Source organism: Christiangramia aestuarii, from assembly GCF_009735585.1.
Classification (GTDB): Bacteria; Bacteroidota; Bacteroidia; order Flavobacteriales; family Flavobacteriaceae; genus Christiangramia; species Christiangramia aestuarii.
The window spans coordinates 55982-517354 of sequence record NZ_VJVW01000003.1; the positions used below are offsets into that span (position 1 = coordinate 55982).

Genomic DNA, 461373 nt, shown 5'->3' on the forward strand with positions numbered 1-461373 from the left:
GGCGGTTTCTTTCTGGGTGAATCCCTTAAAGAATAAAAGGTCGATCAATTTCTTACAAACTGGCTTTAGAACATCTATATATTTTTTTATTCCAATAGCGTCTGCTTTTGCTGAAAAGTTTGACCTTGTCTCCAGAATATCTACGAAATTATCTGCTGCAAGGTTTTTCTTATCATTCTTATGGCTTTTAGATCGTAAATGGTCTATAGAGGCATTCCTGGCGATATTCAGTATCCAGGTGAAGAATCGTCCTTTATCTGAATTGTAGGAGGAGGCATTGTTCCAGATCTTTAGAAAAACATCCTGAAGGATCTCTTCAGCTATCTTTTCATCATGTAGAATACTGTAAATGATACCATATATACTTTCTGAATACAATTCATAAATACGTTCAAAAGCACGCTGATTGCCATTCTGTAGTTCAAGGATTAAACCGTCCTGCTGCATAAATTTTATTTGAGGAATTAAATATAGGTTTAATATGTATATAAAAAAAGCGGCCCGAAGACCGCATTGTATAAACTATACTTAAATTTTATTATTTCTGGATCACTCCACAACCTACACGGGTACCGGCAGCTCCAGATGGTTGAGAAGTATAATCGTCTACACCATCATGTACGATAACGGCTTTCCCTAAAATATCTTTTTTAGGATCACCACATCCTATACACCACTCGTCTGTGCTCATGTTAACGGTTCCGTTGCCATTAGCATCTACTTCAAAGTTACCTATATCTCCTTTGTGATAACCATCATTGCTTCCCCATTTTCCGTGCTTGGCATCGGTTGGGTTCCAGTGACCACCGGCTGACGAACCATCGGCAGCTGAACAATCTCCTTTTTCATGAAGGTGAATAGCGTGCTTACCTTCAGCAAGACCAGAAATGATAGCGGTCATGGAAACTTCTCCATCCTCTTCAGTGAATACCACGTTCCCGCTGAGTTTGGAATCGCTAACAGACTTAAGGCTTACCTTAACCTTCTTAACCTCTTTTTCTTCCTTTTTCATTTCTTTTTCAGAAGTCATTTCGGTCTCGGACTGCTCATCCATTTCTTTTTCTTTTTTCTCATTCTTACATCCGGTAAAAATCAGTCCGGCACAAAGAACAATAGACAAACTAATACGTTTCATAGTGTTTCGATTGGTTTAAATTGTTATTTATAGCTCTAAATTAATTTTAATAAGAAGTACAGCCAAAGATTTAAGGATAGCTTAACAGAGCAGCAGAATTGGTGTTTTCAGCTAGGAGTCCTTTAACCGCGTTTTGATCTGACCTTTTGTAGAAAGGGTTTTATGTACCGGGCACTTATCTGCGATTTGCATAAGACGTTCTATTTGTTTTTCATCCAGATCTCCTTGTATGGATATCTGCCTTTCAAAAGTATCTATCTTGGCCTTTTCATCTTCGCAGTTCTCGCAATCTTCTGCGTGTTTTTTGGAATAGTTCACATGTGTTTCCACATTATCTAGAGGCCATTCTTTTCTCCGGGCATACATATGTATGGTCATGGAGGTACAGGCCGCAAGTCCGCTGGATAGCAGTTGGTAAGGAGTAGGCCCCAGGTCGCTTCCACCTGCCTTTTCGGGTTCATCGGCGACCAGATGATGTTTCCCCGCGGTTATTTGTGTGGTATAGCCATCAGCTCCCAGGTTGGCCATCACTTCATGGTCTGTCTCCAGTTCGGGTACTTCCGGTCTGCTAATATACCTGGAAGCCCAGGCGGCGATCACCGTACCGGCATATTCTGAATCGACCTTATTGCTGAGCATGTGGTCTGCACCGTCCAGGGAAATGAAACTTTTTGGATGCCATGCCGACTTGTAAAGCTCTTCGGCATGATTAATAGAGACAATTTCGTCCTGTGGGGAATGTAGAATGAGCAGGGCTTTTCTTATCTCTTCAAAAGCGGCCCCATCTTGGTTGTCCCGAAGGTTGTCCAGGAACTGCTTTTTGATATTGAAACTTCTTCCACCGATATTTACCCTGGCCTGCCCATCTTCTTCGATCTGTTCCAGGCTGGATTCAAAATGTTTTTCTAGATGGGACAGGTTAGAAGGGGAGTTGATGGTGACCATGGCCTTAACCGATTCTATCTCTTTTGAGGCAAAGAGCGTAGCCGCACCTCCTAGGGAGTGACCTATCATCAGGGTGGGAGGGGTATATTCTTCCTTCAGAAAATTGGCCGCAGCGATAAGATCTTCAACATTGCTGGAAAAATTTGTGTCTTCAAATTCACCCTCGCTGTCCCCAAGGCCGGTGAAATCGAATCTTAAAACTCCATAGCCTTTAGAGGCCAAACTTTTACTGATATTGGTAGGAGCATGAAAATTCTTATTGCAGGTAAAACAATGTGCGAAAAGCACAAAATTTTCAGGAGTTGCATTGCTGGGAAGTTCCAGCACTCCTTTTAATTCTTTCGATTCTGAATTTGTAAAACTTACTTCTAATTTTTTCATACCCTTAAGTTTAATATTGAATCCTTGAATATCAAGAATAAAAAAAGCCGCCTAAACGGCAGCTTTAATTTAGATAAAATCTTCCTAAAGTTCCTTGATCTTTATATTTCTGAACCATACTTTATCGTCATGATCCTGGAAGGCGATCTTTCCTTTACGGGTAGAACCAAAATCTTCCCAGTCCTTGAATTTGGAGTTTTCAACCATCTCTTCCCATTTCTCGCCCTGTAAAGGGAATTCGGTGATCCTGGTGCCATTAAGCTCGACCCAGCCAATATTTTCATCATAATTTATATGTATCACTTCCTTGTTCCACTGGCCGGCAGGTTTAGTAACATCCTTGCTAGGCGGTACCATATCGTATAAAGCTCCGGCAGTACGAGTTGGTCCGTTTTTCGCATCGGGATGATTCTGGTTATCCAGTACCTGAATTTCCGGGCTTATAAAATAAGGTTCATCATATTTGTCGGTTTCCTTTACTCCCCACATAATACCGCTGTTGCCACCTTCAGAGATCTTCCATTCCAGGGATAATTCAAAGTTTTCGAACTCATCCTCGGTAATAAGGTATTCCTTGATCCTTTGGTCACCCTCGGCTGGGGCAAAGGCTATGGCTCCGTTCTCTACTGTCCACTGGCCTGAGATGGAATCCCGGTTATAAGCCTTCCAGCCCTCAAGATCCTCCCCGTTAAAGAGGGGTTGCCATTCATCCTTCGCATTTTCTTTGGTAGATTCCATTTCTTCAGTATTGGAGAGCTCGGTTTCTTCAGCCTTTTCGCTTTCATTCTTACAGGCCGAGAATATGAGTAAAGAGCAGCCAATTAGCATTAATTTTTTCATTCGTTTTCTGGTTTAAGTCCTAAAATTCTTTTGAGTTTATTTTTATCTATTTCAGATCCTGAGAAATCGTCGAAGCGTTTTTGGGTGGCTTCAATAATATGTTTTTCGATAAATGGCGCACCTTCCCGTGCTCCCTGTTCCGGGGATTTTATGCAGCATTCCCATTCCAGTACTGCCCAAACATCGCAACCGTACTCGGTCAATTTTGAAAAGGCAGTCTTAAAGTCCACCTGTCCATCTCCCGGGTGCCGGTACCTGCCGGCACGATCTTTCCAATCTCCAAACCCACCGAACATTCCTTTTTTGCCCGTTGGATTGAATTCGGCATCCTTTACATGGAACATTTTTATATAATCATGGTAGTGATCTATATATTCTATATAATCCAGTTGTTGTAAAACGAAATGACTGGGATCATAAAGGATGTTTACCCTTTTATGATTATGGGTTGCATCCAGGAAACGTTCAAAAGTAACCCCATCATGCAGGTCTTCCCCAGGATGGATCTCGTAACATACATCTACACCCTGTTCGTCGAATTCGTTCAGGATGGGAAGCCAGCGTTTTGCCAGTTCAGCAAATCCCATCTCGACCAAACCATCTGGTCTTTGTGGCCAGGGGTGGGCAGTATGCCACAGGAAGGACCCGCTGAAGGTGCCGTGAACATCAAGTCCCAGGTTCCGGCTTGCCTTGGCTGCAAATTTCAGTTGCTCTATCGCCCATTCTGTCCTCTCTTTGGGATTGTTCTTATAAGCTTCAGGAGCAAAATTATCGAACATGATGTCGTAGGCCGGATGAACGGCTACTAGTTGTCCCTGTAAATGCGAGCTTAATTCGGTTATTTCGAGTCCGTAGGAATTTACCTTTCCTTTTAGTTCATCACAATAGGCCTTGCTTTCAGCTGCTTTTTTCAGATCGATAAGCCTTGTTTCCCAGGTAGGGATCTGTATCCCCTTATATCCCAGCTCGGCAGCCCATTTGCACAGGCCATCCAGGGAATTGAAGGGTTCGTTATCGTCCATGAATTGAGCCAAAAATACAGCCGGTCCCTTTATAGTCTTCATTTTCTAATAATTTATATTAGTCTTGCATTTTGATCCATACATTGCCCTTTTTGTGAGAAGCAACGCTCTTCTCAATAAAACTCATTCCGCGCAGGCCATCATTAAGTTTAGGGTAAGCGCCTTCAAATTTAGATTGGTCTTTAATGGCCATGGCAACCCCGTAATAAATGTTTCCCATGGAGTCGAAGATACCTTCGGGATGTCCTGGAGGCAGTTTTGTTCCTTCCAGTGAAAATTCACTAAGGAATCCGTGCCCAGGTTTAATAACCTGTAGGGGCTGATCTTCTTTCATAAGATACAGGTAATTTGGATTTTCCTGTTCCCACTTAAGCCCTCCTTTATCTCCATAAATTTGCACGGTGAAATTGTTTTCCTCACCGGTAGCGATCTGGCTCGCGCGAAGCACTCCTTTTGTATTTTTTCCAAACCTGAGCAGGACGGTTCCATCAATATCCATCGGGTTATCCTCGTATAGGTAATTAAGGTCTGCGAGTATATTCTCAACCTTCATTCCGGTAACATACTCAGCCATGTTAAAGGCGTGTGTGCCAATATCGCCAATACAGCAGCTGATGCCCGATTTTTCAGGATCCAACCTCCAGGTAGCTGATCTTCTCTCCTTGTCGTGGATCAAAGGATTTATCCATCCCTGGTAATATTGAACATCTACTTTCTGGATCTTGCCTATATCGCCATTTTCGATCATGGCTTTCATCTGCCTGATCATAGGATATCCGGTATAGGTATAGGTTACCGCGAAGATCGCATTAGTTCTTTGCTGAATCTCGTTCAGTGTTTTTGCTTCCTCATAAGTTGTGGTAAGTGGTTTTTCACAGATCACATTAAAGCCATTTTCCAGCAGTTGCTTGGCCATGGGGAAATGAAGGAAGTTCGGGGTTAGAACCGAAACAGCCTGCATTCGTTCTGCCTCAGGAAGCTGTTTTTCTTTTTTGATAAGATCATCCAAGTCCTTATAAACCCTGGATTTATCCAACTGAAGTTTTTCGCCGAATTTTAGGCTTTTTGCATGCTGAACATCGAATACACCTCCTACGATTTCGAACTGGTCGAACATATTTGCCGCCACGCGATGCAGAATTCCGATGAGCGAATCTGCTCCTCCTCCCAGGATACCAAGTTTGATCTTAGCCATAATGTTGTCTTTTATATTTCTATATCTTTTTTATCGATCTTTTCGTTCTTAAAAAATAAGGCAAAAAGTAGCATTACTCCAAATGCAAATGCTGCAGGATATAGCCAGATGGTTTCCCAGGCATGCATTTTTTCTCCGGTGAGATAAGCATTGGTAATAAGTCCGGCCACATAGAAGCCGATGAGCATTCCCACACCGTATGTAGCCAGGGTGATCAAGCCCTGGGCTGAACTTTTATATTTTGAACCCGCTTTAAAATCTGTATAGATCTGTCCCGAAACGAAAAAGAAATCATAACAGATCCCGTGCAGGGCGATGCCGATAAGCAGCATAAAGATAAGTTCGCCAGAATTACCATAGGCAAACAGCAAATATCTTAAGGTCCATGCAAGCATTCCGGCAATAATGGTCATTTTAAAACCAAATTTCTTAAAGAAAAACGGGAGCAGAAGCATGAATAATACTTCGGAAACCTGGCCAATGGTCATAAGTCCAGTGGGGTTATTTACCCCGATCTCAGAAAGAAATGGATTGGTATTCTGATAATAAAAAGCAAGTGGAATACATATTAATACCGAAGCCACGAAGAACATAAGGAAATTCCTGTCTTTCAATAGGCTTAAGGCATCAAGACCCAGGGTCTCCACGATACTTACTTTTTTAGACCTGTCGGCCGTAGGTGGGGTTTTGGGTAAAGTAAAACTGAATAAGCCCAGGAAAGCGGAGGCGATACTCACCATTAGGAAAGTGTACTTAAGCATTCCTTCCTGTCTCGCTTCAGGAGCATCCCAGTAGAAAAGATAACTAATTACCAGTCCTGCCACGATCCATCCAATGGTTCCGAAGACCCTGATAAAGGAGAATTCCTTGGCAGGATCTTTCATCTGGTTAAAACTAACCGAATTCACCAGGGCAAGGGTAGGCATGTAAGCGATCATATATCCCAGTACCAGGGGGTAAAATTCAGTAAAATCTGTGCTTATATACATGAGGTATAACAATACGGCCCCGATGAGATGAAGAAAACCGAGAATCCTTTCCGCATTGAAGAACCTGTCGGCAATTAGGCCTATAATAAAAGGAGCGATGATAGCTCCCCAGGATTGAGTTGAAAAGGCTGTGGAAATCTGAACATCGGTAGCATTAAGATTATAACCCAGGAAGGTACCCAGCGTAACAAACCAACCTCCCCATATGAAGAATTCCAAAAACATCATCAGGGAAAGTTGAAATCGTATAAGTTTACTCATAATTCAGAAATTGGTTTTATAGTTTTCTACCGGCTTTGATTAGCAGATCCTTTGTTTTTTGGATACCCTCCTTTGCAGAGTCCTCTTCACCTTCAAATTCAACCCCTATATATCCGCTGTACCCACCTTCTTTTACGATCTTAAGCATTTTTTTATAATCTATTAGTTCCTCTTCTCCGGTAGAATTGAAGGTGTAAGATTTTGCACTAACCGCTTTGGCGTATGGCATCATTTTCTCCACACCTTCATAGCGCGGGTATTCCTCCACACAATCTGCATCCCACCTGGCATCTCCTTCACGTTTAAGACAGAAATTTCCGAAATCTGGTAGAGTCCCACAGTTTTCCATGTTCACCTGTCTCATCACTTCTACCAGAAGGTCGGCATTAGAGGAAAGCAGTCCGTGATTTTCAACCAGTACGTTTATATTCTTTTCTGCCCCATAGGCTGAAAGTTTTTTCAAAGCATCTATAGAGTTAGCCTGCCATTCTTCAGGGATGTCACTTCCAAAAAGGTTTACCCTTATTGAATGGCAGCCAAGGAAACTGGCCGCATCTATCCATTTTTTATGATTTTCTACCGCCTTATCCCTCTCGGTCACATCATTTGCGGCAAGGTCACCTTCGCCGTCTACCATGATAAGCACGTTCCTCATGTTATATTTTTCGCTGCGAGCCTTCAGGGTGTCTAGTATTTCCTGCATTTTCCGCTCTGGATCTTTGGCATCTTTGAGCTTTTCTGAATAGAAGCCGCTCACGTACTCAATACCTTCAAAACCCATTTCGCTGGCGGTCCTGGCAAAATCCAGAGGATCTATAGTTCCATCATGGATCAAAGGATGCAGGGACCACTGGGCGAGTGATAATTTAAAAAATAACGCATCGGCAGGTTTTTCAGACTTTGTAATAGCGGATGCTTTATCCTCATTTTCAGATTTTTGTTTACAAGCAGTAAAGCTCAGGAATAAGGAGAAAAACCCTAAAATAAGAAAGGTCTTCGACGACATTATGTTCATTTTGGAAGATTTATGGTGAAAAGCTACAATTCTTTAAAAAACTCAAATTTAAAAGTAGTCTTTTTTTTAAAGATGTAAAATAACAGGGATAAATTTATATATTTGATAGACTTCGAACTTAAATTTTATCAATAAACCATAGAATTGTGAGTAACTATTATGAAAATGACAATTACGATGCGATAGTTGTTGGCACTGGGATCAGTGGTGGCTGGGCTGCGAAGGAGCTTTGTGAAAAAGGATTCAAAACTTTGGTTTTGGAGAGAGGAAGAATGGTAGAGCATGTTAAGGACTATCCTACCATGAACGATGACCCTTGGGATTATAAGTACAATGGAAGGGTGACCCGTGAAGAGGAGAAGAGGCAATTCAAGCAGGCCAGGACCGGGTATACCGTTTCAGAAGCTAGTAAGCACTGGTTTGTTGATGATATCAAACACCCTTACAATGAAGTAAAAAGGTTCGACTGGATGCGTGGTTACCATGTGGGTGGCCGCTCTATTATGTGGGGCCGCCATAGTTACAGGCTAGGCGATATAGATTTTGAAGCGAATAAGCGAGATGGGATCGCCATAGACTGGCCCATACGTTATAAGGACATCGCACCCTGGTACGATTACGTGGAATCTTATATAGGTGTCTGTGGAGAAAAACTGGGTTTAAGCCAGTTGCCAGATGGACAGTTCCTGCCACCCATGGAACTTAACTGTGTAGAAGATCATTTCAGAAAAAGTATCGCGGAGAATTTTGGGGGCCGTGTAATGACCTCGGGCCGGGTGGCTCATATAACGGGTGACAAGAAATTTGAAGGTAGGTCTAAGTGTCAATTCAGGAACAGGTGTATACGCGGATGTCCTTACGGGGGATATTTTAGCAGTAATTCCTCTACATTGCCTGCAGCAGAAAGGACAGGGAACATGACCTTGCGACCAAATTCGGTTGTTAGCCAGGTGATCTATGATGCAGATGGCAAAAAGGCGACCGGGGTGAAGGTAATCGATGCCAACACCAAGGAGGTTATGGAATTCAAGGCCAATGTCATTTTTCTATGCGCTTCGGCCGTGGCCTCTACCAGTATTTTAATGCAATCCAAATCTGACAGGTTTCCAGACGGAATGGGTAATGATTCAGGCGAACTGGGACATAATGTGATGGACCATCATTTTAAGGCCGGAGCTTCCGGTAATTATGATGGTTTTGAAGATCAGTATTATAAAGGAAGAAAACCTAATGGAATTTACCTGCCCAGGTTCAGGAACCTGAACGGCAATGATAAGGACCTGAACTTTATTCGTGGCTATGGCTACCAGGGAGGTGCCAGCCGCACTAACTGGTCAGATAGCATTGCAGAAGCTGCGTACGGAAAAGAATTAAAGGATGCGATCGTACAACCTGGTGGCTGGAACATGGGAATTATGGGATTTGGGGAAACCCTGCCTTACCACGAGAATAAAATGAGCCTTGATTATGATAAACTTGATGAATGGGACCTTCCTACCGTGACCTTTGATGCTGAATTCAAGGAGAACGAATTGAAAATGCGCGAAGATATGGTTTCCCAGGCCGTAGAAATGCTTGAAAAAGCTGGTTTTAAAGACGTAGAAGGCTATGATGATATTGGTGCGCCTGGATTGGGTATCCATGAAATGGGTATGGCCAGGATGGGGCGTGATCCCAAGACCTCAGTTCTAAATGGCAATAACCAGGTACATGGAGTGCCTAATGTATATGTGACCGATGGTGCTTTTATGACCTCTGCGGGTTGTCAGAACCCGTCTCTTACCTATATGGCCATGACGGCCAGGGCGGCAGATCATGCCTCCAAAAACTTCAAAAAGTCTAATGCTTAAAATTTAGGATTATGAAAAGAAGACAGGCATTAAAAAATATGGGGCTGGGAGCAGGAATCTTTGTTCTTGGGCCTTCAGCTCTTAGTTTATTGCAAAGCTGCAAAAATGAACCGGAATATGACTGGCAACCGGTGTTTCTTACTGCCTCTCATGGTTTTGCTCTAAAGAAGATCCTGAATGTTATTCTGCCTAAGACAGACACCCCGGGAGCTTTAGACCTTAATATCGCCCAGTTCATAGATTCTTACATGGAAGAAGTCGTAGACCTGGATGAAAGAAAAAGGTTCCTTAAATCTGCCGATGCATTTTCTGAGGCGTTCAGAAAAGAATACGATAAAGAACAGGAAGAAGGCAGTGATGAAGATTTCGAAAAGATCATCCAGAAATATTTAAAGGCCAGTCCGGCAGAAAAGCAGAAGTACGCAAAAAGGAATACAGAGACCCAGGATGCCATGCGTCAGGATGTCGAGATCGAATTAGATCCAGATGCCGGCGCCTATGATTATCTTACAAATGTGAGGGGAGTAGCAATCTGGGCATGGAAGAATACAGAGGAAATTGGTGAAAATGTAATGTGGTATGACCCGATTCCCGGGCAATATATTCCTTGTGGACCGGTAAAAGATTTAGGAAATGGTAAGGCCATGTCTTTATAGTTAAGCGTTAGAATTTACTGGCTAAAATACTGATTATCAAATATTTAACACATGTTGTTAAATCGCTGATTTTGAAATATTTAGAAGAAAATTATGGATATCATAATCATAGACCTTAGGAAAGCTTCATATTCCCAAAACAATAATTTTTAGGGTGAATGTTTGGTTATTCCTCAGTTTAAACAAAATATAATTTTAATTTTTTTGATGAATTAGTTAACTTATTAACAGATATTTATATAAATTTAGTACCATTCAGAAAAATTCTGAATTACTCCAACTAAAACTTTTTCTTATGAAACAAATTATCTTCAGGGGCTTTTTGTTTGCAGCTATCTTCCTCTTTTGTGGAATGGTAAATGCACAACAAACGGTCACCGGAACAGTTACAGATGAAACTGGTCCACTTCCCGGCGCAACCGTCGCGATTAAGGGGACTTCTACAGGTACGACTACCGATTTTGATGGTAATTATACTTTAAATGATGTGCCAGAAGATGCCACTCTTGTATTTAGCTTCGTAGGTTACCAAACCCAGGAAGTTGCCGTAGATGGTCAAACAACAATCGATGTAAGTCTTTCTACAGATGCTTCAGAACTGGAAGAAGTGGTTTTGATCGGATATGGTCAAACTACTGTAAGGGATGCAACCGGTGCCGTTTCATCAGTGAAGGCTGAGGAATTCAATAAAGGTATAAACACCTCTCCAGACCAGCTATTACAAGGTAGGGTAGCCGGGGTTCAGATAACCCAGGCCAGTGGAGAGCCAGGGGCTGGAGCCAACATAAGGGTTCGAGGTACTTCTTCTATTCGTGCAGGAAACGATCCACTGATCGTTGTGGACGGTGTCCCATTAAGCGGTGGCGGAGTTAGCCCGGGATCTGATGTAGGTCTGGGAAGAAGGGGTAGTACAAACCCGCTTAATTTCATAAACTCCAGTGATATCGCGAGTATAGATATATTAAAGGATGCTTCGGCAACCGCTATCTATGGTTCTCGTGGTGCTAATGGTGTTGTGATTATTACCACCAAGGGAGGTAGAAGCGGAAAACCACAGATTAGCTTTAATTCTTCCTTCCAATCTGGAACTATTTCCAATGAATATGATCTAATATCCGCAGACGATTATCCTGGAATTGCTGGAGACCTGGGAAATCCTAATCCAGATCTAGGTGCCCGATTAGATCCTTTAGGTTCTATTCTAAGAACTTCTTTCACTCAGCAGCATGACTTTTCGTATGGTTCTGGTGGTGAGACCGGAAATTATAGAATTTCATTGGGTATGCTAGATCAAGAAGGGATTGTAAAAGGTACTGGTCAGGAAAGGTATAGTGGTAATATTAATATTACCCAGCGTGCCTTTAAAGATAGGGTGACTTTCAAATCGAATATCATTTATTCCCATATTAAAGATGATGGAGAAGCTATATTTGAAGATGCTTCTGCAGAAGGGGATTTAATGTCCTCTACCTTGAGATGGAATCCAACCCGACCTTTTTTCAATGCTGATGGCACCTATAACCAGCCAAGTGATAACCAGAGAAACCCTCAGGCTTTCCTTGATTATTTTGAAGATAAAACCGAAACCTCAAGGATCCTGGCAAATTTATCTGCTACGGTAAATATTATTGAAGGCCTTGATTATAAATTCAGCGTAGGTTTAGACAGAAGTGAATCTACTCGTAGGACAGCTATTTCTTCCGACTTTGAGGCTAATAATATTATAGGCCGTGGGGTAGCTTCTATTGAGGATAATTATAACTTCAATAAGCTTTTTGAACATACTTTAAACTATAATTCAGATATCGCCGCAGACCTGAAGCTTGATGCAGTAATAGGTTACTCTTATCAGAGCTTTGAATCTAAAGGGAATAGTTTGATAGGTCGTGATTTCAGTATTGCAGATCAGGACAAATATATTAAGGAAATAGGTTATGCAGCTACCTTCCAGCCTAACGATATTCTGGCTTATTACAACCCATCCTCAGAGTTACAATCATTCTTTGGAAGGGCCAACCTTAACTGGAAAAGCAAGTATCTATTAACAGCTACATTAAGGGCTGATGGTTCCAGTAAATTTGGATCTAACAATCAGTATGGTTATTTCCCATCTGTAGGTGCGGCCTGGAAAATCGATGAAGAGGGCTTTTTGCCAGAAGCAATATCAACCTTTAAACTGAGAGGAAGCTGGGGTATCACTGGTAACCAGGAGTTCCCGGCAGGTTCAGCACAAACCCAATTTGGTCCTACCGATGATGGAACTGCAGTACAGCAGGTAAATGTGGCGAACCCAGAATTACAATGGGAAACTACCGAACAGTTTGGTGTTGGAATCGATTTTGGATTCATAAACGACCGTATTACCGGTTCATTAGATTACTTTAACCGAACAACAAACGACCTTCTTTTTAGATTACCTGCAATCCAGCCGGCTCCAGATGTGGACTACTGGACTAACTTTAACGATATCGGGATCGATAACGAAGGTTTTGAGATCTCTTTTAATGCCAGTTTGATAGAAAATGATGATTGGACCTTTGATGTTTCCTATAACATGGCGTTCCTTGATAATTCTATTACAAACGTAAGCAATCAATTCCCAATTGGTATTCCAACTGGTCAGGTTGATGGTAGAAGTTTAACCGGTCAACGATCACAGTTACTATATGATAATCAGCCGTTATATGCCTTTTACCTTCCTATTTTTGATGGATATGACGAAAACGGAGCTCCAACATATGTAGATGTAAATGGTGACGGAGTCATAAACCCTAATTTTGATGGACCTGGTCTAACTTCAGATAGGACTTTCGTTGGAGATCCTAACCCTGATATAACCCTAGGTTTTGCGTTAAATGCAACTTTTAGAAACTTTGATTTTAATGCAAACTTTAACGGTGCTTATGGTCACGAGATCTATGACAATACTAAAGCAGCATTATTCTACAAGGCAGCAGTTGCCAATGGAGATAATGCTACCTATGCAGCCGTAAATTCTGGTGCCGATCCTGATAATGGAGGACCGTTCCTTTCTACAAATGACCTTCAAAGCGGGGACTTTTTAAGGTTGAATAGTGCCGCAATAGGTTATACCTTTATGGGAGAGGATGATTTTAATGTGAACTGGATGAATTCCCTGCGTGTTTACGTAGCAGGACAGAATTTATTCGTGATTACTCCTTATGATGGTTTCGATCCTGAAGTGAACGTAAACAAAGCGATAGACGATGTTCCATCATTTGGTATCGATTATACTTCTTATCCAAGAAGCAGAAGCTTTACGGTAGGAATAAATGCAAATTTTTAATAAAATATTCTTATGAAAAAAATACTATTAATATTACTTGTTAGCATTCTGGCATTCGGGTGTACTACCCTGGATGAAGAATTAAACGACACGGTAGATAGTGACGTTGCCGCTACAACTACCAGTACCGAGTCCTTACTCGAGTCGGCCTATCAGGCTATGAGAATGTTCGATACCCAGGATAATATTTTTGCCCTGCAGGAACATACTTCAGACGAACTAGCGGGACCAACTCGTGGACCAGACTGGGATGACGGAGGTGTATGGAGAAATTTACATACGCATAGCTGGGCCAGTTCCAATAACTTTATCAATAGTGCTTATACAGGTTTGTTAAGCGGGATTTTCCGTTCAACCCAGGTGCTGGAATTTGATCCGAGCCCTGAACAAGCGGCACAGGCCAGATTCTTAAGAGCTTTCTTCGCTTTTCACCTGGTAGATAATTTTGGACTTGTTCTGGGAAGAGAACCTGGCGAAGATCTTACTACGCCACCTTCAATTACTCTAAACAGGCCTGAAGGTATTAATTTTGTAATTTCAGAACTGGAAGAGATCATAGATGACCTTCCGGATAATGGTGATCCTACAGTTGCCAATCAAAATGCAGCTCATTTTCTGCTGGCAAAAGCCTATTTGAATAAAGCAGTCTATATGGATACCAACGAAAACAATGGTGCAAATCCAGGTCCATTTAGCTTTGATGCTGCAGATATGAACACGGTGATAGAGCATGTGGATGCCATCATAAGTTCCGGAGATTATGACCTGGAAACCATGTATTTTGATAACTTTTCTCCTACTAATACAGATGACAGTTCAGAAAATATCTTTGTTAGTGAAAATGTGAGAGGTAATAATCCAGCGAATACGCAATCCAGGTGGCATATGACCCTGCATTATAACAACCAGCCAGATGGATGGAATGGATTTGTGACCTTGGCTGAAATTTATGATCTGTATGAAGATGGAGACATGAGAAGGAATTTTACTCCAGATTACTTCGAAGGAAATACCGGGATGAATGCCGGTTTCTTACTGGGTCAGCAATTTGCAGCCGATGGTTCTCCTCTAGAGGATAGGAATGGAGATCCTTTAGCATTTACAAAGGATTTCTCTTTGACAGCCTCTAGTGAGGTGGCAGGTATCAGGGTGATCAAGTATCCTGTAGATTTTCAGAGCATAGGGTCTCCAGGAAACGATTATGTGCATTTTAGGTATGCAGATGCCCTTCTCATGAAAGCTGAAGCTATCTTGAGAGGTGGTTCCGCAACTATGGGAGATACGCCGGAATCTTTAGTGAATAGTATAAGAGAGCTAAGACAAACTTCAAACCTGGCAAGTGTAAGCCTGGATGATATTCTGGACGAAAGAGCACGGGAATTATACTGGGAAGGATGGAGAAGGAACGACCAGATTCGTTTCTCTACTTACCTGGATGCTCATTTTGAGAAACCGGAAACTACAACAACTTATTTGTTATTCCCAATTCCACCAGATGCTCTTGCAACGAATCCAAATTTAACACAAAATCCAGGTTATTAATTATCAGTTGATTAGCCTAAAATCAAAGCCTTTCCTTAATTTGGAAAGGCTTTTATATTAAACCTACTTGCATGAAAACCATTCAATTAAGAAAGCTGTTTATTCTGGTATTCGGCTTCTTTTTAGTTCTATCCTGTTCTCGCGATGAGGGAATTACTTCAGGATTAAGGTTTCGTGTGCTTGAACCCGAGCTTACGGGTATAGACTTCTCCAACAGGATTAGCTCTTCAAAAGAGCTGAATATTCTTAACTATCTCTATTTTTATAATGGGGCGGGAGTAGCTGCTGCCGATTTTAATAATGATGGATATACAGATCTTTATTTTTGCTCCAACCAGGAAACCGATCATTTATACTTAAATGAAGGTGGCTTTAAGTTCCAGGATGTTAGCCGCAGGGCTGGAATTGCCGAAAGCAAGGGCTGGTCTACAGGCGTTACCACAGTAGATATAAACAACGACGGCTTACTGGATATCTACGTTTGTGAGGTTGGCAATTACAAAAGCCTGCAGGGGCACAACCGGCTTTATGTTAACCAGGGGATTTCCGAAAATGGAATTCCGGTATTCAAAGAGGAATCTGCTAAATACAACCTGAATTTTAAAGGGCTGTCTACCCAGGCAAGTTTTTTCGATTACGATCTGGATGGCGACCTGGATATGTTCCTGATGAACCATTCGGTTCATCCTAACTCAAACTACGGCTCGGGCGTGCTAAGGAAAAAACCAGATACCCTGTCTGGCGATCGCCTGTTTAAAAACGATAATGGCCGTTTTATGGATGTTTCAGAAGAAAGCGGTATCTACAGTAGTAAAATAGGTTATGGACTGGGATTAGCGACCGGAGACCTTAATAACGATGGATATCCCGATATTTACATAGGAAATGACTTTTTTGAAAACGACTATCTGTACATAAACCAGGCTGAAGGAAGTTTTAGGGAGCTTATCTCTAGAGAAAATAGCGGCATAGCTCATACTTCGCATTATAGTATGGGGGTAGATATCGCCGATTTTAACAATGATGGGTTACAGGATATTCTCAGCCTGGATATGCTACCTGAAGACCTTACTACTTATAAAGCTTCAGGGACAGACTTTTCATATCATATCTACCACAATTATCTTCAGAAAGGCTACGCCAATCAATATATGCAGAATGCTCTTCAACTTAACCAGGGGGATTTGAATTTCAGTGAGATCGCTTATTTATCTGGAGTAGCCGCGACTGAATGGAGCTGGGCGCCATTATTTGCAGACCTGGACAATGATGGGTATAAGGACATTTTTATTAGTAACGGTATTCTTGGTGCCACCAACGATATGGACTATATAAGTTTTATCGCTAACGAGAATATCCAGAAAAGGCTGAATAAGGGTATTACAGACCAGGATATGAAGATCATCGAGGAGATACCTGAAAAGAAAACTGAAAACTATTTCTTCAAAAATTCAGGAGGACTCAAATTTCAGAAAATGAACGATGAATGGTTAGATTCTAATCCATCTTTTAGTAATGGAGCTGTTTATGCCGACCTGGATAACGATGGCGATCTGGACCTAGTCACCAATAACGTGAACGAGGAGGCTTTTGTTTATGAAAATACGAGCTGGCAACTGGATTCACTTAATTACCTGAAAATTGGTTTCGAAGGACCTCCTAATAACAGATTTGGGATTGGCAGTAAAGTGGAAGTTTACAATAAAGCCGGGAGACAGGTTTTGGAAAATTTCACTACCCGGGGATTTCTTTCTTCTGTTGTTCCTGAATTGCATTTTGGATTAGGAAAGGTCCGGGAAATAGATTCAGTAAAGATAATTTGGCCCGGGGGAAAATTTCAGACCATTAGAAAACTGAAATCCAACCAGAGGATCCTAGTCGATTTCGAGAATAGTACAAGGGCGGTAACGAAAATTCAGGATAATGCCCTAAAACAGAATTACACTCCAGACCTGGCCGAAAACCATCGTGAATATTCTTTCAGGGATTTTATTTACGAACCTTTAATTCCATATTCCCAGTCCAATCTCGGTCCGGCGATTTCGGTATTAGACTTTAACGCTGATGGCAATGAGGATATTTACTTTTCTGGGGATAAGTTCAATATGGGTAAACTGTTGCAGCAAGCAGGTAATGGAGAATTCAAGGTCCTGGAACAATCAGAGATTAGTACAGAAGGAAGAGAGCCTACAGATCAGGTCTTTTTTGATGCAGATAAAGATGGGGATATGGATCTTCTGGTGGTCTACGGCGGCAGCGATCTAAATGAAAAAAATAAGAACTATCCATCCTTATACGTTAATAAAGGTGGCAGGTTTTACAGAAACGATTCTTTCCCAAAGATCAGTATAAATGCATCTTTAGTTAGAAATGCAGATTTTAATGGTGACGGGTATGAGGATATTTTCATTGCCAGTAATTCAGATTTTGGAACCTATGGTGAAACCAATCAGTCTGTAATTTTTTTAAATGACCGTAATGGAAATTTTAAACCTGATGTTTCCTATAATTCTGCCCTGGAGGACCTGGGTATGATTTACGATGCCGAGATCGTAGATATAAATAAGGATGGAAAACCAGACATTGTCCTTGCCGGCCATTACATGCCAATTAGCTTTTTACTGAATGATGGACAGGGTAACTTAGATAGAAAGTCCATTGCAAATTCTGAGGGTTGGTGGAATGAATTGGAATTGGCAGATATGGATAAAGATGGAGATCTTGATATTGTTGCTGGAAACTGGGGGCTAAATAGCCGGTTGCAGGCTTCGGTTGAATCTCCAATGCAATTGTATCTTCAGGATTTTGACGATAATGGGAAGGTAGACCCTATTCTTACATATTACTACCAGTCCAGGGAAACCCCTTTGGCTACAAAGGAAGAACTCACCAAACAAATACCTAAACTAAATAAGGACTATTTATCTTATACCGAATTCGCAAAAGCAGATTTTAATGATTATTTTTCAGAGGATAAAATCTCCAGTGCCAGAAAAAAGAAGGTAGTTAAGCTGGAAACATCTTATTTTGAAAATAAGGGGAATCTTGACTTTAAGGTAAGCAGTTTACCTATAGAAGTGCAATTTTCGCCTGTACATGCGATCCTACTGTCAGATTTTGATGGAGACGATTTGCCGGATATATTATTGGGGGGGAATAATTATCACGTGAATACCCAATTGGGAAGACAGGATGCAGGTTTAGTGCAGGTTCTTCGAAACCTGGGCAACGGTAATTTCAAGATCATGCCTCGTGACTTTTATGTAAGGGGAGCGATAAAATCTATAAAAGAGGTCAAAATTAAGGACAGCAACTTTTTGATCTTCGGAATAAATAATGACAGTATCCGAATTGTAAAATACCCAAATTCCAATGATTAGAAAAACCATACTATTACTATGCCTGGTAGCGCTTTTTTCCTGTGCTAAGGATGAAGAAAATAAGAAAGCTATATCCGCGGAGGACAGGGAAACCTTATTTACTGAAATGAGCCCGGATTCCACGGGGATCAGTTTTATTAACAAGGTGGAAAATGAAAAGGACTTCAATATTTTCAATTACAGGAATTTTTATAATGGTGGCGGGATAGGTATTGGAGATCTTAATAATGATGGACTGCCAGATGTTTATTTCACCGCAAACCGAGGGGACAATAAGCTTTACCTGAATAAGGGGAATTTCAAGTTCGAGGATATTACCAATAAGGCCGGTGTTAAAGGAACAAAATCCTGGTCTACCGGTGTTACCATGGTAGATATCAATGCCGACGGCTACCTGGATATTTATGTTTGTAATGCGGGTAATGTGGAAGGAGACGATAAAAAGAACGAACTATTTATAAATAATGGAGATCTAAGCTTTACCGAAAAAGCTGAGGAATACAATCTTGCCGATAGTGGATTTGGGACCCATGCAGCCTTTTTTGATTACGATGGCGATGGAGATCTGGATGCTTATATATTGAACAACAGCTTTATCCCTGTAAGCAGCCTTGGTTATGTAAATAAAAGGGAGTTACGTAGCGAGGACTGGGACATTCCCGATGCCCTGAAGGGTGGAGGTGACAAGCTTTTGCGAAATGATAACGGGAATTTTACCGATGTTAGCGAGGAAGCAGGTATATACGGAAGCCTGATTGGATTTGGCCTGGGAGTGACCATTGGTGATGTGAATGGTGATTACTGGCCAGATATCTATGTTTCTAATGATTTCTATGAGAGGGATTATCTATATATCAATCAGGGGGACGGAACCTTTAGAGAGGAGATCAAGAATTATATGCAACATCTCAGCCTTTCTTCTATGGGAGCAGATATGGCCGACCTTAATAACGATGGCCTTCCGGAAATCTTTGTGACCGATATGCTTCCGGAAGATGATAAGAGATTAAAAGAGACCGGCGATTACGAAAGGTATGATCTTTATCAGCTGAAGAAAAGTCGTGATTTTTACAACCAGTACATGCAGAATACACTTCAGTTGAACAATGGGGATGGCACCTTTTCAGAAATAGCGCATTACAGCGGGGTTGCCAAGACCGACTGGAGCTGGGGCGCACTTTTGTTTGATATGGATAATGATGGATACCGGGATATTTTCGTGAGTAATGGGATTTACCATGATCTTACCAACAACGATTTCATGGATTTCTTCGCCAATGATATCATCCAGAAAATGAGCATTACAGGGAAGAAGGAGGAGATCGAAAAAGTGATTAATAAGATGCCTTCTACGCCTATTCCTAATTATGCGCTTAGGAATAACAAGGACCTTAGATTTGAAAATGTAACCAAGGATTGGGGACTTGCCGAACCGGGGTTTTCGAACGGTTCAGCCTATGCCGATCTTGACAATGACGGGGATCTCGACCTTCTGGTAAATAATTTCAACATGCTTTCTTTTGTTTACCGCAACAATGCTGAAAAGTTCAACAGCAATTATATTACTATCAGAGTAGAAGGAGCCGATAAAAATACTATGGCTATTGGCAGTATTATAGATATACATACAGGTGATGAAATTATTCGCCAGGAACTTATTCCTACCAGGGGGTTCCAGTCATCGGTAGATTACGAAATGAACGTAGGATTAGGGAATCGGGAAAAAGTAGATTCTGTGACCATAGTCTTTCCGAATAAAAAGAAGTTAAGCGTACTGGATCCTCCCTTAAATGAAACACTGGTTCTCCAGCAAGCCAGGGGAGTAGAGAACCTGGATACCGGAACCGGGGACAGATCTACCTGGTTCAGGGAAGTGAACACTTCTTTTGAAGCTTACAAGGAAGACCAGCATGTAGATTTTGATTACGAGGGGCTTATCCCAAAAATGCAATCCCGGGAAGGACCTGCCCTGGTCGTAGCCGATCTGGATAATGATGGAAATGAAGATATATACATTGGCGGTCCCAAAGGAAAGGCCGGAAAGATATTTCTTCAAAAACAACCTGGGAAACTGGAGCAGGCTGCATTTAATTTCGGTGAGAAATTTGAGGATACCGACGCTGAATTTGCCGATATAGATAACGATGGCGATTTGGATCTGCTGGTAACTTCGGGGGGTAATTTCAGGAATGCCCGTACCGGGTTAAGGCTTTACCTGAACCGTGGCGATCTTAATTTCGAGGATTATAAGGTAATTGCATATTCTCCTAATAATATGTCTACGATAAAGACGGCCGATATTGACAATGACGGTGACCTGGACCTATTCCTGGGAGGCTACACCGTTCCCGGTATCTATGGCTTAAAAGTTTCAAGTATGATCCTTGAAAATGATGGCAAGGGTAATTTTTCTGATATTACTGAAAAATCAGCCCCCGATCTTAAAAATATTGGAATGGTTACCGGGGCCCAGTTTTCAGATCAAAATGGGGATGGAACTCCAGATCTGGTGGTGGTTGGCGAATGGATGAGTCCTTTAATTTTTATCAATAAAGGGGGTAAATTCGGTAAAAGTGAAAATAGCCTTTCTGGTTATTCGGGAATGTATAATACAGTGTATGCAGGGGACCTTAATAATGATGGAAAGGAAGATCTCGTCTTTGGGAACAGGGGTGAAAACAGCAGCTATACTGCATCTCCAGAGGCCCCGACGAAAATGTTCGTGACAGATTTTGACCTTAATGGAACTACTGAACAGATCTTTACCAGGACCATCAAGGGTCGTGATATTCCACTTCATACCAAAAGAGAGTTGGCCGGACAGATCGTTTCCATAAAAAAGCAAAACCTGAAATTCAGTGAATATGCAGAAAAATCTATTCAGGACCTTTTTTCAGCAGATGTGCTTGAGAAGGCAGAAGTGAGCAAGATCACCAATTATAAAAGTATAATAGCCTATAATCAGGGTTCTGGCAATTATAGGATCGAAGCCTTACCCTCAAGGGCGCAATTTTCCTGTATCTGCAGTATTGCCGCTTCAGATTTCAATAAAGATGGAAAGACCGATCTATTGATCGCCGGAAATAATTTTTCTCTTAAACCGCAGTTTGGTAGGATGGATGCAAGTTATGGTAACATTCTGCTTCAGGAGGATAAAGGCTTTGAAGTGGCAGGTTCAGAGATAACCGGACTTCTACTGGAAGGAGAGGTGAAACAGCTTAAGTGGTTAAAGGCAAAAAATGGGGAGCAATATATTATTGCCGGAATTACCGATTCTAAACCTAAATTGTTCAAACGAAATGAATAGAATTTCGTTCCTATATTTTATTACAGCTTTTCAGGTTCTGGTTTCATGTTCCAGCGATTCTAAGAAAGATGATGAGCGTGTAGAAAATTATCTTTTCGAACGCCTGGAAACAGAAAGCACCGGCATAGATTTCGAAAATAATCTTACCGAAACCGATTCCATGAATATCCTCAATTACCTTTATTATTATAATGGCGGGGGTGTCGCAATTGGAGATATTAATAATGATGAGCTGCCCGATATATTTTTTACCTCCAACCAGGAATCAAACCGCCTGTATTTGAACCAGGGTGATTTCAGGTTTGAGGATATTACAGAAAAAGCGGGAGTCGCCGGAAAATCAGACTGGAATACCGGGGTGGTGATGGCCGATGTTAATGCAGATGGTTACCTGGATATTTATGTACTGGCAGTAAGCGGTATCAGGGGGCTGCATGGCCGCAATGAACTGTATATCAATAATACCGACGGAACCTTTAGAGAGGCTGCTTCAGAATATGGGATTGCCCTCGAAAATTATGGTACCTCGGCCGCCTTTTTTGATTTCGACAATGATGGAGATCTGGACCTTTACGTGCTGAATCATGCCGTACATACAGATGATTCATTTGGTCCTGTTGAGATACGAGATCGCAGGACCGAAGCCAGTGGAGATAAGCTTTTTGAGTTCAGGGACGGTAAATTTCATAATATAAGTGAGAAAGCCGGTATCTATGGTGGACCTAATGCCTATGGCCTTGGGCTTGCCACAGCCGATTTTAATAACGATGGTTTCACAGATATATACGTAAGTAACGATTTTCACGAAGATGATTATCTGTACATAAATAATGGAAACGGAACATTTAATGAGACCTTAAAAGATAAAATGAGCCAGGTAAGCCGTTTCTCCATGGGAAATGATGTGGCCGATATAAACCACGACGGCTATCCGGATCTGCTAAGCCTTGATATGCTGCCCGAAGATGAAACAGCCTTAAAAAGTTCGGTAGGAGATGAAGAGGCCAAGATCCTGAACCTCCGGATGAAGTACGGATACCATCGCCAGTTTAGCAGAAATATGCTTCAGCTCAACAATTTTGGTGAAAATTTCCAGGAGATCGCTCTTTTAAGCGGTATTGGGGCAACAGATTGGAGCTGGTCTGCTCTTTTTGCAGATTATGATATGGATGGTGAAAAGGACATTTTTATATCTAACGGGATAGAAAAAAGACCGAATGATCTGGATTATATCAAGTATGTATCAAATAATCAGATTCTTAAGAATAAGCAGAATTCTGAATTCATAGACTATGAGGCCTTGAAGATCATGCCAGATGGGCGGGTTCCAAACTATTTCTTTAAGGGCACTAAGGATCTTGCTTTTAAGGATGTTTCCGGAGAATGGATAGCACCGCTGAATACTTCCTCTAACGGAAGCGCCTATGCAGATCTTGATAATGATGGCGATCTGGACCTGGTAACCAATGACCTGAACGCTAAAGCAGGAATATATGAGAACCTGGGCAGGTCTGGAAACACATATTTAAAGCTGGAATTGAATTATTCTAAAGAAAATAAATACGGAATTGGTACCAAGGTCTACTCTTACCACCAGGATACCTTACAATACGATCAGCTATTTACAAGCAAAGGGTTTCAGTCTTCCAGCGAACCCATTATACACTTTGGTTACGGGCAGAACGAGCAGATAGATTCTCTTATAGTGGTTTGGCCAGACCGGAGTGTTGACAAGTATTTTGACCTTAAGACCAACCAGAGCCTGAGCTTTTCTCCAACAAAGAATACCCGGCCAGATGAATTGATCGGAGCAACTAAAATCAATCGAAATATTCTGGAGAAGAAAGATAGCATACCGGGTTTTAATTATACCCATAAAGAGAATTCTTATGATGATTTCGACCGGCAGAAACTAATTCCATATAGGGTTTCAGATAAAACGCCTTCTGCAGCCATAGGTGATATTGATAATGACGGGAAAGACGATATATTTATTGGTAATTCACGGGGTTCAACCGCGAGGATATTCATTCAGGCTAATAATGAACTTAACGAAGCTCAATTTCCATTTTTAAAAGATACCAGAACCCTTGAAATCACAGATGTTGAAATTGCTGACTTTAACGGTGACGGAAAAAATGATATATTTTACGTGACAGGTGGTAGCGAATTCGATGGGCAGGTGGAAGTTTTGAAGGATGCCTGCTGGATCTCTGATGGTGATGGCTGGAAAAAAATGAAATTACCTGAATTTTTCAGCAACGCAAGTGTCATTCGATCTGCCGATATTGATAATGACGGGGACCTTGATATTTTTATTGGAGGTTATAGCGTGGCTGGCGATTTTGGTAAAATACCTGAATCCTTTCTGTTAGAGAATAAGGGACAGGAATTTGAATTAGTTCAGAATACCCAGCTAAGAAATCCGGGAATGATCACAGACGCCCTATGGCTGGATCTGGACCATGATGAATATCCCGAACTGTTACTGGTAGGGGAGTGGATGTCTCCCAGAATCTTCAAAAATACAAAAGGAGTTTTGGATGAAGATGATACCCAGGAATTCAAAGATCTGGAAGGATTATGGCAAAGTATGGCCCCGTTTGATATAGATCATGATGGGGACTTTGACATATTGCTGGGAAACTGGGGACTTAACTCTAAATTCAAAGCCTCAGCTAGTTCTCCATTGAAGATGTTCTATGGCGATATAGATGGGAATGGTTCTACGGAAACCATCCTTACGCATGAGAAGGAAGGAAAATATTATACCTATGCAGGTCTGGATGAGTTAGCTTCCCAGATGAACTACTTAAAGAAAAAGTTTCCAGATTACTCCAAATTTGCCGGGAAAGATGTGCAGGAGATTTTTGGCGATGGTTTGGATCAAATGTCCGTATTAGAGGTGAACACCCTTGCATCAGGTTACCTAAAAAATGAAGATGGTAAATTTCGATTCATTCCTTTTAACAAAAATTTACAATTTGCGCCTATAAATGCTATATTAGTAACTGATAAAGTTGATGGAGAAGAAGTAGCCCTACTATCTGGAAACTATTTTGGAGTAAGTCCGTTTCATGGGGCTTATGCCGCGTTTAGCGGGGCGATGATCTTTTCTGAGAATGATATCAGGCTAGGACCTGAAATCGGTTTGGACCTAAGCGGAAAAGCTATCAGGGAAATGGAGCTTATTGAACTTGGAAACCAAAGCTTTTTGATAGGACTGGCTAATAATGATAAAGCAGAACTGTATAAAGTTTTAAAGTAATGAAAAGCTTAAATAAATTTTCACTCCTCTTTTTTTTAGGAGTGCTTCTATTATCCTGTGAAAAGGATAAACCTATTGAGGTTACCTCTGAAGATTACCATATGGCTGTGGATAAGTTAACCGAGATCCAGGTCCATGATATCTTTTCACCACCGGTGTCCAGTAGGATATATGCCTATTCCAATATTGCGGCTTATGAAGCTATGAGAATAGGTGATAAAGATTATAAAAGTCTGGCGGGACAGCTCACAGATTTTGAACCTGTTCCGACACCTGAAGATACCACAGGCTTAAATCCAAAAATAGCTTCTATAGTTGCATTTTATGAAATAGGCAAGAAACTTATTTTTTCTGAGGACAGGTTGGTTCAATTCCGTGATAGCATCTTCAATAACTGGGAAAAACAGAATCCGGATAGTTTCCAGAAATCCAGGGATTATGGGCTTAAGGTAGCTGAGCATATCACTAATTGGATGAGCAAGGATAATTATGCCGAAACCAGGACCATGCCTAAGTTTTCCCTCTATACAGATGATGAAAGCAGGTGGCAACCAACGCCGCCTTCCTATATGGATGGTATAGAACCACACTGGAGTAAAATAAGACCTTTTGTGATAAATTCTGCAAACCAGTTCAAGCCAGCACCACCTCCAGAATTTTCCATGGAACCAGGATCTGAATTTTACAAGGAACTCATGGAGGTTTATGAGGTAAAGCAGGAAATGAACCAGTTAGGGGATAGCGATAAAAATGAAAAGCTTGAAATCGCGAAGTTCTGGGATTGCAATCCCTATGTTTCTACACAGAAGGGGCATTTAATGTTCGCTACAAAAAAGATCACTCCCGGAGGACACTGGATAGGAATTACCAAGATCGCCTGCCGAATGGACAACGCCGATTTTGATAAAACTGTCTACGCTTACACCAAGACCTCACTTGCCATTGCCGATGCCTTTATTAGTTGCTGGGATGAAAAATACAGGAGTAACCTGGTAAGGCCAGAAACGCTTATTAACAAATATGTAGATGAATCCTGGTCGCCGGTATTACAGACACCTCCATTCCCCGAGTATACCAGTGGGCATTCGGTGGTTTCTGGAGCGGCTTCGGTGGTGCTTACAGATATTTTCGGAGAGAACTTCAAATTTGAAGATGATACCGAGTTAACTTATGGGCTTCCCATCAGGAATTTCAATTCTTTCTACGAGGCTTCCAGGGAAGCTGCAAACAGTAGATTATACGGCGGTATCCATTACAGGTCGGCAATAGACGTAGGCCTGAAACAAGGGCTGGATCTGGGGAAATTCGTGGTTGGCAACCTGGAGTTGAAAGAAGATAAATCTGATCTTGCATCCAACTGATTTATGAAAAAAGTTTTCCTGCTCCTTTTACTGATCGCTGTGGGCGCATTAGTTTGGTATCTTTTTATCAAGAAATATGATTACCAATTCGAAACAACCGCGAAATATGGTCCGGGAGCCGTATTTTATGAACTTACTGAATGGCGGAAATTCGGGCTTTCAGAATCTGCGGAGAATATCAATACCGTAAGTAAAAATCCTTTCAGTTCCCTTAGACAACAAGTAAAGGTAGATAGCTCTTTAGTTTTGGAGATGGAATGGGAAATTGAAAAGATTAACGATTCTACGACAAGCCTTAACTTAAATGTGTTATCCGAAAAAAATCAACTGGCCAATCGTTGGGATATTGTAAATCCATTCAGAAAAAGTCTGTATATAGATACCCTAAAGCAAAAAGTACTGGCCTTTAAAAAGGATCTGAAAGAGCATCAGCAAACCTATAGGATAAGTGATACCGCGGGACTTGCGAATACACCGGGAATGAAATGTATTTGCAGCACCTCCAGGAACATTCCGGTAAATTCGAAGGCAAATGAAATGATGCAAACTATTTCCCTGCTGGAAAACTATATTATTAAGAACAGTCTGGAATTGAAAGGATATCCGATCCTAAAAGTGACCAAATGGGATAGGGAAAAGGATATTATAGATTTTGACTTCTGTTTTCCATTTGAAGAACAGACCGGTTTAAGTACTCCAGATAATTTAAGTTTAAAAAAATATCCCGCCCAGGAAGCCTTGAAATTGATCTTTAATGGCAACTACCGGATTTCTCATATAGCATGGTACGATATTCTTTATAAGGCCCAGGAGAAAAATTTACAAACCACGGGATTGCCCATGGAAATGTATTATAATAACCCTAAGATCAATACCGACGAATTGAACTGGAAAGCAGAAATTTTCCTTCCAGTGGCAAAATAGTGGAATTAAGGTACAGCGAGCTTTAGTTTTTCGGGTAGTATTTTTATTTCGATTTCGGTTTCTTTTCCTATATATTCCCCGTCTATCTGGAAAGATACGGGTTTTTTGCAGTTGATCCTTGCCTCTTTTGCCTGGATTATCTCTACGAAATCCGGATCGAGGTCGGTTTCGTTTTTTAGTGTTTTCAGGATCTCTCCAAGACTAAGTTTTTTAAAAATAAGAATCTCGAAGATGCCATCATCTGGCTTCCCCTTGGGGTTTACATTGGCTCCCGTACCATATTTATTTAAGTTGGCAAAGCCTAACAGCACTCCGGAAGCGTCCCTGGTCTCATTTTCGGTTTCTATGATAAAATGAAAAGGATATTCACTCTGGATCAAAGTAGGAATGGACTGAATCAAGTAACCGAACTTTCCCCGGATGGACGAATTCTCATAATTCCTTATAAGCTCAGCGTTAATCCCCAGGTCGCTCATATGCAGGCAAATGATATCATTTAGGCATAGCAGGTCAAGATCTATAAAATTGTCGCCCATGGCTACTTTGAGCTGCTCGTCCAGTACTTCTGGGATATCAAAATTAACCGCCAGTCCATTAGCCGATCCTGCAGGCAGTATGCCCATACTCATGTCGAATTCCTTGATCGCTTCCGCAACAAGGTTTATAGTACCGTCCCCTCCGGCCACCAAAACCCTATCTATCTTATTATCTTTGATTTCGCTCTGAATCTTAGGGACATCCTCCTCTCCGGTAGTAGTATAAAGGTGAAAATTGAAGTTTTCGTTTTCGAGGTAAGTCTTTACCCGGGAAATGATTTTTTTCTTGTCTGTATTGCCCGCTATGGGATTTACAATCAATAAAACTTCCTTAAAATTCATGTACATATCTTTATGGAACGCTTAAAAATAATTATTTTGGAATGAAGGAATTTTAAAAAAAGGCCAATATTTTGAAACTGGATCTTAAGTTGTACCGGGGATATGTTAACGATGAGGAATTGGTAGTCTTCGGTCATTTGTTCAAGTCTTGGGCACCAGATAAATACAGTATAGATAAGAAAGGGATCAAACATGCTTATGCGATCCTGCATAAATTCAGGATCAAGCCTCTGGAGAATTTCGAGGTAAAACTGAAGTTCCGGGACCTGGAAGTAAGCACTAAAACCCAAGAGGACGGCTATTTTAGATTCACCATTCCTTATGAAGAAGATCTCGAGCCTGGCTGGCATGAATATGAGGTTACCTGTAAAATGTACGATTTCGGAATGGTGGAGAAAGGGGAGCTGCTTAAGCCCTTTCCCAGCAAACTGGGGATTATATCAGACATTGATGACACCTTTCTAATTTCACACAGCAATAGTTTCTTCAAGAAGTTATATGTCATGCTTTCCAAGAACATCAATAAAAGGAAGGTTTTTGACGACGTGGTAAAGCACTACCGACAATTAAGCAAAGCGGGGCAGGACGAAGCCCATTCTTCTAATTCTTTCTTTTTTGTTTCCAGCAGTGAATGGAACCTTTATGATTTTATTTCTGAGTTCGCCGACCTGCACGACCTTCCCAAAGCGGTAATTAAGCTGAAAAAGATCAAGACCGGTCTGCGCGACTTCGTAAAGTCGGGTAGGGGTAATCACGATCACAAATTCATTAAGATCAAGGATATCATTTCCTTTTACCCGCATATAAAGTATGTCCTGCTGGGAGATGATTCGCAACATGATGCATATCTCTACGAGCGTATTTGCAAAACCTTTCCCATGAACATAAAAGCGGTCTATATAAGGCAAACCAAAAGTAAACAGAACGGAAAAGTTCAGAAGGTATTGGCCAACCTGGAAACAATGAATATAAGTACCTGCTATTTTAGAGATAGCGAGAAGGCTATTCACCATTCAGAGCGAGAGCATCTTATATAAAAAAAGCCCCCTGTAAATTACAGAGGGCTATTAATTAATTTAGTAAGCAATATTTAATTCCCCAGTTCAAAGGTTTCAGTTTCCTTGAATATTGGTAGTTCCAGGCTTTCCATTTTATCACGATAGGCTGGCCAGTCTGTTTCAAAGAATTTATTAGTAGCTTCCAGAGCTGCTTTTACTTCTTTACGAGCATGGTCTATCAGGATCTCTTCGGTTCTGGTAAGGCCATTCTGTCTGGAACTTACATATCCCTCAGCTGTATTGATCCTTTTTTCTACCGTGTTTTCCCGGTTTCTTACAATTCCCTGTTTTTTACTTTCTTCACCTATATATAAGGCAATCAACTCATCGATCTTTTTGATGATCTCCTTGCTATCCTTGATCTCATCCTTAAATTTTGTTTTTCCTTCAGGTTGTTTTTTAAGGTCGGCCTGGAAATTATTGGCTGTACTTTTGCTTTCTACGAGCTGTTTTAGAGCACTGGCAGCCGTTTGCTGCATCGCTTCCAGTTCTTTAAGCGCTGAATATATTTCATTGATGTTTTCTTCGGAAACTTCCAGTCTCGGGTCGGTTTTCACCTCTATCATCTGTTCAGAAGTTAGATCACCATAGTGTAGTACCAGCCTGTATTTTCCAGGTTTAACATCAACACCTGAAGTCTCAGTCTTCTCCTCTTTCAGTTCACGGGAAAAGGAATCTGCGCCTTTTTCATTCAATTTCCACATCATGGTGTGCAGCCCGGTAGTATCTGGAGCCTTTTCCCTTAGGGTACGTATCAGTCTTTCTCCATCGTATATCTTCAGTCTTATGGAATCCCATTTTACTTCTGAAGTTTCATTTTGTTCAACCTCCTCGTTATTCTCAGCCTCCGCAATGCTGTCCTTTTTCGGAAGTATTTCAGCAAAATAGGTGATCCTGGCGCCCATTTTCCTGTTTTCACCCTGGTATAGGGCATCTGCACCAAAACGGCTGCCTGTAGGCTGCTGGGTAGCAGTATGGTAAGCGACCGGAGGTTCGAATAACTCCAGTTTTTGTTGGAGTACCTCAGGTTTCCCTGCAATTTCCCTAAATGGCCTTAGGTCATCCAGCACCCAGGCTGCTCTTCCAAAGGTGCCTATCACCAAGTCGTGCTCTCTTGGATGAATTACCAGGTCCTTAACCGGAACGGTAGGGAATCCGTTGGTGTATTTTTGCCAGTCTTTCCCGGCGTTGAAGGAAACATAAAGACCATCATCGGTTCCCAGGAACATCAGGTTCTTTTCAACCGGATCTTCTACAATGCTCAGGGCGTAACTTTCGGCATCATTCTCATCTACGATCCTGGACCAGGTTTTCCCATAGTTGGTAGTTCTATATACGTAGGGCGTATAATTAAATCTTCTATAATCATTTGCAACCAAAAGGGCTTCTCCCTTATTTTGGTTAGAGGCCTTGATCTGAACAATCCATGAGCCTTTAGGCAGGCCTGGAAAATTGCCTGAAACCTCGTTCCAGGATTTTCCGCCATCTGTGGTATAATGAACCCTGCCGTCATCTGTTCCAACCCACATCATGTCTTCTTCTACCTGGGACGGTTCAATGACCAGAATGGTAGTATAATTTTCGGCCCCGGTAGCATCTATGGTCAGGCCACCGCTTTCTTCCTGTTTTTGTTTTTCAGGATCGTTGGTGGTGAGGTCTGGGGAGATTACCTCCCAGGTAAGGCCTTTATCGGTGCTTTTATGCACGAACTGGCTTCCGAAATAGATAGTATTGCTATCAAAAGGATCAATGTTTATGGCAGAATTCCAGTTGAAACGCAATTCAACTTCCGGATCTGGATGGGTGGGCTTTACCGTGTAGTTATTGCCGGTAAGATAATCGTACCTGCTCACATAGCCCTGCTGGCTCATGCTCCAGCCGTAACGACTGTCATCCTTGTCTGGAACCACATCGAAACCATCACCGAAAGAGATCTCCTGCCAGTACGAATTTCTTATACCCTGGTCTTTCCAAACGTAAGCCGGGCCACGCCAGCTACCGTTATCTTGCATTCCTCCATATACATTGTATGGAAATTCATTATCCACCGCGATATGATAGAACTGGGCCACAGGTAGGTTTGCCACAAACCTCCAGGTCTTTCCGGAGTCGTGGGTAATGTTCAATCCACCATCGTTACCATCCATCATAAAACTGCCATCCTCGGGATGTATCCACCAGGCATGGTGATCTGGATGAACGCCGTTATTTACGCCATAAGCCGGCATCAGGCTTTCGAAACTCTTACCTCCATCTTCTGAAACGTTTACATAGGTAAAAACCGTGTACAGCCTGTTCGCGTTTTGGGGATCCACAAAGAGATCGCTGTAATAGAACGGCCTGTTCCCGATCTCTTCTTTATCGTTGATCATTTTCCAGCTAAAGCCTCCATCTTCAGATTTGTAAAGGGCGTTCTTTTTAGATTCAACCAAGGCATATACAATATTTGAATTGCTTGGTGCAATGGCCAGGCCTATACGTCCCAGTTCTCCTTTTGGCAATCCATCTTCAGCAGTTTTTTCAGTCCAGGTTTTTCCGCCATCATGGGTGATGAAAAGGCCGGAACCCTTACCGCCGGAATTAAAGAACCACGGATCCCTTTTATGCTCCCACATAGCTGCGATAAGTTTATTGGGGTTGTTAGGATCCATCACCAGGTCTGCCGCACCGGTAAGTTTATTAGAATACAGTATCTTTTCCCAGGTTTGTCCACCATCTGTGGTTTTGTATACACCTCTTTCTTCATTGGCGCCCCAGGGAGAACCTATTGCGGCTACATAAACAATATCTGGATCTTTGGGGTGAATGATCACCCTGTGAATATGCCTGGTCTTTTCAAGTCCCATCCTGGTCCAACTACGGCCGGCATCCAGGGATTTAAAGATCCCGTAACCACCATTCAGGCTATTTCTGGGGTTACCTTCACCGGTACCTGCCCAGACCACTGCCGGGTTTGATTGCTGGATCGCAACCGCCCCAATCGAAGCGGTCACCTGCTCATCGAAAACCGGGTCCCATTTTACTCCACCGCTGGTAGATTTCCATAATCCACCGGAGGCGGTCCCCACATACATGATATCGGGATTGCTGCTAACAACATCTATGGAAGTGACCCGGCCACTCATTCCTGCCGGACCAATATTCCTGGGTTTTTTATTCTTTAATAATGAAAGGTCTACATCCTGTCCTAAAACTGAAAAAGCGATCAGAAATAGGGAAAGGCATAAGCTAATTTTTTTCATGGGGTTTTATTGGAATTTAAATAAGCCTCCAAGATACAATTTTAGCTTAATTTCTTTTGTTTTGTAATTGCATGAAAAAAGGGAAACCAGCAGGCTTCCCTTAATTTTCGGTAATATATAGAATGGTTAATTAAAAACGCTTGCGGTGACGAAACTCTTCGCGATCGTAAAAGTCGTCCTGGTGAGTTTTTCTTCTCAGTTTTTCCTCGATGCTCACTTCATCTTCGAAGCCAGACCTGTCATGATGCCAATTCTCCTCTTCATCCAGGGTTCTTTCAGGAATAAACCTGTCGGTAGATCTATTATGCGGTTCCTGGTGGGTTAGCGGACTTTTCCTTTCGTCAGATTTATACTTAAGTTTTTCCTTTTCCCTGCGTATCCTGGCTTCGAGCTCGGTTTCTGAAGCATGAGTAGTGGAATCTACGTCATTACGATAGGCATCGCCAACGGTCTCCCTCCCGGAGAAATTCTTCCTTCTGTCATATGAATCCAGTACATGGTGTTCATATTCCCGGCTAGGTCCTGAACCTGAACGATATCTCTTGGTTTCAGCAAAAGTTTGATAATCTATGGATTCTGTATATACATATTTATCTTCCAGGTTAATATCTATCAGGCCTATGGGAATTATAATATGATTTTCCCCGTCTTTATTGATGAACTCCTTGATCTGTGAATCTGCAGAGGCTGAATAAGGATCGTGTTTCGTATCTATAACGGCCTGGTCTACTTCCACATCGATGTAAACTACTTTTCCCAGATCCATATTGACCAATAGGTCATCAACCTTTCCAATAACTCTTTTATCCAGGTCTTTTACCTGCCATCCCCTAATATCGGAATCTTTAGAATTTACCTTATAGTCTTTCAATTCGCTCAGGTAATATAAATGTTTCTCTTTGGTACTCATTTTATTGATCTTTTAAACGCTTGCATCTTCATCTTCAAAATAAATCGATCGAGGTGTAAGGTTGGTAATCTCTTCGATCTCTGTTTCTTCCATATCGTCGTTAGCTTCCGTACTTCCGTAGAAATAAAGGAATACCAGGACGACCAAAACCACAATAAGAAATATCCATGGCCAGATGGGCTTCTTTTTTTCAATTCTGATATCAGCCATAATTCGACGATTTATTGGTTAACCTGAAACTAAATTAGGAATAGGTATTCCTAAATTTATCCAATCTTAGTGTAAAGTATTGTTAATTAGTTTTTTGTTCGGCTTAGAGCAGGAACAAAAAAAGCCGGGGGAACTATTCCCCGGCTTCATAAATATCTCCTCTAAAGGAATTATTTCAGTAAGTTGAGCAGCCTTTTCCAGCCTTCATCATGGGCATTTTTATTGGCTTTCTGAGCATCGGCCGCATGTCCGCTTCTCATAAAGGCATGCCCTGCGTCTTTGTAAATTTTGTATTCGTAGGTTTTACCGGCCTCCTGCATCAATTTTTCGGTTTTTTCTATAGTCGAATTTACCCGGTTATCATTCCCTCCATAATATCCATAAACCGGAGCTGAGATTTTTAATATCGCCTCAGCATCCTCTGGTGCAGTCCCGTAAAATACATGGGCCGAAGTGATCTCAGGGTTGTTTGTAGCATAACGGAAAGCCTGAGAACCACCCCAGCAAAACCCAACTACGGCCACCTGCCCATTAGAGGCAGGATCCTGACTAATATATTTAAAGGCCGCATCCAGATCTTTGGTGACCTGTTCCTTTTTAAGGTCATAAATTGCCTCCCGGGCCGCATCTGAATTTTCAAAATCGGTCGTACGTCTTTTTCCTTCTACCGTATTAGAGATAAGGTCTGGAGCAATGACCAGATATCCTTTGGCTGCCAGCTTATCGGCGAATAGGCGTGCCCAGTCATTTAAACCTCTGTTTTCATGTATGACAATCACCGGCTTTGCTTTTTCTTTTGTTTCAGGGTAAACCACGAAAGCATCAAATTCACGATCGACGTAAGTAAGGCTGACCCATTCATGATGCCTGGGAGATTCTGAAAGCTCCCCGGTTTCAGAGCTTGAAACGCTGGTGCTTTCAGATTTGTTAGACTTATCCTCCTTATTCTGTTTACAAGAACAAAAGATCGAGATCGCCAGGAGCAAAATAAAATTGATGCTTAATTTTCTCATGATTTCCAATTTTGATTATCTAAAAGTACCGGAAGGAAAAACAACCAGGCTTTCGTGGCCATTCTTTCCAACCGCGGCAACTCCAAAGAAATAGTTGTCTATAACTATTCCATCGAGAGTAAATTCGGTAACATCTCCCACAAACCTTGAATATTGCCACTGTGGTGCCGTGGTATCACGCCAGTAGATCTTATAGCCCGCGATATCTCCTTTTACAGGCTCCCATCTTAATTTCGTACTTGGTTCTACGATCCCGCCGATTTCGACTTTTTCGGGTGCCGGAGGAGCCCAGGCCAGGCTTGCCAGGTTGATTGCATTTACCGCGGTAAGTTTTTTGGCGTAATTGAAATTAACGCCTTCAACCACATCACCATATTCAATTCCATCCTCGGTACGAATATCCTGGTGCTGACGATTGTAATTCTCATGGGCTTCCATAATTCTAACCCCCGCGAAGCCCAGGTCGTTAAAAGGCCTGTGATGGCCACCACGACCAAACCTGTCCAGGCGGTAGATCATCATTGGATTCATTTCTGGCATATAGGTCTCTACATTTTTATGAATATAACGGGCCAGCTGCCTGGAAATACCATCTACCTCGCCGCCGTAAAACCTGCGCATTTGTCTTTCACGCTCTGTTTCGGTAGGAGGGACGGGTTCAGAAAATATCCTAAAGCTGCGATTGTCTATAACTCCATCTACGCCCTCGATGTTACCTATCATATCATTGTTCAGGATACCAATGATATCCCAGTCATTCTTTTTGGCATATTCTGCCAGGCCTTTTCCTCCAAAAAGTCCCTGTTCTTCTCCAGATAGCCCTACATAAATGATGCTGCTGTCGAATTGATATTTTGAAAGTACACGGGCAGCTTCCATGGTGCCGGCCATTCCACTGGCATTATCGTTAGCCCCGGGAGCATCTGTAGTAAAGTCCATGGTATTGCTCGCACGGGAATCTATATCACCGCTCATGATCACGTAACGATTTGGATATTTTTTGCCCTTCTGAATAGCGACTACATTTACCACCCAGGCTTCTTTAGGGATACGTTTCCCATCCTCTGGTGTCACATAATCTTTCTGGTAAAAAATTTCCAGGCAATCTCCACAATTGGAAGAAATATTATCGAATTCAGATTTGATCCATCTCCTGGCAGCACCAATACCTCGGGTATCAGAAACGGTATCGCTAAAAGTATTCCTTGTGCCAAACCCGGCAAGTTTCCTTATATCATGTTCAATACTGTCTGCAGAAACGTTTTCGATGATCTCGTATAACCTCATGTCGGTATCCTGGGCATCTGCCTGAAACCCCAGGCCAATGATTGAAAGTAATACGCATAATTTCTTTAGGAATAAATTCATAGTAGATTTTTTATTAGCTCTCTAAAATACAGAAGTTAGTATTCATATAAAAAAACAAAGCCCCGGGAAATTCCCGAGGCTTTGTAAGTAATCAATTATTCTATAAACTAGCTAGCTACTTCATGCATTTCAGCTTTAGCCTGGTTCATTTTTTCTTTTGATTTAGAACTTGTTACGCCAGCTTTAGTTCTAGCTTTAAGAGCTTCTACTTTGTGGTTTACAGAGTCTGTAAAATCATGGATACTTCTGTTGGCACCTTTAATATATTCATCTCCTTTATCGGTGATAGCTTTACGCGTATCTTTTCCTTTTTTTGGTGCATATAAAAGTCCTAAAATTGCTCCTGCAGCAGCTCCTGATACTAGTCCTAATAATAAATTTCCTGATTTCATAGAATTTGGTTTTAAATTGGTTCGATTTAAATTCATAGGTAAAATTACATAGAAAAGCTGCTCATGCCATAGGCTTCGAGTTAATGTATATTTAAAGTTTCCAGAGTATTCACAAATTCTTTAACAATGGGGGCTCACTATAGGTTTTCCCTGAATTTTTCAAGCAGGGTTCGTACCTTTTGAGTGCCCTCCACGTAATATCTGGCACTTGTCTTTTTAATACCAACTTTTACCGTATAGGAGGTTTCAGGCAATTCCTGGAACATATACTCATCTGTCCAATCGTCCCCTATAGCGAAAATAAAATCGTAGTTCTTACCGATAAGTTTTTTAGAAGAGGCTTTTCCCTTGTTAACATCACTGCTTTTAATCTCCAGTACCTTATTTCCTTCCAGTACGCTCAGTCCGCGATTAGAAATAAGTTCCTTTAGTACGGTACTTAATTCATTTGCGCGAATCTCTCCAAGTTCAGGGTCGGCTTTTCGGTAATGCCAGGCCAGGGAATAATTCTTTTCTTCCAGGAATGTCCCCGGGGTACGATCTACAAAATTTTCTATGACCGGGCGAACGGCGTCCATCCATTCACTTTTTACATTTTCAGAAAGCTCCCATTCACCATCTATTTGGCGCATCCAAACCCCGTGTTCCGAAATAAGTTCCACCGGCACATCTTTCCACCAGCTGCCCAGGGTATTCTTATCCCGACCACTTATAAGGATCACATCGGTATTTTCAGTTGCATTAAGTGCCCTGATCAATTCCTTCAATTCCTCGTCTGGTCGCGCGTTTTCTGGCTTGTCTACAAAGTTTACCAGCGTACCGTCGTAATCTATGAACAGCACCCTTCTTTTAGCTTCCCTGAACTGTTTCATGATCTCTTCAGAAATGTCTGGAGTGATCCTTATGGATTTAAAGGAGTCACGGTTCTCTTTAGTGGCCCTTAGAGATTTCATGAAATCCTGTGCCCATTTTTCCACGCTGTACCTTCTAAGTCTTTTCTGAAGCATTTTATTTCTTTCGATCTGCTCTTCTTTTGGCATTTCAAAAGCCGTTCTTAAAGCCTGGGATACCTGCTCGAAATTGTTCGGGTTAATGATTAGGGCTTCATTCATTTCATGCGCAGCACCAGCCATCTCACTCAGAATAAGGACTCCGGTGTGGTTAGTCCTGGTAGCTATATATTCCTTTGCGACAAGGTTCATCCCATCCCTGATAGGGGTGAGAAGAGCGATCTCACAGGTGGTATAAAGGTCGATAAGATTATGGAAAGGCATGGAACGATAGAAATACCAGATTGGCGTCCAGCTTACGGTTGAAAACTTCCCATTAATTCTACCTACCAGCTCGTCGATCTCCCGCTTCAGCCTCCTGTATTGCGGAACATTGGATCTTGAAGGTACGGCCAGCATTACCAGGCGTACCTTCTCGATATATTCGGGGTTATTATCCAGGAAATATTCATAGGCCCTTATCCGGTGGGCTATACCCTTGGTATAATCCAGGCGATCTATGCTCAGGATCATTTTTGCATCTGGAGTAGCCTCTAAATGATGGTCCAGCCTTTTCTGAAGTTCAGACTGGTCTGCCGAGGTACCTTCAAAATGGTCTAGGGCGGCCTGTTCAAATTTCTTATAATCGATCCCCATTGGGAATGAATCTACTTTTACGATCCTGTCTGGAAGGGTGATCTCGTTAAAATCTACCTGGTGTCTCAGGATACGACTTACCGAACTTAAGAAATGACGTTCATAATCATAGGTATGAAAGCCTATAAGGTCGGCGCCTAGCACTCCTTTTAATACCTCGTCCCTCCAGGGCAATGTTCTGAAAACTTCATAGGAAGGGAAGGGGATATGGTTAAAAAAGCCTATGACGGCTTCCGGAGCTTTTTCACGGATCATATTTGGGACCAGTAGTAGCTGGTAATCATGAACCCAGATCACGTCTCCATCTTCATAATGTTTAAGGATCTCATCGGCATATTTCTGGTTCACTTTCTGGTAGGTCTTCCAGTATTCGTTATCAGACTCGGTATATTCCATAAAATAATGGAATAATGGCCATATGGTACGGTTACTGAATCCATAATAAAAACCATCGATCTCATCTGAAGTAAGGTTAACGGCCACACAATTCTCTTCCCGGGCTTTTTTCTGAACTTCTTCCTTCAGCTTTTTAGGGATTTCTTCTTCGGTAAGCCCTGGCCAGCCTATCCAAACACTATCTCCGTCCTTATGAAATGATTTTAAGCCGGTTGCGAGACCTCCCACACTGGGGGTCACCTCCAACTCACCATTTTCAATTGATATTTGCAGTGGTAATCGGTTGGAAATAATGATCGTTTTACTCATAATTAAATGTAAATGCTGTTGTGACGAATTTGAATTTTACTAAATTTCCGAAAATCATTTCAGACAGCAATTGATTTATAAGATTTTTAAGATATATGGATAACCTCGACTACGGTATAATAAGCAATTGTAAAAGCGCAGCTTTAATCTCCAAATATGGCTCTATCGACTGGTGCTGTATGCCTAATTTTGACTCTTCGGCCATGTTCGCCAAGATCCTGGATGAAGAGATAGGAGGGAGCTTTGAGATCCTTATTGGAGACGATTATAAGATCACCCAGGAATACCTTTGGGAGACCAATATTTTAAGTACGGTTTTCGATAACGGAACCGATTCTTTTCAGCTTATAGATTTTATGCCGAGGTATCCAAGGAACGATGGTTCTTTCTATGCTCCGCCAGATATTATCCGGTTTTTCAGATTAACCGGTGGAGAGCCCAAGTTCAGAATAAAATATGATCCTAAGCTGGATTTCGCTAAGGAGAAAACCCATAGTGAGCATAAGGGCGAGTATATTAAAAGTTTCACCAAGCAGGGGAAGTATGACTCAGCTTACCTTTATTCCAGTTTTGATCTTCAGGACATCCTTGATAGCAAGGAAATAACTCTTAAGGGTAATGAATACTGCCTGGTTGGTTACCATGAGAAACTTGTGGAACAGAGCCTTGACCGTTCATACCTAAAATTCCAGCGTACCAAGGTGTACTGGATGAACTGGAGTGACAATACTACCAGGTATACCCATTATGGGAATGAGATCATGCGAAGCGCGCTGGTACTAAAGGCACTTAGTTATAAGAAATCGGGGGCTGTACTGGCTGCCGCAACTACCTCTTTGCCAGAAACCATAGGAGAGGAGCGTAACTGGGATTACAGGTTCTGCTGGATTCGTGATGCCTCCATGGTGATCAAGGTGATGGCCGGTCTAGGGCATATTAAATCTGCCAAGGATTTTCTGCAGTTCATTCTGGACATTATTCCGCACAAGGATGAAAAGATTCAGATCATGTACGGCATCAATGGGGAAAAGGAGCTTACCGAGCATATACTTAGCCACTTAAAAGGTTATAAGGGTTCTGCGCCGGTACGTACCGGAAATGCAGCCTATATTCAAAAGCAAAATGATATCTACGGCATCCTGATGGAGGTGATCTATCAGCAATTCCTCATGTTCGAAACATCCCTGGAAAATTCAGAAGCCTTGTGGACGGTTGTTCGAGGCATTGTAATGATCGTAGAAGAAAACTGGAAGAAACCGGATAAAGGGATCTGGGAACTTAGAACCGAGGACCGTCATTTTGTATTCTCCAAGCTGCTTTGCTGGGTTGCCATAGACAGGGCGATCAAGATAGGGGAAGTACTTAGGATGGGGATCAATGATACGCACTGGAAGACCCTTAGAGAGGAGATCTACCAGGATATATATCATAATGGCTGGAACGAGGAAAAGCAGGCTTATACGCAGTTCTATGGATCTTCAGACCTGGATGCTTCTACCTTATTAATGCAGTCTTACGGATTCATTGAAGCAGATGACCCAAGATTCGTAAGCACGGTTCAGGCTACCGAAAGGGAGCTTTGTGAAGACGGACTGATGTTTAGATATAAGAACAATGATGATTTCGGGAAACCTACCTCTTCTTTCACCATATGTACTTTCTGGCTTATAGACAGCCTTTATAAAATTGGAGAAAAGAAAAAGGCGAAAAAAATGTTCGACCAGTTACTGTCTTACAGTAACCACCTGGGACTTTTCAGTGAAGATATAGATTTTAAGACCAAAAGGTTGCTTGGTAATTTCCCTCAGGCATATTCACATCTTGCCCTGATTGAAACGGCCGCTAATTTCAGTAAAGGGATCGCTACTGAAGGGATGATCTTTCAGGATTGATCCTTAGCAGGATGATCTATAGAGATCCTTGCCTTGGGCAAGGCTTCAGGATAATTCTTCTGAATGAATTCCAGCAATTTTTCCCTTAAATAAACCCGCAGATCCCAGGCGGTAGGGGAGTCCTTGGCACTTACAAGCACACGTATTTCCACCGACTTTTCTGTGGCGTTGGTCACCTGCATCACGTTTACGTTTCCATCCCATAGATCGGTGGAGTTAAGCAACCTGGTCTGCTCCTGCCTTATTGCATCGAAAGGAAGACCGTAGTCTACATAGATGTATACCGTTCCCAGGATGTCTGCAGAGGTCCTGGTCCAGTTCTGAAAGGTCTTTTCAATAAAATAGGTGGTAGGTACAACCAGCCTGCGTTTGTCCCAGACCCTTACCACCACATAGGTGAGATTGATCTCTTCGATCCAGCCCCATTCACCCTCAACTATCACCACATCATCCAGTCTTATAGGCTGGGTTAGAGCGATCTGAATACCTGCAAGTAAGGTTCCTATGGCTTTCTGGGCGGCGAGACCTATAATGATCCCCGCGATCCCGGCTGAAGTTAAAACGCTAACCCCAACAGACCTGATACTATCAAAGCTCATAAGAGCGATTCCAATCGCCAGCACCACGATCACAAAAATGACAATATTCTCAAGGATCGTGAATTGAGTATAAACTTTCCTGGCCTTCAGGTTATCTGAAGTTGATACATCATATTTTTTCAGCATTCTTTTTTTGAAAACCTTGAACAATAAAATAAGGAACCAGGCAATGCTCAGAATTATCCCAATAATGCTCAGGTGACCTGCGATCGTTTTGGTTGCTTCGAAAATGAAAATATCCCCAATCACTGCTACCTGGGCGATAAGGCTCGCCAGAAAGATGAGTAACGGGATCTTGATCTTATGGGCGAAATTTACGGGTAATATGTTCCTGGGGTTTTTTCCCAGCCGCTTGAAAAGATAGAAGGCTATGCTGAAACTAAGGATCAGTACAGCAATGGCAATGATTATATATTTTAGTCCATTCTTTTCAATATCAAACATATAGAAGGCTTTAATTAAGCTTAAAGCTAATCAAAACGAATTCTTTTAAAGGAGGATCAAAATGTTTTTAATAAAATTTAACCGAAAAGGATTTCGGTATTAGCTATCCTTTCTGCGATCTTCAAGTTCCACTCGTTCCTTGCTCCAATAGAAACCATCTTCTATCTTAGAAATATAAGCAACTATCTTTTCACGCATCTCACAATGCAGATTCCAGGTGGTTAGAAAATCCTTACCGCTGCAAAGACAGCGCAACTTTATAGATTTATTATCCAACTCGGTAACCTGTACCGCCGGGCTTTTCTCCTCATCGCCGTCCCAATTATCTGAAGCCTTGACCAGTTCAGCCCATTTACTTCGAACCTGGTCCACATCTATTCGATGATCAGCATACACCTCTACGATGCCAATAGTTTGAGAATTGGTCATGGAGAGGTTTTCAAAACTTTCGGAGATGACCGTCTTCAGCGGAATCACTTTTCGGCGCAGATCCCAGGTCCTTACTACCATATAGGTGAAGGTGATGTCTTCTACGTAGCCATATACATCGGCGATGATCACGGCATCCCCTATTTTGGCGGGTTTTGTGATCGCGATCTGTATGCCTGCGATGATATTTCCCAGGGTGCTTTGAGCAGCAATACCGAAGATCACCGTCACTATACCTGCAGAAGCCATAAGCGAAATACCAAGTCTTTCCAGGGATGGGAATTGTGAAAAAATTACCGCGGCCCCAAGCAGGACAATCAGGAAGATAAAGATTCTCCTACCTACCGACACATAGGTCATCATTTTTTTTGCCTCTGCATTCTGTTCATCTCCTGGATCTCCAATCTTATGCTGGGCGAAGAAATCCATAATATAATCTATAACCCGCATAACCAGCCAGGTAATGATCCCAATGATCATTATTAATAAGATGGTGTAAAGGCCGCGAGCCAGGGGACCGGTAAATGAAATAAGATTATTTAACAGGAGGTAAAATACCAGTATGCCGATCGCTGCACCTGCGGGAGCATCCAATCTGTAGGCTATATTCTTGATCCAATAGGTTTTGGTATCTGAAAACAATCTCCTTATATAATATGATACCAGCCTGGAAATAAAATATCCCAAGAGCAGGAAAACAATGGTTCCAAGGTATTTCCAGAAGGGGATACCGAAAACTTCAAAGCTAATCCAGGTGGGGACCATCCGGTCCAGTTTCCTGGGCCCGAAACTGCGATAAAGAGGTTCTATATTTTCTACCGTTTGGGCAGAAATAAGCCAGATAGGACTTTTATCCCCGTATTTCAAACGCTGTAACCTGAATTCAATGGCCCTGTCTTTTAATTCTGTTTGTCCAAAACTTAGGCTTCTCCTGGGTTGTCCCGCCACGGCCTGGTTTGTTGTGGTAGTGATATCGATCTGGCCATCTGGGCGGTCAGGCAGCTGATCCCAGGGAATAGAAATTCGCTGCTGCAGGGTGAAATTCAGCTTTTCTGCCAGGACCGCGGCCTCTTCCAGGCTCAGGTTATCGGGCATCAGATTTAAATTAAGCGCATATGCGGCCTGCTGGTAATTTTTGTTTCGGGCATTAATAATAAAATGCTCCAGTGTCGCCTGGGGCGTTTGCAGGTTGATGTCTTCCGGAGGATAACCTACACCTTTGTTCCATCTCTGGATATTGTAATAGGCCTTGGTATATTCACCAAGGGAATTTCCCGCGTTCGCGGTGCTATCTTCAACGATATCATCTTTAGGAGGTAGCTGCTGATCGTTAGATTGCTGGGTGGTATCTTTTTCCTGAACGGAATCTGATTGAGCATAGCCAGAGCATGAAAAAATGATCAGCATTATTTGCAGAATGATCTTCAGCATATTATCAGCTAGTTAGGTCGGTTTGATACTCAATTTATGAAATTAATAATAAGCAGACGATCTGAAGTATATCTGGCTGGATTTAAGTTTTATTTATAAGCCTGAAAATTTTAACTAAAAAAAATCATGATGTAAAGCACTGATGGTCAATTCATTGAAATTTATGACTTATATTTAAGACTTTATTAACCACTAATTATAAAACTATGAGAACTATCAAACTGAGTGTGCTTATTCTGTCCCTGATCTTGGTGTCCTGTAGCCAGGAATCCGAAATCGATTCTACAGATCTCAACCAACAGGAGGTTATTGTTGAACCTATTTTTCGGGAGGTAGGTGATGAATTTAAAAAAATCCCGCTGACCAATATTTCTGATTTCGAAAAAAGATCTGAAGGTAATTTCTTTGTAAGTCTTTATTCAGCAGAGTATTTGACTTTGGCCGAAAACGGTGAAATGGGCAACACCGTTTATTTCATGGATAGAGGAAATAAACAATTGGGATCAGATTTTTCACCTTTGCTCAGTATTGACGGAACGACCGATATTTCCTATTATATAGATGAAACACGAGCTTCAGAAGATCTTAATATTGAGGAGACTACAGGTTCTATCATGTCTGCTATGAATACCTGGGAAGATGTAAAATGTTCTGAGCTGGGACTTTTCAGAGTACCTTCAAATAATGAGTTTTCTACAGGTCTCATAGCACAGATTTTAGGATATGGAGGTGAAGTTCCATTTGTAGCTGAAATTAATCACGCTGGATGGTTACCAGGAGAGTTTTTTGAGATGGCTCTTGGAGAAGACGCAGCCACTAGAGTTCTTGGAGTCACTTATACCCTTATTTTTATTGATGAGAATGGTAATCCCCTTGATACAAATGAAGATGGGCTTGTTGATACTGCCCTGCGTGAAATTTATTATAACGATAATTTTCAGTGGAACATAGATGGAAACTCTATAGATGTTGAGACCGTTGCCTTGCATGAGGCAGGACATGGATTAAGCCAGGCTCACTTTGGTAAACTATTTGAAATAAAAAAAACCGAAAAATTCCAGTTTGCTCCTCGAGCGGTAATGAACGCAGGGTATACTGGAGTTCAAAACGAAATAGGAAAAACCGACAATGCCGGGCATTGCAGTATATGGGATTATTGGCCTGAAGAATAAATTCAGATTTTTAGAAACAAAAAAGCCACCTTCTAAGGTGGCTTTTATTATTTGTGTTTCCTATAAATAAGGAGAGGATTAGTTTACAAATCCTGTTCTGGGGCCGCCATCCATAAAGATGGTTCTCATACGAGCTTTCTGTCCTTCAGAGAACATATACATACACTGGTCATATACATAATCCATATAGTTCATGGTCATGTCATTAGATCTACAGTTCACAGTTGGGTAAGATGGACAACCATAGTTTGGTCCGTCAGATTCTGGTGTATCGGCAACAAAATCATCCTGACGACATCTACCATCACCCCAGATGTGACGAAGGTTTAGATAGTGACCAACTTCGTGGGTCGCAGTTCTTCCTTTATCATAAGGCGCTGAAACGTAGCCGGTATCTCCAAAATACTGAGGTGCGATCACTACTCCGTCTGTAGAAGCTGGACCACCAGGGAATTGAGCATAGCCTAGAATTCCACCACCAATGTTAGCTACCCAGATATTAAGGGTGTTAGATGGTGAAACCGGTGGATAAGCATATTTTACATCATCCCTGGTTCCCCATTCAGCTCTTGAATTGCTGTGACGGAAAACATTGGAAAGAGTGAATGAAATTTCAGAATCTGCCACCAAACCGGCGAACTCAGATGGAGCGTTGCTTGCATCTGAATTTGCAGCTCTAAAATCTGCATTCAGGATATCGATCTGTGAATTGATCTGCTGGTCTGTAATATTCTGCTGGGAATTACTGTAAACTACATGTACCACAACCGGGATATTTACGATCCCAAGGTTATCTGTTGCAGGTGGTTCAGTTCCGCCACCGCCGCTTCCGGGCTTACCACCCTTGGCGTTTTCAGATTTAGCAAGAATAGAACGGGTATTCTTTTCAATATTATACATTTTTTCATGCAGGCCCTTGTTCTCGTTTAGGAGACGGTTGAGGTTCTTCATACTGTAACACTTTTCAGGTGCATTTTCAGACCTTTTTTGATCTGAAGAATCAGTGTAAAGATAGAAGTCGCTCATGTCTACCTGAGCCTCTTGCTGCTCGTTAATGCTCTCTTTTGAGTCCTGCTCACAAGAAGCAAAAAGGAAGGCTAAAGCTGCCATTCCCAGAAAAACTTTTTTCATAATAAGTTTGGTTTTGTTTGATTTCGCAGCAATATATCTAAATATTTAGGCTTTTTTAACTTGGAAAGTATTTTTTTGTAACACTTTTCTGTATAAAATGTTAAAATTAAAAAAGCCACTCAATCATTTGAGTGGCTTTTTCCAGTTTAAAAGAATGTTTGACTAGAAACAATATTTATTTTCAGTAGTCAGTTTTTCTGCGATCGTGTTTCTCAATTCAACCACGTTCGGCATGTTCTGATACTTGGTATATCTCTTAAGTCCCATTAGCATCATACGTTGCTCGTCACCTTCAGCAAAGGAACCAATTCCTTCCTTCGCCTTCGTGATAACGGTTTCAACGGCATGGTAAAGATATAGTTTAGCCATAGCGATCTCGGTCTTGGTAGCTTCTTCTCCGTTTCTCTTGGCGTTCTTTTCAGCTCTAAGGATACCAGATTCTGCCATGTAGATCTCGATAAGGATATCTGAAGCAGCAAGAAGTAATTGCTGGTGCTCTTCCAGCTGAGGTCCAAATTTCTGAACAGCGCTTCCTGCTACCATTAAAAATACTTTCTTAAGCTTAGCAACCATTTCTTTCTCTTCAGCAAAAAGCTCAGAATAATCTGGCTTATCCATAGAAGGAATTCCGGTTAGCTCATCAGCAACACTTTTAGCAGGTCCAAGCAGGTCTACATGACCTTTCATAGCCTTTTTCACAAGCATTCCTACAGATAACATCCTGTTGATCTCGTTAGTACCTTCGTAGATACGTGCGATACGTGCATCTCTCCATGCAGATTCCATTGGAGTGTCTGCAGAGAATCCCATACCTCCGTAAACCTGGATACCTTCGTCGCTACAGTTCTGAACATCTTCTGAACAGGCAACCTTAAGAATAGAACACTCAATAGCGTATTCTTCCACACCTTTCAATTCTGCTTCAGAATGTGAGGCTCCGTCTTCCAAACGAATGTTGATCCTGTCTTCGATATTCTTAGCTGCACGGTAAGACGCTGCTTCACCTACATAAGCTGAAGTCGCCATCTCGGCCAGTTTAGACTTGATCGCACCAAATTTGGCGATAGGAGTCTTGAACTGAACTCTGTCATTGGCGTATTTCACAGCAAGATCGGTCACTCTTCTTTGAGCATCAAGAGAAGCTGCCGCTAATTTGATACGTCCAACGTTAAGTGCGTTCATCGCGATCTTGAATCCGTTTCCACGCTCAGAAAGCATGTTCTCTACCGGTACCTTGGTTTCGTTGAAGAATACCTGGCGGGTAGAGGAGGAGTGGATACCTAGTTTCTTTTCTTCTTCTCCGAAGCTGATCCCGTTTTCTTTATCGTTTTCTACGATAAACCCGGTGATGTTCTTGTCGTCTTCGATTCTTGCAAATACGATGAATACATCTGCAAAACCAGCGTTAGAGATCCACATCTTCTGTCCGCTGATGCTGTAATACTTTCCATCATCTGAAAGTACAGCTTTGGTCTTACCTGAATTCGCATCTGATCCTGCATCAGGCTCAGTCAAACAGTAAGCTCCGAACCACTCTCCAGTAGCTAGTTTTGGAACATATTTTTTCTTTTGCTCTTCGGTTCCATAAAGGGTAATTGGCATGGTACCAATTCCAGTATGTGCACCAAAAGCAGTAGCCACAGATCCTGTAGCTCCAGAAATATAGTCACAAACCAACATGGTAGATACGAAGCCCATTCCAAGACCATCGTATTCTTCCGGTACGGCTACACCAAGAAATCCAAGTTCCCCGGCTTTGCGCATCACCTCTTCGGTTAGTTCATAATTCTTCTTTTCAAATTCTTCCTTGTGAGGCCAAATCTCTCTTTCTACGAATTCCTTTACAGAATCACGCATCATTTTTTGTTCCTCGTTAAAATCTTCCGGGGTGAAAACGTCTTCACATTTAGTTTCCTTTACCAGGAACTGCCCACCTCGAAGGATATCCTTTTTAGCTGTATCTGTGCTCATTTTTATTTAGATGTTAGTATTGAGAGGTGAGACCTTAGACTCAGCCTCTCAATGCATTTATAATATTTATAGTTTAATTCTCATTTCTTAGATCTAATATCTCAGATCTAAAGTCTAGTTGAGGAATTCAAAGACTCCTGCTGCACCCTGACCGGTTCCCACACACATCGTTACCATACAGTGCTTGTTCTTCAATTCACGCTTGCGCATTTCATCAAAGATCTGAACCGATAATTTCGCACCAGTACAACCTAGTGGGTGACCCATGGAGATAGCTCCACCATTAGGATTTACCTTGTCTTTATCTAAACCTAATTCTCTTATAACGGCTAGAGACTGAGATGCGAAGGCTTCGTTAAGTTCGATAAGTTCCATATCGTCCTGCTTAAGTCCGGCTTGTTTAAGAGCCTTTGGAATTGCATGAACTGGTCCAATTCCCATGATCCTTGGTTCTACACCAACAGCAGCATAACTTACCATTCTGGCGATTGGCTCCAGGTTTAGTTCCTTAACCATTTCTTCGCTCATCACCATCACGAAAGCTGCACCGTCACTCATTTGAGAAGAGTTACCAGCGGTTACACTTCCGCCTTCGGCGAAAACAGGTCTTAGTTTATTAAGTACTTCGATAGAAGTATCTTTTCTTGGACCTTCATCCTTATTCACTGTATAAGATTTGGTCTTCTTCTTACCATCCTTATCTACATAGGTCTCATCGATCGTAATTGGAGCGATCTGGTCCTGGAATCGATCTTCGGCCTGGGCCTTGATCGCTTTTTGGTGAGAATTATAGGCGAATTCATCCTGATCTTCACGGGAAACCTTGTATTTGTTGGCAACTGCCTCGGCAGTTAATCCCATTCCCCAGTAATAATCTTCGTTACCTTCTTTAGCCACCTTATAATCAGGTACTGGCTTATAACCTCCCATTGGGATGTAACTCATGCTTTCTGCACCTCCAGCGATCACGCAGTCGGCCATTCCACTCTGGATCTTCGCCGTGGCAATGGAGATAGTCTCCAACCCAGAAGCACAATACCTGTTAACGGTCATTCCTGGTACGTCTTCGATCTTTAATCCCATTAGAGAGATCAGTCTACCAACGTTAAGTCCCTGTTCCGCTTCCGGCATCGCGTTACCAACCATTACGTCATCGATACGCGTTTTGTCGAAATCAGGTAATTTATCCATCATGTACTGGATGGTTTCCGCAGCCAGTTCATCAGGTCTCTTAAAGCGGAATACTCCACGAGGAGCCTTTCCTACTGCGGTTCTGTATGCTTTTACTATATATGCTGTTCTTTTCATTGTATATTGAATTTTGTAAGATGTATAATGCTTTATTGTTTAAGTGTTGATTGTAGTTTAATAATCATATTCTGAATATGCTGAATTTCGCTTTCTATAGGAGAGAATTCCTGTTTTGATAGAAAGTTAAGTTTCATTGCCAGTAGTAACTGTGTTTCTAATTCAAAAGCCGATCCTAGAGCTATTCCAAGGAAATTGTGAAAATCCTTTTCAGATTTTCGGCCGCATCCTTCAGCAATATTTGAAGGAATTGAAATAGCAGATCTCCTAATTTGTGATGTCAATCCATAGATCTCATCCTTCGGAAATCCCTGGCTTTGCAAATAAATAGCTGAAACCATATCGATAGCTTTTTGCCAAACCTTTAATTCCTTGAAATAATTCATTATACAATCGACGAATTACACTATACAATTAGTTTCTTAATGGTTTCCCCTTCTTCAACATATGTTGAAGTCGCTCCAGGGTTTTTCTTTCACCAGTAAGCGAAAGGAAGGCTTCTCGTTCAAGATCTAATAAGTATTGCTCACTTACCAGCTGGTTTTCTGAAAGATCACCTCCGGCCATTACATAAGCCAGTTTATTTGCGATCTTCTTATCGTGCTCGCTGATATATTTCCCGGCAGCCATCTGGTCTGTTCCAACAAGGAATGCTCCCAAGGCTTGTTTACCCAGTACTTTTATATCTGTACGTTTGATCGGCTTGGTATATCCATTTTCCGCCATTAGCATCGCATGTTTCTTAGCGATAGCTAACTGCCTGTCTGGGTTTACCACGACGATATCCTTTCCTTTCTGAAGAAGGTTCAGGTCATAAGCTTCGTGTGCCGAAGTTGATACCTTCGCCATTCCAATAGTAAGGAAGTGCTCTCTTAGTCGGTTTAACTCTACATCATCTTTCTGAAAAGTATCGGCAGCTCTAACGGTCATTTCCTTGGTTCCACCACCGCCAGGAATCACCCCAACGCCGAATTCTACCAGTCCAATATAAGTTTCAGCTGAAGCAACCACTTTATCTGCGTGCAGGGAAAGCTCACAACCACCACCCAGCGTCATCGCGTGCGGAGCAGCAACGGTTGGAATAGAGGAGTAGCGCATTCTCATCATAGTGTCCTGGAATTGCTTAATAGCCATATTCAGCTCTTCATATTCCTGTTCCACGGCCATCATAAAGATCATCCCGATATTGGCACCTACGGAGAAATTCTTACCATTATTGGCAACAACCAATCCCTGGTAATCTTTTTCAGCCAAATCGATAGCTTTGTTAATTCCATCAAGAACGTCACCTCCAATGGAATTCATCTTACTTCTGAATTCCACGTTAAGAATCCCGTCTCCAAGATCTTCCACGACCACGCCGCTGTTCTTGAATACTTCTTTAGATTCCCTGATGTTGTCCAGGATAATGAATGCATCCTGTCCGGGTACTTTTGTCTGTTCTTTCTTCTGAATATCGTAATAATAGGTGTTGCCTTCTTTAATGGTATAGAAACTGTCGCTTCCGTTCTCCAGCATTTCTTTCACCCAGGCAGCAGGTTCGTAACCTTCTTCCTTCATCATATCGATACCCTTCTGAACACCTATGGCATCCCAGATCTGGAATGGACCGTGCTCCCAGCCAAAACCGGCCTTCATGGCATCATCTATCTTATAAAGTTCGTCTGAAATTTCAGGGATCCTGTTCGAAACATAAGCGAACAGGGCAGAAAATGTCTTTCTGTAAAATTCACCTGCCTTATCTTTTCCTTTAACAAGCACCTCGAAACGATCTACTACGTTATCGATGGTCTTGGTCATTTCAAGAGTAGCGAAAGAGGCGCTCTTTCTATCGCGGTATTCCATAGTATCAAGATCAAGTGATTTGATCTTGCTGGAACCATCATCTTTCTTTACTTTCTTATAAAAGCCCTGACCGGTCTTGCTTCCCAGCCATTTGTTCTCCATCATGGTACTGATGAAATCCGGCAATTTGAACAAGTCGTGCTGCTCATCGTCTGGAACGTTTTCGTAAAGACCATTAGCAACGTGTACCAGTGTATCTAAACCAACCACGTCTACCGTTCTAAATGTAGCCGACTTCTGGCGACCGATTACCGGACCTGTAAGTTTATCTACTTCTTCAATGGTCATTCCCATATCCTTAACCATATGGAAAAGGCTCATAATGCTGAAAATACCAATTCGGTTTCCAATGAAAGCCGGAGTATCTTTTGCAAGAACTGTTTTCTTACCAAGGTATTTACTACCGTACGTCTCAAGGAAATCAAGAACGTCTTTAGAAGTCTCTTTTCCTGGAATGATCTCGAATAATCTTAAATATCTAGGTGGGTTAAAGAAGTGAGTTCCGCAGAAGTGTTTCTTGAAGTCATCACTACGACCATCGGTCATGAAATTGATCGGGATACCAGAGGTGTTAGAAGTAATTAGGGTTCCCGGTTTTCTATGTTTTTCAAGGTTTTCAAAAACCTGTTTCTTGATATCAAGGCGTTCCACTACAACCTCGATGATCCAGTCTGCTTCAGATACCTTATGAATATCGTCCTCCAGGTTACCGGTCTTGATCCTGTTCACAAAATCCTTATGGTAAATAGGGGAGGGCTTAGATTTTACTGAATCTTGCAGGGAGTCGTTCACGATCCTGTTACGAACCACTTTGTCATCCAGGCTAAGACCTTTTTTCTTTTCTTTTTCATTCAGTTCCCGGGGAACGATGTCCAGAAGTAACACTTCCACGCCAATATTGGCAAAATGGCAAGCGATACCACTACCCATAATTCCGGATCCGATCACTGCAACTTTATTAATCCTTCTTTTCATTTTTTGGTTTTTAGTGTTTTACCTGATTTTTATTTCTTCTCTATATATCTTCTTTTCACCAATTAGCTCCAGGATGGTATTGGCAACCTGTATAAAGGTCTTCAGATCTTTATCTGAAACGTTTTCCTTTACAGCTTCATCGAACCTGAGGACCACTCGTTTGGAGTAATCTCTCATTTCCTTCCCAAATTCGGTTAGGTGAATAAGAACGCTGCGACCATCATTAGGATTTTTTTTCCTAACGATAAGTCCTTTTTCTTCCATAGTCTTTAAAATCCTTGAAAGACTGGTAGCCTCCATACCCATTTTTGGGCCAAGTGAAGTAGATGGGGTGCCTTCTTCGGGGTCTATGCTTAGCAGGGCAAAGCCCGTAGCCATGGTGCTTCCTGCTTTTCCTGCTTCCTCATTGTACATTTTGGAAACAGCCATCCAGGTGGCACGCAGTACATAATCTATTGTTTTTTCTTTCATCTGGATTTTGAATGAATCCAAAGTTAGGAAAAAATATTATGCATGCATAATAAAATTCGTTTAAAAATATTAATATGCTGAATTTATGAAGTAAATATTCTTAAAACAAAAAAACTCCCCGGGTTAGGAGGAGTTTTTTTTGTCATTTTCTCAGTGGCAGATTAAAATCGACCGTATAATCTTTCGTAAAGATCCTGATATCGATCTCTAATAATTCTTCTTTTCAGCTTCATTGTAGGAGTTAGATGACCTTCTTCTATAGACCAGGTTTCTGGTGTAAGTTCAAAGGTTTTTACCCTTTCCCATTTTCCAAACTTCTGGTTATAGAAATCTATCTCTTCCTGTATCCTATCTTTTACCATAGAGTTATTGGCGATATCTCTTTCTGTTCCTTCTCCAAGATCTATTTTCTTTCTCTTGGCCCAGTCTGATATAAATTCAAAATTAGGTTGTATCAATGCTGCCGGCATTTTTTCGCCATCCCCAACTACCATGATCTGCTCGATAAAGCGCGATTGCTTCATGGTGTTTTCAATTAATTGTGGAGCAACATATTTACCACCAGAGGTTTTGAACATCTCTTTTTTCCTGTCGGTGATCTTAAGGAAGCCTTCTGAGTCGATCTCACCTATATCACCGGTATGGAAATATCCATCCTTTATGACCTCGTTGGTCTTTTCTTGGTCCTTATAATAGCCTTTCATGATATTAGGTCCTTTGGCCAGGATCTCTCCATCATCAGCGATCTTCACTTGAACGTTATCCAGAACTTTACCTACGGTGCCGATTTTGAAACCATGGTTACGCTGGTCGTTAACCGAAATCACAGGGGAAGTTTCTGTAAGTCCGTATCCTTCCATAACCGGGATCTCGGCAGCAGCGAATACCCTGGCCAGTCTTGGCTGTAGTGCTGCACTACCTGAAACAATAAGTTCAATATTTCCACCCAGGCCTTCTTTCCATTTTGAAAAAATCAGCTTTCTGGCAAGTTTTAACCTGGTCTCGTACCACCAGCCATTAGCTCCGTATGGTTCATATTCCAGTCCTAGTTCAACAGCCCAGAAGAAAAGTTTTTTCTTGATCCCGTCGAGATCGGCTCCTTTGGCGATGATCTTATCGTAAACCTTTTCCAGCAATCTCGGGACTGCCGTTATCACGTGAGGTTTAACCTCTTTAAGGTTATCACTTATCTTATCTATAGACTCGGCAAAATAAATTGAAACAGAATAATACTGATATAGGTACAATATCATACGTTCAAAAATATGACATACCGGTAAGAAGCTCAGGGCCACATAGGTGCCTCGCTCAAAAGGTACCCGCGGAGCACTGCCGAGTACATCACTAACAATATTGTCGTGGGTTAACATTACGCCTTTTGGTCTTCCTGTGGTTCCCGAGGTATATATTAAAGTAGCAAGATCGTCTGGCTTCACAGCTTTCTTAAGTTTTTCAACTTCATCCTGGTTGCCTTTGTCTTCGCCACTTTCCAGAACTTCTTTCCAGCTTTTACAGCCTGGAATATCGTCGAAACTGAATATACCTTTCAACTGCGTGGTACCTTTAATACGGTTAACCTTACCCAGTACCTCTTCATCTGAAACAAAACAGTAGATAGCCCCACTGTGGTTGAGAACATATTCGTAGTCTTCTTCAGATATCGTTGGATAAATAGGTACATTTTGAGCACCTAGCTGAAGGATCCCAATGTCCATTACGTTCCATTCAGATCTGTTCGTACTGGAAATGATCGCAATTTTGTCGTTCGGCTTTATGCCTAATCTTAAAAGCCCTCGGCTTATGGCGTTCGCCTGATCTATATATTGCTGCGTTGAAAGTGTTTTCCATTCGTTGCCGTATTTAGTGGCAAGCGCTTCTTTTAATGGAAAGTTTTCAAGTTGATAATAAGGGAAATCAAAGAGTCGTTTTATTTCATTCATCAATTTGAATAATTTGTATGTGCTTCGCAAAATAGCAAAAAAGGGGGCTACTTCAAATCGATAATTCAAAAAATAAGGGATGTTTTTAACATCCCTTTATTTTTATTGCCAAAAAATTCGTCTTACTGCTTATTTTCCAGCCATTTTCTGGCATTTACAAAACCTTCTAACCAGGGTGAAACCTCGTCTTTTCTTCCTTTTGGGTAGTGAGCCCAGTTCCATTGGAAGGTAGAACGCTCTAAATGAGGCATCATAACCAGGTGTCTACCTGTCTGGTCTGTTAAAACTGCAGTGTTATAATGTGAACCATTAGGGTTGGCCGGGTAACCTTCATAACCATATTTCCCAACAATATTATATTTTTCCTCCTCATATGGAAAGCTGAACTTGCCTTCTCCGTGTGCGGCCCAGATACCAAGTTTGCTGCCGGCAAGTGTTGATAACATTACCGAATTATTTTCCTGAATCTCTACAGAAGTGAAATTACATTCGAATTTATGCGATTCGTTGTGAAGCATTTTAGGCTTCTGCTCGTGTTCAGGATTGATAAGCCCCAGTTCTATGAATAACTGGCATCCATTACAAACTCCAAGAGAAAGAGTATCTTTTCTAGCAAAGAACTTATCCAGGGCTTCTTTAGCCTTTTCGTTATATAGAAAAGCTCCGGCCCATCCCTTGGCACTTCCAAGAACATCAGAATTAGAGAATCCACCTACTGCGGCTATGAACTTTATATCTTCCAGGGTTTCCCTTCCGCTAATAAGGTCGGTCATATGTACATCTTTTACATCGAACCCGGCGAGGTACATGGCACGGGCCATTTCTCTTTCCGAATTCGATCCTTTTTCCCTGATGATGGCTGCCTTGATCTTCGGCTTGCTGGAATCAAGTTCAGGCAGTTTTCCGGTAAAGTGTTCCGGAAATTTGAATTTTAAAGGTTGTTCCTTATAATTATGGTAGCGTTCAGTAGCCTTATCTATTCCGCTCTGTTTTTCATCTAAAAGGAAAGAGGTCTTAAACCAGGTATCTCTTAACTGTGGAATACTGAAGCTTAAGTTAGCCCCGGTATTCCTTATTTTAAGTTCTTCACCTTCAATGACCTTCCCGATATTAAAAAATTCAATAGCCTTTTCCTTTAGTATCTCCTCTACAGAAGAATCTTTGGCCTGAAATACTATTCCGCAATTCTCATTAAAAAGGAGTTTGATAATATCACTTTCATTTAAAGCTGAAAGGTTTAGATCTGCTCCAAGCTTGATATCTGCAAAGCACATTTCTAATAAGGTGGTGATCAATCCTCCTGAAGCCACATCATGTCCGGCCAGGATCAGGTCATTTTTAATCAGTTCTTGGATAGCATTGAATGAGGCTGCAAATTTTTTGTCGTCCTTAATAGTAGGTACTTCAGCACCCACTTTATTCAGAATCTGAGCGAAGGAAGAACCTCCCAGTTTGAATTTATCCTGGGACAGATTGATATAATAAATGTTACCGCCGTTCTTCTGAAGCACAGGCTCTACAACTTTAGTGACGTCGTTACAATGGCCGGCAGCTGAAATGATCACTGTTCCCGGCGATATCACCTGACCGTCCTTATATTTTTGCTTCATAGAAAGCGAATCTTTCCCGGTAGGAACATTGATCCCCAGGGAAATGGCGAAATTCGAAATTCCTTCTACCGCTTCGTATAGCCTTGCGTCCTCACCTTCATTATTACAAGGCCACATCCAGTTAGCCGATAATGAAATGGAAGTTAATCCTTTATCCAGAGGAGCCCAAACGATATTGGAAAGGGCCTCGGCAATTGAGTTTTTGGATCCAGCTACCGGGTCTACCAGGGCTGAAACAGGGGAGTGGCCAATAGAGGTTGCCACGCCTTCCTTGCCTTTATAATCCAGTGCCATTACGCCGCAGTTATTCAGGGGTAACTGCAGTGGGCCGGCGGTTTGCTGTTTTGCTACCCTTCCGGAAACGCAACGGTCTACTTTATTGGTCAGCCAGTCTTTACTTGCAACTGCCTCCAATTGTAGAACCTGGTCCAGGTACTCATGTAATTTTGAAGAAGTATACTGCACATCATCATAAGACCTTTTTACAGTGTTATCCTTCATAATGGTTCTGGGTGAACTTCCGAACATATCTGAAAGTTCAAGGTCCATTGGTTTCTGCCCAGATTTTTCCCCTTCAAAGGTAAATCTGTGATCTCCGGTTACATTACCAACTTCATACATTGGCGATCTTTCGCGATCTGCCACTCTTTTTAACCTGGCGATCTCGGCTTCCCCGATCACAAGTCCCATTCGTTCTTGTGATTCGTTGCCAATGATCTCTTTGGCTGAAAGTGTTGGGTCTCCCACCGGAAGTGCATCCAGGTCTATTTTACCACCTTTTTCTTCTACAAGTTCACTTAAACAGTTAAGGTGCCCACCGGCTCCGTGGTCATGAATGGATACGATTGGGTTTTCATCGCTTTCTACCATTCCGCGTACGGCATTGGCAGCTCTTTTTTGCATCTCAGGGTTGGAACGCTGAATGGCATTCAGCTCTATACCGCTGCTAAATTCACCGGTATCTGCTGAAGAAACGGCAGCTCCGCCCATCCCGATACGGTAGTTCTCACCACCAAGTACCACGATCTTGTCGCCTTTATTGGGCACATCCTTAAGGGCCTGGTCTTTTTTACCATACCCAATTCCTCCGGCCAGCATGATCACCTTGTCATAACCCAGGGCTCGGTCGTGCTCTGAGTGTTCAAATGTCAGTACAGAGCCCGAAATGAGGGGCTGGCCAAACTTATTTCCAAAATCTGAAGCTCCGTTGGAAGCCTTGATCAAAATATCCATGGGAGTCTGGTATAACCAGTCCCTTTCTTTCATTCCGTTTTCCCATTTCCTGTCCTTTTCCAGGCGGGAGAAGGAGGTCATATAAACCGCGGTTCCTGCAAGTGGCAGGGAACCTTTTCCTCCGGCTAGCCTGTCTCTTATCTCACCACCACTACCGGTAGCTGCACCATTAAAAGGCTCCACCGTGGTGGGGAAGTTGTGAGTTTCGGCTTTTAGAGAGATCACCGAATCAAAATCCTTGACCTGGTAATATTCAGGCACGTCTGCAGCCTTCGGGGCGAACTGTTCAACACGTGGACCTTTTACGAAGGCCACATTATCCTTGTATGCTGAAACTATATCGTTCGGATTTTCTTCCGAAGTTTTCCTGATTAATTTGAATAGGGAAACCGGTTTTTCCTCACCGTCTATCACGAAGGTTCCGTTGAAGATCTTATGACGGCAATGCTCCGAATTTACCTGTGAAAATCCAAATACTTCTGAATCTGTTAATTTCCTGCCCAATTTCTTGGCCAGGTTTTCCAGGTAGGTCACCTCTTCCGGGTTAAGAGCCAGGCCTTCCTGCTGGTTGAAAGCTTCTATATCGTCAACCTCGATGATAGGGGCTGGGTTTATATGAATATCAAAAATATCCTGATCCAGTCCGTCGTATTTTTGAGAGAGCATAGGGTCAAAATCATGAAAATGCTCGTCTACCCGAAGAAATTCCTCTATCCTTATAAGACCATGAATCCCCATGTTCTGGGTGATCTCCACGGCATTGGTACTCCATGGAGTGACCATGGCGGCACGGGGACCAACAAAAAAATCTGCCAGGGCAGATTTATGTATTTGAAGGGTATTTCCGAAAAGCCAGTTTAGTTTTGAGATTTCCTGAGCTGAAAGTTCTGAGTGTGTTTCCACAGCAAAAACCTTGGTAGTTTGGTTTCCGAAGAAGAGGATCATTTATGTTGTGTTTGTGTTGTTTTGTAAAGGCACAAATTTACTTTTTTAAACCTAATCCCTAAAATTTAAGTTCAGAATAATTCTTCAGTAATAAAGATTCAATCAAGGCCGGGCTAAATTCTCGTTCGTCTATTAATAGCTCAAAATTAGCAGAAGGAATATTTTAATAATAAACATGAAGAGCGATTGGGGGAGTTGCTTCTCTCATATTTAATCCTATTAAAATAAAAATTACCTCAAAAAATTGAAATTCAGTTTTTTAAGGATTTAATGCCAGACTCATCCTGAAATTATGCGTACCTTAAAGTAATCAATCATTTACATCATGAATATTAAAATCCACATCATCGCATGGATGGGGTTAATGGCTTCTTTATTGAGCCTGTCCTGTTCCATAAACGGAGGTAGACCAGACGATATAGAGATCGTTGACCTCAGGATCAATCATTTTCAGCAAACCGGTTTTGGACTTAGACCCCAACTGGTTTATCAGATACAGGAATCGGGGGAGATAGGAGGGGACGCCTGGAAGTTTCATTACGACGAGATCGAGGGCTTTAATTACGAGCCTGGTTATGTCTACGACCTCAGGGCAAGTAAATTGATCGATGCCAATCCTCCGCAAGATGCAAGCGCTATCAAATATATATTGCTTAAAGTTAGGTCTAAACAAAAGGTAGCTGAAGGCGAAAATTTTGATATAAAACTGAAATTCGGAGGTGAGAATTTCGTGACCCGTGACGGGGTGAAAAACTTTTTGCTGGATCGATATGAGATCGATTGTGATATTTTATGCACAGATCTTGATGATTACCTGGAAAACAATCCGGAGGTGACCGGGACTTTCGTTCACCAGCCGGATAGGGTTTTAAAACTTATGTCTTTAAGGTAAATATTTATTCTTTTTCCAGAAGGGCCATATAGAAGCCATCATATCCACTTTCGCTGGAGAGTATCACCTTTTCCTTCATTAACCTGAAGGGTTTTCCCGCTTCGGTCTTTAGGAATTTCTGTACCTGCTTTTGATTCTCTGAAGGTAAAATAGAACAGGTGGCATAAACCAGTTTCCCACCTTCTTTAACGATTCTGGAATATTGCTCTAGGATCTCAAGCTGAGTCTTTCTTATTCTGTCTAAAAATTCAGGGTCCAGTTTCCATTTGGCATCCGGGTTTCGGCTAAGGACTCCAAGACCACTACAGGGAGCATCGATTAATACCCGGTCTGCCGAGTTATATAGTTTCTTGATGACCTTAGTGGAATCTATGCTCCTGGTCTCAACATTATGTGCTCCGGCACGTTTAGCCCTTCGTTTTAATTCTTTTAGTTTGTTGCCGTATATGTCCAGCGCGATGATCTGGCCTTTATTTTCCATTAAAGCTGCCAGGTGAAGTGTTTTTCCACCGGCTCCGGCACAGGTATCAACTACACGCATGCCAGGTTTGACATCCAGAAATTCAGCAACTCTTTGGGAGCTCGCATCCTGAACTTCAAAAAGTCCATTTTGGAATGCCTTGGTTTTAAAAATATTGGCACGTTCCTTAAGCACGAGTGCCTCAGGATAATTTCTAAGATTTGAAGTTTCTATGCCTTCCTCGCTTAAAACCTGGGCCAGTTCCTTGGGATTGGTCTTTAACTTGTTCGCTCTAATCACCACCGGAGCCTGTTCGTTTAAGGCATGTAATTCTTTGGTCCAGACCTTTTCTCCCAGTTCTTCTTCACCAAGTTTATCCATCCAGTCTGGGACCGACTCACGGAATTTTCTGATCCTGCTTAACTCGTCGAATCTTCCTTTGATACGTCTTTCAGGTGTTTTTTCGAATTGTGGCCAGTCTGGAATGGTGATCCCCCTTAGTACACACCAAACGGCGAACATCCTGAAAAGATCTTCCCTTTTATAGGGCTCCTTAACTTCAGCGATCTCGGCATAAAGCCTTTTCCATCTTACGATATCATAAGTGGTTTCAGCAATAAAACTACGATCCCGGGATCCCCAGCGCTTATCACGCTTCAAGGTCTTTTCGATCACCTTGTCGGCATAATTTCCTTCGTTAAAGATTTCGGCTAAAGCATCAATGGTAGCAAAAACAAGATTCCTGTGTAGGCGCATAAAATTTCTTTAAAGCTGCAAAGTTACGTTTTTTTGAAACGGATTAATTTATATTTGACTCAAATTCTGAACATGAAAAAATTAAGTTTTTTATTGATTTTACTGGCTTTTGCCTGCAAGAATGACCCAAAGAAAGAAGAAGTAAACACGGCAGAACCAAAGGTTTTTGAATCGGTTGAAGTAGAGGTTTTGTTGCAGGATGATTCCCTGAGTGTACGTGCCATTGAAATCATAGGAAAGAACCTGGCTTTTGCCGGAAATAACGGAAATTACGGTTTATACAATGCTGCAAATGACAGCTGGAAAACAAATGTTCAGAAATTCGATAGCATCAGCCCGGAGTTTCGGGCGGTAGGAAGTACTTCCAATGACTTTTTCATGTTAAGTGTTGCTAATCCTGCACTTTTATATAAAACAGGCGATGATGGAAATATGGAGTTGGTTTATAAGGAGGAAGATGAAAAGGTATTTTATGATGCCATGGCTTTCTGGAACGACCTAGAAGGAATTGCGATGGGAGATCCTACAGATTCCTGTATCTCTATTATTCTTACCAGGGATGGTGGCAAAACTTGGAAAAAAATAGACTGTGAGAACTTGCCTGAAGCTGCTGAAGGAGAGGCTGCTTTCGCTGCCAGTAATTCGAATATCGCCATTGAAGGTGAACATACCTGGATACTTACCGGTGGCACTAAATCACGAATATTGTATTCACCAGATAAAGGAAAGAGCTGGAAGGTGTATGATACACCCTTATTACAGGGCGAACCTACGACCGGAGGATATAGTATGGATTTTTATGATGAGGAGAGAGGAGTGATCATAGGTGGAGATTATACCAATCCTGAAGGCAATTCAGGGAATAAAGCGGTAACCCTCGATGGCGGTAAAACCTGGCAGCTTATTGCCGATGGAAAGGATCCCGGTTATAAAAGTTCAGTAAGGTTCGTACCCGGTTCTAAGGGCAACGGATTGGTAGCGGTAGGATTTACCGGAATAGAATACAGCCCTGATTTTGGAGACTCCTGGAAAAAACTTTCTGATGAAGGCTTCTATTCCATCAGATTTCTCAATGATTCCACTGCCTTTGCAGCAGGGAAGGGCAGGATCGCCAGATTGAGATTTCGCTAAAAAATAAAACTCCGACAGTTTAAGCTGCCGGAGTTTTAACTACTAACTAACCAAAAAACTAAACATGAATAGTTGACTATTCACTACTATCAACGCCTTTCTGCTCTCTTTTGGAGCGGTATTCTTTTATAAGTTTTTTATGGAACTCATCTTCAAGTTCGTGCAGTTTGATAATGTCCTTGGCGGAAATTATCTGCTTAAGGTCTTTAAATAGCTGCTTTTTAATTTTATACTCCGCGCTTTCTACCGAAAGAAACTCGTCCAGTAAATTCTCGGCCTCGTTCTCGCTCATACATTCCACATTCTTGAGCTCTACGTGTTCACGTTTATGCAGCTCACGTCTTTGCTCTTCATATTTATTATAAATAGGCCAGAACTTTGCAGCCGTTTGTTCATCCAGTTTTAGTTCCTGGGTGAAGTAAGCGACTTTTAAAGCTTTAATGCGTTCACGCTTTTCATCACGTTCTTCCTGGGCCTGGGTCTGGAAAACCGTGAAAAGAACAAGTAGAGTAAATGCTATCTTTTTCATGCTATTCAAATATATAGGTCGGGTCTTCAATATTTTCGTCAAGGTAATCGAATACCGCTTCAGAATCTACATTATTAAAATCCTCCTCATAGATTAGCCTGGCATCATCGAACATCAGGTCTGAATATTCAGTGGTGTTCCATTCCATATAGCTCATATTGTAATCTTCATCGAAGTAATCTTCAATTTCGGTAATCTCAACATCATCCCAGCCTAAATTTTGCGGCTGTTCAGCCTGGAAGAAATTACCGAGCATTAAAACGAAAATTGCAGCAATGGCAGCTGCGTAATACAGGTATTCTTTTTTAAATAAGCTAACAACTTTCGAAGGCCGGTTAGTCTTTGAAAGGATCTGCTCCTCTAAAGTATCAAAATATCCTTCAGGTACAGTAAAACCACTGCCCATGTCGGGAAGATCTGCCTTGTTTTCGGCATCTATTCTCCGCATGAGTTTGTCTTCAAGGCTGCTGAAATAATCATCAGGAACCTTAAAGCCGGGTTTTGATTGATATTTTGGACTATTGGGTTTCATTGTTTATTTGACTTTCTAAATTCAGAAAGGTTTAATTTGACTTTAAATATTCTTCAATTTTCTTCGAGGCTATATGGTAGGAAGCCTTTAAGGCTCCTTCACTGGTTTCCAGGATTTCTGCCATTTCCCGGTACTTTAACTCCTCAAAATATTTCATATTAAAGACCTGCTGCTGCTTGTCTGGCAGGCTTGCGATCGCCTTTTGTAGTTTTAGCTGTATTTCGTCTCCTTCAAAATATACATCGCTTTGCAGGTTATCTATGATCAGATCCTGTAATTCTTCAGAAGTTATCTGCAATCTTCTGGCCTTTTTATTCAGGAAGGTAATAGATTCGTTGGTGGCAATGCGGTACATCCAGCTATATAACTTGCTGTCGCCCTTGAACTGGTCTATATTGCGATAGACTTTCAAAAAAGTGTTCTGTAGAACATCGTCTGCGTCGTCGTGGCTTTTTACCATGTTCCTGATGTGCCAGTAGAGTCTTTCCTTGTAATCGGATATAAGTTCCCTGAAAGCTTCCTGCGAAGTGGAGCTATCCTGTAGTCTTTTTACAAACTGAAATTCCTTGTTTGCCAAAATGGTCACTTATTTTCTGAAACGGGGATAAAGGTATAGAAAAGCTTTCAACAGTATAAATCAAATTTACGAACTTCATAGTGTAGGAAATAGCCAGAGCTATCATAAAATATATCCGATGAAAAGCATTTTAAATCAGATAAAAGGCTCAAAATTCTTGGTAAATGATTAAAATTTTATAAATTTACCACCAGAATGATTTAATCTTTTTTTGCCCCAAACAAAAATGAAATTGAATCGCATTATTTTCATTTGCCCCAAAGTGGAAATAATTTCAATAAAAAATGGATGGTAATTTACCATCCATTTTTTTATTTAATAAAGTTTGAAATCTAATCGAATGACTGCATTTCTACCAGCTTCTTATAAGTTCCGTTCGAGGATATAAGTTCCTGATGTTTTCCCTGTTCCACGATCTCTCCTCTTTGCATTACCACGATATTATCGGCATTTTGAATGGTAGAAAGCCTGTGCGCGATCACCACCGAGGTCCTGTTTTTCATCATGTTCTCCAGGGCTTTCTGCACCAGTTTTTCACTTTCGGTATCCAGGGCAGAAGTAGCCTCATCCAGGATCATCACCGGCGGATTCTTTAATACGGCCCTGGCGATAGATAAACGCTGTTTCTGGCCACCGCTCAGTTTATTACCACTATCACCAATATTGGTATCCAGGCCTTCAGGAAGGTCCTTTACAAATTCCCAGGCGTTGGCGATCTTTAGCGCGTCAATAATCTCTTCATCTGTAGCATCATCTTTACCTAAAGAAACATTATTCCTAATAGTGTCGTTGAACAAAATTGAATCCTGGGTGACCAGTCCCATCAGGTCTCTTAAAGATGCCTTGGTCATATGGCGTATATCGGTACCGTCGATCTTAATTGCCCCATCGTTCACGTCGTAAAACCTGGTAAGTAAATTGGCAATCGTTGATTTCCCGGAGCCTGACTGGCCTACCAGGGCAACAGTTTGCCCCTTAGGAACCCTAATGCTGAAATTTTTCAGGACCTTTTCCTCTTCGTAACTGAAGTTTATATTTTCCACGCTTATTTCAGAATCGAAGCTTTTCTTTTCTATTGCGCCGGGTGCATCGGTGATGCTGGAGGGAGTTTCCAGGACAGAAAGTATCCTTTCAGCAGCTGCGTCTCCTTTCTTTACACTATAAGTAGCTTTAGAGATCTGTTTCGCCGGGGTTAGGATATTATAAGCCAGCCCAAGGAAAGCTATAAAGGTAGCCGCATCCAGGGTTTGATCTACCAAAACCATGTTCCCTCCAAACCAGAGAATGACCACGATCACGAAGATCCCAAGGAATTCACTGGTAGGGGAGGCCAGGTTCTGCCGGTTAATCAACTTGTTGAGGATATGATTAAGGCGGTTCGTAGATTCCTGGAACCTCGCATAGAATTTAGATTCAGCATTAAATCCCTTCACGATCTTTAAACTGGAAAGCGTTTCTTCTACGATACTCAGGAAATGGCCGTTTTCTTCCTGCGCCAGGTTGGATTGTTTTTTCAGCTGTTTGCCTATCAAAGAAATTATAAATCCAGAAATAGGTAAAAATATAAAAACAAAAAGGGTGAGCTTGGCGCTCATTAATAACATCGCGATAATGGTGAACAGGATGGTAAGCGGTTCCCGAACTATAAGCTCGAGGATGGAAAGGAAGGAGGTTTGAACCTCGTTCACATCTGCCGTGATCCTTGATATCGTGTCACCTTTCTTTTTTTCAGAAAAATAAGATACCGGTAAGCTAAGTATCTTCTTATACATTGCATCGCGAAGATCTCTCAAAACCCCGTTACGCAAAAATGTAAGAAAGAAGGAACTCAGGTAACCAAAAAAGTTCTTCAGGAAGAACAGTAACACCACGATGCCGCAAATAAAGACAAGAGCGGCGACTTCGTCCTGGTTCACCCTCTGGGTAACCTCGTAATTAAAATAATCTGTCACATAATCCTTCATACCGCCCAGGCCGTCCCAGACCGGTTTTTTGGAAACTCTTTTGGTTTCGTCAAAAAGCACCTGTATCACCGGGATTAGCGCGATGAACGAAAGGGTACTAAAGATCGCGTAAAGGATGTTGCAAATAATGTTCAGGATCGCAAAACGTTTATACGGAATTGCGAATTGAAGTATTTTCCGAAAATAGGTCATTTAGTTATAGCTTAGCCCAGTTGTAATTCCTCTCTAATCCGGGCAATTTTATCACTCAATTCCTGGTCTTTTTGTTCAAAGTTTTCCACGGAATCCAGTTCGGTATTTACGCTGATGTAGAACTTTATCTTCGGTTCGGTACCGCTTGGCCTTGCCGCAATCTTGGTTCCGTTCTCGGTATAATAAATGAGGACATTAGATTTTGGGATATCCAGAACGTGCTCGGTATGATCCTGTACATTCCTGGCTACAGAAGATTTATAATCTTCTACCAGGACCACTTTTTCGCCATCGATCTCTTCCCATGGATCTTCACGAAGATCTATAAGCATTTGCTTGATCTCTTTTTCACCTTCGATACCTTTTTTCACTAATGAAATAAGTTCTTCTTTGTATAGGCCGTATTCTGTGTATAACTGAAGTAACTGTTTGTAAAGGGAACTTCCTTTGTCCTTCAAACTGGCAGCGATCTCGCAGGCCAGTAGAGTAGCGGTCACCGCATCCTTATCCCTTACAAAATCACCTACCATATAACCGAAACTTTCTTCACCACCTCCAATAAAGTCAAGTTCTGGGTGGTCCTTGATTAGTTTTGCGATCCATTTGAATCCTGTAAGCACTTCCATATACCTAACGCCATAAGCTTCGGTAAGATTTTTAAGCATAGGCGTGGAGACGATGGTAGACGCCACAAATTCCTTGCCTTTGATCTTTCCCTGCCTTTTCCATTCTTCCAGCAGGAACCAGGTCATTACCAGCATGGTTTGGTTTCCGTTCAAAAGAATCATTTCTCCGTTCAGGTCTCTTACGGCTACCCCTAGACGGTCACAGTCGGGATCTGTTCCAATCACGATATCCGCATTTTCTTTATCGGCGATTTGCAGGGCCATTTTTAATGCTTCTGGTTCCTCCGGGTTGGGGGATTCTACAGTTGGGAAGTTTCCGTTTGGTTTTCTTTGTTCCTCTACGATATGCACATTAATGAATCCCGCTTTCTCAAGAACTTCTGGAACCATGGTAATAGAGGTTCCGTGGAGAGAAGTAAATACGATCTTCAGGTTTTTCCTGGTACTTGCCGAAGTGTCAAAACTTCCGTTCTCTACAGATCTTTCAGCGAAGACCTTATCAACTTCAGTATCTATTTGTTCAATTAATTCTTCATTTGCATCAAAATTAATTGCTGAATATTCAAGGTTGTTGATGGTTTCTATTAATTCTGCGTCCTGTGGTGGTACCAGCTGGCCTCCATCTTCCCAGTAAACCTTATAACCGTTATATTCCGGAGGGTTATGGCTGGCCGTTAGCACAATCCCACATTGGCAGTCCAGGTGCTTTACAGCAAAAGATAGTTCTGGCGTGGGTCTTAATTCTGAAAATAAAAAGACCTTGATCCCATTGGCTGAAAATACATCGGCTACTACTTTTGCCAGTTGCTGGCTGTTATTCCTGCAATCGTAAGCGATGGCTACTTTAAGGTTTTTTCCAGGAAATGATCTTTTAAGGTAATCTGAAAGTCCCTGTGTATTTTTTCCAAGGGTATATTTATTGATGCGGTTGGTACCCACACCCATTACCCCGCGCATTCCGCCAGTTCCGAATTCAGCATTTTTATAAAAGCTTTCTTCGAGCTCTTTTGGGTTTTCGTCGATCAGTTTTTTGATCTCAGATTTTGTTTTTTCATCAAATATATCGGTAAGCCATGACTCGGCTTTCTGAAGAATTTCAGGTTTGATAGTAGCCATAATTAGATTGTTTTGCTAAGCAAAAATAATGATTAAAACCAGAAAGGGCCTAAATATTAGGCGTGGTTTTCTTTATTAGGTAGCGTTCCTTATCTCTTTTGGATCTCAGAATTAGTTCGCCTAAAAAGCCGGCAAGAAAAAACTGGGTTCCAATTACCATTACGATAAGTGCGATATAGAACCAGGGGTTATCTACAACGAGAATATTGGGAATGCCATGATAGAGTTTATAAAGTTTTGAAAGGCCTATCCAGCCGGCGGTCACGAATCCTATAATGAACATTAGTACCCCCAGTGCTCCGAACAAATGCATAGGTCTTCTGCCGAATTTAGAAAGGAACCAAATGCTTATAAGGTCCAGAAATCCGTAAATGAACCTGTTTACACCGAATTTGGTGGTACCATATTTTCTAGCCTGGTGCTGGACTTCTTTTTCGGTGATCCTGTAAAATCCGGCATTTTTGGCCAGTACGGGAATATACCTGTGCATTTCTCCATACACGTCTATATTCTTGATCACGTCCTTTCTATAGGCTTTTAACCCGCAATTGAAATCATGGAGTTTTACCCCAGAAGTTTTCCTTGCTGCTGCATTAAATAGTTTTGAAGGCAGGTTTTTAGTAAGAACATTGTCATATCGTTTCTTTTTCCATCCAGAAACCAGGTCGTTTCCCTCTTTAATGATCATATCGTAAAGCTCCGGTATTTCTTCCGGATTATCCTGTAGATCGGCATCCATGGTGATCACCACATCGCCTTCGGCTTTTAAGAATCCTGCATGCAGGGCCTGTGATTTTCCGTAGTTACGGTTAAACCTGATGCCTTTTACCTGTTCGTCATTTTCAGAAAGAGCCTCTATGGTCCTCCAGGAACCATCTGTACTACCATCATCTATAAAAATGATCTCATAGGAAAAGGAATTGGATCGTAAAACCTTTACGATCCAATTATATAGTTCTACTAAAGATTGTTCTTCGTTAAGTAGTGGTATGACAACCGATACCTGCATGAATTTATGCGTTTGTTGTGTCTTTTTCCCTAAAAATTAATGCAATTATAAGCCCAATAATCGAGAAAATCACCAATTGTACGGCCAGACTGATCAAAATATTCTTCAGGGAAAAGAAGTTCTCTTCCTCCATTTTTCCCATGGCCTCATTAATTTGAGCCTCGGTCATCCCAAACTTTTCGAACATTTCAGCCTGTTTTTCCATGGTCAATTCTTTAACAGTGTTTGCTGCCTCTGGATCTATAAGGTTGAAAAGTAAAACACTAAAAACCACAGAAATTACAAGGCCTATTACAACGGTTAAAAAATAGGAGGAAAAAGCTTCCTTGAAACTAAAAAGACCGGTATTGAATTTTTTGGCCTTACTAACCGCCATGATGCTAAGCACCAGAATGATAATGTAAATAGAAATGTTATAATACCATTCAGTCATTAAGGAAATGTCGAAGGCATATACCAGTACGGTGATTAAGATTAAAGCAAGACCTAGGTAAAGTCCATAGCTGGAGGCAAGTTTTTTGGTTGATTGTTCCATTTTAAATTGAAGTTTGATTAGTTTAGCGGTTAGTAATCAAATATAGGAAAACGTTACAATCTAAATTCAGGAAAAAGTTTTTTGAATTTTGTTTGTAGTTGAGAAGTTATTAATTAAATTTGCACCTCGAAAATTAAAAGAATCAAAGCGATGAAGCAGGGAATCCATCCGGAAAATTATAGACTGGTAGCTTTTAAAGATATGTCTAACGATGACGTATTCATTACCAAGTCCACAGCAAAGACAAAAGAAACTATCGAAGTTGACGGAACTGAGTACCCGTTGATAAAACTGGAAATTTCCAGAACTTCTCACCCATACTACACAGGGCAGACTAAGCTTGTGGATAGTGCAGGTAGAATTGACAAGTTCAAGAACAAATACGCAAAATTCAAGAAAAAGTAATTTTTCCTGTTTTTACAAAATATATAAAGCCGCGTAATAGCGGCTTTTTTTGTTCAGCTTTTTTGGCTGGATACTTTAATCTTTTTTGGGAACTATTAAATTTGACAAAATTTAAAGAACGATGAATTATATTCTTTTTGATGGTGAAGTGAGAAAGGAGCTTTTGCCATTCACCTTTACAAGGCCGGTGGCAGATATCAGGATCGGTATCCTGAGCATTCGTGAAAAATGGGAAAAGTTACTCTCTGCAGAGACTTCGACTAAAACAGAAGATTACCTTAGCGGGAAGTGGCCTCAACAGCTTGAAAAAGAGAATATATTTATCAATTCAACTTTTATTCCTACAGGAGAACTGGCAGAGAAGGTGAAGAACCTGAAACCCGGGGAAAAGCTAGTTTCTGGAGATGAGCTTATAGCTTATTTTGCAGGGGATGGAGGAGAGCCAGACCTGGAATCTTTAAAGGAAGTTAGGTTTGACCAGGAAATTCTAAAACTATCTCATACCTGGGAGATATTTTCTAAAAACGATAAGGCCATTGCGCTGGATTTTGAGATACTTACCAAAGAAAGAGAATCTCAGAAAATAGATGCTTCCAATTTCGTAAAGGCAGAAGAGAATATTTTTATCGAGGAAGGTGCGGTTGTAGAAAACTGTTCCTTGAATGCTTCAGCCGGCCCCATCTATATTGGCAAAAATGCAACTATTATGGAAGGTTCCCTCATTCGCGGGCCTTTTGCGATTTGTGAGGGCGCCACGGTGAAAATGGGCGCTAAGATCTACGGTGCCACTACCATCGGGCCTTTTTGCAAGGTAGGAGGGGAAGTGAACAATTCGGTCTTGTTCCAGAATTCTAATAAAGGGCACGAAGGCTTTCTTGGTAATTCGGTGCTCGGTGAATGGTGTAATATTGGGGCAGACACCAATAATTCTAACCTTAAGAATAATTATGCCGAAGTTAGGCTTTGGAACTACAATACCGAAAACTTTGCAAGGACAGGTCTGCAATTCTGTGGGTTAATTATGGGAGACCACAGTAAATGCGGGATTAATACCATGTTTAATACCGGAACAGTAATAGGGGTTAGTGCCAATATCTTTGGAAGCGGCTTCCCTCGAAATTTTGTCCCAGGATTTAGCTGGGGAGGAAGCGCCGGTACCAGTACCTATAAACTAGAAAAGGCCCTGGAAACTGCAGAAATAGTCATGAAACGACGAAATACAGAGCTTTCACAGGAAGATAGGGATATCCTGCAGCATGTTTTCGATTTTTCCGCTAAATGGAGAAGAGACTAAAGGCTTAACACCAGGATCACCACCGCCAGGCTTATAAAAAGCAGCGCCGAGATCATCAGGACCTTGCGATGCTTTTTTTTATGCTCTTTGTTGATGTTCAAGAGGAATTCCTCGAGGTCTTCTTCGGTTAGACGGCTTCTTTCCAGGATTCGGGAAGTGTTATCCCGACCGGGGTTAAAATCGTTGGAAAGCTTAGAGTTGCTATGATGCGCGTTCGACTCTAGTTGAAATGCAGCATCGTTAGTGCTCCCAAAATTCATGATATTTCAATTATAAAAGTGGGATAAGGTACGAAAAAAAGCAGTCGCTGGTTCTAACTTTCACATTATCTAAACATTACAATTGGATAAGGATTTTACAGAAAGCTTTTTAGTTGGTATCTTTGCAGCCCGAATCCGGGAAGTGGATCTTAAATGAAGGAATATGAAGGCTAAAAAAGTCGCATTTTACACGCTTGGTTGTAAGCTTAATTTTTCTGAAACATCAACCATAGCTAGGTCTTTCGAGAATGAAGGCTTTGAGAGGGTAGAGTTTTCTGAAAAAGCAGATATCTATGTGATCAACACCTGTTCGGTTACAGAAAATGCCGATAAGCGTTTTAAAACGATCGTAAGGCAGGCACAAAAGGTTAATGAAAATGCCTTTATGATCGCCGTGGGATGTTATGCGCAGTTGAAACCGGAAGAACTGGCTGCAGTAGATGGTGTAGACCTGGTGTTGGGAGCAACCGAAAAATTTAAGATCACAGATTATCTGAATGACCTTACCAAGAACGATTTTGGGGAGGTTCATTCCTGCGAGATCAATGAAGCCGATTTCTATGTTGGTTCGTACTCTATTGGTGACCGCACCCGTGCGTTTTTAAAGGTGCAGGATGGATGTGATTATAAATGTACCTATTGTACGATCCCTCTGGCCCGTGGAATTTCCAGAAGTGATAAACTGGAGAATGTACTGAAAAACGCCGCGGAGATCTCTGAGCAAGGCATCAAGGAGATCGTACTTACCGGGGTGAATATCGGGGATTATGGGAAGGGTGAGTTCGGAAATAAAAAACATGAGCATACCTTCCTGGACCTGGTGAAAGCCCTCGATGAAGTAGAAGGAATAGAAAGACTGAGGATCTCATCTATTGAGCCTAATCTATTGAAAAATGACACCATAGATTTTGTTTCCCAGAGCAGGACCTTTGTTCCTCATTTCCATATTCCGTTGCAGAGTGGAAGTGACGAGATCCTGAAGCTAATGAGAAGAAGGTATATGAGCGATCTCTATGTAGACAGGGTAAAAAGGATACGGGAAGTGATGCCTAATGCCTGTATAGGGGTGGATGTGATCGTTGGATTCCCCGGCGAAACCGAGGAACATTTCCTTGAAACCTATAATTTCCTGAATCAACTGAATATTTCTTACCTGCACGTTTTCACCTATTCTGAAAGGGATAATACTCCGGCAGCAGAAATGGAAGGGGTGGTTCCTTTGAAAGTAAGGAAAAAGAGAAGCAAAATGCTTCGAGGTCTTTCAGCTAAGAAAAGAAGGGCTTTTTATGAAAGTCAGCTGGGAAATACGGCTACTGTTCTTTTCGAAGGAGAAAACAAGGAAGGCTATATTCACGGGTTTACTGAAAACTACGTAAAAGTGAAGGCGCCCTGGAATCCTAATAAAGTAAATACACTTCAAAAGATCAGGCTAAGCGAGATTGATGAAGACGGTCTGGTAAGATTCGAGGAACTACCGGAGCCCGTAAGTGTTTAAATATTGATCCCTACCGGAAGGAGGTCCTTATATTTCCTCCGGTTTTTTCTTATGAATCCTGCGATCTCAGGACTGGTAGGTACCACGCTTATATTTCTTTCTTTGATCTCTGCGAGCACCGCTTTGATAAAATCTTCACGGCGATCTTCGGTATCATCTGGCATTCTAAGTTTGGTTAGGAATATCTTTCTCTCCTGCTGGGAATATTCAATTACTGCCAGTTCATCGTTAATGCGGGTTTCGAATTGTCTTAGAAACTCATTGTCGGTAATATTTAAATCTTCATTGCTCATTTCTTCCTTTTTTTTAATTCATGGGAACTTCAATAAGAAGAACTTTAGAATTGGTTTTGAATTCCAAGGATACGGTAGAGGTATCCCAGATTCCTGCGGCATCGCGCCTTTTTAGGAGGTTTCCATCCACTTCGGCTTCACCCTCAATCAAGAAGATATATACGCCGTGGGCTTCATTCTTCAATTTATAATCAATTTTCCTGCCAGCCTCAAAATCACCTAAATGCAAATAGGCCTGCTGATTGATGTATAAAGCATTTTCAGATCGGTCAGATTTCGGGGAAACTATATTAATAAGCTTGTTGTTTTCCAGAAGCTCTGAAAAATCCTTCTGGTCATATCTCGGTTCCAACCCGTTTTGTTCGGGGAAGATCCAGATCTGTAGCATATTGAGCTCTTCCTTGGAAGAATTGAACTCGCTGTGCTCAACCCCGGTTCCTGCGCTCATTACCTGAACTTCTCCAGCCGTGATCACTTTGGTATGATCCATAGAGTCCTTATGTCTTATCTCTCCTTTGAGGGGAATGGAGATAATTTCCATATTTTGGTGCGGATGGGTTCCAAAGCCCATACCAGCCTGTACATAATCATCATTAAGTACTCTTAAAAGTCCGAATTGTACCTTTTTCGGGTCGAAAAAATTTGCAAAACTGAAAGAATAATTTGCTTTAAGCCATCCGTAATTTGCAGTACCCCGCGAGTTTGCAGGATGTAATATTTTTTCCATTTTTTATGGGTTGGTAAATTTGAAAGTCAAGTATTATGCAGTAATTTTGATTGTTAAATTTACGATTAAAACCTAGTATTCTTTGTTATACGCATGTTAAAATGAAAGAGAAGGAGGAGCTTATACATATCTACTTTATGCCGGGAATGGCAGCTGGTCCTTCTATTTTTGAATACATTTCTCTGCCTGAAGCCAAGTTCAAGGTTCATTTGCTGGAATGGGAAATTCCCAATAAAGATGAAAGCCTTGAAGATTATGCGAAAAGGATGGTTAATTATGTGAAACATGAGAATCCGGTTTTGATTGGCGTTTCTTTTGGCGGGGTAATTGTACAGGAAATGGCAAAGTTCCTGGATCTTAAAAGGCTTATCATAATTTCCAGTGTTAAATGTACCGATGAATTACCGCCGAGAATGAAGTTCGCTTCAAAAACCGGTCTTTTTAAACTGATCCCTACCGGCCTGGCCGATTATGTGGATTATTTTGAAAAAATTGCAGTGGGAGAGTTCTTGCAGAAAAGAGCCAAGCTTTACAAGCAATACATTTCTATCACAGATAAGCAATACCTGAACTGGGCCATAAAGAATATGGTGAACTGGAAATGCGAAAAGCCCGATGAAAAGATTATCCATATTCATGGAGATAAGGATGAAGTCTTTCCAATAAAAAATATTAAGAATGCGATAATCGTAAATGGAGGAACCCATATCATGATCATTAACAGGTTCCGCTGGTTCAATGAGAATTTACCGGAATTGATCATTTCTGGTAAAATGAAGAAGAAAAAAAAGATAAAACAGATTAATTGAAAGCTATGAAGATTTTAAAAAGCGCGGTGTTATTAGTGGGATTATTTACTATTTGCGCAGTTAGTATAAATGCGGTGCAGCAGGAAGATGGAGGTTCTGCCGGAAAAACCAAGATGGAGAAGGATGATACCAATAAAAGCGTAGCAGACTCTTATAAGATACAGGCATTGCCAATGCCCGAAAACCTGGAATTTGCCGGGGAAGAAGTACCTTTAGAAGATCCAGATATTTATGAAAGAATGGATCGGGAACTACTGGTAAATACCTACTGGCAGTCTAATGCCCTTTTGCTGATGAAAAGGGCAAACAAGTATTTTCCGGTGATCGAGCCAATTCTTGAAAAAGAAGGTGTGCCCGATGATTTTAAATACCTGGCGGTGATCGAAAGTGGTCTAACCCAGGCCGTTTCCCCGGCAAGAGCCGTGGGATTCTGGCAGATCATGGAAGGTACAGGAAAGGATTATGGTCTTGAGATCAATGATAATGTAGATGAAAGGTATCATATTGAAAAATCTACCCGTGTAGCCGCCGATTATCTGAAAAAGGCTAAAGAACGTTTTGGTTCCTGGACCCTGGCTGCGGCTTCTTATAACGCGGGACAGTATGGTGTAGACAAACAGTTGGACAGGCAAAAAGTTGGGGATTATTACGATCTTTTGCTGGGTGAAGAGACAGGGCGTTATGTTTTCAGGATCCTGGCGCTAAAGGAAATCATGAATCATCCCCAGAAATACGGCTTCAATTTCGATAAAGAAGACCTTTATAAGCATATTCCGGTAGAAAAGGTGAAGGTAGATACGGTGGTAAAGGATTTTCCTGATTTTGCCGCTAAGTTTGGTATTAACTACAAAACTTTAAAGATTCATAACCCATGGTTAAGGGATGATCATTTAAAGAATGCTTCTAGAAAAGTATACTATATAGATATTCCGAAAGAAGGTTATTATCCGGAAGTGAATTAATAACTATTCAGTTATCACATTGTCTGCATATACCTCGTTGAAGGAATTTACCAGGTTTTTAGAGATACTGGTTTCCAGGGCGATGTAATTTTCACGATAAGCGGTTTCCTCTTCTGTATGTAGGGGAGGGAATACGCTTCTTCTTATATCCATGATCTTTTTAGTCCCTGAAAGCAGGAAGCAGGTGGGGAGGCCCAGGGAATGCTTTAGTTGTTTCACAACATAAGCTCCATTATTCTGACTTTCATCAACGTATACGATAGAGATATCTGAGGAGAATTTTTCCGCGAGCTTTTTTACCTTGTCCCGTTTATCCCAGAAAAGTACCACAAAATCTACCTGATCCCTATATTCCGAAGCTAGTTCGTTAAGGGCCGGGACCTCTCCTTTACTGGGTATGCACCAGGAGGCATAGGTAATTAGAAATACAGGTTTTTTGAAATCGTAAAGCTGAACCTCTTTCTTTTTAAGGTTCCTGAATTTGAAGTTATCCATATAGGAGCCTTCAAGATGTGTGCTGGTGAAATCCTCAAAAAGTTCCCTGCCTTTTTCATAATCGTTAAAACGATAGGCCAGGTCTGCTTTCCTATTATAGTCTGATAGGTGGAAGAATAATTCCTCTGAGAAATAAGTTTTTTCCTTTAGCTCTTGCTGAGAAAATACTGTAGGGCCGATAAGGAGAAAAACTAATAATAGTTTTTTCATGTAATTTTTGGGGCTGGTTTTGTCAAAAGTATATCAGCCTTTTCTTACAAGAAAAATATTTCGTTAAAGTGCCTATATTCTAGTTAAAGCGACTTTTGTTCTTAAATTGTTAATAACGCAGATCTTAGATCTTTTTCATCTGCTCCTTCATCATGCGTATCTGGTCGTTCATCATACCATGCTTATCCAGCTTTTTAGCCTCATTCAAAAGGGTAGTGGCTTCTCTTTTTCTACGCTTGGTCATTGCGATCCCGGCAAGGTTAAGTTTGGCCATGGCCAGGTCGTGATCCATGGAAAGGCCAAGTTTTAAAGCCCTCTTAAAGAATTTTTCAGCCTGGGTGATATTGGTCTGGGAAACCATGAGTCCGTGAAGATACCAGTAGTAACCCTGTTGTTTTTGTACCAGGGCTTTTTCAGGATCCTTGATCTTGTCCAGCCATTTCTTGGCTCCGGTAAAATCCTGTTTCCTAAGGCGTAAAAAGGCCAGCAGGATCATTTCGTTTTTAAAATATAGGAATATAAATATACCCGAGAGTAATAACAGGAAAATCCCGTTTCCAATTTCACCTTCGATGAATTGCCAGATCGCAGTTGCTATTAATAATCCGGCCAGTACTAATTTGATATTCTTATTGAACATTTCTATCTTGATTTTCCAGGCGGCAAAGGTAATAAAAACAATTAAAAATTATTTTAATTTAGTATTTGCAGTACTTAAAAAGCTTTGTATATTTGCACGCAGTTTTATAGACAGACAAAACGAATTACAGAAGATAAAAGATATTCACAATGAAAAGAACGTTTCAACCATCTAAAAGGAAAAGAAAAAATAAGCACGGATTCAGGGAGCGTATGGCTAGTGCTAACGGAAGAAAAGTCCTTGCTCGAAGAAGAGCTAAAGGAAGAAAGAAACTATCTGTATCTTCTGAAAACAGACATAAACACTAATGAATCACGGTGTTCGAAATAATTAAGGTGTTACTTTTTGAGTAACGCCTTTTTTTATACCCAGACGCTTCTTATTTTTAGCTCAACACAACAACACGCAAACACAACATTTTATCATGCCAAAGAACAAAGACATCAAGTGCGTTTTAATTATAGGATCTGGACCAATCATTATAGGACAGGCCTGTGAATTCGATTATTCCGGAACCCAGTCGCTAAGATCGCTGAAGGAAGAAGGAATAAAGACTATCCTTATTAATTCTAACCCTGCAACCATCATGACCGACCCTGCAATGGCCGATCATGTGTATTTAAAACCACTAACTACAAAATCTATCGTAGAGATCCTTAAGGAGCATCCAGAGATCGATGCAGTTCTTCCTACCATGGGAGGACAAACTGCACTTAACCTTGCGATCGAAGCAGACGAAAAGGGTATCTGGAATGATTTCAATGTTAAGTTGATCGGGGTAGATATCGATGCCATCAATATTTGCGAAGATAGGGAGCAGTTCAAGCAACTTATGGGTAGAATCGGCATTCCTGTCGCTCCGGCTAAAACAGTGACTTCTTACCTGCAGGGGAAAGAAGTTGCCCAGGAATTTGGATATCCGCTTGTGATCAGGGCTTCTTTCACCCTGGGTGGTGGAGGTGCAGGTTTTGTTCACCGCGCCGAAGATTTTGATGAAATGCTTACCTATGGCCTGGAAACTTCACCTATCCACGAGGTACTTATAGATAAGGCCCTTCTGGGTTGGAAAGAATATGAAGTAGAGCTTCTGCGTGACAAGAATGATAATGTTGTGATCATCTGTACCGTTGAAAATATGGACCCGATGGGGATTCATACCGGGGATTCTATCACGGTTGCTCCGGCAATGACCCTGAGTGATAGCGCTTTCCAGAGAATGAGGGATATGGCCATTAAAATGATGCGCAGTATCGGGGATTTCGCTGGAGGCTGTAACGTTCAGTTCGCGGTAAGCCCAGATGAGAAAGAAGATATTTACGCGATCGAGATCAACCCTCGTGTTTCAAGGTCTTCAGCACTTGCATCTAAAGCGACGGGTTATCCAATTGCAAAAATTGCCACCAAACTGGCTTTGGGTTACCATCTTGACGAATTAGAAAACCAGATTACCAAATCTACTTCAGCTTTATTCGAACCTTCACTGGATTACGTGATCGTAAAGATCCCACGCTGGAACTTCGACAAGTTTGAAGGTGCAGATCGTACTTTGGGTCTTCAGATGAAATCTGTAGGAGAGGTAATGGGAATTGGAAGATCTTTCCAGGAAGCCTTGCATAAAGCTACCCAGTCACTTGAGATCAAACGAAATGGTCTTGGGGCAGATGGTAAAGGATATAAAGATTACGACCAGATCATCGACAAACTTACCAATCCTAGCTGGGACAGGGTTTTCGTGATCTATGACGCTATACAAATGGGTATCCCATTAAGCAGGATACATGAGATCACCAAAATTGATATGTGGTTCCTTAAGCAATACGAAGAACTGCATGCTCTGGAAAAGGAGATCTCCACTTACGATATACATTCGCTACCTAAAGACCTATTACTTGAAGCGAAACAAAAAGGTTTTGCCGACAGGCAGATCGCGCATATGCTGGATTGCTGGGAAAGCGAAGTCTATAAGAAAAGAGAAGAGCTGGGTGTGAACAGGGTTTATAAACTTGTAGATACCTGTGCTGCCGAATTCAAGGCAGAAACACCATATTATTATTCCACTTTCGAAGATGAGATCAGAACCAGTGATGGGGAGATCACTATCGCGAACGAAAGTAAGGTAACAGATAAGAAGAAGATCGTGGTTCTTGGATCTGGCCCGAACAGAATAGGTCAGGGGATCGAATTCGATTATAGTTGTGTACACGGAGTTCTGGCTGCTGCTGAATGTGGTTATGAAACCGTAATGATCAACTGTAACCCGGAAACTGTTTCAACAGATTTCGACACGGCAGACAAGCTTTATTTCGAGCCGGTATTCTGGGAACATATCTACGATATCATCAGGCATGAGAACCCAGAAGGGGTGATCGTTCAGCTTGGAGGGCAAACCGCCTTAAAACTCGCTGAAAAGCTTCATAGGTATGGCATCAAGATCATGGGAACAAGTTTTGAAGCCCTCGATCTTGCTGAAGACCGGGGAAGCTTCTCCAGACTTCTTCAGAACAATGATATTCCTTACCCTGATTTCGGAACGGCTGAAAACGCTGAGGAAGCACTAAAGTTAGCAGATGAGCTCGATTTCCCTATCCTCGTAAGACCTTCTTACGTACTTGGAGGCCAGGGTATGAAGATCGTGATCAATAAAGACGAATTAGAGGAGCATGTAGTAGACCTTCTTAGAAAAATACCTAATAATAAACTTCTTCTGGACCACTACCTTGACGGAGCCATTGAAGCCGAGGCAGATGCCATCTGTGATGGAGAGGATGTTTATATCATCGGAATCATGGAGCATATTGAACCATGCGGTATTCATTCGGGAGACTCGAATGCCTTGCTTCCTCCCTTCAACCTAGGAGACCTGGTAATGCAGCAGATCAAGGATCACACCAGGAAGATCGCTCTTGCCTTGAATACGGTAGGTCTAATCAATATTCAGTTCGCTATCAAGGATGATAAGGTTTATATCATCGAGGCTAACCCAAGAGCATCCAGAACGGTACCATTCATCGCCAAGGCTTACAAGGAGCCGTACGTGAATTATGCTACCAAGGTAATGCTGGGAGAAAAGAAAATAAAGGACTTCAAGTTTAATCCTAAACTGGAAGGTTATGCGATCAAGCAACCGGTGTTCTCTTTCAACAAGTTCCAGAAAGTTAACAAGCAGCTTGGGCCTGAAATGAAGAGTACGGGAGAAAGTATCCTGTTTATAGATAGCCTTAAAGATGATGAGTTCTATGATCTTTACTCAAGAAGAAAAATGTATCTGAGCAAATAGAAATATTAATTAAAATATAAAGTCATCCCGACAGAAAGTGGAAATCTTTAAATTCAAAGAATTCTCTTTTCCATTGGGATGACTTTTTTTATTTGATGATTTTATGAAGGAAACTGTATTGATATTTGGAGGGGTATTTGGAACCCTGGCAGTTATACTGGGAGCTTTTGGTGCGCACGCTTTAAGAAGGTCTTTTAATGATGATCAGCTTAGAAGTTATGAAGTTGGTGTAAGGTACCAGGTGTACCATGCGATAATGCTCATTATTTCCGGGATCGTTTTTCCATTTACCCAAACTGGCCAGGTATTAACTGCCTGGTGTTTTATCCTTGGAACGGTGCTATTTTCTTTTAGTATCTACGGTCTTACCTATAGCGATTCACGGGGGAAGAAATTGAAAGTTCTCGGGCCGGTCACTCCTGTTGGTGGACTGTTCCTTATAATTGGCTGGATATTATTCACTTATAATATTGCTGAAATAGCACTTTACCTGAATCCTTAGGTAATATTTTCTCGGTTCTTATATTTTTCAGCATACCATGCCACTAGGATTAGCTGGGCAGAATGGTACAGCATAATTGGTAATAATAACAGTCCTGAGCTGGCTGAATTTCCAAAAATGACCCTTACCATTACCGATCCATGAACCAGGGATTTCTTGGTCCCGCAAAATTGCGCCGCGATCTTGTCTTCAGTGTTAAACCCGAAGAGATTTGAGAAGAAGGCGAGCCCGAAGAAAACAACAAAAAATAGTACCAGTACGATTCCTGCCATTTTCAGCAGGTCATAGAGTTCAATATTTTCGACAAGGCTGGAGGTGAATGAATTGCTGAAACTGGAGTAGATGATGAGGATAATGGTCGTTTTATCAAAAAGGCTGAGTTGTTTTCCATATTTCCGGGCCGTTTCACCAAAATATCGCTGAAGAAAAAGGCCTATCGCCAGCGGAAAGATGATCTGAAGGCATAATTTCTGTAAAACTACCAGGAAGTCAAAATCGGTCGTTTTTTCCAGGATAAAACCTAGCCATAGCGGGGTGGCCACGATACCAATAAGTCCCGATAAACTAGCGTTGAAAATGGCCGTGGGCAGGTTTCCCTTGGCCAGGGCGACCATTACTACCGAAGATGAAACGGTTGATGGTAATGTACCCAGGAAAAACAAGGCTATCCAGAGTTCAGATTTTAAACCGTTATCAAATAGTGGCAGACAGGCCAAGCAAAGTAAAGGGAAAACTATAAAAGTGGTCACATGAACCATGATATGAACCTTGTAATTAACCAGCCCAGCCTTGAATTCTGCAGGCGAGAGCTTTAACCCGTAAAAGAAGAAAATAAGACCTATTCCAATATCGGTAATGGTCTTTAATGGCAACAGTTCGATCCCTTGCGGAAAGAAATATGCGATTCCTATAGCCAAAAATATGGCTGCTATGAAGCCGGGGAACTTCAAGAATTTCGTTCTATTTTTACCTTATGATCCTCCAGGATGTGCAGATACTGTTCTGATGAAAAGTCGGTTTCATGAAATTCCTGAACCCTTTTTTTCTTCATTTTTTTTCTTTTAATGCTTTTGGCAAACCTCCTTATCTGGTTGTCGGTCTTTAAAATAAGTCCCGGAACCTCTACAGACCTCCCGGTATTATCCTTTGCTACCATGGTGAAATAAGAGGAGTTGCAGTGTTTTATATCACCGGTCTGTATGTTTTCGGCCTCCACGCGAATCCCAATCACCATTGAGCTTCGACCCACATAGTTAACGGAGGCCTTCATAGTTACCAGCTCACCAATTTCAATGGGTTTCAGAAAATCTACCGTATCTACGCTGGCGGTCACACAGTATGCGCCTGAATGCTTGGAAGCGCAGGCAAAGGCGATCTGGTCCAGCAGAGAGAGAATATAGCCTCCATGTATCTTTCCATTAAAATTAGAATGGGAGGGGAGCATCAGCTCTGATATTACTACCTGACTGTCTTTTACGTTCTTAAAGTGTTCCATAACTATTTTCTAAAATGCGGACTTTGGGATTTTTCTACTTCGGTAATAAAATACTTGGTATCACCCCAAAAGAAAAAGGTGGTGTAGCGCTCGATATAAGTGAGTTTCACGTATTCGCCCTCGAATTCCTGGAGATCATTGATCACTTCCTCATTCCTGTCCAGGACCGAAAACTGGAATATCTGGGCTCCACTAATTCCCTGACTTATCTCCCCTTCCCAGGTTTTAGCGACCACTCCTTTTCGGCTGAATTTAATCAGCTCACCGCTCCTGGTCCCTTCGCTATAGGGTACAAAATATACAAAAGCGTAGTAAAGCAGCCAGAGAACAATGATGCCGCCAAGTATGTAGAATAAGGTCTTTTTCATATTTTCTTTGAATTGCGAACTAAGTTAAGAAAGTCTGTCAATTTTGGGCATGCCAAAGAGGCTTAATGTAATTGTGGTTGCTTTTGGTATACCCGCCAGGACAGCTTAATTTTGGGAGCTTTTAAGATCGATATTAGATTCTTCTGTTTCCTCAGTATCTTCGTCTAAAGCCCTGTTCACCAGTTTAGGGTCTATCTGTTTACTGGCCTTGGCTCCAAGTTTTTTTAGTTTTTCAACACGTCTAACCAGGTTTCCTTTTCCGGTAAGCTTTTTCATGGCTCCTTCGTAGGAATTCTGCACTGTTCCTAATTGCCTGCCCACCTTCAGGAGCTCTTCGGTTAGATTGGTGAAAGAATCATACAGGGCCCCGGCCTGGGTTGCGATCTGTATGGCATTCTGCTTTTGTTTTTCGTTCTGCCACATGCTGTCTATGGTCTTAAGTACCGCCAACAAGGTGGTAGGGGTGACGATGATAATATTCTTTTCAAAAGCATCGCTATAAAGGCCCGGGTATTCGTTCGAAGCTATGGCAAAGGCTGCCTCTATTGGGATAAAAAGCAGAACAAAATCTGGGCTTTCCATCTGGTAGAGGGAATGGTAGTTCTTATTACCTAGTTCGGTTACCCGGTTCTTCACTGAAATTAGATGATTCTTAAGATGTGTTTTTTTCTCGTCTTCATCATTTTCATTGATATACCTTTCATAGGCGTTCAAAGAGACCTTCGAATCCACGATCATTTTCTTATCGCCGGGAAGGTGGATGATCACATCGGGCATTACCCTCTTACCATCTTCGGTATGAAAACTTTGCTGGATAAAATATTCGCTGTTCTTTCGTAACCCGCTTCTTTCCAGTACCCTTTCCAGGACCATCTCTCCCCAGTTTCCCTGCATTTTGGTATCACCTTTTAATGCCTTGGTGAGGTTGGTAGCCTCTTCGCTTAATTTGGTGTTCTGTTCATTAAGGAACTTTAATTTTTCCCCTAGCTCTGCATGCCTTTTAATAGATTCTGAATTGTTCTGGCTCACCTTTTCCTCGAAATCTCTGATTTTTTTGTTCAGAGGATCCAGGATGTTTTCAATATTCTGTTTATTAAGGCTGGTGAATTTTTCAGATTTTTGTTCCAGGATCCTGTTGGCTAGGTTTTCGAATTCTTTAGAAAATTTTTCCTGAAGCTTTTCAACTTCGGCCTTATGTTCTTCGTTTCTCTCTTGGAGGTTATTGAATTCGGAAATTTTTCGGGTTAACTGAAGGCTCAAATATTCCTTTTCCTGCCGAATCTCTTCAAGGTCTTTCCTAACCTTTTCAAGCTCTGAATTTGCTTCAGCTTTTAACTGCTGAAAATCAGATTTATAATTATTTAAATTGCTGTTTAAAAGACTCTTAATATCTTCTATCTGAAGTTTTAGTTGATCATTTTTTTCTTCCAGTCTTCCTGATTCAGATTTGTATTTTAATCCTGAAATCAGTTTACCGAGATAGATTCCAAGGCCTAGGGCGATTAAAAAAATTAAGGCAGTGAGGAGGTATTCGTTCATTCAAATGAGGCTTTGTTCAAATATACTTATTTAAGTATTTTATTGAATGCCTTGGCCAGAAAAATGGAATAATGAATTATTTGATCTTGAAGCTGGAAGATTCCTTGTCAAAATGAATAAGGTGGCCCGGGAAAAGATCCTTAAAAGCATCGGTTTCTATAAGCTCGGCAGGTTTTCCAAAAAGAGCTTTCCTGTCTTTGAGGATCAAAAGTTTATCGCAAAGCTGAAGAGCCAGGTTGATCTCATGGGAGGCAAATAAAATTGCCTTTCCGGTTTCTTTGGTTAGTTGCTGGAGTAATTTAAGTACATAGGCCTTGTGGTAAAGGTCGAGGTGGGTGGTCGGTTCATCCAGGATTATTAGCGGGGTGTCCTGTGCGAGTGCTCGCGCGATCAATACCTTTTGGAACTGGCCATCACTTAATTCGTGACATTTTTTATCTCTAATATCTTCAATGTTTACTAGCTGAAGAGCATGCATAATCTTTTTCAGGTCTTTTTTGGTGAGTCTTCCAATCCAGTTTGTGTAAGGTTGGCGCCCCAGGGCTACCAGTTCCATTACGCTCAGGTTTTTGGAAAGCATTTGCTCGGTTAAGACCAGGCTTATGTGTTTTGACAGTTTGTCAGGTTCGGTTTTTGATAATTTATTTCCAGATATAAAAACCTGGCCATCAACACTTTGAATAATTCCACTTAAAGTTTTTAGTAAGGTGGATTTACCGGCGCCGTTCACTCCGATCACCGCAACAAGTTCTCCAGATTTTATATCAATATTCACCCCGGAAGCGAGGATAAGATCACCGCTTTTTTTTCTGTAACCAACTTTCAGGCCTTCAGTTCTAAGGACAATATTTGAGTTTTCCGCTTTCACCTAAAAATTGAATTTTCTTTTTCTTACCAATAGCCAGATCACTACCGGCGCTCCAATAAGTGAAGTTATCGCATTGATGGGTAAACTGAATTCACTTCCCGGTAATTGTGCAATGATATCGCATAAAAGCATTAGAATGGCGCCGCCAAATACTACTGCAGGTACCAGAGTGATATGGTTTGCAGACGGGATGATCTGTCTGATTAAATGAGGAACAGCCAGCCCCACAAAAGCAATGGGTCCTGCAAAGGCAGTTATACTTCCCGCTAGTAAACTGGTGGCGATGATGATGGTGAACCTGTTCTTTTTGATATTCGTACCAAGACTTCGGGCATATTGTTCGCCCAATAAAAGGGAATTAAGGTTTTTAATGCTGCCAATCGTTAGCAAAATTCCAACTATCCAGAACAAGCTGAGGATGAGTACCTCTTCCCAGCTAAGGTCTCCCAAGCTTCCGTAAGACCAGAAAACATATTGCTGTAACTGTGAGGCAGGGCTAAAATAGGCCAGCACGCTCACTATGGCCGCGGTAAGGCTGGCAAACATCAATCCAATTATAAGTATGGCCATGGTGTCCCGCAGGCGGATAGAAGCGAGAATAACCGCGAACAGAACTATCAAACTGCCCAGGCTCGAAGCGATCACGAGGCTCCATTTTGAAAGCAAGATCGCTGCAAAGGAAGCTCCAAAAACCGATGCCCCCATGAAAACCAGGGCAACCCCCAGGCTTGCGCCGCTGCTTAATCCCAGTACATAAGGCCCGGCAAGTGGATTTCTGAACAGCGTTTGCATTAAAAGTCCGCTAACTGCAAGGCCAGAACCGGTGATAATAGCGGTAATGGCTTTTGGGAGTCGATAATTCAGGATGATATACTTCCAGGTGTCTTTTTCAACCTCTAAACCCAGCAGGGAAGAGGTGACTTCTGAAATTGGGATCTGTACCGAACCAAGACTTATATTGAATATTGCGGTAAGAATCACCGCCAGAAAAAGCAATACAATAGAAGCAGTATATTTTCTCTGGTTCAGCATTAATTGAGTGGTTTATAAAATACCAGGTCGTATTCGTCTAACAAGCCAGGATGGAAGATCTTGATAAGATCCTTTAAAATAAGATCTGGCCTCTGTGGACCCAGTTCATAAAAGAGGATGCCACCGGTTTCCCCTCGGGAAAGACTAACGCTGTAAACATTCCTTTCCCGAACGGCTCTGAACCTTCTATAGTGTTCAGACTCGTTGAACAGTTGCTCATAAGATTTGAACTGACCGGAACTCACCCAATACTCTGCGCTTTCAGCTTTTTCGAGTACACTTTCAAATGCCAGGGATAAGCTGCCTTCACCTTCGGAATCTGCATAAAGATAATTTGAATTGGCATCTGCAAGAAACTGTGCTTGCCAGGAATTCCCGTTAGGCATATACCACTGGTCATTATACATTGAACCCGAGATCACCTTTGGGCTCGTCTGAGCTGAAGCTGCCAGTTCTTTTGCTTGCAGGTATTCAGATTTGATCTTTTTGAAAATCCTTTCCGCTTCTTTTTCCTTGGCAAAAAGGGCTCCGAAGAATTTGATCCATTCAGCCTTTCCCAGAGGGGTAAGCTCGGTCCAGTCACCATTATAGATCACCGGGATACCTGTCTTCTGGATGGTTTCAAAACTTTTGTTGGAGGCGTCTATGGCAAAACCTATCACCACATCGGGCGCAAGGTCTATAAGTACTTCTGTATTGATATTCTCGTTCTGGCCTAATTCCGTGATCTGGTCTGAGTCGATCAGTTTCCTGGTTCTTTTGGATGAAATATAATTCAAACCTGGGAAGCCAATAAGCCTTTCTTCCTCGTTTAGAGCCTCCAGGGCAGGAATATGTGTAGTGGAGGTAACCACGATCCTTTTTACAGGGACTTCCACGACCTGGTCGAATTCAAGATCTTCAGGAATATCTGCATCTTTTTCTTTTAGAAGATATATGAAATCCTCCTCGGCATTGGGCCAGGGAGTTTTCACTGTAATCAGGCTGTAAGCTTCAAATTTTGAAATGGAGAACCCACTGGCATTTTCGATCTCTGTTTCATTAGAATCCATATCAATTGCCTGCCGCCCTGTTTTTTCCTTACAGGATATAGAAACCAGAATTAGAAATATGAAAATGATCTGTCTCAAGATGGTCTGTTTGAGCTCAAAAGTAATATTATTTAAATTTTTGAGCCGCTCTACAAACTTAATTGTTTAATTTCGCAGTGAAATTTTGGTTCAACGCCGATTTATTTCTGCGTGGATTAAAAGGGAATCAGGGGAAGTAGGGATCTGAGTTTGAAGAATAAAATTTTCTAAAGCCGATCCCGAAATAAGGTCTCAGATAAAATCGATCTTATATTTTACTTCATAAACCTGAGCTGTTCCCGCAACTGTATGCTTAGTCCCGATAATTATTGGGATGGCTGCAATAATTCTTCAAACCACTGTCAAAAAATTGATGGGAAGGTGAATTGCAGTACGTGAGCCAGGAGACCTGCCTGAATTTCAACTAATATCGAGTGACTTTCGGGATAAAGGTCGGCAGATTATGAACTGGAAACTATACTATTTATTCACCTTAATTGCATGTTGTTGCCTTAGTGCGACGGCTCAAAATGATTCCATAAACTGGCTGGATGAAGTTAGGCTAAGTGATGTTAAGCTTAAGACCAATTCTGAAGGACAGTTTGTAAAAAAACTGGATGATTCCTTAATTCAGCGATCTGAGCCTTTACTGACCTCATTGCTGAAATTCAATTCACCTTTTTATTTCAGGGAGAATGGCTACGGAATGGTTTCCTCGGCTTCAGTAAGAGGAACAGGTGCAGCTCAGACCGCCGTGATCTGGAACGGGATCAATATCAATTCACAATTTACCGGTCAAACAGATTTTAATACCGTTAATACCAGGGTTTTTGATAATATCAGCTTGCGACCTGGTGGAGGAAGCGTTGTTTATGGAAGCGGAGCTATAGCCGGGACCATTCATTTGAATAATGAATTTGAATTCAATGGCGAATCCAACAACCTGGCGGCTATCTCTTACGGAAGTTTTGAAACCATTGAGGGGACATATACCGGAAGCTTCTCCAGTGAGAAGACCAGCGTGAATATAGGCCTGGCTGGTATCAGTTCAGAAAATGATTATCCATATCCGGGCTTTGAAGCGCGCAATGAGAACGGTGATTTCTCTAATATCTCCCTAAATGCTTCCATAGCTCACTGGTTAGGGAAAGCGCACATACTTAAGTTATATTCAAATTATTATAAAGGAGATAGAGGTTTTTCAGGTACCCTTTCCCAGCCCTCCAATAGTAAATATGAAGACAGAAATGCCCGGAATTTACTAGAATGGAAATCATTCTTAGGAAAATTTACAAGCAGCCTGAAGCTTGCATGGCTGGATGAAAATTTTAAATATTATGAGAATAGAGATTCTTATTCCTTCAGCTATGGAAAGGCACAAACCGCCATATTTAAATATGATCTGAAATATGAGCTATCAGACGCTATTGAGGTAGACCTGATCGCTGATTATACAAATATCGATGGGGAAGGAACAGGAATAGCAGATGCACATAGGAAGATTGGAGGGGTAGCGGTGCTGTGGAGTCACGAGCTGCATGAATTCAGTTATGATCTGAGCCTGAGACAGGAATTCTCAGATATTTATGAATCCCCATTATTATTTTCTGCTGGAGCTGGTTACCGGTTTAGCGAAAACTACCTTTTAAGATTCAATACTTCCCGAAATTTCAGGATGCCCACTTTTAATGATCTTTTCTGGAGGGAGGGAGGCAATCAAGACCTTCAGCCTGAAACCTCACTACAGGCGGAAATCGGCAATAACTTTAGTTTTGGCGAATTAGACCTAAATTTAACTGCATATTATATAGATATCAATAACCTGATTAGGTGGGTGCCCGATGAATCGGGAGTGTGGCGACCTTTAAATACAGCAGAAGTCTATAACTATGGTGCTGAAATTTTTTCTAGCTGGAGGATTCAGGTAGGAGGAAATCCTTTAATCCTTAGCGCCAACTATGCCTTTACTAGGTCCATAGATCGTAAGAATGGGAAACAGCTTATTTATACTCCAAAGCATAAGGCAGGTTTTTCCACGGGGTACAGCTTCAATGGTTTTACCCTGCTTTTAGAGTCTCTTTATAACGGAAGCATCTATACATCTTCAGATAATCGCTACGAGCTGAATTCCTATAAATTTGTGAACCTTGGACTAAATTATTCATTTTCGAATACAACTGGGGTTTTAGTAGGATTTCAGATCAACAATATTTTCAATGAAGAATATCAAAGCCTACCTTCCAGGATCATGCCTGGCAGGTCAATTAAATCTACTCTAACAATTAAATTTTAAAGATGAATTTCAAACACTTAGTCTTATTTGCCTGTATCCTGTTTTTCTTCAACTCCTGTGATGATGAAACAGATTGCTGCCCAATGCCAGAGCCTGAAAACGAAGCCGAATTCGAATCAGGGATTTTCGTTTTGAACGAAGGTAATTTTGGTTCGGCCAATGCGAGCGTGAGTTTTATCAATATGAACGAAGGGCAGAATAAGGCCCAGGTTTTCAATAGTATCAACGGATACTCTTTGGGTGATACCGCCCAGAGTATAGAGATGCATGAAAGCATGGCATTGATCGTGGTAAATGTTTCTAACAAGATCGAGGTTGTGAACAGGTATACTTTTCAAAGTCTGGGGTCTATCCAGTCTAATCTCGATAATCCAAGGTTTGCCGAGGTGGTTGGGGAAAGGATCTTCGTGACCAACTGGGGTGATGGTATGGATGCTGAAGATGATTTTGTTTCGGTTTTCAACCTAAGTGATCTTTCATTTATTGATTCTATTCCGGTTAGTGAAGGCCCGGAAAAGATAATTGCCTCAGGAGAAAAACTGTTCGTGGCGCATAAGGGAGGCTTCTCCTTTAATAATATCGTATCTCAGATAAATGCTGAAAGCCTTATCGTCGAGACCGAAATCGAAGTAGGGGATGTACCTGTTTCTATTGTTTTAGATGGAAACGATCTTTGGGTGCTATCTTCTGGAAAACCCTCTTATGCCGATAACGAAACCGCGGGGCAGCTATCGAAAATCGATGTTATAACCAATGAAGTAACCGAATCTTATGAATATCCTCAGTCAGACATGCACCCGGCTAATCTAAAACTGAGCGGAAATAAAGCATATTTTACTATAGATAAAGCGGTTTTTGAACTAACACCTGGCGAGGAACTGCCAGCCACCTCAAAATTTGAGATGGAGGAGGTAGAAGTACTTTACGGTTTTGAGATTTATCAAAACATGATTTATGTTGCCTCTCCTCACCTTGACTTTACCGGTGATGGAAGCTTATACATTTATGATCTTAGTGAGGGTAGATTAATTGAGAAATTTACTACCGGAATTAATCCCAATGGGATATATTTTAATTAGCCAAAATTCATATGAATAAAAAAGCCCTCGCTGAGATGCGAGGGCTTTTTTTGGTATTTCTATGGAATTAATTTATTTCTTGAACTCCGGAGTTTTGATTTTTGCAGGATCGATCTTCGGTAGATCATCTATATACATATTGCGATAAGCATCTTCATCCTGATTGCTTTCAGCAACAAATACCGGGGTAAATGAACCTGCTTTTATAGCTTCCTCAAGCTGTCTGTTCCCAGAGATCTGGTTTAGTGCAGTTGCAAGTAAAGGCTCGGTAGGCTCACCAAGAACTCCGAAATTATCCCAGGTCTCACTCTTCGAGATATCCGGAACCAGGCCTTCAGGATATGCTTGGCCATTTGCATTCACAGAAGTTGAAATTAGTGGCTGAATAGCATATTTATGATCAGGGTTCAAATTCTTCTTTTCATAATATGGAACATCAGCATCATATAAGGTTACAGAAGCCTGAACCTTACCTACGGTTTTTTCGCCAATATGCACTACATCAATATATGGAGCAAGCCCATTGATTATAAGTTCACTGGCAGAAGCAGATGATCCTGTGGCGATTACATATACTTTATCCAGGTTAAGACTGTTAATAGGCATTGGCGTGTGATTTTCGTGACCTGGATCTGATTCATCGCTGTCAAAGATCATATCATCAAACCTGGTCATCTTTGCATTTTCGCTGAGCAGACCTTCAATATTATCATTATACCTGGTCCTGATAAGAACTTCACCTTTAAATTGACCTGTGATCATACTAGCAAGATCTGCGGCGGTAGAAACTCTACCTCCACCATTATATCTAAGATCAAGAACCAATTCTGTTACATTGTTATTCTTGAATTCCTGGAATACCTGGTTAAGTTCACCATCAAAATTGTGAACAAAACTGTTATACATAAGATATCCCACCTTAATTCCGTTAAGGTCTATAGTTTTGGCTACAAGAATTGGGTTTTCTGTCAATTGTTGCTTTACTACCGTGATATTTTCCCCGGTAGTTTCAATTCCTGAACCTGTGAATTGCGCCAAACCTAAGGTATAGGTGTCTGGGGCCAGGAGGGTTGAGTAATTACCTAGGGTTAATTGGGTGCCGTCAATTTCTGTAAAAATCATTCCGCGTTCAAGGCCAGCTTCGTCTGCCGGAGAGCCTGGAATCACATACCTGATAATACCGGCCAGGTCATCAGACTCACTCCTATTGATAAAAGAAAGGCTAATATTAGCTCCAGAAGTTTTCCTAATTCCGGCAAAACTGGCTTCCAGTTTCTCGTAATCGTCAACGATCCAGCTAAAATCATCTTCTGAATAAACTAATCCATTTTCGAAGAATGATTCCGGCGAATTCCATTCGTCTAAATAAGTAATATATTGTTTTTCAGTTGAAAATGCATCATCCTGTAATTTAGGAACGTATGCTTTGTAAAGGTACCAGAAGTTCATGGCTTCCCAGATGAAATCCTTGATCTCGAGATCAAGATTTCCTTCAATGGTTAAGGTTTCTTCGGGTTCCTTGGGTTCTGTAACAACAATATCGTCATCGGAACATGAACTGATAAGCCCTGTAGCAAGGACTGCAAAAAGTAAAAATTTATAAAATTTCATAAGAAAGTTAAGGGTTAATATATTTCTAACAATTTTTTTCTAAAAATAGGCACATATTCAGAAATAAAAAATTTCTTGTAACAAAACTATTTCACATTCGTCGTAAAGGTGAGAAGGCAGTATAAAACTAACCACAACCTAATGAAAGAACGCACCTTCCTGAATATAATAGATCCTGTCAAGGACAAAATGTACCGATTAGCTTTAAGGCTCCTCACCTCAAAGGAAGCAGCCGAAGATGCTACTCAGGAAGTAATTCTGAAATTATGGAGCCGCAAGGAAAAGATCAAGCATTATGCCAATATTGAGGCCTTTGCGATGACGGTTACTAAAAATTACTGCCTGGACCAGTTAAAACTGAAGTATAATAATAATATGAGAATCGTTCATCAGAACTATGAAAGTAACCATCCTTCATTACAGTCTGAAATTGAAGTGAACGATGAAATGGAATGGTTAGGCAAGATCGTTGCTACATTACCTGAACAGCAGAAAATGATCTTTCAGCTAAGGGATATCGAACAATACGATTACGACGAAATCGCTGAAATCATGGAAATGAATCAAACCGCGATAAGAGTATCTCTCTCCAGGGCAAGAAAAGCCATTAGAGAGAAATTAATAAAAAAACACAACTATGGAATTAGGTAAAATAGAAAAGCTTCTTGAACGCTATGATGAAGGGGAGACTTCACTAGCCGAAGAAAAGATTTTGAGAGAATACTTCCTGAGGGAGGAGGTTCCAGAACATTTAAAGAGTTACCAGATGATGTTCATGTTCTCTACCCGCCAGGCAGATGAGAAGTTGGAAGAGGAGCCCAATATCTCTAAATCCAGGAAAGACTGGTACTCGTGGACCGCGATAGCTGCGATCCTTGTAGTAGCACTGGGAATATTCTTTTTTAATCAGCCGGAAAGGATGAATCATAATGATCTTGGAACCATAAGTGATGAACAGCAGGCCTATGAAAAGACCAAAGAAACCCTCAACATGATCTCCCAAATAATGAACGAAGGGAAATCTGACCTGGTGTACCTTAAAGAATTCAACAATACAAAAGATAAAATAATACAAATAGACTAAAACCAGAAACCATGAATAGATTCGTAATTACCCTCCTGTTAGCCATAGCGCCCATGTTTTTACAGGCTCAAAATTTTGAGAAGTATGAAGACATGAAAGAAGTAGACGCAATGGTAATGACCAGCAAAATGTTTAAGATGCTGGCGAAAGTAGACCTAAGTGAAAATGATCCCGAAGCTAGGGAATATATGAAGCTCATAGAGAACCTGGATCGTATCCAGATTTATAAATCATCGAATTCACAGGTGATGTCCCAGATGTCTGCCGACGTGAAGTCTTATTTGCAAAAAGCTTCCCTGGAAGAGCTGATGAGGGTTAACAATGAAGGGCAGAATATAAAGTTCTATTCTGCACCGGGTAAGAATGACAATTATGTAAAGGAGCTTTTTATGTACCTGGAAGGTTCAGAAAACGATAAGCCAATGTCGGTTATCCTTAGTATAACAGGGGAAATAGATCTAAGCCAGTTATCTAAACTAACTTCAGACCTTAAAGTTCCAGGTGCGGAAGAATTAAAGAAAGCCAACAAAAAATCCTAAACAAATGAAAACATTAAATATACTAGTTGCCGCTTTTGTAATGGCTGTTCTTAGCTCTTGCAATAACGAGAAATCACTTCAGAAGTATTATGTGGATAATCAGGAAGATACTGATTTTCTAGCCCTGGATATCCCTGTAAGTATGTTTGCCAATGTAGAGTCCCTGGAGGCTGAACAGAAGGAAACCATGGAGAGTATCAAGAAGATCAATGTATTGATGCTGGAGAAGAAGGAAGATCCTGCAAAATTTGAACAGGAAAAGCAAAAGCTGAATGAGATCTTTAAAAATGATAAATACCAGTTATTGATGAAATATGGCGGGGGGAATAGAAAGGCAGCACTTTATTTCACCGGTGATGACGATGCGATCGATGAATTGATCGTTTTTGGTTATGATGATGAAAAAGGGTTAGGAGTAGGAAGAGTACTTGGAGAAGATATGAACCCAGAAAATATCATGAAACTGATGAAATCTTTAGAGAAGGACGATATCAATGTAGAGGGAATAAAAGGGATTAGTGAGATCTTTGGTAATTCCGGGACAAAAAATGATTCAGTGAAAGTAGATATGGAGACTGAAACTGAAAGTGCAGCAGAGGTAGATTCTGGCGATGAATAATAATTTGATTAGTTGAGGGAAAAGCCCCGAATTGAATTTTCAATCGGGGCTTTTTTTATTCTAAATACCAGTATAGTTCTGCGGACTTATCTGGTGTAGTTCTTTTTTGATCTCTTCTGAAACTTCTAGCTGGTCAATAAATTCAGACATACTTTTCTCAGTGATCTTTTCATTGGTCCTGGTAAGACCTTTCAGGGCTTCATAAGGATTTTTAAAACCTTCACGTCTCAATATGGTCTGAATGGCTTCAGCAACCACAGCCCAATTATTTTCGAGATCCTCGTTGAGCTTTTCCTCATTCAGCAACAACTTGTTAAGTCCTTTAAGCGTAGATTTAAAAGCGATAATGGTATGCCCTACAGGTACTCCAATATTCCTTAGAACGGTACTGTCTGTAAGGTCTCGCTGTAGACGACTTACTGGAAGTTTAGCTGCCAGGTGCTCAAATAAAGCATTGGCGATACCAATATTCCCTTCGCTATTTTCAAAATCTATCGGGTTTACTTTATGTGGCATAGCCGAGGAACCTATTTCCCCTTTTTTGATCTTCTGTTTGAAGTAGTCCATGGAAACATAGGTCCAGATATCACGATCCAGGTCGAGCAGGATGTTATTGATCCTTTTCAGGGCATCGAATAAAGCCGCGATATGATCGTAATGTTCTATCTGGGTAGTTGGGAAGGAGTGGTATAATCCTAGGTTGTTCTCCACGAAATTCTTTCCGAAGGCTTTCCAGTCTGTTTCTGGGTACGCGACCTTGTGAGCATTGTAGTTCCCGGTGGCACCTCCAAATTTCGCTGCGTGGGGAATTTCTTTTAAAAACCTTAATTGCTCTTCAATTCTCACTACGAAAACCTCGATCTCTTTTCCGAGTCTGGTAGGAGAAGCAGGCTGCCCGTGAGTTCTTGCCAGTAAGGGAATATCTTTCCACTCGTTGGATAGTTCCTTCAATTTAGCCAGGATCTCATTTAGTTCTGGGATATATACTTCTTCAATCGCATCCTTAAGGCTAAGGGGGACCGCGGTATTATTGATGTCCTGAGAAGTTAATCCAAAATGTATGAATTCTTTTGAATCTTCCATCCCAAGCTTTCCGAATTCTTTTTTCAGGAAATACTCTACTGCCTTCACATCGTGGTTGGTGACCTTTTCGATCTTTTTCACAGCCTGGGCGTCGATAGAGGTGAAGTTCTCGTAAAGCTCTCTTAATTTTTTAAAGTTACGGGTATCCACGTCCTGAAGCTGAGGTACTCCCTGCTCATAAAGAGCGATGAAATATTCAACTTCAACCTGAATCCTGTATTTAATAAGCGCTTCTTCACTAAAATAAGCCGAAAGTTTTTTGGTTTTAGACCTGTATCGTCCATCTATTGGAGAAACTGCAGAAAGGGATGTCATCTTTTACTTTTAAAAATTAAAGGCGTAAAGATACCGCTTCAAAATTTACTAGAAAACCGAAGCTATAATTTCCTCAAAATCTTTGAAGCCCTGGACCTGTATCCTGCGGTAGACTTCTGAATATCCTTCTCCAGGATGCCTTTTAGTTCTTCTTTTACCCAAGAGTCTTCATTCCTTAGTTCATATATATTTTGCATGGAAAAAACTTTTACCGCTACCTTCTCTTCAGAGACCAGCCAGGTAAATGAAAGCTCCAGAATTTCTTTTTTCAGCTCGGGACTTAGGTTTAAAGTAGAACTGGAAAAATTGTTTTCAAGGGCGAGGCCATAGATCTTGGCAAGGCATCTCCTGCAGGCCGAATCTGAATGGTATTTTCCTGATCTTATCAAATCTGGGATAAAGGGAATAAGTATTTCAAAATTCTGCCTGCTTAATACCTCAAGAATGAACAACGCCTTAACGGATAATGGCCTGGCTTTCTGAATGATCATTACGCAAAACTTCAGAAATTGTGGGTGTTTTAGAAAAAGGACCGCAGCCTGTTGCCTGCTTTTAAGAGTGGTATCTGTTTTTTCAAGGATTTCTTCGAAGTTCATCAGGCCTCATTTAAAAGTCTGGTTACTAATTCCGGGACTCCCTCTACAGCTTTTTTGCTAATGATCTCCAGATTACCACCGGCGCTGATATTGGGATTTGGATCTATAAAATAAATTGGGCTTTCCTTTGGAGTGAAATCTATAAGGCTGGCCGCAGGATATACCTGCATGGAGGTGCCCACAACTATCACGATACCGGCATTTTCTGCGATCTCTGCGGCTTTCTGGAACATAGGTACGGCTTCGCCAAACCATACCACATGTGGCCTAAGCTGATGGTTATACTCACAAAAGTCTCCTATGTTAATATCCTTTTTCCAGTCCATTACCAGGCTTTCGTCAAAAGTGCTGCGGGCCTTAAGCAGTTCACCATGCAAATGGGTTACGTTGTCGCTACCCGCCCTCTCATGCAGATCATCGATATTCTGGGTGATGATCTTCACGTTGTATCTTTCCTGTAATTTTACCAGGGCATAATGAGCTTCATTTGGCTCAACTTCCAATAATTGGCGTCTTCGCTGGTTATAAAAGTCCAGCACCAGTTCCATATTATTTTCCCATCCAACCGGGGAGGCCACCTCCATAACATCATAGCCTTCCCACAGTCCGTCGGCATCTCTAAAAGTTTTGATTCCGCTTTCCGCGCTAATTCCGGCCCCAGTGAGGACCACTACATTTTTCATATTAACATTTTTTAACACTTATTCTGATATTCTTAACGTCTGCCTCTTCACTTAAGCACGTATCTAAGAGTAGATAAATAAAGTATGAAAAGAAAAATACGGCTTTTCAACCAAAACAAATTATTAATAATTCATAACTTAATCTGATGAAAAATTTATTTCGCGCTATTTACATAGCATTACCAATTTTATTTCTGAGTTGTTCAGATGATGACTCCATGCAGCCTGTGGGGCCAGACAATATGGGGGAGACCGAATCTTTTGACCTGACTTCTGTGAGCGACCCGTCAATTTCAGGGACCGCCACCTTTATGCAGAATGAGGACAATAGTACAACCGTAGAGATCTCTCTTGAGGGAACTACTTCAGGGATGCACCCGGCACATATCCATTTCAACACTGCTGCTGAAGGTGGTGATATTGCCCTTAGCTTTAACCCTATAGACGGAGCTACCGGAATGAGCACTACTACATTTTCAGCCTTGGATGATGGAACGCCTATTACTTACGAAGAGGCGGTGAATTTCGACGGGTATATAAATGTACATTTAAGTGCTGATGATCTTGGCACTTTAGTCGCCCAGGGAGACATTGGTGAAAATGACCTTACCGGAGATATGAAATCTTACGAATTAGCAACAAAAGATGTAGAAGGCATCATGGGAACAGTGCTGTTCCAGGAAAGAGAGAATGGAGAAGCCCTCGCGACCATTATGTTGGAAAATACTCCAGATGATGGTATGCACCCGGCACATATACATATGAATACCGCTGCCGAAGGTGGCGATATTGCCTTTACCTTCACGCCTGTAAATGGGAATACCGGAATGAGCATGACCAATGTTGCCAGTCTGGACGACGGAACTATGTTTGGATATGCAGAAGTTCTTGATTACGACGGGTACGTAAATGTTCACTTAAGTGCTGAAGCATTGGGAACACTTGTTGCTCAGGGTGATATTGGCCAGAACGAACTTACCGGGGAATCTAAAACCTATGATCTGGAGTCAAAAGATGTAGAAGGGATCATGGGAACTGCAGTTTTTGAAGAAAGAGTAAATGGAGAGGCCCTGGCAACTTTAATGCTGGAAGGAACTCCTGATGGAGGCATGCACCCGGCGCATATACATATGAATACTGCCGCAGAAGGTGGTGATATTGCCTTTACCTTCAATCCTGTGAATGGTACTACCGGTATGAGTATGACCAATGTGGCCATGTTAGATGATGATACTATGTTCGGATATGCCGATGTGCTGGATTATGACGGTTATATTAATGTACATCTAAGTGCAGAGGATCTTGGAACCTTAGTGGCCCAGGGTGATATAGGGCAGAACGAACTTACCGGTGAGGCTGTAACTTACGACCTGAACACTGTGGATGTACCCGGAATCATGGGAACTGCCATGTTCAAACAAAGAGTAAATGGAGAAACCCTTGTGGTTCTATCCCTTGAAAATACCGTGCCCGGAGCAATGCATCCTGCCCATATTCACATGGGGTCTGTAGTAAATGCTCCTGGGGATATCGCGATTAGTTTAAACAGTGTAAATGGAAGTACCGGGATGAGTATGACCAATGTGACCGCCTTTGATGCTGCTGAAGGAGAAGACGGCGAAATGGTAGATTACGGAACCCTGATAGAATATGACGGATATATTAATGTGCATTTAAGTGCTGAAGAACTGGGAGTACTTGTAGCCCAGGGGGATATTGGGATGAATGCTTCATAGGCATAAATTTCTTTAAAAAAGAGAACCCGACTTAGGTCGGGTTTTTTATTTTTACTGCTGAAATGGACGACAAAAAAATCTTAGAATATCTTCAGGAATACCTTACTCCAAGGAGAAGATCTTTATTTGAAAAAGTACTTTCAGAACGCACAAATCATCTTACGGTGGTGGCCCAGGATGTCTACCAGTTGCATAATACCAGCGCTGTGGTGAGAAGTTGTGATGTGTTCGGGGTTCAGAATATTCACGTTATAGAGGAGAAGATCCCTAGAAGGATTGATAAAGAAATTGCGATGGGAGCCCAGAAGTGGGTAAATATCAATCGTTATTCCTCAACACGGGATTGTGTAAAAAAGTTACGTGAGGATGGTTATAGAATCGTAGCAACCAGTCCTCATGATGACTCGGTTTTACTGGAAGATTTTGATATTAGTACACCGGCAGCCCTATTCTTTGGAACCGAAAAGGATGGATTGTCTGAAGAGATACTGAAAGAAGCAGATACCACCATCAAAATTCCCATGGTAGGTTTCACCGAAAGTCTGAATATTTCGGTCTCTGCCGCCATTATCCTGCAAAGCCTTCGGGCTAAACTAACCGCTTCCAATATTGACTGGAGACTTAGTGAAGTTGAAAAGGAAAAGCTACGCCTGGGCTGGACCAAAAAAACCATTAAAAATTCAGAACAAATTATTGAACGCTTTTTGAATCAGTAATTATTTGTAACTTTTCTACGCCTTAAACCTAACCAATGACCCTCTTTTTCTATTTAATTATAGCATTAATCACCTTTTTTGCTTTCTTACACGCGTGGGCAAAGAAAGAATATGATGTTAGCAGGACCATGGTGATCAATAAACCTCGCGAAGAAGTTTTCAATTTTATACGACAGTTAAAAAAACAGCCTTTATGGAATCCTTGGTTCAAAAGGGATCCACAGGCGATTTTAAAATATAAAGGTGAAGATGGGAAGCTTGATGCAAGTTTCTACTGGAATGGGAACAAGAAAGTAGGTGAGGGGGTACAGCGAATCGTCAAGGTAAAACAGGGTCGGGTTTTCGAAACAAAGATACTTTTTATTAAACCGGTTAAGGTAAATGCCCTTACTTACATTGGGGTAAAAGAAATAGATGCTGAAAAGACCAAAATGGTTTGGGGTGTTCGTGGCAACCTTGCATTTCCGCTTACTATTATCAGTATTTTCTACTCTCCGGAAAAAGCCTTGGGAGAAAAATTCGAGGAAGGGCTAAAGGAATTGAAACAGATTCTCGAAAAAAATTAATTCTTCTGAAGAACTTTATACTCTTCGTAACAGCTGTTGATCGCGTCCAGGATCTGCAGGTCATTCGCTGTTTTCATAAAATCCTGGGAGTAATTACAGTTGTTCAGGATCTCGTCTATCTCGGCGCGGTTCACCTGAAGCAGCGCCATTAAAGTTTCCCTGTCGAATTTATTTCTAAGCAGGTTCCTGATATTGTCATCCTGCTTCATCTGCCGCAGTTTCTTCATTTGTCTTGGCCTGGTACCAAAGATATTATAGACCAGGTCGGCAGGGTTGGAAAGCGATCTCAGCGCCTTGGTAACAGCATTTGGAGAGGAGTCTCCACCTTCGTACCCAGAATTTAATCCGGAAATACTATACCTGTAATTATCGTATATAGGAATATTCTTCGCGTCGATCTCAAGATAACCGGTCAATTTAACAGAGTTCACCGTGACCTCTTCCAGGGCAAATCCCAGTTCGGTCATTTTCACCTTTACATTTCCATACTTTAACCAGTCATTGGTCACCCTAACCCTTATAGATCTGAAACCCAGGTAGGAAAAATACAGGGTGTCATTTACCGTAGCCTGCAGTTTAAATTCTCCCTGCTCATTGGTTACGGCACCTTTAACCTGATTCAAATTAACAATATGAACGTTCTCGATAGGTTTGTCGTTCGCGGCATTCATAACAGTCCCCGATACCATATCCTGCGCAGATACATATCCCGTTAAGAATAAGAGAAATATAAAAAGGGTGTTTTTCATAACAATCGGGGCTAAAAATATAAAATCCTTATAAAAAACAATGCCAAACTTAAGGAATTAAGTTTGGCATTTTATTTAACTATGCTTTAGAGCGCCTTCTTTTCAGGGAGTTTTCGATGTTTTTGTTCCGACTTCCCTTTCGGCTGCTTTTTTTATCATTTCGGTCTGACCTTCTTCTTCCTTTAAAGTTTTCTCCTTTATTGTCGTTGAAGTTTTTGCCGTTTCTTTTTCCGCCTCCGCGTTCCTTTCTACGGCCTCCGCCTTTTTCAGGTTTCTGGTCGTTGGTGATCTCTACATTTACATATCTGCCGTTTTGCTGATAATCTGTAAAGGTCTTAAGAATTAGATCGGTATGTTTTTCATCCGTATTAAAGAATGAAAAGCTCGCCTTACAGTCTACCTTGAAAATATCATCACGGTCCAGGTTAAGTTCTCCGGTAAGGAAATCCTTCAGGCTTTTCCAGTCGAAACCATCCTTAGAACCAACATTGATAAAATACCTTGTATTTCCTTCAGAAACTGTCGGTCTTCCGCCAGCAGATTCAGAACTAAGGTCTGGCGCCTTCTCATAATAGTTAAAGAAGCGGGTGAACTCTACAGAAAAGAATTTCTTGATAAGCTCTTCCTTGCTAAATTCTTCCAGAGCCTCGTTTATGGTTGGAAGGTAAGGGTCTATATCGTGATTGATCTCTGTCTTCTTAATATCGTTCGCCAGGTGGAAAAGCTGGGTCTTGCAGATCTCCTTTCCATCAGGAATGGATTTCTCTTCGAATTTCTGCTGAATGATCTTCTCTACCGTTCTAATCTTACGAACTTCACTTTTGGAAATAATAACCATGGAAACCCCTTGTTTTCCTGCACGACCGGTTCTACCACTACGGTGGGTATAAGTTTCGATCTCGTCTGGTAACTGGTAGTTTATTACGTGGGTAATATCATCTACATCTATCCCGCGAGCAGCAACATCTGTCGCAACTAGCATCTGGATCTGGCGGGTCCTAAAACTCTTCATTACCAGGTCACGCTGGTTCTGGCTTAGATCTCCATGCAATGCCGCGGCATTATATCCGTCTTCAATAAGTTTTTCAGCGACTTTTTGAGTGTCTCTTTTTGTTCTACAGAAGATCACAGAGAAAATATCGGGATTGGCGTCTGCCAGCCTTTTTAAAGCATCATAACGATTACGATGATTCACCAGGTAATATTCGTGGGAAACGTTCACACTTCCCTTATTCTTTGACCCTACGGTGATCTCCTTTGGATCTGTCATGAATTTCTTGGCGATCTTGGCCACCTCCTTAGGCATGGTTGCAGAGAACAACCAGGTCTTTTTCTCTTTTGGAGTATGAGATAAGATACTTTTAATATCCTCATAGAATCCCATGTTCAGCATTTCATCTGCCTCATCCAGTACACAGTAGTTGATAGAAGAGATATCTGCAAGATTTCTCCTTATCATATCCTGCATTCTTCCAGGGGTAGCAACGATGATCTGTGCACCTCTGGAGATAGATCTTGCCTGGTCGGTAATGCTTGCACCACCATAAACAGCCACTACGTTCAAAGATCTTTTATACTTTGAATAGTTCTTTAGTTCATTGGTGATCTGCAGGCATAGTTCACGGGTAGGTGAAAGTATCAATGCCTGGGTCTTTTTAGAATTTGAATCTATTTTCTGGATTAGTGGGAAACCAAAAGCGGCTGTTTTACCGGTTCCTGTTTGAGCCAGGGACACTAGGTCGGTTTCCTGTTCTAATAAGATTGGGATAGATTTTTCCTGTACTTCACTAGGGGTTTCAAAGCCCATGTCTTCGATGGCCTTGAGCAAGTCTGCGTCAAGTCCAAGTTTTTGGAATGCGTTCATTCGTTTTATGTAAGTATTCGATTATGATATGTAAGTGTTACATAAGAAGCGAATCGACATACTTAAACCTAAACTTCCGGTAACACATCCTCACCCTGAGGAATTTTTTCAAGCGGCAAATGTACACTTTTATTTTTGATAAACAGCTTTTATTGCAAATAACTGGTGTAGTAATCAGATTTACAGGCTCTTAATCCTTGTGGGTGATCGAATATACCGGGTTTCCCCAATTAAAAATTTTGCTCTTCGATAGTATATTTAAGCTAAAATCTGTTCCCGGGATGCCTTATTGAATTGCCAGTTATGTTATGAATAAATTATCAACCAAAAAATTTGGCATTATGAGACATTTTAAATTGATGGGCCTGTTGATCGCTTTGACGATCATAGGTTGTAGTAAACAGGAAAACGAGGATCTGCCCTTAACTAAAAGTGCTACGGTGGTTCAGGCCGAATTTCTTGCAGTTATTCAAAAACAGGAATTCAAGAATCTGGTGATTTCTAAATTCAATGACCTGAATAAGGGAAAAGATGATAATAATGGAGTTGTTATAGTTAGCCGTAGATTTAGCCAATTTTTTGGATTTTCTTCAGCTGAAGGATTTATTTGGATCTATGACCTGGATGAACAGTTTTTGATTAAACTTTTTTCAGAAGATCGGGCTCAATTCTTTTTCAGGTCTAATGATCCAACTGTTGAAGTTTATGATTATGAAGACAATTTGATGTATTCCAATCTGTGCCAGGAGAATAAGACTGGTCATTTGCAGGTGAGTCTAATTTCTGATTATGACTTTTTTGATTTTGGTCCTTTCCAGATTTATTTTATTGCACCGCCTTTCGATTCTGCAAATATTCTCAAGGCAAATTCTAAAGTATTTGATGGCGCGCAAATAAATTTCGAAACAGGGGAGATTAGCTGCGGTGAGATAAATACAGAGAAAAAATTAAATATAACTTCACTTTTCCGTGATAACAGTGGAAATCATCCAGTTATAAATATTTCTTTAAAATAGATTTACAAAAAGGTCCTGTTAAAATATGAGACCTTTTATTTTGATAAATATTCAATAAGTTCTCTAAAGGCCTTTGCGCGATGACTGATCTTAGATTTTTCTGATAGATCCATTTCTGCAAAGGTCTTGTCATATCCTGTGGGCTGAAAGATCGGGTCATAGCCAAAGCCGTTATTTCCTCGTCTAACATCCACGATAATGCCTTCACAAATTCCCGTGAAAAGGTTTTCATTCCTTTTAAGATTGAGCGCGATCACGGTCTTAAACCTTGCGCTGCGGTCCACCCTTTCTTCCAGCTGTCTTAATAGTTTATCTACATTGGCATTATCGTCTTTCTGTTCCCCGGCATACCTTGCGGAATAGACTCCGGGTGCGCCGGCCAGGGAATCTACTTCCAGGCCTGTGTCGTCTGCAAAACAGTCATAGCCATAATGATTTCTAACATATTCAGCCTTGATGATAGCATTCTCGTCTATGGTGTCGCCGGTTTCTTCAATATCTTCTTCGCAACCTATATCATCCAGTGATAGCAATTCAATATGATGCGGAAGGAGACTCTTTATCTCCTTGAATTTATTCTTATTATGTGTGGCAAATACTAGTTTCATAAGCTGGTTTTAGCGATGGTGATAAGGTTCGTTCTTTAAAATAGTAAAGGCGCGGTATAACTGCTCGGTAAAGAAAAGTCTCACCATTTGATGGGAGAAGGTCATCTTTGACAACGATATCTTAGAATCTGCCCGGGAGTAAACCGTCTCAGAAAAGCCATAGGGTCCTCCAATCACGAAGATCAGTCGTTTAAGACCGGTATTCATTCTTTTCTGTATGTATTCTGAAAAGTTCTCAGAACTATATTGTTTTCCGTTCTCATCTAATAACACCACAAAATCGGAATTCTGTACCCCTGCAAGGATTAGCTCACCTTCTTTTGTTTTCTGCTGATTCTCATCCAGGTTCTTGGTTTTCTTAAGATCGGGGATGATCTCAAATTCAAATTTGATATAATGCTGAAGCCTATCTGCATAGACCTTTATAAGCGTTTCCAGTTCCTTTTTATCTGTCTTTCCTATACAGACTAATTTTATGGTCATCCCGTGATTTTAGTACAGACTTTACTACATTTACAAAAATAAGCAGAGAAAATGATCTCACCGGAACAATTTGAAAAAGAAATTGAACTAATTATTAAGAATGCTATCAGGGAAGATATTGGCAATGGCGATCACAGTTCCCTGGCATGCATCCCCAAATCTGCAACCGGTAGGGCTAAGCTCCTGGTAAAGGACCAGGGTGTGCTTGCAGGGGTAGAATTTGCCAGGCGGGTTTTCGAATATGTAGATCCTAAAATGAAACTTGATATCAGGATGAAAGACGGTGACCCGGTTAAACGTGGTGATATTGCTTTTTTTGTAGAGGGTTCATCCCAGTCTATCCTGATGGCAGAAAGGCTGGTTCTTAATGCCATGCAGCGTATGAGTGCCATCGCTACCAAAACTTCTGAATTTGTTCGTAAACTGGAAGGTACTAAAACAAAGATCCTGGATACAAGGAAGACCACACCGGGCATTCGGGCCATAGAGAAATGGGCGGTAAAGATAGGCGGGGGAGAGAACCATCGCTTCGCCCTTTATGATATGATCATGCTTAAGGACAACCATATAGATTTTGCCGGAGGAATTACCAAAGCGATCGACAAGACCAAGGCTTATCTAAAGGAAAATGATCTGGATCTTAAGATTATCGTAGAGGCCAGGGACATGGGTGAGATCAGGGAGATCTTGAAGTCGGACGGTATTTACCGCATCCTGATAGATAATTTCAATTACGAGGATACCCGGAAAGCAGTGGAGCTAATTGGTGGCAAATGCCTAACCGAATCCAGTGGTGGCATCACCCTGGAAACTGCCAGGAGCTATGCCGAATGTGGTGTGGATTTCATTTCCAGCGGAGCCTTAACCCATTCTGTGCATAACCTGGACCTGAGCTTAAAAGCCGTTTAATATGGCCCCACAAAAAGCGATCAAATCTAAACTTGAAAAATTTTCTGATTGGTGGAAACGTAAAACCAAGAAGATCATTTTGCCGGGTTTAGAAGGGTTGTCGCTTTATAATCTCTGGATCATTTACTGGGGAGGAATTGTTAGGGGCACCTTTTCTACCAGGGCCAGTTCTATCGCCTTTAGCTTTTTTATGGCGATTTTTCCTTTTCTGCTGTTTATCCTGAACCTTATCCCGTATATTACCTTTATCGACGATTTTCAGATACAGTTCCTTCTGTTTATGGACAATCTGCTGCCTCCGGAAACTTCAGACTTTTTCGGAACTATTTTCGAGGATATTGCCAATACCCCGCGCGGGGGGCTGTTATCTGTAGCCTTCTTCCTGTCCATTTTTCTAATGACCAATGGTATAAATGCGATTTTCACCGGCTTCGAATTCAGTTATCATACAAAGAATAATCGGTCGATTCCGCGGCAATATGCTGTGGCCGTGGGAGTTTCGCTCATACTGGCATTGTTGTTGCTTATATCTGTGATAGGAGCTGTATATATTACATATGCTTTGGAGGATCTTAGCGACATTGGCCTGGTAAATTCAGATGGTTTTGGAGCAAACCTGATAAAATATATCGGATTTATTATCCTAATATATACAGCAGTGGCAATTTTATATTATTTTGGAACCCGGGAAGCAAGGCAGGCACGTTTTTTTTCTGTTGGAGCCTTGTTCACCACCATATTGATCATGATAACCACTTTTTTGTTTAGTTTGTATATCACGAACTTTTCAAATTACAACGAACTTTATGGCTCCATTGGTGCTTTATTGATCCTGATGTTCTATATCTGGCTTAACTCGAACATGTTATTGCTAGGCTTTGAACTGAATGCATCATTGATAAAACTGAAAAAAAATTATAAATAACTTTAATCAACAATAACCCTAATTACTAAACAATGAAAAAAATAGTATTTGTATTTGTAGCCCTTATGTTTACTGGAATCGCTTCTGCTCAAACCGAGGTTGGCGGAGTAAATCTTCCTAACACCGAAAGTTTCCAGGGGCAAACCCTGACCCTTAACGGAGCCGGAGTTAGAGAAAAATTATGGATAGATTTATATGCCGGAGGGTTATACCTGGCAGAAAAATCTTCTGACGCTTCTGCGATCATGGCTGCAGATAAGCCTATGAGCATTAAACTGCATATCGTTTCCAAGCTAATTACCAGTGATAAAATGGTCGAGGCCGTGAACGAAGGTTTCGAGAACTCCACAAATGGTAATACCAAGCCACTTGCTGCTGAGATCAAGAAATTCAAAGGTTTCTTTATGGAAGAGATCAAGAAGAACGATGTTTTTGATATCGTTTATATGCCAAACAAAGGTGTGGTAGCCTATAAGAATGATAAAGAGCTTGGAACGATCGAAGGAATGAATTTCAAAAAGGCCTTATTCGGGATCTGGCTTTCTAATAAGCCGGCAGACGATGACCTAAAAGAAGCCATGCTTGGTAAGTAATATGAAAAAACTGCCCCTTTTTTTTCTACTAAGCATTTTTCTGAATCTACCTGTACAGGCGCAATCTGTTCTTGGGCGCTGGGAGAACAGGAATGAGGAAGGAAAAGTGAATTCTATAGTAAAGGTTTATGAGAAGGACGATAAGATCTTTGGTAAAGTAGATCATATTGTGAATGCAGAAGATCGCGATAGGATATGCACCCTATGCGAAGGAGAACTTAAAGATCAACCTATACAGGGCCTGGAAGTGATGAAAGGCCTGGAAAAAGAGGGAGATGAATATGTTGGTGGAACCATTGTAGACCCTAAGACCGGTAAAAAATACCGATGTAAGATCTGGCTTGATGAAAATAATCCAGATATCCTTAAGGTTCGCGGATATATCTCATTCTTTTATAAAACAAAGACCTGGCGCAGAGTTAAATAAGCTGCGCTGATTTAAAAGCTGTTCTTAAACTTTCAGTCTTGTTTTCAAATAACTAAAGATTCTTAATATTTTTGAATTCTATAGTTAGAAAATGAGCTGGAAATTAGGAACAGCTTTTTTCTATTAACCAATCCAACAAAATGCCCTATTTCGCTGATCTTATTCTGCCTTTACCACTGGACAATAGATTTACTTATAGTCTTACGGAAGAAGAAGCGCATTTTATCCAGCCGGGAATGCGCCTGGCGGTGCAGTTCGGGAAAAATAGGATTTACACCGGTATAGTTGCTGAAATACATCAGAAGCCTCCGGAAGTTTACGAAGCGAAACCTATTCACCAGATCCTCGATGAGAAGCCCCTGCTCACCGGTCAGCAGCTGAATTTCTGGAATTGGCTGGCGACCTATTATCTGTGCACCGAAGGGGAGGTGATGAGAGCCGCCCTTCCGGGAGCCTTTTTGCTGGAAAGCGAAAGTATCGTAAAGCTGAGCAAGGATGCCGAAATAGAATCTGCTGAGCTTAATGATGATGAATACCTGGTAACCGAGGCTTTGCAAAGGCAGTCTTCCATGAAGATACAGGAGATCGAGCAGCTCCTCGACCGCAAAAAGGTCTTGCCTGTGATCAATAAACTGGTTGCTAAGAACCTGGTTGATCTTAACCAGGAAATCTACGAGCAGTTCAAACCAAAAGAAATAAGGTTTGTAAGGCTCAACCCGGCCTTTGAGGCTGAAAGCGAAATGCATACTCTGCTGGATGAGCTTTCTCGTGCCCCTAAGCAAAGGGAGATCCTGATGTCCTATTTTTCGATCACCGCTAAATCTAAAAAACCTCTGAAGGTAAAAGAGCTTTTGAAAGAATCTAAGGCCAGTTCAGCTGTTTTAAAAAGCCTGATCGATAAAGATATTTTTCGGGAATTTTATGAGGAGACAGATCGGGTGGTTTTTACAGGCGAGATAAGTTCCCACGAAATAAATTTGAATGATGTTCAGCAGCAGGCCTATGACCAAATCACGGAGAGCTTCGAAAATAACAGTGTTTGCCTGTTGCATGGGGTAACATCTTCAGGCAAGACCGAGATCTACATAAAGCTTATCGAGGAGGCCATTAATAAAGGAAAGCAGGCTCTATATCTGCTTCCAGAAATTGCACTTACCACGCAGCTTATAAAGCGACTTCAGAATTATTTTGGTGACAAAGTACTGGTTTATCATAGTAAATACTCAATCAACGAACGTGTAGAGATCTACAAAAAGGTACTGGATAATTCAGAGAAAGGTAAGATAGTGATCGGAGCCCGCTCATGTATTTTTCTTCCCTTTCAGGACCTTGGAATGATCGTGGTAGATGAGGAGCACGAATCCACTTTTAAACAATATGATCCTGCACCAAGGTATCATGCCCGGGATGCGGCAGTAGTATTGGCAAACATGTTCGGGGCAAATATTGTCCTGGGCTCGGCAACACCTTCCATAGAATCCTATTTTAACGCAGAACATAACAAATACAGCCTGGTAGAGCTTAACAGGAGATATGGAAATGTTCTTATGCCCGAGGTGGAAGTGGTAGATATTAAGACCGCGCATAAAAAGAGGAAAATGAAAGGTCATTTTTCTGAAAGGCTTATCGAGGAGATACGCGAAAGTTTAAAAGAAGAGGAGCAGGTCATCCTATTTCAGAATAGGAGGGGGTTTTCTCCAATAATGGAATGTAATACCTGCGGGCATTCGCCGCAATGTCCCAATTGTGACGTGAGTCTTACCTATCATAGTCATAACAATCAGTTGCGTTGTCACTATTGCGGGTATCATATTGCTATGCAGCATCAATGCATGGCCTGCGGAAGTAATGATATTACTACCAAAGGTTTTGGGACAGAACAGGTAGAAACAGAATTGAAGGCGTTATTCCCAGATCACAAGATAGGACGAATGGACCAGGATACCACTCGTGGAAAACACGCCTATGAAAAGATCATCGCTGCTTTCGAAAATCATGAGACAGATATACTCATAGGAACTCAGATGCTTACCAAGGGGCTGGATTTCAGGAAGGTTAGCCTTGTAGGGATCATGAATGCAGATAATCTGCTTAATTTCCCGGATTTTAGGGCGCACGAGAGAAGTTTTCAATTAATGCTTCAGGTTGCCGGAAGATCTGGAAGAACCAAGAAAAGGGGCAAGGTGCTCATACAGGCCTATAATCCCCATCACCAGATCATTCAGCAGGTTTCTACCGGCGATTACCAGGGCATGTATCATGAGCAGCTGGAAGACCGTTACCAGTATAAATATCCGCCATATTTCAGGTTGATCCGGCTAACTCTTAAATGCCGGGATTATTCTAAGACCAATGAGGCTGCCGAATGGCTGGCCAGGGCACTGGAAAATGTTTTTGATCGCTATGTACTGGGGCCGGAATTTCCACCCGTAGCGCGAATCAGAAATGAGTATTATAAGAACATACTTATCAAGATCCCCAAAAAACAATCCCTGGGTAAAACCAAGAAAATGGTTCATAGAATACTTACCACTTTCAGGGCCATTGGAGCTTACCGGTCGGTTAGAGTAGTGGTTAATGTAGATCCGCAATAAAAAAGCCACTTAAAAGCGGCTTTGAATAGTATAAGGTGTTCTATTTTTTATTGTATCGCGCTAAGTGCCTCTACCAGGTTTGCCTTCTTATGGCGGCTTAAAGGCAGCTTTTCCTTATCGATCTCTATGTTCTTACTGTTATATCTTTCGATCTTATCCAGGTTCACTATATAAGATTTGTGGGTTCTAAGGAAACGTTCACTCGGAAGCTGCTTCTCAAAAGATTTCATGGTGGCAAGCACCACGAAATTATCTTTTTCGGTCACAAATTTCACATAATCGCCAAGGGCCTGAATGTATTTAAGTTTAGAAAGGAAGACCTTCCTGTTCTTCAGGTTGCTTTTTACGAAAATGAAATCGTCATCTTCTGGTACAGCGGTTTGATGTTTTAATTTGTAAAGGTTTACAGCCTTGTTCACTGCGTTATTGAACCTGTCCTTGGTTACCGGCTTATGAATGTAATCTACGGCATCATAATCGAAAGCTTTAAAAGCATATTTCGTTTTACCGGTTACGAATATAATTTGCGGTTTGTTAGGAAGATTATCCAGGAGTTCAAAACCGGAAAGTATCGGCATCTCAATGTCGAGAAAAATGAGGTCAGTTTCCGTATCTAATAAGCCATTCTTGGTCTCGATAGCATTGTTGTACTCTGCGACAAGCTTAAGATTTGGATGATCCTTGATCAATTTCACAATTGATAGCCTTTGCAGGCTGGAATCATCAACGACGGCACATTTGAGTAGTACTTCTTCCACGGTTTATAGGTTAGTCATAAACAATATTACTCATTAAAAATAAGAAATACAAGGTAAAATTATTTTACGTCGGTAAAATTTGTGTTTTATCCTTCTTAATATGCTTTGAAATAAGGAATATTAATTCTATTTTTGCACCCGATTTAATTTAAAGAATAATTTTATGAACAATTATGAAACTGTTTTCATCTTGAATCCCGTTTTATCTGATGAGCAGATAAAGGAGACAGTTAAGAAATACGAAGATTTTCTTGTTTCGAAAGGGGCTGAGATGGTAGCTAAAGAAGATTGGGGCCTAAGAAAACTGGCTTATGCAATCCAACACAAAAAAAGTGGTTTTTATCACTTATTTGAATTCAAAGCTCCTGGTGAGGTTATTGAGCCGCTAGAATTGGAATTCAGAAGAGACGAGCGTATGATGCGTTACCTAACTGTAAAGTTAGATAAGCATGCGGTAGCTTGGGCTGAGAAAAGAAGAAAACGTAACAAGGAAAAAGCGTAATCATGGCAACATCTATTGAACAACAAGCAAAAGGGAAAAAAGACGGAGAGATCAGGTATCTTACTCCGCTTAATATAGAAACTACCAAAGCTAAAAAATACTGTAGATTCAAAAGATCTGGTATTAAGTACGTAGATTACAAAGACCCTGATTTCTTAATGGGATTTGTAAACGAACAGGGGAAACTTTTACCTCGTCGTTTAACAGGTACTTCTTTGAAGTTTCAGAGAAAAGTGGCTACAGCCGTTAAACGTGCTCGTCACTTAGCATTAATGCCTTACGTAGGTGATTTATTAAAATAAAAAGAGGCAGTTATGGAAGTGATACTTAAAAAAGACGTAGATAATTTAGGATTTACAGATGATGTTGTAACTGTAAAAAACGGTTACGGAAGAAATTATCTTATTCCACAAGGATATGCTGAACTGGCAACTCCTTCTGCAAGAAAGGTTCTATCTGAAACTTTGAAGCAGCGCGCCTATAAAGAACAAAAGCATATTGAAGAAGCTAAGAAACAGGCTGAAAAACTTAATAACCTAGAGATCAAACTTACTGCTAAGGCAGGTGCAGGTGATAAGTTATTTGGTTCTATCACCAATGGTGATCTAGCAGACGCTCTTGCTAAAGAAGGTGTAGAGATCGAAAAGAAATATATTAGCATCGCTGGTGGAAACATCAAGCGTTTAGGACAGTACGAAGCTACTTTGCGTTTTCACCGTGAAGTGATTTCTAACTTTACCTTTGACGTTGTAGCGGAAGCTTAATTTATTTTATTTATAGTATAAAGCCCGCTCATTCATTGAGTGGGCTTTTCTTATTTACAGAACTTGATTTGATAGTTCTACTTTTTCCATTTAATTAATCCCGCCAGGTAGCGGAAGCATTAAAGAATAGCATGAAATACGCAAGATTAACAAAAGAGCAGTTTGAAGAGATGCACCAGGAATTCATTAATTTTCTGGCCACTCAGTCTATTACTGCAGAAGAATGGGAGCAGATCAAAAAGGACAAACCTGAAGCCGCAGAAGAAGAACTGGATATCTTCAGCGATCTCATTTGGGAAGGCGTACTAAACAAAGTTGAGTACCTGGAGCATTTTTCTCCTCAGCAGATCTTTCTTTTCAGGATCACCACTGCCACCATCGAGTTAATCGCTATTAAGGTAGAAAATGAGGCTATAGATATTACGACCAGGGAAGGTTACCAGTGGTTGCAAACCAACCTTATGGACGATGCCGTTAATATTTACACTTCGACCAAAGCCATTAGCGAGGACAGGAACAAGGATATCTTTGCTCTTATCAAGCAGGGAGCTAACATTACTCAAGGTGAATTATACCAGTATTTCCAAAAGGTTGTTCAGGATTAAGTAGTTTGAAAATTATCCAATTTGAAAATTAGCAGAAAGACTTTTGCATTTTCAAATTGATCGATTTTCAAATTAACCTATTCATACCTAAGCGATTCTATCGGGTCCTGTTTGGCGGCTTTTGCTGCCGGGTAACTGCCGGCCAGGATCGCGACAAGGATAGTGATTCCGGTTGCCCAAAGCATGGCTTTCCAGGGGGTGGTAAAGGCAAAATCCAAAGAGGAGGCTACGGCAAATCCAATGAGTATCCCTAGGATGATCCCTAGTAATCCACCTATTTGTCCTATAACAAGGGTTTCCAGGAAGAACTGGGTCGCGATGGTGTTCTTTTTCGCACCAAGCGCTTTTCTAACTCCGATCTCACGGGTTCTTTCGGTTACGGTCACTAGCATGATGTTCATCAGGGCGATGGAGGATCCAAAAATAGTAATGATTGATATGATCCAGGCCGCGATATTCAGGGCTCCGGTAATTGAAAGTATTCGATTTATCAAATCGTCGCTGCGTTCAAGCCCGAAATTATTTTCTTCCTTCGGATTCAGTCCGCGTATATTTCTAAAGGTAATTATAGCCTCATCCATAGCAGCATCCAGTAACTCCTTATCTTCAACCTTAACGCTCAGGCTGTAATTGATGTTTGGCTGGGAGAAGATGGAACGTGCGTGTTGTATGGGAATAAAAACCCGCAGGTCCTGATTATTTCCGAAGGTACTTCCCTTGGATTCCAGTACCCCGATCACTTTGAATTTAGCCCCGCGTATACTGATTGTCCGGTTTACCGGATCGAAGCCTTTAAAGATCCCATCCTTAAAATCTGAGCCTATGACTGCAACATTATTGTTGTTCTCTATATCAAAAACATTGAATTCCCGCCCGTCTTCCACTTCAAGACCGGAATTTTCTAGGTAATATTCATTTACTCCCAACACAGATATCTCTGGATCTGTCTTTTCGTTCTCGTATTTAACTTCTGCAGAAGAGGTTCCGGTAAAGGAAATCGCAGTTTCTGTATATGGGTATTCGAATTTCTCTTCAAATTCTTTCACCTCCCGGTAACTGATAACCGGGTTTACTTTCCTGTCTTCATTTCGGGAACTCTGGGTACGGAACTCATAACGCTGCAGGTTAAAAGTGTTCGCGCCCATAGAGGCAAAATCCTTGCTTATCGTGTTTTCAAGAGCCGCCACGGCACTTAGAATACCTACTAGTGCGGTAATCCCAATAGCGATGATAAGTACCGTTAGAATGGTTCTTAGAGATTGGTTTCTTATGGAATTAAGGGCGATCCTTATATTTTCCCGAAAAAGTGAAAACATGGGCTGAATTTTCTGGCTTACCGGTTAGACTCTAATTTAGCAACTTTGTTACTTAAAAAATCAAATTTGTTTGGGTTCGCTTAAAAATTAAGATATTTGCAATCCTTAATAGCAAATTCAGCTTAAAACAGATCATGGCACAAAAACCGTCAATACCAAAAGGTACGAGAGATTTTTCACCGGAAGAAGTAGCAAAGAGAAATTATATTTTTGAAAATATTCAATCAGAATTTAAAAGGTTCGGATTTCAACCAATCGAAACACCTAGCTTTGAAAATTCTTCAACCCTGATGGGGAAATACGGAGATGAAGGTGACCGACTGATCTTTAAGATCCTTAATTCCGGAGATTTTCTAAAGAAGGCCGATAAAACTGCCCTTGAAGCAAAAGATAGTGCCGGCCTTACTGCATCTATAAGTGAAAAAGCTTTACGCTATGATCTAACTGTGCCCTTTGCCCGTTACGTGGTACAACATCAAAATGAGATCGAATTTCCTTTTAAAAGGTACCAGATACAACCTGTATGGAGGGCAGATCGCCCGCAAAAAGGAAGGTTTAGGGAATTCTACCAATGTGATGCAGATGTGGTGGGAAGTAACAGCCTGTGGCAGGAAGTTGAGTTCGTGCAGTTATATGATTCGGTCTTTAATAAACTGGGACTGGAGGGAGTTACTATCAAGATCAATAATAGAAAGGTTCTTTCAGGTTTTGCCGAAGTGATCGGGGAGCAGGATAAACTTATAGATTTTACGGTAGCCCTGGACAAGCTGGATAAAATTGGGGAAGAAGGTGTAAAAAAGGAAATGCGTGAAAAAGGAATTTCTGAAGAAGCGCTGACCAAAATACAGCCTATCTTTAATCTTTCCGGAAGTTTTTCTGAAAAAATTGAAGGCCTGAGGTCTATTCTTGAAGGTTCGGAAACCGGGCAGAAGGGAATTGAGGAATTACAGTTCATCCAGAATGCGATCGAGGAAATGCCGCTTAAAACTGCAAAATTAGATCTTGATGTAACCCTTGCCCGTGGCCTGAACTATTATACTGGAGCCATCTTCGAAGTTGCCGCACCAGAAAAGGTCAAGATGGGATCTATTGGTGGTGGTGGCCGTTATGATGATCTAACCGGAATTTTTGGATCAAAGAATATGAGCGGGATTGGGATATCTTTTGGTCTGGACAGGATCTACCTGGTTCTTGAGGAACTTGGACTGTTTCCCGAGACGGTTACTCAGAATACCAAGGTGCTCTTTATTAATTTTGGTGACAGGGAAGCCTTGTATGCCATGAAAGCGGTTAGGGAACTAAGGAAGGAGAATGTGACTGCAGAACTCTACCCAGATTCTGCAAAAATGGGTAAACAAATGAAGTATGCAGATAAAAGGAATATACCATATACCGTCCTAGCCGGAGAAGAAGAAATGAAACAGGGCAGGTTTACCTTAAAACATATGAAGTCTGGCGAACAGTCCAGTCTTGATCTTGCCGGATTAAAAGAAAAACTTCAGAACTAGAATTCATCCAAATTAATATCAAGCCCTTATCAAGTTAATTGGTAAGGGCTTTTTTATTTTAAGAGACATCATTTTCAACTCTTCTGAAAATCAATTATTTGCGCTATATTAATACTGTGATTTTATAGCCAGAAAATGTCAGCATTCAAAAAACCGGTTCGAACCTTAATCGTAGGAGGCTTGCTTTTCCTTTTCCCGTTGGTCATCCTGGTCGCCATTATCTTAAAAGCCCTTCATTTGGTGGGACCAATAGTTCGAAAAATGGCTGCTTTTTTTGGGATTGAAAGCATATTCGGAACCGCAACCATAGGCCTGCTGGGAATTATTTTCGTGCTTTTAATTTGTTTTCTTAGTGGTTACCTGATCCATTTGGGTTTACTAAAAAAATGGAATTCAAGCCTGGAAGAAACTGCGTATACTCTCTTCCCGGCCTTGAGGAGGTTCAAGTTCAGGTTTTTTAATGAAGATGAAGATTCCGATGATAGCTGGGAGTCTATTTTATTAAAAAGGGAAGAAGCTTTCCAGATCGCCTTTATAACTTTTAAAAGTGACAATGGTTATTTAAGCATTTTCATACCCGATGCCCCGGAAATAAGCAATGGCGAGGTCATCCTGCTTAGGGAAGCTGAATGTATTTATAAACATATTCCACGCCAGGAAGCCATGAAACTCCTGGTGAAATTCGGTAAAGGCCTTAGTGCTGAAGAATACGCGGAACTGGATAAATTATAAAGTTTTAATTACTAGTTGATTATATTTATAAGTCAAAGTTTTTATTGCCTCATTCTCTAAGCCTCAGAACCTGAATTTATAGCCTACATTATTCAAGAATTAGTAATTCCTGGATATGATTTACTGAAGCTGAATTCGAATACCAGTTAGTTTAAAATATGAATTATGAAAAAGTCTTTTTTATTGTTATTCCTTTTTTGCAGTATTTATCTGAATGCCCAGGAAACTGCAAGTCTGGACACCACAGCCGTTAGAATACTCGATAGAATGGCAGACTTGATAGGCGGCTTAAGATCTGTGAGTTTTACCGCCAATATTTCCCAGGACGTAGCGAAAAGCAAGCTTGGCCTGGTTAGGGAATATTCTGAAAACGAAGTCTATATGGTTGGGCCAGATAAGATGCATGTACAGGTTAATGGTTCGGCTGGCCATAAAGGCTACTGGTATAATGGAGCAACGCTTGTCTATTATTCCTTTGATGAGAATAACTATTCGGTAATCGATGCGCCATCAGATATCATTACCATGATGGATAGTATTTACAGGAACTTTGATATTGAATTTCCGGCAGCAGATATTTTCTTTCCAGGATTCGTGGATATTCTTTTGGAAGATTTTCCGCACATAGAATACCTGGGAGAAAAGGAAGTTGACGGAATTAATTGTTTCCATATCATGGCGGTGAATGAAAATACCAACCTGCAATTATGGGTAGCCAATAATGCTTTTTTTCTTCCTGAGAGATTTCTCATCATTCATAAAGATGATTTGAATAAGCAATATGAAGTGAATTTCAAGAATTGGGAGATCAATCCAGACCTGCCAGAGGAAATGTTTTCTTTTGAACCGCCACCAAAAGCGAAGAACATAGCCATCATGGCTACTAAAAGCTTTTAAAATGATTTCCCGAATTAAATTTCTATTAGAATGAAAACTTCAGCATACATCCGGTTTCCATATGTCTTCCTGGTATTTTCACTATTCTTATTCGTAGCTCCTTTTCAGAATATGGAGGCGCAGAGAATAAATCGGGGAGGCAGGCCACAAATGTCCAGACCCGCAGCTAGACCAGCACCATCAAGACCCAACAGGAATGTAAACACCAGGAATATGTCCCGGCCAACGAACCGTTCAATTAATGGCGGTGCGGTAAAAACCAGGAATACCAAAATGCCTTCCAGGGATGTTTCAAGAGATCGAAAACTGGACAGGTCTGAGATCAAAAGACCACCTGCAACCAGACCATCTACAGGCCGTGAAACGGTTAACAGAGATCGACCTGTTGATCGAAATCCGGGAGACAGAAATCCCGGTAACAGGAACCCGGGAGACAGAAATAATATCAATATAGATAAGGGAAAGAATAATGTTAATATAAATATTGATAATAGCCGGGAAATAAATATCAGGAATACCAGGGTGCGCAGTAGCGGCAGGATCTATGTAAGACCACCTTATATCTTTGGTGGTTTTAGGTTTTATGCTTTCAGGCCTTACTATTATCATCCTTTCCGTCCATTTTACTGGGGGCCTTACTGGCATCCCTGGGGATATTTTGTGACCAGTCTGGCAACCACGGCCATAATCATAAGTATTGAGAACCAACGATATCATTATGACCAGGGAGTGTATTATATAGAAGAAGCTGAAGGTTACAGAGTTGTTCAGGCTCCGGTAGGAGCTGAGATCAAAACCTTACCTGAAGGCTCCCAAACCGTGGAAGTGAATGAAACTACCAATAACTACTATTACGGAGGTACTTATTATGAAAAAGATGGGGAGACCTACAAAGTGGTGCCACCAACTGCCGGGACCATAGTTCCTAACCTGCCTGAAGGTGCTGAGGAAGTGAGAGTAGGAGAACAGACCTTTGTAAAATATGGAGAAACCTACTATCAACCTGTGCAGGTAGATGGCAAAAACATGTATGAGGTTGTTGAAGTCAAAGAAGAATCCTAAGAAAAGCCTCCCTCAGGAGGCTGTCTTTTAATTGCTCGCCTGGTTAAGGTTTTCCATTTCCTCTTTGCTTAGTTCATTTTCCATGGCTTCACGGAAAGATTGTAAATGCCCGGATTTGGTAACACTGGCGATTGGCGCAGTAGTTCCGGGTCTTTCCATGATCCATCTCAAAGCGATCCCGGCCTGGGATATATTACGGTGATCTGAAATATCTTTCAGAGCCTTCAGGATCTTTTTTCCTCTTTCATCAAAATAATCTTTAAGGAACATTTCCCTGCTGCTGCCTTCTACGTCATCTTTAGAATTGTATTTCCCGGTAAGGAATCCGCTGGCAAGTGAAAAATAGCTGGCTACTCCCAGGTTATTTTCCATACAAATTTTCCTGATACCGTTTTCAAACTTATCCCTTTTCACCAGACTGTATTCGGGTTGAAAAACTTCGTATTTGGGCAAACCTTCATTTTTGGAAGCGTCGAGGGAGTCTTGCAGTCTGTCTTCAGATAAATTTGAAGCTCCAATATATCTTACCTTTCCTTCCTTGATAAGCTGCTGATAGGCTCCCAGTGTTTCTTCTACCGGGGTTTTGTTATCATCCCAGTGAGTATAGTAAAGGTCTATATAATCTGTCTGAAGCCTTTTCAGGCTGTCTTCAACTGCTTTCATGATATGCTTTTTCGAGATATCCTTATCACCGCCCTGTTGCATGCTTGAGCCCACTTTAGTTGCAATTATATGTTTATCGCGACCGCCCCTATCCTGAAAATACTTGCCTATAATGGTTTCAGATTCGCCACCAGAATTTCCCTCGGCCCACCGCGAATAAACATCGGCCGTGTCTATATGATTTATGCCCATATCCAGGATCTTATCCAGAAGATCGAAGGATTGTTTTTCGTTGACGGTCCAGCCAAAAACATTACCTCCAAATATTATTGGTGAAGTATATAAGTCTGTATTTCCTAATTGTTTTTTTTCCATAATTCGGTTTTTCAAGATAATATAAGATATAAGGCTCTAAATCCCATTTACTCTGCTTAATCTTAAAATTAGTTTAACAGCCGGCAGGGAATTTCCGTTCACAGGCTCCGCTGAGAGAGTAATTTTAGGGAAATTCTGATGACCGTCATAGTTGGTTGAGAAATTCTGGTTTTACTTTATCGTATAAAATTCAGATAGCCAGGGAGTTGTTTATTTAATAGAACGAATTTCATAAGAGTAATTATCTTAATTAACTGTAACACAATGCTTTGAACTGGACCGCTTTCTGTCTATCTTTAATATTCTAATCTTATTTAAAGTGGCAGGAAGCGGCATTTGGAATAATTTTTTAGCCTTTTTCGAAGAGGCTGGTGACCTTTTTTTATTTACGGGTCGCTTCTTCCGTGAGGTTTTTAAGCCTCCATTCGAATTTCGCGAGCTTTTGAGACAATGCTACCAAATGGGGAATAAATCCCTTCTGCTGGTAGGAGTGACCGGCTTTATCCTGGGGCTTGTTTTTACCTTGCAATCCAGGCCTACCCTGATGCAGTTTGGGGCGGAAAGCTGGATGCCGTCTATGGTAAGTATATCTATCGTAAGAGAAATAGGGCCCGTGATCATTGCGCTTATCTGTGCCGGAAAGATAGGATCTGGTATAGGGGCAGAGCTAGGTTCTATGAGGGTTACGGAGCAGATCGATGCTATGGAAGTTTCGGGTACCAATCCGTTCAAATATCTTGTGGTGACCAGGATCGTTGCTACTACCTTGATGTTACCACTGCTGGTTATCATCGGGGACGCGATTGCCCTGTTTGGTTCAGCGATCATTGAAAACCTTAAAGGAGAAGTATCCTTCCTTCTTTATTTTAACCAGGTTTTTGATGCGCTTACCTTCGCCGACCTGATCCCTGCTACCATTAAAACCTTCTTCTTTGGTTTTGCGATCGGGCTGGTTGGCTGCTACAAAGGTTACAATTGTTCCAAAGGAACTGTTGGAGTAGGAGAAGCCTCTAATGAAGCCGTGGTATATACCTCCATGCTCCTGTTCGTAATAGATTTTATCGCTGTTTTTGTTGCTGATATATTGTATGGATGATGAATGCCTCACAAGAAATACAGCCTATTCTTGAGATCAAGGACCTAAAAAAATCCTTCGGTGATAAACATGTATTAAACGGATTCAACCTGAAACTATTTGAAGGGGAGAACCTGGTGGTGATGGGTAAATCTGGTTCGGGGAAATCTGTGATGGTAAAATGCCTGGTAGGTCTTATGCAGGCCGATAGCGGAATTATCAGGATCAAGGAGCAGGATATCGAGATTCTGGGACGTTCAGAACTAGACCTTTTAAGGACTCATATAGGCTTTCTATTCCAGGGGAGTGCCCTATATGATTCTATGACGGTTCGGGAAAATCTCGAATTTCCGCTGAGAAGGCATAAAAAGAAACTTCAGATGAAAGAGAATACAGAAACCCTGGTAAGGGAAGCCCTGAAAAATGTTGGGCTGGAACATACCCTGGATTTAATGCCTTCCGAACTTTCCGGAGGGATGCAGCGAAGAGTAGCCCTCGCGCGGGCCCTGATCCTGAAGCCCGAGATCATTCTGTATGATGAACCAACCACGGGGCTGGACCCAATAACCTCCAAGGAGATCATACAGCTTATGAGAAGTATCCAGGACACTTATAATACTTCTTCGCTCATCATTACCCATGATGTAGATTGTGCCAGGGTGATATCCAACAGGATGATTCTGCTGGTAGACGGAATAAATTATGCTGAAGGCACTTTTCAGGAATTATCAAGCTCTGATGACCCGCAGGTGAAGGCCTTTTTTAAAAATTAAAGATCATGGAAAAATCGACATCAGAAAAAATAAAATTAGGGGTCTTTGTGGTCATAGGAATGCTTATTCTCATCACAGCCCTCTATTTCATTGGTAACCGGCAACATTTGTTCACCAGGAACATGAAGGTCTATGCTGAATTTGAAAATGTGAATGGTCTCCAGATAGGCAATAATGTTAGATACTCCGGGATCAATGTTGGTAATGTGAGCAGGATAGAAATGATAGGAGATGCCAGGATCGTGGTCCAGATGATGGTGGAGGAGTCTACTGGAAGTTTTATTAAAAAAGACGCGATCGCTTCTATTGGATCAGATGGACTGGTGGGGAGCATGGTCGTGAACATCCTTCCTGGACAGGAAGACCTGGCCGCGATAAAACCTGGCGATACCATTGAGACCTATAGCAGGATTGGCGCAGATGATATGCTCTCTACCCTAAACGTGACCAATGAAAACGCGGCCCTGCTTACGTCAGACCTTCTGAAGATCACAGATAAGATCCTTGAAGCCAAAGGGACCCTGGGGGTGCTTGTTAGTGACACTACCCTGGCTAGCGATATCAAACTGACCCTAACCAATCTAAAGGAAACCAGTGAGCAAACTTCTAGAGCCATGAAGAAAATAAACCGGGAATTATCCAAGATCAATATGCAGGAAAGCGTGGCGGGAACTTTATTAAATGATACCGTTTCAAGGAACCGGGTGGAAAACCTCATTAGGAACCTAGACTCTACCAGCAATCAGATTAAAGAAATTACCAAAAGTGTAGATGCTATGGTCAGCGAAATTAGAGATGGTCAGGGAGCCTTGAATTATCTCACACAAGATCAGGAACTGGTCAAAAACATAGATACGACCATGATCAATATCAAGGAGTCTTCCCTTAAACTGAATGAAAATATGGAAGCACTAAGGCATAACTGGCTTTTTCGAGGATATTTCAGAAGACTGGAGCGCAGGGAAAGAAGAGAAACCGGTAATTAAAGATAGTTTAACAGCTCTTGCCTAAATCTTAACTTTATGAGGCAAGACAATTCCTTAACTTGGAAATAACCAAAAAATGAGAATTATGAGAATTGCCTTGATTTGTTTTTTATTTCCAGCCTTACTGACTGCCCAGAAAGTTGCTGATAAATTTACTCTTTCCCCTGCTGGATTCGAAGATTCCGTGATCAGAGAGTACCCTGGGAAATCAGATTCAGACCTTTTCCTGGCTACCAGAAGGTGGGCAGATAATATTATTTCTAACCCGAACGAGGCTATCAGCCGGGAGGTAGAGAACCAATATCTTGAGTATAAGGTTTTTGTACCACAGGCTTTTTCCATAGAGAACGAAGGAAAGGTCTATACGTGGGATGCCATGTTCGACCTGGGTTTGAGATATAAGGATGAAGCTATTCGTTATGATGTGGAGATCGTGGAACTTTCAAGTCCAGATGCTCCAGCTTTTCAGATCGTTGGTGGAAAGAACGACTGGGCTTTTTATGCCGAGAATAACCAGCCTTACCCGCTTACTACAGATGCCCGTAAAGTCATGGAAGAAATCGTGAACGATTTTATTAGAGGAATTTCAGCCTATGTGAACAGGGATGCAGAAATACCCGAAAAGGAATGATGAAATATATGTATATTAAAATAAAAAAGGCCGCTATTTTTAGTGGTCTTTTTTGTTTTACTTTCGGTTTAATATGACCTAAATCATATTTTATCAGGTAATTACTGCTTATTTTTAAGTTCATTTAAGAAAAAGATCATGAAACGTATTCTCCTACCAACCGATTTTTCAGATATCGCCGAATATGCGCTTAAGTATGCTGCCAACCTTGCAGAAAAATATAGTGCCGAGATCGTCGCTTTGTATATGATTAACCGCGAAGATGCATTCCTTAGCAGGAAAGAGGCTATGGAATTATATGAAAACATAGATTACCATAAGCGCATTAATGATTCCTTCAAAAAATTCCTGGATAAGGATTTCTTGGAAGGTATTAAAGTTTCAACAGAGATCAAAAGGCAGGTAGAATTTGAAAAAATAACCGATCTAACAGACAACCTGAATGTCGATCTGATCGTGATGGGGTCTCATGGAGCTCATGGGGTTGGCGGAATGTTCATAGGTTCTAATGCAGAGAAGGTGATCAGGACCTCAGAAGTTCCAGTACTGGTGGTAAAGAAAACCCAACCATTCTTCAAACTAAAAAAAGTGATCATGGCCTGTGATCTTAATCTCGATATGGTAGAAGCTTTTAAAAAGGCTAAAAAGTTCCTCAGGGATAATTCTCTCGATTACGAGATGGTCTATGTGAATACTCCTGAAGATTTTCTTAGTACCGGACTTATGCAAACAGAGGTGAATAAATTCTTCGCTGAGCAGGGAATAAGGGAGGCAGATATTGACGATAAGGTCATTTTTTATAATGACTTTAATATTGAAGCCGGAATATTCAATTATGCCGATGAAGTGAAAGCAGATCTTATCGTCCTACTAACTCACGGTAGAAAGGGACTGGCCCGGTTGATCTATAACAGCTATGGAGAAAAAATGGCCAATCATTCAGATATTCCTGTTCTTACAGTAAAAGCCTGATCTTTCTAAATTAGAAATTCAAATTATTTTCCAAGAGGACAAGGTCTTAAAACTGCTTATTTTCAATAAATTAACCTTATGAAATAAATCTAGTTTTATCCCAATGCTCAGTAATCCTCATTCGTTAGCGGTCGAAGAAGTTATAGCTCAACTTGGCTCGAACCAGCTATCAGGATTAAATGAACAGGAGTCTGCTAAAAGATTAAAAAGCTTTGGGCCAAACGTGCTTAGCCGGAATAAACCAAAAAATGCCTGGCAGATACTTCTTGAACAGCTCTTAAGTCCAATAGTCTATATCCTCATAGGGGCTATGTTTCTAGCCTTCTTTTTCAGTGAAACTATCGAAGCTTTGGCCATTTTACTGGTGATCATCATCAATACCCTTATTGGCTTCGTGATGGAGTACCAGGCTATTAAGTCTTTTACAGCCTTAGAAAAAATGGTGCAGACCAATACGAGGGTTTTAAGGAATGCCAAGGAAATAGATCTCGCCTCCAGGTTTCTTGTTCCGGGTGATATAATTCTTTTAAATGCAGGAGATGTGGTGCCTGCCGATGCCCGAATCATTCAGCAGGAAAGCCTCTTGCTTAAGGAATCCATGTTAACCGGAGAAAGTGCTGAGGTTTCCAAAAATAAGGAAGTCCTTGCGGAGGAAACAAGGATCACCGAGCAAAAAAACATGCTTTTTAATGGTACCCTGGTTTCTCGAGGTAACGCCAAAGCTATAGTTACATCTACCGGGGATCAAACAGCCATTGGGGAAATCAGTAGTCTTACCCAGCAGAAAAATGAAAAACGGGCTCCTCTTCAAAAGAAATTAAGCAGTCTTACCAACTGGTTGATTGTCCTTACTCTTGGCCTGGCGGGGATCATTGTACTTACCGGCTTTCTGGGGTCTAATGATGCCGAGCTTATGCTGAAAACAGGAATAGCTCTGGCGGTGGCAGCCATTCCGGAAGGGCTTCCTGTGGTTGCGACCATTACGCTAGCCAGGGGCATGCTGAAGTTATCAAAACAAAAAGTGGTTATTAAAAAACTGGAATCGGTACAAACCCTTGGAGAAACCAATATTATCTGTACAGATAAAACCGGAACCCTCACAGAAAATAAAATGCATGTGAGCAAAATCGAGGTCGAAAATGCTAGAATTGGATCTTCAGATTTTCCGGCGTTAAGCCAGGAGCAACTTGAAATTTATGAGCTGGTAAAGGTTGCGGTTCTGTGCAATAACTCTAATCCGGAAAAATCGAATAATCATGGAGATGCTATCGATGAGGCTTTGATCGACTTTGTTCAAAGCACTAGTTTCAAAATGCCCGACATACTAAAATACTATCCTGAGGTAAGGGAACTGGCTTTCGACGTGGAAAAAAAATTAATGGCGACCGTTAATCAATATGATAATGGATTCATAGTTCATGTAAAAGGGGCTCCGGAAAATATCCTGGAACGTTGCAATTTTATTTACCGGACCGGCAAAATTGAAGAATTTGAGAATAAAGAAGAATGGCTGGAAAAGGTAGAGGTTATGGCTTCGGAAGGTTTGAAGGTACTTGCTTTCGCTAATAAAAGCATCTATGCTGTGGAAGAGGAAAAGCCTATGCTAAGCGACCTGGTATTTATAGGAATCTCCGGCTTTTTAGACCCTCCCCGGGAGGATATAGCCCAAACTATAAAGATCTATAATGAAGCAGGGATTTCAGTAAAGATGATCACGGGAGACCATCCCGGCACAGCCAGTAACATAGCCCGGGCCATAGGTATTATAAAAGAAGAAAATAATGAAAAGCCGATCCTGGGAACCTGGTATCCCGATTTTTCAACTTTAGATGCTGAAAATAAGAACCTGGTACTAAAGGCCAGTGTTTTTGCCAGGATGTTGCCCGCCCAGAAACTTGATCTGGTAAGATTCTTTCAGAAAAACGAAGGAGTTGTCGGAATGCTGGGAGATGGGGTTAACGATGCCCCTGCACTTAAGGAAGCCGATATTGGAATAGCCATGGGAGTACGAGGAACTGAAGCGGCAAAAGAAGTCGCCGATGTGATTCTTCTTGATGATAAATTTACCGCGATCAGGCTTGCTATCCAGCAAGGTCGTGCCATATTTGAAAATATCAGATATTTCGTGATCTTTCTGATCTCTTGTAACCTGGCTGAGGTAATCTCGGTTTCCATCGCTTCATTTACCGATCTGCCACTTCCCTTACTTCCCATGCAAATACTTTACCTTAACCTGGTCACCGATATTTTCCCCGCCTTGGCCCTAGGGATGGGCAAGGGGAGTAAAGGTATTATGAAAAATCGACCAAGACCAGCAGGAGAAGAATTACTAACAAGGAAGCACTGGATGGCTACAATTACCTACGGATTATCAATTACCCTGAGCGTGATTGGAATTGTGATCTTCGCTCACGAGTTTCTTGGATCTACTTTGAAGGAAACCAATAATATGGCATTTAATACCCTTGTACTGGCGCAGCTTATCAATATTTTTAATTTGCCCAAAAAAGGCACCTCCTTCTTCAAGAATGAGATCACTGCTAATAAATGGGTCTGGATCGCCCTGCTAGTATCTATTTTTATTACCTACCTGGGATATAGGATCGAATTCCTGGCAGAGATACTTTCCCTGGGCAGCCTGAGTTTTCGCGAAGTAATCATCTCTGTGATTTTTGCCTTAGGCTCCCTACTAATTTCACAACTAATCAAAAGCAGCGGAATTTTTAAGGGCAACTAGCTATTCTGTATTGGTTAAGGGTGATGCTTCCCCGTGTTTAAGGGATAGCAGGATGGCCCCTGTAAGAACGAGGCTGATGAAAACAAGGGATATCCAAATGGGGATTTCAAAATGTTCGCTTAAAAGGAATTTTATACCAACAAAAGCAAGGATGATCCCAAGGCCTTCATTAAGATATATAAACCTGTCTTTCATATCGGCCAGCAGGAAACAAAGTGCTCTCAGGCCCAGGATAGCAAATGCATTGGAGCTTATTACAATAAACTTATCTGTAGTAACTGCAAGTATCGCTGGGATAGAATCCAGGGCGAATATAACGTCTGTTAATTCAACAATGATTAGAACTACGAATAGGGGTGTAGCCAGTCTTTTCCCATTTTCTTTTACAAAGAATTTATCTTCCTTGTAATGATCTGTTTGTGGGATCACTTTTTTAGCCCATCTAAAAATTCTGTTTTCTTCCGGGTTGGTATCGGCCATATCACTCTTAAAGATCTTATAGGCGGTAAAAAGCAGAAAGGCACCAAAGATATATACTATCCAGTCTACATTTTCGATAAGGGCAATACCTCCAATAATGAAAATGACCCTAAGAACAAGCGCCCCGAAGATCCCCCAGAACAGTACTTCGTGCTGATATTTTTGAGGAACCTTAAAATAAGTGAATATAACCGCCCAGAGAAATACATTATCCATAGACAGGGACTTTTCAATAAGGTAGCCGGTAATATATTCCCCTGCGGCATCAGTTCCCTGCCACCAGGCTACGACCCCGGTAAAGGCAAGCCCCAGGCTTATCCAACCGGCGCTGTACCAGGCAGCTTCCCTGGTATTTATCTTGTGCGGGTTACGCATTACTAGCTTTAAATCAACCAGTAAGAGCAAAGCAATGAATGCAGCGAAACTTACCCATATCCAAGGAGATATCTGAGTAGTTGCCTGGCCGGCAGCCATTGAAAATAAAGGAAAAGCAGTTAGGTTCATAAGATTATATATGAACCCAAATTAAAGTGAATTCCCAGACAATCTATCTGATTTTAAAAGAATTATAACATGAATTAATTTATAGGTTTTTAGGCCTGTAGGCATTGATTAGATCTCATTTTTTCCAGAACTAATTCAAGATCATCTTCCAGGATATTTCCTGAACTGGTATGGCAGAATGGACATAAGTTTATACCTCCATTCGAATCTATATATAGGCCACGGTTATTAGTGCTAAGACAGGTATTTCTACGTTGGTAATATTCGTGGTAGCAAATGATAGGATATTCGAGGTATTCATCATTGAAATTATAGGTTTCAAAAACAGATTCCAGCAAATTGATTTGGGGGGCACTCAGGTTGATCTCGGAATTTTGATAATGTCCAACCTTTTTAGGTTCTATAAATTGAATAAACGAGACACCGAGGCTTTTACCTAATTCCATATAACTGGTCAAATTCTTTTTGGTAACGAATTCTTTAGTGGTACAAATAGATAAGGTTACCAGCAGGTCTTGATTTACAGCATTTTTCGCAGCTTCAATACTCCAGGAATAGGCATTTTTATTATTTCTGAAATGATTATGTTCAGTTTCTTCATGATGGTCCAGGCTAATGAATATTCCGGTAAGCCCGGCAGCCTTCAGTTTAGCGGCTTTTTCTTCAGTAAGCTGAAAGCCAGATGTGTTTAACCAGAGGTCAGTTTTGCTTCCTGCGAAATTTAGAAGCTCCAGGACTAGATCGAATTTTATTAGAGGTTCCCCACCGGTAAGATAGATTTGCGATACCCCTAAGTTTTGAAGTTTCTTGATGCTCTGTTTTAAATTTTCCTCCCGTAAAACCTCTTTCCTGTTTAGCCTGTTCCATTCGTAACAGTGCTCACATTTTAAAGGGCATTTATTGGTAATGGCCAGGAAAACATGGTTTAATTTGTTGGCAGGATATTTCAGCTTTTTATACCTGTTGAGTTCAGAAAGGATAAACTCCCTGAAATTAGCTGCATTTATGGCGGGCGCATAAAGGCTGGTAAAATACTTATTACCCACAGAGGCCATCTTTTTTATTTTGTAGTTACCCAGAAATGTTGCCCTTAGCTCGTAAAGATGGTTTAGAGCACCAAACCAATGTCTGGGATTAATGTAACTTTGAATGATCCAGGAGATTATCCTCAATTTCAATCTGAATAACTCCAGGTTTTTCCTTGATCCGGTAATAAGACATGGAGATTTTATTTCCTTCGTATCCCTCGAGTTTTCACCAGGAAAGACCTTGTTAGCCGCTACCGGAATTTTTGAATGATGATAGGCGCTATAATGCATAATCAACAGATTTTTCCGGTTCCCAGGACTTAAGCATATTTTCAAATTCTGTTTTTGAGAATTCGGTAAAATAACCAGGTCTCTTGAATTTTAATAATTCTGTAAAGTTTGGAATTCCTTCGTAGTCTCTAATATAATTATAATAGCCTTTGTTTTTGATGAAAAGGCTTCTCTGGTAAGCTTCCGGGATGGGAGGTGCTTCAAAGAAAATTTCAACATATTCTCCTGGAAATTTTTGAGTTAGGTATTCTCCGTCGTTTTTATCGATCAGCCGGCTTACTTCAACGCCGTTCTGGGTTACAGCTCTTGCCGGTTTTAAGACCTTGACTTCAGAAGTATTAGAAGATGAAAAACTTATTGCCGCCTGGTCAATTTCCCAGAACCTTAAACCAGTTTCAAGTTTTATTTCGATCTCGTTAGAGGGAACACCTTGTAGGTCAATATTTAAGCCGATATCCCGAAAAGCCATAGGACCCGTGGAGGAGATCTTTTCCTCCAGTACCCACTTGCCATTTCTTTTAACATATACATTTAAAGGGATATGCTGAGACTCCTGCCAATCCCTGGATTCAGACAGGCTAAAATCCTGCTGCTGTTTTTGGAAACTGTGGTAATAATCCCCAAATTTTTCATTGAACTTTCCAAAAATATAATCCAGCCACATAGCATTTTTTAGTCTGAGATGTAAGCTGATATTTTCGTTTTGTTCTTTTCTGGGGAAATGCAAGCTAAGCTCTCCCAAAAGTTCATTTGCGATCGATGGCTGATCAAATCCGAAATACTTTTCGTCATCTAGTGATACCAGGTCTGTAACCGGAATTCCGTTACTTAACGCCAATGCCGGGAAGATCATTTCTTCAAGTATTACCGGTCTGCCTTCCGGATCTATTAGAACCTGATGCTCTAATGGATGGTCTATATAAAGCATTTCTACCAGGTCTGTATGCTGGACCTCAAGAAGTTCGTTGCTGATCTTTATTTTATATTCACCATCCTTTAAACACATATTATCAAGTATCAGGTAATCCATATTCTGGGCATTCCTTATGATGTTCCCTGGGTAAAGCTCTCCGTTAAATACATAATTCTCGCCATCGTGTGCATAGATATAAGGGCAGGAACTTTTAGTAAGGGCAAAGATTATAAGGGCAAGAGCAAGAATTCCAATCGTGCTACCTACCACGTTGATGATGGTCCTGCCAACATTCTTGTCTACCACGGCAATGCGGTCTATCGCAGAAATAGGAATTGAGGTTTCTCCTAACTCAAGCTGCTGATCACTTTTTAAATAAATATGGATCTCGTTTAAAGGATCTGTCTTTCTGGTATTGTACCGGTAGGTCTTTTTGATCTTAATATCTGGACTTTTTTTATGAAGATGTCTTTCGCTAACCTCCAGCAATTCCCCGCTGAACATTTCATTTTCTGTATCCAGCTGGACGTTATCCAGATGATATTGTTCATTAGCCGTGTGCACCACCAAATACTTTTGTTCCTGGTTAAATCTTCTTATCTGCTCCTGTTTCTGAGCAGCATTTTCAGACTTTACTTCCTTTACCTTGAAATAGGAGCAGGAGAATATCAGGTTGAGCAGTGAAAAAGCAAAGACCAGGCAGGTTGCTCTCAACAGCGTCCTTCTTTTTCTAATAAGGCTAATGGGGCTTCCGATTATTCCTGATTCTTTCATTTTTCCCAATATTAAAATTCATTTTTAGCTCAGGAGAATTTTAATTCAAAAGGAAGACCTGGGTTTAATCAATAAGAAGGTAGGAAGTAAATGAAGGGCACAGCTTGTTCATATTCTCTATCAGAAAAAAATAGAGCCGATGTATTTAATAAGCTAATAAGTATTCCGGGTAAATTAGGGGAAAGATAATAGTCTATCTAAGATACTGAAAAACTCTAAAATTATCGCTCAGCCAGATTAGGAAATTATTTAAAAGCCCGTGAACCTGTTTGAAAGATTTTACTGATAATTAGGTAGTTGTAATTCCGTAATTTAAAACTGAAATCACTATTTGGTGCATAAAAAAATCCCCACATTTCTGTAGGGATTTTTTTGTAGCGAGACCGAGATTTGAACTCGGGACCTCCGGGTTATGAATCCGACGCTCTAACCAACTGAGCTACCTCGCCATAGGATTTTTGCAATCAGGAAATTCCGCTTGATGCCTTGCCATAAAAGGCCTGACGGCTTTTCTTTAATGCGGGTGCAAATATAAAAACAATTTGTTTTGACGCAAACTTTATTTTCTAAAATATTTATTTTGATTTCTTTTAATGTTACCAATTAATATCTATATTGCCCGAAACTAATTAATCAAGAATGGAAGAAAAGATCAAATACGAAATGGAGTTTCCTATTCAAGCTTCTCCTTCATTACTCTACCAATATATTTCAACACCCTCAGGTTTAAGCGAGTGGTATGCCGATAATGTGAATTCCCGAGGGGAATTTTTTACTTTTATATGGGAAGGGAGTGAGGAAAAGGCCAAGCTCGTAAGTAAGAAGAGCGATGAGCGCATCAAATTTAGATGGATCGACGATGAGGACACCTCCTATTTTTTTGAATTGCGTATTCAGGTAGACGATATTACCAAGGATGTTTCTTTAATGATCACAGATTTTGCTGAAGAAGATGAAATAGATGAAGGAAAAATGCTGTGGGAGAATATGATATCAGATCTTAAACAGATTTTAGGTTCTGCCTAAAAATCTCTTTATAAATAGTAACTTTGCCCCGTTTTTAAACGGGGTTTTTTTATGATCAATTTAGACGGAAATATAGTACAGGAAGAAAATGCCAGCCTATCGGTATTTAACAGGGGCTTCGCCTATGGAGATTCAGTATTTGAAACCATCAGGGTTATTAGCGGAAAGATCATGTTCTGGGAAGATCATTATTTCAGGTTAATGGCTTCCATGAGGATCATGAGAATGGAGATCCCTTCCAGCTTTTCACCAGAATTCCTGGAAGAAGAGATCAAAGAGATCATCGAAGCAAACGACCTGGCCACTTCTCCCGCGAGAATTCGTTTCGCGGTTTACCGGCTGCAGGGAGGATATTATACTCCCGCAACACGCGATATAGGTTATGTGATCAGTGCCGAAGCCATGGAAAACTCCTTCTATATCTTTAATGACGAGCCCTATGAAATCGAGCTTTTCAAAGATCATTATGTGAATAGCGGCTTGTTATCTACTATAAAATCTAATAACAGGGCGGTAAATGTACTCGGAAGCATCTATGCCCGGGAAAATGCCTATGACAATTGTCTTATTCTGAACGAAAAGAAGAGTGTAGTGGAGGCCCTTAACGGAAATATCTTCCTGGTTAAGGGAAAAACTATTAAAACACCACCAATTTCAGACGGGGTACTAAACGGCATTATAAGAAAACAACTCATCAATATCCTGAAAAAGACCGAAGATTACGAACTGGAAGAGGCATCCATTTCCCCATTCGAATTGCAGAAGTCAGATGAGTTATTCATTACGAATGTAGCTCAAGGTATCCAGCCTGTAAGCAAATACAGGAAAAAGGAATTTGAAAATAAAGTGGCGAAAGATCTCCTTAGTAAATTAAACGTAAAAGCCAGGCTTGGTTAATTATAGGTAGGATTCTCAGGCGAATTAGACCAGAGCATATATTCTCCGCCTAATTCCAGCATTTTGTCTTTCCAGAAAGAATTGTAAGGTTTTTCTAACAGGTCCCGGTTGTTCTCGTTTACGGTGACCACCCAGGAATGTGAATTGAGTTCCTCATCTAATTGATTCGCATCCCAGCCGGAATAACCAAGGAAGAACTTGATCTGGGTATCATCTATAAGCTCCTTTGAGATTAGCTCCATGACCACCTCGAAGTTTCCACCCCAGTAGATGCCATGCGCGATCTCGATGCTGTCCGGAATCAGGTCTGGAATCTTATGGATAAAATAAAGGTTATCCTGTTCTACCGGTCCACCATTATATACCTTGAAATCACCCTCGATTTCAGGGATCAGGTCTTTAAGGCTAAAGTCCAGGATTTTATTCAAGATAAATCCAACCGAGCCATTATCTGAATGGTCAGCCAGGAGAACCACGGAACGATTAAAAGAGACATCTCCAATTATGGATGGTTCTGCGACTAAAAGATGCCCTTTGGTTGGTTTTAACGCGATCATTGTAGCAGTCTTTTTATCTAAACTAATAATTCCTTAGAAATAATGCAATACAATGAACATAATTTTAAATAAAAAAGCCTTCCCGAAGGAAGGCTTTTAAAATTTACTAATGCAAATTATTAGTTCACAGCTTTTTGTAAATCAGCTCCGGCTTTAAATTTCACTACGTTCTTAGCAGCAATCTTAATGGTTTTTCCGGTTTGTGGGTTTCTTCCTTCACGAGCAGCTCTTTTAGATACAGACCAAGATCCGAATCCTACTAATGATACTCTATCACCTTTTTTAAGAGATTTTTCTACGTTCTCAAGGAAAGACTCTAATGCTTTTTTTGCTGCTGCTTTAGAAATTCCAGCGTTTTCAGCCATTGCGTCGATTAAATCTGTTTTGTTCATAATTTGAATTTTAAATTAATTGTTGGTTAAACATTCTGTTAAACTGGTATACAAATTTATACGGATTTCTTGTCCACGCAAGTAATGACAAGGGAAAAGCCCGTATTTGTTAATAACTTGGTGGTTTTGTTAATAAAGATAATTGTTTTTTTATAAAATGCAACCGATTCAGTGTTAATAAGGCTTTAGCGCATTTTTGCATCCGGAGCGAAATTAAATCCGTTTAAAAGAGCGTTGGACAGCATTTTTCTTTTTCCTGGAAGTTGTATTTCATTGATGAGGATATAACCATCTGGTGCCGCAACTTTGATCTGTTTTTCGGTGACCGTGACTGTACCATTGGGCCAGTGATGTTCCTGTTTTAATTTCCCTACATCATAGATCTTTACCGTCGATTCTTCTGAAGAGTTCTCCAGGTAGCACCATGCCGCCGGGTAGGGGTTTAGTCCTCTAATGTGATTGTATATCTGGTCTACCGGTAGGTTCCAGTCTATCTTGGTGTTCTCCCGGTTCAATTTTGGAGCTTCTTTAAGTTCAGAAGATTCCGGTTGGGCTTCGGTAATCACCTCCCCCTTGCCGATCTCATCCAGGGTTCTCACCACCAGTTTGGAGCCAAGGCTCATTAAGCGATCATGTAAAGACTCTACGTTTTCTGAAGGATCTATTTCGATCGGCTCCTGAAGGATCATAGCCCCGGTGTCGATCTTTTCATCCAGAAAGAAGGTAGAAACCCCGGTTTTATTTTCTCCGTTCATGATCGCCCAGTTTATGGGAGCGGCGCCGCGATATTGAGGCAGGAGGGAGGCATGCAGGTTAAAAGTTCCATATTCGGGATAATTCCAAACCGATTTTGGAAGCATTCTAAAAGCTACCACCACCTGTACATTGGGATCCAGCTCTGCCAGTTCCTTTTGGAATTCTTCAGATTTTAGATTGGTAGGTTGCAGCACTTTTAAACCTTTGGATTTAGCATAGCTTTTTACGGCGCTTTCCCTTAATTTTCTACCACGTCCCGCAGGTCTATCCGGGGCAGTGATAACTCCTACAACATTATATCCTGCTTCCAGGATCTCTTCCAGGCTTGCCACGGCAAAATCGGGAGTGCCCATAAAGACTATTCTAAGGTCTCTCATTTATTCAGTATTTTATATTTGTTATTTGGGGTGCGGTCAAGGATGTCCTTTTCGCAAAGCAAACTTAAAACTTTCAGGATCGCGGTTTCCGGGTAATCCAGGTGGGAAATGATCTCACGCGAATCTTTCGGTCCTTTTTTAAGTATTCGAACTATGCCCAGGTAGATCTCGTTCATATCGTCCCGGCTAAGTTCTTTGTTTTCTTTTTTGCAAACGGAACATTTTCCGCAGGCAGGAGGATTCTTTTCTCCAAAATATTTTAGCAGTTGCACCTGTTTGCATTCAGAATCGTTCTGGACGAAGTTAAGCACAGCTTCGATCTTTTCTCTTTTCGTTTTATTGTATTCCCTAATGAAGCCCGCCACGGCATTAATCGTAGAGTCGTCTTCCCTGGGTACTAAGAAGGTAATGCTGGCGTCATGTTTGGAAAGATGGAATTCGATGATCTCCTTCTCATGCAATTGCTCGAAGATCCTGATACATTCATGTTCTGGAAGCCTGCTTTTTTCAGCGACTGAAGTAATATTAAAACTGATAAGATTTTCAAAAACACCACCATAGTTCCTCAGGATGGTTCTTAAAAGATTGGCATACCTCGGGTTTTCGTCAAGGTAATTATCCAGGTGGCCTCCAGAAAGCAACACCTGTATCTCTGTCTTTTTCTGGTAATTCTGGGATAACCTAAGGATGCTGCACCTGTCCAGTAATCGTAAGGCATTATAGGCTTTGTGAGAATTAAAATGATAGTGATGGCAGAATTCGGAAAAATTAAAGTCATGTTCTGTATTCTCGCCTTCCCCATAAGCGATCCTGAAATATGCATTCAATTTTCGATACAGTAGTTTTATATCTTCTACGGAAGCAAGATTGTTGAGAAACTGATTCTTAAGCACCGGGACATCTGCCGCGTTGGTAAGAATTATGGCCCTGGACGGCCTTCCATCTCTGCCCGCCCTGCCGGCTTCCTGGAAATAGCTTTCCATGCTTTCTGGCAGGTCGATATGGATCACGGTCCTCACATCGGGCTTATCTATGCCCATTCCAAAAGCGGTGGTAGCCACCATTACACTGGTCTTATTGGTGAGCCAGTCCTCGAACCTTTTAGATTTATCCTCTTTTTTCATACCACCGTGGTAAGCAGCCGCAGTGATACCATTCTTATTAAGGAATTGTGAGATCTCCTGGGTAGCGTTCCTGCTCCTCACATATATTATGGCTGAATCGTCCTTGAGGAGTTGGGTCAACCTGAAATATTTATCCTCGGTCTTTACCACCTCGTATTGCAGATTCGTCCTTTCAAAGGATTTCTGGTGTATAGCCGGGTCCTCCATTTTCAGCTGTTCACAGATATCCTTAACCACCTCTTTGGTCGCAGTAGCGGTAAATGCTGCGATTGGTGTATCGGGCAGGATATCTCTTAAGCCGGAGATATTCCTGTAGGCGGGCCTGAAGTCGTGTCCCCATTGGGATATACAGTGGGCTTCGTCTATTGCGATAAGGTTAACGTTCATCTGTTTCAAACGTTCGCGAACGATTTCCTGCTGAAGCCTCTCCGGGGAGAGGTAAAGGAATTTATAGTTTCCAAAAATGCAGTTATCCAGATTCCGGTCCAGTTCAGCATAAGCGATTCCACCGGTAATGGCCATGGCCTTGATATTCTTTTGCTGCAGGCTGTTCACCTGGTCTTCCATCAAAGAGATAAGCGGGGAGACGACCACGCATATCCCCTCTTTGATCATGGCGGGAACCTGGAAACAAATAGACTTGCCTCCGCCGGTAGGAAATAGGGTCAAACTGTCCTTGCCTTCGAGTATAGAAGCTACGACCTCGAGTTGCTGTGGCCTGAATTCCCGGAAGCCCCAGTATTTTTCTAATATTTTTAAAGCCTCCTCCTGCAAATTACTTCTGGATCTTATTCAATATAAAATTGGTTCGGTCTTCCACGCTCAGTTTAGGAACTTCGATAGGATCGTAACCATACCTTCTATATGTAGAATAAAGATAAGACGAAATTTTTAAGGCTTCTTCAAATGTTTCGTATCGTTCGTTGTCGCTGGTGTAGATCTCCTTCCAGGGTGGGAGGATAAAGATAAGATCATAGCGATTCTCTTCACAGGTGCGATGGAATATTGGCGGATAAGCAGTATTGAAATAATCCATATAAGCGACCACATCTGGCAGCCCGCGGTCTATGAAAATATGGTCTGACTCATACTGGCTGGCTTCTTCAAATTGGTTTAGCCTTCCTTCCAGTAGTTTTTCACTGAAAAGCAGTGGCTTTTCCAGGAAAAGCTGGTCTATACCATCTTTTTTCGCTTCCAGGGTGACCTGCCGGGATATTTCGTGCAGGCATTTTTCGCCTTTGGCTTCCAGTTGATGGACTATGGATGATTTCCCGGTGCCCGGCCCACCGGTTATTACGATTTTTCTATTTTTCACCCCGCAAATTTCGGTAATTGAATTTGATTATAAAAATGCTATCATTCCTTGTATCTTTGCAGCTAAACGAAGGAGAAAAATTATGAGTGCAAATAAAAACCCCGAAGAATTTTACGCCAAACTTAAAAAGCAACTTCAGGATACCGCAATGTGGCCTTCTGAATATCTCTATAAATTCATTGTACCTACAAAGGGTGATAAAACCGACGAGGTGGAATCCATTTTTAACGATATGGGAGCTGTTATTGAGACCAAGCAATCCAAAAAAGGAACTTACACCAGTGTTTCCATTAACGTACGAATGAAAAATCCGGACGCGGTGATCGAAAAATACAAGGAAGTTGCAGAGAAAGTAGAAGGGGTGATATCTCTTTAATAGCCTTATAAAAGAATCTTTTTATTGTGGTTCTTTGGTAATATTTAGTATTTTGCAGGCAGGAGTGAACTTCAATAAATTACCTAATTAATTTTCAATTTTGACAAACGCATTAGAATATAACTCTGAAAGGAGTAAACTGATAATTCCCGAATACGGCAGACATCTTCAGAAAATGGTGGAACACGCCGTAGAAATTGAGGACGATGAAGAAAGAAATAAAGTGGCCAGGTCTATTATCGCGGTAATGGGCAATATGAATCCACATCTTCGTGACGTGCCCGATTTTCAGCATAAACTATGGGATCAGTTATTTATCATCAGCGATTTTAAACTCGACGTGGAATCTCCATTTCCTAAACCAACTCGAGAGATGTTAGCCGAAAGACCAGAGATGCTTCGCTACCCGGAAAATAATCCTAAATACAGGTTTTACGGGAATAACATCAAAAGGATGATAGATGCGGCGAAAGATTACGAAGAAGGTGATTTTAAAGAAGCTCTTGTGCTTACCATCGCCAACCATATGAAGAAATCTTACCTTAACTGGAACAGGGATTCTGTAGATGACGAGGTGATCTTCGAACATTTAAGGGACTTGAGTAACGGAAAGATCAATCTTAAGAATAGCGATGAAGATCTAAGCCAGGCCTCAGACCTTGTTAGAAGCGGTGGAGCTACCAAGAAGAAATACTCCAAGAACACAAAGAAATCTGGTCGTAAAGGCGGACGCAAACGCCACTAAAATTTAAGTCTTTTAATGGGAACATTTCAAATTGAAGGCGGTCATCGTTTGAGCGGGGAAATTCAGCCCCAGGGAGCAAAAAACGAGGCGCTGCAAATACTATGTGCGGTATTGTTAACCGATGAGACGGTGACAATCAATAACATACCTGATATTGTAGATGTAAATAAACTGATCAATCTTTTACGCAATCTCGGCGTAAAAATCCAAAAAACAGGGAAGGGGAGCTATACCTTCAAAAGCGATGAGCTTAATATGGCTTACCTGAACAGCGAACAGTTCAAGATAGACGGTGGAGGTCTTAGGGGTTCCATTATGATCGTTGGGCCGATGCTGGGAAGATTTGGAAAAGGATATATTCCTAAACCAGGAGGAGATAAAATTGGAAGGCGCAGGCTGGATACCCATTTTGAAGGTTTCATGAAGCTTGGTGCCGACTTTAGATATAATAAGGAAGAGCGATTCTATGGAGTGGAGGCTCCTAATGGTCTTAAAGGTGACTTTATGCTTCTGGAAGAGGCTTCGGTTACCGGTACCGCCAATATCGTGATGGCAGCAGTGCTGGCTAAAGGCACCACTACTATCTATAATGCCGCCTGTGAACCTTACCTTCAGCAGTTATGCAAAATGCTGAATTCGATGGGAGCTAAGATCAGCGGGGTAGGTTCTAACCTGCTTACCATAGAGGGAGTGGAGAAATTAGGAGGCTGCGAACACACGGTGCTTCCAGATATGATCGAAATCGGCTCATGGATTGGCCTTGCCGCCATGACCAAAAGCGATATAACCATTAAGAACGTAAACTGGGGAATGCTGGGAATTATCCCAACTACCTTCAGGAAACTTGGTATTACCGTAGAGAAGCAGGGAGATGATATTCATATCCCGGCACATACAGACGGATACGAAGTGCAAAATTTTATTGATGGTTCCATCATGAATATTAGCGATGCTCCATGGCCAGGTTTCACACCAGACCTTTTGAGTATCATTCTTGTTACCGCCACCCAGGCCAGGGGAAGCGTGCTGATTCATCAGAAAATGTTCGAGAGCCGTCTTTTCTTTACCGATAAACTTATAGATATGGGGGCAAAGATCATTCTTTGCGATCCACACCGGGCCACGGTAATAGGTCATGACTTCCAGTCTCAGCTAAAGGCAACCACGATGACCTCTCCAGATATCAGGGCAGGAATTTCCCTGCTTATCGCGGCACTTTCAGCCAAAGGAACTTCTACTATTCATAATATCGAACAAATAGATCGAGGTTATGAAAATATCGTGGAAAGACTTCAGGGAATTGGAGCTAAGATCACCAGGCTGGATTAAATTCGAATAAAATTTAGATCAAAGCATAAAAAAAGCTGTTCGAGAGAACAGCTTTTTTATTTTATGTTTTCAGGATTAAACCTCTTCTGTTTTCGCCTGTTTCTTGCTTTCCTTATAATGGAAAAGATTCTTATCCTTGATCATCTTGGTGGTCTTTTCAGGCAGCATTTCTTCCCAGCCTTCTTTCCCCTCATTGATCATCTTAAGTACCTCTCGGGAGTAGATATCCATGATGTCTGGATTGTAATTGGTGATATCCTCAACTCTTCCGTTGTACTTGAAGAACTTATAAAGTTCTTTCATACGCGGATGAACCTTAAGGTTTTCACTGGTAGTGATCTCTCCGGTTTCAGGATCCTTAAGTGGGTAAAGATATACTTTAAGGTCCTTAAAGAACAGTTTACCAAAAGCCTCCAGGATGCCTCCGCTAAGGTGACGATAATATTTTTCATCGAATACATCAACCAGGTTCTGTACCCCCATGGTAAGACCCATACGTTGTTTAGAGTATCGACTGAAATATTCTACCACGCGATAGTACTCCTGGAAGTTCGAGATCATTACCGTTTGGCCTAATGAACACAGCAGTTCCGCTCTGTCCATAAAGTCCCTTTCATCGATCTCACCTTCAGCCCTAAGGTTAGAAAGGGTGATCTCAAAAATGATCTCGGTATTTTCCCTGTTTACCTTGCTTTCGCTGAAGAAAAGTTCTTTCGATCTTTCGTACATATCCATATTCACCTTGGTAACTGGTCTAAAGCTACCTCTAAGGGCTAGAATGTTTTTCTTGTAAAGGATCTTGGCTGGCAGTACGTTATTACCATCAGGCCCGAACATTACAGCCTCGGTCATTCCGTTCTTCACCAGTTGAAGACTCATCAGTCGGTTATCCACTTTTTCGAACCTTGGCCCGGAGAAGTTGATAGTATCGATCTCTATCTGGTCTTTGTCTATGTGATCGTATAGATATCTGAGTAATTTTTTCGGGTTGTCATACTTATAATATGCGCCATAGATCAGGTTAACTCCCAGTATCCCCAGCGTGTTCTGCTGGTGACGTGCGTCGTTCTCGTGAAAACGAACATGCAACAGGATCTCGTTGTAGTCCTCCCCAGGTTCAACCTGGTAACGTATTCCTACCCATCCGTGGCCCTTATATTTCTTGGCGAAATCTATGGTCGCTACGGTATTGGCGTAAGTAAAGAATAATTTATTAGGATGTTTTTCCCTGGAAATTCTTTCTTCGATGAGCTTGGTCTCGTGACCCAGCATTTTTTTAAGGCGCGCTTCAGTAACATATCTCCGGTCATTTTCAACTCCATAGATCGCGTCACTAAAGTCTTTATCGTAGGCACTCATCGCCTTGGCAATAGTACCTGAAGCGCCTCCGGCCCGGAAAAAATTCCTTACGGTTTCCTGGCCAGCACCAATCTCTGAAAATGTCCCGTAGATATTTTCATTCAAATTGATGCGAAGGGCTTTACTATTAATCGAAGGAACGTTTTCAAATTCCTTGTCGCCCATTATAGTAATTGGCATAATTTCTCTTTTAAGTAAACAACTTCTTTGTGTACTTCAAAAGTACTAAAAGCGGTAGGCATACAAAAAAATATATTTACTTTTGTGTCAAAAATAACAGCTTTTGGAGGTTACATTTTTAGGAACAGGAACATCACAGGGAATACCGATTATAGGAAGTGAGCATCCGGTGTGTCTTAGCAAGGACCCAAAGGATAAACGTTTACGTGTCTCTGTACTTGTTTCCTGGAACAATTACAATATTTTGATAGACTGCGGCCCCGATTTCAGGCAGCAGATGCTGGCGAATAATGTGAAGAAACTGGATGCCATCTTTTACACCCATGAGCATAACGACCACACTGCCGGGCTTGACGATATAAGACCTTTCTTTTTCAGGCAGGGCGATATTCCCGTTTTTGCACACCAAAGGGTTCTAAAAGCCTTGCAAAAGCGTTTCGATTATATTTTCACTACAGAGAACAAATATCCCGGTGCACCAGGGGTCAAGGAAAATGTGATCGAGAACAAACCCTTCAGTTTTCACGGGCTTACCGTAACCCCGGTAGAATTCTGGCATAACAGGTTGCAGGTCTTCGGCTTCAGGATGGAAGATTTTGCTTATCTAACAGATATCAAGACGATAGAAGAAGAAGAAGTTGAAAAATTGAGCGACCTAAAGGTGCTTGTTGTCAGCGCCCTGAGGATACAGCCTCATCATTCTCATTTTAACCTGGAAGAGGCGCTGGATTTCATTCAGAAGTTAAAACCTGAAACTGCCTATCTAACCCATATAAGCCATATGCTGGGATTTCATGAAGAAATAGAGCAGGAGTTGCCGCCAAATGTGCATTTGGCGTATGATAACCTTAAAATTACCGTATAGTATGGGAAATAAGATCCTGATGTACCTGTTCATTTTTACGCTCTTGTTCGCAATCTTTATTTATGTGAACGATAAGAGGATACTGGACTCTAAACAGGAAAAGATCGAAAGCCTGGAAACCCAATTGTTGGATGCCGAAGGAGAGGTTTCTAAAGCCAACCAGGAGGTTCCTGCCGAAGATTATTTTAACCTGGAGAACAATGAAGATGCGATCACTTATTTTGAAAATAAAGGCATAGATACCAAAGACCTTGTTCTAAAGATAGAAGATGCCATCATTAGCCGTAACAAGGCCGGAGAAGATAATCCCCTGGTACCATTAGACGGGATGGAAGGCGATATGCGCATCAACAAAATAAAGGTACTTAACCATAAATGGATCATTGCCGATTTTACCGACGGTACTTACTGGGGTGAGGTATTTCTGAGCTACGAGGTCGCAGAAAATGGAGAGATCACTTTCTATCCTGAAAAATCTTTTCTTTACCCGGCTTCCTAGATCCTTTTCTTCAGCCAGTCTTTTAGTTCAAAGAAGTTCTGTGGTGCCACGCCATGGCCAACAGGGAATTCAGAATAGCTGTTCTTAACTCCTAATTCGTCCAGGAACGGTTTGGTTTGCCTGGCCCATGATACCGGGATCACCTGGTCCACGCTTCCGTGAGAACAATAGAAATCAAGTCTCGAAAAATCGTTGTTTTCATAGCCTTCCTTTATAATTCCCTTATTTACATATCCGCTTAAAGCAACCACATTTTTGATCATCTTAGGGTAGGAAAGAGCCACGGCATAACTTAATATGCTACCCTGGCTAAAGCCGAGTAGGCTAATATTTTCCGGATCTACGGGATATTTTTTTATTACCTCTTCTATGAATTCCTTAATGGTCTCACGAGAAGAGATGGCCTGCAGGTCATCGCTGAATTTTCCGTCGTTATTGTCCCAGTGAATCGCATACCAGGCATTTCCGTAAGGTTGCATGGAATAGGGTGCTTTTACCGAAATTATAAAAAGCTCATCGGGAAGTTCACCTGCAAAGGAGAAAAGGTCATTCTCGTCACTACCATAACCGTGAAGCATGATAAGAACCGGTGATTTTGCAGATTTAACTTTGGGTTCTCTTATTATATGTTGAAGTGAAAAATCTTGTGTCATTATGAAATTGTACTAAACCATTTTTGAAATAGAGGTCCTAAGATCGGAACTTCTCTTTCTTCTCCTTTTATCGCCATTAGGAGTCCGTAGCCCCACAATACGATGAAAAATAAATAAAATGCCGCGATTATAAATCCCTGGTCAAAAAGTCCCATCAAGGCACCAATTAGATAGAAAGTTATATGAATGCCAAAAGCCTGCCGTATGTGGAAACTGGCAAAACGATCTTTTGGCTCAAGATTCATGAAATACGCGATGATAGTCCCTATGATAGTAATATAGGCGACGATGGCGGTGATTTTGCCCTGTCCTGAATTTTCCATGTTTTTATCGTTTTATTGGCTAATATGCCCTTTCTGAGTGATCACTCCAAAGGCTTTGCCCTGTAATTGCTTTCCTAAGAATATGCTGTTTTTGGAAGATGAAAGTATATCTTTTTCAGAAAAAGTGAACTTCTCTCCAGGGATAAAAAGACTTAGATCTGCCGGCGAACCTTCCTTTATTTCGTATTCTTCAATCTTGAAACGATCTTTTCCGCGGGTAAGAATTTCAACTACTTCTTCGGTTTCAAAAACAGTGCTTAAGGCGGCAAACGCGCTTTCAAGGCCAATGCTGCCATAAAGAGCGTTATCGAATTCTACTTTCTTGTGTTCAACATCAATTGGGTTATGGTCGCTGGTCACCATATCTATGGTACCTTCTTTTAATCCTTTTATTAGTGCCTTGCTGTCCTTCTTTGTTCTAAGCGGGGGTAAAACCTTGGTGTTGGCATCGAAAGATGCTAGCTCCTCGTCTGTCAACAAAAGGTTATGTATGGCAACACTACAACTCACATCCAGGCCTTTCTTTTTGGCTTCTTTAATGAGTTTAACCGATTTTTCGGTAGAGATAGTAGGAATATGTAGTTTCCCGCCGGTATATTCAAGCAGGTAGAGATCCCTGGTAACCTGCAATTCTTCCGCAAGGTTAGGAATGCCTTTTAAACCCAGTAAAGTACTGTTCTCGTGTTCGTTCACCATTCCGTTACCGGCTATCCTGTTCTCCTGCGGAAAACTTTGAATAAGCGCGTCAAAATTCTGGGCGTATTGAAGGGCGATCTTCAGCAGGTTCGGATTTTTCTGAGGAAGCTTGTAATCTCCGAAACTAACTGCTCCGGCCTGCTGCATGTCCAGCAGTTCAGCAAGGTCCACACCTTCGCTTTTCATGGTAAGTGATCCTATAGGAAACAGGCTTACGGGATGAGTGTTGGCCCTGGCCTTAACCGCGGCGATACTTCCACTGTGGTCCAGCACAGGATTGGTGTATGGGTTGAGGGCCACCGATGTGAAGCCCGATTTACCGGCCGTATCCAGCCCGTTGGCGATGGTCTCCCTGTCTTCGAAACCCGGTTCCCCAAAACTAACGCTACTGTCGAACCAGCCCCTGGAAACATGAAGGTTAGGCGCTTCTATCTCCTTATCGGCCTTTTCTTTCAGATCCTTTCCAATCTTCCTGATGGCCCCGTTTTCAATAAAAATGTCCTGTTTTTTCTGGTGATAGGCAGATGATTCATCAAGGATAGTTACCGATTTTAAAAGTAGCTTCATTTAAAGAATTTTATAAGTAGCATTTCGATTGCCAGGAATACTAAGGCAAAAATAACAAACCATTTCCAAAGTGTAGTTATTTGACTGGATGCATTTGATTCTGAAAAATATTCCTCAACAGAGTTATATATTCTTGCATTTTGAACCTCCTCTAATTCGCTGAAATTGAGGTCACTTTCCTTACGACCATAATTAAAACTGATATTAGCTATCTGCTCGTTATCGTTCTTGACCTGGTAATTCCCTGCCTCCAGGGCCAGGTTCCCGGTGTTTATTTCTACCCGGTTGCTAAAATTCTGTTGCTGTGGGATTAGGTCCAGCTCATCTTTAACCATATGCAGCACCTGGTCTTTCCCCAGTTTTACGGGAATATCTATATCGCTTTCCTGGCTGGTCTCGTAATACAGCTTATTCTTTTTTAAGGATCTTAATCCTATCTGGTAAAGAACGGGAACGATAAGGGGAGAATTCTTGAAGTTGGAATTGTCCTGGTTAAGGGCAGCCGTAAATAGGTAAACCGAATTGTTTTCTGCCAGAAAAGGCCGGTTATCCTGGAATCGTAAAATTGAATTAGGAGAACTTAGATTGTACGAACTCAAAACTTTGGGATATTCAAAATTATCGATCCGGTCTTCAAAAACATTTTCCAGCAGGGGATGGTCAAAAGAAATACTGGTAATAAGCCGTTCATTTTCTGTCTTTTCTGAAAATGCCGTGAAACCAAAACTGTTTATCAGCCTGTTATAATCTGAAGCTTCAACAGGTGGAATAATGACCAGCGAAGCTCCATTCTTGTTGGCATTTAGTAGATTGTTGGCGAGCGAGGCAGGAAGTTGTGTCACCTCATTCAATATAACCAGGTTAGCCGAGTTCAGCTGATTGAAATCTATCTGGTTTGCCTGGAAAGTATAGGTGTTGAATTCTGGCTCGGTATAGATCCTGTTTAAGAAATCTGCCTCTGTTTTTGAAATGATGACCACGTTTATCGCCGGGCTTTCCTCGATATTGAAATAAAGCAGGTTATCATATTTTAATCCGGAGTCCTCGATCTCTATTCGTCCATTCTGTATACTTTCGTTCTGTAGCCTGAATTCTACCTCTGCCGATCTTTCCTCAGAAAATTGAACCGAATTTCTTCCCAAGAGATTTTCCCCATCAAATATGGAGATGCTTACTGGTCTTTCTCTTAGCTCAGTTGTACTGGTCAACACTTTAAGATTTACCGATTCTGGATTCGAATTGTCTATGAAAACAGTATCCAGGCTTACATTATTTATACTTTCAGGAGTTCGTTTAACCAGGTGGTAGGTAATCCCTGAGGAGTCGATCTTAGCAGGAAAATCCATAGTAGTCTGGAAATCTGAAACGATCACCAGGTCTTTACTAGCCGCCGGAAATCTTTTGAAATAGCTCTCGGCCTTTAGCTTTATCTCCCGGAAGTTCGCCTGCTTTTCAGAAAACTGAATATTTTGCAGCTCATTTCTTAGCTCTGTACTGGACCTATCATAATATTCAGAATTATTGGTGATAAGACCGAATTGATTATCATTATTAAGGTTCTCCAGTAATGGGTTCAGGGACTTTTGAAAAGCAGAGGTCTGGCCATCCCTGGCCTGCATGCTAAATGAATTATCCAGGTAAATAAGACTTTTAGATTCACCAAGCGCAGTTTCACTAGCCGGGATAAACGGCTGGGCAAAGGCAAGTATAAGGCAGCTTAGCAGGAGCAACCTTGTTAACAGGATAAGAAACTTTTTTAAGCGCGAGCTTTTCCTGGTTTCCTGGATTACCTTTTTCAGGAATTTGACGTTGGTAAAATCTTCTTTCTGGAATTTTCTAAGACGGAATAAATGGACTATCAACGGAATAATGAGCAGGAACAGGGCGTAAAGTAACTCCGGGTGTTGAAAGTGCATATTCAGCAGTAAGGTTTTTCAAATATAGACAATGAAACTTATTTTGCGCCTACGAGCGCTTTATCGAAAATTTAAAATTACTTCCCTGGCCAACTTCAGATTCCAGGGAAATGTTGCCGCCCATAGACTCGATAAGTTTTTTCACCGTGGCCAGCCCAATCCCGCTGCCCAAACTTCCTTCACGGTCTGTAGTATCCAGCGTGGTAAAAAGATCGAAAATATCCTGAAATTTGTCTTTAGGGATACCTTTTCCGTTATCCCTTATTTCAAAGAAATAATATTCAGAGTTCTTATCAAAGCCAATGTCCACTTTCCTAAGCTCCTTGTCGTTATATTTAAGGGCGTTGCTAATCAGGTTCATAAAAACCTGGGTGAGGGCTGCCTTGTTCACATTATGGAGCATGATATCATCTGGATAGGTGATCCTGATATCATCTGAAACCTGGTAAAGGTCTACGATCCCCTTTAAAAGCTTTCGAAGATCCACATCTGTGTAATCCTTCTCCATCACGTGGTCGCTTTTATAAAAGCTAAGAATACCGTCTATATAATTTCTCAGGGAATAGGAGGATTCTACAAGGAATTCCAGATACTGCTCGGTATCGGCATCAAACTTACCCTTGTTCTCATCCTTAAGTAATTCGCTTAAGGAAATGATATTTGCCAGTGGAGACTTAAGATCATGAGATACGAGACTGGCGAATTTTTCAAGTTCCCTGTATTTTTCTTTTAATTTTTTCTGAACCTCGATAAGTTTCAGGCGTTGCTTTCTATATTCAAAAAGGTTCATGGTCTGCCGGGATAAGGCTTTAAGTGCCTGCTCTTCCATTTTGCTAAGTTCCTTTTCTTCCAGGTCGAAAATGCAAAGCACAGCTATGGCATGGCCCTGAGGATTGTAGAGCGGCACCCCGGCATAAAAGGAATACTCTCTATCGTAAAGTCCCTCAGCTGCCTTAAAAGCTTCTGCATCCTTACTTTTTTTCAATACGTAGATAGAGGATTCGTTGTGTATGGCACGATCGCAAAAAGAGTGTTCCCGGTCTATCTCGTAGATATCGGCTCCATAAACAGATTTGTTCCAGATCCTGTCATTATCAACGATGCTGATCTTCGCTACCGGAACCTTGCAGATATAGGCAGCCAGGAACGTAAGATCATCATAATCTTCGTCTGGTCCAGAGTTTATAATTTTATATTCTTTCAACGCGGTTTGCCTAAGCTTTTCGTTGAATGGAACTAACTTTTCCTGCATTATTCCGATAAAAGTTTGATTTAAAGTTATTTAAAAATAATCAACTTTTAACTAAAATAATATTATTCCACAGGTTTGTAACGCTTAATACTAAATTCGAACAGGGTTCCCTGGTTCTCTGAAGAGGTTAATTTGATATTTCCGCCCAGACTTTCCACGATCTTCTTTACCGTAGAAAGACCTATTCCGTGGCCTTTATGTCCTCGCCTGTCTTTGGTCGCTACGGTGGTGAAAAGATCGAAAATACCATCCTGTTTTTCTGTAGGTATACCAATCCCGTTATCGCTAATACTAAAGTTGAAGTAATCGCGATTCTCGGTACAGTCTATCTCTATAACGATCTTCTCGTTATCATTATATTTAAGACTGTTGCTAATAAGGTTCATGAAGATCTGGCCCAGTGCGGCACTGTTCCCGTTTATTTTAAGGTTATTGTCTGGCAGGTTGATCTCGCAGTTCTCAGCGATCTGGAGCAGGTCTATGATATCCTCTAACAGGTCGTTCAGGAAGAATTCTTCATTTTCCTTCGCCTGGGCTCCGTTACTGGAATAATAATCCAGCAGCCCGTTGATATAATCGCTCAGGGTAAGACCCGAATGTTTCAGGTATTCTAAATAATCGATTCCCTCTTTCCCCAGTTTCCTGGAAAACTTGGCTTTCAGGATGTCTGCCGTGATTATCATATTCGCAAGCGGCATTTTTAGGTCATGGGAAACGGTGCTCGCAAACTCCTTAAGAACGCGATTGTTTTCGTCCAGCTGCAACTTCATATTTTCCAGCAGGTTATTCTTCCTGCGGGATTCAAAGAGGATCTCTACCTGCTTGGCCAGGGCCTGCAATGCTATTTTCTGATCCTGGTCGAGCTTATGTTCTTCAGAATCAAAAACACAGAGAGTACCCATAGGAAGTCCGTTATGGTCCAATAAGGGGACCCCAGCATAGAACTTAATGCCATTTTCAGCAACCACCAAAGGATTATCCATGAATCTTTCATCTTTCGCCGTATCCTGGATCTCGAGCAGGGTCTCAGGTTCGAGAATGGTGTGACCGCAGAAAGAATCTTTCCTGGACGAACCATTGATCTCGGTTCCTAATTTAGATTTAAACCAGTTATTTTCAGCATCAATGATGTTGATAGCCGCGATAGGGGTCTTGCAAATATAACTGGCGAGCTTGGTAATCGAATCATAAGCCTCTTCAGGATGTGAGTCGATTATATCCAACTGTTTCAGGGATTCCAGTCGCTCGAATTCGTTTAGGGGCACTGCCGGACTAATCATCTTGGAAGGGGAAATTTTTGCTGAATAAAGAACGCAAAAAATTTAATGACTCGCAATAGCTAGAACCGGTCTTTTTCGAAGACTCCGAGACCAAAAAGAGCGAAGTCATATTTCACCGGGTCTGCCGCATCCATTTTTCTCAAATTCTTATCTAATTCTGCCAAAGCAGGAGCGTCGTTCATTTTTCTTTTAAGAAGGCCAAGTTTCCTGGCAACATTGCCTGAATGCACGTCCAGCGGGCAGGAAAGTTGTGCAGGAGAAAGCCTGTTCCAGATTCCAAAATCAACTCCAGACCGGTCATTTCTCACCATCCATCTTAGGAACATATTGATGCGTTTTGCCGCTGATTTTTTAAGTGGATCGCTTACATGTTTTTCCGTACGTTTTTGATGGGGAAGCTGAAAGAATATGGACTTAAATTCGTGGATTGCTGGTTGCAGGCTATTATTGGTGGCATGCCTGGTAAAAATCTCTTCCATACCTTGATGATTGGTATAGATATTTTTAAGGGCCTTGATGAAATAGCTAAAGTCTTCGGCATTAAAGGTTCTGTGTACAAAGCCTTGAAGCCTTTCCAGGTCGCTTTCCTCATGCTGCATCACGAACTCATAAGGGCTCATATCCATGAGCTCCATCATTTTTTTCGAATTATTTAGGATACTTTTGCGGTTACCCCAAGCTATGGTCGCGGTAAGAAAACCCGAGATCTCTATATCTTCCCTTTTATCGAACAAATGCGGTATTTGTACAGGATCGGATTCTATAAACCGGGGAGTATTATATTGTATCACCTTCTCGTCTAAAAATTCTTTTAGCTCGTTGGATTTCATAAATGAATTTCTGCTTTTGGTAGTGCAAAGATAAAATTTCCTATCGGCGAGTCAGGTCGATTTTAGATCAACTATTTCTATACAACGATCATTAATAAAGCCTGTGCTGTTAAGATGATTAGTATTACTCAGCCTCAAGAACCGACTTCTCATTCTTCACGATCTCCCCATCAACCATGGTGAGTTTCCTATCGGCCATATTGGCGAGTTCTTCATTATGAGTTACGATAACAAAGGTCTGGTCGAACTCATCCCTTAATTTAAAAAAGAGCTTATGTAGGTTTTCAGCAGATTCGCTGTCAAGGTTTCCGGAAGGTTCATCGGCAAATATCACGGCCGGGTTATTAATCAGGCTTCTCGCCACAGCGATCCTTTGCTGCTCTCCACCGCTGAGTTCTCCCGGTTTGTGGGAGGCACGGTTCTCCAGGCCAAGGAATTTCAGCAATTCCATTGCTCTTTTTTCGGCCTCCTTTCTGGGGGTCTTATGAATAAAAGCAGGGATGCAAATATTTTCCAGCGCGGTAAATTCCGGCAGCAACTGGTGAAACTGGAAGATAAAGCCTATGTGCTTGTTCCGGAACTTCGATAATTCCCTCGATTTTAGGCCATAAATATTTGTGCCGTTGATCTCCAGGGTAGATTGTTTCTTTTTCGCAGGTCTGTCTAATGTTCCCAGGATCTGCAATAAGGTAGTCTTCCCGGCTCCCGAAGCACCCACAATAGACACGATCTCACTTTTTTGGATATGAAGGTCTACCGACTTAAGCACGTGCAGGTCACCGTAGTATTTATGAATGTTCTTAGCAATTATCATCTGGCAAAAATAAGAGTTTCGAAAATAGCCAAATTAGACAGATTCCCCAACTTTAGCTGCTGAATAAGTTTTTAACGTTATTATAATCAACAAAATATACTATTCTCAGGCTAAGGTTATGTCTGGCCGGCCTGGCAAACAGATTATTCAGGCTTTCTGAAAACCCGAGGTAACTAAGATCGTCTTCATTAAAAATGGAATTTCGATAGAGCAGTACAGCTTCGCTTCCTGGCGCAAATTGCCACCTGTAGCTAAGGTCGAGGTTCCAGATATTGAAATTGGCATCGGGATTATTATCCTCGGTAACTTCGTAATCCGTAGGAATTAAATCGCCTTCATCTCCCAGGATAGAGAATTGATCCCTGGCAAACCTGGCCGTGGACCAGAAATTCCTGAAACTTATATTTATCCCCTGCCTGTTATTGAAATTATAGGTTCCATTTAAGGAATTTTCCAGGCTTTTCTGATCCCTGTTCCCGATCAAAACCTGTCTATCCTTCTGGCTGACATAGCTAGGCCGGTTAGTTTGGTTAGCATACCTGAATTCATAGATCATATTAAAACGATCACTGAACCTGAATCTTGGTTTTACGGTAAGATTGAGGTCGTTCATGCTGGAGTTAAAATATTCTTCAAATCTAAACCTAACATCGTAAGCAAACTGCTTGCGGTAGTCTGAAGAAACAAAGAAGCTCATATCTGTAAAATCACTGTAGGTGATATAGGTATTTTCAGCTCGTGGTTCGAAAAAATCCAGAAACTCTGAGTTATATCCCAGGTTTCCGCCAAAAGCGAACCTTTTCCTGGTCATGGCGAAGAAATCTGCTCCAATACCATTATTTACAGTGATATCCGGCTTATATCTCCTTAAATGCTGACCGTACAGGTTGAATTGATATGTATTGTAATTCCCCTTGGGTTCAAAGATCTGATAAGACAATCCTCCGGAAAAATTGTTGTAATTATTTGTGAAATTTACCCCAAGGTCATTAATGTCGTAAGTAGAATTAGCAAAATTATGGGTAAGTCTATACCTGAAATTCCCCTTCGTTCTTTCTACGGAAAAGCTTGAAGCAAAGCCGGTCTTATTCTGGCCGGGAAGGTTTACATTGCTCATTTTAGCCTCTCCCGCGAAATTAAAGGAATTCGATCTGTTATAAACATCAAAAAGAAAACCTGAAACATTCCCGTCCCTGAAATGGCCATCCCGGGTAACATTCGTATTAATTAAGGTTATAGAAGAATTCTTATTAAACCTCTGGTCCAGTACCAGGATGTTGTAATTGGCCAAAGGCTCGGTAATGCTGCGGCGCGTATTACCGCTTATGGTATCACGGTAGACCACTTCTTCCTTATCTGTGATCGCGTTAAAGAAACCAATTCCTAGTCCGCGATCTGTTCGGCCGGAGATCTTTAAGGCGTTCAGGAGATCGGTCCTATCCGGGTTTTCCAGGATCTCTTCATTTTCCAAAGCCTGGTCCTGAGCGGAATTGAAGCCTATTGGGCTACTGCCGACCCTTCGGGAATAAAAAAGGTTCCCTTTATTGAAAAGTTCGGTTCCTTCAGTAAAAAATGCCCGGTTCTCCCCGAACACCTGTTCAAAAGGCCCAAGGTTAAGCTCCACCTCGTCGTAAGCCGTCTGACCAAAATCTGGAACCAGGGTCATGTCAAGAGTAAAAGATTCATTGATCCCGTATTTCAGGTCCAGCCCGGCATTAAAATTAAAGTCTGTTTGTCCATCAAAACGATCTACCGCCGCCGAGGTATAGGGATAAAGACTTAACCTCACCGGAGGATCTATATTTTCCACACCTTCTAACAAGCCCGTATACTGCCCGGGTTCTCCAATAGATTTATCAATATAGTTCCAAACATAAGTAGAGTTTAGATGAGTGATCTCTCTGGCAAATTGTATACCCCAGGACTGGACAGGTTTATCAGGAAACCTGAGAGCAGAGTAGGGGATTTTCATTTCCACATACCAGCCATTTTCATCATGCTGAACTCCAGATTCCCAAACGACATTATAGCCATAATCTTCATTGTTGCCGGTCATTCTTGCATCGGCCTGGGTACCGGCAGAAGTCACGATAAACCTCGTCTGGTTTTCGCCGTCATCATAAGTGTTTATGTCTAGCAGGAAGAATTCAGATTGATTGATGTTATCCCTCTGGGTGAGCTGTTTCATGATCCTTTCAGGGGATTCTTCAAGCATCCTGGCGGCCACGTAGATCGCCTCATCATCGTATAACAATTTTACGCTGGTCTCATGCGAGGCAGAAATAGGGTCACCATCTCCAGGTTCTACCATAACAAAACCTTTCGCTGTTTCTGCAGCATCCCAGGCAGCATCGGTAAGCCAGCCATCGATCTTAGGCTGTTCTTCTATTCTTTTGGTGTGGTAAATCTTCCGGTCCTGTTGAGCCTGAAGCGTAGTGGAAAGTATGTTTAAAATGAAAAATATTGAAAGGAGTAGGTAATTTCGGGGCATTGATTTACAGAAAAATAATTTTTAAGGCCTTCAAATGTATTATTGTTATTGGTTTTAGGCAATTTATTTCCATAAAATCAAGTTAAACAGACTAGGTTTTGTTTATTAAAAAATTAAATTAGCTAAACAAAACTAGTAAATCATTACATGGAAGAAAGAAAATTGAAAAAGGCCACTTTAGCAGGTGGATGTTTCTGGTGCACTGAGGCTGTTTTTCAAAGGCTGAATGGAGTAGAAAAAGTAGTATCCGGGTTTACGGGGGGGAACATAAAAAATCCTGCCTACCGGGAGATCATCACCGGTCGTACCGGTCATGCCGAAGCCATAGAAATCGAGTACGATCCTGAAGTTATTAAATTCGAAGAATTATTACTCGTATTTTTCGCAACCCACGACCCAACCACCCTTAACCGGCAACAGAACGATGTTGGGACTCAGTATAGAAGTGGAATATTTTATCACGATGAGGAGCAGAAGAAAGTCGCGAACCAAGTGATCGCTCTCTTGGAAAAGGAGAACGCATTTGAGGATCCGATAGTTACAGAGGTTACAGAAGCTTCGGCTTTTTATGTAGCCGAAGAGGAACACCAGGATTTTTATAATCAGCACCGGCAGCAACCTTATTGCCAGTATATAATCGACCCTAAGATCAATAAACTTAAAAAGCTGTTCGCTGAAAAACTGAAACAAAAACATTAAGATGTCTTATAATTTTTTTGAAGAATATAATGAAGAGATCACCGGTGATCTTAAAAAGAACTACCGTGATATCATCAAAGGAGTTGGAGAGGATCCGCAGCGCGAAGGGGTGCTGAATACTCCAGAAAGGGCTGCGAAAGCTATGCAGTTCTTAACCCAGGGTTATACTATGGATGCCGAGGAGATCCTAAGAAAAGCGGTATTCCAGGAAACCTATGATGAAATGGTGGTGGTAAAAGATATAGAACTCTATTCCCTCTGTGAGCATCATATGCTTCCCTTTTTCGGAAAGGCCCATATTGCCTATATACCTAACGGAAAGATCGTTGGATTAAGCAAGTTGCCCAGGGTGGTAGACGTGTTCGCTCGCAGATTGCAGGTACAGGAACGTTTAACCAATGATATTCTGGAATGCCTGAACAATACTTTAAAACCCCAGGGGGTGGCGGTAGTGATCGAGGCAGTGCATTTATGTATGATGATGCGAGGGGTGCAAAAGCAAAATAGTGCGACCACAACCTCGGGTTTTAGAGGGCAATTCAAACAGATCGAGACGCGAAACGAGTTCCTGAAACTCATCAGCTCAGACCTTAAATAGGGAATTGGCACCTTTTTTGATTTCTCTTGGTTAAAAATCAAGAAAATGAAAATATTCACAAATAAAACCTTTATTAAAGGCCTTGCCTACGACCTTGCAGGTATGGCCACAGTAGCGATCCCGGTAATTGGACCTTTTCTGGACCTTATCTGGGCACCATACGCAGCTAAAAAAATGAGTGAAATGTATCCCGGAAGAAAAGGCAAACTGGCCTCCGTTCTGGTCTTCCTCGAAGAAATACTGCCGGGAACCGATATTATACCAACTTTTACCCTGATGTACCTGTACACATATGTATGGAAGAAAGAGCCTCTAAGGCCTCAGGTAATAGAAGTTGAAAGTTATTAGTGTTTGCTAATTTAGTTGAAGGATAGGCTGTCAGGGAAATTCCCTGACAGCCTTTTTTAATTACAGCTTTATCGCTGCTGAAGCCATGAAATTACGGCCTATATTCTGTATTCCATCCGGCTTAAGCCTGGAAAGATGTGAGATATAAGACTTGTTCAGAAGGTTATTAGCGTTCAGGTTTATGCTTAGAACAGATTTTCCTAAAGCAATGCTGGTACCTAAACCTGCTCCCAACAAACCGTAACCTGGTGTTGCTGTTTCAAACTGTCCCGGATTATCCTGATCAAAAACGTTTTTTAAACGTATAAAGGCAAATTTCTTCTGGAAAAGCTGTCCCGAATCAAATTCCACCCTAAGGGTATTCGTCCAGGAATTAGCGGGAATAAGCGGCAGATATTCAGTATCGTTTAATTTGCCGGTCACGGTTTCAAAACTGCTTTCCAGGTGCAGCCAGTCAAGGGGGTGGGGATGTATATGAAAACCAATTTCACCTCCGTATAATCTTGCGTCGTCCTGTTCATATTCAAAAACTGCGGCCTCATCGATAATTTCTCCGGTAGGATTAATATAGATGTAATCACTAATCGAATTATGGAAGGCATTTACAAAGGCTTCAAAATGCTGGTTCCTGTATTCAAAGGCCAGGTCTACCTGGAAATTCTGCTCATTATCCAGTTCAGGATTACCTATTTCATAACGGTTCGCTCCGTGGTGAACTCCATTAGAAGTAAGTTCTGATAGGTTAGGTGCACGGAAACCGCTTGCCAGATTAAGCCTTGCTATGAACTTTTGGTCTATATGGAATTTAGCTCCAAGCGCTCCGTTAAAGCTGTTGAATTTCCTGTCTACAGCCTCAATCATATCTCCATCTTCGGTAGTATAGGCTTTGGTTTCCAGCTTTCTATGGTCATACCTTAATCCGCCCTGGAAATCCCAGTTCTCAAGATGATAATGTGTGGTAGCAAATATTCCAAAATCTCTGGTGTCTGCATCTGGGATCAATAGTTCTTCGCCAAAGTTCTCATTGGTCTGGAACATTCCCTGTACCCCGGCAATGGTCTCAAAATTGCCTAATTTGGGCAGGTTGTATTTTAAGTTATAGTTCAGGGTTTCCAGGTGCATTTCCAGAGCAGGTTCCGTGTCTCCATGTTCTTCATGCTCTTCCTCGTGCTCCTCTTCATGTTCTTCTTCGTGTTCACCTTCGTGCTCTTCTTCATGCTCATGGTGTTCCTCGAATTCTTTCCTGTTATTGAACTGGTATCCAACTTTGAAATCTATACTTGAATTTCTGAAATAAAAACGGTTATCCAGGCTCAGTACGTGATTATCTATAAGCTGGTAGGGAAGTAGCGGTTCTTTATCTGTAGATTGAAGTCCAACCTCTTCTGGAATTCCAATTTCACTTTGGTTATAGTTATACCTAAGGTCTGCCTTGTACTTATTATCCTGAAAACCAATTCCGGCCTTCAGGTCCTTTTCGTTAAATCTGGTATTGGTCACCCTGCTGTCGCTTCCGGTCTCATAATCACTATGTGCAGCGTAACTTCCACGGGCAAGAAATTTCAACTTATCTCCTGAAGTTTGGGCCATAAGGCTTCCCTGGTAACCCAGGGTGTTACTGTAGTAATCTGCCTCAAATTCAGCATTGGTGGTATGAGGTCCGGCGTAGGTTTCCGGATTTAAATAGAGGACACCGCCAATAGCATCGCTTCCATAGAGAAGAGAGGCCGGGCCTTTAATTACCTCGACACTTCCAATTCCCTTAGAACTAATACCAAGGCCATGTTCATCACCGTATTGCTGATTTTCCAGTCGCACTCCCTGGGTATAGACCAGAACCCTGTTGGAACTTAGGCCACGAATTACCGGTTTACCAATTCCTATCCCTGTGGTGAGACTTTCAACTCCCGCGATCTGGGTGATACCGTCTGAAAGTGTGATTGCTCCTTTCCGGTTAAGTTCTGAAAGGCTTTCTCTTTCGACCTTCATAACATTTTCGCTTTGCAACTGGTGGAATGGAGTAGAGACAATTACCTCTTCCATTTCAATTGCTGAAGGCTTCAATTCTATGCTAAGGGATGTTGAAGGTATTTGGATATCCTGAGAATATGAGGCGTATCCAATTGAAGAAACCAAAATTCTGTATTCACCTTCTGGTAGATTCTTGAGATTGAAATTACCTTCCATATCGGTCATGGTTCCCTTCTCAAGTTTAGGGAAATAAATATTTGCACTAAATACAGGCTCTCCGGTGGTTACATCTTTTACGGTACCTGAGACTTCATTCTGGCTAAACAAATAGCCGTTTACTGCCAATAGCAGTATGCTTAAAAATTTTAATCGCATGAAAAAATTTTAAATGATTTAATTATTGCTCTTTAATTCTGGGTTAAGCAATAGCTGGTGGACCGCGCAGATTGAAGTTTAGCGGTTCGTAATCATTTAAAAACTGGTAATAATTGAATATGCCTGTAGTTCTAACTTCTGTTGGAAGCGGTACATATTTTGGGTAATCAAGTTTGAGAGCCGGATTCTTATGAAATTTATGCAGCTCACAATCTACAGATTTGGTATGGTAGTGGTGCTCGGCATAATTATCACATAGCTTATGGGAATGCTCTGAAAATATATGAGAAAAACTTACCACCGATGGCAGCAGGATCAAAGCTGCTGAAATAACAAGTAGTATGTTTTTAATTGGTTGCAATCTTAACTTTTAAAAGCTTTAGACATCCCTAGCCTGCTAAGCATTTTTTTCTCGAATGCCCAGAAAAACTTGAACTGGCCAAATATCCAGCCAAAACTAACTAAAAGAACCTGATAAATTGGGAAAATGAGAAATATTCTCGCTGCCCAGTAAAGGCTCCAGTGACTATTCTCCTGCGTAATCCCTAAAAGGCTTACCAAAGGAGAGGCAAGCTTAGCTGCTGTAGATCCGGTAATTGCAAAAACCAGCAAAATGATGAATAATTGCGAATTAGAATCTATGCCCCAACGATCTTTCAATTTTTTCATGCTGCAAATATACAGATTTGATTAAAGAATCAAATTCTTGTAGGTATAGTAAATCGCTGGTTATAATGTCGACTGAAATAAACAAAATAATTATAGAGAAGGTAATTCACTTCATAGCCGTAATCTATATTCGGTTCATAATTGATCTCGTTAAGGTATAGGTTAGGATCATATCTTTGTGGCTGGGTCACGCGCTGGTTATATTCAGGTACCAGTAAGCGGTTCTTGTTTTCAAGATAATTTTGAGAATAAAAACCTCTGGGCCTGGCATAAGAATTAATGAACAGGTTAAAGCCCGGTTCAATAATAATGATCTCGTACTCCAGGCTATCGTTGGCGATCCTAACTGTGTCATTTTCAGCATCGGCAATCTTTCCTGATGGAAAGTTTTTCACGCCAGAAGAGCCGCAGCTATACACGAAAAGGGCCAGCAGGGCGATATATATAAAATTCTTCATAGTTGAGTTTAGTAGGTTAAAAACAAAAATTATACCCGTTTATTTTCCGCCGGTAAATCCTCCCAGGATACTGCCATCAGATTTGCCAGGTTTTCCGCCGCCAAGGATCATGGCCCCGATATCATCTATCACACTGCCATCACCATCGCGATCAAGCAGCGTTTCCAAAAAAGAGTTATCGTGCTTTGAATTACTTCCCAGGACGGAGCCCAATAGCTCTCCCAGCCCATCCCTGCCAACATTGTCTTTCTTTTTCTGGCTTCCCAAAATGGATAAAAGCAGGGGAGCAGCCATTTTGAGGATGGTACTAAGATTTTCCTGGTTCATATTAAGCGCTGAACTAAGTCCCGTAGACACGTTTTCTTCGCGTTCACCTAAAATATGCTTAACGATCTTAGACCCTTCAGTTTGAAGGTAATTCGGATCCAGGTTCTTCGACCTTTCAAAAAGAGAGCCATCATGCTTATCGCTGGTGAGTGCTTCCAGTATGCTGCTGGCCCCATCAGCAGATCGGGCATTATTTTTTAACGCTCCCAGCAATACCGGCAAAGCCATACCCAGAGCCGCCGTGACGTCTTCTTCTTTTTCAGAAGTTTTCTTACTGGCCGCGCTGATTAAAGATTTTCCTGTGGGTGTATTTAAAATATCAAGAATTGATGCCATGATGAAAGTTTTAGATTTCGCACCTAGAATTTACGAAAATTCAAAGGCATGGAATTCTAATTTTCCTTTTTTTCTTTCTTTAAAATTGAAATGATCTGCTCCGCAAGTTCAACCCCAATTCGTTCCTGGGCTTCATTAGTGGCTGCACCAATATGCGGACTCAGCGAGATGCTTTCGTTCATCAGTAATTTGATGGCAGGTGAAGGTTCATTCTCAAAAGTATCAAGTGCCGCAAAGGCAACCTTTCCAGATTCTATGGCATCTAGCAGAGCTTCTTCATCAAGAACTCCACCACGGGCCGCATTGATAATGCCTACACCGTCTTTCATTTTTTCTATCTCCCTGGCGCCAATTACGGGTTTGTCCTGTGCCGGCACATGCAGGGTAATAAAATCTGAATCCTTGATAAGCATATCTACAGGTTCAGTTTTAATTGGGATCTTGATGGTCTGGTGGTTATAGAACTCAAGGGTGATCTCGGCTTCTCCCACGTTCTGGTCGCTGGCGATCACTTTCATTCCAATTCCCAGTGCAATTTTGGCCACTTCCTTACCAATTCTTCCGAAGCCAACGATTCCCAGGGTTTTCCCCCTAAGTTCCGTTCCGCCGGCATATGATTTTTTCAACTCCTTGAACCTGGAATCACCCTCTAAAGGCATATTCCTGTTGGCATCATGTAGTTTTCTCACCCCGCCAAACAAATGGGCAAATACGAGCTCGGCAACAGAGCTTGAAGAAGCAGAGGGAGTATTTATCACGGCAATTCCCTTGCTTCTGGCATATTCAACGTCTATATTATCCATGCCTACACCTCCGCGGCCGATTACCTTGAGGTGAATGCAATTATCTATGATGTCTTTACGAACTTCAGTAGCACTTCTTACCAAAAGGACACTTATTCCATTCTTGTTGAGAAAATCCTTTAACTGGTCCTGTGCTACTTTTTTTATGATCACTTCAAAACCGGCATTTTTAAGTGTTTCTGCTCCACTTTTTGAAATGCCGTCGTTTGCTAATACTTTCATTCTTGAGATCTTCTGTATTTAGATTTAAACGTTCTTTTCAAGATCGCGCATAAGGTCTACTACCAGCTGCACGCTTTCCAGGGGAAGGGCATTATACATCGAAGCCCTGTAACCACCAACACTTCTATGACCGTTAATTCCATTTACCCCGGCTGCTTTCCACATTTTATCGAAGGTTTCTTTATGCGATTCATCTACCAGGTTGAAGGTAGCGTTCATTAGGGAGCGATCCTCCTTGGCTGCAAAACCTTTAAATAGTGGATTTCTGTCAATTTCAGCATAGATCAGTTCTGCCTTTTTATTGTTTTCGGCTTCAATAGCTTTTATCCCTCCCTGGGCCTTTAACCATCTTAGAGTAAGCATAGAAACATATACCGCGTAAACCGCAGGGGTATTGAACATGCTTTCCTTGGCGATATGCGTGGCATAGTCCATCATGGACGGGATCTCCCTGGAAACCTTTCCAAGGATATCCTCTTTAACCACCACTAAAGTAGTCCCGGCCGGTCCCATATTCTTTTGCGCTCCGGCATAGATCAGGTCGAATTTGGAAAAATCCAGCTCCCTTGAAAAGATATCACTGCTCATGTCACAAACCAAAGGTTTGTCTGTAGCAGGGAATTCCTTCATCTGTGTTCCGAAGATGGTGTTATTACTGGTGCAATGGAAATAATCTGCATCGCTCGGGATAGAGTAGGACTTAGGGATATAATTGAAATTCTTATCTTTTGAAGAAGCCACTTCCTCTACCTCTCCAAACAGTTTTGCTTCTTTGATGGCTTTGCTAGACCAGGTTCCGGTATTAAGATATGCCGCTTTCTTTTCCAGCAGGTTGTAAGCTACCATTAAGAACTGCATGCTGGCACCTCCCTGAAGAAAAAGTGCTTTATAGCCCTTATCCTTTAATCCGAGTAATTCCAGGGCCAGGGATTGAGCCTCTTCCATTACCGAAACAAAGTCTGCGCTTCGGTGAGAGATCTCTAAAATGGAAAGCCCGGAATTATTGAAATCTAAGATAGCCTGAGAGGCTTCCTGGAATACTTCCTGAGGCAGAATGCAGGGACCCGCGCTAAAATTGTGTTTTTTCATAAAATTATAGTTGGTTAAAGCAAAGATGCCAAAATTTGAATGCTTTCGCTGTTATGAAAAGCATAAGATTAAAGTATAGATAAAAAGTCTATGGTATCTATATTATCGGCGTAATCCCAAAGCTGAGGCTTCTGGGTATGGCCAAATTTCACCTCTTTTTTTCCGGGATGCAATTTTACCACGCACTGTATCTTTTCTGAATGTTCTTCCAGGTTTTTCTCGAGTTCGGTTTCATCTGAATAGATTTCATAGAATAAAGTAGCGATGGGTGAGCCAAAGTTCTTATCCTCTTTGAGCATTAGGAAGCCGTTATCCAGCAATTTGAATTCGCTCATCAAATAGACCGCCTTGTTATAGTCGTAATTATTGGCATATTTCTCCCGATTGATTATCGGGTTCCATTCATAGATCGCCTGGAAGAAATTATCGAAGTTATAATCCTTGGGAATATATAGCTTAGAAACGTTCCTGCAGCCTAAACCGTAATACCTGAAAATGTCTTCTCCCAGTTTTGCCAGTTCTTCTTTGGTCTCATTTCCTGTAATGATTGCAACAGAATTTCTGTTCTTCCTTATGATACTTGGCTTTCCCTTAAAGTAATACTCGAAATACCTGGCCGTATTATCACTTCCGGTAGCGATCACAGCATCAAAATCTTCTAATTTACCCTTGGTGAATTCAATACGGTTTTCGTAGCGGCTATCCAGGTTCATAAGATAGGCAGCGATCACTGGAAGAAGCTGTTTGTCATGCGAAGACTGCTTGACCAGGACTTTGTGATTAGAAACCAGGACCGAAATGAAATCATGAAACCCTACCAGCGGAATATTACCAGCCATCACGATTCCCACGGTCTTTCCGCCACTTTGATTTAAATTATAGTCTCCCAGCCACCATTTCAGATTTTGGGGAGTAAGAGCTTCACTCCATTGTTGCAGGGCAAATATTATATTTTCCCTCGTAAACCAGCCATTGTAATGAATGGCGTTATCTATCTTTTGATCAAAGTCTTCAAAGAACCTATCGTTGCCGGGAATTTCTTCATCTTTTTTTGATCCGGTTACCTGAAATTGCTTGAGGAATTTACCTAATGTTACCAGATGTGATTTATGGTCGTCGATTGTCATCGTCTTATTTGGTTATGAATATGGCCTATGTTAAATTTGTGCAGCGAAATTAAAGTTTCCATGGCTTAAAACCATAAAATTTCCTAAAAGCCACCGGTCTTTTTTCGTTCAGTTTTTAAATTTACAAATAAAAGAAGAGCTATGGCAATTGTAATAACCGATGAATGCATCAACTGCGGGGCCTGTGAGCCGGAATGCCCGAATACGGCAATTTACGAAGGTGCAGATGACTGGCGCTATGCAGATGGTACCGATCTTGAAGGTGAAGTAGTACTTCCCGGCGGAAAGGAAGCCAATGCAAACGAAGCCCAGGAGCCACTTAGTGATGAGATCTACTATATTGTTCCAGATAAATGTACCGAATGTAAAGGTTTCCATGAGGAGCCTCAATGTGCAGCAGTGTGCCCTGTAGACTGCTGTGTGCCAGATGATGAGCATGTGGAAAGCGACGAAGAGCTGTTGGCAAAACAACGCTTTATGCACCACGAATAAGAAATAAACATTTTAAAATTCAGATCCCGGGCCTTTGGTACCGGGATTTTTATTTTCAGGAAACGCTGAACTTTAGCTCATTGCGGTAGGTGGAAGGTGATTTGCCGGTAAAGGACTTGAACAGTTTATTGAAATGGCTGAAGTTATTGAAGCCGCTCTCAAAACACACCTCTGTAATACTTATATGTTTTTCGTGAAGTAGTTTAGCCGCATGGGCCAGCCTGTATTCATTCACGAAGCGGGTAAAGGTCTTACCGGTGATCTTTTTGAAATACCTGCAAAAGGCAGGATTGGTCATGCTTACTTTCTCGCTGATCTCATCCAGACTTATCGGCCGGGTAAATTCTTCCTTTACAAAATTGAAAATAATATTGATACGGTCGTTGTCCTGATAACTGGTTTCCAGGATAAAGCCAGTGGCATTCAGAATCGTGTAATTCTCGGCTTTCTCCAGTTGTTTCAAAATTTTAAAGAGGCTCATCAGCCTGCCAAAAGCATCCATATCTTTTAAGCTTTCGATCTTCGCTCCCAGGCTTCTTTTTGTTTGCCCGTGAAAAACGATCCCTTTTTTGGCTCTCTCAAGTAAAGCCTGTATGCTTTTCATTTCCGGGGCATGGAAGAAACCTTCACCCAGCATTTCTTCCCTGAACTGTATGACCGATTCGCGCTCATGGCCGGTAAGACAATCTGTAAAAGAACAATGCGGGAGCAGGGAGCCAATAAGAATGAGGTCCCCGTTTCTATAATATGAAATATGGCTTCCTATCTGCCTTTTACCGCAACCACCATTTACATATACCAGTTCCACCTCTGGATGATAATGCCAGAACGTAGGTTTTTTATGCTCGGGATCACTATGGTAGGTTCTATAGGAAAAAGAACTGCCAAATCCCGGTTCTATCTTTTCAAGTGTTGGTTTGTTTCCCGTCCCCATAATCCGCTATTAATGATATAAATATACTCACAAGACCCTGCCCGGTTTTATACAAAATTACCATTAAAGTGTACAATATTAACCGAAATCGTTTTCAGTAAAATCCTGAAGGTTAATTTAATACATAAATTGGATTATCTGCTACTATCCTTGAGCCGGGAATCTGCCTAATTTCATATTGAATTTTTAATCGCAGTTCTAACTTAAAACTAAAGATTATGAAAAGGACATTCAAAAACTTATTAATGCTGCTGTTGTTTGTGGGAACATTCACCGCAATGGCTAACGACGGTTTAGATCTGAAGGTGAACCAAGAGCAAAGCCTGATCGTAGAAGTAAAGAAGAATCAGAAGGGAGCAATTTTAAGCCTCAGGGACGAACAGGGGGAAATAGTGTTCAAGGATTTTGTCAATGATGCAGATGAATATACCAAGGTTCTTAATTTCACTAACCTGCCAGTAGGAGAATATTCCTTCATTCTGGAAAAGGAATTCAGTATTTCCACGAGTAAGATCAGGAAAAATGAAGAAAATATTCAAATCCTGGAGGATTCTTATGTGTTGGTTTTTAAGCCTTTATATAAGCAACGCGAAGAAAAAGTGCTGTTATACCTTGCAAATCCTGAAGAAAATAGGGTAGTAATTAAAATTTTTGATAAATTTGGCGTGCTTGTGGGCGAAATTAGTTGTAGAGATGTTGTGATAAAGCGCACTCTGGATTTTTCAAAAGTACCCCCGGGTAGTTATTTTGTTGAGATTAAAACGAAAACCGACAATTTTAGCCACAGGTTAAATGTTGGATAAATTGAATTTTGGCTAATTCAAATAAAAAAACCCTCGCTGTATGATAGCGAGGGTTTTATATTTTTACTCATCGTCCATTTTCCGTTTTATCTTATCTATGGCGTTCTGAATAGATTTTTCGGGTTCGATGATATTATTGCTTCCCCAGAATTCTGCATCGGCAAAACCGGAGACATCATCTACCATGACCACGTTAGGATGGATAAGATCTGCAGACTTCTTCCAGTCGTTGTCGGCATATTCCTGCCAGTCGGTAACCACCATTTCGCTGTTGATCTTATATTTTGAATTAAAGATCTTTCTTTTCCAGTTCACCACGTAATCCATCTGGGCCTTACCATAAGCGTAATGCCACTTGCCATCGTTCTGGGCGTAGTTTACCTGGTAATTAAGCTCGGTAGGATATACCTTAGAACCACTTGGTTTTTTCTTCACGAACATGGCTGCCGCGGCATCCCTGTCATCAACGTTCAGGCTATAATCTGCCTTTACAAGGGTAGAAGTTTCTGCATCGATAAAAAGCTTGCCGTAATACCATGGATCAGATTCGTCTATTTCCTTAAAGTTTACCACGTAGGTATAACGATCGTTGATCTTGGTAGGATCGTCAAAACTGAACTCATAGCTATCTAGCATTTCTGGCCTTAATACATACTCGGTATACTTCATCATATCCAGGTACAGGGTATTGAAGGGGCCTCCACGCAGTTTTAAAGCCACGGTGTCCAGTTTGTCGTAATCTGTACTTTTTCTGGCCTTATAAAGAGACACAAGGTCTTTTTTAGAAGAATTATAAGGGCTCTTATAGATCTTCACGACCGCTTCTGAAAGGCTCACGTTGCTCCAGCCTTTTTTGATGGTTTCCCTGTAAAAGGAGGTCATCAGGCTGTTATCTGAAATATAGTTCACATTTTTTTTGTCCAGCATTTCTTTTACCAGCAAGCTAGGATTCGTGGCCTTGTATAGGCTCACTTCTTCAAGTTCTTCAACAGTTTCGTCCAGTTCTATTCTTGTATTGCTTCCTTTGAAATAAGAAAGCGGAAGAGTTTTGCTCTGGAATCCAAGTACCGAAATGGTAACAGTGGCCTCGGTAAGGTCATCTGGAACTTTCAGGGAAAATTCCCCATCGGCATTTGTGATCGTAGAAATGTTACTGTTGTTCAGGGCAAGGTAAGCTGAAGAGATCGGCCTACCATTTCGGGCATTCACCACTTCACCTTTATATTCCACATACTTGATATCTGAAGGCTGAAATGCAAAACTTTGCACCGCTACAAATAACATACTGAAGAACATCAAAAGGCTTTTGGTGTAGCCATTAAATTTGATATCAAGAATTCTCATAGTGTGATGAATTAAATTTGAATAAACTTATACAATATAATGAATTTTAAGCCTAAAATGATGTGAATCGCTAACAATTTGAAGTAAAGGATTAGGGATATTTTAAAATATACCACTGTTTTTTGCAAATACATTATTATTGCTGATTTTTATTTTTAAATAATCGTCCTAACCTTTAACTCAAAAATATCTTGAAAGACAATTTTTCAACCAGATCTGGAGCATATCGAAAATTCAGACCGGAATATCCACAGGAGGTTTATGAATTTATTCAAAAACATCTGAAGGCTTCAGAACTCGCCTGGGACTGTGGTACCGGAAATGGGCAGGTAGCAGGTAAACTGGCTGAATTTTTTGGAAGAGTAGAGGCTACAGATATAAGTAAGAACCAGATAGCGCATGCCGTAAAAAGGCCGAATATCAATTATTCCATTCAGGCTGCTGAAAATACCAGCTTTCCAAATAATGTTTTCGATCTACTGACGACGGCCCAGGCTTTTCACTGGTTCGATTTCGACCAGTTTTATAGCGAGGTACAACGCTGCTTAAAACCCAATGCCCTCATTGCTATACTGGGATACGGGCTTTTTAGCAGTAAGCCCGCGACAAACCTGGTGATAGAATATTTTTACAATGAGATCATTGGCCCTTACTGGGATCCAGAGAGGAAATATCTGGATGAAGCTTATAAAAGCATTCCGTTTCCTTTTGAGGAGATCGAAACCCCTGGTCTAATCCAATCCTATAACTGGAGCATTGAGCATTTAGTGGGATATCTTAGGACCTGGTCTGCAGTAAAACACTATGAAAGAAAAAATGGAAAAGACCCTGTTGAGTTCATTGAAAAGGATTTGAGAACCAGCTTTGGGAAGAGCAACGAGGTAAATTTTCCTATCCTTTTCAGATTGGGGAAAAACCGGAAAGGCTGATCATTAATTCTACAATTTTCAACAGTCTATACCTCAGCAGGCTATACAAACTCACATTATTTTCAGTGGCATGAAATATGCATCCTGGCCTTGCGTTAATCATGTTGACTAAATCTAAACCTATATGAAGAAAATAATCTTCGTTTTTGCGGCTGTACTTTTCAGCCTTAACATTGCGAACGCACAGATATATGCAGAGAAGCAGAGTGCTACGGTTACCGAGCAGGTATTAAAGGAGCTAAACCGTGAGCGTTCCCTGCTTAGCCAGAACCTGGAATTCAGGATCAAGGAAATAGATTCCAAGATCACCAATCTGGACGAGAGCATCAAGAACACTAATTCTGCTTCAGAAAAAGTTGAAAAATTGCTTGAGAGAGTGAAATACCTGGAAGAAAGGCAGGAGGAGATAGATAAGAATACTATTAGCGTTTATAAATATAATTATAGTTCGGCCGTGCTAAACCTGGCTTCCATGGAAAGAGAGATCAAGCCCCTGAATCTTTTCAATAGTTCCAGGGAGTTCTACACCACCCTGGACGCTGTAGGAAATCCCATGAACTATGAGGGTTACCAGGAGTGGTTCGGGAAGTTCAAACAATATCTTGCCGAAGAGAAGGAGGATGATGCACGTCTTGCTGCGCTAAATCATATGTTGCAGGTAACCGGAGACCTTGCCAAGGGAACTCCTTTTACTGGGATGTTCGCTGGAAGTCTTTTTGACGGGATAAGCCAGTTCATAGGTTCGTTGAACCGGAGAGATAAAGAGTTGAAAGAGCAAAGCATGAAAATGCTTAAACTTACCACCTCCATCGCCCAGTTCACTCACGACAAAGACCTCATAGAGACCGAATGGGAAGGTATCAATAAAAGCCTTAATGAACTGAAGGAGCTTCAGAATAAGGCTATCGATGATAACCTGGTAGAAATTCTGGATATCGACAAAAAAGACTTCAGTAAGAATTTTACCAACGAGACCGATGCCAAGAAGCGTACCCAGTATATCCTGGATATTTCCAAGATCGCCGAAAACAAGATAGTGGAAGAGCGCAAAAGAAACCCAGAAAACTGGAAACAAGAATACCATGACCAGATGCTTAGCGTGCAAAACCTTAAGATCAGGTTTGGAATGCTCACTTTCAGGATCCTGGAGAATCTTAATAAATATGAGAAGCTAATCAATAAATACGAGAACGACCCATATTTAAAGGATGAGATGAAGAACCTGAGATTAAAACTGAACATGGTTCGAAACAGTTTCGAGTCCACTTTTAACCCACAGGAATACATTAGGGCCTCCAACGAAATGTATATCGTTGAGTAGCCTAGAATTCCTTTCTATAATGTTCTAAAATAGCCTTGATGCCCCTTATAGGTATCAGTATCCATTCCTGGCGGTGCTTGATCTCATAATTAAGCTCCGTCAGGGCTTTTTCAAGCAGAAAGGTATGCATTAGGATCTTGAAATCTTCCTGGCTTTTTGGAATATAATCTTTCTTGCCGGCCTTGTCCAAGTATCCTTTAATATAGATTCTGGAAATGTAATAATGCCAGGTTTCTGCCCATTCTTCCAGATCACCTTCCTTACGCTGCTGGTCACTTTCCGGGGACAGAATATTGCTATAAGCGGCATAATGCAGGGATCGAATCATGGCGGCGAGGTCGCGCATCGCTGAACGTCTTATCCTTCGTTCACTAAAGGACTTGGAAGGGTCACCTTCAAAACTGTTCATGATATATTCGCGGCCAGTCCAAAGGATCTGCCGTAAATGGTAGTCTCCATGCGTCCTGATTTTCATCACCGAGATCTTATGATCATAGATCTCCCGGAAACAGCTAAGGATCTCGTTTTTCATACCCAGTATTTCCCTTGCTTCCTCTGCGGTTTCTTCCGGCAGCTGCTCCAGCATGGATTTCAGGTTTTCCAGGCTGTTCCTGGTAAGTGTCTGTAGGCCCGAAAACAGGGATCTCTGGTAATGTAAAGAAGACTCCTCCTTATCAAAATCTTCATCTATGTCATGCTGGGAAAGGGCGTTATGTAATTCTGCCGTGAATTCTCCCAGCTGGTAGATCCTTTCGGGAAGAATAACCCCAGTAAGTTCCTGCATGGCTTCCGGAAAACCTTCAAATCCGATAGGTTGGGTAATATGATTCTCTGGAATGTTTATTTCCAGATCCTTATTAGAGGTAAGTACTTTTTCATAATATCTCTCCAGGGAGTCCTTTACATGCGACCAAACCTCACCCTGGTTTTCGGTGATCTGCTGAAGCATTCCAAAGAAGTAAGGTTTTCCATTGGCCTGGCTATATTTTACGGCTCCCACATATCTGGAGATCTTCTCAAAATCTGTTTTGGTAGAAAGGAATTTAATGGTTTCCACATCCGGATTGAAGGTCTGGTCCAGCCTGCGATATATTTTAAGGATAAATTGATTGTCGTAAGTGATGATGGTTTGCCGCTTTTCGGTGCTTACCAGTTCAGACCTGCATTCTTCGTCCAGTAATTTCATTAGCGGGGTATCGCCGGTAAATTCTAAAGTGCCAGATCCGGTTTTCTTCTTATCCATTTTTTTGAAGCCTTCAATAAGGTATTCCCTGAAATCTTCTGCGTATACCGAATCAAATAAATATCCCTGTTCATCTCCGATTTCCAGTTTAGTGATGATCCCTCTCTTCGGAATTTCATTCAGTAAATTCTCGTTTTCGATGCTCACAAAAGAAATAGGCATTTGGTACAGCTCGGGAAGACCTTCGTTATAGGTAACTTCAAGAACGGTTATTCGTGTAGGCATTTCCCTGATGCCGACCTCGAGGTTTTCTTTTATTTTGATTTCCTGTATGGTCCTTCCGTCGCTCTCGAACCATCTCCTGTGTTGCAGGTAGGGAGGCAGGATCTTGCCAGATAATTGCTGAAGGGTGCGGTTCTTTAGGAGGTTATTCCAATTATCGATCCTTAACTCGGGGATCTTGCTTTCTCCTTCAACTCTTTCTCTTTCCTTCTCCAGGACGAACCAGTAGTAGCCAAAAGGAGACAAGGTGAATAGATAGGGTCTTTCGGTGATCCTTGGGAATTTGTTATGGCTGAAAACCTCGATGGGGGTATGGCCCTTATACTCTTCAAGGTCTAGCTCTGCCGGTTGCGAAAACCTGGAAAGATTGGCCAGTACGAGTATCTTTTCATCTTCATAGGTCCTGGTATAGGCGATGATCTTCGAGTTGGAAGGTGAAAGGAACTCAATATCCCCTCTGCCAAAAGCCTTGTATTTCTTCCTCATCCCAATGACCCTTTTCATCCACCAGAGCAGCGAAGAAGAGATCATCTGCTGGGTTTCAACGTTCACAGATTCATATTTATACTCAGGATCTATGATAAGCGGCAGATATAATTTCTGAGGATTGGCAAGTGAGAAGCCGGCATTACGGTCGGCGGTCCATTGCATGGGTGTTCTCACCCCATCCCGGTCACCCAGGTAGAAATTATCACCCATCCCGATCTCGTCCCCGTAATAAACGATAGGTGTACCCGGGAGGGAGAAGAGAAGAACATTCATTAATTCTATTTTACTCCTGTTATTATCTAATAATGGAGCCAGCCTATGGCGAATACCTACATTGATCTTTGCTTGTGGGTCCTTGGTATAAACTTTATACATATAATCCCTTTCCTCGTCGGTTACCATTTCCAGGGTAAGTTCATCATGATTTCTCAGGAAGATACCCCACTGGCAATTCTCAGGAATTTCCGGCGTCTGATCAATGATATCGATAATGGGATAACGGTCTTCCATTTTAACCGCCATAAACATCCTTGGCATAATGGGGAAATGATAGTTCATATGGCATTCATCTCCATCTCCAAAGTAAGCGGCAGAATCTTCGGGCCACATATTAGCCTCTGCCAGCAGCAATTTATCATCGTAATTTTCATCTACATAAGCCCTAAGTTTTTTCAGAAATTCATGGGTTTGCGGAAGGTTCTCGCAATTGGTATCTTCTCTTTCGAAAAGGTAAGGAACGGCATCCAGGCGAAAACCGTCGACCCCCATTTTACACCAGTAATCCAGTATTTCAAAAACCTCCTGTTGAACTTTTGAATTGTCGAAATTCAGGTCTGGCTGGTGGGAAAAAAACCGGTGCCAGTAATAGGCCTGGGCTTCAGAATCCCAACTCCAGTTAGAGGGCTCAGTATCTGTGAAAATGATACGTGCATCCTTATACTTGTGTGGATCATCGCTCCAAACGTAATAATCCCTTTCTTCAGTACCTTCCGGCGCCTTTCTTGCCCTCTGGAACCAGGGGTGCTGATCTGAGGTATGGTTAATTACCAGCTCTGTGATCACCTTTAGTCCACGGCTATGGGCTTCTTCGATAAAATTCTTGAAATCTTCCACGTTTCCATAAGAAGGGTTGATGGAATAATAATCGGCGATATCGTAGCCATCATCCCTTAGTGGTGATGGGTAGAAAGGGAGCAGCCAGATCGCAGTGACCCCCAAATCTTCCAGGTAATCCAGTTTCTGCATAAGACCTTCAAAATCACCGATTCCGTCACCATTGCTGTCGAAAAAGGCTTTTATATGTAGTTCATAGATAATAGCGTCTTTATACCAATAGTTTTCTTTGGAATTGCTGTGATCGGTCATTTAGTTAGTTTAAAGGATTGTATATCAAAATTGTATATGCTTAAATTTAAAGAATATGCCGGCCTCTTCAGTTAAAAAAATATTAAAGCCCGCGAAGCTTATTCACGTATCTAAGCTATCCCTGCAACTGAATTTAAATTCTAACTTGTTGTAATTCAGTTAAATTACTATATTTATAGACTACCCTATAGCTTTCCCCCCAGATCTCAACCTTAGAGGTATTTAAATTATTCACTAAAACTATCAGATTATGAAAAGACAGATATTCATTCTGTTCCTGCTTGCGCCGTTTTTCGTCATCGGCCAGCAGATCGTGAAACCAGAAAAAGCTGAACCAGAAAAAGTGGTAGACGATTATCACGGCATCAAAGTGGAAGATCCATACAGGTATATGGAGAATCTTGACGATCCTGAGGTCATCAACTGGATGAAGGCCAATACGAATTACGCCGAGGCCGTCCTCGACGCCATCCCGGGCAAGCAGGAGATGATCAAGAAGATCAAGGAAATGGATAGTAGGACCGCGTCCAGGGTCAACAACCTTAATATCACCAGCAATGACCTGTACTATTATCTTAAGACCAGGCCGGAAGACCAGACGGGGAAGTTATACTTCAGAAAAGGTTACGAAGGCCAGGAAAGCCTGTTGTTGGATCCAGATAAATACAAGGCCGACTCGGGAAAAACATATACGATCTCTTCGGTAAACCCCGATAGAATGGGAAATAAGGTTGGTGTAATCTTAGCGCCAGATGGTTCTGAAAATGGGGAGCTTGTGGTACTGGACCAGTCGGGAAAACAAATGGGGGAAACCCTCGAACTGGTGGAGGGAATGTACTGGACGGCGGATGAAAATTCCCTTTACTATCTAAAATTGAATTCTCCTGATATTTCAGATATGCAGCGTCAGCTGAATTTGAAAGTGTACGAACACAAACTGGGAACAAGCCAGTCGGAAGATAAGGAAGTTCTTTCCAGCGCCCATAATCCTGAACTGAACATCAAACCAGAAGAGATACCTATCCTCATGTATGACAAGGAAATGGATCTGAATTTCGGGATCATCGTTACTGTAGACAGGGCGATAAAATTATATATGAACAATAAGGACCTCTCTGGGGAATGGAAGCAATTAACCGCCCCAAAGGATAAGGTTAAGGATTTCAGGGCAAATTCTTCACATATATATTATCTCACTTTCAAGGATGCGCCTAATTTCAAGATAATGAAAGCCTCAAAAAGTGATCCTGCATTTTCGAATGCGCAACTGGCAGTGGCCGAACCTGATCTAGGCCCGATTGATGATTTCAGCCTCACCGAAGACGGTATTTTTTATACGGTTAAAACCAATGGGGTAGAAACCAGGTTCTTTTATAAGTCATTTGACAATGATGTAGCCCGGGAAATTAAATTACCCAAGACCGCAGGCTCTGCCTATATGGAATCTAAAGGACCGTCTCATGATGATATCTGGGTGACCATCACCGGTTGGACCACGCCCGGGAAAAGGTATAAGTATAATGTAGATTCGAACGAATTCATTGATCAGCCAATGTCTTCGGAAGCCGAGTATCCCGAACTTGAAGACCTCGTGGTAAAAGAGATAATGGTAAAGTCTCACGACGGGGTAGAGGTGCCTGTTTCTATAATACATAATAAAAATGTAAAACTCGACGGTTCTAATCCAACCACTATGTATAGTTACGGTTCCTACGGAATTTCTACCGGGCCATTTTTCAGTCCTTTGCTGCTGGTGCATACCCTTTACGGGGGCATTTTCGTGGTGCCGCATGTTCGGGGTGGAGGTGAACTAGGAGATGCCTGGCACAGGGCCGGTCAGAAGGCCAACAAACCCAATACCTGGAAAGATGCCATAGCCACCGCTGAATACCTGGTTGATAAGGGATATACCAAACCGGAAAAACTATCTTTCTTCGGGGGCAGTGCCGGCGGAATTCTGGTGGGAAGAGCTGTTACCGAAAGGCCTGATCTATTTTCTGCAGTTGCACCATTGGTTGGAGCAATGAATACTGTAAGAATGGAAGAAAGCCCTAACGGACCGGTGAATGCTCCTGAGTTTGGAACGGTCAAGGATGAAGAAGAATTCAAGGCATTGCTGGAAATGGATTCTTATCACCATTTAAAGGAAGGGACCGAGTATCCGGCGATGCTCATTACATCGGGGATGAACGATCCAAGAGTAATTGCTTGGGAGCCAGCCAAGTTCGCAGCAAAGGCCCAGATGGTAAATACCTCAGATGAGCCTATTCTATTACTAACAGATTTTGACAGTGGTCATGGAATTGGAGATACTAAAGAAGAGAATTTTGAAAAATTCGCTAATATTTTTTCCTTTTTCTTCTGGCAGGCAGGACATCCAAAATTCCAGCCACCGGCAGATCTTATAGATTAGTTCAATTAAACTATGGCATAAAAAAAGCGGGAATATTTTCCCGCTTTTTTTTCTATTTAAACCTGACTAGAGGTTGATATTTAGTTTTGCGTAGTAATAAGCTCCACTGAAGCCCATTTGCACTGCATCCCAGTAACCACCAGCTTCAGTCCAGTCATCCTGTTGGTCTGGATAAACGTTGAAGAGGTTGTTGCTTCCTACATTCAGCTTTAGTGATTTGTTAAGTTTAAAACCTAAATTAAGGTCGGTTACGATCTTAGGATCATAAATGTCTGAGGCTGCTTCTACCTGATTAGCCAGTCCTCCATAATCGGCCGGATCTTCGAACATCTGAAAATCTAAAAGCGTGATCTCACTAAACCTGGTTAGGCCAAGTGCCGCATCGAACCATTCTATATCGTAAACCAGGTTAAGAGTAAGTTTGCTGTCTGGAGCAGAGGCTAATAAGAAAGCTTTATCTCTTTCTCCAAAAAAGGTCTGCTCATTCAAATTTCCGTTCTTTACATCGGTGATCTCCATGTCATTGAAGTTCCCAATAAAGCTTGCGGTTAGTTTTCCATCTCCCAGGTTGAATTCGTTAGAAAGTACGATGTCCAGACCCAGGGTTTCGGTATCGGCACCATTGGCGAAGAACTGTGCAGCTTCCACATTATCTATCTGTGGAGCGTCAAAATTCCCTGTAAGAACGATACGGTCCTGTACGTTGATATAATATCCATCTACCGTAGCCGTGAACTTTCCGAAGTTGGCCGTAAAACCAAGCGAAGCGTTTAAAGCGGTCTCTTCCTGTAAAGGCCCAATACCAAATGATTCGGTAACAGGGCTGTTATTAGGAGATAATAGAGATTCTAATGCTTCACCTCCCACGAAGTTAGTGAACTTCAGGTTATAATAGATCTGGGCCAGGGAAGGAGCTCTAAAACCTGTACTTACCGATCCTCTTAAATTAATATCATCGGTGGCTTTTAAGCGAGCCGCAAGTTTTCCGTTTATGGTACTTCCAAAATCACTGTAGTTCTCAAATCTGGCTGCTGCAGCAAGAAGAAAGGCCTCGGTAAATTCAAATTCAGCATCTGCATACAGGGAAACATTAGACCTGCTTCGGTCTACCTCGTTATCTGGACCGTATCCAGGAAAACCTTGCGAGCCTCCAGGTCTTGGATCTCCGGTAATTGGGTCTATTGGCTGCTGCTGAATATCTGGATTGGTGATCGGAATTCCATCTGTATCGTAAGTGGCATATGAAGCTTCCTCCCCGGCAAAAATTTCAAAATTCTCGGTCCTGTACTCTGCACCAAAAGCGAAGTTCACTCCTTCCAGCATGTCTTCGTAGTACTTTGAAAAATCTAGATTGATCACATTCTGACTTAGGCTGTGTCCACCAGCATCGAAATCTGTGGGAGAAATTTCACCTAAAGAGGCGTTGATGGTACCTTTTATGAAATAGTGGAAAAAATTCTTTCCCCAGGTATTACTTAGGTCTATGTTCCAGTCGTTCTCAGTGGTGGTCCTGAAGCCTGCTGAAACGGAATTATCGGTAATGATAGAAGTGATCCTCGGGGTAAAACCGTTTGGATAAACCTCTACCACATTCCTAGCCGTTGGATTGTTACGGGTAAAGGCATAGGCATCTGTATCCCTGTAATTCCTGCCTCCAAAAGCATAGAATTCGGTATTCTCAGAAATTGGGATGGCCAGGTTCCCCATGAAGTTTACCCCTTCAATAGCTGCTTCACCAAAACCTCTCCTGAAGTCGAAACCAGGACGAAGGGTCTTGTTCTTGTTCAGGTATTCTACGGTAAAATTAGCGAAACCTTCTTCACCTATTTCGAAGCCATAGTTAGACGTTACCTTTACAGAGCCACCATCAAAATTCTGATCTTCGCCTATCGCATTTCCATCACGGTCTGTATCCAGGCGGTTACCATCGGTATTCGGAGTGCCTTCCGGAAATTCTCCTTCGGCATTGGTATTGTAGAAACCATAATTTACACTACCACTGAATTTTTCTACCGCGTCTTTCAGAACGATATTGATCACCCCGGCAATCGCATCAGACCCATACTGGGCAGAAGCACCATCCCTAAGGATCTCTATCCTTTTTATGGAAGCCGCAGGAATGGCATTAAGATCGGTACCGGTGTTACCACGACCCCTGGTTCCGAAGATATTGATAAGGGAAGACTGGTGTCTTCGCTTTCCGTTTACCAGCACCAGGGTTTGATCTGGCCCAAGCCCTCTAAGGGAAGCAGGGTCAATATGGTCTGCACCATCAGATCCAGATTGTTTGTTAGCATTGAAAGAAGGAGCGGCATATTGTAAAAGCTCGTTAACTTCAATCTTTCCAGTTTGAGTGTTCACTTCGCCAACGTCTATAACGTCAACGGCCACAGGTGTATCTGTAGAAGTACGTTTAGGGCTACGCGAACCCACTAGTTGTACTTCTCCTAAAGATACTCCATCCTGGAGAGTAACGTTTACCTCTGTTAATCCGTTTACGGGGACTTCTTTTTCTTCGAAGCCTACAAAGCTGAATACCAGCGTCGCATCTGCCGGAGCTTCAATGGTATACCTACCATCAAAATCGGTTGAAGTACCATTATCGGTACCTTTCTCGTAAACATTCACTCCGGGAAGTGGGGTCCCGGCATTGTCGGTCACCACACCGCTAATTTCCTGAGCAGACAGAAATATAGGAATTGAAAATAGTGTAATGAAAAGTAAAAATCTATTCATAAAAAGTAAGGGATTAGTTAATAAGTTGTGGCAATATAGGTAAAAACCGTATAAGACCTAGTTAAACCACAAATGGAATGCTCGATTGATTTCTTTTTAGACCATCATCTAGGCTATATAGATACCACACCTGTCAAGTATTCCCTTGTTTAAAAATATGAGCTTAAAGGCCTTAAGTATTTATGAAATACTCTTAGATAATGACTATCTTTGCAGCCGCAAAAACAAAGCATCAAAATTATATTATATGAAAGCTGGAATCGTAGGACTTCCTAATGTTGGTAAATCAACCTTATTTAACTGTTTGAGCAATGCGAAAGCTCAAAGTGCAAACTTTCCTTTTTGTACGATAGAACCTAATGTTGGGGTGGTTAATGTTCCGGACCAGAGATTGTTGAAACTTGAAGAGCTGGTAAACCCGGAAAGAGTGATCCCTGCCACCGTAGAAATAGTTGATATCGCCGGGCTGGTTAAAGGTGCTAGCAAGGGAGAGGGGCTTGGAAATCAGTTTCTTGGAAATATCAGGGAAACCGATGCCATCCTGCATGTGCTTAGATGTTTTGAGAATGATAATATTGTGCATGTTGACGGTTCCATAGATCCTATAAGAGATAAGGAAACCATTGATATGGAGCTTCAGCTGAAAGACCTGGAGACCACCGAAAAGAAACTAGACAAGGTTAAAAGAGCTGCCAAGACCGGGAACAAGGATGCCCAGAAAGAGGAAGCTGCCTTGCTTAAGGTTAAAGCCGGCCTGGAAGCAGGAATATCTGTTCGTGCCATAGAGTTAGGGGAAGATGAGCGAAAAGAATTTATAAAGCCATTGCAGTTCATTACCGATAAGCCGGTAATGTATGTTTGTAATGTAGATGAAGGGGCTGCCGTAGAAGGGAATGCCCATGTAGAAAGAGTAAGAGAAGCGGTAAAGGATGAGAATGCCGAAGTTCTGGTTCTGGCTGTGGGAACAGAAGCAGATATTACAGAGCTAGATGATTTTGAAGAGAGGCAGATGTTCCTTCAGGATATTGGTCTTGATGAGCCTGGTTCTGCAAAACTTATTCGTGGAGCCTATTCCTTGTTGGACCTGCAAACCTATTTTACTGCCGGTGAAAAAGAGGTTAGAGCATGGACCATCCCTGTAGGATCTTCTGCGCCACAGGCTGCCGGGGTGATACATACCGATTTTGAAAAAGGATTTATTCGTGCTGAGGTGATTGGCTATGACGATTATGTAAGCTACGGAAGTGAAGCCAAGGTAAAGGAAGCCGGGAAGATGCGCGTTGAAGGGAAGGATTATATCGTTAAGGATGGCGATGTAATGCACTTCAGGTTTAACGTATAAGATTTCTTTTTTTCTTAGATTCTTTCTAAATATTATCTGAAGTTGAGGTTTTTTAAAACTTCTAACTTCCTATTTTTCTAAGCAATTAACATTTCTTCTAAAATCTTTGTTAATTACTTTAGGACTTAACTATTTTAGTTTTTTAGCTAATGCCTTATATTTAGGGCATAACTCCATTACTACCTATGAGCGAGAATACTAAATATACCGAAGATAATATTCGGTCATTAGACTGGAAAGAACATATTCGCATGCGTCCCGGGATGTACATCGGGAAGCTCGGGGATGGGTCCAGTCAGGATGATGGGATCTATATCCTCCTTAAAGAAGTTATAGATAACAGTATTGACGAATTCGTGATGGGCGCAGGGAAGACCATAGAGATCTCTGTTCAGAACCAGCGCGTGATCGTTCGTGATTATGGTAGGGGTATACCCCTGGGGAAAGTGGTGGATGTAGTATCCAAAATGAATACCGGTGGTAAATATGATACCCGTGCCTTTAAAAAGTCCGTCGGACTTAACGGGGTTGGTACCAAAGCTGTGAATGCCCTTTCTTCTTATTTCCGTGTGGAATCTTCCCGTGACGGAAAAAGCCATGCTGCAGAATTCGAGCAGGGAGAGTTGAAAGATGAAGAGCATCTCGACGAAACCTCTAGAAGAAGAGGTACCAAGATCACCTTTATCCCAGATGAGAACATTTTCAAGAATTACAAGTTCAGAAATGAATATATCGAGAAAATGCTCAAGAACTATGTATATCTCAACCCGGGGTTGACGATAGTTTTTAATGGAGAGAAATTCTATTCAGAGAATGGTTTAAAAGATCTTTTAGGCGATAGCATACATGAGGATGATATGCTGTATCCTATTGTTCATCTTCGAGGTGATGATATTGAGGTAGCCATAACCCACAGCAGGTCTCAGTACAGCGAGGAATACCATTCTTTCGTGAACGGGCAGAACACCTCTCAGGGTGGAACTCACCTCGCAGCCTTCAGGGAAGCCATTGTAAAGACCGTTCGTGAATTCTACGGAAAGAATTATGAGGCCAGCGACATCAGGAAATCTATTGTTGCGGCCATAAGTATAAAAGTAATGGAGCCGGTTTTTGAAAGCCAGACGAAAACCAAGCTCGGGTCTACGGATATGGGCGGAAAGCTGCCCACGGTAAGGACCTATATCAATGATTTCGTAAAAAGGAATCTTGATAATTACCTGCATAAAAATCCGGAAACGGCTGAAAGTCTTCATAAAAAGATACTTCAGGCAGAAAGGGAACGAAAGGACCTTTCCGGCATCAGGAAACTGGCTAAAGACAGGGCTAAAAAAGCCAGTCTTCATAATAAGAAATTACGGGATTGCCGTGTCCACCTTGGAGATAGCAAGCACGAACGTTGTTTGGAGACCACCTTGTTCATTACCGAGGGAGACTCGGCGAGTGGATCTATCACGAAGAGTAGGGATGTAGTGACCCAGGCGGTTTTCAGTTTGAAAGGAAAACCCCTGAATAGTTACGGTCTTTCCAAAAAGATCGTTTACGAGAACGAAGAGTTCAACCTGTTGCAGGCAGCTTTGAATATTGAAGAAGGCCTGGAAGACCTAAGGTACCATAATATCGTGATCGCGACCGATGCCGATGTGGATGGTATGCACATTAGGTTGTTATTGATCACCTTCTTCCTTCAGTTCTTCCCTGAACTTATAAAAGAAAACCACCTTTACATCCTGCAAACACCATTGTTCAGGGTTAGAAACAAGAAGGAAACCATCTACTGTTACAGTGAGCAGGAAAGAAAGGAAGCTATCGAAAAGCTTTCCGGGAAACCTGAAATTACGCGATTTAAAGGTTTAGGTGAGATCTCTCCAGATGAATTCGTTCATTTTATAGGGGAAGACATTCGCCTGGATCCAGTGATGCTGGACAAAGACAAGTCTATAGAAGAAATGCTGAGTTTCTATATGGGCAAGAATACTCCAGATCGCCAGGAATTCATCATCGATAACCTGAAAGTTGAACTTGACCTGGTGGAAGAACTTGGAATATGAGGTTTACCAATAGAAACGAGGTCAAAATAATTCCGTCTATCTACATCGTACTGGTGGCGGTCTTTGTCACGAATGTTTTCGTGAATATTGAGATCATGGCTTCTTCAGAAAGCGAACAGGAAATAAGTTTCAGCCATTTTGTTCCCAATATCGTGACCCTGTTACTTGGTCTTTATGTTCATAAGATCGGCCAGAGCTTCGATTTCGACAGTGATGGCGAAACCCTGAATTTTAAGAACAACGGAGTCTTTTTTTCAAAATTCATGGAGTATAGAGTAAAAAAGGCAGAATTCCCTAAGCGTAAACTAGGTAAATTCCATTTTGTAGATTTCGGAATCTATTCTGCCCTTACCATCTATATTAAATCCAGGAGAAAACAAGGCTATAGAAAATATACTTTCAATACCACATTTTTAACCCGAAAAAAGAAAAAGGGAATGGTAGATTCTTTGAATAAAGTTTTAGAAACCACTCCTAAACCTACTGCCTAATGGAAGAAAACCAAGAAGGAGCTCAGGAAGAGCAGTTTGAGAGCAAAGAAGAACTTATTAAGGTAACCGGGATGTATAAGGACTGGTTCCTGGATTATGCTTCATACGTGATCCTGGAACGGGCGGTACCTGCGATAGAAGACGGTTTTAAACCCGTACAACGTCGTATCATGCATTCCATGAAAGACCTTGATGATGGTCGTTATAATAAGGTTGCCAATATTGTTGGCCACACCATGCAATATCATCCTCACGGGGATGCCAGTATTGGTGATGCCATGGTACAGATTGGCCAGAAGGATATTTTAATAGACACCCAGGGAAACTGGGGTAATATCCTAACCGGTGACCGTGCCGCTGCACCCCGTTATATTGAGGCGAGACTTTCTAAGTTCGCCCTGGAGGTGCTGTTCAGCCCTAAACTTACTGAATGGCAGCTTTCTTATGATGGTAGAAAACAGGAACCGGTAAACCTTCCGGTAAAATTCCCTATGCTTCTGGCGCAGGGAGCTGAGGGTATTGCCGTTGGATTGAGCACCAGGTTCCTTCCGCATAATTTTAATGAACTTATCGATGCATCTATAAACCACCTTAGGGGCAAAAGTTTCAAACTTTTCCCTGATTTTCCTACGGGTGGTATCGCCGATGTGTCTAATTATAATGATGGTGAAAGAGGTGGTAGAGTAAGGATAAGAGCTAAGATCACCCAGCGGGACAAGAATACGCTGGTCATCAACGAGATCCCTTACGGCACCAATACTTCCAGTCTTATCGATTCCATTCTAAAAGCGAACGATAAGGGGAAGATCAAGATCAAGAAGATCGAGGATAATACGGCTGCTGAAGTTGAGATCCTTATTCATTTACCAAATAATATTTCACCAGATAAAACTATTGATGCGCTTTATGCCTTCACCCAGTGTGAAAATTCCCTGGCGCCTCTTGGCTGTGTGATCATAGATCACAAGCCGGTTTTCCTTGGAGTTTCAGAAGTTTTGAGAAGATCTACAGATCACACGCTTCATCTATTAAAAAGGGAGTTGGAGATAAAGCTCGGGGAACTGGAAGAGCAGTGGCATTTTGCGTCCCTGGAAAGGATCTTTATCGAAAACCGTATCTATCGTGATATCGAAGATCAGGAAACCTGGGAAGGAGTGATCGAAGCCATAGATAAAGGCCTGAAGCCGCATACCAAACATCTTAAAAGAAAGGTTACCGAAGAAGATATCGTTAGGCTGACTGAAATTCGAATCAAAAGGATCTCGAAATTCGATATAGATAAAGCACAGCAAAAGATAGATGCGCTGGAAGGTGAGATCGCGCAGGTAAAGCATAATCTTGACAACATCGTAGACTTTGCCGTAGATTATTTTAAAAAACTGAAAAAGGACTACGGTACCGGAAGGGAAAGAAAGACCGAGCTTAGATTATTCGAGGATATCGAAGCTACCAAGGTTGTTATAAGAAATACCAAACTTTACGTGAACAGGGCCGAAGGTTTCGTAGGAACCTCGCTTAAGAAGGATGAATACGTAACAGATTGTTCAGATATAGATGATGTGATCTGTTTTACGGCCGATGGAAAGATGATGGTGACCAAGGTAGATACCAAAACCTTCATTGGTAAGGATATCATTCATGTGGCCATCTTTAAGAAAAAAGATAAGCGCACCATCTATAATATGATCTATCGCGATGGTAAAGCAGGAAAGACCTACGTGAAGCGTTTCGCCGTGACCTCGGTAACCCGTGACCGTGAATATGATCTTACCCAGGAGAAAAAGGATTCGAAAGTGCTTTACTTCTCGGCCAATCCTAACGGAGAGGCAGAAGTGGTGACCGTACTTTTACGCCAGGTAGGAAGCATAAGAAAGGTGAAATTCGACCTGGATTTTGCCGACGTGCTCATAAAAGGCCGAAATGTAAAAGGAAATATAGTTACCAAGTATTCGGTCAAACGAATCGAGCTTAAGGAGGAAGGAGTTTCTACTCTTAAACCCAGAAGGATCTGGTTCGATGAAACCGTAAAAAGGCTGAATGTAGACGAAAGAGGCGAGCTGCTTGGTGAATTCAAAGGCGAGGACAGGTTATTGATCATCACCCAGGACGGCGTGGCCAAAACCATCAAACCTGAACTAACTACCCGTTTTGATAATGAGATCATCGTTCTGGAAAAATGGTCGAAGAATAAACCAATTTCGGCGATCTACTGGGAGCCGGAAAAAGAAAGGTATTATGTAAAACGATTCGTTATAGAGCATCCAGACAAGGAAGAGCTTTTTATCAGCGATCACGAGGATTCTTACCTGGAAATCGTTTCTACAGATTATTATCCCATGGCCGAGATCGTTTATACCAAGCCTAAAGGCAAGGAACGTCGCGAGAACGAAGAGGTCAACCTGGCCGAGTTCATCGCTATAAAGGGTATCAAGGCTCAGGGTAACCAGCTTACTTCAGAAAAAGTGAACCAGATAAACCTGCTGGACCCGCTTCCCTATGAACAGCCGGAAGAAGAGGAAACAGAAGAGGAAGAATCATCTGAAGAAAGCAATGAAATATCCGGGGAGGATATAAAATCAGGGAAAATTAAATCGCCTGAGAAAAATTCAAAATCAGACGAGCAACCATCCTTATTTGACGAATAATGGGATTGTTTAAGGAATTCAAGGAATTTGCCGTAAAGGGCAATATGATAGACATGGCGGTGGGGATCATTATTGGTACCGCCTTTAATAAGGTCGTGGATGTACTGGTGAAACAGGTCATCATGCCGCCGCTAAGTATGCTTACCAATGGGGTGAACTACGCCGACCGTAAGATCATCCTCCAGGAATCTTCGGGAATCAAGGGTGAGGCAGATTTCATCGAGGAAGTTTCCATAGGCTACGGTCTTTTAATAGAGACCCTGATTGATTTTCTGGTAATAGGTTTTGTAGTCTTCCTGGTCGTGAAATTCATGAACAGGTTCAGGAATAAGGCGCAGGATCCCAAGAATAAAAAGGTGGTCACTCCAAAAGATATCGAACTTCTCTCTAATCTTAATGAGCTGATGGAAGAGCAGAACAAACTGCTGAGGGAGCGACAAAACTAATCTTCAGAAACTTTCTTTACTTTTCCGCGGGCTTTCTTGGCGCTGCCTACCTGGCCGTATTCAAAAGTGTAGCCGTCTTTGGTAGTGCTAAGGATCTTCATATGTATTGGCTTTTCTTCGGCCATTCCCTCGGGATGCATATTCTTAAGTATATACTCGCAATCATTGATCCAGCGTACACTTGAGGTATCTGTCTGGCCCCGGAACTTTTCTATCTCTATACTGTCGTTTCTAATGAACCGGGAAGTTACCAGCTCGCCGTTGATGAAACTTTCGAATTCGTAAGTTCCGGTCCTAAAGTCCTGACAATTCCTTTCAGGGTTAAAACAGGAAGAAAGCAGGAGCAGGCAAAATAAAGCGGCTAATCTGTTCATACCGCAAAATAATTCAATTTAAACGGAATAATCAATTTTCGAAGGCTTCAAAACTACCGTCCTTATAAAATATCACGATCTTCTGAATTTCCTTTCCTGGTTTTCCAGCAGGCATCGCAGGTATGTTTTGCTGCGGAATATTCTGGGAGGGAGGATTTGCTGAATTTGAAACAGCTTGTTTTTTATCTTCAGGTCGCGGAATTTCTTGCTGCTTTACTTCGTTTGAATTTACAGGAAATTTTCCCTTTCCATTCAACAGCCAGTACAATTCTACCTCGGGAAAATTTTTCACCACCTTCATTACAAAGTCCAGACTTGGTTTGTTTCGGCCTGATAGAATATGAGAAATAGAGGAGCGCCCAACTTCAATTTTATCGGCGAAAGCAGCGGCTGAAATATCGTAATAATCAAGGATCTTGTTGAGCCTGCTGGCGAACTTTTCGGTGTTTACCATTGTGAAATTTATAAAGTTGAATTCCTATTTACAAATGTAAATAATATTTACAAGATTACAATATTACATATGTAAACAATTCATTTTAATATAAACCTAAGCTTTATGTTAATATACCTAAAACACTAAAAACCAAATATTTAAAAGTTGTTTAATTTTGTGTAGGATATATTCCAAGGCCCGTGTTCATTGGCTTATTAAGACTGTTTACAATTGTAATAGGGATTGTCGAAATTTTGTGTTTACATTTGTAAAATATGTAATGTTTAGTTTTGTAAACATGAAGAATATGCAGCTCAAAGAACTCTTCCAGGAAGACTTTTATTCAGCGATTAAAATGCAAGAAGTGACCGGTAGATATGTTACCAATAAGGATCTTGAAAAAGTGAAATCTTATTTTGGCGACAAGATCGATTTTCAGGAAATAGGGAGATCGGTAAAGGGGAAATCAGTTTATATGACCAGGGTAGGAAAAGGAAAAATCAAGGTGCTTGCCTGGTCACAAATGCACGGAAATGAAGCTACGACCACCAAGGCAGTTTTTGATCTTTTGAACACATTCATTAATGAGTCTGGCAACAAAGTGATCTCATCCATCCTGGATAGCTGCAGTATTTTTATTATTCCGATACTGAATCCTGACGGAGCAGAAGCCTATACGCGTATAAATGCGAATTCGGTAGATCTAAACCGGGATCTGCAGCAGCTTAGTCAGCCGGAAAGCAGGATCCTTATGCAGCAGTATCAAGCAATTAAACCAGAATTTTGTCTTAACCTGCATGACCAGCGTACCATCTTTAGTGCCGGAAGCAGGCCAGAGCCAGCAACTTTATCCTTTCTAACTCCTTCTAAAGACCCTGAACGAAGCATTGATGATTCCAGAAGACAAAGCATGTGTCTTATAGCCGGAATGGCAGAGGATCTGCAAAATGAACTGCAGGGTCGTATAGGTAGGTATGACGACGCTTTCAATATTAATTGTGCCGGGGATACTTTTCAAAACCTGAACATTCCAACGGTTTTGTTCGAAGCAGGGCATTTCCCGGAAGATTATGAGCGGGAGGAGACCAGGAAATATGTTTTTAAGGCGCTGTTATCCTGTTTATATCAAATAGCACATCTGCAGCCAGATACTTCAGGAGAAGAGTCGTATTTTGATATTCCTGAAAATCAGAAGCTTTTTAATGATGTAATCATTAGGAATGCCAGGATCGGGAACGAGAATTCAGAGATCAGTATTCAGTTCAGGGAAGTGCTGGGTGAAAAAGGAATTGAATTTCTGCCCATGGTAGAGAAAAGGGAAAAGAGGATTTCTAATTACGGGCATCGTGAAATCGATGCAAAAGGTTTAGAGGTGTCATTGCCAGATGGGTCTGAAATAAGCGAAAACGTTGTAGTTAATAAAATTGTCATAAATAATAGAGAATTAGAGGTTAAATATCGGTAATTGTCAAAATATTTATCAATAATTCAATGATTTTGTATTAATTTTGAGGTTCATTAAAAAAAGAACGTTGAAAAATGGCCAAGTTTAAATTAGACGAAACAGACCACCAGATCCTCGACATGCTGATCGAGAATACCAGAACTCCATTTACCGATATTGCTAAGAAATTGTTGATCTCTGCGGGAACCGTTCACGTTAGGGTAAAGAAGATGGAAGAAGCCGGTATTATCATTGGTTCTTCTCTAACGCTAGATTATAAGAAACTGGGATATGCATTTATTGCTTATGTAGGTGTGTTCCTTAAGAATACCTCTCAAACGAAATTCGTCCTGGAGAGAATTAACGAGATCCCTTTTGTGACCGTAGCTCATGTTACTACAGGCAAATTCAATGTTTTCTGTAAGATACGTGCCAAGAATACCCAACATGCAAAAGAGATCATCTTCCAGTTAGATGATATCGAAGGAGTTTACAGAACAGAAACCATGATCTCTCTGGAAGAGAGTATTAATGATAAAAAGCGATTGATGCATTCTATTTTCAAAGACTTGTAACAATCCTAAACTTATATTAAAGACCCTTTAAGCTTCTATGTTTAAAGGGTTTTTTTATAAATTTAAATCAATTGACCATCCTAAAACATAATTATGCACAGAGAACCAAGATTAGATAGATTTAATGATAATGTGCTCGCTAAGTATGAGGTTTATAACAGTATTTTTTTAACCCTACCTTACGACGAGATCAGAAAAACTGGTGCGCTCTTACCATTATTTCAGGAAATTTGTGAAAAAGGCTTTTCAGAGAATAAAAACCCCTCTGAGATCGTAGACCGATTTTTCGAGAAATATGGTGAAAACCCTTCCGAACAGGATAAGATAGATCTACTTTTCAGATTCATTCAATATATAGAAAGACAGGTAGTACTTTTTGATGCCATAGAAGATGCTTCTTTTTCCATCGTTAATAATATGGACGGTAGGGGAACGCTTAGAAGCGTAAAAGAAGAGGCTGAGGCCAAGCAAAAAGTACAGGAGCTGCAGGATTACCTGAAAAGGTTCAAGGTAAGACCAACCCTTACGGCACATCCAACGCAATTTTATCCGGGAACGGTGCTTGGGATCATTACAGACCTGGATAATGCCATCAGGCAGAACGACCTTGTAAAGATCAAGCAATTACTGGCCCAACTGGGAAAAACACCTTTCTTTAAAAAAGAAAAGCCGACTCCTTATGACGAGGCGGTAAACCTTATCTGGTACTTTGAGAATGTTTTTTATCAAAGCGCCAGTAAGATCCACAATTATATACAGCAGAATATCTTCGATGGAGAAGACGTGGGTAACCAGGTGATCAATCTTGGTTTCTGGCCTGGAGGTGACCGTGACGGAAACCCATTCGTGACCACCGATATAACTCTGAGAGTAGCCAAAAGGTTAAGAAGAACGGTGCTGCTAAATTATTACAGGGATATAAGGGAATTGAAGCGCAGACTTACCTTCAGGGGAGTTCATGAGCTTATGGCCGAGATCGAAAAAGGTCTTTATGATTCCGCAATTTCGCGTTCAGGGAATATTAAACTTCCACTTGAAGATTTTAAGCATAAACTAAATAATATCAAGCAGATACTTAATGAAAAACACCAGTCTCTGTTTGTGGACGAAGTGAACGATATGATCAATAAAGTTGATCTTTTTGGTTACCACTTCGCGACGCTGGATATAAGACAGGATTCAAGTATCCATGAGGAAGTACTGGATGAGATCATTAAAAAGACCGATCTGCTCCCGGATGATTTCCGCGACCTCGATGAAGATAAACAGGTAGAACTGTTAACTAATGTTCAGGCTAAAATGAATCCTGAAGAACTTTCAGAAGAGGGTATGGGCAGGGCCACGATTTCGTCGATCTATGCCATGCAGGAGATCCAGGAAAAGAGCGGTGAACCAGGAGCAAACAGATATATAATAAGTAACTGCGGAAGTGTTCAGGGTGTTTTACAGCCTTTTGCCTTTATTCGTATGACCGGGTGGGAGAAACCAAGCGTAGATGTGGTTCCGTTATTCGAGACCGTACCAGACCTTCAGGATGCCCATAATGTAATGGAAAAGCTTTATACGAATCCAGTATACAAGGAGCACCTTGAACGACGAGGAAATAAGCAAACGATCATGCTGGGATTCAGCGATGGTACCAAAGATGGTGGCTATCTAATGGCTAACTGGAGTATTTTCAAGGCTAAGGAGGCCCTAAGTAAGATCTCCCGTGAATACGGAATTAAAGTGGTCTTTTTTGACGGGCGTGGTGGACCACCTGCTCGTGGAGGTGGTAAAACCCATCAATTCTATGCTTCCTTAGGACCAACCATAGAAAATGAGGAGATACAATTAACCGTACAGGGACAGACCATAAGTTCTAATTTCGGAACCAAGGAATCCTGTACCTATAACCTTGAACAGCTGTTGAGTTCAGGAGTTTCTAATGAAATCTTCAGCAAAGGTAAGAACGAGCTGAAAGATGAGGATAGAAAGACCATGACCGAGCTTGCTGAGATAAGTTATAAGACCTATACCGATTTCAAGAAACATCCAAGGTTCATTCCTTACCTCGAGAAAATGAGTACGCTCAAGTATTACGCCAAAACCAATATAGGAAGCCGACCTTCCAAGCGTAATAAATCGGCCGAACTAAACCTTTCCGACCTTCGTGCCATTCCTTTCGTAGGTAGCTGGAGCCAGCTAAAACAGAATGTTCCAGGATTTTTCGGAGTCGGAACGGCCATGGAAAAATTCGAGAAAGACGGCAATTTTGAAAGGGTGAAACAGTTGTATGATAATTCTGAGTTTTTCAGGACCTTACTGGAAAATAGTATGATGAGCCTTACCAAATCATTCTTTCCTTTAACTGCCTATATGAAAAACGACGAGGAGTTTGGAGAATTCTGGCAGCTTATTCACGAGGAATTTGAACGTACCAAGACTATGCTGCTTAAGGTGACCGGTTATAATAAATTAATGCAGAACCAACCTGCAGGACGAGCTTCTATTGAAGCCAGGGAGCGTATTGTGCTTCCGCTGCTTACCATCCAGCAACATGCACTGCGTAAAATCCAGCAGCTGAACCGTGAAGGTGCCGGGGTAGAGGATCAGCTTGAGATTTATGAAAAGATAGTGACCAGATCTCTTTACGGAAATATTAATGCAAGTAGAAATTCAGCATAAATGAAGAAATCTGATTTAAGAAAAGGTGAGTTCGGTGAATTCTATGCCGGTTATATAGACCAGATAGAGGATGATGCCGAACTCATCCAAACCATGGAGCAGAACACCTCCGAATTTGTCGAATTTTTAAATAGCATTCCTTCAGAAAAGTGGAATCACAGGTATCAACCGGATAAATGGAGTATCCTGGAAATGGTACAGCATATTATCGATACCGAGCGCATATTTCAATACAGGGCACTATGCTTCGCCAGGAATGAACAGAAACCGCTGCCCGGTTTTGATCATGATCTTTATGTGCTTAATTCCGGTTCAGAAAACCGAACTGGTGCAGGCTTGATCGAGGAATTCGAATGCGTGCGAAAGTCGGGTATCTTTCTTTTTAAAAGCTTTACCGAGGATATGCTGAAAATAAAAGGCAACATGAATGATGTGAACACTTCTCCGAGAGCCATCGGCTATATTATGGTGGGACATGCCAAACATCATCAGAATATTCTAAAGAGCAGATATCTTTAATGTGGGATCGCATTAAAATATTCCTGAAACTTTTAAAAAAATCCTATTTAAGCTGGGAAAAGAATGGCGCCTATGCCAAAAGCGCGACCATAGCGTATTATGCTTTATTTTCATTACCCTCTTTGCTGATCATTGTGGTTAGCATTGCAGGGTATTTTTATGGCCGTAAAGCAGTGCAGGGAAAGCTCACCACCCAGATCGAGGAATTCATTGGAAAAGACACCGCTCAAGCAGTAGAGAAGATGATCGAGAATGCTGCGCTTACACAGGATTCTACCTGGGCGGTAATATTCGGATTGGCTCTACTGATCTTTGGTGCCACCGGAGTTTTCTTCCAGTTAAAGATAGCTATGAACAACATCTGGAGCGTGGCGGCTAAAAAGACCAATTTTCTTAGGCTGGTCCTGGACAGGGTGATCTCCCTGGGGATGGTGCTTGTACTTGGACTTTTGCTGCTAATAGCCATGGTCATTTCTACCATAATGAATTCAATTTCCCATAAGGTGGAAGACTTTTTCCCGAATATCACCAAATTCATGATAGACCTGGCAAATTTCGCTCTTTCATTCCTGATCATAACCACCCTTTTCGCGGCGATCTTTAAATTACTTCCAGATATAAAGATCAGGCTAAAGACAACTTATGTTGGGGCGGCCCTAACCACTATACTCTTCCTAATCGGGGAATATGTGATCAGTTTTTACTTTGGACAGAGTTCCCCGGGGTCTGTCTACGGTGGAGCATCTTCGGTAGTTCTCATCTTGCTTTGGGTGTATTTCACCTGTCTTATCTTATTCTTTGGTGCAGAATTTACCGTTCAGTATGCCCTGTTCAATAAGGAAAAGGTGGTACCAAATAGGTTTGGCGAACCGGCGATCTACCAGGAAATGGAAAAGCTGGAAAAGCGTAAAATGGAACTTAAGGATGAGAAGAAAGTCCTGGATAAACTTAAATCTCACCTGGATATGGATGAAAAAGCCAAAAACGATAACAATAATTCACAAACTTAATAAAGCTTTAACTTTGCCGTATCGCCTTTTAATAGGGCCTTAATAGAGTTTTTTGCTTCTGCTTCTTAAATTTGATCGAATCAAAAAATTAAAACTTTATTATGGAAAAGAGAATTGCAATTTTGGCTACTCATGGATTTGAAGAAAGCGAGCTGGCCTCTCCAAAAGAAGCAATGGAGAAAGAAGGATTTAAAGTGGAAGTAGTAAGCCTTGAAAAAGGAAAGATCAAATCCTGGGACAAGGATAATTGGGGTAAGGAATATGATGTAGATAAGGTGCTAAGTGAAGTATCAGCGAAAGATTACAATGCCCTGGTATTGCCCGGAGGTGTAATTAACCCCGACCAGTTGAGAAGAAATGACTCCGTACTTCAGTTTGTTCGCGACTTCTTTAAGCAAAGTAAACCAGTTGCAGCTATCTGTCATGCTCCTTGGACGCTGATCAGTGCAGAAGTAGTTGAAGGTCGTACCATGACCTCTTTTAACTCAATTAGAAAAGACCTTGAAAATGCAGGAGCACTTTGGGTAGATAAAGAAGTAGTGGTTGATGAAGCGCTTGTAACCAGTAGAAATCCTGATGATCTACCGGCTTTTAATGCAAAAGTGATAGAAGAGATCAAAGAAGGTAAACATGATCTACAACATGCCTAGAGGTAAATAAATTTATATGAAACAAAAAAGGAACGCTGCAGCGTTCCTTTTTTTATGTTGAGATTAGCTTTTAATCCTCGTCTTCTTCTGAATCTTCCTGCTTTTCCGGAATATCCACGATAGGATCGTTGTATTCTGAATCCTCATAATCATCCTCGTCAAAATTCGCCATGGTATTTTCCAGACGGGTACTAACTTTTACCAGGTATACGGTGTCTTCTGTACGAACTTCTACTGCATCTACGGTTTCGTTCTTCGCGTTCTTAAAAGAGATGACCTGGTCATCATCATATCCGTCAGGATACTTGTCTACCAGCAAACCTAAAATTTCAGGAGTAAGCTTTTTATAATCTACGATGATTCTTTTCATAGTGTGAAAGGTTTATGCAAGTATAATTAAAAAAATAAATTGCAAGCAAAACATAACTCCTAATTCTTTTATTTTTTTAATGCACTAAAATTCAATTGTTTAAATAAAAAACAAATGCCTCATCTATGAGCTCGTTGGGCACCTTTTTATCTATCACGGGTTGGCCAATATCCTCTAAAAGAACAAAGTTGATGATTCCTCTTTCGTTCTTTTTATCAAACTTCATCAGCTCTTTTATCTGGCTAATATCTTCCGGAAAAAATTCCTCCTTTCCATAAAGATCAAGGAAGATATCCCTGATGCTTTCCAGTTTTTCTTCCGGAAAATTTAGCATTTTCGCAGAGATAAAAGTCTCTAGCACCATGCCTATTGCGATGGCCTCACCGTGTAAAAGCTTTTTCTTTTCAGAATGGGTGAGACAATAAGATTCTATGGCGTGACCCAGGGTGTGCCCATAATTAAGAGTTTTCCTAAGGTTTTTTTCGTATGGATCTTTTTTAACGATTTCGGCCTTTATATCTACCGAACTTTTGATGATCCCATCCAGGTCTGAAAGGTCAAGTTCAGCCAGGTTCGAAACCTTTTTCCAGTAGTTCTCATCTGCAATCAGACCGTGCTTGAGAATTTCTGCAAGTCCGCTCCTCATTTCCTGTGCTGAAAGGGTCTTTAGAAAAGCTGAATCTATAATGACCATTTCCGGCAGGTTGATAACCCCGATCTGGTTCTTCAAATTCCCCAGATCCACGCCGGTCTTACCTCCAACTGAAGCGTCTACCATAGCCAGCAGGCTGGTAGGCACATTGATGAACCTTATTCCCCGTTTAAAGCAGGAAGCTACAAACCCCCCAAGATCGGTGACCACACCGCCTCCAAGGTTTATTATCAGGCTTTTCCTATCGGCCTCAAGTTCAGACAAGACATTCCAGACGCCCGCGCAGGTTTCCAGGTTCTTGAATTCTTCTCCTGCTTCTATCTCGATCACTTCCGTAGGAATATCGGTTTGCAGCTTTTGCATAAATGGAGAAAGACAGGCTTCATAAGTATTGCTGTCTACCAGAATGAAGATCTTGGAAGGCATTTCTTTCTTTAGGAATTCATGGAGTTCTTTGAAGCCATTTTGAGCATAAAGAACAGGATTGATTGATGGGGCCAAATCGTTCATTCTATTAGGATTTATGCGGGGGAAATTAAAAAGAATTTATGATTTAAATCAACTTCAATAATTATATTTGCGCGACTAATAGTGCGAAATGATTAGAAAAAAGATATTCAATAATACGAAGTCAGCCTTTAAGTTAAAATCTAATGCTGAATTAGATAGAGCCATTTTTCTTTTTAGCATGATGGGGATTCCATCACTGGTAAAGGCTGGTAGTGCACTCACAAAATTTTCCCTTAAAGTTCATCTTCCGGTAGAAACCTTGATCAAAAAGACGATTTTTGAACAGTTCTGCGGCGGGGTGACCGAGGAAGATTGTAAACCGGTTACTAGGGAAATGTATGATGAGAACCTGCATAGTATTCTTGATTATTCTGTAGAGGGAAAAAAGACAGAGGAGGAGTTCGACGCGGCTATGCGTAAAAAACTAAGCCTTATTGAATATGCCAAGGGAAAAGATGAGATCCCTTTTGCCATGTTCAAACCAACCGGGATCGGGAGATTCGAGATTTGGGAAAAAGTAAGTGAAAAGATCAACCTTTCTGAAGGTGAAAAGGAAGAGTGGGAGAACATTAAGAAAAGGGTAGATACCCTTTGCAGCAAGGCTCACGAACTTAATGTGAGGCTTTATGCTGACGGTGAGGAAACCTGGATGCAGACCGCTGCAGATGACCTCATGGAAGAAATGATGAAAAAATATAACCGCCAGGATAAGGTGTTGATCTATAATACCCTACAGTGTTATCGCTGGGACAGGCTGGATTACCTGAAGGGGCTTCATGAGAGAGCTAAAAAGGACGGTTTCAAGATTGGCGCTAAGATCGTTCGTGGGGCTTATATGGAAAAGGAGAACGCGAGGGCGAAGAAGCTTGGCTATCCTTCACCAATTTGTGAGAGTAAAGAGGCTACCGATGTTAACTTCAATAGTACCCTATCTTATTGCCTTAACCACCTTGAAGATATTTCGGTATTCATAGGAACCCATAACGAGGTAAGTAGTTATCTCGCTTTGCAGATCATGGAAGATAAAGGTTTATCTTTAGATGACGACCGCATCTGGTTCAGCCAGCTTTATGGGATGAGTGATCATATTAGTTACAACCTGGCCCGTAAAGGTTATAATGCGGTGAAACTTGTACCATTTGGCCCGGTAAGGGATGTGGTGCCTTATCTGTTAAGAAGGGCGCAGGAAAATACTTCTGTAAAAGGACAAACCGGTAGGGAGCTTTCCCTGCTTAGGGAAGAAAAGAAAAGACGTAAAGGGGATAAATCTACTAAACACCACCGCGAATAGAGAAAGATGCGCTCGCTGGCAAAATTTGTATACTTTAAAGTTCTGGGCTGGAAGCTCGAGAGCGATTTTGATCCCGCGATTAAAAAATGTGTCTTTATTGTCGCTCCCCATACAAGTTCTTTCGATTTTCTTATTGGTATCCTGATAAGAAAGATCATGGATATACAGATTAATTTTGTTGGGAAGAAAGAGCTCTTCAAGCCACCCTTTGGCTGGTATTTTAAAATGGTAGGCGGTGCTCCTATAGACAGGAGTGGAAAGCTGAAAAAAGTGGATGCCATCGCTGAAATATTCCGTCAAAAGGAAATTTTCAGGCTGGCCATGTCTCCTGAAGGGACTCGGCAAAAAACAGAGAAATGGAGAACGGGGTTCTACTATATCGCCTTAAAGGCTGAAGTTCCAATTATAAGAGTAGCTTTTGACTATGGGGCCAAAAAAGTAAAAATCTCCGATGCCTTCTGGCCAACCGGAGATTTTGAAAAAGATTATACTGAGATTTTCAGTTTTTATGAGGGGGTTCAGGGCAAGATCCCTGAGAACTTTTAGTTATTCTGATTCTTCTGATGTTTCCATGGTGTGATATACGTTCTGTACATCATCATCTTCCTCCAGTTTTTCCAGTAATTTCTCTACATCTTCAGTCTGCTCTGCATTTAGGCTCTTGGTAACCTGCGGAATCCTTTCAAAACCTGAAGAAATGATCTCGATCTCTCTTCTTTCCAGTTCTTTCTGGATAGAACCAAAGTATTCAAAAGGAGCGTAGATATGAATTCCATCTTCATCCTGGAAGACTTCTTCGGCTCCAAAATCTATCAGCTCCAGTTCCAGTTCTTCCGGGTCCAGCCCTTCATCGTTGATCCTGAAATTACAGGTATGGTCAAACATGAACTCTACAGATCCGGAGGTTCCAAGGTTTCCATCGCATTTATTAAAATGTGAACGGATGTTCGCTACGGTCCTGTTATTGTTGTCGGTCGCGGTCTCTACAAGCACGGCGATCCCGTGAGGAGCATAACCTTCAAAAAGAACGATCTTATAATCACCCTGGTTCTTATCTGATGCACGCTTAATGGCGCGCTCGATATTGTCCTTGGGCATGTTCACACTTTTCGCGTTCTGAATCACAGCACGTAATTTGGCATTGGTGTCTGGATCTGGTCCACCTTCCTTTACGGCCATTACGATGTCCTTGCCAATTCTGGTAAAGGCCTTGGCCATTGCAGACCAACGCTTCATTTTACGTGCTTTTCGAAATTCGAATGCTCTTCCCATGCTTGAATAAAATTAGATTCGGGCAAAAATATAAAAAAAGCTCCTAATTTAACGGGTAAATTAAGGAGCCTGTATTTTTATATCAGTTATTGATCAACCGGTAGCTTCAATAATATCTTCTATGGTCTTGGCCAGTTTAAAATCCTTTTCGGTAACGCCGTCTGCGTCGTGCGTGGAAAGGGAAATTTCCAGTTGATTATAAACATTTCCCCAGTTAGGGTGATGTTGCTGGGCTTCAGCTTCAAAGGCTATACGCGTCATTACCGTAAAGGCCTCTTTAAAATTCTCGAACTGAAAAGAAGTGTGAATGGCATCCTTTGCGTAAGTCCAGCCGTCCAGTCCTTTTAGTTTCTCATGAATTTCGTCTTCCGATAGTTTTTTCATTGCTTTAAATCTTTTGGTTGTATTTAAAGTTAGAAATTAAGCAGCGGAATCCCTGCTGAAATTAGTGCTTTATTATAAGATTAACAGCTATAGCTTGGTAGAAGCCTCTACCACCTGGCTAATGGTGATCTGCAGATTCTTCGGCAGTTTGTTATCCTTTGGAAGCACTGCCAGGAACCTGTCGTAATTAGAATCATAGACATTTTTGAATAACGGGTTCTCATAACCCAGGCCTTCGCATATATCGCTGATAAAATCCCTCTGGTGGGTAAGATCTGTACTTCCCAGGTGAAAAACTCCCTGCCTTTCCCTGTTAATGATATAGTGTAGCTGCTGGGTAACCTTAAGTATCTCGGTAGCGTTGATCACCACGTTGGGAAATACCTCCAGGGGTTCTCCAAGGTCTATGATGGTCTTTAATTGCTTTACCCGGGGTGAGGATTTTCCAAATACCATGGGTAGTCTTACAATATTGTACTGGTGGTTGGGTAACCTTAACAGCGCATTCTCTATTTTGATCTTGAACCTGCCGTAAATACTTTGGCTTAATGTCTTATCATATTCGTATGAAGGGAAATTGGTGAAACCATCAAAAACGTTGGCCGAACTAATAAAAATAAGCTTGGAGTTGTATTTGAGAATATGATTGATGATCGAAAAGTGGGCTGAAATCTGCGCATCAAAGTTCCCACGCAGGGCAGATATGATCACATCTGGCCTTAGATTTTCAAGAAGGATCTCAATACTCTCCGTTTCCAGGTCATAGTGATGGAACTGGTGATTGGCTTCAAAAAAATCATTTTCGGTAAAGTAGGTGCCGTGGGTATCAAAATAGGAGCATAGCTCTTTATACAAGGCATTGCCTATAAATCCGCTAGCTCCTAAAATGAGTATTCGTTTCAAATAAATTAGCCTTTATAAAAGGGCAATTTCACCTGAGTAGCCGGTACAGCTTTTTTTCGTATTTGTATAGAAAGTTTGTTTCCGTATCCTGCGATCTCAGTTGGAACATATCCCAGCCCGATTCCTTTTTCAAGTGACGGGGACATGGTGCCCGAAGTTACCACTCCAATTTTCTTACCATTTTCGTCTACAATGTCATAACCCTGGCGAGGAATTCCTCTTTCATCAAGTTCAAAGGCTACCAGTTTCCTTGCTGGCCCGTTTTCCTTTTGCTTTTTAAGTTCCTCGCTATTGATGAAGTCTTTGGTGAATTTGGTGATCCATCCAAGCCCAGCCTCGATAGGAGAGGTGGTGTCATCAATATCATTTCCGTAGAGGCAGTAACCCATTTCCAGTCTCAGGGTGTCCCTGGCTGCAAGTCCTATTGGTTTTATTCCGAAGTCTTCTCCGGCTTCCATGACCGCGTCCCAGATCTGCTCTGCATCTTCATTTTTGAAATAGATCTCGAAACCGCCGCTGCCGGTATATCCTGTGGCAGAAACGATCACTTTATCCACTCCTGCGAAATTACCTACTTCAAAAGTGTAGAATTTCATATTTGCCAGGTCGATATCGGTTAAAGACTGCATGGCCTCGGCGGCTTTTGGTCCCTGAATGGCCAGTAACGACATTTCGTCACTCATGTCGCGCATGGTCGCGTCCATGGTATTGTGGTGTGCGATCCAGTTCCAGTCTTTTTCAATATTGGATGCATTAACAACCAGTAAATATTTCTCCGCATCTATACGGTAGATAATAAGGTCATCCACGATCCCTCCCTTTTCATTTGGCATGCAGGAATATTGAGCCTTCCCGTCTACCAGTTTGGAAGCGTCGTTAGAACTGATCTTTTGTATAAGTTCCAGTGCATTTTCTCCTGAAATAAGAAATTCGCCCATATGCGAAACATCAAAAACACCAAGTTTCTCTCTCACGGTCTCATGCTCTATATTCACTCCTTCATAAGATACAGGCATATTGAATCCGGCAAATGGAACCATTTTGGCGTTTAACTCCTTGTGCTTTTTAGATAGGGCTATTTCTTTCATTATTTTCAAAAATTTGGGCAAATTTATTCATTTCGGGATGAATACAATATTTATTTGGGCTTTTTATCGAATTATATTTATCATGAATTCTTAAGTTTATGAATCAAAAGATCAACAAGCCAAATTTTATGAAAATACTTACCGCAGAGCAGCTTTCTGAAGCCGATAAAGAGACGATGAAAATACAGGATATAACTTCTGAAGAACTAATGGAGCGTGCCGCCACGCTGGTCTTCAAAGAGATTCATAAAAGACTGAACGGAGCACCAATTCCTATCAAGATATTCTGCGGAATAGGGAACAATGGAGGGGACGGTTTGGTGATCGCCAGGCATTTGATACAGCATGATTACCAGGTGAAGGTCTATGTGGTTAATTATAGCGATAAAAGGTCTGATGATTTCCTGGCGAATTATGAGAAATTAAAGGAGGTCACGAATAACTGGCCCGAGCTCATCAAAGAGGATACAAGATTCCCTGAAATAGGAACCGGTGATTTTGTGATCGACGCCATATTTGGAATAGGTCTCAACAGGCCGGTTAAAGGCTGGACCGGCGACCTGGTCGAGCATATTAACGATTCAGGTGCTTTTACCCTGGCCATAGACATGCCCAGTGGTTTGTTCACCGACCAGGTGCCAGGGGAGGAGGCCGCTGTCATAGAGGCAGATTATACCCTGAGCTTTCAAAACCCCAAACTCGTATTTTACCTACCTCAGACCATGGATTACTCCGGTGAGTTGCAGATCCTTGATATTGGGCTTGATAAGGAGCTTCTAAAAAGCCTGGATGCACAGGCTTTTTTGATCGACAAGGAAGAAGCAGCGGGCATGTACCACCACAGGAGGAGTAATACTCATAAAGGCGATTATGGGAATGTGCTTATCATGGGTGGTAGCTTTGGAAAGATAGGAAGCGTGCTGCTTACGGCTACTGCAGCGCTTAGGTCGGGGAGTGGTCTTTGTAGTCTTTATATTCCGGGTTGTGGATATAATATCGTACAAACCGGTTTGCCAGAAGCCATGGTATTGACAGATGAGGACGATAAAATGTTAAGTGCTTATCCTAACAATTTTGATGCGAATGTAGTTTGCTTCGGAATGGGAGTGGGTACCGAAGAAAAAACCAAAAATGCCCTGAAAGAACTTCTGGAAAATTTTTCTGACCCGGTGGTGATAGACGCGGATGGTTTGAACATTCTATCCAAAGATAAAGAGCTATTGGACTTATTGCCGGAGAATTCAATTTTAACCCCGCATCCTGGAGAATTAAAAAGGCTGATAGGCGAGTGGGAAGATGATTTTGAGAAGCTTGAAATGGCTAAGGATTTTAGTGAAAAATATAAGGTGATCCTGGTCATTAAAGGTGCGCATACTTTTACAATAAATGGAAAAAGTATGTATGTGAACAATTCTGGTAACCCTGGAATGTCTACCGCAGGCAGTGGCGATGTGCTTTCCGGGGTGATCACCTCCTTCCTGGGGCAGGGTTATGAACCTGTGGAAGCAGCTGTTCTGGGTGTTTTCTTACACGGTCTTTCCGGTGATATTGCTGCTTCAGAATTTGGACTGGAGAGCCTGTTGGCGGGCGATATTGCCAAGAATATAGGGCGTGCCGTAAAAAAGCTCTTTGAAAGAGACGCAGTCGAAGAGTAGTAATATTAAGAATTGTCTAAATAAAAATGATTTAGCTAGCGAATTATTTGGAATCCTTTATCTGAAGTAAGATTTTTGCGATCGGTAACTTCAAAATAACGAAATGCAAAATCATCACTATATAAGTTCAGCAGTTTTAGACCTGGAGATCATCCATGATATCATTAAGAACAATAAAAAACTGGCTTTAAGTGATGAGTCCCGACTCAATATCCAGAAGTCCCGCGAATACCTGGATAACAAGATCAAGGAAAGCGATGTTCCGGTTTACGGGATAAATACCGGGTTTGGTGCGCTTTGTAACGTAAAGATCACTTCAGAAAAACTTACCGAACTACAGGAAAACCTGGTTAGGTCCCATGCCTGTGGAACAGGGGATATGGTATCGAAGCCGGTTATAAAATTGATGTTACTGCTAAAGATACAATCCTTAAGTTATGGAAATTCAGGGGTGGCCCTGGCTACGGTGGAGCGACTTATCGACCTTTTTAATAATGATATTTTGCCGGTGGTTTATGAACAGGGTTCCCTGGGAGCCTCGGGAGACCTTGCGCCGCTAGCGCATCTGGCCCTGCCTTTGATAGGTGACGGAGAGGTGTATTTTGAAGATTCAGTGATTTCCGGTGAAGAATTATTGCAGAAAATGGACTGGAGTCCTGTAAAACTGCAAAGCAAGGAAGGCCTGGCTTTATTGAATGGAACCCAGTTTATGAGCGCTCACGGAGTCTACGCCTTGTTGAAAGCCTATAAACTTTCTTATATGGCAGATTTAATTGGAGCCATTTCTGTAGACGCTTTTGATTGTAATCTATCTCCTTTTGATGAACTGGTTCACCTGGTACGTCCGCATCGCGGGCAGATCAAAACCGCTGAAAGGATCAGGCAGTTCCTTGATGGTAGTGAGATTGCAGAATCTGAAAAAGACAATGTTCAGGATCCTTATTCCTTCAGGTGTATCCCGCAGGTTCATGGAGCTTCTAAAGATACCCTGGCTTTTGTAAGGAAAACCATTAAAACCGAGATCAATTCAGTAACCGATAATCCTAATATTTTTATTGAGGCCGATAAGATCATTTCCGGCGGGAATTTCCATGGTCAGCCCTTAGCGCTAGGCCTAGATTATCTAGCGATCTCCCTTTCTGAACTTGCCAATATTTCTGAAAGAAGGACTTACCAGCTAGTTTCTGGATTACGGGGGTTGCCTAATTTTCTCGTGGAAAATCCAGGTCTTAACAGTGGGTTCATGATCCCACAGTACACCGCGGCGAGCATAGTTAGCCAGAACAAGCAACTGTCCACGCCAGCTTCGGTAGATTCAATAGTTTCGTCCAACGGTCAGGAAGACCATGTAAGCATGGGAGCTAACAGTGCTACGAAATTGCTGAAAGTGGTCGAGAACCTTAACTCTGTGCTAGCGATAGAATTGTTTAATGCATCACAGGCGATGCATTTCAGGGAACCTGCTAAGACTTCAGCTTTGTTGAGTGCGGTTATTGAGAATTTCAGAAAAGAAGTACCGGTTTTAACCGAAGACCGTACCCTGGCACCATATATCAAAAAGGCTAAAGAATTCGTAGAAATATTTGAAGCGGAAGATTTTCTGGATTAGATCCTTGTTTTAATCCATTCAACGGCCTCTTCCAAAGTTTTGAAGACCTCGAAGCAATTATTGTCTTTATAGAACTTCTTTTCGACTTCGTTCGCATTTCGCCTGGTAATTTCGTTTTCACTTACTACTGCAATAGCTTTCAGATTTTTAACTTCAGCAGATTTCCTGTAAACCATTGGGTCTACTGCGTAAGAATGAATACGGTGGGAAATATACCCGTAGTCTTCTCCCTTAAAGATCTCAGCGCCCAGGTCTAATAATTTCTGATTGCTTTCCGTGTCAAACAGAACACCCTCGTCTAATTTGGCGATCAGGATCTGGTCATGTATAATTACCTCTCCGAATTCGAGATCAATTCTATTTGCAGGCATAAATTGCTGGGGCTTATTGAGGGAAACTAATTTATGGGAAATTAAACAATTGTGAAAAAGAAAAATAAAAAAAGCCGCCAGTTAACTGGCGGCTTTTGAATTGGTGTTTATAAGTATTTAAGATTCAGTTTCTTCAACCGATTTCTTAATATCTATCGTCAATTCGTTCTTCTTTTCGTCCAGGTCCATTACGATCTTATCTCCTTCTTTAAGTTTGGAGGTAATAATCTCCTCGGCCAGTGCATCCTCGATATATTTCTGGATAGCCCGGTTAAGAGGTCTGGCACCATATTGTTTGTCAAAGCCCTTTTCAGCAATAAAATCTTTGGCTTTATCCGTTAGGCTTAGATCATAACCAAGACCATGGATTCTGTCGAACAATTTGGCAAGCTCGATATCGATGATCTTGTGGATATCCTCTCTTTCAAGTGAATTGAATATTACCACGTCATCTATACGGTTCAGGAACTCCGGAGCGAAAGCCTTTTTAAGCGCATTTTCAATAACGCTTCTGGCATTGTCATCTACCTGTGATTTCTGTGCAGCAGTTCCAAAACCTACTCCCTGACCAAAATCCTTAAGTTTTCTGGCCCCAATATTCGAGGTCATGATAATGATCGTATTCCTGAAATCTATCTTTCTTCCAAGGCTGTCGGTCAGGTAACCATCATCCAGCACCTGTAAAAGCATATTGAACACATCTGGGTGAGCTTTTTCAACCTCGTCAAGCAGAACTACAGCGTATGGTTTTCTTCTTACTTTTTCGGTAAGCTGTCCACCTTCTTCATAGCCAACATACCCGGGAGGTGCACCAATTAGTCTGGATACAGCGAACTTTTCCATGTATTCGCTCATGTCTATCCTTATCAATGCATCTTCGTTATCGAAAAGTTCACGAGCAAGAACTTTAGCCAGCTGGGTCTTACCGACACCGGTTTGACCAAGGAAAATGAAGGATCCAATTGGTTTGTTCGGGTCTTTCAATCCGGCCCTGTTTCTCTGGATAGCTTTTACCACTTTACCTACAGCTTCATCCTGGCCAATAACTTTACCCTTTATCTTCTTGGGTAATTCTACCAGTTTATTGCTTTCGGTCTGAGCGATCCTGTTAACAGGAATACCTGTCATCATGGAAACCACATCGGCTACACTATCTTCAGAAACTGTTTCTTTATGTTTTTTGGATTCTTCTTCCCATTTTTCTTGGGCTATGCTAAGTTCTTTTTCAAGATTCTTTTCATCATCCCTTAATTTAGCAGCTTCCTCGTATTTCTGCTTTTTTACTACAGAATTCTTGTTCTCCCTAACCTCCTCAAGTCTTCTTTCCAGGTCAAGGATTTGCTTTGGAACGTCGATATTGGTAATGTGTACACGGGAACCAGCTTCATCCAGGGCGTCGATAGCCTTGTCTGGAAGGAACCTGTCGGTCATATACCTGTTAGTCAATTTTACACAGGCCTGTATTGCCTCGTCTGTGTAGGCAACATTATGGTGTTCCTCGTACTTGTTTTTGATATTATTAAGGATCTCGATGGTTTCCTCTACCGTAGTAGGTTCTACGATCACCTTCTGGAATCTTCTTTCAAGGGCTCCATCTTTTTCGATATACTGCCTGTATTCATCCAGGGTAGTGGCACCTATACATTGTATTTCGCCACGAGCAAGAGCAGGTTTGAACATGTTGCTGGCATCCAGGCTACCTGTAGCGCCACCGGCACCAACTATAGTATGGATCTCATCGATGAAAAGGATGATATCATCATTCTTCTCAAGTTCGTTCATTACCGCTTTCATACGCTCTTCGAACTGCCCACGATATTTGGTACCTGCAACTAAACTTGCGAGATCAAGGGTCACCACTCGCTTATCGAAAAGTATTCTTGATACTTTTCTTTTAACGATGCGCAGTGCCAGACCTTCGGCTATAGCAGATTTACCAACACCAGGCTCCCCAATCAGGAGTGGGTTGTTCTTTTTTCTACGGCTCAATATCTGGGAAACCCTTTCAATTTCCTTTTCTCTTCCAACAACCGGGTCCAGTTTGTCGGCTTCAGCGAGCGCAGTTAGGTCTCTTCCAAAATTATCCAGAACCGGGGTCTTGGATTTTTTCGAGGTTTTTCCTGTGCTTCCGCTACCGCTGAATGGGTTCTCTCTGGTGGCATCGTCACCATCATCGTCTGAAAAAGATTCTGCAGACGGGCTGTCCACGAAATCATCTTCGTCGCTGGCGATCATGTATTTAAACTGATCTTTTACTCCGTCGTAATCTATTTTCAATTTATTCAACAGTTTGGTTGTAGGATCGTTTTCGTTTCTTAAAATACATAGTAACAGGTGGGCAGTATTGATAGAAGAACTCTGGAATAGCTTTGCCTCCAGGAAAGTTGTCTTCAATGCACGCTCTGCCTGCCTGGTTAAATGCAGGTTTCTTTTTTCATTACTAATAGTAACGGTATTAGGATTAGCGGGGCTTAGGATCTCAACCTTACGTCTTAAATGACCGAGGTCTATTTCTAAAGCGTTCAATATTTCTATAGCTTTCCCATCACCGTCTCTCAGCAAACCGAGCATAAGATGTTCAGTCCCGATAAAATCGTGGCCAAGTCTTAATGCTTCTTCTTTACTATAAGCAATGACATCTTTTACTCTTGGTGAAAAATTATCATCCATTTTATCTTCCTTTCTCAAATTTTATTTCACTCGAATTAGGACAAAAATTGTACCTAACAGGGAGTTAGTAGCTAATTGACAAAATTACTTTCAATAATCAAAGTGTAAAATAGTGAACTTATTAACCAAAACGCAATAAAAATTTGTTAATAAAAATAAGGGGAAGTCAATGTTCATTGCCTTTCAATGAAGGAGAAAATATGTAAATTGCCCCTTAGATTTTTTGAGATAAATTAAAATTTTAAGTATGGCTGAAGGAGAAAAGCTAATTCCTATCAACATTGAAGATGAAATGAAATCGGCCTACATCGATTACTCGATGTCGGTCATTGTGTCACGTGCTCTTCCAGATGTGCGTGATGGTTTAAAACCCGTGCACAGAAGAGTATTGTACGGTATGTACGAGCTTGGAGTTCTTTCAAATAGAGCCTATAAAAAATCGGCAAGAATCGTTGGGGAAGTTTTAGGTAAGTATCACCCTCACGGTGATTCTTCTGTTTACGACACCATGGTTAGGATGGCCCAGCACTGGAGCATGAGGTATATGCTAGTAGACGGCCAGGGTAACTTTGGATCTGTTGATGGCGATAGCCCTGCAGCGATGCGTTATACTGAGGCGCGTATGCGTAAGATCAGCGAGGATATGTTAGCTGATATCGATAAGGAGACTGTAGATACACAACTTAACTTCGATGATTCGCTTAGTGAGCCGGTGGTAATGCCAACCAGGGTTCCCAACCTTTTAGTTAATGGTGCCAGCGGTATTGCCGTAGGTATGGCGACCAATATGCCTCCGCATAACCTTTCTGAAGTCATAGATGGAACCGTTGCTTATATAGATAACCATGACATCGAGATCGATGAGCTTATTGAGCACATCAAGGCTCCAGATTTCCCAACCGGGGGGATTATTTACGGTTACGATGGGGTTAAAGAAGCTTTTAAGACCGGGCGAGGAAGGATCGTGATGCGTGCCAAGTCTCATATGGAGGAGATAAACGGAAGAGAATATCTTGTAGTTACGGAAATTCCATATCAGGTGAACAAGGCCGATATGATCAAGAAAACGGCCGACCTTGTAAATGAAAAGAAAATTGAAGGTATCAGTCTTATCCGGGATGAGTCAGATCGTAACGGAATGCGAATCGTATACCAGTTAAAAAGAGATGCGATCCCTAATATCGTATTGAATACCTTATTCAAGCATACTGCTTTACAATCTTCCTTTAGTGTGAACAATATCGCACTTGTAAACGGAAGACCAGAAATGCTTAATCTTAAGGATATCATATATCATTTTGTTGAACACAGGCATGATGTGGTTGTTCGCAGAACTGAATTTGAATTGAAGAAAGCCAAAGACAGGGCTCATATCCTTGAAGGGTTGATCATTGCTTCAGATAATATTGATGAAGTGATCGCTATCATTAGAGCTTCTTCTAACGCCGATGAGGCACGTACCAAGTTAATGGAGCGTTTTGAGCTTTCTGAAGTTCAGGCCAAGGCGATCGTAGAAATGAGGTTGAGGCAGCTTACCGGCCTGGAGCAGGATAAGCTGAGAGCTGAATATGACGAGATACTTAAGACAATTGAAGACCTTGAAGACATTCTTGCCCGTAAAGAGCGTAGAATGGAAGTGATCAAGGATGAGCTTCTTGAGGTAAAAGAAAAATATGGTGATGAGAGAAGATCACAGATAGAATATTCTGGAGGTGACCTGAGTATCGAAGATATGATCCCAGATGAGAGAGTGGTGATCACCATTTCTCATGCCGGTTATATTAAAAGGACTTCACTTACCGAATATAAGACTCAGAATAGAGGAGGGGTTGGACAAAAAGGAACAAATACCAGGAACGAGGATTTCCTTGAATATCTGTTCGTTGGTACCAACCACCAGTATATGTTATTCTTTACCAAGAACGGTAAATGTTACTGGATGAGGGTTTACGAAATTCCTGAAGGAAGTAAAGCTTCGAAAGGTAGGGCAATTCAAAACCTTATAAATATCGAGCCGGAAGATAAGGTAAATGCCTTTATATGTACCCAGGATCTAAAAGATGAAAAGTACGTAAACGAGCATTTCGTGATCATGGCTACTAAGAAAGGTCAGGTTAAAAAGACCAGGCTTGAGAAATACTCTCGCCCTCGTACCAACGGGATCAACGCGATCACTATTAAGGAAGGGGATGAGCTGTTGGAAGCTAAATTAACTACAGGTAACAGCCAGATCATGTTGGGGCTTCGTAGTGGTAAGGCTATCAGGTTTGAGGAAAGCAAGACCAGGCCTATGGGTAGAAACGCTTCCGGAGTTAGAGGGATCACCCTGGCAGATGACAATGACGAAGTGGTAGGAATGGTTTCTGTTAACGACTTTGAATCAGATATACTTGTTGTTTCAGAAAATGGTTACGGGAAACGATCAAGCCTTGAAGATTATCGTATTACCAATAGAGGTGGTAAAGGGGTTAAGACAATATCGGTGACCGAAAAGACAGGACAACTTGTCGCAATTAAGAACGTATCAGATGTTGATGATCTTATGATTATCAACAAATCTGGAATCGTGATCCGTATGGCTGTAGAAGATCTACGCGTTATGGGTCGTGCAACCCAGGGAGTTAGACTGATAAATCTTAAAGGTAACGATGCTATCGCAGCAGTGGCTAAAGTGCTTCATGATGAGGATGATGTAGATAATATGGAAGACGCCGAAAAGCCTGTAGGTGGTGAGGAACCAGCGAATGGCACAACTATTGTAGATGATAGTGAGGAATAAAAAAAATTAAAACCAAAACAAACATGAAGACTAATATTTTGACAGCAGCGGCAGTGTCATTTCTAACCATGACAGCGGTTGCTCAAAAAGATCAAGTAAAAAACGCTGAAGACGCGCTTGAAGACGGTAACTACGCCGAAGCTAAGGCCCAGCTTAAAGTAGCTGAGCCAAATCTTAGTGAGCTTAACGACAGGTGGCAGGAAAATTTTTACCTGTATAAAGGTAAAGCTTACATGGGCGACGGTAAAACCGCTTCCGCAGAAGATCTTAAAACTGCAGCAGAGGCTTTCCAGAAAGCTTCTGAAATGGGAAGCGATGAAGCTACCGAGGCTTTGACAGCTTTAAAGAACAATTTAATCCAAAGCGCTATTGCCGATCAGAATAAGGAAGAATATGCTTCTGCAGCCGATAAACTTTACACAAGTTACCAGCTAAGTAAAACAGATACAGTATATCTATATTATGCGGCAAATAATATGGTGCAGGCTAAGGATTATGATAAGGCAGTTGAGTATCTTGAGTTACTTAACGAATTAGATTATGATGGTTCTGGTAAGGCGTATACAGCTGTTAATGTTGAGACCGGGGAAAGAGAGAACCTTGGTTCTAAACAACAAATGGACCTAATGGTTAAAACTGAGCAATATAAAGAGCCAGAGGTTGAGAACATTCCATCTAAAAAAGGTGATATCGCACAGCTGATCGCGAGAATCTACATCAGCCAGGAGCAGTATGATAAAGCTATCGCTGCGATGGATAAGGCTAAAGCCACAAACCCTGACGATATGGGATTACTTCAGGCTGAAGCTAATATGTACTACCAGATGGGAGAGAAAGATAAAGCAAGAGAGATCCTTGAAGAAGTAGCTGCTAAAGATCCTTCAGATCCTCTAACTTTCAACAACATTGGTTTAATGTATGCTGAAATTGAAGATACAGAGAAAGCAATCGACTTTTATAAGAAGGCACTGGAGATAGATCCAGAATTCAACGAGGCTAGAGTGAACATGATCGCGGCTAAATTACAGGCTGAAAAAGAGATCATAGACGAAATGAATGGTCTTGGAATGAGTAAGGCAGATAACCAGCGTTATGATGAGCTGGATGCTGAAAGAAAAGAGCTTTATAAATCTGTTCTTCCAGATCTTGAAAAAGCGATGGAAGTAGATCCAGATAATAAAGATATCATCCAAACTGCAATGAACCTTTACTCTAATCTTGGAAATCAGGAAAAAGTAGAGGAGCTTAAAGCTAAGATGTAAGATCAATAATATAGATCAATAATAAAAGCCCGCTGAATTTCAGCGGGCTTTTACTTTTTAATATTTTAAGTAATTATATGATCTTCTTGATTACCCTTAGTTTATGGGTATGTTTTCTAAGTTCAGCATTAAAGATGCCTGAATGGTCTATCCTGTCCACACGAACCTTTCCATCTACATGTATTACGTAATTATCTTTCATCATTAGGCCTACATGGTTGATCACACCTTCATTATCATCAAAAAAAGCAAGATCTCCGGGTTCGCTTTCTTCAATAAAGCTAAGAGCTTCTCCCTGTTTGGCCTGGTCTGCGGCATTTCTTTTTATCTGGCACCCATTTAGTTTGTATACCATCTGGGTGAGCCCGCTATTGTCAATTCCGAAAGGACTTTTCCCTCCAGAAATATGTGGCGAGTTCAGGTAAAGAACGGCAGTATTGATAAGGTTATCCTTGTGGGTTAACCTGGGCCTGGTCTTTTCTCCTTCAAAACTGTGATTGAGCTTTCCGGAATAGTTCAGGACGGCTCCAAGCGGAATAGGCATTAATAGACCACTTTCATCGGTCACATATTCTATAAGGTCTGTTGAAAGCAGGCTTTGTGATTCTTCCAGCTGGAAGTAATCATCCTCTTCGATCTTTCTATACTGTTTATTGTCGATCCAGGCTTCGAAATCATCAAATGAATTTCTGATCCTGCTCCAGTGAGCTCGTTCTTCGAGGATCTTAAAATGTTCACCATATAAGAGCTGGGACGTCATCTCTGCTTGATGAGATGACGTAGCTCTTAGCGGTACTGTACTTAAATGGCAAATACCGTATTGCATTAATCCTTAATCAATTTAGGCATTGCGTTCTATGACCATGGCTGATGCTCCACCGCCTCCGTTACAGATAGCAGCAGCACCAATCTTTCCGTTGTTCTGTTCCAGCACATTCATTAATGTGATAAGGATACGCACCCCGCTACATCCAAGAGGATGTCCTAAAGAAACGGCCCCGCCATTCACATTGGTATTTTTATCAGATAATCCAAGTATCTTCATATTGGCTAGTCCAACTACAGAGAAAGCCTCATTGAATTCGAAGAAATCTACTTCGTCCATTTTTACTCCGGCTTTATCTATTGCCTTTGGAAGCGCTTTTGACGGAGCGGTAGTGAACCATTTAGGTTCGGTTGCTGCATCGGCGTAACTTTTTATGGTTACTAGAGGTTTAAGGCCAAGTTCATCTGCTTTTTCTCTACTCATTATTACCACGGCACCTGCACCATCGTTAATCGTAGATGCGTTGGCAGCGGTCACGGTTCCGTCTTTAGAGAATGCCGCTCTTAATTGAGGTATCTTTTCAAGCTTGATATTCTTAAATTCTTCATCCTCCTTTACTACTATAGGGTCACCTTTTCTTTGTGGAACCTCTACAGGAACAACTTCATTGTCGAATTTACCTTCTTTCCAGGCTTTGGCCGATCTTTCATAAGACTGAATGGCAAATTTATCCTGGTCTTCACGTGAAAAATCATGCTCCTTAGCACAAAGGTCTGCACAAACTCCCATCGCATTGTGATCGTAGGCATCTACCAGTCCGTCTTTCTGCATACCATCTTCCAGTGTGGCAGGACCAAATTTCTTTCCATTTCTCATATGTACATAATGAGGGATAAGGCTCATATTCTCCATGCCTCCGGCAACCACGATATCGTTATCGCCAAGCATTATAGATTGAGCGCCCTGCATTACGGCTTTCATACCGCTGGCACACACTTTATTTACAGTAGTACATGGTACAGAATCTGGGATCCCGGCACCTAGTGAAGCCTGTCTTGCTGGAGCCTGCCCAACACCGGCCTGGACAACATTACCCATCAAAACTTCCTGAACCATTTCCGGTTTCAGATTGATCTTTTCCAGGGCTCCTTTAATAGCTATGGAACCCAATTTTGTGGCAGGGATACTTGATAAGCTACCAAGAAAACTTCCTATTGGAGTCCTCGCAGCGCTTACTATTACTACTTCTTTATTCATGTTTTAAGTTTAATTAATTCAAGAGTTGCGAAGTTAGTGATTTTATAAGGAATTAAATAACCTAAGCTTATTCAGACCTATTTTTACTACATTTGAGCATTACCCGAATATATATGAGCGATTTCGTAAATAAGCTTTATAAAAATCAGGCGCTATTTTACAAGGTTTTCCTGTTTGTGCTTACCTCAGTTTTGATCGTTTACCTCCTGCCAAAAGGAGGGAAATTTAAATATGACATTCCAAAGGGTAAACCATGGCAGTACGAAAACCTGTATGCACCTTTCGATTTCGCCATCCTGAAGACAGATGAAGAAATAGCTGCCGAACGACAGGATATTTCCAGGTCCCATATTCCTTATTATAATTTCAATACAGAAAAACCGGAGGTGGTCAGGAAAGACGCCCTTCAGGAAGTAAATAATGTTTTCCCAGATACCACCCTAAATGTTTATGAAACCATTATAGATGATTTTGTAGCCGGGACAGTAGATAAGATCTATGAATTTGGCCTGCTGCAGGAAAGTGACCGTCTGGCCCCAGACCAGCTGGTATATTTGCTTAAAGGGAACGAAGCTTCAGAAATCGCTTACAAACGAATTTTAAAGCAGGGAGAAATTCGCAGTTTTCTCAATGAAGAAATTTCAAACTCAGGATTTTCTTCCTTTAAAACCGAATTGCTGGAAGTTTTCTTTAATTCGGTAGAACCTAATGTAACCTTTAATAATGAGCTTACCCAGAAGGAACTGGAAAGCAAGCTGAACAATATTTCCTATACACGGGGTATCATAGAGCAGGGAAGTAGGATCATCGCTAAAGGCGAGGTGGTTGAGGGAAATAAATACAACATCCTCAGATCTCTTAAAGCTGAATACGAATCTCAGGTTTGGAGCCAGTCTAATTACAACTGGATCATCGTGGGATACAGCACCCTGGTGGCGCTAGCTTTGCTTATGTTGCTGCTGTTCATGCGAAAATACAGGATCACGATCTTTCAGAATAATGTGAAGGTTACCTTTATCTTCTTCAATATCATCTTTATGGTGATGCTCACCACGCTCGTAGTTAATTTTAATATAGACTATGTGTATGTGGTACCGCTATGTATTCTTCCACTTACCCTAAAGGCATTTTTCGATGCCAGGCTGGGACTTTTTACACATGTGATCACGGTGCTGCTTCTAGGATTTATTGTTCCTAACAGCTACGAATATATGTTCCTGCAGATCATTGCCGGGATCGTAACCATTCTAACCGTAAGTGAACTTTACAAAAGGGCCAACCTTTTTATATCTGTAGGGCAGATCACCGTGGTCTATATCATTGCTTATTTTGCCTTTACGGTCATCCAGGAGGGGAATATCGATGATATGAAACCGGAAATATTCCTTACTTTCCTTCTTGGCGGGCTGGCCACCTTATTTGTGCAGCCGCTTATCTACGTTTATGAAAAGATCTTTGGAATGGTGAGCGACATGTCGCTGCTGGAACTCTCAGACACCAACTCAAAATTACTGAAAGAGCTTGCAGAAAAGGCGCCTGGAACTTTCCACCATAGCCTTAATGTGGCCAATCTTGCCGAAGCAGCCGCGAACGAGATTAATGCCAATGCCATGCTGGCGAGGGTAGGGGCTTTGTACCACGATATCGGGAAAATGCACAATCCTACATATTTTACCGAGAACCAGACCACTTCGGTTAATTCACACGATGAACTGGCGCCAAGGGAAAGCGCGCAGATCATTATCGAGCACGTGATCAAGGGCATTGAGATCGCGAAAAAGAATAACCTGCCAGACAGGGTGATAGATTTTATCAGGACCCATCACGGAACCAGCACGGTCTATTATTTTTATATGAAAGAAAAGGAAGCCAATGAAACGGCTTCTTCAGAAGATTTCAGGTACCCGGGGCCCATTCCTTTCAGCAAGGAAACAGCCATCTTAATGATGTGTGATAGTGTGGAGGCGGCGAGTAAAAGTTTGAAGGAGCCAACTTCGGTGCTTATCGATAATTTTGTAGAAAAGATCATCGATAAACAGATGGAGGAGGGGCAGTTCCTGAATTCAAATATTACATTCAAAGAGATACAGATGGTAAAGAAGATACTTAAGCGTAAGCTTAAGAACATTTACCATCTGCGAATAGAATATCCTGAATAATTAGTGTACTTCTAGGATCTTGTGTTCTTTACCGTTAAAAGTAAAAGATTCTCCGGCCTTTTTACCTTTCATTTCCTGGTAGATAGGAGCATCGGTAGAAATTGCGTAAACCGTACTGCCTTCTTCTAAAACGATCTTGCCTAATGCGGCAGAGATGAAATAATAATTCTCTGAAGTTTCTATGACACTGCCAAAATCTATCTGTTCGGTATAGTGAGTTTTGTCTATGCGGCTAAGCTTTTCCTTCATCTTCCTGGAGTTATCCAGGTATTCGGCATATTTTTCAAAGTCGTTCAATAACTGTCCCTTACTATCATCTTCATCATAATCTGTATGAGCATCGTTATTCTCCATGGACTCGCGTATCTGGTCCATCTCATTCTGGTACTTTTCAATTTGCTTGTTAACCGTGTCCAGGCATTTATAGAAAAGTTCTTCTTTATTGGCAACCATAATTTTCGATTTTCATTTGAAAATAAAATTACTCAAGCTTCTAGAGCTTACCGAAGATTTAGGAAATATTTAATATGCCGAAATCCCTATAAGCCTGGAAGGTTATATTATAAAAAAATAAGTTTATAAGCTTATAATAATGTTTTATAAGGTTTTAAGCTTATTTTTGCTATATTTGAATATGTTAGCAGTAATTTCAGCAGACCTTTTGGCCTCTTCCAGTTATCCTAAGGAACTATTGGAAAGGGTAATTCAATCCCTGAACAGGGAGTTCAACGAGCTCGAAAAGCTTTCCGCAAAGGATACAAAATTCCAGATCTACCGTGGAGACAGTTTTCAGGGCGTGGTACATGCGCCCGAAATGGCCCTGCTTTTCGCCCTGAGGATAAAAACAGCCATCAATCGCTTACATCTTAAGGATCGCGACACTAATAAGGCCTTTAAACGTGAGGCCGATCTAAGAATGGCCATTGGGATTGGCACTTCAGATTTTACCAGGGATTCTGTATTGGAATCCAACGGGGAGGCTTTCCAGTTTTCAGGAAGGACCCTGGATGAACTGAAAAATGAGAACAGGAAATTAAAATTAAGAACCTCGAATATGGCCGTGAACGGGGAGTTTAATACCTCGTTTTTCCTGTTCGATACATTATCAGATAAATGGAGTACTGCTTCTGCCGAAGTAATTTATTATCTTTTGAAAGGATTTAAAGAGACCGAGATTGCCGATGAACTGGGAATAAGCCAGTCTGCGGTGAACCAGCGGAAAAAAGCTGCGGGATGGGATGCAATCGAAGCTCTCTTAGATCGTTATCAAACTGTCATCTCCCAAGAATTTGTACATGGAAAATAGCTTTCTAATTATTTTACAATTATTACTTGCTCACATCATCACAGATTTCGTGATACAGCCCACCAGTTGGGTAAAACATAAAAGAGAATTCAAAGGAAGGTCTAAATACTTATATTTTCATGCCTTTCTAGCAGGATTTCTAAGCTTTCTGTTTCTAATGAAACTGGAATGGTGGTATATAGGTGTTTTTATCTCAGTAACTCATTATTTCACAGATCTTTGGAAATTGCAGTTTAGCAAGGATAGTCTTAAAATTTTTCTATCAGATCAGGTATTGCACCTGTTCGCTATCCTGGTTGCCTGGCTGTATCTTACCTCTAATTTCTTTGAGGTAGGCTCGTTTCTGCAACAGTTAATTTCTTCAGAGGCTGCAATGGCTGTGATCGTGGGTTACCTACTGGTGATTTTCCCTGCCGGATTTCTTGTAGGAAAAGCAACAAAACGCTGGCAGAACGAGGTGGAAGATGACCTGCGGAAGAACAGTCTGGATGCCGCAGGAAGATATATTGGGATATTTGAAAGGATCCTGGTACTCACCTTTATCCTCACCACCAATTTTTCAGCCATTGGCTTCCTAATTGCGGCGAAATCTATCCTGCGATTCAGTGATAAATCTGAAATTGGCGCCAGAAAACAAACAGAATACGTGTTGATAGGCACTCTAATGAGTTTCACCATCACGATCCTGATTGGCTTCCTAGTACGCCATGTGATGCTCCAGTAACTGGATATTGCTTTGCAGTCTTTCCCGTACGATATTCATCATACGCTTGTTGAGCGCAGAAGAATTCTGGATGTACCTTTCATATTCCTCCAGTGTGAACTGGCCTATGACCATTCCTTTTAAACTATTACGGAATTTGATATCCCTCTGAATGGCATTCTCGACATATTCCATTCTTTTCTCCAGCTTTAGTTCATAGAACTTGTTCTTGTGCTTCTTGATGTAGTTTCTGAAAACTGCCAGCAAAAGGTCATTTTGAAGTTTAACAATGGGACGAAGGGTTTCGTTTTGGAAACGTTCATCCTGGCTCATGTTGTTGGTGATTCTTGCAGAAGGAATCTCAGGCCTGAGTTCCTTTAGGTTAATATCTCTCGGATTCATGGCAAGTAGTGTTTCTTAAATATAACTATTAAAATAAAAGCATTTACTGTGCCGCATTCTTACTTGTGAACCGTTTATAAACAATGCGCGAGTTAAATCTGTCTTAATCGGCCCCTTATCTCGTATTCATCTTATTATATTTAAAATAAAAGCAAAAGAAATTTTTACCGATGATAGAATCTAAAAATCCCTATACCGGCGAAACGCTGGAGAAATTCAAAGAGTTAACCAAGCCACAAATCGAAGAAGCCCTGGAGAAAGCCGATTCCAGGTTCAAAAAATGGAGGAAGACCAGTTTTAAGGAAAGAGCTGATCTTATGATGAAGGCAGCCGAGGAGCTGAAAAAGAACAAGGAAGAATATGGCCGGGATATAAGTCTCGAAATGGGAAAACCCATCAAACAGGCCATTGCCGAGGTAGAGAAATGCGCATGGGTTTGTGAATATTATGCTGAAAATTCTGAAAAGCATCTTTCCAGCAAAACCATTAAAACAGATGCTTCTGAAAGTTATGTGAGCTACGAGCCGATTGGTGTTGTCCTGGCGGTTATGCCTTGGAATTATCCTTTCTGGCAGGTTTTTAGGTTCGCTGCACCGGCACTTATGGCGGGAAATATCGGTATCCTGAAGCATGCCAGTAACGTGATGCGTTCAGCAAACAATATTCAAAAAGTTTTTGAGAGAGCAGGATTTCCTGCGGCCTGTTTCCAGAACCTGGTTCTTAGTAGTAGTAAGATCGAAGATATCATAAAAGATCCCAGGGTTAAAGCGGCAACGCTAACCGGTAGTAAACCAGCTGGTGCAGCCGTGGCTTCGGCAGCAAGCAGTGAAATTAAAAAATCTGTTCTGGAACTGGGAGGAAGCAATGCGTTGGTAGTATTCAAGGATGCTAATATCGCTGAAAGTGTGAGCACCTGTGTACAGGCTAGGTTTCAAAATACGGGGCAGAGCTGTATCGCCGGGAAAAGGCTATTGTTGCATAAAAGCATAGCCGAAGAATTCCTTGAGGAGTTTGTAAGACAAACCAGGGAACTTAAAAGCGGAGATCCTTTAGATGAAGATACATTTATTGGAACTCTGGCCCGGGAAGACCTGGCAAAAGACCTGGAAAAGCAGGTGAAGGATTCTGTAAAAGCAGGAGCCAAGATCATCCTTGGAGGCAAGAGGGATAAAGCATATATGGAGCCGACGGTCCTTACCGGGGTCACCCCCGAAATGAGCATGTTCAAAGAAGAAACCTTTGGACCAGCCATTGGTGTAACCCAGTTTAAAGACGAGAAAGAAGCAGTAGAGCTTGTGAATATGTCAGATTTTGGACTTGGAGTTTCAATTTTTACGGAAGATATGGATTTTGCCAAAAAGCTCGTTCCTGAATTTGAGGATGGGGCGGTTTTCGTGAACGAACTGGTTAAAAGTGATCCAAGGCTGCCTTTTGGAGGTACCAAAATATCCGGTTATGGCCGGGAACTTTCGGAAGATGGCATTAAGGAGTTCGTAAATAAGAAAACAGTGTACTTCAAGTAAGTACTTCTTGTTGTATTAAATCAAAAAAATAGAAGGCAGGCCAGCTTATTCCTGTGCCTGTATATATCAAATAATAACCCTAAAACATAAAAATAATATGTCTAAGCAAAAGATTGCAGTAACTGTAGACAGTGTTGTCTTCTGCAAGATCGAAAATAAGTTCAAAGTATTGCTGATCCAGCGCAAAAATGACCCGTTCAAAGACCAGTGGGCTTTACCCGGTGGATTTGTAGATGAAAACGAAGACCTTGAAACTGCTGCCAAAAGAGAGCTTCATGAGGAAACTGGGGTAAAAGTGGATTCCATGCAACAGGTACAGGCGTTCGGAGAACCTGGGAGGGATCCCCGTGGGCACACCATTTCTATTGCTTTTCTATCCAGAATCTATTGCGAGGAAGAGCTGACCCCTTCAGATGATGCCAAAGCGGCAAAATGGTTTCCTATAGAAGAGCTTCCAGATATGGAACTTGCCTTTGATCATGACGAGATCATCAACGTTGCACAGCAATTTTTATAATAAAGATTTTATAGTTGTTTTTTTGCTGACTCCTCAGATTAATCAGGACTTTTTCAGGATTTCATAAATCTATTCAATCGGCTTTATTGGTAGGAATTTTCTACCTAAATTCGAAATAAAAACATGAGATTTCATACCAGGAAATGGATCAAACCCGAAGATCTTAACCCAAACGGAACCCTTTTCGGTGGCCGTCTTTTAGAATGGATAGATGAGGAATGTGCTCTTTATAGCATAGTTCAGTTAGAGAATCCAAAGACCGTTACCAAATATATGAGTGAAATAGACTTTAAAAGCTCTGCTCACCAGGGAGATATTGTGGAAATCGGAATAGAGGTCATCAAATTCGGTACTGCTTCCCTTACGCTTAAATGTGAGGTTAGAAATAAAATGACCAGGGAGTCTATTATTACCATAGATAAGATCGTGATGGTGGCCCTGGATAAGAACGGTAAACCTAAACCTCACGGCAAGACTGAGGTAGAGTTCGTGAAAAACAGGCTTAAATAATATTACTTAGTTCTTTTACCGTTGTCAGGATCTTTCTGAAATTTAACCGGGAATTCTTTTTCCTTTCCGTATAGCTTTATCTCCTGGATGTCTGCAGGCAGATAATAACCTTTATCCATTAAAGCTTCTTTTACTGTACGTACAACATTCCCTTTGGTGATGGAGGCCTGCATCCTGAAATCTTTGGTGTCAACCCAGAAATATACCTTTAAATTCACCGTAGAAGTACCGAGTTCGTCCTCTATTACGAAGTTCACATGCTGCTCATCTTCAATTACCGAGGGCTCTTTTCTTAAAGTATCCATGATTGTTTTCTTTGCCCCGTCGATATTATCTTCATAAGCGATTCCAACTCCAAAATTCCAGCGAAAGAACCCATCTTCGGTGTAGTTAGTCACCGGTTTTGTGAGGACATCACTATTGGGAATATAGACATCTTTCCCATCGAAAGTTTTCAGCTTTGTATACCTGAACTCCAGCGCTTTTACTTTACCGAAATTTTCAGCGATCTCTACCGTATCATTCACATCGAAAGGCCGGTTAAAGGCCAGAATGATCCCGGAAATAAAGTTTTCCCCGATATCTTTAAAGGCGAATCCCAGTACTACGGCACTTGCTCCGGCAGCAGTGAGTATCCCTGTAGCCACTCCGCCCAGCCCGGCAGCCTTTAATCCCAGCATGATCCCGGTGATGATAATAAGGAATCTGATGGCTTTTCCCAGGAACCTGCTCATAAGCGGATCTGAGGTCCTCGCAGAGATCCTCCTGGTCGCGAATCTTCCCAGCCAGATACCAATAAGCACTCCCAGGATAATGATAAGCAGTCCAAGCCCGATACCAGGCAGTTGATCTATAAAATTCTGATAGAAATTTTGAAAAGATTCCGAGATGTTTTCTCTAGATGCTGAATTCTGCATTTTTTGGCTTTGCTTAAATTTAAAGATTAGCCAATACAGAATGTACTAAGAAAATGTTAGTTTTTATTGATTACTGGAGCCATTCTGGCCTTTTTCGGCATTTTCCTTCTCTTCATCGGCGATCTGTTCCCTGGCATTCTTGATGCGGTTCTCACTTGCCGGTTCTGGTTTTTGTTCTGCAGCCAGCTCCGGTTGCAGGTATAATTCAGCATAAAAAGGAAAATGATCAGATTTGATATCACTGCCAATATCGATGTTCTTCACCCTGAATTCTTCTGAAACGAAGATATGGTCCAGCGACCAGCGAATGATAAAGCTTTTCGCATTAAAAGTGTTGTAAAAGCTACGCCCTTTGCGAACGTCCAGCAACTGCCCGATGCTCTGGAACATGCTGGTGGTATGAGACCAGGCCACATCGTTAAAATCTCCTATCACCACCACTGGGATCTCCGAGTCCATAGCCTCCAGGGCCGTTTTCATCATTTCGGCATCCCGGTCTGTTGAAGAGGGATTGTGCTGCGGCATAGGCGGAGTAGGGTGAATGGCATGTAATTGTATTCTGTCGCCAGATCTAAGTTCGATCTCTGAGTGTATGGAAGGGATGCTATCGTCTACCACGTACTTTACCTGCGGATTTATAAGTCTCAATTTGGAATAGAGTATCATTCCGTAGGTATTATCCAGAGGAACCTCCACTTTATAAGGATAATCCGTTCCTAATCCAGCTTTTATGGCTTCATTCCACTTTGTATCGGTTTCAGTGAAAACTGCAACATCAGGATTTAATTTTTTCATTTCTTCAACCAGCAGGCCGGTTTCTTTATTCTTCTGAAGTACATTAGAGGTAAGTAGCTTGAAACCTGTACTCTCGTTAACTTCAGCCGTTGGTTCCCCCACATCGTAGGGAGCGAAAGGAGTATAAGGATAGATCTTGGCGAACTGAAAGATAAAACAGGCCACCAGAACACCCATAAATGCATAATCCCTCCATGACCGTATCTCGAACCTGAAAAAATAGGCTGCGATTGCGGTTAGGGTAAGTAGGGTAAGCTGAATATGCGGATAGTCGAAAACCCTTATCCACCAGTAATCGGCGGCAATTAGTGGAATTAGTGTGATAACTACTGCCAGGATACCGAAGCCCTGAAGGAAAGGTTTTAATTTCATAATTTCATTGGGTTAGGATTCAGATCTATTTGCCAGAAAATCCCGAAGATCGTCCCCAGACGGTGCCTCGAACAATTTGAGATCGAAATAGGGGATAGCCGCGATCAAATGATCAAAAATATCTGCTGAAATATACTCATAATTTTCCCAGCGTTTGTCTTTACTGAAGCAAAGTATTTCCAGTGGAATTCCATTAGGCGTCGGCGCCAAATGCCTTACGATAAGGTACATTTCCTTATGTACAGCTGAATGTTCCCTGAGGTAGGAATCGGCATATTTTCTGAAGACTCCCAGGTTAGTCTGGTTTCGCCCATTTATAAGCAGAGTCTTGTCCACATTATTACTTTCGTTGAACTTATCGATCTCTGCCTGGCGATTTTCCAGGTAAGGAGCGATTAGTTTGATCTTTTTAAATTTCTCAAGGTCCTCGTGTGTGAGGAACTTTACCGAATTCTGTTTGATCATTACCGACCTTTTGATCCTTCTACCGGGCGATTCCTGCATTCCCCTCCAGTTCTGGAAGGAGTCTGAAATAAGGCTGTAAGTAGGGATGGTGGTATAAGTGTTATCCCAGTTCTGAACCCTTACCGTGGCCAGGTTGATCTCGGTCACCGTTCCATCTGCTCCGTAGGTTTCAAAAGTGATCCAGTCACCAATTCTTACAATATCGTTTACCGAAACCTGTATGGAAGCTACCAATCCCAGGATCGTATCCTTGAATATCAAAAGGATCACGGCCGACGCGGCACCAAGGGAAATGGCAAAACCTACTACAGATTTATCGGTTAGTTCAGAAAAGATGAACATAAGACCAATGATCCAGATAAAGATCATGATGATCTGGCTGAAACTCTCCAGGGGCTTATCATTGAACTCCTCCCTGGTTTTCAGATAATTTCTTGTAGATCTTAGCATACTTCTACATATCCAAACAATAAGGATGATGATGTAGATGTCTACCAGTTTATAGAATATATCCAGTACCTGGCTGAATTCAGCAAAAATGAGTGGAAAGATCTTATAAATTACCAGCAGCGGGATAAATCTACCCACGTATCGCGGGAAATTACTCTTGATAAGAAAGTCATCAAAAGTTGTTTTCGTCTTATTGGTAAAGAGCTTAAAGGTCTCAATGATGAAGTGCTTGATCAGGTAGTTAATACCTAATACAATGAGGGTTAGCACCACCAGGTTGATCAAAAGGTTCAGGTATTGCGCGAACACGGCGTTCATGCCGTGAGCAATAAAAAACTCTTCGAAAAAACAGATGAGATCTACAAGTCCTTCTTCCAGGTTCATAGACTAAAGATATTTCTTTTCAACATAAAAAGGACCGAAAGGCAGTACAGAGCAGCCCAGGATGATCCCTATTTGAGTGAGACTCCAGTTCATTGGTTTGATAAGAAGCAAACCGCCAAGTACATAGGCAATGAACAATACCCCGTGGGCCATTCCTACCTGCTGTACCATTTGCGGCATTTCAAAAATATACTTCAACGGCATGGCGATAAAAAGCAACAATAAGAAGGAAATGCCTTCCAGGATGCTTACCCATTTGAATATTCTTAGTTGTTTTTCCAGGGACATATGAAAAAATTTTAAACACTGCCAAAGATAATTGATTAGTTAGACATAATAGCATTAAGAAGTCAAATGAAGCTTTAGGAGGTTTTTAATAGTATTGCGGGCTTCCCAGAAATTCAATTTTATTAATTTGCGGGCGTAAACATAAATTATGAGTTCTAAAAGAGTATTGGTTACCGGTGGGTTGGGTTTTATTGGCTCACATACGGTAGTCGCCCTTCAGCAGGAAGGATTTGAAGTTGTGATCATAGATAACCTATCCAATTCGTCTATAGATGTCCTTGGAGGGATTACCAAGATCACCGGAAAAACCCCGGAATATGAAAATATAGACCTTAGAGATAAGAATGCCGTTAAGGATTTTTTCGAGGAATACCAGGATATTGAAGATGTGATACATTTTGCAGCTTCTAAAGCAGTAGGTGAAAGTGTTACCAACCCTTTGCTTTATTATGAGAATAACATTTCCAGCCTTGTTTATCTATTACACGAACTGAATAAAAGGCCTGGTTCAAATTTCATTTTCAGTTCCTCATGTACGGTCTACGGGCAGGCAGATGAATTGCCTATTACCGAGAACGCCCCGGTTAAAAAAGCCGAATCACCCTATGGGAACACCAAGCAAATAGGGGAAGAGATTATTTTTGATACCTGCAAGACCAACCAGGAGTTCAAAGCGATTGCTTTAAGGTATTTTAATCCGATAGGGGCGCATCCAACCGCCGAGATCGGTGAATTACCAATAGGGACTCCACAGAATCTTATTCCATATATTACCCAGACGGCCATCGGGAAACGGGATGAACTGTCTGTATTTGGAGATGATTATCCTACCCAGGATGGCACAGCCATTCGGGATTATATACATGTGATGGATCTGGCGGAAGCACACGTAAAAGCTCTTCAGAGACTTTTAGCTGAAAAGGAGAAAGCTAATTTTGAGGTCTTCAATCTTGGTACTGGCACAGGGAATTCTGTGCTCGAGGTTATCAGGTCTTTTGAAAAAGTTTCAGAACAAGAGCTACCCTATAAGATCGTAGGCAGAAGAGAAGGAGATATCACGGCTGCTTATGCAGATACAACCAAGGCCAATGATGAATTAGGCTGGAAGGCTGAACGTTCCCTTGATGATGCCTTGGCCAGTGCATGGAAATGGCAGAAGATCGTTAAGAAGAAAGAAGAAGAGGAGGAGAATTAGAAATTTTAATAGATATAAATAAAAAAAGGCCGGCTAAATTGCCGGCCTTTTTGATTTTTGGAAATCTTATCTGGTTCCGTTTACGAGGAACGCATGAATTACCCCGGGTATCCATCCCAAAGCCGTTAAAAGAAGGCTTATCAAGAAGGTTACTCCTAGACCATGTTTTAGAAAAACAGCCAGTGGAGGCAAAAGAATGTTTAAAATAATTGTTAGTAAAGACATAACTTGAATTTTATTGGTTTTCTGGTTTAAAATTGAAAGAATATATGGTTTTCTTCCTTAGATAATACCAAGATATCCTATAGGCAAGCTATAACCTTAGGTCTTATGAAAAGTTTAGATTAATTATAAGGAATGTCTTAAACCATTTCGAATATTACCAGCGCATATAAATAGAACCTGGCGTACCTTAATAGTCCAAAGATAAGGTAGCTGGAAAACGGGAATTTGATGATCCCCGCAGCGATACTCGTCATGGCAAAAGGAATGGGTAATAGAGCTCCAACTATAATCAGGAAGCCACCCCATTTTCTGGTGTTTTTGATGTGTTTGGCCATTTTTAGTTCCATAGCCTCGTGTACCGACGGGATCTTGGTGATACCTACGCCTATAAAATATGAAACGATTCCGCCTAAATAAGAAGCCGTAGCAAGTAGAGTAAGATAAAGGATGGGGCTTACCGATTTTCCCGCCCAGGCTATGAAAAGTTCAGGCGGCACCAATCCTAAAAGCGATTCAGAAAGAAAGAAGATCGAAAGCACTTCAAAAGGGGCATAGGTCTCCGTTACCGTGACCAGCATATCTTCAATATCCAGAAGATAATGGTCTATGGCCCAAAGCGCGCCCACAAACAATACAATAGGCAATACTGCTTTTTTTAAGCTATTCCATACAAAGGAATAAAAGCCTGTATAGCTGTAATATTGATGTAACAGGCGTATTCGCGACTTCTTTTTAGATTTCGCTTTTTCTTTCATTAATGTCTTTTCTTTTGTAGCAATTTAGACAGCCTTTCGGCTTGTAGAGTAGGGAAATAGCGAAATTAGCTGTCTCTAGTAATCTTCCCCGGCATGCTCTTTCAGGGCCTTCACATACTCGCGAAGCTCTATCTCGTTCACTTTGTTATCGTGTTCAGCCATAAGAGAAAGCATATATTCCAGGCTTTCCTGACCGGTGATCTCTTCGCCTTCCTCCATTTCTGGAGCTTCTTCTCCTTCTTCCAGTTCTACCGGCTCATCGTCTGGGATCGCAATAAGGAAATCCTCATTCTCAGCGATATGCTCATAGGTTAGACGAGTTACCTTGGCAAGCAAAGGAATGTTTTCCTCTACCACAAACTTTCTCAACTCCTTGAGATCTTCAACAATGGTGTTTGTGATAATTCCATTACGCATAAGGTCTCTCTGAATCTTATTGAGTAATTTCTGTGCTTTAATATTTTCCAAGGTGTAACTATTATAAGGTTAGTATTGACTTACTGAAAATTCGATCCCAACAGGCAGATCATTTCAGTTGGCAAAGTTAGTTTTTTTAGGATTTTATAAAAGTCTTTTATCAGGTTTTATCAAGTATTTAACCTTTAAAATTAACAGAATCTTAGAGCTTTTAATTTCAGGAGGATAAGCCTCTTTAGTAGATTTAAAATTCAAAAAAATATAACGATGAGTGATAAAAATAAAATAGCTCTGGTAACCGGAGGAAGTAAAGGTATAGGTTATGGTGTGGCGAAAAGCCTGCTCCAGATGGGGTACAAAGTTGCCGTGACCAGCAGGTCTCAGGCCGCTGCAGATAAAGCCGCAGATAAACTTGGTGATTTTGGCGAGATCATAGGTCTTGAAGCCGATGTTAGAAGTTTTGACAGTCAGAAAAGAGCGGTTCAGAAATTACTGGATAAATGGGGCCAGCTTGACGTTTTGGTCGCTAACGCCGGGATAGGAAACTTTGGATCTGTGGAAGACCTTACGGTAGAACAATGGAAAGATACCATAGACACTAACCTTAATGGGGTATTTTTCAGCATTAAAGCCTGCGTGGAAGCCCTTAAAAAATCAAAGGGATATATCATCACCATTTCAAGTCTCGCCGGAACCAATTTCTTTGCCGGTGGAGCTGCCTATAATGCAAGTAAATTTGGAGTAACTGGATTTACCCAGGCGGTTATGCTCGATTTAAGAGATAAAGGAGTGAAGGTGAGTACGATCATGCCTGGATCTGTAGCGACCTATTTTAATGATAATGAACCTTCAGAAGAAGATGCCTGGAAGATCCAGATAGAAGATATTGGAGAATTGGTAGGGGACCTGCTTAAAATGAATCCCCGAACCTTGCCTAGTAAAATAGAGGTTAGGCCTTCACAGCCACCAAAGAAGTAAAAAATTAAGATGAATTTTAAGAGCCGGGCCCGCAAGGTCCGGCTTTTTTATGAACAAGAATTAAAAACCTTAACACTATCCCATAGAGCAGGTTAAATCGAGCATAAAGCCGCTAATTTGGTCAGTTTTCAGATGTAATTGCAGTAATTTAGTATCAAACCAAAAATAAAAATTGAAATGAGTTTGAAAGGAAAAACTGTGATTATTACCGGTGCTTCAAGTGGAATTGGAGAAGCTACCGCACTTAAATTAGCGAAAGAAGGAATCAATGTGGTTTTAACCGCTCGTAGTGAAGATAAATTGAAAAAACTTCAGGAGAAGATAGAAAAGGAAAACGGAGGTAAAGCACTTGTAGTGCCGGCCGATGTCACCAAGAAAGACGAACTTAAGAATGTTGTAGATAAAACAAAGGAGAAATTTGGAAGCATTGACGGTATCGTGAATAACGCCGGATTAATGCCATTGTCTTATGTAAAGAATCTGCATACCGACGAATGGGATAAAATGGTAGATGTGAACATTAAAGGGGTGCTGAATGGAGTTTCTGCCGTGCTACCAACTATGATGGAGCAAAAGAGCGGTAATATCATCAATATCTCTTCCAGTGCAGGGAGAAAGATTTATCCCGGTGGTGCCGTGTATTGCGCAACCAAGGCCGCGGTGAAGATGTTCTCTGAAGGTCTAAGACAGGAACTGGCTCCAAAGTTCAACATCAACGTAACTTCTATTGAGCCTGGTTTTGTTGACACTTCACTTACAGAGACCATTACCGATGAAGAAATTAAGGAAGGACTATTATCCAACTTCCAGGAAATGACTCCCCTTGAAGCTGAGGATATCGCTGAAGCAATTTTTTATGCTATGTCCCAGCCTAAAAGGGCGAACATCAATGATGTATATATTATGCCTACAGAGCAGGAGCAATAGAATTTCCAATCTTATAAAAAAAGCCCGGTCAATAACCGGGCTTTTTTTAGTACTAAACCTTTACCAGCATTTTTCCCATATTCTTTCCATCAAAAAGGTCAATAAAAGCCTTTGGAGTCTTTTCGAATCCTTCTACAATGGTTTCATCATATTTTAGTTTTCCAGATTTGAGCCATTCAGCAAGTTGCGAAATCGCCTTTTGATAATCATCTACATGATCTCTTACCAAAAAACCCTGCATTAGTGCAGACTTTTTTATCAGAATACCTTCCGGCCTTGGCCCGGTTGGGGTTTCGGTAGAATTATATATCGAAATGGCTCCGCAATTAATGATTCTGGCATCTTTGTTAATATTCTGAAGCGTTGCATCAAGGATCTCCCCGCCAACATTATCAAAATAGACATCTACGCCATCAGGACATTTTTCGGAAATGGCTTGTTGCATGTTTTCAGTGGTTTTATAATTTATGCCTGTATCGAAACCGAATTTTTCCTGGATATGTTCAATCTTCTCATCGCTGCCGGCAATACCAACTACCCGGCAGCCTTTGATCTTTCCTATTTGTCCCACTACACTTCCCACAGCCCCGGCTGCACCTGAAACTAGTAAGGTTTCTCCTTCTTGAAGTTTCCCTATCTTTTCCAGGGCCAGGTAGGCGGTAAGCCCGGTAAGGCCTAAAATGCCAAGGTAAGCCGAAAGCGGGGCAAGGTTTTTATCGATCTTTCTAAGATTGTTCCCGGTGTGGGCCTGCTGTTTTTTCCAGGCTAGCATTCCCACTACGTGGTCTCCTTTGCTAAAATCTGGAAGATCTGAAGCCATGACTTCCGAAACCAGCATGGAGTCTATAGGTTTGCCGATTTTAAAAGGTTCTATATAAGATTCCTCATCACGCATACGTCCACGTAAATATGGATCTACCGATATGTATTTAGTTTTCAGGCTTAATTTGCCATCTTTTTCTTCCTCTATTTCCTGGATCTCAAAATCCTTTTCAGAAGGTTTGGCTTTTGGCCTATTCTTGAGTATGATCTGCTGGTTCATTTTTTGAATTTTTGATTTTTTAAATTAATCTGAAATCCAAACAGGAACAAATATGCATTCACAAATTCTACTTAAAAATTGATATTTGAGCAGGCGCAGTGATTAATTGGCTTTAATAACTTAATTTCATGGTCTAAACCTAACCCGACTTGACCAGCCGAATAAGTAAATATCGCCATGACTTTAGGAAATTCCTGAGGAGTACAGATTTCTCCAAGGCTATCGTACTTACTATCGCGATCGTTATTCCTATTTCCATATTTTTCCAGTTGCAAATGCTCGAAATTGGTGTTAGCATTGCCATGGGATGTCTGCTCTCATCTCCCAGTGATGTGCCGGGTAGTTTCAAGCATAAAGTGCTGGGTATCCTGGCCGCCGCAATTTTAGGTTCTCTTTCTTACTGTATCGCAGGATATGCCGAACAGACAGTTTGGGCAACCATTCCTATGCTTATTTTAAGCATGTTTGCAATTTCATATTTGTCGGTGTATGGCTTCCGGGCATCCCTGGTCACATTTTCTGGATTACTGGCCGTTGTGCTTAGTTTTGCAAATCTATCTTCTGACCTTGAGATCTGGCAAAAATCATTGCTAATCGCAGGTGGCGGCATCTGGTATTTATTAGTAAGTGTTCTCTGGTACCTGCTGAAACCGGAACGGGCCACAGAGCAGCTCTTGGCCGAAACCATGGAGTTAACAGCAGATTATCTCAGGCTTCGCGCGAAATTGTTACAGTCAGATTCTGATATTGATGAAATTCAGAAGCAGCTCTTCCAGAGCCAGAATGAGCTGAATGAACATCATGAAAGTCTAAGGGAGCTATTGATCAGCTCGAGGAAATCTTCGGGCAGTTCTGGCTATGCCAGGAAACGACTTCTAATATTCATAGACCTGGTTGACCTGCTGGAGCTGGCCATGGCGAATCCAACAGATTATGAGCAGTTGAAGAAAGCGCTTAGGGACGATACCGATATCCTGAAAGTATATGGCCAATTCAACCTGTCCATGGCCAGGCAGTTAGAGAGCATAGGGCTGGTCATGCATAAGAATAATGAACTGCCTGTGAATAAGATTCCGAAGCAGTTAGAAGAGCTGGAAGACCGGCTTCTGGAATTCCGGAACAATATAGATATTGGGGAAAGGAGAGAAGAGATGCTGCTTTTGAGGAACCTTTATGACTACCAGTCCAGGCAGGCCCAAAAGATCAATAATATCGACCGCATACTTCGCAATCTTGAAAATAAAAGAAAGCTGTTCTACAAGGAAAAGGAGGTACGGGAATTCCTGACCCAACAGGAATATAGTTTTAAAACCCTGCTGGCAAATCTTAATTTTAAATCGGCTATATTCAGGCATTCCCTTAGACTGGCCATCGTAGTTCTCATAGGTTACTTAATTGGCAGTTATTTTTCAGTTCAAAATTCGTACTGGATACTTCTTACCATAGTGGTGATCATGCGACCCAATTATGGCCTTACCAAACAGCGCACCAGGAAACGTATCATAGGGACCTTAATTGGAGGGGGCATTGCGGTGGGAATAGTCTTTATTACCCAGAACACGATGGTTTACGCCATTCTTGGTATCCTTTCGTTGACCCTGGCCTTTTCTCTTATCCAGAGGAATTATACCAATGCCGCGATCTTTATAACTTTGAGTATCGTCTTTATTTATGCTTTACTTCAGCCAGATGTACTTAAGGTCATTCAGTTCAGGATTGTAGATACGCTTATTGGCGCTGGCTTAGCCGCATTTGGAAACCTGCTATTATGGCCTAAATGGGAATCCCAGGGCATTAATGGCATAATCGCAACATCCCTGAATTCTAATATGGATTATCTTGCGGCCATAGACGAATATTATCACAAAAAGGATAAGCTGCCCCTTTCCTATAAATTATCACGGAAGAGGGCCTTCCTGGATATGGGTGCTTTAAGCGGAGCCTTCCAGCGAATGACCCAGGAACCGAAATCTAAACAGAAGCAGCTGAGCCTGGTTTACGAGATCGTTGGCCTTAACCATACTTTCCTTTCTGCCCTGGCATCGCTGGGAACTTATATACGAACACACCCTACGACCAGGGCTTCAGAAGATTTTGAAGCCTATACCGGGGCTATTACAGACAACCTGAAGAATGCAATTAATATCCTTCAGAATAAAGAGCTGGATGAGCAAAAGGAGGATAAAACCTTCAAAGCCGGCAAGTCTCTTCACGAAAAATTTGATAAACTTGCACAACAAAGGGACCGGGAGATCAAAGCGGGCAAGAAGCAGATCGAGGCATCAATGAGGTTAAAACTTCAGGAAGCCCACCTAGTTACCGGCCAGCTGGAATGGTTATATGATATTTCTGGAAAACTTCAGGAAAATATCGGGAGGTTAGATAAGAACTAAATGAGTAAAAGAGCTTTTAAGAAATATATTAAGTCCCTGAAAAAAGGAGAATTAGAGGAGCAGATGCTTGACCTCTATGAGCGCTTCGACGAGGTTAAGGTTTTCTATGATTTTGTGTTTAACCCGAAAGAGGAAAAATTGATCAGGGAAGCCAAGCTTAAGATCTCCAAAGAATATTTTCCGCCCAGTAACCGTAAGCCTAAAGGAAGAAGATCTGTCGCACAAAAACTGATCAAACATTTCCTTAAACTGGAAATGGAGTCACATGCTCTGGCCGATCTCATGTTCTACAATATCGAGCTTGCCCAAACCTTTTCTGCCGACAGGGAAAAGCTTACCGAGGCATTTCAGAAAAGTATGCTAAAGTCTTTTGAGCAGGCGGTGAATTTTGTGATCGAGCAGGGCATCTCCCAGGATTTCATTCAGCGTATCCATAAAATAGAGAAAGAGGCTGATCAACAAAACTGGTTCAATTCCTATCAATTCCAACGCCTGAACGATCGTTTTCTTTAAAATTTTAAATGAGGTTATTTTTTGTAATTTTTTTTCTTCTAGGTTTCAGCAACCTGTATTCCCAACTTGGTTTTTGTACGGGAAGCAAGGGTGATCCCATCTTTCACGAAGATTTTGGCAACGGCAGGGGAACCGGGAACGAACTGGGAGCAGCTATCACCAGCTACAGGTTCGTAAAACAGGATCCTTATGATGGGGAGTATACAATTTCTGACAATATTGGTAACCAGATTACCTCATGGCACGATTATCTTCCTAATACCACCATTTCGGGTGGCCGAGCCCTGATCGTCAATGCTGATTATACACCGGGAAGATTTTACCGGAAGGAGATCTCCGGCTTATGTGAAAATAATACCTACGAGTTCTCGGCTTTTCTAATGAACGTTTACGACAGGGGAAGCAATATCTGCGAGGGTGACGATCTGCCAAATGGCGGTATCCCGAACAGGGTAAGGTTCGAGATATGGGATGAAACAAACAGTTTCTTAATTAAAGGAGGCGACACCCCGGAGATCACCTCCACTTATTCCCCGGAATGGGAACAATTCGCGCTTACTTTTAAAACCGAACCAGGACAGGAAAAAGTTATCCTTAAAATGTTCAATATTGGTGAAGGAGGCTGCGGTAACGACCTGGCCATCGATGATATCATATTCCGTTCCTGTGGAGACCTGGCTAGGGTTGCAACCGATGAAGGTATCAACGAAAAAATAGAAGTATGCCCCAGTGACACTCCCTTCAGTTTGAAATTGCAGGCCGAAAGCGATCAATCGGTTTACTCAAAGCAATTCTACCAGTGGCAGATAAGCCGCAATGGGCAGGATTGGGGTGATATTCCCGGAGCAAATAATGAAAATTACCAGACCTCTTTAATTAAAGAATCGGTTTTCTACAGGGTTAAACTGGCCGAAGATAAGATCAATCTTACCGGGAGTTCCTGTAGTGTAGCCTCCCAGGCCTTTCAGGTGAAAATCCTTCAAATTCCTGCGCCTCCGGTGAGTGGAGGGAATGTGGTGGTTTGTGAGAATGAATCTGCCCCAGCACTTAGAGTTAATGTGCCCAGCGATGAAAGTGTGAATTGGTATGATAGTGAGACGGGAGGGAGGTTGCTTGCAGAAGGTACCAAAATCTATTTTCCTATCTCTTCCGGGATTTATTATGCGGAAGCTTATAAGACCGGCTTTAATTGTACACCAGGAAAAAGGACGGCGGTAGAATTAAAAATCAACAGACTCCCTGATATACGTGATGAGGAACTAAAGATCTGTCCCGGGGCTCAAATTGAATTAAAAGCAGGGTTTGCCGGTTTCGATTATCGATGGTCTACCGGAAGTACGGCTGAATCTATAATTATAGATTCCCCCGGAGAGTACGAGGTAGATATCATTTCTGCACCCGATTGTTATGCTACCAAAGTATTCAAAGTTGAAAAGATAGAGGAGGCTGAAATTTCCGGGGTAGAATCTGAAGGAGAAAATGTTCAAATATATAGCGAATATCCAGGTGAATTCAGTTATTCTTTGGATGGGGTGAACTATCAGGACGACCCAGTATTTATGGCTGTGGAAGGGGGCATTTACACTGCTTATATAAAAAATTCAGAAGATTGTAAGATCGACACTCTTGAATTTGCGCATATTGTGGTGCCGGTAATGATAAGCCCTAATAATGATGGTTACAATGACTATTTTCGACTGAAAGGAGTTTCTTTTTTTGAAAGTTCAGAAATCAGGATCTTTGACAGGTATGGAAAGTTAATGGCTGCAGGGCCTGGTGAGGATTTTAAGTGGGATGGAACCCTTAACGGAAAGGATCTGCCTGCTGGTGATTACTGGTATCAAATAAGTATTGCAGGCTTTAAACCAAGGACAGGAAACTTTTCCCTGCTCCGTTGATCCCGTAATTAAAAAAGCCATCCTTTAGGGATGGCTTAAAAAGCAACTAATTAATCACTAAAAATTACTTCTTAGGTTTAGCCTGTTGCTTCGATTTTTGAGCCGGCTTAGGCTGACTCTTAGAATCTTTTTTCGGGCTTTTTTGTTGTGCCATTATCATATAAAATTATACCCTAATTTACCTAAGAAATCCTCTCGTTATTTTCGTCTTAATAAATAATTAACTATAAAGTTTCTGGTCCCTCATTCACCTATATAATGCTTTCCTGAGTTAATTCTAATTGAGTAAATTTGAAATACAATAAGACTTGCGATGAAAATGGAAAATATAATTGCCCAGATTGAAGAACAGAAGAATCTGCCGAACCTCAATTTGAGCATTAAAGAAAAGACCCAGGCTTTTACCCATAAACTTTTTTATACCCTTTTCGATAAACAGACCCCTGTAAAGGATAATCTTATGGAACTGGGGATGGATTTCGAAGTGCTGGCTAAACTGGTATGCTGGGAGCCCGGCTCTCCATGCCAGGATATATGGCAGGACTACCTGCAGATGCTTCCGGGAATCCTGGAAAAACTCAACCTGGACGCCCAGGCTATAGCCAAAAACGACCCTGCAGCCAATTCGGTAGAAGAAGTTTATCTTTCCTATCCTGGATTTTTTGCCATTGCAACTTACAGGCTTAGCCATGAGTTCTACAAATTCGGCTTACCCCTGGTACCCAGGCTAATGACCGAATGTGCCCATAGTCTTACCGGTACAGATATCAACCCGGGAGCCAAAATCGGGGATTCATTTTTTATAGACCACGCTACCGGGGTGGTGATAGGAGAGACAGCCATCATCGAAGATAATGTAAAGCTTTACCAAGGAGTGACCCTGGGTGCGCTTACGGTAAATAAAGGCTTAAAGAATGTCAAAAGGCATCCCACTATTCAGAAAAATGTCACTATTTATGCAAATGCTACCATCCTTGGTGGAGAAACCGTTATTGGTGAGAATAGTATTATTGGGGGGAATGTCTGGTTAACCAAATCTGTACCCAGGAACTCCATGGTTTCTCATACTCCCCAGATAAGTATTAAAAACAACGCAGATAAATGAACGATTCGATATTAGACCTGGTGGGGAACACCCCACTGGTAAAGGCAAAACGTATTTTCAATAAACCCGGCGTAAACCTCTATTTTAAACTGGAAGGCCAGAACCCGGGAGGAAGCGTAAAAGACCGGGCGGCCTACAATATGATAAAGAGTGCCCTGGAACGTGGTGATATCGATAAAAGCACGAAGTTGATCGAGGCTACCAGTGGAAATACCGGTATCGCCCTGGCGATGATCGCGGGGATATTTGGATTGGATATTGAGCTGGTAATGCCCGAGAATTCTACGGTAGAAAGGGTTCAGACCATGAGGGCTTATGGAGCTAAAGTGATACTTACCGATGCCGACGGAGGAATAGAAGGCTCAAGGGATTATGCCGAGGATAAAATGAAATCTGGCGACTATTTCATGCTTAACCAGTTTGGAAACGATGACAACTGGAAAGCGCATTACCAAACCACCGGTCCCGAGATATGGAGAGATACCGGGAATAAGGTTACCCACTTCGTTTCCTCTATGGGAACTACCGGTACCATCATGGGAACCAGTACTTTTTTAAAAGAAAAGAACAAGGATATACAGATCGTAGGAGTGCAGCCAACCGATGATTCCCGAATACCGGGTATTAGGAAATGGCCGGAGGCTTACCTGCCAAAGATCTTTGATCCGAAAAAAGTAGACAGGGTTCTGGAAGTGAGTGAACAGGATGCTATTGAAATGAGCAGGAGATTAGCAGAGGAAGAAGGTATATTTGCCGGAATGAGTAGTGGAGGAGCTGCTACGGCCGCGGTAAGGCTATGCAATGAGCTGGAAAGTGGACTGGTAGTTAGTATCGTTTGTGATCGTGGAGACAGGTATCTTTCTTCAGACCTCTTCGAATAGGCACAAAAAGAAGGCTGTATGAAAATTTTAGCGTTAACTCTGTGTGATTTTTTGATCTGAGAGATCAAGAATTTATTAACTACTATTACATTTAACATTCTGTCTTATGAGATTAGACAGCGCTAAACTTCCATACAGCCCTAGGAATATATTTTCCTTAGAATTTTTCAACCATGGCCACACCGGTAGTCGAGGTACGGGCAGGGGTGATTCTTAATTTTTCACGTTCGCTACCTTTTTCCAGGTAAACGATATACTTTTCTTTATCTATATTTCCTTCGGTTCCTGAAGCTATGTACTTGTCCTTGGTAAGAGTCCATCCCATATAATTTGCATAGACTTCATTTCTTACTTCAAAAGGCAGGGGAACATCTTCAAATTTTTGAAATGTGCTTACCAGTTGATTTTTATCATCATACCTTGCATTTAGGTGCCCTTTAGGACTGGTGACAGTTACATAAATATCTCCGTTTAAATTTCCCGATTCTTTCCTAAATCTGTTAATATCAAAGTTTTCATTAATAAAAGCGATAGCATTAGACTGGAATTGGGCTGCATAATTTTCGCGCACTTTCACAATTCCATTGGCATAATCTTCAAAAACGACCTCGCCTGTGGGTTCAAAGGTTAATGTGGTTTCTTCAAGTTCAATAACTTTTTGCGAATAGGCGGTTAATACCCAACCTGCAAGTAATACGAATGTGATGAGTTTTTTCATGGTCTGAAAATTTAAATTAATTGATGAATAAATTGTTTTGGAATATTAATGCAAGATAGACTATATGGTGCTGATCCTGAATGACCTAGGTAGCACAGGGCTGTTATTTTTGATTTCCGTTCTGCTTTTCCAATTCCTCAAGTAATAGAGAAATGTCCCTGATCTCCAGCTGGTTTCTGGCGATATTAATGGAACCGTTCTGCTTTAATTGCTGAAGATGCCTGTTCACCACAGCTCTTGTGGAACCTATAAGATTTGCGATCTCCTTATTAGGCAGGTCATTGATATGTTCCAGCTTTTGAGATTTTAAATTCACATTTTCCAGAAGCAGTTTCAATAGCCGGGTGGTGATATTGGTAAATATGAGTTGTGAGACATTAGATTCCAGAGCACGCATCATACCACCGGCATACGAAAGAAAGTGTTCATACTGCCAGGGATTCTTATTAAGCCATTCCCTGAGCTTTTCCATTGGGATGGCCAGAACCCTTATCTCATCAAGGCATTCATAGTATACCTTATGTTTTATACCATCCAATAGGCAAAATAGATCGAAAACATCTCCTTTCTTTAGTAGGAACAAGGTGTGTTCCTTATGGCTGAAATCATCTACATTGTACATTTTGATCCGGCCACGGGTAATAATGTAAAAGTGAAAGAGGAATTTCTGGTGATTTATGATGCAGGAGTTCTTACTCCATTTTTCTTCATGAAAATGGTTCAGAAGATCCAACCACTGATCTTTTTTCAGGCCTGCGAATAACTCACAACTGTTAAGCGTTGATTGGTAATTGGAGTAAAGGTCCTCAGCAGAAATCAAATCCCAGGTTTTTAAGGTTATTTCATTCACCCGGGGGGAGTGGGGGGCACAGAAATTTTTTCAGCAATTGAAAAAATTATAATAGCAAAATTAACGACCCTAAAAATACAATTTTTTTAAATGCGGCGGGGCTAATTAAAGGCTTCATATTCCTGAATTAATTTTTGACTAAAGATTAAAATGCCTTATTTTTGCAAAATTGCTTACTTATAAAAAATCTATGGCGTCAGAAACATTTGGTATTGAAAAGAAGAAAGTAGACAAGGAACTATATGACTATCAGCAAAAGGATATAAACAAGATTTTCGGGGTGATAGAAGAGCATCCCGAAAATTATAATCTGCTATACCAGCTACCAACAGGTGGTGGTAAAACCGTGATATTCTCCCAGATGACCCGGGAGTATATCCAGAGAACCAATAAGAAAGTTCTAATCCTTACCCACAGGATCGAGCTTTGTAAACAGACCTCCAAAATGCTTTCTGGCTTTGGGGTTCGCAATAAGATAATCAATTCCAAGGTCAAGGAATTACCAGATCAGGATGACTATATGTGCTTTGTAGCCATGGTTGAAACCCTGAACAACCGCTTGAACGATGAAAAACTGGAAATAGAAGATATTGGTCTGGTCATTATCGATGAGGCTCACTATAACTCTTTCAGGAAATTGTTCAAGTTCTTCGAGAAATGCTTCATCCTGGGTGTGACAGCCACTCCTTTGAGTTCGAATATCAAGCTTCCCATGAAGGATAACTACAGGGAACTTATCGTAGGTGATTCCATTAATTCCCTTATAGAAAAAGGATTCTTGGCCCGCGCCAATATTTACAGCTATAATGTAGGGCTTACCAATCTTAAAGTGGGAATGAACGGTGACTATACAGTAAAATCTTCAGAAGAGCTCTATTCCAATTACAGTATGCAGGAAAAACTGCTTACTGCTTATTATGAAAGGTCTAGAGGTAAGAAAACTCTCATTTTCAATAATGGTATTAATACTTCGGTGGAAGTTTACCATACCTTCAAAAATGCCGGGTTGCCTATTCGCCATTTAGATAATACAACCAGTAAGCAGGATCGTAAAGACATCCTTAAATGGTTCAAACATACACCAGACGCCATTGTGACTTCGGTAAGTATACTTACCACCGGTTTTGATGAACCAACCGTGGAAACCATCATTCTTAATCGAGCAACCAAATCGCTAACTCTATATTTCCAGATGATTGGTCGTGGTTCACGGGTTCTTAAAGATAAAGAAGAATTTACGGTGATAGACCTTGGTAATAACATGGCCAGATTCGGTCACTGGAGCACACCGGTAGACTGGAAACAGATTTTCAGGTCACCAGATTTCTATTTCGAAAATCTTTTAAGTGATGAGGAGATCGAAAGGGAATTCCAGTATGAAATGCCACCGGAAATTCGTGAACAATTCTCCAAGACCGAAGATGTAACTTTTGATGTGGAAGCCGCTTACGACGAGGTGATCAAAAAAGGTTTAAAATCCAAGGCCGTTCTTGAATGGTCTATGGAACAGCACGTAAAGATGTGTGTAGAAAATAGCGAGGATGTTTTTGATGCCAGGATTCTTGCGCAGGAACTAAAGCCTGATATCGCTTCAAGGATCAAGCAATATTCTTACTGTATAAGTAAAAGCACCAAGAATTACAGGGACTGGCTTGAAGAGGATTACTCTCGTAAACTTAGAATGCAGATCAATAAGGAATTCTAGTTATCATCTTTTTTACCGAATAACCGCTTAAAGAAACCTTTCTTCTTCTTTTTTCCATTTTCGTTCTTTCTCTGGTCTTTTTTACCTCCAGAGAACAGGCGCTCAAAGAAGTTATCCCTTTCTTGCGGCGGGCATTCCATCATTTCTGCCAGGTCTGAAGATAAGGGCTGAAATCTCGCATTGGTAATACTATTGAATTCTGAATCAGCATTCATTTTTTGCATTAACCTGGCGAAGATGGGTAGGGCAGAATTAGCTCCCTGACCTATACCGGTGTTCCTGAAACCTATCCTGTGGTCATCAGATCCTACCCAGGTTACACATACCAGTTCTGGAGTGATTCCCACGAACCAGCCATCTTTATTATCCTGGGTGGTTCCGGTTTTCCCGGCGATATCATTTTGCAGACCGTATTTATATCTCAATCTGGTCGCAGTTCCTTCGTTTACGGTCGCCTGCATCATATTGATCATGATCTTGCGAGTATCTTCAGAAAAGGCCCTGGTTTTGGATACCTGAGGTTCGAATTCTGCCAGTAGGTTACCTTCAGCATCTTCGATCCTGGTGATATAAAAAGGCTTGGCATAATGACCGTTATTTACATAACTGGTATAGGCCGATGTTAATTCGCTTAGGTTCAGTGAAGCAGTTCCCAGGGCGATCGAAGGTACTTCGGGTAATTTAGACTCTATTCCCATCTTACGGGCCTGGTTGATCACGTTGCCGATACCGGTCTCCATCAATACCTTCACCGCAATGGTGTTCATAGAACGACTTAAAGCCGTCTTAAGGTTGTAGTTCATATTAGGGTCATCGCCTTCAGAAGAAGAATTGGAAGGAGTCCAGCCATCTTCATAAGTAACCTCACGTACCGAAAAATAGGCACAGGGATCTAATCCGTTTTCCAGGGCAGCGGTATAGACTATAGGTTTAAAGGTAGAACCAACCTGCCTTTTGCTTTGGGCCACATGATCATATTTAAAGAACCTGAAATCTACGCCACCAACCCAGGCCTGTACACCACCATTTTCCGGGTCAACCGCCAATAGGCCTGAATTAAGGAATTTAAGGTAATGGGAAATACTGTCTATGGTACTGATATTCTTGGTTTCCATGCCTTCATAACTGAAAAGCTCTGTAGGATGTTTTTGCTCCAGCCTTTTCATGATCTCAGACTCATCCAGTCCTTCCTTCTGCAGGGACTGGTAGCGCTCAGATCTTTTTATGGCATCGTTAAGGATCTCCTTATTGCGTATCCACGGAGCATAATCCCCATAGGATTTTTCATGTTGCAACTGCAGTTCTTTCATATGTTCCAGCATCGCTTCTTCTGCCAGCTGCTGCATCTGGTAATTCAGGGTCGTATGAACTATCAGCCCGTCGCGATAAATATTATATTTCTGTCCATCTTTATTTTTCAGGGTATCCAGTACGCGGCTAACATCTTTTCTCACCTGTTCACGAAAGTAAGGAGCGATTCCCTTGTCATGACTGTAACTTTTATAATCCAGGATGAGTGGCTCGAGTTTTGCTTCCTCGGCCTCTTCCATGCTCAGGTACCCGTTCCTGGCCATCTGCATTAAGACCACATCCCGTCTTAAACGGCTTCTCTCCGGAAATATTCTCGGGTTGTAATAATGACTTGCCTTAAGCATACCCACCAGAACCGCCGATTCTTCCAGGCTTAATTCTGAAGTATGCTTGTTGAAGAATTTAAGCGATGCACTTTCGATCCCATAAGTATTGTCACTAAAGGGGACAGTGTTAAAATAAAGCTCGATGATCTCGTCCTTCGAATAAATATTCTCCAGGCGTTTAGCGATTACCGCTTCCTGCATCTTATTAATGACGATGCCGAACATTCCGAAATCCTTTCTTCCGTAAATATTCTTGGCAAGCTGAAGCGTAATGGTGCTCCCACCACCGGCAGACTCGTCCTGTAATAGAATAGATTTAAAGAAAACCCTTAATAAACTCCTGTTATCTATACCGTCATGTTCATAGAACCTAACGTCTTCGGTAGCGATAAGTGCTTCCTTAAGATGTTCCGGGAACTGTGAGAAATTGATGGGCTGACGGTCGAAGATGTAGAACTTCCCGATAAGGTCTCCATTGGAGGCCAGTACCTGTGTGGCTTTATTTTGTTTTAATTCTGTAAGCTCTTTTGAGCTTGGGATTTTTCCGAATAGTCCAAAATAGATACTTCCGAAAAATAAAAAGAAAAGGGCGATAAGGCTTGCCAGGATGATCAGGGCCCATTTTAATTTGGGCTGTCTTTTTATTCTTTCTAACATTTGTTCAGGGTAGATGCTGCAAATAAACAAATGTTTGGCCGCTGGGGTTTAAATTTTAAGCTTATTTTAATGCTATTTTAACCAAAAATTATAGCCGGTAAACAGAGGTTTACCGGCTAGGTTAGAAAAGCTTCCATAAAATTGATTTTTAATTTCCGGAGCCAGGAATTTCCTGGTAACCGGTTTTCTATACTGTTCGTTGATCTGGAGTTCAAAAAGGTTTGTAGGTGTTAAGGTAAGATCAGGTTTTGGTTTAGACTCCAAATAGGAGAGGGGCACTAAAACATTCTTGATCGATGAATTCCTGATCCAGGGCTATTAAGCATAGCATCTGGTTTCCTGCCAGTTAAAATATGCTCTTGAGGTCTTCAGGTTCAGGAACGGCCTGCGATGACTCAGGCCGCCTTCTTTATTTTTTTCAAAATCCTGGATGATGCTATCCAAAGTTCTCATAATTGATGAATTTAATTTGATTGATGATTGATTGATGAATGTTACGAATACCTAGGAGAACCTTCTTCGGCTGATGATGCTGAAGCTGCTAACGTTGGCTTCGGTATTCATAAATGATTTTCTGTTCTTGGTGTTGTTTACTAAAGTTCTCATAATTGATGAATTTTGATGATTAATGATTGATGATGATTTTTAAATGTTAGGCAAATCTTCTTCGGCTGCTTAGGCTGAAGGAACTGGCATTTGCCTCAGTGTTCATAAAAGATTTCCTGTTTTTGGTGTTGCTGCTTAAAGTTCTCATGATTAATAAATTTTAATGATTGATGATGTTTTTGACTTACTAGGCGAATCTTCTTCGGCTGATGATGCTGAAAGAACTGCTGTTCGCCTCTGTATTCATAAATGATTTTCTGTTCTTGGTGTTGCTAACTAAAGTTGTCATAATTTGATGTTTTTGATGATTGTTTCTATTTAAAAGACGAGCTTAAATAGAATCCGTTACAGTACTATGTAATAAAAGGTACCTATTTAACATGATTTTAACTTTTAGCTAATCGATTGGGAGGCAGTAAACTGGAGTAGAGGCAGGCGGTTTCAAAGTATTGTTAATCTTTTTGTGCGGCATCCTCATTAGTGTAATTTAGATTTTAAAGCTTTAGCATATGACCAAATGGGCAGTAGGAATCGTAATTTTCATTTTAGTGATCGCCGGAGTCATTTACGGGATCTATCAGAAAAACGATTATGACTTCAATGATACTACCGTAGAATACACCATCCTGCAGACCTGGGAAATGCCGGAGGAACTCAGGGAGATCTCTGGTATCTACTGGTTAGGGGACGAGCGAATTGCCTGTATACAGGATGAGGATGGTTATATTTTCATTTATGACCTCAAAACTTCTAGGATCGTGGATAAATACAAATTTGCCGGTTCCGGGGATTATGAGGCAATCACTTCACTTAACGACGAATTCTGGGTTGTAGAAAGTAACGGTACTCTCTTTAATATTAAAGACCTGAAAGGCATTGAAGAGGATGCTGTGGAAATAAAACTGGATTTTGAATACAGGAACAATATAGAAGGGCTCGCTGCCAGCAAGCAAGGTAACCTCTGGCTAATAGTGAAAGAGCGCAATTTAGATAACAGAGGCGACTACCGGGGAATCTACGCCTTCGATCCTGAAACCCGTAACCTTGATAAAACACCTGTGCTTAAGATCAATTTTAATGATCCCGCCTTTGACAGGCTTCGCACCAATAACCCCAGACAGCTTATCAGGCCTTCAGATATGAGTTTTCATCCTGAAACAAACGAGCTTTATGTATTGGATGCTGAATTTCAGAAATTATTGATCCTGAAACCATCTGGTAAGATCAAGGAATTGCATTTACTGGATCCTGAAAAATTCACCCAGCCAGAAGGAATCTGTTTCAGTCCGTCTGGCAGGATGTTTATTTCCAACGAGGCCTTAGGTGGCCCCGCGAATATCATTGAACTTAAGTTCGATAAGAATCAGGATTTCTGAATTTCGCTGGCTACGGCCTGCACTTCATCTAAAACCCGTAGTAAATTTTCACCCCAGAGCTTTTTGATCTCTTCTTCGGTATATCCTCTTTTTACCAGTTCGATGGTCACATTAAGGCTTTCTGAAGCATCCTGCCATCCATCAATTCCGCCACCTCCATCAAAATCTGAACTAATCCCTACGTGGTCTATCCCGATCTTTTCTACCAGGTAATCTACATGATCTACAAAATCTGAAACATTCACCGGTACCACCTTCTTCTTCAATTCTTCGATCTCAGGTTTGGCCTCCAGCTTAAGCTTATTCAATTTTTTATAATAAATATCCTGTTCTGGCTGACTTAGCTTTTTAATGCTGTCTCTTTCCAGGATACTAAAGTCCATTTCCCTGGCTTTTGTCTCGTAAAGTTCTTCTGACGCGGCCCCGAAAGCTTCGTGTTTTTCAGTGTTCAGGTAGCTGGAAAAAGCAACCGTCTGTACCACCCCGCCATGTTTTTTGAACAAGGCCAGCAATTCATCATCAAGATTCCTGCTGTGATTACACAAGGCCCGGGCAGAGGAGTGGGAAGCGATCAATGGTGCTTTAGACAACTCGAACATCTGCTTGATGGCCTCTTTGCTGGGATGGGAAACATCTATCATTATTCCATATTTATTCATTTCTATGATCGCTTCTTTCCCAAGTTTGCTAAGCCCATTATAAAGCCATACATCATTTTCTTCCCCGGTATTAGAATCGCAGAACTGGCTGTGACCGTTATGTGATAAGGACATATATCTGGCTCCACGCTCATAGAATTCTTTAATCCTACCCAGATCTGTACCCACTGGATAGGCATTTTCTACCCCAATCATCGCAACTTTCTTTCCCTGGGCTACAAGTTCCCTAACTTCTGCGGAATTTGTGGCCAGCCCGATCTTTTTTGGAGCAAGTTCGCTGGTCAGTCTATGAATGGCTTCAAATTTATTGATGGCATTTTCGTAGGCGACGCGATACCCTTCCTCGTTGAGTTTCTTTTGATCTGTGTAAACGATGAGCCAGGTTACATCAATACCACCTTTTTCCATTTTTGGGATATTCACCTGGGTGTCCAGGTTCATGGAATAATTTTTTTCCGCGCTAAAATTGTTTACATTAATATCGTTATGAGTATCTATGGTGATCGCGTTCTCATGGATCTTCTCTGCTTTTACTCTGATTTCCTGATTGTTGGTTTGGGCATTCAAACCTATAAGTCCAGAAAAGAGAAGTATCCCCGCTAATTTTGATCGCATTTTGATGTTGTTTTTGAGTTAAAAATGGAATGTAAGAATAAATATTAAGCTGGGCTTAAAATCTAAAATTCGGATTGGTTTTTAATCTACATTTGACTAAATTTTTTATTGTTTAATGAATAAATATATTGTTGTAAATCAGCCTGAGACTTGGACGATATCATCAGAGCACGTAAAGATCATTTCGTCTAAGGATTATCTTACCAATCCTGAATACTCCAAATTGGGAAAGGCCAGGATTTTCAATCTTTGTAAAGATTATTCCTATCAGTCTAAAGGATATTATGTTTCCCTGCTGGCGGAAGCCCGTGGTCACCTGGCAATTCCAACGGTAAAGAACATCGTGGACCTGGGAGAGCCGAAACTTGTCAAGATCGTTTCAGAAGATTTCGACGATCTTCTTCAGCAGTCCCTTAAAAATATCAAGTCACAGGAGTTTACTTTGAGCATATATTTTGGCCAGAACGTGGCCGCGAAGTATCGTGAACTGAGCGCGATGTTCTTCAGGCATTTCCAGATCCCCTTTTTAAGGGTTAGATTCAATTTTACTACAAAGTGGAATATAAAAAGTATCAAGGCCATTTCTGAAGCCGAGATCCCGGCAGAACACAAAGAGAGCATGTTGCTTTTTGCTGAGCAGTATTTCGCTAAAAAGCGTTATGATACGCCCAGGAATACCAGTTTTGAATATGACCTGGCGATCCTTGTTCAGCCTGAAGATATTGCCCCGCCCAGTAATGCCAAAGCTTTGAAGAAATTTATCGAGGTAGCGGAGAAAATGGGTTTTTATACCGAAATCATTGGGCCCAAAGAACTTTCCAGGCTTCCAGCTTTCGATGCCCTTTTCATCAGGCAAAGTACAGAGGTGAACAATGAAGCCTATGCCTTTGCCCGTAAAGCCCAGCAGGAAGATATCGCGATCGTGGATTATCCAGATGCAATACTTAAATGCTGTAACAAGGTTTTTATGGCTGAAGCGTTGGAAAATGCCGGTATTCCTACACCAAAGACCATCATAGTGCATAAGGACAATAAGAATTCTGTCCTGGAGAAGACCGGCTTACCGGTGGTCCTGAAATCCCCTGATTCCACTTTTTCTTTCGGCGTTAAAAAAGCTGAGACCGAGGAAGAATATTTTGAGGTGGTGAATGCCATGCTCAAGAAATCAGACCTGGTGATCGCCCAGGAATTCTCTCCTTCAGATTACGACTGGCGCATAGGCATACTGGACGGAAGACCTTTCTATGCCTGCCGCTATTATATGGCCAAGGGACACTGGCAGATCTACAACTGGAGTGCAGATAAAAAAGACGACCAGGACGGGAATGCCGATTGCCTGCCAATTGAAAAAGTACCCGAAAAGATCCTGAAAAATGCCATTAAAGCCGCCAAACTAATGGGGAAGGGGCTTTATGGCATAGATATAAAAGAAGTAAATAAGAAGGCGCTGGTCATCGAGATCAACGACAATCCTAATATAGACGCCGGCGTGGAAGATGAGTTCTATGGCGAGCAGGTTTATATAGATATCATCAGCGCTTTAAAGAACCGACTAGAAAACAAAATATAATGGCCTACCACCTTTTTGAAGTTTATGGGATCGAGCTGGAGTATATGCTGGTTAAAATTCCAGAACTTAAGATAAACCCAATCGTAGATAAATTGCTTACCAAAAAAAATGGTTCTTTAACTTCAGACGTTGAGAACGGAAAAATTGAATGGAGCAATGAGTTGGTGTCTCATGTCGTGGAAATGAAAACCAATGGGCCTACTGCCGACCTGGAAGGGCTGGACAGGTTATTTTCAGAAAATGTAAGGGAGATCAATGGATTGCTTGATGAATTTGGCACCCGTTTGTTGCCTACCGCAGCCCATCCCATGATGGATCCTCATACTGAAACTAAATTGTGGCAACATCATTACAGCAAGATCTACGCTCTTTATAACCGAATTTTCGATTGCAAGGGACATGGCTGGAGCAATGTGCAAAGCATGCATATTAACCTGCCATTTTTTGATGATGCCGAATTTGAGAAGCTTCATGCGGCAATAAGGTTACTTTTGCCTATCATTCCCGGTCTCGCGGCAAGTTCGCCCGTGCTCGATGGAGATTTCACCGGATATAAGGATGCCCGTATGCATTACTATAAGACCAACCAGAAAGAGATCCCGCATATGACCGGTAAGGTGATCCCCGAACAGGTCTTTAATAAAGCAGATTACAATAAGGTGATTTTCGAGCCTATTACTGAAGCCATAAAACCTTTCGATACCGAAAAGATCCTGGACCATCATTTTTTGAATTCAAGGGGTGCCATTTCCAGGTTTGACCGAAATGCCATTGAAATAAGGGTGATAGACATTCAGGAAAATCCTTCGGCAGATGTGGCCATAGCAGCTTTGATCATTGAGGTTTTAAAATTATTGGTAAGGGAGGAGCTTATCTCCCTGGAAGACCAGAAATCATGGCATGAAGACGAGCTGTTCAGGATCTTTGATGAAGTGATAGTCAATGCTGAAAATACGCTTATCACAGATAAAAGATTCCTTGCAGTCTTTGACTTGCATAAGGAGGCAGATGTTAAAAGTATCTGGAAGAAACTTTATGAAAAGGTGGGAGAGCAGCTTAGTGAAAATCATCAGAAGCATATTGAATTCATCCTGCAAAATGGCAGCCTGGCGACCAGGATCCTGAAGGCTTTGCGAAATGATTTTTCCCAGGCTCATATTATCAGGGTATATTCCAGGCTGGCAGAATGCCTGCAGGAGAACAGAATGTTCCGGCCATGAAACTGCTGTTAAGCTGTGAACACGCATTCCCTTCTATTCCGAAGGAATACCAGTATTTATTTGAATCTGACCAACAGATACTGGATACCCATGAGGCCTTTGACCTGGGGGCATTCGATCTATATAAGTTTCTGGACCCCATTGCAGATAGCTCTCATTACCAGGAAGTAGGGAGGCTACTTGTAGAAAGTAACCGGTCTCCCTGGCATAAGAAACTGTTTTCAAGGTTTTCAAAAGACCTGCCCCTGGACGAAAAGAAAAAGATTCTTTCTGAATTTTATGAACCATACAGGGAAAAAGTACAAAATTCTATCAGGAAAATGATAGAGCAGGGGCATGACGTGCTGCATTTTTCGGTGCATAGCTTTACACCGGTTTTGCATGGGCTGGAAAGGAAAGCCGATATTGGAATATTATACGATCCAGGCAGGAAGATGGAGAAAACTTTAGCCCTTAAAATAAAAGAAGATCTACAGCAAAAATTACCCGGTTTCAGGATAAGGTCTAATTATCCCTACCTGGGAAAAGCTGATGGCTTTACCACCAGCCTGCGTAAAATATTCCCTGAGCGGTATGCGGGAATAGAACTGGAAGTGAACCAGAAATGTGTGGAAGATAACCTGATGGAAGAAAAAATAAAAAAAGCGGTTTTCTACGCCCTGCAGCAAATAAAAAAGGTTTAAAAAGACAGATCCCAGATCCATCTTTTTAAACCTTTAATTTCAATTTTTAGCTTTATTATTTTAGATCGTACTCCAGGGTGATCTCTGCGTTGAGCAATTTGGACAATGGGCAATTTTCTTTGGCCTTGTTGGCGATCTTATCGAATTTGTCCTTATCTATCCCTGGTACATCTGCATTCAGAATTAGGTGAGACTTGGTGATCTCGCCATCTTCAAATGTGATCTCTGAAGTAGTTTCCAGGCTTGTTGGTTCAAAACCATCTTCGGTAAGAAAAGCAGAAAGCTGCATGCTAAAGCAGCCGGCATGGGCCGCACTAACCAGTTCTTCCGGATTTGTACCTTTTCCATTTTCGAACCTGGTTTTAAACGAATATTGTGCATCTTTTAAAACCCCGCTTTCCAGGCTTACTGTTCCCTTTCCTTCTTTCAAAGAGCCATTCCAAACGGCTGATCCTTTTCTTTTCATGATTTAATTTTTTTGTTGATTCTTCCCTAATTTAAGAAGGTGAGAAGGATTCAGAAAAGAATTATAATAACCTTAACCTAACCGGGCCAAATATGCATAAAAAAAGCCCGGAACATGTCCGGGCTAATATTGAATATTCTGGTTAACTCTTATTTGATCTCTACAACTTCAAGATCAAAAATAAGGTCTTTACCTGCAAGTGGATGGTTCGCATCTACTACGATACTATCATCTTTTACCTCGGTTACTACAAGGTTGATCTCACGACCGTCAGGAGCCTTAGAAACTAGAGGCATTCCCACTTCTGGTTTAAGCTCTTCCGGTAGCTGACTTTTTTCAACTTCCTGGATAAGCTCAGCTTTAGGCTCTCCGTAAGCTTCTTCTTTTGGTATATTGATAGTTTTCTTTTCGTTCACTTCCATCCCGATAAGTCCATCTTCAAAACCTGGGATAAGCTGACCCTGTCCTAGGGTAAACTCTATAGGTTCTCCACGCTCTACTGAACTATCGAAAACCTGACCGTCTTCTAACTTCCCTGTGTAATGTACCTTAACGGCGTCATTTTGCTTAACTTGACTCATAAAAAGTATTTTTTTCTATTATAATTTCGGCTATAAATTAATTTCCAGCCATTTACGGCTAGTATGGTACAAGTACCCTGCCGAAATTCCAATAACCCGACAGAATATCCGATGATGATACATTTTGTCATATTTTGACTAAATTGGGGCTAGGTCTGAAAGATCAAACTTCAATTCTGTCAATAACTACTTAGTATTATGAAATCATCAAAAAAACCAGTTGATCCCAATTCACGCAGAGATTTTATGAAAAAATCGGCCATTGCCGCCGCAGGTATCACTATAGTTCCTAGACATGTACTGGGTGGACCCGGGTTTGTCGCTCCAAGCGATAAATTGCTAATCGCTGGGATCGGGGTTGGTGGAAAAGGCGAATCTGACCTTACCAGCTTCTATGAAAGTGGAAAAGCCGAGATCGCTTTTCTATGCGATGTGGATGACAGAAGGGCGCAGGCTTCCAGGGAACGATTCCCAAAAGCCAAATATTATAAGGATTACCGGGAACTCTTCGATAAGGAATCAAAGAATTTTGATGCGGTAAGCGTTTCCACACCAGACCATAATCACGCGGTACAGACGATGGCCGCGATGAAAAGGGGGAAACATGTCTACGTTCAAAAACCCCTGACCCATGATATCTATGAAGCTCGTAAACTCACCGAAGCAGCTGAAAAATATAAGGTGGTAACCCAAATGGGAAATCAGGGAGCCTCCGGTGACGGAGTAAGAAAGATGAAAGAATGGTACGATGCCGGCATTATTGGGAATGTAAAGGAGGTTTATGTATGGACCAACCGACCGGTTTGGCCCCAGGGAATTCCTTGGCCTAAGACTTCTTCACCTGTTCCAGCAGAGCTCGACTGGGATTTATGGTTGGGAACGGCTCCCCGAAAGGAATATGTAGACGGGCTGGTTCCATTCAACTGGCGTGGCTGGTGGGACTATGGTACCGGCGCACTAGGAGATATGGGTTGCCATTTAATTGAACCTCCTTTTAGCGTTCTGGGGTTAAAATACCCGAAAGAAGTGGAATGTAGTGTGGGAAGTGTGTATGTTGACGAATTCCAGAGGGGGTATTTCCCGGAAAGCTGTCCGCCATCGAGTCATGTTATCATGAGCTTTGATAATAAGTATTCTGCCTCTAAAGATATTAAACTGCACTGGATGGACGGAGGCATCAAGCCAGTGCGGCCAGAAGAACTTGGCCCTGAAGAAACCTTCGGCGACGGTGGGAACGGAGCTCTTATCATTGGGGACAAGGGCAAGATGATGTGCGGAACCTATGGCCTGAACCCAAGACTGCTGCCAACCTCTAAAACCGAAGAAGTATCTGTTCCACAGAAATATGAGCGAGTGAAGAACGGAATAAATGGCCATTATGCCCAGTGGGTGGAAGCCGCCATCGCTGGTTACGGTAAAAAGGAATTAAGCTCCCCTTTCGAGATCGCCGGTCCGCTGACTGAATCAATGCTTATTGCCAACCTGGCTATTAGGGGGTATGACATTCAGAAAACCAGGAAAAATAAAGAAGGGCATGAAGAGGTTTACTACCCGGGCCGAGACATAAAAATGATCTGGGATGCCCAGAATATGAAGGTGACCAATTTTGATGAGGCCAACCAGTTCGTAAAAAGGGAATATCCTCAAGGTTTTAGTTTATAGTTATATGCATAGAAAGTGGAGCATAAAATTTCCGGAAATAACCAGAATATTTGCACTTGGTATAATATGCAGCCTGTTATTTTTCATTTCATCCTGTAAAAAAAGGAAGTTGGACGATTCAGACCTGGATTGGGATACCATCTGCGTAACTGCGACAGCTTATAACTCGGTAGTATATCAGACCCAGAATAATCCCAGGATCACTGCCTGGGGCGACACGCTTAAACCGGGAATGAAAGCAGTGGCCGTTTCCAGAGATCTTTTAAGAATGGGGCTAGACCATAACTCAAGGATCAGGATCGAAGGTTTTGACAGTGTTTTTCTAATCAAGGATAAAATGCATTACCGCTGGAGGAACAGGATAGATATTTATATGGGTGAGGATATAGAAAAGGCTAAGAATTTCGGAAGGAAAAAGCTCAATATCGCCTATATCTTCGATAAAGACGCTGCCAGGAAATAATACCGTTTTTAACTTCTTTATTATATTCGAAGCAAAATTCGTTTTCCATGCCTCATATCCAAAAGTACTGCCTTTATATTTTTATCATCTTATTCAGTTTGCCGGGCTTTGGCCAGGTGACAGATTCTATTCGATTTAAGAATAAACTGGTCATCGGGATAACCCAAACTCCGCCCTTCGTGGAAAAGCGGCCGCAGGGCTATGCCGGGCTAAGTATATCTTCCTGGAAAATGGTGAATGAGCAATTGCAATTGCCTTACGAGTTCAAGGAATATGAGAATCTGGGAAAATTATTGCAGGCCATAGAGAATGCTGAAGTAGATTTCAGTGTAAACCCCATTACGGTTACCGATAACCGGATGAAAAGAATGGATTTTTCGCAGCCATACTTTATTTCCCATACGAGTGTTGCTAAGAAAAAGGAATCCAGATTTCTCAAGCATATTAAGAATCTATTTAGCTGGGATTTCTTTTCGGTAATCGGGCTGTTGCTATTTGTAATCTTTATTTTTGGTTTCCTGGTATGGCTTTTCGAAAGAAAAAAGAACAAGGAGGAATTTGGGGGTGATCTTAGAGGCATCATGCAGGGATTCTGGTGGAGTGCCGTCACCATGACTACCGTTGGTTACGGAGATAAATCACCTCGAACCACCGGCGGAAGGATCATTGGCCTTATCTGGATGTTCATGGCCGTGATCATTATCTCCAGTTTTACGGCGGGTATCGCTTCGTCTCTTACAGTTGAAAGCATTAATGAGGAGATCACGAGCATAGAAGACCTGGAAAGATTTGATGTGACCACCGTAAAAAGTTCGAGTTCCGAAGAACTTCTGGAACTTTATAATATTGAAAATGAACTGGTGAGTACCGGAGCAGAAGGCCTGCAGGCAGTATTCGAGGAAAAGACGAAACTTTTCGTCTACGATGAACCTATTCTGAAATTCGAAATAGAAAGGATGGATATTTCCGGTGATGTGGAAATCCTGGGCCAGAGCCTTAAAAAGGACTATTACAGCTATGCCTTTCCTAAAGGCTCGGAACTATTGAAGACCATAAACCCGATATTAATAAGGACTCTGAAAAGTATGGAATGGGCGACTTTAGTGAAGGAGTATAATTAATCAGCTTCCCAGGCCCAGGTAGCCAAGCAGGATCCATAGAATGATGAAAACCACGATCATTCCTATGCAACCGCAACCGCCACCAAATTTCTTAGCGCCCCAACCGGCAAGTATGGCCCTGAGCAGGTTTTTCATAACAGGAAATTTAATACCTGAAATTAATTATGCAAAGTTTAATTGTTGTGCTTATTGGGATAATTTTAAAACCAATTTGTGTTAAATATTTGATTTTTAGTATATTGAGCGCCATTTTCGATTCTAACCGATCTAAATTATGCTAACTCGAAATAATCCCGATAAACAAACCGACCTGGAATTTCTCAAACGCATACGGCAGGGGAATAGGAAAAAGTTCTTTATCGCCTTTGCCCTTATCGTGCTGATGGCCGTAATCGCCATGACGGGAGTCTATTACGAATACTGGTAGTTTATTGCTTGATCTCGTTCATTAACAGGAACGCCTTGTTTATATATTCTTTTTCAAGAAATAATGCGAAATAGTTGGAAGTAGAGATCATTTCAAAAACCGGGATGCCTTCGTAGGCCAGCAATTTAAAAATATAGAAATAGAGGCCCACCGTTTGGGAACTGTTCTTAGGTAAGGCTATGGTTATGGAAGAAAGTTCATCCTTAACCGAAACTCTAACCTCATTTCTGAAACATTTTTCCACCAGGTCTGTAAGTGAAGATGAAACCAGGATATTGCTTTCCTGGTAATTGCTGGAGTAATTCAGATAGATCCCGGTCTGGTCCTTTACCGCTTCCAGCAATCTTGCCTTATTTGCAATAATTGTTTTGGAATTCAAAAAAGTGTATTCGGTAATACCAGATCTCACAATGATATCTCCCAGCTCCCTTAAACTTTGCATGTTAACTTTGGTGCGGCTGGGAGCATACCTTCTAAGGGCCATAATGATACTTCCCTGTTTCACAGGTTTGCGCATTTCTTTTTCAACCTGAGGCTGAATATCTGCCGCAAGACCGCTAAAGTTTATAATATCTCTTGCGATGGCATCATCCAAAAAGGGCTGGTGCCTTATAATGTCATGAACACAGGTAGTTATCGTCTTCATTGTTAATTATTGAACATTTTGTACAAATGTATATAAAATGAAATATAATTTTTGCCTCGCTTCCTTTTAATTATACCTATGCAATCTGAAATTTTTAAGTATGAAAGTTTTAAAATTTGGAGGTACTTCTGTTGGCTCTGCTGCAAGTATCAGGAATGTAAAGAATATCGTTTTAAACCAGCCCGGTGATAAGCTGCTGGTACTTTCAGCCATGTCTGGGGTAACCAATTTCCTGGTAGAGATCTCATCTCTATCACAGAAAAAGGAATATGCTTCGATCGAAGAAAGAATTCAGGGATTGAGAGATAAACATTTTTTATTAATAGATGAATTAATTCCGGAAGAAAATTTAAACCTTTCAGTAAAGAGTCATATTGAGGATCTGCTAACAGGTCTGCAGGATACAGCGAATTCAGCCTGGAGCAAGGAAACAGATGCGAAGATCATAACCACAGGAGAAAGTCTTTTAACCTATATTTTCAGCTCCTTTATGGCTTTTGAAGGTATTGCAAACAGTCTTCTGGATGCCAAGAAGTTTATGCATATAAGCAATCTTGAAAACCCGGATACTTCCCATATTGGTGAATTGCTGAATGATGAACTAAAGGCTTCCCAACAGACCGAGATCCTGGTAACCCAGGGATTTGTGAGAAGAGATGCTGAAGGCAAAATAAATACATTAAAACGTGGTGGCAGCGATTATACCGCTACCATACTGGGTGCGGCTATCAGGGCTTCTGAGATACAGATATGGACAGACATAAGTGGCCTGCACAATAATGATCCTCGCTACGTAGAGGGCACACAGCCCGTTGCCGACCTTAGCTTTGAGGAAGCTGCCGAGCTGGCCTATTTTGGAGCGAAGATCCTGCATCCACAGACAATTTCACCCGTTATTGGAAAAAATATTCCGGTCTATCTTAAAAATACATTCACCCCCGAGGCAAAAGGTACCTGCATAGGTTCGAAGGCTTCCAGCAAAGGATTAAAGGCTATTTCAGCCAAAGATGAGATCACCGCGATCAAGATCAAGTCCAACCGAATGCTGATGGCACACGGTTTCCTGAAAAAGATTTTCGAGATCTTCGATAAATATGAAACCGCGATAGATATGATCACAACCTCCGAAATTGCGATTTCTCTTACGATCGATGATTGCTCTAACCTGGACCAGATCATGGAAGAGCTTCAGAATTATGGGGAGATAAGCGTAGATTCAAATCACAGCATTATTTGCGTGGTAGGTGAGGGGCTTATAGAAGATCGCGGAACTTCCCGATTGTTCGAAATACTCCAGGACGTTCCAATTCGTATGATCTCCTACGGCGGGAGCAATAACAATATTTCGCTTTTGGTGAATACCTCCAATAAAATCGAGGTGCTTCGAAAGCTGAATGAAAAGCTTTTTTTAAACCAGGTAACTAATCCTGTTTTGTAGTTTGTGTTAAACAGTTTTTTTGTGTAGTGAACCGTCGGGAGCTTAATTGAGACCGGCGGTTATTATTTTTTGTTCCTGTTCTTTTCCTCGATAAACCTGGACATGAAATATGTACTGCGGTGCAGATGGTGCCTTAACATTTTACCGGTGAAATTCATGTTTCGGTGATCTTTCAGATTATTCAGGATCAAATTGATTCTTTGCTGAAATAAATTACCATGCTCTTTTCCATTAAATCGGGAATTGATTATTTCAAATCCTTTCTGTTGTTTTTGTTCCCATAGATCCTGATTCGAATAAAGTTCGACCGCACGGTTGATGAATTCCCTATCTCCGTGGGTAATGAACCCGTTCCATTCCATCTCAGCATTGATGCCTTCTGCCCCGGTTGGGGTAGTAACAGATACTGTACCGTTCTGCATGGCTTCTACGAGTTTTCCTTTAAGCCCTGCACCAAAATTTATGGGTGCCAGACACACCCTGCTTTCTTTCATCGCCTTTGTCGAATCCTCTACCCAGCCATGAACAAGAAAATTTTCCCTGGCATTATGTAGGTTTACAACCTTTTGAGAGGCATAAGCACCATAGATATTCATCCTGGCATCAGGCAATTTTTTTCTGATCTCGGGCCAGATCTTTTCCTTCAGGTACAGGACGGCCTGCCAGTTTGGTTCATGTAGAAAATTCCCGATACTTATAAAATCTTTACGTTCCTCGAAACCGGGTAGCATTTCTTGTTCCTTAGATGAAATTTCTGAAAACATATAAGGCAGGTAAAAAAGTATATCTTCAGGAATATTGAATTTGTCCTGTAGTAATTTTATTTCCGGTTCAGAAATGATCAGGCTAAGATCACACCTGTAAATGGCAGCGATCTCCCTTTTGGCAAGCTCAGATTCATTAAGGAGCTGCTCTTCTGTTCGGTTTTCCTTAAAAGCCTTTTGACGGGCTTCTCTAAGAAAATGCAAATCTTCGGTATCAAGAATTTTTAATGCCTCAGGACAATTTTCATCGACCCGCCAGCCAAACTGTTCCTCCATCATGAACCGGTCGAATAGAACGATTTCAGGATCAAGCCTTTTCAGAATCGAATCGAAGCTTGGGTCGTTTAGTTGGATTTTCTCTTCAACAATTCCTAGTGAAGATAGATCGGCTTTGTTCTGGGTTTCTTTAGCGGTAGAGGCAAAGATCACTTCATAGCCAGAGTTCCTGAACAATTTCAGTAATTGCATCATTCTTGTGCCCGCCGCCGAAGATGTAGGCTCGGGCCAGACATAACCAATAACCAGAAGTTTCGCCATTCAATTTTTTTTTCAAAAATAACATTTTACAGTTGTCCCGAAAGCAGAAGGGTAGCGGTAATCCAGAGGATTAGTGAAAGTACGCCTCCAATGATGAGAAAATGTTTGAATTTGTAGATCCCCATTCCGTAAATAATTGTGTTGGTCTGGTAGCCTACCGGGGTAAAAAAGCTGAAATTTGCGGCGAATAGAACCGAAAGTATAAAAGGCTTTGGATCAAGTTGTAGGGAGGAGGCTATAGTAATGGCAATAGGGGCAATAATGATCGCGGTGGCATTATTAGAAATAAATCCGCTTAGGAACATAGTTACGAAAAAGAGTAGGCCCATGATCACAATATCACTTTTATCATCGAACAGCATTAATAACTGGTCTGAGATCCACTGGTCGGCACCTGTATTGCTCATGGCCACCCCCAGGGGGATCATTCCTGCTAAAAGGAAAATGATCTGCCAGTTGACCTGAGAATATACCTTTCCAAGGTCGATACATTTTAAAAAGATCATTAAAAAACAGCCAATAAGGGCGCTTTTAAGGATAGGGAAAATCGAAAAAGCAGAGAGCCCGATGACCAGTAACAAGATGCCAAAGGTAAGATTCCGCTTGTATAGGCTTGGTACACTGATGTCTGAATACTCTCTGAGTATACTTACGTTTTCCATTTTTCGAAGGTTCTCTATGTCTTTTTGAGTGACCTCTACCAGTAAACGATCTCCAACCCTGAGTTCGATATCATCAGATTTCCGGTCGAATATCCTCCTCCCAGGATTCCTGAAACTACGCCGCTTCCTGATTGCCAGCGGCACCGCACCATGGAGGTCGTACCAGCCTACTGTCTTGATACTTTTTCCGATAAGCGGTGAATTGGGAAGCATCAGCAATTCCACCACCTGGATATTTTCCTCGGGATTGGTTTCAGTTTCAATATCTTCTTCGATTTCCTGTTCGATATTCTTAATAATAGTGAGGTCTCCAGATTCCTTTAATTTGATTAGATGTTCAATATTACACCGTAGTAAAAGCTGATCACCTTCCTTCAAAGTAGTGTATTTTCCAGGGTGCTCATTGATCACGGCATTTCTTTTAAGCCTTATCACCTCAATGCTATCCTCTTCACCACCAAAAACCTCTTCTATACTCTTGCCAATTAGCAGTGAATTTTTTGTCACTATTCCCCGGGTTATGAATTCATCCAGGTCATAAACAGTTGACAGCATGCTTTGCTTTTTCGGGAGAAAACTGATCATAAGGCTTACCACCGCAATGGTAATGACCAGGAAGATAACTCCCAGCCAGGTGAATTCAAAGAATTTGAATCTTTCCACCCCGCGCTCTATGGCCACGGCATTCACGATAAGGTTGGTAGAGGTTCCCATCAAGGTGCAGCTTCCGCCAATAATACCTGCGAAAGAAATTGGCAGTAATAATTTTGAAGCTGGGATATCGTATTTTTCACTTAGTTCATTCACGATCTTAACAAAAACAAGTACCACGGCCGTGGTATTGATAAATGCTGAGATCCCGCCGGCGATGAACATGAAAAGCGGTACCATAAGAAAAAGGGGGAATCCCCTGAGCCTTTTCAGACTTTTGGCCAGCCAGTCGATCACACCATTATCCTCAAGCCCCACTGCGATGATCATCAGGGCAAGAACTGTAATGGTCGCGGGACTTGAGAATCCGGAAATGGCTTCCTCCGGGCTTATAAGATTGGTCAAAAGCAGGCTTACCATAATGAAGAACGCGATCTTGTCTACCGGGAATACTTCCAGGGCAAACAGGAAAATCACCGTGATGATTATCGCAAATAGAATGATGATCTCGAGTGTCATGGTTCTTCATTATTACTTATAAAAATAACTTTAAGTTCTATTATCTCGTTTTCTTTCTGAAAGATTTATGACTTAGAAAATATCAAATTCTATCCCTTTGACTTTTATTTCATAGATTACAGTTAAATTTTCAGAAATGAGCAGAGGATTTGTCAAGGAAGAAGACCAGGAAGAACCATTATTAGTTCCACCCCGGGCGGCATTGCCCGCTGGAGAAACCAATTACGTGACCGCAAACGGGCTAAAGGAACTAAAAGAGGAACTGGAGGAACTTGAACATGAGCGGGCTAACGTATTTGCTGAAAATGAGACCGAAAAACGAAGGGAGCAAAGCCTGATTGATGGGAAAATCAAACTCTTGAGCGAGCGCCTCAATTCAGCACGGCTGTTAACTCCGGAAGACCTTCCCAAGGACGAAGTTAGGTTTGGTGTTCATGTGGAGATTGAATATTTGGAAAAAGGGCTGAAACAGAAATTCCAGATCGTTGGCGTGGATGAAGCTGATATCAAAAAGCAAAAGATCGCCTTTGTAGCACCAATTTCAAGGGCAATTACCGGAAAGAAGATCGGGGAGCAGGTAGATTTTAAACTGGGGAGTGAAGTAAGAAAATTGAAGATCCTTAGCATAAAATACGATTAGGACCCGCGGATTTATAGAATATTCTAAACCAATTAAATCAAAAATATGTCCACAGCTTACAAAACCAATATCAATCTTGCCAACATGGATTTTGCCCTGCTAATATTCAGGATTGGAATAGGCGTCTTAATGTTTAGCCATGGCTTTCCTAAATTTCTCAATTTCTTTACTGCCGAAGAGATAAAATTTGCTGATCCCGTTGGCCTGGGAGAACAAATCACCTTTGCGCTTGCTGTATTTGCCGAGTTCGTATGTGCCATATTTGTAATACTTGGTTTTCTAACCAGATTTGCCGCTATCCCCGTCATTCTTACCATGGCTGTTGCGGTTTTTATAGTACACATAGAAGATCCGTTTTCTAAACAGGAGCTTCCTTTGCTTTATCTTGTGTGTTTTACGGTTATTGCCATGACCGGCCCCGGTAAATATTCTCTGGATTACCTTTTACAGAATAAAAAATAAGTAGATTTTGAGCAAGGTATACATTTTAATGGGAGTTTCAGGGGTAGGAAAGACCACCCTCGGCAGCATGCTGGCCAAGGAACTTTCTGTACCTTTTTATGATGCTGACAGTTTTCATCCCGCTTCCAATATCGAAAAGATGCAAAATGGGATTGCCCTGAATGACGAGGACAGGGAAGAATGGCTTGCCCGAATGAGTTCACTAATTCCTGAATGGCAAAATTCAGGTGGAGGGGTTCTGGCTTGCTCTGCCCTAAAGGAGAAATACCGGAAACAGCTTGCAGGCAATACTAAAAATGATCTGGAGTGGATCTTTCTTTATGAAGATTTCAGTATAATAGCAGACAGGATCAACAAACGCAAACTGCACTTTTTCGATCCCAGTCTTTTAAGGTCACAGTACGATATCCTGGAACCGCCAGATTATGGAATACATATAAAGGTGGAGAATTCTCCAGAGGAGTCTTTAAAGGAAATAATCGAAAAACTTAGAATGCCTGGGATCGGCATCATTGGTCTTGGGGTTATGGGTAAAAGCCTTGCCCTCAATCTGGCGAGTAAAGGTTATTCAGTTGCTGCTTATAACCGCCAGGAAAGCGAGGAAGAAAAGGATCTGGTTAAGAATTTCACCGCTAAGAATTCAGGTGAATTCGATTTTCATGTTTTTGAAGATCTTCAAGATTTTGTTCTGAATCTTAAACCTCCAAAGAAAATACTTTTGATGATCAAAGCAGGACCTCCTGTTGATGAGATGCTTAAAAAACTGATTCATTTTATAGGTCCCGGTGATCTTGTAATGGATGGCGGTAATTCCCATTTTAAAGATACTGAAAGAAGGTATGAAAGATTAGCTCAGTCGGGAATTCATTACCTGGGGGTCGGAATTTCCGGTGGGGAAGAAGGGGCCTTGAACGGACCTTCAATAATGCCGGGAGGCTCTATCGACGGCTATAACCTGATAAAGGATATTTTTAAGGACATGGCAGCTAAAGACAGGAAAGGTGATTCCTGCTGTACCTATATTGGCGCGGGAAGTTCAGGCCATTATGTTAAAATGCTTCATAATGGAATTGAATATGGCGAAATGCAACTTATTGCCGAATTTTATTATTTCCTAAGGTTTTTCCAGAACTGGTTGCCGGAAGAGATCTCCGCGCTGTTTAAAGAGTGGAACAAAAAAGAGAAAAGTTTCCTTTTGGAGATCACGGCCGACATTCTGATCAAAAAAGAAGCGAACGATTATTTGCTGGATAAAGTACTGGATATAGCAGGTCAAAAAGGTACCGGTGGCTGGACCACTCTTGCAGCACTCGAGGTGGGGGTATCCCTGGACACAATAACTGCCTCCGTTTTCGCCAGGAATATTTCTGCCTTTAAAGAATTAAAAAACCAGGCCGGCAGTCTTTATAAAATGCCCCTGTGCAAAGATTTTGAAATTTCATCTGAGGAACTTTATAAGGCCTATAAAGCTGCTTCCATTATTAACCATAGTATCGGTTTTGAATTGTTAAGAAAAGCTTCTGTAGAATATGCCTGGAATTTGGATCTATCTGAAATTGCCAGGATCTGGACAAATGGCTGTATCATTAGATCGGCTTTTATGGAAGATCTTTCTGAAATTTATACCTCGGCAGAGACCAGGCATCTATTGCTTTACCAAGAGATCGCGGAAGAAATGAATAAATATCAGGATTCCTTTATCAGGAACGTTCCCAGGATAATATCACGTGGGTGTCCCATGCAGGTGAGCTCTGCGGCCCTGAATTATTTTTTAAGTTTTACCCGGGATAAAACTTCGGCAAACCTTATACAGGCACAAAGGGATTATTTTGGCGCTCATACCTATGAAAGGACAGATAAACCAAGAGGAGAGTATTTTCATACTAACTGGAAACAGGAGTAATTTATGGATGTACAAATCTTATTCGCCGTTCTTGGGGGGATAGCCATTCTATTATTCCTGATTCTTAAACTTAAGATCCAGGCCTTTCTGGCCCTGCTTATCGTTTGTATCCTGGTTGGAATTTTCGCGGGATTGCCAGCTACCGAAATTTTGACGACCATGCAGGAAGGTGTGGGAAGCACCTTAGGATTTGTTGCTACTGTTGTAGGCCTGGGAGCTTTATTTGGGGGCATACTGGAGCAATCTGGTGGCGCAAATAGTCTGGCGAAATATTTAATTCTTAAAACAGGTGAAAGTAAATCCCCCTGGGCGATGATGCTTACCGGTTTCCTCGTGGCTATCCCGGTTTTCTTTGATGTAGCTTTTATCATCCTTGTTCCAATAACCTATGCCCTAAGTAAAAAAACTGGGAAATCGTTGTTGCTTTATGCCATGCCTTTACTTGCCGGGCTTGGCATTACCCATGCTTTTATTCCGCCGACCCCTGGCCCCATAGCGGTGGCCGATATTTTAGGAGCAGACCTGGGTTGGGTCATCCTGTTTGGGATAATAACTGGTATACCTGTAGCAATATTAAGCGGACCCATTTTCGCAAAATTTCTGTCCAAAAGACTGTATATTGAACCTCCTTCATTTAGCAACGCAAATACCGAGGATGAAATAAACCTTCCTTCTCCGGATCTTATCATTTCCATCATTTTTGTCCCTATTTTCCTTATTGTGCTGAATACTGTTTTAACCAGCGCCTTGTTTCCGGAAAATTTTATTTCTGGATACTGGCTCTATTTGATCAATCTGCTGGGGCATCCCTTTACAGCCTTGATCATCGCTAATTTATTGGCCTGGTATTTTATTGGGATTAAAAGGGGAGCGGGAAAGGAATTTCTGAATAAAACTGCAATGAAATCCTTTGAAGCAGCCGGGATCATCATTCTTCTTACAGGAGCAGGAGGAGCCTTTAAGCAAATATTGATCAGGACTGGAGCAGGGGAAATGATCGCAGCATCCCTTCAAGGGACATTTATAAACCCTCTCTTCTTTGGATTTATTATTGCATTACTCGTCAGGTTGTTACAGGGATCGGCAACAGTAGCGATGATCACTGCCGCCGGGATTACCGCCCCGGTTTTAATCTCCTCTGCGCTTTCTCCTTCTGAAACCGCATTGATCGTGATCGCTATAGCAGCCGGGGCCACCGGATTTTCTCATGTAAATGATAGCGGATTTTGGCTGGTAGGAAAATACCTTGGCCTTAGCGAGAAACAAACTTTCAGGTCATGGACATTGATGACGGGCATCATCTCCATTTTAGGATTGACCGTAAGTTCAATTCTTTACTACCTGGTATAAAAAAACCGCTATAAAATAGCGGCTGTCTTTTTTAAATCTTTTCATCAAACCTGGGATGATCTGAAGATTTCTTGTGATCGGGTCTTGCTCCTTTTTGATTGTACTGCATATTTTCCTCGTCGACCAGTTCAGACTTTTTCCTTGGTTTAGATTCGTTACTTGCGGGCACATCCATTTCTACAGCTGTGAAATCTACCTCTCTTTTACGATCAAGGTCCTTGTCCTGTCCTTTATTCATACTGCGACCTTTTTCATTTAAAGCCTGTTTATCCTCACTGGTAACTTCAGGATTATAAGGTAAATCTTCAGAATTAGATCCTTTGGCTTCTTCATTCGGTCTGTTAACCTCCTTTTTCATAATCTGTTTTTTTAGTTTGAACAATAATTTAAATAATATTCAGGCAATTAATCTAAAGGCCGGGTTAAATTCCAGTTAAAGCCAAAAAACAAAAAAAGGGAAAGCAAATATGCCTTCCCTTTTTAAATATAGAGTATATAATATCTTAGTTCTTAGCTACAGCTGCATCACCTTCCAACATCGCGAAGAATTTATCCAGGTTAGGGATAATTACGATTCTGGTTCTACGGTTCTTAGCCATATTTTCCTTGTTGGTGTTCTCAACTAGTGGCTGGTAGCTACTTCTACCTGCAGCGATAAGTTTAGCCGGGTCTACATCATATTTGTCCTGTAATAGTCTTACGATAGAAGTTGCTCTTCTAACACTAAGATCCCAGTTATCTTTAAGGTAAGAATCTTTTACCATGGTACGATCATCGGTATGACCCTCGATCATAACTTCCATTGCTGGTTCGCTATTGATAACTTCAGCAAGTTTTTTCAGTAATGGCTGAGCTTCTTTAGTTACTCTGTAGCTTCCGCTTCCAAATAAAAGCTTGTCTGAAACATTGATCATTACCACAGTTTCATCAACGCTAATGTCGATATCATCTTCATCTGCCCCTTCAGAAATGTTTTGCTTCAGGTTGTAAGATACCGCAAGGTTGATAGAATCTTCTAAAGTTTCAGCGCCTTTAACCTTCTCAGGATCCATTTTTGCGATGGTGCTACGCATTTTAGCTTTGGTGTTCTTAGACATCACCGTTAGGTCGTTCATTTCCATCATACCCTCGTTCTCTGTTCTCAGGGAATTGATCTTAGCATTATAATCGGCAACACGCTGCTCGATAAGAGCGTATTTCTCTTCGATCTCTTCTTTTTCAACGCGGGTTTTCTGTAATGTACTCTTGGTATCGTTAAGTTCACCTTCAAGGGCAACGTATTTCTTTTTAGAAACACAAGAAGTAAGCATACTTGCTGCCAGTACCGTTACAGTTATTACTCTTTTCATAGATTGATTTTTAATTGTTTTTGCTTAATTATTTAGTTTGACTAATCGCAATATGAAGTACTATTATAATGCCATATGCTGAAAATGATAACTTTCTTAAACTCCTGAATAGTTTCTTGAATATGTCAAAAATACCTGCAAACCCTTTGTTTATCAGTATTCTGAAGTGCAGGCGCTATGGCTCAGAAATGCCTGAAAATAACAATTCATACATTTTTTATCCCTTGGTATTAAAAGCTTGAAAACTGTGGAATTTGCTCGATTATGTGTAAAATATCTCCACACTTTTCAGGTAAAATTTCTCTTTAAACCCAGTAAAAACAAGCTCTAAAAGGCCAGTATTTAACACAAGTTTATAAGAAATTGATTTAGTGAGGTTTCGCAAAACGGCTCTTAAACGATAACTTTGAGAAATCCTAAATCCTGCTAATTGTCAGATAAGAAAAAAAAGCTAATTAAGGTCCTGAAAATCCTGGGGAAGATCTTCCTGGGTATTTTGATTTTAATTCTGCTGCTCATCTTATTTGTACGCAGTCCCTGGGGGCAGAATATCATCAAGGATAAGTTGATAAGCTCGATCGAAGATAAAACCGGGGCCGAGATAAGTCTCGATAAACTCTTTATACAATTTGACGGGGATATACAGTTAGATGATCTCCTTATTTTAGACCTGCAGGGTGATACGATCGCCTATGCCGGCAGCCTTAGGGCAAATATTCCGTTATTGCCTCTTATTAAGGGAAACAGCTTTAGTCTGGATGAATTGGAGGCAAATAAACTCACCGCTAGAGTTATCCGAAAAGATTCTGTAAGTGGTTTTAACTACGAATTTCTTCTCGAGCCTTATGCAGTCGACACTACCCAGACTCAGTCGACCGATACCACAAGTGCCCCGATGTCTATTAATATTGGGAATATAGACCTTAAAGATTTCGATATTGCCTATAGAGACGATGTTAGCGGGATAGATACCAAAGTTAAGTTTCAAAGCCTGCAGCTGGAGTTCTCTAAGACCGATCTACAGCAAATGGTATTCAGGGCAGATAAAGTCCAACTTTCAAAGGCAGATATTAATTACGTACAAACCAGGCCTTTTCCGGAATCTGATTCTGAACCGCCTCCCTTGCCAATATTGAGCGTAGAAGACTTCGAGTTAAACGAGGTTAATTTAAAATATGATTCCCAGCCGGATTCCCTTTCTTCAGAAGTTGCCTTAAATGAGTTCAGCCTAAAAAATGGAGACTTCGACCTCAAGAACAACGAAATTAAAACCAATGCCTTACGCTTTGCCGATTCCCGGGTAAGCCTTCAGCTGAGACAAACGGCGACAGATACAAACCAGGTTTCCGGTCAAACTTCAGAGTTCCAGTGGCCAGACTGGAAATTAAAGCTTGGAGAGATAGACATTGATAACAACCAGGTTCAGTATTCCCTGAATGAAGCTAAGGTGAAAAAAGGCGAATTTGATCCCAATGCTATAAGCCTGGACAGCCTGGTCTTTAGATCTCCCGGCATCTCTTATGAAAATAAGAAGGCCGAGGTAGAAATTGAACAATTCCGGTTCAAGGAAGGCTCTGGTATAAACCTGAACGAATTCAAGATCGCAGCCAGTATTAGCGATACTATATTTAACATAGACGGCCTGGATATTGGCTTAAATTCTAATATCCTGCAGGGAAGTTTTACCGCAAATTATGGTAGCCTGGCTCGATTTATCAATCAGCCGGAAAAAGCCGACCTTAACCTTGATCTAAATAATCTTAGACTGGATGTCAATGAAATATTCAGGTTTCAACCCTCATTAAAACAAAATGATTATCTCAGGTCACTGGCCGCCAGCCCGGTTTTGGGTAATATTAAAGCAAATGGAAATCTTGATATTCTTAATATTAACCCGGTAAATATCAACTGGAATAATACCCGAATTTCAGGAAGGGGACAGATCATGAACCTGCAGGATCCTGATAACCTGATCTTTGACCTGCCAAATGTTTCCCTCAGGTCAAGCCGTAGTGACCTTGTTAAATTCGTAAAGGAAGAAGATTTGGGATTAAAGCTCCCCGAAAATATCGCCTTCGAGGGAAGTATAAAAGGAACTCCAAGCAACATACAGACTAATTCGGTGCTCACAACTTCTGAAGGCAGTTTAAAGCTGGATGGGAAGTTCAACATGGGGGACAGGATCGTTTTTGATGCCAAGGTTCAGGGAGACAGTATCGCCCTGGGTAACCTGCTTCAAAATGAGGCCCTGGGGAAAATTCAGCTGAAAGTAACAGCCTCAGGTAGCGGTAATTCACTGGAAGATCTTGATGCCAAACTTGAATCTGAAATAGGGTCTTTTACCTACAATGGTTATGAGTTCAGAAAAATTGAGATCAACGGCGAGCTGGAAAAAGGCAAAGGCCCTATCAGCCTTAATTACAAAGATGAGAATTTGAACCTGGATGCACAGACACGGGTAGAATTAGATTCAGTTTCTCCAAGAATAGATTATAAGGTTAACCTGGAAGGCGCAGATCTCGAGGCGCTGGGCATCACCCAGCGAAGCATTAAAACCGGTTTTAAGCTCGATGGCTGGTACAAAGGGAATTCTACGGCATATGAGCTGGAAGCAAAGATCATAGATGGAGTTTCTGTTTATAATAACGAAACCTACCTGTTAGGCAGTTTCGATGCGAAAGCCTATGTACGCGAGGATACCACTTCGGTAAGCGTAAATAACCGCATACTTGAACTTGATCTTAGGTCTAATGCCAGCCCGGGCGATTTTACCGCGGCCATAGACCGGCATTTCAGGAGATATATTTCTGAAGATTTCCAGGAAGACAGTATTAACAATCCGGTGAACCTTAACCTGGATGTTCAGATCAATGAGTCACCCATACTAAATGAAGTGTTCCTGGTAAACCTGGAAGAACTGGATACCGTGAATATCAATATAGATTTTAGGGAAAAGGAGCGAAGCCTGGATGCTTCGGTATCCATTCCCTACATAAACTATTACAGTAGCCAGGTAGACAGTCTTAGACTGGAAATGCGTTCAGACCCAAATGACCTGAAGTTCGACCTGGCTTTCAATGAGCTTAATTCCGGGCCGCTGGCCATCAAAAAGACAATTCTTACGGGGGAAGTTGTAGATCGTAAACTGGCGCTGGACTTTTCATCCATTTATGAGCAGGAACAACTGGTTCACGTTAATTCTGTTCTTAACTTCCAGGGGGATACCCTAAAGTTTCATATAAACCCGCAGGAGCTTATTCTTAACCGGAAACAGTGGGATATCGACAGTGGCAATCAAATTAGCTTCGCTACAGAATATCTGGATTTTGAAAATTTCAGGTTGTTCAGGAACGACCAGGAAATGCAATTGAGCAATGATAAACCAGGAATTGAAAAGGAACATCTAAGCTTGGATTTCAGGAATTTTAAACTCGCGGCCCTTCTTAATTATTTGAACCCGGAAAATGAACTCGCTACCGGGCAGCTGAATGGAAATGTAGTTTACGAGGAACCTTTTGGAGAGACAGGTTTGCTCGCAGATATGGAGATAAACCAGTTTAAGGTGATGGGCGTTGACCTGAATACCCTGAGCCTGGAAGGGAATTCCTCCGGTTTTAGTGAATACGATTTTAATATGGCCATTAAGGGAGGAGAAGTAGACCTTGATCTTCAGGGCACCTATACCGCAGCAGACCCTTCGGCAAAAATAGACATGAACCTTGACCTTAACAAGGTTCAAATGAGCGCGCTTGAAGGATTTTCCCAGGGTGAGATCAAGAACGGCAGTGGTTCCTTTTCTGGTAATATCAGTCTGGACGGGACGATTCTGGAGCCACAATATGATGGCAGGCTTGATTTCAACCAGGCAAAATTCAATATAGCGGTGCTTAACGCTGCCTTTATTCTTCCAGATGAAAGTCTTCGACTGGATAATGACGGAGTATATTTCAGCAATTTTAATATACAGGATACCAATAAGAATTCGGTAGTATTGAATGGCGAGGTCTCTACAAAAAACCTGTTGAATCCAGGTTTTGACCTCAAGGTGAACGCAGAAGATTTCAGACTGTTGAATTCAACAAAGGAGGATAACGACCTTTTTTACGGAACTGCGGTAATAGATGTGGACGCCAGTATAAAAGGAGACCTGAACCTTCCCGAGATCGATATGAACCTGGATATTAAGGAGAGTACCAATTTCACCTATGTGATCCCCGAAACCGAATTACAGATCAAGGAAAGAGATGGAGTAGTGATCTTTGTAAATAAAGAAGACCCGTACGCCATCCTGTCTGAAACCGAGGAGGAATCTTACGTGATCTCTGGTTATGATATATTTTCCAGGCTCACGGTAGACGAAGGAGCCACTTTTAACGTCATCCTTAATCCGGAAACCGGCGACAAGTTCCAGGTCCAGGGCGAAGGGGATCTTATTTTTAATATGTACCCTAACGGGCGTACTGCTCTAACCGGAATCTATGATATCAATGACGGTTTCTACGAAGTAAGCCTGTATAACCTGGTAAAACGCAGGTTCGATATAGCCGATGGCAGCCGTGTTTCCTGGGCTGGAGATCCATTGGATGCGCAGCTGGACGTAAGGGCCATCTACAGGGTAGAAACTTCGGCCTCATCTCTTATGGCCACAAGTTTATCTGCTACAGATCCGCAAATTACCCAGAGATATCGCCAGGAATTACCATTTTTGGTTTATCTGAAAGTAGAAGGTGACCTGATGGAGCCTAAGATCACTTTCAATCTCGATATGCCTCAGGATGCTCAGGGAGCTGTTGGCGGGCAGGTATTTGGCAGGGTGCAACAATTGAACAACCAGGAAGCTGAACTCAATAAGCAGGTATTTTCACTGCTTGTGCTCAATCGTTTCTTCCCGGATTCGGGGAGCGATGGCAGCCAGGGTGGAACTCTTTCCGTAGCCCGGGACAATCTTAATTCAGCATTGTCTGACCAGTTGAACATGCTGTCCAGCAAAATACTCGGAGAGAGCGGCGTGAAGCTGAATTTTGAATTGGATAGTTTTACCGATTACCAGGGTAAGAATCCCGAAGACAGGACCCAGCTAGGCATCAGCGCCCAGAAAGCCTTTATGGAAGATAGGTTGATCGTAGAAGTTGGGAGCGAAGTAGATATCCAGGGAGGTAACCAGGAAGGGCAGGAGACCAGCCCGGTGATAGGGAATGTGAGCATCTCATATTTACTGGATAGGAGCGGGGTGTGGCGTTTGAAGGGATTCAGTAAAAGCCAGTATGAGAACGTGATAGACGGGCAGCTGGTGGTGAGCGGGATCGCCCTGATATTTACCAAGGAATTCAATAAATTCAAGAATATGTTCGAAAAGGCGGTAATGGAAAAGGTGGGCAAGGAAAAAGAGAACAAATCTGAAAAGCAAGAAAGTTCTGAAAATGAGAATTAGTTTTAAAAATACAGCCGCTATTTTGATTCTTTTTGGCTTTATTCAGGCCTGTAGCGTGAGGAAGTTCATTCCCGAAGATGAGTTTCTTTATACCGGGGCAGAACTCAGCATAGAATCAGATACCAGCATTACCGAAAAAGGCAAGGTAAAAAATGAACTTACCGAAGTTCTTAGACCCGAACCCAATTCTAAATTCCTGGGCGGTTACCCCGGCCTTTATTTTTATTATAAGGCCCAGCGGGAGAAACCCGGTTTTATCAATAAATTCCTGAACAAGAAGATAGGGGAGGAGCCGGTCTATTTATCTGATGTAGACCTTGCCAATACAGAAGACCTGCTAATTAACCGACTGGAAAATCGTGGTTTTTTCTATAGCCGGGCCAGTTCTGAAACTGAAAAGGACGAAGATGCAAAAACCGGTCGTGCTTTATACGAACTAAATGTTCCTGCTCCCTATAAGATGGAGACCTATCAGTTGGAATCAGATTCCCTGCTGGTTTACCAGGAGATACAGGATAATCTGGAAAAAAGCCTATTGAAAAAAGGGGGGCGTTTTGATCTTCCGAAACTTAAGAATGAACGTGAACGTATAGACCAGCATCTAAAGAAAGCGGGATATTATAACTTCAATCCCGGTTTCCTGATCTTCGAGGCCGACACGAATCAATACGATCAAAAAAGGTTCGATCTATATCTAAGGCTTAAGAAGGATGTTCCACCAAAATCTGTGATCCCTTACCAGATCTCTAATGTAAATGTCTATCCTAATTACAACGTAGATGAAGATTCCCTCAAGCGTGGGTACGACCGTTATAATGAGAAGAATTATTTGCAGGAAGATATATTCTTTAAACCTAAATACCTGGATCCCTATATCCTAATTGAGACCGGTGATAAATACGACCCGGTTAAGTCCAGGAATACCAGCAGAAGACTAGGGACCATAGGAGTGTATAAATTCGTGAATATAAGGTACGATGAAATTGACACCCTGGCTACCGATAGCCTGGGACTTCTGGAAGCAAACATATTCCTTTCTCCGTTAAAGAAAAGGGCTATCCGGGCAGAACTGCAGGCCCTTACCAAGTCTAACAGTTTCGCCGGTCCGCACCTTGCACTTACCTTTACCAACCGTAACCTCTTTAAAGGCGGAGAAACTTTCAATACCTCTTTGAATGTAGGCTATGAATTTCAGTTCGGGAATGGGAATACCCCCGGCAGGAATTCCGTGCAATTAGGCCTGGACAATGACCTTATAATTCCGCGGCTTATATTCCCGGTAAAGATCAACAACAATTTTTTTAAATATGATATTCCTAAGACCAAGATCAGCCTGGGCGCAGATTATCTAAGGCGAAGCCAGTTATTCACGCTCGCTTCGGCGAATACCTCCTTTGGTTATTTCTGGAATGCTAATCGTTATGTGACCCACGAATTCAATCCTATTAGCCTTAATTATGTGAGGCTTACAGATGTTACCGAAGAATTCCAGGATATCCTTAATGATAATCCTTTCCTGGAAAGCAGTTTTGACCAGGAATTCATTGCCGGGTTAACTTATTCCTTTATCTACAACGGTCTTATAGATACTCAAAAGCAGCATGCTTTTTTCCTTAACGCCAATTTTGACATGGCTGGGAACACCATGAGCCTTTTTGGCAAGGAGGCCGCAGATGGTAACAAGGAAGTGCTAGGCCTCGAATATGCCCAATATGCCAAACTGGATATAGACCTAAGGTATCACTTAAGGATGCCCAAGGAGCAGGTGATCGCCACCCGGCTTTTTGCCGGTTATGGTCATCCTTACGGGAATTCAGAAGTTATGCCCTTTAGTAAGCAATATTTTTCCGGTGGACCATACAGCGTGAGGGCTTTCAGGACCAGGTCTCTTGGGCCCGGAACTTTTGATCCTAATGCTGAAAACCTCCTGTCCGATGTAAATGATGATCCAGATAATCCAGACGATAATGATATAGGATATCGAGACCAAACCGGGAATATTCGCCTCGAGGCCAATGCCGAATACAGGTTTCCCATAGTAACCTATTTGAACGGAGCTTTCTTTGTGGATGCGGGGAACGTTTGGACTTCAGATGCCAATCCTGAAACCACCAATGTCTCCGGAAGTACAGGTAAATTCGGTTCAGATTTTATGAATGAACTTGGGATAGGTATTGGTACCGGCCTTAGGGTAGATATCCAAAGTTTTGTAATTAGGTTCGATCTGGCCTTCCCGATGCACGATCCACGGGAGCCTAAAGGGGAACGCTGGGTTTACGATTTTGGAAACCCGATCTTCAATTTCGCGATAGGATATCCTTTTTAATGCTGAAGCTTATTGCCGTAACAAAGATCACCGGCATCTCCAAGGCCTGGAACTATATAACCATTATTATCCAGTTCATGGTCTATGGTCGCTATCCAGAGTTTGGAATCTTCAGGAAATTCAGATTTTAAATATTCCACCCCTTCGTCTGAACCAATTACTGACACCAAGTGGATCTTTGCTGGTTTACCCATAGGCTCGAGTGCCTTAAGCACATTGGCAAAGGATCTTCCTGTGGCCAGCATGGGATCTGCCAGTACAAGAGTTTTTCCTTCCAGGGAAGGTGAGGCCAGGTACTCTACCAAAATCTCGAATTTCTCATCGTTATCGGGATGATGTCGGTATGCTGAAATAAAAGAATTTTCAGCATCATCAAAATAGTTCAGAATTCCCTGGTGCAATGGCAGCCCGGCACGCAGGATAGAGCATATTACCAGCTCATCCTTTGGCAGGTTAATTTCTGCCTTACCCAGAGGAGTATTTACCTCCTTGGCTTCGTAATGAAGTTCCTTGCTCAGTTCGTATGCCATTATCTCACCAAGCCTTTCGATATTCCTGCGAAACCGCATACGGTCTGCCTGTATGCCGGTATCTCTCAATTGAGAAATGAATTTGCTGGCGATAGAGTTGGTCTTAAGGATTTCCTGAACCTTCATTTTGAACTGGGTTTAATATTTGAGTTTTCAAATTTAAGGTTTTCCAAAGAGAATATGGCAACTGCAAATAAACCCTAAAATACTTTACTGAGATTCAGGTTCTTGTATTAGAATGCTAAAAAACTGCTGCCTGAATCTTATTTCTAAATAATTTAAAATAAAAATGTAAATTTATGTGGTAACATTCTTAAAATCAGTTCTATGGTTAGTAATTGTGATGCTTTCTCCTCTTTCTCCACAAATGATATGAACAAAGCCAAGGAATTCTACGGGGAAGTACTTGGACTAAAATATAATGAGAACCGCCTGGGACTGTTGGAATTGGACCCCGAACACTGTTCTGTACTAATCTACCCAAAAGAAGATCATATGCCGGCAGATTTTACAGTATTGAACTTCTATGTAACAGATATTGAAAAACAGGTAGAAGAACTGAGCCAGAAAGGGGTAGAATTCGAAAAATATGATGGCAAGATAAAAACCAATGAAAAGGGTATACATCGGGGGATAGATACCCCCGCCATTGCCTGGTTCAAGGATCCTGCCGGTAATATTTTATCGCTTATTGAACAAAAGAACTGAGTGATGAAAGAAAGAGATAAGTTGATCAAAAAACTGAACGAAGCCTTTGCGAATTGCGATGTGGAGTTCCTTGCCAAAAGCGTTACCGACGATATCGTCTGGAAGATCATTGGTGAAAAAGATATTTCTGGTAAGAAAGAATTCGAGAAATCCCTTGATCGTATGAAACATGGCGGACCTACCGAGATCAAGGTGAAAGATATCATCAATGCCGGTGAAAAATCGGTGGTGGAGGGCATCGTGGAATTCTATGTGGAACCCGGAAAGAAAAAGAAATATGCCTTTTGCGATGTATATATTTTTTCAGAAAAGGATGACTCCAAATTCAGGGAACTGCGCACTTACGTGACACAGTTGAAAAAGAAAGCTTAGCGACTGGCTGAATTTTTAATAATACTGAAGTTTAAAATTTTTAATTTATAGATATGAAAATTCTAATCACTTTTTTAAGCCTGGCCTTTTTTAGTTCAGATTATGTCTGTAAAAAAGATGCCGGTAAAAACTTGGATCCCTGGTACGGGATTGAGTTAATGGCAATGGAAAGCCCCGACATTTATGAATATCTGGAGGAAACAAAAGAATCTCTGGAAATGAGCGTGGAAGATCTTTCTGAAGAGCAAATGCAATTTAAACCAGATGATGATAGCTGGTCTATAGCAGAGATCGTTGAGCACATCGTCATTGTAGAGGGCGCCCTTGAAGGAATGCTAAAAGGAAAGATAGAAAGCGGGGAGACCCCGGACCAAAAAGCAGAAGTAAAAATGACCGATGATCAGGTACTGGGATTGATAACCGATCGTAGTTCGAAAATACAGACCCAGGACCAGTTCGTGCCTTCTGGAAAATTTATGAGTGCAGATGAGGCACTTAGTGAATTCAATGATCACCGGAAAGAGATGACGAACTGGTTGAAAAGTACAGACGTGGATATGCGTAATTATGTGAATGAATTTCCTTTTGGAAAGATAGATGCCTATCAAACCTTATTGTTTATGGTAGGTCATACCGAAAGACATACCGCGCAAATCGAAGAGGTGAAATCCAATCCCGATTTTCCGGAAGAATAGCAGTTAGCAAAAAATTTATGACCGGGTTGCTCATTTAGAGTTCCCGGTTTTTTTTTTGCCTTACCTCCTGAAATACAGGATAACTAACACCGGGATTGACGAACTTTAATATTTTGGCTGTATTTTTGATATATTGATAGTCTAAACTTCAATCAACAACAATGAAGATCAAATTACTCTTTCTAGGGATGTTCGGCATAAGCCTGGCTGCATCTGCCCAGGTTGAAATTCCGCGGACCACAAATACAGGTCCTATCATCAGGGCTGAAGAATCTACTTCTAGCGGTTTCCCTATTCTTAAACGTGAGGAGGCCGAAACTGAGTCAAGGTTCTTAAAAGAAAAACCAAAACCCATAGACCTTCGCGAGAATCCGAACGGGCTTATGACCGAGGCAGATGTGATCAAGAAGAAATGGAGCAAAGATAACGAGATCAAAGAAGAGTACAGGAGAGACCAGAGCCTGGGAAGTGTGGTGACCCAAGGAAAATTCGTTGAAGTTTATTGCCGGGACCATCAGTATATAGATGGTGACAAGGTACAGATCTTTGTAAATGGTGCGCTTGTGGCTAGAAGTGTAAACCTTACCGCGGGCTACCAACCAATTTTAGTGACGCTTCAGGATGGTTTCAACAGCATTCAGTTCGTGGCATTGAACCAGGGTAGTTCAGGTCCTAATACTGCTGAATTAAGAGTATTGAGTGAGAAAGGGGATCAGCTGGCCAAAAAGGAATGGAACCTTCTTACCGGGGCAAAAGCGGAACTTATCGTGGTTAAAAATTAGATCAGAAAAACAAATTAAGAGAAGAGCCAGTAAAACCCGGCTCTTTCTATTTTAAGCCTTAAGATCTTCCAGGATCTTGATCTGCCTAACGGTTCTTTTTATCTTGTCCCGGTGGCTCTCTAAAAGTGCCTTGATCTCGGGGCTAAGAATATTTTTTTCAAGCTTTTCTTCATATTCCTTTAAACTGGCCTTTTCGCCCCTTATACATTCCTCGAGGATTGCTTCGTCGTCTTTTTTACTCCAGGTACTTTTTACATCCATCCAAAAGCGGTGAATTGTTCCCAGGGCGCTTCCGGTATTTTTATCCTTAGGATGCTCATTTAGCATATGTATATGTTTGTCAAGTTCAGTAGCAAAATGATTGCGTTGCACAGCCTGTCCTTTTATAAAATTTCTTAGGTCAGGGTTGCTGGTATGCTCCAGCGCTTTTTTATAACCTTTCTCTGCATCATAATTCTTTTCCAAAAGGGTGGTAAGTATATGCACCAGGTTTTTATGGCTGGCCTCCCTGGCCGATTCTCGTGTAGTTCTCATAACAGTGAATTTTATTGATTTTTACCTATATAAATTTAAACCAAAAACGAAAATTCAACAGCTTGAAGTACAGTTTTTTATATGATGAAAATCATATTTCCAAGCATTTTTATACAACGATATTAGGTATAAGTACCCATTTCCTGAAGCCTGAGAATCTGTTATATTATTTGGTTGATACGTAGAAGATCCTTCGTTTAGGTAATTCTGCGAAAAAGAGTTAATAACCAATTAAATCCTAATCAAAATGAATGCTATTATTAAAAACATCAGGTCAACGGCTTTCCTGTTCCTTATGGCAGGTTTATGCTTTATTTTAAACTCCTATGGTCAGGCTGAAAATTCGGTAGCAATAAATATTCACGATAGCAGTATGGAATGGGGCAATTGCCCGGAGATCATTCCCAACGGTTGTAATGTAGCCATTCTGCATGGCGATCCCGCTAAGAACAATGCAGATGCTGTTTTCAAATTTCAGCCGGGAACAGATATCCCGGAACACTGGCATAATTCTGCAGAAAGAATGATTCTTATCCAGGGGGAGATGACCGTAACCTATGAAGGTGAAGCTACTAAAACCCTAAAGTCTGGGTATTATGCCTATGGACCTTCTAAAAAACCCCATAAGGCAAAATGCGTAGGTAACGAACCCTGCCTGCTGTATGTTGCCTTTGAGAAACCTGTAGACGCTTTCGCCGGAACGGGGAAATGATAAATTTCAAAAAATTAGGATCTGCTTTATTCAAGTTCTTGAGGGATTCTTAAAATTAACTAACTTAGAAGAAGCAGATTTTAATTCTATTACTATGAAAAAAGTTCTTATCGGGTTGGATTATAATCCGAAATCGGAGATCGTTGCGAAAAAGGGATATGAATTGGCTAAAAAGCTGGGAGCAAAGGTATGCCTTATTCATGTGCTGGCAGATGTTAGCTATTATGGGGTTAATTATCCCAGTTTTATGGGGTATGAGGGATACAATGAGATGCAGGTAGATATCAATGTAATTTCAGAACTAAGGGAAGTTGCCAAAAACTATCTGGAAACCGTCGCCAATCACTTAGACGATCCTAGTGTCACAACTCATCTGGCCGATGGTCCTACATCTCATGCAATTCTTGAGTACGCGGCCGAGTGGAAGGCAGATATGATCGTTTTGGGAACCCATAGCCATTCAGTACTGGAAAAGGTTTTAATGGGCACCACTGCCAGCAGGATCCTGGAAAAGACCAAGATCCCTGTTTATCTTGTACCAGTGAAACAATAGGTTTATACTTTGATTCCCCTGCTAATTTTTCCCGCTTTATAATCTTGTGTTAATCATTTGATATGCAGCTCATTAATAGGTACATTAAATAAGAAATAAATGTTCAACCAAAAAATTATAAACCAATGGGAATTATTAAGGTAATTGAAGTGATCGCAACTTCAGAAAAGAGTTTTGACGATGCTACTAAAAACGCAGTAAAGGAAGCAGCGAAATCTATAAACAATATTAGGTCTGTTTATGTCAAGGAGATGAAAGCACATGTAAAAGGCGATGCTATCACTTCTTATGCTGTAAACGCCAAGATCTCTTTTGAGAAGAACGCTTAAATATTCTTTTCAATTAAAAGAAAGGGAAAATCGAAATCATCCGGTTTTCCCTTTTTTGTTGAAATCTATCTTAGAACTTAATTACATTCTTACCGATAGATTTTCCGGATTCCTGCAGTTTATGAACTTCTTTAATGGTGTTCGCGGTAAGTCCATTAAAATATTCGTTTGCAGTAGATTCTATTTTAGCATCGTCTACTAAAGCTCTTATCCGGTCAAGAATATGATGTTGGGCGATCATATCCTGGGTAGTGAACATGGGTCTGGTGAACATGAGTTCCCAGTGAAAACTCACACTTTTATTCTTCAGCAGGTTAAGATCCACATTTTCGGTGGTATTCACCACACAACAGATGGCTCCCTGCGGGGCAATAAGCTCTGCCATCTCTTCCCAGTGGCCTGAAGTATCTGCAAAGTTCAGTATATAATCAACTCTGGCCTCGTCTTTCATATTTTCCTTCAGGTTTTTATGATCCACCACCACATCTGCTCCCATCTTTTTACACCAGGTTTTCGTAACCTCCCTGGAGGCGGTGGCTATGACCTTTAACTGGGTAAGCTGTTTGAGGATCTGAATGGCGATGGACCCAACACCCCCGGCGCCACCGATTACCAAGATGCTTTTATTCTTGCCTTCATTTTCCTGGATACGCATACGGTCGAAGATACATTCCCAGGCCGTAAGGCTGGTAAGGGGTAGAGCGGCAGCGTCTTCCCAGGAGAGTTTTTCTGGTTTACCTGCAACAATGCGTTCATCTACCGCCTGGTATTCAGCATAACATCCCGGCCTATTAAGATCTCCAGAATAAAATACTTCATCTCCTTTTTTGAAGAGACTTACTTCTTCTCCAACATCTTCAACTATTCCCGAAGCATCCCAGCCAATGATCTTTGGCTCATCAAGTTCTTTATCTTTCGCGGCACTTTGCCTTACCTTATAATCTACCGGATTAACCGAAATGGCTTTGATCTTTACCAGAAGGTCACGTTTGCCGGGTTTAGGCTTATCGCTTTCAAAATCTATAAAACTTTCTGAATCCTCTATAGGCAAGGATTTTTTGAATCCAACTGCTTTCATGATTTTTTCTTTCAAATTAATTTTCAGAAACCAGTTAACCTTTTAAATCATCATAAACTTTTGCTAAAATCATTCAAGTGTTTGAAGCTAAGGGCTTATGCTATAAATTTGAAGGAAAACAAAGGCTATGAAAATAGGATTTATTGGTTTAGGAATTATGGGAAGCCGAATGGCCATGAACCTTTTGAAAGCAGGTTACGACCTGAAGGTTTATAATCGTACTAAAAGCAAGGCGAACGAGCTTATTGAGAACGGGGCATATTGGGCGGGAACTGCAGCTAATGCGTCTAAAGACGTGGATATTCTATTCACTATGCTGGAGAAACCGGAGGTGGTGGAAGAAATGGCCCTGGGAGAAGAGGGGTTTTTGGAGGCCATCCCTAAAAATTCACTTTGGGTGGATTCAAGTACGGTGAATCCATCTTTCAGTAAGAAAATGGCAAGCGTTGCAAGGGAGCAAGGCATACATTTCATGGATGCACCGGTTTCCGGTTCTAAAAAGCCTGCAGAAGATGCCGAACTGCTTTTCCTCTGTGGAGGTGAAAAGGAAGATTTCGACCAGGTGAAACCCATTCTGCTAAAGATGGGCAAGGATGCCATTTATATAGGAGAGGCCGGGAAAGGCTCCGCACTTAAGATCATGATCAACCAGCTTCTGGGACAAAGTATCCTGGCGTTTTCTGAAAGCCTGAACCTTGGAATGGCCATGGGAATAGATAAGAAAACGGGGCTGGATATACTTTTAAAAACCCCAGTAACGGCTCCCATTCTGGAAGCCTTCCGCAGCAGGATAGAAAATAACGAATACGAGGCCAATTTCCCTTTAAAACACCTGCAAAAGGACCTGCACCTGTTTACCGAAACAGCATACGAACTGGGAGAACCCAGTCCTTTAACCAATTCGGCCAAGGAGATCTACGGTCTGGCTAAACACAAGAACATGGCCGATCTGGATTTTACCGCGGTATTCAAATATCTGCATGAAAAAGAATAATTTATAAAGTCTCGACCACAAATCTTTCATTATCCGGATTCCTATGCCTATCTTTACCAAAATTTTGATGCAGGCCGAGATCGGCCATTGCTCTCTCTGAATAAAACCTTCAAAAGATAATCTTACACATTAAATTTTTCTGGTATTCGTTTAGTTGGTTCAAAGCATTGAAATTGAAAACGAATAGTAATTAAAATTTAGTGAATGGCAAGATCCGGACAAACCCAAAACAAAAGAGAAAAAGAAAAAAAGAAGCTCAAAAAACGTAAGGAAAAAGAAGCCAAGCGTCTTGAGAGAAAAGAGAATTCCAACAAAGGAGCGTCATTTGAAGATATGATTGCCTATGTTGATGCCGATGGAAATCTTACCGATACTCCACCAGATCCAACGCAGAAAGTAGAAGTAGAAGTAGAAGATATAGAGATCGCTGTCCCGAAAAAAGAGGATAGGGAAGAAGAGGAAGTAATTACCGATACTGAAGGTAAGGTGTCTTTCTTTGATCACTCAAAAGGTTTCGGCTTTATTATTGGGAAAACAACCGGTGAAAAATATTTTGTTCATGTTTCTGGTCTTATAGATGAGATCGATGAGAACGATAAGGTAAGTTTCGAGCTGGAACAGGGAATGAAAGGACTTAACGCCGTTAGGGTTAAGAAGATCTAAATGCTGCCAAAGACGATATTCCAGCCTCAAAAAGGCTGGAAATTTTCAGCATTTTGTAAATAATTGAAAATTAATGAATTATTCTGCTTGCAATGGATAATTTAAATGTACATTTGCCTCGTTAGATAATTTAGTTTTCTTCACTTTAGTAGATCCATTCAGGATTTCAAGTTTTGTTCACTTCAGTATTTAGACAGAAAAAATAAAACAGTACCAGTATCAATAATCCAAAATTTGCCCAAAGAAGGGCTTCCGAATTTTCCAAGACTCTTAGAAGCCGGGTAAACTCTTATTTTAAGACGAATAATATCAGCAAGCATGCTAATGGTAGTATGATCGTGAAAACGGTGATGATGCTTATGCTTTTCCTGGGACCCCTGGCGGTGATTAATACAGGAATAGTATCCAGTGTTTGGTTGATCTTTGGTCTTTATATTTTAAGCGGTTTCGGGATGGCCGGTATTGGAATGGGCATCATGCATGATGCGATACATAATTCCTACTCAAAAAATCAAACCGTAAATAAGTACCTGGGTTACACCCTTAACATTATTGGGGCAAATGCTAGCATCTGGAGAATACAGCATAATGTACTTCACCATACCTTTACTAATATTGAGGAGGCAGATGACGATATTAATCCTCCATTCTTTTTAAGGTTTACCCCTCATACCAAGAGATACAGCATACATAAGTTCCAGCATATCTATTCATGGTTCTTCTATGGACTTTCTACCGTATCATGGGTTACCGCGAAAGATTTTGTAAGAATGGCCAAGTTCAAAAAGATGGGCTTTTTCAACGGGAAAACTTTCAATAAGGAACTTTTTAAAGTGATTAGCTGGAAAGCTATCTCCTTTGGTTTTGTATTGGTATTACCAATCATTATGGCACCTGTAGCCTGGTGGATCGTGGTACTGGCCTTTATAAGCATGCATTTTGTGACTGGATTAATGATCACCACGGTATTTCAGCTGGCTCATATAGTTCCTACCACAGAATATCCTTTACCTAATGAAGAAGGTATCGTAGAAGGGGACTGGGCAAGTCACCAGTTATTAACTACCAGTAATTTTTCACCTAAAAGCAGGCTTTTCTCCTGGTTCATAGGTGGGCTTAATTACCAGATAGAACATCATTTATTACCCAATATTTGCCATGTTCATTACAGGAAGATTTCGCATATAGTAGCTCAAACCGCCAAAGAATACGGTTTGCCTTACCATAATAAACATAGTTTTGTTTCGGCAGTTGGAGAACATTTTAAAATGCTTCGTCAGCTAGGAAAGATGGATAATCTAAGAGCAGGATAAAAATTTAAGATTGGATGTCGCACGATCTCTAAACAAAGGTGGCAAGTATATAACTAATAACAAGTATAGTAATGCAAGAAGGTAAAGTAAAGTTTTTCAATAACACCAAGGGATTTGGTTTTATTAAAGCCGATGATTCAAACGAAGATATCTTCGTTCACTCCAGTGGTCTTATTGACGAAATTCGTGAAGATGACCGTGTGCAATTTGAGGTAGAACAAGGCAAAAAAGGCCTTAACGCCGTGAACGTAGAAGTAATCGACTAATTATCTCCAGAAAAATTCTGGAAATAAATATAGATCGGGTGCCGTACGATCTTATAACCAACACGGTATTTTATAACAATTAATAAGTATAGTAATGCAAGAAGGTAAAGTAAAATTTTTCAACGCTACCAAAGGATTTGGTTTTATCCAAACAGAAGATTCTAACGAAGATATCTTCGTACACTCAAGTGGTCTTATCGACGAAATTCGTGAGGATGACAGAGTACAGTTTGAAACTGAACAAGGTAGAAAAGGATTGAACGCTATTAATGTTGAAGTAATCGACTAATTAGATATATCTTTTTTAGAAAGCCCTCTTTTTAGAGGGCTTTTTTTATGCCCTAAAGCAAGTAGAAAATTTTTTATATTTCCCGTATCTCTCGGTGGATCGGAGGTTTAAATCATCCCAAAGCAGGCATTTTATTGTCTATGTAATTACAATCATTAGAAAAATTAAAAGGAGGCTTTTTGATTTCTTTAATAGAAAGTGGCAGAAACATTCCCGATATTAGAATTACCATACCAGAAAATCTAACCAATGTTTTCCAGAAAAAAACTGCTTTTTTACGCCACAGCTTTAATCCTTGCCACCTATTTCCTTTTTCTTGGCCTTACCAAGGCAAAGGGATTCTTCGCGCCTTTGCTCACAGCCATTATTCTTAGCCTGGTAGTTTTACCATTGGCTCAGCGCATGGAACAAAAAATGAAAAGGCCTGTCGCGGCAATTCTGAACAGCTTTTTTCTTTTCGCGATCTCGGTGGGCCTCATGGCCCTGGTTTCCTTCCAGGTAAGGTCTTTTGCAGAAGACTGGCCGCAGATCAAGAAAACCATGGAGCCACAGATTGAGCAATTCAAGAATTTCGCTTTAAAACATACTCCTTTAGATCAGGAAGATATTCAGGAAGCAAAAAAGGAATCTTCCAAAGCTCCTTCAGATACCAGTGAAAAGATAAAGACCTTTATGAGCGGCCTATCAAATTTTCTGGCTAATTACCTGCTCACCTTTGTATATGTTTTCTTCCTATTGAACTACCGGCAGGTATTTAAAGATTTTATCATGCGGGTATTCCCAGATGAAAAACGGGATACGGTTAAAACCATAATCACCAAATCTGCTAAAGTTGCGCCTCAGTACCTGATCGGAAAATTAATGCTAATGGGGCTCCTGGCTATTTTATATTCTATTGGTCTTGGAATTTCTGGCGTGAATAATTTCATCCTTGTGAGTGTGATCGCAGCCGTTCTAACGCTTATTCCATATGTAGGGAATGTCATTGGATTCACCATGGCGGTCGCCTTCGGGTTTCTAAGTTCCGGGGACACCAATGTGCTTATAGGTATCGCCCTTACTTTTACCATTACACAGTTCGTGGAAAGCTATGTCTTACAACCTTATGTAGTTGGGGAGAGGGTAGATGTACATCCTTTTTTCGTGATCCTATCTGTAATTCTTGGGAACATGGTCTGGGGAATTATCGGGATGATCCTAGCAATACCTATCATGGGAATTATAACCGTAGTACTTCTCAATATAAATGACCTTAAAGCCTTCGGAATATTGCTAAGTAAAAAGGAATTTTCAGACTAAGAACCTGTATTTCCTAATCTTAGGATGCATTCTGAAAAAGCAATGAGAACCAGCTATTAATTTTTCAGTAGTATTGCTTATCTTTAAGAGACGAACTCTGGATATTTCCTGACCCCTTATTTCTAAGCTTTCCTTCTATTGCTGAACCTTCTAAAATAGTAAGCAATGAAAGTATTTGATGAAAAACACATCAAGAATGTAGTTTTTGTTGGGGCTCATAACAGCGGCAAAACTACCCTTGCCGAAACCATGCTCTTTGAAGCGGGTCTTATTAACCGAAGAGGCAGTGTGGAGGCCGGAAATACGGTTTCAGACCATCACGAAATAGAACACGAAAAGGGAAACTCCATTTTTGCCACACCGCTACATACCGAATGGCGTAATTACAAGATCAACATTATCGACACCCCTGGCTTGGACGATTTTATAGGAGAGGTCATCAGCTCGATTCGCGTGGCCGATACCATTGTCACCCTTATCAACGGGCAACATGGAGTAGAAGTGGGTAGTGAGATCATTTGGAATTATATAGATCGGTACAGGAAACCAACCTTATTCGTGATAAACCAGATAGATCACCCCGGCCTTAACTTTGAGGAGAGCCTTAATTCTATCCGAAACCTGGTAGGGAATAATGCGGTACAGATACAATATCCGCTAAAAAAAGACGGTGCCCAATGTATCATTGATGTGCTTAAAATGAAGATGTATAAATTTCCTCCTGAAGGTGGAAAGCCTGAGAAACTGGAGATCCCGGAAGACCAGAAAGAAAAGGCTGAACATCTCCATAACGAATTGGTGGAAAAAGCAGCCGAGAATGACGAAGAGCTAATGGAAAGTTTCTTTGAAAACAGCAGCCTCACCGAGGATGAAATGAGAAAAGGGATCAAAACCGGGATGATAAATCACGAATTATTCCCGGTATTCTGCATTTCTGCACTAAATGATATGGGAAGTGGCCGGTTGATGGGCTTTATAGATAATGTTTGCCCCTCAGCTTCCGACGTTAAATTAGGGCAAAGCCTGAACGGGGAAGATATAAACCCGGTAAGTAACGAACCAGCAGTATTATTCGTTTTTAAGACCGTACATCAGCCAAACCTGGGGCAGCTGAGTTTCTTTAAGGTAAAGAGGGGAGAGGTTAGGCTGAACGATAAATTAATAAATTCCAGGACCGGGGAGACCGAAACCCTGAACCAGCTATTCATCATGGACGGGAAAGAGCGTCTTTCTGTTTCAAGATTGAGCGTGGGAGATATTGGCGCAACTCTAAAATTGAAGTCTACCGAGACCAACGACAGCTTATATTCTTCTGAACAGGAAACCATCATAAGACCAATTGAATATCCACAACCAAGGTTCAGCAAGGCGATTTCTGCTGTGAACAATAAGGACGAAGAGAAACTGAGCGAGGCCTTGAAAAAGATTCATAGTCAGGATCCAACGGTAGAGATCTCCTATTCCAAAGAAGGAAAGCAACTCATTGTTGGTTGCCAGGGAGAACTGCACCTGGCCATCGTGGAATGGACCCTCAACAAGATCTATGGAGTAGAGGTAAGCTTCGATAAACCAAAAATAGCTTTCAGGGAAACCATACAAAGATCGGCCAATGCCAATTACAGGCATAAGAAACAATCTGGCGGTTCCGGGCAATTCGCCCAGGTACATTTGAAGATTGAACCCTGGGAGGAAGGCATGGCTGAACCAGAAGGCTTTAATATTCGCGGCAAGGAAGAAGTAGACCTGCCCTGGGGCGGTAAGCTCTTCTTCTATAATTGCATAGTGGGAGGAGCCATAGACCAGCGCTATTTGCCTTCTATCATGAAGGGCATCCTTGAAGTTATGGAACAAGGCCCGCTAACCGGGTCATACATCAGGGATGTAAGGGTTATGGTATACGATGGAAAGATGCATTCGGTAGATTCTAATGATATTTCCTTTAAAATAGCCGGCGCCCACGCTTTTAAAGAAGCTTTTTTGAACGCCAACCCAAAACTTCTGGAACCTACGCTGGAACTTATTGTTAAGGTTCCTGAAGAAATGGTAGGGAATGTGATGACAGATCTGCAATCCCGCCGGGCGATCATCCAGGGAATAGAAAGCAATGCCAGTTACCAGGTGCTAAAATGTATTGCGCCTGAAGCAGAACTTTACGGATATTCAACAGACCTGAGATCTTTAACTCAGGGAAGGGCCACCTTCAGGTCAAGTTTTTCGACTTACCAGCCTGTTCCTGCCAACGTTCAGAAGGAACTGGTGAAAACAGAATAATAGTATCTGAACTTTCTTATCTGAAAATCGGTTATTTAACTTTATATAGACTTCATTTAGCCCGAAAATAACCTAAATTTATAGCAATCAGGTTTTTAGCATTGTTTCTCATATAGCCTACCTCATAAAATTATGCTCCTGATAATTTTTAAGTGCAGGAAAATTAACCAATCAATATTAATATTATGAGCAGTGCAGTTATTATCACGGTTTCCTTACAGAATTCGAATGAGGATCCACCCAAGCTAAAATTAAAAGATTCTGTAGGTGATTCTGGCGAAAACAATCTGAACACCGAGGTCGAGCTCGGGGCGAACGTCACCTGGGTACCAGACCTTGCTTCAGGAATCCAGAGTATAGAGATAGTACCTAAGGCCGATCAAACTAGTATCTTTTCTACTGAACCTTATAATGAAGGTAACGGAAATTATGCCGCGACCATAGTAAACGAGGAACCGGTCAAGGATGGTAAAAAGATAAAAAGCGAAGATTATTCGATCAACTTTTATATAGATGGTGACTCAGAAGAATATTGTGATGATCCAAAACTTTCAATTAAAACCTGAAAGAGCTTAGTAAACTGAATTCCCTATGTTCAGCAAACTTATGGCCTGTTTCATTACAGGCCTGATTTTTCTTATAGATATTTCGCTATTGGCGCAGGATCAAAAACTGGCCGATAGTCTCATCCATGCGTACAAAGAAGGAAATTATAAAGATGAACTGCAGGTTTTGCAGGAGATCGCTGAATATGAAAGCGACCCAAATGTTGCCTTAACCTATTCAGTGTTGCTGATAGAGAAGGCGCTCACCCAGTCCAATCACTTATATGCCCACTCGGGTTATCTCCAGAAAGGCAACCACTTGCAATCTTTAGGAAATTATATTGAAGCTTTACAGGCATATTTTAAAAGTGAAGAACATGCTGCACTGGCCGGCGACGAACTTGGTAAGGCTGGCGTCCTTATCGCCATTGCCGACACCTATTCGGAAATGGGAAATTCTAGCAACGCTAAATCCTATTATCGTAAGGGCCTGAAAGAGGTAAGGCAGATCAATGATTCCGTAGTACTGGCAACGACCCTTTTGAATGCAGGAGACGAATACCTCAAAACAAAGAATTACGATACCGCGATGCAATATTTTAAGGAGTCTGGAATCATTTTTAAAATATTAGATGTACCAATCGGGCTGGCCTATAATTTTGGGAATTCGGGAATGGTCTATGCTGAAACTGGGAATGATTCCCTGGCAGAAAAGAATATCATGCAGGCAATTGTGATCCTTGAAGAACTAGAAGACTATCATCCCATTGCCGTTTATCTTACTTATTTGTCTGATATCTACCTGCGAAAAAATGATATTGAAAAAGCTTTTTCTTATGCCGAGCAAAGTCTCAACCTGTCCAGACAGCAGAATTTGAAAAAAGAGATCAGCGAAGCCCATTTAAAGCTGGCAGAACTGAATAAAACAGTCGGCGATTACGAAAAGGCTTACGGACATTTTGAAGATCATATTCTATATAGGGATAGCATAAGAAATATCGAGGCAGTACAGGAAATGGCCCGGCTGCGTACCGAAAACGAAGTAGCCAAGAAACAGACCGAAGTGGACCTTCTTGAGCAGAAGGAAAAGACCCAGAGTGCCATCGTGGTCGCAACGGGAATTGGTATGTTGTTCATTGGCCTGATAGCCTTCGGCCTGTACCGCCGGAACAAATTCATATCCAGGACCAAGTCTATAATAGAAAAGGAGCGCAACCGGTCAGATCGCCTGCTTCAGAATATCCTGCCGGAAGAGACCGCATTGGAACTCAAGAACTCAGGTAAGGTAAAATCAAAAAGATTTGATTCTGTAAGCGTGTTATTTGGTGATTTTGTTGGTTTTACCAGGTATTCAGAAAGGCTGAGCCCGGAAGAACTGGTAGATTGCGTGGATTTCTATTTTTCCAAATTCGATGAGATCGTAGAGAAATACGGCCTGGAAAAGATCAAAACCCTTGGGGATTGCTATATGTGTGCAGGGGGGCTTCCTTTTCCGGTAAAGGACCATGCCCAACGACTTACCCTGGCGGCTTTCGAGATGCAGGAGTTCGTTTCCACTTTTAAGGCAAAATCTGAACTGGCCTCAGAAAGAATCAAATTCAATATTAAAATCGGGATCAATTCCGGGCCGGTGGTGGCCGGGGTGGTAGGCACCAAGAAATTCGCTTATGACATCTGGGGAGATACCGTGAATATTGCCTCCAGGATGGAGTCGCATTCAGAACCCGGTCAGATCAATATTTCCGAAAGCACCTATAAACTTATAGACCATAATTTTATTTGCGAGCACCGGGGTGAAATAGAGGTGAAGAACAAGGGATTGATGAGAATGTACTATGTTAAAGGTATCAAGGAACATGCAAGGAAGATGATAGATTTTAAAGAACCACTACTGGAAAACAAGTAATGATCAGGCTTCACAAAAACACTACGCTTAACCATAAAAATTTATTCATCAGGATTTGTTATTTTTAGGCTCAAAACCTATAAAAACTTAATAATGCGAAAGATTTACCTATTGTTTGCCATGGTCTTTTTTATGGCAGGCAATGTTTGTTCTCAAAATGAGACGTCAGCTTCAGATGCTCTCAATTTCAAGATCGATTATGAGAAATTCACCCTGGACAACGGTCTTGAAGTCATACTTCACGAAGATCATAGTGACCCCATAGTGGCCGTAGCCACCATGATGCATGTGGGATCTAATCGTGAGAAACCCGGAAAAACCGGTTTCGCTCATTTCTTTGAACATATGAGTTTTAACGATTCAGAAAATGTACCCGTAGGCGCTAACAGGAAAATGATCCCGGAGTGGGGAGGAAGCCGAAACGGCGGTACCTGGAGCGATGGAACGGTGTACTATGAAGTTGTGCCTAAAGACGCTTTTGAAAAGATCCTCTGGATAGATTCAGACAGGTTTGGATACATGATCAATACCGTGACCGAAGCTGCATTAGAACGTGAAAAGCAGGTAGTGAAGAACGAAAAAAGGGAAAGGGTAGATAACGCGCCTTATGGATATACCGATGAGATCATCAGGAAAAACCTGTACCCAGAAGGGCATCCCTATAACTGGACCGTTATTGGGCAATTACCAGATCTGCAATCTGCCACCCTGGAAGATGTAAAGGAATTTTACAACAAGTATTATGGTGCAGCCAATGCATCCCTGGTGATCGCCGGAGACATAGATATACAAGAAACCAAGGAACTGGTAAAAAAATGGTTTGGAGAGATCCCAAGTGGGCCAGAGGTAAAGGCTTTGGAACCAATGCCAGTTAAACTAAATAAGACCAAATCCCTTTATTTCGAGGATAATTTTGCCAAGCTTCCGGAACTAAGAATGGTGTATCCTACGGTAGAAGATTACCATAAGGATATGTATGCATTGCGCATTCTAGGACAGCTTTTAAGCGGAAGTAAAAAATCTCCGCTGTACCAGACGGTGGTTGAAGAAGGAAAATTGGCTCCGGATATCGGCACTTACCAAAGCAGTAGCGAACTGGCTGGGGAATTCATCTTCCGCGTTAGGGCTAATGCCAATACCGACCTGGATAGTGTTAAACTGGCTATAGAGAAAGGTTTAGAAAGATTTGAAAAGAACGGTGTAAGCGAAAAGGAACTAAAAAGGATCAAAGCCGAACTGGAGACACAGCTTTACCAGGGAGTAAGTACCGTGTTGAACAAAGCCTTTCAGCTGGTGCAGGATAATGAATTCAAGGGAGACCCGGGTTACCTTGGAACCACGGCTAAACTAACTAATGCTGTTACTGCCGAAGATGTTATGAGAGTCTACAATAAATACATCAAAGGAAATAATTTCGTGATGACCAGCGTAGTGCCTAAGGGAGAAACAGAGCTGGCCGTTGAAGGTTCAGAAAAGGCCGAGGTATGGATAGAAGAGGTGAAGAATGATGTGGCCAGCGAGGAAGTTAGCCAGGGTGAAGAGGCCGAATATGAAAAAACTCCCTCCAAATATGATCGCAGTGAACCTGAGTTCGGCGATCTGCCATTGTTCCGGTCTCCGGAGATCTGGACCGCCGAACTTAAAAACGGGATGGAAGTATATGGTATCACTAATAACGAGATACCACTGGTAGAATTCGAAATAAGTATTCCTGGTGGACAAATGCTGGATCCGGATGGCAAGGCCGGAGTGGCTTCGCTGCTAGGTGATCTTATGATGCAGGGTACGGCAAAACGTACTCCTGCAGAACTTGAAGAGGCCATCGGTCTTTTAGGAGCCAGGATAAACATGTATTCTTCTAATGAAGATTTTCGTATAACCGGAACCTGTTTAAGCAAGAATTTCAATGAGACCATGAAGCTGGTACAGGAAATAATCCTGGAGCCACGCTGGGACAAGGCTGAATATGAAAGATTAAAGAAAGCCCTGGAGACCAATTTAAAGGGTCAGGAGGCCAATCCAAGGGCAATCGCCTCCAAGGTTTTCTATAAATTGCTTTACGGGCCACAGCATAGCTTTGGTATTCCTGGCAGTGGTACCCTGGAAACATCTGAAGCTATCAGCATGGAAGACCTTAAGGCCTATTATGCAAAACTTTCTCCTGAGAATGCCAGCTTTCATATAGCCGGATCCATCGAAAAAGAGAGAGTAGAAAAAGTTCTGGGAGATCTTGCTGAAAAATGGGAGCAGGAAGCACCTGGACTTCAAAAAGATGAGATCGCCGCTCTTGGCGAGCCCGGTACACTTTATTTCGTGGATGTGCCAGATGCAAAACAGTCTGTTATCTTAATAGGTAAACTGGTACTATCAGAAAAGAATGAGGATGCCAATAAGCTGGTTTTCGCCAACGAGATCCTGGGTGGTGGTTCCAGCGGGAAGTTATTCCAAACCCTGCGAATTGAGAAGGGATATACTTATGGCGCATATTCCGGGGTTTCAGAAAACCTGGAGGTTTCGCCATTTTATATCACTACCAGCGTAAGAGCGAACGCAACCTTATCATCTTTAGAGATCATAGAGGAAATGGTAGAAAACTATGCAGAAGATTTTGGTCCCGAGGAGGTCAAGCTTACCCAGGATAAACTGCTAAAAGAAAACACCAGGGCATTTGAAAGCCTTTCGGCTAAACTGGGCATCCTGCGCGATATGAGCAAATATGACAAATCTGAAGACTTCATTGAAGATATGCAGGAAGAATTGATGAACATGGACGAGGAAGATTTTAAAGAAGTTATTAGGAAATATCTAGGTGAAGATGAGATGATCTATGTAGTGGTAGGCGATAAGGCCACCCAGTTTGAGGAAGTTAAAAAACTGGGCAAACCTGTGATAGAACTTGATATCCATGCAGAAAAAATAATAGAAGATTCAAAGGAATAAGCCTTTGGTAAACTAAATAAAAAGCGTGGTCCCAGGGCCACGCTTTTTTTATGCTTTCAGATTTTTTTCAAAACACCGGCTATTTTCCATTCCTTCATAGGGAGCATAATTTGGAATTAACCGGTAGTTATTCTTATAGTAAAAATCGATCGCTTCGGTCTGTCGTAGGCCGGTTTCCAGAATACATTTGTCATACCCAGATTCCAGTGCCCATTCTTCTAATTGTTCCAAAATCTTACTGGCGTAGCCTTTATTCCTGTGGTCGGGGAGAACGTACATTCGCTTAACTTCGGCAATATTTTTTCGGTATTCCTTAATGGCACCGCAGCCAACAGGCTTATCATTTTCGTAGAGAACGACCACTTTTTTTATGGTATCCAGCTTATTGAACTGATCATAGAAATCATGTTCATCTCCGTCGCAAACGGCCAGATAGCGATCCAGTTCCTTAACGAGATCGATAAAATCTGGATCTTCAGAATTCGTTCTCTTTAGCTCATACATAGCCCTGAATTTTTCTTTAAAAATAGAATATTCTTTCCATTTCCTTTTATCATCTAAATATCGCAATTTGTAGATATGTGTGAGTTTTATATATTTGCAGCATGGAAATTATCGAGATCAATAAGGCACTTTCTAACGAGACCAGGATGAATATCCTCAGGTGGCTAAAGGATCCCGAAGCCAACTTCAAACCTCATGAAGACCTGGGGCATTTTAATGATGGTGTATGTGTTCAGCATATAAGGGAAAGGGCAGGGCTCTCTCAATCTACAATTTCCACTTATTTAAACCAGATGCAAAAGGCTTCTTTGATCATACCTACCAGGCATGGTAAATGGACCTATTATCGCCGCAATGAAAAGGTGATCTTGGAATATATAAATGCCTTGAAGCAAAATATTTGATTTTTTTAAAACAATGATACATCTATATATTTCGATATATAGATAAGTGAAATTATAATATGAAGTTAGAGAACAAACAGTGGTATTACGTAAAAAGACCGGAAGCCCAGATCGGTGCAGAAAATTATGAACTCAGAAAGGATGTTATAGACACTTCCGAATTAAAGGAAAACGAGATTCTCATAAGATCCAAATATGTAAGTGTAGATCCTTATATGAGGATACATCAGTCTATACATAATACCTGGGAAAAACCTCAGGAATTGAATACCCTCCAGGGAAGTGGAGTAGTGGGAGAAGTGATAGAATCAAGATCGGACAAATTTATCCCCGGTGATTTTGTGAATGCCTATACTGGATGGCAGGAGTATGCCGTAATAAATGCAGACCAGGCCCGAAAACTATATCCAAAGATCCCGGTTTCAACGGCCCTAAGCATTTTAGGAATGCCGGCACGAGTAGCCTATTTTGGGCTGTTAGAAGAAGGTGAATTAAAATCTACAGATACGGTTGTAGTTAGTGGTGCCGCCGGGGCTGTAGGAAGCATCGTAGTGCAGCTGGCAAAATTAAAGGGATGCCGGGTAGTGGGCACCGCAGGAACTCAGGAAAAAATAGATTATCTACAAAATGAACTGGGCATTGACGTGGCACTGAACTATAAGGAGCACGACAGCCTGGAAAAGATGACCAAAGCACTGGCAGAAGCCTGTCCAGAAGGCATCGATGTCTATTACGATAATGTTGGAGGAAATGTGACCGATGCCGTATTTAACCTTATAAATCATAAAGCCCGTATCCTGATCTGTGGGCAGATCTCCCAGTATAATCACGGCCTGGATACTCCGGAAATGGGTCCAAGATTCCTCCATAAAATGTTATATACCCGTGCAAAGATTCAGGGTATTTTATCCCGGGATTATAATCACCGGATGGACGAAATGCTAGCTGAAATGGAGCCTTTAGTGCAATCTGGAAAGCTAAAATACAAAGAAACCATCATGGATGGTTTTGAAAACCTGCCTGCAGCCTTGAGCGGACTTTTTGACGGAAGTAATAAAGGAAAAATGCTGGTTAAAATTTATTAGAAAGCTTTAGCAAAATTTATGATTTCCTTGGCGGCTAAAGGATGCCTCGCTTTTTAGTTTTATAAATCCTAATAAGTTATGTCATGAGAAGATTATCGTTATTAGTGGTGGGATGCCTGAGTGTGGGGATTCTTAGCTGCCAGGAAAAGAAGGAGGATAAGAAATCTGAAGTTCCAGAAGCCGTACAACTGGCTTTTCAGAAAAAATATCCAGAAGAGAATGATCCAGACTGGAGACAGGATGATCATGGTTACTGGGAATCACATTTTAAAAAGGATGGCGAAAAATATCGCGCCGATTTCAATGCAGATGGTAGCTGGGTAGAGACCGAGAATGACATTAAAAAGAAGAATCTTCCCGATGCCGTTAAAAAAGTGATCAAGGAAGAATATTCAGAATATGAGATCACCGAGGTAGAACATGTGATGAATGCCGAAAAGGGGGAGTTCTTTGATGTTGAATTCAAACAAAAAGGAAAGAATAAAGATGTAATGTTCCGGAAGGATGGAAGTATCATTCCCAAGAAATAGAGACCTAGTCTATTGATAATATTGAAACTAGGTTGATATTAAAATAAGACTGATCTTAGTCTTTGGATCAATAATGGACAGTATTTATATTTTTTTTGGTAAATACCAATTATGATTTAGAGTTAAAGAATTTTATCTCTGTAATAGTTTAAAGTTCAATTTGTATCGTAACTAAGATTTAAGTTTGATTAAGCTCGAAAAAATAGGATTTGGAGGTGGATGTCACTGGTGCACCGAAGCGGTGTTTCAATACTTAAATGGCGTTGACAAGGTTGAACAAGGATATATTTCGACCAGCAGTAAGCCTGAACTATTCTATGAGGCGGTGATCGTTCATTTTGACCCCAAGATAATTAGCCAAAAAACGCTGATAAGGATACATCTTAGCACCCATAAAAGTTCATCAGACCATAGTATGCGCTACAAATATCTTTCAGCCGTTTATTCTTTTGAACAAGATCAGCATGCGGAAGCCGAAAGCATATTAAGTAATTTGTCTGAACAGGATAAGAAGTTCATAACCAGGGTTTATAAATTCGGCGATTTTAAAGCTTCCAGGGAAGAGATCAGGAATTATTATGCAACAGACCCCAAAAGGCCATTTTGTAGATCTTATATTCAGCCTAAACTGGAATTTCTCGATAAAAAGTTCAGTAAGTACCTGAAAAACAACCCTAAAGGCTAAAATAACTTAAACTGCCTCGTTTTTTCTAAAAAAGAAAGTATAAATTTATAGAAATATAGGTATTGATCGCGGCATAGATAAATGATGGAGCAGATTGTAAAATACTGTCCCTTATCTTCAGGCGAACCCCAAAGCCGAGAATCATTAGCAGAGCCAAACCCGTAGAAGAGATAAAGCCTAATAAGGGCATAAAATAATAGCCTGTAATCAATCCCAGGCCACCTATTATTTGCAAAGCCCCCACCAGTTTTAACTGCTTACTTAAACCGTATCGAATAAACTCGTTCCTCATATGCTCCGTAAAAAAGCAACTGATTCCGAAAAACAAAAAGGAAACTGCGGAAAATATGACAAGAAACTGTAAAGAATTCATATTAGAATTATGAAAATGGCTCTTAAGGAATTTTAGATAATTCAACTAAGATAGTCCTTTAGAGTAAGCATCAAATACCCCTGTGAAATATCTGGCTGATTAATTCAGATTATAAGATAAGACTTGAAAATATAAATTCTAAAAATTAGTTGGTATGCTGGCAAATGTTTTAATAGAAAGGGAAATATATTCATCTGAAGAACATAAGATGACCCAGAAGATGATCCAGGATTTCATAGAACATGAGATAATGGACCAGATCGAAGAATGGGAAAAAAAGGGAATGGTTAGCCGGGAAATTTGGCAGCGAGCCGGCGAACTGGGTTTATTGTGTATAGACATGCCTGAAGAATACGGCGGAGGAGGGATGGATTTCAGTTTTAGTGCCTTATTTAATGAAGAACTGGCAAAAAAAGGAGTGACTGGGCCAGGATTTTCACTTCATTCTGACGTAATTGCGCCTTATCTTTTAAAATATGGATCTGAAGCTCAGAAGCAAAAATATCTTCCACAGATGGCTTCGGGCAAGTTGATCACCTCTCTGGGAATGACCGAACCTGATTGTGGGAGTGATCTGCAGGCAATTAAAACCAGGGCCGTGGATAAGGGAGATCATTACCTGGTAAATGGTCAGAAAACATTTATTACCAATGGATACCTGAGCGATATGTCTTTAGTGGCCGTAAAAACACAAAATGGAACAGACCGTGAGGGAATTTCCTTGTTACTCATAGAAAGCAATTATAAAGGATTTGAAAAGGGAGTTCCGTTCAAGAAAATTGGAATGAAGTCCCAGGACACCTGTGAATTGTTCTTTGATGACGTAAGAGTTCCCAAAGAGAATTTACTGGGTGAAGAAGGTCAGGGTTTTCAGATCATGATGCAAGAACTGGCCAGGGAGCGACTGATAGTGGCTCTTAACGCGATTGGAGGAGCTCAGGGCGCTATTGAAGAAACAATTGAGTATACATCTACCAGAAAGGCGTTTAAACAGCCTGTGGCAGCATTTCAGAACACCCAGTTCAAATTAGCAGAATGCGCTACGCAATTACAATTACACCAGGCCTTTGTAGATCGCTGTACAGGATTATTGGCAGAACATAAACTTACAGCTGAAAGTGCTTCTATGGCAAAATATTCGGCTACAGATATGCATAATAAAGTGGTAGATGAATGTTTGCAATTATTTGGCGGATATGGATATATGTGGGATTATCCAATCGCACGAATGTATGCAGATAATCGAGTAGCCAGAATTTACGCCGGTACCAACGAAATAATGAAGGTTCTTATCGCCAGAGGATTATTCAAAGAATTGTTCCAGGAAATGAAGCAGAAAAAAAAGGAAGCAACTAAAATGAAATTATAATTGCATTAACTGGTGTAGATGCTAGTGATATCTAAATATGTGAATCTTAATAAATGAAATGAGCACGTATATAAGATATGAACTAAGAATCAATTGATAATAAAATATATCAATATGACCTATAATTTATATTATGTAAAATAGAATATTTAGACTATGAAAGACCTCGTACTTTATATTCCAGACTAATTTTCCTTTCGAAGATATTTTCCTGCCTCTACTTCCTATTTCCTAAAGTAAAATTATTTTAAAAAGAACATTCCATCCTTGAACAAGTGTTATTTCATCATGCTTAGAGTCTTAATGTCTGATAATTAGTTTTTTAGACTTATTTTTGCAGGTAAATGTTTTAACTACAATGGGTTATCATCCTAATTCTGTAATTAACTTTCTTCCAGACAAAGCCATTAAAGAGGTTCACCACCTTGATTTTGGCGATGTTATTTTTCTGGATAAGACCATAGTGACCGAAATCAAGGAAGGTATCACCTATGGCTGGGAAAAAGGCCTTGAGGTAATAAGCCTCGCCGAAAATTACTACGGAAAGGATTTTTACGTGAATTATCTTGCCAACCGTATTTACGATTATGCCGTCATCGCACAGGACTGGAATAAGTTCTTTGAGCAAAACCGGCAGCTACGCAGCTTTAGTATAGTTACCCACGGAAAAACCGGCACTACTAATATAGCCATAGAGCGCCTTTTTTATAAGGAAGGTAACATCATGCACTTTACCGATCTTAAAACGGCCCTGGAATATACCGGGAATTTACCTTATTCCTAATTCTTCTCAAGTTTGCTTATTATCCCATCATAAGAAATACTAGTTCGCTGGCTTGAAATAACCTGGGTACGAGCTTTATTATTCGAATAAAGACTGATTATGAAATTCAGGTTTTCTGTATTTTGACTTGTTTCAAATTTGAAATCGATCTTTCCCTTAGTTGGATCTTCATCAACCTTCAGATTCCTGATCTTATCCTTAAGTTTGATACCTGCTTCGCCATCATAACTTCCTCCGGATTGTCTTACGCCGAAATAAGGTAAATAAACCTCTACGCTATCCCCCATAATTTCAATTGAATTCGGGTTCCCTATCAGATTGATATTTCCACCGCCAAGGGGAATGGCCCAGGTATTTTCTATTTCGAATTTACCACTTTCAACCAGTTGGCTAAGTTCATTAAAATCTTCCTGCTCCATGTTATTTTTACTTCCTCCACACGAGTTCAGCAATAATAAACCAGATAAAAAGAAAATATATTTAAAAATGAAATTTTGAAATCGGGATCTGTACATAGTAATTCACTTGAGACATTTAATTTACGAATTTAAACCTGTTATTTTAAATCAGCTTTACTGTTCCGAAACACGCTGCCTCTCTATTTCGGCTCCCGTTTTACGATCTCTTGAAGATTTGAGCTTTTGGTTCCCAAAGCTCCTGGAATAAGTCAGTAAAAAAGTAGGTGCAGAAAAATCGAAAAGATTACTTGTTTGCAGGTCCTGTTCCGGGATATTGGTGCCCCCGGTAAATTCAAAAGAATCCAGAATATCTCTTACAGAAAATTTTAGGCTCCCTCCCTCCTCTCCAAACTTCTTGGAGATCCCAGCATCTATCCTATAGAATGCATCGTATTTGGCCGTACCAAAAAAACCTTCACTTACATAGAAACCACTTAATTCTGCAGACCAGGTTTCCGCAAATTCGAATGAATTGGAAATATTACAGGAAAAATTGCCCAGGCTGAGCTGGATAGGCTCTTCATAATAAAAACCCCTTACCTGCTGCCTCACGTAATTAAAATTATTCTGCATGCGCCACCAGTTAAAGATACGCCAGGGAAAACCTAGACTGATCCCGAAAGTCCTGGTATAATCCAGGTTGCTGGCTTCAAAAATAAGTCTTCCCGTTTCTTCATCAAGTCGCTCCTGAAAATTGGCAATGCTTGAGTCTTCATTCGTATATTCTAAAGACAGGACCGCAGATTTATAATTGATACTATACCTTACCGCATTAGAAATGGATGGCTGCAGTGAAGCATTTCCCGAAAAAAAAGTATTAGGATCAAAAAGAATTACGAATGGCGCCAGGTCATTAAAGGTTGGCCGGGTTATCCGTCTGGAGTAACTCAGGTTCATGCTTAGACTGTCATTAAAGCTGTGGTTTAAATAAATGGTGGGAAAAAGCCTTCCATATTGTCTATCCACTACCCTGCCCTGTTTATCTGTATCCAGTTGACTGTTGGTATACTCATACCGGAAACCAAGCTTAGCGCCGGTTTTTTCAGTAAAATTATATTCTGCACTTATATAGGCTGCGTAGATCTGTTCGTCGAGATTACTTTTATTGGTTAGTGAAGGATCTGGGATCCAAATATCATTGATCAAATATTCTACCGCTACATCGTTCTCAAAATTGTTATTGATGAATTTAAGTCCGGTTTCCAGTTTAAGATCTTCATTTAGCTTGTTGGTATAATCCAGGGCACCAACGAAAGTGTGTATGGGAGTAAGCTTGGTACTTCTGGTGAGAGTGTCCGCCAAAAAGACCTGATTTTCGTCGAAATATGAATTCAGGTAATCGTTGGGATTGTCATCCTTATAGTAGAGATAATCCACGTTGAGATCTAGTTTCCCTTCTTCAGAAAATTCATGAGAAATATTGAAATTGGCTCCGAGGTGTTCCCAGTGGTTGATCTCGTCATTTATGAGATTTAAATAGGATTCTGGCTCACCATTCCTGAAAAAAGTATTTTCATTCCTCGCTTCCATGGTCCAGCGATTGCTGTAACCGTTCACCAGGATTCCAATAATAGTATTTTCAGAAAGCTCGTAATCTACACCGGTTCTCATATTATAGACCGTTCGATCTGGATCCCGTTCTGAAAAAGTATAATTTCGAACCCGGTCCCCTTTCTCGGTATATTCTCTGGATAGCTGTATGACCTGGTCGGTCCCATCCATCGAAAAAGAATAATTCCCGAAGAGATTGAATTTTCCTTTGCGGTAATTGAGGTTGATGGAATTGTTGGTCACAAAAGCATTGCTGTATCCTGCTGCCACCGAAAATGAACCGTTTAGCCCCTCATCTGTAGATTTTTTCAGGATGATATTGATATAACCTGCATTGCCTTCGGCGTCAAGATTTGCAGGCGGAGTGGTGATTAGTTCGATACTCACGATATTGTCTGAACTCATTCCATCCAGCATCTGGACCAGCGTAGATACAGGTAAATACGATATTTTATCATTGATCATCACTACGACCCCTTCTTTACCTACGATAGAAATTGTATTATTCTGTCGGTTTACCAGCACGCCAGGTGACCTTTCCAGGATCTCCAAGGCAGTACTACCGGCCGAAACAATACTGTTTTCTACATTTATGATCATCCTATCCATCTTCTGCTGGTAAAGCGGTTTTCTTCCTTCCAGCTGAACCTCTTCCAGTTCTTCTTCTGTAAGTACCAGGGTCTCAATAGTAATATCTGTAGTTAAATTAAATTCCGGAGAATAGCCAGGCTCAAATCCTACCATGCTTGCCATGACCAAATAATTTTCCGAGGGAATTCCAGAAAGCTTAAATTTCCCATCGTCCCCGGCGATACTCCCTTCTACCAGTGTAGAATCCTTAGATCTTAAAACCAGGATATTTGCAAATGCCAGAGGTTCACCATCGTTTGTAACCACAGTACCGGAAATAGAATATTCCTGTTGACCAAATACGTCCAGAAAAAACAAAAGGAACAGGAAAGAAATGATTCTTAGTTTGCTCATGGTCAGGAAGTTGAATGCAAAGATAAAGCATTTACTCAATCACCTGTTATTCAGCGTTTTAAATTTTATAAAATAAAAAAATCCAGTATTTAAATACTGGATTCAAATTATATTTTAAAAAAATCTTTCTAGTCTTTATCTTCAGATTCGCTGATGGAGTCTAAAGTTTCCTGAATGGTCTTATCTTCTTCCTTGGTCACTCTTTTATCCTCGTTCTTTACCTTAAGATTGCCATCACCGTCCTTTTTCAATTTATCATCCTTTTCATGAAAATTGGAAGGCCTTCCCGCATTCTTTTGCCAGTCTGCCTGTTCCTTGTTCTTTTCTTCTGCCATAATATTCCTTTTTCTCTAATTTATGAAATAGGCTTCTCGAATCTAAAAGCTTTAATATCATTTAACAGGGAATTAGGGCATTTTCACATTGAAAACAAATGCTCGATATTTCAGCAGCGCGACAAAGATGGTGGCACCCAAAGCATTCCCTATAAGAGCGGTCGTCAGGGTTTTTAGATAGATAAAAAGGTTTATCTCGCTGGAAACAAGCATTCCCGAAAAGATCTCGATATTACCAATAATACTATGATGTAAACCGGTGAATCCCATTACGGCGGTTATAAGGTAAATAATTAGAATTTCTGAACTAGTATCTTTAGATGAAGTCACCAGCCAGCTTAGCAAGCCCATCAACCAGCCCGCAAGTATCGCGCTAACCAAAATGGTAAGCAGGTCGTAATCTGCATAATGTTCCCCTATTTTTGCGATCACTTCAGCGTCAAAGATCCCCAAGTTTGGACCAATCCAACATAGCGTCAGTGCTATCAGGATTCCCCCAACCAGGTTCCCAAGGATCACAATACCCCAGATCTTAAGCATGCTTAAAATGCTTCGTTTGTTGCTAAGTACCGGAAGGGTTAATAAAGAGGTTTGTTCGGTAAAAAGTATAGACTGGCCTAGGACCACAAGGATAAATCCAATAGGATACACCAAAGCAATTAGCTTATACAAAGTAGGTTCTGTTACCTTATCCTGAAAAAAGCTGAACACAGAACAAATCATAAGAAAACTGAAGCCAATCTCCAAACCGGCAGTAAAGGAGCTTAGAAGAATGCTCTTTGCGCTACGGTCATAGGTTTCGCAACCTTCGATGATCTGCTCTTTCAGGATCTCCCCATGCGTTTTACTGCTGGTCTTGTCATTAGATTCAGAAGCTTCTAATTCCTGGTCTACTTTTTCCTGATGCTCTTCCTGAGCCTTATCCTTTTCTGAATCCATTTAAATTTTTCTATGAATAGCCTAAAAATAATGAAACCGGAGAAGTAAAACCTCTCCGGCCCTGTAATTAACTGAATTTTCTGATTTATACATGCAATTCTTCCTGGCTGACTTCTTTCCATAGCTTCACCGATTCATCCCGGCACAGCTGTATCATTTTGAATTCGGTATGCCGTTCCTCTTCATTTGAATTATAGAACATATCACTATACTTAAAACCAAAGTTTTTGGCGTCCTGAGCCGAAGCTCCATAGTATATATAATCTATTTCTGCCCAGTGGGCAGCACCAAGACACATCATACAGGGTTCGCAACTGGTATAAAGGACACATCCTTTTAAACTGAGGGAACCTGTTTTTTTGCAGGCCCTTTGTATGGCGCGCAATTCGGCATGTGCCGTGCAGTCCCCCTTACATAGAACCTCGTTTCGCGCTTCGGCAATGATTTCATCGCCTCGCGTGATCACGGCTCCAAAAGGACCTCCGTTATCCATATCTCTTCCTTCACGTGCTAAATGAATAGCTCTACTCATCATTTTCTTCTGCAAATCCCTTGTTTCCATAATGATCTAAAATTAAGGATTTATAGGTGGATACCATCAATTTTCACAGTATTTCATACGCTATTAAGCACATTTTAAGGTTAGGACTCTAAAGTCTAAAAAGACTGCTAAATATTTGCCAAATCTAGCCTAAGAGGCTTGGCAGGCCCTGCAGAATTAAGTTTATTTAACTAAACTAAAAATGAATTATATGGAAGCTATCTTTGAATTTGTAAACATAGATAAGAGTAATAATCTGGAGGCCTTTACCCAGAAAAAACTGAATAAAATTGAGAACAAATATGACTGGGTCGTAAGAGCGAATGTTTATTTCAAAAAAGATGAAAATCAAAAGCCTAACGGCCATATCGCCGAAATAAGATTAAGCGCTCCGGGACCGGAGATCTTCGCACAGTCTAATGAATCTTCATTCGAGGCAGCGGTTGCTGAAACAGTGAGCGATCTGGAAAGACAATGTGGTAAAAGAAAAGCGAAAATGAGTACTCACTAACTAGTACTAATTCAACCAAAAAGAAAACCCTTTCAGGAAACTGAAAGGGTTTTTAATTATTTACAATCTTTTTTATCAGGCTTTAAGGTCTTCTTCTTCCAGCCTGTCCTTGAATTCGTTAATAATCCCTCCTTTAAGCAGTACATCTATCTGTCGGTCACTCATAGAATGTTTAGTCTCGAATTCTTCTTTCTTACCATTATCATTCTTCACGATCACCTTGATGTTGTTGCGATTCTTTACATCCTCACGTAAATTCCTGAAATAAACCAGGTCCCCCTGCTCTATTTTCTCATAATCTTCGATATCGATAAATTCAAGAGGTAATATTCCAAAATTCACCAGGTTCTGCCAGGCGATACGAGCATAGGAATTTGCGATCACGGCAACCTGCCCCAGATATTTTGGTGCAATGGCAGCATGCTCCCGGCTGGAACCCTGCGCGTAGTTATCCTTGGCTACAACTATATGCCCCCCATGAGTATTTTTAGCCTCCATGGCCCGATCGTAAAAACTTTCGTCTATAACCGTATAGGAGTATTTACTGATCTCGGGTAGATTACTTCTAAAAGGAAGTACTTCTGCCCCTGCCTTCAGGATCTCATCCGTAGAGATATTGTCTCCCATCTTCAACATAACCGGCACACAATATTTTTCCTGCATGGGTTCGATGTATGGAAGAGATTTAATGTTCGGTCCTTTTTGAAGTTCTATGCCGGTTCCATCCTCTGGGGGAGCCACCAGCATTTCCCGGTTAATGATCTCAACTTCGGGATGCTCGAATTTAGGATATTTCATATCATATAGCTTCTCCAAATCCCTTGGATCGGTGATCTTCCCGGTAAGGGCTGAAGCGGCGGCAGTCTCAGGGCTACATAAGTGCACCTGGTCGTCCTTGGTTCCAGACCTGTCTGGGAAGTTTCTTGGCATAGTTCTTAAACTAATGGTACCCGACGCAGGCGCCTGTCCCATTCCGATACAACCCATACAACCAGACTGGTGGAATCTTGCACCGGCCTTGATAAGGTTGGCAAAAGCACGATTGTCTATCATGTTCTGGATCATCTGTCTCGAGGTAGGGTTGATATCAAAAGAAACGTCATTATTCACAGCCTTTCCTTCCACAATAGCCCCGGCAATCCAGAAGTCCCTTAGTCCGGGATTCGCTGACGAGCCTATAACTACCTGGCTAATTTCCTTTCCTTCTACTTCCCTAACCGGAACTACATTCCCTGGGCTGGTTGGTAGTGCTATAAGTGGTATAAGATCATCTAGAACGATCTCATCATGATAATCGTATTCACAGCCTTCATCTGCAACCAGTTCTACCCAGTCTTCTTCACGCTCCTGAGATTTCAGGAACTTTTTGGTCTCTTCGTCACTAGGGAATACGGTGGTGGTGGCTCCAAGCTCAGCACCCATATTAGCGATCACGTGACGGTCCATCGCGCTCAGGTTCTTCAGGCCGTCACCATAATATTCAATCACTTTTCCAACTCCTCCTTTTACATCATACCTTCTTAGCATTTCCAGGATGACATCCTTGGCACTTACCCAGTCTGGTAATTTTCCGGTTACCTTCACCCCCATCACTTCAGGCATTTTCACAAAATACGGCTGACCTGCTATGGCCGCGGCAACATCAAGTCCACCAGTACCTATCGCCAGCATCCCAAGGGAACCGGCTGCGGGTGTATGACTGTCTGAGCCTACCATGGTCTTACCTGGTTTCCCAAATCTTTGCATATGTACGGGATGGCTCACCCCATTTCCGGGACGGCTATACCATAATCCAAATCTTTGAGCGGCAGAATGCAGGAAAAGGTGATCATCGGCATTCTTAAAATCGGTTTGTAAAAGATTGTGGTCCACATACTGAACAGCTACTTCTGTCTGGGCTTTCTTTAAACCCATGGCCTCCAGCTCAAGCTGCACAAGGGTTCCGGTGGCGTCCTGAAGCAGTGCCTGATCTATCTTGATCCCAATTTCTTTTCCCGGTTTCATCTCACCCTTGAGCAGGTGTTCCTTGATAAGCTTTTGTGTTACATTAAGTTTTGACATAGTTGGAAATTTTAAACTTTAAATTACCAACTTTACTAGGAAAATCAGGCCCATTTAACAGAACCTTAGCCTTAAACATTAAAATATTATTGGAAAAAACAGAGCTCCCGGTTTTCTCTGTATAAAATCCTATATTTATTTTATAAAGTAGTTAAAGAATGAATGCAATAGTAAAAAGGGCCATTGTTGGAGGGATCGTCTCTACCGTTGTCATGGGGACCGGAACCTTCATTCTTGGCCAGGTTTCTGGTTATAAAGCCCTGGAATTGCTTAAACACTCTCTTTCCGGCATCAATATGCTTTGTAACACGGTCATTCTTGGCTCCACCACTATCCTGGCACTAATGCTTACCCTGCTTGGTTTGAGCAGATCTTCAGAATTCCGGCTTACCGACAGGCATTATAAAGATGTGCTGATGATCGCTAAATCTGATACCATTCTTATCGTGACGGCAGTGATCACTTTTCTTATGCTCAATTTACCGATTAGCGAGTCTGAAGGTGTAGACCGCTCCTGGTACGAAAGCATATATTATGTGAGCCTGGGTATGGCATCGCTGCTTGGCGGCGGTTTTATCGCGGTGGTCATGATGTTATATGGCACCATTACTAATGTGATCCTTATCGTTGGATTAAATATCAAGGATCATCCGCTGATTTCTGAAGAAGAAGCAGAACAACAGGAGGAAAAGGAGACTGAAGAGAAAAAGAAGAAAGAAAAGATGAATTCCTAAATAAGAAAAGGCTGTTTCAAAGGAAAACGCCTGGCGGATTTGCTGAATTCAAGGCAATCAGGTCCAGGAAAATTCTTTCGAAACAGCCTTCTCAGGTCTTTATATTTTATGGATTAACTTTTTCCTAATTTGTTCAGGATATCGATCTGTTGTCCTTCATCGATATCGAAGGCTGGTTTTCCTTTTCTCGGGAAAAGGTAAGTAAACGGTGTATCAAAAGCAGCCCAGCTTTCTGCAAGACCGTAATCGTTGTTTTCGTTCTTTTTTTCTGGCCTTATAAAGGTGTTAAGTTCTGAATCATAATCAGATCCTACCGCATCTTCACCTGGGAAGAGCATTCCGTCATTGATTTCTGTATAAACTACTACCGAAGCTCCTTCGCTTCCTGGCAAATCGAAAATATTGATATCAAAACTATCCAGCACCTTATCCTTGGCCGTAATATCCTTGGTTTTAAAATCGTCTTTAAAATTGTTCCTTGGGTGAGCATAAACTGGTGCTCCGCCTGCATCTTCAGAAATGGTTTTCAGGTCTGCATAAGCCGATTTAAGGACAGCATCGCAGGTAATAAGAATCCCCTTGATGTTGTAACCTTCTTCTACCAGCCTTTTCACTGCATCTTTAGTAGATTTCTCCACTACATCTATCAGGATCATATCCCGGCGGTTTAAATGCCTTATCGCATATCCCTGGTTGAAAACCCCATTTTCTTTCTCTCCTTTGATCAAAAAAGTATCCGGGATTAGCTTCAGAAACTTGCCCGTCTCCCCTTTTTCAATAAACTCAGCCGATTGGCTATGAATCACCTCCATCTTATCTACTGTCTTCATATATAATTGATTTTTAATTGATGATTGAAGATACAAAACAAGGCCGAAGGCTTCAACCCAGTTTTTAAATGTTTAACTGTTTTAGCAGTTAATTAACGCTATCACGAAAGAGCTGAAATCGCCGTGGTGGCTCATGGAGAAAGGAATCTTTTCTTTATTAAGACCAAGGCAGATTGAAGGCATCCCAAGATGATTCTTTATAATGCTGATCTCCTCCCTATCTAACCCAAGATCTATCGATAGTTCGCTTAGGAATTCTGATCTAGCCTCGTGTACAGCATAATATTTTTTCTGCTGCGGGGAAGTTTCTGAAGTGAAAACATGAATGTAATCCAAGGATCTCTCGATACATACCTGGTATAAGTCTGTATTAACTTTTACACACCCGCGTTGAACAGAATCATGCAAGGAACATTCAAATGATTTCGGATTGATTCTCCTGGGTAAATTATAGCGTCTTTGGTGAGCTTTATAGGCGGTCTCTTTCATGGCCCAGAGAGTCCAAAGAGTTAATTCGGGATCTGCATCTAGACCTATCCTGCGAATTTCCCCGGAGGTAAACGCTTTGGCAAGATACCGCGAATTGGCAGCCTTATTTTCTGCCCGGGCAAGTTTAAGGTCTATAATGTCATTCCCGATCATCCTGCCGCCATCTTCCTTTTTATTATGCTTTTGGCATCCCCCACGGTAAGCATTCCTTCCATGGAGTCGTTGTCTATTTCTATATCGAATTCATCTTCAACATCCAGAACCACATCTACCAGGTTTGCTGAATTGATCTGCAGGTCGTTCAGGAAATCTGTTTCTTCCTCAAAATTTTCCATCCCCTCCGTCCGCTGAACATAAGGCTCTACGATCTTTTTGAGTCTGCTAATAATTTCGTTATCGCTCATATTTGAAATTTATTCATTGTTTTTTTTAAAGATAGCCACGGCATTCACATCACCAAAACCAAAACTTGCCTTCGCCAGGATATCTATATTTTGAGGCCTGCTTGCTAAAGGTATATTATTAGCTTCTATATGCTGCAGGATCTCCGGGTGTATCTCCTCAATATTCAAGTTCCCGAAAATAAAGCTTTTATATATCTGCAGGATCGAAGCCACGCATTCTATAGATCCCGAAGCGCTCAGGCAATGCCCGGTCATTCCTTTTAATGAATTGAAATGTGGCAGTTCTTCTTTATTCACCTGCAAAGCTTTCACCCAGTTTGTGATCTCTACGGGGTCCCTGCTGGTAGCAGTAAGATGCCCGTTTATCGCATCTATTTTTCCTGCACTGATGCCGGAATTTTCAATAGCCCTCGATATACATCTTTGTACTGCCTCGTTATTAGCCGCGGTCATACTGCCTTCACCTCTCTGGCCACCACTATTGATCTCTCCACCCAGGACCTCTGCATAGATCCTTGCCCCTCGTTCCCTGGCTGCTTCCATTTCTTCCAATACCAGGGCTCCGGCCCCACTCCCAGGCACAAAACCAGCCGCAGTTGCGCTCATAGGCCGTGAAGCCTTTTCAGGCCTGTCGTTATAATTCCCAGGTAAGATCCTCATGGCATCGAAGCCTCCCCAGACATATGGTCCGTGGTCACTACAACTCCCTACCAGCATTCGTGTGGCAGCACCAGATCTTATCCTTTCATACCCCATTAAAAGAGCCTCGGTTCCCGTGGTACAGGCAGATGAATTGGTGGTCACCTGGTTTCCGCAGCCAAGCATCCCTCCTAAATAGGCACTTATCCCGCTGGCCATGGTTTGCACAACACTGGTACTACCCAACCTGCGGGTTTTTCCTTCATCAATAAGGTTTATGGCTTCCCGGAACTTGTCCACGCCCAGGATACCTGTACCGAAGATGATACCTGATCCCCAGTCAGGACTGCCATTTCCATTTATTTCAAGTCCGGCATCCTTCCAGGCATCGGTTCCCGAGATAACACCATAGACGATTCCGCTACTGTTAAGACCTCTAAGCTGCAAAGGGCTGAAATATTTCTCTAGTAATTCATCCGGGATTTCAGGCTGTCCTCCTACCTGGCAGCTGAATTTCAGGTCCTTCAAATCAGGAAAATAGCGAATGCCGCTTTTCATTTCCCTTAGGGCCAGTTCGAAATTATCCAGCCCAACTCCATTTGGAGCGGCTACTCCCATTCCCGTAATCACTACTCGCCTTTTCATTTCCCTGAATTATTGGATTTAAGGATCATTCCGGCGATAATTCCGCGGCAGACCAATTCTCCCTTTTCATTGAACATTTCAACCTTAGATTTTAGCTTATGGAACCTGAAATACTGTTTTTCCGCTTCTACCCTTACCTTTTCCCCGGGAAAGACAGGTTTTAAAAATTCAATATCTGTAGAAGAAAGAGCGAAATGAGAATTTTCTGCAGCCATATTCTCCAGGCTATTCAAATAGATGCCCAGGCATACCACCCCGATCTGGGCCATACATTCAGTAAGTATTACCCCGGGAGTTACTGGAGCCTTTTTAAAATGCCCCCTGTAGAAATCAAGATCGGAATCGAAAAAGTATCCACCTGAGATAGAGTTATCGTTTACCGAGTAGATCTCATCTACAAACAGAAAGGGAGGCGAATAGGGTAATTGGTCTAATATCGTGGTCTTATCCAAAAAAGAGAATTTTACATGAGATGTTCCCCGCCATTAACGGGAATAATGGTTCCGGTGATCCAGCTTGCTTCATCCTTGCTTAAAAGATATACGGCGTTAGCGACATCATCTGGAACAGTAAGTCGGCGAAAAGGATTGTGCTTTAAAGCATGCACTCTCAGGGTCTCATTACCGGGGATCATCTGGAATGACCTGGTAACGGTGATCCCCGCCTGTATACAATTAGCCCTTATTCCGAATTTGGCAAATTCAAGGGCCATACTCCTGGTAAGGGATTCCAGGGTAACCTTGGCGGCAGAAACCGCCGCGTAGTTTTTCCAGGCCTTTTTATTTCCATCACTGGTAAAGGAAATTACCCTGGCATCTTTAGCGAACAGGTTATTCTGAAATATTTCCTGGGTCCAGTCATAAAGGCTTAGCGCCATTGCATCTATGGTTAGCTGGAAATCTATATTTTCAAGTAGGTTTTCCTCACCATACATGGGTTTAAGATTACCCTTGGCGATACTATGGAGCAGGGTTCTTATCCTTCCGTTTTCGCCTAAAATAGTCCTTATATTTTCTACCAGTTCTTTCCTGCTTTCCTTTTTAACAGCGTCGGCATTGAAACTTTCAAATTTAACCCCAGACTGGCGAATTTCGTTGAAGGCTTCTTCAATATCGGGGATCTCGCTGCGCCTGTCACGGTGAATAATGATGATGTTCATCCCATGTTTGGCCAGTTTTTTTGCGCTGGCATAACCCAGGCCGCTGCTTCCGCCAAGAACCAGTGCCCAGTAATTCTGGTCTTTAAATTCTTCTACCATTCTATTAAGATTCTTTGTGCTGAAAAACCCGGCCCGAAACTTAGCATTATTCCCTGTTCCCCTTTTGTTATATCCTTCTTGAGAAATCGCTCCAGGACATAAAGGACGGTCGCGCTGCTCATATTCCCATATAATCGCAAAACCTCGCGGGTATCATCTATATTCTTTCCTAAGTTACCAAAAAGATCAGAAACCGTTTGAACAATTTTTCTGCCTCCGGGATGAAAGATCAGGTGGTCTACTTTCTCGATATTGCTGCCATGTTTTTTAAGGAAAGGGTGAATTATTTTAGGAAAGTGTGTAGAAATGGTTTCGGGAACAGCCGGGTCCAGGATCATCTGAAGTCCGTGGTTAGTAAGATCAAAACCCATAAGGTTGGTGGCGTCGTAAAAATGGTACATCTCCTCACCCAGGATCTTTGGACCTTCCAGATCATCTTCGGAAGAAAGTAAAACACAGGCGGCACCATCTCCAAAAATGGCGGCGCTTACCATATTGGCCATGCTGAAATCTTCCAGCTGAAAGGTCGCTGTTGGACTTTCCACTGCTACTACTGCCGCTCTTTTGCCCGGATTTGCTTTCAGAAAATTATAGGCATAGATCATTCCCGAAATTCCGGCCGCGCAGCCCATCTCGGTCACCGGCAACCTGGTTATGTCACGCTTTAGTTCCAGCTCATTGATAAGGTAGGCATCCAGCGAAGGGATCATAATACCTGTACAGCTTACGGTAATGATATAATCCAGCGAACCAGGTTTCCAGCCGGCATTGGTCAATGCCTTATTCAGAACGTTTGTGCCAAGTCTTTTGCTTTCTCTTATATAAATATTGTTCTTATCCTCGAAGGAGGTAGAAGTAAAGACATCTTCCGGCGACATGATGGAATATCTTTTATCTACCCCGGCGCTTTCAAAGATCTTTAATATTTTTCTTCTGAACCTTTCTTCCTGCCCCGCGAGCCATTCTTCCACCAGCGGCAGTATATCTTTTGTTTCCCTGGAATATTCCGGCAATTCTTTTTCCGCTCTTACGATACGTACGCTCATACAGTATATTTTTGAATGACCCATTGATACCTGAAGGCCCATTTCCATTTTATTGAATGTTTACTTCCATTCATCCCTGTTCTATATTTTTGAAAATCTTCTTTTTTGAAACCTCGTAGAATGGAAATAAGGCCATCTTTCCTGGCGATCTCATTATTTACGAAAACTGCGCAGAAAGCCTGAAAAAGAACATAAGCCAGCCTGCTTCTGTGCAGGTCATTAATTACTACTCCAAGCCTGGAATGCTTCTCGAATTTTTTCATCAGCATCGTGATCTCCCCATCCTTGAAGTGATGCATCGTTAATGTGCATAGCAGGATATCGCAATCAAGTTCTTTTGCCTCTTTGTCGAAAATATCCAGGTGTTGAAAGTCTATGGAAGGATAATCCCTGGACAGGTCCCTGGCGATCTCAAGAGCAAAGGGATTAGCATCTATTCCCAGAAGATCCAGTTTAAAGGCTTGAGTATTGGCCCAGTCAGCAACCTTTCTGAGAACCGCACCATCTCCACAGCCAATATCGATTACCCTGATTTTTTCAATTTCTTTTTTTGACCTAACTAGTTTCTTTATACCATCTATGGTTACCCGGTCTCCACCCAGCCAGGAATTTATGCGGTCGAGATCCTTCAGGGTTTTGCGAAGTTCCTCTCCCTGCAGTTCGAAATCGTCCATGATCTCCTGCTGGTCTGTCCTTTTTGAAGTATCTATTTTAAACATGAAGAGGTTTTCCGTGGGTTTGTTTAATAATGTGTGGCATGATGCCGGGAACCGATTTTATAAATTGCTGGGAAAGATCTGATAACCTCTGATTTAGGAGGATTTTCTGCAGGATCCTTCCGGATCTTAAACGTGAACTGAAGTGATAATTCCAGGCTTTTCGGTACTTATTTTCAAGTTCAGCCCTGTTCATTTTCTTATCTTCAAAATACGCCAGTATACAGTCTGAAGCCAGCTTGGCACTATGAATAGCCATAGCCATCCCATTACCGCAAAGAGGATGGATGAGGCCGGCAGAGTCGCCCAGCATCAAAATATGATCTTTAATTAGAGATTTTTTATCGAAGGAAACCTGGGCAATGCTTAATTCCTTTTCCCACGCAAGTTCCGATTGCTCAAAAAATTCGTTCAGTTTGGGGTTCTTACGCAACACAGTTTCCCTGAAAGCTTCAGGATGCTTATGCTTTTTAAAACTTTTATAGCTGGCCAGGTAGCAAACATTTACCGTATTCAATTCGGTCCTGGAAAGTCCGCAGTAACCACCTTCAAAATTGTGCATTGAGACCAGGTCTTCGGGATGGGTTTGATTTTTATAATGGGATTTCACGGCCAGCCAGCCCGATTGCTTCTGAATAAATTCTCGTCCCAGCTTTTTGTCCAGGTTAGATCGTTTTCCAAAAGCGCCGAGAACTATTTCAGAAGTCAGTTTTTCTCCACTGTTTAATTTAAGAGTGAAAAGGTCATTTTTAAAATGAACTTCCTCAACAATATCCTGAATAATCTCGCAGCCAACATGAAGTGCCTTTCGCATTAAATAATGATCCAGGGAGTATCGGCTTATTCCCCAGCCTCCCATTTCCAGATCGCATTTCAGGATTTTTCCGCTTAGGGATGAGAATTCCATCCTGCTGATCTCTTTTGGATGCAGCTCTTCCAGATTTACTTCCAGGGATTCCAGGTAAGCTTCAACTTCTTTAGAAAGGTATTCTCCGCAAACTTTATGATGCGGGAATTCATTCTTTTCAATTAGACACACCTCCAGGCCTTTCTGGCAAAGATCGATGGCGGCGGTCAAACCGGCCAATCCTCCTCCTATGATAATAACCCGGGAATTTTTCACTTTTTCAAGTTAATCAAAAAAGAATAAAAAAATCCCGGATTATTAGTCCGGGATTTAAGGGTATTAAAATAAAACGAGATTAATTGTTCTCTTTCTGTTCTGCCTGTTGTTTGGCTTGCTCCTTCAGTTCGTCATTAGCAACGATCGCGATCTCTACACGTCTGTTTTTGGCTCGACCTTCAGCAGTAGAATTATCATATTTAGGCTGTGATTCTCCATACCATTTAGTAGTGAATCTGCCTCTATCTATTCCGTTATCTACAAGATATCCGGTAACGGCCTGCGCCCTGTTCTTAGAAAGGGTAAGGTTATAACTGTCGCTACCTGTATTATCGGTGTGACCTTCTACCAGAATATTGGTTTGAGGATATTCCTTAAAGATATCGGCCAGTTTATCAAGGGTAGCCTGAGACTCATTATTTATGTTGTACTTGTCTGTAGCGAAATAAACACCACTGGTTTCATCAAAGGTAACATTGATACCTTCCCCTACTCTTTCAACTTCAGCACCAGGGATCTCCTCTTCGATCTTTTTGGCCTGTTTATCCATTCGGTCACCAATAATGGCTCCGGCGGTTCCACCAACCACTCCACCAATAATGGATCCCAGAGCGGTATTTCCATCTCCGGTATTGTTACCAATAACGCCGCCAATAACGGCACCTCCGGTAGCACCAATTACGGCACCTTTTTGTTTGTTATTCGCATTCTTGGTCGCTTCACAACCAAATAACAGGCTGGAAACAAGCAAAATTGCCATCATTCTATTCATTACATTCTTCATAGCTATCTAAGTTTAATTATTTGGAAAAATTCATTCTAATGGTAAATGGGGAGCCATCAAGGCTAACGGTCTGTTCCCAAACCATATTGGTATCAGAAAGGCTTTTCAGGTTCAACCTGAAGCCCTGATTCCCTGTAGTAGACTTATAAGAGTCGTTGGTAGGTTTCAGAAGAAAATCGTAAACCCCTGCAGGAGTATTCTCTTCGTCTATAGACCAGATGAAAAAATTAGTATCACCATCACAACCAACTCCGCTTACAGTATAAGTACCGCGGTTATTGTTGGAAACAAAATCCCAGTTACTGTTCTCGAAACATGAAGCTGAAGCCTCATTGAACAAGGTTACATTAAACTCTCCCTGGTTATTTGGGTAAGTAATGCTGGTGAGGGTCCATTCTCCATCAAAGGTCTTCCTGGCTTCCTTTGCGACCTTACTGGTTCCGCCACATGCAGCTACAAGAGCCGCAAGGGCAAATAACATAAAATACTTCTTCATTGTAGATTTGATTTAAAATAAAAATCCAATGTGCATTGTGATACTCACTACTTGACACATTGGATGGTATTACTGATTCTATTTTATCTTCTGAATAATCGGCTTAAAAGTGAAATTACCAATAGCACAAGGAAAATATAGAATATAATCTTTGCAATATCGGCTGCTCCTTCAGCGATACCACCGAAACCAAAGATCGCGGCAATAATCGCGATAATCAGAAAAATAACGATTAAACGTACCATAATTTATAGATTTAATTGATTAGTTAACTCTAAATTACAGCAGGTGCATACCTTCCACAAAAGATTATTAATAATTTAACAGTGCTTTTGTTAAGGATTCTTAATTAAAATTGGAATAACGGCTTAGCTTATTAATATTCTATTAAATCCTGTAGCTTTTTGTGCAATCTGTCTATTGGCAGATATTGTTTCTCAAGGTTTTGGGCAAATGGAATGGGTGTTTCCAGGCTTCCTACTCTTGCTACAGGAGCATCCAGGCTTTCAAAACAGTTTTCAGAGATCATCGCGGCTATTTCAGAAGCAAAACTTCCGAAAAGACTGTCTTCGGTGAGCACTAGGGCCTTGCCGGTTTTGGTCACCGACTCGCAGATAGTATCTATATCCAGAGGCTGCAGGCTTCGAAGATCTATAAGATCTGCCTTGTCATAATCCATTTCTCCCAGAACTTCTAATGCCCAGTGCACGCCGGCACCATAGGTGATAATGCTCACTTCTGAACCTTCTTTTATCCTGGAGGCCTTTCCGAAAGGAAGTGTATAATAATCCACTGGCACATCCTGCCGAACGCTTCTATATAAAGCTTTATGCTCAAAGAACATTACCGGGTTAGGATCATTAAAGGCGGTATTAAGTAAACCCTTGGCATCGTAAGGAAAGGCGGGATATACCACTTTCAGACCCGGAATTTTGGTGAACCAGGCCTCATTGGTCTGGCTGTGAAATGGGCCTGCACCTACTCCACCCCCGCAGGGCATCCTCAGAACGACATCGGCATTCTGGTTCCATCTATATTTAACTTTGGCCAGATAGTTCACAATGGGATTAAAACCGGAGCTCACAAAATCACTGAATTGCATCTCTACCATAGCCTTCATTCCATTAATAGAAAGACCCATGGCCGTTCCTACCACGGCAGATTCACAAATTGGAGTATTGCGGATCCTTTCCCTGCCAAATTCTTCCATGAAGCCTTCAGTGATCTTAAAAACCCCTCCGTAATCTGCAATATCCTGTCCCATCAGCACCAGGTTATTATGTTTTCTAACCGATTCCTTTAGTGCCTGCGAGACTGCATCTACAAAACGTATGTTTTCAGTTTTTAAAGAAGGACTAACTTCCTGATATTTAAAGTCTTCATAAATATCATTTAATTCGTTGTTTACATTAGATTCGATCCCGCTTTCATCAAAAGCCAGCTTGAGATTTTCCTCGATCTCTTTTGAAATTGAACTTACGAACTCCTCTTTTTTAGCTTCTGTAAGGATCCCTTCCTCGAACAAATACTGCTCGTAATTCATTATCGGATCTTTCTTTTCCCACTCCTCCATTAATTCCTGCGGAACATATTTGGTGCCACTGGCTTCCTCATGACCGCGCATTCTAAAGGTCTTGAATTCTATCAGTACAGGTTTCGGATTTTCACGGATACTATCGGTGATCTCTGAAATCCTGCTAAATATTTCCAGGATATTATTACCATCTATTATATGAGATTCTATACCATAGCCTGCTCCCCGTTCGGCAAGATCTTTACACCTATATTGCTCCTCGGTTGGAGTAGACAGGCCGTAACCATTATTTTCGATACAAAATAGTACAGGCAGGTCCCAAACCGCGGCAATATTAAGGGCCTCGTGAAAATCCCCTTCACTTGTGCCGCCTTCGCCGGTAAATACAGCTGATAATTTGTTTTCCTTACGCAGTTTATGGGCGAGGGAAATACCATCAGCCACCCCTAATTGCGGACCAAGATGCGAGATCATCCCAACGATCTTATATTCCTGGGTTCCAAAATGGAAACTCCTGTCCCTTCCCTTTGTAAAACCTGAAGCCTTTCCCTGCCATTGAGAAAAAAGCCTGTTCAAGGGAATATTGCGCGAGGTGAAAACACCTAAATTTCTATGCATGGGCAGGATATATTCGTCATTTTGCATGGCCCGGGTCACCCCTACCGAAATCGCTTCCTGGCCTATCCCGCTGAACCATTTTGAAATCTTGCCCTGTCTTAGCAAGATGAGCATCTTTTCTTCTATCATTCTGGGCTTCAGCATGGAAGCGTAAAGATCTAACAGAATTTCGTTAGACAGGTCCTTTTTATGGTAATCTATAGCGGGAGATTTGGTCTTTCCAGTAAGCATAAAAATAAGTTTATGTATCAAATGTAACTAAATTTCTATTTGCTAAGAAAAATATAAAGCAAGGTCATATCGCCTAATTTTACTTAACTTTGCCTGTTACCTTAAATTAAAATACTGCTAAAAATGGCGATGAATAATATCCCCAGTGTAAATCTGGCCGATTTTCTTTCAGAAGATCCAAAACGCAAAGAGAAGTTCGTAAATGAGATAGGTAAAGCCTACGAAGAAATAGGTTTCGTTGCTTTAAAGAATCACTTTTTAAGTGATGAGCTTGTTGAAGAATTATATAAAGAGGTGAAAGCATTTTTTGACCTTCCTCTTGAAACCAAACAAAAATACGAGATCGAAGGTCTTGCCGGACAAAGAGGTTACATCTCTTTCGGAAAGGAACATGCCAAGGGAAAAAAAGAGGGCGACCTTAAGGAATTCTGGCATTTTGGCCAGGAACCTGCTGAGGACGCTAACCTAACTGAAGAATACCCTTCAAACGTACAGGTTGAAGAATTAAAAGATTTCAACCACGTGGGTATGGAAGCTTACAGAATGCTTGAAAAAACAGGTATCTATGTGCTTAGAGCCCTTGCCTTATATATTGGTCTTGAAGAATATTACTTTGACCACTGGGCAAGTAATGGTAATAGTATCTTAAGACCTATTCATTACCCACCTATTCAGGAAGAACCCAAAGGTGCCGTTAGAGCTGGAGCTCACGGGGATATCAACCTTATCACCCTTTTAATGGGAGCTTCTACCGGAGGTCTTCAGGTTCTTAGAAAAGATGGCGAATGGATAGATGCGATCCCACAGGAAGACGAATTAGTGATAAATGTTGGAGACATGCTGGAAAGGCATACCAATAATAAATTAAGATCTACCATTCACCGTGTGATAAATCCACCTAAAGAAGAATGGGGAAAACCAAGGTATTCGATTCCTTTCTTTATGCACCCACGTAGTGAAATGAGGCTGGATTGCCTGGAAGAATGTATAGATGAAGATCACCCAAAACAATACGAAGATATCACGGCTGGAGAATTTTTACATCAACGTCTGGTTGAGATAGGACTGGCTAAAAAATAATTATGGCTAAGAAGAAATTAGGTCTCGAGGATCTCGGAGGTTTTGTTTTTTCCACTAACGATGATTTTGATGAAAGTGATTATGTAGAAGATTCATCCCAGGAAAAACTGGCTCCCGAAGACCAGGAACTTGAAGCCCATTACAGCAATAAGGGACGCGGCGGAAAAACCGTAACCATTATTAAAGGTTATCAGGGTCCTGAAGAGGAACTTATTTCCCTTGGGAAAATGCTAAAGAAAAAATGTGGTGTTGGTGGCTCCACTAAGGATGGTGAAATAATCATCCAGGGAGAACACAGGGATAAGATCATGCAGATTCTTAGAAAAGAAGGTTATAAAGTAAAGCGTGTTGGAGGTTGATCCAGCACGCTTTTTTAAGTTTTAAAAATGGAAAATAAAGTCTTACATATAGTAAATGGTGACAGCCTTGCTGAGCAGATGAAAGAATTAGATCTGCCCGGGGAGCTGGTGATTTGGAGAGAATTACTATGTGAAGGCCCTACCCAGCAGGAGATCAATTCAGAATTCTTTAAAATCCGGAAAAAGTTCCTGCGAAAAACTTATGATATTTCTGCAGAGAACTACGAGGAACGTTTCATCGCCGAGGTGAAGAAATTAAAAACCTTAAAAGATTATGACAATGTAATCCTGTGGTTCGAATTCGATCTTTTCTGCCATATAAATATGCTTGCAGCACTTAGCATATTGAGCGAAATAGAAAATAAAGCTCCTGTTTCACTTGTTTGCAGCAAAAAGCTGGAAGGAGAAAAAGAACATAAACCCCTTTCGCAATTAAGCCTGAAAGAATTGCGTAACCATTATAAGAACAGGATACATCTTAACACCGAGGACCTGGAGGTGGCCAACCTTATCTGGGAACTTTACTGCGGAAACAATCCCCTAAAGCTTAAACCTCAGATTAAGGTGAACACCAATTTTGAATATCTTTCCAGTTGTATCAGGGCCCATATAGAAAGGTTCCCTAACAGCATTACCGGCATCAATACCCTGGAAAGGAATATCCTGAGGTTAATTGAAGGCCACGATATTAAAAATGAAAATCATTTGCTTGGTTATGCCCTGGAATATCAAGGATATTACGGCTACAGCGACACTCAAATGCAACGCCTGCTGGAAAAACTTTCCCTTTTCTACAAGAATACCGGGGAAAAGATAGTGCTTTCCACAGCGGGCACACAGGCCCTGGCGGGTGAAAAGAACTTTTATCGTGATCTTAAAAACGATGAGTTCTTTGGAGGTGCGAAAATGTATGATTTCCTTTATGAATCTGAATCTCACAAATTACTGAAACTATAAAATGAGTTTAAAAGCTTCTGAACTGATCCTGAATGCAGACGGATCTATCTACCATCTTGGTCTTTTCCCGGAAGATCTTGGCGATACCATTATTACTGTAGGTGACCCGGGCCGGGTATCAACAGTTAGCAAATACTTCGATAAGATTGAAGTTGAACAACATAAAAGGGAATTTACCACACATACCGGAACCTATAAGGGCAAGCGTATCACCGTAATGTCTACAGGTATGGGTACAGATAATATAGATATCGCTTTAACCGAGCTGGACGCCCTGGTGAATATAGATCTGAAAGAAAAGAAGATCAAAAAAGAATTAAGTAGCCTTGACATTATTCGTATAGGGACTACCGGTTCTATCAGAAAGGACATTCCCATAAATTCATTTCTGGTGAGTGAACTTGCGATTGGTTTTGATGGACTCCTGCATTATTATAAAGATGATTCTTTCTTAAAAACAGATATTTCCGAGGCTTTTATAGAGCAGACCGATTGGTCACCTAAGAAAGCCACTCCTTATGTGGTAGAAGCCAGCGAGAAGCTTATTAATAAACTAAGCTCTTCCTCTACCGTTAAAGGTTTTACCGGTACCAATGTAGGTTTCTATGGCCCACAGGCAAGGATTTTAAGAAATGCTGTTCCAGATCCCGGAATGAACGATAAGATTCGGGATTTTGATTATAAAGGGCTTCGAATCACTAACCTGGAGATGGAAACCTCAGGGATTTACGGAATGTCCAAATTAATGGGGCATAATGCCGTTTCCATGAACCTGGTACTGGCTAATCGCGAGACCGGAGAATTTTCTGAAAATGCCGGCGAAATGATGGATAAGCTCATTAAATACTGCCTGGACAGGATAGTTTCGTAGCCGCTGTATTTAACAATATATTAAAAGCTATACATGCTGATCTTTGTATTTTTGGTGAAACAATATTCGATACATGCAGCAGCCTAATGAGGATCGATTTAGACACAGAGATCTTAATTGGTTAAGTTTTAACGAGAGGGTTCTTCAGGAAGCCTCAGATAAGCTCAATCCGTTGTATGAACGGATAAAGTTTCTGGCTATTTTCTCCTCAAACCTTGATGAATATTTCAGGGTAAGGGTTTCCCAATTGCGGCAGATGAAAAGGGTAAAAAAGAGCATTCGCAAAAAACTGGCCCTTAGACCTACCAAGATCACCAAGAAGATCATTCAGGAAGTCAAGCAACAACAGGACAGGTTTGGGGATATCTATCATAAACAGATACTTCCCGAACTGGCTGCCAATGGGATCTTCGTTTTAGATGCAGAGCATTTCAAGGCTGAACACAAAGAATTCGCCGCATCCTTTTTTAATAATAAGGTTGAAAAACACCTCAAACCTATAATCCTGGACCTGGATAAGGAAAACGAGCTTTTCCTGGAAAATTCGGTGCTGTACTTCCTGGTAACCTTTAAAAAGGAAGATCAGTTGGCAGTAGTGAATATTCCGGTGAAAGATTGTGGACGATTCGTTCCTTTTTCAAATAATGCCGGCACCCATGATATCACCTATTTAGATGAGATCATTCGGCATGAGGCATATAAGCTTTTTCCCGATTCAGATATTACAGGCATTTACGAGATTAAGCTTTCCAGGGATGCCGAGCTATATATAGATGATATTTACGAAGGTGTGCTTGCGGAAAAGATCTACGAGTCCCTAAAGCAAAGGACCGATGGGCAGCCAACCCGGTTGCTTTACGATGCCAGCATGCCTAAACCGGTGCAAAAGAAAATCAGGAAACTGCTCAAGCTTGGCAAAATAGATATGATGCCAGGCGGCCAATATCATAACTTCAAGGATTTCTTTTCCTTTCCAGATCCAACCAACAATCGGGAGCTGCATTTCAAGGAACTACCTCCCTTAAATCACAAGGTACTGGAAGGCAGTGAGAATTACTTTGAAGCCATTGCCAAGAAAGACCAGTCTCTTCATTTTCCTTATATGTCCTTTTCATATGTGGAGAATTTCGTGAAAATGGCTGCGGAAGATGAGCTGGTAACCCATATTAATATTTCCCTCTACCGGGTAGCCGACGAATCAGATCTCACCAATTCCCTGATGAAGGCCCTGGAAAACGGAAAAAGGGTCACGGTATTTGTGGAGGCCAAGGCGCGTTTCGACGAGAAGAACAATATTAGCTGGGGCAGGAAATTCGAGGAAAAGGGAGCGAACGTGATATACAGTTATCCCAAGGTGAAGGTTCACTCGAAGATCATGCTGGTATGCCGGCAGGAAGGTGATATCAACATGCGTTACGCCTATATAGGAACTGGGAACTTCAATGCCGAAACTTCAGCAATTTACTGCGACCATGCCATTTTCACGGCCGATAAGAATATCACCAAGGAACTGCAAAGACTTTTCAAGGTTTTGGAGGGTGAATTGATCATCCCCCGCGAAAAGAACCTGCTTATCTCGCCATTTTCGACCAGGCAGGAATTCATCAAGCTCATTTATAATGAAATTGAGAATGCCCGGGCCGGTAAAAAAGCGCGAATCACGGCCAAAATGAACAGCCTTGAAGATGAAGAAATGATCGAGCTTCTATATAAGGCAAGTGATGCCGGCGTTGAAGTACGCATGCTTATTCGAGGATTTACTTCCTTAATTCCAGGCATTAAAGGCTTGAGCGAAAATATTTATATAACCAGCGTGGTAGACCGCTTTCTGGAACATGGGCGAATCTATCTTTTCGAAAACGGAGGTGACGAAAAAATGTTCTTTGGTAGTGCCGACTGGATGAACCGAAACCTGGATCGCAGGATCGAGGTGGTAGCGCCGGTGCTCGATGAAGACATTAAAAAGGAATTCAAGGAGATCCTGAATATTCAGCTTAACGACAATGTAAAAGCGAGAATACAGGATGCTGAAGAATCTAACAGCTACGTAGAGAAAAAAGAAGGAGAGAAAGATATACGTTCGCAATACGAGATCTATAATTATTTAAAGGAAAAACATTCGTCATGAAAACGATCAAGGTAGCCGGGGTGCCCGAGCATTTCAACATGCCCTGGCATATTTGCATAGAAAATGAAAGCTTTAAAAATGGAGGTATCGAGGTTAACTGGAAGGACGTTCCCGAAGGTACCGGCGCCATGTGCAAGGCTCTCCGGGCTGGCGAGATCGATGTAGCGGTAATTCTTACTGAAGGTGTCACCAGGGATATCATCAATGGCAATAAAAGCAAAATAATCCAGGAATATATTGGCAGCCCGCTTATATGGGGAATTCATGTTGCTGCAAAATCTCCTTACAAAAATGTTCAGGATCTTGAAGGAACCAAAGCCGCCATTAGCAGAGAAGGCAGTGGCTCTCACCTAATGGCTTACGTTAACGCCCAGCACAGGAACTGGAACCTGGATGAACTTAGATTCGAGATCGTTCATAATCTTGATGGTGCTGTGGAAGCCCTAACTAACGATAGGGCGCAGTATTTTATGTGGGAGCATTTCACCACCAAACCACTGGTAGACGATAATACCTTCAGGCTGGTGGCCGACTGCCCTACTCCCTGGCCCTGTTTCGTTATTGCCGCACGGGAGGAATTCATTCAGGAAAATCCTGAAGCCTTGCAAAAAATGCTCAAGGTGCTGAATGCTGAAACTCGGGATTTCAAATTGAAAAAGAATATCGACCAAAAGCTTTCAGAAGGTTATGGCCAAAAACTCGAGGATATACGAAAGTGGCTTGACCTTACCCGATGGAGTCAGCAGCAGATCAGTGAAAACGAAATGGAGAACGTTCAAAAAAACCTTGCAATGCTCAACCTTATTGAGGAGAAAAAAGCTTTCAATGAGCTTACCCATTCTTTTTAATTTTCCTTCGGCTTCTAATCTTAAATTCAGAACCGCATCAAGCCGATAAATCGTATCTTTGTATTTATTGATCCTCAAGGTTTTAATACCTGAATTGCCTTTTGCGCAATCCCCCCTCTATTTTGATATATAGAATTTCAGTTGATACCGCCTGATTTTTAATTCAATTTTGGCAAAGAAAGGGAACATGAAAGCGCGATTACTAATTTTAAGTTTGATCCTAATATTCTTCAGCAGTCCAGCGGAAGCACAGATCTTAAAGAAACTAAAGAAGGAAGTTGAAAAGACCAGTGAAAGGGTGATCCTCAAAAAGACCGAGGAGAAAACCGAAAAAACGGTCAGCAGCGCCTTTGACAGTGTTGTAAAACCACAAGCTCAGAACAACACAACTCCGGGAAACAGACCTGCTTCTAAAAGCTCCAATCCTGCAAAAAGCATCAATACCGAAGCCAAGAGAGCCTTCTACACCTCAGACGTCATAGTAAAAACTTCAGATTCTGTCGGGAAAGGCAGTTCATATTATTTTGACAGTGATGAACTTGCCGCACGCGGTGAAGCTCCAGATTCCAAAGGAACCATTTATATAGATAGCGAAGGATTCAATTATGCCTATAATGAAGGAGAAGGTCGCTGGGAAAAGACCGGGCTCATGAGCTCAGACGCTATGGCCTTTATGATGCCAGCTATGTCTATGGGAATTATAAAACTTCCTGTTGGACCAACTATGGATGCGGCAGAAAAACTTAAAGAACAGGGCCTGAATATGAACACCTTCCAGATCGTGGAATGGGCCTTTATTTATAAGCCTGAACATTTTAGAAACGGCGATTACCAGGAAACCACTGCTCCCTGTCCGGATGGTGGAACCTGCCCTAAATTTCTATACACCAATCCAGAAAACAAAGGTTCCTGGGTACTTTTCGATAGCCAGGACCGTATTTCTGAGGTCTATGCGAAGGTAGACAGTCAACAGGCGCAGGGAACTGGAAACTATAAGTTCTCTTACGAACCTGTATCGGTAAGTGTACCAGAGGCGGTTGAAGTAAAAATGCCTTTCCAGGATCTGTTCATGGCCGGTGCCGACGCTACTCCACCTGGTGGAAATAACAGGTCACAGGGAAATGACATGGGTAATGATCCTGTTTACAATAAATCCATGCCTTCAAACGCCAGAAAAAACAATGTCGCCGCAGGAAATCTGCCAGCTACTTACGATTTCGATTGGGAGTACCAACTAAAAATGGAAATGCCAAACCAGAAACAGGATGCGCTGGATCTAATATTCCTTCTAAAAAAGAACTCAAATTACCAGGGCATCAAAATGAAGATGGAAAAATCTGATGAAGCTACCATGGTTTTCGATTCAAACATTAATGCCCTGGTCATGTTCATGCAATCTGGTAATAATAAGATCCTTCAGATCCATTCTATGCAGGATGAGCAAAGCCAGGCCGATCTGGCCGATCTAAAAATACGCGAGCTCCCCGATAAAACCATTATCGGTTATAAGAGCAAAGGGGTAGAACTTGAAAATAACGAATATATCGCCCAGGTATATCATACTTCAGAAGCACCAATAGAAATGAGCACTCTCTTCAATTCGTCCGGCTCTATGGGTAAGAACCTTCCTAATATTGATCCAGGCCTCATCAAACGATTTTCAGAAGGATTAGTGACCGAGATGCATTACACCGACAAAAAGAATTCGAAGAATAGTGTCCTGCTAACGGCGCAATCATTAAACCAGATAAAAAACTCGATAAATACTGCTGAGTACCAGAACATGAGTTTTATGGGGCAGTTAAAATCCAAGAACTAAAATCTCCCATGAAGACTTTGCAAATTTATTTTCAGTACTTTACATATGGGTCAATAATAAGATCTCCCCGTAATAATTTGCTTTTTTTCCTTTATATCATTAAATTATTGTGTTGGCGAATGAAATTAAACTCATGAATTTTGATTGTAATTAAAATTTGAAAGTTTTAGAATCTCTAGACATTTGATCTAACCTATTTTTTACTGTCCCTAAATTCAGTTCAGGCCCCATTACCCTATAATATATCGCAAGCAAATAAAATCTACCGATTAAACTTTTCATTTGCACGTTATTCATTTAAACCAAAACTATGTTCTAAACCTTCATGCTGGGTAATTGTATTAATAATTAACCAAAAATATACTCATTATGAAGATTTTAAAATCCAAACATCAAAAATTAAGATGGATGGCTTTTCTATGCCTTTCCTTTGCGATCATATTAGGTTGCGAAAAAGAACCGACGAGGCTGATCCAGGAAACCAGTGACCTATCTGCTAAAAAAACTGAATCAACCGGATCTTACGAATTTCCTGGAAGTATCGTTTTTGATATTTCTACAACCCCAGACGGAAGTATTATGCTGGGAGTAAATGAGTTTTCGGGGAACCGAAGCATCAAGCTTATCAAGAACGGGAAGATTTCCACGATGATCGGGCTCGATACCGAAACCAACATTCAGGGTATTGAATCCATTGGCGCAGGAAATGCTTTTTTTACCACTGCAGGAACCGACCTAGCTCAGAATGGTGAATTGTATCGCGCTTCCAAAGGGAATGTTCGTATGGTAGCCGACCTGGCGAGATTTGAACGAGAAAATGATCCCGATGCCTTTGAAGGAACCCAATGGAAAAACCAGGCTTGCGAGGAATATGAAGGCTTCAGCGAAGGGCCTCAAAACAACCCCTATAAGTTAAGTGCTTTTGATGGCGAAACCGTGCTGGTAGCAGATGCGGCAGGTAATACAATCCTACAGGCCACCACCGAAGGTGAGATAGACTGGAAGGCAATTATAACTCCTCCGGTAGAAGACGGGGAATATAAACTGTTTTTTACGCGTGGTGAACTCAATTGTTATGTACAGCCGGTACCCACATCGGTTGCTATATCTGAAGACGGTTATGTATACGTAGGAGAACTGACTGGAGAAGTTGACGGAGATCTACCTATCGGCCTATCCCGTGTTTGGAAATTTCCAGCAGATGCCAATAACCTGGTATGTTCAGAAATTGAAGGTTCTGCAGAATGTTATGTTCTTATAGACGGACTAACTTCGGTAATTGATGTCGAGATTGGCCCTGACGGATTGCTTTATGTGGTAGAATTTGATGAAAACAGCTGGATCTCTTCTGTGGCTCCAACAGTTCCGGCCGCTGGTGGTACTATTTCGGCCTATGATCCGGATACGGGCGAACTTGTTAACGAAGTAGCCTCAGGACTGGTTTATCCCGGAGCGATAACCTTCGATAAAAAAGGCAATCTTTGGGTGCTTGAAAATAAGCTGTTCGCAGGAGGAAGTGCAGAAGTCAGGATGCTTGAAATGTAATATTTCAGTTTTATGAATCTAGAAAAGACCGGTTAATAGCCGGTCTTTCTTTATCACCAATTTATTTCTTTTCTCCCATGCTGCTTTAAATATTCATTCGCTTTACTAAAGTGTTTATTCCCGAACCAGTATCCGCGGTTTGCGCTTAATGGAGAAGGATGACCACTGGTCAGTATCAGGTGTTTTGAAGCATCGATCAATTTAATTTTTTTCTTGGCATAACCACCCCAAAGCATAAATACCACGTTCTCTTTATGCTCAGAGATCAGCTTTATCACCCGGTCGGTAAAGGTTTCCCAACCTTTTTTCTGATGTGATCCTGCCTGATGAGCTCTAACCGTTAAGGTAGCATTCAGCAATAATACTCCCTGGTCTGCCCATCTTTGAAGATTCCCGGATTCTGGCAATGGCTTATCCAGGTCATTTTCGATCTCTTTGAAAATATTGATCAGCGAGGGCGGAAATTGGATCCCGTCCTTTACTGAAAAGCAAAGTCCGTTGGCCTGTCCATTCCCATGATACGGGTCCTGGCCAAGGATGACTACCCTGGTTTCCTCGAAAACCGAATGATCGAAAGCCGCGAATATTTCAGGTCCCGGCGGAAAGCATTTATGTTCAGAATATTCATCTTTTACGAAATCGATAAGTTTCTTGAAGTAATCCTTTTCGAATTCTGGTTTCAGTTCACTTTTCCAGCTGGGGTGTATTCTTACGTTCATGAGAATTAAGTAACTTTGCAGAGCCTCAAAAGTAGGGAAAAATTGATATGATAAAAATTAGTTCCAGGAGTCTTGAAGATCTTGAGTTTCCGGTAGTATGTGAGCAGATCAGCGAATTATGCATTACCGGGCAGGGAAAAGAAAAAGCTCTTGCCATTCAACCTTATCCAAATTATAAAAAAACCGTATTCGGTCTAAACCAGACTAATGAATACTTCAATTCAAAGACCCAGGATCAGCCTATCCCGAATCACGGCTTCGATTCCATTCAGTCAGAAATTAAATTACTGGGCATTGAAGGTTCTCTCATCGAGATCTCTGGCTTCCGAAAGATATCCGCTATCACCGAAACCGTAAATACACATTTAAAATATTTCCGGAAATACAGCGAAGCCTACCCGGCGCTTTCAGAAACGGTGTCTCATATCGAATTCGATACGAGTCTTACCGATAAGATCAACGGCGTGATAGATCGTTTTGGGGAAATGAAAGATGATGCCTCTCCCCTGCTTCAGGATTTAAGGCGCTCCATCAATTCAGTGAGAGGAAAGATAAATTCGAGCTTTAATTCAGCCTTATCTGCCTACAATTCCTACGGATACCTGGACGAAATAAAGGAAAGTGTGGTCGAGAATGTACGTGTTCTCGCGGTGAAAGCCATGCATCGTCGTAAAGTGAAAGGCGGAATAATGGGCAATTCCAAGACCGGAAGTATCGTATATATACAACCCGAAGCCACCTTTAAATTCACGCGCGAGCTGAATAACCTTGAATATGAAGAAAAGGAAGAGGTTAAACGTATTTTAAAGGAACTTACCGAGTTCACCCGGCCTTACCGTGAAATTCTGATAGAATACCAGGATCTTTTGAGCGATATGGATGTGATCGCAGCCAAATCGAAGTATGCCGAAAAGATCAACGGAATTTTGCCTAAGATCACCCGCGAACGGGAATTGCATTTGAAAGATGCTTATCATCCCCTGCTCTATTTGAATAACAAGAAGAAAGGTGAAAAGACTTTTCCGCAGAGCATAGAACTGATGCCGAACAATCGCATCATGGTCATCTCCGGTCCTAATGCCGGAGGAAAAAGTATTACGCTTAAAACGGTAGGATTGCTGCAGGTAATGGTTCAAAGCGGGATTCTGATCCCTGTTCACGAATATAGCCGCATGTGCCTGTTCAAAAAAGTTCTAACCGATATCGGGGATAACCAGTCCATTGAAAATCATCTGAGTACCTACAGCTACAGGCTGAAGAACATGAATTATTTCCTTCGGAAATGTGACGACAAAACGCTTTTCCTTATCGATGAATTCGGGACGGGTAGTGACCCTGAACTGGGTGGCGCGCTGGCCGAAACATTCCTCGAAGTTTTCTATGAAAAAGGTTCCTACGGAATCCTGACCACGCATTACGCAAACCTGAAAAAGCTGGCCAATGAATTGCCAGATATGAGCAATGCGAACATGATGTTCGATAATAAGACGCTGGAACCGGTGTATAAACTCCAGGTAGGTGAAGCAGGAAGTTCATTTACTTTCGAGGTGGCCCAGAAAAATGGTATTCCCTACAGCCTTATCAACCGCTCTAAAAAGAAAGTGGAACGAGGTAAGATCAGGTTCGACAGAAGTATCGCCAAGCTTCAGAAGGAACGTTCAGAATTAAGAAAAACCACCGATTCCTTAAAGACCAAGGAAGAAAAAGCGGCTGAACAAAAAGAAAAACTAGAAGAAATCAATAACAGGGTTCAGCAAAAATTGGAGAGCTACCAGGAGCTTTACGATGCCAACCAGAGACTGATTTATCTTGGACAGAAGGTGAACGATATGAGCGAGAAATATTTCACCAACAAGAAGAAAAAAGAACTTATTGGTGAATTCCTGAAAATGGTGGAGATCGAAAACTCCAAGCGTAAAAAGGAGGATCTCAAGAAACAAAAAGCGAAAAAGGCGCAGGAGAGAAAACTGAAACAGGAAGTTCAGAAAAAGATACAGCCTATTCGCGAAAAGAAAAAAGCCGAGAAAAAGAAGGAAGAACAGATCAAAAAGGCCGAAGCCAACAAACCAAAGGCAAATCTGAAAGTTGGCGACCGGGTACGGCTGGAAGACAGTAAATCTGTCGGCTCTATAGATACCATTGAAAAAGGAAAAGCTATTGTGAACTACGGAATGTTCACGACTTCCGTATCTTTGGATCAGCTGGAACTGGTACAGGCAGCTAAAAAATAAGAAGATGGCTCAATTACCTAAAAATAAAAAGGTCATCCTGTTCGACGGAGTTTGCAATCTCTGTGACGGGGCGGTGCAGTTTATCATTAAGCATGATAAGAAGGATGTTTTCAGGTATGCCTCGCTGCAAAGTGAGCTGGGAAAAGAACTGGTTGCCGAACGCGGTATGGATCCAGATGAGATAGACTCCATTATGCTTATCGAACCAGGAGTAGCTTATTATCGAAAATCGACTGCTGCCCTGGAGATCGCCAGAGATCTTTCTGGCGGCTATTCATTACTGAAGAATTTCCTTTTTATCCCTGAGGTGATGCGAGACGGCATCTACGACTTTATCGCGAATAACCGCTATAAGTGGTTCGGGAAGAAGAAACAATGCATGATCCCCACTCCCGAACTAAAAGCTAAATTTTTAGATTAAACTTTTTCTGAAATCGTTTCAGGCTCCGGGTGATAGTCATCGTCCCAATTCTTTACGTTTGGTGGGCCCATCATATCAACCGATTTAGCAACCATTAGAGATACAGCGGCATCACCGGTAACATTCACTACGGTTCTACACATATCCAGTGGCCTGTCTACAGCAAAGATTAGAGCAAGACCTGCTTCGGGTATCCCAGCCTGTGCAAGTACGATCACCAGCATTACCATTCCAGCTCCTGGTACGGCAGCTGAACCAATGGAGGCCAAAGTTGCCGTTGCGATAATTCCAAGTTGAGTTCCCAAAGTTAAATCCATCCCGAAGGCCTGGGCGATAAAGATCGCGGCCACGGCCTGGTAAAGACTGGTTCCATCCATATTGATGGTCGCTCCAATAGGCAGAACAAAACTGGTCACTTCCTTATGAACTCCCATATGCTCTTCCACTCGTTCCATGGTTACAGGAAGCGTCGCTGCACTGGAGCTGGTTGAAAAAGCAAGTAACTGCGCAGGAGATATTCCGTTGATAAAGAAAGATGGAGTGTTCTTTGTAAATACCCAAACCAGCAGTATATACACCCCAATCATTAAGGCAAGGCCTAATAATACGGTTACGGCATACATGGCCAGGGCTGCGAAAAGGTCGGTACTTGGTGATTCTACCACAAGGGCTGCCAGCAGGGCAAAAACACCATAGGGAGCCGTGAGCATGATAAGATCGATCATCTTCAGAATGACCTCGTTAAAGCCATCGAAGAAATCCTTCACTGGTTTGGCGGTTTTTTCAGGGATCAGGATAAGACCAATTCCGAAGAAAATAGCGAAAAAGATCACCTGCAGCATATTCCCATTATCTCCCGCTGCTCCGATGATGTTACTAGGGACAAGGTCTTCCAGCGCCTGTAGAGGGCCGGCATCCTTTTGTTTCTGGGCATCTGAGATCCGCACAGAAGCATCTCCCTCGTAACTTGTAATTAGATCGGTCCTGGTTTCATCTGAAATAGTTCTACCCGGTCCAATCAAATTCACCATCACTAGTCCTATGGAAACCGCGATCACCGTGGTCACAATATAGGTCGCAATGGTTCGGGTTCCCATCTTGGACAATTTTGAAATGTCCTTAAGGTCGGAGATCCCCTTAATTAAAGAGGCCAGGATCAATGGCACTGCGATGAGTTTAAGAGCATTTATAAAGATATTCCCGAAAGGTTTTATCCAGTCGCTCACAAAATCAGCTCCCCAGCTAAAATTAGTCAATACAAGGGCGAACAAGACCCCTGCTACCATTCCTAATAATATTTGCCAATGCAGTGCAAGTTTTTTCATTATATGCTTTTAAAAATTAAATTTTCGAAGATTTATTTTGAAGATAAAAGTCGGCAATGACCAAAGCGGCCATGGATTCCACGATAGGAACGGCCCTTGGTACCACGCAGGGATCATGTCGCCCTTTCCCCTGCATTTCCACTTCTTCGCCTTTAGAATTAATAGTTTGTTGCTTTTGCATAAGGGTCGCCACTGGTTTAAAGGCCACATTGAAGTAGATGTCCATCCCATTGGAGATCCCTCCCTGTATTCCACCGCTAAGATTTGTTTGAGTTGAACCATCTTTATTGAAATGGTCGTTGTGCTCACTACCCCGCATTTTGGTTCCCTCGAAGCCGCTTCCGTATTCAAAACCCTTTACGGCATTAATGGAAAGCATGGCTTTTCCAAGTTCTGCATGTAATTTATCGAATACGGGCTCTCCCAGTCCTTTAGGCACATTTTTGATCACGCATTGCACGGTTCCTCCAACGGTATCACCTTCGGATCGAATTTCCTTGATATAGGCCTCCATTTCTTTGGCCATTTCCGGATCAGGGCAACGCACCGGGTTCTTTTCGATCTCGTTAAAATCAAGCTGAGTATAATCTTTCTGAAGTTCCAGTTTTCCTACCGAAGAAACAAAGGCATTGATCTTTATCTCGCTTAGCAGTTGCTTAGCGATACTACCGGCCACTACCCTGCAGGCAGTTTCCCTGGCAGAGGATCTTCCACCACCGCGATAATCGCGCACCCCATACTTTTCGTCGTAGGTATAATCGGCGTGACTGGGCCTGTAAGTGTCTTTTATATGGGAATAATCTTTGGATTTCTGGTTAGCATTCTTGATAACAAAACCAATAGGAGTCCCTGTAGATTTGCCTTCGAAGATGCCAGAAAGGAATTCTACCGTATCAGGCTCCTTACGCTGGGTTACAATGGCCGACTGTCCCGGCCTTCTCCTGTCCAGGTCCTGTTGTACTTTTTCAATATCGATATCCAGACCTGCCGGACATCCGTCTATCACACCACCAATGGCCACACCATGTGACTCGCCAAAAGTGGTTAATTTGAACATTTTACCAAAGGAATTTCCGGGCATCTAAGGGATTTTGAACAAATGTAATTTTTTAAGAAGATATTTAAAAATGGAATCCTGTTTATTGTTAGTATCCCAGCCATAGCTATTCAAAATTACAAATACCCAAAATGCTGCCGGAATATATGATTTGATCCGACAGGAAATTAAAAAGTTAGGAAATAAGTTCAGTTTAGGTTCTTGAAGAATCGGGTTGTTTTTCCAGAATGAGCTCTATCTTCTGCAACAAAGCATCCATATCGAATGGCTTGGCAAGAAAATCTACAGCGCCTGCCTCCTTGCAGATATCTCCAACATTATGCAAGGCCGACATCATGATCACCGGGATATGCGAGTAAGCCTCATCTTCTTTCAGGCTTTTGCAAACATCAGTACCATCTACTCCAGAGATAAGTTTATCCAGGAGGATAAGTTCCACCCCATGTTTTCCAATATTCTCCTTGGTCTTTTTCGGTTCCATTGAGGCTACCACCTCATGTCCGCTAAACTCAAGAATATCCTTCAGCATTAAACCAATGGTTTGGTCATCGTCAACAATTAAAATTTTAGCCATTTTTATTTTTGGTGATTTTGTGGAATGGTAAAAGTAAATTCCGAGCCTTTTCCTAACTCGCTTTTTACAAATATTTTTCCGTTATGCCTTTCAATGATCTCATTTGAGAGATAAAGGCCTATTCCGAAACCTTCGTAGGTATCGTCTTTATTGCCTGAAATTCTGTAGAATCTTTTAAAGATCTGATTTTGTTCCTTTTCGTTTATACCAATACCGAAATCCTTCACACTTACTGCGACATGGCCCTTTTCCGGTTCAAAGATCTTTAACTGAACCCTGTTACTATCGGGTGAATATTTTAAGGCATTCGTGACAAAATTAATAATAACCTGCCCAATTCTATCTTTATCTGCATGTACTTCACAGCTGAAATCCTCTTCAAGTTCTAATTGAACGTTCCTATTTGAATATTTCAGGTCCTCAAGAATTTCTCTTACATGTGAATTCAAATTGAATTTTTCAATTTTCAGCTCTAGCTCGTTTTGCTCGATCTTGGAAAGGTCCAGCATTTCAGATAATAACCTTATCAATCTTTCTACCTGGGTTTCCACCCGGTTGAGATAAGGTTTGATAGGCAGCCGTTTTTCAGTATCCCTGTTGTCATCAGGAAGTGATGCCAATAAGAGCTGAATATATCCCTTAATGGAAGTTATTGGCGTTTTTAATTCGTGACTTACCAGCTTAAGAAAATCTTCCTGACGTTTTTCGTCTTCTTTTAACTTTTGGATCTCGGTACTTGAGCTAATCCAGGAGGTAATATTTCCTTCTTCATCTCTTATAGGTGTAGCCTTGGCAAGGTGCCAGATATAATTTCCATCCTTATTCCTTATCTGAACTTCAATATCCAGGTTTTCCTCGGTAGACAAACACCTTTCCACTTCATTTTCTACAAACTCCCTCTCATCTGGATGCACCATATCAAGGTAAGACTCTGAAAGTAATTCATCAAAACTCTTCCCGGTAAAATCCAGCCAGCTTTGATTATAATAAACCGGAACACCTTCTGTATCTGTAAGGCTTATTTTGTGAGGCATAAAATTCACCAGTTCACGAAATTCTCTCTCACTTTTTTTGATCTGCCTGTTTAATAAAGCCTGGTTAGTAACTTCATTTGCTATAACAGAAACTCCTTCTATTTCGCCACTGGAATCTTTAAGGGCCTGGTACATAAAATCAAAATAACCAAGAACCATTTCACCGTTTTTCAGGTGCATAATTGGACTTTCCTGGGCTACCACTGTCTCCCCGGTCTCATAAACAGTTCTGAAGATTTCAGGCATACCCTGGTCAACAATTTCCGGGAGCACCTCAAAAAGAGATTTTCCTTCTACATTTGCTCCTTTACCCCAAACTTCCTTTATCGCGTCGTTCGCAATTTCAATGATCATCTCTGGGCCCCTTAAAATTGCGATCAGGGAATTAGAAGAATGGATCATTTCTCTATACCTGTGCTCGCTTTCTTTTAGTTCGGTTTCTGCTCTTTTGCGATTGGTAATATCCTGAGCAATAACACCTACACCTATTATTTCCCTGTTATAATTATATTGAGGCATGTAGGAGAAATCAAAAAAATACCTTACCATTTCTCCATTTTTGTCATGCTCTATAGGCAGGCTTCTCGCATGAAAAGGCTCACCCTTATAAAAGGCCTGATCCAGATACTCTTTTATTCCTTGAGAATGTAATTCGGGGAGAACATCAAAAAGGGATTTACCTTCAACATCATAGCCTTTACCCCAAACCTCCTTGATAGGTTTGTTGGCAAATTCTATTATGTAGTCTGGTCCTTTGAGAAATGTAATTAGAGAAGTAGAAGAATATACGAGGCCCTTGAATTGAAATATTTCCTCTTTCAATTCAAGGTTGGATCTTTTTATAGACTCATTTTCTTTTCGAAGCCTTTCAAGCTCATCTTCCTTCTTTTTAAGCTTCTTTTCTAACTCTGTGACCTTAAGATTTTCCTCTGTCATCAATGGTAATTCTCCGTGCAAAAGTTTAAAATTACAGTTTTAAGGACGCCTGGAAATAATTTTAGAAAACTATTAACATTGACAGAATTTTAGCGTTTGTTCAGGGCCTTGCGCAGGATAGTTACGGGATGTTGGGCTACCCGCCCGGTACCGTCTTTAATCTGGTGCCGGCAACTGGTTCCATTGGCAGAAATGATGGTAGTTTTTTCACTTTTCCTTATTGCCGGAAACAATGAATTCTCCCCTATTCTCATACTAATCTCGTAATGCTCCTTTTCGTAACCGAAAGAACCGGCCATTCCGCAACAACCTGAGGGTATGATGGTCACTTTGTAATTCTCGGGAAGGTTAAGGATATCAAAAGTTCTGGCCGAATTTGATAAAGCCTTCTGGTGACAGTGTGCATGTACTTTCACCGTAGCTTTCTTCCTGGTAAACTGGGTAGAGCTGATGTTTCCTTCGGAAATTTCCTGTTTAAGGAACTCCTCGATAATAAAACAATTCTCAGAAAGTTTTTTAGCCGCTTCCTTATCATCTGCCAGCCTCAGATATTCATCCCTGAAGCTTAAGATGGCCGAAGGCTCCACTCCTATCAAGGGAGTGTCTTTACTTATCAAATCTTTAAATATGGAAACGTTCTGGTTGGCCAGTTCCTTCGCCCTGGTGAGAAATCCCTTAGAGATCTGGCTGCGTCCGCTTTCCGGATGCTCTATGATCACCACCTTATAATTGAGTGCAGCGAAGAGATGCAGGGCATCTTTCCCCACTTGTACATCCAGGTAGTTGGTGAATTCATCATTAAAGAGATAGACCGTTTTAACCGGGTCCTTGGGATCGAACTTATTCCGGTTATTTAAATAATATTTTTTCAGGCTTTGCCTGGCTACTACGGGTAGTTCACGTTCTTTGGCAACGCCCAGAATCTTCTTGGCCACTCCCGAGGTAAAAGAATTACTAAGCATGAACCTTGAGATGGAAGGGAATTTGGAGGCCAACTCATTCTGTTGGGTAATATTGGCAAAAGCCTTATCGCGGAAACTCGGTTTATGCGTTTTACGGTACTGGTGTTGAAATTCGGCCTTTAAGGCAGCCATATCCACATTTGAAGGACATTCGCTCTTACAACCTTTGCAACTAATGCAAAGGTCCAGTACCTCTTTAAGTTCTTCGTGATCAAAAGGATTCGGTTTTTCAGACCTGGTAAGGAATTCACGCAGCGCGTTCGCCCTGGCCCTGGTCGTATCCTTTTCATCTTTGGTGGCGCGATAACTGGGGCACATGGTTCCACCGGCTTCCACCGACTTCCGGCAGTCACCACTGCCATTACATTTTTCAGCCAGCCTCAGTATTCCATCGGCATCAGAAAAGTCCATGATGGTATCAAATTCCGGTTCTTTCCGGTCGGGTTCATATCTTAAAGAAGTATCCATGGGTGGTGCGTCCACGATCTTACCCGGATTAAAAATGTTTTGAGGATCAAAGCTATATTTGATCTTTTTCAAAAGCTCATAGACCTGTTTTCCATACATGAGCTCAATGAACTCAGCTCTCACCCTACCGTCCCCATGCTCACCGCTTAGGGAACCATTATATTTCTTGACCAGTTCTGCCACATCCCTGGTGATACTTCTGAATAGTTTAATGTCTTCAGATTTCTTCAGGTTCAGTATAGGCCTAAGGTGGATCTCTCCAGCGCCAGCATGAGCGTAATAAACCGCCTGCTGGTTGTAAGATTTCATGATCCTGCTGAATTCCGAAATATAATCGGCCAGAACGGGAAGTGCCACGGCCGTATCTTCGATACAGGCAACGGCTTTGCGGTCTCCTTTCATATTTCCCAGCAATCCAAGTCCTGCTTTGCGTAGTTCAAGGGCCAGGTCTATCTGGCCGTCATACAGCACCGGGAAGGCATAACCTAGATTAGAAGCCCTTAGATCCTTAAGCAATTTGTCGACCTGCTGTTGTAACTCAACTTCAGAATCGCTTCTTAGTTCCAGCATCAGGATAGCTTCAGGATCTTCTTCAATAAAGAACCTGTTATCGCGGTATTTCAGGCTTTCCTTGGTACAATCCAGGATGACCTTATCCATCATCTCGCAGGTATAAAGCGAGTGTTTCATGGCCGGAACCACTGCCTGCATGCAGGCGTCTATACTGTGATAATGTGCCGCAACCATGGCCGTGAATTCCGGCTGCAATTCGTCCAGCTGCAGGGTGATCTCGGTAATAAATGCCAGGGTACCTTCGCTCCCCGCGATAAGCTTGCAAAGGTTGAACCTGCCTTTGTCCTCATCGAAGATCTCAGACCTGAGCAGTTCATCGAGGGCATATCCGGTATTTCTTCTGTGAAGTTCTGCCGGCGGATAATTCTTCAGGATCTCTGCCTGGTTTTTTTCCTCGCTTAGAATGGAATTCACCTCCCGGTAGATCTGCCCTTCAAGATTGTCCAGCTTTAATTTTTGTTCATATTCTTCACGGCTTAATTCCCGGAACTCTGCCGGGCTGCCGTCACTTAGCAGAACCTTCAGCGAAATAAGTTTATCCCTTGTGGTGCCATATTTTATCGAGGTGGTTCCACTGGAATTGTTTCCTACCATCCCCCCTATCATGCAGCGATTAGAAGTGGAGGTATTGGGACCAAAGAAAAGCCCGTGTTTTTCTAGTTTCCGGTTAAGGTCATCCCGTATCACTCCCGGCTGCACCGTTACCGTTTTCTTGTGAGGATGTATCTTTATAATATCTGTAAAATACCTGGAAACATCTACCACTATGCCGTCACCCGTACATTGACCAGCCAAAGAGGTACCCGCAGTTCTGGGAATAAGGGATGTTTTATGCTGCCTAGCAAAATCTATAAGGATTCTTAGATCCTCAGTATTCTTCGGAAAGCTTACTGCCAGGGGCATTTCACGATATACGGAAGCGTCTGTGGCATAAATGCTTTTCCAAAGGTCATCGAAGACCAGATTACCGCTAAGCTGGCCAGAAAGTTTTTTGAGGGCTTGGGTCATTTCCATATCCAAATTTAGCAGATTTCTCTTTCTCTGCTTAACAGATTTTTAATTAATATTAACAATAGATTTGCTGGCAGGCGCGTTGTGGTAAGAGTTTAACACATACATTTGTCACGATCTAACAAAACAATCGAACATGAAAAAATTAGTTCTATTAGCAGCTTTTATAATGGGAGCTGTTTTTTTTAACAACGCGAGCGCGCAGCAGATTTCAGATAATGCCCTAGGTCTAAGAATTGGAGATGGCGGTGGCTTCGGCGCCGAAGTCTCTTATCAAAGAGCAATTGGCGGTGATAATAACCGTTTGGAGCTAGATTTAGGCTGGAGAAATAATGATAATTTTGACGCCATTAAATTAATAGGTTTGTATCAATGGGTCTGGAATATAGAGGGTGGCTTTAACTGGTATGTAGGTGCAGGTGCCGGTCTTGGAAATTATGATGATAACCGAAGAGATTATATAGGTGATGATGACGGCTTGTTTGCCGTAATAGCCGGTGATGTAGGAATTGAATACAATTTCGATTTCCCCCTTTTACTTTCTTTGGATTTTAGACCTGAAATTTATTTTTCCAATTATGGAGAAAGTGATGATTTCGGTCCAGACATCGCTCTTGGAATAAGATACCAGTTCTAATAGCTGGCAAAGTATTTATGAAAAGTGGAGGTAAACATCTCCACTTTTTTTATGCCTTTATAAGTGCTTTTTGATATAGTTCCTCATACATGGGAACTATATTGTTGATGTCAAACTTCACAGCTGCTTCTCCTGCCTGCTTCTTGAATTTCAATAAAATGGAAGGATCCTGTAAAATGGAAACAGCGCTTTTGGCCATGCCCTCAACATCGCCAACATCGTGTAAAAAACCCGAATAATTATCAATATTCACCTCAGGCAAACCTCCTGTATTGGAGGATATTACAGGGACTGAATGAACCATTGCTTCAAGCGCAGCGAGACCGAAACTTTCGGTTTCAGAAGGTAAAAGGAACAGGTCTGAAAAACACAAGATCTTATCAATCTCGTTACTCTGCCCAAGGAAAAGAACCCGGTCGCGAATTCCAAGTTCCCTTACCAGTTGCTCGGCAGTTTCTCTCTGTGGACCTTCGCCCACCATCATCAACCTGGCCTTTACTTTTTTCTGAATTTCATAGAATATACGAACCACGTCATCTACCCTTTTCACTTTCCTGAAGTTACTAATATGGGTTATGATCTTTTCGTCCTCATGAGCCATCAGCTCCCGCTGGCAATCTGTAAAGATCTTTTTCTGAAATTTGGAAACATCGATGAAGTTTGGGATCACTTCGATCTCTTTCTTGATATCGAAAAATTTAAGGGTATCCTCCTTAAGGCTTTCAGAAACTGAAGTAACTATATCACTATTGTTAATACTGAAGGTAACCGCGGGTTTATAGAAAGGATGATTCCCCACCAGGGTAATATCGGTTCCGTGCAGCGTAGTGACCATGGGAATGCTTATCCCCTCTTCTTCCAGCATCTTCTTGGCCATATAACCCGCATAGGCATGGGGAATGGCATAATGCACGTGCAATAGTTCTATCCCATAATTCTTGATCACGTTCACCAATTTACTGCTCAACGCAAGTTCATATGGCTGATAGTGAAAAAGTGGATATTCAGGAACGTTTACTTCATGAAATCTAATATGACTGGAAATGGTCTCCAATCTCACCGGTTGTTTGTAGGTCACAAAATGTACCTCGTGCCCTCTTCGTGAAAGAGAAAGTCCTAATTCGGTCGCAACAACTCCACTTCCTCCAAAGGTAGGGTAACAGACAATGGCAATTTTCATGAGTTAATCTTCTATAGATTCGTAAATAACTTTTTGTATTTCAGATCTTATATCCTCGCGAATAAGTTTCCGGTTATTCGAATCGGGAAAAGTCCTGTTAGACAAAAATACGTATATAATTTCTTCCTCGGGATCGGCCCAGGCAAAGGTGCCGGTAAAACCGCTATGTCCAAAACTCATCATGGAAACACAATTACAGGTAGGGCCAGCCTTTCCCAGCTGGGGTTTGTCGAAGCCTACGCCCCGCCTTACATCGTCCTCGCAATAATAGCAGGTGTTATATTTATCTATGATTTCCTTGTCTATGAAATTTTCGTCACCATAGCTACCTCCGTTCAGATAGGTCTGCATGATCTTAGCCACATCGTTCGCCGTGCTAAAAAGTCCGGCATGGCCGCCGACACCTCCCTGCATAGCCGCGCCCTGGTCATGAACAAACCCCCTCACCACCTGGTGCCTCCACAGCTGGTCATTTTCCGTTGGAGCGATCTGCAAGGTGTCAAATCTTGAAAGAGGGAGGAAACCGGTGTAATTTGCGCCCAGTTTTTCATAGATATGTTCCTGGGTGATTTCGTGCAGCGACTTATTGTAATAAGACTCTATGTAATACTTTAATAGATAATACGGCAGGTCGCTGTATTTATATTGCAACCTTTTTTCCAGCTCACTATCCTTAATGATATTCACTATAGTATCGCCAATATCATCCCTAATAAACATATGATTAGCCACCTGTATTTTCCGGTCGTCGAGCGGAGTTTCGCTGTAATAGTTGGGAGAAAGCTTCCTGGATTTTGGTTCCAGCGTAGAGATATAAAAAGGTATCCAGGCCTGCAGACGGGCATAATGCATCAGCATGTCCTGTAGTCTGATATTCTTCTTATTGGAATCCTTAAACTCAGGCAAAAGCTCACTTAGTTTAGTATCGAAGTTTACCACCTCTTTTTCATCCAACTCCATCACCAGCGGAAGTGTCGCCAGGATCTTGGTTAGCGAAGCCAGGTCGTAAATGGTTGTATCGGTAACAGGAAAGTCCTTTTCATAGGTCTGGTAACCAAAATTCTTATTGTAGACCACCTTCCCCTTTCGCGCAACAAGGATCTGGGCACCCGGGGTCATTTCCTTCTCGATCGCATAATTTATAATACTGTCGATTTCTTTTAACCTGGCGGAATTCATCCCAACACTTTCGGGTAAACCATAATTAAGCCTGTCGATCTTTCGGGTGATATAGCCGGTGCCTACAGGGAATTCATCCTTAATGCTAACCGGAAGTTTTCCTTTAGCTTCAATAGCCCCGAACAGCATTTGGGCAACTTTTCGCTGGGCTACCGGGTGATTTTGATATCCAAGGATTATCCCTTCAAGGTTGGCGAAACTTTTAACATCAAGTAAAGCGTAAGGCCTGGCAAAAAGAGAGAGTACGGTCTTATTCTTCCGGGCGATCTCGTGCAGCCACACTAGTTCCTTATCTGTAAATTTATAGGAAGACCAGGGGCTGGAATCGGGTTTATGGAAACCAACCACGACATAATTGTAATCATCAAGTTTATCCAGCAGATCAGATAGTTTTTCTGCCTTTACCCAGTCTACCAGGGCATATTTTCTCATCTGGTCAAGGAATTCGCGGCCATCTGCATTCCCAAAATTCACATAAGCGATCCTTTGCTTATCCAATTTCTTAACCGGCACCACCGCTTTATTATTCTTTAGAAGGGTAATGGCATTTTCAAAAAGATCTTCTAACAGTACCTGGTCCTGAATAGTATTCAGGTCATCATAAAGGTTTTCAGTTTCTATTGGCTTGAATTCGTTCAAACCAACCTTGTATTTAGCTTTAAGGATTTTCTTCACCGAAAGTTCCAGTCTTTCTTCAGAAATGATTCCGGTATTTACCGCTTCGATAATGCTTTTAGAAGCTTTACCCACATCCTCGCTCATCAGGAGCACATCGTTCCCCGCAAGAAATGCATCAAGGTCTACTTCTCCCGGCTCCTTATCCCGGGAAACACCTTTCATATCCAGGGCATCGGTAAAGATGAGTCCGTTAAAATCCATGTTTCTTTTCAGGATATCGGTAATGATAGATTTAGACAGTGAAGCGGGTTTGGCTTCCTGGGCTTCCAGCGCAGGGACATTCAAATGGGCGACCATGGTACTGCTTAAGCCTTCCGGAATAAGCTCTTTGTAAGGGTAAAGTTCAACCTCGTTGATCCTTTCCGCAGAAAAGTTTATGGTAGGTAAGGTTTTATGAGAATCTGAATCTGTGTCTCCATGACCAGGGAAATGCTTGGCATTGCTCAACACCCCTTCGCTATGCATACCTTTCATAAAAGCCAGCGCCTTCAGCGTCACATTCTCCTTGTCTTCACCAAAAGACCTGTTCCCGATGATAGGATTTTCTGGATTCGTATTGATATCTACTACGGGAGCAAAATTAAAGTGCACTCCAAGCCTTCTGGTATGCCGGGAGATAGCCGCCCCTGCTTCTTCCAATAGCTTATCATCCTGTATAGCGCCCAGGGTCATGTTCCAGGGCAAAGCATAGGTGCTGTCCAGTCTCATGGCCAGGCCCCACTCGGCATCCATGCCAATAATTAGGGGAACATTAGACATTTCCTGAAATTCATTGGTTAGCCTGGCCTGTTGCACCGGGCCACCCTTAGAAAAGATAAGACCACCAATATGGTGCTCCTTAATCTGCTTGCGAATGGTATCGGCTTCGTTGGCATTCTTAGACCAGATACTCGCCATAAACAACTGCCCTACTTTTTGCTCCAGGTTCATTGAGTCATAAATACTGTCTACCCATGCTTTCTGAGCAAGCCGATCTTCAGCAAGAAGCGGATCTGCGCTTTGAGCAATTACCGGAGCAGTGAAAAAAAAGGAGAGTATAAATAAAATAAAGGCTGGTAGGGAGTGCTTCAACTTCATTAATTCATAAAACGTTTATGCCAGCTCTCAGATGCCGGTACTTCCCAGTCTGAAAGGTATTCGGCTTTGTTGTTCACAAGATTATTAAAAACGATGGTATTAGGCGAAACGGCTCTCTGCTTAGCCATTTTCCTGAAATCGGAAAGGCTCTTATAAGCAATGAATTCACCTTGTTTGTAAGAAACGTTCATCTTATCCAGGAGATCTACATCGTAATCTTTTTCCAGTTGCTGGATAAACTGCACCGAAGCGTCTATAGAACAGCCAGAGGCCGCATTGAGCTCCTGGTCCAGAGCAATCGTTATGAACCTGTTGTATTTTATTTCGTAAGATGCTCTAAGGTTGGCACCGTGAGCTGTCCACTTCTCGATAAAGGCGTCCAGTTTTTGGGAAATCTCCTGAACTTCTTCCTGGGTAAAAGACCTGTTGGCCTGATAGATCCATACTCTAGAGCTATCAGGAAGGCTTTCAAATGATACTAACATAAGGGCTAAAATTGAATTGTTACAAATCTAATTCATTTAGCTATCAGCTCAAATATAGTACCGTGTTTTAACTTTTGATTATTTTAAAGGTCTTCGGCGTTAGCGATCATTTCAGCAACATCCATTACTGCCACGCTGTCCTCTTTTTCCTTGTTCTTAACTCCATCTGTCATCATGGTGTTGCAGAATGGACATCCGGCAGCGATGATTTCCGGCTGGGTCTCAAGGGCCTGCTCGGTCCGTTCTATGTTCACGTCTTTGTTTCCTGGTTCCGGCTCCTTGAACATCTGTCCGCCACCGGCACCACAACAAAGGCCATTTTTCTTGCACTTACGCATTTCTACCAGCTCTACCTCAAGTTTTCTCAAAAGGTCACGCGGAGCTTCATATTCACCATTGGCACGACCTAAATAACAGGGGTCATGAAAAGTGATCTTTTTACCCTTAAATTTTCCGCCTTCAACTTTTAACCTGCCTTCACTTAGAAGAGTTTTAAGGAACTGGGTATGGTGCATCACATCGTAATTACCACCCAAAGCCGGATATTCGTTCTTTAAGGTATTAAAACAGTGCGGACAGGCTGTCACCACTTTCTTGATCTCGTAGCCGTTAAGAACTTCAATATTGGTTGCTGCCTGCATCTGGAAAAGGAACTCATTCCCCGCTCTTTTCGCAGGATCTCCGGTACAGCTTTCTTCGGTTCCCAAAACAGCGAAATCTACACCTGCCTGGTGTAATAACTTCACAAAGGCTTTGGTTATCTTCTTCGCGCGGTCGTCGAAACTTCCGGCACAACCTACCCAGAACAAAACTTCCGGTTTTTTACCTTCTGCCATATACTCGGCCATTGTAGGAACCTTTAGTGCTTCTGCCATATTGCTGATCTTTATCTTATTCTTTAATTCTTAATTTATTTTTCTTCTGCCCAGTTTAAACGATCCATCTGGTTGTAAGGCCAGGGGGCACCATTATTTTCGATATTGGTCATGGCGATGGCCAGCTCGTTTGGAGCCGCGCTTTCTTCCATCACTAAATATCTTCTCATATCCAGAATAATAGAAAGCGGATCAATACCCACAGGGCAGGCTTCTACACAGGCGTTACAGGTAGTACACGCCCAAAGCTCTTCTCTTAATATATAATCGTCCAGCAATTTCTTGCCGTCATCTTCAAATTTACCATTCTTATTGATGATCTCACCAACTTCCTCTACCCTGTCGCGGGTATCCATCATGATCTTTCGAGGAGAAAGTTTTTTACCCGTTTGGTTCGCAGGACATTCTGAAGTACAACGACCACACTCTGTACAGGTGTAAGAATTAAGCAATTGTACCTGGTTCAGGTCAAAAATATCTGAAGCTCCGAATTTATCCGGCTCACCTTCGTCCTCACCTTCAGCTGGAGCAGCAAAGGGATCGGCATTAGGATCCATCATTAGCTCCACCTCTTTCTTCACAGATTCAAGATTGTCGAATTCTCCCTGTGGAACAAGCTTAGACAGGTACACATTCGGGAAAGCCAGTATGATATGCAGGTGTTTGGAGTAGTATAAATAATTCAGGAAAAAAAGTATTCCTAAAATATGAAGCCACCAGGCAGCTCTTTCAATAATTATCAGGGTTGTGTTGCTAAGACCATCCATTAGTGGTAACAAGTATTGACTTACCGGGAAACTTCCCTTGATTCCAGCTACCGAAGCATAATCATCGGCACCGTTTAATTGTAATTGGTAGTCTGCCGCATTCATGGTAATGAAAAGGATCATCAGTACCATTTCGAAATACAGGATGTAATTCGCGTCGTTCTTTGGCCAACCTTTAAGTTCCCTGCTGAGGAACCTCTTAATATTTATCACATTACGCCTTATCCAGAATAGGATCACACCCACAAAAACAAGAAAGGCCAGGATCTCGAAACTAAAAATAAGCACATCGTAGAAACCTCCTAAGACCGAGAATATCCTATGGGTCCCGAAGATACCATCTATAATGATCTCCAGTACTTCGATATTAATGATGATAAAACCAACATAAACAATGATATGCAGGATCCCGGCAATAGGTCTTTTCACCATTTTGCTTTGTCCCATGGCCACGCGGGCCATTTTGGCGAATCTCTCACCTGGATTATCTGAACGATCAACCTCTTTTCCGAGTTTCACGTTCCTGATTACACGTTTGATGTTTCTGGCAAAAAAGCCAATTCCTGCCACCAGGGCAATTACAAAAAGGATCTGCGCAACGATTTGCATGGTTGGTTATTTTAAAGAATCTTTCGGAGGGTCGTATGGACCCGGGTTTTTTCCAAATACTGAAAAATGAACATATCGCTTAGGGTTAAGCTTTACATCCTGTAGCAACTCTTCCAGTTGCTTGGTGGCCCGATCCAGGTTATTATAGACCGCGTCATCATTGATAAGTTTGGCCGCTGTACCGTTACCATTGTTCAGTTTGTTAGACACAGCTTCAAAATCGGCAATCACTTTTTCAAGATTTGTTGTGATCTTGTTGATATTCATGTTTGTAAGCGTGTCTGAGAATTTATTGAAATTAGTAGACATTTCATCCAGATTGGTGAAAGTCCTGTCTAGTTTTTCTGAGTTTCCCTGAACAATACCCTGCAGCTCATTGGCAGTTACCTGGAACGAGGCCACGGTAGCGTCAAGATTTCTGAAGGTTCCCCTAATATTGTTCCTGGTAGAATCGTCCAGGATCTGGTTAATGGCCGTAAGCATAGAATCTGCACTTACGATGGTTCCTTCTAGCTTATTCTGAAGAGGAGTAAGCCTGTCGTTCACTAGCTCCATGATCCCTTCTTCCTTAACTCCGGAAAGAGTGTCACCAGATTCGGCCCAGTCTACACCTTTTTCATATTTCGGGACAATGGCAAGGGATTTTCCACCAATAATTCCACCACCATAGATCTGGGCTTCACTACTCCTGGAAAATTTAAAATCATTTTTAACGGTAAATGTTACCAGTAGGTCACCTGAAGAATTCAGGAAATCTATACTGGTGATTTTTCCAACCTTTAAACCGTTAATAGTAACTTCTGAAGAAGGCGATAATCCTTCCACGTCATCATAGACAGCATAAAAGGTTCGACTGTTGTCCAGCAGATTTTCTCCCTTTAGAAAACTATAACCGAAAATTAAGAGCACTATTGCGATAATAGCTAGCAGGGCAGTTTTGACCTCTCTGGAATATTTCAAAAGCAAATTTTTTAATGGATACGCACAAATTTAGAAATAAATATATAAAAGCAGTGCTATTTCAGCCTAGATTTTAACGCGTCGTTAACCGTTATTTTATTGTCGTTTTTAAAGGCAACAATATAACTGGCTGGGTATCCCGTCTTTATAGCTTCCTGGTGTAATTGCTGAATTTTGAGATAATCTGAGGTTTCACCATAATAGTACTTATAAAGTTTGCCTTCTTTCTCCCTCTCAATATTATGGAGTCCTTTAAAATTATAAGGCTTTGTATCTAGCTTTTTGGAGCCTGCAGCAAGCTGCACCCTAAATACTACATCTTTATAAACCTGGCTGGCCGGTGCCGCGGGCTCGGGTAGATCATCTGCCGGGTGATCTTTGGCGATGGTCTCCAAAAGATTAAGGTTTATGGTATTGCTGTATTCCAGGATGGCATTGGTTATAGCCCTGGCCATATCGTTCTGCCCACGACTACTATTAAGATAAGGCCCTTCCTGGTTATTGGTTAAAAAACCGGTTTCTACCAGTACACTAGGCATATAGGTCTGGTGCAACACGATAAGCCCCATTTGCTTTACGCCACGATCCTTTCTCTTAAGGTCGTTGGTGAATTGCTTCTGAACCATATCAGCCAGAAGTATGCTCTGGTCCAAGTATTCTTCCTGCATGATGGTAAGTCCGATTGTAGATTCCGGAGAGTTTGGATCGAATCCTTCATAGGTAACCTCGTAGTTTTCCTCGAGATAGATCACCGAGTTCTCCTTTTTAGCCACCTCAAAATTAGTGTCGTTCCTATTGAGACCTAAAACAAAGGTCTCGGTACCAGAAGCCTGGGAGCTGTGAGAATTACAATGAACAGAAACAAAAAGGTCAGCTTTGGCCTCATTGGCTATCCTCCCCCTTTCGAATAGTTCGACAAAGGTGTCGGTTTTTCTAGTGTAGACCACTTCTATTCCATCATATTTCTCCAGTTCTTTACCAATTTTGAGAATAATACTCAGGGCGATATCCTTTTCCTTAAAGCCGTTCCCCATATTACCCGGATCCTTTCCGCCGTGACCTGCATCCAGAACCACGACAAACTTATCTCTTACCGGAGGACAATCGGCCGAAAACGCCCTGTTTGAAATGGCAACAAAAAAAATGGTGAATACGAAAAGTTTAAGTAAGTTCGTTCTCATAAAAAGCTAACGCTTAAGTAGGTTGAATATTTTAATTACGATTTTTCCTGCACACCCAAAACTCAGCTGAAAAAATATATGTAATTTTGGATTTGCAAAAAGCAAGCCAATCCGTACAAAAATAGCACTTAAAGCATTGCAAACAAATATCCCCAATACTCTTTTTTGCTTGGTTTTCACGCTGTTCTTTTCAGTAGTTTCTCACGCACAGGAGATTGAAGATAAATCGATTCCCGTTAGACCCGAAAGGGATTCCATTGCCCCTGCCATGCCCGCTCAGGAGATCACGGAGCAACTTGAGCAACAGGATACGGTAAAGACCGACAGTATAAAAAAATCACAATTTTTAACCGACGTCGTTCAGTATACCGCGAAGGATTATATGAGGCTTAGCCCAAAGCAGAATAAAATGTACCTGTATAACGAGGCTAAGATCGTTTATGGAGATATGACCATAGAGGCTGGTCTAATTATTATTGACAATGCCAGAAACGAGGTCTATGCTTATGGAATCGAAGATTCTATAGGTGATTATACTCAAAAACCCATCTTCACCCAGGCGCAGCGAAAAGTAGAACCAGATTCCATTCGCTTTAATTTTGATACGGAAAGAGCATTGGTTTATAATTCAAGAACCCAGGAAGCCGATTTCAATGTAAAAGGAATGGTAACCAAGCGGGAGAACGATTCTGTTTACTTCATGAAGAACGTAAGGTTCACCACCTCAGAAGATGTGGACGATCCTGAATATTATTTTTACGCCAGGAGAATCAAATTTGTTCCGGACAAGAAGATCGTTTCTGGACTGGTGAATATGTATATCGCCGATGTCCCCACTCCACTGGGATTACCCTTTGGGTATTTCCCTCTTACAGATGAAGAGACCTCGGGTTTTATAATCCCTTCCTTCGGGGATAGCCAGTACGGTTACAACCTTCAAAATGGGGGGTATTATTTCGCCATCAGCGATTATGTAGACCTTTTAACCCTGGGAAGTTATTTCACCAACGGCTCCTATACCCTGGAGTTTTCATCTAATTACGCCAAGAGGTATAAATATCGAGGGAATGCTCGGGTTAGGTACGAGAAATTATTCAACAGTGAACGTGGATTTCCAGACTTTAGTGAACGTTCCTCATACAATATTCAATGGAGCCATAGCCAGGATGCCAAGGCCAACCCGAGTTCAAGGTTTTCGGCATCGGTAAACCTCGGTAGTAGTGAATATTACGCTGAATCCATTAACCAGGCCAACCAGGGAAATTTTCTGAATAACACCCTGAGCTCTTCGGTTTCGTATAGTAAAACCTTTCCCGGGGAACCCCAGATAAACCTGAACCTGGCGGCGAGACATTCCCAAAATACCAGGACACAGCAAATTAGCCTTAGTCTCCCCACCTTACAATTAAGCATGTCCAGAATCTTCCCTTTTGCCCCGGCCGGAGGCGCTAAAAAGGGATTATTTCAAAATATCAACCTTCAGTACAATCTAAGGGCAGAAAATCAAATGAATACTACCGATTCTCTATTTTTTAAACCCGAAATGTTCCAGGATGCAAGATTGGGTGCCCAGCATTCCATTCCGTTGGCGACTAATTTCAAGCTATTTAAGTTCCTGAGCGTTAGTACAGGAACCAGCTACCAGGAAACTTGGGTTTCAAAAACCTTTGAAAGATCATACGATCCCGTAATAGACGATGTGGTGGTAGACACCATAAACGGGTTCGATGCTTACCGCACCTATAATTTCAACGCCAGTATTGGAACAACGGTCTATGGTATCAAGAACTTCGGAAAAGACAAAAAGATACAGGCGATAAGGCACGTGATGAGGCCTTCGGTAAGTTACAACATCAATCCTGGTTTCGATCGCTATTACGATACCTACGAAAGGGACGACCCCACTACGCCAGAACAAATAGAACTGGTAGATTATTCACGTTTTGACGGCACGCTATACGGGGCACCTGGAAGGCAGTTTAGCAGCAGTGTTGGGTTTAGTTTAAGTAACACTTTTGAAGCTAAGGTTCGGGATAAGGATAGTACTGCCACCGAACCCAAAAAGATCACCCTGCTCAACAACTTCAGCATCAGCACCAGTTACAACATGGCCGGCGATTCGCTGAAATTATCTCCAATCGCTTTAAGGGGATCCATACCGATCGTGAAGAACAAACTTGATATCAACTTTGGTGGAAACCTGGATATCTACGCCCTTAACAATAACAACAGAAGGATCGATAAACTGAACATCGAAAATGGCGGTAGCCTCTTCAGGCTTACCAGCGGAACGGTGAACTTTGGATATGCTTTTTCCAGCAAGGATTTTGAAGGCGGAGACGAGGTCGAGGAAGATGAGCTGGAAAATGAAACCTTTAGAAACGGTGGAAGACAGGATGATCTTTTCGGCAAGGGAATGGGCCAGGACGGTGAGCTGTTTGAGGAAGATCCCTTTGAAGGACGGGAAGAAGAGAACGAAAGCTCCTGGTATAATTACAAGATCCCCTGGGATGTCAGGCTGGCCTATTCCATGAATTATACTAATTCGGCCAGGCAGAATGATATTTCGGCACATTCCATCATGTTCAACGGGAACGTTGAATTAGCCCCGAAATGGCAGGTGGGAGTGAGTTCAGGTTACGACCTGGTAAATAATGGTGTCACTCCAACCCAGTTAAGGTTTCAAAGAGACCTTAACAGCTGGATGATGAGCTTTGCCTGGACACCTTTTGGCCCGAGAAAATCCTGGAACTTCCTAATTAGGATCAAGGCGAATGTACTTAGCGATATCAAGTACGAACAGAGAAGAGCTCCAGACCGACAATTGTAAAATTCCAAAAACTTATAAGTATGAAAACTACTGTAAAAACTGCGAACGCTCCGGCTCCTATTGGACCTTATAACCAGGCGGTATATGCCGGGAATACCCTTTACATTTCAGGGCAGATCGCGATAAACCCAAAAAGCGGTGATCTTATTACCGATGATCTGGAAAAGGAAACCATACAGGTTCTTGAGAACTTAAAGGCTATTCTACTTGAAGCAGGCCTTAATATGAACCACGTGGTAAAGACTTCGATCTTTATTAGCGATATGAACAATTTCGGAAAGATCAATGAGGTTTATGCCCGCTATTTTGATTCAGACATGGCTCCGGCAAGAGAAACTGTAGAAGTTGCCAACCTTCCCAAATTCGTGAACGTTGAGATTAGCGCGATCGCGGTGAAATTCTAATTATTCCAGCCCCTTCATCAATAATCCGGCAGTAGCCGGATTGGTGGCCAGGGCTACATTATGCACGTCGCATAATCGCATGAGCATAAAGATATCGGGTTCATGTGGATGTTTATCCATAGGATCCCGAAAGAATATTACCATATCTACCTTACCTTCTGCGATCCTCGCGGCGATCTGAGCATCACCTCCCAGGGGACCAGACAACAACTTTTCCACCTCGTAGCCGGCAGCTTCGGTTTTGGCACCGGTAGTTCCAGTAGCGATAAGATTCACTTTTTTAGACTGTAGCGTATCCCTGAACTCATTCAGAAACTGAACCATTTCAGGTTTTTTCCCATCATGGGCAATGATTGCAATGGTCATAAATTTAAGTTGAAAGGATTTCGGAAATTCGAAGAAGGTCCTTATTGATCTTATGCTTTCCCTTTGAAGCCTGGTCGAGACTACAGGATTGCATCTCATTATTCATCATTCCCACCATCAGGTCCTTTTCTCCATCAAGCAAAAGCTCAACCGCTTTTACCGAAAGCCTGCTGGCCAGAACACGGTCAAAACAGGTAGGTTTTCCTCCTCTTTGGATATGCCCCAGCACGGTTACCCTCGCATCATAATATGGCAGATTTTGTTTTACATATTCGGCGAGTTCAAATACGTTCTTACCGATCTTGTCACCTTCAGAAACTACAACGATACTCGAGGTCTTCCCAGCCCTCCTACTTCTTTCAAGAGAATCGAGCAGCCTTTCCAGTCCCAGGTCTTCTTCCGGGATCAGGATCTCTTCGGCACCAGCACCAATACCACTATTAAGGGCAATAAAACCCGCATCGCGGCCCATCACTTCCACAAAGAAAAGCCGGTTATGAGAACTGGCCGTATCCCTGATCTTATCGATAGCTTCCACGACCGTATTCAGCGCGGTATCATAACCAATGGTATAATGGGTTCCGTAGATATCGTTATCGATGGTTCCGGGTACACCTATAACAGGTATGTCATGCTCTTCACTAAAGACCTGGCCACCGCGGAACGTACCGTCCCCGCCAATCAGGATCATGGCGTCAACTTTAGCATCCCTTAGATTCTGCGCGGCTTTTGCACGGCCTTCCTTGGTAAGAAATTCCTTGGACCTGGCAGACTGAAGGATAGTTCCTCCCTGGTTCACGATATTACGAACACTTCGGGCATTCATATTTACAGAGTCTCCTGAGATCATTCCCTGGAAGCCCCTGTAATATCCAACACAATCTGTATGATAATAGGCGCAGGTCCTTACCACCGCCCGTATAGCTGCATTCATTCCTGGTGAATCCCCACCGGAAGTCATGACCCCGATTCTTCTTACTTTCTTACTCATAAAAAATGATGCTTATTGAAACTTAAATCTACGAACTAAATTTTCAAGAATAAAGCTCGTTGCCGTTTATCCCAAAAATAAAGGGATAAGAGGAAAACTGAACTAAATAAATATTAAAATTATGCTAGTTCTGGCTCTCAGAAAAAAAGTTTATATACTGCGGGGCAAAAGATTCAGTAGCTTCCACCTTATCTACCTCTTCGGTGTTTTTAGCGATCTCGGTATTTGCGATCTTGCGGATTAGCTCCTTAAAGGTGTCAAAATCTACATTGTATGAAAGTCCTACTCCCTGGGTGAAACCTATTTCTTCTCCAATGAATTGAATATTGTTTTCACGGTTAAAAACCTTGGCACGTAGTGTTCCGTCCTCGTTCAGCAAGAATTCTATCTCCAGGTCTCCAATGATCACCGACTCGGTAACCCCTCCAATAGGAACTCCAACCTGGCCATTAATGATCACCCTTTCTGAGATTTGCGTAGAAAGGGTCAGTCCAAAGCGGTCCACGGTTTGCTGGTCTGGGGTGCGATCTCCCTGTACGTAATTGACCCCAACCTGGAATTTACCATCATCGTCGGCAAAAATATCATTAACGATACTGGATGCTCTTTCGGCAAGGGTTCCGTAAATGGCAGCGCCACGAAGACCGAATTCACTGTAGAACGTACCCTGGGTTACCAGGAACAATGCCTGGAGCTCTGTGGTGGCACGGTCGTCTATCCTGTACTGAAGTTCAGATTTTACGGTAGAGCTTGCACTTGGAAAATCTATTTCGAAGCTAATATCAGGTTGCTCTATCTCTCCCTGCAGGTTGATCACCACTTCAACGGGAATCTTTCGGTTCACTGAAGGATTTTCAAGCAGTACCGCCGGGTTCGCATTTAGTGAGTAAACCGCGCTTACATCCAGCTGGGCATCTGTAGGGTCTCCATCCCAGTTGATACTTCCGCCAGATTCTACCGTAAAAACCTTCTGTACCAGGCCGGCGTATTTAAAATTATACACCCCTTCGTAGACAATAAAGTCCCCCCACATATTGAATTTACCATTGGTATTAATCTCCAGCAAAAGGTTCCCGGATCCACGACCTCTCAGGGTACTACCACTGGTCTTATCGACTACCACCTCCACTTCAGCCTCATTGGTAACATCAAGGTCAAAGATCATTTCCAGGCCTTTCACCTCAGGGATCTCGATCTCTTTCCCGGCTAACCTGGCAGCTTTTTCTTCCGGACTTAAGAACCTGATAAAGGAATTATCGCCCACAGATTCAGTATCACTCAAAGGAATTTTAAAAACAGTCCCCCTTTCAGTAGCGGCAGTTACATCTATCACCAGCTCATCTGTAGGTCCCTTGATGGTCGCTTCACCGTCAATAAAAGCGGTCCCATAATATAAAGCATCTTCATCTGCTTCGGTATCCAGCACCAGCATTCGATCTGAATTTAAAGATAGATCAAGAAACCATTCAGAGAAATTTCGATGAGAAATAGTACCGTCCAGTACTCCCTTGGTCTTGTACTTAGTATCTACAATGTCAATATTATTAAAAACGAACTGCTGCTTGGTAAGGTTCACCCTGGCCTCGTTCTGGAAGTCTATATCCACATTAAGATAAGGAATTTTTAGACCAGCCTTTGAAAGCCGGAGACTACCTGAAAAATCAGGGTTTTTATAATTACCCGTGACAAAAGCCCGGCCCGTGGCGAAACCCCTAATATCGGTAAGTACATCTGCACCCAATGGTGTAAAAATAGCCATATTGAGCCTGTTCAGGTTCACTTCCAGGTCTATCCTGGGCTCATCTCCCCGCAGGCTTATATCTCCAATAGCCGAAAGGGATTCAAAACCCTCTTTTTTTAGAAGGGCATAGACTGAATAATTGGTAAGATCTTCATTCCCTTCCACATTCAGGTTCAAATTACCCATAAAGGTATCGTTCACTTTCAGGGAATCAATGCTTAGCTTAGTATTGGGAAAATAGGCGCCGTTTTCCTGAAGTAGATCCAGGTCTCCATTCAAAGTTCCGGCAAGGTCCAAACTATCAATTTCAGGGGTTATCTTACCAATATCAACGTTCACGAATTTCATCTTGAAATCCTTATAGGACGAATCCCGCATTTTCCCGCTTAGCCTGATCTCTTCATCCTGGTGACTCATTACCAGGGAATCGATTTTGAGGTCCCTGAAATTATTATCGAAAATAATGCGGTTGTTCTTATTGCTTTGTTCATTAAGGTACCAGACCTTTTCCTTGAACTTGAAATCTGATCTCTGGATTCCCACTACCGATTTATTTTCCTCGTTAATGGTATGGAACAGGTTCAGGTTAAAGACATCGTTGTTCTCTTCCCCGCCTTTGAATTCAGACCTTATGAAAAGTGTGTCCCGCTGGGTCACGTTAATGAAACTGAATTCAGAAAAATTATAAAGGTCGGTCGCGACACTATCGGCTTCAAAAAAGGTGTTGTAAATAGGGTTGGTATTATCTACCTGCAAATTGATATCCTCCACCATATTATCAAATATGTCGATTCGAGGAGATTTAAAGGTTAGACGGAATTCAGATTCATCAGATTCTACTCTTCCCCGGATAAAGGTGTTTGGCGCAAGTTCGATCTCGGGGAAGAAAACTTCCACGATCTGGTTATAAATATCAAAATCGAACTCCATAAACTGGTTGGTAGTAATAGTTTCAGGTTTGTAGTTGGTGTAGATGCTACCAATGGAATTCCTGAAAAGAGCACCCACCTCGCGGATATTAAACACCCCGGAAACTTCTCCGCTTATCACATCTGGAGAATTAATGGTGATGGTATGCACCGGCCCCTCGAAACTTGAGCTAATATTTAGATCATCGAAATAATAAAGATCATTCTGGTTTCGGTAAGAGGTATTTAGAAGTAAGATATCACCAAAGGCATTATCGATATTGGTTCCTTTCATATTCATGATCACATCTCCCTTGAACACCGAAACGCTGTCCCTGCTAACAAAATTCAGGGCATTTAGGTCGGCATATTCTACCGAGGCCTCAAAATCGTAGACATTAATATCTTCAGAAACATCTATAAGACCATTGAATTCCATCTGCAGGTTCGGATCATCTGATACAAAATACCCGTTAAACAGTGGATTCCGCAGGTTTCCGATAAGACGAATATCCTTGTAGGTATAGTTGTTATACGTGATCTTGGAAACCGCTCCTTTCAGCTTGGTATTGAGATCTTCAGGATTGAATCCGCCACCATCAAAATCTATATTGAAACTCGTTTTTCCCAGTTTTTCATTTTTGATAAATTTCCCAAGGTTAATGTCCTTAAAGATCAGTTTCCCTTTATAAGTAGACCTTGCAGAACTATTGAAATTGTTAAGCACAAAATCTGCATCTGCAGATCCCAACTGGCTGGTCAGGTAAACATCTGCATCCAAGGAAGAGCTGGTGACCAGGGTATTCCCTTTCAGATTCACATTCCCAAAATCCCGCAGGTTTTCCGGAAGTTTACCCTTCAATGGTCCCGGCAGGAAGTTTACCATATCGTAGTAATTGGTATTGAAATCTGAAAAGCTGCCATCCATTACGAAGGTATCGGGGTCTTTAGAAAAGGATCCTTCAATTTGGAAATTACCGTAGATCTCGGTCCTGTCCAGACCCTGTAACTGGAAATTCTCTAAATAGAAATCATTAAGCGTACCGGTTAGGCTGGTCTGAAAATTCAGCACCTGGTCGTCTCCAAAACCGTCGTAAAACGCTTTCAGGTCGTTACTGGAAAGCACACTTTCCCTGAATTTTGCATTTACCTGCACCAGGTTTTCGAAATCGGCGAAATCTGAAAGTTCATAGTTAAAATAAAGATCGGCATTAATGAGTGAGCCCGGGGTTTGCAACTGCATTTCCTCAAGGTGCATCCTGGTAGGATCGTAATGGAATTGGGTGGTAAGATTGTCTATCTCGATGCCACGGTGCTCGTATCCCTTCAGCATGGAAATATCTATATCGATATTGGCTCCGTTCACCTGCAGTTCGTTGGCATAGATATTAAGATCGTCTACGACCACCACATCGTTGGCGTCAAGGTTTTCGTCAATATAACTATAACGGCTGTTTAAGATCTGTACATTTTCAGCATGAAGTTCAAAAGTTGGAGCATCACCTGTAGGTTCCTTGCGCAATTTTTCGATCAAAATACCAAGATTATCCCTGTCTTCATCCTTATAGCGCTTCATCCTAAGGTCCAGGCCTTCTATGCGGGTATCACCCAGTTCTGGAGAGTTGTTAATAAGATTTGCGAAACCAAGGATGGACGAACGCACCTCTCTTGCGGTAAGTAAGGTATCTTCATGATGATCCTCAACATATATTTCATTGAGTTTCAGATTCCCAAAATAGCTGAGAGAAACCCTGCCTATGCTAAGGTTTACGTCGTTCTTTTCTTTGAGAGACTCGGTAAGTCTTTTTGCTACAGAGGTTTGTACTGCAGGAATAGAAAATACTATCAATAAAATAATGAATAACAAAACGAGGGCAACCAGCGTTTTAGTTAGTATTTTCCAGAATTTTTTGATACGTTATTATGTTTTAACTTTGCGTCTAATTTACAACTTCTATGTTCAATTATTTCTGATGCCAGACCAAAAAATAAATATTCTCGCCATTGAATCATCCTGCGACGATACCGCTGCGGCTGTACTTTGCAACGGAAAAATCCTTTCCAATATTGTTGCAACCCAGGAAGTTCACAAACAATACGGCGGTGTAGTTCCAGAATTAGCTTCCAGGGCTCATCAACAAAACATCGTACCGGTGATCCACCAGGCCCTGGCCAAGGCAAATATCGATAAAAAAGATGTTTCTGCAATCGCTTTTACCCGGGGTCCGGGATTAATGGGCTCCTTGCTGGTAGGAACCTCTTTTGCCAAATCACTTTCCATGGGTTTGAATATCCCGCTTATCGAGGTGAACCATATGCAGGCGCATATCCTGGCACACTTTATCGAGGAACCTGATTTCGATAAGCCTGAATTTCCGTTTCTGGCCATGACGATTAGTGGCGGCCATACCCAGATCGTTAAGGTGACAGATTATTTTGAAATGGAAGTGATAGGCGAAACCATAGATGATGCCGTTGGAGAAGCTTTCGACAAAAGCGCTAAAATTCTCGGCTTGCCCTATCCCGGCGGGCCCTTGATTGATAAATATGCTAAGGAAGGGAATCCTAAAGCTTTCAAATTTCCCAAACCAAAGGTAGACGGACTGAATTTCAGTTTCAGCGGATTCAAAACCGCCGTCCTGTATTTTGTTCAGAAAGAGACCAAGGCAGAACCGGATTTCATCGAAAAGAACATCAAGGATATTTGTGCGTCCATTCAATATACCATCATTGGTATCTTAATGGATAAGCTGAAAAAAGCGGTAAAGGAAACCGGAATTAATCAGGTTGCTATTGGCGGAGGTGTTTCGGCGAATAGCGGAATAAGACAGGCTTTGTTGGATGCTGAAAAAAAATGGGGTTGGAAATGTTATATCCCGAAGTTCGAATATACTACAGATAATGCGGCGATGATCGGCATTGCGGGATATCATAAATTCCTGAAAAAGGAATTCGCAGATTACGCAGTCACCGCTCAATCCAGATATAAATTCTAAGATGCAATTATTCTTTAATCCCGATATTTCTGAAAAGGATAAGCTGGTAACTTTTCCCAAGGATGAAAGCAGGCATATTATAAAGGTCCTCCGAAAAAAAGAGGGCGATGAGCTAAATATCACCAACGGAAAAGGCCTGTTATTCAAGGCCGAAATCATTCAGGCAGATATGAAACAGTGCGTGGTTAAGATCCTGTCTTCTGAAGAACAGCCTGCCCCGCCCTATTATTTGCATATGATCGTGGCGCCAACCAAAATGAACGACAGGTATGAATGGTTCCTGGAAAAAGCCATGGAGATAGGCGTACACGAAATAACTCCCGTTATATGTGATCATAGCGAAAGAAAGGTGGTTAAACTGGAGCGTTATGAAAGGGTTCTGCTAAGTGCCATGAAGCAATCCCTACACCTGAGCTTTCCTAAATTGAATGAGCCTGTCAGCTTTCAGGAACTCATGGAAAAACAGTTTAAAGGGTCAAAGCTTATTGCCCACTGTGAGAATGTAATGGAAAAACCATACCTTCAGAAAAAGGTACATCCCTGGCAAAGGGTGAATATTCTTATTGGTCCCGAAGGTGATTTCAGCACTCAGGAGATTGAAGCAGCCCTAAAGAACGGATGGCATCAAATAAGTCTTGGGGACAGCAGACTTCGAACTGAAACTGCTGCCATCGTCGCCTGCCACACCGTAGCCATGGTAAATCAGGAAATTTAATGAAAAAACTAATCTTATTATTCACTTTCATTTTTATGGCCTTCCCTTTTACAGGAAAAAGCCAGGAAATCGCGGTTTTGAAATATAATGGTGGTGGCGACTGGTATGCCAATCCCACGGCCCTGCCCAATCTTATCAAGTTCTGCAATTCCAACATCAGCACGAACATCGATACCAGGCCGCAAACCGTAGAGCCCGGCAGTACCGATATTTTCCAGTTCCCGCTGGTTCATATGACCGGGCATGGGAATGTGATCTTTAACGATGCTGAAATCGAAAACCTAAGGAATTATCTTTTAAGCGGCGGATTTCTTCACATAGACGACAATTACGGGATGAATGAATACATTCGGAAAGAGATCAAAAAATTGTTCCCGGAAAAGGAACTTACCGAAATCCCTCCCAACCATCCTATTTTTTCGGCTGCTTACGATTTCCCGAACGGCCTTCCGAAGATACATGAGCATGATGCCCTTCCCCCACAGGCCTTCGGGATCATTGAGAACGACAGGCTGGTATTGCTTTTTACATTTGAAAGTGACCTGGGCGACGGCTGGGAAAGCCCAGACGTACACAACGATCCTGAAGAAGTAAGACAAAAAGCCCTGAAGATGGGTGCTAACATTGTAAAATATGCTTTCGAAAATTGAGTGAACAACTTTCCCACACAGAAACCTCCTTTCCGCAGATTAATTTTCCCATAATCCTCCTTATGGATAATATTACCGGGGAAGCAAATATTGGAAGCCTTTTTCGCCTGGCGGATGCCTTTGGAATAGAAAAGATCGTGTTCTGCGGCACCAAACCAAATCTTAGCAGTAACCGATTAAAAAGAACGGCCAGGAATACGCATAATACCGTAGAGCATGAATTTTACGAGGATTCAGTAGAAACTGTTAAAAGTCTGCTGGCCCAAAACTATAAAAGCTTTGCCCTGGAAATTACTTCCGGTAGTTCTCCGATCGATGAAGTAAAGATCTCTGCAGACGAGAAGATACTTTTAGTAGCTGGAAATGAGCGTCATGGAGTTTCAAATGAGGTATTGGAATTATGTAAGGCCACTCACCATATTCCCATGTATGGCAAAAACAGCAGCATGAACGTGGCTCAATCTGTAGGAATCGCTCTATATGAAATCACAAATAGCATAAACAAGTTTCGTAAGAAATAATATATTTACGCTGTGAAAGCACACGATTTTGCCAACGGAATTTTAAGGGCTACCGGTATCATGATAGGTATCGTGCTCTTATTGTATTTCCTGTGGGAGGTGCAGTCGGTGATCGTTTATGTTGCAGTGGCGGGGGTTATCGCCCTTATTGGACGCCCCATCGTTATCTTTTTAAGGAACAAGCTGCACATGCCTAATCAGCTGGCGGTGATCACGGTTCTTATCCTGGTGCTGGCGATCTTTGTAGGAATTATTTTTGTGTTCGTTCCTATCATCATAGAACAGAGCAAATACCTGGGACAGATAGATATCGAAGCTTTTAAAAGCGACCTGAACGATCTTAATACCCAGATCAATAATTACCTGGGCGTTGAAGAGATTAACATTATAGAAGGTCTTAAACGAAGTGAGTTTGTAAGGAATTTTGATGTAAGCCTTATCCCGCAGTTCCTTAATAATGTATTTGGTATCCTTGGGGCGACCATGGTGGCCGTTTTCTCTATTCTGTTCATCTCCTTTTTCTTTCTGAAGGACAGTAAATTGATGCTGAACAGTATTCTGGTATTCGCCAATCGCGGGGAAGAGCAGAAATTCCAGCGTGTTTTCAATAAGATCAAGGTTTTACTATCAAGATATTTTGTGGGGCTCACCCTGCAGATCATGGTTCTTTTCATACTATACACGATATTACTTTCGGTATTCGAAATAAACAACCCGATCGCCATCGCTTTCATTTGCGCCTTTCTTAACCTGGTACCTTACCTGGGACCATTACTGGCAGGTATCCTGATGGCTTTATTCGTAATTTCCAGTTTCCTGGGCGCAGATTTTAGCAGCATCATCTTACCAAGACTTATTTATGTAATGCTTGGCTATGGGATCTGTCAACTGATCGACAATTTCATTTCGCAACCTATGATTTTTGGAGCCAGTGTAAAATCACATCCTTTGGAGATCTTTCTTATTATTCTAATTGCCGGCCTTATGTTCGGGATCACCGGAATGGTGGTTGCGGTACCCTTTTACACGGCATTGAAAGTGATCGCCAAGGAATCCCTGAGTGAATACAAGATCGTTAAAAGGCTAACCCGAGACCTCTAAAATCTCATGCTGAACAAGGCCCTGCTTGATCCGGAAGTTTCCAGATTCATCAGAGAGAATCTAAACAAAGACCTTCCTTCGCTTATTCTCAAAGGAAGTCCCTTTAAAAATATAAGTGCACAGGAACTGGCGATCCAGATCAAAGGTCTAAAAGTGGCAGAGAAGAAGTTTCCTGAGCTTTCTCGCAATGCTGATATCATTTACCCACCCAAGCTTAACCTGGAGCAGACATCTTCGGAAATAACCGCGAAATACAAGGCTTCCCTTATTTCAGGAAAAACGGGAATAGACATTACCGGGGGCTTAGGAATTGATTCCTATTACCTTTCGAAGAATTTTAAGGATTTCAACTATTGTGAGCTCAACCGGGAACTTGCTGAAATTGCCGATCACAACTTTAGGGTGCTGGAAGCTGAAAATATAAAAGTCCATACAGGTGATGGATTAAAGGTGCTTGACGATTCCGAAAAAAGGTTCAATTGGGTCTATGCCGACCCTGCCAGGAGAGATGACCATGGAGGAAAAGTATTCAGGTTCGAAGATTGTGAGCCCAATATTCCAGCCAACCTGGAATTACTAATGCAACACACCGATAATATCCTGGTAAAAAGTTCACCTATCCTGGATATCACTTTAGGTTTGAATGAACTGAAGCATGTAAAGGAAGTTCATATAGTCGCCGTTAGAAACGAGGTAAAGGAACTTCTCTGGATCCTGGAAAAAGGTTTTACCGGAAAAGCCCTGATAAAAACCATTAATTTTGAAAAGAACGTTGTTCAGGAATTTTCTAAAAATGAAAAGAATTCTTCTTTAACTCCTGAATTCAGCCTGCCAGAAAACTTTCTATACGAGCCTAATGCCGCCATTATGAAAAGCGGGTTGTTCGATCTACTGGCCGAGAAAACCGGCACCAAAAAACTACATCGTTATTCCCATCTATATACCTCGGCGGAGCTAAAAAGTTTTCCAGGAAGGAAGTTCCAGATTGAAGATATAAAACAATATAAGCCTGCTGAGTTAAAGAAATACTTTAAGTCAAAAAAAGCCAATATTACCACACGGAATTTTCCGGAAACAGTCGAAAATATCAGAAAGAAATTCAAAATAAAAGATGGCGGTAAAGATTATATATTTTTCACTACCAATATGAACGAAGACAAGATCGTGATCTTTTGCAGGAAAGCATGATCAACGCAGGTCCCTGAAAATTTGTGGCTTCCTGCTGCCTTTGGGGAAGCTTAATTTTGAAATTTCTGAAGCCTCCAATTGCTTAATTTCCGGAGCAACCTGCAAACGAGACCTGAAGTAGTCTCTTAGCTCGTCAATTCCCCGGAAATCTTTGGGTACGATCACGCAAAGCCTGTCGTTATTGTATTCATCTAAAGAAGCTTCTATTAGAAACTGACCGACTTTCGCATAAGAATTAAACACCTCTATAATATGCTGTGGATACAAACTGGTGCCCTTAAGTTTGATCTTTTGCTTCTTCCTGCCTATCACAGGTCCAAGTCGCCTGGAATCAAGACCACAAGCACAAATATCATCGTTATAGCTTAACATGTCGCCAGTGGCAAACCTGAGCAATGGCATGGTTCGGGTTCCTAATGGAGTGACCACCAGTTCTCCAATCTCACCAGGCGCCACCTGCCTTCCATTCTCATCAAGCACTTCTGTGTAAATTAGGTCTGAAGGAACATGATTACCAATATGCTCATGGCATTCTGTAAAAGCGGTAGACATTTCGGTAGAAGCATAAGTAGAAAACAGTTCTATATCCCAAAGCTGATTGATCTTTTCACCCAGGGCATTCAGATTAAAATCCTGGTCCCGCAATGGTTCTCCAATGCAGATAGCTGCTTTTACCGAAGAATTCCTGAAGTCTATATTGTTCTCCTGGGCGTAGCTTATCATTTTCAGTAAAAATGAAGGCACTGCCACCAGGTAATCTGGATTAAACCTTTCTATACTTTCCCATTGTAATTGCGGCAATCCGCTACCCGTCCTTATAATACCGGCACCCAGTTTCCTTAAACCTAGAAAATAAGCCAGGCCAGCCATGAACCTGCGGTCCAGGGTGGTAGTGATCTGTACCTTATCTGAGCTTTTTACTCCCGCCAGCTGAAAAGAGCGGAATTCATTTTCAGCAAGGCGATCAAGATCGGCGTTATTGAGAGCGAAATTTACCGGGCTACCTAGGGTACCCGAAGTTGTCACATAATCTATAATATCATGCTCATGAACCGCAAAAAATTCTTGGTTGTACTTCTGAAGATCTTCCTTAGTAGTTAATGGAATTCTTTGCAGATCCTCAAATGAGCGAATCTCTCCGGCAGAAATATTCAGGTCCCTGAACAAACGCCTGTAATAGGGCGAATTTTCTGCAATATAATCCAGCTGCTTCCTGATCAACTTCCATTGTCCAGTGGTTGCGGTATTCATTGAATTATGGCTCATATTAAATTTTTCGGTAAGATTTCCTGATCATCTTTTCTATTATTTCAAGATCTGGAAGGGTGGTCACTTCTCGCTTTTTAGCCTGTTTAAAGTGAACTACGGCTTTCTTGAAATCCTTTTTCTGAAAATAGATCTTCCCAGCCAGGAACCAGGCTTCCCAGAAATCCGGATTCAATTGTACCAGCCTTTCAGCCTTTCCAATTGGAACCAAAGCCTCTTTTTCCAGCATATTTTTTACTTCGCTCTCAAGCTTCCTGAACTCTTCATAATCCAGGAACTTTTGAGAATGAATAAAATCACTTTCAGGAATATTTTTTTCTGTCTGAGCCACAGATCTTCCTACCAGGCCATTTTCGAATTCGGCGAAGGCCTCATCAAGATCATAAGCAACGAATTCCCCCATCTGGTAAGGATTGGAGGAAACCCAGACCTGGCACTCTTCAGGTTTGAAAACGATGCCGTGATGCGCCAGCAACTGATTGATGGCTTTCTCGTTACCATAGCCGATCTTTTTATTCTCCAGCCCCTGCATATTCCGCAAGATGGCTACGGCCTTTTCAGGATCTAATTTATCGGTTTCTGCAACAAGCTCCTGCATGCGGTCGTAACGGTATTTTGAATGACTTTCCTTTATCGTGTTCAGGTTCCTGTTGTCTTCCAGGTAAGGCTCGCTTTGGAAGTGGTTACTACAAATGAGTTCATCTGAATTTTCCACCTCGTACACTCCAAAATTACCCGGCGCTACTTCTATTAAAATAGCCTTTCGCTCATCCCCGCTGCCCACCATGATAGATTCTGAAACAAAAACCTCTCTTTTCCTGGCGATCTCAATAGCTTCGGCGGTGCTACCTGCGTATTGGAGGATCTCCCGGGCCAGCAGGCTTATAGGTGTTTTAGCCATGGTGGGGATCTTTGATTTTCCCGCGTTAATCGTAACGCTTACCCCCTTTTCATTCATACCGCTAACGGCACCAATAAAACCACCCCAGGTGTACATCATGAACTTATGCCCTTTCTCGGGATTAATAAATGCTGCGATCTTCTGCTCCCCGAATTCATCTCCCGCGTAAAAATCGAAATTCCTGCCGAGCAGCAATTCACCATCTTCGGTTTTCGAATCCCAAGCAGCGAAAGAGGTACAACCTACCAGCATAAGGTCCTGCATGGCATGGCCAATATCGTGGGCGCCGTGAAAATAAAGCATTCTTACGTATCCCGGGGCAAAATCATCATACCGTTCTAGCCCATAACGGCTAAGACCATAGATCTCTTTTTTATATTCTTCGGGTACGTGCAGGTACATTTTTCTGTTGAACCAGGAAATCACAGATTTCAGAAATCCGCGATAGTTCTCTGAAGGTACCATCTCCTGCAGTTTGTTCATAAAAGCGATCTCCTGATGGTGAATGAGCTCCCTGCAAAGGTTTCCGTTAACCAGCCCGCGTTCCAGGGCATCACCTTCCAGGTACAACTCCCAGATACCCTGTTCATTCTGAAAAAGCTGGTTTTTGCCCAAACTGTAATAAGTATCAGAATGTTTTATCCTGGTAGTATCGATATTTTCAAGACCGGAAATATCCGGTTTCTGTTGCATGGATTTCTTTACCCCACAGGAAGAAAAACAAACTAAAAGCAATATGATCAATAAGTTGTGGAACTTCATTTATTCGGTCTTTCTTAGAACGAGGATATTATTCTGGCGGTACACGATCTCAAAATTCAGGTCTAAAAGCCAGCGATTTGGAAAATCTGAATCTACAAAAATCACTTTTTCAGCTCTACGCTTTATAAGCTCCCTAAGCGGTTCCTGCCCGTCATAATTCCCATGGATCACGTATACGCTGGTTTCAGGTAATTCTGACAGCTCCCTGTAGAAAGAAATACCTGCAGAATTAGCCCTACCGGTGCTTCTGGCTATTTTCAACGAGCTTTCATTGGTTTCAAAGGCATGGATCTCTGAAGTCTCGAATTTGTAAGACAGGAATAGCGGAATTAGACCGTATTCAGAATTAATAACCGTGATGCTCTCACCATCTTCGATATACCTGCTCATTCTTACGTTCTTCTCCCTAATACTCCTAAACTTTTTCCTAACCAGCGGGAATACCGATTTATAGCGATAATTATCCAGTACCGCCCGTTTGCGATACAATTTCTCGGTTTCACTATTGCTTCGCCTTCCCTTGATATCTCCAAGTTTCTTCAGGTAGAAGGGTGCCTTTCCGCTTTCGGCACGTTTTAAGATCAACTGCCTAAAGATCCCTCTTTGCAAAACGAAACTTACCAGCACGGCGGTTAATACCCCAATTATAGACACTACCGAAACAGACCTTAAGGCAGGATGCTGGGCGAAGATCAAGGCTCCCATTCCCAGCAAAGTGGTGATCACCGAAATCAAAATCGAAGTTTGATAGGTCTTTAATTCATATTTACCCGTCTCATATTCATTCAGGCTGGCATTGGTAATAAAAATGCTGTAGTCCAGGCCTAAGCCAAAAATGAAGGTCGAGATGATGATATTTAAGATATTGAATTCTATGTCCAATATGGCCATGATTCCCAGTGCACATATCCAGGTAATGGCGATCGGCAGCATGGTAAATAGACTTATCTCAAGATTCCTGTAAGAAATGAGCAATACCAGGAAGACGGCCAGTACCGATATCAAAATAAGTTTATTGAAGTCTGCCCTCAGGTTACCGAGAAAGTTCTGGTTCATCGCCTTGCGGTCCAGGGCAAAAACCCCTTTCTCCTCTTCGAAATACGAAACGAACTGATCAGCTTTTTCTTCATCAAGGCTCACGGTACTGGTTACCGTGGCAAATTCATCACTTTCAGAAATAAAATCATCCAGGTAAAGGGATCCCGCATTCTTGTAATCCTTAAGCCCTATGGTTTCAAAATCCTTATTCAGCTGCTCGTAGAAACGATTAAAGGTTTGCGGCCTGAAGCCGTATCTGGAAGAAACACTAATAAGATCGTTCCTTAAACTGTCCTTGCGCGAAGGATTCCAGAAGGATTTCCAGTTCTCTATCTTTTGTAACTGGGTATTGGTAGACTGCACCACTCCCCCAATACTGCTGAAGTTCTGTATAAAGCCCTCCTCTTCAAAATCGCGAAGGTTCTGGTAAAGTTTATTGTTCTGCTGCAGGGCTTCGTCCAGGGTATTACCGTAAGCAACCATATATATGCTTTTGCCGCTTCTTCCTGCCAGGCCTTCTACCTTTTTTTCAACCTCCTCAATTTCTTCCGGTTGATAGTTCAGTTTAGACAGGTCACTGTTGAATTCGACTTTATTGAAAAAGAAAATAGAGACTACGAAAACCAGAAGAACAACAATTACCAACGGCCTAATCCTGGAATAATCTACAGAAGCCATCTTGTCCAGGAAAGTGGCGTGTTGTTCAATCTCAGAACCGGGATTATAGAAAAGCGGAATAAGGATCAGGGCAAAGATTGAAGATAGCAAAACACTTACTGCTGCAAAGATGCCGAGATCGTTCAAAGCCTCACTCCGAACGAATATCAAACAAAGAAAAGCTATGGCAGTGGTAACACTACTCATAAGTACCGGTTTGGTGATCTCCATGTATAATTGTTCTACATCGCGATTGTTCCGGAAATGAGTAAGTATATGTAGCGCATAATCCAGGGTAACTCCCAGTAAAATAGCCCCAATCCCCAGGGATATAGCCGAAACACTTGCCTTGAATACGCTCAGGATAGCAACCGCCGAAATTCCCGCCAGTATACTCGGAATAAATAACAGTAAGGGAACATATATCTTTCGATAAAAGAAAACGAGCAGGATAAGAAGAAGGCTTATGGCGATCCCCATGGTTAGCCGGATATCCTTTTTTATTCGGTTCGCATTAGCCAGGGAATACAATACCCCTCCGAAATATTCGGCTTCAACGCTGGAATATTTAGAATTTAAACCTTTTACCGTTTTGTTCAGGGTTTTGATGAACTCCTCGTTCTTATCGGTTTCTGAGGCCGGGTAAACGGGATCTAGAAAAAGGATGATATTTTGCCGGTCCCTGGTTACGAGGTAATTGTTATAGATACTAAAATTGTCGCCTACCTGTAATTCCTGAAGCTTTTCCAGGCCAAGGTTGGTGATGTTCAATGGGTCGCTAAGGAAAAACTCCTTGGTTACAAAACCGGTTGGAGACATTAACTGCCTGTAGCCGGAGGCGAGGCGTTTATTTACGCTGTCGCAAACCAGCCGAGCCCTGATCTTTTTATAATCGCCCTTATCCAGGAAAATAGGCAGGTTGCCATAAACGAAATTATAGATCTCATTGATATCCTTTTCTGGGATCTTCCCTTTGATTTCGAGTATATACTCCTGGTAGTCCTTTTCAATGATATTGGTGAATTCATTGGCATAAAGTACCAAAGAATCTGGATCTATTTCGGGAGATTCCGCAGAGATACTTACGATCAGCTTGTCGGTAAAATCGGCTTCTTTTAGTATTTTCTTCAGCAATTCCTGCTTTTTACCTCCAGGAATCAGTTTGGTTATATCTTCCTCAAAATGGATATTCCAGGCGAAAAAGGAAATAATAGCGGCATATATAAACAGGATTAAAAAACCAGTGCTTTTATGGTTTTTGAGATAGCCGTAAATATTGAAGAAAGCTTTATGCATTAAGGTTTTACCACCTGCTTTTGGTTAAGTACCGAAAATAAAAAATAAAATACAATCCACAGACTAAAGGCAACCACAATTGCAAGGGCGAAACTTCCCATAATATATTGCCATAATCCCCTGAAGACATCGGTACCGGTCTCGAATTTCTGAAGTTGAAGCTCCCAGTCGAATCCGTTGCCGGTAATAAAAGAGCCTGCCTGGTAACTCGCATAGATGATAAACGGAATTAAAGGCGGTATGCTTATATTCGAGAATAAGAAGGCTATAACCTTATTTAATCTAAAAACGGCTGCCAGGGTAAACACCAGCAGCGTATGTATTCCCCAGAAGGGTGAGATACCCACAAAAACACCAAGAGCTATAGCCGCAGCCTTCTTGTGCGGAGGCTCCTGACTCTTGATAATATCTTCTTTCCAGAACCTTTTAAAACCCTTGTTCTTAAAATCCTGATATTTATTCCTTGGGTGGATATAGAAGAAACTTACCAGCACGAACCACATATATAAAAGGACGATCCTTACAATGTCCCAGAAAGGCCTGAAGTGGGTTACCCGCTCACCTTCCTGGTATAATACCTTTATGGGTATATTCTTAACTTCTGCTTTTTTCCAGGCAGCCTTGACCAGCACCTCGATCTCAAGTTCAAATTTCCAGGTGATAAGTTTTAGAGAATTTATAAGCTTCACGGGATATAAACGATACCCGCTCTGGGTATCATGAAGTTCTATCCCGGTAACTACCAGGAACCAGAAATTAGAGAAACGGTTACCCTTGCTGCTTTTCCCGGGAATACCATCCCGGCCCATATTGCGGTCTCCCACCAGTAATAGTTCTGGATCTGCTTCGTTTCTCGATTCAAGTTCTGAAAGGAAAACATCAAGATCGTCGGGATAATGCTGCCCGTCTGAATCTATGGTGATCGCATAATCGTAACCCAGTTCTTCAGCAAACTTAAAACCTGTTTTCAGAGCAATGCCCTTACCCCTGTTTTCCGGATGTTTCTTGAGATGCAGATCATGATGCTGCTCAAGGATCTGAGCGGTTTCATCTGTAGAGCCATCATTTATAATGATGATGCTGTTGGTGTAAAGCCTGAGATCTGTCAGGAAATTCTCAAGGGAATGCGCATTATTGTAGGTGGGTACAATAACGCAGCAATTAAGCTCTTCAAATCTTCCCTGGAAAACCGGCTTTTTTTTCACGCTGAATCTAATTTCTGCAAAAGTATTATTTATTCCCGGAGGAACATAACAGATACCAGGATTTAGCCTGCCTTGTACAGGGAATTGATCTTAAGAACAATACCTACGCTGTTCTTAGCCATGCCTTTAAGTTTGATGAACTCACCGCTTTCGGTAATATGTGATTCAAGGATGAGCTCGTTATCCTGTGTGGGATCGCAAACTGAGATGAACTTTACATTGTCTGCCCTTACCAGTTGCAGTTTCCTGTCGAAGATACGCTCTGCCTCCTCCTTGAATAATTGCATCAGGATTACGCCGGGAGTTACCGGTCTACCCGGAAAGTGTCCTTTGTAAATTTCGTGATGCTGGTTTATTTTCAGGGTGGTGACGGCCTCATCGCCGGCAAGAGTGGTATTGGAAACCTGGTAAAAGCCTTCTAAAATCATTCTTAAATTTTATAGAGGGCAAGATACTTTAGTTTTGAAAAACTGAGGAAGGAATGGGCTGATTAATTTTAATATTCTTCATGGAAATTTCGGTGTAATCGCCCGAAGGATCTATCAAACGAACCGATTGAATAAGGTGCTGGACATTAAAACTTATCCATATTTCCTTGAACATCCCCCTAAGACTTCGGTCCTTAGGAATAATAAGAGCCTTCACATTTTTCCCCGAATGATGATAAGTGATATCAAAATCCTTATCGGCCATCAGGATCTTCCCGTTCACGCTTCCGGCTACCAGCTCGCCCATTTTATCAAAAAGCTTGTTAGAAGACAGGTCCACTTCAGAAAGCTGTCCTTCTTCGGCTATATAAAGCTTGGAATTCTTAAAGAGTAACTGGTAATCATAAGGCCTGGTATATTCCCATTTCAGCGTATTTGGTGATTTATAATACACTTTGCCTTCGCTTTCGGGATTACCATCCATCATCTTCATATGTTTGGTCTGGGAAAACTCAGCCGAAAAACTGTTGATGTCATTAGATTTTTCAATGACACTGGCCTTAAAAGCCTGCCTTTCTGAACTGTTAAGGGCGCCGTTCTGAGCCAGCATGTTTAAGCTGAAAAGGAAAATACAAAGTTTAATTATACGCATGAATATCAAATAATTTATCAGGTCTAACGGTCCTGAAATTTCGTTGTTGTAAAATAACCAATAACTGTTCCAATATGAGACCGGTCTTAGGCATATTATCGTGCAAAAGAATAAGATCTCCTTTTTTAAGGTCCTTCGTTATCCTTTTCAGGATCTTTTCGGGAGAGCTAGTGATCGCGTCATAGGGTCTCACGTTCCAGCCCATCACCTGGTGGCCTGTTTTTTTAAGGGCTCTCTGGGTTTTAGGATTAATGATCCCGAAAGGTGGACGGAAAAGGTTCATCTTAACCTTTCCTTCTTTTTGAGCAACCCGGTCGCATCTTTCAATTTCATTCAGGATGACCTTAGTAGGTAAAAATCCCATTTTTCGGGTATGTGAAAAAGTATGGTTCCCCACAATATGACCTCGTTTAATGATCTCCCTGAAAATTTCAGGATGTTTTTCTATTTTTTTCCCGATACAAAAAAATGCGGCCTTGGCATTATACCTGTCTAATATATCAAGAATTTCCAAGGTATTCTCTACAGGTCCATCATCGAAACTTAGGGCCACCGCTTTTTCTGGGTAAGCTGGGTTTTCATTATAGGCCTTAACAAAAAAGTTCATCTGAACATTTGTGGATAAGACCAGCATCAGAACGATATAAGCCACTATCGCAAGGATCACCGGCCAGAAAGGCCAGATGCCATTATAAAAAAGCAGGATCGCGGTGATCACCAGGATCGCAAACAGGATTTTTATGAGTTTAAAGGTCAAGCGCTTTCTAAAAGAATTAGTCCGTGATTTCTTCCCAGGTACTGATTATAGATCAATATCTTTCCGGGTTTATTGCAATTTAAGGCATTCAGTTTAAATACCTCGGGCACAAAACCTTCTTTCAGGATCCTGGAAGCCAGCCAGAAAGCATAAGAACTCACGGCATTGTTCTCACCTACCAGGTGTTTAAAGCCCACCTGGCATTTCTCTGAAAAAAGATCCTCCTGTAAAATATCGTAATAAACATCGTACCTGGAATCACCATTTCTACCCAGGATGACCGCATCCAGGTCTGAAACAGATGTGTTGTTCCTTTTCAGAAAATCTTCTATCCTCTCCTGAACCTGAGAAACTGGAATAGCATTAATGATCTCGACCGCTTTTAATTCGGCGTAGGTTGAATTTGCCTTTTCTGAGCCAAGACTAAAAAAGGCGGCAGATTCTGAAATGATCGTGCCGGGAGTTTCAGAGCTATAAAGCTCAAGGTTTCTGATTTTCTTTTTCTTTATCTGCCCGTCCAGCCTCTGGAAACCGGTAAATTCTTCTGAAGTTTCATCCACACCACCCACGAGGATATTTTTAACTTCTTCATCCTGCATTTGAAGTTGAGCGTCCAGAATGGCGCTTTCGAAGGAAACTGAGTTTTGGGTAAAGGTCATATTGTGGCCCTTACACTTAAGGCTAAGGGCGATCTGCCCGCCCACGGTATTATGTGTAGATTGGATAAAAGAAGTGGGGCTCAGTAAACCTTCCCCGGAATCCAGCATATTGTCCATAAACTTCTCGGTATCCTGCATACATCCCTGCCCGGTTCCCACTAAAATGGCATCAGGCATTTCTATTCCAGCCTGGTTAAGAGCGGTTTTGGAACAAAACAGGCCCATTTTAACGGCTTTAGACATACGTCTAAGCATCATGGGTTTTATAAGCGACCTATAATCCTGGTCTATAGCTTTCAGGATATTCTCCTCATATTCTTTTAACTCACCTTTGGTAAAGATCGCCTCGCTTTGTGGGGAAATAGAAGAGATACCATTAATATAGATCTTTTTAGCCATGTTTCTGAAATATTAACGAGGTACAGTTACCCCCAAACCCGAACGAATTCGAAAGCACCGTTCTTATATCATTTTCCTGAATAGCAATAACCGGTTCCAGGTTGGTCTCAACCATCGCATTTTTAAAATTGAGATTAGGATAGATCTCGTTATTGTTGATGGATAAAAGGCTAAAAACAGCTTCCACTGCTCCGGCCGCCCCCAGCGTATGCCCGCTGAAAGCTTTGGTAGAACTGAATGCCGGAAGCGTATCCTCAAATATCCGCTTTAAAGCCATGCTTTCAGAAAGGTCATTATTACTGGTCCCGGTGCCATGGGCGTTGATATAATCTATTTCTACAGGTGATAGACCGGCTTTTTTCAAGGCCTTTGAAATGGCCTGGAAAGCTCCTTCCCCGTCTTCAGAAGATGCGGTCTGGTGGAAGGCATCGTTCGCATTTCCGAAACCGGAAACCCTTCCCAGGATACTTTTTCCTGCTAAACAATCTTCCGCCTCCAGCAACAAATAAGCCGCCGCTTCTCCAAGGTTAAGACCATCTCGATCCTGATCAAAAGGCCGGCCCTTCTTTTGGGAAAGAATTTTCAATGAATTGAATCCGTTCAGGGTGAATTTGGTAAGACAATCACTTCCGCCAACGATCACCCGCTTCAGTTTACCAGATTCTATCAATTGTGCCCCCATCATAATGGCATTTGCCGCAGAAGAGCAGGCAGTGCTTATGGTGGTAACTGTTCCGCCTAAACCAAAATATTCCGCGATCTTTTCAGTAGTATAACCGGGATGCTGCGCCTGTATATATTTTCGATATTCAGGTGAATCCTTAAAATCGAAAAAATGTTCTTCGGTCTTATCTATCCCACCGATACTGGTACCCGAAATAAAGCCGGTGTCTTTTGGAAATTCCGGCCAAATGCTCTTTTCAAGCAATTCATTTATAGCCAGCATGGCCAGCAAAGATGAACGGGTACAGGCATGATCTGCTGGCAGGTCAAGAAGTTCACTTATTTCGCGGTTACTTAACTTGATCTCACCTACGGGTAAGCTTTTATGAATTGTAGGAAGGATCTCAGGGAAACTGATCCCATCCTTATTGTTTTGAAGAGAATTCTGGGTTTCTTCAATATTCCTGCCGATAGCAGAAATGATCCCCATCCCGGTGACGGCAACGCCCTTCATAGATTACCTGGTCCTGTTTTTCTCTATAAAAGCAGCCATCGTATTAATAGAATTAAAGATCTCTTTTCCCTGGTTGGGATCGGTAAGTTTGATACCGTAATCCTTTTCCAAAAGGACAATTAGTTCCAGTGCGTCTATACTATCCAGGCCGAGGCCATCCCCAAAAAGGTGCTCGTCGTTCTCGATGTCGCTCACCTCCATATCCTCGAGGTTAAGTTGTTCTATAATGCTTTTTTTTAATTCGGTATGCAGGTCACTCATGTGTAGGTAAGTATAATTTCTTTAGCTCCTCTTCGTTAAAATCAATGCCGCCGCTAAGGGCAATTTCCCACAAAAATACATCATAATCATTATTGTGCAAGTTAACCCAGCCACAAAGCGCATTTTCAGTCTTTCCCTGTGAAAATAAAGTACTCACATAATCTACAAAAAGGCCGGCGTCAAAATCTTGGAAAACAAAAAAAATATTTTCAGAATTCAGCCTGTGCCGAATACTTATCTCGCCCAGCAAAATATTGGGCAGGGTATAGACGAACAATGAGGGCGAAGGGAATTCTTCCATAGATTCTGCGTAGGCTTCATCAGTTTGCAGGCTGGAAGCCGAATTTGCAAAAAACAGGGCTGTATTTTCATCCTCGATCTGTCCGTTTGTAAGGATCTCCGCTCCTAAATATCCAAGCTTGGAAAGCCTGTCCATCTTAAAGAATTTAGGATATTTCAGCTTTCTCTCCTTATAGATGTTTTTCAGGAATTTGGATAACTGCAGGTCTTCTGGCTCTTGCATAAGCAGCTGGCCATTTTTCAGAACCTTCGAATTCCTTATAAGTACAGAGTTTCTTATAAAAAGCTGCTTCATGACCTTCTCTCCTTTTTTAAAAGCATGGCCAGGTTACAACCTCCAAAACCTGAAGCTGTTTTCAGGGCCATATTAAGTTCTTTCCTCGTATGGGATCTAATGATATTCAGATCCCTGGAAACACCAGATTCAGTAAAATTATGTGAGGCAAATAATTCATTGTCTAGCAAACTATGTTTGGTCAGGATAGTCTCTATTAAAGCGGAAGAACCCAGAGTATGACCATAATAGCCCTTGAAACTGTTCACAGGTACCTGGCTTAGCCCGCCCCTATTAAAAGCAATTGCCTCCATTTCATCATTGTAATTGGTGGCCGTGCCATGTGCAGAAAGAAAATCCATATTTCCTGCCTCTACATTATTGGCCTTCATAAGCCGGCTAATGCTTTGGAACAGACCCTCCCCGGTCCTGCTAGGCCCTGAAATATGATTCGCATCGTTAGCCGTGACCGCATCCAGGTACTGGATCTTATCACCACCCTCCCCTATATTTTCACTATCTAAAAATACCGCCGCTGCAGCCTCACCAAGGCTCACCCCTTTCCTGTCTTTCGAAAAAGGCCTGCATGGTTCGTCGCTTATGGCCTGGAAAGAATTGAAACCGGACAAAACGAATTCTGAAGCCAGGTCTCCCGCGGCAACAATCACATTTTTATACCTCCCTGCTGCAATTAGGTAACTTGCTGTCCTGATCGCCAGGGCTCCAGAGATACAGGCATTAGATACTACCACCGGTCTTTTCTCCAAATTGAAAAAATCGGCGATCACCTGGGCCATCTTCCAGAGGTAAAGCCTATCAGGCGTAAATTTATTCCTGGCAAGAAGATCTATATTACCCTTGGTAGTAGAAATCACCAGGCCCGTAGTTTGAGGATCAAATGCATCAGAACCCTTTATCACCCGGTCTACCGCCAGAATGATCATCTTTTCAAGTTTCGTGTATAAGAAAGCATCACCAAGCCTTTGGAATCCTGAATCTATCAGGTCTTCCTCAATAAGTCCGGCATAGTAGCCTTCCTTAAAAAACCTGGAATTATTATGGAATTTTAAAGCTGATTCAGAATTTCTGATGGCTTGCAGGTTCGCCCCGGTACCGAAGCCCAAAGGCGAAATAATGGCATCATTTAAAAGGTAGGTTCCGCTCATTGAATCAATCCCATTTTCGTTTTCCAATCTAAGAAAAACGGCGGATTGTTAAGTACCAATTCAGAATTTTTATCGGTAAAGACCTGGGTGGTCTCGCCCGCACAAATAAGCCTGCCTGAACAGAAGATCTGGTACTGGAAAACCAGCTTGGCCGCAGCTGAATTCACAAAATTTGTTACCACTTCAAATTCATCGCCGTACTTTAATGGGAGTTTATGTTCACAATGGCTTTTTACGATAGGAGTGGCAAACCCATGTTTTTTTACATCCAGGTAAGAAATACCATGTTCACGACCGAAAGCCTCCCTCCCTTCCTCGAAATATTTATAATAATTGCCATGCCATACGATCTGCAAAGGATCACATTCATGGAACCGAACTTTTAATTTAATCGTGGAAGTCAACCTGGCATTGCTCATTCTACCGTCACGGTTTTCATTTCTGAAATAGCGATCACTTCTCCCCGTTCATTTTCGGTCCTGGCAGATACCGAGGTAACATTCATGATCTCATGAAGGATCTCGATATAGGTTTTCAGTTTTTCACCAACCTCAGGAAGTCCAAAAATCTCCACGGTCTTAATTATCCCTATGAAACCTGTTTTGGGTTTGGTTTGTCCGCTAAGCGAACCCTGATACCCCCTGTGCAAAGACATGCTTTGGGCCATATGCTCTATTAAACCGCATTCTGCCAGTTTTTTTTCATCGAGTAATACATGAAGCCTGGGCACGGTAAATCCGGTCACACCGGTAAGCTCGGTGTATTCATAAAGCGTATCTACCAGCACGAAAGGCTCTTTTTGCGGGATAAGATTGCCAATAGTCTCTGGGGAGGTGATGGGATGATGTAGTAGGTTTTCTGCCATAATTAACTGAAATCGTTCCAATAATCGTAGTAATTATACCACTGATGAGGATATTTTCTAACCATTTTTTCGAGGTCCTCAAGATAGGATTTTAATATTTCCTGTGCTGTGCATTTTTCGGGTTTGTTGGGCCTGGCGTAGAAATGATAGTGAAAATTACTTTCCCGCATAAGATGAACAAAAAGCACCGGGATCTTATTCCTACCGGCCAGCTTGAATGGTCCCTGGGGAAATTTCACTTTTTCACCCAGGAATTCAGCCTCATAGGTCTTAGAATGTTCCAGATACCTGTCCGCAGCGAAAACAAGCAATTCATTATTGGCCAGAGCCTCTTTCATATGAAAGATATGGCTCAGGTCTTCCTGCAAAACAATTATCTTAACTTCTGAAGTTCCGGTTACCGACTCGAGATAATTCTTTATCTGTTGGTGTTCAAAATCGGTAACCACCAGGTTTACCACCGCTTCGGAATGTTTTTCTTCAAAGAAATGTTTTGCCAGGTTAAAATTACCGATATGAGCCGTAAGCAAAATACCCCCTTTTTTCTGGGCCAGAAGGGCTTCTATATGCTCAACTCCATCAAATTCAAAGCTAAACTTATGCTTTAAACCACTGGTTATGGCCACACGGTCAAGCTGTATCCTCCCGAAGGTAAAGTAACTGCGATAGACATTTAGCGCTGCCCGTATTGGAGAATAACCCAGTCTTTTTCGGAACAGGAAATAAGTGCTTTTGGTCGAGGTAAAAGAAAAGAAGATGAAATATAGGGCCACGAAAAGGAGCACAAAATAGGCGGCATATAATCCAAAAATTTTAATGATCTGAACATAGATCTTGAAACCTAGAAGTGTACCCCGAGATTTTCCTTTCCAGGTAGCCATAAAATTATGAGTATAATCCCCCGTTAATATTGATCACTTCCCCGGTGATGTATGATGCCTTTTCCGAAGCCAGAAAACTTACCAGGTTGGCTACTTCTTCTGCTTCTCCAAAACGGTTGATAGGAATATGTTTCTTTAATTCGGCTTCATCAAAATCTTTGGTCATATCTGACTGGATAAAGCCCGGTGCCACCGCATTCACGGTCACCTTTCTTTTTCCAATTTCCTGGGCCAGGGCCTTGGTCGCCGAGATCATCGCACCTTTGGCTGCGGAATAATTCACCTGTCCCGGGTTACCTTTTAAACCGGAAAGCGAGACCATATTGATCACCCTTCCATACCGGGCTCTGAGCATATCCTTTAAAACTGCCTGGGTCACATTATAAAAGCCATTTAGACTGGTATCGATTACAGAATCCCAGGCCTCCTTATTGGTCCAGATGAACAGCCCGTCCTTGGTAATACCGGCATTGTTCACCAGGATTTCAATTTTAGCCTCCGGATGCTCATTTTTCCATTTTTCAATGGCATCCTGGGTGGCTTCAGTACTGGCGACATCAAATTTCAAAATATCACATTCAACCCCAAGTTTTTGAACCTCTTTACGAGTAGCTCCTGCAGCCTCGGTATTTGAATGATAATTAAGTAAAATATTATACTTAAGTTCTTCAGCCAGTTTTAAACAAACAGCTTTCCCGATTCCTCTGGACCCGCCGGTCACCAGTGCGTACTTCATAATTAGTATGCTTCGTTATTTTTCAGATAATCCTTTAATCTTTCAATTTCGCCATAAAGCGGGCGATCTTCTTCCACTTGCGGAATAATCTCTCTTAACTCCCCAAGTTTCGAATGGGTTGCTGAAGATAGCCTGTCGTCAAAATCAAGGAAATACAGTGCCTGTACGATCGTGGCAAGCTCGGTGGAGATCACCTCGAAACTATTCTCTATCACCTTCCTGGTCATATTAGCCGAATTTGCCCCCATGCTCACAATATCCTGATTATCGTTATTGTTCGGGATACTGTGCACATACATGGAATTGGAAAGCATTTGATTTTCAGCCGTTGTAGAAACAGCGGTGAACTGAGCCCCCTGCATTCCGAAATTAAGGCCCAGGGTTCCCATATTAACAAATGGAGGAAGAATATCATTTAGTTTGGCATTGAGCAGATAATTTAACTGTCTTTCAGCCAGCATCGAGGTTTTGGTGATGGCCAGGCGAAGTTTATCCATTTCCAGGGAAACATAATCTCCATGAAAATTACCCCCGTGGTAAACATGTTCTGTTTCCACATCGATAATAGGGTTATCGTTAGCCGAGTTCACTTCCTCGATAAGGATCTTCAAAGAGTTTTCCAGCGTATCCAGAACCGGACCCAGGATCTGCGGCACACATCTAAGGCTATAGTATTCCTGTACCTTTTCCTTGAAAAAGCTGTTCTTATCTGCACCACTGGAATATAAATGGTCGTTACGGTCGCGGGTAAGTTTTGAATCTTGGAGGTGACTGCGCATTTTTTCAGCAACTTTTTGCTGGCCTTTATGTAATTTCGAGGCGTTCAATTCTTCTGAAAGATGATCGTCATAAGCTTCCACGATCTCATTGATCACAGAACTGCAATAAATCGCCCAGTTTAATAGTCTTCTAGAATATACCAGGTTAACGATCCCAATCCCGGTCATCGCGGAGGTACCATTCATAATGGCCAGGCCTTCCCTGATCTTTATTTCTGCAGGCTGAATGTCAAGTTGGTCAAAAACATCCTTCGTATGCTGGCGCTGTCCATTATAAATCACTTCGCCTTCACCAATGATCACCAGAGCCAGGTGTGCTAACTGAACCAGGTCCCCGGAAGCTCCTACTCCACCATGTTCAAAAATCACAGGGTATACGTTCTTATTGATAAGATCGGCCAAAGTCTCCGCTACCGAACTGTGAATGCCTGATTTTCCCAGGCCCAGGGTATTCAAACGGGCCAGCATGAGCGCCTTCACGTACTTTTCTTCCATGATCGCCCCCGCTCCAGATGAATGACTTCTTATGAGATTTAACTGCAGTTTTATCTTATCCTCATCGCTGACCCTGTACTGGGCCATGGGACCAAATCCCGTATTCACCCCGTAAATGATCTTGTTCTGGGAAAAATCCTTCAGGAACTCAAAACTATTTTCGAGTCTTTGCTCGGTAAGCTTCCCCAGCTCAATCTCCTCATTTTCAAAAACTACCCGGTAAAAGTCGGTAAAATCAAGTGCATTATCTAAGTTCAGCATATACCTTTCTGCTATTAATTATAGGTTCGGGACCAGTGTTAAAACTTTTAACAAATGTAGTACAATTAATAGAAAAGACTGGAAAGGATACCCGCTGAAATTCTAAAAGTATAGCAAGATACCTTTGGTTTTATTGCTAAAATTAAGCTAAGATGAATTTATTATTAGCTACGTATTCCCAATTTTAAATTATGGTTAGATGTTTGAAACACACCAGAATTTCTGGGCTTAGAAATATACATTTGGAAAAGAATAGTATTTAAGGACTGGACCTTGTAAGAATAAAATTGATTCTTTCTAACCACCAATTTCCTCCTTATTACTATTCGTTTGCTTATATCTCAGGAAAAGTCCTGGCGATCCTGTCAGGGCTTTTTTTTCTTCAGGTCTCATATCCAATTCACGCATTCTCACTATGTTTGTCTTCCAAATCATCTACATTTTATGAAGAGGGAAAACATAGATATTGTGATCATTGGAGCTGGGCCTTCCGGCAGTGTGGCTGCGGGATACTTGGAACAAAAGGGAGCCTCCGTTCTGGTTTTGGAGAAACAGAAATTCCCCAGATTTGTTATCGGTGAAAGTTTGATCCCTCGTTGTATGGATAATTTCGAAGAGGCCGGTTTCCTAGAGGTTCTGAAAGAGCAGGGATACCAGAAAAAATTCGGGGCCAGGTTCATAAGGAAACAACAGATAGCAGATTTTGATTTCAGCAAGAAATTTGGAGAAGGCTGGGATTGGACCTGGCAGGTACCGAGGGCAGATTTTGACAAAAAACTCACTGATCATTTAAGCTCCCGCAGAGTGGATATCAGGTTCGAGACCGAAATAGTCTCTTTGGAAAGGCTTGATGACCATTGGATAATCATTACCAGGGACAGCCATGGAGAAGAATATGAAATAATGGCCCAGTTCATTATAGACTCTAGCGGGAACGGACGCGTTCTTGCCAGAAATCTAAATCTGGAAGCACCTCCAAAGATCTACGAGCACTCCTCCATGTTCACACATATAACTGAAACTGCCCGGCCCGACGGGATCGAGGGAGAACAGATCACCTTTGAAATCCTGGACACCAATACCTGGTTCTGGTATATTCCTTTCTCTAACGGAGTTTCCAGCCTGGGCTTTGTGGGACCTAATTCGTGGTTGGACCAGTTTGGGGAAAACCGTACATCGGCTTTCAGAAGAATGCTGGAGGAATTGAATTTCTATAGAAAAAGGTTTGATAGCTACGAACTTAATTTTGACCCCATAAGGATCAGAAACATCTCCAAAAATGTAAAGTACATTAATGGCGATGGTTTCGCACTCACGGGAAACTCGGCTGAATTTCTGGACCCGGTTTTTTCCTCTGGAGTCGCTTTCGCTACCGAATCTGGATTACTGGCTGCGAAACTGGCCTTCCGGGAGATCCAGGGGGAAACTATAGATTGGCAAAAGGAATATTCAGATTATATCAGGAAAGGCGTTGATGTTTTCTCTACTTATGTAAAGGAATGGTATACAGGCAAACTGCAGGAGATCTTTTTTCATTCCGAACCTAATCCCCAGATAAAGGCACAGATCTGCGCCGTGCTGGCCGGTTATGTTTGGAACCAGAAGAATCCTTTTGTTCGAAATCATGACAGGGCCCTGGAAAATCTTTATAAGCTGATTAGTACCGAAAAAATAATTTGATTTTTTTTCGCGACATAGTAGACTGAAGTCAAGTAATTTAAAATTACACCAGCGGTTTCACCACAAAAAATAACCGAAAAAAGGAATAAAAGGTTTGGATGGTAGGTAAGTAAAAGTTACATTTGCAACCGCAAAATTACTTGCGAAGTTCATAAGAATAACGGAGAGGTGGCAGAGTGGTAATGCAGCAGCCTGCTAAGCTGTCATCCTTCTTGGATGCCCGGGTTCGAATCCCGGTCTCTCCGCAAAATTTTTAGTCTGTGGTTTATTTATTCTCCTTTTCAGCCGAAAAGACAGGAATAGGTTTCCTCCGCTTCCCGGCTGCTTTTTTAAAGTAATTTGGAACGGATAAGGCTAAAAATACAGATTGTTATTCGGGGTGTAGCGTAGCCCGGTTATCGCGCCTGCTTTGGGAGCAGGAGGCCGCAGGTTCGAATCCTGCCACCCCGACCAAAAGCCTTGCATTTTTAATGTGAGGCTTTTTTTATTACTAAAAAAATACGCAGGTTCTCCCGATGTTTCGGGACTGCCACCCCGACCAAATGCCTTACATACTTAATGTGAGGCTTTTTTTGTTTCTAAAATTAAAAAGCCAGTTGAGCTTATTTTCCCATAAGGAGTCTATGAAATAAAATACCCCGGCTGAGCAATTCAACCGGGGTATTTCATTATTAAAAATAATATTTTATCTAAGGCTGGCTACAGAAATAGCTGGGTATTTAGCTTTGATGAACATGTAAACCCCATAAGCTACAAGACCTATAGCAACGATCCCTAGAGCTACAGAACCAAATTCGCTTTGTATATAGCTGAAGGCATCTGTAGTGGTGCTCACCTTGTTCCCACTGGAAAGACCGGAGCTAAGAGTTAGGTAGGCCATAAAACCAATTACGATTCCCCTTGCGGTATGTCCTACCTTACCGGCTTTAAGGAGTAATTCCTGGGCTTTTCTATCCATACCTGCTTCCTCTACTTCTTCCCTGAACTTATTGGAATAAGCTCTGTAAAGATCATAAATAGCTTTTATCGCCATTCCAATACCTATGACAATCGCTATGGTATCTCCATTAGAACCAGACATAAGCGATCCCATCATTCCACCAGAACTTCCGGAGCTGCTTCCAAAAGCCAGTTTAAAAGCATAAAATGAAAATCCTGCATAGATAAGTCCACTAATAAAGAAAGCTACCCTTTTGGCGTAACCTTTAAAATTATCTTCAAACCCCTTAGGGTTGGCAAAAACCTGGTACATTCTCCAGAAAACATATCCTAAAAGACCAATTCCCAGGATTACAAGTAATATCTGACCGTAAGATTGCTGGGCTACATATTGTAATGCGCCTTTACTACCCGATTTTTGTCCACCCTGGCCAAAAGCTGCGAGTGCCGTTAAAACTCCTATTAGGGAATATACTGCTCCTTTCGCAGCCATTCCGAAGCGTGCAAAATTTTCCTTCTTATTACTCATTATTATGAAATTTGGTTGGTTAATTTTAATTAAAGTTATAGGAAAATGAGGTCCTTACTAAATAATTAGAAAAATTTTATACTAACTTTAGCTTAATCTGGCAGATTTAATAAATTTGATCAACCTGAATAATGAGGTTAAAGTCTTTGATCTTCATGGTGTTCAATAAAAAAAGTAAGGATTTATTTCTAAGATGATAAGCCTTCGTTAAAAAGGATTCCATTTAGAGATCTTTAATACTTTAACCCGCGAACTTACCCACTTCTCTTGGTCTTTTATCTGACAAAAAGATGCACCTAAGGCCAAAAATTAAGTTTCAGTTATTCCTTGTTCTGGGAATAACCCTTTTCTGGATCACCAGCGGAGCATTTATGGCTTTTTATAAATGCGTAAATTATATCCCTGGCAAAGATGAATTCGAATTCATAGTTCCTAACCAGTTAAGTTTTAGTGCCTTCTTACTTATAAATATCATAGGCCCGGCCGTAGGTGGATTTATTGGGGGTAGTATTCTCGTATTTAAGCTGAGTGACCAGCTTAGGGGAAAAAGTTACTGGAACTATATGCTGGTTAATTTTCTTTTCTTCCTGGGCTTTATTCTCATCTTAAACACACTGGTTCCTTATATATTCTATTACAGGGATGAGATCGCTGCAGCCGATGAACCACTGAAAACAGCAATTGACCTGCTACTTTTAAGCCCCTATGCCATAAGAAATGTAATTACCTGGCTTATTATAGCCTGGTTTACCATACAGGGTTTAAAGATCTATGAGAAATATGCCCCAACAACAATTATCGCAATGCTCCTGGGCCGATTCCACCGACCTCATGAAGTAGACAGGATCTTTATGTTCCTCGACCTGTCTTATTCAACCAGCATTGCGGAAAAACTGGGACATATTAGGTTCTTCAGCCTGTTGAAGGATTTTTTCGGGGATATGACAGATCCTATTCTGAATTCCCAGGGAGAGATCTACCAGTATGTAGGAGATGAGATCGTTATTTCCTGGGCTTCCCGAAAATCGGTCATCGAAGGCTTACAACCCATCAAATGTTTCTACAGGATAGAAAAAAGCATACAGGAGCGCAGGGATTATTACCTTCAAAATTATGACCTAGTACCGGTTTTTAAAGCTGCCATACATAAAGGTCCAGTGGTAGTTGGAGAAATGGGTGCTATAAAAAGAGAGATCGTCTATTCCGGGGATATTCTTAACACAACTTCCAGATTAATGGAGCAATGTTCTGTCTTCAATCAAAAACTGATCATTTCAAATGAAATTCTTGAGGGGATCCCAATTGAAAGAAGAAAGGATTATTGTCTCAAACATTTAGGAGAACTAGCGCTAAGGGGTAAATCAAGTAAATGTCATTTATACGGAGTGAACCAACTTACTAATTAATTATACCCGTTACAAAAACTCTACTGCACAAAAGCACAGGGGAAAATATGCCCACCGAGAAGCATAGGGCAATATTGCTATGATTTACAGACCGGACTACCGAATAATTCTGGTCTAGTTATTACTATTTGAATACCGTAATAAAGATGATCAGGAGAATGCTTATCAAAAAAATAACAAACCTTACCTGATCTTCACGTTTTGCCTGTGAGCTCATAATTCATTCGATTATAAGGTTACAATAATTTGTAAGGGGCCAAAACGTAGGGATAGAATTTATTACTGATTATCAGTAACTTGAGATAAAAATAAAAAATTATTTTATTAGGGTTCTGCTTTTTCAATAAATTTTTGATGGTCTTTAAGCCATTTATTGAGTTTTACAGACTTATTTCGGGAAACTTTTTTTCCATTCTTTACTTCATACCAGTTTTCATCGTTGGAACAGGCATAAGCCTTAACATATGAGCTTAGGGATAAACCGAAAAGTTTATAGGTATGCAGCACCTTTACTATATAGGTGTCTTCCGGTTTGGAAATATTAACTAGCTTCATATTCATCAAATTAATATTTACTCTTCCTTCAGTTAGTTGGGCATCCGGAGGGACCTGGCTTATGATAGCCAGAATGGTACCTCTGGTAAATTTTAAACTTCAAAATAACAGGTTTTAGCCTAGACAATTCAAATAACATCTGGTAAATAAGTGTTAAGATTCGACCACTTATAATTCCTACTGAGCTTTCAATTTTCAAGGAATACCAAAATTCATTGGAGCTAGTAGATAGAATACATAACCTCCTGGCGCTTAATAAGCTGGTTATAATTTATGGATAATTTATGATTTTAATAAAATTCAACTGTTAATATGATTTTTATAATGTTCTCAAATCCAGTTTTCTAAGGTGAAGATCTATAAGATTTTAAATGTTAATTCTTAAAATTTACTTAAATAAACGCAATAGCCTTTTTAACTTTACGTTCCCCATAAACCAATAAAATCTTATACCCTATGAAAAGATTTAAATTAGTGTTTGTCCTGTTGATGGTTGGAATCATGATGTCTTGCGATACTGACCGGGACGATCTTGAGCTTACTGAAGCTGAAGCAAGAGAACTTAACCTTATCGCCTCCCAAGGACAGTGGAAGATTTCAGAAGCTAGTTATAATAATGTTGAAACTACTGCAAATTATAGTTCCTACGTATTTTTATTTGAGGATGGCAATAACCTTACCGCAAAATCAGACTTCGAGTCGGTAAGCGGCACGTGGCGGGTTGGTAATGATTCGGGTGATGAGTTTGATCCCTACAACGATCTGGATTTTCATATCTTCTTCAATTCTGCCGGGAAATTAGGTGAACTGGCTAATAATTATGATGTTATTTCCGCTACCTCGAGCCAGATCAGACTTCAGCTCGGAGAAAATGCAAACGGTACCACTGCCCGGCTCACATTCAGTAAAAATTAAGATTCCTAAATAAATCTGTTTATCCCAATTGAGGGCATAATTCCGTATTTTTGCTTCGTTAAAAAAGTGAAATTATGGAATCCTATAAAGCTTCTGAAGATCGTTACGATAAAATGCAATACCGCCGTTGCGGAAAAAGTGGTATCAAACTGCCGCTCTTATCCCTTGGCCTATGGCATAATTTCGGTGACAACGATGATTTTGAGAATGCCCGTAACATCCTGAGAACTGCCTTTGACCATGGAATCACCCATTTTGACCTGGCAAATAACTATGGTCCACCTTATGGGTCTGCAGAAAAGAACTTCGGAAAGATCTTTAAAAAAGATTTTAAACAATACCGGGATGAGCTTATAATTTCTACCAAGGCAGGCTGGGATATGTGGCCCGGGCCGTATGGCAATTTTGGTTCCAGGAAATATTTGATCGCCAGCCTGGACCAGTCCCTAAAAAGAATGGGGCTGGAATATGTAGATATATTCTATCACCACCGGCCAGATCCAGATACACCCCTGGAGGAAACCATGGGCGCTTTAGACCAGATCGTAAGACAGGGCAAGGCACTTTATGTAGGTATTTCACAATACAATGCCGAAGATACTGCAAGGGCCGCAAAAATTCTCAAATCCCAGGGCACCCCATTCCTTATTCACCAGCCCAGATATAATATGATAGATCGCTGGGTTGAAGATGGTCTTCTGGACACCCTTGAAGACCTGGGAACTGGAAGTATCGTTTTTTCTCCGCTGGAACAGGGTATTCTTACTTCTAAATATCTTCATGGAATTCCGGAAGATTCCAGGGCAGCCAGGGAAGGCAGCTACCTGGATAGATCGCAGATCTCCGAAGAGCGAATCAAGCAGATCCAGGAACTTAACAAGATCGCAGAATCAAGAGGTCAGAGCCTGGCCCAGATGGCAGTGGCCTGGCTTCTGAAAGATGAAAGAGTAACCTCGGTTCTTGTAGGAGTAAGTAAAGTTTCCCAGTTAAAGGACAATATCGCAGCGATAGAAAATATCAACTTTTCTGAAGATGAATTAAAAAGAATAGATACCATCCTGAAGTTCTAGGTAGCATCTGTGTTTAACGAAATAGAACTCAGTAGAATAAATATTTCCTGCTGAGTTCTATTTTATATAAACTTCCAGAAGTTCTGCCTGCCCGGCCTCTATGGTAAGTTTCTGTGTAGAAGCTGGGATCAAAATACTCTCCCCTTTTTGAATGTTTTCAGACTTATCTCCAATAGTGATCTTAGCCTGGCCATCAACGCACATATAAATCACAAAGGAATCAAGAGCAGAATAATCCTTTTCCAAAATTCCCTTTACAGGAAGAAAATTAGTGGTGAAGTACTCACAGGAAGCAATTTCAGAGGAAGAATTCAGCTTTTTATCATATTTAAGCCAGTAATCGTCCTTTTTCTCGAAATCTATCGCATCCAGGGCCAGGTCTGTATGCAGCTCCCGGGCATTCCCTTCGGCATCCACCCTATCCCAATCGTAGATCCTGTAAGTGATATCTGAGGTCTGCTGAATTTCAGCAAGCAGAATTCCTCCGCCTATAGCGTGGACTTTGCCAGTATTTATAAAGACAGAATCGCCTTTGCTCACTTCTTCGAAATTGAGAATCTCGGTGATCTTTCCTCTTTCCAGATAGTCTAGGTATTCCCTTTTATCCAACTCTTTTTTAAAGCCGATGTTAAGTTTAGAACCGGCATCTGCCTGCATCACGTACCACATTTCGGTCTTTCCAAAAGAATTATGCCTCTGTTTGGCCAACTCGTCGTTGGGATGCAACTGTACCGAAAGATCTGTCTTAGCGTCGATGAACTTGATAAGCAAAGGGAAATCATTCCCAAACCTGGCATAAACCTTCTCTCCTACCAGCTCTGCTTTATATTCTTTAATGAGATCGGTAAGTTTTTTACCGGCATCGGCACCTTTTGCCACTACAGAAATATTGCCCTCGACCCCTGAAATTTCCCAGCTCTCACCTACCTGATCACCCTGGGTATCCTTATTCAGGATCTTCTTTAGTTTATTTCCTCCCCAGATCTTGTCCTGAAGTATAGGTTTGAATTTTATAGGATAATTGATCATGGCTATAATTATTTTTTACTGACTAGATAAAGATCCCTGTAAAGGCGATCCTTATGTTTATTACCAACCGGATTCATGTCTATCTCATCCAGCTTTTCTATTTTATAGGCTGAAAAAGTTTCCCGAAGTTTATCTTCATTGTTCTCGGTAGATAGTAAAAGGAATTTGTTCTCATCGGGTATATCGTAACTTTCTCCATTAAACAGCACTTTTATGGGCCGGCCATATTCCCAAATGATCTCGGGAGTAAATGAACGGAATTCGTAAACCGGCATTGGATGTTCTTCCCGGTAAACATCGACCTTGGCGATACTTTGATAGGCCGGATTCACTTCGATCTTTTTCGCGATAGGCAGCCCAAAGAAGATGATACTAATAATAAACCAAACCGTAAGATAGAAAACCGGCTTAATTCGGTTCTTTTTCAGATAATAGAACATGAGCAGACCAATTACTGCCAGGCAGATAGAGGTCATAACGAACCATGGCTGTATGCCTGTAAGCTGATCCTGGAAATAAATGATCCCGGCAACGGGAAACACCAATCCGATTAGGCCTATAAGTCCAAAATTGAAATATACTATCCACTTTTCCTTAGAAGGCATCATGTCGAACCTTCTGAATAGATATTCAATATAAAAGGCTGTATTTAATGCCAGCGGAATTAGAACAGGTAATAAGTATCGTGATTTTTTTTCAGGAATAATGGACAGAAGGATCACCGAGGCCAGGGTCCAGATAAGGCTGAACTTGTAACCTGTTTTGCTAAATACCCGTTCTTTCAGGTACGGGTATAGCAATCCTACAAAGGCCGGGATGGTCCAGATCCCGCTCTGTATCACAAAGCTCCAGTAATAATAGAAAGGCCTTACGTTATAATCCAGCCAGCGACCGGTCTCCTTATCGGTAATTTTGGTAACTGCATTGGTATCGAAGTAATATACATAAAGGCTCCAGGAGGCGGCAATCGATGCGGCAAAGGTCAGCATTAACGCTACCGGTATAATCCTCGACCTGAAATTCCTGAATTTGTATACACTCCCAAAGGCAATAAGAAAAGGCAGCATGAGGGCATACATAGATACAGGTCCCTTACTTAAGAACGAACACCCCAGCAAAAGTCCGGACAGTATTGCATTCCTGTATTTGTTGGCTTCTTGGGTAAATAGTTTATACATCCCGTAAATAGCCATGATCATATAAGCGTGGGTGTGGATATCCCATTGCCCGTCCCGCCCGGAATAAAGGATATAAAAAGAGGTCGCGCCTGTAAGCCCGGAAAGGAAAGCATATTTCCTGTTCTCACTGAACTTCAGCCCGAGTTTATAGATAAAGATCACCGTTAGGGTACCCATTATAGCCGCAGGCAGTCTCAATGCAAAAAGGCTTTTCATTCCGAAGATAAGCATGGAAACCGCTGTCATCCAGGTTGGAAGCGGTGGTTTTTCGTACCTGGGTTCATCATTCAGAGTGGTGAAGATCCAGTGATTGAGATTGATCATTTCCCTGGCGGTAACAAAATTACGGGCCTCCATGATATTCACATAGATGGCATCCAGGTTCACAAAAAATATGGCTATACAAACCAGTACCAGTAAAAGAAGGTAATTATCCTTTAATTTCATTCTTTTGAATATAGATATTTCGAATATACATAATCAGCCCGAAACCATGTCCAGCCAGCAGGACGGGATCCTTTCTGAAAACCGCATAGATAAGTATCAATCCGGAGCCCAGCAGGCTCAGAAACCAGAAACCCATGGGCAGGCTTGAGATTTTCTTTCTTTCAGAATAGATCCACTGGTAAACAAACCTTAAGGTAAAAATTAACTGGCCAAAAGAGCCAAGAATCAGTAACCAAAATGGAATATTTTCATTCCTGAAAAGTGAGGCTGCATCATATTGGTTATTATTAAAACCATAGATCACTATCAAAACTGGAAAAGCAAATAAAAATATGCGGAATACCCTGGGAAATCTGGCCCATTCACCCTGGAACTGCAGGTTCCTAATATAAATGAAATAGGTTAGGGTTTGTCCCAGCATGATCGCGAAATCATCCCTTAGATAACCGTAGACAAAAAGCAGGAATGACGCCAGCAAACTAAGATGCCAGAATAGAACGGGGGTGATTATTTTTTTGCTCTTTTCAGAAAGCAGCCATTGCAGGATCATGCGGCCAGAAAAAAGCAATTGGGCTAAAAAACCAAGTGCATAGATCAACCAGCTACTCATTTTTTTGAGCCACTTTATATTTGATGTAGGATTTTTTCATCCACACATAGGCGAAACAATCCATCAACGGCCCCATAAAACGGTTCCTGAAATTATATTTTGATTCTCCGGCGAGCCTGGGGTAATGCGGTATCTCCACTTCCTTAATCTTGCCATCCTGCAGTAAGACCATAGCCGGTAAAAACCTTTGCAAACCTTTGAACATCGGGATATTCTGGGCGTAGGAGGTTTTTAGAATTTTAAGAGGACAACCTGTATCATGCATATAATCTCTGGTGAACAGATTCCGTACGCCATTTCCAACCTTGGAAGAGATCCTTTTTACAAAGGTGTCCTTGCGGTCCCTTCTCCAACCTGTTACAAGATCGTATTCTCCTATAAAAGGAAGAAGTTTTTCAAAATCCTGCGGATAGGTTTGCAGGTCAGCATCCAGGTATCCCAGGATAGGTGTTTCAGTATGATCAAAAGCGGCCTTAAGTGCGGCTCCTTTCCCGAAGTTCCTCTCAAATATCAGGTAACTGAAATGCTCATTTTTGTTACAAAAATCCATGATAAGCCTGGCGCTTTGGTCTGAAGAACCATCATCTACCAGTAAGATCCTGGTCTTCTTTGAAGCGACTTCCAGGTAATCCTTCAGCTGAACGAAAAGCTGCGGCAAACAGTCTTCCTCATTATAAACGGGGACTATTATGGTAAATTCGTAGATCATGCTTTGGCATTAATTCCGCATCTAAGGTCCAGCGTTCTGTCACCGGTTTTTAGTACGAGTTTGATAGAGTAGGAATTTAAAGCCTGGGTAGAAATCAAATAGGGCTTCATTTTATTCTCATAAACAGGAGAGATCTTTAGCAGAAATTCAGGCATAAACGTATTCTCGAAATTCGGTGCTAAATTAAGATAATTTTACGAACCTGAAGTATTGCATTTTACCGACAAAAATGGTAGTTCAAAGAAAATATTTCAACTTTTAGCTACTGAGCGAAATATCCCTCTATATTTGAATGCCCAATCTACGACCTACCTGCCTGGCTAACTGTAAAATAACTGGTTATGCTAAAGCAAACTGATTTCATTTTTACTACCGAAGAGGATTACAAAAGAATACAACTAATTAAAGATCGTATTCAAAATATACATACCTCTCCAAAGTTTTTTGGGCTTCCTTTAAAAACCCTGGAATTGATAAGGCGATTCAACAGCTTATACCTGCAGGTTATCGATCAAAATGACTCGAAGCCTAGTAACATGAATCAATTAATGATCACCACCAGAGGCCTTGAGTCAGAATTATTTTAAAAAATTATAGAACACCCTTATTATACTAACTACTGATTATCAAAAACTTCCTTCGGGAAGTTTTTCTTTTTTTCAGAAAGGAGAATTTTTAAGCAAAAAAAACATTGTATTATTTATAAAGTGGCTTATATTTGCAACCGCAAAACGGTGGCATAGCTCAGCTGGATAGAGCACCTGCCTTCTAAGCAGGCGGTCCCAGGTTCGAATCCTGGTGCCATCACGAAAAGTCGCGCTCCTAGCGCGACTTTTTTGTTTTTATAACTTTCCTAAAATTGACCGATCTTGATCAAATTTGAACGAACCGTTCTTTCTAATCAAGAAAAATCAAAAGATTCGCTTAGTCTTTATTTGTCCTGCTGTCACTTTTAAATTGCCAGTCTTCTTAGAAAATGGATATTTAAAAATTCTATATCAATGTTTACCGGCATTGCCGAAATTAGGTATGGCAGAAACCTTAATCCTTTCATAAATCTTTACGAGCCCCTCTTAAAGAATTGTCAAAACACGTTTCAACCCGGTGGTTCACTGATTATCTTTCTAAATTAGGTATTGTAAGAATTAGAAATCAATCTTAAAAACCCTATGAACAGGGCCTTCCACGGCTTTGTTTAATTAAGTTTTCGAAAAAATGCAGGAAATACCTGATTTATCTGAAAATTCCATTGAACAAATATTAACAATTCTTGAAAAAGATGGGGAGATTAGTTGTGAGCTTCCCGGCAACGGGATCCTACATATAGAAAAGGAGCTTCCCTACCTGGTAATTTACCGTATAAAACAAAACGACCGCGGCACCAGGCGCTTAGTTACCAATGAATCTTCTTACCTGGTGATCGGAGATAAGGACTTCGAAGGCTACCAAAGGCTTTTATACTGCATCTCAGATAAGTTTTCAGCGAAAATGAAATCCTATCTCTTATTTGAAATTTATTCTGGCAGTGCCGATTCATCAAAAATAAGTATCAAAGGTCCGGCAGATCGTCTCCCTTCAACGCTTAAGACCTTGGAAGAAGAATTCTTAAAGATCAATAATGAATTTACCGGCCTATACCTGGATACAGAGATCCACGATACTCCAAACCGGCAGGCCGAAGGTGAAGAACCTCTTATGGGGATAGAACAGGCTAAAAATTGTGGGGCGGTGCTTGTGGGATTAGAGATTCCCCCCATATATAGAAATGATGAGAACAGGCTTTACCCCGTATTTTTCAGGAATTTCAAGGATTATTTGATCAGGGTGATGCATCGTAGTTTTTACGAATTCATAAGAGTACAAACTTCGGGTGGGGTCGCCAGTTTTAATGCCCTGGGCAGAAAATATCTGAAACCGGTAGTTTTTGAGATCGACAAGCAACTGGCAGATATCGAAAGGTCTTACCAGTTCCTTTGGCTGGTCTCCCCTGCCAATATTCAGGATATAAAAAAGGAATTTTTCAGCAGCAATTATAAAAAGGTGATCGATTATCACTATCGGTTATTACCTGTTGATCCCGATGTACTAAAAAGACGCCTGTATAACCTTAAGATCGAAGATATTGACGATCCGGCAATGTCCTACCTTTTCCGCGAGAAAAGGGAAGAACTGGACATGCAGATCACCATGCTAAGTGAACGTGGTACCAGAAACTTTCTTTATGACAGTATCAGATTGTATAAAGGTGTGGAAACCAATCTGTGTGAAGAAGCTCGGGACATCCTGAATAATGTACCTGAAGACCCCGGAGAACATACAGAAGACCTGCTAGATGCCAAGGCATTTAGCAGCCTGGCCCGGAAAGAATTCGACTATTTCAGGCAGCAGGATGAGAATTTCAAGTGTAAGGTCCACATAAGGAGCGATGTGAACGTTATGATGGTTTCCCATGGAGAACTTTATATCCCGGCAGATTACAAGATGAACCGTGTGGAAGCTGAAGCCCTGATACAACACGAGGTGGGCACCCACGTCCTTACTTATTATAATGGCAGCAAACAGCCCTTGCAGCAACTCAGTATTGGCCTGGCAGATTATGACCCGCTGCAGGAGGGGCTGGCGGTGATGTCTGAATTCATGGTAGACGGTCTTACCGGTAACCGATTAAGAATCCTTGCGGGAAGGGTACTGGCCGGGGAAGCCCTTATGAAAGGGGGAAATTTCCAGGAGATCTTCCGCCTCCTGAAAACAGATTACGGATTCCTGCCAGAAAGAGCCTTTAACATTACTTCCCGTATTATGCAGGGAGGAGGTTTTATGAAAGACATTATCTATCTCAAAGGACTTGTACTTTTAAAAGAACATATAAAGAATGGAGGTGATTACGAACCTCTATTGGCCGGGAAATTCGGAATAAAACATTCCGGTATCATCAAGGAGCTTACCGACAGGAAAGTTCTTAAACCACTGCAGATCAAACCGAGTTACCTGCACAGTGAAAAAATGTATAAAAAATTAGAACTAATCAGGCAAGGCCTAAGCCTTCCACAAATGGTATGTAAATGAAAATATGCTTTGTATTAAATGATATTGAAACAGAAGGCAATGGTACTTCTACAGCTTTAATGTGTATGGCCCACCAACGCGGGCATGAAGTTTTCGCGATGGGAGTCGGGGATTTTAATTTCCACCACGACGCGCCCATCACCATAAATGCCACCCAGATACCAAAAAATACCAAGACCAAGTCTCCGGGAAAATTCCTTGAAGCTCTACAAGGCAAAAAAGCAAGGAAAAAACAGCTGGATTGTAATGAACTTGATGTTTTGTTTATTCGAAACAATCCTACTGAAGAAGTAGGAAGGCAATGGGCAGAACAGGCCGGAGTAGCTTTTGGCCGCATGGTGCAACAGGCAGATGTTTTGGTTCTTAATGATGCCTACGCCCTCTCCCACGCTTTTATAGACAAATTATATTTTGAAGAGCTTCCCGCAGAGATCAAACCAGATTCTCTCATTACCAGGGATAAAGATCAGCTGCTCGATTTCTGGGAGAAAAAGGATAAGAAAATGGTGCTAAAACCACTGGAAGGATCTGGTGGGCAGGATGTATATTTAATAGATGAACATGAAAAGAACGTTAACCAGATCATAGATCATTTAAGCTCTCAAGGTTATGTGATCGCCCAGGAATTCCTTCCCGCCGTGAAAGACGGTGATGTAAGGGTCTTGCTGCTCAATGGTAAGGTTATGGAAAAAGATGGCGAAAAGGCCATTATCCGGAGAGTTGCCGGGGAAGGTGAATTCAGAAGTAATTTTGCCCTGGGAGCAACGGCAGACAGTAGTGACCTAACTCCAGAAATGCAGCGAATCGTAGACCTTACTGCGCCGAAGCTAATACGTGACGGGCTCTTTTTTGTAGGCCTGGACATCGTGAAAGACAAACTCATCGAGATAAATGTGCTAAGTCCAGGCGGAATGGAACATTTCAAGGATATAGGCCTTCCTCCATTTACCGATGTGGTGATAGAAGCTATAGAAAGAAAAGTTGAATATAAGAAGATGTACGAAGGTCAGCTGAGCAACAGGACCTTGGCGACTATGAACTAAACTACCAGAAATGGAACAACTATTAGACGAAAAAGTTTCTAGGATAATTGGAAAATACACTACAGGAAATAACGGCCCTTTGCTCTTTGTGACCGGAGGCATACATGGAAATGAACCCAGCGGTGTAAAAGCGCTGCAAAAAGTTTTCCGGGAACTTGAAAAAACAAAGCCAGATATTAAGGGGACTCTCATTGGAGTAGCCGGGAATAAGGAAGCGCTGAACCAAAACAGGCGATATGTGGATGAGGACCTGAACAGGACCTGGACCAAAGACAATATCGCCGATGGCGGCCGGGAAACTCATGAGACCAAAGAAATGTTCGAGATCATGGATATACTAAAAGAATATCCCGAAGAAGATTTTACCAAGAGATATTTTCTGGATTGTCATACAACCTCATCGGCAAGCCTCCCCTATGTTTCTGTGCAGGTAGTGAACGATAACGATGAATGGGCGCATAAATTTCCCACTTATATCATTCGAGGCTTTAGCGATATCATTACGGGAGATATAGACCATTACCTCAGCCGTATAGGTATGACCGGATTCGTTTTTGAAGCAGGACAGCATACCGACAAAACTTCCCAGGAAAACCATGAAGGAGTGATCTGGTTAGCCTTGAAAGAAGCATGTGACCTGGACTTGGAAAAGATCTCCACTTACCCGGAATGTGTGAACAGGTTCGCTGAGAAAAACGCGCCAGACCAAAAGACCTTTGAGATCATTCATCGTCACGGACTAAGGGAAAATGATGTTTTCGAGATGCAACCAGGATATGAGAACTTTCAGAAGATCGAAAAAGGAGAATTGCTGGCCAAACAGAACGGAAAAGAAATTAGAAGTGAATGGAATGCCAGGATCTTTATGCCTCTTTACCAAACCCAGGGCAACGATGGTTTCTTCGTGGTAGAAGAAGTTTAAACACTAAAGATTAAAAGTTATGATCAGGCAGCCTGAAAGGGCTGCTTTTTTTTGTTTAAATTTAAAGTAGAATTCTTTCTGTGCCTGGCCTCCCCTTTTCACTTTAGAAGCTTGTCTACATTATTACCTGCTTAAATCTAAAATAATGAAGAGCAATAGGATCATACTTATTTTCTGGGTTTTAAGTGTATCCTATTTTCCAACCTGCCTTGGACAGTCTTATTTCGATATCATAAATCTTCAATATGAGCATGCTGCCTATTCTCCAGGTAACACAGATAACTTCAGTATTAACAGGATACAGGCAAGATTCAATTTTGCCTTCGAGCTGGAGAATGAAGATCTTATCCTGGCAAATTATTTAGGAGAAAGCTTCAGTTTCAAAGACCTGAAGTACAACGGGGCTGAAATAGATCTATATTCTCACTTTTTAAGCGGCGGCTATCTCCATTTCTGGAAAGACAAGGAATGGAGTTTTCTGGCTCAGGCCAGGATCAAACTGAATTCAGATATATTTAAACCCGCTTTTGGCCAGTTACAACTGGGTGGATGGTTCATGTTCACCTATAACAGGAACGATCAATTAAGTTATTTCGCCGGGGGATATTATAACCAGGAAGTTAATAAAGACCTTATATTCCCCATTGGTGGACTCCACTGGACCCCGAATGACAAATGGAACTTATATGTACTTATCCCCTCACAGGTAAGGTTCGAATGGATGCTGAAAAAGAAAAGCTGGTATACCGGCCTGGAAAGCGACTGGACCCTGAATACCTATCTACTCGGGAACAATCCAGATATCTATTATTTCCGGAAAGAAACGCTGCTCACCTCCTTCTTCATTGAAAAACATCTCTCCGAAAAACTGGTTCTCTATGCGAGGATAGGCAATTACCAGATCAATGATTACGAAGCCTTTAATGAATTCGAGCAACTGATCACGCAAGCACAACTGGATTCAGATCTAATAAAAAATATTAGCCTGCAGGCTGGTCTGGCTTACAGATTAAGATTCAGATAATTTTTATGGTTTACTCCTACTGCCTCACCACCCCTATCACCTGGCCGGTGTTGCAGTTAAGTCTAAGCAATTCACGGTTTCCAACCCCATACATTCCAGAAGGCACTCGATAATCGCCTTTACCTCCCTGGGCAGAAACCATAATGATCTCGGTGCCATCTCGTGGATCAACCAACGGGCTTTTACAGGCATTATCTTCAAACTTGACACCCTGCTTTGGCTGGAAGGCTTCAGGAACATCACTGGCAGCACTCAGGCTTTTATCTTCAAAACTCTGAGAGGATCCGCAGCCCATTAAGATTGTCGAAATACATAAGTATAAAAAGGATCTTTTCATCACATAAAATTTTAGAAAACCTCTAAAATTACTCAAAAATCGAATCCCTATTTAAAAAATAAATACCTGAAAAAGTTTATTTTACAAATTCAAGGCATACCGGGGTCTTAATCTCAAAAACCCTAGGCTGTACCTTTAATTTTCCGGTATTCGGATCGATCTTGTAAGTGGTAATATTACCGGTATCCTGGCTTGCCGCGTACAAATACCTTCCAAAGGGTGAGATGGCAAAATTCCTCGGTGTCTCTCCGGCAATAGGAAAATGGTCTATGGTGCTCAGTTTACCCGTTTCAGCATCTATCTTAAAAGCTGCGATACTGTTATGTCCTCTATTAGAGGCATAAAGAAAATTGCCCCCGGGATGTATATGAATATCTGCCGCAGAATTTTTGTTCCTGTAGCTCTGTGGTAGTGAAGATATGTCCTGTATATGTTCAAGGCCACCATGCTCCTTGATCGCGAAAACGCTCAAACTGCTGTTCAGCTCATTTATAGAATAGGCGAAACTACCGTTCTTGGCCAGGCTCATATGTCTCGGACCGGCACCTTTCTTTAGCTCTACCGCTCCCTGCCTGTGTGGTTGCAATTTGCCTTCCATCCTATCGAAATCATAGACCCAGATCTTATCATTTCCCAGGTCGGCTATATAAGCATAACGGTTATCCCCACTAACCTTTACCGAATGTGCATGTGCGGCATCGGGATTCTCCAGTTTTATTTCCTGGTTCTTTTCCAGGCTTCCGTCTGTATTGATCTTGTAGACCATCACTACTCCGCCCATATAATTGCTCACAAAGGCAAATTTACCTGAACGGTCCAGCGCAATATGGCAGGGAGCATATCCGCCGGTTCCTAATTTGGAAATATTTCTAAGCGCCCCATCCTTAAGGATCTCAAAGGAATGGATAAAACCACTTTCTCCGTCCCCAGGTCCAAGTTCACTGACGGCAAAAAGATACTTACCCATTTTTCCAACTTTCACGAAAGAAGGGTTGGTCATTTCAGCAGCCGTTCCAACAAACTTAAGTTCACCGGTAGAAGGATTCTGATTGATCAGATAAATACCTTTAGCCTTCCCATCTACATGACCTTCTTTGCGAGTGTAAGTACCCACGTAAATTTTATTGATAGAATCGGTCTGTATGCCCGCATTCATCTGGGAATGCGACGGCAGGGAAAACAGGATCCCAAAAACGAGTATTACAAGATTTCTTTTCATATTCATTGGTTTATGGTCTATAACCACTTCTTCCTTTTAAAGTAATACAGCATTAAAAGGAATACGATGATCATCACGCCCCAGAGCACAAAATAGCTGTACTTCCATTGCAGTTCGGGGATATATTCAAAGTTCATTCCGTAGATCCCTGCAATGAAGGTAAGGGGAATAAAGATACTGGCCATGATAGTAAGCACCTTCATCACCTCGTTCATTTTATTACTAATCGTGGTCATGTACATATCCATAAGTCCCCATATCATTTCGCGATAGATATCGATATTCTCCGAGATCTGGATAATATGGTCATACAGGTCACGAATAAAATTACCGGTATGGGAATCTATAAGGTTGCTTTCCATTTTCTCCAGTCGGCTAATCACCTCTCGAAGTGGGAAAACAGCTCTTCTTATGCGAAGAATATTTCTTTTCAGGTCCTGGATCTCGTAGGTGATATCATCGCTGGGTTGGGAGGTGAAAAGGCTTTCCTCGAGCGCTTCTATCCTATCGCTAATATCATCTATCACCAGGAAGTAATTATCTATAATGGAATCCAGAAGTGCGAACATCAGGTAATCTGCACTGCGGGTCCTTATTCTTCCTTTGGCGGTTTCTATCCTCTCCCTGATAGGATCAAAAACATCACCATCAGATTCCTGGAAAGTAAGCACGTAATTCCTTCCCACGATCATACTAAGATGTTCGTTCTCTATCTCACCATTCTTGTAATAGAGCATCTTGGCAACTATGAACAGGTAATCCTCATATTCCTCTATTTTCGGGCGTTGTCCAGTATTCACGATATCTTCCATCACCAGGGGATGAAGTTCGTAATACTCGCCAAGTTTCCCTATCTCCTTTACATTGCTTAGTCCATCAATATTGAACCAGGTGATGCTGTCTTCGTCTACGAACTTAAATGCATCTTCAGGAGTGGTAGAACTAAACCTCTCCACCCTGTTAGCATTATAATCTATTACATCTAGCTTGGTTTCCGTAGCTTCTTTATGACCTACATAGGTCATGGTTCCCGGGATCTGGTTTACCGTTTTTGTATTCTTGGGTCGCCTGAGCATTAACTTTCTCCTTTTGGCCATTTGCGGAATAATATTTTTGATAAATGTAAGAATAATCCTGTAACAGGCTACCTGGCTCTACTTAAGACGAGGTTTTTCGAAGTTACTTTTCTGAATTGATGCCTAAAAAATTGAGTATAATCTGGGCTTAATTTTACCTTTGCCGCTATGAAAGATGCTGTGCTGTTAAAAACCCTGAAGGAATATTTTGGATATGAAAGTTTTAGGCCTTTACAGAAAAAGATAATTAATTCTGTCTTTGAAGCTAAAGACAATCTGGTGATCATGCCTACCGGGGGTGGTAAATCTATATGTTACCAGTTACCGGCTATCCTGCTTCCCGAGATCACCCTGGTGATCTCCCCGCTTATAGCTCTTATGAAAGACCAGGTAGATGGGCTGAATGCCAACGGGGTGCCCGCGGCATTTCTTAACAGCAGCCAGGAAGAGGCCGATAAACAGGAGATCTTTCAAAAAATAGACCGCAGGGAGATCAAGTTACTCTACGTCGCTCCGGAAAGCCTGCAGTTCGTAGATCGCTTTCTTACAGACGGAAAGGTTAGCCTTATCGCCATAGATGAAGCTCACTGTATCTCCAGCTGGGGCCACGATTTCAGGCCTGCCTATACCCAGCTGGGATACCTGAAGAATCGTTTTCCCAACACACCGATGCTAGCCTTAACCGCAACGGCCGATAAGGCCACCAGAAATGATATATGCAGGCAGCTGAATATCCCGCACGCACAGAAGCATATCGCCTCTTTCGATCGTAAGAACCTGAGCCTGGATGTACGCCAGGGCATCAAACGCTTTGAGCAGATCACAGATTTTCTCAAGAACCGGTCTAAAGAAAGCGGGATCATCTATTGCCTGAGCAGGAAGACCACAGAGGAGCTTTCAACCAAACTGCAAAGAAAAGGATTCAAAGCTGAGGCCTACCACGCGGGGCTGGATCATGAAGAGCGATCACAGATTCAGGATGATTTCATAAACGATAAGAAACAGATCATCTGTGCCACCATCGCCTTTGGGATGGGCATAGATAAATCTAACATCCGCTGGGTTATCCATTATAATATGCCCAAGAACCTGGAAGGCTATTACCAGGAAATAGGCAGAGCCGGTCGTGATGGGTTGGCGTCAGACACCCTTCTTTTTCACAGTTATTCTGATGTTATCCAGCTTCAGAAATTTGCTTCCAACGCCAAAAATCAAGATGTGCAGTTGGCAAAACTGGACCGGATGAAGCAATATTCTGAAGCCTTGAGTTGCCGCCGAAAGATCCTGCTAAGCTATTTTGGGGAATACCTGGCAGAGGATTGCGGGAACTGCGATATTTGCCGGAATCCACCGGAATTCTTCGATGGAACCATCATCGCCCAGAAAGCCCTTTCCTGTATCTTCAGGTTGAAGGCTGCTGAACCAATATCTACAGTTATAGATGTGCTGCGAGGTTCACAAAACGAGGTGATAAGAAGGAATAACTATCAGCAATTGTCAACTTACGGCATTGGCAAGGATATTTCCTGGAACCACTGGCAGCAGTACCTTATTCAGCTTATTAACCTGGGCTATGTAGAGATCGCTTTCGACAGGCATAACCACCTTCAGCTTTCAGAACAGGCCAAAAAGGTATTGTTCGAAAAGGAAAAGGTTTTCCTTGCAGATATTAAGGAACAGGAAGCCCGGGCCAAAGTAGAAAAGGCTGCCAAAACACCGGAGAATTCACTTTTTGAAAGGTTGAGAAAACTTCGCCTTGAGATCGCCCGGGAGGAAGACATTCCTGCATACCTCATCTTTAACGACGCCAGCCTTAAGGATATGGAAAAACAACGGCCTATGTCCGATTCAGAATTTTTACTGGTCGAGGGAGTGGGTCGTAAAAAGATGGAAGATTACGGTTACAGGTTCATTAAAGAGATCATAGCCTTCAGCAAGGAAAAGAGGGAAAAGAAAAAGCCGAAAAAGAAGAAAAAAGGAAACAGCATAAAGGAAACATTCCAGCTATATAAGGACGGCCTGAGCATCGAGGAGATCGCCCAGGAAAAAGGAGTGACCCAGAACACTATATTTGGTCATCTTATCAAACTTTATGATGAGGGTGAGAACGTGAACCTAAAGAAATTCGTACCCAGGTCTGATCTCAATGCGGTAAAACGAGCCAGGAAAGTGTTGGATAATACAGGTTCGCTTAGAGCCTATTATGAGCATTTTGAAGAAGCCATTCCCTATGAGAATATCAAGATCTCGCTTAAAGTGCTCGAAAAGGAATCAAATTAAAATGGACCTAAACCTAATCGAATTCTATTTTTTTTAAGATAAGGCCTGAAGCCGGGGCAATATAATCCATCTGTAATTGTGGACTGTCGGGTTTCAGGCTCTCTTCTATATCCTCCAGGCTCAGCTCTCCCCTGCCCACCAGGACCAGTGCACCCATCATTAAGCGTACCTGGTGGCGTAGAAATCCGGACGCATGAATATGGAAAATATAAGACCTCTCTGGGAAAAAGTTTGCCGTGTATTCAGTATTCTCTACGAGTTCAGACTTTAGCATTTCCCTTTCGAAAGTACTTTTTTCTGAAACCCGCACGCAGTAATTCCTGAAATTATGCTTTCCCTGGAAAAGGGCTGCCGCAGCCTTCATTTTTTCTATATCCAGGTCTTCCTGGAAATTAGCCATGAACGGAGCACAGAATGGATGGAATTTATCACCTACACTAAACAAATAAGCGTATTCTTTCGTCTTAGAATGCTGGATGATATTGAATTTATCATCCACAGCTTCGATACTTAGAGCCCTGATGTCCTGAGGCAGGTTCCTGTTAAACAGCTTGAGGAAAGCATCAAGATCTTCCAGGGGTTCATGGTCCAGGAACAGTTCAAATGCCGACTCTTCTGCTGAAACCATCGCATCTGTCCTGCTGGTTCCCAGGAGCTTGTACTTAGCATCGGGCATGACCCATCTCATGGTTTTGGTGATGAGGCCTTCCACGGTCTTTACATCGGGTTGCTTTTGCCAGCCATGTAGGCGATAACCCAGGTACTGGATCTTTATGAAGTAGTAGAATCGTTTACGGAACAAAGCTCAAATTTTGAGCAAAGATATCCATAATTATCTGCCTGCCTAAACCTGCAATTTCTTCTCATTTAAACCTTATTCACCTCCCCGGTAACAGGAAAATCCTTAAATTTATAAGTCTTTGATTATCAGGATCCATAAAAATATGATCGTAGATATATACAACTATTTTAAAAACAGGCCGGGCTTCAATAAACTTTTTGGAGAAGAATACTTGATCATAGAATATAAATGTCCGCTTAATGTGGAGAACTACCAGTTCTGGACAGACTCCAACCTCATCACTTTTGTAGTAAACGGTCGCAAAGACTGGATCTCTTCCGGAGATATTTTTCATATTGAAACTGGAGACGCTCTCTTTATCAAAAAAGGAGTTTATACTACCAGGCAATACCTGGACGTGGAATATTGCGTGATGCTTTTCGTTATGAGCGATGATTTCATCAGGAATTTTATACTGGGTAATTCGAACCTGGAACTCCGGCAGCATCAGGAACCTCACTCCTCCAGGGAGGTCTTTCCTATTGAAGTTACCGAAACCTTCCGCTCCCTGGTGTATAGCATCTTTAATTATTTTAGATCTGGTGATGAAATCCCTCGTGAACTGGTAGAGATAAAATTCAGGGAACTGCTTTTTAATATCGTGCTGAACCCAAAGAATTCAGGTTTGATCAATCATTTTATTTCGCTGAAAGACCAGGCCAGGTCCAATCTCGAGGAAATAATGCTTAAGAATTATCAATACGACCTAAAGCTGGAAGATTTCGCCAGGTTGACCGGCAGGAGCCTCTCCTCTTTCAAAAGGGACTTTAAAGAACATTTTGGTATTTCTCCAGGAAAATGGATTCTCAACCAAAGGCTAAACAGGTCTAAAAGCTTACTACTGGGCACCGATCTGAATATCAACGAGGTTGGTTTTGAAAGCGGATTCAGGAATAATTCCCATTTCAGCCAGGTTTTCAAAAAACGTTTTAATGCAACTCCCGGAGATTTCAGGCTGGCCCAAAATCAGCATTAGAAAATTGAGCTGAATTCTTAATAATCTGGACTTTTAAGAAAATACTCTAAACAATTACTGCTCTAAATTTGAGTAAATAACTTAGCTGAACCTGATTAACTTCAGCAAAAATGCTAAAATCATGAGAGCGAATTCAATTGTTAGACAACGTCAATTTCCCCTAACCAGAACTTACCAGGAAAACCCCGAAAAAGCTATGATCACAGATGTGGCATTGGTAGAGGGTAAAAATTTTGACCAGCCCTTTCATACCCAGGTATGCATTAACGACGAGCTACAGCTCCCTTTAAGAATAGGCGTTCACAGGGCCCTGGGTGGTTATCATGATCTGCCCAATCCGGGTGATCTGCTTTGCGCCACCCTGGTTGCTTGTTTTGAGAGTACGCTTAGAATGATCGCTAACAGGATAGGTATAGAACTAGAAAGTACTTTGGTAAAGGCAGAAGCTCATGTAGATGTACGCGGAACCCTTATGCTGGATAGAACGGTCCCCGTAGCCTTTCAATCTATAGACCTGGATATAAAAATGGGCATAAAAGATGGGATGAAAAGGGTCTCTCTATTACTCAAAGCCACTGAAGAAAGCTGTGTTATTTTTCAGACATTTAAAAAAGCCCTGCCTATCCTTATCAGGCATGAGGTGTTGGACCTGAAAAAGGCTTAATTATAAATCTTAGTTAATTTATAAAAGCTTCCTCTCCGGAAGCTTTTATAATTGCCCATATCTGAGTAGATTGAAGTAAATATCGAAGTTCATGAAACCCAGCCACAAGAAGATAGCCCAAAAGTGCCTTATCCAGTTCGAAAAGGACTTTCCTAATATGGAAGACCTAAGAACAGAAATTTCCAGTAGCCTGGCCACAGAGAACAATCTGTGGTTAAGCTATGACGAAGATGCAGGCATCGAAAGGTTGACCAGGACCGAGCGTGGTTATGGTTATCACAAACATTACGAGCTCTTCGATTTCTTCGATCTGCCCAATGCGAATGGTGAGGCAGATATGGAGGCCCTCGCTTACCAGGAGCCATATTTATGGTTTTGCGGGAGCATGAGTCTAAAAAGGAATTCACCCTCAGCCGATGACCCTGTCGAGAAACAACTGGAAAGCCTCTCGGAAGTGGCTACAGATGAAAACAGGTTCAGTCTTGGGTGCATACCCTGTATTAAAAAAGGAGATTCTTATGAGCTGGTCAGGGAAACAGAGTACGAAGGCAGGAAGATAAGAGCACTGATGCTTCGGGGCGGCACCAAGAGCACCGAGCTTCACAATGCCCTGATGCGCGATGAACATCTTGAACGCTTTATGATGATCCCCTGTAAGGATAATGGTTTTGACATTGAAGGCCTGGCGGTTTGCAATGAAAGGATTTTCATTGGTCTTAGAGGGCCTGTACTGAATGGGTACGCGGTAATCCTGGAAATAAGCTGCAAGGAATTTGACGGTGAACTATTGCTTTCTAAAAAACAAGATGAGGAAAAACTCTATAGGAAACACTTCGTGGATCTTCGCGGAATGGGTATAAGAGAACTGAACATCACTAAGAACGGCGACCTCTATCTGCTCGCGGGGCCCACCATGGACCTGGACGGCACCATAAGCATTTATAAGATCGAAGGTGGGCTGCCAGACCGGCATGGTAGCGTGATTCACGAACCCGAAAGACTTTTTGACGTTGCCCGCGGTTCAGAACTCGAACACGGAGCAGATAAGGCTGAAGGCATGGCCTTTTTACCGAACGGCCGCCTTTTGATCACCTATGATTCTCCGGTAGCAGAAAGACTTGAAGGAGATAACGGAGTATGGATGGATTGCTATGACCTGGAAGAATAGAATCTAAATCTTTATCTTGCCTATTATTAAATTGAACCTATGAAAACCACCCTACAAATACTATTTGTTTCCTGTCTATTCACCTTCAATCTTTTTGGACAAAACGAGGAGGTTTCCACACAGGATTATGAAAGAGCCGTGAGCTTTCTTGCTCCCAATACAGACTCCCTTGTAATACGTAAGCAGGTAAACCCGGAATGGATAAACAAGCAGAGTTTTTGGTATAATATAGATACCGAAAGTGGAGAGGAATATGCACTCATAGACGCAAAATCTGGAAAAAAAAGAGCTGCTTCAAACCTGGAAAAACTTCTTAATGATTCCCTGAAAAAGGACATAAGTGAGGATATAAAAACCTCAAATCCCGAAATAATTTCTCCCGATGGCACTAAACTGGTGTTTATAAAGAAATGGAACCTATGGATACGAGACCTGAAAACAGGAAAAGAAATCCAGCTTACCCAGGACGGGATAGAGAATTATGGCTATGCTACAGATAATGCCGGCTGGAAAAAAAGTGATCAGCCAATTTTACTATGGTCGCCCGATTCCAAAAAGATCGCCACCTATAGGCAGGATCAACGACATGTTAGTGATATGTACCTGGTGACCACCAATGTGGGAGCACCGAAATTACAGCAGTGGAAATACCCTTTACCGGAAGACGAAAAGGCCATCCAGATAGAAAGGGTGATCATAGATACAGAGAAGCAGGAAGTAATTCCTTTAAAGATAGACCCAGACCCAAGAAGAGGAACATTATGTGACAATATCAATTGTTCAGGTACCTTTGATGATAACGAATGGAGCGAAGATTCTTCCAGGCTTTATTTTGTCTCTACATCGAGGGATCACAGATCGGCAAAATTAAGAATGGCTGATGCCCGCACCGGGGAGGTCAGGGAAATCTTCGAGGAAAAGGTGGAAACCCAATATGAATCTGGACGTGGGCAGATCAACTGGAGTTATTTAGACGATACAAATGAGATCATCTGGTATTCAGAAAGGGATGATTATGGCCATCTTTATCTATATGACGCTGCTACCGGTGAACTGAAAAACCAGATCACCCAGGGTGAATACGTTGTTACAAGGGTCTCTTATGTAGATGAAAAAAACCGATCTATCTATTTTCTGGCCAATGGAAAAAATAAGGATGAAAATCCGTATTTCAGTCATCTTTATAAGATCGGCCTAAACGGGAAGAACCTGCAGGAGCTTAGTCCGGAAAAGGGGAATCATTCCATAAGCTGGTCTCCAGATCATCAATATTTCGTAGATAACTACTCCACCCCTAGCCGTCCGAACATCGCCCTGCTAAAAAAGGCAGATGGAAAAGTAATTATGAAGCTGGAAGAAGCCAATATCGAAAAGCTCAAAGAAACAGGCTGGAAAGCACCTGAGGAGTTTTCGGTAAGATCGGCCAATAAGGAATGGGACTTATACGGGCTTATGTTCACTCCCACTAAGATGGATCCCAATAAAAAATACCCTATGGTTAATTATATTTATCCCGGACCCCAGGGTGGTAGTATCCGAGACTGGTCTTTCAAGGCTTCGCGTCGGGACCACCAGTCACTGGCCGAGCTGGGTTTTGTAGTGATCGTACTGGAAGGAACCTGTAACCCTGGAAGGACAAAGTCTTTCCACGATGCCTGCTATGGAAGCCTTGCGGAAAACACGCTTCCAGACCAGATGAGCGCCATAGAACAACTGGCAGATAAATATTCTTATATAGATACTACGCGAGTAGGCGTTTGGGGACATTCCGGAGGCGGATCTGCCACCGTAGCGGCCATGTTCAAATATCCTGATTTTTATAAGGTAGGGATCGCAGAATCCGGGAACCATGATAACCGGAATTATGAGGATGACTGGGGAGAAAGATATATCGGTTTAATGGGCAAGAATCCAGACTCCTCTTCAGCCTATATTACTGATGCGAACGCCCAGTATGCCGAAAACCTGGAAGGAAAGCTATTGCTTGCCCATGGCGCACTGGACGATAATGTTCCCCCTTATCATACTTTACTGGTCGTAGATGCATTGATAGAAGCTAATAAGGATTTTGATCTTTTGATATTTCCACAGGCAAGGCATAGCTTTGGTGACTATTTTTACTATATGATGCGCAAGCGTTGGGATTACTTCGTGAAACATCTTAAAGGCGTGGAGCCACCGGAGAATTTCGAAATCGAACTTACCAAAGAATAATACTATGAAAGATCCTGATATCAAGAATATAGAGGCAAAGAAACTGGTGGGCATAAGTCTGCATACGAGCCTGGCCGATGACAAAACGGCCCTGCTCTGGAAAAGGTTCATGTCCAGAAAAGATAAAATCAAGAACAAACTTAGCGATGATCTATATTCGGTTCAGGTCTATGATGAAGGCTTTATCGAGGGACATTTCAACTCGCAGTCAATTTTCGAAAAATGGGCCGCATTAGAGGTCGAGGATTATTCTGAACTAGAGGAAGGCATGAAAGGCCTGAAACTTCCGGGAGGACTCTATGCGGTTTTCACCCATCACGGCACTTCCAAGGAATTTGCTGGAACAGCCAGGTTCATCTTCGAAGAATGGTTACCGGCTTCAGAATATCAACTGGACGACAGGCCCCATTTCGAGGTACTGGGAGAAGATTATAAAGGCCCGGAAAATCCGGAATCAAAAGAAAAGATCTGGATCCCCATCAAAAAAAGTTAGGTTTCAACTTGGAGCATTGCAACATTTTTCAACAATTCAGGGGTTTTCTTGATACACCCGATATTTTTACCGGGAATCCTTCATGGGATTTCCTTAGTTTCCAATTTCCCCAGGTACAGATCACTGAAGATCTATTAAAAGACCTGGAGAAACTGGACCATCCCAGGAATTCGGTACTCGGGAAACGCATGGAAAGTTTCTTCGAGATCGCCATACAGCATAGTGAAAGATATGAGCTGCTGGCATCAAATATTCAGATTATAGCAGATAAAAGAACCTTAGGGGAACTTGATTTTCTTATAATGGACAAAGAGAGTTCGCGGCCACTGCATGTAGAACTCGTATATAAGATCTATGTTTTTGATGCTGAATTTCCTCCAGGAAATGAAAGATGGATTGGTCCTAACCGGAAAGATAGTTTCCCAGAAAAGACCTCAAAATTAAAGAAACGACAGTTCCCTCTTTTATTTAAGGAGGAAACCGAAACTTACCTTTCAAAATTAGGAATAAATTCTGCGGAGGTCGAACAAAGGCTCTGTTTCAAAGCACAGCTTTATTTACCTAATGCGGAAACAAAAGCAGAGCCGGGAGTGAATCCTGAATGCGTCAGGGGAAATTGGTTTAGTTTTAGTCAATTTAAAGAAATGGACTGGCAGGAAAATGAATTCTTTTGCCCCAAGAAAAAGTTCTGGACCTGTGATCCTGAATATAATTCAGATTGGATGGGGTATTCAGGTTTCCTGCAAGAGGTTGAAAACCTGTTCGACAGAAAGAAGTCACCACTGGTATGGATGAAAACCAAAACCTCTTATCTTAGGTTTTTCATAGTTTGGTGGTAAATGATAAGACCTATTACATCGGGAGATGGCCGGGAGATCCTGGAAATATATCAGCTTGGGCTGGAAGGCCGCAATGCGACCTTTGAAACACAGGTGCCTAACTGGAAGGACTGGCAGGAAAAATTCCACGAACATTCCAGGCTTGCCTATATTGAAAATGAAAAACTTATCGGCTGGGCAGCGATCACGCCTTTTTCCAAAAGAGAAGTTTATCAGGGTGTAGCCGAGCTGAGTATCTATGTTCACCCGGAACATTCCGGAAAGGGAATTGGGTCCCAACTTATGGAAGCCCTTATCGCTTCTTCAGAAGACAACGGCATCTGGACTTTATTTTCAAGCGTATTTCCAGAAAACAAGGCCACCATCCGTCTACATCAAAAGTTTGGTTTCAGGCTGATGGGGCGACGGGAACGAATCGCCAGGTTAGACGGTATCTGGCGGGATACTCTTATATTTGAAAGAAGAAGCACTAAAGTAGGTACCGACTAAATTTTCAGCTTAATGAGTGAAATTTTCCAGGACATCCAATTAATATATCTGCCTGTACTTTTTCTAGCCGGGGTTTTGGCCTTTATAATCTCAACTATTTCCGGAGGCGGCGGGGCACTTATCCTGGTCCCCTTTTTAAATTTTCTTATAGGCAGCACCAGGACCGCCCCGGTGATCAACCTCGGGACTTTTATAGGAAGGCCGGCAAGGCTTATTTTATTCTGGAAAAATACTAACTGGAAAGTATTCTGGTACTATGTGCCTGCCGCGATGCTGGGAGCATGGATCGCGGGATGGTTCTTTACCCAAATTGAAGCTTCCTGGCTGCAGGTACTGGTAGGAATATTTCTAATTAGCACCGTCTTCCAGTACAGGTTTGGAAAAAAGCAAAGATCCTTCCCCGTACAATTATGGTATTTTATTCCACTGGGCTTTATGATTTCTTTACTGGGAACCGTCATAGGAGCTCTTGGCCCAATTCTCAATCCTTTCTACCTGAACCTGGGTCTTGATAAGGAAGAGCTAATTGCGACCAAGACGGTGAATTCATTTTTTCTGGGAATTTCCCAGATAGGCAGCTATACTTTCTTCGGTTTGCTTTACCTGGAATTATGGATCTATGGTCTTGCCCTGGGGCTTGGGGCCGTAATTGGAAATATCATAGGAAAGAAATTCCTAAGCCAGATGAAAAGCATCATTTTTCGAAGACTATTGATCATATTGATGGTAGTAAGCGGAATTTTACTAATATATAATCAGTTGAAGTAACTTATTATTATAATTTTGTGCCTCTAAAAAAAATCAGCCATGCAGCCTGCATTCAGGGAAGCAATTAAAGCCTCATATTTAAGCATTATAGGGAATGCCCTGCTGGCTATTGCCAAGGCTATCACAGGGATCTTCGGAAATTCCTATGCGCTTATTGCAGATGCCATAGAATCTACTACAGATGTGTTTTCTTCCCTTTTGGTTTTACTGGGTCTAAGGTATGCGGCAAAACCTGCCGACGAGAACCATCCTTACGGTCATGGCAAGGCAGAACCACTCATCACCTTTATGGTGGTAGGCTTCCTTATTGTTTCGGCCACGGTGATCGCTTACGAAAGTATAGAAAACATACAGACCCCGCACGAGGTTCCGGAGCCCTATACCCTGATAGTACTGGCTGTGATCATCATTCTGAAGGAGGTCTTTTACAGGTTCGTTTCAAAAAAAGGAGATGAGACCGAGAGTTCTGCTCTTAAAGCTGATGCCTGGCATCACCGCAGTGACGCCATTACTTCGCTGATGGCTTTTATAGGAATCTCCATAGCGCTCATTATGGGAAAAGGATATGAGAATGCTGATGACTGGGCAGCCTTACTCGCTTCAGGATTCATCCTTTTCAATGCCTACCTAATACTTAGACCCGCACTGGGTGAGGTGATGGATGAGCACCGGTATGAAGGCATCGAGGCTGAAATCAGGGAGATCGCCCATGCCAATCCCGGGGTAGTTGAAACTGAAAAATGTTTTGTTCGCAAGACTGGGATGACCTATCATATAGACCTTCATATCGCAGTAGATGCTGAAATCAGTGTAAAGGCTGGCCACGATATAGCACACAGAGTAAAGGATGATATTCTGGAAAGGATACCGCAGGTGGCCGATGTGCTTATCCACGTTGAACCAGATGACGAATTGTAGTTCAACCCGCTACCGCACTAAGAAAATCATAAGACTTATTAAGAAAGATTTAGCACAAACCTGGGCTCTCAGGCTTTGATATAGCTCACTTTAAACGTATCTTAAAGTTTAGAATTAACCAAAAAAATAGAGTTATGTCGATGATCAATGAAAAAGATTTTAAACAACTGGCGAACTATAAAAATGAGACCTGTGTTTCTATTTTTATTCCAACCCAAAGAGCAGGAAAAGAGGTGCTTGAAGAAAAAAACAAGAAGCACCTTCATTCTGAATGGACCCAGATAAAGAAGAAGCTAAAGGAGGATAAAGTAGCTGAAGAAGTAATCGATAAGATTGGAAAGCCTATACAATCCCTTATTGAGGATCGCGATTTCTGGCGCCATCAATCTGATGGATTGGCGATATTCGCTTCGGCCGATTTTTTCGAAAAATATACCCTGCCCGTAAATTTTGAAGCGTATCATTATATTTCAAAAGAATTTTATGTGAAACCTCTGGTTCCAGCAATGACCGGGGATGCCAGGTTTAATATCCTGGCCATTCAGCTAGAGGATGTAAAACTATATGAAGCCTCCAGGTACAGTATTGCCCAGTTAGATATTGAAGACCTAACGCCAACTCGACTTGAGGAACGCGTAGGATATGATTACCGCGAACGTGTATTGCAGTTCAGGACGCAGGCCGAAGGTGGGGATAAAACCCAGTTCCACGGTCACGGTGGCAGCGAGCGTGATGAAAAGACCGAGATCAAACAGTTCTTCAGGGCTGTAGACCAGGGAATAAAGGATTACTTACAAAAGGAGAACCTTCCTCTAGTAGTATTCTGCCAGGATTATTTCTTCCCTATTTACCAGGAAGCCAATACCTATAATCACTTATTCGACAAAGTGGTACCGGGAAACCCTAACGATACCGATCTTATGGGAATTCATGGAAGGGCACTGGAAGTTTTTGAACCATATCTAAATGAGAACAGGGACAAGAAGATCGAAAAATACAAGGAACTCAGCAGTACCGAAAACACTACATCTGCCGTAAGCGATATCATCCCGGCAGTATACCAGGGCAAGGTAGATACCTTGTTTATCGAGAACCGTGCTGAAGTATGGGGTAAATACAATGAAGATAATATGAAAGTGGAATTCAGCGAAGACCACCAGGATGGAAATATTTCCCTTTTGAACCTGGCTGCCCGTAAGACCATCGAAATGGGCGGAAAAGTTTACCTGGTTGAACATGAGTTCATGCCACAGAAAAAGTCTAAAATGAATGCCTTATTAAGATTTTAAACTCTATTGAACTGTCTGGGCTTTACTGAATTTAAAGCCCAGACAGTTTTCTTATTCTTACCTATACCTAAAAAGACTAAAATTTAACCTTAACTTTAGTCACCCAAAAACACAAATAATGGAAACTAATTTAGCCGTGCTTATAGACGGTGATAATATACCTTCAGCTCATGTTAAGGAGATGATGGAAGAGATCGCCAAGTATGGCAATCCTACAATAAAAAGAATTTACGGTGACTGGACAAAGCCTCACCTGAACAAGTGGAAAAACGTTTTACTCGAAAATGCCATCCATCCCATTCAACAATATGGCTATACTCAGGGAAAGAACGCGACCGATTCGGCTATGATCATCGATGCGATGGATATCTTATATTCCAACAAAGTAGATGGATTCTGCCTGGTCTCCAGTGATTCAGATTTCACCAGGCTAGCTACAAGATTACGTGAAGCCAGCATGAAAGTGATCGGAATCGGGGAAAAGAAAACTCCAGATCCTTTTATCGTGGCCTGTGACAAATTCATCTATATTGAGATCCTGAAAAACAATTCCAAGGAATCTGAAAATGGTAAAGCCAAGGAAAAGGATACCAGAAAACAGAACGTCGATAAGATCACTCCTGCAGTTATTCGCCTTATCGCACAAACGATTTCTGATGTGGCCGATGAAGACGGCTGGGCTTTCCTCGGAGATGTAGGTAGCCTGCTTCAGAAGAAGCAACCTAATTTCGATTCCCGTAATTACGGGTTCCAGAAATTAACCCCGATGATCAATTCCATCAACAAGTTCGAGATAGAATCTAGGGAGAACACCAACTCCAAATTCAAACTTATTTACGTAAGAAATAAATGATCTGAAAAATGAGGAATATTAAGAAACTTCATAAAGCAGAATACAGGCCAATGGGAGATCTTAAGACCTGGTCTCCCCTGCCTACCAACCGGCTACAGATGATAGACCCATTTATCTTTCTTAATCATCATGGCCCCCAAACCTATCCACCAAATAACAATGGCTTACCTTTTGGACCGCATCCACATCGTGGAATGGAAACCGTGACCTTTATCCTTGATGGAGATATCGCCCATAAAGACAGTGATGGGCATTACAGCGTTATTGAAAGTGGCGGTGTGCAATGGATGACGGCAGGTAGAGGTTTACTGCATGCTGAGGTCTCTTCAGATGAGTTCAAAGAAAAAGGCGGTCCGCTGGAAATTTTACAACTTTGGATCAACCTTCCAAAAAGACTGAAGATGACTCAACCCTCTTATAAGGGACTTCAGAAGGACCAGATCTCGGTTTGGAAGAACGAAGATGAAACCGTCCAGGCTCAGGTGGTTTCCGGTAATTTCAAGGGAATACGTGGAGCTTTCGACACACCTACTTCGGTAGACCTATCGCTGGTTTATTTTGAAAAAGATGCAAGAATTAAGCTGGAAATTCCCAAATCCCATAATATTTTCTTTTATGTGATTCGCGGTAAACTGGAGGTCAATGAAATCGAAGTATTCGAATTACACCTGGCCGAATTTTCCAAAAACAGCGAGATCCTGGATATAGTAGCTCAGGAACAATCTGTACTCCTTCTTGGCCATGCCGAGCCTTTTGAGGAGAAGGTGGTATTTGGCGGACCTTTCGTAATGAATTCGGAAGAAGAGATCCGCCAGGCCTATGAAGATTATCAAGCTGGTAAAATGGGGAGCTGGGAGGACTAATGCCTTTCTTCCAGCACCTTAACGATATCCTTTAGCTCGAATCCCTTGGCTTTCAAGAGTATCAGATAATGAAAAAGGAGATCGGCGCTTTCGTTTAAGAAAAGTTCGTCATTATCATCTTTGGCTTCTATGACAGTTTCTACCGCCTCCTCTCCTACTTTCTGGGCGATCTTGTTGATGCCTTTGTCAAACAAGGAAACCACATAGCTATTATCGTTTTCCTTGCGTAATTCAGGCTCTGTCTGGCTTAATTTCTGCCTGCTGGCAATAATGCCTTCCAGTTTGGAAAGAAAGCCATAATCAACTGTGTTATCTTCAGCCCAGCAGGTATCGGTCCCCTTATGACATACCGGTCCTTCGGGTTTAACTTCTAAGAGCAGGGTATCATTATCACAGTCCAGTTTTATATTTACCAGGTTCAGGAAATTGCCGCTTTCCTCGCCCTTGGTCCATAAACGCTGTTTGCTTCGGCTGTAAAAAGTTACTTTCTTGGTCTGGTTAGTCTTTAAATAGGCATCCTCGTTCATATAACCCAGCATTAAAACTTTTCTGGTTTTGGAATCCTGGATAATCGCTGGCACTAAACCGTCGCTATTTTTATTGAAATCTATATTCATTTTTCATCTATCCTTTTGGTCTTCTTATCCCGTTGCCACGGGTTCTTTAAAATCTATTTTATAATTGAAATGCTGAAATGATTTTCAGCATGAGGTTCTAAGTATTATTAATGATCACATTCTTATCGGAATACCTTCCGCCTTTAATTCCTTTTTCAGCTGAAGGATCTCTATTTCCTTAAAGTGGAAAACGCTTGCTGCTAGAGCCGCATCGGCCTTTCCTTCTTGAAAAGTATCTTTGAAGTGCTCAATTTTACCGGCTCCACCTGAAGCAATGATAGGAATGTTCAATTCTTCTGAAAGTTTCGCCAGGGCTTCATTGGCAAATCCGTTCTTAGTGCCATCATGGTCCATGGATGTAAAGAGGATCTCTCCCGCGCCACGCTGTTCAACCTCCCTGGCCCATTCAAAAAGATCAAGCTCGGTAGGCACCTTTCCTCCTACCAGGTGTACTTTCCAATTGCCATCGATATTTTTTGCATCAATGGCCACCACCACACACTGACTTCCAAATTTTTCGGAAAGCTGGTTGATGAGATCAGGATTTTTAACCGCCGAGGAATTGATCGAAACCTTATCGGCCCCATTTTTTAGAAGTATGTCGACATCTTCAACAGAAGATATGCCACCGCCAACGGTAAAGGGAATATTCAGCTGTTCGGCCACATCCAATACCAGTTTGGCCAGCGTTTTTCTTTTTTCTTCGGTAGCCGAAATATCCAGGAAGACCAGTTCATCTGCACCCTTTTCCGCATAAGCCGCGGCAAGTTCCACCGGATCACCGGCATCCCTAAGGTCAACAAAATTGACTCCTTTAACTGTCCTACCGTTTTTGATATCAAGACAGGGTATGATTCGTTTAGTTAGCATCTTTTTAGATGTTAGATTATAATATTTCTAATCTTTATGACACGTCAAGCTGAACTTGTTTCAGCTTCTCTAAGACCCTGAACCAAGGTCAGGGTGACGTTTATTTATTTAAAATATAATTTTCGAGCTGTTTCAGGCTTATTCTGTTCTCATAAATCGCTTTTCCAATGATAACGCCTTCGCAGCCTAATTCTGTCAGTTTTGGAAGCTCATCAAATTCTGATATTCCACCGGAAGCGATTAGGTTGATGTCCCGGGTTTCGGCCAGGATCTCCTCATATAGATCGAAGGACGGACCTTCCAGCATCCCATCTTTTGAAATATCGGTACAGATCACATACTTCACTCCCTTCTCCTCATAGTTCTGAATAAAAGGAATGATTTCCTCTTTTGAATCTTCCAGCCAGCCGGAAACCGCGATCTTCCTGTTCTTGGCATCAGCTCCCAGGATGATCTTTTCACTGCCAAACTTCCCTAACCAGCTTTCGAAGGTTTCGGAATCCTTCACGGCAATACTGCCTCCTGTAATTTGGTTTGCACCGCTTTCAAAAGCAATCTTCAGATCTTTATCAGATTTTAAACCGCCACCAAAATCCACTTTTAAATTGGTCTTTGATGCGATCTGCTCCAGGATCTTATGATTCACTATATGTTTGGACTTAGCGCCATCCAGGTCTACCAGGTGCAAATACTGAATGCCGTGATCTTCAAAAGACTTAGCCGCCTCCAGCGGATTCTCGTTATATATTTTCTTGGTATTGTAGTCACCCTTGGAAAGCCTTACACATTTACCTTCGATGATATCTATTGCCGGTATTATTCGCATTTATAGTATTGAGGTTTTAATATTTAGAATTGAGTTTTATATTCAATTCTGTTATTAAATTTTCAAAATTCTTTGATCGTATTTCGTATTTCTAATTTCTTAAATCTAACTTCAAGAAATTCTCCAGTATCTGTTCCCCGGTCTTGCTGCTTTTTTCCGGATGGAACTGTACCCCATAAAAATTATCCCGGTGCAGGGCCGTGGAGTAGTTCACTCCGTATTCGGTTCTGGCGATCTCATCGGCACACTCGGGAACGTAGTAACTATGTACCAGGTAAACGTATTCACCATTCTTCACATTATCGAATAAATGCGAATTTAGATTGGTGATCTGGTTCCAGCCTATCTGTGGCACCTTTACAGAATTATCAAATCTTTTTACATCGGCATCAAAAATACCCAAGCCGGTGGTATTTCCTTCTTCAGAATGAGTACACATCAATTGCATGCCCAGGCAGATCCCTAGCACGGGCTGTTCTAATTTAGGTATCAACTCGTCCAGGCCGGTAGACCTAAGCATTTTCATGGCGCTTCCCGCCTCTCCCACTCCGGGAAAGATCACTTTATCGGCCTGCCTGATCTGCTCGGCATCACTGCTTAATATAGCCTCGAAACCAAGCCTTTTTATCGCGAACTTAATGCTCTGTATATTCCCGGCTCCGTAATCTATAATGACTATTTTTTGATTCTCTTTCATCTTAAAATTTAATGAGCTCTTTCAAAGAATTTTAATTTCTCAAAAGCTAACTGTTTAAAGCATTCCCTTGGTAGAAGGCAATATCATTTTTTCGGCATCCCTTTTCACGGCCATTTTGATGGCTTTTGCAAAAGCCTTGAAGATAGCCTCGATCTTATGATGCTCGTTGTTACCTTCGGCCTTGATGTTCAGGTTGGCTTTTGCACCGTCTGTGAACGACTTAAAGAAATGAAAGAACATCTCTGTAGGCATTTTTCCTATCATCTCGCGGTTGAATTCGGCATCCCATTCCAGCCAGTTTCGGCCGCCAAAATCGATGGCAACCTGGGCAAGGCAATCATCCATAGGTAAACAATAACCGTATCTTTCGATTCCAAGTTTGTTGCCAAGCGCCTTGCTAAAGGTTTCGCCCAAAGCGATAGCCGTATCTTCGATAGTGTGATGTTCATCGACCTCAAGGTCGCCATCCACCTTTATCTTAAGATCCATTTGACCGTGGCGGGCCAATTGATCCAGCATGTGATCGAAAAAGGCGATCCCAGTGCTTATTTCGCTTTTGCCAGTTCCATCAAGATTCAGGTCGATCTGTATATCGGTTTCGTTGGTCTTTCTTTCGATATTGGCCGTCCTGTCCTGTAATTTCAGGAATTCGTAGATCTCTTTCCAGGACTTTGTTCGTAAGGCAATATTCGCTTCTACTTCAGATTTATCATTTTCAACCTCGTCTTCGGCCAGGCCTTCATGGTTATCAATGAAAATACCCTTCCCACCAAAATTAAGAGCGAACTCAATATCGGTTAGGCGATCCCCAACCATAAAGGAATTTTTCAGGTCATAATCCTGGTTATCTATAAATTTCTTCTCCAGCAAACCTGTATTCGGTTTCCGGGTTGGTGCATTGTCTTTCGCAAAAGTTCGATCTATCAGGACATCGCTGAACTCTACTCCTTCATTTTCGAAGCACTTGACGATGAAATTCTGAATGGGCCAGAAATCGGTTTCCGGAAAACTTTCAGTGCCAAGCCCGTCCTGGTTAGTCACCATCACGATCTCGTAATCCAGTTCTTTGGCGATCCTCCCCAGGTAAGTGAATACCTCGGGATAGAATTCCAGCTTATCCAGGCTGTCTATCTGGTAATCTTCAGGTTCATGAATCAAAGTTCCGTCGCGGTCTACAAATAATATTTTATGCATTCTCTAATTCTTTTATCGCTCTTATTAAACGCTTATTTTCTTCTTTTGTCCCTATGGTGATCCTTAGGCAGTTTTCACACAATGGCTGGCTGCTCCTATTCCTAATCACTATACCTTTTTTGAGTAATTCCTCATACCTAAGATTCGCATCATCAACTTCAATAAGCAAAAAATTGGCATCAGATTTATATACTTTGGAAACAAAATTAACTTCAAGTAAAGCTTTAGATAACCTCAGTCTTTCTTCCAGTATTTCAGATATTTGAGATTTTATATTCTTCACATCCGAAAGAGTTTTAATTGCCTGGTCCTGAGTTAATTGGTTAACGTTATAAGGAGGCTTGATTTTGTTTAGCACCGCAATGATTTCTTCTGAAGCAAATAAAATTCCGAGCCTGATCCCAGCCATTCCAAAAGCTTTAGAAAAGGTTTGGGTTAAGATCAGGTTTGGAAAATAATCCAGTTTTTCCAGCCAGCTGTCCTGTTCAGAAAAATCTATATAAGCTTCATCGATAACTACCAGTCCGTCGAAATTGTCAAGGATGGTGCAAACCGTGTCGGCATCGAACGAATTCCCGGAAGGATTGTTTGGTGAACACAAAAAGATAATTTTCGTATGCTCATCGACCATATTGAGAATTGCCGTGGCATCTGGCTCAAATTCGTGGTTCAGGTAAACTTCCCTGTTCTCTATATTGTTGATTCCGGCAAGCACTTTATACATGCCATAAGTAGGCGGCAGAGTAATCACGTTATCTTTCCCTGGTTCACAAAACGCCCGGAAAATCAGGTCTAGCACTTCATCGCTACCATTACCCAGTAAAATATTTCTGGAGTCTATATTGCGTATTTCAGAGAGTTTTTCCTTCACCCTGCTTTGCTGAGGATCGGGATAACGGTTTAGACCATTGTCATTGGGGTTTTCATTGGCATCCAGGAAAACCATTTCTTCTCCCTGGGTCTTGAATTCGTCCCTTGCCGAAGAATAAGGCTCCAAAACGGCCACATTAGACCTCACGATCTTACTTATATCAAATTCTTTCATCTACCTAAGGTCATTTAAACGAAGACTAACTGCATTCTTGTGAGCCTGTAGTCCCTCAGCTTCTGCAAGAAGCTCTATAGCCGGCCCGATCTCTCTTATCCCTTCTTCAGAGATCTTCTGAAAAGTGATGGTTTTCATAAAACTATCCAGGTTCACTCCGCTATACTGTTTCGCATAGCCATTGGTCGGCAGCGTGTGGTTGGTACCTGAAGCGTAATCGCCAGCGCTCTCTGGCGTATAGTTGCCAATAAAGACCGAACCAGCGTTAATTACTCCCTGGACAAAATAATCTTCATTTTCTGAGCAGATAATAAAATGTTCCGGCCCGTATTCATTAATAAGCTTTAGCGCCTCTTCTTCGGAATTTACCAGGATTAGCCTGGAGTTTTCAATAGCCTTATCGGCTATAGCCTTACGAGGTAATTCCTGTAGCTGGTTTTCAATTTCATCTGAAACCGCATCGATAAGTTTTTCTGAAGTAGACACCATGATCACCTGGCTATCTATACCGTGTTCTGCCTGGCTAAGTAAGTCTGAAGCTACATAGGCTGCGTTGGCCGAATCATCTGCATATACAAGTAGCTCTGAGGGCCCCGCAGGCATATCTATGGCAACCTGGTATTTGGTCGCCAGCTGTTTAGCAACGGTCACGAACTGATTTCCCGGGCCAAAAATCTTATAAACCTGGGGTACATCCTCAGTTCCGAAGGTCATTGCACCAATTGCCTGGATGCCTCCTATTTTAAAGATCTGGGTGACCCCGCAAAGTTCAGCAGCATATAAGATGGCGGGATTAATCCTTCCCTGTTTATCTGGAGGCGTACATAGAACGATCTCTTCACAACCGGCCAGCCTTGCCGGGATAGCCAGCATTAGAATAGATGAAAACAATGGAGCTGTGCCACCTGGAATATATAGACCAACCTTCTGGATGGCTTTTTTCTCCTGCCAGCAGCTTACCCCGTTAGTTGTTTCCACACTTAGCTTCGAGGTCTTTTGGGCTGCATGAAACTTTTCAATATTAGCCTTAGCTAGCTTGATTGCTGATTTCAGTTCAGCAGAAATCTGCTTTTCTGCTTCGGTAACTTCGGTCTGGGAAACCTTAAGATCCTCCAGTTTTGTCCCGTCAAATAGTTCGGTGTATTTTGCCACAGCCGCATTCCCTTTTATCCTGATCTCATCAAAGATCTGGTTTACGGTTTGTTCAATATCGGCGACGGTCTGGGTAGGCCTTTTTAAAATTTCAGGCCAGTCTGCCCTGGCTGGATTTAATATCTTGTTCATGATTTGAATTTTCTGCAGTTATTAAATTACCATTTTTTCTATTGGTGCTACCAGGATACCTTCGGCACCAAAGTTCCTGAGTTCGTCCAGTACCTCCCAGAACCTTTCCTCGTTGATCACGGTGTGCACAGAACTCCAGCCTTCTTCAGCTAAAGGCAAAACCGTAGGGCTCCTCATTCCCGGTAACAGCCTGGTCACATCTTTTAATTTATCGTTGGGAACGTTCATCAGGATATACTTGGAGGTCCTGGCATTTAGTACAGATTTCATCCTGAACTGAAGTTTTTCCAGGATCTTTTTCCTTTCCTCAGAGATCTGCGGAGAAATGGCCAGTACTGCCTCACTTTTCAGCATCACTTCCACCTCCTTAAGCCCGTTCTTGAAAAGAGTGCTTCCACTGGAAACGATATCGCAAATAGCATCTGCCAGGCCAATATTCGGGGCTATCTCCACCGAACCATTAATGATATGAAGTTCTGCAGAAATCCCTTTTTCCTTTAAAAACTGGTTTACGGTATTCGGGTATGAAGTGGCGATCTTGGAACCGTCAAGGTCCTTGATTCCGGTATAATTGAAAGATTTTGGTACAGCCAGGGAAACACGGCATTTGGAAAATCCTAGTTTTTCTCCCTTGATGATATCCTGTCCTTTTTCAATTAATACATTCTCTCCAATAATGGCTACATCTACCACCCCGTCGCGAAGGTATTGCGGGATATCCCCATTTCGCAGGTACATCACTTCTAGCGGAAAATTTCTTGAAGATGCCTTTAACTGCTCCTTTCCGTTATCTATAGAAATCCCGGCGTCCTTCAGGATCTTAATGGAATCCTCGAACAATCGTCCCGATTTCTGAACTGCAATTCTTAATTTTTCTTTACTCATAATTTTAGTGGCTACTATTAGAAATAAAAAAACCCGTTTGATTGCTCAAACGGGTCATGATATTTAGTTAAAATTACAACATATCATATTCACCTCGCCTGAGCGTGGGTAAAAAAATGATGATGTACAGTATATTTTCTCATTGTGAGTTCAAAGCTAAATAAAATTTTCAGAAATAAAACCTGAAAATTAATATTTAAGATATGTTTATTAGTTGTTGCCTAGAATAAGCGGCATTCCGTTCTCGCTATTACCAATCACAACTACCTTTGAATTAGGGGATTTGGCAAGTTCAAGGGTAGCCTGTATACCTTTTTCCTGTAAAACTTTCTCGGTTAAGGACTCACTAAGAATGCGGTTGGCCCTGGCTTTACCTTCGGCATCGATACGTTGTCTTTCTGCCTCCTGCTCGGCTTTGGTCAACCTGTATTCATATTCCAGGGATTCCTGTTCCTGTCTAAGCTTTCTTTCAATGGCCTCTTTGATAGTTGGTGGCAGGGAAACATCCCTAACCAGCACCTCGTTCACCTGTACATACTGGTCTTCCAGTAACAGATTGGTCTCATCGAAGATCTCTTTCTGGATAGCCTCTCTTTTACTTGCGTACAACTGCTCTGGATTATACCTTCCCACAACTGCCCTGGTTGCTGAACGAATTGCCGGCTGAAGCAAACGCTGGATATAGGCCTCACCCTTTTCCTGGTGAAGTTTCCCCAGGGCTTCATATTCCGGCTGAAACCATACAGAAGCATCAAGCCTGATCTCCAGACCATTTGAAGAAAGCACACGCATTTCTTCATCTATAGATTGCTGCCGAACTTCATAAACGAATACCTTGTTCCAGGGAGCCACAAAATGAAAGCCTTCAGATAATGGCGGTTTGTCTGTCACCACCCCTCCACCGAAGGTTCGGTATAAAACACCGGCTTCACCAGAATCGATAGTAACTGTTGACTTCGCGATAAAAATTATTAAAATGACGATACCAATAAACAGAGGTATGCCAATCTTGGGTAATCTTTCCATATATAAAAATTGAAATTTAAATTAGTCCTAAATATTTTCGGTAAAACCACTCAACGGCAAGAATAAAAATCAGGATAAACAGCAGGTAATACCAGTCTATCAAAGGTAGCGTTTTTTGTCGGCTTTTCTGAACAGGTTTCAACTTATCGTTAGCCAACAGGCTGTTGATCAGGTTTTCGGCATCCCCGGCATAAAAAAGGTCAGTTTCATTATTTTCTGCAAAAGACTGAAGCCCAGAAAGATTAGAGGATACAAATTGCTGCTCGGTATTATATTCTATCACTTCAAAACTACCGGATTTGCTAAGTTTTTTGTTGGCAACCCTAATGTTATAAGCATATTCTCCCGCGGGAAGATCCCCGCCATCGAACTGGTAGAAGTTATTTTTCAGCACCAAGTCTGAAGTAAAGCTATCCCCTGTTTCCTTGTTCTCAACACTAATTTTAATCCCTGCACCCGGATCGAACTGGTAGTTCTCATCGAAATACTGTGCCGAAATAAGCACGTTCTGGTTGGCATAATAGAAATTCTCAGCCTCTACCATCAGTCTCTGTTTAGAGCCAGAAGACGAGAGATTCTGTATCAGTTTTCCGAAGAAATCATCAAATTCCTGGAAGGATTTATTATCCAGGTAAGTTTTCGCCCTCCATCTCCAGATGTTTTCCCCAAAAAGGAATCCAGATTTTGGAGCATCCTGGGTAACCCCCATCAGGGCTTCGCCGGTTTCAACTCCCTGTTGCTCCTGGTATAAAAGTATATTGAACCTGTTTTCCTGAATATCCAAAGGCCCAAATTTATCTATGACCGGAGGCATGTCATCAAAACCAATATCCTCGAACTGAAAGGAGCTAAAGGTGGGGTTGTATACCGGGAAGATTTCCTGTGGCTGATTAGACCAGCTTTTTGAATATCCCAGGTCAAGGTTATTCAGGTAATTCCAATCTGTTTTACTTCCCGTGATTACCAGGTAATTATATTTTTTTTCAAGGATTTCTGCTACAGTTTTATTGAACGAATTATTCAGTTGATACAATATAATTAGTTGATATACTGAAGGTTGCAAATTATCATCTCTAATATATTTTATATCTGCAGTACGCTGCTCATTGCTTTCAATAGCCTTCTTCATCGCCCCCAGGTCTGGATGAGCTATACTACTTAAGATCAATACCGAAGTTCTCTCATCGATCACTTCAATGGCAAATTTCTGAAGGTTATTGATGGTATTCTTTTCTTCGGCGACAGGTTCCAGTTCCACCTGGTAAGTTTTAACCCCAAGGGAAGTTGCCGGCAGATCTGTCCTGATCACCTCGGAACGCTTTTCCTCAGAAAACTCCAGTTCCTTAGAAAAAACGATATTGCCTCCGGCACGGATATTCAATTTAGTTTTCACCTCTTCCCGGCCCGAATAATTCAGGAAAATCTCTAGCGGAAACCTGTTATTCAGAAAAGCATAACGGTTAAGGTTGATCCTTTCTATACTAAGATCCTTATACCGGGTAGTATCGCCGAGCACTATTGGGAAAACTTCGGCAGAACCGTTCTTTTTAAAATACCGGAAATCTCGCCCCAGGCTTTGATTTCCATCAGTAAGCAAGACCACCGCGGAATTCTTTCCGGAAAAAAGGTCTCGTGTTTCACTCAGCGCAGAATAAATGTCGGTTTGGACCGCTGAAAAATTCAGAGAGTCGCCCATGCCGATCTTGTCGCCAAAATTAAGCTGGCTCACTTCAAAATTCTGCCGAATCCTTTCATTACTCAGTATCGCATTCGAAATCTCCTTAAGATCATTCTCGGCTTCCAAAAAAGAGATGGATTGGGAATTATCTGCCAGCAGAACAAGTTCCGGTTTATCTACCTGGTAACTGGTAGAAGTGATCTTTGGATTGATGAGGATAAGCAATACTAAAAAAACCGCCAGAGCTCTGAGCGAAAAGAGAATATAATCCCTGCTGTTCCTTACCGGTCTATTGTACAGATACTGAAAAAAAGCAAACCCCAGCGCTACAAGAAGGGCCAGGGTTATATATAAAATTGTTTCTGTGGTCATCTACAAGGCTTATGTTGTGAAGTTAAGAATTTAAATGAATAAATTCACAACTCAAGCATGGAGAGAGAAATTAGGTATGCATACCTCCATCTACATGCAGCACCTGGCCGGTAACATAGGCGCTCAGGTCGCTACCAAGGTACACACAGGCATTGGCAATATCTTCCGGGCTTCCACCTCTCTTAAGCGGAATAGCTTCTCTCCAGCCCTGGACGGTCTTCTCATCCAGTTTTTCGGTCATTTCAGTTTCTATAAAACCTGGAGCGATCACATTGGTACGGATATTTCTTGAACCAAGCTCCTGCGCCATCGATTTAGAAAAACCTATGATCCCTGCTTTGGAAGCCGCGTAATTGGCCTGCCCGGCATTTCCGGTTACTCCAACTACAGAACTCATATTGATGATACTTCCCTTACGCTGCTTCAGCATGGTTCGCTGAACCGCTTTGGTCATATTAAAGATAGATTTGAGGTTCACTTCAATAACCTTATCAAAATCTTCCTCGCTCATCCTCATTAAGAGGTTATCCTTGGTAATTCCGGCATTATTAATAAGAATGTCTATAGATCCAAAATCTTCCAGCACCTTATCTACCAGTTCCTGTGCCTCTGCAAAACTGGCGGCATTAGATTTATAAGCTTTGGCTTTTATGCCCATCTCTTCCAATTCTTTTGCCAGCTCCTCGGCAGATTGCGAAGATGAATTATATGTAAAGGCAACATTGGCCCCGTGTTGAGCAAATACCTGCGCGATACCTTTTCCTATACCACGACTACCACCTGTAATAATTGCGTTTTTTCCTTCTAATAATTTCATATTAAATGATCTTGGTTAAATGTCCCTCCAAATATAACAAAAGCTAAAATGGATTGAAGAAAATTCAATTGAAGATATTCGGAAGCCGTTTTTATTATCAAATTCTGAAAATCAGGTTTTGCATTGGATGCAAAAACATGGATCGGTCCCAAATTAAAAAAGCCGCCCGGCACTGGTTTTTTATTCTTATTAGTCTTATTTTTAGTAGGATACATTTAACAAGCATAACAAACCCTGCAGCTTATGCTAAAAAGTAGTCTATATACCTTTTCAATTTCGATCTTCCTGATGTTGATGACCACATCGGGGAATAATAAAGAACTGGCTGAATTTGAGGGCCTGTATTCTGAAGACGACCGGGTCCTGGTTGCAGCCCATCGCGGTTCTCACGATAAACATCCTGAAAATTCACTGGCAGCTATACAGGAAAGCATCAATAATCAGATAGATATCGTAGAGGTAGATATAAGGGAGACCCGGGATAAAATTCCTGTTCTTTTACACGACGAAAGTTTAAAACGTACAACCGGATCTAACCTAAAAATTGCAGATGTAGATTTTAAGGAGTTAGAAGAAATACCTCTTCTCTATCAAAATAAAGAAACAGACCAACGAATTCCCAGCCTGGAGGAAGCTTTAATAATATCTAAGAACAAGGTCATACTAAATCTTGACTTCAAGCTGGACGATCTCCAAGCCATGAAACGCAGCTATAAAGTTGTAGCCAGGCTTGGAATGGAAAACTCGGTGATCTTTACGGTTCGTGATCTTGATTTGATCCCGAGCCTTTATGAGATAAATCCGGAAATAAGGATCATGCCCGTGGCATTTAGCTGGTGGAAGATCAATCAGGTGATAAAGTATGATTTCTTAGATATCATACAGCTTTACCACCGGCCCTATGGAAGTATCAACATCAACCGGCTTAAAAGCAATGATTTTGAAGTTTGGGTGAATGCCCTCAAAAAGTACGACAGGCTGGAGATAGAACAAAAGAATGGTTTTGAAAATCTTCTGAACATCAAAAAAGTAAATGTGATCCAGACCGACCACCCTGAGAAATTGCTAAGTTTTTTAAGAGAAAAGGGGCTTCATGATTAATGTACATAAAAAAGAAGATCCCTTTTCTACCGAGGTAAAAAAGGGATCTTTATATGAATCTAGAATATTCTTAAGAGTTAAGAACTTCTGCTACTTTCATTCCAATCTCAGCAGGAGAATCCACAACATGAATTCCGTTCTCCTTAAGGATCTTTTTCTTTGCCTGGGCAGTATCTTCGCTACCACCTACTATCGCACCGGCGTGACCCATAGTACGTCCTGCCGGAGCAGTTTCACCAGCGATGAATCCAACAACCGGCTTTTTATTTCCATTTTGTTTAATCCACTGAGCAGCATCTGCCTCAAGCTGACCACCGATCTCACCGATCATTACGATACACTCGGTTTCGTCGTCGTTCATCAATAATTCAACCGCTTCCTTAGTAGTGGTTCCAATGATTGGATCTCCACCAATACCAATAGCAGTAGTAATTCCCAGACCTTGCTTAACAACCTGGTCTGCAGCTTCGTAAGTAAGCGTACCAGACTTAGATACGATACCAACTTTTCCTTTTTTGAAAACGAAACCTGGCATGATACCAACTTTAGCTTCTCCCGGAGTGATAACCCCTGGGCAGTTAGGACCAATCAATCTACAATCACGGTCTTTAATATAATCTGAAGCTTTTACCATATCTGCAACCGGAATACCTTCAGTGATCGTAATGATCACTTTGATCCCTGCATCGGCAGCTTCCATGATCGCGTCTGCAGCGAATGCCGGCGGTACGAAAATGATGGAAACATCTGCACCTGCTTTTTCAACAGCTTCAGAAACTGTATTGAAAACTGGTTTATCAAGGTGTTTTTGACCTCCTTTACCTGGAGTAACTCCACCAACTACATTTGTACCGTATTCTATCATCTGCTCAGCATGGAAAGTACCTTCACTTCCGGTAAACCCTTGCACAATTACTTTAGAATTTTTATTGACTAAAACGCTCATAAGTGTCTTTTGATTTTTGCGTTACAAAAGTATGTTTTTAAATATAAAAGTTAAAAGCTTTTTCGAAGTTTATTAAAGCTTTAACCCTCTGCAAAAATGCTTTAAACAGGACAGTTTTGAAGAAATAAAAAAATAGACCGGGGTATTTCCGGTCTATCTAAAAGTTCATTTTTAGTTTAGTTATATATTCTCACCACATCTTTGCCGTACGAAGACTGCTGAATATTTACCTGAGTAGTTTTACCTTCTTTAATTAACTCCAGGGCCTTTTGCCGGCTTATTTGATTGTCGTTCAAGTAATAAGTGGCATTTTCAGGATAGTGAACCTTTGGCGGTGGTGGCGGTGCCGGAAGTTCCTGATGATTTCTTTCCCTGATTCTGGCTTCACGTTCAACCTCGCGAGCCCTTCTTTCTACTTCTATTGCTTCTCTTTCAATAAGGTGAGCATGACGTTGCTCCAATGCGGTCTGGCGGGCAAGTAATCTTTTTTCTTCATCTTCCAATTCCTGCAACCGCCTTTTTTTCTCTGTTTCAGAGAGTTTTTGACTGGTTTCCAGTTCATTTTTCCTGGCCTTTAGCCGCTCCTCCCTTTCCCTAAGATGAGCCTCTTGCTTTTTTATGTTTCTCTCCTTATCTATTTCTACGATCTCATTACCAGGTTTTGGAGGAGGTGGCACGCTTATGATCTCATTCCCCGGTTCTGGAGGAGGTGGTGCCGCGCCAGGATCAGGTGGCATTGGAGGTGGAGGTGGTAATACCGATCTTCCGGAAACGCTGGCCAGCCTGGTTTTGGAAAATTCCCTGTCCAGGTTTTTCATGAATTCTTCCCGGGTATCGATAAGTTTCATGCTAAGGTTCAGCTCTTTCAGCTCAGCTTTAGAAAGTTCACCAGTAACCTGGTCAATTTTTTTACTGAAATTTTCAAGATCAGTCTCCTGGCCATTTACCCATACCTTCTCACCATCTACTTTGATCTTAAGTTCCAGATCCTGAACTACAGCCATAGTTTCCGGAACATTATCAGAAGTAAGAAAACCGGTTTTAGCTTCGAAAGGAATTTCGATATTCCCTCCCTGTTTAACGGAATAATCGCTGACATAAACAGGTTTTGCTACGATTTCGTTGTTAAAAAGAAAAATACAGCCACCCAGAACAGGTAGGAACAAACCAGCCCGAAGAAGAAGCTTTTTGATTGAAAAATCTTTAGTGATCATGATAATTCGTTTTTTGATTAATGAATGATTTAATGGGCTTGCTAACGCATTGTGATGATAGCCCGAACTATAGTTAAAAAGAATATTGGAATATTCCAGGGCGTTGAAGTCCTTGGCAAGAACCTCACTGTCTGCTAGAAATTCATGATTCAATTTGATGGACCTTTTGATCCAGTAGAACAAAGGATTAAACCAGAATATCACCTGCAGAATTTCGATAAATAACAGATCCAGGGAATGTTTCTGGTTCACATGGGCTTTCTCGTGTTCAATGACAGCCTGCGAGATTTCGTCCTTTTTAAATTCAGTTCTGTTTAAAAAAATATAATTGAGGAAAGAAAAAGGAACCAGTTTCTGTCCCAGAAGGATGAAAATATAATTCAGTTCCCTGATCTTTTCATTTTTCCAGGCCTGGGTTAAGAGTGAACGAAGATTCTTAAAAAACCTGTAACCGAAAAAAAGGAACCCAAGCAGGTATATAGAAATTGCTATGATGTAAAGGTTATCCCAAACTTCAGATTTATTTTCAAGCTTTGAGCCGGTGAAGTTAACCTCCTCAAAACCGGAAGGATCTGGAACAGGTTCTACCTCTACCTGGTAGGTTAAAGTGATAAGAGGTAAACTAAAAGCTAAAATCAAAGCACCAAGCAGGTAAACACGTTTGATCTTATGGAAATTTTCATTTTCCAGGCATAGCTTATAGAAGCCGAATAAGATCAGCAGGCACAATCCCGATTTTAGCAAATAGATAAGCATCTTATTTATTTTTAATCCGTTCGTCTATGAGTTTACGAATTTCCAAAAGTTCCTTTTCTGAAAGGTCTGTCTCATTGGTAAAAAATGAAGCGAACTGGCTGGCCGAATCATTAAAGAAGTTCTTGATCATGCCGCTCATTTGCTTTGAGAAATAATCTTTCTTTTTCACTCTCGGAAAATATTCTCTTGACCTCCCCTGCTGGGTATAGCCTACAAAATTCTTATCCTGCATACGTTTAAGCAAAGTGGCCACGGTCGTTAATGCGGGTTTTGGATCTGGATAGGCCTCAAGAAGATCTTTCATAAAGGCTTTTTCCTTCTTCCAAAGGATCTGCATTAATTGCTCTTCTGCATTAGAAAGTTCCATACAAATTGTTTTACTCTACAAATGTAGAAATAATTTTTAATTCTACAAACGTAGAATACAAATTAAATAAAAAACCCTCAGGAAAATTTCCGAGGGTTTTCTATATTTGATTAATTACGACCAGGGATTATCGTCTACCTCTTCCCCTAGCTGACTTATTTGAACTCCTTTGAAAAGTTTGCCATCCTTCATTTCCCAGATAGCCACAAAATGTGCCAAAGGCATCTCTTCTTCAGGATTCTCTATGGTTCTCACGTGGTAAGTAAAATGAACCGCAACATCATCTTTTTTAGCAACCACCTTCTCGATCTCTGCACGAAGCGACTCGTAAGATTCAGCAAGTTGCTGACTTATTTGCGCTATACCATTAAGATCCAGCTTTTTAAGCCCGGTAGTACCATACCATGAAAGTTCTACATCTGGATGAAGAAAACTTCTTAGTACATCTTCATCTTTGTAGAAATTGGATTCATAGAATTTAGTTGCAATTTCTTTTGTTCTTAAACCCATAGTATACTTATTTTAAGTTTTTAACAATCTCGGGCAATTTCTTTATAGCCGCGTATTCTTTCAATTTTGTACGTACTTCACCAAAAGGCGTGCCCCAATAGGTTGTATTGGGAGTGGTATCTTTTGAAACCCCACACTGCGCCATTAAAACCGTACCGGTAGCAATGGTTACATCACTTCTTATCCCTACCTGGCCCCAGATAGTCACATCATCCTCGACCACCACGCATCCGGCAATTCCTACCTGGGAGGCGATAAGACATTGTTTTCCTATCACCGTATCGTGCCCAATCTGGATAAGGTTATCGAGTTTTGAGCCCTCCCCGATGGTCGTATCACCGGTAACCCCTCTATCTATAGAGCAATTGGAACCAATCTCAACATTTTTTTTCAGAACTACCCTTCCTCCAGACAATAATTTATCGAAGCCTTCAGGACGCTTCTTATAATAAAAGGCATCGCCTCCCAGCACCGTCCCGCCGTGAATAATCACATTATCTTCAATAATACAATTATCGCCAATATAAGCATTAGCATGGATCAAACAATCCTTACCAATCTTCACATTATTTCCAATAAAGGCATTTGGCTGGATAATGGTCCCCTCTCCTATCTCTGCGGAATCGGAAATGAGATTGTTCGCTGGCTGGAATGGTTTAAAATGCCTGGTAAGCTTGTTGAAATCCCTGAAAGGATCGTCTGAAACCAGCAAAGCCTTTCCTTCAGGGCAGGCCACTTCCTTATTTATAAGTACGATCGTCGCTGCAGATTCCAGTGCCTTATCATAATATTTAGGGTGATCTACAAAAACTATATCACCCGGCGTAACTACGTGGATCTCGTTCATTCCCAAAACAGGGAATTCAGGATCACCTACGTAATCGCAGTTTATGATCTCAGCAATTTCTTTAAGGGAATGTTGGTGGGGGAACTTCATTAAATACGATTATTCCTTGATTCTTTCTTTGTAAGTTCCTTTTTCGGTCTCGATCTTGATCTTGTCGCCTTCATTGATGAAAAGTGGAACATTTACCTCAAAGCCAGTTTCAACCGTTGCCGGTTTAGTGGCATTGGTAGCCGTGTTTCCTTTTACGCCAGGCTCTGTATGAGTAACTTCAAGAACTACGCTTGCCGGCATCTCCACAGAAAGAGGCATATTATCTTCAGTATTGATAAGGATGGTAACGACCTCTCCTTCCTTAAGAAGTTTAGGCATATCCAGAGCGTTCTCAGTTAGCCTGATCTGCGTGTAATCTTCAACATTCATAAAATGCCAGAACTCACCATCTTCGTAAAGGAACTGGTATTTGTGAGTTTCAACTCTAATATCTTCGATCTTATGTCCTGCAGAAAAAGTATTTTCCAGAACCTTCCCGGTAGTTACACTTTTTAATTTAGTTCTAACGAAAGCAGGTCCTTTCCCCGGTTTTACATGAAGAAATTCCACGATCTTGTAAATGTCGTGGTTATATCTAATACAAAGTCCGTTTCTTATATCGCTGGTTGTAGCCATTTCTAATCTGTAATTTAATTTGAACTGAAGTATCCCTTCATGATACCTCGTTGTGAGTTTTTAATGAATTCTAATATTTCGTCTCTTTCGGCGGTAGCCTGCATTTCAGCTTCAATAATAGCCACTGCCTGAGAGTTATTATAATTTTTCTGGTATAAAATCCTGTAAATATCCTGTATCTCCCTGATCTTTTCGGTACTAAAGCCTCTTCTTCTTAGCCCGATAGAATTAATCCCAACATAACTAAGTGGCTCCCTACCTGCTTTTACAAAGGGAGGAACATCTTTTCTAACCAGCGAACCTCCGGTTACGAAGGCGTGTTTACCAATACTACAGAACTGCTGAATGGCAGCCATTCCCGCCAGCACCACATAATCACCAACATTAATATGGCCGGCGAGGGTACTGTTGTTAGAAAATATACAGTTATCACCTACGATACAGTCGTGAGCCACGTGGCAGTATGCCATGATCCAGCAATTGTTACCAATTACCGTTTTCATCCTGTCTGTGGTACCACGGTTAATGGTCACACACTCCCTGATAGTTGTATTATCACCAATTACCGTAAGTGTATCTTCATCGTTGAACTTCTTGTCCTGCGGAACTGCCGAGATCACTGCGCCGGGAAAAATACTGCAATTTTTTCCGATGCGGGCACCTTCCATTATACTTACATTGGAACCAATCCAGGTACCTTCTCCAATCACTACGTTATTGTGAATCGTGGCGAAAGGTTCAATTACCACGTTTTTGGCAATCTTCGCTCCCGGATGCACATATGCTAAGGGTTGGTTCATTTTATTTATTTTGATTTAACTATTTGTGCCATTAAAACGGCTTCAGTGGCGAGTTGCCCGTTAACAAATGCATAACCCTGCATCTGGCAAATACCTCTTCTTATTGGTGCTAGCAATTCCAGTTTGAATATCAATGTATCTCCCGGAACTACCTGTCTTTTGAATTTTACATTATCGATCTTCATAAAGAAGGTTAGATAATTTTCAGGATCTGGAACAGATTTCAGTGCCAGGATCCCTCCTGTTTGCGCCATGGCCTCTACCTGCAATACACCCGGCATTACCGGTTTCCCAGGAAAATGCCCTACGAAGAATGGTTCGTTCATGGTTACATTCTTCATCCCGATCACATGAGATTCGGTAAGCTCATAAATCTTATCTACCAGCAGGAACGGAGATCTGTGCGGCAAAGTATTCATGATATCGTTCACATCCATCAAAGGCGGTTGGGAAAGATCGATCTTAGGCACATTATTCCTTTTCTCGGCTTTGATCACCTTGGCCAGTTTTTTCGCAAATTCAGTATTTACGTAATGCCCTGGTTTGGTAGCAATGATCTTACCCCTTATTCGTGTACCTACTAAAGCTACATCTCCAAGCACATCCAGTAATTTATGCCTGGCTGCTTCATTCGGATAATGCAAGTTAAGGTTATCAAGAATTCCGTTCGGTTTAACCGAAATCTCTTCTTTATTAAAGGCTACCCTTAATTTCTTTAAGGTATCCTCGCTAATTTCTTTATCTACGTATACAATGGCATTATTCAGATCACCGCCTTTTATAAGACCATGCTCCAATAATGTTTCAATTTCATGTAAAAAGCTGAAAGTCCTGGCATCGGCGATCTCGGTCTTAAATTCCGATAAATGCTCTATCGAAGCATTCTGGGTTCCCAGCACCTTGGTACCAAAATCGACCATAGTGGTAACCTGGTATTCATCTGCCGGCATGGCAATGATTTCGCTACCATTATCATCACGATAACAAATGATCTGATCTACCACGTATTCTTCCCTATCTGCTTCCTGCTCTACAACTCCGGCCTTTTCCAGAGCCTCCACGAAAAATTTAGAAGAACCGTCCATAATAGGAGGTTCAGAAGCGTCAAGTTCAATATATAAGTTGTCTATTTCCAGACCAACACAAGCTGCCAGTACGTGTTCTGAAGTTTGAATGGTAACTCCATTTTTATCCAGATTAGTACCTCTTTGAGTATTTACCACGTAAGCTACATCTGCTTCAACTTCAGGCATTCCTTCCAGGTCTGTTCTTCTAAACACATAACCTGTGTTCTCGGGAGCCGGCTTGAAAGTCAGTTTAACTTTTTTCCCGGTATGCAGGCCAACACCATCAAGAGAAACTTCCTCCTGAATGGTTCTTTGTTTTGAAATTTTATCAGCCATTATTCAATTTTTTTTCTAGTTGGTTTATAATATTCATGGTTTGAGGCAGATTCTTAAAATGGATATAAGATTTATTATAATCGCTATATCCAATGGCAGGTGAGCCCTGTAACATCTCGTCATCTTTAATATTACGGCCAATCCCAGACTGTGCCTGGATCTTCACCCTGTCACCAATATTAAGGTGCCCCGCAATTCCTACCTGGCCACCTATAAGGCAATTCTTTCCGATCTTGGTAGAACCTGCGATTCCGGTTTGAGCGGCAATGGCAGTATTCTCTCCAATTTCAACATTATGAGCGATCTGAATATGATTATCCAACTTCACTCCCTTTCTTATAATAGTAGAGCCCAATGTTGCCCTGTCTATAGTTGTGGCAGCACCAATATCCACATGATCTTCAATGATCACGTTACCAATTTGGGGTACTTTACTGTATTCACCAGATTCTCCCGGGCTAAAGCCAAATCCATCGGCACCTATTACAGCACCGCTATGAATGGTCACATTATTGCCAATTATACTTTCAGAATAGATCTTTACTCCGGCAAAGATGGTCACATTATCGCCGATCTTTACATTATCTCCTATATATACATTAGGATAGATCTTCACATTATCACCCAGCGCCACCTGTTCCCCTATATAAGAAAAAGCTCCCAGGTAAAGCCCCTCGCCGTATTTGGCAGTTTCAGAAATATTGCTGGGTTGCTCTATTCCCGATTTATTTAATTTTATTTGATTGTAATATTCCAGTAAGGTCGAAAATGCTTTATATGCATCCTTCACCTTTATAAGAGTCGTATTCACCGGCTGTTCTACCTCAAAGTCATCGTTCACTATGGTGATCGAAGCATTGGTGGTATATAGAAAGGAAGTATATTTAGGATTGCTCAGGAAAGTAAGTGAACCTTCGGTCCCCTCTTCTATCTTGGCAAGTTCAGAAACTTCCGCTTCTGGATTCCCTTCAACCTTACCATCTAAAATGTCGGCTATTTGCGCTGCTGTAAACTTCATTCTGGCAAAAGTAAAAAAAATGAGTTAATCTTTAACTTTTGGATAACACATATAGTATTTGGTGACGGTATTCGTAAGGGCTTTTAAATTGAACTGGTCTGAAACCTTAACGATGTCGTTGATCTTTCCGTTCTTATGCAGAATGTTGATATTATCTTTTTCTCGTTTGTAGGCCAGGTTGGCTATCTCCCCTTCGAACACGAAATAGGAAGCTTCCTTTTCAGAAATATTATATTTCTTCTGAAGGGCTTTAGAACGCTTTTCCAGTTTTTCTGCGGAAGGTCTTTTTTTCTTGATCTTTACCTTCAGTAAATTCCGGTTGATGATCATCTCACAAAGGTTGCTCAACACAAAATCATCTGAATACATCCACTCCTTCATCGCAGAGATCACATCGTTGTCGTCTAATCTCGAGAACATATTTAAGGTACCTGCATCAAAATCTTCCCTGGTGACCCTGTTTTTCAGAAAATACATAAGTGATCCGCTGGCGTGGAGATCATGCCCCTGGCCAATTAGCTCTTTGGCACGCACAAGAACCCTAATAAGTAATTGTTCGGCTACGAGACTGGTCTTATGAAGATAGACCTGCCAGTACATAAGCCTGCGGCCAATGAGAAATTTTTCTACAGAATAGATCCCTTTTTCTTCAACCACCAGCTCATCATTTACCACATTTAGCATCGTGATGATGCGCTCGCTATTTATATTCCCCTCAACTGCACCAGAATAGAAACTGTCTCTTTTTAGATAATCCAGCCTGTCCATATCCATTTGACTGGATATCAGCTGATTCATAAATCTTCTTTCGTAACTACCCTTGAAAATTCTGATAGCCAGAGTTAAACTTTGGTTAAATTCAGCATTCATTTCCTCCATGAATAGCAGAGAAATGGTCTCATGATCTACCCCTTCCACAAGACTGTGTTCCATGGCATGGCTAAACGGGCCATGACCTATATCGTGCATTAATATAGCAATGAGAAGCGCTTCTTCCTCTTCTTCAGATATCTGCACCCCTTTATACCGGAGTACTCTCACTGCTTTTTGCATTAGGTGCACGCAACCCAGGGCATGATGAAACCTGGTATGGTGGGCACCCGGATAAACCAGGTAGGACAATCCCATCTGAGAAATTCGGCGTAGTCTTTGAAAGTAAGGATGTTCTATTATCTTAAAGATCCGTTCATTGGGAATGGTAATAAAACCGTAAATTGGATCGTTTAATATTTTAAGTTTAGTTTGTGAAGCCAAGCTCTATTTTTCTAATATTCAGAACAAAGATACATATATGAATTGAGCCATCTTGAAAACTACACTTTTTGTAAGAAAATGACGGCCAATTCTAAAATTATAAACAAGATAAACAACCTAAAACTTTATGAATAATATCAAAATACTATGGGTAGACGATGAAATTGACCTATTAAAACCTCACATAATGTTCCTGGAGTCCCGTAATTACGAGGTAAAGACCTGTAAAAGTGGAACCGAAGCTCTGGAGCAAATCGAAAATGAGAATTTTGATATTATTTTTCTGGATGAAAACATGCCTGGCCTTACCGGCCTGGAAACACTGGCCGAGATCAAAGAAAAAAGGGAGACCGTCCCTATCGTGATGATCACTAAAAGTGAGGAGGAATATATTATGGAGGAGGCAATTGGTTCAAAAATTGCAGACTACCTTATTAAGCCGGTTAACCCAAACCAGATACTATTAAGTATAAAAAAGAACCTGGACCATTCGCGATTGATCTCTGAAAAGACCACCTCTAATTATCAGCAGGAATTCAGGAAGATCGCTATGGAGATGTCTCAGGTGAACTCTTATGAAGAATGGGCAGAGTTATACCAGAAGTTAATTTACTGGGAAATTCAGCTTGAGGAGATCGAAGATTCCGGAATGTTCGAGATCCTGGAATCACAGAAGCAAGAAGCCAACAGCCAGTTCTTCAAATTCATTTCAAGGAATTACCAGAACTGGTTCGAAAAAGGTTCCGAAGCCCCTGTAATGTCCCACACCCTTTTCAAAAAGAAGATTCTTCCGGAAATTAAGAAAGACCAGCCTACTTTATTGGTAGTGGTAGATAATTTAAGGTACGACCAATGGAAAAGCCTGGAGCCGATAATCAATACCTATTATAAAAAGGAAAAGGAAAGCGCCTATTTCAGTATTTTACCCACAGCTACACAATACGCACGAAACGCCATCTTTTCTGGACTTATGCCCAGTGAAATGGAAAAACTCTTTTCTCAATACTGGAAGAACGACACCGAAGAAGGAGGAAAAAATCTTTATGAATCCCAGTTTCTCGAAGAGCAGCTTAAAAGGCTTGGTGAAGACCTAAAATTTGAATATCATAAAATCAGCAGCCTAAAAGCAGGAAAAAAACTGGTGGACAATTTCAAAACCCAGAAATCTAACGATCTAACCGTGGTAGTTTATAATTTCGTGGATATGCTTTCCCACTCCAAGACAGAGATGGAAGTGATCAAGGAATTGGCTTCTAATGACAAATCATACAGGAGCCTTACCCAGAGCTGGTTTAAAAATTCTCCGTTACTTGAGATCATCCAAAAAGCCCAGCAGTCTGGCTTTAAACTAATCATTACTACAGATCACGGTACTATAAATGTGAAAAATCCTTCCAAGGTAATTGGTGACAAGAACACCAGTTTGAACCTAAGGTATAAAACCGGAAAAAGCCTTACCTATGAAAACAAGGATGTATTGGCCTTTGAAGATCCAAAATCTGTTTACCTGCCCACCATTAATATGAGTAGTTCTTATATTTTTGCCAAGGAGGATCTTTTCTTCGCTTATCCAAATAACTATAACCATTATGTTAGTTATTACAAGAATACCTACCAGCACGGGGGTGTTTCTTTAGAAGAAGTTGTAATCCCCTTTGTAGTCCTAAACCCAAAATAATCGATAAAAAGCATTATTTTTAGGTTGAAATACACATTTAAAAGTTATACTTGATTGATAATCAGTAGGGTGACGCACTTTATCTGATTTTTACATATATTTACAAACCCCAATCTGACATTTTGATAATATGGAGTTAACCTACAGACTTCAAGAACTGGATCGAGCCGTAGATTATATTCTACAAAATACGAAAAGCAAGACCCTGCTTTTTTATGGCGAAATGGGCGCCGGCAAAACCACTCTAATTAAAGAGCTGGTAAAGGCGCTAGGCGTGCAGGATGTAGCCTCCAGTCCCACGTTTTCATTAGTTAACCATTACGAGTCAGATAGAGGCTCTGTTTATCATTTTGATTTTTACAGGATCGAGGATGATACAGAGGCATTGGATATGGGAATCGAGGATTACCTGGATTCTGACAACTGGAATTTGATAGAATGGCCTGAAAAAATTGAAAGATTATTGGGGGAAAACACCCAAAAGTTGTCAATTGAGGTCAATTCTGAAGAAACCAGAACGTTAAAGTTTTGTTAACAAAGCAGTTTTTAAGGAAAAAAGCTGCAAAAAATTCATTGTAAGATTTTTTTTACTTTTACAATTGTTTTATAAAGTCATTTGTTGAATTTTTATTCATTGAACGATTTATAAATAAATTTAAACTAACATATTTTAAGTTCAAATTGCGATTTCAAGGGCATTTTTTGTCTCAAAAAAAGGCGCAAAAGTACGATTAATGTTTTAACTGACAGGATTTTAAGTTGTTATATGTTTGTATCAGAAACAAAACGAAACAACAATATTAAAACCGATAATTATGAAACTTAAAGCAGTACTTTTCGCAGCAGCAATCTTTGGAGCAAGTTTTTTTGTAACTTCAACTTCAGATAACGATACTAATAAAGATGAAATTCAAAAGCAAGCTGTCGACAAAAGACTCATCAAAGTACCTGCTGCTGGGTAGTCTTATAGCGTTGACAATAGCGTTTTCACCATATTTATTTTATTTATATGAAATTTTCCCAAACGGACCTGTTTGGGAAAATTCTTTTTTTAGGTATGAAAGTAAATATTACGAAGACGTACTTACAGCGGCATGGACGTATTTAGGAAAAATTGTACCATTGCTTCTTCTTCTAATATGGTTTTTTACTTGCAAACACTGGTGGTACCATGTTATCCTCATTCCTATTTCAATGTATGCTTACCAATTAGTCATAGCGATTTATCAGGATGTTTATCTCAACTCTGCTTTTTTTATGGATACTGATGGGTTGATATATTTAGCTCCGTTTTTTATAACAATTTTGTCTTTAGTTTATCTTATTAGAATAAAAATTTTCGACCGCGTCTATGGCCTCGATCTTTCTGAATTAGAAGAAACAGAGATCTCTGTTTTTTCCCCTATTTCAGATAAGGATATGAGAGAGATCAAAGGTTTTCAGGAAGATGATGACCAGGATGATATCGATACCTCGAACATGCTTGTTGAAGACTACTACCGTAAACTATAGACCTATTTTCTTCTTTTTATAAATTTAGTTGTAATTTAACTGCTTTAACATAATTCTATGGCAAAACAGCAGGTTTCACCTTTTACCAGGGATCAACTATTACCACAGGAAGAAACCCTTGAGATCTACAAGAAAAAGGGTGAGCTTTTTATAGGAATACCTAAAGAAACGGCTTACCAGGAAAAACGAATTTGTTTAAGCCCAGACGCAGTTGCCGCTATAACGGCACACGGGCATAGGGTAATGATAGAATCTGGTGCGGGCAAATGGGCAAGGTTCAGCGACAAGGATTATTCAGATGCCGGAGCCGAGATTACCAAAGACACTAAAAAGGTCTTTTCCTGCCCTACCATCCTTAAGATCGAACCGCCTTCAGCCAAGGAACTTGAATACATCAACCCGCAAACAACCTTAATTTCAGCCTTACAGATCAAGACCCAGTGCAAGGAATATTTTCAGAAACTCGCTGAAAAAAGGATCACCGCACTCGGTTTTGAATTCATAAAAGATGATGATGGCAGCTATCCTATTGTAAGGGCATTGAGTGAAATTGCCGGAACCGCTTCAGTGCTCATTTCTTCAGAAATAATGAGCAACCACCAGGAAGGAAACGGACTTATGTTTGGAAATATAAGTGGTGTTCCTCCGGTAGAGATCGTAATCATCGGGGCCGGTACCGTAGGTGAATTCGCCACCAGATCAGCCATTGGCCTTGGAGCCAGCGTGAAGGTTTTCGACAGCTCTTTAACAAAACTCAGGAATATTCAGGCAAATCTTGGAAATACTTTCTATACCAGCACTATTCAGCCAAAGAACCTCTTGAAAGCGCTGAAGCGAGCCGACGTGGTGATTGGTGCCGTTAGAGGCAAAGATCGCTCCCCAATTCTAATTACCGAAGATATGGTAAGGTCTATGAAACGTGGTGCAGTGATCATAGACGTAAGTATAGATATGGGAGGTTGTGTAGAAACCAGCGAGATCACCTCTCACGATGAACCTATTTTCACCAAGCATGATGTGATCCATTATTGCGTACCGAACATTCCTTCAAGATATGCCCGGACTTCTTCTCTTTCTATAAGTAATATTTTCACTCCTTACCTGCTACATATTGGAGAAGAAGGCGGACTGGAAAATACCCTGAGATTTGACCGCGGATTACGCAATGGTTTGTATTTTTACCACGGAATTTTGACCAGCAAGTCTATTGCAGACTGGTTCAATCTTTCCTATAGAGATATAAACCTACTCATCTTTTAGTATATGAAGCTTGTTCACCGCCTTGCTTATTATGGTATAGGCCTATTTTTTGGAATTGTGATCCTGATTTTTTTCCTGGGTGGAAAGAAAACTTCCTGTGATTATTCTCCGAATGCCCGGGTACTTAAGAACATCAGGATAAAAGAGAGAAATTTCTCTGAAAGCTCCCTGAGTTTTTTCAGAAATGAACAAATAGATACCTCTAAAGTTTCAGAAATCCTGAAGAACGGGGACGTTGATTTTGGTAAAAGCAAAACCGATGCTGAGCCTTGTGGCATTTATTTTATCTCTTCAGAAGATGAAAGGTCCATAGAACTGGAAATCGAAAACTGCGACAGCATCGCCACCATCAAGAACGCTTATATTAAAAAAGGCGGATAATCTCCGCCTTTTATTATTCTGATATCCTTTGGTCTATTCCAGTATTTGCTCGGCGTGGGCCTTGGTCTTTACCTTTTTGATAACCTCTTCGATTTTTCCATCTTCATCTATAAGGAAAGTGGTCCTGTGAATCCCATCATATTCCTTTCCCATGAATTTTTTCGGTCCCCATACACCGTACGCATTGATGACCTCTTTATCTTCATCTGCCAGTAACGGGTATTTAAAATCGTATTTATTTTTGAAGTTCTGCTGCCTCTTCTTGGAATCGGCACTAACCCCCAGGATCTCGTAGCCTTTCTTTTGCAGGGCTTCGTAATTATCACTTAGGTTACAGGCCTCTGCGGTGCACCCAGGAGTGCTTGCTTTAGGATAAAAGAAAAGCACCAGTTTCTTTCCTTTATAATCTGATAATTTGATCTCGTTGCCGTCCTGGTCTTCAGCTTTAAAATCGGGAGCCTTATCCCCTTCCTTTAGTGTTGTCATAATTATTACTTTTGCCCTAAATTAAAACTTTATGACCAAACAGGAAAAGGTACAGTTCGTTATAGATACGTTAAATGATATTTACCCGGAAATTCCCATTCCGTTAGATCATAAAGACCCTTACACTCTTCTGATTGCCGTACTGCTTTCCGCTCAAAGTACCGATGTTAAGGTAAACCAGATCACCCCAAAACTTTTTGAGATCGCCGATAATCCGTTTAAAATGGTAAAGCTTACGGTAGAAGAGATCAGGGAGATCATTAAACCTGTTGGTCTTTCTCCCATGAAATCGAAAGGGATCCATGGTTTGTCTGAAATCCTTATAGAAAAATATAATGGAGAGGTGCCGGCAAATTTGGATGCTCTTGAGGAATTACCTGCAGTAGGTCATAAAACAGCGAGCGTGGTAGTGGCACAGGCTTTTAATATTCCTGCCTTTCCTGTAGACACCCATATTCACCGCCTGATGTACCGTTGGAACCTTAGTAACGGAAAAAATGTAAAGCAAACTGAAAAGGATGCCAAGAGGTTATTCCCAAAGGAGCTCTGGAACAAATTGCATCTTCAGATCATCTGGTATGGCAGACAATATTCTCCCGCTAGAGGCTGGGATCTTGGAAAGGACATCATCACTAATACTATTGGACGAAAAAGCGTGATCAATGAGCAGCTGAAGAAAAAGAAATAAAAAAGACCTGCTGGCTAAAAAAACAGGCCTTTTTTCTAAATTAATTCAGAAGCGTCTCGAACTTCACCTTCTCATACTCAATTACACGAAGTGCTTTTGAATAATTCAAAAGAAACTCGATCGTCTCTTTTTTTGGTTGCAGATGATTAATTTTTTCTTCTTTCGAAGTGTTTTTAAAGTAAAGTTTCCCCATTTGAAATATTTTGTTGGTTTTATTAGATAACGAAACAAACGGGGGGATATTGTTATTTTTAATTCGTCAGGATTAAATTTCTCTTTTCTATGATCTTACGCAAATTAATCAGGGCATATCTCATGCGGCCTAGAGCGGTATTTATACTCACCCCGGTACGCTCAGAAATTTCTTTAAAACTCATATCCTTGTAGATACGCATGGTAAGAACTTCCAGCTGATCGTCTGGTAATTCCTTGATTAGTTCCTGCACATCAGATTCTATCTGGTCTTTGATCAACTGCTTTTCAGCATTTAGATCGCCATCGCTCAATACCGAAAAAATATTGAAATCGCCGCTGTTATCGAACTTTGGCATTCTTTTGTTTTTTCTGAAATGATCGATGACGAGATTGTGGGCAATCCGCATTACCCAGGGCAGAAATTTACCTTCTTCATTGTACTTGCCTCTTTTCAGGGTTCGGATCACTTTGATGAAGGTGTCCTGGAAAATATCTTCAGCGATATCCCTGTCGAAGACTTTCGAATAAATAAAACTGTAAATACGGTGTTGGTGACGATTGATGAGGGCGCCAAGTGCGTTTTCGTTTCCATCAAGATAATCACGAACGAGCGAGGCGTCAGTTACCTTAGTGTTATTCATAACAGTTACTTTGTTTTACGAGAATTAGGTTTCCCGTGGGTTAGGTTATTTAGTTGTAAAAAAGTAACTGTGTTGAATAGGCAACGTTGATTTTCGGTTATGCATCAAATATAGTAAGATAAAACTGAGAAATACAAATAAAACCTTAAATTTTTAACAATACTATAGGTTTTTGTAGGCTTTCTTTCCCGCTTCATAATGAGTAACTTTGCGACCTTAGCAGAACTATAGAATGATAACAGACGTAGCGAAAGTAGACCCCAAGAAGAACATAATCATCAAAGGTGCTAAACTGCACAATCTTAAAAATATCAACGCAGTAATTCCGCGGAACAAGCTGGTGGTGATCACCGGCCTTTCCGGTTCCGGAAAGTCTAGTCTTGCCTTTGACACTTTATATGCCGAAGGCCAGCGGCGGTATGTGGAAAGCCTGAGTTCCTATGCAAGACAGTTCCTGGGAAGACTCAATAAACCTAAGGTAGATTATATTAAAGGGATCGCTCCGGCCATCGCCATCGAGCAGAAAGTGAATTCTACCAATCCCCGTTCTACCGTTGGAACTTCTACCGAGATCTATGATTACCTGAAACTGCTTTTTGCTCGTATCGGGAAAACCTATTCTCCTATTTCTGGCAATGAGGTTAAGAAAGATACGGTCACAGATGTCATAAACTATATCAAAGCTTTTCCGGAAAGGGAAAAACTGCTATTGCTCGCTCCTATTCATGTGGAAGACGGGCGTTCCCTGGAAAAAAAGATCAATATCCTGGCCCAACAGGGTTACAGCCGGATCAAGATAGACGATAAGGTGGTAAGGATAGATGAAACAGATCTAAGCAAAGCCAAGGATGATAATACCTGGCTGGTAGTAGACAGGATCATTACCAAAGATGATGAAGATTTTTATAACCGCCTGGCCGATGCTGTGGAGGCAGCATTCTTCGAAGGAAAAGGCGAGCTTTTCATCGAAAAATTATCAGACCATAGTTCAAGACATTTTAGCAACAAATTTGAACTGGACGGGATGAGCTTTTTGGAGCCTAATGTGCACTTGTTCAGTTTTAATAACCCCTATGGGGCATGCCCAAAATGTGAAGGTTATGGGGATGTTATAGGCATAGATGAAGACCTGGTGATCCCAAATACAGGACTTTCCATATATGAAAATGCTATTTTCCCATGGCGCGGAGACAGCATGAGTTGGTACAGGGACCAGCTGGTGAATAATTCTCATAAGTTCGATTTCCCAATTCATAAGCCATATTTCGAACTTACCGAGGAACAAAAGGACCTGGTTTGGAATGGGAATAAATATTTTGAAGGCCTTAACCAGTTCTTCGAATTCCTGGAAAGCAAAGCTTATAAGATCCAGAACAGGGTGATGTTATCACGTTATCGCGGAAAAACCAAGTGTTCTGCCTGTAAGGGAAAACGCTTAAGACCGGAGGCACAATACGTAAAAATCGGCGGGCACAGTATTACAGATCTTGTGGAAAAGCCCCTGGATAAAGTAAGAGCATTTTTCAGTGACCTGGAATTAAATGAATACGACGAAAAGATCGCTAAACGTTTGCTCACCGAAATAAGGAACAGGCTTGAATTCCTTTCGAATGTTGGGCTGGATTATCTTACCCTTAACAGGAAATCGAATTCACTTTCTGGTGGGGAATCCCAAAGGATCAACCTGGCCACTTCTCTTGGTAGCAGCCTGGTAGGCTCAATGTACATTCTGGATGAACCATCCATAGGTTTGCATCCCAAGGATACCGAAAAACTTATTGGTGTGCTGAAGCATTTAAGGGACCTTGGAAATACGGTTATCGTGGTAGAACATGATGAGGAAATAATGAATGCGGCCGATGAGATCATAGATATAGGCCCTGAAGCGGGTACCAACGGAGGCCATGTGGTCGCCACCGGGACCTTAAAGGAAATTCTAAAATCTGATTCTCTAACCGCCAGTTATCTGAATGGTAAAATGCAGATAGAAGTTCCTGAAAAAAGGAGAACTTCTAAAAACAAAATTAAAGTAATTGGAGCCAGGGAAAATAACCTGAAAAATATAGATGTAGAATTTCAACTTGGAGTCTTTACTGCGATCACGGGAGTTTCCGGTAGTGGAAAAAGTACGCTGGTCAAAAAGATCCTCTACCCTGCCATTCAAAAGGAAATTGGAGGTTACGGTGAAAAAGCCGGTCAGTTTAGCGGTATTGAAGGTAATTTTAAAAACCTGGGTACAGTAGAATTTGTAGACCAGAATCCCATTGGCCGTTCGTCCAGGTCTAACCCGGTGACTTACATCAAGGCCTATGACGATATACGAAACCTATTTGCCGGCCAGAGACTGGCTAAATTAAGAGGTTTTAAAGCAAAACACTTCTCTTTTAATGTCGACGGTGGAAGATGTGAGACCTGTAAGGGTGAAGGCGAAGTAACCATCGAAATGCAGTTCATGGCCGATGTCCATCTAGAATGCGAAGCCTGTAACGGGAAACGTTTTAAAAAGGAAGTCCTGGAAGTCACTTTTCACGATAAGAATATCGATGATGTTCTAAACATGACCATAGATGACGCGACCGATTTCTTTGAGAAACATGATCAATCCAAAATCGTTAAGAAACTGAAACCATTAAGGGATGTCGGGCTGGGTTATGTACAGCTAGGACAAAGTTCCTCTACTCTTTCTGGAGGGGAGGCACAAAGGATCAAACTCGCTTCTTTCCTGGTTAAGGGGAATACAAAGTCTAAAGCGCTGTTTATCTTTGATGAGCCCACAACCGGTCTTCATTTTCATGATATCAAGAAACTATTAAAGTCTTTTAACGCGCTAATTTCTAAAGGCCATACCGTGATCGTGATAGAGCATAATATGGACCTGGTTAAATGTGCCGATTATGTAATAGACCTTGGTCCCGAAGGTGGGGAAAACGGAGGTTATCTTGTTGCTGAAGGAACTCCTGAAGAAATCTCTAAAAATAAAAAATCCTTTACAGCAAAATACCTGGAGGAAAAACTATAGGCCTGTAAAAAACTGAAAACAAGTTTTTTACACTTATTTTTCCTGGCGTAGCATTTCGAAAGACCAGTGTTTCTGGACTTTGGCACGTGCTTTGTATTTAATTAGAAAAATGTTCCTAATTAAATACTCTACTACCATGAGAAACCTGGCCTTTATTTTTACAGTATTACTTTTCGGATGGTCAGTCTCTGCATCCGTAAATTCAAGACCAGCCACCAACAATTATTACAGCTATAACGATTCATTCATTTTTGTAGAAGGAGGCGTTGAATTTGCGGTTTACCCAAATGGTGAATTCGATTTTTACTTTAATCCCGATTTCAGAAGAGGGAATTCTGTACATATCTCTACCCCTAATGTAAATATCAGTTATAATTCAGGATATGATTATGACCCATTCATACAATATGATGATTATGGTGCGGTTATCCAGATAGAAAGCGTTCCCATATATTATGACTACTACGGGAGGATCGTCCAGGCCGGAAATGTCTTTATGGACTACAACCATTTTGGCCGATTAGCCAGAGTTGGTAATCTTCGTGTACACTATAATCGTCATCACCATATTCCCCATTACTCGGGTTATATTAACCATTATAATAGGCAATATGTTTACAGGCCTTGGCATGATTACTACCGCAGGCCGCAGGTAAATGTTAGTATAGTATTTGGTCGTCCTTATCGAGCTTATTACGAGCCGCATAGAGTTTCATATGAAAAGCATGTGACTGTATACAACAATTACTATGTTAAAAATAAAAGGCACAGAAATTTCTACAGGCCATCACAGAAAGTAAGGTCATATAAACACGGAAGAAAAACGCCGCACAGACGTGAGATCGCATATGTAAAAACGAATTCAGATTATAATAGAGCTGCTACCAGACAGAGCGTTTCGCGTGATAATGTAAGAGCCGGCAGAATGCATTCGCCACAAAACCGAAAAACTGTTGATAGAAGCAGAAGTACAAAACAGGCCCGTGTCTATAGTGACCGAAATAAAAGAAGTACTAATTCCAGGGGTAGATCCTCCAGAATTGAGAAACCTAACAGTAAAAGACAGGTTTCCCAAAGGCCTACCGGAGTTAGAACCTCACAAAAAACTGTAGGATCCAGAACAGAAAGATCAAAGCCATCATCTAGGATAGAAAGATCTACTTCAGGTTCAAGGAGTAGAACCATTAAACCAAAGACCGATACGAGGATCAAAACTTCAGCTCCTTCAACCAGAACTAGAAGTATAGAAAAAAGCAGGAGAAATTCTGAAAGGAATTCGGTTTCTAAGCGTCCAACAAGACAAAGAAGTAGTTCTGTGAGAACCAGGTCTTCTTCTTCAGGATCTTCAAGAAATCAGGCAATTAAGCAAAAAAATTCTTCAAGATCGAGAAGTTCGGCACGGAATATGAATAATAGATTATAGATGACAAGTTCATAATTTAATTTTTTGGTTGGTTAGTTGGAAAACCCTTGAAGCGCCCTTGCTGATAGGGTTTTCTCGTTTTATGACCTTTTTAAAAACCTTTTTAGAATAGCATTGATCTCTTCGGAAAATCGGAATTGATAGACCAAAAAAAGGTATAGAATCCCTGATATTGTTCCTTTCAAAGCTATATTCAGAATGGGGTGCACGGGAAAATCAATAAAATAGAAGCCAAAACTGAAAATTGCCGTAAGAATTAATGCCCAGATAGAATTGAGTGTGAATGGATGGATTTTGAACTTTCTTAGCACGATAAAAATCTTCGAAGAATTATATAAAAAGAATGCTATAAAACTTGCCAGGGCAGCCCCCTCTATCCCCAATTGAGGAATAAAGATAAGGTTAAGAACAAAAGCCAGGATCACCAGTACCACTCCAACCCCTAGCACGATACGATAATAGTCAGAATTGAAAAGGATACTATTATTATTCCCCAAAAGATTGTCGTATAATTTAACGATAGAGATAAGCAAAACTACCAGCAGGCTGATCTCATACTCTTCAGGAATAAGCTCGTAAAGAGAATTCACATTGGTAATGATCCAGATAAAAATAAGTCCGCTTACAATTAGCAGGTTCAGACTGCTTTTTTCATAGAGCTCCTTAAGTCCCTTTTTATCCCTATTATTCAGCATTTCCGCCGTCATGGGATTAGTGATCTGGTGCATGGCTTTTTGAGGCACAGAAATAACCGTAGCTATATAGACCGCAATACCATAGATGGCCACGTTCTCAATTGGCAAATAATGCTCGATCATCACTTTATCCAGGTCCAGCAAGACCGTAGCTACCGAGGCTGCCAGCAATATTAGCGAGGAATACTTTAAAACCGGCGAAAGGTTTACCGGAAATCGGAAACTAAACCTTGGCCTATGCAGGGAAAAAGCGTACATCGCCATTAATATTGTCCTAAGCACGAATACTCCAGAAATAGCAAAAATGAAAACTTCTATACTAATCCAGTCGAAATAGACCGCAAACAAAAGGATACTGATACAAAACCTGTGAAAGACCTCCTTCATCAAATTTCCGAAAGCACTTTTATAATAGATCTTTGACCACGAAAAAAATACTTCGAAATAGGCCGTTGCCATAGCTATAAGAAAGATCATCCATACATAAGGCTGCACCAGGTCATTTTCTCCTGAGAAATACTCAAGCAGGTATTTATAAAATATAAGTCCGATGGTCCCGATCAGGCCTCCAACGATTAGAGGAATTACCAGTACAAGGTTGAGCAGGCGATCTCTCTCCCCTCTGGTTTTATAGGAGGTAAAAAACTTGATGAGAGTACTGTGAACCCCAAAGACAAGAAAAGGCCAGATAAGGTTGGCTGCAGATAAAAGAAAGCTTACCAGCCCGTAATACTCCTGGGTAAGAAAATAAGTGAACAGGAACAAAGTATTTACCGCCCCAATACCGAAACCAATATAGGTGGTCACCATGTTCTTTATAGACTGGTTGATGATTATTCCCATTTAGATCTCCCTAATTAGTTTAGCGAGTTTCCCGGTCAGGGATCTACGGTGGTATTGCTCCAGGTCATGGGAATTACTTATTAAATTCCCTTTCTGGAAGTTCTGGAACAACTTCCAGATCCTCTCCTTTATACCTTCAAGATCTTCATATGCATGTACGCTGCCCGCTCCGGTTTCTGAAATGATCTTCTCGGCATCCCAATTTTCCGGACCAATGGCCAGGATAGATCTTTTTGCGGCGAGGTATTCAAATAATTTTCCGGGAATGATGCCCCTGGTTTCTTCGGAATCTATCTCTATCAATAAAAGTACCGAAGCAGATTGCTGCATCTCGATCGCCCGGCTGTGGCTTACATAGCCCTCATTTACCAGATAAGGTTGAAGCCCATGTTCATATATACTTTGAAGGACCTCTTCACTTAGCTTTCCGGCAAGCCTGATTTCAAGCTTATTTCTGAAATTTTCATTTTCTTCAGCCAGTTTTTTTATGGCCTTCCATAAGTTCCCTGGATTTCTTCCGGAAAGAAGTGAACCTATATGGGATATCTGAAATTTCTCCTGCTCGTTAAATTCGGAATTGATATCTATATCAAAACCATTCGTGATCACCGTAACCGGTTTTTCGGTCTTGTTCCTGAACTCTTTCCTGGTCGTGAAACTGGTGGTAATAATATGATCTGCCGAAGTAAGCACTTCGCCCTCCATTTTTTCATGCTTCTTCCTGGACTTCCTGTTTAGTTTAAGCTTTTCATGATAGCCTATCTGCGTCCAGGGATCGCGGAAATCTGCGATCCATTTAACGCCAAGAGTTTTTTTCAATTTGAGGCCTATGAGGTGCAGGCTATGTGGCGGGCCGGTAGTAATGATCGCGTCATATTCAGAATTTTCGATCTCTTTCCTTAAAAATTCTACCGAAGGTTTTACCCAGAATTTCCGGGCATCGGGAATAAAATAATTTCCCCTAATATAAAGCAAGGTCTTCTGCAGGAAACTCTGATGCTCTTCTTTCTGGATAATGCCCGAACTGATGGTTTCCGTGTCCTTTTTAGAGAAGATCCCGGCGATGGAATAAGGTTCGAAGATCTTTTTTTTGATCACCTTCACTCCTTCGGGAATCTGTTTTTCAAAACTTTTATCAATAATGGGATAACTCGGGTTCTCGGGAACATACACCACCGGCTCGATATCGAAACTTTTCAGATACTTTACAAACTTAAGCCAGCGCTGAACACCGGGCCCTCCTGCCGGGGGCCAGTAATATGTTATAATGAGAACTTTCTTCATCTATATATAAATGAATGCATCAATTTCTCTTCTTATATTCATATCCTATCCCGCCAACCAGAACTAGGCCAATAAGAATAGAACTAATAAGCGCAATAGTACTTCCTGTCTTCACAACCTGCGGTTCGAATTTAAAGACAACATCGTGCTCCCCGGCGGGGACATTCATTCCACGTAATACATAATTCACCTGCACATGGGAAACGGGTTTACCGTCGATATAGGCCTGCCAGCCGGGTTGATAATAGTTTTCTGAAAAGACCACGAATTGATCTGAACCTGAAGAGAACTTATAATTTAACTCATTTGGCTGATAACTCACCAGCTCTATTTTTGCCTCGGCATCATAATTAAATTCATCATTTACTTTATCTCGGAACTTATTATTTATGATCGCCGTACTTTCCAGGTCTGTATCTTCCAGGCTTAAAATTTCCTGATCCTGGTTTTCCACCCACTTTAGATCTTCCACAAACCAGGCATTGCCAAAGGCATTCGGGTTTTGCTGGGCCTGGGTACCATTTTCAGTAGGAATAATGAAGTATTTCACATTGAGCATGCTCAATATCTTCATGTTATTATTGGAAATATAGAAATCATATAGTTCCTGTATACGGCCTGGTTTCGCCGCGTGATAACCTCCCAGAGCATTATGATAGTAAGAGGTACGTCCTGTGTTAAACGGACTACCTGAAACATCGAATACCTTGAAATGCGCGGGATCTTCCAGAATGGCGGCATCGGCCTCCAGTTTCTGGAATGGTTGTTCCATCTCTCGCGCCTGGACAAAGTCCTCCTCGTTCACATATCTCCTGTCTACCCCAATAAGGTCAATAAGCATAATGATGACAAAACCACCTATCACTAGATTTTTGTTCAGCTTTTCTTTAAGATATCCCCAGATAAGCCCGGCAGAGATCAAAACGAAGATCAGGGAACGAATTACATCTGCAGTAAATATCGCTTTTCGATCCTCTTCCAGGGCATTCATAAATTCCGGTCCGAACTGCTTACTATACATAGCGTCGTTAACACCACTATCTATAATCGCTGATCTTATAATCAGGAATACTATTAATAATCCCCCCGTAATAATAGCAGACCATTTTAAAGCATTAAGTTTTTCCTCTCTTTTTACTTCATCTAAAAAGAGCTTATAAAGTCCTATCATGGCCATTAAAGGCAGGCATAGTTCAAGGATGACCTGTATGGAAGAAACCGCCCTAAACTTATCGTAAACCGGTACGAACTCAATAAAGAACTGGGTAACCAATTCAAAATTCCTACCCCAGCTTAAAACAAGTGCAAGAATGCTTCCACCAACGATCCACCATTTCAATCTTCCCCTGATCAGGAAAAGAGCGAAAACAAATAGAAAAATCACAGTAGCACCAATATAGGCCGGCGCTCCCACAAATGGCTGATCTCCCCAGTAAGTTGGAGCTCCTTCGGTAAATCCTTCGGCCTGCGCTGCACTAGCCCCCATTTGCCTTAAAGCTTTATAAAGATTGGAATCCTTCCCTATATTTTCAGAACTTCCACCTCCCATAAACCTTGGGACCATCAGGTTAAAACTTTCAAGAATTCCATAACTATATTCGGTGATATAATCGAAGCTCAGTCCAGAATTGGTCTTAGGGCTTCCATCTGGTTCAATGCTAAGCTGAGATTCCCCTCGTGTACTGAACTGGGTATATTGGCTGGTGGCCATTAAATTGGTCGCATTAGCGGCGATAGCCAGGATCACGGCAACCACCATAATTCCGAGAGCCTTAAAATATTTTGGTAAAAGTTTTTTTCTGTAAGCGTCCACCAGGTAAGCAATTCCAAGGACGATTACCAACAGGAGCAAATAGTAGGTCATCTGGAAGTGATTCGCCTGTATCTCGAGGGCCATGGCTACGGTAAGCAATAGAAAGCTCCAGATATTACGATTCCTGAAGATAGCAATGATCCCTGCCAGCACCATGGGCATATAGGCAATTGCATGTGCCTTGGCATTGTGCCCCACCCCTAAGATGATAATGAGGTAGGTGGAAAACCCAAACGCAATAGAGCCTAAAAAAGCTAGTTTGTAATCAACCTTCATGCATAACAGAAGGATGTAAAAACCTATGAAATAAAGAAATAGATAATCTGCCGGCCTGGGCAGGAACCTTAAAGCGGTATCGAGTGACTTAACGTAATTGTGCGGATAATAGGCTCCTAGTTGATAGGTGGGCATACCACCAAAGGCAGCATCGGTCCAGTAAGGTTCCTCCCCGGTTTCTTCCCGAAAATCGTTCTGTTCCTTGGCCATCCCGATATACTGAATAATATCGCTCTGGTAGATCTCCTTTCCCTGAAGAACCGGGTTAAAATAGAATAATGATAAAATGATAAATCCTGCTAAAACCAGCAGGTGAGGTAAGAATTGCTTCAATTTAGCCATTAATCGGACTTTTGATTTAACCACAAATTTGTGTAAAAACAAAGCCCTGGACAGGCTCTGCTAAAATCCGAAATTAATCAATTTCTTCGTAATCGATATATTCACCCACATTTTTATTGGAGCCCTTACCCGACTTGGGCTTTTTATCGATGGTCACCTTGCCTTTTTCCTGCTTACGGGTTTGTTGTTGTCCGCCGAATTGCTGGTTGAACTGGCTTTCAAATTTCTTACCCATTTTCTTTATGAAATACTTAAGCAAAAGTGGACCAAAAAAGCGTAGTAATATTTTGAGACCGAAGTATACTAACAGCACGATGAGTACCGTTTTTAATACTCCAGACAATGATGCTTCTAACATTCTTAAAGTTTTTACAAAAATAAAAAGAAGCCTCCACAATCCCGGAAGCTTCGCCTATAAAATTATAATAAATCTTATATCTTTGAGAGAACCAACCCGATCAAGCATGCGTAAATCAGCGATATTTAGCCTTTTCCTAATTATAGCTACCAACCTCCACGCTCAGTATACCGAGACCATAAATTCTAACCGCCCGGGACAATCCCAGGGAGCTTATGCCGTGGGAACAAATGTTGTTCAATTTGAGGCCGGCCCCTATTTGGGTAACGAAGAACATTCCGGGCTGGGGACAGACACCGACCTTTGGGGTGTAGATTACCAGTTACGCTATGGTCTTTTATTCGAAAGGCTGGAGCTCAATCTAACCGGCTCGTTCGAATCTCAGAATATTTTCAGGAATTTCCTGGGGGTTACTTCAGAAGGCAGCATCAGGAATTTTAAGTCCAACTCCATAGGCGCAAAATATCTCGTCTTTGATCCAGCGGTGAGCATCGAACCAGACAAACCGAACCTATACAGCTGGAAGGCCAATCAGCGCTTTAAGTGGAAGAACCTCATCCCGGCCGTTTCAATATATGCGGGGGCAAACTTCTCTTTTGGTGATAATCCTTACCTATTCGAAGGAGAAGGGAGTTTCAGCCCCAAAGCAGCCATTATCACGCAAAACAACTGGGGAAGATGGGTACTGGTTTTAAACCTCGTCGCAGATAAATTGACCGAAGATTATCGTTCCTATACCGGGATCGTGACCGTAACCCATACGCTTACCCCCAGCCTGGCAGTTTTTGGTGAGTACCAGGCTATAAAAGGCGATATCTATGCCGATGATATTTTACGTGCCGGTGGCGCCTTCCTGTTTGGTAATGACCTGCAGGTAGATGTTTCCGGACTGGTTAATTTTAAGGATACTCCATCTAAATGGCAGGTAGCTGCCGGAGTTTCTTACAGGCTCGACTTACATAAAGTCGATGAATTCCTTGAGGAATCTAGTGAAGGAAACAAGAGAAGACAGCGTAGTGAGCAATTAAACGAAGAGCAGAATGATGGGAACGGCGACGGAGGAGGAATTGAATAGAAAAGGATTGAAAATATTCTAATATAAAAAGCCCCGCCGAAAGGCAGGGCTTTTTTGTATATGAGATAGGAATCTTATTTGTTAGACATTGCTGCTTCTACTGAAGCTGAAAGTCTTTTATAAGTTCCATTTTCAAGTCTTTCACGAATTGCTGAGAATGCCTCAAGGGTATCTTCAACATCCTGTAAGGTATGAGTAGCCGTCGGGATCATTCTAAGCAGGATCAGTCCTTTTGGAATTACCGGGTAAACCACGATAGAGCAGAATACTCCATGGTTTTCACGAAGGTCTTTTACCAGGGCCATCGCTTCAGGAATACTTCCCTTCAAATATACCGGTGTCACACAACTTTGCGTGGTACCAATATCAAAACCTTTGTCTTTTAAACCGTTCTGAAGTGCGTTCACATTCTCCCAAAGCTTTTCCTTAAGCTCCGGCATGGTTCTTAGCATTTCCAGACGCTTAAGCGCTCCAACTACCAGCTGCATTTGCAGTGATTTAGCGAACATCTGTGATCTAAGATTGTATTTAAGGTAATCTATGATCTCCTTATCTCCGGCGATAAATGCTCCAGTACTGGCCAGGGATTTAGCGAAAGTGGCGAAATATACATCTATCTCGTCCTGAACTCCCTGCTCCTCTCCTGCTCCGGCTCCTGTCTTACCAAGAGTTCCAAAACCATGGGCATCATCTACAAATAATCTGAAGTTATATTTTTTCTTAAGCTCAACGATTTCCTTCAGTTTACCCTGCTCACCTCGCATTCCGAAGACACCTTCAGAAATAAGCAAAATACCACCTCCGGTCTGCTCTGCGATCTTGGTAGCACGCTGCAGGTTCTTTTCGATACTTTCCATATCGTTGTGCTTGTAGGTAAACCTCTGACCTAAATGTAACCTTACACCATCAATGATACACGCGTGTGCATCTACATCGTATACGATCACATCCTGCTTGGATACCAAAGCATCTATAGTGGAAACCATTCCCTGGTATCCGAAATTTAAAAGATAAGCAGATTGTTTGTGCACGAAAGAAGCAAGCTCATCCTGCAATTTCTCATGAAGATCTGTATGACCACTCATCATTCTTGCTCCCATAGGATAAGCAGAACCGTACTCGGCCGCTGCTTCTGCATCTACTTTACGAACTTCAGGATGATTGGCAAGCCCCAGATAATCGTTGATACTCCAGGTGATCACTTCTTTCCCGCGGAATTTCATGCGGTTAGAAATTGGTCCTTCCAGCTTTGGAAATACAAAATATCCCTCTGCCTGCTCTGCCCATTTACCTAACGGTCCTTTGTCTTTGTAAATTTTATCAAATAAATCCTTCATCGGTCATTTTTTAGACGAGCCGCAAAAATACTGAAATTTGGCTCAATTCTACAAAGTAAATTATAAACATCGAAATCTAATAAAAACAAAAGCATCCCACAAAGAATGGGATGCTTTTGTTAATAAGTGTTAATAAAGTATTATTTGATCACTTCTATAGATTGTGATGTAGATTCGTGCTGGGTATCGAAAAATCCCTGCTCGTTCATCCAGTCGTCGCTATAGATCTTGCTCATATAACGGGAACCGTGATCTGGAAAAATAAGCACTACGTTAGAATTCTCATCGAATTCTCCCTCCTCATAATATTGCTTTAATCCCTGCATAGCCGCTCCGCTGGTATAACCAACAAAAAGACCTTCAGTCTTCGCGATCTCACGTGCAGTATGGGCTGCGTCCTCATCGGTCACCTTAGAGAACTTGTCTATGGCATCAAAATCGGTAGCCGTGGGAATAAGGTTTTTACCCAAACCTTCTATTCGGTAAGGATAGATCTCCTCTTTATCGAACTTCCGGGTTTCGTGATATTTTTTCAGAACCGAACCAAAAGCGTCGATTCCCAGGATTTTAATATCAGAGTTCTGTTGCTTCAGGAACCTGGCTGTTCCAGAGATAGTACCTCCGGTTCCGCTGCAGGCAACTAAATGTGTGATTTTTCCTTCAGTTTGCTTCCATATCTCCGGTCCGGTAGAATGAAAATGCGCGTCTATATTCAATTCGTTGAAGTACTGGTTGATATAAACCGAACCTTTGATCTCTTTATGAAGTCGTTTTGCAACCTCGTAGTAAGACCTTGGATCGTCTGCAGGAACGTTGGCCGGACAAACGTATACCTTGGCTCCCATCGTTTTAAGCATGTCAATCTTATCTTTCGATGATTTCGAACTTACTGCCAGGATACATTCGTACCCCTTGATGCAGCTTACCATGGCGATACTAAAGCCGGTATTACCGGAAGTGGTCTCGATAATAGTATCTCCTGGTTTCAAGATGCCTTTTCTTTCGGCTTCTTCAATAATGTGCAGGGCGATTCTATCTTTTGAGGAGTGACCCGGGTTAAAAGCTTCTATTTTCGCAAAATATTGTCCTTTGTATCCCTCGGTTATTTTGTTTAGGTGTATTAACGGTGTATTACCAACTAGCTGTAATACATTGTCATAAACCTTCAAATCTTCTCTCATATATCGAAGTTCTTTTTAATGTGTCCCTAACAGGAAACCTGAAAAAGACCGGTTCAAAGTTAAGGCAAATTTTTTTATTATTGGTTTATCCCTTCCAGGTCCAGTAAAAATGAGTATTCTTCAGCAACTTCCTTAAGCGCTTCAAACCTTCCGGAAGCCCCGCCGTGCCCGGTATCCATATTGGTATGTAAAAGCAGTACATTATTATCTGTCTTCAGTTCCCTAAGCTTGGCCACCCATTTTGCCGGCTCCCAGTATTGTACCTGGGAATCGTGCAGGCCGGTAGTAACGAGCATATTCGGGTAATCCTGGGCTTCCACATTATCATACGGAGAATAAGATTTCATATATTCATAATAATCCTTGTTATTTGGGTTCCCCCATTCATCGTATTCGCCGGTGGTTAAAGGAATGCTGTCATCGAGCATGGTGGTAACCACATCTACGAAAGGCACGGCTGCGATCACCCCGTTATAAAGGTTTGGTGCCATATTAACCACGGCTCCCATCAATAGTCCGCCGGCAGATCCGCCCATGGCATATAAATGCTGGGAGGAAGTGTAGTTTTCATTGATCAGGAAATGAGAAACATCAATAAAATCTGTAAAGGTATTTCTCTTGGTAAAAAGCTTCCCGTCTTCGTACCACTCGCGGCCCAGGTACTCCCCGCCCCTTATATGAGCGATAGCATAGATAAAACCGCGATCTAGAAGACTCAATCTAACCGAAGAAAAATAAGGATCTATGGTAGACCCGTAAGAACCATAGGCATACTGAAGCAAGGGATTAGTCTCGTCTTTTTTGATGCCTTTCCTGTAGACCAGGGAAACCGGAACCTTGGTACCGTCATCTGCCGTAGCCCACAATCTTTCTGAAACGTAATTGTTCTTGTCGAAATTTCCGCCAAGCACTTCCTGTTCCTTCAGTACCTTCTTATCGCCGGTCTTCATGTTATATTCCACCACCGAAGTTGGCGTGGTAAGACTGTTATAAGAATACCTCAGCAGATCGGTATCAAAATCGGGGTTTATTGAGGTATAAGCCGTATAAGTCTCATTATCGAAAGGAATATAATATTCTTTATTATTATCCCACCTGATGATCCTTATCTTATTAAGACCATTGGTACGCTCGCTCACCACCAGGTATTCCTTGAAGATATCTATGTCTTCCAGCAGGAAATCCTTTCTATGCGGGATCACGTCTACCCAGTTCTCCATCCCGGTATTATCTACGGGCGTTTTCATCAATTTGAAATTAGTAGCCTTGTCTTTATTAGTCACTACATAAAAATGATCATCGAAATGTGAAATACTGTACTCCAGACCTCTTTGCCTTGGCTGAAAAACAGTGAACTCCCCTTCAGGTTTATCGGCATCCAGGAAGCGGTATTCCGTAGTTAAGGTACTGTGAGACCCAATGATGATATATTCCCTAGATTTCGATTTATACACATAAGTATTGAAGGTTTCGTCTTCCTCCTCATAGACCAGCTGATCTTCCTTGGGATCGGTTCCCAAGATATGCTTGTAGATACGGTAAGACCTTAAGGTCTGCGGATCTTTCTTGGTATAATAAAGTGTCCTGTTATCATTGGCCCAGGTAGAACCACCGGTAGTGTTCTTGATCTCCTCGTCGTAGATCTCCCCGGTCTCCAGGTTCTTGATCCTGATGGTATATTTTCTTCGGCTCAAGGTATCTGTCCCAAAAGCTACCAGCTTATTGTTCATGGAAACGTTTAGTCCCCCAAGGCTATAATATTCATAATCCTTAGCCATATCGTTCACATTGAACATGATCTCTTCAGGCGCGTCCAGGCTTTCCTTCTTCCTGGAGTATATTGGGTAATCAAAACCTTTTTCAAAGCGGGTGATATACCAGTAACCGTTCAGCTTATAAGGTACCGATTCATCATCCTCCTTGATGCGGCCCTTCATTTCTTCAAATAACTTCTCCTGAAACTCCTTGGTATGAGACGTCATCTTCTCATTGTACTCATTTTCGGCCTCCAGATAGGCGATCACTTCAGGATCTTCCCGCTGGTTCATCCAGAAATAATTATCTATCCTAACATCACCATGTTTCTCCAGCTCTTTGGCAACTTTCTTAGCGGTAGGGGCTTTAATATCTTTTTTCAAATCATTCTTATTTTGAGCGGGTGCAAATGTAACGCATCCTAATAGAAATACTAATAGTCTTTTCATTTTGACTGGTTTGATGCGGTAATTTAGTAAATTTGAACTCACAAATTTTAAATTGAAAAAATATGTTTGGAGATATGATGGGCATGATGAATAAACTGAAGGAAGCCCAGGAAAAAGTAGAAGCAACTAAAAAGAGACTTGATACCGTTTTAGTAGATGAGCAATCCAGCGACGGACTCCTGAAAGTTACCATTACTGCCAACAGAGAAGTAAAGAATATTTCTATTGCCGATGAGCTGCTTGAAGACAAGGAGCAACTGGAAGATTATATGGTTCTAACCATGAATAAAGCCATCGAAAAGGCTACTAAGATCAATGAAGCCGAGATAGGTGCAGCCGCCAAGGATGGAATGCCAGATATACCTGGAATGGATGGTTTAATGAAGTAATATTGCTGAAAGCAAAAAAATAAAGGCCCGGAATCTTACTTCCGGGCTTTCTTATTTTAGGCTTCTCCCCTGGCGGGATAATCATCTTTTATTACAAAGGAAATAGATTTAAGTAGTTCCTCCAATTTTGGCCTCGCGAAAGGCATGGATTGAATACTGGCAGAATAAAGCGTATTATCGGGTTTTATTAAAAATAGGGCAGGCTCAAGGAACGTGTCAGGTTCTGAATCCTTTACTGCTTCAGATACGTAAAGATCCCACTTCCTTCCTTCTTCCACATTAAAGCCGTAGCCAATGTTGAGCTTATCGATTTCCCACTCTTCCACGGTCTTTTGAGCAAGTTCTTTGGAGTTGGAACTTACACAGATCACATTTACTCCCTTATCACGAAAATCGTCTATCCTGGTATTCAGTTCTTCCAGGTATTTTTTACAAACGGGGCAATGTATCCCGCGGTAGACCACGACCAACGTAAAGTTCTCAGGTTCGTTATCCCTGAGATTCCATTGCACTCCTTTGGTAGTATCTAGAACAAGTTCTGGCACCTCCTGCCTGGGTTTCAAATTTTTCATCTTTCAATTTTTTAGAAAAATAACAGAATTTGAATACAGCCCATATTAAGAAGCTGCCAATCTTTAGTTAAGTATTCTATAATTCCATAGCCTGCAGGATTTCCAGGAAATGATCATGCATTTCTTTAGAATAATCCAGATGGGTGACTATCCTTAATTTCCCCTGCCCCATATTGCTGATCCTGATATTGTTCTTGGAAAGCTGCTCCATAAAAGGTTTTTCATCGCCAGCATCCTTTAGGTAAAAGATCACTATGTTGGTCTCTACGGGTTCTACTTTTTTCACCCAGGCTTGCTGGCTCAGGATATTTCCTATTTCAGAAGCTCTATCATTATCTACGGCCAGCCTTTCCACATGATTGTCCAGGGCATAGATCCCTGCAGCCGCCATAAATCCTACCTGTCTCATCCCGCCTCCCAGAACCTTTCTTATCCTGATGGCATTTTTCATTAGTCTTTTATCTCCGATAAGTACAGATCCCATTGGTGTTCCCAATCCCTTGGAAAGACATACCGAAATCGTATCGAACAATTTTCCGTATTCCTTGGGATCTTCTCCTTTTTTCACAAGCGCATTAAATAGCCTCGCCCCATCAAGATGCAGTCCCAGCTCATGCTTATTACAAACCTTGCGAACCTTTTTGATCTCCTCGAGGTCATAACAGGCTCCTCCTCCTTTATTGGTAGTATTTTCCAGACATACCAGGGTGGTTAACGGACTATGATAAAAATCTGGCGGATTGATGTTTTCTTCCACCTGCTCGGCAGTGATCATTCCCCGGTCACCATCCACAAGTTTACAGGATACACCACTATTGAAGGAAACTCCTCCACCTTCATAATTATATACATGGGCCCATTTATCACAAATTAGCTGCTCCCCGGGTTGGGTATGCAGTTTGATTGCCGCCTGGTTGGCCATGCTACCGGTTGGGAAGAATAAAGCCTCGTCCTTTCCGAACATCTTCGCGAGCTTTTCTTCCAGGGCATTTATGGTTGGATCCTCTTTATACACATCATCTCCCACCTCTGCGGTCATGATCGCCTGCAACATTCCTTTGGTTGGCCTGGTTACCGTATCACTTCTTAGGTCTATTTCTTTCATGCTTTTTGTTCTTGAAATGCTAAGGTAAAATTCTAAAATTCCATATTCATAAAAAAATCGAAGGAAAACGGAACAAACTATAATCCTTCTGTCCATAGGGGAAATTTTTAGAATAATCTATAAGCTTTTATGTAATCACCTGAAAAACAGATAATTTATTTGTATTTTATGTGAAATCTCTGACCCATGAAAAAAACGAATGATAATCCCACCTTTGAATCTTATAATCGTGACCCTAAGCTTTTTGACGAAATATTTGACGAGAACGATAATGTAAGGGATATCTACAAGACCTTATTTAATTTGTATAGTGAACATTCGGCCAAGGATTTTGGAAGGTTGAACAACAAGGCTAAATCCTCGTTTTTTAACCAGGGAATCACTTTCCAGGTTTATGGAGATCACGAGATCAAGGAGAAGATCTTTCCCTTCGACCTTTTTCCAAGGATCATAGATGCTCAAGAATGGGAATTGATAGAAAAAGGTGTTTTACAGAGAAGTAAGGCGCTGAATGCATTTTTATGGGACCTGTACCACGACAAGAATATCATCAAGGAAGGTATCGTCCCCCTGGAACTAATAAGTTCTTCGGCCAACTACCTCGACCAGATTAACGGATTTGATCCTCCCGGAGGTATTTACAATCATATTTCGGGGACAGACCTTATCAAACATTCAGATGGAAAATATTATGTCCTGGAAGACAATATTCGCTGTCCTTCGGGAGTGAGTTACGTGATCTGTAACAGGACGGCTCTAAAAAGAGCTTTGTTTGGAGTTTTTAACCATTACCAGGCTCATACGGTTACAGACTATGCGGAAAATCTTCTTCAGATCCTGGAAACTGTAAAACCAAAGGGTGTGGATGTTCCTAACTGCGTGGTCATCACGCCGGGAATATATAATTCAGCCTACTACGAACATTCTTACCTGGCCAAGGCCATGGGAGTGGAATTGGTGGAAGGTCGGGATCTTTTTGTGGAAAATGATTTCGTTTATATGAAGACCATCAGCGGGCCTCAGAAAGTGGATGTTATTTATAGGCGAATAGACGACCAGTTCCTGGATCCGCTGGAATTCAAGCCAGATTCGGCTCTTGGGGTACCTGGCCTTATGGCTGCTTATAAAAAAGGAAATGTTTGCCTGGTGAATGCCCCCGGAACGGGCGTGGCCGATGATAAGGCGATCTACACCTATATGCCAGAGATCATCAAATATTACCTGGATGAAGATCCAATCCTCAACAACGTTCCCACCTATCACTGCAGCAGGCCGGATGAACTGGAGTACGTGCTGGAAAATGTTCATAACCTGGTAGTGAAACCGGTTGACGAGGCCGGCGGTTACGGGATATCGATAGGAAATAAACTAAGCAAGGATGAGATCGAAGAGGTGAGAAAAACCCTGAAAGAAAATCCGCGGAAATATATCGCTCAGCCTATCATGTCGCTTTCGGTTCATCCCACCTATATAGAGGAAACCGAATGTTTTGAACCAAGACACGTAGATCTTCGAACCTTCACACTGCTTGGAGCCGACAAGGAATTCGTACTAAAAGGAGGCCTAACCCGGGTTGCCCTGCAAAAAGGAAATCTAATCGTTAATTCTTCTCAAGGTGGTGGTTCCAAGGATACCTGGGTATTAAAAAACAATTAATAATTTATGTTAGCAAGAGTAGCCAATAACCTGTTCTGGATGGGCAGATACATCGAACGTGCAGAACATGTCGCCAGATATATGAACGTTAATTATTTCGCCTCCCTGGATGCGCCAAATGAGCTTTCCCAGTCCAGGCAATTCGTATTACAGTCTTTACTGTTCATGGCCGATGATTTCAGCCGGAACGATCATGAGCTCAACGAAGAGCAGGTATTATACGATATTGCACTGAATCCCGATAATGCCTTTTCGATCATAAACTACGTGAAGCTCGCCCGGGAAAATGCCAATAGTGCCAGGGACCTTATTTCAACGGAATTGTACGAGGCTATTAATAAGTTCTACCATTTTGTACTGAATTATCCTGTGGAACAGTTCCAGAAAGGAGGCTTATATGATTTTACGGTACAGGTAACCGAAAATGTTTCTGTGCTTAGAGGCAAAATAAGAGGAACCCTTTTACATGACGAGGTGTATGCGATCATCATGTTGGGAGTGAACCTTGAAAGAGCCACCCAGGTGATCAGGATCATCAATTCGAAATTCAAGGATGCCGTACTCGCCCAGGGAAGTTATGGAGATACCCTGAAAAACAGTTATGAATGGACCACCCTTTTGAAGTGTGCCGAATCTTATGATATGATGCGCAGGTTCTACCGTGAAACTCCCACAAGTTTTACCACGTTAGAATTTCTAATTCTGAATCCCGATTGTCCGCGTTCTGTGATGAATAGCCTCAATCAGGTAAGCCTGCATATAAGAAAGCTTACCCACGAAAAATACCCGCAAAAGCATACTTCAGGCTTTCTAATAGGCAAGGTCAGGGCAAAATATCAGTACAAGATAATTGAAGAAATAGAGATCGATCTAGAGTCCTTCATTCAGAATATCCTGGACGATCTTAACAGCATCGCCCTGAAACTGGAAAAGGAATATTTTCATTACTAGATCGATTTAATAAACTTTCTTTGTTTCACTTAATTTTCGCTGATGAACCTGGAATACAATATTAGATATGCCGCCAAGAACACCTATGAAAATGAGGCCAGCAAGGCCCTGTGGCAGTTTTTGATCATTCCTGAAAATAACGAGACCCAGCAACTGATTTCAGATGAGTTCACGAATTCACTGAAGATCCAGGTAGAGGAATCTATCAACGGCTATAACTTCAGAACTTATAAGATAAGGCCGAAGGAAAGGTTCGACGAAGTAGAGTTCCAGGCCGATTTTAAACTGATCAAAAGAGTGGAGAATATTTTTGAAAGAGTTTCTCTTGAATATTCTAAGGATGAATATAAGATACTTCGATCTCTTGAATTCAGGGTAACAAATGATGTTTTCTTACGATCAACGGCTCTCACCAAACTTCCTCACCAGGTAGAATTCCAGTTCGATGAAAATATCTCTCTATTCGAGAACCTTCAGAACCTTAATTCCTGGATAAAAAACGAGTTCACATTTAAGACCAATGTGACCGATATCGATACCGACCTTAACCACATCCTGGAGATCAAACAGGGCGTATGCCAGGATTTCACGCACCTTTTCATCGCCATCGCCAAGGAATTTGGAATCCCGGCAAGGTATGTTTCCGGGTATTTACACCAGGGAAATGGTTATTTTGGGGATTCCCAAATGCATGCCTGGGTAGAATGTTGCCTGCCTTCCAGCGGCTGGATTGGATTTGACCCTACCAACAATCTCCTGGCGGCAGAAAATCACATTAAAGTAGCCCACGGAAAGGATTATACCGATTGCCCGCCTTTAAAGGGAGTCGTGTTTTCTTCCGGGAAAAATGAAACCGAATATACCGTTCAGGTCTCGGCCCAGCAACAGCAATAAACTAGTAACTCCCTATTGGTGAACCATCAGGGATCTTTGGAACATTCAATTCCAGTTCAAACTCTTCCGGCTTTTCCCTGAACATCTGTATGTTGCGATACATTTCACTGGAAACAGCATCATTCCTGCTTCTTAACCAGTCTGCAAGACTGTCAATTTTTGCGTTCGTAATCGCCTTCACCATCGGTGTGGCCTCCTTATGCACGGCCAGGTTCAGAAGATGCTTAAAGACCACGAAATTGACGGTTTGTTGAACCGCTGCCTCGTAATCGTTCCCTTTTACATTTTTAATAGTACCAGAGATCAATTCATCCAGCACGAAATCAAGCCCGGGAAGATCCTTGTTCAAAGCATGTTGCTGAACCAGTCTTTCGGCCCTGGCCGGGTGCAATAGTAAACCAAGGCTCATATCGCTGGCGGTTGCAGGTGCTCCAAGAGCGTCGAAAGCCACATCGGTATTGCTCTTAAAGGATTCTCTATCCCTGCCATACCCGAAAGCACGAGGCGGGAACAATTCCAGCTTTTCTTCCGGGATAGCCAGCTCATCTGCAGATAAAGTTTTCAGTACCGCCTGCAAGGCTTTTTCCTGTAAATCAGGATCCAGATGCTCCACGACGGCTTCAGGTCCACCTTTTACCGCGTAGTTATAATTGAGTCCGCCAACCAGCTTTGCGGTAGCTTCGGTCTGGTATCGGTGAAAAAAATAGAGCGGCACAAAGACATCTTCAAGCATTGTATACGGTTCATTCTTCCGGATATTATCTTCGGAAAAGTTCTGGATAGCTTTTTTTCTGATTTCCAGAACCCGCTCCAGCTCATCTGCGGCATCTTTGCCGTTGTCCCATAAATGGGCGAAAGCATGAGCTCCCCCGGGCGCCCGGGCATCGGAATCACTGATGAACTTTAAGCCCTGAAGGTTGGCTTCTTCAAGTACAGAATTAAGATATTCCCTTTCCTCCATTCCGTTAGGAACATCGCTGTAACTATATTTAACCGTGACCTTGTCCCATTCCCCTATTCCGGTGTCATAGGCATTGACCAGATCTATATTCCCATTTTTCAATTCGAACTGCGCATGCGGGTAATCCATTACCGAAGCCCTGTCGCTGGTGCTTGCCGCGAAATTATGAGTGAACCCAATGGTATGACCAACCTCGTGAGCCGATAACTGTCGTATCCTGGCCAGGGCCATTTCCATCATGGGTTCATGGTTGGAATCACTTTCAGCAAAAGGCCTGTTCAGCATTGCCTGGGCGATCATAAAGTCCTGACGTATCCTCAAACTTCCCAGGCTTACATGGCCTTTTATAATTTCACCAGTACGTGGGTCAACCACGCTGGCGCCGTAACTCCAGCCACGTGTAGAACGGTGCACCCATTGTATCACATTATACCTTACATCTAATGGATCTGAATCTTCCGGCAGCATTTTCACCTGAAAAGCGTCTTTATAACCTATTGCTTTAAAAGCCTGGTTCCACCAGGAAGCTCCTTCCAATAAAGCCGATCTCACCGGCTCCGGAGTTCCGGGATCCAGGTAATAGATGATAGGCTCAACGGCTTCACTAACTTCAGCTTCAGGATTCTTTTTCTCCAGCCTGTGTCTAACCGCGTAACGTTTGGTGATTGGTTCGTAAACCGGGGATGCATAATCCATATAAGAAATATAGATCGCCCCGCTCCTGGGATCGAACAACCTTTTTTCATACTTATCGTCAGGCAGTTTTACGAACGAATGATGCTGAACCACACTAATATTTTTCGCATCGGGAACCACTGAATTTATAGTTCTTCCTTTAGGCTCACCTTCAAAAGTAAGCAAGGCTTCAAATTCCACATTCTCAGGAAATGCTTTGGTGCGCTGCAAAGCCAGGGCGCTTTTAGATTTATCCAATTTATAGGCGCCATATTCCCCTTTCTTCAGGGTTTCGGCAACTCCATGAGTGTCCTGCATCAGGAATGGGGTAAAATCAATAATGTATTTTCCGTCCTTTTCTTCTTTGATCTCGAAACCAAAGATCACCGATCTAGCAAAGGCTTCAGAAACACTTTGCCTTTCCGCCTCATTGTTGGTGATCGCACGATAGGCCTGGTTCGGTTGAACCAGTAATAATTTATTACCTGCCTTTTGAAACTTCACCACTGCTTCCCCACCAAGCTGACCTCGGTCTAAACCAATATCATTAGATCCCACTCCGGTAGTTAAAAAGTGTGTATATAAAAACTCGGTCTCCAGTTCGTCTACCTGCAGGTAGATCTCATCTTCTTTTTCGTTGTAATGAAAATTGAAAAAACCTTCATAATTCTTTAGATTTTCTTTATTATCGAGGAATTGAGCCTCTATAGAAAATGAAATACTGAAGGCCAGAAGGATAAAGATAATTTTGCGCATTGGTCAGTTATTTAAAGCCGTTTAAAACTAAAAAATATTCGTTAAATACTTTTCGGAAAGTCCCTTTAATTCTATTTTTACGACAAATCAACCTTGAATGATAACTACAGAAAACATTAAGGATCTTAAGGAGCGCCTGGTTGCGTTAAGGAGGTATCTTTGACATTGATGCCAAAAAGATCGAAATAACCAATATGGAGGAGAAGACCTTTGCTCCAGACTTCTGGGACGACCCAAAAAAGGCGGAACAGATCATGAAAGAGGTCAATGCCGAAAAAAGCTGGGTAGGCGATTACGAAAAAGCCGAAACCCTGGTAGATGATCTCGAGGTCATTTACGAATTCTACAAAGAAGAGGAAGCCACTGCTGAAGATGTTCAAAACAGGCACGAGGCTGCCCTGGATCTCATCGAGGATCTTGAGTTCAAGAACATGCTTTCAGAAGAAGGTGATAATATGAGCGCCGTCCTTCAGATCACTGCGGGTGCCGGGGGAACAGAGAGTTGTGACTGGGCAGAGATGCTTATGCGAATGTACCTGATGTGGGCCGAAAAACGAAAGTTCAAGATTCGTGAGCTCAACTACCAGGCTGGAGATGTTGCCGGGATCAAGACCGTTACCTTGGAGATAGAAGGAGAATATGCCTTT

At 41.6% G+C, this 461373-nt stretch carries 419 protein-coding genes, 4 tRNA genes and 1 riboswitch (2 of these 424 only partly in view); of the genes, 198 read left to right on the forward strand and 225 right to left on the reverse strand.

Features of this window, described 5'->3' with window-relative positions; translation table 11 throughout:
- The 8 genes from FLP08_RS08175 to FLP08_RS08210 all read right to left on the reverse strand — a co-directional run.
- Nucleotides 1-447, reverse strand: the 5' portion of a protein-coding gene (locus FLP08_RS08175; RefSeq protein ID WP_156275812.1) for an RNA polymerase sigma factor. Its footprint begins 84 nt before the window's first position; the window shows 447 of its 531 coding nt (coding positions 1-447); the start codon lies at nt 445-447; its stop codon lies beyond the left edge, outside the window.
- Between the two features lie 91 nt (nt 448-538).
- Nucleotides 539-1135, reverse strand: coding sequence for a superoxide dismutase family protein (locus FLP08_RS08180; RefSeq protein WP_156275814.1), 597 nt, complete (start codon nt 1133-1135; stop codon nt 539-541).
- Between the two features lie 111 nt (nt 1136-1246).
- Nucleotides 1247-2461 carry a bifunctional alpha/beta hydrolase/OsmC family protein gene (locus tag FLP08_RS08185; RefSeq protein ID WP_156275816.1) on the reverse strand — a complete coding sequence of 405 codons (1215 nt, stop codon included), beginning with the start codon at nt 2459-2461 and terminating at the stop codon, nt 1247-1249.
- Between the two features lie 84 nt (nt 2462-2545).
- The gene (locus tag FLP08_RS08190; RefSeq protein WP_156275818.1) at nt 2546-3301 is read right to left on the reverse strand and encodes a 3-keto-disaccharide hydrolase; all 756 of its coding nucleotides are present in this window, start codon (nt 3299-3301) and stop codon (nt 2546-2548) included.
- Complete coding sequence (locus tag FLP08_RS08195) at nt 3298-4365, reverse strand: sugar phosphate isomerase/epimerase family protein (RefSeq protein ID WP_156275820.1); 1068 nt, start codon at nt 4363-4365, stop codon at nt 3298-3300. Before FLP08_RS08195 ends, FLP08_RS08190 begins: the two co-directional genes overlap by 4 nt.
- A 16-nt stretch (nt 4366-4381) precedes the next feature.
- Nucleotides 4382-5521, reverse strand: a complete 1140-nt coding sequence (locus tag FLP08_RS08200; protein ID WP_341485010.1) for a Gfo/Idh/MocA family protein — start codon at nt 5519-5521, stop codon at nt 4382-4384.
- A gap of 8 nt (nt 5522-5529) precedes the next feature.
- Nucleotides 5530-6768 carry an MFS transporter gene (locus tag FLP08_RS08205; RefSeq protein WP_156275824.1) on the reverse strand — a complete coding sequence of 413 codons (1239 nt, stop codon included), beginning with the start codon at nt 6766-6768 and terminating at the stop codon, nt 5530-5532.
- A gap of 16 nt (nt 6769-6784) precedes the next feature.
- Nucleotides 6785-7774 carry a sugar phosphate isomerase/epimerase family protein gene (locus FLP08_RS08210; protein WP_238388468.1) on the reverse strand — a complete coding sequence of 330 codons (990 nt, stop codon included), beginning with the start codon at nt 7772-7774 and terminating at the stop codon, nt 6785-6787.
- Between the two features lie 155 nt (nt 7775-7929).
- Between FLP08_RS08210 and FLP08_RS08215 the strand changes: the two genes are divergently transcribed.
- The 9 genes from FLP08_RS08215 to FLP08_RS08255 all read left to right on the forward strand — a co-directional run bounded on the left by FLP08_RS08215 (nt 7930) and on the right by FLP08_RS08255 (nt 27378).
- Nucleotides 7930-9633, forward strand: coding sequence for a GMC oxidoreductase (locus FLP08_RS08215; RefSeq protein WP_162430997.1), 1704 nt, complete (start codon nt 7930-7932; stop codon nt 9631-9633).
- A gap of 11 nt (nt 9634-9644) precedes the next feature.
- Nucleotides 9645-10289, forward strand: coding sequence for a gluconate 2-dehydrogenase subunit 3 family protein (locus FLP08_RS08220; protein WP_156275828.1), 645 nt, complete (start codon nt 9645-9647; stop codon nt 10287-10289).
- Nucleotides 10290-10584: 295 nt separating this feature from the next.
- Nucleotides 10585-13596: a SusC/RagA family TonB-linked outer membrane protein gene (locus tag FLP08_RS08225; RefSeq protein WP_156275830.1), complete on the forward strand. Its 3012-nt coding sequence runs from the start codon at nt 10585-10587 to the stop codon at nt 13594-13596.
- A gap of 12 nt (nt 13597-13608) precedes the next feature.
- The gene (locus FLP08_RS08230; protein WP_156275832.1) at nt 13609-15138 is read left to right on the forward strand and encodes a RagB/SusD family nutrient uptake outer membrane protein; all 1530 of its coding nucleotides are present in this window, start codon (nt 13609-13611) and stop codon (nt 15136-15138) included.
- Between the two features lie 71 nt (nt 15139-15209).
- Entirely contained in the window at nt 15210-18518 is a 3309-nt protein-coding gene (locus FLP08_RS08235; protein ID WP_156275834.1) for a VCBS repeat-containing protein, read from the forward strand.
- Nucleotides 18511-21825 carry a VCBS repeat-containing protein gene (locus tag FLP08_RS08240; protein WP_156275835.1) on the forward strand — a complete coding sequence of 1105 codons (3315 nt, stop codon included), beginning with the start codon at nt 18511-18513 and terminating at the stop codon, nt 21823-21825. The genes FLP08_RS08235 and FLP08_RS08240 overlap by 8 nt, the downstream gene beginning before the upstream one ends.
- Entirely contained in the window at nt 21818-25093 is a 3276-nt protein-coding gene (locus tag FLP08_RS08245) for a VCBS repeat-containing protein (RefSeq protein WP_156275836.1), read from the forward strand. The genes FLP08_RS08240 and FLP08_RS08245 overlap by 8 nt, the downstream gene beginning before the upstream one ends.
- A complete protein-coding gene (locus FLP08_RS08250) occupies nt 25093-26454 on the forward strand; it encodes a vanadium-dependent haloperoxidase (RefSeq protein ID WP_156275838.1) in 1362 nt (453 codons plus the stop codon). The genes FLP08_RS08245 and FLP08_RS08250 overlap by 1 nt, the downstream gene beginning before the upstream one ends.
- Nucleotides 26455-26457: 3 nt before the next feature.
- Nucleotides 26458-27378: a GyrI-like domain-containing protein gene (locus tag FLP08_RS08255; protein WP_156275840.1), complete on the forward strand. Its 921-nt coding sequence runs from the start codon at nt 26458-26460 to the stop codon at nt 27376-27378.
- A gap of 5 nt (nt 27379-27383) precedes the next feature.
- Here the strand turns inward: FLP08_RS08255 and FLP08_RS08260 are convergent, their stop codons facing one another.
- Nucleotides 27384-28256: a diacylglycerol/lipid kinase family protein gene (locus FLP08_RS08260; protein ID WP_156275842.1), complete on the reverse strand. Its 873-nt coding sequence runs from the start codon at nt 28254-28256 to the stop codon at nt 27384-27386.
- Between the two features lie 71 nt (nt 28257-28327).
- Here FLP08_RS08260 and FLP08_RS08265 point away from each other — a divergent pair, with 71 nt between their 5' ends.
- On the forward strand, nt 28328-29293 hold the full coding sequence (locus FLP08_RS08265; protein ID WP_156275844.1) for an App1 family protein phosphatidate phosphatase: 966 nt from the start codon (nt 28328-28330) through the stop codon (nt 29291-29293).
- Between the two features lie 53 nt (nt 29294-29346).
- Here the strand turns inward: FLP08_RS08265 and FLP08_RS08270 are convergent, their stop codons facing one another.
- The 7 genes from FLP08_RS08270 to FLP08_RS08300 form a co-directional block, all read right to left on the reverse strand.
- Complete coding sequence (locus FLP08_RS08270; RefSeq protein ID WP_156275846.1) at nt 29347-32556, reverse strand: WD40/YVTN/BNR-like repeat-containing protein; 3210 nt, start codon at nt 32554-32556, stop codon at nt 29347-29349.
- A gap of 130 nt (nt 32557-32686) precedes the next feature.
- On the reverse strand, nt 32687-33466 hold the full coding sequence (locus FLP08_RS08275; RefSeq protein WP_156275848.1) for a PRC-barrel domain-containing protein: 780 nt from the start codon (nt 33464-33466) through the stop codon (nt 32687-32689).
- Nucleotides 33467-33478: 12 nt separating this feature from the next.
- A complete protein-coding gene (locus FLP08_RS08280; RefSeq protein WP_156275850.1) occupies nt 33479-33676 on the reverse strand; it encodes a hypothetical protein in 198 nt (65 codons plus the stop codon).
- Nucleotides 33677-33846: 170 nt separating this feature from the next.
- Complete coding sequence (locus FLP08_RS08285; protein ID WP_156275852.1) at nt 33847-34689, reverse strand: dienelactone hydrolase family protein; 843 nt, start codon at nt 34687-34689, stop codon at nt 33847-33849.
- A 15-nt stretch (nt 34690-34704) separates the two neighbouring features.
- A complete protein-coding gene (locus FLP08_RS08290) occupies nt 34705-36057 on the reverse strand; it encodes a M28 family metallopeptidase (RefSeq protein ID WP_425549996.1) in 1353 nt (450 codons plus the stop codon).
- Nucleotides 36058-36164: 107 nt separating this feature from the next.
- The gene (locus tag FLP08_RS08295) at nt 36165-36449 is read right to left on the reverse strand and encodes a YtxH domain-containing protein (RefSeq protein WP_238388469.1); all 285 of its coding nucleotides are present in this window, start codon (nt 36447-36449) and stop codon (nt 36165-36167) included.
- A 137-nt stretch (nt 36450-36586) separates the two neighbouring features.
- Nucleotides 36587-38800 carry a bifunctional alpha,alpha-trehalose-phosphate synthase (UDP-forming)/trehalose-phosphatase gene (locus tag FLP08_RS08300; protein WP_156275856.1) on the reverse strand — a complete coding sequence of 738 codons (2214 nt, stop codon included), beginning with the start codon at nt 38798-38800 and terminating at the stop codon, nt 36587-36589.
- Nucleotides 38801-38895: 95 nt separating this feature from the next.
- On the opposite strand from FLP08_RS08300, the gene FLP08_RS08305 reads away from it, so the two are divergent.
- Nucleotides 38896-40692, forward strand: a complete 1797-nt coding sequence (locus FLP08_RS08305) for a glycoside hydrolase family 15 protein (RefSeq protein ID WP_156275858.1) — start codon at nt 38896-38898, stop codon at nt 40690-40692.
- Here the strand turns inward: FLP08_RS08305 and FLP08_RS08310 are convergent.
- Nucleotides 40683-41735, reverse strand: coding sequence for a mechanosensitive ion channel family protein (locus FLP08_RS08310; protein ID WP_156275860.1), 1053 nt, complete (start codon nt 41733-41735; stop codon nt 40683-40685). The two genes, FLP08_RS08305 and FLP08_RS08310, sit on opposite strands and share 10 nt — an antisense overlap.
- Nucleotides 41736-41834: 99 nt before the next feature.
- Nucleotides 41835-43595: a mechanosensitive ion channel family protein gene (locus FLP08_RS08315; protein WP_156275862.1), complete on the reverse strand. Its 1761-nt coding sequence runs from the start codon at nt 43593-43595 to the stop codon at nt 41835-41837.
- A 206-nt stretch (nt 43596-43801) separates the two neighbouring features.
- On the opposite strand from FLP08_RS08315, the gene FLP08_RS08320 reads away from it, so the two are divergent.
- Nucleotides 43802-44767, forward strand: a complete 966-nt coding sequence (locus tag FLP08_RS08320) for a hypothetical protein (protein WP_156275863.1) — start codon at nt 43802-43804, stop codon at nt 44765-44767.
- Between the two features lie 78 nt (nt 44768-44845).
- On the opposite strand, the gene FLP08_RS08325 is transcribed toward FLP08_RS08320, so the two are convergent.
- From FLP08_RS08325 to purL, 8 genes are all read right to left on the reverse strand, one after another.
- A complete protein-coding gene (locus FLP08_RS08325) occupies nt 44846-45898 on the reverse strand; it encodes a M43 family zinc metalloprotease (RefSeq protein ID WP_156275865.1) in 1053 nt (350 codons plus the stop codon).
- A 162-nt stretch (nt 45899-46060) separates the two neighbouring features.
- A complete protein-coding gene (locus tag FLP08_RS08330; protein ID WP_156275867.1) occupies nt 46061-47869 on the reverse strand; it encodes an acyl-CoA dehydrogenase FadE in 1809 nt (602 codons plus the stop codon).
- A gap of 114 nt (nt 47870-47983) precedes the next feature.
- Nucleotides 47984-49177, reverse strand: coding sequence for an acetyl-CoA C-acyltransferase (locus FLP08_RS08335; protein WP_156275868.1), 1194 nt, complete (start codon nt 49175-49177; stop codon nt 47984-47986).
- A 32-nt stretch (nt 49178-49209) separates the two neighbouring features.
- The gene (locus FLP08_RS08340) at nt 49210-49563 is read right to left on the reverse strand and encodes a four helix bundle protein (RefSeq protein WP_156275870.1); all 354 of its coding nucleotides are present in this window, start codon (nt 49561-49563) and stop codon (nt 49210-49212) included.
- 28 nt (nt 49564-49591) lie between these two features.
- A complete protein-coding gene (locus FLP08_RS08345; protein WP_156275871.1) occupies nt 49592-51997 on the reverse strand; it encodes a 3-hydroxyacyl-CoA dehydrogenase/enoyl-CoA hydratase family protein in 2406 nt (801 codons plus the stop codon).
- Nucleotides 51998-52015: 18 nt separating this feature from the next.
- Nucleotides 52016-52468: a MarR family winged helix-turn-helix transcriptional regulator gene (locus FLP08_RS08350; protein ID WP_156275873.1), complete on the reverse strand. Its 453-nt coding sequence runs from the start codon at nt 52466-52468 to the stop codon at nt 52016-52018.
- 161 nt (nt 52469-52629) lie between these two features.
- Nucleotides 52630-54408 carry an AMP-dependent synthetase/ligase gene (locus FLP08_RS08355; protein WP_156275875.1) on the reverse strand — a complete coding sequence of 593 codons (1779 nt, stop codon included), beginning with the start codon at nt 54406-54408 and terminating at the stop codon, nt 52630-52632.
- Between the two features lie 122 nt (nt 54409-54530).
- Nucleotides 54531-58196 carry a phosphoribosylformylglycinamidine synthase gene (purL, locus tag FLP08_RS08360; protein ID WP_156275877.1) on the reverse strand — a complete coding sequence of 1222 codons (3666 nt, stop codon included), beginning with the start codon at nt 58194-58196 and terminating at the stop codon, nt 54531-54533.
- A gap of 325 nt (nt 58197-58521) precedes the next feature.
- Between purL and FLP08_RS08365 the strand changes: the two genes are divergently transcribed.
- Nucleotides 58522-59088, forward strand: a complete 567-nt coding sequence (locus FLP08_RS08365) for a DUF4377 domain-containing protein (protein ID WP_156275879.1) — start codon at nt 58522-58524, stop codon at nt 59086-59088.
- A 4-nt stretch (nt 59089-59092) separates the two neighbouring features.
- Here the strand turns inward: FLP08_RS08365 and FLP08_RS08370 are convergent, their stop codons facing one another.
- On the reverse strand, nt 59093-60304 hold the full coding sequence (locus FLP08_RS08370; protein ID WP_156275881.1) for an RsmB/NOP family class I SAM-dependent RNA methyltransferase: 1212 nt from the start codon (nt 60302-60304) through the stop codon (nt 59093-59095).
- 72 nt (nt 60305-60376) lie between these two features.
- Here FLP08_RS08370 and FLP08_RS08375 point away from each other — a divergent pair, with 72 nt between their 5' ends.
- A complete protein-coding gene (locus FLP08_RS08375) occupies nt 60377-61435 on the forward strand; it encodes a WD40/YVTN/BNR-like repeat-containing protein (RefSeq protein ID WP_156275883.1) in 1059 nt (352 codons plus the stop codon).
- Nucleotides 61436-61511: 76 nt separating this feature from the next.
- Here FLP08_RS08375 and FLP08_RS08380 read toward each other — a convergent pair whose 3' ends face one another.
- From FLP08_RS08380 to FLP08_RS08410, 7 genes are all read right to left on the reverse strand, one after another.
- The gene (locus FLP08_RS08380; RefSeq protein ID WP_156275885.1) at nt 61512-61964 is read right to left on the reverse strand and encodes a hypothetical protein; all 453 of its coding nucleotides are present in this window, start codon (nt 61962-61964) and stop codon (nt 61512-61514) included.
- Nucleotide 61965: 1 nt separating this feature from the next.
- The gene (locus FLP08_RS08385; RefSeq protein WP_156275887.1) at nt 61966-62496 is read right to left on the reverse strand and encodes a hypothetical protein; all 531 of its coding nucleotides are present in this window, start codon (nt 62494-62496) and stop codon (nt 61966-61968) included.
- Between the two features lie 31 nt (nt 62497-62527).
- Nucleotides 62528-63073, reverse strand: coding sequence for an RNA polymerase sigma factor (locus FLP08_RS08390; protein WP_156275889.1), 546 nt, complete (start codon nt 63071-63073; stop codon nt 62528-62530).
- 332 nt (nt 63074-63405) lie between these two features.
- Entirely contained in the window at nt 63406-65229 is a 1824-nt protein-coding gene (locus tag FLP08_RS08395; RefSeq protein ID WP_156275890.1) for an ABC transporter ATP-binding protein, read from the reverse strand.
- Between the two features lie 11 nt (nt 65230-65240).
- Complete coding sequence (locus FLP08_RS08400) at nt 65241-66971, reverse strand: phospho-sugar mutase (RefSeq protein ID WP_156275891.1); 1731 nt, start codon at nt 66969-66971, stop codon at nt 65241-65243.
- A 49-nt stretch (nt 66972-67020) separates the two neighbouring features.
- Entirely contained in the window at nt 67021-67980 is a 960-nt protein-coding gene (locus FLP08_RS08405) for a glycosyltransferase family 2 protein (RefSeq protein ID WP_156275892.1), read from the reverse strand.
- Between the two features lie 4 nt (nt 67981-67984).
- Nucleotides 67985-68515, reverse strand: a complete 531-nt coding sequence (locus tag FLP08_RS08410) for a DUF4199 domain-containing protein (protein WP_156275893.1) — start codon at nt 68513-68515, stop codon at nt 67985-67987.
- Nucleotides 68516-68665: 150 nt separating this feature from the next.
- Here FLP08_RS08410 and FLP08_RS08415 point away from each other — a divergent pair, with 150 nt between their 5' ends.
- Both FLP08_RS08415 and FLP08_RS08420 read left to right on the forward strand, forming a co-directional pair.
- Nucleotides 68666-68920, forward strand: a complete 255-nt coding sequence (locus FLP08_RS08415; RefSeq protein WP_156275895.1) for a type B 50S ribosomal protein L31 — start codon at nt 68666-68668, stop codon at nt 68918-68920.
- A gap of 121 nt (nt 68921-69041) precedes the next feature.
- On the forward strand, nt 69042-70214 hold the full coding sequence (locus FLP08_RS08420) for a GlmU family protein (RefSeq protein WP_156275897.1): 1173 nt from the start codon (nt 69042-69044) through the stop codon (nt 70212-70214).
- On the opposite strand, the gene FLP08_RS08425 is transcribed toward FLP08_RS08420, so the two are convergent.
- Nucleotides 70211-70474 carry a hypothetical protein gene (locus FLP08_RS08425; RefSeq protein ID WP_156275899.1) on the reverse strand — a complete coding sequence of 88 codons (264 nt, stop codon included), beginning with the start codon at nt 70472-70474 and terminating at the stop codon, nt 70211-70213. The two genes, FLP08_RS08420 and FLP08_RS08425, sit on opposite strands and share 4 nt — an antisense overlap.
- Nucleotides 70475-70637: 163 nt before the next feature.
- Between FLP08_RS08425 and mtaB the strand changes: the two genes are divergently transcribed.
- Nucleotides 70638-71969 (forward strand): tRNA (N(6)-L-threonylcarbamoyladenosine(37)-C(2))-methylthiotransferase MtaB, encoded by a 1332-nt coding sequence (mtaB, locus tag FLP08_RS08430; protein ID WP_156275901.1) that lies wholly within the window; start codon nt 70638-70640, stop codon nt 71967-71969.
- On the opposite strand, the gene FLP08_RS08435 is transcribed toward mtaB, so the two are convergent.
- Both FLP08_RS08435 and FLP08_RS08440 read right to left on the reverse strand, forming a co-directional pair.
- Nucleotides 71966-72262 carry an N-acetyltransferase gene (locus FLP08_RS08435; RefSeq protein WP_156275903.1) on the reverse strand — a complete coding sequence of 99 codons (297 nt, stop codon included), beginning with the start codon at nt 72260-72262 and terminating at the stop codon, nt 71966-71968. The genes mtaB and FLP08_RS08435 overlap by 4 nt on opposite strands.
- 13 nt (nt 72263-72275) lie before the next feature.
- Entirely contained in the window at nt 72276-72989 is a 714-nt protein-coding gene (locus FLP08_RS08440; RefSeq protein ID WP_156275905.1) for a pirin family protein, read from the reverse strand.
- A gap of 101 nt (nt 72990-73090) precedes the next feature.
- Between FLP08_RS08440 and FLP08_RS08445 the strand changes: the two genes are divergently transcribed.
- Together FLP08_RS08445 and FLP08_RS08450 are read left to right on the forward strand one after the other, a co-directional pair.
- Nucleotides 73091-73798, forward strand: coding sequence for an alpha/beta hydrolase family protein (locus FLP08_RS08445; RefSeq protein WP_156275907.1), 708 nt, complete (start codon nt 73091-73093; stop codon nt 73796-73798).
- 5 nt (nt 73799-73803) lie between these two features.
- A complete protein-coding gene (locus FLP08_RS08450; protein ID WP_156275909.1) occupies nt 73804-74760 on the forward strand; it encodes a lytic transglycosylase domain-containing protein in 957 nt (318 codons plus the stop codon).
- A gap of 3 nt (nt 74761-74763) precedes the next feature.
- On the opposite strand, the gene FLP08_RS08455 is transcribed toward FLP08_RS08450, so the two are convergent.
- Both FLP08_RS08455 and FLP08_RS08460 read right to left on the reverse strand, forming a co-directional pair.
- Complete coding sequence (locus FLP08_RS08455; RefSeq protein WP_156275911.1) at nt 74764-75465, reverse strand: TlpA family protein disulfide reductase; 702 nt, start codon at nt 75463-75465, stop codon at nt 74764-74766.
- Between the two features lie 124 nt (nt 75466-75589).
- Nucleotides 75590-76105 (reverse strand): tetratricopeptide repeat protein, encoded by a 516-nt coding sequence (locus tag FLP08_RS08460; protein ID WP_156275913.1) that lies wholly within the window; start codon nt 76103-76105, stop codon nt 75590-75592.
- A gap of 149 nt (nt 76106-76254) precedes the next feature.
- On the opposite strand from FLP08_RS08460, the gene rpmH reads away from it, so the two are divergent.
- The 3 genes from rpmH to FLP08_RS08475 all read left to right on the forward strand — a co-directional run bounded on the left by rpmH (nt 76255) and on the right by FLP08_RS08475 (nt 79884).
- Nucleotides 76255-76413 (forward strand): 50S ribosomal protein L34, encoded by a 159-nt coding sequence (rpmH, locus tag FLP08_RS08465; RefSeq protein ID WP_011708966.1) that lies wholly within the window; start codon nt 76255-76257, stop codon nt 76411-76413.
- Nucleotides 76414-76529: 116 nt separating this feature from the next.
- Nucleotides 76530-79382: a carbamoyl-phosphate synthase large subunit gene (gene carB / locus FLP08_RS08470; protein ID WP_156275915.1), complete on the forward strand. Its 2853-nt coding sequence runs from the start codon at nt 76530-76532 to the stop codon at nt 79380-79382.
- A gap of 103 nt (nt 79383-79485) precedes the next feature.
- The gene (locus FLP08_RS08475) at nt 79486-79884 is read left to right on the forward strand and encodes a DUF423 domain-containing protein (protein ID WP_156275917.1); all 399 of its coding nucleotides are present in this window, start codon (nt 79486-79488) and stop codon (nt 79882-79884) included.
- Here FLP08_RS08475 and FLP08_RS08480 read toward each other — a convergent pair.
- From FLP08_RS08480 to FLP08_RS08510, 7 genes are all read right to left on the reverse strand, one after another.
- Nucleotides 79881-80834: a bile acid:sodium symporter gene (locus tag FLP08_RS08480; RefSeq protein ID WP_156275919.1), complete on the reverse strand. Its 954-nt coding sequence runs from the start codon at nt 80832-80834 to the stop codon at nt 79881-79883. The genes FLP08_RS08475 and FLP08_RS08480 overlap by 4 nt on opposite strands.
- A complete protein-coding gene (locus FLP08_RS08485) occupies nt 80831-81379 on the reverse strand; it encodes an acyl-CoA thioesterase (protein ID WP_156275921.1) in 549 nt (182 codons plus the stop codon). The genes FLP08_RS08480 and FLP08_RS08485 overlap by 4 nt, the downstream gene beginning before the upstream one ends.
- Nucleotides 81380-81381: 2 nt before the next feature.
- Entirely contained in the window at nt 81382-81747 is a 366-nt protein-coding gene (locus FLP08_RS08490) for a 6-phosphogluconate dehydrogenase (RefSeq protein WP_156275923.1), read from the reverse strand.
- Nucleotides 81748-81852: 105 nt separating this feature from the next.
- A complete protein-coding gene (locus FLP08_RS08495; protein WP_156275925.1) occupies nt 81853-83286 on the reverse strand; it encodes a DNA recombination protein RmuC in 1434 nt (477 codons plus the stop codon).
- Between the two features lie 76 nt (nt 83287-83362).
- Nucleotides 83363-84154, reverse strand: a complete 792-nt coding sequence (locus tag FLP08_RS08500) for an ATP-binding cassette domain-containing protein (protein WP_162430999.1) — start codon at nt 84152-84154, stop codon at nt 83363-83365.
- Entirely contained in the window at nt 84155-85186 is a 1032-nt protein-coding gene (locus FLP08_RS08505; RefSeq protein ID WP_156275927.1) for an iron chelate uptake ABC transporter family permease subunit, read from the reverse strand.
- Nucleotides 85186-86316 (reverse strand): ABC transporter substrate-binding protein, encoded by a 1131-nt coding sequence (locus FLP08_RS08510; RefSeq protein ID WP_156275930.1) that lies wholly within the window; start codon nt 86314-86316, stop codon nt 85186-85188. Before FLP08_RS08510 ends, FLP08_RS08505 begins: the two co-directional genes overlap by 1 nt.
- A gap of 69 nt (nt 86317-86385) precedes the next feature.
- A riboswitch (cobalamin riboswitch) is annotated at nt 86386-86687 on the forward strand.
- A gap of 32 nt (nt 86688-86719) precedes the next feature.
- On the opposite strand from FLP08_RS08510, the gene FLP08_RS08515 reads away from it, so the two are divergent.
- Together FLP08_RS08515 and FLP08_RS08520 are read left to right on the forward strand one after the other, a co-directional pair.
- Entirely contained in the window at nt 86720-88549 is a 1830-nt protein-coding gene (locus FLP08_RS08515) for a TonB-dependent receptor (protein WP_156275932.1), read from the forward strand.
- 2 nt (nt 88550-88551) lie between these two features.
- Nucleotides 88552-89628, forward strand: a complete 1077-nt coding sequence (locus FLP08_RS08520) for a YncE family protein (RefSeq protein ID WP_156275935.1) — start codon at nt 88552-88554, stop codon at nt 89626-89628.
- Nucleotides 89629-89700: 72 nt separating this feature from the next.
- On the opposite strand, the gene FLP08_RS08525 is transcribed toward FLP08_RS08520, so the two are convergent.
- Nucleotides 89701-91239, reverse strand: a complete 1539-nt coding sequence (locus FLP08_RS08525) for a GFO_1087 family putative carboxy terminal peptidase (protein ID WP_156275937.1) — start codon at nt 91237-91239, stop codon at nt 89701-89703.
- A 141-nt stretch (nt 91240-91380) separates the two neighbouring features.
- Here FLP08_RS08525 and FLP08_RS08530 point away from each other — a divergent pair, with 141 nt between their 5' ends.
- From FLP08_RS08530 to FLP08_RS08545, 4 genes are read left to right on the forward strand one after another with little or no spacing between them, the layout of a single operon-like run.
- Complete coding sequence (locus FLP08_RS08530) at nt 91381-91890, forward strand: GFO_1088 family ECF-type sigma factor (protein ID WP_156275939.1); 510 nt, start codon at nt 91381-91383, stop codon at nt 91888-91890.
- Entirely contained in the window at nt 91877-92323 is a 447-nt protein-coding gene (locus tag FLP08_RS08535) for a PG0215 family putative anti-sigma factor (protein ID WP_156275941.1), read from the forward strand. The genes FLP08_RS08530 and FLP08_RS08535 overlap by 14 nt, the downstream gene beginning before the upstream one ends.
- Before the next feature lie 11 nt (nt 92324-92334).
- Nucleotides 92335-92862 carry a GFO_1090 family protein gene (locus FLP08_RS08540; RefSeq protein WP_156275943.1) on the forward strand — a complete coding sequence of 176 codons (528 nt, stop codon included), beginning with the start codon at nt 92335-92337 and terminating at the stop codon, nt 92860-92862.
- A gap of 4 nt (nt 92863-92866) precedes the next feature.
- Nucleotides 92867-93481, forward strand: coding sequence for a GFO_1091 family lipoprotein (locus FLP08_RS08545; protein ID WP_156275945.1), 615 nt, complete (start codon nt 92867-92869; stop codon nt 93479-93481).
- A gap of 60 nt (nt 93482-93541) precedes the next feature.
- Here FLP08_RS08545 and purB read toward each other — a convergent pair whose 3' ends face one another.
- From purB to FLP08_RS08560, 3 genes are all read right to left on the reverse strand, one after another.
- Nucleotides 93542-94879, reverse strand: coding sequence for an adenylosuccinate lyase (purB, locus tag FLP08_RS08550; protein ID WP_156275947.1), 1338 nt, complete (start codon nt 94877-94879; stop codon nt 93542-93544).
- Nucleotides 94880-94941: 62 nt separating this feature from the next.
- Nucleotides 94942-95475, reverse strand: a complete 534-nt coding sequence (locus FLP08_RS08555; RefSeq protein ID WP_156275949.1) for a hypothetical protein — start codon at nt 95473-95475, stop codon at nt 94942-94944.
- Nucleotides 95475-96158, reverse strand: coding sequence for an SIR2 family NAD-dependent protein deacylase (locus FLP08_RS08560; RefSeq protein WP_156275951.1), 684 nt, complete (start codon nt 96156-96158; stop codon nt 95475-95477). The genes FLP08_RS08555 and FLP08_RS08560 overlap by 1 nt, the downstream gene beginning before the upstream one ends.
- 146 nt (nt 96159-96304) lie before the next feature.
- Between FLP08_RS08560 and FLP08_RS08565 the strand changes: the two genes are divergently transcribed.
- The 3 genes from FLP08_RS08565 (at nt 96305) to FLP08_RS08575 (ending at nt 99176) form a co-directional block, all read left to right on the forward strand.
- Complete coding sequence (locus FLP08_RS08565; RefSeq protein ID WP_156275953.1) at nt 96305-97894, forward strand: superoxide dismutase family protein; 1590 nt, start codon at nt 96305-96307, stop codon at nt 97892-97894.
- Nucleotides 97895-97956: 62 nt separating this feature from the next.
- Nucleotides 97957-98610 carry a TrmH family RNA methyltransferase gene (locus FLP08_RS08570; protein WP_156275955.1) on the forward strand — a complete coding sequence of 218 codons (654 nt, stop codon included), beginning with the start codon at nt 97957-97959 and terminating at the stop codon, nt 98608-98610.
- 35 nt (nt 98611-98645) lie between these two features.
- Complete coding sequence (locus FLP08_RS08575) at nt 98646-99176, forward strand: SRPBCC family protein (protein WP_156275957.1); 531 nt, start codon at nt 98646-98648, stop codon at nt 99174-99176.
- Here the strand turns inward: FLP08_RS08575 and FLP08_RS08580 are convergent.
- On the reverse strand, nt 99173-99925 hold the full coding sequence (locus tag FLP08_RS08580) for a carboxypeptidase-like regulatory domain-containing protein (protein WP_156275959.1): 753 nt from the start codon (nt 99923-99925) through the stop codon (nt 99173-99175). The genes FLP08_RS08575 and FLP08_RS08580 overlap by 4 nt on opposite strands.
- A 79-nt stretch (nt 99926-100004) precedes the next feature.
- The gene (locus tag FLP08_RS08585; protein WP_156275961.1) at nt 100005-101789 is read right to left on the reverse strand and encodes a DEAD/DEAH box helicase; all 1785 of its coding nucleotides are present in this window, start codon (nt 101787-101789) and stop codon (nt 100005-100007) included.
- Between the two features lie 341 nt (nt 101790-102130).
- Between FLP08_RS08585 and FLP08_RS08590 the strand changes: the two genes are divergently transcribed.
- Entirely contained in the window at nt 102131-102805 is a 675-nt protein-coding gene (locus FLP08_RS08590; RefSeq protein WP_156275963.1) for a hypothetical protein, read from the forward strand.
- A gap of 35 nt (nt 102806-102840) precedes the next feature.
- On the opposite strand, the gene FLP08_RS08595 is transcribed toward FLP08_RS08590, so the two are convergent.
- The gene (locus FLP08_RS08595; protein WP_156275965.1) at nt 102841-103413 is read right to left on the reverse strand and encodes a non-canonical purine NTP diphosphatase; all 573 of its coding nucleotides are present in this window, start codon (nt 103411-103413) and stop codon (nt 102841-102843) included.
- A gap of 9 nt (nt 103414-103422) precedes the next feature.
- Entirely contained in the window at nt 103423-103896 is a 474-nt protein-coding gene (gene rlmH, locus FLP08_RS08600) for a 23S rRNA (pseudouridine(1915)-N(3))-methyltransferase RlmH (RefSeq protein WP_156275967.1), read from the reverse strand.
- Between the two features lie 51 nt (nt 103897-103947).
- Here rlmH and nadC point away from each other — a divergent pair, with 51 nt between their 5' ends.
- The 5 genes from nadC to priA all read left to right on the forward strand — a co-directional run bounded on the left by nadC (nt 103948) and on the right by priA (nt 109344).
- Nucleotides 103948-104805 carry a carboxylating nicotinate-nucleotide diphosphorylase gene (nadC, locus tag FLP08_RS08605; protein ID WP_156275969.1) on the forward strand — a complete coding sequence of 286 codons (858 nt, stop codon included), beginning with the start codon at nt 103948-103950 and terminating at the stop codon, nt 104803-104805.
- A gap of 1 nt (nt 104806) precedes the next feature.
- On the forward strand, nt 104807-105730 hold the full coding sequence (locus FLP08_RS08610) for a YihY/virulence factor BrkB family protein (RefSeq protein WP_156275971.1): 924 nt from the start codon (nt 104807-104809) through the stop codon (nt 105728-105730).
- A 32-nt stretch (nt 105731-105762) separates the two neighbouring features.
- On the forward strand, nt 105763-106323 hold the full coding sequence (locus FLP08_RS08615; protein ID WP_156275973.1) for a chalcone isomerase family protein: 561 nt from the start codon (nt 105763-105765) through the stop codon (nt 106321-106323).
- Nucleotide 106324: 1 nt separating this feature from the next.
- Entirely contained in the window at nt 106325-106750 is a 426-nt protein-coding gene (locus FLP08_RS08620) for a DUF2147 domain-containing protein (protein ID WP_156275975.1), read from the forward strand.
- A 140-nt stretch (nt 106751-106890) separates the two neighbouring features.
- Nucleotides 106891-109344 (forward strand): replication restart helicase PriA, encoded by a 2454-nt coding sequence (gene priA / locus FLP08_RS08625; protein ID WP_156275977.1) that lies wholly within the window; start codon nt 106891-106893, stop codon nt 109342-109344.
- 47 nt (nt 109345-109391) lie between these two features.
- On the opposite strand, the gene FLP08_RS08630 is transcribed toward priA, so the two are convergent.
- Complete coding sequence (locus FLP08_RS08630; RefSeq protein ID WP_108172217.1) at nt 109392-110102, reverse strand: LytR/AlgR family response regulator transcription factor; 711 nt, start codon at nt 110100-110102, stop codon at nt 109392-109394.
- 163 nt (nt 110103-110265) lie between these two features.
- On the opposite strand from FLP08_RS08630, the gene rpsF reads away from it, so the two are divergent.
- The 4 genes from rpsF to FLP08_RS08650 all read left to right on the forward strand — a co-directional run bounded on the left by rpsF (nt 110266) and on the right by FLP08_RS08650 (nt 111973).
- Nucleotides 110266-110604 (forward strand): 30S ribosomal protein S6, encoded by a 339-nt coding sequence (rpsF, locus tag FLP08_RS08635; RefSeq protein WP_156275979.1) that lies wholly within the window; start codon nt 110266-110268, stop codon nt 110602-110604.
- A 2-nt stretch (nt 110605-110606) separates the two neighbouring features.
- On the forward strand, nt 110607-110906 hold the full coding sequence (gene rpsR, locus FLP08_RS08640) for a 30S ribosomal protein S18 (protein WP_026916063.1): 300 nt from the start codon (nt 110607-110609) through the stop codon (nt 110904-110906).
- Between the two features lie 12 nt (nt 110907-110918).
- Nucleotides 110919-111368 carry a 50S ribosomal protein L9 gene (gene rplI, locus FLP08_RS08645; RefSeq protein ID WP_156275981.1) on the forward strand — a complete coding sequence of 150 codons (450 nt, stop codon included), beginning with the start codon at nt 110919-110921 and terminating at the stop codon, nt 111366-111368.
- Between the two features lie 131 nt (nt 111369-111499).
- The gene (locus FLP08_RS08650; protein WP_156275983.1) at nt 111500-111973 is read left to right on the forward strand and encodes a DUF6495 family protein; all 474 of its coding nucleotides are present in this window, start codon (nt 111500-111502) and stop codon (nt 111971-111973) included.
- 77 nt (nt 111974-112050) lie between these two features.
- On the opposite strand, the gene FLP08_RS08655 is transcribed toward FLP08_RS08650, so the two are convergent.
- The gene (locus FLP08_RS08655; protein WP_156275985.1) at nt 112051-113289 is read right to left on the reverse strand and encodes an ABC transporter permease; all 1239 of its coding nucleotides are present in this window, start codon (nt 113287-113289) and stop codon (nt 112051-112053) included.
- A gap of 134 nt (nt 113290-113423) precedes the next feature.
- On the opposite strand from FLP08_RS08655, the gene hisS reads away from it, so the two are divergent.
- The 4 genes from hisS (at nt 113424) to FLP08_RS08675 (ending at nt 117488) form a co-directional block, all read left to right on the forward strand.
- Nucleotides 113424-114797 carry a histidine--tRNA ligase gene (gene hisS / locus FLP08_RS08660; RefSeq protein ID WP_156275987.1) on the forward strand — a complete coding sequence of 458 codons (1374 nt, stop codon included), beginning with the start codon at nt 113424-113426 and terminating at the stop codon, nt 114795-114797.
- A gap of 135 nt (nt 114798-114932) precedes the next feature.
- Nucleotides 114933-115529 (forward strand): DUF502 domain-containing protein, encoded by a 597-nt coding sequence (locus FLP08_RS08665; RefSeq protein ID WP_156275989.1) that lies wholly within the window; start codon nt 114933-114935, stop codon nt 115527-115529.
- Between the two features lie 165 nt (nt 115530-115694).
- Nucleotides 115695-116426 (forward strand): DUF2092 domain-containing protein, encoded by a 732-nt coding sequence (locus tag FLP08_RS08670; RefSeq protein WP_156275991.1) that lies wholly within the window; start codon nt 115695-115697, stop codon nt 116424-116426.
- 30 nt (nt 116427-116456) lie between these two features.
- Nucleotides 116457-117488 carry a DUF6515 family protein gene (locus FLP08_RS08675; RefSeq protein WP_156275993.1) on the forward strand — a complete coding sequence of 344 codons (1032 nt, stop codon included), beginning with the start codon at nt 116457-116459 and terminating at the stop codon, nt 117486-117488.
- Nucleotides 117489-117515: 27 nt separating this feature from the next.
- Here the strand turns inward: FLP08_RS08675 and FLP08_RS08680 are convergent, their stop codons facing one another.
- Entirely contained in the window at nt 117516-118466 is a 951-nt protein-coding gene (locus FLP08_RS08680) for an aldo/keto reductase (RefSeq protein ID WP_156275995.1), read from the reverse strand.
- Between the two features lie 319 nt (nt 118467-118785).
- On the opposite strand from FLP08_RS08680, the gene FLP08_RS08685 reads away from it, so the two are divergent.
- The 6 genes from FLP08_RS08685 to FLP08_RS08710 all read left to right on the forward strand — a co-directional run bounded on the left by FLP08_RS08685 (nt 118786) and on the right by FLP08_RS08710 (nt 125640).
- Nucleotides 118786-119562: an MlaE family lipid ABC transporter permease subunit gene (locus FLP08_RS08685; protein WP_162431001.1), complete on the forward strand. Its 777-nt coding sequence runs from the start codon at nt 118786-118788 to the stop codon at nt 119560-119562.
- Entirely contained in the window at nt 119562-120314 is a 753-nt protein-coding gene (locus tag FLP08_RS08690; RefSeq protein ID WP_156276659.1) for an ABC transporter ATP-binding protein, read from the forward strand. Before FLP08_RS08685 ends, FLP08_RS08690 begins: the two co-directional genes overlap by 1 nt.
- A 5-nt stretch (nt 120315-120319) precedes the next feature.
- Nucleotides 120320-121300, forward strand: coding sequence for an MlaD family protein (locus FLP08_RS08695; RefSeq protein ID WP_156275999.1), 981 nt, complete (start codon nt 120320-120322; stop codon nt 121298-121300).
- An 85-nt stretch (nt 121301-121385) separates the two neighbouring features.
- Nucleotides 121386-121931, forward strand: coding sequence for a hypothetical protein (locus FLP08_RS08700; RefSeq protein WP_156276001.1), 546 nt, complete (start codon nt 121386-121388; stop codon nt 121929-121931).
- Nucleotides 121932-122069: 138 nt separating this feature from the next.
- The gene (locus tag FLP08_RS08705; RefSeq protein ID WP_156276003.1) at nt 122070-122903 is read left to right on the forward strand and encodes a universal stress protein; all 834 of its coding nucleotides are present in this window, start codon (nt 122070-122072) and stop codon (nt 122901-122903) included.
- Between the two features lie 103 nt (nt 122904-123006).
- Complete coding sequence (locus tag FLP08_RS08710; protein WP_156276005.1) at nt 123007-125640, forward strand: cation-translocating P-type ATPase; 2634 nt, start codon at nt 123007-123009, stop codon at nt 125638-125640.
- On the opposite strand, the gene FLP08_RS08715 is transcribed toward FLP08_RS08710, so the two are convergent.
- From FLP08_RS08715 to FLP08_RS08730, 4 genes are all read right to left on the reverse strand, one after another.
- Nucleotides 125641-126624 carry a TerC family protein gene (locus FLP08_RS08715; RefSeq protein WP_156276010.1) on the reverse strand — a complete coding sequence of 328 codons (984 nt, stop codon included), beginning with the start codon at nt 126622-126624 and terminating at the stop codon, nt 125641-125643. It lies immediately after the preceding gene.
- Nucleotides 126625-126713: 89 nt separating this feature from the next.
- Complete coding sequence (locus tag FLP08_RS08720; RefSeq protein ID WP_156276013.1) at nt 126714-127943, reverse strand: radical SAM/SPASM domain-containing protein; 1230 nt, start codon at nt 127941-127943, stop codon at nt 126714-126716.
- Nucleotides 127933-129630: a hypothetical protein gene (locus FLP08_RS08725; RefSeq protein WP_156276015.1), complete on the reverse strand. Its 1698-nt coding sequence runs from the start codon at nt 129628-129630 to the stop codon at nt 127933-127935. The genes FLP08_RS08720 and FLP08_RS08725 overlap by 11 nt, the downstream gene beginning before the upstream one ends.
- Before the next feature lie 375 nt (nt 129631-130005).
- A tRNA-Met gene (locus tag FLP08_RS08730) sits at nt 130006-130079 on the reverse strand.
- A gap of 190 nt (nt 130080-130269) precedes the next feature.
- Here FLP08_RS08730 and FLP08_RS08735 point away from each other — a divergent pair.
- Together FLP08_RS08735 and FLP08_RS08740 are read left to right on the forward strand one after the other, a co-directional pair.
- On the forward strand, nt 130270-130656 hold the full coding sequence (locus tag FLP08_RS08735) for an START-like domain-containing protein (RefSeq protein ID WP_156276017.1): 387 nt from the start codon (nt 130270-130272) through the stop codon (nt 130654-130656).
- Between the two features lie 51 nt (nt 130657-130707).
- Nucleotides 130708-131553: an aminotransferase class IV gene (locus FLP08_RS08740; protein WP_156276019.1), complete on the forward strand. Its 846-nt coding sequence runs from the start codon at nt 130708-130710 to the stop codon at nt 131551-131553.
- Here the strand turns inward: FLP08_RS08740 and FLP08_RS08745 are convergent.
- The 5 genes from FLP08_RS08745 to FLP08_RS08765 form a co-directional block, all read right to left on the reverse strand.
- Nucleotides 131550-132110, reverse strand: a complete 561-nt coding sequence (locus FLP08_RS08745; protein WP_156276021.1) for a YqgE/AlgH family protein — start codon at nt 132108-132110, stop codon at nt 131550-131552. The two genes, FLP08_RS08740 and FLP08_RS08745, sit on opposite strands and share 4 nt — an antisense overlap.
- Before the next feature lie 119 nt (nt 132111-132229).
- Complete coding sequence (locus tag FLP08_RS08750) at nt 132230-132502, reverse strand: HU family DNA-binding protein (protein ID WP_006990442.1); 273 nt, start codon at nt 132500-132502, stop codon at nt 132230-132232.
- Between the two features lie 185 nt (nt 132503-132687).
- A complete protein-coding gene (gene fmt, locus FLP08_RS08755) occupies nt 132688-133635 on the reverse strand; it encodes a methionyl-tRNA formyltransferase (protein ID WP_156276023.1) in 948 nt (315 codons plus the stop codon).
- Nucleotides 133632-135533, reverse strand: a complete 1902-nt coding sequence (locus FLP08_RS08760; RefSeq protein WP_156276025.1) for a RecQ family ATP-dependent DNA helicase — start codon at nt 135531-135533, stop codon at nt 133632-133634. Before FLP08_RS08760 ends, fmt begins: the two co-directional genes overlap by 4 nt.
- Nucleotide 135534: 1 nt before the next feature.
- On the reverse strand, nt 135535-136074 hold the full coding sequence (locus FLP08_RS08765; RefSeq protein ID WP_162431003.1) for an AAA family ATPase: 540 nt from the start codon (nt 136072-136074) through the stop codon (nt 135535-135537).
- An 82-nt stretch (nt 136075-136156) separates the two neighbouring features.
- Between FLP08_RS08765 and FLP08_RS08770 the strand changes: the two genes are divergently transcribed.
- The 3 genes from FLP08_RS08770 (at nt 136157) to murA (ending at nt 138524) form a co-directional block, all read left to right on the forward strand.
- Nucleotides 136157-136450: a DUF493 family protein gene (locus FLP08_RS08770; protein WP_156276027.1), complete on the forward strand. Its 294-nt coding sequence runs from the start codon at nt 136157-136159 to the stop codon at nt 136448-136450.
- Nucleotides 136451-136550: 100 nt separating this feature from the next.
- Nucleotides 136551-137195 carry a DUF4290 domain-containing protein gene (locus FLP08_RS08775; protein WP_156276029.1) on the forward strand — a complete coding sequence of 215 codons (645 nt, stop codon included), beginning with the start codon at nt 136551-136553 and terminating at the stop codon, nt 137193-137195.
- A 15-nt stretch (nt 137196-137210) separates the two neighbouring features.
- On the forward strand, nt 137211-138524 hold the full coding sequence (gene murA / locus FLP08_RS08780; protein ID WP_156276031.1) for a UDP-N-acetylglucosamine 1-carboxyvinyltransferase: 1314 nt from the start codon (nt 137211-137213) through the stop codon (nt 138522-138524).
- Nucleotides 138525-138599: 75 nt separating this feature from the next.
- On the opposite strand, the gene FLP08_RS08785 is transcribed toward murA, so the two are convergent.
- A complete protein-coding gene (locus tag FLP08_RS08785) occupies nt 138600-140063 on the reverse strand; it encodes a TonB-dependent receptor (protein ID WP_156276033.1) in 1464 nt (487 codons plus the stop codon).
- 103 nt (nt 140064-140166) lie between these two features.
- On the opposite strand from FLP08_RS08785, the gene FLP08_RS08790 reads away from it, so the two are divergent.
- Together FLP08_RS08790 and FLP08_RS08795 are read left to right on the forward strand one after the other, a co-directional pair.
- Nucleotides 140167-140928, forward strand: a complete 762-nt coding sequence (locus tag FLP08_RS08790) for an MBL fold metallo-hydrolase (protein WP_156276035.1) — start codon at nt 140167-140169, stop codon at nt 140926-140928.
- A 1-nt stretch (nt 140929) separates the two neighbouring features.
- Nucleotides 140930-141427 (forward strand): hypothetical protein, encoded by a 498-nt coding sequence (locus FLP08_RS08795; RefSeq protein ID WP_156276037.1) that lies wholly within the window; start codon nt 140930-140932, stop codon nt 141425-141427.
- Here the strand turns inward: FLP08_RS08795 and FLP08_RS08800 are convergent.
- The 9 genes from FLP08_RS08800 to FLP08_RS08840 form a co-directional block, all read right to left on the reverse strand.
- Nucleotides 141424-142083: an alpha/beta hydrolase gene (locus FLP08_RS08800; RefSeq protein ID WP_425549997.1), complete on the reverse strand. Its 660-nt coding sequence runs from the start codon at nt 142081-142083 to the stop codon at nt 141424-141426. The two genes, FLP08_RS08795 and FLP08_RS08800, sit on opposite strands and share 4 nt — an antisense overlap.
- A complete protein-coding gene (locus FLP08_RS08805) occupies nt 142080-142403 on the reverse strand; it encodes a magnetosome magnetite crystal formation protein family (RefSeq protein WP_156276041.1) in 324 nt (107 codons plus the stop codon). The genes FLP08_RS08800 and FLP08_RS08805 overlap by 4 nt, the downstream gene beginning before the upstream one ends.
- A gap of 12 nt (nt 142404-142415) precedes the next feature.
- Nucleotides 142416-143666, reverse strand: a complete 1251-nt coding sequence (locus tag FLP08_RS08810; RefSeq protein ID WP_156276043.1) for a dihydroorotase — start codon at nt 143664-143666, stop codon at nt 142416-142418.
- Nucleotides 143663-145582, reverse strand: coding sequence for a BatA domain-containing protein (locus FLP08_RS08815; RefSeq protein ID WP_156276045.1), 1920 nt, complete (start codon nt 145580-145582; stop codon nt 143663-143665). Before FLP08_RS08815 ends, FLP08_RS08810 begins: the two co-directional genes overlap by 4 nt.
- A gap of 49 nt (nt 145583-145631) precedes the next feature.
- On the reverse strand, nt 145632-146834 hold the full coding sequence (locus FLP08_RS08820; protein WP_156276047.1) for a sensor histidine kinase: 1203 nt from the start codon (nt 146832-146834) through the stop codon (nt 145632-145634).
- Nucleotides 146835-146896: 62 nt separating this feature from the next.
- Entirely contained in the window at nt 146897-148114 is a 1218-nt protein-coding gene (locus FLP08_RS08825) for a sensor histidine kinase (RefSeq protein WP_156276049.1), read from the reverse strand.
- Between the two features lie 59 nt (nt 148115-148173).
- Entirely contained in the window at nt 148174-148944 is a 771-nt protein-coding gene (locus FLP08_RS08830; RefSeq protein ID WP_156276051.1) for a TIGR02757 family protein, read from the reverse strand.
- A gap of 124 nt (nt 148945-149068) precedes the next feature.
- Nucleotides 149069-149758 (reverse strand): ABC transporter ATP-binding protein, encoded by a 690-nt coding sequence (locus FLP08_RS08835; protein WP_156276053.1) that lies wholly within the window; start codon nt 149756-149758, stop codon nt 149069-149071.
- A 52-nt stretch (nt 149759-149810) separates the two neighbouring features.
- The gene (locus FLP08_RS08840) at nt 149811-152249 is read right to left on the reverse strand and encodes a DUF5916 domain-containing protein (protein ID WP_156276055.1); all 2439 of its coding nucleotides are present in this window, start codon (nt 152247-152249) and stop codon (nt 149811-149813) included.
- Nucleotides 152250-152396: 147 nt separating this feature from the next.
- Here FLP08_RS08840 and msrA point away from each other — a divergent pair, with 147 nt between their 5' ends.
- From msrA to FLP08_RS08855, 3 genes are read left to right on the forward strand one after another with little or no spacing between them, the layout of a single operon-like run.
- Complete coding sequence (gene msrA / locus FLP08_RS08845; protein WP_156276057.1) at nt 152397-152948, forward strand: peptide-methionine (S)-S-oxide reductase MsrA; 552 nt, start codon at nt 152397-152399, stop codon at nt 152946-152948.
- Nucleotide 152949: 1 nt separating this feature from the next.
- Nucleotides 152950-153546 carry a GTP cyclohydrolase I FolE gene (gene folE / locus FLP08_RS08850; RefSeq protein ID WP_156276059.1) on the forward strand — a complete coding sequence of 199 codons (597 nt, stop codon included), beginning with the start codon at nt 152950-152952 and terminating at the stop codon, nt 153544-153546.
- A 45-nt stretch (nt 153547-153591) separates the two neighbouring features.
- Nucleotides 153592-153894: a hypothetical protein gene (locus FLP08_RS08855; protein ID WP_156276061.1), complete on the forward strand. Its 303-nt coding sequence runs from the start codon at nt 153592-153594 to the stop codon at nt 153892-153894.
- 60 nt (nt 153895-153954) lie between these two features.
- On the opposite strand, the gene FLP08_RS08860 is transcribed toward FLP08_RS08855, so the two are convergent.
- The 8 genes from FLP08_RS08860 to FLP08_RS08895 form a co-directional block, all read right to left on the reverse strand.
- On the reverse strand, nt 153955-156240 hold the full coding sequence (locus tag FLP08_RS08860; protein ID WP_156276063.1) for a TonB-dependent receptor: 2286 nt from the start codon (nt 156238-156240) through the stop codon (nt 153955-153957).
- A 43-nt stretch (nt 156241-156283) separates the two neighbouring features.
- A complete protein-coding gene (locus tag FLP08_RS08865; protein ID WP_156276065.1) occupies nt 156284-156601 on the reverse strand; it encodes a hypothetical protein in 318 nt (105 codons plus the stop codon).
- A gap of 2 nt (nt 156602-156603) precedes the next feature.
- Entirely contained in the window at nt 156604-156909 is a 306-nt protein-coding gene (locus FLP08_RS08870; RefSeq protein WP_156276067.1) for a DUF6787 family protein, read from the reverse strand.
- Nucleotides 156910-156938: 29 nt separating this feature from the next.
- Nucleotides 156939-157367 carry a DUF6146 family protein gene (locus tag FLP08_RS08875; protein ID WP_156276069.1) on the reverse strand — a complete coding sequence of 143 codons (429 nt, stop codon included), beginning with the start codon at nt 157365-157367 and terminating at the stop codon, nt 156939-156941.
- Nucleotides 157368-157406: 39 nt separating this feature from the next.
- Entirely contained in the window at nt 157407-158030 is a 624-nt protein-coding gene (locus tag FLP08_RS08880) for a DUF937 domain-containing protein (RefSeq protein ID WP_156276071.1), read from the reverse strand.
- 56 nt (nt 158031-158086) lie between these two features.
- Nucleotides 158087-159055, reverse strand: coding sequence for a D-2-hydroxyacid dehydrogenase (locus FLP08_RS08885; RefSeq protein ID WP_156276073.1), 969 nt, complete (start codon nt 159053-159055; stop codon nt 158087-158089).
- A gap of 24 nt (nt 159056-159079) precedes the next feature.
- A complete protein-coding gene (gene serC, locus FLP08_RS08890) occupies nt 159080-160144 on the reverse strand; it encodes a 3-phosphoserine/phosphohydroxythreonine transaminase (protein ID WP_156276075.1) in 1065 nt (354 codons plus the stop codon).
- A 68-nt stretch (nt 160145-160212) separates the two neighbouring features.
- Nucleotides 160213-161271 carry an acyl-CoA reductase gene (locus FLP08_RS08895; RefSeq protein ID WP_156276077.1) on the reverse strand — a complete coding sequence of 353 codons (1059 nt, stop codon included), beginning with the start codon at nt 161269-161271 and terminating at the stop codon, nt 160213-160215.
- A gap of 141 nt (nt 161272-161412) precedes the next feature.
- On the opposite strand from FLP08_RS08895, the gene FLP08_RS08900 reads away from it, so the two are divergent.
- Nucleotides 161413-161763, forward strand: a complete 351-nt coding sequence (locus tag FLP08_RS08900; RefSeq protein WP_156276079.1) for a 4Fe-4S dicluster domain-containing protein — start codon at nt 161413-161415, stop codon at nt 161761-161763.
- 55 nt (nt 161764-161818) lie between these two features.
- Here the strand turns inward: FLP08_RS08900 and FLP08_RS08905 are convergent, their stop codons facing one another.
- Nucleotides 161819-162697 carry an AraC family transcriptional regulator gene (locus FLP08_RS08905; protein WP_156276081.1) on the reverse strand — a complete coding sequence of 293 codons (879 nt, stop codon included), beginning with the start codon at nt 162695-162697 and terminating at the stop codon, nt 161819-161821.
- A gap of 218 nt (nt 162698-162915) precedes the next feature.
- Here FLP08_RS08905 and FLP08_RS08910 point away from each other — a divergent pair, with 218 nt between their 5' ends.
- Entirely contained in the window at nt 162916-163500 is a 585-nt protein-coding gene (locus FLP08_RS08910; protein WP_156276083.1) for a T9SS type A sorting domain-containing protein, read from the forward strand.
- 63 nt (nt 163501-163563) lie between these two features.
- On the opposite strand, the gene FLP08_RS08915 is transcribed toward FLP08_RS08910, so the two are convergent.
- A complete protein-coding gene (locus tag FLP08_RS08915) occupies nt 163564-164844 on the reverse strand; it encodes a carboxypeptidase-like regulatory domain-containing protein (protein ID WP_156276085.1) in 1281 nt (426 codons plus the stop codon).
- A gap of 191 nt (nt 164845-165035) precedes the next feature.
- Between FLP08_RS08915 and FLP08_RS08920 the strand changes: the two genes are divergently transcribed.
- Entirely contained in the window at nt 165036-165773 is a 738-nt protein-coding gene (locus FLP08_RS08920) for a class I SAM-dependent methyltransferase (protein ID WP_156276087.1), read from the forward strand.
- A gap of 124 nt (nt 165774-165897) precedes the next feature.
- The gene (locus FLP08_RS08925) at nt 165898-167094 is read left to right on the forward strand and encodes a hypothetical protein (RefSeq protein WP_156276089.1); all 1197 of its coding nucleotides are present in this window, start codon (nt 165898-165900) and stop codon (nt 167092-167094) included.
- 1 nt (nt 167095) lies between these two features.
- On the opposite strand, the gene treS is transcribed toward FLP08_RS08925, so the two are convergent.
- On the reverse strand, nt 167096-170413 hold the full coding sequence (gene treS, locus FLP08_RS08930) for a maltose alpha-D-glucosyltransferase (RefSeq protein WP_156276091.1): 3318 nt from the start codon (nt 170411-170413) through the stop codon (nt 167096-167098).
- Between the two features lie 250 nt (nt 170414-170663).
- On the opposite strand from treS, the gene FLP08_RS08935 reads away from it, so the two are divergent.
- A complete protein-coding gene (locus tag FLP08_RS08935; protein ID WP_156276093.1) occupies nt 170664-172826 on the forward strand; it encodes a prolyl oligopeptidase family serine peptidase in 2163 nt (720 codons plus the stop codon).
- A 66-nt stretch (nt 172827-172892) separates the two neighbouring features.
- On the opposite strand, the gene FLP08_RS08940 is transcribed toward FLP08_RS08935, so the two are convergent.
- Entirely contained in the window at nt 172893-175562 is a 2670-nt protein-coding gene (locus FLP08_RS08940; RefSeq protein WP_156276095.1) for a TonB-dependent receptor, read from the reverse strand.
- A 247-nt stretch (nt 175563-175809) separates the two neighbouring features.
- On the opposite strand from FLP08_RS08940, the gene ychF reads away from it, so the two are divergent.
- The 5 genes from ychF (at nt 175810) to mscL (ending at nt 182534) form a co-directional block, all read left to right on the forward strand.
- Entirely contained in the window at nt 175810-176904 is a 1095-nt protein-coding gene (ychF, locus tag FLP08_RS08945) for a redox-regulated ATPase YchF (RefSeq protein WP_156276097.1), read from the forward strand.
- Nucleotides 176905-177089: 185 nt separating this feature from the next.
- Nucleotides 177090-178952: a DNA topoisomerase IV subunit B gene (locus FLP08_RS08950; protein WP_156276099.1), complete on the forward strand. Its 1863-nt coding sequence runs from the start codon at nt 177090-177092 to the stop codon at nt 178950-178952.
- Complete coding sequence (locus FLP08_RS08955) at nt 178949-179443, forward strand: hypothetical protein (RefSeq protein ID WP_156276101.1); 495 nt, start codon at nt 178949-178951, stop codon at nt 179441-179443. The genes FLP08_RS08950 and FLP08_RS08955 overlap by 4 nt, the downstream gene beginning before the upstream one ends.
- Nucleotides 179443-182088, forward strand: a complete 2646-nt coding sequence (locus FLP08_RS08960; protein WP_156276103.1) for a DNA gyrase/topoisomerase IV subunit A — start codon at nt 179443-179445, stop codon at nt 182086-182088. The genes FLP08_RS08955 and FLP08_RS08960 overlap by 1 nt, the downstream gene beginning before the upstream one ends.
- Nucleotides 182088-182534: a large conductance mechanosensitive channel protein MscL gene (mscL, locus tag FLP08_RS08965; RefSeq protein WP_156276105.1), complete on the forward strand. Its 447-nt coding sequence runs from the start codon at nt 182088-182090 to the stop codon at nt 182532-182534. The genes FLP08_RS08960 and mscL overlap by 1 nt, the downstream gene beginning before the upstream one ends.
- Here mscL and FLP08_RS08970 read toward each other — a convergent pair.
- Nucleotides 182531-182908: a DNA topoisomerase IV gene (locus FLP08_RS08970; protein ID WP_156276107.1), complete on the reverse strand. Its 378-nt coding sequence runs from the start codon at nt 182906-182908 to the stop codon at nt 182531-182533. The two genes, mscL and FLP08_RS08970, sit on opposite strands and share 4 nt — an antisense overlap.
- Before the next feature lie 31 nt (nt 182909-182939).
- A complete protein-coding gene (locus tag FLP08_RS08975) occupies nt 182940-183362 on the reverse strand; it encodes a helix-turn-helix domain-containing protein (protein ID WP_156276109.1) in 423 nt (140 codons plus the stop codon).
- 289 nt (nt 183363-183651) lie between these two features.
- Between FLP08_RS08975 and FLP08_RS08980 the strand changes: the two genes are divergently transcribed.
- From FLP08_RS08980 to FLP08_RS09005, 6 genes are all read left to right on the forward strand, one after another.
- The gene (locus FLP08_RS08980; RefSeq protein WP_238388471.1) at nt 183652-184809 is read left to right on the forward strand and encodes a M14 family zinc carboxypeptidase; all 1158 of its coding nucleotides are present in this window, start codon (nt 183652-183654) and stop codon (nt 184807-184809) included.
- 74 nt (nt 184810-184883) lie between these two features.
- The gene (locus tag FLP08_RS08985; RefSeq protein ID WP_156276113.1) at nt 184884-185363 is read left to right on the forward strand and encodes an Lrp/AsnC family transcriptional regulator; all 480 of its coding nucleotides are present in this window, start codon (nt 184884-184886) and stop codon (nt 185361-185363) included.
- A gap of 93 nt (nt 185364-185456) precedes the next feature.
- Entirely contained in the window at nt 185457-188030 is a 2574-nt protein-coding gene (locus tag FLP08_RS08990; protein WP_156276115.1) for a phosphoenolpyruvate carboxylase, read from the forward strand.
- Nucleotides 188031-188549, forward strand: a complete 519-nt coding sequence (locus FLP08_RS08995; protein ID WP_156276117.1) for a DinB family protein — start codon at nt 188031-188033, stop codon at nt 188547-188549. It begins immediately after the preceding gene.
- Nucleotides 188549-189559: a YihY/virulence factor BrkB family protein gene (locus tag FLP08_RS09000; RefSeq protein ID WP_156276119.1), complete on the forward strand. Its 1011-nt coding sequence runs from the start codon at nt 188549-188551 to the stop codon at nt 189557-189559. The genes FLP08_RS08995 and FLP08_RS09000 overlap by 1 nt, the downstream gene beginning before the upstream one ends.
- Before the next feature lie 101 nt (nt 189560-189660).
- Nucleotides 189661-190209: a type 1 glutamine amidotransferase domain-containing protein gene (locus tag FLP08_RS09005; protein WP_156276121.1), complete on the forward strand. Its 549-nt coding sequence runs from the start codon at nt 189661-189663 to the stop codon at nt 190207-190209.
- A 70-nt stretch (nt 190210-190279) separates the two neighbouring features.
- On the opposite strand, the gene FLP08_RS09010 is transcribed toward FLP08_RS09005, so the two are convergent.
- Both FLP08_RS09010 and aroB read right to left on the reverse strand, forming a co-directional pair.
- Nucleotides 190280-190579, reverse strand: coding sequence for a hypothetical protein (locus FLP08_RS09010; RefSeq protein WP_156276123.1), 300 nt, complete (start codon nt 190577-190579; stop codon nt 190280-190282).
- Nucleotides 190580-190670: 91 nt separating this feature from the next.
- Complete coding sequence (gene aroB / locus FLP08_RS09015) at nt 190671-191741, reverse strand: 3-dehydroquinate synthase (RefSeq protein WP_156276125.1); 1071 nt, start codon at nt 191739-191741, stop codon at nt 190671-190673.
- Nucleotides 191742-191829: 88 nt separating this feature from the next.
- Between aroB and FLP08_RS09020 the strand changes: the two genes are divergently transcribed.
- Both FLP08_RS09020 and FLP08_RS09025 read left to right on the forward strand, forming a co-directional pair.
- A complete protein-coding gene (locus tag FLP08_RS09020) occupies nt 191830-193032 on the forward strand; it encodes a proline dehydrogenase family protein (RefSeq protein ID WP_156276127.1) in 1203 nt (400 codons plus the stop codon).
- Between the two features lie 6 nt (nt 193033-193038).
- On the forward strand, nt 193039-193578 hold the full coding sequence (locus FLP08_RS09025; RefSeq protein WP_156276129.1) for a 1-acyl-sn-glycerol-3-phosphate acyltransferase: 540 nt from the start codon (nt 193039-193041) through the stop codon (nt 193576-193578).
- Here the strand turns inward: FLP08_RS09025 and FLP08_RS09030 are convergent, their stop codons facing one another.
- The 4 genes from FLP08_RS09030 to gcvT form a co-directional block, all read right to left on the reverse strand.
- The gene (locus FLP08_RS09030; RefSeq protein WP_156276131.1) at nt 193579-194304 is read right to left on the reverse strand and encodes a YebC/PmpR family DNA-binding transcriptional regulator; all 726 of its coding nucleotides are present in this window, start codon (nt 194302-194304) and stop codon (nt 193579-193581) included.
- 93 nt (nt 194305-194397) lie between these two features.
- Nucleotides 194398-194688: a 4a-hydroxytetrahydrobiopterin dehydratase gene (locus tag FLP08_RS09035; protein WP_156276133.1), complete on the reverse strand. Its 291-nt coding sequence runs from the start codon at nt 194686-194688 to the stop codon at nt 194398-194400.
- A gap of 87 nt (nt 194689-194775) precedes the next feature.
- Entirely contained in the window at nt 194776-195591 is an 816-nt protein-coding gene (locus FLP08_RS09040) for a sugar nucleotide-binding protein (protein ID WP_156276136.1), read from the reverse strand.
- Nucleotides 195592-195596: 5 nt separating this feature from the next.
- On the reverse strand, nt 195597-196679 hold the full coding sequence (gene gcvT / locus FLP08_RS09045) for a glycine cleavage system aminomethyltransferase GcvT (RefSeq protein WP_156276138.1): 1083 nt from the start codon (nt 196677-196679) through the stop codon (nt 195597-195599).
- Nucleotides 196680-196807: 128 nt separating this feature from the next.
- Here gcvT and FLP08_RS09050 point away from each other — a divergent pair, with 128 nt between their 5' ends.
- Entirely contained in the window at nt 196808-198334 is a 1527-nt protein-coding gene (locus tag FLP08_RS09050; protein ID WP_156276140.1) for an NAD(P)H-hydrate dehydratase, read from the forward strand.
- 103 nt (nt 198335-198437) lie between these two features.
- Nucleotides 198438-199943, forward strand: a complete 1506-nt coding sequence (hutH, locus tag FLP08_RS09055) for a histidine ammonia-lyase (protein WP_156276142.1) — start codon at nt 198438-198440, stop codon at nt 199941-199943.
- Here hutH and FLP08_RS09060 read toward each other — a convergent pair.
- Together FLP08_RS09060 and FLP08_RS09065 are read right to left on the reverse strand one after the other, a co-directional pair.
- Nucleotides 199940-200314 (reverse strand): hypothetical protein, encoded by a 375-nt coding sequence (locus FLP08_RS09060; protein ID WP_156276144.1) that lies wholly within the window; start codon nt 200312-200314, stop codon nt 199940-199942. The two genes, hutH and FLP08_RS09060, sit on opposite strands and share 4 nt — an antisense overlap.
- Before the next feature lie 117 nt (nt 200315-200431).
- Entirely contained in the window at nt 200432-202984 is a 2553-nt protein-coding gene (locus FLP08_RS09065; RefSeq protein ID WP_156276661.1) for an ATP-dependent Clp protease ATP-binding subunit, read from the reverse strand.
- 247 nt (nt 202985-203231) lie between these two features.
- Here FLP08_RS09065 and gyrA point away from each other — a divergent pair, with 247 nt between their 5' ends.
- Nucleotides 203232-205763 (forward strand): DNA gyrase subunit A, encoded by a 2532-nt coding sequence (gene gyrA, locus FLP08_RS09070; RefSeq protein WP_156276146.1) that lies wholly within the window; start codon nt 203232-203234, stop codon nt 205761-205763.
- 23 nt (nt 205764-205786) lie between these two features.
- A complete protein-coding gene (locus FLP08_RS09075) occupies nt 205787-207025 on the forward strand; it encodes a tetratricopeptide repeat protein (RefSeq protein WP_156276148.1) in 1239 nt (412 codons plus the stop codon).
- Between the two features lie 73 nt (nt 207026-207098).
- Here FLP08_RS09075 and FLP08_RS09080 read toward each other — a convergent pair whose 3' ends face one another.
- Together FLP08_RS09080 and FLP08_RS09085 are read right to left on the reverse strand one after the other, a co-directional pair.
- Nucleotides 207099-207851, reverse strand: a complete 753-nt coding sequence (locus FLP08_RS09080; RefSeq protein ID WP_156276150.1) for a C40 family peptidase — start codon at nt 207849-207851, stop codon at nt 207099-207101.
- Between the two features lie 15 nt (nt 207852-207866).
- Nucleotides 207867-209048 (reverse strand): acetyl-CoA C-acyltransferase, encoded by a 1182-nt coding sequence (locus FLP08_RS09085; RefSeq protein WP_156276152.1) that lies wholly within the window; start codon nt 209046-209048, stop codon nt 207867-207869.
- A gap of 113 nt (nt 209049-209161) precedes the next feature.
- Here FLP08_RS09085 and FLP08_RS09090 point away from each other — a divergent pair, with 113 nt between their 5' ends.
- Nucleotides 209162-211207 carry an HD family phosphohydrolase gene (locus FLP08_RS09090; protein WP_156276154.1) on the forward strand — a complete coding sequence of 682 codons (2046 nt, stop codon included), beginning with the start codon at nt 209162-209164 and terminating at the stop codon, nt 211205-211207.
- Here the strand turns inward: FLP08_RS09090 and FLP08_RS09095 are convergent, their stop codons facing one another.
- Entirely contained in the window at nt 211208-211660 is a 453-nt protein-coding gene (locus FLP08_RS09095; RefSeq protein ID WP_156276156.1) for a transcription elongation factor, read from the reverse strand.
- A 181-nt stretch (nt 211661-211841) separates the two neighbouring features.
- On the opposite strand from FLP08_RS09095, the gene FLP08_RS09100 reads away from it, so the two are divergent.
- Nucleotides 211842-212513 (forward strand): hypothetical protein, encoded by a 672-nt coding sequence (locus FLP08_RS09100; RefSeq protein WP_156276158.1) that lies wholly within the window; start codon nt 211842-211844, stop codon nt 212511-212513.
- Entirely contained in the window at nt 212503-213237 is a 735-nt protein-coding gene (locus FLP08_RS09105; protein WP_156276160.1) for a DUF3307 domain-containing protein, read from the forward strand. The genes FLP08_RS09100 and FLP08_RS09105 overlap by 11 nt, the downstream gene beginning before the upstream one ends.
- Here the strand turns inward: FLP08_RS09105 and FLP08_RS09110 are convergent.
- A complete protein-coding gene (locus FLP08_RS09110; RefSeq protein WP_156276162.1) occupies nt 213211-213618 on the reverse strand; it encodes a glyoxalase in 408 nt (135 codons plus the stop codon). The genes FLP08_RS09105 and FLP08_RS09110 overlap by 27 nt on opposite strands.
- 170 nt (nt 213619-213788) lie before the next feature.
- On the opposite strand from FLP08_RS09110, the gene FLP08_RS09115 reads away from it, so the two are divergent.
- The 3 genes from FLP08_RS09115 to FLP08_RS09125 all read left to right on the forward strand — a co-directional run bounded on the left by FLP08_RS09115 (nt 213789) and on the right by FLP08_RS09125 (nt 216168).
- Entirely contained in the window at nt 213789-215141 is a 1353-nt protein-coding gene (locus FLP08_RS09115; protein ID WP_156276164.1) for an NAD-dependent succinate-semialdehyde dehydrogenase, read from the forward strand.
- A 97-nt stretch (nt 215142-215238) separates the two neighbouring features.
- Entirely contained in the window at nt 215239-215658 is a 420-nt protein-coding gene (locus FLP08_RS09120; RefSeq protein WP_156276166.1) for an NUDIX domain-containing protein, read from the forward strand.
- A 123-nt stretch (nt 215659-215781) separates the two neighbouring features.
- Nucleotides 215782-216168 carry an acyl-CoA thioesterase gene (locus tag FLP08_RS09125; RefSeq protein ID WP_156276168.1) on the forward strand — a complete coding sequence of 129 codons (387 nt, stop codon included), beginning with the start codon at nt 215782-215784 and terminating at the stop codon, nt 216166-216168.
- Between the two features lie 2 nt (nt 216169-216170).
- Here the strand turns inward: FLP08_RS09125 and FLP08_RS09130 are convergent, their stop codons facing one another.
- The 4 genes from FLP08_RS09130 to FLP08_RS09145 all read right to left on the reverse strand — a co-directional run bounded on the left by FLP08_RS09130 (nt 216171) and on the right by FLP08_RS09145 (nt 219839).
- Complete coding sequence (locus FLP08_RS09130) at nt 216171-217085, reverse strand: mechanosensitive ion channel family protein (protein WP_156276170.1); 915 nt, start codon at nt 217083-217085, stop codon at nt 216171-216173.
- A 63-nt stretch (nt 217086-217148) separates the two neighbouring features.
- A complete protein-coding gene (locus FLP08_RS09135; RefSeq protein WP_156276172.1) occupies nt 217149-218252 on the reverse strand; it encodes an endonuclease/exonuclease/phosphatase family protein in 1104 nt (367 codons plus the stop codon).
- Between the two features lie 12 nt (nt 218253-218264).
- Entirely contained in the window at nt 218265-219551 is a 1287-nt protein-coding gene (locus tag FLP08_RS09140) for a mechanosensitive ion channel family protein (protein ID WP_156276174.1), read from the reverse strand.
- A 3-nt stretch (nt 219552-219554) separates the two neighbouring features.
- Nucleotides 219555-219839 carry a DUF3817 domain-containing protein gene (locus FLP08_RS09145; RefSeq protein WP_156276176.1) on the reverse strand — a complete coding sequence of 95 codons (285 nt, stop codon included), beginning with the start codon at nt 219837-219839 and terminating at the stop codon, nt 219555-219557.
- A gap of 148 nt (nt 219840-219987) precedes the next feature.
- Here FLP08_RS09145 and galE point away from each other — a divergent pair, with 148 nt between their 5' ends.
- Nucleotides 219988-221034: a UDP-glucose 4-epimerase GalE gene (gene galE, locus FLP08_RS09150; protein WP_156276178.1), complete on the forward strand. Its 1047-nt coding sequence runs from the start codon at nt 219988-219990 to the stop codon at nt 221032-221034.
- A gap of 66 nt (nt 221035-221100) precedes the next feature.
- Here the strand turns inward: galE and FLP08_RS09155 are convergent, their stop codons facing one another.
- From FLP08_RS09155 to FLP08_RS09165, 3 genes are all read right to left on the reverse strand, one after another.
- On the reverse strand, nt 221101-221259 hold the full coding sequence (locus FLP08_RS09155; RefSeq protein ID WP_131395330.1) for a YqaE/Pmp3 family membrane protein: 159 nt from the start codon (nt 221257-221259) through the stop codon (nt 221101-221103).
- Between the two features lie 137 nt (nt 221260-221396).
- Nucleotides 221397-222014, reverse strand: coding sequence for a YqaA family protein (locus tag FLP08_RS09160; protein ID WP_156276180.1), 618 nt, complete (start codon nt 222012-222014; stop codon nt 221397-221399).
- 75 nt (nt 222015-222089) lie between these two features.
- Nucleotides 222090-222482 carry a hypothetical protein gene (locus tag FLP08_RS09165; protein ID WP_156276182.1) on the reverse strand — a complete coding sequence of 131 codons (393 nt, stop codon included), beginning with the start codon at nt 222480-222482 and terminating at the stop codon, nt 222090-222092.
- A gap of 216 nt (nt 222483-222698) precedes the next feature.
- Between FLP08_RS09165 and FLP08_RS09170 the strand changes: the two genes are divergently transcribed.
- Both FLP08_RS09170 and FLP08_RS09175 read left to right on the forward strand, forming a co-directional pair.
- Nucleotides 222699-223409: an SDR family oxidoreductase gene (locus tag FLP08_RS09170; protein ID WP_156276184.1), complete on the forward strand. Its 711-nt coding sequence runs from the start codon at nt 222699-222701 to the stop codon at nt 223407-223409.
- A gap of 177 nt (nt 223410-223586) precedes the next feature.
- Entirely contained in the window at nt 223587-224336 is a 750-nt protein-coding gene (locus FLP08_RS09175; RefSeq protein WP_156276186.1) for an SDR family oxidoreductase, read from the forward strand.
- Between the two features lie 52 nt (nt 224337-224388).
- On the opposite strand, the gene FLP08_RS09180 is transcribed toward FLP08_RS09175, so the two are convergent.
- A complete protein-coding gene (locus FLP08_RS09180; protein WP_156276188.1) occupies nt 224389-225378 on the reverse strand; it encodes an NADP-dependent oxidoreductase in 990 nt (329 codons plus the stop codon).
- A gap of 149 nt (nt 225379-225527) precedes the next feature.
- On the opposite strand from FLP08_RS09180, the gene FLP08_RS09185 reads away from it, so the two are divergent.
- The 5 genes from FLP08_RS09185 to cysM all read left to right on the forward strand — a co-directional run bounded on the left by FLP08_RS09185 (nt 225528) and on the right by cysM (nt 232168).
- Nucleotides 225528-227771: an FUSC family protein gene (locus tag FLP08_RS09185; protein ID WP_238388472.1), complete on the forward strand. Its 2244-nt coding sequence runs from the start codon at nt 225528-225530 to the stop codon at nt 227769-227771.
- A complete protein-coding gene (locus FLP08_RS09190; RefSeq protein WP_156276190.1) occupies nt 227772-228284 on the forward strand; it encodes a DUF6155 family protein in 513 nt (170 codons plus the stop codon).
- An 8-nt stretch (nt 228285-228292) separates the two neighbouring features.
- The gene (locus FLP08_RS09195) at nt 228293-230182 is read left to right on the forward strand and encodes a T9SS type B sorting domain-containing protein (protein ID WP_156276192.1); all 1890 of its coding nucleotides are present in this window, start codon (nt 228293-228295) and stop codon (nt 230180-230182) included.
- A gap of 313 nt (nt 230183-230495) precedes the next feature.
- Nucleotides 230496-231287: a serine O-acetyltransferase EpsC gene (gene epsC / locus FLP08_RS09200; RefSeq protein ID WP_156276194.1), complete on the forward strand. Its 792-nt coding sequence runs from the start codon at nt 230496-230498 to the stop codon at nt 231285-231287.
- Nucleotides 231284-232168, forward strand: coding sequence for a cysteine synthase CysM (gene cysM / locus FLP08_RS09205; RefSeq protein WP_156276196.1), 885 nt, complete (start codon nt 231284-231286; stop codon nt 232166-232168). The genes epsC and cysM overlap by 4 nt, the downstream gene beginning before the upstream one ends.
- 157 nt (nt 232169-232325) lie before the next feature.
- Here the strand turns inward: cysM and FLP08_RS09210 are convergent, their stop codons facing one another.
- Both FLP08_RS09210 and FLP08_RS09215 read right to left on the reverse strand, forming a co-directional pair.
- Nucleotides 232326-232886: a hypothetical protein gene (locus tag FLP08_RS09210; protein ID WP_156276198.1), complete on the reverse strand. Its 561-nt coding sequence runs from the start codon at nt 232884-232886 to the stop codon at nt 232326-232328.
- Between the two features lie 103 nt (nt 232887-232989).
- Nucleotides 232990-233706: a Crp/Fnr family transcriptional regulator gene (locus FLP08_RS09215; protein ID WP_156276200.1), complete on the reverse strand. Its 717-nt coding sequence runs from the start codon at nt 233704-233706 to the stop codon at nt 232990-232992.
- A 220-nt stretch (nt 233707-233926) separates the two neighbouring features.
- Here FLP08_RS09215 and FLP08_RS09220 point away from each other — a divergent pair, with 220 nt between their 5' ends.
- Nucleotides 233927-235441 (forward strand): DEAD/DEAH box helicase, encoded by a 1515-nt coding sequence (locus tag FLP08_RS09220; RefSeq protein WP_156276202.1) that lies wholly within the window; start codon nt 233927-233929, stop codon nt 235439-235441.
- On the opposite strand, the gene FLP08_RS09225 is transcribed toward FLP08_RS09220, so the two are convergent.
- Nucleotides 235438-237735 (reverse strand): penicillin-binding protein 1A, encoded by a 2298-nt coding sequence (locus FLP08_RS09225; protein WP_156276204.1) that lies wholly within the window; start codon nt 237733-237735, stop codon nt 235438-235440. The two genes, FLP08_RS09220 and FLP08_RS09225, sit on opposite strands and share 4 nt — an antisense overlap.
- A gap of 318 nt (nt 237736-238053) precedes the next feature.
- The gene (locus tag FLP08_RS16525; RefSeq protein WP_262885531.1) at nt 238054-238188 is read right to left on the reverse strand and encodes a hypothetical protein; all 135 of its coding nucleotides are present in this window, start codon (nt 238186-238188) and stop codon (nt 238054-238056) included.
- A gap of 662 nt (nt 238189-238850) precedes the next feature.
- Between FLP08_RS16525 and FLP08_RS09230 the strand changes: the two genes are divergently transcribed.
- Nucleotides 238851-239717, forward strand: coding sequence for an SdiA-regulated domain-containing protein (locus tag FLP08_RS09230; RefSeq protein ID WP_156276206.1), 867 nt, complete (start codon nt 238851-238853; stop codon nt 239715-239717).
- On the opposite strand, the gene FLP08_RS09235 is transcribed toward FLP08_RS09230, so the two are convergent.
- On the reverse strand, nt 239705-240991 hold the full coding sequence (locus tag FLP08_RS09235; RefSeq protein ID WP_156276208.1) for a dipeptidase: 1287 nt from the start codon (nt 240989-240991) through the stop codon (nt 239705-239707). The two genes, FLP08_RS09230 and FLP08_RS09235, sit on opposite strands and share 13 nt — an antisense overlap.
- Before the next feature lie 115 nt (nt 240992-241106).
- Here FLP08_RS09235 and FLP08_RS09240 point away from each other — a divergent pair, with 115 nt between their 5' ends.
- Genes FLP08_RS09240 through FLP08_RS09250 form a run of 3 tightly spaced genes read left to right on the forward strand, consistent with a single transcriptional unit; the run spans nt 241107 to nt 244464 of the window.
- The gene (locus FLP08_RS09240; protein WP_156276210.1) at nt 241107-242561 is read left to right on the forward strand and encodes a RimK family ATP-grasp domain-containing protein; all 1455 of its coding nucleotides are present in this window, start codon (nt 241107-241109) and stop codon (nt 242559-242561) included.
- Nucleotides 242561-243781 (forward strand): carboxylate-amine ligase, encoded by a 1221-nt coding sequence (locus FLP08_RS09245; protein WP_156276212.1) that lies wholly within the window; start codon nt 242561-242563, stop codon nt 243779-243781. The genes FLP08_RS09240 and FLP08_RS09245 overlap by 1 nt, the downstream gene beginning before the upstream one ends.
- Nucleotides 243748-244464 (forward strand): N-formylglutamate amidohydrolase, encoded by a 717-nt coding sequence (locus tag FLP08_RS09250; RefSeq protein WP_238388473.1) that lies wholly within the window; start codon nt 243748-243750, stop codon nt 244462-244464. Before FLP08_RS09245 ends, FLP08_RS09250 begins: the two co-directional genes overlap by 34 nt.
- Before the next feature lie 55 nt (nt 244465-244519).
- Here the strand turns inward: FLP08_RS09250 and FLP08_RS09255 are convergent, their stop codons facing one another.
- Entirely contained in the window at nt 244520-244930 is a 411-nt protein-coding gene (locus FLP08_RS09255) for an OsmC family protein (protein WP_156276214.1), read from the reverse strand.
- Nucleotides 244931-245079: 149 nt separating this feature from the next.
- A complete protein-coding gene (locus tag FLP08_RS09260) occupies nt 245080-245511 on the reverse strand; it encodes an FKBP-type peptidyl-prolyl cis-trans isomerase (protein ID WP_156276216.1) in 432 nt (143 codons plus the stop codon).
- A gap of 198 nt (nt 245512-245709) precedes the next feature.
- Between FLP08_RS09260 and FLP08_RS09265 the strand changes: the two genes are divergently transcribed.
- The 3 genes from FLP08_RS09265 (at nt 245710) to FLP08_RS09275 (ending at nt 248757) form a co-directional block, all read left to right on the forward strand.
- Nucleotides 245710-247173, forward strand: coding sequence for a Gfo/Idh/MocA family protein (locus FLP08_RS09265; protein WP_156276218.1), 1464 nt, complete (start codon nt 245710-245712; stop codon nt 247171-247173).
- A 109-nt stretch (nt 247174-247282) separates the two neighbouring features.
- The gene (locus FLP08_RS09270; protein WP_238388474.1) at nt 247283-247636 is read left to right on the forward strand and encodes a 3D domain-containing protein; all 354 of its coding nucleotides are present in this window, start codon (nt 247283-247285) and stop codon (nt 247634-247636) included.
- Nucleotides 247637-247683: 47 nt separating this feature from the next.
- The gene (locus tag FLP08_RS09275; protein ID WP_156276220.1) at nt 247684-248757 is read left to right on the forward strand and encodes a transporter substrate-binding domain-containing protein; all 1074 of its coding nucleotides are present in this window, start codon (nt 247684-247686) and stop codon (nt 248755-248757) included.
- Here the strand turns inward: FLP08_RS09275 and FLP08_RS16530 are convergent, their stop codons facing one another.
- The gene (locus FLP08_RS16530; protein WP_262885532.1) at nt 248758-248892 is read right to left on the reverse strand and encodes a hypothetical protein; all 135 of its coding nucleotides are present in this window, start codon (nt 248890-248892) and stop codon (nt 248758-248760) included.
- Between the two features lie 139 nt (nt 248893-249031).
- On the opposite strand from FLP08_RS16530, the gene FLP08_RS09280 reads away from it, so the two are divergent.
- Nucleotides 249032-249184 carry a hypothetical protein gene (locus FLP08_RS09280; protein WP_156276222.1) on the forward strand — a complete coding sequence of 51 codons (153 nt, stop codon included), beginning with the start codon at nt 249032-249034 and terminating at the stop codon, nt 249182-249184.
- Nucleotide 249185: 1 nt separating this feature from the next.
- Here the strand turns inward: FLP08_RS09280 and FLP08_RS09285 are convergent, their stop codons facing one another.
- A complete protein-coding gene (locus FLP08_RS09285; RefSeq protein WP_156276224.1) occupies nt 249186-249830 on the reverse strand; it encodes a hypothetical protein in 645 nt (214 codons plus the stop codon).
- A gap of 100 nt (nt 249831-249930) precedes the next feature.
- Between FLP08_RS09285 and FLP08_RS09290 the strand changes: the two genes are divergently transcribed.
- A complete protein-coding gene (locus tag FLP08_RS09290) occupies nt 249931-251268 on the forward strand; it encodes an aspartate kinase (protein ID WP_156276226.1) in 1338 nt (445 codons plus the stop codon).
- Between the two features lie 62 nt (nt 251269-251330).
- Here FLP08_RS09290 and FLP08_RS09295 read toward each other — a convergent pair whose 3' ends face one another.
- Both FLP08_RS09295 and FLP08_RS09300 read right to left on the reverse strand, forming a co-directional pair.
- Nucleotides 251331-252569 (reverse strand): glycosyltransferase family 4 protein, encoded by a 1239-nt coding sequence (locus FLP08_RS09295; RefSeq protein WP_156276228.1) that lies wholly within the window; start codon nt 252567-252569, stop codon nt 251331-251333.
- A 26-nt stretch (nt 252570-252595) separates the two neighbouring features.
- Nucleotides 252596-254401, reverse strand: a complete 1806-nt coding sequence (locus tag FLP08_RS09300; RefSeq protein ID WP_156276230.1) for an SLC13 family permease — start codon at nt 254399-254401, stop codon at nt 252596-252598.
- A gap of 136 nt (nt 254402-254537) precedes the next feature.
- Between FLP08_RS09300 and FLP08_RS09305 the strand changes: the two genes are divergently transcribed.
- Genes FLP08_RS09305 through FLP08_RS09320 form a run of 4 tightly spaced genes read left to right on the forward strand, consistent with a single transcriptional unit; the run spans nt 254538 to nt 258756 of the window.
- Complete coding sequence (locus FLP08_RS09305) at nt 254538-255041, forward strand: GreA/GreB family elongation factor (protein ID WP_156276232.1); 504 nt, start codon at nt 254538-254540, stop codon at nt 255039-255041.
- A gap of 45 nt (nt 255042-255086) precedes the next feature.
- On the forward strand, nt 255087-255503 hold the full coding sequence (locus tag FLP08_RS09310) for a DoxX family protein (RefSeq protein WP_156276234.1): 417 nt from the start codon (nt 255087-255089) through the stop codon (nt 255501-255503).
- Between the two features lie 7 nt (nt 255504-255510).
- Nucleotides 255511-257406 (forward strand): decarboxylating NADP(+)-dependent phosphogluconate dehydrogenase, encoded by a 1896-nt coding sequence (gene gnd / locus FLP08_RS09315; RefSeq protein WP_202912759.1) that lies wholly within the window; start codon nt 255511-255513, stop codon nt 257404-257406.
- A 3-nt stretch (nt 257407-257409) separates the two neighbouring features.
- Nucleotides 257410-258756, forward strand: coding sequence for a GntP family permease (locus tag FLP08_RS09320; RefSeq protein WP_156276236.1), 1347 nt, complete (start codon nt 257410-257412; stop codon nt 258754-258756).
- Nucleotides 258757-258787: 31 nt separating this feature from the next.
- Here the strand turns inward: FLP08_RS09320 and FLP08_RS09325 are convergent, their stop codons facing one another.
- Together FLP08_RS09325 and FLP08_RS09330 are read right to left on the reverse strand one after the other, a co-directional pair.
- Nucleotides 258788-259114: a hypothetical protein gene (locus FLP08_RS09325; RefSeq protein WP_156276238.1), complete on the reverse strand. Its 327-nt coding sequence runs from the start codon at nt 259112-259114 to the stop codon at nt 258788-258790.
- Nucleotides 259115-259259: 145 nt separating this feature from the next.
- On the reverse strand, nt 259260-260105 hold the full coding sequence (locus tag FLP08_RS09330) for an OmpA/MotB family protein (protein WP_156276240.1): 846 nt from the start codon (nt 260103-260105) through the stop codon (nt 259260-259262).
- Between the two features lie 430 nt (nt 260106-260535).
- Here FLP08_RS09330 and FLP08_RS09335 point away from each other — a divergent pair, with 430 nt between their 5' ends.
- Both FLP08_RS09335 and tamL read left to right on the forward strand, forming a co-directional pair.
- Entirely contained in the window at nt 260536-265536 is a 5001-nt protein-coding gene (locus tag FLP08_RS09335) for a translocation/assembly module TamB domain-containing protein (RefSeq protein WP_156276242.1), read from the forward strand.
- Nucleotides 265526-267862 carry a translocation and assembly module lipoprotein TamL gene (gene tamL / locus FLP08_RS09340; protein ID WP_156276244.1) on the forward strand — a complete coding sequence of 779 codons (2337 nt, stop codon included), beginning with the start codon at nt 265526-265528 and terminating at the stop codon, nt 267860-267862. Before FLP08_RS09335 ends, tamL begins: the two co-directional genes overlap by 11 nt.
- On the opposite strand, the gene upp is transcribed toward tamL, so the two are convergent.
- Nucleotides 267859-268518 carry a uracil phosphoribosyltransferase gene (gene upp, locus FLP08_RS09345; protein WP_156276246.1) on the reverse strand — a complete coding sequence of 220 codons (660 nt, stop codon included), beginning with the start codon at nt 268516-268518 and terminating at the stop codon, nt 267859-267861. The genes tamL and upp overlap by 4 nt on opposite strands.
- Nucleotides 268519-268719: 201 nt before the next feature.
- On the opposite strand from upp, the gene FLP08_RS09350 reads away from it, so the two are divergent.
- The 4 genes from FLP08_RS09350 (at nt 268720) to FLP08_RS09365 (ending at nt 270949) form a co-directional block, all read left to right on the forward strand.
- On the forward strand, nt 268720-269100 hold the full coding sequence (locus FLP08_RS09350) for a VOC family protein (RefSeq protein WP_156276248.1): 381 nt from the start codon (nt 268720-268722) through the stop codon (nt 269098-269100).
- Nucleotides 269101-269103: 3 nt separating this feature from the next.
- A complete protein-coding gene (locus tag FLP08_RS09355) occupies nt 269104-269472 on the forward strand; it encodes a nuclear transport factor 2 family protein (protein ID WP_156276250.1) in 369 nt (122 codons plus the stop codon).
- A 53-nt stretch (nt 269473-269525) separates the two neighbouring features.
- Nucleotides 269526-270167 (forward strand): DinB family protein, encoded by a 642-nt coding sequence (locus tag FLP08_RS09360; protein WP_156276252.1) that lies wholly within the window; start codon nt 269526-269528, stop codon nt 270165-270167.
- Nucleotides 270168-270328: 161 nt separating this feature from the next.
- Nucleotides 270329-270949, forward strand: a complete 621-nt coding sequence (locus FLP08_RS09365; RefSeq protein ID WP_156276254.1) for a hypothetical protein — start codon at nt 270329-270331, stop codon at nt 270947-270949.
- Between the two features lie 51 nt (nt 270950-271000).
- On the opposite strand, the gene FLP08_RS09370 is transcribed toward FLP08_RS09365, so the two are convergent.
- Nucleotides 271001-271483 (reverse strand): ferritin-like domain-containing protein, encoded by a 483-nt coding sequence (locus FLP08_RS09370; protein ID WP_156276256.1) that lies wholly within the window; start codon nt 271481-271483, stop codon nt 271001-271003.
- 247 nt (nt 271484-271730) lie between these two features.
- Between FLP08_RS09370 and FLP08_RS09375 the strand changes: the two genes are divergently transcribed.
- From FLP08_RS09375 to FLP08_RS09385, 3 genes are all read left to right on the forward strand, one after another.
- Nucleotides 271731-272195, forward strand: a complete 465-nt coding sequence (locus FLP08_RS09375) for a cupin domain-containing protein (RefSeq protein ID WP_156276258.1) — start codon at nt 271731-271733, stop codon at nt 272193-272195.
- A gap of 94 nt (nt 272196-272289) precedes the next feature.
- On the forward strand, nt 272290-272748 hold the full coding sequence (locus FLP08_RS09380) for a universal stress protein (RefSeq protein ID WP_156276260.1): 459 nt from the start codon (nt 272290-272292) through the stop codon (nt 272746-272748).
- A 125-nt stretch (nt 272749-272873) separates the two neighbouring features.
- Nucleotides 272874-273077 carry a dodecin family protein gene (locus FLP08_RS09385; RefSeq protein WP_156276262.1) on the forward strand — a complete coding sequence of 68 codons (204 nt, stop codon included), beginning with the start codon at nt 272874-272876 and terminating at the stop codon, nt 273075-273077.
- A 70-nt stretch (nt 273078-273147) separates the two neighbouring features.
- Here FLP08_RS09385 and FLP08_RS09390 read toward each other — a convergent pair whose 3' ends face one another.
- Nucleotides 273148-274155, reverse strand: coding sequence for a zinc-binding alcohol dehydrogenase family protein (locus FLP08_RS09390; RefSeq protein WP_156276264.1), 1008 nt, complete (start codon nt 274153-274155; stop codon nt 273148-273150).
- Nucleotides 274156-274282: 127 nt separating this feature from the next.
- Here FLP08_RS09390 and FLP08_RS09395 point away from each other — a divergent pair, with 127 nt between their 5' ends.
- The 10 genes from FLP08_RS09395 (at nt 274283) to FLP08_RS09440 (ending at nt 286641) form a co-directional block, all read left to right on the forward strand.
- On the forward strand, nt 274283-275149 hold the full coding sequence (locus FLP08_RS09395; protein WP_156276266.1) for an NAD(P)-dependent oxidoreductase: 867 nt from the start codon (nt 274283-274285) through the stop codon (nt 275147-275149).
- A gap of 204 nt (nt 275150-275353) precedes the next feature.
- Complete coding sequence (locus FLP08_RS09400; RefSeq protein WP_156276268.1) at nt 275354-275812, forward strand: cold-shock protein; 459 nt, start codon at nt 275354-275356, stop codon at nt 275810-275812.
- Nucleotides 275813-276144: 332 nt separating this feature from the next.
- On the forward strand, nt 276145-277125 hold the full coding sequence (locus FLP08_RS09405; RefSeq protein ID WP_156276270.1) for a fatty acid desaturase family protein: 981 nt from the start codon (nt 276145-276147) through the stop codon (nt 277123-277125).
- Between the two features lie 71 nt (nt 277126-277196).
- Nucleotides 277197-277391, forward strand: coding sequence for a cold-shock protein (locus tag FLP08_RS09410; RefSeq protein WP_011709462.1), 195 nt, complete (start codon nt 277197-277199; stop codon nt 277389-277391).
- 94 nt (nt 277392-277485) lie between these two features.
- Nucleotides 277486-277680 carry a cold-shock protein gene (locus FLP08_RS09415; protein ID WP_156276272.1) on the forward strand — a complete coding sequence of 65 codons (195 nt, stop codon included), beginning with the start codon at nt 277486-277488 and terminating at the stop codon, nt 277678-277680.
- Between the two features lie 249 nt (nt 277681-277929).
- Entirely contained in the window at nt 277930-278979 is a 1050-nt protein-coding gene (locus FLP08_RS09420; RefSeq protein WP_156276274.1) for an AI-2E family transporter, read from the forward strand.
- Nucleotides 278980-279144: 165 nt separating this feature from the next.
- Nucleotides 279145-281250 (forward strand): elongation factor G, encoded by a 2106-nt coding sequence (locus FLP08_RS09425; RefSeq protein WP_156276276.1) that lies wholly within the window; start codon nt 279145-279147, stop codon nt 281248-281250.
- Nucleotides 281251-281435: 185 nt separating this feature from the next.
- On the forward strand, nt 281436-281816 hold the full coding sequence (locus tag FLP08_RS09430) for a hypothetical protein (RefSeq protein WP_156276278.1): 381 nt from the start codon (nt 281436-281438) through the stop codon (nt 281814-281816).
- 25 nt (nt 281817-281841) lie between these two features.
- A complete protein-coding gene (locus FLP08_RS09435; protein ID WP_156276280.1) occupies nt 281842-283701 on the forward strand; it encodes an adenylate/guanylate cyclase domain-containing protein in 1860 nt (619 codons plus the stop codon).
- 93 nt (nt 283702-283794) lie between these two features.
- Nucleotides 283795-286641, forward strand: a complete 2847-nt coding sequence (locus tag FLP08_RS09440) for a M16 family metallopeptidase (protein ID WP_156276282.1) — start codon at nt 283795-283797, stop codon at nt 286639-286641.
- Between the two features lie 48 nt (nt 286642-286689).
- Here the strand turns inward: FLP08_RS09440 and FLP08_RS09445 are convergent, their stop codons facing one another.
- The gene (locus tag FLP08_RS09445) at nt 286690-287145 is read right to left on the reverse strand and encodes a GNAT family N-acetyltransferase (protein WP_156276284.1); all 456 of its coding nucleotides are present in this window, start codon (nt 287143-287145) and stop codon (nt 286690-286692) included.
- A 101-nt stretch (nt 287146-287246) separates the two neighbouring features.
- Between FLP08_RS09445 and FLP08_RS09450 the strand changes: the two genes are divergently transcribed.
- The 4 genes from FLP08_RS09450 (at nt 287247) to FLP08_RS09465 (ending at nt 289849) form a co-directional block, all read left to right on the forward strand.
- Nucleotides 287247-287549, forward strand: coding sequence for an ArsR/SmtB family transcription factor (locus tag FLP08_RS09450; protein ID WP_156276286.1), 303 nt, complete (start codon nt 287247-287249; stop codon nt 287547-287549).
- Nucleotides 287550-287608: 59 nt separating this feature from the next.
- Entirely contained in the window at nt 287609-288634 is a 1026-nt protein-coding gene (locus FLP08_RS09455) for an NADP-dependent oxidoreductase (RefSeq protein ID WP_156276288.1), read from the forward strand.
- An 83-nt stretch (nt 288635-288717) separates the two neighbouring features.
- Nucleotides 288718-289164 (forward strand): PepSY-like domain-containing protein, encoded by a 447-nt coding sequence (locus FLP08_RS09460; RefSeq protein ID WP_156276290.1) that lies wholly within the window; start codon nt 288718-288720, stop codon nt 289162-289164.
- Between the two features lie 184 nt (nt 289165-289348).
- On the forward strand, nt 289349-289849 hold the full coding sequence (locus FLP08_RS09465) for a peptide-methionine (S)-S-oxide reductase (RefSeq protein ID WP_156276292.1): 501 nt from the start codon (nt 289349-289351) through the stop codon (nt 289847-289849).
- Nucleotides 289850-289874: 25 nt separating this feature from the next.
- Here FLP08_RS09465 and FLP08_RS09470 read toward each other — a convergent pair whose 3' ends face one another.
- Nucleotides 289875-290222 carry a DoxX family protein gene (locus FLP08_RS09470; RefSeq protein ID WP_156276294.1) on the reverse strand — a complete coding sequence of 116 codons (348 nt, stop codon included), beginning with the start codon at nt 290220-290222 and terminating at the stop codon, nt 289875-289877.
- A gap of 154 nt (nt 290223-290376) precedes the next feature.
- On the opposite strand from FLP08_RS09470, the gene FLP08_RS09475 reads away from it, so the two are divergent.
- Together FLP08_RS09475 and FLP08_RS09480 are read left to right on the forward strand one after the other, a co-directional pair.
- Nucleotides 290377-291591 (forward strand): acyl-CoA dehydrogenase family protein, encoded by a 1215-nt coding sequence (locus FLP08_RS09475; RefSeq protein WP_156276296.1) that lies wholly within the window; start codon nt 290377-290379, stop codon nt 291589-291591.
- A 358-nt stretch (nt 291592-291949) separates the two neighbouring features.
- The gene (locus FLP08_RS09480) at nt 291950-292375 is read left to right on the forward strand and encodes a hypothetical protein (RefSeq protein WP_156276298.1); all 426 of its coding nucleotides are present in this window, start codon (nt 291950-291952) and stop codon (nt 292373-292375) included.
- On the opposite strand, the gene FLP08_RS09485 is transcribed toward FLP08_RS09480, so the two are convergent.
- From FLP08_RS09485 to FLP08_RS09505, 5 genes are all read right to left on the reverse strand, one after another.
- A complete protein-coding gene (locus FLP08_RS09485; RefSeq protein WP_156276300.1) occupies nt 292372-292890 on the reverse strand; it encodes a DUF4251 domain-containing protein in 519 nt (172 codons plus the stop codon). The two genes, FLP08_RS09480 and FLP08_RS09485, sit on opposite strands and share 4 nt — an antisense overlap.
- A 57-nt stretch (nt 292891-292947) precedes the next feature.
- The gene (locus FLP08_RS09490; protein ID WP_156276302.1) at nt 292948-295368 is read right to left on the reverse strand and encodes an outer membrane beta-barrel family protein; all 2421 of its coding nucleotides are present in this window, start codon (nt 295366-295368) and stop codon (nt 292948-292950) included.
- 128 nt (nt 295369-295496) lie between these two features.
- Entirely contained in the window at nt 295497-295703 is a 207-nt protein-coding gene (locus FLP08_RS09495; RefSeq protein WP_156276304.1) for a hypothetical protein, read from the reverse strand.
- Between the two features lie 72 nt (nt 295704-295775).
- Nucleotides 295776-296642 carry a formate/nitrite transporter family protein gene (locus tag FLP08_RS09500; protein WP_156276306.1) on the reverse strand — a complete coding sequence of 289 codons (867 nt, stop codon included), beginning with the start codon at nt 296640-296642 and terminating at the stop codon, nt 295776-295778.
- Between the two features lie 85 nt (nt 296643-296727).
- Nucleotides 296728-297204 (reverse strand): nucleoside deaminase, encoded by a 477-nt coding sequence (locus FLP08_RS09505; protein ID WP_156276308.1) that lies wholly within the window; start codon nt 297202-297204, stop codon nt 296728-296730.
- Between the two features lie 190 nt (nt 297205-297394).
- Here FLP08_RS09505 and FLP08_RS09510 point away from each other — a divergent pair, with 190 nt between their 5' ends.
- Entirely contained in the window at nt 297395-297694 is a 300-nt protein-coding gene (locus FLP08_RS09510) for an HPF/RaiA family ribosome-associated protein (protein WP_156276310.1), read from the forward strand.
- A gap of 75 nt (nt 297695-297769) precedes the next feature.
- On the opposite strand, the gene FLP08_RS09515 is transcribed toward FLP08_RS09510, so the two are convergent.
- Nucleotides 297770-299755: an aconitate hydratase gene (locus FLP08_RS09515; RefSeq protein WP_156276312.1), complete on the reverse strand. Its 1986-nt coding sequence runs from the start codon at nt 299753-299755 to the stop codon at nt 297770-297772.
- Between the two features lie 158 nt (nt 299756-299913).
- Between FLP08_RS09515 and FLP08_RS09520 the strand changes: the two genes are divergently transcribed.
- Nucleotides 299914-300489, forward strand: coding sequence for a hypothetical protein (locus FLP08_RS09520; protein WP_156276314.1), 576 nt, complete (start codon nt 299914-299916; stop codon nt 300487-300489).
- A gap of 113 nt (nt 300490-300602) precedes the next feature.
- On the opposite strand, the gene FLP08_RS09525 is transcribed toward FLP08_RS09520, so the two are convergent.
- The 13 genes from FLP08_RS09525 to FLP08_RS09585 all read right to left on the reverse strand — a co-directional run bounded on the left by FLP08_RS09525 (nt 300603) and on the right by FLP08_RS09585 (nt 311302).
- Complete coding sequence (locus FLP08_RS09525; RefSeq protein ID WP_156276316.1) at nt 300603-301319, reverse strand: hypothetical protein; 717 nt, start codon at nt 301317-301319, stop codon at nt 300603-300605.
- A gap of 81 nt (nt 301320-301400) precedes the next feature.
- Nucleotides 301401-301961, reverse strand: coding sequence for a 4'-phosphopantetheinyl transferase family protein (locus FLP08_RS09530; protein WP_156276318.1), 561 nt, complete (start codon nt 301959-301961; stop codon nt 301401-301403).
- The gene (locus FLP08_RS09535) at nt 301958-302212 is read right to left on the reverse strand and encodes an acyl carrier protein (RefSeq protein ID WP_156276320.1); all 255 of its coding nucleotides are present in this window, start codon (nt 302210-302212) and stop codon (nt 301958-301960) included. The genes FLP08_RS09530 and FLP08_RS09535 overlap by 4 nt, the downstream gene beginning before the upstream one ends.
- A 9-nt stretch (nt 302213-302221) precedes the next feature.
- Nucleotides 302222-303496, reverse strand: a complete 1275-nt coding sequence (locus FLP08_RS09540) for a beta-ketoacyl-[acyl-carrier-protein] synthase family protein (RefSeq protein ID WP_156276322.1) — start codon at nt 303494-303496, stop codon at nt 302222-302224.
- Entirely contained in the window at nt 303493-303948 is a 456-nt protein-coding gene (locus tag FLP08_RS09545; RefSeq protein WP_156276324.1) for a 3-hydroxyacyl-ACP dehydratase FabZ family protein, read from the reverse strand. Before FLP08_RS09545 ends, FLP08_RS09540 begins: the two co-directional genes overlap by 4 nt.
- A gap of 11 nt (nt 303949-303959) precedes the next feature.
- Nucleotides 303960-304754: an enoyl-ACP reductase FabI gene (locus FLP08_RS09550; RefSeq protein WP_156276326.1), complete on the reverse strand. Its 795-nt coding sequence runs from the start codon at nt 304752-304754 to the stop codon at nt 303960-303962.
- Nucleotides 304748-305800 (reverse strand): type III polyketide synthase, encoded by a 1053-nt coding sequence (locus tag FLP08_RS09555; RefSeq protein WP_156276328.1) that lies wholly within the window; start codon nt 305798-305800, stop codon nt 304748-304750. The genes FLP08_RS09550 and FLP08_RS09555 overlap by 7 nt, the downstream gene beginning before the upstream one ends.
- The gene (locus tag FLP08_RS09560) at nt 305797-306519 is read right to left on the reverse strand and encodes a methyltransferase domain-containing protein (protein ID WP_156276330.1); all 723 of its coding nucleotides are present in this window, start codon (nt 306517-306519) and stop codon (nt 305797-305799) included. Before FLP08_RS09560 ends, FLP08_RS09555 begins: the two co-directional genes overlap by 4 nt.
- On the reverse strand, nt 306512-307639 hold the full coding sequence (locus FLP08_RS09565; protein WP_162431005.1) for an FAD-dependent oxidoreductase: 1128 nt from the start codon (nt 307637-307639) through the stop codon (nt 306512-306514). The genes FLP08_RS09560 and FLP08_RS09565 overlap by 8 nt, the downstream gene beginning before the upstream one ends.
- A gap of 79 nt (nt 307640-307718) precedes the next feature.
- A complete protein-coding gene (locus FLP08_RS09570) occupies nt 307719-308423 on the reverse strand; it encodes a YiaD family glycine zipper/OmpA-like lipoprotein (protein ID WP_156276332.1) in 705 nt (234 codons plus the stop codon).
- 16 nt (nt 308424-308439) lie between these two features.
- Nucleotides 308440-308919, reverse strand: coding sequence for a lipocalin family protein (locus FLP08_RS09575; protein ID WP_156276334.1), 480 nt, complete (start codon nt 308917-308919; stop codon nt 308440-308442).
- Between the two features lie 83 nt (nt 308920-309002).
- Complete coding sequence (locus FLP08_RS09580) at nt 309003-309164, reverse strand: DUF1328 family protein (RefSeq protein ID WP_108171536.1); 162 nt, start codon at nt 309162-309164, stop codon at nt 309003-309005.
- Nucleotides 309165-309295: 131 nt separating this feature from the next.
- A complete protein-coding gene (locus FLP08_RS09585) occupies nt 309296-311302 on the reverse strand; it encodes an alpha-ketoacid dehydrogenase subunit alpha/beta (RefSeq protein ID WP_238388476.1) in 2007 nt (668 codons plus the stop codon).
- 129 nt (nt 311303-311431) lie between these two features.
- On the opposite strand from FLP08_RS09585, the gene FLP08_RS09590 reads away from it, so the two are divergent.
- The 8 genes from FLP08_RS09590 (at nt 311432) to FLP08_RS09625 (ending at nt 320909) form a co-directional block, all read left to right on the forward strand.
- Nucleotides 311432-312382, forward strand: a complete 951-nt coding sequence (locus FLP08_RS09590) for an isopenicillin N synthase family dioxygenase (protein ID WP_156276675.1) — start codon at nt 311432-311434, stop codon at nt 312380-312382.
- A gap of 2 nt (nt 312383-312384) precedes the next feature.
- Entirely contained in the window at nt 312385-312741 is a 357-nt protein-coding gene (locus FLP08_RS09595; RefSeq protein WP_156276336.1) for a translation initiation factor, read from the forward strand.
- Nucleotides 312742-312768: 27 nt separating this feature from the next.
- Entirely contained in the window at nt 312769-313698 is a 930-nt protein-coding gene (locus tag FLP08_RS09600) for a DUF1835 domain-containing protein (RefSeq protein ID WP_156276338.1), read from the forward strand.
- A gap of 1 nt (nt 313699) precedes the next feature.
- Nucleotides 313700-314569 carry a nucleoside phosphorylase gene (locus FLP08_RS09605; protein WP_156276340.1) on the forward strand — a complete coding sequence of 290 codons (870 nt, stop codon included), beginning with the start codon at nt 313700-313702 and terminating at the stop codon, nt 314567-314569.
- A gap of 73 nt (nt 314570-314642) precedes the next feature.
- Nucleotides 314643-316697 (forward strand): polyphosphate kinase 1, encoded by a 2055-nt coding sequence (gene ppk1, locus FLP08_RS09610; protein WP_156276342.1) that lies wholly within the window; start codon nt 314643-314645, stop codon nt 316695-316697.
- Nucleotides 316694-317545 carry a substrate-binding domain-containing protein gene (locus tag FLP08_RS09615; RefSeq protein ID WP_156276344.1) on the forward strand — a complete coding sequence of 284 codons (852 nt, stop codon included), beginning with the start codon at nt 316694-316696 and terminating at the stop codon, nt 317543-317545. The genes ppk1 and FLP08_RS09615 overlap by 4 nt, the downstream gene beginning before the upstream one ends.
- 187 nt (nt 317546-317732) lie before the next feature.
- A complete protein-coding gene (locus FLP08_RS09620) occupies nt 317733-319364 on the forward strand; it encodes a hypothetical protein (RefSeq protein ID WP_156276346.1) in 1632 nt (543 codons plus the stop codon).
- 369 nt (nt 319365-319733) lie between these two features.
- Nucleotides 319734-320909, forward strand: coding sequence for a ScyD/ScyE family protein (locus tag FLP08_RS09625; protein ID WP_156276348.1), 1176 nt, complete (start codon nt 319734-319736; stop codon nt 320907-320909).
- Nucleotides 320910-320962: 53 nt separating this feature from the next.
- On the opposite strand, the gene FLP08_RS09630 is transcribed toward FLP08_RS09625, so the two are convergent.
- Nucleotides 320963-321628: a uracil-DNA glycosylase gene (locus FLP08_RS09630; RefSeq protein ID WP_156276350.1), complete on the reverse strand. Its 666-nt coding sequence runs from the start codon at nt 321626-321628 to the stop codon at nt 320963-320965.
- A 47-nt stretch (nt 321629-321675) separates the two neighbouring features.
- Between FLP08_RS09630 and FLP08_RS09635 the strand changes: the two genes are divergently transcribed.
- On the forward strand, nt 321676-323859 hold the full coding sequence (locus FLP08_RS09635; RefSeq protein ID WP_156276352.1) for an endonuclease MutS2: 2184 nt from the start codon (nt 321676-321678) through the stop codon (nt 323857-323859).
- Between the two features lie 4 nt (nt 323860-323863).
- On the forward strand, nt 323864-324280 hold the full coding sequence (locus tag FLP08_RS09640) for a thiol-disulfide oxidoreductase DCC family protein (RefSeq protein WP_156276354.1): 417 nt from the start codon (nt 323864-323866) through the stop codon (nt 324278-324280).
- Here the strand turns inward: FLP08_RS09640 and FLP08_RS09645 are convergent.
- The 5 genes from FLP08_RS09645 to FLP08_RS09665 form a co-directional block, all read right to left on the reverse strand.
- Nucleotides 324277-325605, reverse strand: a complete 1329-nt coding sequence (locus FLP08_RS09645) for a dicarboxylate/amino acid:cation symporter (protein ID WP_156276356.1) — start codon at nt 325603-325605, stop codon at nt 324277-324279. The genes FLP08_RS09640 and FLP08_RS09645 overlap by 4 nt on opposite strands.
- Nucleotides 325606-325621: 16 nt before the next feature.
- Entirely contained in the window at nt 325622-326686 is a 1065-nt protein-coding gene (gene aroC / locus FLP08_RS09650) for a chorismate synthase (RefSeq protein ID WP_156276359.1), read from the reverse strand.
- Between the two features lie 169 nt (nt 326687-326855).
- Nucleotides 326856-327236 carry a response regulator gene (locus FLP08_RS09655; RefSeq protein WP_156276361.1) on the reverse strand — a complete coding sequence of 127 codons (381 nt, stop codon included), beginning with the start codon at nt 327234-327236 and terminating at the stop codon, nt 326856-326858.
- 2 nt (nt 327237-327238) lie between these two features.
- The gene (locus FLP08_RS09660; protein ID WP_156276363.1) at nt 327239-329206 is read right to left on the reverse strand and encodes a PAS domain-containing sensor histidine kinase; all 1968 of its coding nucleotides are present in this window, start codon (nt 329204-329206) and stop codon (nt 327239-327241) included.
- 89 nt (nt 329207-329295) lie between these two features.
- Entirely contained in the window at nt 329296-332217 is a 2922-nt protein-coding gene (locus FLP08_RS09665; protein WP_156276677.1) for an FAD-binding and (Fe-S)-binding domain-containing protein, read from the reverse strand.
- 139 nt (nt 332218-332356) lie between these two features.
- Here FLP08_RS09665 and FLP08_RS09670 point away from each other — a divergent pair, with 139 nt between their 5' ends.
- Nucleotides 332357-332857, forward strand: a complete 501-nt coding sequence (locus FLP08_RS09670; RefSeq protein ID WP_156276365.1) for a hypothetical protein — start codon at nt 332357-332359, stop codon at nt 332855-332857.
- Nucleotides 332858-332906: 49 nt separating this feature from the next.
- On the opposite strand, the gene bshA is transcribed toward FLP08_RS09670, so the two are convergent.
- From bshA to FLP08_RS09705, 7 genes are all read right to left on the reverse strand, one after another.
- The gene (bshA, locus tag FLP08_RS09675) at nt 332907-334037 is read right to left on the reverse strand and encodes an N-acetyl-alpha-D-glucosaminyl L-malate synthase BshA (RefSeq protein ID WP_156276367.1); all 1131 of its coding nucleotides are present in this window, start codon (nt 334035-334037) and stop codon (nt 332907-332909) included.
- A gap of 3 nt (nt 334038-334040) precedes the next feature.
- On the reverse strand, nt 334041-336971 hold the full coding sequence (locus tag FLP08_RS09680) for a serine hydrolase domain-containing protein (protein WP_156276369.1): 2931 nt from the start codon (nt 336969-336971) through the stop codon (nt 334041-334043).
- On the reverse strand, nt 336971-337456 hold the full coding sequence (locus tag FLP08_RS09685) for an ABC transporter ATPase (protein ID WP_156276371.1): 486 nt from the start codon (nt 337454-337456) through the stop codon (nt 336971-336973). The genes FLP08_RS09680 and FLP08_RS09685 overlap by 1 nt, the downstream gene beginning before the upstream one ends.
- Nucleotides 337457-337539: 83 nt before the next feature.
- Nucleotides 337540-338331, reverse strand: coding sequence for a (Fe-S)-binding protein (locus tag FLP08_RS09690; protein ID WP_156276374.1), 792 nt, complete (start codon nt 338329-338331; stop codon nt 337540-337542).
- 35 nt (nt 338332-338366) lie between these two features.
- Nucleotides 338367-339707: a 4Fe-4S dicluster domain-containing protein gene (locus tag FLP08_RS09695; RefSeq protein ID WP_156276376.1), complete on the reverse strand. Its 1341-nt coding sequence runs from the start codon at nt 339705-339707 to the stop codon at nt 338367-338369.
- Between the two features lie 6 nt (nt 339708-339713).
- The gene (locus tag FLP08_RS09700) at nt 339714-340667 is read right to left on the reverse strand and encodes an MlaD family protein (RefSeq protein ID WP_202912760.1); all 954 of its coding nucleotides are present in this window, start codon (nt 340665-340667) and stop codon (nt 339714-339716) included.
- 56 nt (nt 340668-340723) lie between these two features.
- Nucleotides 340724-341848, reverse strand: a complete 1125-nt coding sequence (locus tag FLP08_RS09705) for an N-acetylmuramoyl-L-alanine amidase family protein (RefSeq protein ID WP_156276378.1) — start codon at nt 341846-341848, stop codon at nt 340724-340726.
- A gap of 136 nt (nt 341849-341984) precedes the next feature.
- On the opposite strand from FLP08_RS09705, the gene FLP08_RS09710 reads away from it, so the two are divergent.
- Together FLP08_RS09710 and FLP08_RS09715 are read left to right on the forward strand one after the other, a co-directional pair.
- Nucleotides 341985-344678, forward strand: coding sequence for a putative LPS assembly protein LptD (locus tag FLP08_RS09710; RefSeq protein ID WP_156276379.1), 2694 nt, complete (start codon nt 341985-341987; stop codon nt 344676-344678).
- A gap of 20 nt (nt 344679-344698) precedes the next feature.
- Complete coding sequence (locus tag FLP08_RS09715; protein WP_156276380.1) at nt 344699-345082, forward strand: RidA family protein; 384 nt, start codon at nt 344699-344701, stop codon at nt 345080-345082.
- Here the strand turns inward: FLP08_RS09715 and FLP08_RS09720 are convergent, their stop codons facing one another.
- From FLP08_RS09720 to FLP08_RS09730, 3 genes are all read right to left on the reverse strand, one after another.
- Nucleotides 345083-345448 (reverse strand): methylglyoxal synthase, encoded by a 366-nt coding sequence (locus FLP08_RS09720; RefSeq protein ID WP_156276381.1) that lies wholly within the window; start codon nt 345446-345448, stop codon nt 345083-345085.
- 4 nt (nt 345449-345452) lie between these two features.
- Nucleotides 345453-346439: a 6-phosphofructokinase gene (pfkA, locus tag FLP08_RS09725; protein WP_156276382.1), complete on the reverse strand. Its 987-nt coding sequence runs from the start codon at nt 346437-346439 to the stop codon at nt 345453-345455.
- Between the two features lie 124 nt (nt 346440-346563).
- Complete coding sequence (locus FLP08_RS09730) at nt 346564-350937, reverse strand: translocation/assembly module TamB domain-containing protein (RefSeq protein ID WP_238388477.1); 4374 nt, start codon at nt 350935-350937, stop codon at nt 346564-346566.
- A gap of 124 nt (nt 350938-351061) precedes the next feature.
- On the opposite strand from FLP08_RS09730, the gene tsaD reads away from it, so the two are divergent.
- The 6 genes from tsaD (at nt 351062) to FLP08_RS09760 (ending at nt 356259) form a co-directional block, all read left to right on the forward strand.
- Entirely contained in the window at nt 351062-352084 is a 1023-nt protein-coding gene (tsaD, locus tag FLP08_RS09735; RefSeq protein WP_156276385.1) for a tRNA (adenosine(37)-N6)-threonylcarbamoyltransferase complex transferase subunit TsaD, read from the forward strand.
- 1 nt (nt 352085) lies between these two features.
- The gene (locus tag FLP08_RS09740) at nt 352086-352799 is read left to right on the forward strand and encodes a 16S rRNA (uracil(1498)-N(3))-methyltransferase (protein WP_156276387.1); all 714 of its coding nucleotides are present in this window, start codon (nt 352086-352088) and stop codon (nt 352797-352799) included.
- Nucleotides 352799-353449: a DUF4159 domain-containing protein gene (locus FLP08_RS09745; protein WP_156276389.1), complete on the forward strand. Its 651-nt coding sequence runs from the start codon at nt 352799-352801 to the stop codon at nt 353447-353449. Before FLP08_RS09740 ends, FLP08_RS09745 begins: the two co-directional genes overlap by 1 nt.
- Nucleotides 353450-353511: 62 nt before the next feature.
- On the forward strand, nt 353512-353970 hold the full coding sequence (locus FLP08_RS09750; protein WP_238388478.1) for a TrmH family RNA methyltransferase: 459 nt from the start codon (nt 353512-353514) through the stop codon (nt 353968-353970).
- Nucleotides 353971-353982: 12 nt separating this feature from the next.
- Nucleotides 353983-355071: an AI-2E family transporter gene (locus FLP08_RS09755; protein WP_162431007.1), complete on the forward strand. Its 1089-nt coding sequence runs from the start codon at nt 353983-353985 to the stop codon at nt 355069-355071.
- Between the two features lie 6 nt (nt 355072-355077).
- Complete coding sequence (locus FLP08_RS09760) at nt 355078-356259, forward strand: class I SAM-dependent methyltransferase (protein WP_156276393.1); 1182 nt, start codon at nt 355078-355080, stop codon at nt 356257-356259.
- Here the strand turns inward: FLP08_RS09760 and flxY are convergent, their stop codons facing one another.
- From flxY to FLP08_RS09850, 18 genes are all read right to left on the reverse strand, one after another.
- The gene (gene flxY / locus FLP08_RS09765; RefSeq protein WP_156276395.1) at nt 356260-357525 is read right to left on the reverse strand and encodes a flexirubin biosynthesis putative acyl-CoA ligase FlxY; all 1266 of its coding nucleotides are present in this window, start codon (nt 357523-357525) and stop codon (nt 356260-356262) included.
- Nucleotide 357526: 1 nt separating this feature from the next.
- Nucleotides 357527-359188 (reverse strand): C45 family autoproteolytic acyltransferase/hydrolase, encoded by a 1662-nt coding sequence (locus tag FLP08_RS09770; protein ID WP_156276397.1) that lies wholly within the window; start codon nt 359186-359188, stop codon nt 357527-357529.
- Complete coding sequence (locus FLP08_RS09775; protein ID WP_156276399.1) at nt 359189-362179, reverse strand: MMPL family transporter; 2991 nt, start codon at nt 362177-362179, stop codon at nt 359189-359191.
- Nucleotides 362179-363384 (reverse strand): DUF2062 domain-containing protein, encoded by a 1206-nt coding sequence (locus tag FLP08_RS09780; RefSeq protein ID WP_162431009.1) that lies wholly within the window; start codon nt 363382-363384, stop codon nt 362179-362181. Before FLP08_RS09780 ends, FLP08_RS09775 begins: the two co-directional genes overlap by 1 nt.
- 62 nt (nt 363385-363446) lie before the next feature.
- Entirely contained in the window at nt 363447-363812 is a 366-nt protein-coding gene (locus FLP08_RS09785; RefSeq protein WP_156276401.1) for an ApeI family dehydratase, read from the reverse strand.
- Nucleotides 363813-363840: 28 nt separating this feature from the next.
- Nucleotides 363841-364464, reverse strand: coding sequence for a flexirubin biosynthesis/transport protein LolA2 (gene lolA2, locus FLP08_RS09790; protein ID WP_156276403.1), 624 nt, complete (start codon nt 364462-364464; stop codon nt 363841-363843).
- The gene (locus tag FLP08_RS09795; protein ID WP_156276405.1) at nt 364451-365221 is read right to left on the reverse strand and encodes a polysaccharide deacetylase family protein; all 771 of its coding nucleotides are present in this window, start codon (nt 365219-365221) and stop codon (nt 364451-364453) included. The genes lolA2 and FLP08_RS09795 overlap by 14 nt, the downstream gene beginning before the upstream one ends.
- Nucleotides 365218-366279 (reverse strand): beta-ketoacyl synthase N-terminal-like domain-containing protein, encoded by a 1062-nt coding sequence (locus FLP08_RS09800; protein ID WP_156276407.1) that lies wholly within the window; start codon nt 366277-366279, stop codon nt 365218-365220. Before FLP08_RS09800 ends, FLP08_RS09795 begins: the two co-directional genes overlap by 4 nt.
- Nucleotides 366272-367456, reverse strand: a complete 1185-nt coding sequence (locus FLP08_RS09805; protein ID WP_156276409.1) for a beta-ketoacyl-[acyl-carrier-protein] synthase family protein — start codon at nt 367454-367456, stop codon at nt 366272-366274. Before FLP08_RS09805 ends, FLP08_RS09800 begins: the two co-directional genes overlap by 8 nt.
- Nucleotides 367457-367459: 3 nt before the next feature.
- On the reverse strand, nt 367460-367717 hold the full coding sequence (locus FLP08_RS09810) for a phosphopantetheine-binding protein (protein WP_156276411.1): 258 nt from the start codon (nt 367715-367717) through the stop codon (nt 367460-367462).
- Nucleotides 367710-368312, reverse strand: coding sequence for a 3-oxoacyl-ACP synthase (locus FLP08_RS09815; protein WP_156276413.1), 603 nt, complete (start codon nt 368310-368312; stop codon nt 367710-367712). Before FLP08_RS09815 ends, FLP08_RS09810 begins: the two co-directional genes overlap by 8 nt.
- Nucleotides 368309-369457: a beta-ketoacyl synthase N-terminal-like domain-containing protein gene (locus FLP08_RS09820; RefSeq protein ID WP_156276414.1), complete on the reverse strand. Its 1149-nt coding sequence runs from the start codon at nt 369455-369457 to the stop codon at nt 368309-368311. Before FLP08_RS09820 ends, FLP08_RS09815 begins: the two co-directional genes overlap by 4 nt.
- Nucleotides 369454-369876: an acyl-CoA thioesterase gene (locus FLP08_RS09825; RefSeq protein WP_156276416.1), complete on the reverse strand. Its 423-nt coding sequence runs from the start codon at nt 369874-369876 to the stop codon at nt 369454-369456. The genes FLP08_RS09820 and FLP08_RS09825 overlap by 4 nt, the downstream gene beginning before the upstream one ends.
- The gene (locus FLP08_RS09830; protein WP_156276418.1) at nt 369873-370322 is read right to left on the reverse strand and encodes a hotdog family protein; all 450 of its coding nucleotides are present in this window, start codon (nt 370320-370322) and stop codon (nt 369873-369875) included. The genes FLP08_RS09825 and FLP08_RS09830 overlap by 4 nt, the downstream gene beginning before the upstream one ends.
- A 2-nt stretch (nt 370323-370324) precedes the next feature.
- Nucleotides 370325-371203 carry a lysophospholipid acyltransferase family protein gene (locus tag FLP08_RS09835; protein ID WP_156276420.1) on the reverse strand — a complete coding sequence of 293 codons (879 nt, stop codon included), beginning with the start codon at nt 371201-371203 and terminating at the stop codon, nt 370325-370327.
- 4 nt (nt 371204-371207) lie between these two features.
- Nucleotides 371208-371939 carry a flexirubin biosynthesis SDR family reductase FlxB gene (gene flxB / locus FLP08_RS09840; protein WP_156276422.1) on the reverse strand — a complete coding sequence of 244 codons (732 nt, stop codon included), beginning with the start codon at nt 371937-371939 and terminating at the stop codon, nt 371208-371210.
- Between the two features lie 2 nt (nt 371940-371941).
- Complete coding sequence (flxA, locus tag FLP08_RS09845; RefSeq protein WP_156276424.1) at nt 371942-373474, reverse strand: flexirubin biosynthesis tyrosine ammonia-lyase FlxA; 1533 nt, start codon at nt 373472-373474, stop codon at nt 371942-371944.
- 297 nt (nt 373475-373771) lie between these two features.
- A complete protein-coding gene (locus FLP08_RS09850) occupies nt 373772-373909 on the reverse strand; it encodes a hypothetical protein (RefSeq protein WP_156276426.1) in 138 nt (45 codons plus the stop codon).
- A 9-nt stretch (nt 373910-373918) separates the two neighbouring features.
- On the opposite strand from FLP08_RS09850, the gene FLP08_RS09855 reads away from it, so the two are divergent.
- From FLP08_RS09855 to FLP08_RS09865, 3 genes are all read left to right on the forward strand, one after another.
- Entirely contained in the window at nt 373919-375154 is a 1236-nt protein-coding gene (locus tag FLP08_RS09855; RefSeq protein WP_156276428.1) for an NAD(P)/FAD-dependent oxidoreductase, read from the forward strand.
- 162 nt (nt 375155-375316) lie between these two features.
- Nucleotides 375317-375399: transfer RNA gene (locus FLP08_RS09860), tRNA-Ser, on the forward strand.
- Nucleotides 375400-375529: 130 nt separating this feature from the next.
- Nucleotides 375530-375607, forward strand: a tRNA-Pro gene (locus FLP08_RS09865).
- 232 nt (nt 375608-375839) lie between these two features.
- On the opposite strand, the gene FLP08_RS09870 is transcribed toward FLP08_RS09865, so the two are convergent.
- Complete coding sequence (locus FLP08_RS09870) at nt 375840-376622, reverse strand: DUF1206 domain-containing protein (RefSeq protein ID WP_156276430.1); 783 nt, start codon at nt 376620-376622, stop codon at nt 375840-375842.
- Nucleotides 376623-376912: 290 nt separating this feature from the next.
- On the opposite strand from FLP08_RS09870, the gene FLP08_RS09875 reads away from it, so the two are divergent.
- Nucleotides 376913-378028 carry an adenylate/guanylate cyclase domain-containing protein gene (locus FLP08_RS09875; protein ID WP_156276432.1) on the forward strand — a complete coding sequence of 372 codons (1116 nt, stop codon included), beginning with the start codon at nt 376913-376915 and terminating at the stop codon, nt 378026-378028.
- 324 nt (nt 378029-378352) lie between these two features.
- Here the strand turns inward: FLP08_RS09875 and FLP08_RS09880 are convergent, their stop codons facing one another.
- Nucleotides 378353-378583: a hypothetical protein gene (locus FLP08_RS09880; RefSeq protein ID WP_156276434.1), complete on the reverse strand. Its 231-nt coding sequence runs from the start codon at nt 378581-378583 to the stop codon at nt 378353-378355.
- A 456-nt stretch (nt 378584-379039) separates the two neighbouring features.
- Here FLP08_RS09880 and FLP08_RS09885 point away from each other — a divergent pair, with 456 nt between their 5' ends.
- The gene (locus FLP08_RS09885) at nt 379040-379498 is read left to right on the forward strand and encodes a hypothetical protein (RefSeq protein ID WP_156276436.1); all 459 of its coding nucleotides are present in this window, start codon (nt 379040-379042) and stop codon (nt 379496-379498) included.
- A 74-nt stretch (nt 379499-379572) separates the two neighbouring features.
- Nucleotides 379573-380568: an L-glyceraldehyde 3-phosphate reductase gene (mgrA, locus tag FLP08_RS09890; protein WP_156276438.1), complete on the forward strand. Its 996-nt coding sequence runs from the start codon at nt 379573-379575 to the stop codon at nt 380566-380568.
- Between the two features lie 57 nt (nt 380569-380625).
- On the opposite strand, the gene FLP08_RS09895 is transcribed toward mgrA, so the two are convergent.
- The 5 genes from FLP08_RS09895 to FLP08_RS09915 are packed head-to-tail and all read right to left on the reverse strand — an operon-like array spanning nt 380626 to nt 384696.
- Nucleotides 380626-381597, reverse strand: a complete 972-nt coding sequence (locus tag FLP08_RS09895; protein WP_156276440.1) for a type I phosphomannose isomerase catalytic subunit — start codon at nt 381595-381597, stop codon at nt 380626-380628.
- A gap of 8 nt (nt 381598-381605) precedes the next feature.
- Nucleotides 381606-383222, reverse strand: a complete 1617-nt coding sequence (locus FLP08_RS09900; protein ID WP_156276442.1) for an ArnT family glycosyltransferase — start codon at nt 383220-383222, stop codon at nt 381606-381608.
- On the reverse strand, nt 383206-383832 hold the full coding sequence (locus FLP08_RS09905; protein WP_156276444.1) for a lipid-A-disaccharide synthase N-terminal domain-containing protein: 627 nt from the start codon (nt 383830-383832) through the stop codon (nt 383206-383208). Before FLP08_RS09905 ends, FLP08_RS09900 begins: the two co-directional genes overlap by 17 nt.
- Entirely contained in the window at nt 383825-384541 is a 717-nt protein-coding gene (locus FLP08_RS09910) for a glycosyltransferase family 2 protein (protein WP_156276446.1), read from the reverse strand. The genes FLP08_RS09905 and FLP08_RS09910 overlap by 8 nt, the downstream gene beginning before the upstream one ends.
- Nucleotides 384538-384696, reverse strand: a complete 159-nt coding sequence (locus FLP08_RS09915) for a hypothetical protein (RefSeq protein ID WP_156276448.1) — start codon at nt 384694-384696, stop codon at nt 384538-384540. Before FLP08_RS09915 ends, FLP08_RS09910 begins: the two co-directional genes overlap by 4 nt.
- 186 nt (nt 384697-384882) lie before the next feature.
- Between FLP08_RS09915 and FLP08_RS09920 the strand changes: the two genes are divergently transcribed.
- The 6 genes from FLP08_RS09920 (at nt 384883) to FLP08_RS09945 (ending at nt 390596) form a co-directional block, all read left to right on the forward strand.
- Nucleotides 384883-385128: a hypothetical protein gene (locus FLP08_RS09920; RefSeq protein ID WP_156276450.1), complete on the forward strand. Its 246-nt coding sequence runs from the start codon at nt 384883-384885 to the stop codon at nt 385126-385128.
- Nucleotides 385129-385274: 146 nt separating this feature from the next.
- Nucleotides 385275-385348 (forward strand) — tRNA-Arg (locus tag FLP08_RS09925).
- A 408-nt stretch (nt 385349-385756) separates the two neighbouring features.
- A complete protein-coding gene (locus FLP08_RS09930; RefSeq protein ID WP_156276452.1) occupies nt 385757-387607 on the forward strand; it encodes a peptidase MATCAP family protein in 1851 nt (616 codons plus the stop codon).
- On the forward strand, nt 387604-388650 hold the full coding sequence (locus FLP08_RS09935; protein WP_156276454.1) for a glutathione synthetase: 1047 nt from the start codon (nt 387604-387606) through the stop codon (nt 388648-388650). The genes FLP08_RS09930 and FLP08_RS09935 overlap by 4 nt, the downstream gene beginning before the upstream one ends.
- A gap of 10 nt (nt 388651-388660) precedes the next feature.
- The gene (locus tag FLP08_RS09940; RefSeq protein WP_156276456.1) at nt 388661-389572 is read left to right on the forward strand and encodes a M14 family metallopeptidase; all 912 of its coding nucleotides are present in this window, start codon (nt 388661-388663) and stop codon (nt 389570-389572) included.
- A gap of 145 nt (nt 389573-389717) precedes the next feature.
- A complete protein-coding gene (locus FLP08_RS09945; protein ID WP_156276458.1) occupies nt 389718-390596 on the forward strand; it encodes a DUF6268 family outer membrane beta-barrel protein in 879 nt (292 codons plus the stop codon).
- 16 nt (nt 390597-390612) lie between these two features.
- Here FLP08_RS09945 and FLP08_RS09950 read toward each other — a convergent pair whose 3' ends face one another.
- The 3 genes from FLP08_RS09950 to corA all read right to left on the reverse strand — a co-directional run bounded on the left by FLP08_RS09950 (nt 390613) and on the right by corA (nt 393249).
- The gene (locus FLP08_RS09950) at nt 390613-390933 is read right to left on the reverse strand and encodes a hypothetical protein (RefSeq protein ID WP_156276460.1); all 321 of its coding nucleotides are present in this window, start codon (nt 390931-390933) and stop codon (nt 390613-390615) included.
- A gap of 76 nt (nt 390934-391009) precedes the next feature.
- Nucleotides 391010-392152, reverse strand: a complete 1143-nt coding sequence (locus FLP08_RS09955; protein WP_156276462.1) for a lactonase family protein — start codon at nt 392150-392152, stop codon at nt 391010-391012.
- Between the two features lie 17 nt (nt 392153-392169).
- Nucleotides 392170-393249: a magnesium/cobalt transporter CorA gene (gene corA / locus FLP08_RS09960; protein WP_156276464.1), complete on the reverse strand. Its 1080-nt coding sequence runs from the start codon at nt 393247-393249 to the stop codon at nt 392170-392172.
- Nucleotides 393250-393396: 147 nt separating this feature from the next.
- Between corA and recQ the strand changes: the two genes are divergently transcribed.
- Nucleotides 393397-395508, forward strand: coding sequence for a DNA helicase RecQ (gene recQ / locus FLP08_RS09965; RefSeq protein ID WP_156276466.1), 2112 nt, complete (start codon nt 393397-393399; stop codon nt 395506-395508).
- A gap of 13 nt (nt 395509-395521) precedes the next feature.
- On the opposite strand, the gene truA is transcribed toward recQ, so the two are convergent.
- Nucleotides 395522-396310: a tRNA pseudouridine(38-40) synthase TruA gene (gene truA, locus FLP08_RS09970; RefSeq protein WP_156276468.1), complete on the reverse strand. Its 789-nt coding sequence runs from the start codon at nt 396308-396310 to the stop codon at nt 395522-395524.
- 142 nt (nt 396311-396452) lie between these two features.
- On the opposite strand from truA, the gene FLP08_RS09975 reads away from it, so the two are divergent.
- From FLP08_RS09975 to FLP08_RS10030, 12 genes are all read left to right on the forward strand, one after another.
- Nucleotides 396453-397325, forward strand: a complete 873-nt coding sequence (locus tag FLP08_RS09975; RefSeq protein WP_156276470.1) for an AraC family transcriptional regulator — start codon at nt 396453-396455, stop codon at nt 397323-397325.
- Nucleotides 397326-397446: 121 nt separating this feature from the next.
- Nucleotides 397447-397989 carry an OsmC family protein gene (locus FLP08_RS09980; protein ID WP_156276472.1) on the forward strand — a complete coding sequence of 181 codons (543 nt, stop codon included), beginning with the start codon at nt 397447-397449 and terminating at the stop codon, nt 397987-397989.
- 91 nt (nt 397990-398080) lie between these two features.
- The gene (locus FLP08_RS09985) at nt 398081-399157 is read left to right on the forward strand and encodes a DUF3616 domain-containing protein (protein ID WP_156276474.1); all 1077 of its coding nucleotides are present in this window, start codon (nt 398081-398083) and stop codon (nt 399155-399157) included.
- Between the two features lie 39 nt (nt 399158-399196).
- A complete protein-coding gene (locus FLP08_RS09990; RefSeq protein WP_156276476.1) occupies nt 399197-401371 on the forward strand; it encodes a S9 family peptidase in 2175 nt (724 codons plus the stop codon).
- 4 nt (nt 401372-401375) lie between these two features.
- A complete protein-coding gene (locus tag FLP08_RS09995) occupies nt 401376-401864 on the forward strand; it encodes a GyrI-like domain-containing protein (protein ID WP_156276478.1) in 489 nt (162 codons plus the stop codon).
- An 8-nt stretch (nt 401865-401872) separates the two neighbouring features.
- On the forward strand, nt 401873-402703 hold the full coding sequence (locus FLP08_RS10000) for a DUF1853 family protein (RefSeq protein WP_156276479.1): 831 nt from the start codon (nt 401873-401875) through the stop codon (nt 402701-402703).
- Nucleotides 402704-403192 carry a GNAT family N-acetyltransferase gene (locus FLP08_RS10005; protein ID WP_156276481.1) on the forward strand — a complete coding sequence of 163 codons (489 nt, stop codon included), beginning with the start codon at nt 402704-402706 and terminating at the stop codon, nt 403190-403192.
- A 12-nt stretch (nt 403193-403204) separates the two neighbouring features.
- A complete protein-coding gene (locus FLP08_RS10010) occupies nt 403205-403960 on the forward strand; it encodes a sulfite exporter TauE/SafE family protein (protein ID WP_156276483.1) in 756 nt (251 codons plus the stop codon).
- Nucleotides 403961-403999: 39 nt separating this feature from the next.
- Nucleotides 404000-404878, forward strand: a complete 879-nt coding sequence (locus FLP08_RS10015) for a cation diffusion facilitator family transporter (protein ID WP_156276485.1) — start codon at nt 404000-404002, stop codon at nt 404876-404878.
- 134 nt (nt 404879-405012) lie between these two features.
- Entirely contained in the window at nt 405013-406167 is a 1155-nt protein-coding gene (locus FLP08_RS10020; RefSeq protein ID WP_156276487.1) for a baeRF7 domain-containing protein, read from the forward strand.
- 118 nt (nt 406168-406285) lie between these two features.
- Nucleotides 406286-407020, forward strand: coding sequence for an NYN domain-containing protein (locus FLP08_RS10025; protein ID WP_156276489.1), 735 nt, complete (start codon nt 406286-406288; stop codon nt 407018-407020).
- Between the two features lie 8 nt (nt 407021-407028).
- On the forward strand, nt 407029-407883 hold the full coding sequence (locus FLP08_RS10030; protein ID WP_156276491.1) for a pirin family protein: 855 nt from the start codon (nt 407029-407031) through the stop codon (nt 407881-407883).
- Here FLP08_RS10030 and hisIE read toward each other — a convergent pair.
- The 11 genes from hisIE to fabG all read right to left on the reverse strand — a co-directional run bounded on the left by hisIE (nt 407880) and on the right by fabG (nt 419194).
- Nucleotides 407880-408500, reverse strand: coding sequence for a bifunctional phosphoribosyl-AMP cyclohydrolase/phosphoribosyl-ATP diphosphatase HisIE (gene hisIE, locus FLP08_RS10035; RefSeq protein WP_156276493.1), 621 nt, complete (start codon nt 408498-408500; stop codon nt 407880-407882). The two genes, FLP08_RS10030 and hisIE, sit on opposite strands and share 4 nt — an antisense overlap.
- 114 nt (nt 408501-408614) lie before the next feature.
- Nucleotides 408615-409370: an imidazole glycerol phosphate synthase subunit HisF gene (gene hisF, locus FLP08_RS10040; RefSeq protein ID WP_156276495.1), complete on the reverse strand. Its 756-nt coding sequence runs from the start codon at nt 409368-409370 to the stop codon at nt 408615-408617.
- Between the two features lie 100 nt (nt 409371-409470).
- Nucleotides 409471-410196 (reverse strand): 1-(5-phosphoribosyl)-5-[(5-phosphoribosylamino)methylideneamino]imidazole-4-carboxamide isomerase, encoded by a 726-nt coding sequence (gene hisA / locus FLP08_RS10045; RefSeq protein ID WP_156276497.1) that lies wholly within the window; start codon nt 410194-410196, stop codon nt 409471-409473.
- Nucleotides 410197-410287: 91 nt separating this feature from the next.
- Complete coding sequence (gene hisH / locus FLP08_RS10050; protein ID WP_156276499.1) at nt 410288-410893, reverse strand: imidazole glycerol phosphate synthase subunit HisH; 606 nt, start codon at nt 410891-410893, stop codon at nt 410288-410290.
- 54 nt (nt 410894-410947) lie between these two features.
- Nucleotides 410948-412087, reverse strand: coding sequence for a bifunctional histidinol-phosphatase/imidazoleglycerol-phosphate dehydratase HisB (gene hisB / locus FLP08_RS10055; protein ID WP_156276501.1), 1140 nt, complete (start codon nt 412085-412087; stop codon nt 410948-410950).
- Nucleotides 412080-413132, reverse strand: a complete 1053-nt coding sequence (gene hisC, locus FLP08_RS10060; RefSeq protein WP_156276503.1) for a histidinol-phosphate transaminase — start codon at nt 413130-413132, stop codon at nt 412080-412082. Before hisC ends, hisB begins: the two co-directional genes overlap by 8 nt.
- Nucleotides 413133-414416: a histidinol dehydrogenase gene (gene hisD / locus FLP08_RS10065; protein ID WP_156276505.1), complete on the reverse strand. Its 1284-nt coding sequence runs from the start codon at nt 414414-414416 to the stop codon at nt 413133-413135.
- 21 nt (nt 414417-414437) lie between these two features.
- Nucleotides 414438-415301, reverse strand: coding sequence for an ATP phosphoribosyltransferase (gene hisG, locus FLP08_RS10070; RefSeq protein ID WP_156276507.1), 864 nt, complete (start codon nt 415299-415301; stop codon nt 414438-414440).
- Between the two features lie 210 nt (nt 415302-415511).
- On the reverse strand, nt 415512-416327 hold the full coding sequence (locus FLP08_RS10075) for a prohibitin family protein (RefSeq protein ID WP_156276509.1): 816 nt from the start codon (nt 416325-416327) through the stop codon (nt 415512-415514).
- 16 nt (nt 416328-416343) lie between these two features.
- Nucleotides 416344-418377, reverse strand: a complete 2034-nt coding sequence (locus FLP08_RS10080) for a VWA domain-containing protein (protein ID WP_156276511.1) — start codon at nt 418375-418377, stop codon at nt 416344-416346.
- A 70-nt stretch (nt 418378-418447) separates the two neighbouring features.
- The gene (fabG, locus tag FLP08_RS10085; RefSeq protein ID WP_156276513.1) at nt 418448-419194 is read right to left on the reverse strand and encodes a 3-oxoacyl-[acyl-carrier-protein] reductase; all 747 of its coding nucleotides are present in this window, start codon (nt 419192-419194) and stop codon (nt 418448-418450) included.
- A gap of 243 nt (nt 419195-419437) precedes the next feature.
- Here fabG and FLP08_RS10090 point away from each other — a divergent pair, with 243 nt between their 5' ends.
- On the forward strand, nt 419438-420295 hold the full coding sequence (locus tag FLP08_RS10090; RefSeq protein ID WP_156276515.1) for a glycerophosphodiester phosphodiesterase family protein: 858 nt from the start codon (nt 419438-419440) through the stop codon (nt 420293-420295).
- A gap of 70 nt (nt 420296-420365) precedes the next feature.
- Here the strand turns inward: FLP08_RS10090 and sucD are convergent, their stop codons facing one another.
- From sucD to FLP08_RS10140, 10 genes are all read right to left on the reverse strand, one after another.
- Complete coding sequence (gene sucD / locus FLP08_RS10095) at nt 420366-421241, reverse strand: succinate--CoA ligase subunit alpha (RefSeq protein ID WP_156276517.1); 876 nt, start codon at nt 421239-421241, stop codon at nt 420366-420368.
- Between the two features lie 176 nt (nt 421242-421417).
- Entirely contained in the window at nt 421418-423211 is a 1794-nt protein-coding gene (locus FLP08_RS10100) for a M56 family metallopeptidase (protein ID WP_156276519.1), read from the reverse strand.
- A gap of 1 nt (nt 423212) precedes the next feature.
- Nucleotides 423213-423578 (reverse strand): BlaI/MecI/CopY family transcriptional regulator, encoded by a 366-nt coding sequence (locus tag FLP08_RS10105; RefSeq protein ID WP_156276521.1) that lies wholly within the window; start codon nt 423576-423578, stop codon nt 423213-423215.
- Nucleotides 423579-423692: 114 nt separating this feature from the next.
- A complete protein-coding gene (locus tag FLP08_RS10110) occupies nt 423693-424088 on the reverse strand; it encodes a nuclear transport factor 2 family protein (RefSeq protein WP_156276523.1) in 396 nt (131 codons plus the stop codon).
- 7 nt (nt 424089-424095) lie between these two features.
- Nucleotides 424096-425025 carry a UDP-3-O-(3-hydroxymyristoyl)glucosamine N-acyltransferase gene (locus FLP08_RS10115; RefSeq protein WP_156276525.1) on the reverse strand — a complete coding sequence of 310 codons (930 nt, stop codon included), beginning with the start codon at nt 425023-425025 and terminating at the stop codon, nt 424096-424098.
- Between the two features lie 9 nt (nt 425026-425034).
- Nucleotides 425035-425601 carry an elongation factor P gene (gene efp, locus FLP08_RS10120; RefSeq protein ID WP_156276527.1) on the reverse strand — a complete coding sequence of 189 codons (567 nt, stop codon included), beginning with the start codon at nt 425599-425601 and terminating at the stop codon, nt 425035-425037.
- 14 nt (nt 425602-425615) lie between these two features.
- Nucleotides 425616-426401, reverse strand: coding sequence for an acyl-ACP--UDP-N-acetylglucosamine O-acyltransferase (lpxA, locus tag FLP08_RS10125; RefSeq protein WP_156276529.1), 786 nt, complete (start codon nt 426399-426401; stop codon nt 425616-425618).
- 5 nt (nt 426402-426406) lie between these two features.
- Entirely contained in the window at nt 426407-427804 is a 1398-nt protein-coding gene (locus FLP08_RS10130) for a bifunctional UDP-3-O-[3-hydroxymyristoyl] N-acetylglucosamine deacetylase/3-hydroxyacyl-ACP dehydratase (RefSeq protein WP_156276531.1), read from the reverse strand.
- Nucleotides 427797-428822 (reverse strand): UDP-3-O-(3-hydroxymyristoyl)glucosamine N-acyltransferase, encoded by a 1026-nt coding sequence (lpxD, locus tag FLP08_RS10135; protein ID WP_156276533.1) that lies wholly within the window; start codon nt 428820-428822, stop codon nt 427797-427799. Before lpxD ends, FLP08_RS10130 begins: the two co-directional genes overlap by 8 nt.
- Nucleotides 428823-428846: 24 nt before the next feature.
- On the reverse strand, nt 428847-430076 hold the full coding sequence (locus FLP08_RS10140) for an HD domain-containing protein (RefSeq protein ID WP_156276535.1): 1230 nt from the start codon (nt 430074-430076) through the stop codon (nt 428847-428849).
- A gap of 127 nt (nt 430077-430203) precedes the next feature.
- Here FLP08_RS10140 and porX point away from each other — a divergent pair, with 127 nt between their 5' ends.
- The 6 genes from porX to FLP08_RS10170 all read left to right on the forward strand — a co-directional run bounded on the left by porX (nt 430204) and on the right by FLP08_RS10170 (nt 434907).
- A complete protein-coding gene (porX, locus tag FLP08_RS10145) occupies nt 430204-431754 on the forward strand; it encodes a T9SS response regulator signal transducer PorX (RefSeq protein WP_156276537.1) in 1551 nt (516 codons plus the stop codon).
- A gap of 130 nt (nt 431755-431884) precedes the next feature.
- Complete coding sequence (gene tsaE, locus FLP08_RS10150; protein ID WP_156276540.1) at nt 431885-432289, forward strand: tRNA (adenosine(37)-N6)-threonylcarbamoyltransferase complex ATPase subunit type 1 TsaE; 405 nt, start codon at nt 431885-431887, stop codon at nt 432287-432289.
- A 280-nt stretch (nt 432290-432569) separates the two neighbouring features.
- Nucleotides 432570-432716 carry a hypothetical protein gene (locus FLP08_RS10155; RefSeq protein ID WP_156276542.1) on the forward strand — a complete coding sequence of 49 codons (147 nt, stop codon included), beginning with the start codon at nt 432570-432572 and terminating at the stop codon, nt 432714-432716.
- A gap of 343 nt (nt 432717-433059) precedes the next feature.
- On the forward strand, nt 433060-433266 hold the full coding sequence (locus tag FLP08_RS16480) for a hypothetical protein (protein WP_238388479.1): 207 nt from the start codon (nt 433060-433062) through the stop codon (nt 433264-433266).
- A 57-nt stretch (nt 433267-433323) separates the two neighbouring features.
- On the forward strand, nt 433324-434526 hold the full coding sequence (locus FLP08_RS10165; protein ID WP_156276546.1) for an alanine dehydrogenase: 1203 nt from the start codon (nt 433324-433326) through the stop codon (nt 434524-434526).
- A 3-nt stretch (nt 434527-434529) separates the two neighbouring features.
- Nucleotides 434530-434907, forward strand: coding sequence for a DUF4258 domain-containing protein (locus FLP08_RS10170; RefSeq protein WP_156276548.1), 378 nt, complete (start codon nt 434530-434532; stop codon nt 434905-434907).
- 33 nt (nt 434908-434940) lie between these two features.
- On the opposite strand, the gene bcp is transcribed toward FLP08_RS10170, so the two are convergent.
- On the reverse strand, nt 434941-435393 hold the full coding sequence (gene bcp / locus FLP08_RS10175; RefSeq protein ID WP_156276550.1) for a thioredoxin-dependent thiol peroxidase: 453 nt from the start codon (nt 435391-435393) through the stop codon (nt 434941-434943).
- Nucleotides 435394-435424: 31 nt separating this feature from the next.
- Between bcp and FLP08_RS10180 the strand changes: the two genes are divergently transcribed.
- Entirely contained in the window at nt 435425-436081 is a 657-nt protein-coding gene (locus FLP08_RS10180) for an endonuclease III domain-containing protein (RefSeq protein ID WP_156276552.1), read from the forward strand.
- Between the two features lie 251 nt (nt 436082-436332).
- On the opposite strand, the gene FLP08_RS10185 is transcribed toward FLP08_RS10180, so the two are convergent.
- A complete protein-coding gene (locus FLP08_RS10185; protein ID WP_156276554.1) occupies nt 436333-436917 on the reverse strand; it encodes an RNA polymerase sigma factor in 585 nt (194 codons plus the stop codon).
- 232 nt (nt 436918-437149) lie between these two features.
- On the opposite strand from FLP08_RS10185, the gene uvrA reads away from it, so the two are divergent.
- Together uvrA and FLP08_RS10195 are read left to right on the forward strand one after the other, a co-directional pair.
- Entirely contained in the window at nt 437150-439936 is a 2787-nt protein-coding gene (gene uvrA / locus FLP08_RS10190) for an excinuclease ABC subunit UvrA (protein WP_156276556.1), read from the forward strand.
- Between the two features lie 109 nt (nt 439937-440045).
- Nucleotides 440046-441359, forward strand: coding sequence for a hypothetical protein (locus tag FLP08_RS10195; RefSeq protein WP_156276558.1), 1314 nt, complete (start codon nt 440046-440048; stop codon nt 441357-441359).
- A gap of 80 nt (nt 441360-441439) precedes the next feature.
- Here the strand turns inward: FLP08_RS10195 and FLP08_RS10200 are convergent, their stop codons facing one another.
- The 4 genes from FLP08_RS10200 to FLP08_RS10215 form a co-directional block, all read right to left on the reverse strand.
- Nucleotides 441440-442897, reverse strand: coding sequence for an oligosaccharide flippase family protein (locus FLP08_RS10200; RefSeq protein ID WP_156276560.1), 1458 nt, complete (start codon nt 442895-442897; stop codon nt 441440-441442).
- On the reverse strand, nt 442898-444181 hold the full coding sequence (locus FLP08_RS10205; RefSeq protein WP_156276562.1) for a glycosyltransferase family 4 protein: 1284 nt from the start codon (nt 444179-444181) through the stop codon (nt 442898-442900). It lies immediately after the preceding gene.
- Between the two features lie 19 nt (nt 444182-444200).
- Nucleotides 444201-446612, reverse strand: coding sequence for a YfhO family protein (locus FLP08_RS10210; protein WP_156276564.1), 2412 nt, complete (start codon nt 446610-446612; stop codon nt 444201-444203).
- Between the two features lie 73 nt (nt 446613-446685).
- Nucleotides 446686-446970, reverse strand: a complete 285-nt coding sequence (locus tag FLP08_RS10215; RefSeq protein WP_156276566.1) for a DUF4834 family protein — start codon at nt 446968-446970, stop codon at nt 446686-446688.
- 106 nt (nt 446971-447076) lie between these two features.
- Between FLP08_RS10215 and FLP08_RS10220 the strand changes: the two genes are divergently transcribed.
- Nucleotides 447077-448045 (forward strand): transporter, encoded by a 969-nt coding sequence (locus FLP08_RS10220; RefSeq protein ID WP_238388480.1) that lies wholly within the window; start codon nt 447077-447079, stop codon nt 448043-448045.
- Nucleotides 448046-448119: 74 nt separating this feature from the next.
- On the opposite strand, the gene capB is transcribed toward FLP08_RS10220, so the two are convergent.
- The 3 genes from capB to FLP08_RS10235 all read right to left on the reverse strand — a co-directional run bounded on the left by capB (nt 448120) and on the right by FLP08_RS10235 (nt 452767).
- Nucleotides 448120-449382: a cysteate-C-fatty acyltransferase gene (gene capB / locus FLP08_RS10225; protein ID WP_156276570.1), complete on the reverse strand. Its 1263-nt coding sequence runs from the start codon at nt 449380-449382 to the stop codon at nt 448120-448122.
- A 140-nt stretch (nt 449383-449522) separates the two neighbouring features.
- Nucleotides 449523-450563 carry a cysteate synthase gene (gene capA, locus FLP08_RS10230; RefSeq protein ID WP_156276572.1) on the reverse strand — a complete coding sequence of 347 codons (1041 nt, stop codon included), beginning with the start codon at nt 450561-450563 and terminating at the stop codon, nt 449523-449525.
- A gap of 77 nt (nt 450564-450640) precedes the next feature.
- Nucleotides 450641-452767, reverse strand: coding sequence for a S9 family peptidase (locus FLP08_RS10235; protein ID WP_156276573.1), 2127 nt, complete (start codon nt 452765-452767; stop codon nt 450641-450643).
- A gap of 62 nt (nt 452768-452829) precedes the next feature.
- Here FLP08_RS10235 and FLP08_RS10240 point away from each other — a divergent pair, with 62 nt between their 5' ends.
- A complete protein-coding gene (locus FLP08_RS10240; protein ID WP_156276575.1) occupies nt 452830-453156 on the forward strand; it encodes a YbaB/EbfC family nucleoid-associated protein in 327 nt (108 codons plus the stop codon).
- A 56-nt stretch (nt 453157-453212) separates the two neighbouring features.
- On the opposite strand, the gene FLP08_RS10245 is transcribed toward FLP08_RS10240, so the two are convergent.
- A complete protein-coding gene (locus FLP08_RS10245; RefSeq protein WP_156276577.1) occupies nt 453213-453728 on the reverse strand; it encodes a redoxin domain-containing protein in 516 nt (171 codons plus the stop codon).
- A gap of 76 nt (nt 453729-453804) precedes the next feature.
- On the reverse strand, nt 453805-454833 hold the full coding sequence (locus FLP08_RS10250; RefSeq protein WP_156276579.1) for a threonine aldolase family protein: 1029 nt from the start codon (nt 454831-454833) through the stop codon (nt 453805-453807).
- 186 nt (nt 454834-455019) lie between these two features.
- On the opposite strand from FLP08_RS10250, the gene FLP08_RS10255 reads away from it, so the two are divergent.
- From FLP08_RS10255 to FLP08_RS10265, 3 genes are read left to right on the forward strand one after another with little or no spacing between them, the layout of a single operon-like run.
- Nucleotides 455020-456489: a circularly permuted type 2 ATP-grasp protein gene (locus FLP08_RS10255; RefSeq protein ID WP_156276581.1), complete on the forward strand. Its 1470-nt coding sequence runs from the start codon at nt 455020-455022 to the stop codon at nt 456487-456489.
- 6 nt (nt 456490-456495) lie between these two features.
- Nucleotides 456496-457440: an alpha-E domain-containing protein gene (locus FLP08_RS10260; protein ID WP_156276583.1), complete on the forward strand. Its 945-nt coding sequence runs from the start codon at nt 456496-456498 to the stop codon at nt 457438-457440.
- A gap of 42 nt (nt 457441-457482) precedes the next feature.
- The gene (locus FLP08_RS10265; protein ID WP_156276585.1) at nt 457483-458334 is read left to right on the forward strand and encodes a transglutaminase-like domain-containing protein; all 852 of its coding nucleotides are present in this window, start codon (nt 457483-457485) and stop codon (nt 458332-458334) included.
- 1 nt (nt 458335) lies between these two features.
- Here FLP08_RS10265 and FLP08_RS10270 read toward each other — a convergent pair whose 3' ends face one another.
- The gene (locus tag FLP08_RS10270) at nt 458336-460726 is read right to left on the reverse strand and encodes a zinc-dependent metalloprotease (RefSeq protein ID WP_156276587.1); all 2391 of its coding nucleotides are present in this window, start codon (nt 460724-460726) and stop codon (nt 458336-458338) included.
- Nucleotides 460727-460823: 97 nt separating this feature from the next.
- On the opposite strand from FLP08_RS10270, the gene prfB reads away from it, so the two are divergent.
- A protein-coding gene (gene prfB / locus FLP08_RS10275) for a peptide chain release factor 2 (protein WP_156276589.1) occupies nt 460824-461373 on the forward strand; the annotation gives its coding sequence in 2 pieces (ribosomal slippage) (nt 460824-460886 and nt 460888-461373; 1098 coding nt in all); it runs 549 nt beyond the window's last position.

Coding starts and splice junctions, on each gene's coding strand:
- FLP08_RS09670 (WP_156276365.1), top strand. CDS start 332,357: ATGAAAAAATTAGTTCTATTAGCAGCTTTTATAATGGGAGCTGTTTTT.
- FLP08_RS09485 (WP_156276300.1), bottom strand. CDS start 292,890: ATGTACAGATCCCGATTTCAAAATTTCATTTTTAAATATATTTTCTTT.
- FLP08_RS09275 (WP_156276220.1), top strand. CDS start 247,684: ATGCCTCATATCCAAAAGTACTGCCTTTATATTTTTATCATCTTATTC.
- FLP08_RS08355 (WP_156275875.1), bottom strand. CDS start 54,408: ATGAATGAAATAAAACGACTCTTTGATTTCCCTTATTATCAACTTGAA.
- FLP08_RS08300 (WP_156275856.1), bottom strand. CDS start 38,800: ATGAGTAAAACGATCATTATTTCCAACCGATTACCACTGCAAATATCA.
- FLP08_RS10185 (WP_156276554.1), bottom strand. CDS start 436,917: ATGAATAACACTAAGGTAACTGACGCCTCGCTCGTTCGTGATTATCTT.
- FLP08_RS09175 (WP_156276186.1), top strand. CDS start 223,587: ATGAGTTTGAAAGGAAAAACTGTGATTATTACCGGTGCTTCAAGTGGA.
- FLP08_RS08915 (WP_156276085.1), bottom strand. CDS start 164,844: ATGAGAATTCTTGATATCAAATTTAATGGCTACACCAAAAGCCTTTTG.
- FLP08_RS08545 (WP_156275945.1), top strand. CDS start 92,867: ATGAAAACATTAAATATACTAGTTGCCGCTTTTGTAATGGCTGTTCTT.
- FLP08_RS09400 (WP_156276268.1), top strand. CDS start 275,354: ATGGCAAGATCCGGACAAACCCAAAACAAAAGAGAAAAAGAAAAAAAG.
- bcp (WP_156276550.1), bottom strand. CDS start 435,393: ATGACAACACTAAAGGAAGGGGATAAGGCTCCCGATTTTAAAGCTGAA.
- FLP08_RS09740 (WP_156276387.1), top strand. CDS start 352,086: ATGCAATTATTCTTTAATCCCGATATTTCTGAAAAGGATAAGCTGGTA.
- FLP08_RS08830 (WP_156276051.1), bottom strand. CDS start 148,944: ATGAAATCCAACGAGCTAAAAGAATTTTTAGACGAGAAGGTGATACAA.
- FLP08_RS08520 (WP_156275935.1), top strand. CDS start 88,552: ATGAATTTCAAACACTTAGTCTTATTTGCCTGTATCCTGTTTTTCTTC.
- FLP08_RS08245 (WP_156275836.1), top strand. CDS start 21,818: ATGAATAGAATTTCGTTCCTATATTTTATTACAGCTTTTCAGGTTCTG.
- cysM (WP_156276196.1), top strand. CDS start 231,284: ATGAACGATTCGATATTAGACCTGGTGGGGAACACCCCACTGGTAAAG.
- FLP08_RS10020 (WP_156276487.1), top strand. CDS start 405,013: ATGTCGATGATCAATGAAAAAGATTTTAAACAACTGGCGAACTATAAA.
- FLP08_RS09645 (WP_156276356.1), bottom strand. CDS start 325,605: ATGAAAAAACTTGCACTGCATTGGCAAATATTATTAGGAATGGTAGCA.
- FLP08_RS08525 (WP_156275937.1), bottom strand. CDS start 91,239: ATGAAATTTTATAAATTTTTACTTTTTGCAGTCCTTGCTACAGGGCTT.
- FLP08_RS09110 (WP_156276162.1), bottom strand. CDS start 213,618: ATGAATCCGAGAGATATTAACCTAAAGGAACTCAGGCCTGAGATTCCT.
- FLP08_RS09325 (WP_156276238.1), bottom strand. CDS start 259,114: ATGAAAAAGGAGGTTAACAGACCGAATGAAGAAGCCAAAGGATCTAAT.
- FLP08_RS09935 (WP_156276454.1), top strand. CDS start 387,604: ATGAAAATATGCTTTGTATTAAATGATATTGAAACAGAAGGCAATGGT.
- FLP08_RS09330 (WP_156276240.1), bottom strand. CDS start 260,105: ATGAAAAGAGTAATAACTGTAACGGTACTGGCAGCAAGTATGCTTACT.
- FLP08_RS08515 (WP_156275932.1), top strand. CDS start 86,720: ATGAACTGGAAACTATACTATTTATTCACCTTAATTGCATGTTGTTGC.
- FLP08_RS09470 (WP_156276294.1), bottom strand. CDS start 290,222: ATGAATTCTTTACAGTTTCTTGTCATATTTTCCGCAGTTTCCTTTTTG.
- FLP08_RS10170 (WP_156276548.1), top strand. CDS start 434,530: ATGAAGCTTGTTCACCGCCTTGCTTATTATGGTATAGGCCTATTTTTT.
- FLP08_RS08335 (WP_156275868.1), bottom strand. CDS start 49,177: ATGAAAAGAACAGCATATATAGTAAAAGCATACAGAACCGCAGTAGGA.
- FLP08_RS09805 (WP_156276409.1), bottom strand. CDS start 367,456: ATGAAGGGCGTTGCCGTCACCGGGATGGGGATCATTTCTGCTATCGGC.
- hisC (WP_156276503.1), bottom strand. CDS start 413,132: ATGAAAGAATTTGATATAAGTAAGATCGTGAGGTCTAATGTGGCCGTT.
- FLP08_RS09820 (WP_156276414.1), bottom strand. CDS start 369,457: ATGAGCGGAACCTACCTTTTAAATGATGCCATTATTTCGCCTTTGGGC.
- ychF (WP_156276097.1), top strand. CDS start 175,810: ATGAAAGCTGGAATCGTAGGACTTCCTAATGTTGGTAAATCAACCTTA.
- FLP08_RS08310 (WP_156275860.1), bottom strand. CDS start 41,735: ATGTTTGATATTGAAAAGAATGGACTAAAATATATAATCATTGCCATT.
- porX (WP_156276537.1), top strand. CDS start 430,204: ATGAATAATATCAAAATACTATGGGTAGACGATGAAATTGACCTATTA.
- uvrA (WP_156276556.1), top strand. CDS start 437,150: ATGATAACAGACGTAGCGAAAGTAGACCCCAAGAAGAACATAATCATC.
- FLP08_RS08855 (WP_156276061.1), top strand. CDS start 153,592: ATGAAAATATTCACAAATAAAACCTTTATTAAAGGCCTTGCCTACGAC.
- FLP08_RS08585 (WP_156275961.1), bottom strand. CDS start 101,789: ATGAACGCATTCCAAAAACTTGGACTTGACGCAGACTTGCTCAAGGCC.
- FLP08_RS08305 (WP_156275858.1), top strand. CDS start 38,896: ATGGATAACCTCGACTACGGTATAATAAGCAATTGTAAAAGCGCAGCT.
- FLP08_RS09515 (WP_156276312.1), bottom strand. CDS start 299,755: ATGTCAAAACTTAATGTAACACAAAAGCTTATCAAGGAACACCTGCTC.
- FLP08_RS09540 (WP_156276322.1), bottom strand. CDS start 303,496: ATGAAAAGGCGAGTAGTGATTACGGGAATGGGAGTAGCCGCTCCAAAT.
- FLP08_RS09695 (WP_156276376.1), bottom strand. CDS start 339,707: ATGCAAATCGTTGCGCAGATCCTTTTTGTAATTGCCCTGGTGGCAGGA.
- FLP08_RS08250 (WP_156275838.1), top strand. CDS start 25,093: ATGAAAAGCTTAAATAAATTTTCACTCCTCTTTTTTTTAGGAGTGCTT.
- FLP08_RS09835 (WP_156276420.1), bottom strand. CDS start 371,203: ATGGCTACCTGGAAAGGAAAATCTCGGGGTACACTTCTAGGTTTCAAG.
- FLP08_RS09135 (WP_156276172.1), bottom strand. CDS start 218,252: ATGAAATTAAAACCTTTCCTTCAGGGCTTCGGTATCCTGGCAGTAGTT.
- FLP08_RS09455 (WP_156276288.1), top strand. CDS start 287,609: ATGAAGTTAGAGAACAAACAGTGGTATTACGTAAAAAGACCGGAAGCC.
- FLP08_RS09715 (WP_156276380.1), top strand. CDS start 344,699: ATGAAAACTACTGTAAAAACTGCGAACGCTCCGGCTCCTATTGGACCT.
- FLP08_RS09030 (WP_156276131.1), bottom strand. CDS start 194,304: ATGGGAAGAGCATTCGAATTTCGAAAAGCACGTAAAATGAAGCGTTGG.
- FLP08_RS09000 (WP_156276119.1), top strand. CDS start 188,549: ATGTGGGATCGCATTAAAATATTCCTGAAACTTTTAAAAAAATCCTAT.
- FLP08_RS08340 (WP_156275870.1), bottom strand. CDS start 49,563: ATGAATTATTTCAAGGAATTAAAGGTTTGGCAAAAAGCTATCGATATG.
- FLP08_RS09450 (WP_156276286.1), top strand. CDS start 287,247: ATGGAAATTATCGAGATCAATAAGGCACTTTCTAACGAGACCAGGATG.
- FLP08_RS08940 (WP_156276095.1), bottom strand. CDS start 175,562: ATGAATAGATTTTTACTTTTCATTACACTATTTTCAATTCCTATATTT.
- FLP08_RS09405 (WP_156276270.1), top strand. CDS start 276,145: ATGATCGTGAAAACGGTGATGATGCTTATGCTTTTCCTGGGACCCCTG.
- FLP08_RS08370 (WP_156275881.1), bottom strand. CDS start 60,304: ATGCGCCTACACAGGAATCTTGTTTTTGCTACCATTGATGCTTTAGCC.
- corA (WP_156276464.1), bottom strand. CDS start 393,249: ATGGCCAAAAGGAGAAAGTTAATGCTCAGGCGACCCAAGAATACAAAA.
- FLP08_RS08440 (WP_156275905.1), bottom strand. CDS start 72,989: ATGGAAAAAATATTACATCCTGCAAACTCGCGGGGTACTGCAAATTAC.
- FLP08_RS09950 (WP_156276460.1), bottom strand. CDS start 390,933: ATGAAAAGATCCTTTTTATACTTATGTATTTCGACAATCTTAATGGGC.
- fmt (WP_156276023.1), bottom strand. CDS start 133,635: ATGAGAGACCTTAGAATAGTCTTTATGGGCACTCCCGATTTTGCCGTG.
- rplI (WP_156275981.1), top strand. CDS start 110,919: ATGGAAGTGATACTTAAAAAAGACGTAGATAATTTAGGATTTACAGAT.
- FLP08_RS09080 (WP_156276150.1), bottom strand. CDS start 207,851: ATGCAATACGGTATTTGCCATTTAAGTACAGTACCGCTAAGAGCTACG.
- FLP08_RS09705 (WP_156276378.1), bottom strand. CDS start 341,848: ATGAGAACGAACTTACTTAAACTTTTCGTATTCACCATTTTTTTTGTT.
- FLP08_RS09875 (WP_156276432.1), top strand. CDS start 376,913: ATGCACCTAAGGCCAAAAATTAAGTTTCAGTTATTCCTTGTTCTGGGA.
- FLP08_RS08860 (WP_156276063.1), bottom strand. CDS start 156,240: ATGCGATTAAAATTTTTAAGCATACTGCTATTGGCAGTAAACGGCTAT.
- FLP08_RS09920 (WP_156276450.1), top strand. CDS start 384,883: ATGCTAAAGCAAACTGATTTCATTTTTACTACCGAAGAGGATTACAAA.
- FLP08_RS09680 (WP_156276369.1), bottom strand. CDS start 336,971: ATGAAGTTGAAGCACTCCCTACCAGCCTTTATTTTATTTATACTCTCC.
- FLP08_RS09445 (WP_156276284.1), bottom strand. CDS start 287,145: ATGTATGAGCTAAAGAGAACGAATTCTGAAGATCCAGATTTTATCGAT.
- FLP08_RS09500 (WP_156276306.1), bottom strand. CDS start 296,642: ATGGATTCAGAAAAGGATAAGGCTCAGGAAGAGCATCAGGAAAAAGTA.
- FLP08_RS09770 (WP_156276397.1), bottom strand. CDS start 359,188: ATGAAGTTCCACAACTTATTGATCATATTGCTTTTAGTTTGTTTTTCT.
- FLP08_RS10110 (WP_156276523.1), bottom strand. CDS start 424,088: ATGGGTTTAAGAACAAAAGAAATTGCAACTAAATTCTATGAATCCAAT.
- FLP08_RS10240 (WP_156276575.1), top strand. CDS start 452,830: ATGTTTGGAGATATGATGGGCATGATGAATAAACTGAAGGAAGCCCAG.
- FLP08_RS10205 (WP_156276562.1), bottom strand. CDS start 444,181: ATGAAGAAAGTTCTCATTATAACATATTACTGGCCCCCGGCAGGAGGG.
- FLP08_RS08595 (WP_156275965.1), bottom strand. CDS start 103,413: ATGAAACTAGTATTTGCCACACATAATAAGAATAAATTCAAGGAGATA.
- FLP08_RS08445 (WP_156275907.1), top strand. CDS start 73,091: ATGAAAGAGAAGGAGGAGCTTATACATATCTACTTTATGCCGGGAATG.
- ppk1 (WP_156276342.1), top strand. CDS start 314,643: ATGCAGCAGCCTAATGAGGATCGATTTAGACACAGAGATCTTAATTGG.
- FLP08_RS08345 (WP_156275871.1), bottom strand. CDS start 51,997: ATGAAAAGAAGGATTAATAAAGTTGCAGTGATCGGATCCGGAATTATG.
- FLP08_RS10080 (WP_156276511.1), bottom strand. CDS start 418,377: ATGACCACAGAAACAATTTTATATATAACCCTGGCCCTTCTTGTAGCG.
- FLP08_RS08190 (WP_156275818.1), bottom strand. CDS start 3,301: ATGAAAAAATTAATGCTAATTGGCTGCTCTTTACTCATATTCTCGGCC.
- FLP08_RS08560 (WP_156275951.1), bottom strand. CDS start 96,158: ATGAAAAATGTAGTGGTCCTCACTGGGGCCGGAATTAGCGCGGAAAGC.
- FLP08_RS10100 (WP_156276519.1), bottom strand. CDS start 423,211: ATGCTTATCTATTTGCTAAAATCGGGATTGTGCCTGCTGATCTTATTC.
- FLP08_RS09370 (WP_156276256.1), bottom strand. CDS start 271,483: ATGAGAACTACACGAGAATCGGCCAGGGAGGCCAGCCATAAAAACCTG.
- FLP08_RS09210 (WP_156276198.1), bottom strand. CDS start 232,886: ATGAAAAAACTCATCACATTCGTATTACTTGCAGGTTGGGTATTAACC.
- FLP08_RS08230 (WP_156275832.1), top strand. CDS start 13,609: ATGAAAAAAATACTATTAATATTACTTGTTAGCATTCTGGCATTCGGG.
- FLP08_RS09220 (WP_156276202.1), top strand. CDS start 233,927: ATGGCGTCAGAAACATTTGGTATTGAAAAGAAGAAAGTAGACAAGGAA.
- sucD (WP_156276517.1), bottom strand. CDS start 421,241: ATGAGCGTTTTAGTCAATAAAAATTCTAAAGTAATTGTGCAAGGGTTT.
- FLP08_RS09285 (WP_156276224.1), bottom strand. CDS start 249,830: ATGAAGACGATAACTACCTGTGTTCATGACATTATAAGGCACCAGCCC.
- FLP08_RS08375 (WP_156275883.1), top strand. CDS start 60,377: ATGAAAAAATTAAGTTTTTTATTGATTTTACTGGCTTTTGCCTGCAAG.
- capA (WP_156276572.1), bottom strand. CDS start 450,563: ATGAGAGAAGATTTGAAGGTTTATGACAATGTATTACAGCTAGTTGGT.
- rpsF (WP_156275979.1), top strand. CDS start 110,266: ATGAACAATTATGAAACTGTTTTCATCTTGAATCCCGTTTTATCTGAT.
- FLP08_RS08810 (WP_156276043.1), bottom strand. CDS start 143,666: ATGAAGCTACTTTTAAAATCGGTAACTATCCTTGATGAATCATCTGCC.
- FLP08_RS09390 (WP_156276264.1), bottom strand. CDS start 274,155: ATGAAAGCAGTTGGATTCAAAAAATCCTTGCCTATAGAGGATTCAGAA.
- hisB (WP_156276501.1), bottom strand. CDS start 412,087: ATGCATAAAATATTATTTGTAGACCGCGACGGAACTTTGATTCATGAA.
- bshA (WP_156276367.1), bottom strand. CDS start 334,037: ATGAAAATTGCCATTGTCTGTTACCCTACCTTTGGAGGAAGTGGAGTT.
- lpxA (WP_156276529.1), bottom strand. CDS start 426,401: ATGAACCAACCCTTAGCATATGTGCATCCGGGAGCGAAGATTGCCAAA.
- FLP08_RS09245 (WP_156276212.1), top strand. CDS start 242,561: ATGGCCTACCACCTTTTTGAAGTTTATGGGATCGAGCTGGAGTATATG.
- FLP08_RS09880 (WP_156276434.1), bottom strand. CDS start 378,583: ATGAAGCTAGTTAATATTTCCAAACCGGAAGACACCTATATAGTAAAG.
- aroB (WP_156276125.1), bottom strand. CDS start 191,741: ATGAACGATTTGGCCCCATCAATCAATCCTGTTCTTTATGCTCAAAAT.
- FLP08_RS08610 (WP_156275971.1), top strand. CDS start 104,807: ATGGCCCCACAAAAAGCGATCAAATCTAAACTTGAAAAATTTTCTGAT.
- FLP08_RS08330 (WP_156275867.1), bottom strand. CDS start 47,869: ATGAGCACAGATACAGCTAAAAAGGATATCCTTCGAGGTGGGCAGTTC.
- galE (WP_156276178.1), top strand. CDS start 219,988: ATGAGTTCTAAAAGAGTATTGGTTACCGGTGGGTTGGGTTTTATTGGC.
- FLP08_RS08690 (WP_156276659.1), top strand. CDS start 119,562: ATGAATGCCTCACAAGAAATACAGCCTATTCTTGAGATCAAGGACCTA.
- FLP08_RS09020 (WP_156276127.1), top strand. CDS start 191,830: ATGATTAGAAAAAAGATATTCAATAATACGAAGTCAGCCTTTAAGTTA.
- FLP08_RS08425 (WP_156275899.1), bottom strand. CDS start 70,474: ATGAATTTTGGGAGCACTAACGATGCTGCATTTCAACTAGAGTCGAAC.
- mscL (WP_156276105.1), top strand. CDS start 182,088: ATGGGATTGTTTAAGGAATTCAAGGAATTTGCCGTAAAGGGCAATATG.
- FLP08_RS09620 (WP_156276346.1), top strand. CDS start 317,733: ATGAAAGCGCGATTACTAATTTTAAGTTTGATCCTAATATTCTTCAGC.
- FLP08_RS09385 (WP_156276262.1), top strand. CDS start 272,874: ATGGGAATTATTAAGGTAATTGAAGTGATCGCAACTTCAGAAAAGAGT.
- FLP08_RS09160 (WP_156276180.1), bottom strand. CDS start 222,014: ATGAAAGAAAAAGCGAAATCTAAAAAGAAGTCGCGAATACGCCTGTTA.
- purL (WP_156275877.1), bottom strand. CDS start 58,196: ATGATCCTCTTCTTCGGAAACCAAACTACCAAGGTTTTTGCTGTGGAA.
- FLP08_RS09595 (WP_156276336.1), top strand. CDS start 312,385: ATGGCTAAGAAGAAATTAGGTCTCGAGGATCTCGGAGGTTTTGTTTTT.
- FLP08_RS16525 (WP_262885531.1), bottom strand. CDS start 238,188: ATGAGAACTTTGGATAGCATCATCCAGGATTTTGAAAAAAATAAAGAA.
- FLP08_RS08680 (WP_156275995.1), bottom strand. CDS start 118,466: ATGGAAAAAAAACAATTAGGAAATACAGACTTATATACTTCACCAATA.
- murA (WP_156276031.1), top strand. CDS start 137,211: ATGGGAACATTTCAAATTGAAGGCGGTCATCGTTTGAGCGGGGAAATT.
- FLP08_RS08725 (WP_156276015.1), bottom strand. CDS start 129,630: ATGAAAGAATCAGGAATAATCGGAAGCCCCATTAGCCTTATTAGAAAA.
- FLP08_RS08975 (WP_156276109.1), bottom strand. CDS start 183,362: ATGGTAAACACCGAAAAGTTCGCCAGCAGGCTCAACAAGATCCTTGAT.
- FLP08_RS09125 (WP_156276168.1), top strand. CDS start 215,782: ATGAGATTTCATACCAGGAAATGGATCAAACCCGAAGATCTTAACCCA.
- FLP08_RS08450 (WP_156275909.1), top strand. CDS start 73,804: ATGAAGATTTTAAAAAGCGCGGTGTTATTAGTGGGATTATTTACTATT.
- FLP08_RS08315 (WP_156275862.1), bottom strand. CDS start 43,595: ATGCTGAAGATCATTCTGCAAATAATGCTGATCATTTTTTCATGCTCT.
- FLP08_RS09655 (WP_156276361.1), bottom strand. CDS start 327,236: ATGGCTAAAATTTTAATTGTTGACGATGACCAAACCATTGGTTTAATG.
- FLP08_RS09305 (WP_156276232.1), top strand. CDS start 254,538: ATGAGCAGAGGATTTGTCAAGGAAGAAGACCAGGAAGAACCATTATTA.
- FLP08_RS09425 (WP_156276276.1), top strand. CDS start 279,145: ATGAAAGTATTTGATGAAAAACACATCAAGAATGTAGTTTTTGTTGGG.
- FLP08_RS08555 (WP_156275949.1), bottom strand. CDS start 95,475: ATGAACTTCGAAGAAATCCTTGAAAAAACAGATACCACTCTTAAAAGC.
- folE (WP_156276059.1), top strand. CDS start 152,950: ATGTCTTATAATTTTTTTGAAGAATATAATGAAGAGATCACCGGTGAT.
- FLP08_RS09375 (WP_156276258.1), top strand. CDS start 271,731: ATGAATGCTATTATTAAAAACATCAGGTCAACGGCTTTCCTGTTCCTT.
- FLP08_RS08735 (WP_156276017.1), top strand. CDS start 130,270: ATGGAAGAAAAGATCAAATACGAAATGGAGTTTCCTATTCAAGCTTCT.
- FLP08_RS09420 (WP_156276274.1), top strand. CDS start 277,930: ATGTTTTCCAGAAAAAAACTGCTTTTTTACGCCACAGCTTTAATCCTT.
- FLP08_RS09490 (WP_156276302.1), bottom strand. CDS start 295,368: ATGAGCAAACTAAGAATCATTTCTTTCCTGTTCCTTTTGTTTTTTCTG.
- FLP08_RS08770 (WP_156276027.1), top strand. CDS start 136,157: ATGAGTGCAAATAAAAACCCCGAAGAATTTTACGCCAAACTTAAAAAG.
- FLP08_RS09235 (WP_156276208.1), bottom strand. CDS start 240,991: ATGCGATCAAAATTAGCGGGGATACTTCTCTTTTCTGGACTTATAGGT.
- FLP08_RS09855 (WP_156276428.1), top strand. CDS start 373,919: ATGAAGAGGGAAAACATAGATATTGTGATCATTGGAGCTGGGCCTTCC.
- FLP08_RS09630 (WP_156276350.1), bottom strand. CDS start 321,628: ATGAACGTAAGAATACACCCCAGCTGGAAAAGTGAACTGAAACCAGAA.
- FLP08_RS08950 (WP_156276099.1), top strand. CDS start 177,090: ATGAGCGAGAATACTAAATATACCGAAGATAATATTCGGTCATTAGAC.
- FLP08_RS09430 (WP_156276278.1), top strand. CDS start 281,436: ATGAGCAGTGCAGTTATTATCACGGTTTCCTTACAGAATTCGAATGAG.
- FLP08_RS08715 (WP_156276010.1), bottom strand. CDS start 126,624: ATGAACCTAACTGCTTTTCCTTTATTTTCAATGGCTGCCGGCCAGGCA.
- FLP08_RS09440 (WP_156276282.1), top strand. CDS start 283,795: ATGCGAAAGATTTACCTATTGTTTGCCATGGTCTTTTTTATGGCAGGC.
- FLP08_RS08895 (WP_156276077.1), bottom strand. CDS start 161,271: ATGACAATCGACGACCATAAATCACATCTGGTAACATTAGGTAAATTC.
- FLP08_RS09480 (WP_156276298.1), top strand. CDS start 291,950: ATGGGTTATCATCCTAATTCTGTAATTAACTTTCTTCCAGACAAAGCC.
- hisG (WP_156276507.1), bottom strand. CDS start 415,301: ATGAGTAAAGAAAAATTAAGAATTGCAGTTCAGAAATCGGGACGATTG.
- FLP08_RS09915 (WP_156276448.1), bottom strand. CDS start 384,696: ATGCCTGAATTTCTGCTAAAGATCTCTCCTGTTTATGAGAATAAAATG.
- FLP08_RS10220 (WP_238388480.1), top strand. CDS start 447,077: ATGCGTAAATCAGCGATATTTAGCCTTTTCCTAATTATAGCTACCAAC.
- FLP08_RS09870 (WP_156276430.1), bottom strand. CDS start 376,622: ATGAGTAATAAGAAGGAAAATTTTGCACGCTTCGGAATGGCTGCGAAA.
- FLP08_RS08385 (WP_156275887.1), bottom strand. CDS start 62,496: ATGAAACCCAATAGTCCAAAATATCAATCAAAACCCGGCTTTAAGGTT.
- FLP08_RS08320 (WP_156275863.1), top strand. CDS start 43,802: ATGAGAACTATCAAACTGAGTGTGCTTATTCTGTCCCTGATCTTGGTG.
- FLP08_RS10210 (WP_156276564.1), bottom strand. CDS start 446,612: ATGGCTAAATTGAAGCAATTCTTACCTCACCTGCTGGTTTTAGCAGGA.
- FLP08_RS08180 (WP_156275814.1), bottom strand. CDS start 1,135: ATGAAACGTATTAGTTTGTCTATTGTTCTTTGTGCCGGACTGATTTTT.
- FLP08_RS09010 (WP_156276123.1), bottom strand. CDS start 190,579: ATGAAAAGAATCATCGTAGATTATAAAAAGCTTACTCCTGAAATTTTA.
- tsaE (WP_156276540.1), top strand. CDS start 431,885: ATGGAGTTAACCTACAGACTTCAAGAACTGGATCGAGCCGTAGATTAT.
- FLP08_RS09230 (WP_156276206.1), top strand. CDS start 238,851: ATGACCAAATGGGCAGTAGGAATCGTAATTTTCATTTTAGTGATCGCC.
- FLP08_RS09940 (WP_156276456.1), top strand. CDS start 388,661: ATGGAACAACTATTAGACGAAAAAGTTTCTAGGATAATTGGAAAATAC.
- FLP08_RS08405 (WP_156275892.1), bottom strand. CDS start 67,980: ATGCAGGTATCGGTTGTCATACCACTACTTAACGAAGAACAATCTTTA.
- gcvT (WP_156276138.1), bottom strand. CDS start 196,679: ATGAAAGAAATAGCCCTATCTAAAAAGCACAAGGAGTTAAACGCCAAA.
- FLP08_RS09260 (WP_156276216.1), bottom strand. CDS start 245,511: ATGAGTCAAGTTAAGCAAAATGACGCCGTTAAGGTACATTACACAGGG.
- FLP08_RS09090 (WP_156276154.1), top strand. CDS start 209,162: ATGAGCGATTTCGTAAATAAGCTTTATAAAAATCAGGCGCTATTTTAC.
- FLP08_RS09600 (WP_156276338.1), top strand. CDS start 312,769: ATGGAAAATAAAGTCTTACATATAGTAAATGGTGACAGCCTTGCTGAG.
- FLP08_RS08785 (WP_156276033.1), bottom strand. CDS start 140,063: ATGCCAATTACTATAATGGGCGACAAGGAATTTGAAAACGTTCCTTCG.
- FLP08_RS08535 (WP_156275941.1), top strand. CDS start 91,877: ATGGAATTAGGTAAAATAGAAAAGCTTCTTGAACGCTATGATGAAGGG.
- FLP08_RS10200 (WP_156276560.1), bottom strand. CDS start 442,897: ATGGGAATAATCATCAACCAGTCTATAAAGAACATGGTGACCACCTAT.
- FLP08_RS08825 (WP_156276049.1), bottom strand. CDS start 148,114: ATGATTAGTCCGGCAGTGCCCCTAAACGAATTCGAGCGACTGGAATCC.
- FLP08_RS08885 (WP_156276073.1), bottom strand. CDS start 159,055: ATGAAAGTATTAGCAAACGACGGCATTTCAAAAAGTGGAGCAGAAACA.
- FLP08_RS09255 (WP_156276214.1), bottom strand. CDS start 244,930: ATGAAAAGAAAAGGATCAGCCGTTTGGAATGGCTCTTTGAAAGAAGGA.
- FLP08_RS09985 (WP_156276474.1), top strand. CDS start 398,081: ATGAAACCCAGCCACAAGAAGATAGCCCAAAAGTGCCTTATCCAGTTC.
- FLP08_RS09395 (WP_156276266.1), top strand. CDS start 274,283: ATGAAAATAGGATTTATTGGTTTAGGAATTATGGGAAGCCGAATGGCC.
- FLP08_RS08835 (WP_156276053.1), bottom strand. CDS start 149,758: ATGATAATTGCTAAGAACATTCATAAATACTACGGTGACCTGCACGTG.
- FLP08_RS09495 (WP_156276304.1), bottom strand. CDS start 295,703: ATGGCAGAAGAAAAGAACAAGGAACAGGCAGACTGGCAAAAGAATGCG.
- rpsR (WP_026916063.1), top strand. CDS start 110,607: ATGGCAACATCTATTGAACAACAAGCAAAAGGGAAAAAAGACGGAGAG.
- FLP08_RS09685 (WP_156276371.1), bottom strand. CDS start 337,456: ATGTTAGTATCATTTGAAAGCCTTCCTGATAGCTCTAGAGTATGGATC.
- FLP08_RS08420 (WP_156275897.1), top strand. CDS start 69,042: ATGAATTATATTCTTTTTGATGGTGAAGTGAGAAAGGAGCTTTTGCCA.
- FLP08_RS09180 (WP_156276188.1), bottom strand. CDS start 225,378: ATGAACCAGCAGATCATACTCAAGAATAGGCCAAAAGCCAAACCTTCT.
- FLP08_RS09050 (WP_156276140.1), top strand. CDS start 196,808: ATGAAAATACTTACCGCAGAGCAGCTTTCTGAAGCCGATAAAGAGACG.
- FLP08_RS09300 (WP_156276230.1), bottom strand. CDS start 254,401: ATGACACTCGAGATCATCATTCTATTTGCGATAATCATCACGGTGATT.
- recQ (WP_156276466.1), top strand. CDS start 393,397: ATGAAAGATGCTGTGCTGTTAAAAACCCTGAAGGAATATTTTGGATAT.
- FLP08_RS09750 (WP_238388478.1), top strand. CDS start 353,512: ATGGATAATATTACCGGGGAAGCAAATATTGGAAGCCTTTTTCGCCTG.
- FLP08_RS10235 (WP_156276573.1), bottom strand. CDS start 452,767: ATGAAAAGACTATTAGTATTTCTATTAGGATGCGTTACATTTGCACCC.
- FLP08_RS08935 (WP_156276093.1), top strand. CDS start 170,664: ATGAAAAGACAGATATTCATTCTGTTCCTGCTTGCGCCGTTTTTCGTC.
- FLP08_RS09535 (WP_156276320.1), bottom strand. CDS start 302,212: ATGAGCGATAACGAAATTATTAGCAGACTCAAAAAGATCGTAGAGCCT.
- FLP08_RS09660 (WP_156276363.1), bottom strand. CDS start 329,206: ATGACAGAGGAAAATCTTAAGGTCACAGAGTTAGAAAAGAAGCTTAAA.
- FLP08_RS09640 (WP_156276354.1), top strand. CDS start 323,864: ATGGCTCAATTACCTAAAAATAAAAAGGTCATCCTGTTCGACGGAGTT.
- FLP08_RS09635 (WP_156276352.1), top strand. CDS start 321,676: ATGATAAAAATTAGTTCCAGGAGTCTTGAAGATCTTGAGTTTCCGGTA.
- FLP08_RS09295 (WP_156276228.1), bottom strand. CDS start 252,569: ATGGCGAAACTTCTGGTTATTGGTTATGTCTGGCCCGAGCCTACATCT.
- FLP08_RS09980 (WP_156276472.1), top strand. CDS start 397,447: ATGAGAGCGAATTCAATTGTTAGACAACGTCAATTTCCCCTAACCAGA.
- FLP08_RS08530 (WP_156275939.1), top strand. CDS start 91,381: ATGAAAGAACGCACCTTCCTGAATATAATAGATCCTGTCAAGGACAAA.
- mtaB (WP_156275901.1), top strand. CDS start 70,638: ATGAAGGCTAAAAAAGTCGCATTTTACACGCTTGGTTGTAAGCTTAAT.
- FLP08_RS09720 (WP_156276381.1), bottom strand. CDS start 345,448: ATGACCATTGCAATCATTGCCCATGATGGGAAAAAACCTGAAATGGTT.
- FLP08_RS09760 (WP_156276393.1), top strand. CDS start 355,078: ATGCTGAACAAGGCCCTGCTTGATCCGGAAGTTTCCAGATTCATCAGA.
- FLP08_RS08695 (WP_156275999.1), top strand. CDS start 120,320: ATGGAAAAATCGACATCAGAAAAAATAAAATTAGGGGTCTTTGTGGTC.
- FLP08_RS09380 (WP_156276260.1), top strand. CDS start 272,290: ATGAAAAAAGTTCTTATCGGGTTGGATTATAATCCGAAATCGGAGATC.
- FLP08_RS09900 (WP_156276442.1), bottom strand. CDS start 383,222: ATGAAATTAAAGGATAATTACCTTCTTTTACTGGTACTGGTTTGTATA.
- FLP08_RS08270 (WP_156275846.1), bottom strand. CDS start 32,556: ATGAAAAAAATTAGCTTATGCCTTTCCCTATTTCTGATCGCTTTTTCA.
- FLP08_RS09990 (WP_156276476.1), top strand. CDS start 399,197: ATGAAAACCACCCTACAAATACTATTTGTTTCCTGTCTATTCACCTTC.
- FLP08_RS08195 (WP_156275820.1), bottom strand. CDS start 4,365: ATGAAGACTATAAAGGGACCGGCTGTATTTTTGGCTCAATTCATGGAC.
- FLP08_RS08820 (WP_156276047.1), bottom strand. CDS start 146,834: ATGCAGGAAAAGTTAGTTCCATTCAACGAAAAGCTTAGGCAAACCGCG.
- hisA (WP_156276497.1), bottom strand. CDS start 410,196: ATGCGAATAATACCGGCAATAGATATCATCGAAGGTAAATGTGTAAGG.
- FLP08_RS09290 (WP_156276226.1), top strand. CDS start 249,931: ATGAAAGTTTTAAAATTTGGAGGTACTTCTGTTGGCTCTGCTGCAAGT.
- FLP08_RS08255 (WP_156275840.1), top strand. CDS start 26,458: ATGAAAAAAGTTTTCCTGCTCCTTTTACTGATCGCTGTGGGCGCATTA.
- FLP08_RS09105 (WP_156276160.1), top strand. CDS start 212,503: ATGGAAAATAGCTTTCTAATTATTTTACAATTATTACTTGCTCACATC.
- FLP08_RS09885 (WP_156276436.1), top strand. CDS start 379,040: ATGAAAAGATTTAAATTAGTGTTTGTCCTGTTGATGGTTGGAATCATG.
- FLP08_RS09510 (WP_156276310.1), top strand. CDS start 297,395: ATGGAAGCTATCTTTGAATTTGTAAACATAGATAAGAGTAATAATCTG.
- FLP08_RS10165 (WP_156276546.1), top strand. CDS start 433,324: ATGGCAAAACAGCAGGTTTCACCTTTTACCAGGGATCAACTATTACCA.
- FLP08_RS09550 (WP_156276326.1), bottom strand. CDS start 304,754: ATGGTAGAAGAATTTAAAGACCAGAATTACTGGGCACTGGTTCTTGGC.
- FLP08_RS08670 (WP_156275991.1), top strand. CDS start 115,695: ATGAAAAAGTCTTTTTTATTGTTATTCCTTTTTTGCAGTATTTATCTG.
- priA (WP_156275977.1), top strand. CDS start 106,891: ATGCCCTATTTCGCTGATCTTATTCTGCCTTTACCACTGGACAATAGA.
- FLP08_RS09560 (WP_156276330.1), bottom strand. CDS start 306,519: ATGTTTAAAATAGATACTTCAAAAAGGACAGACCAGCAGGAGATCATG.
- capB (WP_156276570.1), bottom strand. CDS start 449,382: ATGAAGGATTTATTTGATAAAATTTACAAAGACAAAGGACCGTTAGGT.
- hisD (WP_156276505.1), bottom strand. CDS start 414,416: ATGAACAAGATATTAAATCCAGCCAGGGCAGACTGGCCTGAAATTTTA.
- FLP08_RS08720 (WP_156276013.1), bottom strand. CDS start 127,943: ATGCATTATAGCGCCTATCATCATTCAAAAATTCCGGTAGCGGCTAAC.
- rpmH (WP_011708966.1), top strand. CDS start 76,255: ATGAAAAGAACGTTTCAACCATCTAAAAGGAAAAGAAAAAATAAGCAC.
- FLP08_RS08910 (WP_156276083.1), top strand. CDS start 162,916: ATGAAAAGGACATTCAAAAACTTATTAATGCTGCTGTTGTTTGTGGGA.
- FLP08_RS08985 (WP_156276113.1), top strand. CDS start 184,884: ATGGCCAAGTTTAAATTAGACGAAACAGACCACCAGATCCTCGACATG.
- FLP08_RS09415 (WP_156276272.1), top strand. CDS start 277,486: ATGCAAGAAGGTAAAGTAAAATTTTTCAACGCTACCAAAGGATTTGGT.
- FLP08_RS08275 (WP_156275848.1), bottom strand. CDS start 33,466: ATGAGTACCAAAGAGAAACATTTATATTACCTGAGCGAATTGAAAGAC.
- FLP08_RS10250 (WP_156276579.1), bottom strand. CDS start 454,833: ATGAAAGAAATAGACCTAAGAAGTGATACGGTAACCAGGCCAACCAAA.
- lpxD (WP_156276533.1), bottom strand. CDS start 428,822: ATGAAGTTTACAGCAGCGCAAATAGCCGACATTTTAGATGGTAAGGTT.
- FLP08_RS10245 (WP_156276577.1), bottom strand. CDS start 453,728: ATGAAAAATTTGAAACCCAGGCAGGAGGTGCCAGAACTTGTTCTAGAT.
- FLP08_RS09140 (WP_156276174.1), bottom strand. CDS start 219,551: ATGAACCTGGAAGAAGGACTTGTAGATCTCATCTGTTTTTTCGAAGAG.
- FLP08_RS08475 (WP_156275917.1), top strand. CDS start 79,486: ATGAAGGAAACTGTATTGATATTTGGAGGGGTATTTGGAACCCTGGCA.
- FLP08_RS09130 (WP_156276170.1), bottom strand. CDS start 217,085: ATGCAGAATTCAGCATCTAGAGAAAACATCTCGGAATCTTTTCAAAAT.
- FLP08_RS08840 (WP_156276055.1), bottom strand. CDS start 152,249: ATGCCCCGAAATTACCTACTCCTTTCAATATTTTTCATTTTAAACATA.
- FLP08_RS09945 (WP_156276458.1), top strand. CDS start 389,718: ATGAAGAGCAATAGGATCATACTTATTTTCTGGGTTTTAAGTGTATCC.
- FLP08_RS08750 (WP_006990442.1), bottom strand. CDS start 132,502: ATGAACAAAACAGATTTAATCGACGCAATGGCTGAAAACGCTGGAATT.
- FLP08_RS09570 (WP_156276332.1), bottom strand. CDS start 308,423: ATGAAGAATGTAATGAATAGAATGATGGCAATTTTGCTTGTTTCCAGC.
- FLP08_RS08290 (WP_425549996.1), bottom strand. CDS start 36,057: ATGAATTTATTCCTAAAGAAATTATGCGTATTACTTTCAATCATTGGC.
- gyrA (WP_156276146.1), top strand. CDS start 203,232: ATGGCTGAAGGAGAAAAGCTAATTCCTATCAACATTGAAGATGAAATG.
- FLP08_RS10155 (WP_156276542.1), top strand. CDS start 432,570: ATGAAACTTAAAGCAGTACTTTTCGCAGCAGCAATCTTTGGAGCAAGT.
- FLP08_RS09460 (WP_156276290.1), top strand. CDS start 288,718: ATGAGAAGATTATCGTTATTAGTGGTGGGATGCCTGAGTGTGGGGATT.
- FLP08_RS08970 (WP_156276107.1), bottom strand. CDS start 182,908: ATGAACAGATTAGCCGCTTTATTTTGCCTGCTCCTGCTTTCTTCCTGT.
- FLP08_RS10075 (WP_156276509.1), bottom strand. CDS start 416,327: ATGGAAAGATTACCCAAGATTGGCATACCTCTGTTTATTGGTATCGTC.
- pfkA (WP_156276382.1), bottom strand. CDS start 346,439: ATGAGTAAGAAAGTAAGAAGAATCGGGGTCATGACTTCCGGTGGGGAT.
- FLP08_RS08745 (WP_156276021.1), bottom strand. CDS start 132,110: ATGATCGCGTTAAAACCAACCAAAGGGCATCTTTTAGTCGCAGAACCA.
- FLP08_RS08960 (WP_156276103.1), top strand. CDS start 179,443: ATGGAAGAAAACCAAGAAGGAGCTCAGGAAGAGCAGTTTGAGAGCAAA.
- FLP08_RS09975 (WP_156276470.1), top strand. CDS start 396,453: ATGATCGTAGATATATACAACTATTTTAAAAACAGGCCGGGCTTCAAT.
- FLP08_RS09120 (WP_156276166.1), top strand. CDS start 215,239: ATGTCTAAGCAAAAGATTGCAGTAACTGTAGACAGTGTTGTCTTCTGC.
- FLP08_RS08210 (WP_238388468.1), bottom strand. CDS start 7,774: ATGTCGTCGAAGACCTTTCTTATTTTAGGGTTTTTCTCCTTATTCCTG.
- FLP08_RS08875 (WP_156276069.1), bottom strand. CDS start 157,367: ATGAAGAATTTTATATATATCGCCCTGCTGGCCCTTTTCGTGTATAGC.
- FLP08_RS09625 (WP_156276348.1), top strand. CDS start 319,734: ATGAAGATTTTAAAATCCAAACATCAAAAATTAAGATGGATGGCTTTT.
- FLP08_RS09060 (WP_156276144.1), bottom strand. CDS start 200,314: ATGCCTGCAAATAGAATTGATCTCGAATTCGGAGAGGTAATTATACAT.
- FLP08_RS09085 (WP_156276152.1), bottom strand. CDS start 209,048: ATGAATAAAGAAGTAGTAATAGTAAGCGCTGCGAGGACTCCAATAGGA.
- FLP08_RS08905 (WP_156276081.1), bottom strand. CDS start 162,697: ATGGGGACGGGAAACAAACCAACACTTGAAAAGATAGAACCGGGATTT.
- FLP08_RS10015 (WP_156276485.1), top strand. CDS start 404,000: ATGCAGCCTGCATTCAGGGAAGCAATTAAAGCCTCATATTTAAGCATT.
- FLP08_RS09280 (WP_156276222.1), top strand. CDS start 249,032: ATGCTAACTCGAAATAATCCCGATAAACAAACCGACCTGGAATTTCTC.
- hutH (WP_156276142.1), top strand. CDS start 198,438: ATGCAAAATCATCACTATATAAGTTCAGCAGTTTTAGACCTGGAGATC.
- FLP08_RS09910 (WP_156276446.1), bottom strand. CDS start 384,541: ATGATCTACGAATTTACCATAATAGTCCCCGTTTATAATGAGGAAGAC.
- FLP08_RS10030 (WP_156276491.1), top strand. CDS start 407,029: ATGAGGAATATTAAGAAACTTCATAAAGCAGAATACAGGCCAATGGGA.
- FLP08_RS08580 (WP_156275959.1), bottom strand. CDS start 99,925: ATGAAAAACACCCTTTTTATATTTCTCTTATTCTTAACGGGATATGTA.
- FLP08_RS08350 (WP_156275873.1), bottom strand. CDS start 52,468: ATGAAAGAAAAAACAATAGATTATGTACTGCGTGCCACCTGGATGGCT.
- FLP08_RS08220 (WP_156275828.1), top strand. CDS start 9,645: ATGAAAAGAAGACAGGCATTAAAAAATATGGGGCTGGGAGCAGGAATC.
- FLP08_RS09930 (WP_156276452.1), top strand. CDS start 385,757: ATGCAGGAAATACCTGATTTATCTGAAAATTCCATTGAACAAATATTA.
- tsaD (WP_156276385.1), top strand. CDS start 351,062: ATGCCAGACCAAAAAATAAATATTCTCGCCATTGAATCATCCTGCGAC.
- FLP08_RS10025 (WP_156276489.1), top strand. CDS start 406,286: ATGGAAACTAATTTAGCCGTGCTTATAGACGGTGATAATATACCTTCA.
- FLP08_RS09320 (WP_156276236.1), top strand. CDS start 257,410: ATGGATGTACAAATCTTATTCGCCGTTCTTGGGGGGATAGCCATTCTA.
- FLP08_RS08205 (WP_156275824.1), bottom strand. CDS start 6,768: ATGAGTAAACTTATACGATTTCAACTTTCCCTGATGATGTTTTTGGAA.
- FLP08_RS08955 (WP_156276101.1), top strand. CDS start 178,949: ATGAGGTTTACCAATAGAAACGAGGTCAAAATAATTCCGTCTATCTAC.
- FLP08_RS08280 (WP_156275850.1), bottom strand. CDS start 33,676: ATGGCTGATATCAGAATTGAAAAAAAGAAGCCCATCTGGCCATGGATA.
- FLP08_RS08620 (WP_156275975.1), top strand. CDS start 106,325: ATGAAAAAACTGCCCCTTTTTTTTCTACTAAGCATTTTTCTGAATCTA.
- FLP08_RS08325 (WP_156275865.1), bottom strand. CDS start 45,898: ATGAAAAAAGTTTTTCTGGGAATGGCAGCTTTAGCCTTCCTTTTTGCT.
- FLP08_RS09225 (WP_156276204.1), bottom strand. CDS start 237,735: ATGTTAGAAAGAATAAAAAGACAGCCCAAATTAAAATGGGCCCTGATC.
- FLP08_RS09690 (WP_156276374.1), bottom strand. CDS start 338,331: ATGGCAGAAGCACTAAAGGTTCCTACAATGGCCGAGTATATGGCAGAA.
- FLP08_RS09410 (WP_011709462.1), top strand. CDS start 277,197: ATGCAAGAAGGTAAAGTAAAGTTTTTCAATAACACCAAGGGATTTGGT.
- aroC (WP_156276359.1), bottom strand. CDS start 326,686: ATGCCCGGAAATTCCTTTGGTAAAATGTTCAAATTAACCACTTTTGGC.
- nadC (WP_156275969.1), top strand. CDS start 103,948: ATGATCTCACCGGAACAATTTGAAAAAGAAATTGAACTAATTATTAAG.
- flxY (WP_156276395.1), bottom strand. CDS start 357,525: ATGAGCCATAATTCAATGAATACCGCAACCACTGGACAATGGAAGTTG.
- serC (WP_156276075.1), bottom strand. CDS start 160,144: ATGAAAAAACACAATTTTAGCGCGGGTCCCTGCATTCTGCCTCAGGAA.
- FLP08_RS09810 (WP_156276411.1), bottom strand. CDS start 367,717: ATGAGTGACCTGCATACCGAATTAAAAAAAAGCATTATAGAACAACTT.
- FLP08_RS10180 (WP_156276552.1), top strand. CDS start 435,425: ATGACCAAACAGGAAAAGGTACAGTTCGTTATAGATACGTTAAATGAT.
- FLP08_RS08700 (WP_156276001.1), top strand. CDS start 121,386: ATGAGAATTGCCTTGATTTGTTTTTTATTTCCAGCCTTACTGACTGCC.
- FLP08_RS09830 (WP_156276418.1), bottom strand. CDS start 370,322: ATGGCAGAAAACCTACTACATCATCCCATCACCTCCCCAGAGACTATT.
- FLP08_RS09435 (WP_156276280.1), top strand. CDS start 281,842: ATGTTCAGCAAACTTATGGCCTGTTTCATTACAGGCCTGATTTTTCTT.
- upp (WP_156276246.1), bottom strand. CDS start 268,518: ATGAAGGTTCAGGAAATCCTTAAGACCAACTCTATCGCCAGCAAATTC.
- FLP08_RS08260 (WP_156275842.1), bottom strand. CDS start 28,256: ATGAATTTTAAGGAAGTTTTATTGATTGTAAATCCCATAGCGGGCAAT.
- FLP08_RS09065 (WP_156276661.1), bottom strand. CDS start 202,984: ATGGATGATAATTTTTCACCAAGAGTAAAAGATGTCATTGCTTATAGT.
- FLP08_RS09360 (WP_156276252.1), top strand. CDS start 269,526: ATGAAAATTCTAATCACTTTTTTAAGCCTGGCCTTTTTTAGTTCAGAT.
- FLP08_RS08495 (WP_156275925.1), bottom strand. CDS start 83,286: ATGAACGAATACCTCCTCACTGCCTTAATTTTTTTAATCGCCCTAGGC.
- FLP08_RS08295 (WP_238388469.1), bottom strand. CDS start 36,449: ATGAAATCAGGAAATTTATTATTAGGACTAGTATCAGGAGCTGCTGCA.
- FLP08_RS08650 (WP_156275983.1), top strand. CDS start 111,500: ATGAAATACGCAAGATTAACAAAAGAGCAGTTTGAAGAGATGCACCAG.
- FLP08_RS08410 (WP_156275893.1), bottom strand. CDS start 68,515: ATGGAACAATCAACCAAAAAACTTGCCTCCAGCTATGGACTTTACCTA.
- FLP08_RS09775 (WP_156276399.1), bottom strand. CDS start 362,179: ATGCATAAAGCTTTCTTCAATATTTACGGCTATCTCAAAAACCATAAA.
- FLP08_RS09905 (WP_156276444.1), bottom strand. CDS start 383,832: ATGAGTAGCTGGTTGATCTATGCACTTGGTTTTTTAGCCCAATTGCTT.
- FLP08_RS09850 (WP_156276426.1), bottom strand. CDS start 373,909: ATGATTTGGAAGACAAACATAGTGAGAATGCGTGAATTGGATATGAGA.
- FLP08_RS10005 (WP_156276481.1), top strand. CDS start 402,704: ATGATAAGACCTATTACATCGGGAGATGGCCGGGAGATCCTGGAAATA.
- FLP08_RS09095 (WP_156276156.1), bottom strand. CDS start 211,660: ATGGTTGCCAATAAAGAAGAACTTTTCTATAAATGCCTGGACACGGTT.
- efp (WP_156276527.1), bottom strand. CDS start 425,601: ATGGCTACAACCAGCGATATAAGAAACGGACTTTGTATTAGATATAAC.
- FLP08_RS08710 (WP_156276005.1), top strand. CDS start 123,007: ATGCTCAGTAATCCTCATTCGTTAGCGGTCGAAGAAGTTATAGCTCAA.
- FLP08_RS09170 (WP_156276184.1), top strand. CDS start 222,699: ATGAGTGATAAAAATAAAATAGCTCTGGTAACCGGAGGAAGTAAAGGT.
- FLP08_RS10260 (WP_156276583.1), top strand. CDS start 456,496: ATGTTAGCAAGAGTAGCCAATAACCTGTTCTGGATGGGCAGATACATC.
- hisH (WP_156276499.1), bottom strand. CDS start 410,893: ATGAAAGAGAATCAAAAAATAGTCATTATAGATTACGGAGCCGGGAAT.
- FLP08_RS09575 (WP_156276334.1), bottom strand. CDS start 308,919: ATGAAGAAGTATTTTATGTTATTTGCCCTTGCGGCTCTTGTAGCTGCA.
- FLP08_RS08980 (WP_238388471.1), top strand. CDS start 183,652: ATGCAGCTCAAAGAACTCTTCCAGGAAGACTTTTATTCAGCGATTAAA.
- FLP08_RS08380 (WP_156275885.1), bottom strand. CDS start 61,964: ATGAAAAAGATAGCATTTACTCTACTTGTTCTTTTCACGGTTTTCCAG.
- FLP08_RS09555 (WP_156276328.1), bottom strand. CDS start 305,800: ATGAGCGTACGTATCGTAAGAGCGGAAAAAGAATTGCCGGAATATTCC.
- epsC (WP_156276194.1), top strand. CDS start 230,496: ATGAAAATGGAAAATATAATTGCCCAGATTGAAGAACAGAAGAATCTG.
- FLP08_RS08395 (WP_156275890.1), bottom strand. CDS start 65,229: ATGACCTATTTTCGGAAAATACTTCAATTCGCAATTCCGTATAAACGT.
- FLP08_RS08795 (WP_156276037.1), top strand. CDS start 140,930: ATGGGAAATAAGATCCTGATGTACCTGTTCATTTTTACGCTCTTGTTC.
- FLP08_RS08435 (WP_156275903.1), bottom strand. CDS start 72,262: ATGAGCAATGAAGATTTAAATATTACCGACAATGAGTTTCTAAGACAA.
- FLP08_RS10270 (WP_156276587.1), bottom strand. CDS start 460,726: ATGCGCAAAATTATCTTTATCCTTCTGGCCTTCAGTATTTCATTTTCT.
- FLP08_RS09005 (WP_156276121.1), top strand. CDS start 189,661: ATGGAAAAGAGAATTGCAATTTTGGCTACTCATGGATTTGAAGAAAGC.
- FLP08_RS08540 (WP_156275943.1), top strand. CDS start 92,335: ATGAATAGATTCGTAATTACCCTCCTGTTAGCCATAGCGCCCATGTTT.
- FLP08_RS09075 (WP_156276148.1), top strand. CDS start 205,787: ATGAAGACTAATATTTTGACAGCAGCGGCAGTGTCATTTCTAACCATG.
- FLP08_RS09895 (WP_156276440.1), bottom strand. CDS start 381,597: ATGATCAATTATCCTATAAAATTCAAACCTATACTTCAGGACAAGATC.
- FLP08_RS09250 (WP_238388473.1), top strand. CDS start 243,748: ATGCCTGCAGGAGAACAGAATGTTCCGGCCATGAAACTGCTGTTAAGC.
- FLP08_RS09035 (WP_156276133.1), bottom strand. CDS start 194,688: ATGAAAAAACTATCGGAAGACGAAATTCATGAGAAACTAAAAGGACTG.
- FLP08_RS09530 (WP_156276318.1), bottom strand. CDS start 301,961: ATGATCGGGAATGACATTATAGACCTTAAACTTGCCCGGGCAGAAAAT.
- FLP08_RS08570 (WP_156275955.1), top strand. CDS start 97,957: ATGGACGACAAAAAAATCTTAGAATATCTTCAGGAATACCTTACTCCA.
- FLP08_RS09355 (WP_156276250.1), top strand. CDS start 269,104: ATGAAAGAAAGAGATAAGTTGATCAAAAAACTGAACGAAGCCTTTGCG.
- FLP08_RS09785 (WP_156276401.1), bottom strand. CDS start 363,812: ATGATTTTAGAAGGCTTTTACCAGGTTTCCAATACCACTCTTGCCGGC.
- FLP08_RS09520 (WP_156276314.1), top strand. CDS start 299,914: ATGAATGCAATAGTAAAAAGGGCCATTGTTGGAGGGATCGTCTCTACC.
- FLP08_RS09580 (WP_108171536.1), bottom strand. CDS start 309,164: ATGGTACGTTTAATCGTTATTTTTCTGATTATCGCGATTATTGCCGCG.
- FLP08_RS08505 (WP_156275927.1), bottom strand. CDS start 85,186: ATGCTGAACCAGAGAAAATATACTGCTTCTATTGTATTGCTTTTTCTG.
- FLP08_RS08565 (WP_156275953.1), top strand. CDS start 96,305: ATGAAAAATTTATTTCGCGCTATTTACATAGCATTACCAATTTTATTT.
- FLP08_RS08490 (WP_156275923.1), bottom strand. CDS start 81,747: ATGAAAAAGACCTTATTCTACATACTTGGCGGCATCATTGTTCTCTGG.
- hisS (WP_156275987.1), top strand. CDS start 113,424: ATGGCACAAAAACCGTCAATACCAAAAGGTACGAGAGATTTTTCACCG.
- FLP08_RS09665 (WP_156276677.1), bottom strand. CDS start 332,217: ATGACCCAAGCCCTCAAAAAACTTTCTGGCCAGCTTAGCGGTAATCTG.
- FLP08_RS09995 (WP_156276478.1), top strand. CDS start 401,376: ATGAAAGATCCTGATATCAAGAATATAGAGGCAAAGAAACTGGTGGGC.
- FLP08_RS09825 (WP_156276416.1), bottom strand. CDS start 369,876: ATGAGCAATGCCAGGTTGACTTCCACGATTAAATTAAAAGTTCGGTTC.
- msrA (WP_156276057.1), top strand. CDS start 152,397: ATGGAAGAAAGAAAATTGAAAAAGGCCACTTTAGCAGGTGGATGTTTC.
- FLP08_RS09585 (WP_238388476.1), bottom strand. CDS start 311,302: ATGCTTACTGGAAAGACCAAATCTCCCGCTATAGATTACCATAAAAAG.
- FLP08_RS08460 (WP_156275913.1), bottom strand. CDS start 76,105: ATGTTCAATAAGAATATCAAATTAGTACTGGCCGGATTATTAATAGCA.
- FLP08_RS08990 (WP_156276115.1), top strand. CDS start 185,457: ATGCACAGAGAACCAAGATTAGATAGATTTAATGATAATGTGCTCGCT.
- FLP08_RS08995 (WP_156276117.1), top strand. CDS start 188,031: ATGAAGAAATCTGATTTAAGAAAAGGTGAGTTCGGTGAATTCTATGCC.
- FLP08_RS09145 (WP_156276176.1), bottom strand. CDS start 219,839: ATGTCCCTGGAAAAACAACTAAGAATATTCAAATGGGTAAGCATCCTG.
- FLP08_RS09100 (WP_156276158.1), top strand. CDS start 211,842: ATGTTAGCAGTAATTTCAGCAGACCTTTTGGCCTCTTCCAGTTATCCT.
- FLP08_RS10115 (WP_156276525.1), bottom strand. CDS start 425,025: ATGAAGTTCCCCCACCAACATTCCCTTAAAGAAATTGCTGAGATCATA.
- flxA (WP_156276424.1), bottom strand. CDS start 373,474: ATGCTGAACTTAGATAATGCACTTGATTTTACCGACTTTTACCGGGTA.
- FLP08_RS10265 (WP_156276585.1), top strand. CDS start 457,483: ATGAACCTGGAATACAATATTAGATATGCCGCCAAGAACACCTATGAA.
- FLP08_RS09190 (WP_156276190.1), top strand. CDS start 227,772: ATGAGTAAAAGAGCTTTTAAGAAATATATTAAGTCCCTGAAAAAAGGA.
- FLP08_RS08400 (WP_156275891.1), bottom strand. CDS start 66,971: ATGGCTACTATCAAACCTGAAATTCTTCAGAAAGCCGAGTCATGGCTT.
- FLP08_RS09365 (WP_156276254.1), top strand. CDS start 270,329: ATGAAGATCAAATTACTCTTTCTAGGGATGTTCGGCATAAGCCTGGCT.
- FLP08_RS09240 (WP_156276210.1), top strand. CDS start 241,107: ATGAATAAATATATTGTTGTAAATCAGCCTGAGACTTGGACGATATCA.
- FLP08_RS08590 (WP_156275963.1), top strand. CDS start 102,131: ATGAGACATTTTAAATTGATGGGCCTGTTGATCGCTTTGACGATCATA.
- FLP08_RS08415 (WP_156275895.1), top strand. CDS start 68,666: ATGAAGCAGGGAATCCATCCGGAAAATTATAGACTGGTAGCTTTTAAA.
- FLP08_RS10255 (WP_156276581.1), top strand. CDS start 455,020: ATGAAAAAAACGAATGATAATCCCACCTTTGAATCTTATAATCGTGAC.
- FLP08_RS08485 (WP_156275921.1), bottom strand. CDS start 81,379: ATGGAACACTTTAAGAACGTAAAAGACAGTCAGGTAGTAATATCAGAG.
- FLP08_RS10215 (WP_156276566.1), bottom strand. CDS start 446,970: ATGTTAGAAGCATCATTGTCTGGAGTATTAAAAACGGTACTCATCGTG.
- FLP08_RS10130 (WP_156276531.1), bottom strand. CDS start 427,804: ATGGCTGATAAAATTTCAAAACAAAGAACCATTCAGGAGGAAGTTTCT.
- FLP08_RS08365 (WP_156275879.1), top strand. CDS start 58,522: ATGAATATTAAAATCCACATCATCGCATGGATGGGGTTAATGGCTTCT.
- FLP08_RS09955 (WP_156276462.1), bottom strand. CDS start 392,152: ATGAAAAGAAATCTTGTAATACTCGTTTTTGGGATCCTGTTTTCCCTG.
- FLP08_RS08575 (WP_156275957.1), top strand. CDS start 98,646: ATGACCCTCTTTTTCTATTTAATTATAGCATTAATCACCTTTTTTGCT.
- FLP08_RS09800 (WP_156276407.1), bottom strand. CDS start 366,279: ATGGCTAAAAAGATCTATATTAATGGTATCTCTTCTATTTCCCCACAA.
- FLP08_RS08740 (WP_156276019.1), top strand. CDS start 130,708: ATGATCAATTTAGACGGAAATATAGTACAGGAAGAAAATGCCAGCCTA.
- FLP08_RS09115 (WP_156276164.1), top strand. CDS start 213,789: ATGATAGAATCTAAAAATCCCTATACCGGCGAAACGCTGGAGAAATTC.
- FLP08_RS08805 (WP_156276041.1), bottom strand. CDS start 142,403: ATGGAAAATTCAGGACAGGGCAAAATCACCGCCATCGTCGCCTATATT.
- FLP08_RS08655 (WP_156275985.1), bottom strand. CDS start 113,289: ATGTTTTCACTTTTTCGGGAAAATATAAGGATCGCCCTTAATTCCATA.
- FLP08_RS08455 (WP_156275911.1), bottom strand. CDS start 75,465: ATGAAAAAACTATTATTAGTTTTTCTCCTTATCGGCCCTACAGTATTT.
- FLP08_RS09265 (WP_156276218.1), top strand. CDS start 245,710: ATGAAATCATCAAAAAAACCAGTTGATCCCAATTCACGCAGAGATTTT.
- flxB (WP_156276422.1), bottom strand. CDS start 371,939: ATGAAGTACGCACTGGTGACCGGCGGGTCCAGAGGAATCGGGAAAGCT.
- FLP08_RS08880 (WP_156276071.1), bottom strand. CDS start 158,030: ATGGCATCAATTCTTGATATTTTAAATACACCCACAGGAAAATCTTTA.
- FLP08_RS16530 (WP_262885532.1), bottom strand. CDS start 248,892: ATGAAAAACCTGCTCAGGGCCATACTTGCCGGTTGGGGCGCTAAGAAA.
- FLP08_RS10010 (WP_156276483.1), top strand. CDS start 403,205: ATGAGTGAAATTTTCCAGGACATCCAATTAATATATCTGCCTGTACTT.
- FLP08_RS09195 (WP_156276192.1), top strand. CDS start 228,293: ATGAGGTTATTTTTTGTAATTTTTTTTCTTCTAGGTTTCAGCAACCTG.
- FLP08_RS09475 (WP_156276296.1), top strand. CDS start 290,377: ATGCTGGCAAATGTTTTAATAGAAAGGGAAATATATTCATCTGAAGAA.
- FLP08_RS09525 (WP_156276316.1), bottom strand. CDS start 301,319: ATGAAGACAGTAGATAAGATGGAGGTGATTCATAGCCAATCGGCTGAG.
- FLP08_RS08185 (WP_156275816.1), bottom strand. CDS start 2,461: ATGAAAAAATTAGAAGTAAGTTTTACAAATTCAGAATCGAAAGAATTA.
- carB (WP_156275915.1), top strand. CDS start 76,530: ATGCCAAAGAACAAAGACATCAAGTGCGTTTTAATTATAGGATCTGGA.
- FLP08_RS08900 (WP_156276079.1), top strand. CDS start 161,413: ATGGCAATTGTAATAACCGATGAATGCATCAACTGCGGGGCCTGTGAG.
- FLP08_RS08870 (WP_156276067.1), bottom strand. CDS start 156,909: ATGAAAAAATTGAAAGATCGTTGGGGCATAGATTCTAATTCGCAATTA.
- FLP08_RS09310 (WP_156276234.1), top strand. CDS start 255,087: ATGTCCACAGCTTACAAAACCAATATCAATCTTGCCAACATGGATTTT.
- FLP08_RS09605 (WP_156276340.1), top strand. CDS start 313,700: ATGAGTTTAAAAGCTTCTGAACTGATCCTGAATGCAGACGGATCTATC.
- FLP08_RS08235 (WP_156275834.1), top strand. CDS start 15,210: ATGAAAACCATTCAATTAAGAAAGCTGTTTATTCTGGTATTCGGCTTC.
- FLP08_RS10105 (WP_156276521.1), bottom strand. CDS start 423,578: ATGGAACTTTCTAATGCAGAAGAGCAATTAATGCAGATCCTTTGGAAG.
- lolA2 (WP_156276403.1), bottom strand. CDS start 364,464: ATGCGTATAATTAAACTTTGTATTTTCCTTTTCAGCTTAAACATGCTG.
- FLP08_RS08675 (WP_156275993.1), top strand. CDS start 116,457: ATGAAAACTTCAGCATACATCCGGTTTCCATATGTCTTCCTGGTATTT.
- FLP08_RS10090 (WP_156276515.1), top strand. CDS start 419,438: ATGCTAAAAAGTAGTCTATATACCTTTTCAATTTCGATCTTCCTGATG.
- FLP08_RS08225 (WP_156275830.1), top strand. CDS start 10,585: ATGAAACAAATTATCTTCAGGGGCTTTTTGTTTGCAGCTATCTTCCTC.
- FLP08_RS09505 (WP_156276308.1), bottom strand. CDS start 297,204: ATGGAAACAAGGGATTTGCAGAAGAAAATGATGAGTAGAGCTATTCAT.
- FLP08_RS08615 (WP_156275973.1), top strand. CDS start 105,763: ATGAAAAAAATAGTATTTGTATTTGTAGCCCTTATGTTTACTGGAATC.
- hisF (WP_156276495.1), bottom strand. CDS start 409,370: ATGCTAACTAAACGAATCATACCCTGTCTTGATATCAAAAACGGTAGG.
- rlmH (WP_156275967.1), bottom strand. CDS start 103,896: ATGACCATAAAATTAGTCTGTATAGGAAAGACAGATAAAAAGGAACTG.
- FLP08_RS08240 (WP_156275835.1), top strand. CDS start 18,511: ATGATTAGAAAAACCATACTATTACTATGCCTGGTAGCGCTTTTTTCC.
- fabG (WP_156276513.1), bottom strand. CDS start 419,194: ATGAAATTATTAGAAGGAAAAAACGCAATTATTACAGGTGGTAGTCGT.
- FLP08_RS08665 (WP_156275989.1), top strand. CDS start 114,933: ATGTCAGCATTCAAAAAACCGGTTCGAACCTTAATCGTAGGAGGCTTG.
- FLP08_RS09155 (WP_131395330.1), bottom strand. CDS start 221,259: ATGTCTTTACTAACAATTATTTTAAACATTCTTTTGCCTCCACTGGCT.
- FLP08_RS09745 (WP_156276389.1), top strand. CDS start 352,799: ATGAAAAAACTAATCTTATTATTCACTTTCATTTTTATGGCCTTCCCT.
- FLP08_RS08815 (WP_156276045.1), bottom strand. CDS start 145,582: ATGCACTTTCAACACCCGGAGTTACTTTACGCCCTGTTCCTGCTCATT.
- FLP08_RS09590 (WP_156276675.1), top strand. CDS start 311,432: ATGAATAATATCCCCAGTGTAAATCTGGCCGATTTTCTTTCAGAAGAT.
- FLP08_RS08285 (WP_156275852.1), bottom strand. CDS start 34,689: ATGAGAAAATTAAGCATCAATTTTATTTTGCTCCTGGCGATCTCGATC.
- FLP08_RS09815 (WP_156276413.1), bottom strand. CDS start 368,312: ATGAAGCAGCTTTTTATAAGAAACTCTGTACTTATAAGGAATTCGAAG.
- FLP08_RS08925 (WP_156276089.1), top strand. CDS start 165,898: ATGAAGAAAATAATCTTCGTTTTTGCGGCTGTACTTTTCAGCCTTAAC.
- purB (WP_156275947.1), bottom strand. CDS start 94,879: ATGACATCCCTTTCTGCAGTTTCTCCAATAGATGGACGATACAGGTCT.
- tamL (WP_156276244.1), top strand. CDS start 265,526: ATGAGAATTAGTTTTAAAAATACAGCCGCTATTTTGATTCTTTTTGGC.
- mgrA (WP_156276438.1), top strand. CDS start 379,573: ATGGAATCCTATAAAGCTTCTGAAGATCGTTACGATAAAATGCAATAC.
- treS (WP_156276091.1), bottom strand. CDS start 170,413: ATGACCGATCACAGCAATTCCAAAGAAAACTATTGGTATAAAGACGCT.
- FLP08_RS09025 (WP_156276129.1), top strand. CDS start 193,039: ATGCGCTCGCTGGCAAAATTTGTATACTTTAAAGTTCTGGGCTGGAAG.
- FLP08_RS08705 (WP_156276003.1), top strand. CDS start 122,070: ATGAAACGTATTCTCCTACCAACCGATTTTTCAGATATCGCCGAATAT.
- FLP08_RS09350 (WP_156276248.1), top strand. CDS start 268,720: ATGGTTAGTAATTGTGATGCTTTCTCCTCTTTCTCCACAAATGATATG.
- FLP08_RS10195 (WP_156276558.1), top strand. CDS start 440,046: ATGTTCCTAATTAAATACTCTACTACCATGAGAAACCTGGCCTTTATT.
- hisIE (WP_156276493.1), bottom strand. CDS start 408,500: ATGAATATAGATTTCAATAAAAATAGCGACGGTTTAGTGCCAGCGATT.
- FLP08_RS09615 (WP_156276344.1), top strand. CDS start 316,694: ATGAAAACGATCAAGGTAGCCGGGGTGCCCGAGCATTTCAACATGCCC.